The organism is Lysinibacillus sp. NPDC097195 (genome assembly GCF_044762075.1).
In the GTDB taxonomy this organism is placed as follows: Bacteria; Bacillota; Bacilli; order Bacillales_A; family Planococcaceae; genus Lysinibacillus.
This window is the reverse complement of sequence record NZ_JBIWDP010000001.1, coordinates 2,246,655-2,642,930: the sequence shown is the minus strand read 5'-3', so window position 1 is coordinate 2,642,930 and position 396,276 is coordinate 2,246,655. Positions and strand designations below refer to the sequence as shown.

The 396,276-nt window shown below is 38.4% G+C and carries 368 protein-coding genes, 2 rRNA genes, 1 riboswitch and 2 other annotated features (1 of these 373 cut by a window edge); of the genes, 301 read left to right on the top strand and 69 right to left on the bottom strand.

What is annotated here, in order from left to right:
• The 7 genes from ACIQXI_RS13485 to prfB form a co-directional block, all read left to right on the top strand.
• Positions 1-92 (top strand): 23S ribosomal RNA (locus tag ACIQXI_RS13485); the annotation flags it as partial.
• Positions 93-152: 60 nt separating this feature from the next.
• Positions 153-268, top strand: a 5S ribosomal RNA gene (rrf, locus tag ACIQXI_RS13480).
• Positions 269-603: 335 nt separating this feature from the next.
• Positions 604-756: a hypothetical protein gene (locus ACIQXI_RS13475; RefSeq protein ID WP_402925595.1), complete on the top strand. Its 153-nt coding sequence runs from the start codon at positions 604-606 to the stop codon at positions 754-756.
• A gap of 371 nt (positions 757-1,127) precedes the next feature.
• The gene (secA, locus tag ACIQXI_RS13470) at positions 1,128-3,641 is read left to right on the top strand and encodes a preprotein translocase subunit SecA (RefSeq protein WP_402925592.1); all 2,514 of its coding nucleotides are present in this window, start codon (positions 1,128-1,130) and stop codon (positions 3,639-3,641) included.
• Positions 3,642-4,004: 363 nt separating this feature from the next.
• Positions 4,005-4,562, top strand: a complete 558-nt coding sequence (locus tag ACIQXI_RS13465; protein WP_402925589.1) for a competence protein ComK — start codon at positions 4,005-4,007, stop codon at positions 4,560-4,562.
• 30 nt (positions 4,563-4,592) lie between these two features.
• Entirely contained in the window at positions 4,593-4,766 is a 174-nt protein-coding gene (locus tag ACIQXI_RS13460) for a DUF2197 domain-containing protein (RefSeq protein ID WP_402925586.1), read from the top strand.
• Between the two features lie 174 nt (positions 4,767-4,940).
• A protein-coding gene (prfB, locus tag ACIQXI_RS13455; RefSeq protein WP_402925583.1) for a peptide chain release factor 2 occupies positions 4,941-6,045 on the top strand; the annotation gives its coding sequence in 2 pieces (ribosomal slippage) (positions 4,941-5,015 and positions 5,017-6,045; 1,104 coding nt in all).
• 118 nt (positions 6,046-6,163) lie between these two features.
• On the opposite strand, the gene ACIQXI_RS13450 is transcribed toward prfB, so the two are convergent.
• On the bottom strand, positions 6,164-6,673 hold the full coding sequence (locus ACIQXI_RS13450; protein ID WP_402925580.1) for a competence protein ComK: 510 nt from the start codon (positions 6,671-6,673) through the stop codon (positions 6,164-6,166).
• A 228-nt stretch (positions 6,674-6,901) separates the two neighbouring features.
• Here ACIQXI_RS13450 and ACIQXI_RS13445 point away from each other — a divergent pair, with 228 nt between their 5' ends.
• The 12 genes from ACIQXI_RS13445 to ACIQXI_RS13390 all read left to right on the top strand — a co-directional run bounded on the left by ACIQXI_RS13445 (position 6,902) and on the right by ACIQXI_RS13390 (position 22,214).
• The gene (locus ACIQXI_RS13445) at positions 6,902-7,144 is read left to right on the top strand and encodes an IDEAL domain-containing protein (RefSeq protein ID WP_402925577.1); all 243 of its coding nucleotides are present in this window, start codon (positions 6,902-6,904) and stop codon (positions 7,142-7,144) included.
• A gap of 311 nt (positions 7,145-7,455) precedes the next feature.
• Complete coding sequence (uvrB, locus tag ACIQXI_RS13440; protein ID WP_402925574.1) at positions 7,456-9,435, top strand: excinuclease ABC subunit UvrB; 1,980 nt, start codon at positions 7,456-7,458, stop codon at positions 9,433-9,435.
• Between the two features lie 7 nt (positions 9,436-9,442).
• The gene (uvrA, locus tag ACIQXI_RS13435; protein ID WP_402925573.1) at positions 9,443-12,307 is read left to right on the top strand and encodes an excinuclease ABC subunit UvrA; all 2,865 of its coding nucleotides are present in this window, start codon (positions 9,443-9,445) and stop codon (positions 12,305-12,307) included.
• A gap of 190 nt (positions 12,308-12,497) precedes the next feature.
• The gene (locus ACIQXI_RS13430) at positions 12,498-13,670 is read left to right on the top strand and encodes a DUF4097 family beta strand repeat-containing protein (RefSeq protein ID WP_402925570.1); all 1,173 of its coding nucleotides are present in this window, start codon (positions 12,498-12,500) and stop codon (positions 13,668-13,670) included.
• Between the two features lie 312 nt (positions 13,671-13,982).
• Positions 13,983-14,669, top strand: coding sequence for a cell division ATP-binding protein FtsE (gene ftsE, locus ACIQXI_RS13425; RefSeq protein ID WP_401009845.1), 687 nt, complete (start codon positions 13,983-13,985; stop codon positions 14,667-14,669).
• The gene (gene ftsX / locus ACIQXI_RS13420; RefSeq protein WP_402925567.1) at positions 14,659-15,543 is read left to right on the top strand and encodes a permease-like cell division protein FtsX; all 885 of its coding nucleotides are present in this window, start codon (positions 14,659-14,661) and stop codon (positions 15,541-15,543) included. Before ftsE ends, ftsX begins: the two co-directional genes overlap by 11 nt.
• A 67-nt stretch (positions 15,544-15,610) precedes the next feature.
• A complete protein-coding gene (locus ACIQXI_RS13415) occupies positions 15,611-16,906 on the top strand; it encodes a murein hydrolase activator EnvC family protein (protein ID WP_402925565.1) in 1,296 nt (431 codons plus the stop codon).
• An 821-nt stretch (positions 16,907-17,727) separates the two neighbouring features.
• Positions 17,728-18,348 (top strand): hypothetical protein, encoded by a 621-nt coding sequence (locus ACIQXI_RS13410; protein WP_402925562.1) that lies wholly within the window; start codon positions 17,728-17,730, stop codon positions 18,346-18,348.
• Positions 18,345-18,932 (top strand): peroxiredoxin family protein, encoded by a 588-nt coding sequence (locus tag ACIQXI_RS13405; protein WP_402925560.1) that lies wholly within the window; start codon positions 18,345-18,347, stop codon positions 18,930-18,932. Before ACIQXI_RS13410 ends, ACIQXI_RS13405 begins: the two co-directional genes overlap by 4 nt.
• Before the next feature lie 293 nt (positions 18,933-19,225).
• Positions 19,226-20,668 (top strand): S41 family peptidase, encoded by a 1,443-nt coding sequence (locus ACIQXI_RS13400; protein WP_402925557.1) that lies wholly within the window; start codon positions 19,226-19,228, stop codon positions 20,666-20,668.
• A 101-nt stretch (positions 20,669-20,769) separates the two neighbouring features.
• On the top strand, positions 20,770-21,975 hold the full coding sequence (locus ACIQXI_RS13395; RefSeq protein ID WP_402925554.1) for a PDZ domain-containing protein: 1,206 nt from the start codon (positions 20,770-20,772) through the stop codon (positions 21,973-21,975).
• Complete coding sequence (locus ACIQXI_RS13390; protein ID WP_402925779.1) at positions 21,975-22,214, top strand: DUF2198 family protein; 240 nt, start codon at positions 21,975-21,977, stop codon at positions 22,212-22,214. Before ACIQXI_RS13395 ends, ACIQXI_RS13390 begins: the two co-directional genes overlap by 1 nt.
• Positions 22,215-22,375: 161 nt before the next feature.
• Here the strand turns inward: ACIQXI_RS13390 and ACIQXI_RS13385 are convergent, their stop codons facing one another.
• Both ACIQXI_RS13385 and ACIQXI_RS13380 read right to left on the bottom strand, forming a co-directional pair.
• Entirely contained in the window at positions 22,376-22,702 is a 327-nt protein-coding gene (locus tag ACIQXI_RS13385; RefSeq protein ID WP_402925551.1) for an AzlD domain-containing protein, read from the bottom strand.
• Positions 22,699-23,430: an AzlC family ABC transporter permease gene (locus ACIQXI_RS13380; protein ID WP_402925548.1), complete on the bottom strand. Its 732-nt coding sequence runs from the start codon at positions 23,428-23,430 to the stop codon at positions 22,699-22,701. The genes ACIQXI_RS13385 and ACIQXI_RS13380 overlap by 4 nt, the downstream gene beginning before the upstream one ends.
• Before the next feature lie 124 nt (positions 23,431-23,554).
• On the opposite strand from ACIQXI_RS13380, the gene ACIQXI_RS13375 reads away from it, so the two are divergent.
• The 8 genes from ACIQXI_RS13375 (at position 23,555) to ACIQXI_RS13340 (ending at position 36,991) form a co-directional block, all read left to right on the top strand.
• Positions 23,555-24,106 carry a helix-turn-helix domain-containing protein gene (locus tag ACIQXI_RS13375; protein WP_402925545.1) on the top strand — a complete coding sequence of 184 codons (552 nt, stop codon included), beginning with the start codon at positions 23,555-23,557 and terminating at the stop codon, positions 24,104-24,106.
• A gap of 11 nt (positions 24,107-24,117) precedes the next feature.
• Positions 24,118-24,741 carry a TVP38/TMEM64 family protein gene (locus tag ACIQXI_RS13370; protein ID WP_402925542.1) on the top strand — a complete coding sequence of 208 codons (624 nt, stop codon included), beginning with the start codon at positions 24,118-24,120 and terminating at the stop codon, positions 24,739-24,741.
• A 113-nt stretch (positions 24,742-24,854) separates the two neighbouring features.
• Positions 24,855-28,364 (top strand): helicase-exonuclease AddAB subunit AddB, encoded by a 3,510-nt coding sequence (gene addB, locus ACIQXI_RS13365; protein ID WP_402925534.1) that lies wholly within the window; start codon positions 24,855-24,857, stop codon positions 28,362-28,364.
• Position 28,365: 1 nt separating this feature from the next.
• The gene (gene addA, locus ACIQXI_RS13360; protein ID WP_402925531.1) at positions 28,366-32,079 is read left to right on the top strand and encodes a helicase-exonuclease AddAB subunit AddA; all 3,714 of its coding nucleotides are present in this window, start codon (positions 28,366-28,368) and stop codon (positions 32,077-32,079) included.
• Positions 32,080-32,210: 131 nt separating this feature from the next.
• The gene (locus tag ACIQXI_RS13355; RefSeq protein WP_402925528.1) at positions 32,211-33,404 is read left to right on the top strand and encodes a DUF418 domain-containing protein; all 1,194 of its coding nucleotides are present in this window, start codon (positions 32,211-32,213) and stop codon (positions 33,402-33,404) included.
• 97 nt (positions 33,405-33,501) lie between these two features.
• Positions 33,502-34,404: a fumarylacetoacetate hydrolase family protein gene (locus tag ACIQXI_RS13350; protein ID WP_402925526.1), complete on the top strand. Its 903-nt coding sequence runs from the start codon at positions 33,502-33,504 to the stop codon at positions 34,402-34,404.
• A 167-nt stretch (positions 34,405-34,571) separates the two neighbouring features.
• Entirely contained in the window at positions 34,572-34,940 is a 369-nt protein-coding gene (locus ACIQXI_RS13345) for a YisL family protein (RefSeq protein WP_402925524.1), read from the top strand.
• A 584-nt stretch (positions 34,941-35,524) separates the two neighbouring features.
• On the top strand, positions 35,525-36,991 hold the full coding sequence (locus tag ACIQXI_RS13340) for an alpha-amylase family glycosyl hydrolase (RefSeq protein WP_402925522.1): 1,467 nt from the start codon (positions 35,525-35,527) through the stop codon (positions 36,989-36,991).
• A gap of 88 nt (positions 36,992-37,079) precedes the next feature.
• Here the strand turns inward: ACIQXI_RS13340 and ACIQXI_RS13335 are convergent, their stop codons facing one another.
• The 3 genes from ACIQXI_RS13335 to ACIQXI_RS13325 form a co-directional block, all read right to left on the bottom strand.
• Complete coding sequence (locus ACIQXI_RS13335) at positions 37,080-37,502, bottom strand: hypothetical protein (RefSeq protein WP_402925520.1); 423 nt, start codon at positions 37,500-37,502, stop codon at positions 37,080-37,082.
• Positions 37,503-37,856: 354 nt separating this feature from the next.
• Complete coding sequence (locus ACIQXI_RS13330; RefSeq protein ID WP_402925518.1) at positions 37,857-38,714, bottom strand: DegV family protein; 858 nt, start codon at positions 38,712-38,714, stop codon at positions 37,857-37,859.
• 84 nt (positions 38,715-38,798) lie between these two features.
• Entirely contained in the window at positions 38,799-39,608 is an 810-nt protein-coding gene (locus tag ACIQXI_RS13325) for a Cof-type HAD-IIB family hydrolase (protein WP_402925515.1), read from the bottom strand.
• A gap of 124 nt (positions 39,609-39,732) precedes the next feature.
• Here ACIQXI_RS13325 and ACIQXI_RS13320 point away from each other — a divergent pair, with 124 nt between their 5' ends.
• Both ACIQXI_RS13320 and ACIQXI_RS13315 read left to right on the top strand, forming a co-directional pair.
• A complete protein-coding gene (locus ACIQXI_RS13320) occupies positions 39,733-40,497 on the top strand; it encodes a prolyl oligopeptidase family serine peptidase (RefSeq protein ID WP_402925512.1) in 765 nt (254 codons plus the stop codon).
• A gap of 53 nt (positions 40,498-40,550) precedes the next feature.
• Positions 40,551-40,859, top strand: a complete 309-nt coding sequence (locus ACIQXI_RS13315) for a metal-sulfur cluster assembly factor (protein ID WP_402925510.1) — start codon at positions 40,551-40,553, stop codon at positions 40,857-40,859.
• A 120-nt stretch (positions 40,860-40,979) separates the two neighbouring features.
• On the opposite strand, the gene ACIQXI_RS13310 is transcribed toward ACIQXI_RS13315, so the two are convergent.
• Positions 40,980-41,675, bottom strand: a complete 696-nt coding sequence (locus ACIQXI_RS13310) for a Crp/Fnr family transcriptional regulator (protein WP_402925507.1) — start codon at positions 41,673-41,675, stop codon at positions 40,980-40,982.
• Positions 41,676-41,931: 256 nt separating this feature from the next.
• Here ACIQXI_RS13310 and ACIQXI_RS13305 point away from each other — a divergent pair, with 256 nt between their 5' ends.
• A complete protein-coding gene (locus ACIQXI_RS13305) occupies positions 41,932-44,058 on the top strand; it encodes an ATP-dependent Clp protease ATP-binding subunit (RefSeq protein ID WP_402925504.1) in 2,127 nt (708 codons plus the stop codon).
• A 55-nt stretch (positions 44,059-44,113) separates the two neighbouring features.
• On the opposite strand, the gene ACIQXI_RS13300 is transcribed toward ACIQXI_RS13305, so the two are convergent.
• Entirely contained in the window at positions 44,114-44,308 is a 195-nt protein-coding gene (locus ACIQXI_RS13300; RefSeq protein ID WP_402925503.1) for a YjzD family protein, read from the bottom strand.
• A 438-nt stretch (positions 44,309-44,746) separates the two neighbouring features.
• On the opposite strand from ACIQXI_RS13300, the gene ACIQXI_RS13295 reads away from it, so the two are divergent.
• From ACIQXI_RS13295 to ACIQXI_RS13285, 3 genes are all read left to right on the top strand, one after another.
• Positions 44,747-45,685, top strand: a complete 939-nt coding sequence (locus ACIQXI_RS13295) for a beta-ketoacyl-ACP synthase III (RefSeq protein WP_402925500.1) — start codon at positions 44,747-44,749, stop codon at positions 45,683-45,685.
• Positions 45,686-45,715: 30 nt separating this feature from the next.
• On the top strand, positions 45,716-46,957 hold the full coding sequence (gene fabF / locus ACIQXI_RS13290; RefSeq protein ID WP_402925498.1) for a beta-ketoacyl-ACP synthase II: 1,242 nt from the start codon (positions 45,716-45,718) through the stop codon (positions 46,955-46,957).
• Between the two features lie 97 nt (positions 46,958-47,054).
• Positions 47,055-47,285: a YuzI family membrane protein gene (locus tag ACIQXI_RS13285; RefSeq protein ID WP_402925496.1), complete on the top strand. Its 231-nt coding sequence runs from the start codon at positions 47,055-47,057 to the stop codon at positions 47,283-47,285.
• Here the strand turns inward: ACIQXI_RS13285 and ACIQXI_RS13280 are convergent.
• Together ACIQXI_RS13280 and trpS are read right to left on the bottom strand one after the other, a co-directional pair.
• Positions 47,269-47,577, bottom strand: coding sequence for a hypothetical protein (locus ACIQXI_RS13280; RefSeq protein ID WP_402925493.1), 309 nt, complete (start codon positions 47,575-47,577; stop codon positions 47,269-47,271). The two genes, ACIQXI_RS13285 and ACIQXI_RS13280, sit on opposite strands and share 17 nt — an antisense overlap.
• A 15-nt stretch (positions 47,578-47,592) precedes the next feature.
• The gene (gene trpS / locus ACIQXI_RS13275; RefSeq protein WP_402925492.1) at positions 47,593-48,582 is read right to left on the bottom strand and encodes a tryptophan--tRNA ligase; all 990 of its coding nucleotides are present in this window, start codon (positions 48,580-48,582) and stop codon (positions 47,593-47,595) included.
• A gap of 65 nt (positions 48,583-48,647) precedes the next feature.
• Positions 48,648-48,881 (bottom strand) — a binding site (T-box leader).
• 524 nt (positions 48,882-49,405) lie between these two features.
• Here trpS and spxA point away from each other — a divergent pair.
• The 4 genes from spxA to pepF all read left to right on the top strand — a co-directional run bounded on the left by spxA (position 49,406) and on the right by pepF (position 54,206).
• Positions 49,406-49,801 carry a transcriptional regulator SpxA gene (gene spxA, locus ACIQXI_RS13270; protein WP_068983509.1) on the top strand — a complete coding sequence of 132 codons (396 nt, stop codon included), beginning with the start codon at positions 49,406-49,408 and terminating at the stop codon, positions 49,799-49,801.
• Positions 49,802-50,233: 432 nt separating this feature from the next.
• Positions 50,234-50,902, top strand: a complete 669-nt coding sequence (gene mecA / locus ACIQXI_RS13265) for an adaptor protein MecA (RefSeq protein WP_402925489.1) — start codon at positions 50,234-50,236, stop codon at positions 50,900-50,902.
• Between the two features lie 197 nt (positions 50,903-51,099).
• A complete protein-coding gene (locus tag ACIQXI_RS13260) occupies positions 51,100-52,212 on the top strand; it encodes a competence protein CoiA (protein WP_402925487.1) in 1,113 nt (370 codons plus the stop codon).
• Between the two features lie 176 nt (positions 52,213-52,388).
• The gene (pepF, locus tag ACIQXI_RS13255; RefSeq protein ID WP_402925485.1) at positions 52,389-54,206 is read left to right on the top strand and encodes an oligoendopeptidase F; all 1,818 of its coding nucleotides are present in this window, start codon (positions 52,389-52,391) and stop codon (positions 54,204-54,206) included.
• 973 nt (positions 54,207-55,179) lie between these two features.
• Here pepF and ACIQXI_RS13250 read toward each other — a convergent pair.
• From ACIQXI_RS13250 to ACIQXI_RS13235, 4 genes are all read right to left on the bottom strand, one after another.
• On the bottom strand, positions 55,180-55,989 hold the full coding sequence (locus tag ACIQXI_RS13250) for a DsbA family protein (protein ID WP_402925482.1): 810 nt from the start codon (positions 55,987-55,989) through the stop codon (positions 55,180-55,182).
• A complete protein-coding gene (locus ACIQXI_RS13245; protein ID WP_024362532.1) occupies positions 55,982-56,389 on the bottom strand; it encodes a globin domain-containing protein in 408 nt (135 codons plus the stop codon). Before ACIQXI_RS13245 ends, ACIQXI_RS13250 begins: the two co-directional genes overlap by 8 nt.
• Before the next feature lie 249 nt (positions 56,390-56,638).
• Entirely contained in the window at positions 56,639-57,430 is a 792-nt protein-coding gene (locus ACIQXI_RS13240) for a lytic transglycosylase domain-containing protein (RefSeq protein ID WP_402925479.1), read from the bottom strand.
• A 30-nt stretch (positions 57,431-57,460) separates the two neighbouring features.
• On the bottom strand, positions 57,461-58,060 hold the full coding sequence (locus tag ACIQXI_RS13235; protein ID WP_402925476.1) for a CYTH domain-containing protein: 600 nt from the start codon (positions 58,058-58,060) through the stop codon (positions 57,461-57,463).
• Between the two features lie 209 nt (positions 58,061-58,269).
• Between ACIQXI_RS13235 and ACIQXI_RS13230 the strand changes: the two genes are divergently transcribed.
• The 6 genes from ACIQXI_RS13230 (at position 58,270) to ACIQXI_RS13205 (ending at position 63,138) form a co-directional block, all read left to right on the top strand.
• Positions 58,270-58,653: a UPF0738 family protein gene (locus ACIQXI_RS13230; protein WP_402925473.1), complete on the top strand. Its 384-nt coding sequence runs from the start codon at positions 58,270-58,272 to the stop codon at positions 58,651-58,653.
• A gap of 62 nt (positions 58,654-58,715) precedes the next feature.
• Positions 58,716-59,387 carry a GTP diphosphokinase gene (gene yjbM / locus ACIQXI_RS13225; protein WP_402925471.1) on the top strand — a complete coding sequence of 224 codons (672 nt, stop codon included), beginning with the start codon at positions 58,716-58,718 and terminating at the stop codon, positions 59,385-59,387.
• The gene (locus ACIQXI_RS13220) at positions 59,384-60,178 is read left to right on the top strand and encodes an NAD kinase (RefSeq protein ID WP_402925469.1); all 795 of its coding nucleotides are present in this window, start codon (positions 59,384-59,386) and stop codon (positions 60,176-60,178) included. The genes yjbM and ACIQXI_RS13220 overlap by 4 nt, the downstream gene beginning before the upstream one ends.
• Positions 60,153-61,079, top strand: a complete 927-nt coding sequence (locus ACIQXI_RS13215; RefSeq protein ID WP_402925467.1) for an RluA family pseudouridine synthase — start codon at positions 60,153-60,155, stop codon at positions 61,077-61,079. The genes ACIQXI_RS13220 and ACIQXI_RS13215 overlap by 26 nt, the downstream gene beginning before the upstream one ends.
• A 227-nt stretch (positions 61,080-61,306) precedes the next feature.
• The gene (gene mgtE, locus ACIQXI_RS13210; RefSeq protein ID WP_402925465.1) at positions 61,307-62,683 is read left to right on the top strand and encodes a magnesium transporter; all 1,377 of its coding nucleotides are present in this window, start codon (positions 61,307-61,309) and stop codon (positions 62,681-62,683) included.
• A gap of 53 nt (positions 62,684-62,736) precedes the next feature.
• Positions 62,737-63,138 carry a hypothetical protein gene (locus ACIQXI_RS13205; protein WP_402925463.1) on the top strand — a complete coding sequence of 134 codons (402 nt, stop codon included), beginning with the start codon at positions 62,737-62,739 and terminating at the stop codon, positions 63,136-63,138.
• Between the two features lie 65 nt (positions 63,139-63,203).
• Here ACIQXI_RS13205 and ACIQXI_RS13200 read toward each other — a convergent pair whose 3' ends face one another.
• Positions 63,204-63,728, bottom strand: coding sequence for a CotY/CotZ family spore coat protein (locus ACIQXI_RS13200; RefSeq protein WP_402925461.1), 525 nt, complete (start codon positions 63,726-63,728; stop codon positions 63,204-63,206).
• A gap of 134 nt (positions 63,729-63,862) precedes the next feature.
• Here ACIQXI_RS13200 and ACIQXI_RS13195 point away from each other — a divergent pair, with 134 nt between their 5' ends.
• The 6 genes from ACIQXI_RS13195 (at position 63,863) to ACIQXI_RS13170 (ending at position 66,712) form a co-directional block, all read left to right on the top strand.
• On the top strand, positions 63,863-64,267 hold the full coding sequence (locus ACIQXI_RS13195; protein ID WP_402925459.1) for a hypothetical protein: 405 nt from the start codon (positions 63,863-63,865) through the stop codon (positions 64,265-64,267).
• Entirely contained in the window at positions 64,267-64,722 is a 456-nt protein-coding gene (gene spoVAC, locus ACIQXI_RS13190) for a stage V sporulation protein AC (protein ID WP_402925457.1), read from the top strand. The genes ACIQXI_RS13195 and spoVAC overlap by 1 nt, the downstream gene beginning before the upstream one ends.
• On the top strand, positions 64,716-65,711 hold the full coding sequence (locus ACIQXI_RS13185) for a stage V sporulation protein AD (RefSeq protein ID WP_402925455.1): 996 nt from the start codon (positions 64,716-64,718) through the stop codon (positions 65,709-65,711). Before spoVAC ends, ACIQXI_RS13185 begins: the two co-directional genes overlap by 7 nt.
• 15 nt (positions 65,712-65,726) lie before the next feature.
• A complete protein-coding gene (spoVAE, locus tag ACIQXI_RS13180) occupies positions 65,727-66,086 on the top strand; it encodes a stage V sporulation protein AE (RefSeq protein WP_402925775.1) in 360 nt (119 codons plus the stop codon).
• Between the two features lie 100 nt (positions 66,087-66,186).
• Entirely contained in the window at positions 66,187-66,312 is a 126-nt protein-coding gene (locus ACIQXI_RS13175; RefSeq protein WP_402925773.1) for a YjcZ family sporulation protein, read from the top strand.
• Positions 66,313-66,463: 151 nt separating this feature from the next.
• On the top strand, positions 66,464-66,712 hold the full coding sequence (locus tag ACIQXI_RS13170) for a stage VI sporulation protein F (protein WP_173478067.1): 249 nt from the start codon (positions 66,464-66,466) through the stop codon (positions 66,710-66,712).
• Between the two features lie 122 nt (positions 66,713-66,834).
• On the opposite strand, the gene ACIQXI_RS13165 is transcribed toward ACIQXI_RS13170, so the two are convergent.
• The 3 genes from ACIQXI_RS13165 to ACIQXI_RS13155 form a co-directional block, all read right to left on the bottom strand.
• The gene (locus ACIQXI_RS13165; RefSeq protein ID WP_402925453.1) at positions 66,835-67,263 is read right to left on the bottom strand and encodes a GNAT family N-acetyltransferase; all 429 of its coding nucleotides are present in this window, start codon (positions 67,261-67,263) and stop codon (positions 66,835-66,837) included.
• A 3-nt stretch (positions 67,264-67,266) separates the two neighbouring features.
• Positions 67,267-67,782, bottom strand: coding sequence for a YjcG family protein (locus ACIQXI_RS13160; RefSeq protein WP_402925451.1), 516 nt, complete (start codon positions 67,780-67,782; stop codon positions 67,267-67,269).
• An 83-nt stretch (positions 67,783-67,865) separates the two neighbouring features.
• Complete coding sequence (locus ACIQXI_RS13155) at positions 67,866-68,585, bottom strand: alpha/beta hydrolase (protein ID WP_402925449.1); 720 nt, start codon at positions 68,583-68,585, stop codon at positions 67,866-67,868.
• A 115-nt stretch (positions 68,586-68,700) separates the two neighbouring features.
• Between ACIQXI_RS13155 and ACIQXI_RS13150 the strand changes: the two genes are divergently transcribed.
• Together ACIQXI_RS13150 and ACIQXI_RS13145 are read left to right on the top strand one after the other, a co-directional pair.
• On the top strand, positions 68,701-69,282 hold the full coding sequence (locus ACIQXI_RS13150) for a phosphatidylglycerophosphatase A family protein (RefSeq protein WP_402925447.1): 582 nt from the start codon (positions 68,701-68,703) through the stop codon (positions 69,280-69,282).
• A 460-nt stretch (positions 69,283-69,742) separates the two neighbouring features.
• Positions 69,743-70,570, top strand: coding sequence for a thermonuclease family protein (locus ACIQXI_RS13145; protein WP_402925770.1), 828 nt, complete (start codon positions 69,743-69,745; stop codon positions 70,568-70,570).
• A gap of 358 nt (positions 70,571-70,928) precedes the next feature.
• On the opposite strand, the gene ACIQXI_RS13140 is transcribed toward ACIQXI_RS13145, so the two are convergent.
• Both ACIQXI_RS13140 and ACIQXI_RS13135 read right to left on the bottom strand, forming a co-directional pair.
• Positions 70,929-72,725, bottom strand: coding sequence for an LVIVD repeat-containing protein (locus tag ACIQXI_RS13140; RefSeq protein ID WP_402925444.1), 1,797 nt, complete (start codon positions 72,723-72,725; stop codon positions 70,929-70,931).
• A gap of 494 nt (positions 72,726-73,219) precedes the next feature.
• Positions 73,220-73,837, bottom strand: coding sequence for a TetR/AcrR family transcriptional regulator (locus ACIQXI_RS13135; RefSeq protein WP_402925441.1), 618 nt, complete (start codon positions 73,835-73,837; stop codon positions 73,220-73,222).
• A gap of 209 nt (positions 73,838-74,046) precedes the next feature.
• Here ACIQXI_RS13135 and kynU point away from each other — a divergent pair, with 209 nt between their 5' ends.
• The 31 genes from kynU to ssuE all read left to right on the top strand — a co-directional run bounded on the left by kynU (position 74,047) and on the right by ssuE (position 105,886).
• Positions 74,047-75,333 (top strand): kynureninase, encoded by a 1,287-nt coding sequence (gene kynU / locus ACIQXI_RS13130; protein WP_402925439.1) that lies wholly within the window; start codon positions 74,047-74,049, stop codon positions 75,331-75,333.
• A gap of 25 nt (positions 75,334-75,358) precedes the next feature.
• Positions 75,359-76,792, top strand: coding sequence for an amino acid permease (locus ACIQXI_RS13125; protein ID WP_402925436.1), 1,434 nt, complete (start codon positions 75,359-75,361; stop codon positions 76,790-76,792).
• A gap of 101 nt (positions 76,793-76,893) precedes the next feature.
• On the top strand, positions 76,894-77,427 hold the full coding sequence (locus ACIQXI_RS13120) for a 3-hydroxyanthranilate 3,4-dioxygenase (protein ID WP_402925433.1): 534 nt from the start codon (positions 76,894-76,896) through the stop codon (positions 77,425-77,427).
• Complete coding sequence (locus ACIQXI_RS13115; RefSeq protein ID WP_402925767.1) at positions 77,418-78,428, top strand: amidohydrolase family protein; 1,011 nt, start codon at positions 77,418-77,420, stop codon at positions 78,426-78,428. Before ACIQXI_RS13120 ends, ACIQXI_RS13115 begins: the two co-directional genes overlap by 10 nt.
• A complete protein-coding gene (locus tag ACIQXI_RS13110) occupies positions 78,425-78,871 on the top strand; it encodes a RidA family protein (protein ID WP_139859705.1) in 447 nt (148 codons plus the stop codon). The genes ACIQXI_RS13115 and ACIQXI_RS13110 overlap by 4 nt, the downstream gene beginning before the upstream one ends.
• 11 nt (positions 78,872-78,882) lie before the next feature.
• Positions 78,883-80,352: an aldehyde dehydrogenase gene (locus ACIQXI_RS13105; protein WP_402925431.1), complete on the top strand. Its 1,470-nt coding sequence runs from the start codon at positions 78,883-78,885 to the stop codon at positions 80,350-80,352.
• Between the two features lie 126 nt (positions 80,353-80,478).
• Positions 80,479-81,204 carry a 2-keto-4-pentenoate hydratase gene (locus ACIQXI_RS13100; RefSeq protein WP_402925764.1) on the top strand — a complete coding sequence of 242 codons (726 nt, stop codon included), beginning with the start codon at positions 80,479-80,481 and terminating at the stop codon, positions 81,202-81,204.
• Between the two features lie 19 nt (positions 81,205-81,223).
• A complete protein-coding gene (locus ACIQXI_RS13095; protein ID WP_402925428.1) occupies positions 81,224-82,114 on the top strand; it encodes an acetaldehyde dehydrogenase (acetylating) in 891 nt (296 codons plus the stop codon).
• Between the two features lie 17 nt (positions 82,115-82,131).
• The gene (gene dmpG, locus ACIQXI_RS13090; protein WP_402925426.1) at positions 82,132-83,160 is read left to right on the top strand and encodes a 4-hydroxy-2-oxovalerate aldolase; all 1,029 of its coding nucleotides are present in this window, start codon (positions 82,132-82,134) and stop codon (positions 83,158-83,160) included.
• 2 nt (positions 83,161-83,162) lie between these two features.
• The gene (locus tag ACIQXI_RS13085; protein ID WP_402925423.1) at positions 83,163-83,951 is read left to right on the top strand and encodes a 2-keto-4-pentenoate hydratase; all 789 of its coding nucleotides are present in this window, start codon (positions 83,163-83,165) and stop codon (positions 83,949-83,951) included.
• Between the two features lie 537 nt (positions 83,952-84,488).
• A complete protein-coding gene (locus ACIQXI_RS13080) occupies positions 84,489-85,061 on the top strand; it encodes a manganese efflux pump (protein ID WP_402925420.1) in 573 nt (190 codons plus the stop codon).
• 263 nt (positions 85,062-85,324) lie between these two features.
• Positions 85,325-85,921: a heme uptake protein IsdC gene (isdC, locus tag ACIQXI_RS13075; protein ID WP_402925419.1), complete on the top strand. Its 597-nt coding sequence runs from the start codon at positions 85,325-85,327 to the stop codon at positions 85,919-85,921.
• Positions 85,921-87,459, top strand: a complete 1,539-nt coding sequence (locus ACIQXI_RS13070) for an NEAT domain-containing protein (protein ID WP_402925416.1) — start codon at positions 85,921-85,923, stop codon at positions 87,457-87,459. The genes isdC and ACIQXI_RS13070 overlap by 1 nt, the downstream gene beginning before the upstream one ends.
• Before the next feature lie 87 nt (positions 87,460-87,546).
• Positions 87,547-88,779, top strand: a complete 1,233-nt coding sequence (locus ACIQXI_RS13065) for an NEAT domain-containing protein (protein WP_402925414.1) — start codon at positions 87,547-87,549, stop codon at positions 88,777-88,779.
• A gap of 11 nt (positions 88,780-88,790) precedes the next feature.
• On the top strand, positions 88,791-89,708 hold the full coding sequence (isdE, locus tag ACIQXI_RS13060) for a heme ABC transporter substrate-binding protein IsdE (RefSeq protein ID WP_402925411.1): 918 nt from the start codon (positions 88,791-88,793) through the stop codon (positions 89,706-89,708).
• A gap of 155 nt (positions 89,709-89,863) precedes the next feature.
• Positions 89,864-90,829, top strand: a complete 966-nt coding sequence (locus ACIQXI_RS13055; RefSeq protein ID WP_402925408.1) for a FecCD family ABC transporter permease — start codon at positions 89,864-89,866, stop codon at positions 90,827-90,829.
• A gap of 6 nt (positions 90,830-90,835) precedes the next feature.
• On the top strand, positions 90,836-91,606 hold the full coding sequence (locus tag ACIQXI_RS13050; RefSeq protein WP_402925405.1) for an ABC transporter ATP-binding protein: 771 nt from the start codon (positions 90,836-90,838) through the stop codon (positions 91,604-91,606).
• A gap of 12 nt (positions 91,607-91,618) precedes the next feature.
• Positions 91,619-92,401, top strand: coding sequence for a class B sortase (gene srtB / locus ACIQXI_RS13045; protein ID WP_402925403.1), 783 nt, complete (start codon positions 91,619-91,621; stop codon positions 92,399-92,401).
• A gap of 408 nt (positions 92,402-92,809) precedes the next feature.
• A complete protein-coding gene (locus tag ACIQXI_RS13040) occupies positions 92,810-93,337 on the top strand; it encodes a YceI family protein (protein WP_402925400.1) in 528 nt (175 codons plus the stop codon).
• Positions 93,338-93,641: 304 nt separating this feature from the next.
• Positions 93,642-94,568 carry an NAD-dependent epimerase/dehydratase family protein gene (locus ACIQXI_RS13035; protein ID WP_402925397.1) on the top strand — a complete coding sequence of 309 codons (927 nt, stop codon included), beginning with the start codon at positions 93,642-93,644 and terminating at the stop codon, positions 94,566-94,568.
• Between the two features lie 140 nt (positions 94,569-94,708).
• Positions 94,709-95,485 carry a class I SAM-dependent methyltransferase gene (locus ACIQXI_RS13030; RefSeq protein WP_402925395.1) on the top strand — a complete coding sequence of 259 codons (777 nt, stop codon included), beginning with the start codon at positions 94,709-94,711 and terminating at the stop codon, positions 95,483-95,485.
• Between the two features lie 222 nt (positions 95,486-95,707).
• Entirely contained in the window at positions 95,708-96,067 is a 360-nt protein-coding gene (locus ACIQXI_RS13025; protein ID WP_402925392.1) for a BlaI/MecI/CopY family transcriptional regulator, read from the top strand.
• A 10-nt stretch (positions 96,068-96,077) separates the two neighbouring features.
• Positions 96,078-97,265 (top strand): M56 family metallopeptidase, encoded by a 1,188-nt coding sequence (locus ACIQXI_RS13020; protein WP_402925389.1) that lies wholly within the window; start codon positions 96,078-96,080, stop codon positions 97,263-97,265.
• Between the two features lie 302 nt (positions 97,266-97,567).
• Positions 97,568-98,206, top strand: coding sequence for a nitroreductase family protein (locus ACIQXI_RS13015; protein ID WP_402925386.1), 639 nt, complete (start codon positions 97,568-97,570; stop codon positions 98,204-98,206).
• Positions 98,207-98,351: 145 nt separating this feature from the next.
• Positions 98,352-98,780, top strand: a complete 429-nt coding sequence (locus ACIQXI_RS13010; protein WP_402925383.1) for a MarR family winged helix-turn-helix transcriptional regulator — start codon at positions 98,352-98,354, stop codon at positions 98,778-98,780.
• A 40-nt stretch (positions 98,781-98,820) separates the two neighbouring features.
• Positions 98,821-99,117 (top strand): putative quinol monooxygenase, encoded by a 297-nt coding sequence (locus ACIQXI_RS13005; RefSeq protein WP_402925380.1) that lies wholly within the window; start codon positions 98,821-98,823, stop codon positions 99,115-99,117.
• A gap of 195 nt (positions 99,118-99,312) precedes the next feature.
• Positions 99,313-99,888 (top strand): RloB family protein, encoded by a 576-nt coding sequence (locus ACIQXI_RS13000; protein ID WP_402925377.1) that lies wholly within the window; start codon positions 99,313-99,315, stop codon positions 99,886-99,888.
• Positions 99,889-100,112: 224 nt separating this feature from the next.
• On the top strand, positions 100,113-102,179 hold the full coding sequence (locus tag ACIQXI_RS12995) for a catalase (RefSeq protein WP_402925374.1): 2,067 nt from the start codon (positions 100,113-100,115) through the stop codon (positions 102,177-102,179).
• A gap of 231 nt (positions 102,180-102,410) precedes the next feature.
• Entirely contained in the window at positions 102,411-103,577 is a 1,167-nt protein-coding gene (locus ACIQXI_RS12990) for a polysaccharide deacetylase family protein (protein WP_402925371.1), read from the top strand.
• A gap of 181 nt (positions 103,578-103,758) precedes the next feature.
• Positions 103,759-105,096 carry a dihydrolipoyl dehydrogenase gene (lpdA, locus tag ACIQXI_RS12985; RefSeq protein WP_402925369.1) on the top strand — a complete coding sequence of 446 codons (1,338 nt, stop codon included), beginning with the start codon at positions 103,759-103,761 and terminating at the stop codon, positions 105,094-105,096.
• Positions 105,097-105,355: 259 nt separating this feature from the next.
• The gene (gene ssuE / locus ACIQXI_RS12980) at positions 105,356-105,886 is read left to right on the top strand and encodes an NADPH-dependent FMN reductase (protein WP_402925366.1); all 531 of its coding nucleotides are present in this window, start codon (positions 105,356-105,358) and stop codon (positions 105,884-105,886) included.
• Between the two features lie 52 nt (positions 105,887-105,938).
• On the opposite strand, the gene ACIQXI_RS12975 is transcribed toward ssuE, so the two are convergent.
• The gene (locus ACIQXI_RS12975; RefSeq protein WP_402925364.1) at positions 105,939-106,100 is read right to left on the bottom strand and encodes a hypothetical protein; all 162 of its coding nucleotides are present in this window, start codon (positions 106,098-106,100) and stop codon (positions 105,939-105,941) included.
• A 219-nt stretch (positions 106,101-106,319) separates the two neighbouring features.
• Between ACIQXI_RS12975 and ACIQXI_RS12970 the strand changes: the two genes are divergently transcribed.
• A complete protein-coding gene (locus ACIQXI_RS12970) occupies positions 106,320-107,708 on the top strand; it encodes an aldehyde dehydrogenase (RefSeq protein WP_402925362.1) in 1,389 nt (462 codons plus the stop codon).
• 23 nt (positions 107,709-107,731) lie between these two features.
• Here ACIQXI_RS12970 and ACIQXI_RS12965 read toward each other — a convergent pair whose 3' ends face one another.
• Complete coding sequence (locus tag ACIQXI_RS12965; RefSeq protein ID WP_402925360.1) at positions 107,732-109,336, bottom strand: two-component system sensor histidine kinase NtrB; 1,605 nt, start codon at positions 109,334-109,336, stop codon at positions 107,732-107,734.
• A 269-nt stretch (positions 109,337-109,605) separates the two neighbouring features.
• On the opposite strand from ACIQXI_RS12965, the gene ACIQXI_RS12960 reads away from it, so the two are divergent.
• From ACIQXI_RS12960 to ACIQXI_RS12935, 6 genes are all read left to right on the top strand, one after another.
• Complete coding sequence (locus tag ACIQXI_RS12960; RefSeq protein WP_402925358.1) at positions 109,606-111,072, top strand: UDP-N-acetylmuramoyl-L-alanyl-D-glutamate--2,6-diaminopimelate ligase; 1,467 nt, start codon at positions 109,606-109,608, stop codon at positions 111,070-111,072.
• Between the two features lie 180 nt (positions 111,073-111,252).
• Positions 111,253-112,830 (top strand): peptide chain release factor 3, encoded by a 1,578-nt coding sequence (locus tag ACIQXI_RS12955; protein ID WP_402925356.1) that lies wholly within the window; start codon positions 111,253-111,255, stop codon positions 112,828-112,830.
• 905 nt (positions 112,831-113,735) lie between these two features.
• Positions 113,736-116,789 (top strand): efflux RND transporter permease subunit, encoded by a 3,054-nt coding sequence (locus tag ACIQXI_RS12950; RefSeq protein ID WP_402925354.1) that lies wholly within the window; start codon positions 113,736-113,738, stop codon positions 116,787-116,789.
• A 20-nt stretch (positions 116,790-116,809) separates the two neighbouring features.
• Positions 116,810-117,895 carry an SDR family oxidoreductase gene (locus ACIQXI_RS12945; RefSeq protein WP_402925352.1) on the top strand — a complete coding sequence of 362 codons (1,086 nt, stop codon included), beginning with the start codon at positions 116,810-116,812 and terminating at the stop codon, positions 117,893-117,895.
• Positions 117,896-118,223: 328 nt separating this feature from the next.
• Positions 118,224-118,994 carry a TerC family protein gene (locus tag ACIQXI_RS12940; RefSeq protein WP_402925349.1) on the top strand — a complete coding sequence of 257 codons (771 nt, stop codon included), beginning with the start codon at positions 118,224-118,226 and terminating at the stop codon, positions 118,992-118,994.
• A 237-nt stretch (positions 118,995-119,231) separates the two neighbouring features.
• The gene (locus ACIQXI_RS12935; RefSeq protein ID WP_402925347.1) at positions 119,232-120,587 is read left to right on the top strand and encodes a TrkH family potassium uptake protein; all 1,356 of its coding nucleotides are present in this window, start codon (positions 119,232-119,234) and stop codon (positions 120,585-120,587) included.
• A 72-nt stretch (positions 120,588-120,659) separates the two neighbouring features.
• Here the strand turns inward: ACIQXI_RS12935 and ACIQXI_RS12930 are convergent, their stop codons facing one another.
• Positions 120,660-121,172, bottom strand: a complete 513-nt coding sequence (locus tag ACIQXI_RS12930; RefSeq protein WP_402925345.1) for a DUF3231 family protein — start codon at positions 121,170-121,172, stop codon at positions 120,660-120,662.
• Between the two features lie 275 nt (positions 121,173-121,447).
• Between ACIQXI_RS12930 and ACIQXI_RS12925 the strand changes: the two genes are divergently transcribed.
• Positions 121,448-121,606: a hypothetical protein gene (locus tag ACIQXI_RS12925; RefSeq protein WP_402925343.1), complete on the top strand. Its 159-nt coding sequence runs from the start codon at positions 121,448-121,450 to the stop codon at positions 121,604-121,606.
• A 468-nt stretch (positions 121,607-122,074) separates the two neighbouring features.
• Here ACIQXI_RS12925 and ACIQXI_RS12920 read toward each other — a convergent pair whose 3' ends face one another.
• Entirely contained in the window at positions 122,075-123,814 is a 1,740-nt protein-coding gene (locus ACIQXI_RS12920) for a B12-binding domain-containing radical SAM protein (protein ID WP_402925340.1), read from the bottom strand.
• 310 nt (positions 123,815-124,124) lie between these two features.
• Here ACIQXI_RS12920 and ACIQXI_RS12915 point away from each other — a divergent pair, with 310 nt between their 5' ends.
• Both ACIQXI_RS12915 and ACIQXI_RS12910 read left to right on the top strand, forming a co-directional pair.
• A complete protein-coding gene (locus ACIQXI_RS12915; protein ID WP_402925337.1) occupies positions 124,125-125,492 on the top strand; it encodes a PAS domain-containing sensor histidine kinase in 1,368 nt (455 codons plus the stop codon).
• Positions 125,493-125,591: 99 nt separating this feature from the next.
• Positions 125,592-126,038 carry a MarR family winged helix-turn-helix transcriptional regulator gene (locus tag ACIQXI_RS12910; protein ID WP_402925334.1) on the top strand — a complete coding sequence of 149 codons (447 nt, stop codon included), beginning with the start codon at positions 125,592-125,594 and terminating at the stop codon, positions 126,036-126,038.
• 215 nt (positions 126,039-126,253) lie between these two features.
• On the opposite strand, the gene ACIQXI_RS12905 is transcribed toward ACIQXI_RS12910, so the two are convergent.
• From ACIQXI_RS12905 to ACIQXI_RS12895, 3 genes are all read right to left on the bottom strand, one after another.
• Positions 126,254-126,925, bottom strand: coding sequence for a hypothetical protein (locus ACIQXI_RS12905; protein WP_402925331.1), 672 nt, complete (start codon positions 126,923-126,925; stop codon positions 126,254-126,256).
• Positions 126,926-126,987: 62 nt separating this feature from the next.
• Positions 126,988-127,605 carry a CPBP family intramembrane glutamic endopeptidase gene (locus ACIQXI_RS12900; protein ID WP_402925328.1) on the bottom strand — a complete coding sequence of 206 codons (618 nt, stop codon included), beginning with the start codon at positions 127,603-127,605 and terminating at the stop codon, positions 126,988-126,990.
• Positions 127,606-127,685: 80 nt separating this feature from the next.
• Positions 127,686-127,874: a YkvS family protein gene (locus tag ACIQXI_RS12895; RefSeq protein WP_402925325.1), complete on the bottom strand. Its 189-nt coding sequence runs from the start codon at positions 127,872-127,874 to the stop codon at positions 127,686-127,688.
• Positions 127,875-128,000: 126 nt separating this feature from the next.
• Here ACIQXI_RS12895 and ACIQXI_RS12890 point away from each other — a divergent pair, with 126 nt between their 5' ends.
• The 3 genes from ACIQXI_RS12890 to ACIQXI_RS12880 all read left to right on the top strand — a co-directional run bounded on the left by ACIQXI_RS12890 (position 128,001) and on the right by ACIQXI_RS12880 (position 129,675).
• Entirely contained in the window at positions 128,001-128,189 is a 189-nt protein-coding gene (locus tag ACIQXI_RS12890; protein ID WP_402925323.1) for a hypothetical protein, read from the top strand.
• 94 nt (positions 128,190-128,283) lie between these two features.
• On the top strand, positions 128,284-128,475 hold the full coding sequence (locus tag ACIQXI_RS12885; RefSeq protein ID WP_402925321.1) for a Spo0E family sporulation regulatory protein-aspartic acid phosphatase: 192 nt from the start codon (positions 128,284-128,286) through the stop codon (positions 128,473-128,475).
• A gap of 333 nt (positions 128,476-128,808) precedes the next feature.
• On the top strand, positions 128,809-129,675 hold the full coding sequence (locus ACIQXI_RS12880; RefSeq protein ID WP_402925318.1) for an NAD(P)-dependent oxidoreductase: 867 nt from the start codon (positions 128,809-128,811) through the stop codon (positions 129,673-129,675).
• A 112-nt stretch (positions 129,676-129,787) separates the two neighbouring features.
• On the opposite strand, the gene ACIQXI_RS12875 is transcribed toward ACIQXI_RS12880, so the two are convergent.
• Positions 129,788-130,180, bottom strand: coding sequence for a DoxX family protein (locus tag ACIQXI_RS12875; RefSeq protein ID WP_402925316.1), 393 nt, complete (start codon positions 130,178-130,180; stop codon positions 129,788-129,790).
• A gap of 154 nt (positions 130,181-130,334) precedes the next feature.
• Between ACIQXI_RS12875 and ACIQXI_RS12870 the strand changes: the two genes are divergently transcribed.
• From ACIQXI_RS12870 to ACIQXI_RS12845, 6 genes are all read left to right on the top strand, one after another.
• Positions 130,335-130,655, top strand: coding sequence for a winged helix-turn-helix transcriptional regulator (locus ACIQXI_RS12870; protein WP_402925314.1), 321 nt, complete (start codon positions 130,335-130,337; stop codon positions 130,653-130,655).
• 215 nt (positions 130,656-130,870) lie between these two features.
• Positions 130,871-132,193, top strand: coding sequence for an MFS transporter (locus tag ACIQXI_RS12865; protein WP_402925311.1), 1,323 nt, complete (start codon positions 130,871-130,873; stop codon positions 132,191-132,193).
• Positions 132,194-132,262: 69 nt separating this feature from the next.
• The gene (locus ACIQXI_RS12860) at positions 132,263-133,165 is read left to right on the top strand and encodes a chemotaxis protein (RefSeq protein WP_402925309.1); all 903 of its coding nucleotides are present in this window, start codon (positions 132,263-132,265) and stop codon (positions 133,163-133,165) included.
• A 161-nt stretch (positions 133,166-133,326) separates the two neighbouring features.
• The gene (locus ACIQXI_RS12855; RefSeq protein ID WP_402925306.1) at positions 133,327-134,904 is read left to right on the top strand and encodes a Ppx/GppA phosphatase family protein; all 1,578 of its coding nucleotides are present in this window, start codon (positions 133,327-133,329) and stop codon (positions 134,902-134,904) included.
• Positions 134,870-137,026 (top strand): RNA degradosome polyphosphate kinase, encoded by a 2,157-nt coding sequence (locus ACIQXI_RS12850; RefSeq protein ID WP_402925304.1) that lies wholly within the window; start codon positions 134,870-134,872, stop codon positions 137,024-137,026. The genes ACIQXI_RS12855 and ACIQXI_RS12850 overlap by 35 nt, the downstream gene beginning before the upstream one ends.
• 53 nt (positions 137,027-137,079) lie before the next feature.
• Positions 137,080-139,089, top strand: a complete 2,010-nt coding sequence (locus ACIQXI_RS12845) for an EAL domain-containing protein (protein ID WP_402925303.1) — start codon at positions 137,080-137,082, stop codon at positions 139,087-139,089.
• A gap of 450 nt (positions 139,090-139,539) precedes the next feature.
• On the opposite strand, the gene ACIQXI_RS12840 is transcribed toward ACIQXI_RS12845, so the two are convergent.
• Complete coding sequence (locus ACIQXI_RS12840; RefSeq protein ID WP_402925301.1) at positions 139,540-140,157, bottom strand: TetR/AcrR family transcriptional regulator; 618 nt, start codon at positions 140,155-140,157, stop codon at positions 139,540-139,542.
• Positions 140,158-140,389: 232 nt separating this feature from the next.
• Here ACIQXI_RS12840 and ACIQXI_RS12835 point away from each other — a divergent pair, with 232 nt between their 5' ends.
• From ACIQXI_RS12835 to ACIQXI_RS12755, 17 genes are all read left to right on the top strand, one after another.
• Positions 140,390-141,283: an NAD(P)-dependent oxidoreductase gene (locus tag ACIQXI_RS12835; protein WP_402925298.1), complete on the top strand. Its 894-nt coding sequence runs from the start codon at positions 140,390-140,392 to the stop codon at positions 141,281-141,283.
• A gap of 15 nt (positions 141,284-141,298) precedes the next feature.
• Positions 141,299-142,819, top strand: coding sequence for a CoA-acylating methylmalonate-semialdehyde dehydrogenase (locus ACIQXI_RS12830; protein ID WP_402925296.1), 1,521 nt, complete (start codon positions 141,299-141,301; stop codon positions 142,817-142,819).
• A 158-nt stretch (positions 142,820-142,977) separates the two neighbouring features.
• Positions 142,978-144,294 carry a GntP family permease gene (locus ACIQXI_RS12825; RefSeq protein ID WP_402925294.1) on the top strand — a complete coding sequence of 439 codons (1,317 nt, stop codon included), beginning with the start codon at positions 142,978-142,980 and terminating at the stop codon, positions 144,292-144,294.
• 14 nt (positions 144,295-144,308) lie between these two features.
• On the top strand, positions 144,309-145,070 hold the full coding sequence (locus ACIQXI_RS12820; protein WP_402925291.1) for a 3-hydroxybutyrate dehydrogenase: 762 nt from the start codon (positions 144,309-144,311) through the stop codon (positions 145,068-145,070).
• A 16-nt stretch (positions 145,071-145,086) separates the two neighbouring features.
• Complete coding sequence (locus ACIQXI_RS12815; RefSeq protein WP_402925288.1) at positions 145,087-146,271, top strand: iron-containing alcohol dehydrogenase; 1,185 nt, start codon at positions 145,087-145,089, stop codon at positions 146,269-146,271.
• Between the two features lie 221 nt (positions 146,272-146,492).
• Complete coding sequence (gene fadH, locus ACIQXI_RS12810; protein ID WP_402925286.1) at positions 146,493-147,260, top strand: 2,4-dienoyl-CoA reductase; 768 nt, start codon at positions 146,493-146,495, stop codon at positions 147,258-147,260.
• Between the two features lie 112 nt (positions 147,261-147,372).
• Complete coding sequence (locus tag ACIQXI_RS12805) at positions 147,373-147,612, top strand: short-chain dehydrogenase (RefSeq protein WP_402925283.1); 240 nt, start codon at positions 147,373-147,375, stop codon at positions 147,610-147,612.
• Positions 147,613-147,926: 314 nt separating this feature from the next.
• Positions 147,927-148,370: a cyclic-di-AMP-binding protein CbpB gene (gene cbpB, locus ACIQXI_RS12800; RefSeq protein WP_402925281.1), complete on the top strand. Its 444-nt coding sequence runs from the start codon at positions 147,927-147,929 to the stop codon at positions 148,368-148,370.
• A gap of 67 nt (positions 148,371-148,437) precedes the next feature.
• On the top strand, positions 148,438-149,322 hold the full coding sequence (locus ACIQXI_RS12795; RefSeq protein WP_402925762.1) for a transcriptional regulator CcpC: 885 nt from the start codon (positions 148,438-148,440) through the stop codon (positions 149,320-149,322).
• 414 nt (positions 149,323-149,736) lie between these two features.
• A complete protein-coding gene (locus ACIQXI_RS12790) occupies positions 149,737-152,127 on the top strand; it encodes a hypothetical protein (RefSeq protein ID WP_402925278.1) in 2,391 nt (796 codons plus the stop codon).
• Positions 152,127-153,062, top strand: a complete 936-nt coding sequence (locus tag ACIQXI_RS12785) for an ABC transporter ATP-binding protein (protein ID WP_402925276.1) — start codon at positions 152,127-152,129, stop codon at positions 153,060-153,062. Before ACIQXI_RS12790 ends, ACIQXI_RS12785 begins: the two co-directional genes overlap by 1 nt.
• Entirely contained in the window at positions 153,059-153,904 is an 846-nt protein-coding gene (locus ACIQXI_RS12780) for an ABC transporter permease (RefSeq protein ID WP_402925273.1), read from the top strand. Before ACIQXI_RS12785 ends, ACIQXI_RS12780 begins: the two co-directional genes overlap by 4 nt.
• 12 nt (positions 153,905-153,916) lie before the next feature.
• On the top strand, positions 153,917-155,317 hold the full coding sequence (locus ACIQXI_RS12775; RefSeq protein WP_402925272.1) for a hypothetical protein: 1,401 nt from the start codon (positions 153,917-153,919) through the stop codon (positions 155,315-155,317).
• A gap of 11 nt (positions 155,318-155,328) precedes the next feature.
• Positions 155,329-156,324 (top strand): AAA family ATPase, encoded by a 996-nt coding sequence (locus tag ACIQXI_RS12770; protein WP_402925270.1) that lies wholly within the window; start codon positions 155,329-155,331, stop codon positions 156,322-156,324.
• On the top strand, positions 156,321-157,193 hold the full coding sequence (locus tag ACIQXI_RS12765) for a DUF58 domain-containing protein (protein WP_402925269.1): 873 nt from the start codon (positions 156,321-156,323) through the stop codon (positions 157,191-157,193). The genes ACIQXI_RS12770 and ACIQXI_RS12765 overlap by 4 nt, the downstream gene beginning before the upstream one ends.
• Positions 157,194-157,204: 11 nt before the next feature.
• Positions 157,205-158,950 (top strand): vWA domain-containing protein, encoded by a 1,746-nt coding sequence (locus ACIQXI_RS12760; RefSeq protein ID WP_402925266.1) that lies wholly within the window; start codon positions 157,205-157,207, stop codon positions 158,948-158,950.
• Entirely contained in the window at positions 158,934-161,531 is a 2,598-nt protein-coding gene (locus ACIQXI_RS12755) for a VWA domain-containing protein (RefSeq protein ID WP_402925264.1), read from the top strand. The genes ACIQXI_RS12760 and ACIQXI_RS12755 overlap by 17 nt, the downstream gene beginning before the upstream one ends.
• 34 nt (positions 161,532-161,565) lie before the next feature.
• Here ACIQXI_RS12755 and thiW read toward each other — a convergent pair whose 3' ends face one another.
• The 7 genes from thiW to ACIQXI_RS12720 all read right to left on the bottom strand — a co-directional run bounded on the left by thiW (position 161,566) and on the right by ACIQXI_RS12720 (position 168,396).
• On the bottom strand, positions 161,566-162,069 hold the full coding sequence (thiW, locus tag ACIQXI_RS12750) for an energy coupling factor transporter S component ThiW (RefSeq protein ID WP_402925261.1): 504 nt from the start codon (positions 162,067-162,069) through the stop codon (positions 161,566-161,568).
• A 217-nt stretch (positions 162,070-162,286) separates the two neighbouring features.
• Positions 162,287-162,394: riboswitch (TPP riboswitch) on the bottom strand.
• A 181-nt stretch (positions 162,395-162,575) separates the two neighbouring features.
• Complete coding sequence (locus ACIQXI_RS12745; protein WP_402925258.1) at positions 162,576-163,766, bottom strand: MFS transporter; 1,191 nt, start codon at positions 163,764-163,766, stop codon at positions 162,576-162,578.
• A 300-nt stretch (positions 163,767-164,066) separates the two neighbouring features.
• Complete coding sequence (locus ACIQXI_RS12740) at positions 164,067-165,140, bottom strand: ABC transporter substrate-binding protein (protein ID WP_402925256.1); 1,074 nt, start codon at positions 165,138-165,140, stop codon at positions 164,067-164,069.
• Complete coding sequence (locus ACIQXI_RS12735; protein ID WP_402925253.1) at positions 165,137-165,934, bottom strand: ABC transporter permease; 798 nt, start codon at positions 165,932-165,934, stop codon at positions 165,137-165,139. Before ACIQXI_RS12735 ends, ACIQXI_RS12740 begins: the two co-directional genes overlap by 4 nt.
• The gene (locus tag ACIQXI_RS12730; RefSeq protein ID WP_402925251.1) at positions 165,931-166,740 is read right to left on the bottom strand and encodes an ABC transporter permease; all 810 of its coding nucleotides are present in this window, start codon (positions 166,738-166,740) and stop codon (positions 165,931-165,933) included. The genes ACIQXI_RS12735 and ACIQXI_RS12730 overlap by 4 nt, the downstream gene beginning before the upstream one ends.
• On the bottom strand, positions 166,730-167,836 hold the full coding sequence (locus ACIQXI_RS12725; RefSeq protein ID WP_402925248.1) for an ABC transporter ATP-binding protein: 1,107 nt from the start codon (positions 167,834-167,836) through the stop codon (positions 166,730-166,732). Before ACIQXI_RS12725 ends, ACIQXI_RS12730 begins: the two co-directional genes overlap by 11 nt.
• A gap of 17 nt (positions 167,837-167,853) precedes the next feature.
• Complete coding sequence (locus ACIQXI_RS12720) at positions 167,854-168,396, bottom strand: helix-turn-helix domain-containing protein (RefSeq protein ID WP_024362223.1); 543 nt, start codon at positions 168,394-168,396, stop codon at positions 167,854-167,856.
• Between the two features lie 401 nt (positions 168,397-168,797).
• Between ACIQXI_RS12720 and ACIQXI_RS12715 the strand changes: the two genes are divergently transcribed.
• From ACIQXI_RS12715 to ACIQXI_RS12685, 7 genes are all read left to right on the top strand, one after another.
• Positions 168,798-169,340, top strand: a complete 543-nt coding sequence (locus ACIQXI_RS12715) for a peroxiredoxin (RefSeq protein WP_402925245.1) — start codon at positions 168,798-168,800, stop codon at positions 169,338-169,340.
• A gap of 189 nt (positions 169,341-169,529) precedes the next feature.
• Entirely contained in the window at positions 169,530-169,982 is a 453-nt protein-coding gene (locus tag ACIQXI_RS12710; protein ID WP_402925243.1) for a TlpA family protein disulfide reductase, read from the top strand.
• A 184-nt stretch (positions 169,983-170,166) separates the two neighbouring features.
• Positions 170,167-170,829 carry a potassium channel family protein gene (locus tag ACIQXI_RS12705; RefSeq protein WP_024362220.1) on the top strand — a complete coding sequence of 221 codons (663 nt, stop codon included), beginning with the start codon at positions 170,167-170,169 and terminating at the stop codon, positions 170,827-170,829.
• A 194-nt stretch (positions 170,830-171,023) separates the two neighbouring features.
• Positions 171,024-173,546, top strand: a complete 2,523-nt coding sequence (gene mprF / locus ACIQXI_RS12700; protein ID WP_402925240.1) for a bifunctional lysylphosphatidylglycerol flippase/synthetase MprF — start codon at positions 171,024-171,026, stop codon at positions 173,544-173,546.
• A 166-nt stretch (positions 173,547-173,712) separates the two neighbouring features.
• Positions 173,713-174,276, top strand: a complete 564-nt coding sequence (locus ACIQXI_RS12695; protein WP_402925237.1) for a GNAT family N-acetyltransferase — start codon at positions 173,713-173,715, stop codon at positions 174,274-174,276.
• A 138-nt stretch (positions 174,277-174,414) separates the two neighbouring features.
• The gene (locus ACIQXI_RS12690; RefSeq protein WP_402925234.1) at positions 174,415-174,921 is read left to right on the top strand and encodes a GNAT family N-acetyltransferase; all 507 of its coding nucleotides are present in this window, start codon (positions 174,415-174,417) and stop codon (positions 174,919-174,921) included.
• Positions 174,918-175,625 carry an alpha/beta hydrolase gene (locus ACIQXI_RS12685; RefSeq protein ID WP_402925232.1) on the top strand — a complete coding sequence of 236 codons (708 nt, stop codon included), beginning with the start codon at positions 174,918-174,920 and terminating at the stop codon, positions 175,623-175,625. Before ACIQXI_RS12690 ends, ACIQXI_RS12685 begins: the two co-directional genes overlap by 4 nt.
• Before the next feature lie 149 nt (positions 175,626-175,774).
• Here the strand turns inward: ACIQXI_RS12685 and ACIQXI_RS12680 are convergent, their stop codons facing one another.
• Positions 175,775-176,464, bottom strand: a complete 690-nt coding sequence (locus ACIQXI_RS12680; protein WP_402925229.1) for a DUF4085 family protein — start codon at positions 176,462-176,464, stop codon at positions 175,775-175,777.
• A gap of 111 nt (positions 176,465-176,575) precedes the next feature.
• On the bottom strand, positions 176,576-179,665 hold the full coding sequence (locus ACIQXI_RS12675) for an efflux RND transporter permease subunit (protein WP_402925226.1): 3,090 nt from the start codon (positions 179,663-179,665) through the stop codon (positions 176,576-176,578).
• A 99-nt stretch (positions 179,666-179,764) separates the two neighbouring features.
• Between ACIQXI_RS12675 and ACIQXI_RS12670 the strand changes: the two genes are divergently transcribed.
• Entirely contained in the window at positions 179,765-180,601 is an 837-nt protein-coding gene (locus tag ACIQXI_RS12670) for a TetR/AcrR family transcriptional regulator (RefSeq protein WP_402925223.1), read from the top strand.
• A 299-nt stretch (positions 180,602-180,900) separates the two neighbouring features.
• On the opposite strand, the gene rnjA is transcribed toward ACIQXI_RS12670, so the two are convergent.
• Both rnjA and ACIQXI_RS12660 read right to left on the bottom strand, forming a co-directional pair.
• A complete protein-coding gene (gene rnjA / locus ACIQXI_RS12665; protein ID WP_402925221.1) occupies positions 180,901-182,568 on the bottom strand; it encodes a ribonuclease J1 in 1,668 nt (555 codons plus the stop codon).
• A 5-nt stretch (positions 182,569-182,573) separates the two neighbouring features.
• Entirely contained in the window at positions 182,574-182,783 is a 210-nt protein-coding gene (locus ACIQXI_RS12660; protein WP_024362214.1) for a DNA-dependent RNA polymerase subunit epsilon, read from the bottom strand.
• Positions 182,784-183,221: 438 nt separating this feature from the next.
• Between ACIQXI_RS12660 and ACIQXI_RS12655 the strand changes: the two genes are divergently transcribed.
• The gene (locus tag ACIQXI_RS12655) at positions 183,222-183,992 is read left to right on the top strand and encodes a Cof-type HAD-IIB family hydrolase (RefSeq protein ID WP_402925218.1); all 771 of its coding nucleotides are present in this window, start codon (positions 183,222-183,224) and stop codon (positions 183,990-183,992) included.
• A 70-nt stretch (positions 183,993-184,062) separates the two neighbouring features.
• On the opposite strand, the gene ACIQXI_RS12650 is transcribed toward ACIQXI_RS12655, so the two are convergent.
• Positions 184,063-184,824, bottom strand: a complete 762-nt coding sequence (locus tag ACIQXI_RS12650; protein ID WP_402925215.1) for a DeoR/GlpR family DNA-binding transcription regulator — start codon at positions 184,822-184,824, stop codon at positions 184,063-184,065.
• Between the two features lie 147 nt (positions 184,825-184,971).
• On the opposite strand from ACIQXI_RS12650, the gene ACIQXI_RS12645 reads away from it, so the two are divergent.
• From ACIQXI_RS12645 to phnX, 5 genes are read left to right on the top strand one after another with little or no spacing between them, the layout of a single operon-like run.
• Complete coding sequence (locus tag ACIQXI_RS12645; protein ID WP_402925213.1) at positions 184,972-185,724, top strand: ABC transporter ATP-binding protein; 753 nt, start codon at positions 184,972-184,974, stop codon at positions 185,722-185,724.
• Positions 185,717-187,342 carry an ABC transporter permease subunit gene (locus ACIQXI_RS12640; RefSeq protein WP_402925211.1) on the top strand — a complete coding sequence of 542 codons (1,626 nt, stop codon included), beginning with the start codon at positions 185,717-185,719 and terminating at the stop codon, positions 187,340-187,342. The genes ACIQXI_RS12645 and ACIQXI_RS12640 overlap by 8 nt, the downstream gene beginning before the upstream one ends.
• Positions 187,342-188,325 (top strand): extracellular solute-binding protein, encoded by a 984-nt coding sequence (locus ACIQXI_RS12635; protein ID WP_402925209.1) that lies wholly within the window; start codon positions 187,342-187,344, stop codon positions 188,323-188,325. Before ACIQXI_RS12640 ends, ACIQXI_RS12635 begins: the two co-directional genes overlap by 1 nt.
• 12 nt (positions 188,326-188,337) lie before the next feature.
• Complete coding sequence (phnW, locus tag ACIQXI_RS12630; protein ID WP_402925207.1) at positions 188,338-189,441, top strand: 2-aminoethylphosphonate--pyruvate transaminase; 1,104 nt, start codon at positions 188,338-188,340, stop codon at positions 189,439-189,441.
• Positions 189,431-190,219, top strand: a complete 789-nt coding sequence (gene phnX, locus ACIQXI_RS12625; RefSeq protein ID WP_402925204.1) for a phosphonoacetaldehyde hydrolase — start codon at positions 189,431-189,433, stop codon at positions 190,217-190,219. The genes phnW and phnX overlap by 11 nt, the downstream gene beginning before the upstream one ends.
• Positions 190,220-190,404: 185 nt before the next feature.
• Here the strand turns inward: phnX and def (ACIQXI_RS12620) are convergent, their stop codons facing one another.
• Positions 190,405-190,962 (bottom strand): peptide deformylase, encoded by a 558-nt coding sequence (gene def / locus ACIQXI_RS12620; protein ID WP_402925202.1) that lies wholly within the window; start codon positions 190,960-190,962, stop codon positions 190,405-190,407.
• 395 nt (positions 190,963-191,357) lie between these two features.
• Between def (ACIQXI_RS12620) and pdhA the strand changes: the two genes are divergently transcribed.
• From pdhA to ACIQXI_RS12585, 7 genes are all read left to right on the top strand, one after another.
• Positions 191,358-192,473: a pyruvate dehydrogenase (acetyl-transferring) E1 component subunit alpha gene (gene pdhA, locus ACIQXI_RS12615; RefSeq protein ID WP_402925199.1), complete on the top strand. Its 1,116-nt coding sequence runs from the start codon at positions 191,358-191,360 to the stop codon at positions 192,471-192,473.
• 3 nt (positions 192,474-192,476) lie between these two features.
• Positions 192,477-193,454: an alpha-ketoacid dehydrogenase subunit beta gene (locus ACIQXI_RS12610; RefSeq protein WP_402925197.1), complete on the top strand. Its 978-nt coding sequence runs from the start codon at positions 192,477-192,479 to the stop codon at positions 193,452-193,454.
• Between the two features lie 47 nt (positions 193,455-193,501).
• Complete coding sequence (locus tag ACIQXI_RS12605; protein WP_402925194.1) at positions 193,502-194,836, top strand: dihydrolipoamide acetyltransferase family protein; 1,335 nt, start codon at positions 193,502-193,504, stop codon at positions 194,834-194,836.
• A 4-nt stretch (positions 194,837-194,840) separates the two neighbouring features.
• Positions 194,841-196,256, top strand: coding sequence for a dihydrolipoyl dehydrogenase (lpdA, locus tag ACIQXI_RS12600; protein ID WP_402925192.1), 1,416 nt, complete (start codon positions 194,841-194,843; stop codon positions 196,254-196,256).
• 121 nt (positions 196,257-196,377) lie between these two features.
• Positions 196,378-197,160, top strand: a complete 783-nt coding sequence (locus tag ACIQXI_RS12595; RefSeq protein WP_402925189.1) for an SDR family NAD(P)-dependent oxidoreductase — start codon at positions 196,378-196,380, stop codon at positions 197,158-197,160.
• A gap of 205 nt (positions 197,161-197,365) precedes the next feature.
• Entirely contained in the window at positions 197,366-197,809 is a 444-nt protein-coding gene (locus ACIQXI_RS12590; RefSeq protein WP_402925187.1) for a CidA/LrgA family protein, read from the top strand.
• On the top strand, positions 197,802-198,479 hold the full coding sequence (locus ACIQXI_RS12585) for an LrgB family protein (RefSeq protein WP_402925185.1): 678 nt from the start codon (positions 197,802-197,804) through the stop codon (positions 198,477-198,479). The genes ACIQXI_RS12590 and ACIQXI_RS12585 overlap by 8 nt, the downstream gene beginning before the upstream one ends.
• 54 nt (positions 198,480-198,533) lie before the next feature.
• Here ACIQXI_RS12585 and ACIQXI_RS12580 read toward each other — a convergent pair whose 3' ends face one another.
• Positions 198,534-199,130 (bottom strand): class I SAM-dependent methyltransferase, encoded by a 597-nt coding sequence (locus ACIQXI_RS12580; protein ID WP_402925182.1) that lies wholly within the window; start codon positions 199,128-199,130, stop codon positions 198,534-198,536.
• A 407-nt stretch (positions 199,131-199,537) separates the two neighbouring features.
• Complete coding sequence (locus ACIQXI_RS12575; protein ID WP_402925179.1) at positions 199,538-201,007, bottom strand: aminotransferase class I/II-fold pyridoxal phosphate-dependent enzyme; 1,470 nt, start codon at positions 201,005-201,007, stop codon at positions 199,538-199,540.
• Between the two features lie 145 nt (positions 201,008-201,152).
• On the opposite strand from ACIQXI_RS12575, the gene ACIQXI_RS12570 reads away from it, so the two are divergent.
• Both ACIQXI_RS12570 and ACIQXI_RS12565 read left to right on the top strand, forming a co-directional pair.
• Positions 201,153-202,112 (top strand): NAD(P)H-dependent flavin oxidoreductase, encoded by a 960-nt coding sequence (locus ACIQXI_RS12570; RefSeq protein WP_402925176.1) that lies wholly within the window; start codon positions 201,153-201,155, stop codon positions 202,110-202,112.
• A 21-nt stretch (positions 202,113-202,133) separates the two neighbouring features.
• Positions 202,134-202,424 carry a UPF0223 family protein gene (locus ACIQXI_RS12565; protein ID WP_402925174.1) on the top strand — a complete coding sequence of 97 codons (291 nt, stop codon included), beginning with the start codon at positions 202,134-202,136 and terminating at the stop codon, positions 202,422-202,424.
• A gap of 411 nt (positions 202,425-202,835) precedes the next feature.
• Here the strand turns inward: ACIQXI_RS12565 and ACIQXI_RS12560 are convergent, their stop codons facing one another.
• On the bottom strand, positions 202,836-203,462 hold the full coding sequence (locus tag ACIQXI_RS12560) for a YktB family protein (RefSeq protein WP_402925173.1): 627 nt from the start codon (positions 203,460-203,462) through the stop codon (positions 202,836-202,838).
• Between the two features lie 123 nt (positions 203,463-203,585).
• On the opposite strand from ACIQXI_RS12560, the gene ACIQXI_RS12555 reads away from it, so the two are divergent.
• A complete protein-coding gene (locus ACIQXI_RS12555) occupies positions 203,586-203,783 on the top strand; it encodes a hypothetical protein (protein WP_402925170.1) in 198 nt (65 codons plus the stop codon).
• A 332-nt stretch (positions 203,784-204,115) separates the two neighbouring features.
• Positions 204,116-204,913, top strand: a complete 798-nt coding sequence (locus tag ACIQXI_RS12550) for an inositol monophosphatase family protein (RefSeq protein WP_402925168.1) — start codon at positions 204,116-204,118, stop codon at positions 204,911-204,913.
• A 56-nt stretch (positions 204,914-204,969) separates the two neighbouring features.
• Here the strand turns inward: ACIQXI_RS12550 and ACIQXI_RS12545 are convergent, their stop codons facing one another.
• Positions 204,970-206,268, bottom strand: a complete 1,299-nt coding sequence (locus tag ACIQXI_RS12545) for a hypothetical protein (protein ID WP_402925167.1) — start codon at positions 206,266-206,268, stop codon at positions 204,970-204,972.
• Between the two features lie 148 nt (positions 206,269-206,416).
• Between ACIQXI_RS12545 and ACIQXI_RS12540 the strand changes: the two genes are divergently transcribed.
• Both ACIQXI_RS12540 and ACIQXI_RS12535 read left to right on the top strand, forming a co-directional pair.
• Positions 206,417-207,943, top strand: coding sequence for an AbgT family transporter (locus ACIQXI_RS12540; RefSeq protein WP_402925166.1), 1,527 nt, complete (start codon positions 206,417-206,419; stop codon positions 207,941-207,943).
• Between the two features lie 13 nt (positions 207,944-207,956).
• Positions 207,957-209,150 carry an amidohydrolase gene (locus ACIQXI_RS12535; RefSeq protein ID WP_402925164.1) on the top strand — a complete coding sequence of 398 codons (1,194 nt, stop codon included), beginning with the start codon at positions 207,957-207,959 and terminating at the stop codon, positions 209,148-209,150.
• Between the two features lie 160 nt (positions 209,151-209,310).
• Here the strand turns inward: ACIQXI_RS12535 and ACIQXI_RS12530 are convergent, their stop codons facing one another.
• Positions 209,311-209,496, bottom strand: a complete 186-nt coding sequence (locus tag ACIQXI_RS12530; protein ID WP_402925161.1) for a DUF5325 family protein — start codon at positions 209,494-209,496, stop codon at positions 209,311-209,313.
• Positions 209,497-209,637: 141 nt separating this feature from the next.
• On the opposite strand from ACIQXI_RS12530, the gene typA reads away from it, so the two are divergent.
• The 5 genes from typA to ACIQXI_RS12505 all read left to right on the top strand — a co-directional run bounded on the left by typA (position 209,638) and on the right by ACIQXI_RS12505 (position 214,658).
• On the top strand, positions 209,638-211,482 hold the full coding sequence (gene typA, locus ACIQXI_RS12525; protein ID WP_402925159.1) for a translational GTPase TypA: 1,845 nt from the start codon (positions 209,638-209,640) through the stop codon (positions 211,480-211,482).
• A gap of 30 nt (positions 211,483-211,512) precedes the next feature.
• Positions 211,513-211,911, top strand: a complete 399-nt coding sequence (locus tag ACIQXI_RS12520; protein ID WP_402925158.1) for a YlaH-like family protein — start codon at positions 211,513-211,515, stop codon at positions 211,909-211,911.
• A 199-nt stretch (positions 211,912-212,110) separates the two neighbouring features.
• Positions 212,111-213,103 carry an ABC transporter substrate-binding protein gene (locus ACIQXI_RS12515; RefSeq protein WP_402925155.1) on the top strand — a complete coding sequence of 331 codons (993 nt, stop codon included), beginning with the start codon at positions 212,111-212,113 and terminating at the stop codon, positions 213,101-213,103.
• Complete coding sequence (locus ACIQXI_RS12510) at positions 213,104-213,871, top strand: ABC transporter ATP-binding protein (RefSeq protein WP_402925153.1); 768 nt, start codon at positions 213,104-213,106, stop codon at positions 213,869-213,871.
• Positions 213,864-214,658, top strand: a complete 795-nt coding sequence (locus tag ACIQXI_RS12505) for an ABC transporter permease (protein ID WP_402925151.1) — start codon at positions 213,864-213,866, stop codon at positions 214,656-214,658. Before ACIQXI_RS12510 ends, ACIQXI_RS12505 begins: the two co-directional genes overlap by 8 nt.
• 462 nt (positions 214,659-215,120) lie before the next feature.
• Here ACIQXI_RS12505 and ACIQXI_RS12500 read toward each other — a convergent pair whose 3' ends face one another.
• Positions 215,121-215,324: a YlaI family protein gene (locus ACIQXI_RS12500; protein WP_402925149.1), complete on the bottom strand. Its 204-nt coding sequence runs from the start codon at positions 215,322-215,324 to the stop codon at positions 215,121-215,123.
• A 12-nt stretch (positions 215,325-215,336) separates the two neighbouring features.
• Complete coding sequence (locus ACIQXI_RS12495) at positions 215,337-215,837, bottom strand: molybdopterin-binding protein (RefSeq protein ID WP_402925147.1); 501 nt, start codon at positions 215,835-215,837, stop codon at positions 215,337-215,339.
• Positions 215,838-216,019: 182 nt separating this feature from the next.
• Here ACIQXI_RS12495 and ACIQXI_RS12490 point away from each other — a divergent pair, with 182 nt between their 5' ends.
• Genes ACIQXI_RS12490 through pyc form a run of 3 tightly spaced genes read left to right on the top strand, consistent with a single transcriptional unit; the run spans position 216,020 to position 220,989 of the window.
• On the top strand, positions 216,020-216,301 hold the full coding sequence (locus tag ACIQXI_RS12490) for an Fpa/YlaN family protein (RefSeq protein ID WP_173477891.1): 282 nt from the start codon (positions 216,020-216,022) through the stop codon (positions 216,299-216,301).
• Positions 216,302-216,361: 60 nt separating this feature from the next.
• Positions 216,362-217,543, top strand: a complete 1,182-nt coding sequence (locus ACIQXI_RS12485; protein ID WP_402925144.1) for an FtsW/RodA/SpoVE family cell cycle protein — start codon at positions 216,362-216,364, stop codon at positions 217,541-217,543.
• Positions 217,544-217,554: 11 nt separating this feature from the next.
• Positions 217,555-220,989: a pyruvate carboxylase gene (gene pyc, locus ACIQXI_RS12480; RefSeq protein WP_402925142.1), complete on the top strand. Its 3,435-nt coding sequence runs from the start codon at positions 217,555-217,557 to the stop codon at positions 220,987-220,989.
• 563 nt (positions 220,990-221,552) lie between these two features.
• Here the strand turns inward: pyc and ACIQXI_RS12475 are convergent.
• Positions 221,553-222,476: a COX15/CtaA family protein gene (locus tag ACIQXI_RS12475; protein WP_402925140.1), complete on the bottom strand. Its 924-nt coding sequence runs from the start codon at positions 222,474-222,476 to the stop codon at positions 221,553-221,555.
• A 336-nt stretch (positions 222,477-222,812) separates the two neighbouring features.
• On the opposite strand from ACIQXI_RS12475, the gene cyoE reads away from it, so the two are divergent.
• From cyoE to ACIQXI_RS12440, 7 genes are all read left to right on the top strand, one after another.
• Positions 222,813-223,730, top strand: a complete 918-nt coding sequence (gene cyoE / locus ACIQXI_RS12470) for a heme o synthase (protein ID WP_402925138.1) — start codon at positions 222,813-222,815, stop codon at positions 223,728-223,730.
• A 96-nt stretch (positions 223,731-223,826) separates the two neighbouring features.
• Positions 223,827-224,915, top strand: coding sequence for a cytochrome c oxidase subunit II (gene coxB, locus ACIQXI_RS12465; RefSeq protein WP_402925135.1), 1,089 nt, complete (start codon positions 223,827-223,829; stop codon positions 224,913-224,915).
• 39 nt (positions 224,916-224,954) lie between these two features.
• Complete coding sequence (gene ctaD, locus ACIQXI_RS12460; RefSeq protein ID WP_402925133.1) at positions 224,955-226,838, top strand: cytochrome c oxidase subunit I; 1,884 nt, start codon at positions 224,955-224,957, stop codon at positions 226,836-226,838.
• Entirely contained in the window at positions 226,838-227,464 is a 627-nt protein-coding gene (locus ACIQXI_RS12455) for a cytochrome c oxidase subunit 3 (RefSeq protein WP_402925130.1), read from the top strand. The genes ctaD and ACIQXI_RS12455 overlap by 1 nt, the downstream gene beginning before the upstream one ends.
• Positions 227,464-227,808, top strand: coding sequence for a cytochrome C oxidase subunit IV family protein (locus ACIQXI_RS12450; RefSeq protein ID WP_402925128.1), 345 nt, complete (start codon positions 227,464-227,466; stop codon positions 227,806-227,808). Before ACIQXI_RS12455 ends, ACIQXI_RS12450 begins: the two co-directional genes overlap by 1 nt.
• 294 nt (positions 227,809-228,102) lie before the next feature.
• On the top strand, positions 228,103-229,032 hold the full coding sequence (ctaG, locus tag ACIQXI_RS12445; RefSeq protein WP_402925125.1) for a cytochrome c oxidase assembly factor CtaG: 930 nt from the start codon (positions 228,103-228,105) through the stop codon (positions 229,030-229,032).
• A 28-nt stretch (positions 229,033-229,060) separates the two neighbouring features.
• Complete coding sequence (locus ACIQXI_RS12440) at positions 229,061-229,522, top strand: DUF420 domain-containing protein (protein ID WP_402925123.1); 462 nt, start codon at positions 229,061-229,063, stop codon at positions 229,520-229,522.
• Between the two features lie 19 nt (positions 229,523-229,541).
• Here ACIQXI_RS12440 and ytvI read toward each other — a convergent pair whose 3' ends face one another.
• Both ytvI and ACIQXI_RS12430 read right to left on the bottom strand, forming a co-directional pair.
• Complete coding sequence (ytvI, locus tag ACIQXI_RS12435) at positions 229,542-230,615, bottom strand: sporulation integral membrane protein YtvI (RefSeq protein WP_402925121.1); 1,074 nt, start codon at positions 230,613-230,615, stop codon at positions 229,542-229,544.
• Between the two features lie 211 nt (positions 230,616-230,826).
• A complete protein-coding gene (locus ACIQXI_RS12430) occupies positions 230,827-231,228 on the bottom strand; it encodes a YugN family protein (protein WP_402925119.1) in 402 nt (133 codons plus the stop codon).
• Between the two features lie 146 nt (positions 231,229-231,374).
• Between ACIQXI_RS12430 and ACIQXI_RS12425 the strand changes: the two genes are divergently transcribed.
• Positions 231,375-232,481, top strand: a complete 1,107-nt coding sequence (locus ACIQXI_RS12425; protein WP_402925117.1) for a CAP domain-containing protein — start codon at positions 231,375-231,377, stop codon at positions 232,479-232,481.
• Between the two features lie 266 nt (positions 232,482-232,747).
• Positions 232,748-234,220 carry a UDP-N-acetylmuramoyl-L-alanyl-D-glutamate--2,6-diaminopimelate ligase gene (locus tag ACIQXI_RS12420; protein ID WP_402925115.1) on the top strand — a complete coding sequence of 491 codons (1,473 nt, stop codon included), beginning with the start codon at positions 232,748-232,750 and terminating at the stop codon, positions 234,218-234,220.
• Here ACIQXI_RS12420 and ACIQXI_RS12415 read toward each other — a convergent pair.
• Positions 234,198-234,698: a PaaI family thioesterase gene (locus ACIQXI_RS12415; RefSeq protein ID WP_402925113.1), complete on the bottom strand. Its 501-nt coding sequence runs from the start codon at positions 234,696-234,698 to the stop codon at positions 234,198-234,200. The genes ACIQXI_RS12420 and ACIQXI_RS12415 overlap by 23 nt on opposite strands.
• 89 nt (positions 234,699-234,787) lie before the next feature.
• Here ACIQXI_RS12415 and ACIQXI_RS12410 point away from each other — a divergent pair, with 89 nt between their 5' ends.
• Together ACIQXI_RS12410 and ACIQXI_RS12405 are read left to right on the top strand one after the other, a co-directional pair.
• The gene (locus ACIQXI_RS12410; protein ID WP_402925111.1) at positions 234,788-235,234 is read left to right on the top strand and encodes a YlbF/YmcA family competence regulator; all 447 of its coding nucleotides are present in this window, start codon (positions 234,788-234,790) and stop codon (positions 235,232-235,234) included.
• Positions 235,235-235,744: 510 nt separating this feature from the next.
• Positions 235,745-236,797 (top strand): tartrate dehydrogenase, encoded by a 1,053-nt coding sequence (locus ACIQXI_RS12405; protein ID WP_402925108.1) that lies wholly within the window; start codon positions 235,745-235,747, stop codon positions 236,795-236,797.
• Positions 236,798-236,857: 60 nt separating this feature from the next.
• On the opposite strand, the gene ACIQXI_RS12400 is transcribed toward ACIQXI_RS12405, so the two are convergent.
• A complete protein-coding gene (locus ACIQXI_RS12400) occupies positions 236,858-237,763 on the bottom strand; it encodes a glycerophosphodiester phosphodiesterase family protein (RefSeq protein WP_402925106.1) in 906 nt (301 codons plus the stop codon).
• A gap of 225 nt (positions 237,764-237,988) precedes the next feature.
• On the opposite strand from ACIQXI_RS12400, the gene ACIQXI_RS12395 reads away from it, so the two are divergent.
• The gene (locus tag ACIQXI_RS12395; RefSeq protein WP_402925104.1) at positions 237,989-238,261 is read left to right on the top strand and encodes a YlbG family protein; all 273 of its coding nucleotides are present in this window, start codon (positions 237,989-237,991) and stop codon (positions 238,259-238,261) included.
• 2 nt (positions 238,262-238,263) lie between these two features.
• Here ACIQXI_RS12395 and ACIQXI_RS12390 read toward each other — a convergent pair whose 3' ends face one another.
• A complete protein-coding gene (locus ACIQXI_RS12390; protein ID WP_402925102.1) occupies positions 238,264-238,653 on the bottom strand; it encodes a DUF7147 family protein in 390 nt (129 codons plus the stop codon).
• Positions 238,654-238,709: 56 nt separating this feature from the next.
• Here ACIQXI_RS12390 and ACIQXI_RS12385 point away from each other — a divergent pair, with 56 nt between their 5' ends.
• From ACIQXI_RS12385 to coaD, 3 genes are all read left to right on the top strand, one after another.
• Positions 238,710-240,131 (top strand): RNA polymerase II, encoded by a 1,422-nt coding sequence (locus ACIQXI_RS12385; protein ID WP_402925099.1) that lies wholly within the window; start codon positions 238,710-238,712, stop codon positions 240,129-240,131.
• Positions 240,132-240,210: 79 nt separating this feature from the next.
• Positions 240,211-240,777 carry a 16S rRNA (guanine(966)-N(2))-methyltransferase RsmD gene (rsmD, locus tag ACIQXI_RS12380; protein ID WP_402925097.1) on the top strand — a complete coding sequence of 189 codons (567 nt, stop codon included), beginning with the start codon at positions 240,211-240,213 and terminating at the stop codon, positions 240,775-240,777.
• Position 240,778: 1 nt separating this feature from the next.
• A complete protein-coding gene (gene coaD / locus ACIQXI_RS12375) occupies positions 240,779-241,267 on the top strand; it encodes a pantetheine-phosphate adenylyltransferase (protein ID WP_402925095.1) in 489 nt (162 codons plus the stop codon).
• A 150-nt stretch (positions 241,268-241,417) separates the two neighbouring features.
• Here coaD and ACIQXI_RS12370 read toward each other — a convergent pair whose 3' ends face one another.
• The gene (locus ACIQXI_RS12370) at positions 241,418-242,317 is read right to left on the bottom strand and encodes a hypothetical protein (protein ID WP_402925093.1); all 900 of its coding nucleotides are present in this window, start codon (positions 242,315-242,317) and stop codon (positions 241,418-241,420) included.
• 118 nt (positions 242,318-242,435) lie between these two features.
• Between ACIQXI_RS12370 and ACIQXI_RS12365 the strand changes: the two genes are divergently transcribed.
• Positions 242,436-243,482 (top strand): SepM family pheromone-processing serine protease, encoded by a 1,047-nt coding sequence (locus tag ACIQXI_RS12365; RefSeq protein ID WP_402925090.1) that lies wholly within the window; start codon positions 242,436-242,438, stop codon positions 243,480-243,482.
• Between the two features lie 171 nt (positions 243,483-243,653).
• On the opposite strand, the gene ACIQXI_RS12360 is transcribed toward ACIQXI_RS12365, so the two are convergent.
• Complete coding sequence (locus ACIQXI_RS12360; RefSeq protein ID WP_402925087.1) at positions 243,654-244,865, bottom strand: nucleotidyltransferase; 1,212 nt, start codon at positions 244,863-244,865, stop codon at positions 243,654-243,656.
• A 245-nt stretch (positions 244,866-245,110) separates the two neighbouring features.
• Between ACIQXI_RS12360 and ACIQXI_RS12355 the strand changes: the two genes are divergently transcribed.
• The 31 genes from ACIQXI_RS12355 (at position 245,111) to ileS (ending at position 275,375) form a co-directional block, all read left to right on the top strand.
• Complete coding sequence (locus ACIQXI_RS12355; protein WP_402925084.1) at positions 245,111-245,644, top strand: YceD family protein; 534 nt, start codon at positions 245,111-245,113, stop codon at positions 245,642-245,644.
• A 24-nt stretch (positions 245,645-245,668) separates the two neighbouring features.
• Positions 245,669-245,842: a 50S ribosomal protein L32 gene (rpmF, locus tag ACIQXI_RS12350; protein ID WP_010858320.1), complete on the top strand. Its 174-nt coding sequence runs from the start codon at positions 245,669-245,671 to the stop codon at positions 245,840-245,842.
• Between the two features lie 259 nt (positions 245,843-246,101).
• Positions 246,102-246,869, top strand: coding sequence for an enoyl-CoA hydratase/isomerase family protein (locus tag ACIQXI_RS12345; protein WP_402925081.1), 768 nt, complete (start codon positions 246,102-246,104; stop codon positions 246,867-246,869).
• A gap of 110 nt (positions 246,870-246,979) precedes the next feature.
• Entirely contained in the window at positions 246,980-247,357 is a 378-nt protein-coding gene (locus ACIQXI_RS12340) for a transcriptional regulator (RefSeq protein ID WP_024362152.1), read from the top strand.
• Positions 247,358-247,712: 355 nt separating this feature from the next.
• Positions 247,713-248,615, top strand: coding sequence for a ketopantoate reductase family protein (locus ACIQXI_RS12335; protein WP_402925078.1), 903 nt, complete (start codon positions 247,713-247,715; stop codon positions 248,613-248,615).
• Positions 248,612-249,007: a DUF3397 domain-containing protein gene (locus ACIQXI_RS12330; RefSeq protein ID WP_402925076.1), complete on the top strand. Its 396-nt coding sequence runs from the start codon at positions 248,612-248,614 to the stop codon at positions 249,005-249,007. The genes ACIQXI_RS12335 and ACIQXI_RS12330 overlap by 4 nt, the downstream gene beginning before the upstream one ends.
• A 98-nt stretch (positions 249,008-249,105) precedes the next feature.
• Positions 249,106-250,722, top strand: coding sequence for a bacillithiol biosynthesis cysteine-adding enzyme BshC (gene bshC, locus ACIQXI_RS12325; protein ID WP_402925074.1), 1,617 nt, complete (start codon positions 249,106-249,108; stop codon positions 250,720-250,722).
• Between the two features lie 253 nt (positions 250,723-250,975).
• Positions 250,976-251,407 (top strand): division/cell wall cluster transcriptional repressor MraZ, encoded by a 432-nt coding sequence (gene mraZ / locus ACIQXI_RS12320; protein ID WP_402925071.1) that lies wholly within the window; start codon positions 250,976-250,978, stop codon positions 251,405-251,407.
• Positions 251,408-251,468: 61 nt separating this feature from the next.
• On the top strand, positions 251,469-252,419 hold the full coding sequence (rsmH, locus tag ACIQXI_RS12315; protein ID WP_402925068.1) for a 16S rRNA (cytosine(1402)-N(4))-methyltransferase RsmH: 951 nt from the start codon (positions 251,469-251,471) through the stop codon (positions 252,417-252,419).
• On the top strand, positions 252,420-252,788 hold the full coding sequence (gene ftsL, locus ACIQXI_RS12310; protein WP_402925066.1) for a cell division protein FtsL: 369 nt from the start codon (positions 252,420-252,422) through the stop codon (positions 252,786-252,788). It abuts the gene before it with no gap.
• Entirely contained in the window at positions 252,785-254,995 is a 2,211-nt protein-coding gene (locus ACIQXI_RS12305) for a penicillin-binding protein (protein ID WP_402925064.1), read from the top strand. The genes ftsL and ACIQXI_RS12305 overlap by 4 nt, the downstream gene beginning before the upstream one ends.
• Positions 254,996-255,053: 58 nt before the next feature.
• The gene (locus ACIQXI_RS12300) at positions 255,054-256,970 is read left to right on the top strand and encodes a stage V sporulation protein D (protein WP_402925062.1); all 1,917 of its coding nucleotides are present in this window, start codon (positions 255,054-255,056) and stop codon (positions 256,968-256,970) included.
• A gap of 125 nt (positions 256,971-257,095) precedes the next feature.
• The gene (gene mraY, locus ACIQXI_RS12295; RefSeq protein ID WP_402925060.1) at positions 257,096-258,070 is read left to right on the top strand and encodes a phospho-N-acetylmuramoyl-pentapeptide-transferase; all 975 of its coding nucleotides are present in this window, start codon (positions 257,096-257,098) and stop codon (positions 258,068-258,070) included.
• Positions 258,067-259,416, top strand: a complete 1,350-nt coding sequence (murD, locus tag ACIQXI_RS12290) for a UDP-N-acetylmuramoyl-L-alanine--D-glutamate ligase (protein WP_402925058.1) — start codon at positions 258,067-258,069, stop codon at positions 259,414-259,416. The genes mraY and murD overlap by 4 nt, the downstream gene beginning before the upstream one ends.
• Before the next feature lie 40 nt (positions 259,417-259,456).
• Positions 259,457-260,536 (top strand): putative lipid II flippase FtsW, encoded by a 1,080-nt coding sequence (ftsW, locus tag ACIQXI_RS12285; RefSeq protein ID WP_402925056.1) that lies wholly within the window; start codon positions 259,457-259,459, stop codon positions 260,534-260,536.
• A gap of 22 nt (positions 260,537-260,558) precedes the next feature.
• Positions 260,559-261,413 (top strand): cell division protein FtsQ/DivIB, encoded by an 855-nt coding sequence (locus ACIQXI_RS12280; protein ID WP_402925054.1) that lies wholly within the window; start codon positions 260,559-260,561, stop codon positions 261,411-261,413.
• Entirely contained in the window at positions 261,391-262,119 is a 729-nt protein-coding gene (locus ACIQXI_RS12275; RefSeq protein ID WP_402925052.1) for a DUF881 domain-containing protein, read from the top strand. The genes ACIQXI_RS12280 and ACIQXI_RS12275 overlap by 23 nt, the downstream gene beginning before the upstream one ends.
• Positions 262,120-262,238: 119 nt before the next feature.
• Positions 262,239-262,958: a DUF881 domain-containing protein gene (locus ACIQXI_RS12270; RefSeq protein WP_402925049.1), complete on the top strand. Its 720-nt coding sequence runs from the start codon at positions 262,239-262,241 to the stop codon at positions 262,956-262,958.
• Between the two features lie 3 nt (positions 262,959-262,961).
• Positions 262,962-263,333 (top strand): small basic family protein, encoded by a 372-nt coding sequence (locus ACIQXI_RS12265; RefSeq protein WP_402925047.1) that lies wholly within the window; start codon positions 262,962-262,964, stop codon positions 263,331-263,333.
• Positions 263,334-263,427: 94 nt separating this feature from the next.
• The gene (gene ftsA / locus ACIQXI_RS12260) at positions 263,428-264,711 is read left to right on the top strand and encodes a cell division protein FtsA (protein ID WP_402925045.1); all 1,284 of its coding nucleotides are present in this window, start codon (positions 263,428-263,430) and stop codon (positions 264,709-264,711) included.
• A gap of 53 nt (positions 264,712-264,764) precedes the next feature.
• The gene (gene ftsZ, locus ACIQXI_RS12255) at positions 264,765-265,922 is read left to right on the top strand and encodes a cell division protein FtsZ (RefSeq protein ID WP_402925043.1); all 1,158 of its coding nucleotides are present in this window, start codon (positions 264,765-264,767) and stop codon (positions 265,920-265,922) included.
• Positions 265,923-266,130: 208 nt separating this feature from the next.
• The gene (locus ACIQXI_RS12250; RefSeq protein ID WP_402925041.1) at positions 266,131-266,970 is read left to right on the top strand and encodes a sigma-E processing peptidase SpoIIGA; all 840 of its coding nucleotides are present in this window, start codon (positions 266,131-266,133) and stop codon (positions 266,968-266,970) included.
• Between the two features lie 13 nt (positions 266,971-266,983).
• Positions 266,984-267,691 carry an RNA polymerase sporulation sigma factor SigE gene (gene sigE / locus ACIQXI_RS12245; protein ID WP_024362133.1) on the top strand — a complete coding sequence of 236 codons (708 nt, stop codon included), beginning with the start codon at positions 266,984-266,986 and terminating at the stop codon, positions 267,689-267,691.
• Positions 267,692-267,805: 114 nt separating this feature from the next.
• Positions 267,806-268,579 carry an RNA polymerase sporulation sigma factor SigG gene (gene sigG / locus ACIQXI_RS12240; protein WP_024362132.1) on the top strand — a complete coding sequence of 258 codons (774 nt, stop codon included), beginning with the start codon at positions 267,806-267,808 and terminating at the stop codon, positions 268,577-268,579.
• A gap of 181 nt (positions 268,580-268,760) precedes the next feature.
• Complete coding sequence (locus tag ACIQXI_RS12235) at positions 268,761-268,997, top strand: YlmC/YmxH family sporulation protein (RefSeq protein ID WP_173477847.1); 237 nt, start codon at positions 268,761-268,763, stop codon at positions 268,995-268,997.
• A 150-nt stretch (positions 268,998-269,147) separates the two neighbouring features.
• Entirely contained in the window at positions 269,148-269,852 is a 705-nt protein-coding gene (locus tag ACIQXI_RS12230) for a YggS family pyridoxal phosphate-dependent enzyme (protein ID WP_402925039.1), read from the top strand.
• Entirely contained in the window at positions 269,836-270,330 is a 495-nt protein-coding gene (locus tag ACIQXI_RS12225) for a cell division protein SepF (RefSeq protein ID WP_402925036.1), read from the top strand. Before ACIQXI_RS12230 ends, ACIQXI_RS12225 begins: the two co-directional genes overlap by 17 nt.
• 20 nt (positions 270,331-270,350) lie before the next feature.
• Positions 270,351-270,629 (top strand): YggT family protein, encoded by a 279-nt coding sequence (locus tag ACIQXI_RS12220; protein WP_402925034.1) that lies wholly within the window; start codon positions 270,351-270,353, stop codon positions 270,627-270,629.
• 103 nt (positions 270,630-270,732) lie between these two features.
• Complete coding sequence (locus ACIQXI_RS12215) at positions 270,733-271,521, top strand: YlmH family RNA-binding protein (RefSeq protein WP_402925032.1); 789 nt, start codon at positions 270,733-270,735, stop codon at positions 271,519-271,521.
• A gap of 95 nt (positions 271,522-271,616) precedes the next feature.
• Positions 271,617-272,141, top strand: coding sequence for a DivIVA domain-containing protein (locus tag ACIQXI_RS12210; RefSeq protein ID WP_402925030.1), 525 nt, complete (start codon positions 271,617-271,619; stop codon positions 272,139-272,141).
• A gap of 90 nt (positions 272,142-272,231) precedes the next feature.
• Positions 272,232-272,454, top strand: a binding site (T-box leader).
• 152 nt (positions 272,455-272,606) lie between these two features.
• The gene (gene ileS / locus ACIQXI_RS12205; protein WP_402925028.1) at positions 272,607-275,375 is read left to right on the top strand and encodes an isoleucine--tRNA ligase; all 2,769 of its coding nucleotides are present in this window, start codon (positions 272,607-272,609) and stop codon (positions 275,373-275,375) included.
• A 64-nt stretch (positions 275,376-275,439) separates the two neighbouring features.
• Here the strand turns inward: ileS and ACIQXI_RS12200 are convergent, their stop codons facing one another.
• The gene (locus ACIQXI_RS12200) at positions 275,440-276,618 is read right to left on the bottom strand and encodes an AraC family transcriptional regulator (protein WP_402925025.1); all 1,179 of its coding nucleotides are present in this window, start codon (positions 276,616-276,618) and stop codon (positions 275,440-275,442) included.
• A 243-nt stretch (positions 276,619-276,861) separates the two neighbouring features.
• Between ACIQXI_RS12200 and ACIQXI_RS12195 the strand changes: the two genes are divergently transcribed.
• Positions 276,862-277,188, top strand: coding sequence for a DUF485 domain-containing protein (locus ACIQXI_RS12195; RefSeq protein WP_402925023.1), 327 nt, complete (start codon positions 276,862-276,864; stop codon positions 277,186-277,188).
• Between the two features lie 23 nt (positions 277,189-277,211).
• Positions 277,212-278,780, top strand: coding sequence for a sodium/solute symporter (locus ACIQXI_RS12190; RefSeq protein ID WP_402925022.1), 1,569 nt, complete (start codon positions 277,212-277,214; stop codon positions 278,778-278,780).
• Between the two features lie 161 nt (positions 278,781-278,941).
• Here ACIQXI_RS12190 and pruA read toward each other — a convergent pair whose 3' ends face one another.
• Positions 278,942-280,486 carry an L-glutamate gamma-semialdehyde dehydrogenase gene (gene pruA / locus ACIQXI_RS12185; protein ID WP_402925019.1) on the bottom strand — a complete coding sequence of 515 codons (1,545 nt, stop codon included), beginning with the start codon at positions 280,484-280,486 and terminating at the stop codon, positions 278,942-278,944.
• 175 nt (positions 280,487-280,661) lie between these two features.
• On the opposite strand from pruA, the gene ACIQXI_RS12180 reads away from it, so the two are divergent.
• Entirely contained in the window at positions 280,662-281,993 is a 1,332-nt protein-coding gene (locus tag ACIQXI_RS12180) for an AAA-type ATPase lid domain-containing protein (protein WP_402925017.1), read from the top strand.
• Positions 281,994-282,106: 113 nt separating this feature from the next.
• On the opposite strand, the gene ACIQXI_RS12175 is transcribed toward ACIQXI_RS12180, so the two are convergent.
• The gene (locus tag ACIQXI_RS12175) at positions 282,107-283,081 is read right to left on the bottom strand and encodes a proline dehydrogenase family protein (protein ID WP_402925015.1); all 975 of its coding nucleotides are present in this window, start codon (positions 283,079-283,081) and stop codon (positions 282,107-282,109) included.
• 710 nt (positions 283,082-283,791) lie between these two features.
• Here ACIQXI_RS12175 and lspA point away from each other — a divergent pair.
• From lspA to opp4A (ACIQXI_RS12065), 22 genes are all read left to right on the top strand, one after another.
• Positions 283,792-284,271, top strand: a complete 480-nt coding sequence (lspA, locus tag ACIQXI_RS12170; protein ID WP_402925012.1) for a signal peptidase II — start codon at positions 283,792-283,794, stop codon at positions 284,269-284,271.
• On the top strand, positions 284,268-285,179 hold the full coding sequence (locus tag ACIQXI_RS12165; RefSeq protein ID WP_402925010.1) for an RluA family pseudouridine synthase: 912 nt from the start codon (positions 284,268-284,270) through the stop codon (positions 285,177-285,179). Before lspA ends, ACIQXI_RS12165 begins: the two co-directional genes overlap by 4 nt.
• Positions 285,180-285,488: 309 nt before the next feature.
• Complete coding sequence (gene pyrR / locus ACIQXI_RS12160) at positions 285,489-286,031, top strand: bifunctional pyr operon transcriptional regulator/uracil phosphoribosyltransferase PyrR (protein ID WP_402925008.1); 543 nt, start codon at positions 285,489-285,491, stop codon at positions 286,029-286,031.
• 21 nt (positions 286,032-286,052) lie between these two features.
• The gene (locus ACIQXI_RS12155) at positions 286,053-287,363 is read left to right on the top strand and encodes a solute carrier family 23 protein (protein WP_402925006.1); all 1,311 of its coding nucleotides are present in this window, start codon (positions 286,053-286,055) and stop codon (positions 287,361-287,363) included.
• A gap of 206 nt (positions 287,364-287,569) precedes the next feature.
• The gene (locus tag ACIQXI_RS12150) at positions 287,570-288,448 is read left to right on the top strand and encodes an aspartate carbamoyltransferase catalytic subunit (RefSeq protein WP_402925003.1); all 879 of its coding nucleotides are present in this window, start codon (positions 287,570-287,572) and stop codon (positions 288,446-288,448) included.
• A 1-nt stretch (position 288,449) separates the two neighbouring features.
• Positions 288,450-289,727, top strand: a complete 1,278-nt coding sequence (locus tag ACIQXI_RS12145; RefSeq protein ID WP_402925001.1) for a dihydroorotase — start codon at positions 288,450-288,452, stop codon at positions 289,725-289,727.
• A complete protein-coding gene (gene carA, locus ACIQXI_RS12140; protein WP_402924998.1) occupies positions 289,727-290,827 on the top strand; it encodes a glutamine-hydrolyzing carbamoyl-phosphate synthase small subunit in 1,101 nt (366 codons plus the stop codon). Before ACIQXI_RS12145 ends, carA begins: the two co-directional genes overlap by 1 nt.
• A complete protein-coding gene (carB, locus tag ACIQXI_RS12135) occupies positions 290,820-294,017 on the top strand; it encodes a carbamoyl-phosphate synthase large subunit (protein ID WP_402924996.1) in 3,198 nt (1,065 codons plus the stop codon). Before carA ends, carB begins: the two co-directional genes overlap by 8 nt.
• A gap of 1 nt (position 294,018) precedes the next feature.
• Positions 294,019-294,792, top strand: a complete 774-nt coding sequence (locus tag ACIQXI_RS12130) for a dihydroorotate dehydrogenase electron transfer subunit (RefSeq protein ID WP_402924993.1) — start codon at positions 294,019-294,021, stop codon at positions 294,790-294,792.
• Complete coding sequence (locus tag ACIQXI_RS12125) at positions 294,789-295,700, top strand: dihydroorotate dehydrogenase (protein ID WP_402924991.1); 912 nt, start codon at positions 294,789-294,791, stop codon at positions 295,698-295,700. The genes ACIQXI_RS12130 and ACIQXI_RS12125 overlap by 4 nt, the downstream gene beginning before the upstream one ends.
• Complete coding sequence (gene pyrF, locus ACIQXI_RS12120; RefSeq protein ID WP_402924990.1) at positions 295,701-296,405, top strand: orotidine-5'-phosphate decarboxylase; 705 nt, start codon at positions 295,701-295,703, stop codon at positions 296,403-296,405.
• 3 nt (positions 296,406-296,408) lie between these two features.
• Complete coding sequence (gene pyrE / locus ACIQXI_RS12115) at positions 296,409-297,038, top strand: orotate phosphoribosyltransferase (protein WP_402924988.1); 630 nt, start codon at positions 296,409-296,411, stop codon at positions 297,036-297,038.
• 743 nt (positions 297,039-297,781) lie between these two features.
• The gene (locus ACIQXI_RS12110) at positions 297,782-298,780 is read left to right on the top strand and encodes an ABC transporter ATP-binding protein (RefSeq protein ID WP_402924986.1); all 999 of its coding nucleotides are present in this window, start codon (positions 297,782-297,784) and stop codon (positions 298,778-298,780) included.
• A 9-nt stretch (positions 298,781-298,789) separates the two neighbouring features.
• A complete protein-coding gene (locus ACIQXI_RS12105; protein ID WP_402924984.1) occupies positions 298,790-299,779 on the top strand; it encodes an ABC transporter ATP-binding protein in 990 nt (329 codons plus the stop codon).
• A gap of 62 nt (positions 299,780-299,841) precedes the next feature.
• Positions 299,842-301,572: an oligopeptide ABC transporter substrate-binding protein gene (opp4A, locus tag ACIQXI_RS12100; protein WP_402924981.1), complete on the top strand. Its 1,731-nt coding sequence runs from the start codon at positions 299,842-299,844 to the stop codon at positions 301,570-301,572.
• 95 nt (positions 301,573-301,667) lie between these two features.
• Entirely contained in the window at positions 301,668-302,633 is a 966-nt protein-coding gene (gene opp4B, locus ACIQXI_RS12095; protein WP_402924978.1) for an oligopeptide ABC transporter permease, read from the top strand.
• A gap of 13 nt (positions 302,634-302,646) precedes the next feature.
• On the top strand, positions 302,647-303,555 hold the full coding sequence (gene opp4C, locus ACIQXI_RS12090) for an oligopeptide ABC transporter permease (RefSeq protein ID WP_402924976.1): 909 nt from the start codon (positions 302,647-302,649) through the stop codon (positions 303,553-303,555).
• 1,206 nt (positions 303,556-304,761) lie between these two features.
• Positions 304,762-305,775, top strand: coding sequence for an ABC transporter ATP-binding protein (locus ACIQXI_RS12085; RefSeq protein WP_402924973.1), 1,014 nt, complete (start codon positions 304,762-304,764; stop codon positions 305,773-305,775).
• Positions 305,772-306,719, top strand: coding sequence for an ATP-binding cassette domain-containing protein (locus ACIQXI_RS12080; protein WP_402924970.1), 948 nt, complete (start codon positions 305,772-305,774; stop codon positions 306,717-306,719). The genes ACIQXI_RS12085 and ACIQXI_RS12080 overlap by 4 nt, the downstream gene beginning before the upstream one ends.
• A gap of 1 nt (position 306,720) precedes the next feature.
• A complete protein-coding gene (gene opp4B / locus ACIQXI_RS12075; RefSeq protein ID WP_402924968.1) occupies positions 306,721-307,683 on the top strand; it encodes an oligopeptide ABC transporter permease in 963 nt (320 codons plus the stop codon).
• Positions 307,684-307,718: 35 nt separating this feature from the next.
• Positions 307,719-308,621, top strand: coding sequence for an ABC transporter permease (locus ACIQXI_RS12070; protein WP_402924965.1), 903 nt, complete (start codon positions 307,719-307,721; stop codon positions 308,619-308,621).
• Between the two features lie 17 nt (positions 308,622-308,638).
• Positions 308,639-310,444, top strand: coding sequence for an oligopeptide ABC transporter substrate-binding protein (gene opp4A / locus ACIQXI_RS12065; protein WP_402924963.1), 1,806 nt, complete (start codon positions 308,639-308,641; stop codon positions 310,442-310,444).
• 107 nt (positions 310,445-310,551) lie between these two features.
• Here the strand turns inward: opp4A (ACIQXI_RS12065) and ACIQXI_RS12060 are convergent, their stop codons facing one another.
• The 7 genes from ACIQXI_RS12060 to ACIQXI_RS12030 form a co-directional block, all read right to left on the bottom strand.
• Positions 310,552-311,478 (bottom strand): ABC transporter ATP-binding protein, encoded by a 927-nt coding sequence (locus ACIQXI_RS12060; RefSeq protein ID WP_402924961.1) that lies wholly within the window; start codon positions 311,476-311,478, stop codon positions 310,552-310,554.
• A complete protein-coding gene (locus ACIQXI_RS12055) occupies positions 311,471-312,526 on the bottom strand; it encodes an ABC transporter ATP-binding protein (protein ID WP_402924958.1) in 1,056 nt (351 codons plus the stop codon). Before ACIQXI_RS12055 ends, ACIQXI_RS12060 begins: the two co-directional genes overlap by 8 nt.
• Positions 312,527-312,539: 13 nt before the next feature.
• Positions 312,540-313,460, bottom strand: a complete 921-nt coding sequence (locus ACIQXI_RS12050; protein WP_402924956.1) for an ABC transporter permease — start codon at positions 313,458-313,460, stop codon at positions 312,540-312,542.
• On the bottom strand, positions 313,460-314,389 hold the full coding sequence (locus tag ACIQXI_RS12045) for an ABC transporter permease (RefSeq protein ID WP_402924953.1): 930 nt from the start codon (positions 314,387-314,389) through the stop codon (positions 313,460-313,462). Before ACIQXI_RS12045 ends, ACIQXI_RS12050 begins: the two co-directional genes overlap by 1 nt.
• 120 nt (positions 314,390-314,509) lie before the next feature.
• Positions 314,510-316,180 (bottom strand): peptide ABC transporter substrate-binding protein, encoded by a 1,671-nt coding sequence (locus tag ACIQXI_RS12040; protein ID WP_402924950.1) that lies wholly within the window; start codon positions 316,178-316,180, stop codon positions 314,510-314,512.
• 840 nt (positions 316,181-317,020) lie between these two features.
• A complete protein-coding gene (locus ACIQXI_RS12035) occupies positions 317,021-318,706 on the bottom strand; it encodes a methyl-accepting chemotaxis protein (RefSeq protein WP_402924948.1) in 1,686 nt (561 codons plus the stop codon).
• Between the two features lie 460 nt (positions 318,707-319,166).
• On the bottom strand, positions 319,167-320,861 hold the full coding sequence (locus ACIQXI_RS12030; RefSeq protein ID WP_402924946.1) for an Rqc2 family fibronectin-binding protein: 1,695 nt from the start codon (positions 320,859-320,861) through the stop codon (positions 319,167-319,169).
• Between the two features lie 313 nt (positions 320,862-321,174).
• On the opposite strand from ACIQXI_RS12030, the gene ACIQXI_RS12025 reads away from it, so the two are divergent.
• The 15 genes from ACIQXI_RS12025 (at position 321,175) to spoVM (ending at position 335,637) form a co-directional block, all read left to right on the top strand.
• A complete protein-coding gene (locus ACIQXI_RS12025; RefSeq protein ID WP_402924944.1) occupies positions 321,175-322,050 on the top strand; it encodes a YicC/YloC family endoribonuclease in 876 nt (291 codons plus the stop codon).
• Positions 322,051-322,093: 43 nt separating this feature from the next.
• Positions 322,094-322,711 carry a guanylate kinase gene (gene gmk, locus ACIQXI_RS12020; RefSeq protein WP_402924941.1) on the top strand — a complete coding sequence of 206 codons (618 nt, stop codon included), beginning with the start codon at positions 322,094-322,096 and terminating at the stop codon, positions 322,709-322,711.
• Between the two features lie 4 nt (positions 322,712-322,715).
• Entirely contained in the window at positions 322,716-322,943 is a 228-nt protein-coding gene (gene rpoZ / locus ACIQXI_RS12015; protein WP_024362090.1) for a DNA-directed RNA polymerase subunit omega, read from the top strand.
• 137 nt (positions 322,944-323,080) lie between these two features.
• Complete coding sequence (coaBC, locus tag ACIQXI_RS12010) at positions 323,081-324,088, top strand: bifunctional phosphopantothenoylcysteine decarboxylase/phosphopantothenate--cysteine ligase CoaBC (protein WP_402924938.1); 1,008 nt, start codon at positions 323,081-323,083, stop codon at positions 324,086-324,088.
• Positions 324,085-326,496 carry a primosomal protein N' gene (gene priA / locus ACIQXI_RS12005; RefSeq protein WP_402924935.1) on the top strand — a complete coding sequence of 804 codons (2,412 nt, stop codon included), beginning with the start codon at positions 324,085-324,087 and terminating at the stop codon, positions 326,494-326,496. Before coaBC ends, priA begins: the two co-directional genes overlap by 4 nt.
• A gap of 125 nt (positions 326,497-326,621) precedes the next feature.
• Complete coding sequence (gene def, locus ACIQXI_RS12000; protein ID WP_402924932.1) at positions 326,622-327,116, top strand: peptide deformylase; 495 nt, start codon at positions 326,622-326,624, stop codon at positions 327,114-327,116.
• Position 327,117: 1 nt separating this feature from the next.
• Entirely contained in the window at positions 327,118-328,059 is a 942-nt protein-coding gene (gene fmt, locus ACIQXI_RS11995) for a methionyl-tRNA formyltransferase (protein ID WP_402924929.1), read from the top strand.
• Entirely contained in the window at positions 328,056-329,417 is a 1,362-nt protein-coding gene (rsmB, locus tag ACIQXI_RS11990) for a 16S rRNA (cytosine(967)-C(5))-methyltransferase RsmB (protein ID WP_402924926.1), read from the top strand. The genes fmt and rsmB overlap by 4 nt, the downstream gene beginning before the upstream one ends.
• The gene (gene rlmN, locus ACIQXI_RS11985; protein WP_402924923.1) at positions 329,417-330,559 is read left to right on the top strand and encodes a dual-specificity RNA methyltransferase RlmN; all 1,143 of its coding nucleotides are present in this window, start codon (positions 329,417-329,419) and stop codon (positions 330,557-330,559) included. Before rsmB ends, rlmN begins: the two co-directional genes overlap by 1 nt.
• A gap of 6 nt (positions 330,560-330,565) precedes the next feature.
• Complete coding sequence (locus tag ACIQXI_RS11980) at positions 330,566-331,315, top strand: Stp1/IreP family PP2C-type Ser/Thr phosphatase (protein WP_402925759.1); 750 nt, start codon at positions 330,566-330,568, stop codon at positions 331,313-331,315.
• Between the two features lie 2 nt (positions 331,316-331,317).
• A complete protein-coding gene (pknB, locus tag ACIQXI_RS11975) occupies positions 331,318-333,297 on the top strand; it encodes a Stk1 family PASTA domain-containing Ser/Thr kinase (RefSeq protein WP_402924920.1) in 1,980 nt (659 codons plus the stop codon).
• A gap of 11 nt (positions 333,298-333,308) precedes the next feature.
• Positions 333,309-334,193, top strand: a complete 885-nt coding sequence (gene rsgA, locus ACIQXI_RS11970; protein ID WP_402924917.1) for a ribosome small subunit-dependent GTPase A — start codon at positions 333,309-333,311, stop codon at positions 334,191-334,193.
• A gap of 2 nt (positions 334,194-334,195) precedes the next feature.
• Positions 334,196-334,864: a ribulose-phosphate 3-epimerase gene (gene rpe / locus ACIQXI_RS11965; protein WP_402924915.1), complete on the top strand. Its 669-nt coding sequence runs from the start codon at positions 334,196-334,198 to the stop codon at positions 334,862-334,864.
• Complete coding sequence (locus ACIQXI_RS11960; RefSeq protein ID WP_402924913.1) at positions 334,861-335,514, top strand: thiamine diphosphokinase; 654 nt, start codon at positions 334,861-334,863, stop codon at positions 335,512-335,514. Before rpe ends, ACIQXI_RS11960 begins: the two co-directional genes overlap by 4 nt.
• A gap of 18 nt (positions 335,515-335,532) precedes the next feature.
• Positions 335,533-335,637, top strand: a complete 105-nt coding sequence (gene spoVM / locus ACIQXI_RS11955) for a stage V sporulation protein SpoVM (protein ID WP_401020558.1) — start codon at positions 335,533-335,535, stop codon at positions 335,635-335,637.
• Between the two features lie 118 nt (positions 335,638-335,755).
• Here spoVM and rpmB read toward each other — a convergent pair whose 3' ends face one another.
• Both rpmB and ACIQXI_RS11945 read right to left on the bottom strand, forming a co-directional pair.
• Positions 335,756-335,944: a 50S ribosomal protein L28 gene (rpmB, locus tag ACIQXI_RS11950; protein ID WP_173477799.1), complete on the bottom strand. Its 189-nt coding sequence runs from the start codon at positions 335,942-335,944 to the stop codon at positions 335,756-335,758.
• Between the two features lie 209 nt (positions 335,945-336,153).
• The gene (locus ACIQXI_RS11945; protein WP_402924911.1) at positions 336,154-336,894 is read right to left on the bottom strand and encodes an IclR family transcriptional regulator; all 741 of its coding nucleotides are present in this window, start codon (positions 336,892-336,894) and stop codon (positions 336,154-336,156) included.
• Positions 336,895-337,106: 212 nt separating this feature from the next.
• Between ACIQXI_RS11945 and ACIQXI_RS11940 the strand changes: the two genes are divergently transcribed.
• The 61 genes from ACIQXI_RS11940 to flhB all read left to right on the top strand — a co-directional run.
• Positions 337,107-337,979 carry a dimethylarginine dimethylaminohydrolase family protein gene (locus ACIQXI_RS11940; RefSeq protein WP_402924909.1) on the top strand — a complete coding sequence of 291 codons (873 nt, stop codon included), beginning with the start codon at positions 337,107-337,109 and terminating at the stop codon, positions 337,977-337,979.
• A gap of 18 nt (positions 337,980-337,997) precedes the next feature.
• On the top strand, positions 337,998-338,759 hold the full coding sequence (locus ACIQXI_RS11935) for a dimethylarginine dimethylaminohydrolase family protein (protein WP_402924907.1): 762 nt from the start codon (positions 337,998-338,000) through the stop codon (positions 338,757-338,759).
• 157 nt (positions 338,760-338,916) lie between these two features.
• Positions 338,917-340,287: an amino acid permease gene (locus ACIQXI_RS11930; RefSeq protein WP_402925757.1), complete on the top strand. Its 1,371-nt coding sequence runs from the start codon at positions 338,917-338,919 to the stop codon at positions 340,285-340,287.
• Positions 340,288-340,342: 55 nt separating this feature from the next.
• A complete protein-coding gene (locus tag ACIQXI_RS11925; protein ID WP_402924904.1) occupies positions 340,343-341,947 on the top strand; it encodes a M20/M25/M40 family metallo-hydrolase in 1,605 nt (534 codons plus the stop codon).
• Positions 341,948-342,407: 460 nt separating this feature from the next.
• On the top strand, positions 342,408-342,770 hold the full coding sequence (locus ACIQXI_RS11920; protein WP_402924901.1) for an Asp23/Gls24 family envelope stress response protein: 363 nt from the start codon (positions 342,408-342,410) through the stop codon (positions 342,768-342,770).
• 18 nt (positions 342,771-342,788) lie between these two features.
• The gene (locus ACIQXI_RS11915) at positions 342,789-344,438 is read left to right on the top strand and encodes a DAK2 domain-containing protein (RefSeq protein ID WP_402924898.1); all 1,650 of its coding nucleotides are present in this window, start codon (positions 342,789-342,791) and stop codon (positions 344,436-344,438) included.
• A gap of 351 nt (positions 344,439-344,789) precedes the next feature.
• Entirely contained in the window at positions 344,790-345,452 is a 663-nt protein-coding gene (sdaAB, locus tag ACIQXI_RS11910) for an L-serine ammonia-lyase, iron-sulfur-dependent subunit beta (protein WP_402924895.1), read from the top strand.
• Positions 345,453-345,465: 13 nt separating this feature from the next.
• Positions 345,466-346,386 (top strand): L-serine ammonia-lyase, iron-sulfur-dependent, subunit alpha, encoded by a 921-nt coding sequence (gene sdaAA, locus ACIQXI_RS11905; protein ID WP_402924893.1) that lies wholly within the window; start codon positions 345,466-345,468, stop codon positions 346,384-346,386.
• Between the two features lie 269 nt (positions 346,387-346,655).
• Entirely contained in the window at positions 346,656-348,701 is a 2,046-nt protein-coding gene (gene recG, locus ACIQXI_RS11900) for an ATP-dependent DNA helicase RecG (protein WP_402924890.1), read from the top strand.
• A 120-nt stretch (positions 348,702-348,821) separates the two neighbouring features.
• Positions 348,822-349,394 carry a transcription factor FapR gene (gene fapR / locus ACIQXI_RS11895; protein WP_402924887.1) on the top strand — a complete coding sequence of 191 codons (573 nt, stop codon included), beginning with the start codon at positions 348,822-348,824 and terminating at the stop codon, positions 349,392-349,394.
• A 2-nt stretch (positions 349,395-349,396) separates the two neighbouring features.
• The gene (plsX, locus tag ACIQXI_RS11890; protein WP_402924885.1) at positions 349,397-350,389 is read left to right on the top strand and encodes a phosphate acyltransferase PlsX; all 993 of its coding nucleotides are present in this window, start codon (positions 349,397-349,399) and stop codon (positions 350,387-350,389) included.
• Between the two features lie 19 nt (positions 350,390-350,408).
• Positions 350,409-351,362: an ACP S-malonyltransferase gene (gene fabD, locus ACIQXI_RS11885; protein ID WP_402924882.1), complete on the top strand. Its 954-nt coding sequence runs from the start codon at positions 350,409-350,411 to the stop codon at positions 351,360-351,362.
• A complete protein-coding gene (gene fabG / locus ACIQXI_RS11880; protein ID WP_402924880.1) occupies positions 351,355-352,101 on the top strand; it encodes a 3-oxoacyl-[acyl-carrier-protein] reductase in 747 nt (248 codons plus the stop codon). The genes fabD and fabG overlap by 8 nt, the downstream gene beginning before the upstream one ends.
• Positions 352,102-352,161: 60 nt before the next feature.
• Entirely contained in the window at positions 352,162-352,398 is a 237-nt protein-coding gene (gene acpP, locus ACIQXI_RS11875) for an acyl carrier protein (RefSeq protein ID WP_024362063.1), read from the top strand.
• A gap of 297 nt (positions 352,399-352,695) precedes the next feature.
• Positions 352,696-353,460 carry a ribonuclease III gene (rnc, locus tag ACIQXI_RS11870; RefSeq protein ID WP_402924877.1) on the top strand — a complete coding sequence of 255 codons (765 nt, stop codon included), beginning with the start codon at positions 352,696-352,698 and terminating at the stop codon, positions 353,458-353,460.
• A 3-nt stretch (positions 353,461-353,463) separates the two neighbouring features.
• Positions 353,464-357,045 carry a chromosome segregation protein SMC gene (gene smc / locus ACIQXI_RS11865; RefSeq protein ID WP_402924875.1) on the top strand — a complete coding sequence of 1,194 codons (3,582 nt, stop codon included), beginning with the start codon at positions 353,464-353,466 and terminating at the stop codon, positions 357,043-357,045.
• Positions 357,042-358,307, top strand: a complete 1,266-nt coding sequence (gene ftsY / locus ACIQXI_RS11860) for a signal recognition particle-docking protein FtsY (protein ID WP_402924872.1) — start codon at positions 357,042-357,044, stop codon at positions 358,305-358,307. Before smc ends, ftsY begins: the two co-directional genes overlap by 4 nt.
• A gap of 192 nt (positions 358,308-358,499) precedes the next feature.
• Entirely contained in the window at positions 358,500-358,835 is a 336-nt protein-coding gene (locus ACIQXI_RS11855) for a putative DNA-binding protein (protein ID WP_402924869.1), read from the top strand.
• A gap of 12 nt (positions 358,836-358,847) precedes the next feature.
• The gene (ffh, locus tag ACIQXI_RS11850; protein ID WP_402924867.1) at positions 358,848-360,206 is read left to right on the top strand and encodes a signal recognition particle protein; all 1,359 of its coding nucleotides are present in this window, start codon (positions 358,848-358,850) and stop codon (positions 360,204-360,206) included.
• Between the two features lie 94 nt (positions 360,207-360,300).
• Entirely contained in the window at positions 360,301-360,573 is a 273-nt protein-coding gene (gene rpsP / locus ACIQXI_RS11845; protein WP_024362057.1) for a 30S ribosomal protein S16, read from the top strand.
• Positions 360,574-360,588: 15 nt separating this feature from the next.
• The gene (locus ACIQXI_RS11840) at positions 360,589-360,822 is read left to right on the top strand and encodes a KH domain-containing protein (protein ID WP_004269410.1); all 234 of its coding nucleotides are present in this window, start codon (positions 360,589-360,591) and stop codon (positions 360,820-360,822) included.
• Between the two features lie 222 nt (positions 360,823-361,044).
• Positions 361,045-361,560: a ribosome maturation factor RimM gene (gene rimM, locus ACIQXI_RS11835; protein ID WP_402924864.1), complete on the top strand. Its 516-nt coding sequence runs from the start codon at positions 361,045-361,047 to the stop codon at positions 361,558-361,560.
• Positions 361,560-362,288: a tRNA (guanosine(37)-N1)-methyltransferase TrmD gene (gene trmD / locus ACIQXI_RS11830; RefSeq protein ID WP_402925754.1), complete on the top strand. Its 729-nt coding sequence runs from the start codon at positions 361,560-361,562 to the stop codon at positions 362,286-362,288. Before rimM ends, trmD begins: the two co-directional genes overlap by 1 nt.
• 128 nt (positions 362,289-362,416) lie before the next feature.
• Positions 362,417-362,761, top strand: a complete 345-nt coding sequence (gene rplS / locus ACIQXI_RS11825; RefSeq protein WP_024362054.1) for a 50S ribosomal protein L19 — start codon at positions 362,417-362,419, stop codon at positions 362,759-362,761.
• A gap of 106 nt (positions 362,762-362,867) precedes the next feature.
• Complete coding sequence (lepB, locus tag ACIQXI_RS11820) at positions 362,868-363,434, top strand: signal peptidase I (protein ID WP_402924862.1); 567 nt, start codon at positions 362,868-362,870, stop codon at positions 363,432-363,434.
• Between the two features lie 141 nt (positions 363,435-363,575).
• On the top strand, positions 363,576-364,448 hold the full coding sequence (gene ylqF / locus ACIQXI_RS11815) for a ribosome biogenesis GTPase YlqF (RefSeq protein ID WP_402924860.1): 873 nt from the start codon (positions 363,576-363,578) through the stop codon (positions 364,446-364,448).
• Positions 364,449-364,565: 117 nt separating this feature from the next.
• A complete protein-coding gene (locus ACIQXI_RS11810) occupies positions 364,566-365,321 on the top strand; it encodes a ribonuclease HII (RefSeq protein ID WP_402924857.1) in 756 nt (251 codons plus the stop codon).
• Positions 365,322-365,336: 15 nt separating this feature from the next.
• On the top strand, positions 365,337-367,229 hold the full coding sequence (locus ACIQXI_RS11805) for a hypothetical protein (RefSeq protein WP_402924855.1): 1,893 nt from the start codon (positions 365,337-365,339) through the stop codon (positions 367,227-367,229).
• Positions 367,226-367,534 carry an EscU/YscU/HrcU family type III secretion system export apparatus switch protein gene (locus ACIQXI_RS11800; RefSeq protein ID WP_402924853.1) on the top strand — a complete coding sequence of 103 codons (309 nt, stop codon included), beginning with the start codon at positions 367,226-367,228 and terminating at the stop codon, positions 367,532-367,534. The genes ACIQXI_RS11805 and ACIQXI_RS11800 overlap by 4 nt, the downstream gene beginning before the upstream one ends.
• A 155-nt stretch (positions 367,535-367,689) precedes the next feature.
• On the top strand, positions 367,690-368,850 hold the full coding sequence (sucC, locus tag ACIQXI_RS11795) for an ADP-forming succinate--CoA ligase subunit beta (RefSeq protein ID WP_402924851.1): 1,161 nt from the start codon (positions 367,690-367,692) through the stop codon (positions 368,848-368,850).
• A 17-nt stretch (positions 368,851-368,867) separates the two neighbouring features.
• Positions 368,868-369,770, top strand: a complete 903-nt coding sequence (gene sucD / locus ACIQXI_RS11790) for a succinate--CoA ligase subunit alpha (protein WP_402924849.1) — start codon at positions 368,868-368,870, stop codon at positions 369,768-369,770.
• A gap of 229 nt (positions 369,771-369,999) precedes the next feature.
• Positions 370,000-370,896 (top strand): DNA-processing protein DprA, encoded by an 897-nt coding sequence (gene dprA, locus ACIQXI_RS11785; protein ID WP_402924846.1) that lies wholly within the window; start codon positions 370,000-370,002, stop codon positions 370,894-370,896.
• A gap of 92 nt (positions 370,897-370,988) precedes the next feature.
• Complete coding sequence (topA, locus tag ACIQXI_RS11780) at positions 370,989-373,067, top strand: type I DNA topoisomerase (protein ID WP_402924843.1); 2,079 nt, start codon at positions 370,989-370,991, stop codon at positions 373,065-373,067.
• Positions 373,068-373,085: 18 nt separating this feature from the next.
• Positions 373,086-374,399, top strand: coding sequence for an FADH(2)-oxidizing methylenetetrahydrofolate--tRNA-(uracil(54)-C(5))-methyltransferase TrmFO (gene trmFO, locus ACIQXI_RS11775; protein ID WP_402924840.1), 1,314 nt, complete (start codon positions 373,086-373,088; stop codon positions 374,397-374,399).
• Positions 374,400-374,683: 284 nt separating this feature from the next.
• Positions 374,684-375,583: a tyrosine recombinase XerC gene (xerC, locus tag ACIQXI_RS11770; RefSeq protein ID WP_402924837.1), complete on the top strand. Its 900-nt coding sequence runs from the start codon at positions 374,684-374,686 to the stop codon at positions 375,581-375,583.
• 22 nt (positions 375,584-375,605) lie between these two features.
• A complete protein-coding gene (gene hslV / locus ACIQXI_RS11765; protein ID WP_069510144.1) occupies positions 375,606-376,151 on the top strand; it encodes an ATP-dependent protease subunit HslV in 546 nt (181 codons plus the stop codon).
• Entirely contained in the window at positions 376,151-377,551 is a 1,401-nt protein-coding gene (gene hslU / locus ACIQXI_RS11760; RefSeq protein WP_402924834.1) for an ATP-dependent protease ATPase subunit HslU, read from the top strand. The genes hslV and hslU overlap by 1 nt, the downstream gene beginning before the upstream one ends.
• An 86-nt stretch (positions 377,552-377,637) precedes the next feature.
• Entirely contained in the window at positions 377,638-378,417 is a 780-nt protein-coding gene (gene codY, locus ACIQXI_RS11755; protein ID WP_024362040.1) for a GTP-sensing pleiotropic transcriptional regulator CodY, read from the top strand.
• 886 nt (positions 378,418-379,303) lie between these two features.
• Positions 379,304-379,696 carry a flagellar basal body rod protein FlgB gene (gene flgB / locus ACIQXI_RS11750; protein WP_402924831.1) on the top strand — a complete coding sequence of 131 codons (393 nt, stop codon included), beginning with the start codon at positions 379,304-379,306 and terminating at the stop codon, positions 379,694-379,696.
• Between the two features lie 3 nt (positions 379,697-379,699).
• Positions 379,700-380,161 carry a flagellar basal body rod protein FlgC gene (flgC, locus tag ACIQXI_RS11745; protein ID WP_402924828.1) on the top strand — a complete coding sequence of 154 codons (462 nt, stop codon included), beginning with the start codon at positions 379,700-379,702 and terminating at the stop codon, positions 380,159-380,161.
• A 23-nt stretch (positions 380,162-380,184) separates the two neighbouring features.
• Positions 380,185-380,490, top strand: a complete 306-nt coding sequence (fliE, locus tag ACIQXI_RS11740) for a flagellar hook-basal body complex protein FliE (RefSeq protein ID WP_402924826.1) — start codon at positions 380,185-380,187, stop codon at positions 380,488-380,490.
• Positions 380,491-380,640: 150 nt separating this feature from the next.
• On the top strand, positions 380,641-382,233 hold the full coding sequence (fliF, locus tag ACIQXI_RS11735) for a flagellar basal-body MS-ring/collar protein FliF (protein ID WP_402924824.1): 1,593 nt from the start codon (positions 380,641-380,643) through the stop codon (positions 382,231-382,233).
• A gap of 15 nt (positions 382,234-382,248) precedes the next feature.
• A complete protein-coding gene (gene fliG / locus ACIQXI_RS11730) occupies positions 382,249-383,262 on the top strand; it encodes a flagellar motor switch protein FliG (RefSeq protein WP_402924822.1) in 1,014 nt (337 codons plus the stop codon).
• The gene (gene fliH, locus ACIQXI_RS11725; protein WP_402924820.1) at positions 383,255-384,040 is read left to right on the top strand and encodes a flagellar assembly protein FliH; all 786 of its coding nucleotides are present in this window, start codon (positions 383,255-383,257) and stop codon (positions 384,038-384,040) included. The genes fliG and fliH overlap by 8 nt, the downstream gene beginning before the upstream one ends.
• 5 nt (positions 384,041-384,045) lie before the next feature.
• A complete protein-coding gene (fliI, locus tag ACIQXI_RS11720; RefSeq protein ID WP_402924817.1) occupies positions 384,046-385,371 on the top strand; it encodes a flagellar protein export ATPase FliI in 1,326 nt (441 codons plus the stop codon).
• A gap of 1 nt (position 385,372) precedes the next feature.
• Positions 385,373-385,822, top strand: coding sequence for a flagellar export protein FliJ (fliJ, locus tag ACIQXI_RS11715; RefSeq protein WP_402924815.1), 450 nt, complete (start codon positions 385,373-385,375; stop codon positions 385,820-385,822).
• Positions 385,823-385,826: 4 nt separating this feature from the next.
• The gene (locus ACIQXI_RS11710) at positions 385,827-386,435 is read left to right on the top strand and encodes a MotE family protein (RefSeq protein ID WP_483869717.1); all 609 of its coding nucleotides are present in this window, start codon (positions 385,827-385,829) and stop codon (positions 386,433-386,435) included.
• 28 nt (positions 386,436-386,463) lie between these two features.
• Complete coding sequence (locus ACIQXI_RS11705) at positions 386,464-387,747, top strand: flagellar hook-length control protein FliK (protein WP_402924810.1); 1,284 nt, start codon at positions 386,464-386,466, stop codon at positions 387,745-387,747.
• 3 nt (positions 387,748-387,750) lie between these two features.
• Entirely contained in the window at positions 387,751-388,419 is a 669-nt protein-coding gene (gene flgD / locus ACIQXI_RS11700; protein WP_402924807.1) for a flagellar hook assembly protein FlgD, read from the top strand.
• Positions 388,420-388,434: 15 nt separating this feature from the next.
• Positions 388,435-388,803 (top strand): TIGR02530 family flagellar biosynthesis protein, encoded by a 369-nt coding sequence (locus ACIQXI_RS11695; RefSeq protein ID WP_402924804.1) that lies wholly within the window; start codon positions 388,435-388,437, stop codon positions 388,801-388,803.
• Between the two features lie 90 nt (positions 388,804-388,893).
• On the top strand, positions 388,894-389,859 hold the full coding sequence (locus ACIQXI_RS11690; RefSeq protein WP_402925753.1) for a flagellar hook-basal body complex protein: 966 nt from the start codon (positions 388,894-388,896) through the stop codon (positions 389,857-389,859).
• Between the two features lie 111 nt (positions 389,860-389,970).
• A complete protein-coding gene (locus ACIQXI_RS11685; RefSeq protein WP_402924801.1) occupies positions 389,971-390,192 on the top strand; it encodes a flagellar FlbD family protein in 222 nt (73 codons plus the stop codon).
• Entirely contained in the window at positions 390,182-390,610 is a 429-nt protein-coding gene (gene fliL, locus ACIQXI_RS11680) for a flagellar basal body-associated protein FliL (protein ID WP_402924799.1), read from the top strand. Before ACIQXI_RS11685 ends, fliL begins: the two co-directional genes overlap by 11 nt.
• 33 nt (positions 390,611-390,643) lie before the next feature.
• A complete protein-coding gene (fliM, locus tag ACIQXI_RS11675) occupies positions 390,644-391,639 on the top strand; it encodes a flagellar motor switch protein FliM (RefSeq protein WP_402924796.1) in 996 nt (331 codons plus the stop codon).
• Positions 391,632-392,864 carry a flagellar motor switch phosphatase FliY gene (fliY, locus tag ACIQXI_RS11670; RefSeq protein WP_402924793.1) on the top strand — a complete coding sequence of 411 codons (1,233 nt, stop codon included), beginning with the start codon at positions 391,632-391,634 and terminating at the stop codon, positions 392,862-392,864. Before fliM ends, fliY begins: the two co-directional genes overlap by 8 nt.
• Before the next feature lie 21 nt (positions 392,865-392,885).
• Positions 392,886-393,248 carry a response regulator gene (locus tag ACIQXI_RS11665; RefSeq protein WP_004269288.1) on the top strand — a complete coding sequence of 121 codons (363 nt, stop codon included), beginning with the start codon at positions 392,886-392,888 and terminating at the stop codon, positions 393,246-393,248.
• Positions 393,249-393,258: 10 nt separating this feature from the next.
• Positions 393,259-393,930: a flagellar biosynthetic protein FliO gene (locus ACIQXI_RS11660; RefSeq protein ID WP_402924791.1), complete on the top strand. Its 672-nt coding sequence runs from the start codon at positions 393,259-393,261 to the stop codon at positions 393,928-393,930.
• Complete coding sequence (gene fliP, locus ACIQXI_RS11655; protein ID WP_173477751.1) at positions 393,927-394,592, top strand: flagellar type III secretion system pore protein FliP; 666 nt, start codon at positions 393,927-393,929, stop codon at positions 394,590-394,592. Before ACIQXI_RS11660 ends, fliP begins: the two co-directional genes overlap by 4 nt.
• Positions 394,593-394,605: 13 nt before the next feature.
• Positions 394,606-394,875: a flagellar biosynthesis protein FliQ gene (fliQ, locus tag ACIQXI_RS11650; protein ID WP_402924788.1), complete on the top strand. Its 270-nt coding sequence runs from the start codon at positions 394,606-394,608 to the stop codon at positions 394,873-394,875.
• 4 nt (positions 394,876-394,879) lie between these two features.
• Entirely contained in the window at positions 394,880-395,656 is a 777-nt protein-coding gene (gene fliR, locus ACIQXI_RS11645; protein ID WP_402924785.1) for a flagellar biosynthetic protein FliR, read from the top strand.
• A gap of 1 nt (position 395,657) precedes the next feature.
• Positions 395,658-396,276: the 5' portion of a flagellar biosynthesis protein FlhB gene (gene flhB / locus ACIQXI_RS11640; RefSeq protein ID WP_402924783.1), read on the top strand. The gene runs 470 nt beyond the window's last position; only the first 619 of its 1,089 coding nucleotides appear in the window; its start codon is at positions 395,658-395,660; the stop codon falls past the right edge of the window.

Genomic DNA, 396,276 nt, shown 5'->3' with positions numbered 1-396,276 from the left:
ATCCCTCAAAGACGATGAGGTAGATAGGTTCGAGGTGGAAGTGTGGTGACACATGGAGCTGACGAATACTAATCGATCGAGGACTTAACCAAAAAGTTTGAAACATTCAATGAACCGTTTATCCAGTTTTGAAAGAACAATTCTTTCATATGTCTAGTGATGATGGCAAAGAGGTCACACCCGTTCCCATACCGAACACGGAAGTTAAGCTCTTTAGCGCCGATGGTAGTTGGGGGCTTCCCCCTGTGAGAGTAGGACGTCGCTAGGCAATCTTAGCAGGCCGAGGATTTAATTCCTCGGCTTTTTTGCATGTTTTAAAATGTAGTTGCTGTGCAGTGAAATCCAAATAACTAAAATATACGCGGCATAAACTTACGTGTGTTCTTGTGGACAGGACTATAGAAGAGGACAATTAAGCTATAATTAATCTATTACATGCATCCACGATCGTGATAGTCAGAGTCCTTTACAGTGCTGTTTGTCTGGTATTAAATAGTATATAAAGGAAGGCTATTATTCTTCCTTATTGAGCTATATGACCTTGTATATTGGCGCAATCAACAACTATTATAATAGAATGACTCTTCAGAAGGAGGAGATATTATGAAATTAAGTAGACTATTGCTACTGATTTTTGTGGTTATCGCCCTAATGATTTTCATTGCACTTTTTGTCTTTTGGAATAATTCAAAGGAGAAAAATGAAGTTTTTTACAACATCTCTACCATGAACATTGTTATTGATAAATATAACTAAAGGTAAAAATATCAATAAGCCCTTTCAAAATTTCGTAATTGAAGTGCAATATTTTGTAAATGTTCATTGGGAAACGGACTCTAATGATATAAATATACAAGATAAAACGGCATTATTGCTCCATAAGCTTAAACATCAAAATGGTCTCGATATTTGCTATGTTATAGTGCTTTCAATGTTTTCCAAGACAGTCAATAAGCTAAGCCGCTCGCCTTTCGAGTGGCTTTTTCTTTGCATATAAGGAAGAATTAGGTCGCAAAATGAACTTATTTTGCGATGTTTCGTTCCATGCTATAGGACACAGTTTGCATGAAACTGTTACACAATGGTAAAATGAAATTTGAGACTCGTATAGGAAGTGAAAAATATTCATGGCAAACCTATTAAATAAATTATTTGATTTCAATAAACGTGAGTTAAAAAAATTAGAAAAAATCGCTGACCAAGTTGAGGGATTCGCTTCTCAAATGGAACAGCTTTCAGATGAGCAACTTCAAGCGAAGACAGAAGAATTTAAAAAACGTTATGCAGATGGCGAAAAATTAGATTCTATTCGTGCTGAAGCTTTTGCGGTTAGTCGTGAGGCGTCGAAACGTGTATTAGGGATGTATCCTTTCCGCGTGCAAATTATGGGTGCGGCTTCACTTGATGAAGGTAATATTTCAGAGATGAAAACCGGTGAAGGTAAAACGTTAACAGCGACGATGGCTGTTTATTTAAATGCGATTACTGGTAAAGGCGTGCACGTTGTAACGGTCAATGAATATTTGGCTAGTCGTGATGCTGCTGAAATGGGAGAACTGTATAATTTCTTAGGCCTTTCAGTTGGTTTAAACTTAAACAGCTTATCAAAAGAAGAGAAGCGTGCGGCATATGAAGCGGATATTACGTATAGCACAAACAATGAATTAGGGTTTGACTATTTACGTGATAATATGGTGCTTTATAAAGAAGAGCGTGTTCAACGTCCACTTCATTATGCTGTCATCGATGAAGTAGACTCGATTTTAATTGATGAGGCGCGTACACCATTAATTATCTCTGGTCAGGCTGGCAAGTCAGCACAGCTGTACAAGCAGTCGAATGCTTTTGTCCGCATGTTAAGTGCGGAAACAGATTACACATATGAAGAATCAACAAAAGGTGTTACGTTAACGGATGCCGGTGTAGAAAAAGCTGAAAAAGCATTCGGAATCGACAACTTGTTCGATTTAACACATGTTCGTTTAAATCATGCCATTAACCAATCGTTGAAGGCACATGTAAGTATGCATAATGATGTAGACTACGTTGTGCAAGAAGGCGAAATTGTCATCGTCGATGGCTTTACAGGTCGTTTAATGAAGGGGCGCCGTTATTCTGATGGTCTTCACCAAGCTATTGAAGCGAAAGAAGGCGTTGAAATTCAAAATGAATCGATGACAATGGCTACGATTACGTTCCAAAACTACTTCCGTATGTACCAAAAGCTTGCAGGTATGACAGGTACAGCGAAAACAGAGGAAGAAGAGTTCCGCAATATTTACAACATGAGCGTTATTGCAATTCCAACGAATAAGCCGATTGCTCGTGATGACCGTCCAGATTTAATTTTTGCTTCGATGGAAGGCAAATATAAAGCGGTAGCAGCTGATATAGCTGAGCGTCATAAGGCAGGCCAACCAGTACTTGTAGGGACAGTTGCGATTGAAACATCTGAAATTATTTCGCAATTGCTTGATAAACATAAGATCCCACATAATGTACTGAATGCGAAAAACCATGAACGTGAAGCGGAAATTATCGCGAATGCCGGTTCTAAAGGTGCAGTTACAATTGCTACAAACATGGCTGGTCGTGGTACCGACATTAAACCTGGCGAAGGCGTATTAGAAATTGGCGGTTTAGCGGTAATTGGTACAGAACGTCATGAATCACGTCGTATCGATAATCAGCTACGTGGTCGTTCTGGGCGTCAGGGGAATCCAGGGGTTACTCAATTCTATCTGTCACTTGAAGATGATCTAATGCGTCGTTTTGGCTCTGACAATATGAAATCGATGATGATGCGACTTGGAATGGACGATTCACAACCATTGCAATCGAAAGTTGTCTCAAGAGCGGTAGAGTCAGCGCAAAAACGTGTTGAAGGGAATAACTTTGATGCCCGTAAACGCTTATTACAATATGATGATGTTTTACGTCAGCAACGTGAGATTATTTACAAAGAGCGTTATGACGTTTTAGAAACAGAAAATATGCGTGAGCTTGTAGAGTCGATGATTCAAGAAACAATCGATAATATTGTCGGTCTTTACACACAAGGCGATCAGCCCAATGACTGGAACTTAAAAGCGATTGAGGACTTTGTTGCGGCTAATCTTTTAGAAGAAGGCACATTAAAAGTTGCGGATTTCCAAGGTAAATCTGCTGAAGAAATTAATACACTTATTTCTGATGCTGTACATCAACGCTATGATGAAAAAGAAGCTGAGCTTACACCAGAGCGTATGCGTGAGTTTGAAAAAGTTATTTTACTGCGTTCAATTGATACGAAGTGGATCGATCATATCGATGCAATGGATCAATTACGACAAGGGATTCATTTACGTGCCTATGGTCAAAATGATCCTCTGCGTGAATATCAACAAGAAGGTTTCGCAATGTTTGAGGATATGGTCGCTTCCATTCGTGAAGATGTAGCGAAATATGCTATGAAGGCAGAAATTCGCAGCAACTTAGAACGTGAAGAAGTTGCCAAAGGTCAAGCTGTCAATCCGAAAGAGGATGGATCTCCTGCGCCTAAAAAACAACCTGTTCGTAAAGCTGAGAATATTGGTCGTAATGATTTATGTCCATGTGGTAGCGGTAAGAAATTTAAAAACTGTCACGGTGCAGGTCAATAAGTGCGTAATAAAGAAAGATCAATTCAACGACAAGTTGAGTTGGTCTTTTTTATTGTTATCTAGAAAAAGCGGATCATATATCTGAATTAATAGACAATAGATAATCAAGGGTATACAATAATTGTAACAATAGGTATTTAGTTCAATGAAAGTAATGAATATAGCAGATTAAATATATAGTCAGTCACTTCCATATGAATTTACTTTCTTTGACAAAAGGGGAGGTGAATGAATTTATGCGATAGTTGAACAACTTCTCGAGTTTTGTATGATTGCTAAACATGCTCGAGGAAGTACATAAAGTGGACCAATATACATGTACATTCCTTTTTTAATTCACATAATATAAAGGAGGAGTAATCATTGCATTATAATTGTCAAGACATTATGAGTAGTGAAACAATGTTGTATATGCCTGAGTATGATGCCTTTGGAAATTTATGTACACGCGTAATTGAAAGGGACTATCAATATATCTCCAAATTATCTCCTACGAGACTAATGGATTTTAATCTCCGCTATTTCGGTTCAAGCTTACGAGGGGCCTTTGATGGGTCGAAAATGATTTTAGGTAAGCTCAATAAAAACCCAATTGTTGTTCATGAACGGTTTAATATTTTGTGGTTTCCAAGTAAGTCGCCACTGCATCCAGAGTGTATGTGGTTTGCAGTTCATCATATAGATGATTATATAGCAGTCGGTAAAAAGGAGACGAAGGTTGTCTTTATGAACGGACAAGAAATGATTGTGGATGTTAGTCCGAAAGCGTTTGAATACCGTATTCAACGGGCTTTTTTATTAAAATATAAGCTTGAGAAGCGCACGAAACATTTACTTGTGCAGCTAGATCGTGTCAAAGTATTTCAACGAATGGCGCGACGTTCTAAGTTAGAAGATGAGATGACAAAGGATGAGCGTTAGAAAATAATAAATGCTTAGGGGTGTAAGCTGATGATTTATTATGAAACGACTTGTATTTGCTGTAAGAGACAATTTAAGCTTTTAGAGGGAACGAGAAAATACCAGCTTTATAAAGTAAATCGACAAAGACGATTAACATGTGAGCATTGTGATCAAAAAATCCATGCTGAAGCTCGGAAAAGTTTACTTAGTAAGCTCAATTAGGGAGATTTGAACATAGAGAGTGGTACAGACTAAAATAGTTTGTACTACTCTTTTTTTGTTTGGTCCTATTTAACCTGTGTTGAAAAAAGTATGTTTTCCGCTTTAAAAACGCTATAATAGAATAATACGGATTTTACTTGTACTATCCATAAAAAATGTTCGGAGGATTTAACAATGATTGAATTAGCAGATGTACGTAACGTTTTAGACACTACAGCCAATAAGTTGGCGGACTTTAGGGGGTCTCTTTGACTTAGAAAACAAAGAGGCACGTATTCAAGAATTAGATGAAATGATGTTAGAGCCAGGCTTCTGGGACGATCAACAAGGAGCACAAGTTATCATTAACGAAGGTAATGGCTTGAAGGCAATCGTCAATGAATACAAAGAGTTAGTGGATACACATGAAAACTTAGATATGACACTTGAGTTATTGCGCGAGGAGCCAGATGAGGAATTACAAGAAGAGCTAGGCAATGAGCTAGCAGAATTCCAACAAAAAATGGGTGACTTTGAGCTGCAATTACTATTAAGTGGACCATATGATCACAACAATGCCATTTTAGAGCTTCACCCAGGTGCTGGTGGTACGGAGTCTCAAGACTGGGGTTCTATGCTGCTTCGAATGTATACACGTTGGGCAGAAAAACGCGGCTTTAAAGTAGAAACAGTCGATTATTTACCTGGTGATGAAGCGGGTATTAAATCTGTCACATTATCGATTAAAGGGCATAATGCGTACGGTTATTTACAGGCTGAAAAAGGTGTACACCGTTTAGTACGTATTTCACCGTTTGACTCTTCGGGTCGCCGTCATACATCATTCGTGTCATGTGATGTCATGCCTGAATTCGATGACAATATCGAGGTAGAAATTCGTACAGAAGATTTAAAAATTGATACGTACCGTGCAACAGGTGCTGGTGGTCAGCATATTAATACGACGGATTCAGCTGTTCGTATTACGCACATTCCAACTGGTACTGTCGTACAATGTCAGGCGGAGCGTTCACAAATTAAAAACCGTGAAAAAGCAATGACAATGTTAAAAGGGAAGTTATATCAATTAGAAATTGATAAACAGCAAGCACAACTTGATGAGATTCGCGGTGAGCAAAAGGAAATTGGTTGGGGTTCACAAATTCGCTCATATGTTTTCCATCCATATTCTATGGTGAAAGACCACCGTACAAGTGAAGAAACAGGAAATGTAGGCGCAGTAATGGACGGAGATATCGATCCATTTATTAATGCCTATTTACGTTCTAAAATCGGATAACAATGACAACCTCAGAGGAAGCAAGCCTCTGAGGTTTTTTAGTGCCATTTTAGTGCCAGGCACGCAAACAGTTCTGAATATTTCCGGTGCCAGGCACACAAACAATTCTTACACAATTTTAAAATGGGGGATGATATGGGGCATCGTGGCGAAGTTGTTTACGTTCCTCCATAAAATGTTTGTATAGCATGGAAGCATTCACAAATTGTTTACTAATGGAGTTGTATGTAATCGGTAACTCAATTTCCATCGCATTTTTCAATGTAATCATGCAGCCTTCATTACTTGGACAAATATTTGAAATGGCATGAAGGCCAATCCAAATATTATGGATAGAAGCTGGTGAATAAGTCGGTAAAAAGATACAAGGAAAGCCATAATCATAAGCGACGACGATTGGGAGTTTGTGTTGATTGCCAAAAAAGCGCTTCGAAGAATATTTTGCTGCTTCATAAGTGGTGCCCATTGAGATGCACGATTTTCGTAACACATGTAAAGGTCTACGTGTAACAATTAGCTCGTTATGTTTGTCGATAACGTGAGTAAAAATTTTTGATTCATGTTGAATCGGTTGCAATAAATAAGTATTGAAAGACATTAAATAACCATTCACATAATTTGGTGACATATGTAAACGCCTCCTTTTGACTTTGATTACTTGTAGTGTAAAGGACTAAAACAAAATCTAAAAACATAGATAAAAATCGAAAAGTTATAGATATTTCATAGTAATTGCTAAGAAATTTGCTCGAAATTACGTTTTAATTCTCCTAAATAATAGAGGATTTTCATTTGTTAAGCGTTGCATTTTAATCTAAATTTTCTTATAATTTAGAAAAGGATCGAGGTGAGATCGTTGGATAAATATTATTCGTACACAGATTTTCTAAAAGCCGTTGGACAGTCAAAAAAGGTTGATGAGGCAGAGAAATTATTGAACGAGATTTATTTAGATTTATTTTTAAATCGTATCCAGCGTATGCATCGTGAAGAAAAGCTAATGGTTCTAATAGATAGAACACTCGATGAACGAGATAAAAAAGCTTTTCACATATACGCATCTGAACTAGAGGCCTTACACAAAGTAGCAAGTGAATAATAGGATAAGCCCGCTCTCCCATGCAGGAGAGCGGATTTTTTTTGCTAAACAATAGTCTGCTATGGGTGTGCACGCTAGAAGGAAATTGCCTAATGAACAACGTATAACTGCAAAATCTTTTATTTTTCTAGAATTCTATGATTAAAGAAAGGGTATATATCAAATCATGGGTATAAGTGGTGTATAGGAAAGATGTCCATTTCTGATCATCTAAATGAAAAATAACAAACATTCGTTCGGAAATATTCGATATTTTATTACTGCTATGCTAAAATATATGTACAAATTGGAAGGAAAGGACGGGGACATGCGTGCAAACATTTGATTTACAGGCGCCTTATCAGCCTAATGGGGATCAGCCACAGGCGATTGCGGAATTAGTGGAGGGTGTGCGTGAAGGGAAACGACATCAAACATTGCTTGGCGCAACAGGGACGGGCAAAACTTTTACGATTTCCAATGTTATTCAGCAAGTCAAAAAACCAACACTGATTATGGCTCATAATAAAACATTAGCGGGTCAATTATATAGTGAGTTCAAAGAGTTCTTCCCAAATAATGCGGTTGAATATTTTGTTAGCTACTATGATTACTTTCAGCCAGAAGCGTATGTTCCGCAAACAGATACGTATATCGAAAAAGATTCAAGCATTAATGATGAAATCGACAAACTGCGTCACTCAGCCACATCGGCACTGTTTGAGCGTGATGATGTCATTATTATTGCATCAGTGTCCTGCATATACGGTTTAGGTTCTCCGGAAGAATATCGAGAATTGGTTGTATCGATTCGCACAGGCATGGAAATTGAACGCAATCAATTATTACGAAAATTAGTAGATGTGCAATATGAGCGCAATGATGTCAGCTTTACACGCGGGACGTTCCGTGTGCGTGGAGATGTTGTGGAAATATTCCCAGCCTCTCGTGATGAGCATTGCGTACGTGTCGAATTTTTCGGAGATGAGATTGATCGTATACGAGAAGTTGATGCATTAACGGGCGAAATATTGGCAGATCGTGATCATGTAGCCATTTTCCCGGCATCTCACTTCGTTACACGAGAAGAAAAAATGTTAAAAGCAATTGATAATATTGAACAAGAATTAGAACAACGCCTTGCATTATTGCGTTCAGAGGATAAGTTATTGGAAGCACAACGCTTAGAGCAGCGTACACGTTATGATTTAGAAATGATGCGTGAAATGGGCTTTTGCTCGGGTATCGAAAACTACTCACGCCATTTAACATTACGTGAAGCGGGAGCAACCCCGTATACATTGCTTGATTACTTCCCAGAAGACTTTCTACTAGTGGTCGATGAAAGCCATGTCACATTACCTCAAGTGCGAGGCATGTACAATGGGGACCAAGCGCGGAAAGGTGTGCTAGTAGAGCACGGTTTCCGTTTGCCTTCAGCATTAGACAATCGTCCGTTACGTTTTGAGGAATTTGAACGCCACATTCATCAAGCGATTTATGTATCGGCTACGCCTGGTCCATATGAACTTGAACATACGCCGGAAATGGTGGAACAAATTATTCGTCCGACAGGGTTGCTGGATCCATTAATAGATGTGCGGCCAATTGAAGGGCAAATTGATAATCTGATTGATGAGATTCATGATCGTATAGCGCGCAATGAGCGTGTACTTGTCACAACATTGACGAAAAAAATGTCGGAAGATTTATCTGCTTATTTGAAGGAAATGGGCTTAAAAGTGGAATACTTACATTCAGAGATTAAGACATTGGAGCGTATTGAAATTATTCGCGAACTTCGTAAAGGTACATATGATGTACTGATTGGCATTAATTTATTGCGTGAAGGTTTAGATATTCCTGAAGTGTCTCTTGTGGCGATATTAGATGCGGATAAGGAAGGTTTCTTACGTTCAGAGCGTTCTCTTATTCAAACAATTGGTCGTGCGGCACGTAATGCTAATGGACATGTCATTATGTATGCAGATAATATGACCGATTCGATGAAAAAAGCCATTGAAGAAACGAAACGTCGCCGATCCATACAAATGGCGTACAACGAAGAACATGGTATTACACCGCAAACGATTGTTAAAAAGATTCCGGATGTTATTCGTGCAACACAGGTAGCAGAGGAAGAGGAATCTTATGTTACAAAGGCGACGAAAGGCAAGAAGTTAACAAAAGCAGAAAAAGAAAAATTACTCGCGTCTCTTGAAGTAGAGATGAAAGAAGCGGCAAAAGCACTCGATTTCGAACGTGCAGCTGAGCTTCGCGATACAATATTTGAATTGAAAGCAGAAGGGTGATTGGCTTGTGAAAAATACAGAAATCGTCGTGCAAGGCGCACGTGCACATAATTTAAAAAATATCAATGTCACAATTCCACGTGATCAATTAGTCGTGTTAACAGGCTTATCGGGATCAGGGAAATCTTCATTAGCGTTTGATACGATTTATGCTGAAGGGCAACGCCGCTATGTCGAATCATTGTCGGCTTATGCACGCCAATTCCTTGGTCAAATGGATAAACCGGATGTAGACGCCATCGAGGGGCTATCGCCAGCCATTTCTATTGATCAAAAAACGACGAGCCGTAATCCGCGCTCAACTGTTGGAACAGTAACAGAAATCTATGACTATTTACGTTTACTATTTGCCCGAATTGGCAAGCCAATTTGTCCTAATCACGGCATTGAAATTACGTCTCAAACGATTGAGCAAATGGTAGACCGTTTATTAGTTTATCCAGAACGTACGAAAATGCAATTACTAGCACCGATGATTTCGGGGCGTAAAGGTACACATGTAAAATTACTGGAGGATTTGAAAAAACAAGGCTTTGTTCGTGTACGTATCGATGGAGAATTACGCGATTTAGATGATGCCATTGATCTTGATAAAAATAAAAAACACTCAATCGAAGTGGTTGTCGATCGTGTAGTTGTGAAAGAAGGTATTGCAGCTCGTCTAAGTGATTCGTTAGAAACAGCTTTGCGATTGGCAGAAGGACGTGTCCTTGTCGATGTGATGGAACATGAAGAATTACTCTTTAGCGAGCATCATGCTTGCCCATTATGTGGATTTTCAATAGGTGAGCTTGAGCCACGAATGTTCTCCTTTAACAGTCCATTCGGTGCTTGTACAAGCTGTGATGGTTTAGGTACGACACAGGAGGTTGACCTTGAACTGATTGTGCCTGATTGGGATCGCTCATTATTAGAGCATGCCATTGCGCCATGGGAGCCTACAAGCTCGCAATATTATCCACAATTATTAAAGGCTGTATGTGATCATTACGATATTCCAATGGACGTACCAGTTAAAGATTTACCTAAAGATAAGATGGATAAAATTTTATTTGGCTCAGGCAAAGATAAAATTCATTTCCATTATGAAAATGAATTTGGTAATGTCCGAGATCAGATGATTGAGTTTGAAGGTGTTGTGCATAATGTAGAACGTCGATTTAAAGAAACAACGTCTGATTATGTACGAGAGCAAATGGAGAAATATATGGCGCAGCAAGCTTGCCCTTCTTGTAAAGGTTATCGACTAAAAACCGAAACATTAGCTGTCAAAATTGCAGACAAGCATATTGGGCAAGTAACAGAGTACTCGATTCAGGATGCAGATACGTTTTTCAAAGAGCTGGATTTGTCTGAAAAGGATATGCAAATCGCCAAGCTTGTCTTACGTGAAATAGAAGAGCGTCTCGGCTTTTTAGTCAATGTCGGTTTAGATTATTTAACCTTAAATCGTGCGGCGGGCACACTTTCAGGTGGTGAAGCGCAACGTATTCGTCTTGCCACGCAAATTGGCTCACGCTTAACAGGTGTGCTTTATATTTTAGACGAGCCATCAATCGGCCTCCATCAGCGTGATAATGATCGTCTTATTAGTACACTGCAAAATATGCGTGATATTGGTAACACATTAATTGTTGTAGAACATGATGAGGACACGATGCTAGCGGCAGATTATCTTATTGATGTTGGACCAGGTGCTGGTGTGCATGGTGGTCAAATTGTTGCGGCAGGTACGCCACAGGAAGTAATGGATAATCCTAAGTCGTTAACAGGTCAATATTTAAGCGGTAAGAAATTTATCCCGTTACCAATTGAGCGTCGTAAACCAGATGGTCGTAAGCTATCGATTTTAGGTGCGAAAGAAAATAACTTACAAAATGTAAAAGTAGATGTGCCATTGGGTTTATTTGTAGCAGTAACAGGTGTTTCAGGCTCTGGTAAATCGACATTAATCAATGAGATTTTATATAAATCATTAGCACAAAAACTTAATCGTTCAAAGGTAAAACCAGGGGCACATAAAGAAGTCACAGGGTTGGATGAATTAGAAAAAGTGATTGATATTGACCAATCGCCAATTGGTAGAACACCGCGCTCCAATCCAGCAACCTATACAGGGGTGTTTGATGATATTCGCGATGTTTTCGCAACGACAAATGAAGCGAAAGTCCGTGGTTATAAAAAAGGACGTTTTAGCTTTAATGTAAAAGGCGGCCGCTGTGAGGCATGTCGTGGCGACGGTATTATTAAAATCGAAATGCATTTCCTACCAGATGTTTATGTGCCATGTGAAGTTTGTCATGGTAAACGGTATAATCGTGAAACGCTTGAAGTAAAATATAAAGATAAAAGTATTGCCGATATTTTAGATATGACAATTGAAAATGCTGTTGTGTTCTTTGAAAATATTCCTAAAATCCAACGTAAATTGCAGACGATTGTTGATGTTGGTTTAGGCTATATGAAATTAGGGCAACCTGCGACAACCCTTTCTGGCGGTGAGGCACAGCGGGTAAAATTGGCTTCAGAATTACATCGTCGCTCAACAGGTAAGTCATTTTACATTTTAGATGAACCGACAACTGGTTTACATGCAGATGATATTGCACGACTTCTACTTGTGTTACAACGCCTTGTTGAAAATGGTGATTCAGTGCTCGTCATTGAACATAATTTAGATGTTATTAAAACGGCTGACTACATTATAGACTTGGGTCCTGAAGGTGGCGACAAAGGCGGGACAATTGTTGCGACAGGTACGCCAGAAGAAGTAGTGGAAGTAGCTGGCTCTTATACGGGCAAATATTTAAAACCGATTTTAACACGTGATCGTATGCGTATGGATGCTGCTTTAGCAGAAGCATCTAAATAATTTACATCAAAAAATCTGCATGTTTCCGTGGGAAGACATAAACACATGAGGCTGTTGCTTTCCTAGGAAATTTTGCAGGTTTTTTTTGATGAATTATAAGATTGTCAATACTTTTTTAGCTTTGCAGTGAAACTTTTCACATATGGAGACGTATAAATAAATATAACAATCTGTGGGAGGCTATATAATTATGCAAAATGAACGTCAACGAATTTTAGAACTTGTGGAAAAAGGTACTATTTCAGCGCAAGAGGCGATTACATTATTAGAAGCATTAGAGCAACCTAGCAAGTCCACGCAACCTAATATGGATGATATGTCGAAGACAGGTGAGCAATCCTCAACAGAAAAAGAATTTATTTTTGAAGAAGAGCCAAAGAAAAAAGATGGTGATTTCACGAAGTATTTCCAAGATGAAATCCATGATTTCCGTAAAGATTTATCGCAAATCGGTTCACTTTTTATGGATATGATGAACACAGCAGTAAAAAAAGTTAAAGAATTTGATGTTTCTTCGCCATTTGGTGATAAATTTGAATTTACACATACAGAAGAACTGGCAGCAGAGCATATAGAGAATGTCATTGTCGAACTACCGAATGGTAATTTTTCTTTAGAGCCATGTGAAGGTGATACATTCCACATTATTTGTAAGGTGAAAGCACCGCTTGTCAATGATAGCGAGGAAGAGACACGTAATCATTTCTTGGAGCAATTTGTTGTGAAAAGTGAAGAAGACTCTCTAAGAATTTTAAGTCAATTAAAGCTTGTGCAAGTAAATGTTCAAGTGCTAGCACCAAAGGAAAAGCTAAACAAATTATCGGTTCGTTTAATGAACGGTGGAGCAACTTTGCAAGATATAGAGCTGGAGCAATTAAAGTTGAAAACATTGAATGGCGCAATTAAGGGCACGAAGCTAGTCTTTGCGAAGGCGGAAGTCGATTCAACGAATGGCTCTATCGAATTAATGGACGTTCGAGGTAAAGATTTAGAAGCTGAGACATTAAATGGTCGCGTCTACTTAGATGGTGCATTAGATGAAGTAGAAGCAAAATCAGTGAATGGACATGTTGTCGTGACGACATGTTCAAGTAACTCATCGAAAATTAAAGCACATACTGTGGCTGGTGCTGTAGAAATATATGTCCCACGCACAATATCTTTAAGCGGTAAAATTGTTACGAATTTTGGTAAAGTAGATGTCGGTATTCAAGATGCTTCAAAAATTGACACGCAAGATCAATTTTTAACGAAAGTAGTGCGTTTTGATAAAGAAGTTGAAAATGCCAACCGCTTGTTTATTGAAGGTGAGTCGAAAACGGGGGCAGTTTTAGTCCGGTATACAACGACTGAAGAACAATAAATAGTATAGATCAAAGAGTTAGATTGACTGCCATCAATCTAACTCTTTTTTATTTTGGGATTGTTGTTCTAATTTCTTTTCATCGCCATTATTTAAGGATAGTAACAGTAATCGCTAGTACTTTCCATCGATTCCTGTTTCTATTTGTTGGTATTTACAATATTTTTAAAAAATATTCCAACAAACGATATTTTTATAGAAAATAATGTCAACGAATGAAATAAAACTGTAATAAAAAAACATAGATTGAGTGCTATAATAGAAAAAGGAATACATCTTACATATTTAAGAGGTTTAGGTGGTTTTAAAAAAATGATAGAAATGAAAAATGTGACAAAGAAGTACCCGAATGGTGTAGTTGCGACAAACGGCATTTCGGTTAATATAAAACAAGGTGAATTTGTCTATGTTGTTGGTCCAAGTGGTGCAGGTAAATCGACATTTATTAAGTTAATGTACCGTGAGGAAAAAGCAACGTCAGGTGAAATTACTGTTAATGGTATTAATTTAGGTGGTTTAAAAAATAAAAAAGTACCTTTCTTGCGCCGTCAATTAGGTGTTGTTTTCCAGGATTTCAAATTATTACCAAGATTAAATGTCTATGAAAATGTGGCATTTGCTCTAGAGGTTATTGAAGAGGAGCCTGTCGAAATACGCCGTCGCGTAATGGAGGTTTTAGACCTTGTTGGCTTAAAGCACAAGGCAAGAATGTTCCCAAATGAACTATCTGGTGGCGAACAGCAACGTGTCTCTATTGCACGTTCTATAGTCAACGTACCAAAAGTGGTTATTGCAGATGAACCAACAGGGAACCTAGATCCCGAAACATCATGGGAGATTATGAATTTATTTGAGGAAATTAATGCACGAGGTACAACAATTGTTATGGCAACTCACAACCGTGAAATTGTAAATACCATTCGTCGTCGCGTAATTGCGATTGAGGGCGGTATGATTGTTCGTGATGAACACGGAGGTGACTACGGCTATGAAATTTAATACAGTAAAACGACACTTTCGAGAAAGTTTTAAATCACTAGGCCGTAATAGTTGGATGACCATTGCGTCTGTCAGCGCGGTTACAGTGACATTGATATTAGTAGGTGTATTCTCATTAATTATGATGAACTTAAATAAAGTAGCATCAGATTTAGAGAACGATGTAGAAATAAAAGTTTTAATCGATGAAACAGCAGATCAAGCTGCTGAAAAAGCGCTACTTGCGAAAATAAAAAAATTGCCTGATGTTGCCGAAATGACTTATTCCACAAAGGAAGAAGAATTAACAAAGTTAGTAAAAGACTTTGGGGATGATTTTAAGCTTTTCGAGCAAAGCAACCCATTACGAAATGTTATTTATGTGAAAGCGACAGATCCACAACAAACGGCGAAAGTGGCCAAAACAATTGATAAGTATGACTATACTTACGATGTGAAGTACGGAGAAGGCAAGGTAGAAAAACTTTTCAACTTCTTAAATATTAGTCGTAATGTAGGTGTTGTGCTAATTTTAGGACTGTTATTCACAGCTATTTTCTTAATTTCTAATACGATTCGTATTACGATTATTGCACGTCGCGATGAAATAGAAATTATGAAACTAGTAGGGGCAACGAATGCGTTTGTGCGAATTCCATTCGTTTTAGAGGGTATGTGGCTCGGCGTTTTAGGCTCTATCATTCCGATTGCAGTCATCGCAACACTTTACCACAATGTCTATCGAATTATTGCGCCTCGTTTACAAGGGGAGTTAGTTCAGCTTCTTGATTTTTCACCACTAGTTTATCAAGTAAGCGGTTTGTTATTGCTTATTGGTGTGCTAATTGGGGTTTGGGGAAGCTTCATGTCTGTGCGTAAGTTTTTAAAAGTGTAAGTAATGACAAGAGTCGTAAATACATTTAAAGCAATGGAAATTAAATAAGCGAAGGGGAGTTCAACAGATGAAAAGTATTGCAAAAAACACGATGAAAACATTTGCAGCTACAACTGCATTACTACTTCTTATCCAAACTCCAACAGCGTTTGCAACTAGTTTATCGGATTTAAAAGAAGAGAAAAAACAAGTAGAAACAAAGAAAAATCAATTGAATTCTTCGATTAGTAGTAAAGAAGAAGCGATTAGTGAGAATAAAGAAAAACAACAAAAATTATTAGATCAAATTCAAGCGTTAAATGCTGAAATCGATAAAACAAATAGTAATATTAAAAATGTTCTAGCAGAAATTCAAGCGACTAATGCTGAAATCAAAGCATTAGAAGGTACGATCGATGAGTTAATGCGTAAAATAGAAGAGCGTGATTTATTATTACAAGATCGCGCACGTGCTATTCAAGCAGGTGGCTCAGTTAGTTATTTAGATGTACTTCTAGGTTCTAATAGCTTCGTAGATTTTATCGACCGCTTCTCTGCTGTTAATGCTTTGCTTGAAGCGGATCGCCAAATTATTCGCGATCAAAAGCAGGACAAGCAAACTTTAGAAGAGCAAAAACAAGTTTTAGAAAGCAAGCGCCAAAAGCTTGAAGAGCAAAAAGCGAAGCTAGAACGTTTAAAAGCATCATTAGATGGACAGAAAAAAGAAAAAAATACATTAGTTGATCAGTTAGAAAAAGAACAAGCGAAACTGAAGTCTGAAAAAGTATTACTTGAAAAAGAATATTCAGAGGCTCTTGAAATTAGTGATGAATTACAACAGCAAATCATTTCTGAGCAAAATCGTTTAGCTGAAATTGCTCGTCAGCAAGAGGCAAAACGTAAAGCTGCCGCAGCCGCAGCCGCTGCTGCTGGGAACTCAAATTCTGGCTCTACGGTTAACGCTCCAGCTTCGGACGGTACTTGGATTAAGCCGACAAATGGTCGTTTAACTTCGCCATATGGTTGGCGTAATCTTGGGGCAGGTCCTGAATTCCATTATGGAGTTGATTTGGCCAATAAAACAGGGACACCGATTTGGGCAGCAGCTGACGGTGTTGTCTCTTATGCCGCACCATTAAGTTCTTACGGAAATGTGGTCATTTTAACACATTCTATTGATGGACAAATTTATACGACGGTTTATGCACATTTAAGTGCGTTCAATGTAAGTGTAGGCGATGAAGTAAGCCAAGGACAGCAAATTGCAGCAATGGGTAGCACGGGTCGTTCTACTGGTCCTCACTTACACTTTGAAATACATATCGGCTCTTGGCGAGGACAAGCAGTTGGTAGTGTGAATCCACTAAAATATATTCCATTATAAATATAATGAAAAAGAGTGTCTCCCTTACGAGACCATTCTTGAGATAGCAGACAAAATACTTCAGAGGATATCACCTCTTGCGGTATTTTGTCTTTTTTCTTGGGCATACATTCCTTGTTTTTTATAAATATGTTTTTTGGGGAGTGTAGAATAACTAAGAATAACAAGTATCTCTTTAATTGTGGTAAAATCTGAATAAATGACAGATATAGGGATTTTCTAGTTTTAGTAAAATAACTATGGGGGTGATGAATAAATGAGCAGGTTGAAGGAATTTTTAACTAATATTTTTTATAAATTTGAACATTTATATCAAAAAATTTCACTCGTCTCGATATTATTATTCACTGATATTATACTCATTATGGGTGATTTTACATTTCTGTTCGTTCTTCCTGAAATAGCGCCTATGATTTTCACGATAATTATTTTTATGTATTTTTGGAAAAAGTATAAAGAACATAATAAATTTAAATTAATCATTCGATTTATTAATTCCTTAGTTTTTTATAATTTTACATTTGTATGGGTTTATCCTTATCCTGAAAAGTCTCCAATGGATTTGATAGAAAAGAGTTAATAGTTTGAGCCGTCTCCCAAAGTGAGGCGGTTTTTTTGTAGCAACGAAGAGAAAAAATAAAGAAATATTGCACTATCTAGAGGGGGAAAGAGCAAATGCGCATGAATCGTTTTGCATGCTAAATTAAGTATTTATAACATGAGTTTTTAGTAGTTTTTTTGAACACAATGTGAAAAGGCAGTTTTCGTAAAAGTAACTATGCTATGCTAAACATATCTAAATCAGTGGAGGATTTGTGAAGGTGATTAATAGTGAATGGTTTTCAATTCGTGCGTTAACTTTACCAGCAACAGCAATCGCTTTAATAGCGTCATTTATCATTGTCTGGCTTATTTTACGAATACAATTTCCCAAAATATGGTCGGGGGTATATGGCGATGCCATTTTTACTTTTATACTTGTTTGGAAATTTAGTCTTATTATTACTGATTTTCAGGCTGTCATGGCACAACCACTATCGCTTCTATACTTTAATGGTGGGACGATTGGTGTGTTGTTAGGGACGGCAGCTATACTATTGCAGCTTTGGTGGAAGCGACAACAACTACCATTCGATATTGTAGGCGTAACGGCAAGTGGCTGGGCAATTATGTTAACGCAATCTATCTATCAATGGTTCGTGGTATTATTAAATGACAATCCACTACATAGCGAAGTTATTACGTTATTAGTGCTAAGCGTGCTAACAATCCTCATACTATGGAAAGTAACAGCAACTAATATGGCGTTATTAATATATACAGCTGGCTATATAATCGTAGCTATTTTACAGCCATACGGCTTTTGGCAACCGGCTGTTGGAGTAAGTATCCTACTACTTATATTAGGTTTAGGAATTCAACGAATGGGAGGAAAAGTATGAAGAAAAATATTGGGTTACTAATAGTTGTTCTGCTTATAGCTGCGATGATTGGTACATATGTTAAACAGCAAATTGATAAAGAACGTGAGATCGATACTGCCTTGCTTGGTAAAGAAGTAGAAGAACGGACGGTTGGATTAAATAATGGAGATATACCACCAGATTTCACATTAATGAATTTGGAAGGTAAAGAAATGTCCTTAAGTGAGCTTCGCGGAAAAAAAGTTGTGCTAAATTTCTGGGCAACATGGTGTCCACCGTGTAAAGCTGAAATGCCCCATATGCAAAATTATTACGAACAATATGCGAAAGAGGACAATGTTGAAATTTTAGCGGTCAATTTAACGACCGAAGAACGAGATGTAACGGCTGATGCAAAAATCGATACAGTGATGACATTTAGAGATGCCTTTGAACTGACATTCCCTATTTTACTTGATACAGAAAATGAAGCTGGATCGGATTATCAAATTATAACAATTCCGACTACCTTTTTTATTGACTCAACCGGCACGATTCAGCACTCGATAGAAGGTCCGATGAATTTAGAGATGCTAAAAAGCAAAATAAAAGCATTAGATTAAAATGCAGATTAAAGTGCCAGGCACTCGAACAATTCTGAATATTTTCGGAGACGCATTTAAAATAACCATACAAAAAATCCACGAGACTTCTGGGGCTTAACACTACCCGTAGAAGAGGCCGTGGATTTTTTTGTGCTGTTGGAGTGCCAGGCACCCAAACAATTCTGAAATTTTTACGCAAGTAGGAAGTGTTCCTCAAAGTGCCAGGCACCGAAACAATTCTGAAAACAAAACATTATGTTGTATGTTTGAAAATAAAAATTCATACAGTAAAGAGACAGAGGAGGGAAGGTTTGCGCAAAATTACGGCAGGAGTCGGCGTACTTGTCAGCAGTTTATTGATAGGTAGTGGATTTTACTTTGACTGGTTTGATGGGGCAGAGAAAAAAGTGCAAGTTACAGAAGTTGATTCGATTAATGAAGCATTACAATTAATCGAAAAGAAGTCGGTGTATAGTACGAAAAAAGAAGAATTAGTAGAAGGGGCATTACGCGGTATGGCAGATGCCATTAAAGACCCGTATAGTACCTATTACACGAAGGAAGAGGCTGAGCAACATCGACAAATGCTTGCTGAAGAAAGAGTTGGCATCGGTATTGAACTGACAGAAAATAACGGCAAATTTATTGTTGTATCGCCTGTGCGTTCATCCCCAGCCGAAAAAGCAGGTATGCGCTCTCTCGATGAAATTGTACAAGTTGATGGCGTCAAAGTGAATGGGAAAACAATGAGTGAACTGATGCATTTAATCCAAGGAGAAAAAGGGACAAAGCTGACAATCGTTGTTTATCGTCCAAGTGAAGATAAACATATTAAAATGACAATGGAACGTGCCGCAATTTCCAATAAGACGGTAACGAGTGAAGTAGTGAAAGTTGAAGATACTGAGCTAGGGTACATTGAAATTTCGTTGTTTGGTGAAAAGACAGCGAATGAGTGGGTTGCAGAAACAAGTAAATTACTACGAAAAGATGTAGAAGGTTTAGTAGTGGATGTTCGTGATAATCCTGGAGGCTATTTACATAGCGTCGCAGCGCTCCTAAGTACAGTGTTAGATGACGGTAAAGTATTTGCCTATATGCAAAACGGAGAAGGTGCTATGGAACCGTTAAAAACGGAAACGAAAGGCTTTGATGAAAAATATTTGGCAACGATGAACAAAATTCCGATTGTAGTGATTCAAAATGGTGGTAGTGCATCAGCTAGTGAAGTACTTGGTGGGGCGTTAAAAAGCTGGAATCGAGCTTCCATTGTCGGCGTTAAAAGTTTCGGTAAAGGAACAGTACAAGAATCATGGGCGCTCGCAAATGGCGGTGAATTGAAGCTGTCGACAAATAAATGGCTAACACCAAAACGTGAATGGATTCACGGAAAAGGCATTGAAGCTAATTTAATGATTGAACAAAATGAGTTATTCGCCTTTCAATTACATCCATTAACAGGGCAATTCAAAGTAGGAAATATGAGCGAGGAAATTGCTTATACACAAAAAGCATTACAAAAGCTTGGGTATCAAATCGACCGCTTAGATGGATATCTAGATGAGACCACGGAAGAAGCTGTAAAGCTTTATCGTAAACAAAAAGAATTGCCGCAGCCCGAAAATGAAGTCTATGTTGATGCTACGTTTTTCAATAGTTTAAATGGAACTTTGAAGGCTTACAAAGAAGATCGTCAAAATGACTTGCAATTCCAAATGGCAACAAGCTTCCTTTTACACAATATTGAGCAATAGAGATAGTAAATCTAGTAAAAAATGATGGGAAATACAAAGCTTTCTACCAGTTACTACTACGCAAGACCGTAGCCGTTTGATACAATGAATGCATAGTATTCATGAAAGAAACGGCGGGTGTTCGTATGGTTAGTAATATATTAATAGAAATTGTAACAGCGATTGGCCGCTTTTTACTTAACCCAGTAGTTTATATTGCAATAGTAGTTGCTACCTTTTTAGGGTATAGTCGCGTAAAGCAAGAGCGAAAATTTTTTAACAGACGTATTATTTGGGGCTGGACAGAGCTGCTAGGACAATGGAAGCGTGGCTGGCCGTATGCATTAGTCATTTCCCTAATAAGTGTAGGTGTTGGGCTAACCGTACCAAAAGCATTCTTACTAATACTTATTGCAATCTCTTTACTTGGCCTTTTGTTGTTTTTCATCAATGTATTGTCACCTATTTACACGATGGCAATTGCAACATTCGCATTGTGGGCAATGTATCAGTACAACTGGTCATTCTCTTGGTGGAAGCTTTCACTGGAAGGTATCGATTTATTAGAAGGCGCTATTGTGACGATTACGATACTAACAGGCCTTTGTGTGATAGCAGAAGGTTTACTTATTCGTCGTACTGCAAAACAAGTGATAACGCCTGGTATTGAAAATACGAAACGTGGTATGCAAGCGATTGTCTATCGCACACGAAATGTATGGGTATTACCTATCTTCTTTATTATTCCGGGTAATATCATCCCATCCTCATTGCCATATTGGCCGCAATTTACTTTAGGGGATCATCATTTTGCAGTCGTGTTATTTCCGGTAGTTATTGGATTTTCAAAATTGTTGAGAAAAGAATTACCGGTTGTGCAGTTGCCGAAAATAGGACGCTCTGTCTTATTGTTAGGACAGCTGATTTTAATCGGTGGACTGGCATCATTTTTGCAACCGATTGTTGGCTTTCTAACGTTGGCAGTTGGGGTAGTGATTCGCATCATTATTTCACTTTATTATGCATTGCAAGATAAAACAGAGTCTTATGCGGTTGCACCGACAACAAAAGGCGCGATGATTGCGGCGGTACTTCCCGATTCGCCAGCAGAAAAAATGGGCTTACTTGCAGGGGAATGTATTCGTAAAGTAAACGGACACACGATTACGACCGAAGTTGAATTATATGAAGCATTACAATTAAATGCTGCACATTGTCGTTTAGAGGTGTTGGATCGTAATAACGAATTACGTCTGACGCAGCATGTTATTTACAGCAATGACCATTATCGAATTGGTCTATTGTTGGCGGAGCCGAGGGAATTATGATCGACCTCTATGGGAAATTGATGTTAGCGTTATTTTTCCCAGCAGTACTCGTGTTATTGTTTACTCGTATTACGTATAGCCGTTATGTGGGATTAGCATTAGCTATTGCGCTAATAGCCGCTTCCGTCTATGCCGGTTATACGTCCCCACCTATTATTTTTGTTGTGGATGCTTTTTCATTAACGCTAGGCTTTTGGCTAGCGAGCAAGTGGCAAAAAAATAAGGAGGGCTATCATTAAGGCCCTCCATTCCATTACCAAGAGCTGTAATGGATTCATAAAATCCCTTTGTTCTTGTGTGGGCACTGCGTAAGACGAAACTTTCCTGCTTTTGGATAGTTTCAACTCACGTTTCGTGCTTAAACCACAAGTGACTAAGCGGATTTTTTTATACCTTTTATTTACATAAAGAATCTAACGACAGCCATAATGATAACACCTGCTACTACTGTAATCGACAAGCTTTTTGTCACAAGGGCAATGATGAGTGTGGGCACAAATGTAACGAAGATAGGCCAATCCAATGTTACATAACTTTTGCTTTCTGTATCCAATAAATTTTCGATAACAAGGGCACTAAGGATGCAAACTGGAATAAAGCTTAACCATTTCAACACGACATCAGGTAGTGTCACACTGCGCACAAACATAAACGGTATAATTCGGGGCAACCAAGTCACGAGTGCACACCCGATAATGAGCCAGACCATAGAAGCTGTTGTTGTCATTTATCTGTCACCACCCCAATTGTCGCTACAATCACAGTTGCAAGCAGTACGGCTAAATGTGAAGGTACGATATAAGATAGGCCATACATAATGACAACCATATAACCAATTAGCATTAAGTAATGCATAATTTTATTTTTACCAACGCTACTCAGCTGAAGTACTAGGAGCGCAACAAACATGGCAATTAAAGCAAAGTCTAAGCCCCACTTTTCAGGGTTTGCTACCCATTGCCCTAAAAATGCACCTGCGACACAGGATAAAATCCAAAATGAGTAGGCCGTTATATTGAGTCCGTCCATCCATCTTCCATGTAATTTGCCATTTTGCATTTGCTTGGTTACAGCTACACCAAATGTTTCGTCCGTTAATAAAGTACCGAATCCAACATTGCGTAACATGGAATAGCGCGTAAAATGGGGCGCTAATGTTAAACTCATTAATAAATGACGTAGATTTACGACAAAAATGGTTACAATGATAGCAGAGGCAGGGCTACTCGTTAGCAAAAGTGCACAAAAAATAAATTGTGCAGAACCGGCGTAAACAAGTATTGTCAGTAATGCGATTTCAACTACAGATAGACCAGAAGCGGAACCTACAACACCAAATGCCAGTCCTATACTAATGTAACCGAGTAATGTAGGGACGCAATCTTTAATGCCTTGTAAAAAGCTGTCTTCTGTCGAGGTTGTTGATTCATTATGAAGATCTGTTGTGCTCGTCATAAATAGGTCACCCTTTCGAAAAAATTTCCATGTATACTTATAATGGAATAGTTTGAACATTCTCATATGTTTATTAAAGTATACATATGTCTGATAAAATAAACAATAGGAAATGGTGAGTCAGATGGAACAAATGAGTCGAAATTTAGCATTCCAATTAAAAAAAATACGGCAGCACCGTAGTTTAAGTTTAGATGATGTGGCAAAAGTATCAGGTGTTAGTAAAGCACAGCTTGCTCAAATTGAAAAGGGAGAAGCGAATCCAACTGTTTCAACTATTTGGAAAATAGCAGCTGGTTTGCGCATTTCATTTTCTTCTCTTTTGCAGCCACCAATTGCCCATTATATGAAGTTTAGTAGTAAAAATGCGCCGCACGTCGATGAAGATGACGGTCGCTATCGCGTTTATTCAATTATTCCTTACGATCCTGAACGAGGGTGGGAATTTTATAAAGTGGAGATGGAGCCCGGAGCGAAAAGTAGGAGTGAAGCGCATACGGAAGGGGTAGAAGAAACTGTCACAGTTATTCATGGACAAGCAGTTATTACTGCCGGTGTTATGCATGAAACATTGAGCGAAGGCGAAACATTGGTATTTTCGGGACATCAAGCACATGAGTATGAAAATACTTCACAAGAACTAACCATTTTACATGTAATCTTGCAATATAAATAGAGGTGGCAATAGTGAAAGAATTGTTTACTGTAGAAAATATCGAGTATGTTGCGGCACAATATCGAACACTGGGTCCCTTAATGGGAGTGCTCTTACCTTTTTTAGAGGCATTTTTACCTTTTTTACCGTTAGTCGTATTTGTTGTGGCAAATGCGAGTGCTTTTGGATTATGGATAGGCTTTTTATTATCTTGGTTAGGTTCAGTAGCTGGCTCCTATGCAGTGTTTTTGCTAGTAAGACATTTCGGCAAGCATCCGAAGCTACAATTTGTGACGGGCAGTAAAAGGGTGCAAAAACTTATAAAATGGGTTGATATGAATGGTATTAGCCCGTTATTTGTATTACTTTGTTTTCCTTTTACGCCTTCTGTAATTGTTAACATCGTTGCAGGTTTCTCCCATATTCATAAAAAATACTACTTAACGGTATTATTAGCAGGGAAATTCGTGATGATTTTTGGTATGAGTGTTTTAGGCTATGATTTAAAATCGCTGCTAACAAGTCCAGTACGGCTTATTAGTGCCGGTGTTGCCGTTGTTTTATTATGGTGGATTGGCAAGCTCATGGAGAAGCGACTAAATGCCCGTGTGGAAAGAGATTTGAAACGTGTGCGAAAAATGACGAAAAATGAATAATCTTCTAGGCTGAATATGCACATGCAGTCCCTTGTATCATGTAAAATGGTAGGAGGGTCTTTTTTATTTTTTAGTAGTAGATGAACTTTTTGAACGAATAGGGGGAAGTATGAATGACATTACGAATTGTATCAGGACGTGCGGGTACTGGAAAATCCGCATTTATTCATAGAGAGATAGTCGAACAATTAAATACAGATCCATTAGGTCACCCTATTTATATCATTGTCCCTGACCAAATGTCCTATTCCACAGAATATGAACTGACAAATAGACATGGCTTACACGGGCTTATACGTGCGCAAGTGATGACCTTTAAACGTTTAGCTTGGCTTGTGCTACAAGAAACAGGTGGTATTGCTCGACAAGAAGTAAACGGTTATGGGTATCGGATGCTTATTCGCAAATTACTAGAGGAACAAAAAAAAGATTTCTCGCTATTTCGACAAGCAGCCGGTAAACGAGGATTTACAGAAGAAATTGAATCGCTATTGCGCGAATTTAGTCGTTATAGTGTTAACAGTGCTGTATTAGGAGAGGTGACAGCATCTTTAAAGGCAATTGACGCACCGCATACATTGCAGGCTAAAACAAATGATTTACACGTCGTTTTACAAGCTTTAGAAGAACGACTTGGCACGACATATGTTGATAGTGAAGGGTACTATCCGATTTTAACCGAGCAGTTGAAATTTTCGGAGACGATGAAGCAGGCAACAATTTATATCGATGGCTTTACGGCCTTTACTGTAAGAGAATTAGAGCTTGTGCAAGAATTGCTAAAGGTGTCAAAGCAAGTAACCGTAGTGCTGCCATTTGACCATCTGGATGAAGCAAATGACGAACAAGCGTTATTTAATGAAGCAGCCACAACAAATCAGCGATTATATGATATCGCGCGGGACAATGGCATCGACATTGATGCACCGTTGCATTTTGTCAAAACACATCGATTCCAGTCTGAAGATATACGGCATATAGAAGCATCCTTTGAGCAATTAGTGCCGCAAACGGAAAAATCAACAGGGAATGTCCATGTCTTTGAAGCTTCGAATAGGCGAGCTGAAATTCATGCCATTGCCCGGGAAATAACAAGGCTGACAAGGCAAGAAGGCTATCGTTATCAAGATATAGTATTGCTCTATAGACAAGCAGATGTTTACGATCCGCTAATTTCAACAATTTTCCAACAATACGACATTCCAATTTTTGTGAACTCGAAAAAAACGATGCTTCACCATCCATTAATTGAGTTTAGTCGCTCTGCATTGGAAGTAGTCACTTCAAATTGGAAATATGAGCCGCTTTTCAGAAGTGTAAAAACGGATTTATTTTTCCCATTACGTGCTGAGCATAGTGTTTGGCGTGAGCGTGCAGACCGTTTAGAAAATTACTGTTTAGCACAAGGCATTTACGGAGAGCGTTGGTTTGAAGAAGCTCGCTGGTTTTACAAAAAATATCGTGGGCTTGAATTCCATTCCCGTGTACAAACAGATGAAGAACGTGCGATGCAGACAGAAATCGAGGCTATTCGTGATGAAATTCGCACACCATTAAAAACACTGCAAGATAAGCTTATGCTAGCGACAACTGGTAGAGATGTGGCGACCGCATTATTTGAGCTAGTAGAGGAAGTGCAAGTGTATGACAAGCTACAAGTGATGAAAGATCGTGAACTTGATAGAGGTGAGGCACTAGCGGCAAGTGAACATGATCAAGCGTGGAACGAATGGGTGGCAGTACTTGATCAGTTTGTTTATATGTTTGGTGAGCAAGAAATGACTGTTGAGGAAGCGGCAAAAATTTTAGATGAAGGTTTTGATACGCTAGAATTCTCTCGTATTCCGCCAACATTAGATGAGGTTATGGTGGCAACAGTTGATTTAGCCCGTTTATCGCATATGAAAGTTGCCTTTGTGCTTGGCATGAATGATGGCGTTTATCCTACCCGCATGGATTACGAAGGATTACTGTCTGATGCAGAGCGAGAATGGTTTACGCACATTGGCTATGAATTAGCACCGACATCTAAAAATCGATTATTGCAGGAAAACTTTTTATTTTATCGTGCCATTACTACACCGTCAGACAAGCTATATCTGACCTATCCGACGGCAGACGAGGAAGGGAAGGCATTAATCGCTTCTTTATATATTAAAAAAGTTATAGGTAATGATAAAACGGCAGGACTTTTAAGCGGAGTGAACGTTGAGCGTGTCGTCATGGATCCAATTGAATTGCTCGATGATAATGTGCTGCCTTATATACGTCATCCTCGTACAGCATTAGCACATTTAATGCTGCAGCTACGACAAGCAGAGCACAGTCGAGAACTTGCTCCTGAGTGGCTTGCCGTACGAAAATATTACGAACATGATCCATATTGGTCATTGATTTTGCGTCGTCTGATGCATCCGATTACGCATAAAAATGAAGCAGAACCGCTAGAAGGCTATATTACTCAAGAATTATATGGACGCAAGCTAACATCAAGTGTATCCCGTGTTGAAAAATACTTCCGTTGTCCATTTTCGCATTTCACGACGTATGGACTGCGTTTAGAAGAACGAGCGGAATACCGTTTAGAAACGTTTGCAATGGGTGATTTATTCCATGAGGCGTTGAAATGGATTACGGAAGAGACGCATCGCTTACAACTGTCTTGGATTCGTTTGACAAAGCAACAAATTCAACAACTTGCCCGACAGGCTGTAGAACAAATTGTGCCGGTATTCTCGCATCAAATTTTACTGTCAAGTGCACGTTATCGTTATATTCAACGCAAGCTAATTCGTATCGTCGAACGCACGATGATGGCACTGACACAGCATGCTAATGTGTCGCACTTTAAACCGATTGCTATTGAGGCATCGTTCGGACCAGGGCAACACGAACAGCTGCCGCCATTAGAAATTGATTTACACGGTGGCAAAAAAATGTATATGCGAGGACGTATTGACCGTGTAGATAGTGCGTCAATTGATGATCGCTCGTATTTACGAATAGTCGATTATAAATCATCCGCTCGTGATTTAGATTTGAATGAAGTTTATCATGGTCTATCATTGCAAGTGCTAACGTACTTAGATGTAGCAATGGAAAATGCATCTTATTGGCTCCCTAGTGAGGCAGAACCTGCGGGTGTGCTGTATGTTCACGTTCATAATCCAATGTTAAAGCTTGATAAAGACTTGAGCGATAGTGAAATTGAAGAAGATCGTTTAAAGCAATTTAAAATGAAGGGGCTTTTAACCGAAAATCCAGAGGCAATTTACTCGATGGACGAGCAGTTGGAAGAAGCGAGCGGCCACTCACAAATCATTCCTGTCTATATGAAAAAGGATGGTACACCATCAGAATCTCAATCACGTATCGTGCCTGTGAATGATATGAAAAATCTGCAGCATTTTGTGCGCCGGAAACATCAAGAAGCAGGCAATGGCATTTTAGCAGGGGACACAGCGATTAGTCCTTATAAACTAAAATCCAAAACAGCTTGTGATTATTGTCAATTTGCAGCAGTATGTCAATTTGATCCATCCGATGGTAAACAAAGCTATCGCCAGCTACCGCAAGCAAAACCGGTAGAGGTTGTCGAAAAAATTCGGAAGGAGATGAACTAACATGGTGCAGCACATACCTGTAAAACCAGCAAATGTGACATGGACCGATGATCAGTGGAAAGCGATTTATGCAAGTGGACAAGATACACTTGTGTCAGCAGCGGCTGGCTCTGGTAAAACAGCAGTCCTTATTAATCGCATGATTGAAAAGGTCATCGCCACAGAAAATCCAATTAATGTCGATGAATTACTCGTCGTAACGTTTACCAATGCCTCTGCGGCTGAAATGCGTCATCGTATGGCCGAGGCATTAGAAAAAGCGATAGCAGAAAATCCGACGTCTAGCCATTTGCGCCGTCAATTGAGTCTCGTCAATAAAGCGCAAATTTCAACATTGCACTCTTTCTGTTTAGCTATTGTGAAGCAATATGCTTATATGCTTGATATAGACCCAGGTTTTCGTATAGCGAATGAGGCTGAAATTGCCTTGTTGCGAGATGATATTTTAGCAGATGTGCTAGAGTCTGCCTATGATACCGATGATGAAGAACAAATAGCCGCTATTTATCGCCTTGTCGATAGTTTTACATCGGATCGTGATGATCAGGCAATTGAAACATTGATGAGTAAGTTATATGACACGTCGCGCGTTCATGCTGAACCACAAAAATGGTTACAAAGCTTACCAGAAACATATAAGCTTGCAGATGATGTGACGATTGATGATGTAGCGTTATCAAAATATGTGAAATTAACGGTCAAACATAGTCTAGAGGAAGCATTCGTCTTAATTTCTGAAATGCGTGCCATAACGCTACAGCCTGATGGCCCTGCTCCATATGCGGAAACGGCAGAAATTGATTTTGCGATGATTCAAGAAGGAATACGAATCAGCCAAGATGGCACATGGCAACAGTTATTTGATTATTTTTCAACCGTTAAGTGGTCGACGTTGAAACGTGTATCTAAAGATGCTTTAGTTGATGTTGAACTTCAGGAGCTTGCAAAGAAAAAACGTGATGCTGCTAAGAAAATAATGAATAAGTTGAAAGAAACTTATTTTGTCCGGACGCCAGCTCGTTTGCTTGAAGAAATCAGACTAATGGCGCCCACGATTGCAACGCTCGTTAATTTAACGAAGATGTTTAGCGCACAATTCCGATTAGCAAAATTAGAACGGGGCATTATCGACTTTTCTGATTTAGAGCATTATGCTCTACAAATTTTAACGGAAGAAGTAGATGGTCAATTACAGCCTTCACCTGTTGCACTAGATTTGAAAAAACGTTTTAAAGAAGTGCTGGTCGATGAATATCAAGATACGAATATGTTGCAAGAAACGATTTTGCAATTAGTAAAGCTCGGGAATGAACATGACGGTAACCTTTTTATGGTAGGTGACGTAAAGCAAAGTATTTATCGCTTCCGGTTAGCAGAGCCGAAACTTTTTATGCGAAAGTATGGCGAGTTTGTAGAAAATCCTGAAGCGACGGGGATGCGCATTGATTTAAATGCTAATTTCCGTAGTCGAAGTGAAGTATTAAATGCGACTAACTTTGTTTTTGCGCAAATAATGGGGGAGCGTGTTGGTGAAATTCACTATGATGATAATGCATCATTAAAGCCAGCAGCACCTTATGATGACAAAGAGGTACCTGTGGAACTTGTCGTTTTACATCCACCTGAGGAAGAGGCAGTGGATGAAGAAATCGAAGACAGTGCTAGTGAAGCATCAGAGCTTGAAGAACTGAAAAAATCACAGTATGAAGCGCGTTTTATAATTGATCGAATTCGTCAACTGATGGAAGAGGGCACCACAGTATACGATACAAAAACGGCGACAGAACGTCCGTTAAAATATAGTGACATTGTTATTTTAATGCGTTCAATGACATGGTCAACCGATTTAGTAGAAGAATTTAAGTTAGCGGGCATTCCTCTTTATGCGGAGTCGTCGAAAGGTTATTTTGACGCACTTGAAGTGATGATTATGCTGAATACGCTAAAGGTTGTGGATAATCCCTATCAAGATATTCCACTGGCATCTGTTTTACGTGCCCCATTCGTAGGCTTAACAGAAAATGAGTTAGCTAAAATTCGTTTAGCGGATACGAAAACACCGTTTTACGATGCACTTAAACAATTTATACGCAGTGAGGGACATGGCGTACAGTCCGAAACATTTGAAAAGCTTCAACGATTTATGCTGGCATTTGAAAATTGGCGCGATTTAGCACGCCGAGGATCATTGGCGGATTTGATTTGGAAGATTTACTTAGATACGCATTATTATGAAATGGTCGGCGCTATGCCTAATGGCAAACAACGCCAGGCAAATTTACGGATTTTACATGATCGAGCACTAATGTATGAAAAAACAGCATTTCGGGGGTTATTCCGCTTCTTACGCTTTATCGACCGGATGCGCACACGTGGCGATGATTTAGGAACGGCAAAATCCATTGGAGAAAAAGATGATGTTGTACGACTAGTAACCATCCATTCTTCTAAAGGTTTAGAGTATCCTGTCGTTTTTGTTGCAGGAATGGGACGTCCCTTCAATAAAATGGACTTCCACAATCCCTATTTATTTGACCAAGATTATGGGCTTGCAGTCAAAGCAATCGATCCTGAAAATCGGATTACTTATACGTCATTACCATTTCTGGCGATGAAAGAGAAGAAAGAGCTTGAAATGAGAGCTGAAGAAATGCGCGTATTATATGTAGCGATGACCCGTGCGAAGGAACGCCTTATATTAGTTGGGTCAGTAAAAAATTGGGATAAAACACGTGATGCTTGGCAGGATGCACAAAACTTAGCTGTCGATGCACCGTTGCAAGATTATTTACGGGCACGGGCAAATAGTTATTTTGACTGGGTTGGACCGGCTGTTGCGAGACATGCTGATTTTGCTACTCTTGCAAGTGCGCCTTATAAGGCGAGACAAGACGCATCACATTGGTGGGTTCGTGCTATATCTACACAACACTTTATGTATGATACACAAGCGCTAGATAATGAAGTCCAGCAAATGTTAGAAACACCAGAGGATACAGCGCTACTAGCAGAAGTTTCAGCTCGCTTCCAAGCACAGTACGCTTACCAAAAATCAACGCAAAAACGCTCGAAAACATCTGTTAGTGAGATTAAACGGATAGAAAATTTACAGCGCCAAGAAGAGCCTGAGTATTATTTTGCTACACCTAAGAAGGACAAGTCTTCCATTGCACCAAGACCACTCTTTATGCAAAACAAGCAGCTAACAGGGGCAGAAATGGGAACGGCGATCCATACGGTGATGCAGCATGTCCCACAGTTTGGCTTTACGACTGTGCAAGAAGTGGAGCAATTTGTTGCGGAGTTAGTGACGAAGCAGTTATTAACGGAGGCAGAGAGCAAGATTGTACCATGTGATAAAATTTTCCGTTTCTTTACAACAGAGATTGGACAGCGTTTTAAAAATGCAAAACAAATTCGCAGAGAAATGCCATTTACGATTAGTCGTGTTGATGATGATGGTGATGCACAAATTGTCCAAGGGATTGTGGACTGTTTGTTTGAGGATGTCGATGGCAACTGGGTATTACTTGATTATAAAACAGACCATATTAAGCCACACTTTGCGCAAGAGCCCGCACTGTCGAAGGAGTTATTAAGTCGTTATGGTGTGCAATTACGAGTGTATAGTGAAGCAATTGAATCGATTTTACACATCCAAGTGAGTGAAAAAGTGTTGTACCTATTTGATAACGAACAGGCACTTTATGCATAGAGGAACGAATATTAGCTTGTGAATTCAATAGTGTTAATAAGCAAGATGCAAACTTCTGCGTGAAACGTCAGCTTTACGCAGAAGGGTGTAACTTGTCAGTTTACGCGGAAGAAAGAAGAGGAGGCTATGTTGTGGATTTGAAACCAACAATGTTGCAGGAACGCATAGCAACATTAGATATTTTACGAGGAATAAGTTTACTAGGTATTTTACTAGTTAATATGTATGCTTTTTATTTGCCGATGCCATACATTGATTTAGGGTCATGGTTTACAACACCATCAGATATTGTGTGGCAGCAAAATTTAGATATTTATGTGCAAAGTAGTTTTTATCCATTATTTTCTATGTTGTTTGGCTATGGTTTAGCAATGCAATGGCAAAAAGCACAAAGTCGTCAACAAAATTTTTATGGAATAGGGCTTAGAAGACTCATTGTTTTATTCCTATTTGGTGTGGTGCATGCGGTCCTGATTTGGTGGGGAGATATTTTAATGATGTATGCATTTTGTGGGATTTTCCTGCTATTACTCCTACGTTTACATCCAATATGGCTGTTAGTGACTGGCATTATTATTAGTGGAATCATGCATCTTTTTATGTTGTTTGTAGTAGGTTATATTAACTTTAATACGCAGATTGATGCGTATTTAAATATTACCGATGTAGAAAAAGCCATTACGGCTTATGGCACGGGTAGTTGGATGGATGCATTTATGCAACGCCTAGCAGACTTATCTATTCAAGCCAATATTGGGATGTGGTTTGCGGCATTATTTACAATCCTACCATATATGTTAGTAGGTGCAGCTGCTTCTAAATGGCATTTAATCGAGCGAGCAAAAGAGCTTAAATGGCTATGGCTAGTACTAACAATTGTAGGACTAGCGCTCGGTATTTTCCTAAAAAGTACACCGATTGTCTTTAGTCGTACGTATTTATTTGATTATGTAAAAGTGTATATCGGTGGTCCGATATTATCGGTCGGCTATATAGGAATCATTGTATTAGTATGTTTAGTGCCGGTTGTCCCGAAAATACTTAGTCCATTTGCAAAAATTGGACGTATGTCGTTAACGATGTACATACTTCAATCTATTATAGGCACTTTGGTATTCTATCAATTTGGCTTAGGTTGGTATGGCAAAGTAAGTGTTGCAACAGGTGTCTTAGTTGCTATTGCTATTATTGTCGTGCAAATGATTGTAGCTGAAATTTGGCTATCGAAGTGGAAACAAGGGCCATTGGAAGCTTTATGGCGTAAAATCACATATAAAGCGAAAACGGAGCCAAGTGAAAAAATTGCTCGTAATATCCTTAATTAATTGAGAATTAGCAACATTAAAAATTGTTATCGTAAAAGTAAGGTAATTTATATCATATTGTTGTATCATGTAGAAAAAAGAAGGAGCTCTTAAAATCATGAAAATTTTATCATTTAAATTAGGTGGACATGTAAGTTTTGGACCAAAAGTAAAAAAAGAAGAAGCGGTATGGGATGTACTCGCTATTCAAAACGAACTTCAAGTTCTCCCTTCTTTTTCAAGTTCAATTGTCGATGGTATTGCGCTAGGCTTCGATTTTGTTGAACAGATTCGTAAGTTAGTAGAAGCAGCAGAAAAATCAGATCGTGCGAATAGTTTCAAGCGTGAGTTTACAGAGATTGAATGGTTATCACCAATTCCACGTACACCAAAAAATATTATGTGTATAGGTAAAAACTATGATGAGCATGCAAAAGAAATGGGTGCAGAAGCAGCACCGATTGATTTAATGGTATTTACAAAGTCTCCTACAGCGATTGCTGCCGATGGTCAAACATTATCGATACATGCTGATCTTTCTTCTAAAATGGATTATGAAGGGGAATTAGCTGTTGTTATTGGAAAGCGTGGCAAAAACATTCCAAAAAACTTAGCCTTTGATTATGTTTTTGGCTACACAATTGCCAATGATATTACAGCGCGTGATCTACAAGATAAACATAAGCAGTTCTTCTTAGGGAAAAGTTTAGAAGGCACTTGCCCATTAGGTCCATACCTTGTGACAAAGGATGAAATTCCAAATCCACAAGATTTAACGGTCGTAACAAAAGTCAATGACGAAGTCCGTCAAAACGGTACGACAAAAGATATGATGTTCACTGTAGAATCGTTAGTATCCATTTTATCGCAACACGTAACATTAGAGCCAGGTGATGTTATTTTAACAGGTACACCGGCAGGCGTGGGGAAAGGTATGAACCCACCGCAATTTTTAAAAGCGGGCGATACGGTCAAAGTGTCCATTCAAGGTATTGGTACATTAGTCAATCATTTTGAATAATTTAAGTAATCCGCGTGAGTAAAAGCTTGCGCGGATTTTTTGTTTCATGTAGAAGATATCATGGCCAAAATTAATGCAATTTCGTGAACACAACTTGTAATATTTGAAACCATTTCCACTGCATGATAGGATAGAGTTTGATAGAAAAAGAATGAGGTGGGACAATAATGGATTTTTTAACTAGCCGAACAGATTTACACATTACGACTTGGGTAGTAGGTATCGTCATCTTTTTAATTGCAGCACTTAGCGGTAAGCAATCTAAAGGCTTACATATGACATTACGCTTATTTTACATTTTAATTATCATTACAGGTGGGGCATTATTTATTGAAGCAATGAAGTTTGGTCAAGGAATGCTTTACGGCTTTAAATTTATTGGCGGACTTTTAGTTATTGGTATGATGGAAATGGTATTAGTTCGTCAAAAGAAAAACAAACCAACTGCAATGTTCTGGGTTTTATTTGTAGTGTTCTTACTAATTACGATGTTCTTAGGCTTCAAGTTACCAATGGGATTCAGTTTCTTTGCATAATGATTTAACAAGCCGTGAAGCTATTGCTTCACGGCTTTTACTTTTTACAGGAAGTGCCTACGGGGAGTGCCAGGCACTGAAACAATTCTTAATTTTCTGTATTTTTAAGTTTGCGCGTGGAAAGCACCTGCCGCAGCGGACATCAATGAATAGCGAAAAAGTTAGCAGATGGTATTTCTGCGCTATAAAGAAAAATGATATCTGAGCTGTTCTTCTTATGCAGTAGATTAAAAATAGAAGCAAACACTAGTTGATGGTAGCGAAGGAGGTGACTCCTGCGGGACTAGCACACAGCGTAAGACGCAACAGGCCGCGCATTAGCGAGGGTTGCGGCTTACGGTGGGCCCGCGGAAAGCACCACCGTAGCGGACATCAACGACATCGCAAAAAGTGTTAGATCGTTACCAGTCAATCTAACACTTTTTCTCTATTTTCTTTGCCTTTTATTATTGAAGTTGGCTTAATTTGACACCTTTTTGTCGCAATTCATTTTGCATTTCAGGAAAATATTTTGAAATGATAGCAAGGTAACTGGTTTATTTGGTAAAATGACGGTGGATTGCTTTGAAAGAGAGGGAATAAAAGTGAAATTTAAGAAGTGGATAGGCGCGACAGCTGCATCGCTTTTACTGGCAACTTCATTAATAGGCATAACACCAGCACATGCAGATGAAGTGCAAACAAGAACGATTGCAGAAGAAAGCATATATGATTTACTCGTTGACCGTTTCTTTAATGGTTCCGGTACCAACGATTATGATACAAATACGCAAGACCCAACAAAATTTGCAGGTGGCGACTTCATAGGATTACAAGATAAACTAAAATTTATTGGTGAAATGGGCTATACCATCGTTTCTATCGGTACCATTTTTGATACTGAAACATATGATGGCTCGATGCCAACAAGCTATAGTATTATCGAGGAGCATTTTGGAACAGAAGAAGAATTCCAAAGTGTTGTAAAGGCCTATAAAGATAAAAATATGTCGATCATGGTGGACTTTCCGTTGAGTAATGTAAGTCCTAATCATGAGTGGGCACAAGATGCTGCCAAACAAAGCTGGATTGCCTCTACAGATAATGGACATATTCAATGGGATTTAACAAATCAGGATGTACAAGCAGCTTTAATAGAAGCAGCGACAAATTTTGTTTCTACATATGATGTGGGTGGCATACGTTTAACGAATATTGCAGATGCTGATCCAACGTTTCTTAATGCCATGATTACGGCATTAAAAGAGACAAAAAAATCGTTATATGTTATTTCAAATGAAGAAAGCGATGCCAATTTTGATGCAAGCTTCTCGACAGCAACAGCAGAAATCTTCCGTAATATTTTTAAAAATGTTGATCGAGACTCTTCAAAATTAATGGAGCCTTTTTCAAGTGACAAACCGACGCAAATTATGATAGATACGCTACAAACGCCTCGTTTTACATTTGATTCTGCGTCAGAAAATATGTTTCCTCCAACACGCTTAAAAATGGCTTTGGGCGCGTTATTTATGATGCCTGGTATTCCTGTTGTCCAGTATGGTACGGAAATTGCTATGAACGGGGAAGTAAAACCTGATAATCATCAGTTATACAATTTTAAAACAGATGAAGAATTAATTGACTATGTTAAAAATGTGCAGTCATTACGTAATCAATCGGCAACTTTACGAACAGGTGATTTTGAAATCATTACGAATGATAATGGGTTACTAGTATTTACACGAAAATCGGATGACGAGCAATGGATTATCATGGTAAACAATACTGGGAAAACCCAACGCGTTGATTTAACACCAGAACAAATTGGTGAAGGTAAAATGCTAAATGGTATTTTACAAGAAGAAAAGGTACGTAAAAATGAAAAAGATGTGTATCCAGTCATACTAGACCGGGAAATAGTCGAGATTTATCAAGTTAAAGATGATGAAGGGCTAAACGTGCCTTATATGGTTGCACTTGGTTTGGTCTATGTCGTATTTATTGGCTTCGTCGTTATTATTATTAAACGAGGGAAAAAACGTCGTCAAGAACAAGACGCCGTTAATTAATAATAGCTAACAAGCGGTGATAAATTTGTTACTTGTTTCCGCAATAACTAGGGGAACCTTATTGATGAGGTTCCCATTGTTTTTTTTATTAGTTTTCAATACGAATAAAGCATTTTTCAAATATCTCAAGTGTTTCAATTTGTAAATCATGTAAATAAATGGTTGACTCATCCCCATGATGGTCATCTTCCTCACCTAACCAACAAATATAAACTTCACAAAAATCCCCATGTGGGAGTAAATCTTTTAGTAAATGACATAAATGGAGAAAGGTTTTTTTAGATTTATCGTAGTGGTGTGGTGAATGTCTTTTTTGATATGCATTCATTTCCCAAATAGGATGACCTTTTTCAAATAGTTCATAAATATAGGGCGTAGTAAAATGCTTCTGCTGAACGGCAGTACGATTTTCTTCATTAGAGAAAACATAACCTATTTCCACATCACCCTCTGTATAATATTCATTTAGTGTTACTGTAAAATTTAAACCTAAATAAGTAACCATACTCATCTTCATAAACTCCCTGCTGTTTTAGTTTTCCATGTAAATTACTTAATAGTTAAATAAGCAATACACACATTATTGAAAGTAGAAGTATGTGTGAATCCTACGGCTTACAATGTACCCGGTGCAAACAATCCGCCATAGTGGTTAATGGTTTTTTACGCAATGGCAAATAGTTGATGCTAGCGAAGGCGGTGACTCCTGCCAGAGCGCACGCAACGTAAGACGTAACAATCCGCGCGATCGCGAGGGTGTGACCGCGCAAAGCACCGCCATAGTGGACATCAACGGCATAATAAAAAGTGTTAGATTGATTATAGTCAATCTAACACTTTTTCATGTATGTTCTATTGTCTTACACTATGCTTGGTAGCTCTTATTAGTAAAGAATATAGCAATTGTGCCTGGTCCTACATGGGAACCAATTACCGAGCCAATCATTGTGACTTGGATAGCTTTTGGCGTAAATCTTTCCTGAATCAATGTTTTCACTTCGTTCGCAAATGCTGTGTCATCACTATGGCTAATGCCGACAATTTTGTCAGAAAAATTACCACCGCGCTCCTGCATTAAATCTAACATGCGCGCAATCGCTTTTTTACGACCGCGTGATTTTTCAATTGGTACTAGCTTGCCATCCTCGACATTTAAAATGGGCTTAATGCTAAGAAGTCCACCAAGAAAGGCACTAGCTTTCGAAACACGACCACCCTTCGCAAGATAATCTAAATCTTCTACTGTAAAAAGATGTTCCATCTGTGAAGCAAGTGATGAGACTTTAGATTCGATTTCTTCCAGTGATGCACCAGCTTTTCGCAGTTGAACGGTTTCTTCTACGATTAAGCCATGACCTAAAGAAGCACATTTCGAATCGATAATGGCTAGCTGAAGCGTTGGATATTGTTCCAGTACTTGGTTGCGAATCATTACAGCGGTACTATACGTACCTGATAATTCAGATGAAAAGGCGATATAAATGCCTTGTTCTTCGCTTTTAGCAAGGCTTTCAAAATGCTTCAAAAAAAGCTCTGGTGAAACTTGTGAAGTTTTCGGATGTGCCCCTTGTCGGATAGCATCGTAAACTTCTTTTGAATCAATTGCTAGGACATCATCGTATTCATTGTTGTTTACTTGTACTCGTAGCGGAAGTAGAATGACATCATTCTCTTCGTAGAAAGACTTGGGTAAATCACATCCACTATCAGTAAAAATTTTCATCATCGTAACCTCCTAAAAATCTGTATTTACTTGAACTGCTGAAGATGCATGTTATGCTAATTGGAAATGGAAATTACTTCTTATCTATGATAATTTTAAGCGTTCTATAAGTATTTTAGCAATGCCATCCTCATTATTCGTTGCTGTAATTTCATTGGCAATATTTTTTAAGCTAGGGATGCCATTACCCATTGCGACACCGATACCTGCATAATCAATCATTTCTAAATCATTGTCCTCGTCACCGAAGGCAATAATTCGCTCCCGTGGAATGCCTAAATCCTTGGCGACATGTGAAATACCCACCGCTTTGTTTAAGCCACGACGGACAATTTCAATAATATGCAGCGGCGCGCCCCAACGGCGATGCTCGATCACTTCTGCATGAACTTCTTGTAGATGATCTCGAATAATCATAGAGTTTGCTTCGTTTGCTTGAATAAGAAGACTTGTTGGATTGACTAATAAATTTGTTGAAATATCACCGAGCGTTATTTTGGGATTGCCCATGTTAAAAATATTTAAAATCCGATCATCTTCCGTATGGACATAAATATCATCCTTTACTTCGGCAATAATATTTTCATAATCGTAGGTATTAACTGAATCAACCACTTCTCGTACAACATTTAAGTCAATCGGTGTATGCATTGTTTGCCATGCGGCGTTTTTAGGATGGTGGACATAGGCTCCATTAAAATTAACAATCGGTGTTGTTAACCCGAGCTCATGATAGTAAAGATCACTTGCGCGATAAGGACGGCCTGTAGCAATCATTACCTGATGGCCTTGTTCCTTAGCCTGCAATAATGTTTTTTTTGTTTTTAATGAAATCTGTTGTTGGTCCGTTAATAACGTCCCGTCTAAATCTAACACGATTAAATGCGGTTTCATAACGTATTGCCCCTTTCTATATGTTTGAATAGTATCGCTTTGTTAATCATACGTCAAAATTTTGTCACATTGAAAAAAGTTTGCTAACATAAAAAAGGTCAGACAAAAGTTGGGAGTGACAAGCATGTTAGTCAAAAATGAAATATGGGGAAATATTCCTTTGTTACATATATCCACAGATAATATGAATGAAAAAACCCCAGTAGTAATTTTCTTACACGGTTTTATGAGTGCAAAAGAACATAACTTACATTATGCGTACCAGTTAGTAAATAAAGGAGTGCGTGTCCTTTTACCAGATGCGAAATGGCATGGTGATCGCAGTGAAGGATTTACAGAGACTCAAATGAATTTACATTTTTGGGAGATCGTCTTAAATTCTATTCATGAAGTTGAGCAATTATATAATGAATTAAAGAATAAGCAACTCGTCGCTCATGATAAAATTGGCGTCGCTGGTACTTCGATGGGAGGTATCGTCACTTCAGGATGCTTAAAGCTTTATGACTGGATTGAAACGGCAGCAATCTGTATGGGTGGCCCTGCTTTTATCAAATTAGGTGCTTATCAATTACAGCAAATGGCTAAAAACGGTGTGAAATTTCCAATGTCAGAACAAGAAGTTCAAAAAACGAATGAACTGCTTGCAAAGTATGACATTAGCTTAACGCCTGAGCGATTTGCAGGACGTCCAGTGTTGTTTTGGCATGGTGAGCGTGATAAAACGGTCCCATTTAATGATACGTATAATTTTTATTGTACATTACGCACATACTATGATGACAATCCGAACAACTTAAAATTTATTGCAGATAAACAGGCCGGTCATGCTGTATCACGTAATGGGATGTTGGCGGCAACAGATTGGCTTGCACAGCATTTGGCATAATAAGAAGCATCTGCTATGATTAAGTAAACACTGTAACGAAAGGAGAAATACAGATGGATCAAGATATGAAAGATAGCATGTTAAGTGCATTAGAAAATGTAATTGACCCTGAGCTTGGTATTGATATCGTCAACTTAGGTTTAGTATATGATGTAGAGTTAGATGACGAGGGGGTAGCAACTGTTACGATGACGTTGACTTCAATGGGATGCCCAATGGGACCTGTGATTGTCGATCAAGTAAATACTGCTATGAGTGAACTACCTGAGGTGAAAAGTACAAATGTTAATATTGTATGGAATCCACCTTGGTCAAAAGATAAAATGTCTCGCTATGCCAAAATGGCATTAGGTGTCCGCTAGTAGTGCGCCTTTAAACGCGCTAATATACGAATAAAAAATCCCTGCTTGCACATAACTGTAAGCGGGGATTTTTTATGAAGCTTACGCTTGCCTATAGTCTCTTTAAGCGAGCGCAAAGAATCAATCAATGCGGCAAATTTGTAATGGACAATTTTCGCAAGCAATTTCATCTTTTAAATATTGTAAATCAAGAATGGTAATATAGCCTTTTTCAAAGGAAAGAATGTGATGTTTTTTTAAATCATTCAGCATACGATTAATCATTTCTCTACTCGTAGCACATAGATTTGCAATTTCTGTATTTGTTAATGGAAAGTTGATAAATATTGAGTCATTTTCTGCTGGCTTGCCGTAAGTATTTGCAAGTCGAATAAGCGTTGAAAATAAAGCACCTTTTTTACCATTTAGCATTAAATCACGGAGGCGGCTCTGATATTTTAAATTTTCTGTTTGCAACCATTTCATATACTCTACCATCAAATGTGGCTGCTCTACTAATAGATGTTCTAATGACTTACGGCTTAACACATACAACGTTGACGTTTCTAACACTTTAGCTGTCATCGAAAAGTATGTCAGATTACAAAATAAAGAGCCCTCACCAATTATACTATCGGGACCGCAAATGCGAATCGTTAATTCCTTGCCACTCTCCGTCTCCTGACTAATCGCAATAGCACCAGATTTAATGTAATAGATTTCTTTCGCACGTTCACCTTCTAAGAAAATTTTACTATCCTTATTCACTGTAATAAAAACGCCATTATGTTGAAAAAGAGCACGTATTTTCTCGTGCATACTATCCTTTAGAACCATATATCAAACACATCTCTTTCTTTTTGTAATCGAAAATACCTGCATTACAAAAGGATGACGATAATCATTTCGATATACTAAAACAACGAAACATACTAATATTATAACGTAATTTTCCAATTATCGGTTAAAAATTTTTGAGCTTTTTTTTTGCTTGGCTTTGTCGGTTGTTGTAAAATAAAGTTAGTCAAAGAAGGTCAAACTTTTAAAAATGTAAATTTGGGTAAAGATATAAAAAGAGAAAAGGAGTGCTATTATGCAATTTCAACAAACAGATGATAAAAAACCATTAGAGCAATTTGGCCGTAACTTAGTTGAAGAAGTTAAAAACGGCAAGATGGACCCTGTCATTGGGCGCGATGAAGAGATTCGCAACGTCATTCGCATTTTAACGCGTAAAACGAAAAATAACCCTGTGTTAATTGGTGAACCAGGGGTAGGTAAAACAGCCATCGTAGAAGGCTTAGCACAACGTATTGTAAAAGGGGATGTGCCGGAAGGCTTAAAAGAATGCATTCTGTATGAGCTAGATATGAGTGCATTAATCGCAGGTGCTAGTTATCGAGGTCAGTTTGAAGAACGACTTAAAGGTGTGTTAAAAGAGGTAAAAGAATCCGAAGGACGCATTATTTTATTTATCGATGAAATCCATACCATTGTTGGCGCTGGTAAAACAGATGGCGCTATGGATGCTGGCAATATGTTAAAGCCAATGCTTGCACGTGGTGAACTGCACTGTATAGGGGCTACCACATTAGACGAATATCGTATGTATATTGAAAAAGATCCAGCTTTAGAACGTCGCTTCCAACAAGTGCTTGTCCGTGAACCATCTATTGAAGATACTGTTTCGATTTTACGTGGTTTAAAAGAACGCTTCGAACTGCATCACGCAGTGCGTATTCATGACCGTGCTATTGTTGCGGCAGCAGAGCTGTCTAATCGCTATATTACAGAGCGTTTTTTACCTGATAAAGCGATTGATTTAATTGATGAAGCTTGTGCGATGATCCGAACAGAAATCGATTCGATGCCACAAGAATTGGATGCAGTAACGCGTCGTATTATGCAGTTAGAAATTGAAGAGCAAGCATTACGAAAAGAAAAAGACGATGCAAGTAAAAAGCGTCTTGAACAATTACAAGAAGAATTAACAAAGCTTAAAGATTCATCTGAAGGAATGCGCAAACAATGGGAAGCAGAGAAAGAGGCGTTGCAAGGCATTCAGAAAAAACGTGAATCACTAGATAAATATCGACGTGATTTAGATGAAGCAGAAAGTAATTATGATTTAAATAAAGCTGCAGAATTACGACATGGGAAAATTCCTGCACTTGAAAAGGAAATTCAAGAGATGGAAAAGCAATTAGAAAAAGGTAGCGAAGCACGTATTTTACGTGAAGAAGTTACATCGGATGAAATTGCTTCAATTGTATCGCGTTGGACAGGTATACCGGTAACGAAGTTAGTTGAGGGTGAACGTGAAAAATTATTACGTTTAAAGGATACATTACATGAACGTGTTATTGGGCAGGATAATGCTGTGCAGCTTGTGACGGAAGCGGTTTGGCGTGCACGCGCAGGTATTAAAGATCCACATCGCCCAATTGGTAGCTTCTTATTCTTAGGGCCAACAGGTGTAGGGAAAACGGAGCTAGCGAAAGCATTGGCAGCTCAACTGTTCGATTCTGAAGAGCATTTTATTCGTATTGATATGAGTGAATATATGGAAAAACATAGTGTGTCACGTCTCGTTGGTGCACCTCCAGGCTATATTGGCTATGAAGAAGGTGGACAATTAACAGAAGCAGTACGCCGCAATCCGTATTCAGTCGTTTTGCTTGATGAAATTGAAAAGGCACATCCAGATGTTGCAAACATTCTTTTGCAAATTTTAGATGATGGTCGCATTACGGATAGTCAAGGACGAATGGTCAACTTTACGAATACGGTTGTCATTTTAACATCGAATATTGGTTCAAGCTATTTAATGGAGGCACAAGAGGGTGACGCAGCGGTTGAGGATTTAGTAATGACAGCATTGCGCCAGCACTTTAAGCCTGAGCTTTTAAACCGCATGGACGATATTATTATGTTCCATGCGTTGTCCGAGGAACATTTCACTGCCATTGCTTGGAAGTATGTTGAACAGCTTATCAAACGAGTAGCAGAACAAGAAATTACATTAGATGTAGCACAAGAAGTGATTGATTGGGTAGTCGAGCAAGGAGCAGATCCTCAGTTTGGTGCACGTCCACTTAAACGCTTTGTGCAACGTTATATTGAAACGGCCGTTGCTAAGGAATTATTGCGTGGCGAGGTACTGCCAGGAGAAACGCTACATGTTAAAATGCACAATGGTCAATGTGTAGTAGAAAAATAATAAATAAAAAAAACCTGTTTCGCGTAAGGCGAGACAGGTTTTTTTATACATTTGATTAGTGATGGTCTGCAGCTTCTGGAGTTGGCTCGTTTGGAATGATTGCGCCAATAACAAAAATAAGTACTGAGAATACAACTGAAATGATCGCACCAGTTTGGAAATCAAATGGTACCCCAATTACAGCACTTACTACGTAGTTTAACATTGAAACTAGTAAGAATGACCATATGAATGTTACGATATATTGCATTAAATTCACCTCAACGAACTATTTTATTACATATACATTATCATATCATAACATAGGACGAAAAAAAAAGAACCTTTTATCAAAAGTTGAGCTTTGTGCGTGCTGATTAATGGCAAATTTGTCACAACAATGTAGCAAATTGGGCATAGGTGATGTGTAAGTGGTGATTGACCTGTTTGGTGGTATTACGCGAAGTTTTAATGGCGATGCTCGAAGCTCTATCGTCAATTCTGTAATAGCAGAAGTGTAACCTACAAAAAAATGAACTGAAGCAGCAAAAATAACCATTTTATTAGTGTAAAACGATTGAAGAATGCTATATGAAGTACAACCATATGCTATACTAATTTTAATTCGTCTTGCACCATTTGTTTATTATGAGTTATAATTATGACCAGTTACTAATAATTGATAGTAAGAAAGCAGAGGGGTTGCTATATGAACGCAGGTATTATAGGTTTAGGCAGATACGTTCCTGAAAAGGTCGTTACGAATTTTGACTTAGAAAAAATTATGGATACTTCAGATGAATGGATTCGAACTCGTACTGGCATCGAAGAGCGTCATTTTGCTGCAGAAAATCAAGAAACTTCAGATTTAGCAGTAGCTGCTGCGAAAGATGCTATTGCAAAAGCAGGTATTACACCTGAAGAAATAGGATTAATACTTGTTGCAACTGTAACGCAAGATCAAACATTTCCAAGTGTAGCATGTATGGTTCAAGAGCAAATTGGTGCAGTAAATGCAGCAGCGATGGACCAAGCGGCAGCTTGTGCAGGATTTATATATAGCTTAGTGACAGCAAAACAATTTGTAGAATCAAGTGCTTATAAATATGTCTTAGTAGTAGGTGTTGAAAAGCTGTCCAAAGTCATTGATTGGGAAGATCGCAACACCGCTGTATTATTTGGTGATGGTGCAAGTGCTGCTATTGTTGGTCCAGTATCTGAAGGTAGAGGGATTCTATCATTTGAACTTGGAGCAGATGGCACTGGCGGAAAACATTTATATTTAACACAGCAACAAACAATTGCGATGAACGGTCGTGAAGTATTTAAGTTTGCTGTTCGCCAAATGGGTGAATCGGCAGTTAATGTATTAGATAAAGCAGGCTTAACAAAAGAAGATGTTGATTTTTTAATTCCGCATCAAGCAAATATTCGAATTATGGAATCAGCACGTGAACGTTTAGCATTACCAGCGGAAAAAATGTCAAAAACGATTCACAAATACGGAAACACATCAGCGGCTTCTATTGGTATATCTTTAGCAGAAGAGCTTGAAGCAGGTAAGATAAAAGATGATGATCTATTAGTACTTGTCGGTTTTGGCGGTGGCTTAACATGGGGCGCCGTTGCAATGAGATGGGGAAAATAACAACGAAAATTGCTTGAGAGGAGTAAGACAATGAATAAACGACGAGTTGTAATTACAGGAATTGGCGCAGTAACACCACTAGGTAATAGTATCGAAGAAACATGGGCAAACATTAAGGCTGGGAAATCAGGCGTTGGTGAATTAACACGCTTAGATAAAGATCTTTTTGCTGCCAAAATCGCTGCTGAAGTAAAAGACTTTGATATTGAAAAGTATATTGAACGTAAAGAAGCTCGCAAAATGGACCGCTTCACGCATTATGCATTAGCAGCATCTATTATGGCGATGGAAGACGCACAGCTTACAATTGATGAAGAATTAGCACCTCGTGCAGGTGTATGGATTGGCTCTGGTATCGGTGGGATGGAGACATACGAAAACCAATTTTTAACGTTCCAAGAGCGTGGTGCACGTCGTGTTAGCCCATTCTTTATTCCAATGATGATTCCAGATATGGCTTCAGGCCAAGTATCTATTCACTTTGGAGCGAAGGGCATTAATTCTTGTTCAGTAACTGCTTGTGCATCAGGTACGAATTCAATTGGTGATGCATTTAAAGTAATTGAACGTGGTGATGCGGATGTGATGATCTCCGGAGGAGCTGAATCACCAATCGTAACGATGGCTGTTGCAGGCTTCTGCGCAAATACAGCATTATCATTAAATACAGACCCGCAAACAGCTTCTCGTCCATTCGATAAAAACCGTGATGGCTTTATCATTGGTGAAGGTGCAGGGATTGTTATTTTAGAAGAATACGAACATGCAAAAGCGCGTGGCGCAAAAATTTATGCAGAAGTGCTTGGTTACGGTTCAACAGGCGATGCGCACCATATTACAGCTCCAGCTCCAGAAGGCGAAGGCGCTGCACGTGCGATGATCCAAGCGTTAGAAGATGGCGGCGTAGAGCCTTCACAAGTTGGTTACATTAACGCGCATGGTACAAGTACGCCGTACAATGATTTATTTGAAACACAAGCGGTAAAAACTGCATTTGGAGAACATGCTTATAAACTAGCAATGAGTTCTACAAAATCGATGACAGGTCATTTATTAGGTGCAGCTGGCGGTGTGGAAGCAATTTTCACAGCACTAGCACTGAAAGAGGGCATTTTACCACCAACAATTAACTTAACAGAACCAGATCCTGAATGTGATTTAGATTATGTACCAAATGAAGCACGTGAGGCGAACATTGAATATGCAATGAGTAACTCACTTGGCTTTGGCGGTCATAACGCAAGTCTATTATTTAAAAAAATTGAAGAATAATGAAAAAACGTCAGCCTAATTTACAAGGCTGACGTCTTTTTTTTTAAGCTAGCGAATAGAAAATAAAGTAAGAAGAAATAGAAAGGATGCCGTTTATTTGTTTCGTCTTTTTTTATTTTTAATGAGCTATGGCTTAATGATTCTTTCCGTTGGTAATTTAATATTATATTTGAACTACCGGACACTCGGTTATTCTTGGTCCGTTGTTTTTAAATTTATTTTTCACACAACAGAATTTTATATGGCAATTGGTGCTTGTATTGTACTGTGTAGCGTTGTGCTCGATGTTGGTTTCGATCGCACAGACAATGTTAAAGATAAGGTGTGAATTTTACCGGAATCGCTAAAGCGAGTGCTACTTTTTTGGCCAAGTCTTCACCTTGTACATCGTGATTTTGGGCCAAGTGTTCCATCCCTTCGATGAATGAGTCTGTTTCAAGGTCAATCCATTCACCGAAGTTACACATCCATGTTGTCAGCTCCTCTAATAAAGCATCATCTAACGGGAATTGTTCTAATTCTAAATTGTTATGGCAGTGACCACACCATAATGGGTCGGCACCAAAGTCACCTTCTAAAAGAAGGGTCTTAATCGTTTGTTTACAATGTTCACAGTGCATAGTAGAAGTCCTTTCTTAGCGACGTGTGCGGCCTAAGCCCATTGCTTGTTCCATCCGCTTTAAAGTAGCGCTAGCAATAGCATTTGCCTTTTCTGCGCCTTCATCTAAGATGATATCCAGTTCAGAAGATTCTACAAGGTCATAAAAGCGTTCTTGAATAGGTGTAAGGTGCTCGATAACGGCTGCGGCAACACTTTGTTTAAAGCCACCATAACCAATGCCATCGTATTTTTTTACTAAATCATCAATCGATACGCCAGAAATAGCAGATTCAATTGTTAGTAAATTTGAAACACCTGGTTTATTTTCAACATCAAATGCCACAATACCATCAGAGTCTGTTACTGCTGATTTAATTTTTTTCTCAATCTCTTTTGCTGTATCTAACAGTTTAATTGTAGCCTTTGTATTTGGGTCAGACTTGCTCATTTTTTTCGTAGGCTCTTGTAAAGACTTAATACGAGCTCCTGCTTTCGGTAATTGAATTTCAGGAATTGTTAACACTTCACCATAGCGTTTATTAAAGCGCTCTGCAAGGTCGCGTGTTAGCTCAATATGTTGCTTTTGGTCATCACCAACAGGAACAATATTCGTATTATATAATAAAATATCAGCAGCCATTAATGGTGGATATGTTAAAAGTGCTGCAGAAACAGTTTCCTTGCCATGTGATTTATCTTTGAATTGTGTCATTCGCTCCAGCTCACCGATTGAAGCGACACATTGTAGCATCCAGCCTGCTTGTGCATGGGCAGGTACTTCTGATTGAATAAATAATGTTGACTTTTGAGGGTCAATACCAGTTGCAATGTACGTAGCAGCTAAGTTACGAATATTTTGACGTAATTCTTTAGGATCTTGCGCAACCGTAATGGCATGTTGGTCAACGATACAATAAATAGCATTCCCTTCCTCTTGTAACGCGGGGAATTGCTTAAATGCGCCAAGATAATTACCTAAAGTTACAATACCAGTGGGCTGTACGCCTGAAAAAATTGTTGTCATCTTAATTTCCTCCTCGGGATTCGAAAAATAAAAAAACATCATGCGTCCTCATTAGTATTAGCTAATGAAGGGACGAATGATGTTTGAATCCGCGGTACCACCCTGCTTGCCTTAAAAAGGCCACTTTGCTTCGTAACGTGAAGAGACGAGCTTTGCTAAAGGTATCAAGTAACAACCTTGAACGTTCACAAAGCTAACTCGGAAGCCCATTCCAAATGCATACATGATCTGTTTCCAGCAACCACAGACTCTCTATACATGTATATTGCAAATGTACTACTCTTCGTCAGCGTTTTTAACTACATTGTTCGTGTAGGAATCTTTCCTGAGGCAAAATGCCATCGTGTAGAAAGACTTGCGCATATGCGCTTTACTTATTGCACAAAATTATAGTATAAAGTCTTTGCTAAATGCAAGCATGTGAAGGCAATGTTATGACTAATTTTTTCTTTTTGGAAAAAAGCAACAAATACTAGTGAAGTTACGTCTTATTTGTATACGTTGAAGTGACATTATTCTCGTTTGTATTTTTTAATTGAGAACAAATAGTTTCAATTATTTTATGTTTAAAAAGCTGTGTAAATGGGAATATTATTATTAGTTCGTTGGACATGTAAAGAAATATTGGATACTTTAAAGTAGTATCAATAGACAGAATATTTTGTAACAAAGTCGTTCAAACCGCATTCTTTTTTTCCTTGGAACTATATTCAAATACAGCTGAGTGCTGTATAATGGAACTGTAGATTTACATTACATTAATTCTAATTTAAGAAAATGGCTTATAGATAACAATACCAAAGAGAAAGGATGTGTCAGTATGATAGTTACTTTATTTACATCACCAAGTTGTACGTCTTGTCGTAAGGCGAAAGCATGGTTAGAGGAGCATGAAATCCCATATACAGAACGTAACATTTTTTCTGAGCCGTTAAGCATTCGTGAAATTAAAGAAATTTTACGTATGACGGAGGATGGAACAGACGAAATTATTTCAACTCGATCAAAAATATTCCAAAAATTAAATGTAGATGTTGAAAGCTTACCTTTACAACGCTTATATGAACTAATTCAAGAATATCCAGGATTATTACGACGACCAATCATATTGGATGAGAAACGATTGCAAGTCGGCTATAATGAAGATGAAATTCGACGATTTTTACCTCGTAAAGTAAGAGCATATCAATTACAAGAAGCACAGCGAATGGTGAACTAAAACCCCCTTATTGTGCATAGAATAATGTATTAGGTGTTACAAATGCAAAAGCATGTTGTGACATCTATTTTTTTATGTTTTACTTATGTAAAAACCTGCAACCAAAACTAATATTTAATAGGTAAAAGTCATATATTTCCGTAAAAGTATGTTAAACTTGATTTAATCTAAATAGTTTAATACAATTTCAATTATTCAAATATCTTCTTTGAAATGGTGTATATCCTTTTCATTTTATGAAAGAACAGCATACAATAGAATTAGAGACAACTGTGAACAAAAAAACACTGATTACAGTTGCTCGATGATTTTCTGTAGTGTGGTCAAAGGTTGAAAAACAAAGGAGTATGAAGGTTAAAAATAATGAATCAAAGCATACTAATGAAATAATACTGTTTTTCGACAAATGACAGTGAAGGGAGATGAGGTCTAGTGGACATCGAACGTGTAAATGAAAATACACTCAAGCTCTTTATTACGTACAATGATATAGAGGATCGCGGCTATAGTCGTGAAGAAATTTGGTACAACCGAGCAAAGGGTGAACAACTTTTTTGGGATATGATTGATGAAGTAAATACTGAAGATTATTTTGATGTAGAAGGTCCGATTTGGATTCATATCAATGCGTCAGAAGTAGGCTTAGAAATCATTGTCACACGTGCACATATTTTAAAAGACGGTGAAACATTAGATGGTCATTCGCAATTTGATGAACAAAAAAGTATGTTTGCCCCATTCGACGAAGTTGGTGAGGATCTTCTTAGTCAATTAACTCAATTTGGTGACATGGATGAATCAGAGTTATTTATGGATACAGACATTTATGTTTATAAATTTAAAGATATTGATGAGTTAATCCCCGTTGCAAAACGGATGACGGACGACTTAGTGGATTCCTCATTATTCAAATATGAAGGTAGTTACTATTTAGTAGTAGACTTTGCGAACGCAGATGATGATTTAAATCGCCATGATAAAAACGCGGTCATTAAAGAGTTTTTAAGCCCTTCAAATTTCACAATTCATCGCCTTGAAGAATATGGTGAAAAAATTATGGAATATGATTGCTTCGAAACTGTTCGAAAATATTTTAGTTAACATCTTCAAGCTTCTTAGTATTTTCAGGGGCTTTCAGACTGTAGACACACTCAATATAGTTGAGTTGCCTACAGTCTTTTTTTATTTTAGGAGTTAATAATAAACATAAGAAAACTCAAATTTCGAAGAAAAACACATGTTTAATTGGCATTTGGAACAAAGCTCTCTACAATAAGGCAAAAAGGAGAAGGATTGTCTTGCTTATTGCATATACAGAGCAACAACAACTATTTATTCCATATCAACATTCAAGACAAGCTTTACAGCAATACCGCCAACAACAACAATTTTTTTGTCCGCAATGTCAGCAACCTGTTCAATTGAAAATAGGGAGATTGATGATTCCACATTTTGCACATATGGCTAACCAATCTTGTGATCAGCGATTTGCAGAAGGGGAATCAAAGCTCCATTTGCAAGGAAAAATTCAATTATTTGAATGGTTAAAAACATGCGGGCATACAGTAGAGCTGGAGCCATTTTTAACGAAGCTGTCCCAAAGGCCAGATTTATTACTACAAACAGAACACTTTCCGTTAGCGATTGAATACCAATGTAGTCCGATAACCCATGAAACCTGGCATGTGCGAACAGAAGGCTATAAGAGAAATAATATGCAGGTTTTATGGCTTTTTCAAACACCGCAGAACAACTATCCATCAAATGCAATTCAAAAGATTCGCATTGCTCCTATCCTTCAAAATGCAATTACTAAAACAACAAACAAAGTACCATATTTAATAACATATGATGCACAAGTAGCCAGATTTAATTATTGGACGAATCTTCTTCATGTTCACGGGCATACTTTTATAGCGAAAGTACTTACTATCCCTCTCCATAAACAGCAAATGCCCTTTTTTGAACCGCGCTTGATTACGCTTAAAGCATTTAATACTTACTGGCAAATTTATAAAAAACTTTGCCAACAGTACGTATATCAACGACTATTGCACAGTAAAAAAGGGGTTCAAGATCCTTTTTTACGAAGCTGTTATGAACTAAATCTGTCACTTAATGCATTGCCGCATTTTATTGGCATACCTGTGCGGAATGCAAAAGCTATTCCGATTTTTTCAATTGAGTGGCAAGCCATTTTATTAAATTATTGTAGGAAATTACAGTTGCGACCTTGCGAATTAGATAAGAGAAATATTCGGTTGTTTTTAACATTACTCAATTTAGAAGCTACAAAATTGAGAGTGCAAGCTGTTGAAAACTATGGGAAATTGTTAGGACATAGTTTTCAGCACCCTAATCACAATATGGTGATTTGTGAAGAAATATATAGGCATTTATATAATCAATAAAAAAGTTTTCAAAGCAAGAAAGGGACTGCCCTGTTCAGCATGTTCACAAAAGAGGCGGAGATCCAGAAACGGAATGCAACGGCAGTAGGAATAGTCTAGGGTATTGTTTGCAATTGTCACAATATATTGAGAAAATATGAAGGTAAAGGAAAATTATTTAAAAAGGGGGCTGACTCATGGCTAGTAACAGCAATCGAGTTTTAATGAGAAACGAAATACCGGCAGAGTTAACTTGGCGATTAGAAGATATTTTTGCAACGGATGCACAATGGGAAGATGAATTCAAGAAAGTCGCAGAACTTGCCCAAAAGGCATCTAGCTATGTAGGTACTTTAAAGAATGGTGCAGATGCCTTATTAGCTGTATTAACGTATTACGATGAAATATATCAGCGCACAATGAAACTGTATACGTATGCTCATATGCGCTATGATCAAGATACGACGAATAATTTTTATCAAGATATGAATAGCCGAATTCAAACTTTAGCGACAAATATTTCAGCAGCTTTATCATTTTTAACTCCTGAAATTTTATCATTAAGTGAAGAAACAATTGAAAGTTATTTAGTAGAAAATCAAGATTTACAATTATATAAGCAATCATTGAAAGAAATTTCAATGACGCGTCCACACGTCTTACCTGCTGAACAAGAAGCTCTACTTGCTCAAATGGCTGAGGTTACAGGTACAGCATCGAATACATTTAGCATGCTAAACAATGCTGATCTAGTTTTCCCTACAGTGCAAAATGAGGATGGGGAAGAAGTACAGCTGACACATGGTAATTATATTAAGTTTCTAGAAAGTAAAAACCGCTCAGTGCGTGAAGCTGCATTTAAAGCGATGTATGAAACGTATGGTAATTTTAAAAATACATTTGCTACAACATTGACTGGTAATGTAAAAAAACATAATGTAAGTGCTCGTATTCGAAATTACGACTCTGCCCGTCATGCTGCGATGTCCAATAACTTTATCCCAGAAAGTGTATACGATCAATTAGTTGAGACAATTCATAAGCATTTACCAACGATGCAACGCTATATAGCTTTACGTAAAAAGTTATTAGGTGTGGATGAATTGCATATGTGGGATTTATTTACACCACTTGTTAAAGAAGTGGATATGAAAGTTCCATATGAGGAAGCAAAGGATATTTTAGTAAAGGCGTTAGCCCCACTCGGTAAAGAGTATCAGGATATTGTGCAAAGTGGCTTTGATAATCGTTGGGTCGACGTTAAAGAGAATAAAGGGAAGCGTAGCGGTGCCTATTCATCAGGTGCATATGGTACAAATCCATATATTTTAATGAACTGGCAGGACAACGTAGATAATTTATTTACACTAGCGCATGAATTTGGTCATAGTGTTCATAGTTACTATACACGTAACAATCAACCTTTTGTTTATGGTGACTACTCAATCTTCGTTGCGGAAGTAGCTTCTACATGTAATGAAGAACTATTGAATGATTATTTACTAAAAACAATTGATGACCCACAGCAAAAAATCTATTTATTAAACCATTGGTTAGATGGTTTCCGTAGCACAGTCTTCCGTCAAACAATGTTTGCAGAATTCGAACATTTAATTCACCAAATGGATAAAAACGGAGAATCTTTGACGGCGGAACGTTTAACGGAAGTTTATTATAACTTAAATAAGCAATATTTCGGTGAAGATATGGTAGTGGATGAGGAAATCGGTCTGGAATGGGCACGCATTCCGCACTTCTATTACAATTATTATGTGTATCAATATGCTACTGGTAAATCTGCTGCTACAGCATTAAGTAAGCAAATTTTAGAGGAAGGTGCACCAGCTGTAGAGCGTTATATAAATAACTTCTTAAAAGCAGGATGCTCTGACTTCCCAATTGAAGTACTAAAAGCTGCAGGTGTAGATATGAATGTAGCACAACCAATTGATGATGCATGTAAAGTATTTGAACAACGCCTAAATGAGCTGGAAGAATTATTGTTGAATAATTAATAAGTAACGGTGTTCGTTAAAATTTTTGCCATTACTATAACAATTCTTACTTTTGTAAAAGGGGATATAGAGAAAACTCCACTAGTTGAGTAGCGAAGGTGCCGACGCGGCTTACGTGGGTAACCGCGGAAAGCGCCGCCTAGCGGACATCCATAATAGAGAAAGTGTTAGATTGACAGCAATCAATCTAACACTTTTTCTCTTTTGGTTAAGCCTCATCTCAATTAGCAAATTAAAATAAAATTAATAATGTTTTTTTTAGATTTTTAAGTGAAAAAAAGAAGCAATCTTACAAAAATACTGTCTGAAATCGCTTTCTATATGACAAATTTGTGAATCTAAAGCAGGATACATTGCTTAATTTATTATTCCGTGATAAAGTGAATCTTGTGAAATAAATCACAAAACAAACATACACCCCTTTGTTTGAACGTGAACATTTCTCCCATCCCCTTTGTGAAAAAGAGGCGTTTCTATCTGTCGAGGATAGAAGCGTCTCTTTTGTTTTAGTTCTTTCATGCTAGGGATAAAATTTTTATGTGCCATTAGTAGTTTCAATAATAAGCGTCTCATTTACTATAGTTGTGAGAGCAGTCATACTTAATTGCTATGACTATTGATATAATCAAAAAGCTTTTAATAATGTTTTTTGACTTATATCTTCGTCAAACGACAGGAAAATAATTTAACTTACTTAAAAGAAGTTTTGTACTTCCTCATTGAGGGGTAAATACGAACTGTACGTTTGAATCAGTCAAGAAATGAATATTTATTAACTACAGTAAAAGGTCCTAGTACATAGCTTTAATTTTAAAAAAAGATTTTAGTAGGCTAAAAGAAATTTAGACATTATGATGCCAAGGTATAATGAATTCTAGTAGCTAAAAAACTATTTTATAAAAATAAAAAAAGGATAGGGACTCGTCATAAAATGATGGAGTACCTATCCTCTAGGAATAAAAGTATAATTGCATTATTTATTACGCCATAGAGTAGCGTAGTCTGTTTGAATACGTTCTATCTTTTGTTGTAGCATACGTTTTTTTAATTCACGTTCTGCTGCTTGTTCAGTTAATGAATAGATAAAGGCGATATCATTTGTAGAAAGTGTATGGAATCTTGAAAATAACTCTTCAATAGAAGGTAACGGCTGACGTATTAACTGCTCGTTCATCATTTCTTGTAAAATATGTTCATAAACTTCATAGGAATAGCTACCACTAACTTTAAGCCCTTCATCTTCAATGCATTCATTGAAAAATACGATACTAGGTACTTCATCAACTTCCATTTCGCGTTTCATATATAAGTCACATTGGAAGGCACGTGCAGCTTCTTTAGAACCGAAATCTACCACGAATTCATTCATATCCAATTGTACTTCTTCAGCAATTTTTAACAATGTTGCATAGGAATTTACATCCTGATAGTTCAGTACAACATATTCTTGTAATTTCGACAAATAACGAGCGCCTGCACGTTTTCCCTGTAATTCTGCTGCTTTAATGGCAATAGAGGGTAAAACAGGATGATTAATATCTAGCTCTATGCCTGATTCGCAACCTTTCATGCGCTTGCTCAAACAATTCAGCGAAGAAAGTTCTGTACTTAATACAAAGCGCCATGAAAAGTAATGATTGTACTCTAGTTGTAGTTTACGAATGATGGCTTGCATACTAAAAGCTTCAGGACAAAGTGGATCTACGAAAATATACAATTCAATTGGCTTATTGGCAGTAGTTATCATCGGTGTTGGTTCTTGCAACATTTGAATATTATTCACGTAATAATTCCCCCTCATCGTCATTAGGTGTATTAATCATGTGATGAGCTGTTAATACTAAACGTTGGTAATACGTTTCACGGAACTTCCCTTCCAAACCAACCTCATCCATTGCTTCGGCCATACATTCAAGCCATGCTTGGGCACGATCCGGTGTGATGGGGAAATTCATATGACGCGCACGCATCATTGGATGCCCATGCTCTTCTGTAAACAAATTTGGGCCACCTAAATATTGTGTTTGAAATTGAATTTGCTTGCGGGCTGTCTCTGTCAAATCTTTCGGAAAGATTGGCATAAGATCAGGATGCTGTGCAACTCTTTTATAGAACGCATGTATGAGTTCAGAAAGTTTTTCAGCTCCCAGCTCCTCATAAGGAACAGTGTATTTTCGACTCATAAGTAATTGCTCCTTTATTCTTTATAAGAAGTATATTGTAAAGTACAAATCAATATGTTGATGTACAAATTTAGCTAATACTTTGTTGAATAGAAAAATGTGAATAACTTGTGACTACCTTCATTCTATCAACGTCCAATCGTTTACACAAATAAAGAGCTCTTTGGAAGTTTTCGCCAGAAAAACACAAATTTCACCAACGAGGGTGAAATTTGCTGAAAAAGACTGTAATTACAGGCTTTATGCGATTTAAGCTGTGTAGTAATTCATTACTTTTTTGACATAATTCTGCGTTTCTTTAAATGGTGGGATACCATTATATTTTGTTACACGGGAAGCACCAGCATTGTAAGCAGCCAGGGCAAGTGTTGGGTCATTATCAAATTTATCGAGCATTTGACGTAAATATTTGGCACCGGCCATAATATTTTGTTCAGGATCAAGGCTATTTTTAACACCTAAAAATTGAGCAGTCTTAGGCATTAACTGCATTAAGCCCTGTGCGCCTGCATGACTGACCGCTAAAGCATTGAAGTTGGATTCTTGCTTTATAACGGATGCAATAAGTTTAGCAGGAACATTATAAGTAGCTGCAGCCTTTTCAATGATATCTGCGTATTTGTTTGCTCCAGCAAGCGAATTTGCATAGGCAGTTGATCCAATAACATCATCTGATACATAGGAATCAAGACTAGTGTTGGATTGCATCTTTGCTAACGCAGCTTGGATAGAAGCTGGTATATAAACGGAATTTGATCCGTTATAGAGCAATGATTGGAGCGTACTATTAGTTGTGCTAGCAGACATTCCTGTCAAACTACTAAGCTGATCCATGATGTTGGATGAGCTTGAAGAAGACATGCCAAGTAGGCTAGATAGTTTTGCATTGTTCGTTGTTGTCGTATCACTTAGCATTTCATCTATCATATCTGAAAAAATAGAATTGCTATTGGTGAAAGAATTAGCTGAAGCATTTTCTGTAGAACCGAGCGTTTGTAGTGCTTGGATTTCAAGCATTGTTCGCATAGATTGGATATCCAATTAGCTGGTCACCCTTTCATTTTGTACTATTTAGCTATTATTATTTTGTTTCGATGTTTGGAGTGCCTTCATAAAGCGGGCGATTTTTTTATCAGCAATTTGTTTTTTTATATCATATTGCTGTAGAAATTCGTCGAAGATTGCATTTCCTTTTATTTCATCTTTTGATTCATATTCTACCTCATAATCGTCACACTGCAAATAGAAAGAATGATCAAATACGAGAAGTCCGTCTTTATAAGGAATTTCGACACGATCTGTTGTTAAGGAACCAAACACTGCCAACTGCTCTAATGGAATATGGTGTACCGCTAGTCTTTTTGCTACTTCTGGAGCATAAAAACCTTGACCTGCAAGCATCTTTTCAGCTTGTGCAGCAGTCAATTCATCCGTTGTCTCCAAATGACTATGCTCTGCAGACTTCTCTTTTAATGTACATTCATAATAGTTGTCTATTATGCGGATACGTAGCCCACTTTGTAATTTTCGAATAGCATTTGTTGGTGTATCGAAATAGTGATTTATTTGACGATGGATAGCGTTTTTTAGGATTTGGAAATCATGGAGCAGTTGCTCATATTGTTGTTTTGTTAAAACATTTTTAAACTCTATTTCAAGTTGTTGTGCCATGTATCTCACCTTTTTTAGTTTTGTCATTTTGTATTTCAGAAATCCTTCGCATTTTAAGCGAGGATGAAAGCTAGGTATGTGCTCGGTAATGATGCTGAAGCGTTATTGTTTTTTAGCCGAAGATTGCTCGTTGTTTTGTAAATACAACTGCAACTATTTACCCCATATGATAAAATAAGAGGAAGAGAACGACGAAAAGGGGACCACATGTGCGTAAAATATATACGATAGATTCATTTTATTTTGAAAACCAGCAACTTCATTTTAGTTTAAACGACAATAATAAAAATTTACAGTTAAAACCTGCTGCGCAATTAATTGCAGACTCAGATGATTTTGCTTTTATCTATTTACTTGATGCAGGAGAGGACTACCATTACTTGCGATTTCCGATGACTAGTTGGGATAATCTTGTACATATTTTACAAGCTAAACAAAACCCAATGTTAAAAATAAACGAGGAAGTAGTCGAACTTACAAATTTTTACGATGAATTGGAAATGCTCGTGTATAATATTGAAGGAAATTACAATTATGGAGCAGAATTTGTTCAAGCAGTGGAACAACACTTCAAGGCAGTTCTCGCTGAATAAAAAGACAAAACGAACAGTCGGTGTTGCTTTTGTTCGATACCGAATGTCGGGAGGTTTTAGCGATGGGACAATGGGAGATTTTTTTAAGTCCTTATAAACAAGCAGTAGATGAGTTAAAAATAAAATTAAAAGGAATGCGTTCTCAGTTTGGCATTGTCAATGCAAATTCACCAATAGAATTTGTAACAGGACGTGTAAAGCCACTGGCAAGCATTTACGATAAAACATTAGAAAAAGGACTAGCCTTTGAACCTTCAAAGCAACTTGGCGATGAGCTTGGCGATATTGCAGGCGTTCGTATTATGTGCCAATTTGTAGATGATATTTCGACGGTGACAGAGCTCATTCGACAGCGTAAGGATATGCGCGTAGTAGAAGAACGCGATTATATTACGCATAATAAACCAAGCGGTTACCGTTCATATCATATGATTGTAGAATACCCCGTTGAGACCATTCAAGGAAAAAAGGTAGTGCTAGCTGAGATTCAAATTCGTACATTAGCGATGAATTTTTGGGCATCAATAGAACATTCACTAAATTATAAATATAAAGGCATGTTTCCAGAAGAAATCAAAAATCGACTGCAAAGTGCCGCAGAGGCAGCATTCCGGTTAGATGAAGAGATGTCATCCATCCGTAGTGAAATTCAAGAAGCGCAGGCCTATTTTAGTGAGTATAAAGAGGCATCGAATCCTAGTTTACTATCAGAGAAGGAGCGTGACTCACAATGAAATTTTCCATTCAATCACGTAGAGATGCACAATCAAATGAATTAATGGAGCTAGCAAAAACATATTTGCAAGATTTTGGCTTAACATACGATGAAGAAACACCTGAAATTGTTGTTTCAATAGGTGGGGACGGCACGCTATTACATGCCTTTCATCGCTACTCACATTTGCTAGATCAAGTTGCATTTGTCGGTATTCACACAGGTCATTTAGGATTTTATGCGGATTGGAAGCCTTCGGAATTAGAGAAATTGGTGTTATCCATTGCCAAGAAAGATTTTAATGTTGTGGAGTATCCATTGCTGGAAGTTAAAGTAGAGCATCATAATGCAGAATCAAACACGTATTTGGCGTTAAACGAAACGACTGTGAAATCGCCTGATGTTACCCTCGTAATGGATGTAGAGTTAAATGGTAATCAGTTTGAACGGTTCCGTGGCGATGGTCTTTGCGTTTCCACACCTTCGGGAAGCACGGCCTACAACAAGGCGTTAGGAGGCGCAATTATTCATCCAACATTAGCGGCGCTTCAAATTACTGAAATTGCATCGATTAATAATCGCGTCTTCCGTACGGTTGGTTCACCGTTAATTTTACCAGCACATCATCACTGTATTTTACGTCCAGTTAATGATCAAAACTTCAATATGACAGTTGATCATATTCAAGTTACGCAAGGCGATGTAAAATCCATCGCATTTAATGTAGCCAATGAAAGAGTACGCTTTGCACGCTTCAGACCTTTTCCATTTTGGGAACGTGTGCATGAGTCATTCGTTGCAAATGAATAATATTGACAGACGTTTTACATTGCAATTTCTAGCTGAAAAGGACGGTCAACTGTTACGAGATGCATTAGCACAATGGCAAATCTCAAAACGGGCCTTAACAGCTATTAAGTTTGAAGGGGGCTTATTGACGGTCAATGGTATCGAACAAAATGTCCGCTATCCCCTTCATACAGGAGATCGAGTAGAAGTCAAATTTCCCCCTGAGGAGAAAAGTGAAGGCCTCACAATTGAATATGGTAAACTTTCCGTTATTTACGAGGACGAGGCTTTATTAGTGCTTGATAAACCGGCACATCAAAGTACAATTCCATCTCGTGAGCATCCTACGAAAAGTATTGCTAATTATGTTTGTGGCTACTTTGATCAACAAGGTTTAGCTTCTACCGTTCATGTTGTGACAAGACTTGATCGTGATACATCTGGTTTGTTATGTATTGCAAAGCATGCACATATTCATCATTTAATGGGTCTAGCCCAACGCCTAGGTAATGTATCACGTGAATATGAAGCAATCGTACATGGTCATGTAGCGCAGGATTGGCAGTCTATCATTGCGCCCATTGGACGAAAAGATTCTAGCATTATTGAGCGTGAAGTACGTGAGGATGGTCAATTTGCCCATACTGATGTGACCGTATTACAGCGTTTTGCTGTTGATGGGGAGCCACTGACGCATATTCGCTTAAAGTTGCATACGGGACGAACACATCAGATTCGTGTGCATATGAGCTATTTAGGACATCCACTAATAGGTGATGATTTATATGGAGGGAGTCGCAAACTCATTGATCGTCAAGCGCTCCATTGTGTATCGCTGTCGTTACAACATCCACTAACAAAAGACACTGTTTATTGCACTAGTTCTTTAAAGGACGATATGCAACAAATATTAAATAATTGAGGAGGTGTTCGCAAAATCGAGCATCTCCTTATCATTTTTTACTAAAAAAAATTATCTTACTAGCATGTTAACGGCAAAATAAGCAATAGTAGGGTATAGTAAAGTAGAAAGTTGTATGGACTGAAAAAAAGAGTTTGCACAAACAGTACATGCACACTATTATATAAAAGGTAGATTTACGTCACTGGACGTAAAGTAATTTCAACGCTCGGAAGGAGGGGACAAGCATGATAGAGGAAAGAAATGAAAAGGATGATGTGCAATTCGACGAAGCACATTTACGAGGTATGCTCGAAAATAATGATATTAGCGCATTCCGTGATGAGTTTTTAGAACTTCATCCATATGATCAGGCAACGTTTTATGAAAAGGTGGAACCTGATATAAGGAAGATCATCTATTCGTACTTGTCTCCGACGGAAATGGCTGATATTTTTGAGGCAATCGAAATAGATGATGATGAATATAAAGCTTACTTAGCTGAGATGGACCCGGCATATGGTGCAGAAATGTTGTCCCATATGTACGCCGATGATGCTGCAGACGTCTTAAATGAGCTCGATACACAGCAACGAGAAAGCTATTTAGGCATGATGGATGAAGAAACGGCTGGCGAAATTAACGAACTTTTAAGCTATGATGAATATACAGCCGGTTCAATTATGACGACTGAATATGTCGCTATTCCTGAAAACTCTACCGTACGTTCGGCCATGGCAATCTTACGTAAAGAGGCACCAGATGCAGAAACGATTTATTATATTTTTGTTGTGGATGAGGCCCACCGACTGACAGGTGTTATTTCATTACGTGATTTAATTATTGCGGATGAAGATACACTTATTCGCTCCATTATGAATGAACGGGTTGTTATGGTTCATGCGGGTGATGACCAAGAGGAAGTAGCACAAATTATGAAAGATTATAATTTCCTAGCGACACCAGTTATTGATGATAAAGGTGAGCTGTTGGGGATTATTACTGTCGATGATATTATCGATGTTATTGATGAAGAAGCATCTGAAGATTACTCTAAACTAGCGGGTATTTCAGATATGGATAAATTCGATACGAATCCTTGGCAAGCAGCAAAAAAACGTTTACCATGGCTTGTTGTATTATTGTTTTTAGGCATGTTAACAGCCAATTTAATGGGGCAGTTTGAAGATACATTAGATAAAGTGGCACTCCTGGCAGTCTTTATTCCACTTATTTCTGGTACCTCGGGGAATAGTGGGACACAAGCATTGGCGGTTGCCATTCGCGGTATTGCCACAGGTGACGTTGAGGAACATAGCAAGATGAAACTGCTACTGCGCGAGGCAGGTACTGGTATTTTGACTGGTATTGTATGTGGTATTATCGTCATCGGTATAGTATATATATGGAAACATGAATTAATTTTAGGTATGCTTGTAGGCGCGGCGATTTGCGGTTCTATTTTAGTGGCAACAGTTGCGGGATCATTTATTCCGTTATTGATGCATCGCATGAAAATCGACCCAGCGGTTGCATCAGGGCCGTTTATTACAACGTTAAATGATATTACGAGTATTTTAATTTATTTAGGACTAGCCACAATGTTTTTAAGTCAAATAGGCTAAGAACCAATTTCTTCACTTTTGCATATTGTAGGGAAAAAAGGGAAGTGATAATTGTGGAGAAAGAGCCACGCCTATATATAAAATCACCAACTTATTTCTTAAACATTTCTAAAATGCTCCATGAACTTGAATTAGATGAAAGTACGTCTGTTTATGTAAAAGATCAGTTTGAAGACGAGGCGAGTACGGAAGAAACGGTACCTATCCAATTAGAAGAACAAGTAGATGACTATATCATCAAACAGCTTCAATTTTTAGAAAAACCGTTTCGTCAGAAAGCCTATCAGCCTTTATTAATTAGTTTAAAAGATGGCAGAAGACTAAGTGGAACTGCTTCCGAGATGCAAGTGGATTCTCTGTTATTGACTTCTCAGGAATTCAACACACAGGAAATTATTTACTTTGAGGATATTAAGGAAATATTATGGCGCGGAAGACAATTGCCAACATTATAAAAAAAGTGTACAGCAGAGGATGCTGTACACTTTTTTTTATGTGTAGTGTGTCAAAGGAGAAAGACTTAATTACAAATCCCTAAGTCAACATCAGCGATACATTGTACAGCGCAGAAACAAGATAGATCCACAGTGATACAGCTATCAGTACTGTTCCAATCATCTACTTTACAAATTTTCTTCATGTTGATGCAACAGCCGTCACGACTTAATAAATCTACTGTGCTTTCAGTAGAATCATAAGTACATAAAGGTTCTAAAACACGTAAAGTAGCACAGCATTCATCAAACATATCTTCGACACGGAAGAATACTGATGTACAAGTACATGGATCTGCTGATGGGGAATTGAAGAATGCTTTAAATGGTGTACCGTCTTTTGTAATTAACATGAATACTCGTGTATCTGCTGCTGAGCGTGCAGGACTTACGATCCCACCTAGTGGTTCTAAGAAACAGTTTGCTGTACATGGGGAACACTCATCTCGCACCGCTTGATTTTGAATATCTAAAATAGCACGCACTACGTCACAAACGCAGCCTGCCGAATGGATAGGTCCAATAGGATTTGTTGGTTTACCACAACCCATATTGTCACCTCCTTTCCTTCTAACTACTTCTACAATATGTACTTTTGAAAGATGGACTCGGGCTTTCGTTTACTTATTCAAATGAATAGTTTTTTTCTGTGTGGAGAAACTGTGAAGAAAAGGAGGGTAAATACTTGAGGTTATTAAGAATGATGTTGCCTCTTTTAGTCTGTATAACATTTCTGATTGGATGCACGGAAAAAGAAAAATTTATTGTCTATGGTACCCCACAAAATGAAGCAGAGCTTGAAGCGGTAATAAAAGAAGAAAAAGCTGTTGAAAAATCAACGGTAATTCAATATGACGATAAAATGCTCGTAGCCGTGCAGATTAAACCATTAAAAAAATGGAATAAGACTAAATTAGAGGAAAAACTGCAAAAGAAGTTTGATAAAAAATACCCTGACAAAGAAGTCTTCGTATCAGCTGATTATAAAATTTTTTATGAAGCAAATAAAATAAAAAAGAATCAACTTGAAGATAATAAGCTAAGCGATAAAATTACAGAGCTCCAAAAGCTTGCAAAGGAGGAAACATAATGGAAAAAGAGCAATATCAACAGCTAGAGCAAAATATAACACCGACCCCGCCTTACTTAAAAAATGCAGGTAAAGCATTTTTGGTCGGAGGCCTTATTTGTACAATTGGACAGGCAGTTTCTCTTTTTTATATTGTGTTCTTTAACTTTACGGAAGCAACAGCCGGGAATCCAACAGTTGCAACAATGGTCTTTTTTGCAATGATATTGACAGGCCTTGGTTTGTATAAAAGAATTGGTCAATTTGCAGGAGCAGGTTCGGCAGTACCGGTAACAGGGTTTGGTAATGCTGTGATTTCATCAGCAATTGAACATAAATCGGAAGGTCTAGTACTGGGTGTTGGCGGTAACTTATTCAAATTAGCAGGTTCCGTTGTGTTATTTGGCGTAGTATCTGCATTTTTTGTAGCACTTATTAAATATATTCTTGTGACGTTAGGGGTGGTTTCGTGGTAATCATCTTTCCATCAAAACCATCATTGTTAGCAGGCGGTGTTGTGGCAGGACCACTCGAAGACCGAAGTACGTTCAAGCAATATTTTGATACGGTTTATGATGATGAACGTTGGCAAATGGAAACAAATGAACAGGGGCATCGAAAAATGATTGAAGAAGCCTGTGAAATAGCGATGAAAAAAGGTGGCATTACAACGAAAGAAGTGGATTTTTTATTAGGTGGCGACTTAGTCAATCAAATGACTCCCACGAATTTTGCTGCAAGAGAATTAGCGATGCCATTTATCGGTATGTTTTCCGCTTGTGCTACCTCTGTGTCCGCGGTGATCGTAGCAAGCCTTTTAACAGAGCTTGGTGCAGCAAATTTATCGATTGCCGGTGCCTCAAGTCAGCATAATGCAGTTGAGCGCCAATTTCGCTATCCAATCAATTATGGAGCACAAAAACCGCAAACTGCTCAGTGGACTGTAACAGCTGCTGGCTATGCGCTTGTTGGCAAGCACCGTGACGATGCTCCTTCTATAGAAGCGGCAACGATTGGTAAGGTGATTGATTATGGTATGGATGATCCTTTTCATATGGGAGCTGCCATGGCACCTGCGGCCTTTCAAACGATTACGTCACATCTGGAGCAGCGTAAGCAAGAACTTTATCATTATGATTTAATTTTAACGGGTGATTTAGGGCAACTTGGCTTAAAACTTTTGAAAGGTATGTTTGTCGAAAGTGGCATAAAAAATGAGGAGTTAACATTTTTACGCGATGCTGGAGCCGAGTTTTATGGTCAAGATGAAGCCTTTCAATCTGGAGCAAGTGGTGCAGGCTGTTCAGCGGCTGTTTTTTTTAGTTATGTCTTGCAAGAAATTCGAGCAGGCTCATATAAACGAGTGCTCCTTGTGGCGACGGGTGCTCTGCTATCGCCATTATCTTTCCAACAGAAAGAAACGATTCCATGTACGGCACATGCGATTGAAATTACAATGAAATGAGGCAACAGCATGGTTATGACATTTGTATTTGCATTTATTGTAGGCGGTTTATTTTGCGTAATCGGTCAATTATTAATGGATGTTGGTAAATTAACTCCTGCCCATACATTAAGTACGTTAGTTGTTGTTGGTGCCATTTTAGATGGCATGGGTTTGTATGAGCCGCTCATTCATTTTGCAGGGGCAGGCGCGACTGTACCAATCACATCATTTGGTAACTCTTTAACACATGGCGCAATGGCGGAGGCAGAAAAACATGGCTTAGTAGGCGTGTTAACCGGTATGTTTGAAGTAACAAGTTCTGGAATTAGCGCGGCTATTGTGTTTGGCTTTATTGGCGCATTAATTTTTAAACCAAAAGGCAATATTGACTAGACGAATACCCCTCTCTGAACTACAACATTACATATTATAGGTTGTAGAAGGGAGGGGTGCTTTTATGGGATATCAGGGCTGGTGTGCACAACCTTATGGTATGAATAGCTGGAACAATAATTATTGCGGAGGTAATAACAACAACTATGGCTATGGCTCAACATTTGTCTTAATTGTTGTCCTATTCATTCTTCTAATTATTGTTGGCGCTACTTTCGTAAATTAATATTCTAGCTATTAGAAACAGCTAAATTTTTAAGATTATTAGGCTTTAGCTTACTCTGTAAGTCTATAAATAGCTTACCGCATGAAGTTAAAGCCTCCAACAGTTGTCAAATAGACGATTATGTTGAGGTGGAATTGATAGGAGGGGGAACATGCATCGCTCGTTTTTTAATTCGATTGAACAAAAGACAGGCGTATCAATGGATGAAATCTTTGCATTAGCTAATGCAATTCAACATGCTGATTTCACCAATGAGAAACAAGTAAGAAAAATAGTACGCCGTGTAGGCAAAGTGTCTAATAGACAAATCACACAAGAGCTTGAAGATAAAATAGTAAACTCTATTATCCAAGATGGCGCTTCACTAGATTTCGAAAAGCTTGCTAAAATGATGAAATAAGGTAAAGTGCTGATGAAAGCATGCCGAATTAGGTGTGAACAAAAGCTTACAATAGAGAACTATCTTCAAAAACATAAAAAAAGGTGTTACGACTATGCATTTGCATATCGTAACACCTATTATTAAATGTTCTTTTCCATTGCTCGATGCGGTATGCCAGCATCCATAAATTCTGGAGATGTCACCGTATACCCTAGCTTTTCGTAAAAAGGAACTGCATAGCTTTGCGCATGAAGTTTTAATTTTTGTAGGCCGATAGAAATCGCATGATTTTCCATTTCCTTCATTATTAAAGCACCTAATTTTTTGCCTCGCTGGCTTTCTAAAATACATACGCGTTCAATTTTTGCAATATGATCTTCAATGCAACGGAGACGAGCAGCACCCGCAGGTTCACTGCCTTCATACATAATGAAATGTGTTGCAGTTGCATCATGCGCATCACATTCTAAATGAAGAGGGACGCCTTGTTCCTCGACAAATACTTTTTTACGAACAGCAAATGCATCAGCATGTTCTTTCTCTGTTTCAACAATCTTAACGTTATACAAAAGTTATTCAGCTCCAGTCAATCGGAATGTTTCATATGTTGTCCATGACCCATCTTCCAATTGATATAATAGATGAATGCGATCGATACTATCCTTTTCATCAACACCTGTCATGCGGAGCTGTCCAAAAATATCATCATGCTCTGAGTCAGTCATTTTTTGTGCAATTGTAATATGTGGCACGAAAACGTGCTTAGAATCCCCAAAAGGAATTTTTTCTTCAAGTACACGATGGAATGCCTGTAATTGTTCAGTTGGATCAATGCGGAAATAAATCGCATTTGTTGTTGGGAAAAACGAACTAATGCGTGATGCATGAATCTTTAAAGGTGCATGTTGGGAAGCGATGTCATCCAATTGCTTCACGATGGCTTGAATATCCTCTTCCGTTGCATCAAAACTATCTTTTAACGTCATATGCGGTGTAATCTTTGCATAATGAGGATCATACCGTTTGCGATACGTGTTCGCTAAATCTTGCAATTTTTTTGATGGAAATGCCACAATTCCGTACTTCATAGTCCATTACCTCCCGTAAATAAACAATTTTTCTATTTAAGTATAACAGAAAATTCAAAATACGTAATTTGAATCGCCCAACATTAATTGAAATTTTCAATTAATGCACGTCTTAAATCAGGTTTCCAATATTTCCATGTATGATTACCGTCGAACTCTTCATAAAATGTAGAAAAGCCTTTGCTTAACATCAGATTATGCAATTGACGATTTGGGGTTAAAAAATCTTTAATCGTTTTATCCATCGTCACAACTTTATCTTCATTTTTCCCAATGATATGATAAATCGAAATGGCTCCTGGATCTTTAAATTGTTCAACAGTTTTAAGTACATCTTCATCAACATAAGGTGATTGTAAAATAACCTTACCAAAGATGCTTGGATACTTTAACGCAGCCATTAAGGAAGCGGTTGCAGCCATAGAGTCACCAATCACTGCACGACTCATACCCATTTGATATGTTGCATATTCTGCATCTAAATAGGGCACAAGTTCATGTGCTAAAAAGCGCAGATAAGCCTCATGTTGCTCTCCACTTGGAATATATTTTGTACGTCGATCTTGAATATCTTTATATGGAACGAAAGCAATGATTAAATTCTCGATTTCATAGTCATCGATAAGTTCATCGGCTAATTTTGTCATACCTCCAAGTTGGAAATAGTCCTTACCGTCTGAAGCGATTAAAATGTTATATTTGTATAGTGGAGAATAGTTAGCAGGGACATAAATATATAGATCCAATTCCTCCTGCAAAGCTTCACTAAAAAATTTTAAATCTTGTACAGTTCCCTTATCCAATGATGACACTCCTTCATGTGTTTGTGACAAAATTGTACCATATTACGTAAGTAAAGGTATAATAGGTTGGGTTAGCGTTATGATGCTAGCAAAAAAACTGAAATGAGGGTTCGTTATGCATGATAAAAGTATCCGCGTACATTCAGAAGAAGTGGCGAAAGCAGCCCAAGCTGCACTCATTCGTCGTGGTGTAGAGTTAGAGGACATTGCTGAAATAGTTTATGAAATGCAAAAATCCTACAATGATGGTTTAACATTAGAGCATTGTATTCATTCGGTTGAACGTGTATTACGTAAACGAGAAGTGCAACACGCAGTATTAGTAGGTATAGAGCTAGATGAATTAGCTGAAAAAGGGCTTTTATCATCACCTCTTCAACAAATTATCGAATCGGATGAAGGATTATTCGGAGTAGATGAAACAATCGCACTAGGTTCTGTGTTTACATATGGAAGTATCGCTGTTACAACATTTGGACATTTAGATAAACAAAAGATCGGTATCATAAAAAAACTCGACACAGAGCCTGGCCACCATGTCAATACATTTTTAGATGATTTAGTTGGCAGTATCGCAGCATCAGCGGCGTCGCGTATCGCACATCGTATGCGCGATTTAGAAGAAGAAGGCGAAACATTTGCCGATATTGAGCCAGAAGAGCTTGGCCCGAAACCGAAACCACATAATGAAATTTAATGGCAAAAAAATTTGCGCTTAATTTTTTAGGCGTGCCTAGACTGTAGATAAACTCGAAAGTTAGCGAGTTTGACTACAGTCTTTTTTGCATGGGCAATTGTTTTTTGCTATGAGCTTAGCATATGAAAGTCTAGCACTATAACTGCACGTGCTCGACTAATGTTGAACAATGCAGTATTATAAGTTTTCTTAACAAATTTAGCAGAAGAAAACAAATCAAAATCATTGTGCTATTCGGCGACTTTATTGATAATAGAGGTAAATAAAGTATTCGATAAATAAATGTAAGAAAAGAGGTACTGAAAATGAGTGACAAAGATATTAAGACGTTAATTACTAGCGGAACGATTATATTTGCAGTTGTGCTGTATTTAATATTTAGATGAATGGTCATATCTTCAGTTTTTTACCGAACTGAGGATTTTTGTTATGGGAAAATAGAAGGAAGTAGGATATGGATTTGAAAAAATTATTGTTAGCTTTGTTCCTTTTAACATTACTTATTAGTGGATGTACGGAAGAATCGAGCACTGAAAATATACAAACTGAAAATATACAAACTGAAGATATACAAGGAATTGTCACTGCAACAAAGGACACTGCTGAAAAGCATGATGTTAGTAAATTTGAAGAATATGAGCTAGAAAGTGTCATTGATGGCGATACAATAAGAATTAAATATAATGGCAGTTCTGAAAAAGTTCGTTTCTTACTTGTGGATACACCTGAAACGAATCATGAGACATTAGGCGTCCAACCATACGGACCTGAAGCGAAAGAATTTACAAAGCAACTATTAGCTGGGCAAGATACGGTCTATTTAGAATTTGATGTATCTTATCGCGATAAATATAATAGATTGCTTGCCTATATTTATACTAAAGATGGTATAAGTGTTCAGGAGCAGTTATTGAAAAATGGCTTAGCTCGTGTTGCTTATATATATGCACCCAATACGAAGCACGTAGATTGGTTTAAATCGATTCAAAAAACTGCACAACAGTCAGCACTTGGAATCTGGTCAGTTGAGGACTATGTCACAAATCGCGGTTACGATAAAGAAGCCTATTATGCTGCAACAACAGATCAGCAAGATAATGTCGATTCAAATAATGTCGAATCTACTAAAACTAATAATAGTTGTGTAATCAAAGGGAATATTAATGCGAAAGGCAATAAAATATACCACATGCCTGGTCAACGTAATTATGATAATACAATAGCGGAAGAAATGTTCTGTACTGAAAAAGAAGCAAAAGATGCTGGGTTTATTCCAGCACAGCAATAAATTATTTAAAGCATCGACAAATAAAGTTATAAACGCATATGTAACCTAGGATTAAGCACCAAATATAACATACCTTCAACGAATTCAACTGCCATGAGACAATCATGGAAACGAATGTAGTTGGAGGTTTTTTTATGAAACACTTAGAACGTAAGCGGTTATGGCAATTGTATTCAAGCTTTTCACAGATGTGGCGTATCCAGCGTTGTCGCTTGGTGTGGAAAACGAAATGTCCATTTTCAAAAAACTTAAATGAGATGTGTCAAAACTTGATGTAAATTTAATGCACTTGCGAACATCGCAAGCCAAATACTAAAAAAACCGAACGACTTTGCAATAGTCGTTCGGTTTTTAAATTTTACTTTTTACTATTTTGCGTTTGTTTTTTCTCCTCTACGGCCTTCGGTAAACCGATGACCGGATCACCGAGTAAAGGTGTAGATAGGACATACATGCCATGGTTTGAAAATGCCCAAATTAAGTTTCGATCCCATTCGACGAAAATGCCGTGTACCGGATTAGAATGGTCGCTTGTCGAAGTTGTGCCATCTTCATTTGGAATTTCTCCAGACATCTTCGGCACAAAATATGCTTCGATTGTTGATTCTGTTGGGTTGGATACGTCAAAAATTTGCACACCTGCATTGTAGAAGGCGTAAGGAATATATTGGTCGCTCGGAACACCAGGATTAATGGTTGCATAGCCACTACGCTTCGGTCCAAAGCTACCGCGGCGTTGGCAAAAGTCTGTGAATGGTGCTGATTCTGGTGGTGTCGGGCGTTTTAATGTACTAATGATTTTAGGCTGAAGCGGATCGTTGACGTCGATTGCGTAAATTTCCTTATAAGGCTCATGGCAATCTTCGCTAAGTGGATAGCCGCTATAGTAAACAATGCCCGTGCTTTCAACTTTGGAAACGTCAATATTATCCCCTTCAGTACCGCTAACACTCATTGGCATCTCAATATGCGAAACCGTTTTCATATTTGCTGGATCGGATATGTCGACAATATAAAAGCCAAAGCCACCCATTGCTGCATAGCCGTACTTGCCACCCTTTTCTACAGGTGTCGGAATGAATAGCGGCATGCGAGCGCCCATCCATGTTGTTTTGTTGCCAGCGCGAGGGTTTTTGTTATAAGCTGCCTCTTCACCTACACGTTGACCTGGCACCCACCAAGTTGAAAGTCGTTTCGGATTAGATGGGTCCGAAATATCAAAGGCCATTTGTGCACCTGAGTATAAATAGCTTTTATACTCTGTATTGCTGAAGGAATCATCAGGTGCACCTGCAACAAATAGATAATCTCCACCATCATAGACAGGTACGTCTTGACAGCCTGAGCCTTGTTGTACAAGGTCACTGGCGTTTGCTTTCGCATCTAAAGGTGTTTCAGATAACAGCTCCCATTCTGAAAATAATGGGGTTGTCACTTCAAAAATGCGGAATCCTCGCAGCATTTCTTTTTCTTTAATAGCCTTAACCTGCTCAGGGTATTCATACTTATTCGATAGAACACCATAACGAGGTACTTCGTAACATTGAACGGCAATTGTTTTGTCCAACTTTTTATTGTATTTGACAGTCATTGGACCAAAGCGTTTGTCTCCCTTATCTGTGTCAATTAATTTATTGGCGATACGCTTGGCGTTTTTAGGATCTGTAATATCGAATACATTGTACATATCTGTTTCAAGATCGTATAAATAGCGACGACCATCTAAATCGAATGTAGCTTGCCAGCTATGGCCCCAACCAATAACGTATGGATAGAATGCTTCTACATTCATATTTTTCGTATATTGATTTTGATCTAGATAAGGCAAACTCCCTTCAAATGGTTGAGGACCTTCATTATCCGGCGTTGCGGCTGGGTGAGTGAAAATCCCTGTCTTCGCATTATAGCCCCAGCTGCCAGGCGCGGGCTCTTTTGGTTCACCTGGTAATAGCTTTGTTGTGCCTTCCTTTTCCTGTGGCAGGGGTGCATCAGGTGCAAATTTGTTCAGACCTGTCCGCGGTGCTTCCTGCTTTTCTTCTTTTTTGGCTTCATCGTTCGCTAAGGCAGTGCCTAAAGACAAGAAGAAAATAATGCCCATCATAAGAAAGGTAAAAGCTAAATTACTCAGAAAAGAATGTAACTTAAATTTTTTCATCAACGCAATCCCCCTAGAAATCTATGAATTTTTTAAAGCGTAAGAGCATTTTACTAAAGACATGTAGATTGTATAGGTGATAAAAAAGTTGAAGCTGAAAAATTGTAAAATTAGCTGTTCCGGAACTAAATAAATACTACAATTATATATGACGTGGTGTCAACTTTTAATTTCTGAATATTTAGACTCTTAGTTTTTAGTATCTATCCTAGGAAATGAGATGCCAGGCATGAAGTCACGCAGAGGGTATTGATAGACAAATGCGGTTTTTATTCGAATATTAAAACAGGTGCATTTAAGCTTGTGAAGCATCATTCGTTGACTAATGAAGTGACTAGATATTACGTGTAATGGGATAGATGAGAGAATAACCGGAGGAGCGGATACAAGAAAAATTAGGCTACTTAACTCCCAATAGAATTTGGGAAGCAAGCAGCCTAATGGGGTGTTTTCTATGTGTCTCAAATGACTAGGTCAGTTCTTGATGTAGTTTTTTATTTGTATAACCCATCGATATACATCGTAGTAATCGTCCAAGCGATATCCTCAATAGAAGCGGACGTATCATCACGCACGAGATCCCATTGGTGGTTTTCATTAATTAAAAACCATGAGCGTGCGACGATATCGATTTTTAAATCTGACCGTACTAAGCCTTGACTCTGTGCATATGTAATATCGCGGATAATAAAATGAATGTTCGTTTTGCGGATGTCATCCCATTTTTCATTCACAGCAGGGGAAAGGCTTATTGCCTCTGCGAATACTTTCATAATCTCTTTATTGGATTTTGCCATCGTTAAAAAAGCAGTTACTTGATTGAGGACAAGCTCTTTTGCTTCTTCTTTGCTAGTAGGTAGGAAAGGTGTGTGGGCCAAATCAAGAAATTTCTGCATGACCGTTTCCATGAGTGCGATTAAAATCTCGTCTTTTCCTTTGAAGTGTACATAAGCCGTTCCATAACCAGTTTCTGCTTTCTTAATAATTTGAGAAATGGTAGTTTTTTTAAAGCCAAATTCATAGAATACGTCACGCGCGGCATCCAATAATTTTTGTTTTGTTGCGATAGAGCGCATATTTCTTCCGTCGATTTGCTTCGTTTTTCCACTCATTAAATGACCTCCAAGATATGACTTATTTTATTTATAATAAGCGTTCTATTGCTTGATAATCCAATGATTTATTCCATTTCATCATAGCCCATTTGAAATATTTTTACAAATTACGATGAAAAATTTGGCAAAAATAATATTGACACTATGTCAACTTTATTTTAGACTATGAACATATTCTGAAAATTTAAAAAACGGGGGAGAGAATTTTGGAAACTAGAGAAAGCGTTTACAAAAAAGAGCATGCGAAAGAATATGATGCAAATGATTCATTCCGATCATTCCGCGATGAATTTTATTTACAATCAGGGGTTATTTACATGGATGGCAATTCCTTAGGCTTAATGTCTAAAAGAGCCGAGGAAAATGTCATTGAATTAATGGAATCTTGGAAAGCGTACGGAATTAAAGGGTGGACAACCGGTAAGTATCCATGGTTTTTCATTTCCGAGAAGCTAGGTGAAATGTGTGCTCCGCTAATTGGAGCTGAGAAAAACGAAGTCATTATTGCCGGTTCTACGACTTCCAATATTCATCAAGCTGTCGCAACATTTTATAAACCAGAAGGGCGACGTACAAAAATTTTAGCGGATGAATTAACATTCCCATCAGATATTTATGCACTACAGAGTCAAATAAAGTTAAAAGGCTATGATCCAGATGAGCATTTAGTTCGTGTGAAAAGTCGTGATGGCAAGCTCATTTTAGAAGAGGATATTATCGCAGCAATGACAGATGAGATTGCGCTCATTTTGCTGCCAACTGTCCTTTACAGAAGTGGTCAGCTACTCGATATAAAACGCTTAACTGCCGAAGCACACGCGAGAGGCATTTGCATTGGCTTTGATGCTTGTCATTCTATTGGGGCAATTCCGCATTACTTCAGTGAGTGGAATGTTGATTTTGCTATATGGTGTAACTATAAGTATCTCAACGGTGGCCCTGGTTCAGTCGCTGGCTTGTATGTGAATAAAAAACATTTCGGCATTCATCCTGGCTTAGCTGGCTGGTACAGCTCCAAAAAAGATAAACAGTTTGATATGGCACATACATTAGATGTGGAAGAATCAGCAGGGGCATTTCAAATGGGTACACCGCACGTGCTGAGCTTAGCCCCTATTATCGGCTCATTAGAAATGTTTGCCGAGGCTGGTATCGAAAATATTCGTCAAAAATCATTAAAGCTTACACGTTATATGATGGATTTAATCGACCAAGAGCTAACGGAGCTTGGCTTTTCAATTGGCAATCCAACTGAAGATGCTAGACGAGGGGGACATGTTTGCTTAGAGCATGATGAGGCGATTCGAATTTGCAAAGCTTTAGTTGATAACGGTGTCATTCCAGACTTTAGACCGCCAAACATTATTCGTCTCGCACCAATCGCCTTTTATACGTCTTTCGAGGATGTGTGGGAAACGGTCGAAATATTAAAGGCAATCGTAACAGAAAAGCAATATGAAAAGTATGGGAAGGAAAGAAATGTAGTATCTTAACGACAATATCAAAGGGGGAAAATGTATGTCACAAGACAATCGTTTGCAAGATATCGTTGAAAGAGAAAAGGGATTAAGTCAGAGCTTAACAACACGCCAGCTGACGATGATTGCCATTGGGGGAGCAATCGGGACCGGGTTATTTTTAGGGAGTGGCTTGGCAATTGGCTTGGCAGGACCGAGTGTCATTATTAGCTATGCAATCGGTGCATTAATCGCATTATTACTTATGGGCTGCTTAGCAGAAATGACTGTAGCTCATCCAGTGACAGGGTCGTTTGGTGCCTATGCAGAGAAGTATATTAATCCGTGGGCAGGCTTTTCGGTACGCTATTCGTATTGGTTTAGTTTAGTATGTGCAATCGGGACGGAGGTTACAGCTGTAGCCGTTTATATGAAGTATTGGTTTCCGACCGTGCCTGCCATCGTTTGGATAGTCTTATTTGCAGCAGTGCTTATGTATGTCAACGCAACAACGGTCAAATTATTTGGTGCTGTTGAATATTGGTTTTCACTCATTAAAATAGCTGCGATTGTTGGATTTATTATTCTAGCAGTATATGTCATTGTTGGCGCGGATAGTGGCGCAGCGATTGGTACTCAAAATTATACAAATGACGGTGGTTTCTTCCCTAATGGGGTATGGGGAATGTGGATTGCTATATTTGTATCGTTGTTCAGTTATTTAAGTATTGAAATGATCGCTGTTAGTGCGGGTGAAGCAAAGGATCCGGAAAAAGCAGTGCCAATCGCGCTTCGTTCAGCCGTTGTTCGACTTGTGCTGTTTTACTTATTAACGCTATCTTTAATGCTGATGATTGTGCCTTGGGGGATGGCTGGAATCGATAAGAGTCCATTCGTAAAAGTAATGGAAATTATGAATATTCCAGGAGCAGCAGCTATTATGAATTTCGTCGTACTTATAGCAGCGCTTTCTGCGATGAATAGTCAATTATATATTTCTACACGTATGATGTTTTCATTATCAAGAGGTGGCTACGCGCCGAAAGTATTGGGGAAATTAAATCGTAAAAATGTACCTTCAGTTGCATTATTTGCTTCTGTTATCGGTATCGCCATCGCGACAATCTTTACAGTTGTCAAACCGGATGCAGCTTTTGCAACGATGATTTCGCTTTCTAGCTTTGGTGCGATGTTTGCTTGGTTTATGATTTTTATTACACACCTATTCTTCCGAAAAAATTGGAATGAAACAAACGGGCGCAAATTACCGGTAAGAATGATTGGTTATCCGTATTTAACAATTTTCGGTGCAGTCCTGTTAGCATCTGTTGTCCTATCAACATGGTTCTCACCAGACTTTAAAGCCACATTAACACTCGGATTCCCTTGGTTAATCTTTATTACAGTTTGTTACTTCCTATGGAAGAGGGCGAACACGAAATCTTCGATTATTGTAGAAGATACAACCGAGAGCTCAGGAAGCGGGATTATTTAGCTGTAGGCAATTTTGGTAATTGAAGTCGGTAAGCTTTTTAGCATGGTATTGAAATCCATAAAAAAAACAAAAATATAAAATTTTAGAGGAGTGGATTTTGTATGGCAAAATTACAAGCATTTAATCTATTAAAATGGATCGAAGAAAATAAGGATTCTTTAAAGCCACCTGTTAACAATAAAGTGTTATGGGAGGATTCAGAGTTTATTTGTATGATTTTGGGCGGACCGAATCGCCGTCGAGATTTCCATGTCGATCCATCCGATGAGTTCTTTTATCAAATTAAAGGCGATTGCTTCGTTGAGATTATTAATGAAGGAAAGCGTGAAGTAATTACAATTAAAGAAGGGGAAGTGTTCATGCTACCAGCGAATGTGCCGCACTCTCCTCATCGTATTGCCGACACATATGGACTTGTCGTAGAAAGGAAGCGGGCAGTGGGAGAGCTAGAGGATTTCGTATGGTTCTGTGAAAACTGCGATCAACAAATGCACAAAAAAACGGTGCAATTAACAGATATCGAAACACAAGTGAAAGGTGCAATCGAAGAATTCAATGGTAGTTTAGAACTGCGCACATGTAAAAATTGCGGACATGTAATGTCTGAAGAAGTGAGTTTATGGCAATGCGAGTAGATTTCCATACTCATATTATTCCAGAGGATATTCCTAACTTTGTGGAGAAGTTTGGCGGAGAGCGCTGGCCAACATTAGAAAAAACATGCACATGTGGTGCGAATATTATGGTAGCAGGTCAAGTGTTTAGAGAAGTGACAGACCAAGTATGGAGCCCAGAAAAACGCATACAGGATATGGATGCTGAAGGGGTGGATATTCAAGTCTTGTCCCCGATTCCTGTGACGTTTTCCTATTGGGCGGAGGGACACGCAGCAGAGGAAATGGCTCGTATTCAAAACGACTTTATTGCGAATACGGTGAAACAATATCCGAAGCGCTTCATTGGTCTTGGCACAGTGCCACTTCAAGATGTAGAGGTAGCTATTCGTGAAATGGATCGTTGCATACATGAGCTAGGACTAAAAGGCATCGAAATCGGGACGAATGTAAACGGCAAAAATTTAGACGACCCAGCTTTTACAGCATTTTTTGAAATGGCGGAGAAATGGCAAGTGCCTTTATTTATTCACCCGTGGGAAACGCTCGGCAAGGACCGAATGCCGCGCCATAATTTTATGTACACGGTAGGGATGCCAAGTGAAACTGCACTTGCTGCTGCTAGTCTTATTAACGGCGGAGTTATCGAAAAATTCCCAAAACTTAAAGTGTGTTTTGCACACGGTGGCGGCTCATTTCCTTATATTTTACCTCGCTTAGACCAAGGGTGGAAAGTATGGCCGCATCTACGCTTAACGAGTAAACCACCGAGCTATTATGCGAAAAATTTCTATTTCGATTCTTTAAATTATGATCCGCTAAATCTTCAATATTTAATCGATCGATTTGGAGCAGACAAAATTGTAATGGGCTCAGATTATCCCTTTTTATTAAGAGAAATCCCACCAGGGAAGATAGTGGATGAGACACTTCATCTTTCAGAAGAACAAAGAAGGGATATTTTAGGGCGAAATGCTTTAGCCTTTTTAAATATCGAGATAAAGGAAGAGATCAAATCATGACACCAGAGGAAAGACTTGCACAGTTAGGACTTGAATTACCACCTTTACGTCCTGCTTGGGGAGACTATGTAGGTTGTGTAAGGACGGGCAATCTCTTATTTACCGCAGGACAGGGTGTAGATCAGTACCACGGTAAGCTTGGGAGAGATTTGACGACAGAAGAAGGCTATTTAGCAGCACAGCAATCGATGTTAAACCTACTCAGTGTAGTGAAACATGAAATAGGCGAATTAAGTAAAGTGAAGCAATTTGTCAAAGTATTAGGGATGGTAAATTGCACAGAAGATTTCATTGAACAGCCTAAAGTAATGAATGGAGCCTCAGATTTAATTGGCAAGGTTTTCGGAGAGAAGGGTAAGCATGGGCGCTCTGCTGTTGGAATGGCTCAATTACCTAATAATACAGCAATCGAAATAGAGATGATTATTGAAATCGAAGAATAGGAGGAGTGGCATTGATTAATGAAAAAGTAATCGAAGAGAAATATTTAAAAGATGCCAAACTATTCATTGGTGGCCATTATGTAGACGCCTTATCAGGTGAAACTTTCGATACGATTAATCCCGCTACAAATGAAATATTAGCATCCGTAGCAAATGGCGGACAAGAGGATGCGAAGCGCGCAATAGAAGTTGCAGATAAAACATTTGCTAGCGGTGTATGGAGTAAGATGCCAGTTGAGGAGCGCTCACGGATTTTATGCAAAATGGCTGATTTAATAATGAAGAATGTTGAAAAACTTGCCTATGTCGAAACGTTAGACGTAGGTAAGCCAATACGGGAGAGTCTTGAATTTGATATTCCGCGAGCGGCTGCTAATTTCCGTTTCTTCGCTGAGATGGCGAAATATATGACGCACGAGCATTATGATCAAAGCAAGCATTTTTCCTATGTGCAATATGCTCCAGTCGGTGTGACAAGCTTAATTATTCCGTGGAACTTGCCATTTATGCAAATGACATGGAAGGCATCTGCTGCTCTTGCTGTAGGTAATACGGTTGTAATCAAGCCTGCTTCTTATACACCGCTAAGTGCCATCATGCTTGGAGAAATAGCGAATGAGGCGGGATTACCTCCAGGGGTGCTAAATATTTTGACAGGCCCAGGTGGTATTGTAGGAACAGAAATGGCGACAAACCCTGCTGTGAGAAGAATCTCCTTCGTGGGTGAATCAAATACAGGAAAAACAGTTATGCGGAATGCTGCTCAAAATTTAATACCAGTTTCGTTAGAGCTTGGTGGAAAATCAGCCAATATTGTGTTTGAAGATGCTGATTTAGAAGAAGCAGTAGCAGGATCAATCGAAGCCATTTATCGCAATCAAGGAGAAATTTGCTTAGCAGGCTCCCGGATTTTAGTGCAGGAAAGTATTTATGATCAATTTTTAGATAAGTTCGTGGCAGCTGTGAAACAAATTAAAGTCGGAAACCCCCTCGATATGGCAACAGATATGGGTGCTTTAGTTTCTAAGGGACATTTAAAGCTCGTGGATGAGTATGTGAAAATAGGTCTAGCTGAAGGGGCGAAACTAGCTTACGGCGGTAAGGCTGTCGCATCACTACCTGAAGGGAACTTCTATGAGCCGACTGTTTTGTACGATGTCAATAATGGTATGCGCGTTGCTCAAGAGGAAATATTTGGTCCAGTCCCTGTCATTATTCCATTTAAAACAGAAGAAGAAGCTATTCAGATAGCGAACGATTCTATTTATGGATTAGCAGGTGTAGTGTGGACGAATGATTTGCGGAGAGGACAGCGTGTGACAGCTGAAATTCATGCGGGCTTATTATGGGTGAATTGCTGGTATGTGCGGGATTTAAGAACTCCATTTGGTGGAGCGAAAGCTAGTGGTATTGGGCGTGAAGGCGGGCGTCATAGCTTTGAGTTCTATAGTGAAACAAAAACAATTACCGTTAAAAAATAAGGAATGAATAAACAAACAAAAGCTGGTATAGCAACCACCTTTTGTTTGTTTTACTAAGGAGAGTGAATGGTGGTGTCAGAGAAAATTAAGCAATATGCCACACAATTATTGATAGCTGAAAAAACAATGCAAAGCATAGTTCCTTTAACAGAGTCGGATGTAAGCTTAAGCATAAAGGATGCTTATGAAATACAGCTTGAAACAGTAAAAATGAAGTTGGAGGAAGGTCAACACGTTGTTGGTAAAAAGGTTGGTTTAACAAGCGTAGCTATGCAAAAAATGCTCCAGGTAGACGAGCCAGATTATGGCCATTTATTAGATGATATGGTGTTTGGAAATGAAGCTATTGTTAAAGTTTCTAGCATGCTCTCCCCTAAAATTGAAGCGGAAATTGGTTTCGTACTAGGAGAGGATTTAGTAGGACCGAATGTAACCTTTCTTGATGTCATGATGGCAACTGACTATCTCGTGCCGACAATTGAAGTAATTGATAGCAGAGTAGAGGACTGGCGCATTACATTAATTGATACAGTAGCTGATAATGGCTCGTCTGCCAAGGTCATCGTTGGGCATGAAAAGACGAGGGTAAATGAAGTTGATTTACGGACAGCAAGTATGGCACTTTACAAAAATGGGGAGCTACTCGCGACAGGGGCAGGCGCAGCTGCACTGGGACATCCGGCACACGCTATTGCTTGGTTGGCAAATAAATTACATGACTTTGGCATTCCACTGAAAAAAGGCGAGCTTATTTTACCTGGCGCTTTATCTGCGGCAGTTGTAGTAAATGCTGGAGATCGTATTGAAGCAAAATTTGGAGGCATCGGTACAGTAACAGTTCATTTTGAATAATGAGAAAGGAGAGAAGGCTATGGGCAAAATCAAAGCAGCTATACTAGGCACAGGAAACATAGGCACTGATTTGCTTTATAAATTAGAGCGCAGTGAAGTAATTGAAGTTGTGGCGATGATTGGGATAGATTCACATTCAGAAGGTTTGAAGCGTGCAGCAGAGAAAGGGTATGCGACCTATTCAAATGGCATCGAAGCTATCGTTGCCAATCCTAACCTGGCGGCTATCGTGTTTGACGCCACATCAGCGAAAGCTCACGTACGTCATGCAAAAGTATTGAAGGAGCTAGGAATTTTAGCGATTGATTTAACCCCAGCAGCAAGAGGACCGTTCTTTTGTCCGGCAGTGGGGACTACGGAAAACTTACTCGATTTACACAATGTCAATATGATTACGTGTGGTGGCCAGGCGACGATTCCAATCGTCTATGCGGTCAACCAAGTTGCAGATGTACTATATGGGGAAATTGTGGCAACAATTTCAAGCTTAAGTGCAGGTCCAGGGACAAGAGAAAATATTGATGAGTTTACGATTACGACGCGCCGTGGAATCGAAGAAGTAGGGGGAGCAAATATTGGAAAAGCGCTCATTATTTTAAATCCGGCAGACCCACCGATCCTTATGCGAGACACGATTTATTGTGAAGTGAAAAATATGAACGAAGAGAAAATTCGCAACTCTATTTATTCAATGGTAGAGAAAGTGAAGGCATATGTGCCGGGCTATCGTCTTAGACAGGAGCCATTATTTGATGGCAACCGTGTAACAATCTTTATAGAAGTAGAAGGTGCCGGAGATTATTTCCCTCCATATGCAGGGAATTTAGATATTATGACAGCTGCTGCGACACGGGTAGCGGAAGATTTTGCGCGGGCTATGTTAGAGAGAACGACATTAGAGACGCATTAAGAAAGGGGGCCGAATACATGAATTTTCAAGTTAATAAACCAATTCGATTAACAGAAGTGTGCCTCCGAGATGGCAGTCATGTCGTGGCACATCAATTTACAGAGCAGCAAGTAAGAGATGTTGTGAGAGGGTTAGATGATGCAGGCATGCATTATATAGAAGTAAGTCACGGAGATGGCCTTGGGGGCTCCACTTTTCAGTATGGCAAATCGCTCGTGAATGAGATGAAGCTCATTGAAGCAGCTGTTGCGACATGCAGCAAGTCGAAAATTGCTGTGCTGTTAATACCAGGGATTGGTACAGTCCACGAATTGAAGCAGGCAAATGACTTAGGTGCTCGCTTAGTGCGTGTTGCTACACATGTAACAGAGGCGGATGTGTCAGCTCAACATATGAGCAAGGCACGTGAGCTAGGGATGGAGACAGTAGGCTTTTTAATGATGGCTCATTCTGCACCTGTGGAAAAGTTAGTGGAGCAAGCGAAGAAAATGGAAAGCTACGGTGCTGAAGCAGTCTATATAACAGATTCTGCTGGTGCATTGCTGCCGCATGAGGTGCGGGAGCGTGTGCGCGCTTTACGACAATCGTTGCAAATAGAAGTTGGGTTCCACGCTCATAACAATTTATCGATGGCGGTGGCGAACACCATCGTTGCGATAGAGGAAGGCGCGACACGTATTGATGGGAGTGTGCGTTGTTTAGGAGCAGGTGCAGGGAATACTCAGACAGAAGTGCTATTAGCTGTGCTAGACCGCATGGGATTAGATGTAGGTATTGATTTATATAAAATGATGGATGTCGCAGAAAATATTGTAGGCCCTCTCTTGCCAGGCTCGCAGGAAATTCGAAAGGGGAGCTTAGTGTTAGGGTATGCTGGGGTGTACTCAAGCTTCCTGCTTCATGCAGAGCGTGCGGGGAAGAAATTTGGTCTTGATCCACGCGATATACTGATCGAATTAGGTAAACAAAAAGTAGTAGGTGGTCAGGAGGATATGATTATCGATGTCGCTGCTGAGCTCGCAAAAAAAAGGGAAATTGAGGTGTGAAAATGACGGTACAAATAAATCAGCAAAAATTGGTTGATTATTTATATGAAGCAGAGCGTGATGTAAAGGAAGTTATCAAGCTGACAGACGACTATCCACAGTTGACGATACAAGAGGCGTATCGTATACAGGACGCTTTACTAGCGCGCAAGCTAGAGGAGAATGGCACGAAGCAAGTAGGCGTGAAGCTAGGTTTAACGAGTAAAGCAAAGCAGCAGATGATGGGAGTCGATGAAGCGATTTATGGCTATTTACATAGCGATATGCTCGCACTAGAATGGGAAGCCATTGAATTTTCACAGCTCATTCATCCGAAAGTTGAGCCTGAGATTGCCTTTTTTTTAGCAGAGGACTTGGCGGGGGATTCGGTTACAGAAGCAGATGTAGTAAAGGCAACGAAATACGTCGCACCTGCCCTTGAAGTAATAGATAGCCGTTATAAAGATTTTCGCTTTACATTAGCAGATGTTATCGCTGATAATTGTTCCTCTGCGAAGTTTATTGTTGGAAGTAAGTGGGTTTCCCCTCACCTGCTTGATTTGAGGCAAATCGGTATGGTACTAAGTAAAAACAGCGCTGTGGAGCAGACAGGCTCAAGCGCTGCTGTATTAGGGCATCCTGCTACTGCCATTGTATGGGCAGTGAAAGAATTAGCCAAGGTAGGAAAAGGCTTTAAAAAAGGTGATATTATTTTAAGTGGTGCGATGTCTGAGGCGATTTCTTTTCAGCCAGGAGATACAGTTGTAGCAGAATTCGATGGACTTGGCAGTGTGACATTATCTTGTAAGTAAAGGACAGTGCTTTTTTCTTCTTACTCAATTGTGAAAAGACGATTGCAACCTCCTTTGCTTTAAATAGGAGCATCTGGAAATGAAGTTTTATTTCTAGGTGCTTTTTGAATTGAGAAACTTCGCTTTGTGAGTTAATCAAGTGGTTTCCTATGTAAGTATAGATTATAAGGGTAAGCATGAAAGCGTACTGGTGAAATTGCTGTGCTGATTTTTTAAATAGAAAAGAATATACTTTGCCCTTGATTATTGATTTTATCAAGGGCAATTTTTTATGAAATGCGATTTTTTGAAAAGTACGCTTTATCAACCTTGTAAAGAAAAGCCCCACCAATCGAGAAAAGTAGTGGCCAATCGCCCATTACTCCTGCGCCAGCCACAGGTAAATCATCCCTCGCAGTTGCCCGCCCATTTGAACAAAATTTATCCCTCATATTATAGAAAGTGGGTAAACGCAATTACAGTTCTTCCAAATACGTGTGGAAATTTCACTAAAAGGTGGAGCAATACCGTTGAGGTGTAATGGACAGGAGGGAAATCATGCATTGGATTACTATTATTTTGATAGGGATAGCAGCCAACTTAGATAATTTGGGCATTGGTCTCGCCTACGGTGTTAAACGAGTGAAGATTCCCGTCTTATCGAACGCAGTCATTGCTATTATATCAATGATCGTCACTTACGTGGCAGTAACTGCTGGTAGTACAGTTATCGAGTATATTTCTCCACACGCAGCCAATCTGTTAGGCAGCCTTTTACTATGTGCTATTGGGCTATATACGCTCTTTTCAAATCGCTTATCCAAGCAGGGCATTGCTAAAAATCCTGAAGTATTTGACGAGGATAAAAATTATATTATTTCAATTAGAGAGGCAATGACACTTGGGTTTGTTTTATCAGCCAATTGTTTAGCAGGCGGCATCGCAATAGGGGCAAACGGCATTTCGGCTATATGGACGGTACTTTCTATTGGCACTTTTTCTTTTATAACAGTTGGAGTGGGGATACATTTTGGTGCTCTTCTATCGAAAACTTATATTGGTATGTACTCAACAGCCATTTCAGGTTGGTTACTCATTGTCATTGGTGTAATAGAAGTTTTTGCTAAATAAACAACGATAAGGATATTACTGGGAATAAACAGTAATATTCCTTTTTTTTTGAGGAAATTTTGACATATTGAGGACGTTTTTGGATTGCTAGTTGACATATCTCTGCATCTGATATTATTCTGTATGTAATTGAGAATAATTTTCATTTTCTTTATCATAATTTATCTCTAATGGAAATATTGAGAATATTAAGGGCATCAATTATAATGTTTAATGGAAAAACAATAAAATTTTTCCATAATTTTAAAGGAGGAGTGCAACACATGAAGAAAATAATGATGTTGGTCATGCTAGTCAGTATGGTTAGTTTTAATTTAGCATTACCACATGCATCTGCTCAACTGGCTGATGGCACCTATTCGGTGAAGTATCAGGTCAATAAACCAGATAGTAGCTCTGCGTCAATTGCCAATGATTATTTCGTAAAACCAGCAAAGGTGACTGTAGAGGATGGCACAGCTACTGTCCAAATTACATTAAAGAACAGTGCATGGATTACGAAGTTTCAACCACCAGGGGGAGCAACAGTTGTTAGCGAAGATAAAGCAGCTGATACACGTGTTGTACAATTCACAGTAAAAGATTTAGCACAACCAGTTGTAACATCTATGAAAATTGATATCGATGATATTAATTATCACCACGAATATAGCGTTTCACTAGTATTTGATGCAACGGCCACGACGGGAAGCACAGTAACAACCGCAACAAATAATACGAAAACGTCCACAGCATCTGAAAGTCAAGTGCCGAATCCACAAACAAGCGATGCGACGCCCTATTTGTTACTTGTTGCATTTGCAGGATCAGCATTTTTACTTTATAGAACAAAATACAAAACAAAAATGGAGGGTCAATAATGGCTAAAAAACATCAATCTCGCGCAACAAAAATCGTTCTTGCTTCATTATTAGCTGCATCACTTTCAGTTCCATCATTTGCATCAGCAAAAGTAGCTGACACAACAACGACAGTAACAACAGATGTAAAAGTGGAAGCGAAGGCTGAAACGACAGAAGGGACAGTTGTAAAGTTCCAAACGTATAAACCTGGTACAAATGAAGCTGGCTACATGGATAAGTACTTCGCAGGTACAGGGTTACTTATTGAAAAAGATGGTACATACACTGTGAAATTAACGATTCCAGCTCAATTTGCTGCAATGATTACTGGTTTCCAAGTAAAACAAGGCGATAAATATGTAGATGCAACATTTGAAAAGCAACAAGACGGCTCAAGCATCGTATCATTCCCAGTAGATCCAAAGGTAAAAACTGCGGCAAAAGTACATGTAGTCGTTCCGCAAGCCAAAATGGATACATGGTATGACTTTGATTTCCAACCAGTTGATGCAGATAAAGTAGCAGAAGAATCAACTGACGGCGTAAAAGAAGAAGAGCAAATTGCAAATGATGATAAAGAAGTTGTTAACGCCGAAGATGAAGACGTATACGAAGGTACTGTAACAGTTTACAAAGATGGAACTAAAGAAGAATCTATCATGAAGCAATATATTAGCCCTACAGTAGCTGTGAGTGAAGTAGAAGGCGGATATGTTGTCGGCATGCATTTCCCTAAAGGTCAATATGTACAATCATTTAAAGTAAATGGTAAAGATGCTGAATTAGCAGAAGAAGATAAAGCATCAAATGAACGTATTTATACGTTTGAAGTAAAAGATTTAAAAGCATTAGCAACTGCTGAGCTTCATATTATCGTAAATGAGCCTGCTGCAGGTGTTAAATATGATTCGGTTCATACAGTACAATTTAGCTTTAATGTAGATTTAGATAAACCAGTGAAAGATACAGACACAGACACAGCACCAACAGCACCAATTTCAAATCCGTTTAAAGATATTGATACTAACGAAAATAAAGAAGCAATCTTAAACTTGCTTGCTTATGAAATTATCGTGCCACAAGATAAATTCAATCCAAATAACAACTTAACGCGTGCACAATTCGCGTTAATGATTGCTCGTACTTTAGAGCTAGAAGCGACTGAAGTTGCTGGCTTCCAAGATATTAAAGGTTTAGAAGCAGAAAATGCCATTAATGCACTTGCTGAATATGGCATCGTAGAATCCCGTGATAAATTCAATCCAAATGGCATTTTAACTCGTCAACAAGGCGCATTAATGATTTACCGTGCAATCCAAGCAGTAACGGAAGGCGACCTAAATGTTGAAATTTCATTACCATACGCTGACCAAGCGTCAATTGCCAATGATGAAGCGAAAAAAGCATTCTCATTACTTTACAAAGAAGGCATTATGACAGGTTCTGTTGCAAAAGATGGTAAAACATACATCAATGCAAACAAACCATTAACACGAGGACAAATGGCGAAAATTTTAAATAACTCATTAAAATTTTTCTATGAGTCTGAAGAATAACAATACGTAACAACAATGGCAGCTTCCTTTCTCATTAGATTGAGGAAGGAAGTTACTGTTGCTTCTATAGAAATTGGGGGAATTTCCATGAAAACATTCAAAAAAAAAGTTATCTTTTTATTCGCACTTATAAGTGCAATAAACTGGGTGCTTGTCCCTCAATTTATGTCATTAACTGCACAAGCTGAAGAAATTCCTTTAATAGTAGATGACAACTATCAAGTTGACCTAAGTTTTTCATCCATTGATGAATTCGCACAAAATCAATTTTTCAATGAAGAAGCAATACTCAGCGTGAAGAATGGTCACTATACATTGTCAATGACGATCAATGATCCATATATTTTACAAGAAATACATAGTGAACAAAGTGCTACTATTGCGAAATGGACCGAAAATTTAGTTCAGTTTGATGTAAAGGACTTAAAAGCACCAATTATCATAAAAGGTTTATTAGCTTCCCAACTAGAAGAGGGAGAGTATCCTTTTGCACAGCAACTTCGCATTCTCTTCAAAGCCCCGATTGTAGATAATGAGGAGGAAATTATAATAGAAGAAACTCCACCTGAAAATTATTGGTCGATCAACTTTATATTGTACGCTGATGGTATAAAAGAGCCTTCCATTATGAATACCTATGTCAATCCGGTAGCAAAGGTCATAAAAAAAGACGACAAATATTATGCGCAAATGACCATTTTAAAATCATCGTGGGTAACAGGATTGACAGTGGAGCAACGTGGGGAACAGCAAGAACCGACTGTTATTTCTATGATGGATAATATACGAAGTGTCGAATTTGAAGTAGTTGATTTCGAACGACCGATTCGCATGTGGGTAAAGGTCGATATTCCAGAGGTGGCCTATCATCATCAATACTTTGTTGAGCTACAATTTGATGAACAACAAGTGGCGAATATTGTCGAGAAGCCTATAGAAGTCGAACCATCCAAGCAAGATGTAATCGTGGAGGCAACTGCGAGTCCAAACGGAAACATAGTTAAGCCACTAGTGAAGCAAGCGGTGGCGTCTACAAAAAATGCCCCATCTCAGCCTGCAGTTAGTGAATTCACGGAAGAATCATTAGCTTTTGATCGTACACTCGATGCCAATGCAGCAGAAGATGAAGCGGAACAAGAACCTCCAGTAACACAAGAGGGAAAGAACAAGAAAACGGAGCAGGCAATGCAACCAACGACAGTTAATCAGCAACTGGCTCAGCTAGATAAAGTAAAAATAGTATTGCTTGTGCTCATTTGTGTTTTATCGGGCTGGTTAGTCGTACGTCGCTTAAAAAAATCAAAAATGACTGAAAGCTAGGAGATGACGAAATGTGCAAAAAACAACGAAATTGGTTGGCATTGATAGCCATTATGACTGTTTTATTAATCGCTGGTTGTAGCGGTGGAGGCAATCAAGCAAAAAATGAAACGGCTACTAAGAATGAAGAGGTAGCAGCGCCAGCAAGTGCCCAAAGTGATAATCGTATTATTGCTGGTACCGTTGTAATAGCTGATATTTTAGATAAGCTAGAGCTAGATGCTATCGCTATACCGGAAACTGAAAAAGTATTAGCAAAACGCTTTGAAGGTTTGCCTACTATCGGTAATGCAATGGAGCCTGATATGGAAATTGTGAAGTCCTTGACTCCTACCGATGTATTATCAGTGTCAACGCTACAATATGATTTACAAGATAAATTCGAACAACTCAATATACCTGTTAATTTTTTAGATTTCCAAAGTGTTGATGCGATGCTGGCTGAAATTAAAACGCTAGGTGAACGTTATGACCGTACTGCTCAAGCGGAAGAATTAGTGGCGGGGCTTCAAAAAAATATTGATGCCGTGCAAACTGTCGCAGCTAATAAAGAAGGTCCTCGTGTTTTAATTTTACTTGGTATTCCGGGCAGTTATTTAGTGGCAACGGAAAATTCATATGCAGGGGATCTTGTGAAACGTGCCGGTGGTGTGAATGTTATGGAGGGGCAAGAAGCAGAGTACTTATCGTCAAATACAGAGTACTTACACAATAGCAATCCTGATATTATTTTGCGTCTATCACACGGTATGCCTGATGAAGTAGTTAAAATGTTTGACGAAGAATTTAAAACAAATGATATTTGGAAGCATTTTGACGCTGTGAAAAACAGCAAAGTATATGATTTAGAAGAAGAATTATTTGGGACGACGGCTTCGTTACAGGTGCCTCAGGCATTAGGACAATTAATGGAAATTTTCTATCGTTAATAGTAACTTGAAAATGTCGCTCGTATAGCAAGCTTCTCTTGCCATAGAGCGCTTTTCTTATATTTTTAATAGCTAAAAAGAGATGCAAACATCACATAGAACGCTAAGAAATTTATTTGAACTATTAGCGGAAATATTAAAAAAGGAAGTCCAATATGACGAAAAAAATTCTAAGCTTTTCAATAGTAATATTATTGCTGTTTGTTTCGATGATTTATTCAGCAACGACGGGTAGTATTAAAATGGGCTTTTTTGAATTTATCACGGCATTATTTGAAGAAGGCAATAGCCAAATGGAGGCGATTCGTGATTTACGCTTTCCTCGAATTGTCGTTGCATTATTTGCTGGGGCAGCACTTTCCGTATCTGGCGTATTGTTGCAATCCGTTATGCGTAACCCGCTAGCAGATGCGGGCGTCATTGGAATTTCCTCAGGGGCAGCTTTTGTACAGTTATTTATTATTTCATTTTTTCCTGCATTATTTTTTATGACGCCAATTTTGGCTTTTATAGGTGGGGCATGTGCATGTGCACTCGTCTTTGCTTTGTCCTGGAAATCAGGTTTAAGTCCACTCAAATTGATTTTAGTAGGTATTGCAATCAATGCCATGTTTACCGGTTTAACAGAAGCATTTTTAAATCTAGGTGGCTCATTAAATACATCGGCCGCTAGTGTTGTCGGTTCAAATTTAACGATGCGCACATGGAAGGATGTTTCGACTATTACAACGTATGGCACAATAGGCTTGGTCGCAGCATTTACGCTCTATAGCTGGTGTAACCTTCTTGTGTTACAAGATAAAACAGCAAAAAGTCTCGGCTTTAACGTAGCGCGAGCACGCTTAATTATTGCAGCAGTGGCAGTGCTATTATCTGCTGTGTCTGTGGTGGTCGCCGGAGTTATTTCATTTGTTGGTTTACTAGTACCGCATATTGCTCGACGCCTAGTTGGCCACGATCATCGCATACTGCTACCATTTACCGCATTAGCAGGGGCGTTGTTAATTTTAGTTGCCGATACAATAGGACGAACGGTTGTGGCGCCAATAGAAATTCCTGCTTCAACCATTATGGCAATAATCGGTGGACCGTTCCTAATATTCTTATTACGAAAAGAGTGATGAAACATGGAAATGCAAGATATTATTGTCTCTTATGATAACACACGCAATCATTTAGATGGTGTGTCAACGAATATTCAAAAAGGCAAAATAACGACCATTATTGGACCAAATGGCTGTGGGAAATCTACATTACTTAGTGTGATGTCTCGCAATAATACGCCAAAAACAGGGCATGTTATGTTAGAAAATAAAGACTTAGTCCACTACAAGGCAAAAGAGTTTGCTAAAAAGTTAGCAATCGTTTATCAACAAAATGAAGTGCCGAAAGATTTAACAATTGAAAAGTTAGTAAGTTTTGGGCGTCTCCCACACAATACAATGTTAAAGCGTAATTATGAGGAAGATGCGAAAGCGATTGATTGGGCATTAACTTGTACTAATTTACAAGAAAAGCGTGCACATGATTTAGAAGCACTGTCAGGCGGTGAACGACAACGTGTATGGATCGCGATGGCATTAGCACAGCAATCGGAAATTTTATGTTTGGATGAGCCGACAACATATTTAGATATATATTATCAAATTGAGCTACTGGAACTTGTTAAAACTTTGAACAAGGAACATAGTTTAACGATTGTTATGGTGCTCCATGATATTAACCAAGCAATTCGTTATAGCGATCACATTATGTTGATGAAAGCAGGACAAATTATAGCCGAGGGAGCCCCGCGGGACGTTATCACAAAGGAAGTTATTAAAGAAGTATATGGGGTTGAAGCCATTTTCAATGAAGATGAGCAACTTGGCCTTTATATGGTGCCCCTAGGTATTTAAGTTGGTGAAGCAATGAAAAAATGGACATCAAAACTTTTAACAGTTTTCTATATCGGGATATTTTTATATTCGGGCTTTGCGCTTGTAAAATACCTCTACACATATTATGAGGCAGCACAATCTTTAAAAGAAGTACAAACGATTTATGCTGAAACATTGGCAACCATTGAAAACGAAGAAGTCGAACATGAGGAAATATTGACGGATGACATCAAAGCGAATTATACAATAAGACCTCAGTTTCAAGATTTACTAGCTGTAAATCAGCGAATTGTAGGCTGGATTTCAATCGATGATACGAAGCTCAACAATCCAATTTTACAAGCGGATAATAATGATTTTTATTTAACCCATAATTTTAAAAACCGGGCAAGTCGTGCAGGTAGTGTTTTTATGGATTATCGTAATGATGCGCTGGACATAAGTCGCAATACGATCTTATATGGTCATGCCATGAAAGATGGAACGATGTTTGGCACGTTAAAAAAATACTTGGATCAAGATTATGCTAATACCCATCGAACAATTTATGTTGATACTCTATATGAAGGGTATGATGTGGAAATATTCGCAGCATATGAAACGACAATCGATTTTTATTATATTGAAACAGAGTTTAAAACAGATGAAGAGTTTATGCATTTTATCGGGGAAGTTGAAAAGCGTTCAACAATTAATATGAACGTCGATATAGGACCACAGGATAAAATTATTACACTTTCTACTTGTAAGGATTCCGTCATAAGTGATGACCATCGCTTTGTCGTGCAAGGGAAATTAGTAAAGCGGAAATAATTGGGATTCGTATCGCTGGAAAAATAGGAGAAATCGCCGATATAAGCCCTCAAATCGCCGATATGATAGGAGAAATCACCGATAAGGCCTCATGAATCGCCGATAAAAGCTTGTATATCGCTGGAATACCCGTGAAAAGCGACCGCCGTAGCAGACAGTAACGGCACTATTTTGCGCTTTTGTAAAAAATAAATAAATTACTTGACGTAAATTAATTATTAATATATAGTAAGTTACATAAAGTAATTGATTACTTTTAGTAACGGAAAATAAGCTTAGAAGTACACAAAGTAACTACATTTGTTTAGCTCATTTATTTTTGGGTAACATAATTAAAGTAGTTACTTCATATTTTAACATATATCTCGAATTCGAGATATAAAACATAACAAATTGGAGGAATTTAAAATGGCAAAATGGAATATCGATTTAGGACACTCAGCAATTAACTTTCAAGTAAAACACATGATGGTATCAAAAGTAAAAGGTGTATTCGACTCTTATTCAGCTGATATAGAAGCGGCAGATCTTGCTGATTTAACAACAGCAAACATTAGCATTACAATTGATGCAGCAAGCATTAACACACGTAGCGAAGATCGCGATAATCACTTAAAAGCAGCTGATTTCTTTGATACAGAACAATACCCAAATATTACGTTTAAATCAACAAGCATTACAAAAAAATCAGGTGATGAGTATGCACTAACTGGAGATTTAACAATTAAAGATGTAACAAAATCAGTAACATTCGATACAGAATTTAACGGTAAAGGTACAAATCCATGGGGTCAGGAAGTATATGGCTTTGAGGCAGAAACGACAATTAATCGTGAAGACTTTGGTTTAACATGGAATGCCGCACTAGAAACTGGTGGTGTTCTTGTAGGAAAAGATATTAAAATTTCTGTTGAACTAGAAGTTAACCCTGCTTAATAATTGTTATAAAAAATACTTTTGTTAAAATCCACTCATCTTCTTGTGGCAAGGTGGCAGTGCATCGCTAGCTAACGCTCGCGATACGCTGTCACTAAATGCTTGGAAGTGTGAGTGGATTTTATCTTTTTACTGAAGCTGCAAGCTACTAGTTTTACGGATTTTAAGCATCTTTTCAACGACATTCGTATAGAGATATATCACCATGTTTTATAGTCTGTTAAAATAATCCAGTAATATGTTACTTGCATATTTTTAGCAATTCATGCATATAAAACATCATATTGTTTTTGGGGGCGATGGGATGAATGTATTAGTGACAGGTGGCTATGGGTTTATTGGCAGTGCTGTGGCAAGGCGATTTTTTGAGGAAGGTGCCAATATTTATATTATTGATAATTTAAGTACAGGGCATCTACGCAACATCGATTTTGAGCATAAATCCTATTTATTAAATGTTGAGGATGAGGTGTGCGAGCATTTCTTTAAAGAAGTTGCTTTTGATGTTGTTATTCATTGTGCGGCGCAAACAAGCGTACAATTATCTATCCAGGAGCCAATGAAGGACATTTTAACCAATATCGTAGGGCTCAGCCAAATGCTTTTTTATTCATCGAAATACAACGTCAAACATTTTGTTTTTGCCTCTTCTGCGGCGGTGTATGGGAATAGCAATTACCCTCCACTTGAAGAAACAGATAGTTGTGAGCCTGTTTCGATGTACGGATTAAATAAAAGTATCGGTGAAACCTATTGTGAAAAGTGGCAACGTGATTATCGCTTACCAACATTAATTTACCGTTTTGCCAATGTCTTTGGTCCTAGGCAATCTATGCAAGGAGAAGCGGCTGTCATCCCTAGTATGTTGAAAAGTAGTCTTGAAGGTCGGCCATTTACTATTTTTGGTGACGGAGAACAGACCCGCGATTTCATTTATGTAGATGATATAGCTGATGCCATTTATGAGGGAGTAGAAGCGAGACTTCAAGGCATCTATAATGTTTCAACAAACGAAGCGTGGTCACTTCATCAAGTGATATTATTGTTACAACATTTAAATCATCCATTAGAGATACTGTATGCCCCAGCAAGGGAAGGGGATATAGAGCATTCATTTTTAAATAATGAAAAACTGGCCAACGCAATTGGATGGAAGCCGAAAAAGACATTTGCAGAAGGTATTGAGCTGACAATCCAAGCATTACAGAAAGAAAAAATTGTGGAAATTTAATAGTAAATTACCGGGTCTGCGCTCATTTCGAACGCAGATTTTTTTGTTGATTTGGCTTTAGGGAATCGCATTATATTTTGGGGTTTATAGTAAAATGATGTTTATATTGTTTTAAATCATGCTGAAAAGAGGGATAGAAAATGGGAATTGATTTTCATAGCAAAAATAATGGTAGTACTTATACAACTCGAAGTGCTGATGAATCGTGGATAAAAGCAATAAACAAACTTGTACCAATTGAAACTATTTCCAAGGCTTTAGATATTGGATGTGGTGGTGGTATTTATTGTAAGGCACTATCCGACATGGGCATTGATTCTGTTACAGGTGTGGATTTTTCGCAAGCTATGCTTACGGGAGCAAAAGAAAACTGTAAAAACTATAAAAACATCACGTTTCAGTATGGCACTGCTTTTGATAGTGGCTTAAATCGGAACAGTTTTCATTTATTACTTGAAAGAGCTTTGATCCATCATATTGAGGATTTACAAGGTTGTTTTAATGAGGCATATAGATTATTACAGGATGGCGGCTATTTTATTGTACAGGATCGTACCCCAGAAGATTGTTTACTAGCAGGCAATGAAAGTCATCTTAGAGGATTTTTCTTTGAGCTTTTCCCAAGATTAGCTGAAAAAGAGACGAAACGTAGACATAATAGTCAATCTGTAAGAGAAAAGCTGAAAGAAGTTGGATTTAGAGATATTGAAGAAATACAATTATGGGAAACTAGAAAAGTGTATGCTACTAAAGAACAATTACTTAATGACTTACGTGAGAGAACTGGAAGAAGCATTTTACATGAATTAGATGATTTGGAATTAAACTTATTGATAAATCATATTGATGCGTCAATAGCAATCGATGTGGATATCGTCGAAAGAGATAGATGGACAATATGGAGAGCGGTGAAATAATTATATAAATTCTACTATTACACTATATAGAGAAATGAAAAGGTGTAATAGCAATAATTGAAGAAAATAATCGACTATTAACAGGGTCTGCATGAGATAGTATATCGAATGCAGGTTTTTTATTTTAGACTACTGTAATAGTCTTGACAAATCCAGACTATCGCAGTAGTATGTGTTTATAGACTATTGCAATAGTCTACTAATTTAAAGGAGTACGCGCGTATGGAAATTAAATTATTTGATTCAGAATTACAAGTGATGGATATTTTATGGCAAGAAGGGGATTTGACTGCTAAAGAACTTTCTCAAAAATTAAATGAAAAAATCGGTTGGAATAAAAACACTACCTATACCGTTATCAAGAAATGTATCCAAAAGGGAGCAATTGAAAGGATTGAACCGAATTTTGTATGTCGTCCTTTAATTGCCAAAGAACAAATTCAAGAACAAGAAACAACAGAATTGATTGACAAAATGTTTAATGGTTCAACATCTTTATTATTCGCATCGTTAATAGAGCAAAAAAAATTATCTTCTAGTGATATTAATAAACTAAAACAGATTGTTAAAGATCTTGAGTAAGGAATAAAACATGAATATTATACAAATGAGTTTAGACGCTTCTATATTACTAATTAGTGTTTTGTTCATCAGGTTATTATTTGTTAATAAAATACCTAAGGTAACATTATTAATTCTTTGGGGAATCGTTGCATTAAAACTTATTGTTCCCTATTCTTTTTATTCAAAACTTCATCTTCAGCCAATGATGCAAAGTCTATTTAATATCATGCCAGCAAAAGGATTAGAAAATACGCAAGATGCCATTGAAATTCAGCACCAATCTAACATTATCTATCATCATGTAATGCTTACTTTAAAGAGCGACGTTGCTTTATCGATATGGTTCATTGGTGCACTCATGGTTTCCCTATTCTTTATAGTATTTTATGTTAGGTCTTATAAAGAATTTCAAACAGCAATACCTGTGAAAAATAATGTTTATTTAAATAAATGGTTACAAGATAATAAGTTAAAAAGAACTGTTCAAATTGCTGTATCCGATAAAATAACAGCGCCATTAACATACAAACTTATTAAACCAGTCATTATTTTTCCGAAATCAACCGATTGGCACGATGAAAGAAGTCTCCAATTTGTTTTAGCCCACGAATACGTGCATATTAAGAGACTGGATATTTTATGGAAGATACTATTGACGGTTATTTTAGCGCTGCATTGGTTTAACCCACTAGTGTGGATTATGTTCTATATTGTCAATCGAGATATTGAATTATCCTGTGATGAAAAAGTAATTCACCAATTAGGAGTTGGAGCAAAATCAGAATACGCTTTAGCTCTTATCCATATGGCTGAAAAAAGTCAAAAAATGACCCCGCTTTGTAATAATTTTAGTAAAAATGGAATTGAAGAAAGGATTGTTTCTATTATGAAATTAAAGAAAACATCGATTTTAGGAGTAGCATTAGCAAGTACATTTGTTGTAGGTGGTGTGACTATTTTTGCTACAACTGGACAAGCGTCAGAGGCTCCAAAAGAAACGGCAAAACAAGTAGAGATAACGAAAGATTTAAAACTTGAGATGAATGTACAAAATGAAGCCGCAATGAATGATGAAGGAAAATCAGCGACTGGACAGAGAAAAGTAGAAATAAACGGTAAAGAAGTAAAAGATGATATTAGTAATATTGTTCTTGTTAAGACAGAAGATGGTGCTATAGCAATTGAAGGGGAAAGTGGAATCTATAAAAATCAATAACATAACCACTGTAACTAGAAGCAATAGAAAAATCTCAAGCTCTTTTTGAGCAATAATGAAAAAGTAATATAGCCAAGCAACAGACAAAGCTATCGTTTTGAATATTTTTATTCAAAGTGATAGCTTTTTATTTATGGTATGCAAAGTTCTATCAATTTCCGTAGAGTTAATCCAATTTTTGGGGTACGGATCTTTAGAGTTGCTTATTTCTCAATTTCATATTATATTAGTTGACGTATCAATCATTGACTAGTCAATTGTTGATATAGCAAACAAAAACAGAAAAGAGGATTCGTTGCACCATGCAAAAATATCAAAAAACAAATGATTTCAATGAAATTGTATACGGACGTCGTTCTATTAAAGAATATGACCCTACCGTTAAAATAAGCCGTGAAGAAATGACAGAAATAATTGCTCAAGCATCAAAAGCACCTTCTTCTATTAATATGCAACCTTGGAGATTTGTCGTGATTGATAGTGAACAAGGGAAAGCACAACTTGCACCCCTTTCTAGATTTAATAAAGACAAAGTTATGAGCGCCTCCGCAGTAATTGCTGTCTTTGCTGATCGCAATAATTTTGATTACGCGGAAGAAATATACAGCTCAGCAGTTGAACTTGGCTATATGCCGAAGGAAGTAAAAGAATTTCAATTAAATGCTTTTAAACCGGTCTATGAAAAAATGTCAGAAGAAGAAATGAAAGATACGGTTATGCTAGATGCAGGTCTTGTCTCGATGCAACTTATGCTAGTAGCTCGTGCTTACGGCTATGATACGAATCCAATTGGTGGTTATGAGAAGGAACTGATTGCAGAAGCTTATGGTTTGGAGAAAGATCGCTATATTCCGGTTATGTTACTTACTATCGGCAAAGCAACTCATGAAGGATTTCAATCGTATCGCTTACCTGTCGATAAAACGACAATTTGGAAATAATGCTACAATAAGCACTGTTACGATCATTAATGTTGCATGATAAATATTTTTATATTATATTTATTGACAGGTCAATGATTGAGCGTTCAATGAATAGTAGCCTCGCCTTTATGTTGGCCTCATAAATTATTTAGGAGGTCAATGGATGCGATGTTCACTTTCAAATCAAGAACAAATATTACATCTACTGAAAGGGCTTAATAATCAAATTAGCCCAAAATTTGAACGATGTACAGGCATTAGCGCCTCACGCTATGAATTGCTTTATCAGCTTTATGAGGCAGATGAAATTAATCAATCAACACTTCAAAAAGCAGTTAATATAGACAGTGGTGCTATTACTCGTCATTTAAAACAGCTTGAGGCAAATGGCATGGTAACAAGACGACGGAACCCGACTGATAATCGTGAAATATTTGTTCGACTGACGGATGAAGGCCGTAAACAAATTGTCGGTTACAAAAAAGAAAAGATTCTTTTCGTGAATCAAATGCTGCATGATTTCAACGCAGAAGAATTAGAAGTATTATCTAATATGCTTTTGCGTATGCAAAACAATATAATTGATTATTAAAATTTTTTACTAATAAATACACTAAAAAGGATGGATCACAATGATTATTATTCACGCACATCTTCAAGTAAAACCAGACCAAGAGCAAGCTTTTTTACAAGAAGCAAAGACGCTTCTTGCAGCTACAAGAGCTGAAGAAGGTAACGTTAGCTATGATTTAATGAAGTCGACTGAACAAGATTGCCATTATACGATGGTTGAAATATGGAAAGACGTAGAAGCTACTGCCATTCATAATACAAGTGAGCATTTCACTGCTTTTACTCAAAAGGCGCAAACTTTCATGGCTGCTCCAATGGACTTAAAAGTATTCAGTGGAGAACCAGTTAAAGCATAATTTTGTCACACCCTAAGAAGTTCATTCTTGGGGTGTGTTTTTTATTCTTCGCCGGATTTTTAAGACACTTGCTACATACTGTTTTGGCATGAGTCATGTTAGCTGCATACAATAAAGAAAAGCTTTATTTAAAGTTAAATTCGAAAATGAATACTTATCCAATCAATATTTACGTGAAGTGGAGGTATTTGACCAGTGAGCGTACATCAACATGGCAATCGGACAATACGTAAAACGATATTAATTTACTGTGAGGGTGAAACGGAGCGTATTTATTTTGAGCAATTGCGAATTTTAAAACGTTCTAAGAAGGTCAGTGTGAAAATAAAAAATGTGAAGCGCTCTGCAATTAAGCTAGCACAGCATGCTTTCCGTGATTCCAGTTACCAATATTGTGATGAAGTATGGATTGTTTTTGATAAGGATGATTTAACAGATAAACAGCTAGATGAAGTAAATATGTTCTGTGAAGAAAAAAATATTCATATTGCTTATTCGAATGAGGCGTTTGAATTGTGGCTATTGTTACATTTTGAAGAAGTGGATGTATCTGAAAAATATCCACGTGCAGTGTTAAACCATAAGATGGCAGAGCATTTAGGGGTAACGCGTTATTTTCGTCATAAGGCGGATGAATCAATTATTGCACCAATAGCTTTACTACACGAGGTTGCCATGAAAAATTGCGCGGAAATGATGTCCCTAAGAAATTCTGATAATCGTGATAATCCTTATTGCAACATACATGATATGATCCAGTACATATTTTAAAATCAGCATATTCTGCTATTTTGCAGGTTTTCTATTCAAAGATAGAAAACCTGTTTTTTTATAGAAAGGAAAGTGATAGAGCTTCGATTTATGGAAGTACGCCATCCCGCTAACCCTAACAGTCAGATAGCATGAGTAGTTTCCCTTATACGCTATTCATGTTTATGTCTTTAAAACATACAGTGTATATAGAGCGCAAATAGGACAGTAAGAAAGGGGATCTCGTGGATAAGTCTAAATCAAATCAGGGCAAGGATTTGACTGAGAATGCGAAGGATCAACAGCTAGAAGCCTTTCGTGTGAGTAATGATGGTAAAAAGATGACGACCAATCAGGGGCTGAAAGTTTCCAATGATGAAGATTCATTGAAAGCTGGCGTTCGTGGGCCAACCATTATGGAGGATTTTCATTTTCGGGAAAAAATGACGCATTTTGATCATGAGCGAATTCCGGAACGAGTTGTGCATGCTAGAGGCTTTGCAGCACATGGTGAGTTTGAACTTTATGAGTCCATGAAGGAGTATACGCGAGCAAACTTTTTACAGGAACCTGGGAAAAAGACACCTGTCTTTGTTCGATTTTCAACCGTCGTAGGCAGCTTAGGCTCCATGGATACAGCTCGTGATGTTCGTGGATTTGCGACGAAGTTTTATACGGACGAAGGTAATTATGATTTGGTCGGTAACAATATACCGGTGTTTTTTATTCAGGATGCCATTAAGTTTCCAGATTTAATTCACGCTGTAAAACCGGAGCCCCATAATGAAATGCCACAAGCCGCATCAGCACACGATACGTTTTGGGATTTTGTTGCCAATAATCAGGAAATCGCTCATATGATTATGTGGCATATGTCAGATCGAACGATTCCTAGAAGTTTTCGCATGATGGAAGGTTTCGGGGTGCATACGTTCCGTTTTGTTAATGACAAAGGTCGATCGAGATTTGTGAAATTTCATTGGAAGCCAGTGTTAGGCGTGCACTCTCTTGTTTGGGATGAAGCACAGATCATAGGGGGCAAAGACGCCGATTTTCAACGACGGGATTTATGGGAATCGATAGAGATTGGGGATTATCCAGAATTTGAGCTTGGGGTTCAGATGATTGAACCTGAGGAAGAATTTAGATTTGATTTTGATATTTTAGATGCTACGAAGCTATGGCCAGAAGAGCTAGTACCTGTTAAAAGAATTGGCAAAATGACATTGAATCGCAATGTTGATAATGTTTTTGCTGAAACAGAGCAAGTCGCCTTCCACCCAGGAAATGTAGTACCCGGCATTGATTTTACGAATGATCCATTGCTGCAAGGGCGCTTATTTTCATATATCGATACACAGCTTATTCGTCTAGGTGGACCAAATTTTGCAGAAATTCCGATTAATAGACCGGTTTGCCCGATTCATAATAATCAACGCAATGGCTTTAGCCGCCAAACGATTAATACGGGCAAGGTGAGCTATCATAAAAATTCGCTTGCTGGCAATACACCCTCCACTTCTACAGCAAAAGAGGGGGGATATGTACATTACGAACAAAAGGTCGAGGGACGTATTACAAGAGCTCGAAGCAAGTCCTTTAATGACCATTTTTCACAAGCCCGCCTATTTTGGAATAGCATGTCGCCTCCTGAAAAACAGCATATTATTGATGCCTTTAGCTTCGAAGTAGGAAAGGTTAAAAGCAAATCAGTTCGCCAGCAAGTCGTTGATATGTTCGTTCATGTCGATAAAGCGATGGCGACGACAGTTGCAGATAATATCGGTGTCAATCGGCCAACAGGTGAGCAAGTAAATGTTACGGCATCTTCGCCCGCACTCAGTCAGGCAAATACGGTGAAATTGCCACAAACACTTAAAGTCGGTGTTTTGATAGGAGATGGATTTGACGCCAATGAAGTGGGGGAAGTGCTGAAATATTTAACAAGGCAAGGAGTTCGCTATAGCATTATATCGGATAGACTCGGTGTGGTGACAGGTAGTAATGGTGTGCAATTAACAGCGAGTGATACATTTATTACGACAGATGCTGTCCTATTTGATTCTCTATACGTGGTAGGGGTTCGCGCAGACAACCAAGCAAAGTTTAACACTTATATCGTCAATTACATTAATGAAGCGTACCGCCATTACAAACCAATTGGTATTGCTGCAACAGGAACGACATTTTTTAATATGTCGAATGCAAACGTAGGGCCAGGCATTATTTTAGCGACTGGAAATGCCAGCTTTGCTAAAAAATTTGTAGATGCCATTGCACAGCAACGCTTCTGGCAGCGCAATATTTATTAATTGAATGCTTTCGAGTGCCAGGCACGTAAACAATTTTGACAATTTACTGAGCGAGAAGCATTACCGTAGCGGACAACAACGGTACAACAAAAGTGTTAGAATGACTAGAGTCCATCTAACACTTTTGTCCCGCTCTCTTTCGATCTTTCGTTATTTCATATATACTTATATGGACTATATTTTGAGAGAGGAACCAATATTATGAATTTTACTAGGAGGATAATATTATTTGTGGTGGTTTGTTGCTACTTTATAACAATGTCAGAGCAGGCACTGGCAGCAACACCAACAAAATTTTATGAATATAGTAATGCTAAACAAGTGACAGTCATTAACTATCATTCATTTGGTGATTATAAGGAAATTACCAATATTAATATTACCGAAAAACTCTTGCGTGAGCAGTTGAAAATGCTTAAGGACAATGGCTATTCAACCATTACGGAGGAACAGCTTATCGCCTATTTACAAGGGCATGGACGTGTTCCTGAGAAATCCGTATTTTTAACAATAGATGATGGCTATGAAAGTGTTTATAAAATTGCCTACCCTATTTTAAAAGAAATGGGCATGCAAGCAACATTATTTATTATCGCCAATGACGTGGAGACAGGCGTTAGAAAAAATGTACCTATGTTGAACTGGCAGCAAATAAAGGACATGTCTGATGCTGGTGTTATGCATATAGGCAATCATACATATGATTTACATTGGCGTGGAAAAAATGATACGCCGAAAAATGAGGCAATCATACTTAATCAGAAGAAAAATGGAGAGCCACTAACAAATGAGGAGCGCCTCCTATACATTCAAGAGGATTTAATAAAAGCTCATCAATTAATTGAACAATATACAGGGAAAGCGCCGAAGTCCTTTGCCTATCCATACGGTGTTTATGATCGAGTTGCAGAGCAAGCTGTAAAAAAAGCAGGTTATACAATCGATTATTCTACACAAGGTGGCTACAATGTATTAGGTCAAGGCACAGTGCATATTAAACGAATTGATTCTAGCAATCGCGTGTCAGCCCAAGAATTAAAAAAGATTTTAGCAAAACATCAAACACAGGCTGAGCAACTTTATCGACAACGAGATATTCAAGTAGAAGCCAATGTAAATTCGAATAAAGTGACGCTAAAGACTTGGTTGAAAAGTGATATGAATAAAGGTACGCTTCACGCGAAAGAGGCACATTTTGAGCTATATAAAATGGTGAAGGATGAGCGCCAGTTACAACGTAATTTTGGTAGTTATCGAGTGGTAGCCAGTACGAATGTAAGAGCGATGGCGACGGAAGAGAATATCGCAAATTACGAAGCAGGTGGCTATTCCGTTAAAACGATTATTATTAAGCAAGACGGAAGCAAAGAGGTATTTTGGATAAATTTCAATAAATAATGAAATAAAAAGTGCTTGTGCTCGACGTGTAAACGCCGAACATTGCCGATGCCTAGTTAAAGCTATAGTATCCTATAAAAAGTCTCTCACATGAGAGGCTTTTTTCATTCATAAACACGTTGTCATATGGCATTGCATTCAAATTTTGTAAATGTTAAGGTGGTACGTGAGGTGAATCGAAGTGGAACAATTTGATATTGCTATAATTGGTGCAGGCCCAGGTGGATATGCGTCCGCTATTCATGCAGCTAAAAGTGGCATGAAAGTTGCTTTAGTAGAACGGTATAAGGTTGGAGGAGCATGTTACAATGTAGGCTGTATTCCATCAAAAATTTTGTTAGAGCATAGTAAATTAGTGCAAGAAATTCAACGAGGCAATGATTGGGGAATTGAAACGCCAGTCATCAATGTGAATTTTCCTCGATTAATGCAGCGCAAAAATGCAATAATTCAAGAGCTTTTGGCAAATATTGAACACTTTATTGCCAGCAATCACATCACATTCTACCGTGGTGAGGCTACAGTAGCTGCCGATTTAACGGTAACGGTTGGTCAAGAAACTTTTGTAGCGAAAGATGTCATGTTAGCAACAGGTAGTAAGCCATTTGTACCGCCATTTAAAGGACTGAAAAATTCGCCATATTATACAACGGATACTTTTTTCGAAATAGCTGAACTTCCGCAACAGCTTACTATAATTGGCGGTGGTGTAATCGCAGTTGAAATGGCATTTAGCTTGGCACCACTTGGCACAAAAGTTACCATGCTCAATCATAGTGAAGATATATTGCAAACGGAAGAACCAGATGCGCGACCAATTATACGAGAAAAAATGAAAAATCTCGGTATTGAACTTATCACAAACTTCCAATTTGAGCATTTTCATGGCAATGATATTTATACATCAAAAGGCATCTATACATATGAGAATTTATTATTCGCAACGGGTCGCCGTCCCAATACAGAAATTGCGCAACAGCTTGAGCTTGCATTTGATGGTCGATTAATTGCCGTCAATCAGCATTATCAGACGAGCCATCCACATATTTATGCAATTGGTGACTTAGTTGGGGGCTATCAGTTAGCGCATGCCGCTAGTGCGGAAGGCATTTATGTAGTAGACCATATTATGGGGGTTAAACGAACAGTGGTTGATCAAGGTCTTATCCCTCGTTGTGTCTATACCCAACCTGAAATTGCGACATTTGGCTTGCTAGAAGAACAGGTTGAACAAGCATATACGGTAACAAAAATGCCACTGAATACGAATCCAAAGGCGCTAATGGAAGGAAATGTAGAAGGCTTTATTAAGCTGATGACAACGAAAGAGGATGGGCAAATATTAGGAGCATGTGTCGTAGCTGATGGTGCTACAGAAATACTCAATGCTATTTTAGCTACGAAAAATGCTGGAGGTACAGTAAGTGCTTTAGCAAATATGATTTTTCCACATCCCACAGTATCAGAGCATATTGGCGATGGGGCAAAAGCAGTATTTGACAAAGCGATTCATCAATAACCTAATGGGAGGTTGCGCACATTTAGATGTGGCAGCCTTTTTTTGATAAATGCCATATAAGTATTGACTTTATTAAATGTTGTGTTAAATTAATTTTATAGGATTACTAGGTATTTAATACAGTAAGCTGGCTAGACTTCTAGAGGCTTCTATTTTACAGCAATCAGGACTGTAAAATAGAAGCCTCTTTTTTGGAAAAGAGCTTGGCAGGCTAACGCTAGGTATTTTGTGAAGATGAATGATAAAAGGAGTGAGTAATATGACCAAAGTAGTCATGATAAATGGGAGTAATACAAGGTACTCTCGCGTCACGGCAATTCAGGAGAAAATCGAGCATTTTTTGTCAGCCTTTAGCACAACACATATAATTCATGTACATGAACTACCCGCTGTTGCATTAATAACGGCAAACTTTGAAAATGATGCAATTAAAGCACAAAATCAAAAGGTGGAGGAAGCGGATATTGTTGTGATTTTAACGCCAATCTATAAAGCATCCTATACAGGGATATTAAAGACTTACTTAGATTTATTACCGCAAAAAGCATTAGTCGGTAAAAAGGTTCTACCAATAGCAGTTGGCGGTTCTTTAGGTCATTTACTTGCATTAGAATATGCACTAAAACCAGTATTGGCCGTATTAGGTGCAACCGATATAGCTCATTCAGTGTATATTATTGATAAACAAATTATTCGGTTAGAGGATGGTAGTTTTGCCATTGAGGAGGAAGCAATGAATCGATTAGAAGTGGAACTTAAAAACATACAGCGCATTGCAGCTGTGAACTAAGGACAAAAACAAAGCGCATCACAGGATATTTGGCCCTACGATGCGCTTTTTATTAATTTACTTCAGGTTCTTCCATAAAATTGTCGTTTTCAGACGGTGATGTAGAAAGATATAAAAAAGCTTCATCTTGCAATAACAATAATTTCTCCTCACATACTCCATGTGATAATGCGCCTGAAAAAATGGATTCCCACCAAGTTCCTGTTGTTGTCATTTATCTACGCCCCCGTTTCGATTTCAATATGTAGTTGTATATTTCCCGAGATTCACAAAATAAAACATGGCATCATTCGTTGTAATTGCTGTTTTTTTACATCACACCCATTTCAGAAAGAGGATTTTTAAGCATTAATGTTGTATCGTATAGACAAAGATAGTTTGTTTCAAAAAAGACAAAACTATGTATCGCATTAAAAAAAAGGGGTGTTTATTTATGAATTTTACGCCACAAGATGTTGAAAATATGATTACAGAGCAGCGACAATTTTATTTTTCTCGCGCTACAAAAGATGTTAAGTTTCGAAAAAAACAATTAATGAACTTAAAGAAAAGTATTGTAAAGTATGAAAAAGATATTTTGAATGCATTATATTTAGATTTAAGAAAAAGCGAATTTGAGGCATACGCAACGGAAATTGGTATTGTCATGGATAGTATTTCTTATATGGTGAAAAATCTAGATGAATGGGTAAAGCCGGAAACTGTTAAAACCCCACTTCAACTACAAATGGCAAAAAGCTTTATTGTTCGTGAGCCATATGGTGTGACGTTAATTATCGGTCCATTTAATTATCCATTCCAGCTTGTGATGGAGCCATTAATTGGCGCGATAATTGGTGGCAATACAGCGATTGTCAAACCTTCTGAAACGTCTGTACATACGGCGAATATTGTGAAAAAAATAGTGGAAGAGACGTTTGATCCTTGTTATATACGTGTTGTCGAAGGAGCAAAGGAAGAAGTGACTGCACTTATCCATGCATCGTTTGACTATATATTTTTTACAGGCAGTGTGGCAGTCGGTAAAGTAGTGGCGAAAGCAGCAGCTGAACGATTAACGCCGATAGCGCTCGAACTCGGTGGGAAAAGTCCAGCAATTGTCGATCAAACAGCCAATTTAGAAGTGGCTGCTAAACGAATTGCATGGGGAAAATTCACAAACACTGGTCAAACGTGTGTAGCACCTGACTATTTGCTTGTCCATAAAGACGTTTATGATCGTTTTATGAAACTGCTAAAAGATACGATTCGTTCTTTCTACGGAAAAAATGCGCTGAAAAGCCCTGATTACGGTCGGATTATTAATGTGAGACAATTTGATCGCCTGCACCAAATTTTAGTGGAGGAACGTGACACCATTACCTATGGTGGACGGACTGATCGAGATGATCTATATATTGAGCCGACTATTATTGAATATGTAAAATGGTCAAGTCCGTCAATGCAAGAGGAGTTATTTGGTCCGATTTTACCTGTTATGGTGTATGATGATTTACCGCTAGCCATTCATCAAGTTCGTCAATTGCCTAAGCCTTTAGCGGCGTATTTTTTCTCTGAACATGAAAAAGCTATTCACTATTTTTTAGAGGAGTTGCCATTTGGCGGCGGCTGTATTAATGATACGGTAACACATGTAGGAAATCAGCATTTGCCGTTTGGTGGGGTTGGACCATCGGGTGTTAATGCATATCACGGCAAGGCAAGCTTTGAAAATTTTACACATCCAAAATCAATATTAAAAAAATCTTCAAAGCTCGAAACCAACGTTCTTTTTCCACCATATAAACAAAAAGTTAAGCTTATTCGTACGATTATGAAGTAATGATAAAGGAGGTGTCTAATGCTTTAGACACCTCCAACCTCTTGATTTTCTGCTTGTGGTAATTTTATTTTAATCGTTGTCCCATAGTTAACCTTGCTCTCAATAGCAATTGTGCCACCATGTTCTTGAATAATTTTGTTTGTAATGAGCATGCCAAGACCTGTTCCTGTTGACTTGGTCGTATAAAAAGGCTCGAAAATCCGCTTAACTAAAGCCTCTGACATACCAACACCATTATCTGTAATGGTTACCATATTCAATCCTTCAGCATCCTTCGCTATAAAGACAATAATTTCCCCTTCAGTAGCATTTGCTTCAATTGCTTCAATGGCATTTTTTATAATATTGATAAAGACCTGTTTTAATTGATTTTCATTAGCTAGGATGAAGTTATCTTCACTGACGATATGCAGTGAAAAGGTAATGCCATGCTTTTGAAATTCAAGGTGGAATAATTGGCTAATTTTCGTAATGACATCGTTCAGCGAGACAACTTTCAATTGTTCGACATGAGGTTTAGATAACACTAAAAACTCACCAATAATTAAATTGATTCGCTCGATTTCTGACTGAATAATTTCTGTGTAAGCCTGACAGTTTGCATTCTGTTCATTACCCATCATTTGTACAAAACCAGAAATAACAGTCATTGGATTCCGAATTTCATGGGCCACACCGGCGGCTATTTCACCTGCCATTTTTAGCTTTTCTGATTGTAATAAAAGCTGCTCATTGACCTTTTTATAAGATATATCGCGTGAGATAGCAGAGATAGCTATCATTTTATTTGTTCCATCATAAAGAGGTGAGAGAGAAATTTCTACATCGAAAACCGTACCATCTTTGCGCATATCTTGTGTTTCTAATAGCTTAAAGCTTTTGCCTTCTAATAAACTTGCATAACGCTGTTCTGCCTCCAACACATTTTCTGGGGGAACGAGCGGAATGGATTTGCCAACAATTTCTTCCCTTGTCCAGCCATATACTTCCTCAAAAGCAGGATTGACATCAAGAATACGATTATCCAAGCTAAACACCGCAATACAATCAGTGGCATGTTGGAAAAATAGATGTAAATATGCTTCTTGGGATAATAACTCTTGTTTTTTCTGTAAGTTCATTTCACTAAGCCGATACCAATAATGGCGTAAATGGCGCGATTGAATCCAGCCAATAATAGTAAGTAATAGTACAACAAAAATAAAGGTAGCAAAATATTGATTTTGCACTATAGATTCAGTTGCACTGCGATGGTAATAGGATAAAACAATTATTTCCAGTAATGAAACAATACTAAAGATGGTATTCATCTTTATCGAATGATAGATGGTAATTAATAATATATAGAAAATAAAGCATATAAAATTTGTCAAAGAAAAGCTGACGATATTAAGATAAACAATGGCCATATTTCCTGAAATAATAATTACCCATTGCATAGCAACTGGCTTAATTTTTAATATTTTCCCAGCTAATATAGGTAAAAATATTACTAAAATCACACCGACCAGATCATCGAGGTTGCTATAAAGATTGAGCATGATAAGCACGCCATAGGCAAAAATAGCTGTCACATAAAATAGTAAGACAACTTCATTGCGCATACGTAATAATTCCTTTTGTTGCATATGTAGCACCTCATTTTTAATCGATATTCTCATCATACATGATTCATTGCTGTCGATAAATGCCGATTTTTGATAAAATAGTTAAAATTCACGCTCATTTTAAAAATGGTAGCGTTTTCATTGAAAAAACGTATCGCGAGGCATTTCATTTCTAGGCGAATAAGTAGTAAAATAAATGCATTAGATAAGTGGGGGTATTCAACTGGTCATTTTTTGTCGAAAAACAACGAATGATGAATGAGTGTTGAGATTGATTGGAGGACTATGAAATGTATGCAGAGGAATTGTTAAGTGCATTACCTTTGAAAAAAATTATTGGCGTGTTACCGGATCAAGTGACGGATATTGTAATTGATTCTCGAAGTGTGCAACCGAATAGTATGTTTGTATGTATTAAAGGGTACACAGTGGATGGCCATGATTATGCACAAAAGGCAGTCGATGGTGGAGCAACGATTGTTGTCACTGAGCGAGAACTACCATTGGCAGACGCCATTGCCCAAGTGATTGTAAAAGATACGGATCGTGCGGTAGGGCTACTAGCTGCTAAGTTTTTTGATTATCCTTCCAAGGATATGACGATGATTGGTGTAACCGGGACGAACGGTAAAACATCTGTAACAGGTATTATTCAAAATATTATGCACGGTATGGGCGAGAAGTCTGCACTATCAGGTACTATTGGCTTTAATTTAAATGGTATTTTATATGAATCTGCCAATACGACAAGTGATGCGTTATCGACACAGCAAATGATTTTTCGTGCAAAAATGGAAGGCTGCCGTTTAATGACAATGGAAGTGTCTTCACATGGCTTAGCGCTAGGTCGTCTGGCAGGTGTCGATTATGACGTTGCGATTTTTACAAATCTTACGCATGATCATCTTGATTTCCATGGTACGATGGAGGAATATGGCAACGCGAAAGGCTTATTATTCTCTCAACTTGGACAAGATTTAGAAAAAAATAAATTTGTGGTGCTAAATGCGGATGATGCTTGGTCAGAACGCTATGCCGCTATGACTCCATTCCCTGTTTGGACGTATGGCCTAAATAATGAGACAGCCGATTTTCGTGCCATTAACTGTGAATATCATGACTACACAACTTCATTTGATGTCGTCATGTCTGAAGGTGTATTCCCTGTAAAAATGCATTTATTAGGTGAATTCAATATTTACAACGTGTTGGCGGCGATGGTTGCTTTTTATGGTCGAGGCTATTCTATGGAGTCAATTATTGAACAAATAGAGCAATTGCCACCAGTAAAAGGGCGTATGGAAAAAGTGTGCTCGGATTTACCTGTACAAATTTTTGTCGATTATGCGCATACACCAGATGCCATTGAAAAAGCTATTGCAGCTGCTGGGCCATATAAAAAAGGTAAGCTTATTTTCTTAGTTGGTACTGGTGGTAATCGCGATAAATCAAAACGTCCTGCAATGGCAGAAAAGGCATCTGCGGCAGATTATGTCATTTTAACAACAGATGACCCACGTTATGAGGATTATGATAGTATTACTGGCGATCTTGCAAAAGGTATGCTACATAAAAATTATGCATGCATCGGAGATCGTGCACAAGCGGTACGACATGCGATAGAAGTAGCTGAACCTGGAGATATGATTATTTTCGCCGGTAAAGGACATGAAGATTATCAAATTATTGAAAATACGAAATATCCACATAGTGACGCAGAAATTGCTATCGAGGCAGGGCACTTAAAATTTGTTTAAAATTTTTATTAGATGCCATTGACGCGACAATAGGGGCTAATTGTTTAAGCCCTTTATAATATAGAAAACCTTTTAGTTGTGACTAAAAGGTTTTCTTTTTGCGGAATTCATGTAAAAAGGTTGTACGAAAGGCAAGACTTCTTTTATTATTAGTAGGTATGGAAAAAGGAGAATGAAGAGATGACTTCAAATTTAGAAAAAGATATATTAGCACGACGTACATTCGCGATTATTAGTCACCCGGATGCTGGGAAAACGACAATCACGGAAAAGCTTTTACTGTTTGGTGGTGCGATTCGAGACGCTGGTACAGTAAAAGGGAAGAAATCAGGGAAATTTGCAACATCAGACTGGATGGAAATCGAGAAACAACGTGGTATTTCGGTAACATCTTCTGTTATGCAGTTTGACTATAGCGGTTCACGCATCAATATTTTGGACACACCAGGACACCAAGATTTCTCAGAAGATACGTATCGTACATTAATGGCAGTAGATAGTGCTGTCATGGTTGTCGATGCGGCTAAAGGGATTGAAGCACAAACATTAAAATTATTTAAAGTTTGTAAAATGCGTGGTATCCCAATTTTTACATTTATTAATAAATTGGACCGTCAAGGGAAAGAGCCACTTGAGCTAATCGAAGAGCTTGAAGAAGTGCTTGGCATTCATGCTTATCCTATGAACTGGCCAATTGGTATGGGGAAAGAGTTCCTTGGTATTTATGATCGTTATAACAAGCGTATCGAGCAATTCCGCACGGAAGATGGAGAACGTTTCTTACCAATCGATGATAATGGTGAGCTAGCTGTTGACCATCCAATGAAAGTAACTTCTTATTACTCACAAGCAATGGACGATATTATGCTACTTAATGAGGCAGGAAATGCCTATTCGGAAGAAAAAATCCGCCGTGGTGAATTAACACCTGTGTTCTTCGGTTCTGCGTTGACAAACTTTGGGGTACAAACATTCCTTGAAACGTATTTACAATTTGCTCCAACCCCTCAGCCTCGTATTACAGAAGATGAGCAGTTCATTGATCCGGTGGAGTATCCAGAGTTCTCTGGTTTTATCTTCAAAATTCAAGCAAATATGAACCCTGCTCACCGTGACCGTATTGCCTTTGTACGGATCGTATCAGGCAAATTTGAGCGTGGCATGAATATGACCTTATCTCGTACGGGTAAATCGTTTAAAGTGACACAGTCCACACAGTTCCTTGCTGATGACCGTGAAACGGTTGATGTAGCGGTAGCTGGCGATATTATCGGGTTATATGATACGGGCACATATCAAATTGGTGACACTGTTGTCGGTGGCAAAAAAACGTTCCAATTTGAAAAGTTACCACAATTCACACCAGAACTATTTGTTCGTGTAACTGCGAAAAATGTTATGAAATCGAAGCAGTTCCATAAAGGGATCTTACAATTGGTGCAAGAGGGAGCTATTCAATATTACAAAACGCTCCATACAGAAGAAGTTATTCTAGGTGCTGTTGGTCAATTACAATTTGAAGTATTTGAGCACCGAATGAAAAATGAATACAATGTTGAAGTGAAAATGGAGCCAATTGGTTCAAAAATGGCGCGTTGGATTGAAAATGAAGAAGATGTCAAAGAATCAATGTCTTCAAGTCGTTCAATGCTTGTAAAAGACCGCTTTGATAATCTTGTGTTCTTATTTGAAAATGAATTTGCGATGCGCTGGTTCGCAGACAAAAACGAAAACATCAAATTATATAGCTTGCTATAAAAAGAAACACGAATCGACAGATAATCGATTCGTGTTTTTTTACAAGGAAAATAAGCGATTGATGTAGAATATATACAATATAAGGAAATGGTTGGTGGCAATGTGTTTATTGAATAATTCGTGTATATTGGCGAAATAACGAATATTTCAATGGAGCGAAAGGTGGCGACTCCTGCGGGAAAAGCAAGCAAACCGAGACCCTGGACTGAGGGTAGCGAAGGAAGCCGCTTGGCCGCTTGCCCGCGGAAAACGTCAGCAGTAGCGAAATGATGGCAGTACTAATACTTAAATAGTTAGGTTTTAATGAATAGAGAATATTTCAATGGAGCGAAAGGTGGCGACTCCAGCGGGAAAAGCAAGCAAACCGAGACCCTGGACTGAGCGTAGCGAAGGAAGCCGCTTGGGCGCTTGCCCGCGGAAAACGTCAGCAGTAGCGAAATGATGGTAGTACTAATACTTAAATAGTTAGGTTTTAATGAATAGAGAATAATTCAATGGAGCGAAAGGTGGCGACTCCAGCGGGAAAAGCAAGCAAACCGAGACCCTGGACTGAGCGTAGCGAAGGAAGCGGCTCGGTGCTTGCCCGCGGAAGACGTCAGCAGTAGCGAAATAATGGCAGTACTAATACTTAAATAGTTAGGTTTTAATGAATAGAGAATAATTCAATGGAGCGAAAGGTGGCGACTCCAGCGGGAAAAGCAAGCAAACCGAGACCCTGGACTGAGCGTAGCGAAGGAAGCGGCTCGGCGCTTGCCCGCGGAAAACGCCACCTGAAGCGTAATGATGCCAGTATGCCAGTATATCAGTAGTCCCGCTTGAATTGCTGCAATATTTGTTTTACTTTATAAAAAATTCCCCTTTTCGGCTATCCTAGGAAAGAAGAGAAAGAAAAGGAGTATCAATAAATGAACATTAGCGATTTTTCAATTAAAAGACCTGTTTTTACTCTTGTTACAATGCTACTCGTTATTATTTTAGGTGGCGTCTCATTATTAAAAATTCCGATTACATTAATTCCTGAATTAAATCCGCCGATTGGCGTCGTTGTCACCTCTTATCCTGGCGCAAGCTCAACGGAAGTAAATGAAAAGGTTACGAAACCTTTAGAGGCGACATTGGCCACCTTGCCAGGTATTAAAAAACTGCAATCTACCTCGCAGGAAGGCTCTAATTTAATTGTCCTAGAGTTTAATTGGACAACAAATATGGAAGATGTTCAACTCGATATTTTGCAGCGCATTGATATGACACCTTTACCAAACGATGCACAAAAGCCGAGCTTTTTAAAATTTGATCCGTCCCAGTTTCCAATTATTCAACTTTCTTTACGTGCAGAAAATGACAGTGTAGATGTCCGTGTATTAGCTGAATCATTGGAGAAAGAGCTTCGTCGAACAGAAGGCGTGGCAAGTGTTAATGTTTCTGGCAAGTTAGTTGAAGAAGTACAAGTAATATTGGATGAATCGAAATTAAAAGCGAAAGGCTTAACCCAAGCGGATATTATACAAATTATTCAAGCGAATAATGTGTCACTGCCTGGGGAACCCGTGTTAACGACGGATGATAAACTGTTGACGACACGAATTATAAGTACGTTAACGACACCACAAGATATTGCAGATTTGATTGTGTCCGTTAATCCAATAGATGGTCAAACACTTACCGTTGGAGATGTGGCGACTGTTGAGCGCGAGGAGCAGAAATCCTTAACAGAAACACGCGCTAACGACCATCCGGCTGTGTTAATGTCCGTATTGCAAGAGTCAGGTGCCAATACAGCTGAAGTATCAAAAGCCTTCCAACAAGCGTTACAAGACTTACTAGCACAGGAGCAATATCAAGGAGTCGGCGCGGACATCTTAGTAGATCAAGGAAATTATGTAGATTTAGCAATTAGTAACATAGGCTCCTCCTTACTTTTAGGCGGCTTATTTGCAATGTTTGTGTTATTTGTCTTTTTACGTGGGGTGAAAAGCCCGATAATTATTGGCATTGCCATACCTTATTCAGTTATCGTCACATTTGTATTAATGTATTTTGCAAATTTCACCCTAAATATTATGACCTTAGGTGCATTGGCATTAGGTATCGGTATGCTTGTTGACAATGCTATCGTTGTTATTGAAAATGTTGAACGGCATTTAGGACTTGGTAAAAATCCAATAGAAGCCGCAAAGCAAGGAACAAGAGAAGTAGCACTAGCCATAACGGCTTCAACATTAACAACAATAGCTGTCTTCATACCAGTCATGTTTATTGAAGGCTTAATTGGACAAATATTTACGGAATTTGCACTGACGATTTCCTTCAGTTTAATTGCTTCATTATCAGTTGCTTTAACCGTTGTGCCGATGTTAGCAAGTCGACTGTTAAAAGTGAAAGCGCACAATATTAATGAAGTACGCCAAGCATCATCGTTTTATAAGCGCTATAATGCTTCAATTGTGTGGGTATTGAAGCATCGACTTGTTGTTCTGTTGTCAGCAGTTATTCTCTTTGCTTTATCGCTCTTTGGGTTATCAAAAATTGGTACGGAATTTTTACCTGCAACTGATGAAGGTTACGCTTCAATTAGTGTCAATCTTGATAAAGGGGCAGCAGTAGCCAAAACAGAAAAAGTTGTTGCGGCAATCGAAAAGCGTTTAAAAGATGAACAAGATGTGGATGTGTATGTTAGTTTAATCGGCGGCACGCAACAATCGCAAGCGCGTGGTCAAACAACCGCAAACCAAGCAGAAATCTATGTCAAACTTCTTCCGTTAGCAGATCGTAACCGTTCTATTTTTGAGTTTGTTGAGGAAGTTGAAAAGGATTTAAACGATGAGTTAGGGGAGCAAGCGACTATTACATTTAATGTCTCTACTTCATCGGGTTCCTCTCCAAATACGTTGACATTCCGCTTAACTGATTCAGATGAACAACGTTTACATGCGTCAGTTGACAAAGTACAACAAGCATTAAGTGACCTGCAAGCTGTTACGAATGTTACGACGGATTTAGATGAAACGATTCAAGAAATTCAAATAGAGGTGGATCGTGAAAAAGCAAAGGATTACGGCTTTGTACCGGCACAAATTGCCCAAACAGTCAATCAAATGACAAAGGGGCAACTGACGACACAAATGATTGTTGATGGTGGAACGGTGTTATCCGTCTATACTGGCTTTGGACAGGTGTTTAATGATAGTGTCGAATCTTTAAAAGCAATGGAGCTTCGCTCACCAGCAGGACTTTTTGTCAAGCTTGAGGATATCGCCAACATTTCCGTACAAGAAGGGCCAGTCTCCATTAGGCGTTCCGATCAAGCAGCAGCTGTGGCATTTTTCGTCGACTACACAGCGAAGGAGTCATTAGGTGGTATTTCAAAAGAGGTCGATCAGGCGCTTGAAAAGGCTAAATTACCTTCTGCAACGCAAGTTGTTTTTAGTGGTGACAGAGAGCTATATGATAGTGCCATTGATGATATGCTGTTAGCCGTTGCGTTGGCAGTTGTCCTTGTTTATATTGTGATGGCTGCACAATTTGAGTCGTTTAAATATCCTTTCGTTATTATGTTTACAGTGCCCCTTATGATTATTGGCGTTGCCATTGCGATGTTTGCTACAAAAACACTACTCGGCGTGACGTCTGTCATTGGCATTTTGGTGCTAGTAGGGATTGTTGTGAATAACGGTATCGTCCTTGTTGATTATATTAATCAGCAAAAGATGCAAGGCATGCCATCCTATGATGCGATTTTACTTGCTACACAAGATCGACTACGACCAATTTTAATGACGGCATTGACAACGATTTTAGGCTTGTTACCACTTGCGCTTGGGATAGGCGAAGGAACAGAGATGAATCAGCCGATGGGCATTGCCGTCATTGGTGGACTAATTACATCGACTTTGCTGACATTATATATTGTGCCAGTTGTTTATAGCTTAATGGATAAAGAAACGAGAAAATTGACTTAGGTACAAGGGGGATACGGGATATGAGTGTGCATTTTTTTACGGGGTTTCCAGGGTTTATTTCAAGTCAATTAATACGAGAGTTATTTTGCAAAAGTAAAACGCAAAAAGTTGTAGCAATTGTTTTAGCCGGGGAATATCCAAAAGCAATGATAGAAAAAGGCAAAATCGAAGTGGATTATCCACATTGTAGAATAGAAATTGTTGAAGGGGATATTACGCTACCGAATTTAGGGCTGACCGATGAAGTAGTACAAGATATCCTGCCACAAATTGCAGTGTTCTGGCATTTAGCTGCTATTTATGATTTAGCTGTTCCACGCGATCTTGCTTGGAAAGTTAATGTCCATGGAACGGCGATGGTAAATGACTTTGTACGCTCGCTGCCTCACTTGCAGCGCTATATGTATTTTAGTACAGCATATGTTGCTGGGACGCGCGAAGGAAGGATACTTGAAAATGAATTAATTCGACCGCATGCCTTTAAAAACTATTATGAGGAAACAAAATTTGAGGCAGAGCTTCGTGTAGAAGATTTAAAATCGGAAGTACCAATTACCATTATTCGACCAGGCATTGTAAGAGGGCATTCCGAGACAGGAGAAACGATTAAATTTGATGGGCCCTATTTCTTCTTAAATATGGTTGATAAATTAAAATGTTTACCTTTTATCCCCTATATAGGAGTGTCTAGCTCTGCGATAAATGTTGTGCCTATCGATTATATTTTACATGCTGCCACTTTTCTAATGGATGACAAAAGTGCAGAAGGAAAAACATTGCATTTAACAGATCCTAATCCACATCCTGTGCAAGAGGTATATCGCACGATGGTGAAAATTGTGACGAATCATTATCCGAAAGGGCGTTTACCATTAGCGTTAGCAAAAAAATCGTTACAAGTGCCGTTTGTTCGCAAGAAGCTAGGGGTCGAGCAAGAAACTTTAGATTATTTAACATGGCAAGCTGTTTTTGATACGACAGAAGCGGTCGCAATACTGAAAAAGGGGAATATTACATGCCCTGATTTTATCCAAACGATGCCAAAGATGGTGGACTTTTATCTAGCTCATAAAGAGGATAAAAACTATCATATTCAAATAAAATAATGTTGGATTTCTTTGTCAGCATTTAATGATAGTGCTATAATAAACGAACAAAAGAAATATCCTTGGACATTTTGTTAAAGGGGAGTAGCTAGCAGGTGCGAGCGATGCATCTGATTTCACATTCGTCAAGACATGGCTTTTACCATCGGGTGTGATAGCAAATGGTGTTACTTTGCAATGGCCGATAGCTGTAATAAGAGAAGTGACAAATTGAAATTTGCTTAGCAAGACCTTTGCCTTCCATCAGGCAGGGGTCTTTTCTTTTTCATTTTACTAGTAAATGTTCGCAATTTTGGGTATACAGAGTTTAAAGGAGGAAGAACAGAGGATGGAAGCAATATTATTACAATATGGCTGGGTACTAATCGTACTAGTTGTATTAGAAGGATTACTAGCAGCAGATAACGCAGTTGTTATGGCTGTTATGGTGAAGCATTTACCGCAGGACCTACAAAAAAAGGCACTTTTCTACGGATTATTTGGAGCATTAATATTCCGATTCTCTGCGCTCTTTGTTATTACGGTATTAGTTAATTACTGGCAAATACAGGCGGTTGGAGCAGCCTACCTATTGTTTATGTCAGCTAAAAATATTTATGATTTAAGAAAAGGTAAAGATGAGGAAGAGGATAGTGATGAAGCAGCTGCCAAAAAGGGATCAGGCTTTTGGATGACAGTCTTAAAAGTTGAACTAGCTGATATCGCGTTTGCAATTGATTCTATGCTTGCTGCGGTTGCCATTGCTGTGACACTACCACACCTAGGTAATTTCGATATTGGCGGCATTAATGGTGGGCAATTTATTATTATGCTATTAGGCGGCTTTATCGGTGTTATTATGATGCGTTTTGCAGCACAATGGTTTGTGAAAGTGTTAAATGACTATCCTTCACTTGAAACAGCAGCATTTTTAATTGTTGGTTGGGTAGGGGTAAAACTTGCTGTATTAACATTAGCTCATGAAAAAGTGGGGATTTTACCTAAAGAATTCCCGCATTCAACAGGCTGGGAATTAACTTTCTGGATTGTGTTAGTAGGCATCGCATTTGTCGGTTATTTAGTCGGCGTACGTAATAAAAAAAATCACAATAACGGTTAATCTTTTGTAAAAGTTTAAACCGTAGCTATTATTTCCGCATTGCTTTCTGTGGGCAAGGCACGAGCCGTACCGCTCGCTTGTTCTGCAAAAAGTTTTGCGGATTTTTGCTTTATATTGAATAAATAGCTCGCAATAGCTAATTTTATACTGTATAGAACAGACCCTTTCTTTTTTTATCGATTTTTTCTATACTAATATCTATCAAGTTTGGCATTATGAATGGAAGGAGCTGATGGGGTGCCTTGGAAAAAATCATCAAATAAACTAATCACACCGTTTCAGGCACTTGTGTCTTATTATTTCATAGCAATAGCAATTTCCTTCCTATTGTTACGACTTCCTGGCGTCCATCAAGCAGGCGTAAAAGTATCATTATTAGATAGCTTATTTACGGCAGTAAGTGCTGTTAGTGTTACGGGTTTAACGACGTTTAACATTTCAGAGACGTATACAACATTTGGACTTGTAATGGTCCTTGTTATTTTACAGCTTGGAGCAATTGGTATTATGTCGCTTGGTACCTTTGTTTGGTTGCTTGTCGGCAAAAAAATAGGCATGCGTGAACGCCAATTAATTATGATTGATCATAATCAATATAATTTATCGGGCGTTGTGCAATTAATCCGAGAAATATTGAAAATATTAATCGGCATAGAATTAGCAGGAGCCATTATTTTAACTGCGCATTTTATGAATTATTTCGATACATTTAAAGAAGCGCTTATACACGGTGTCTTTGCTTCTGTTTCAGCTACGACAAATGGTGGCTTTGATATTACGGGAATGAGTTTATTGCCGTTCCACAATGACTACTTTGTCCAACTAATAACAATGGTATTGATTGTGTTAGGAGCTATTGGCTTCCCTGTACTTGTCGAAATTAAAACATTTTTATTGAATCGACACACTAATTTCCGTTTTAGCCTTTTTACAAAAATAACGACAACTACCTATGCGATTTTATTTATCGTCGGTGCACTTGTTATTTTAGTGCTTGAGTCATTCCACTCCTTTAAAGGGATGCAATGGCATGAGGCAATTTTTTCAGCGATGTTCCATTCTGTATCGACACGTTCTGCGGGGCTTACAACATATGATGTAACTTCCTTCAGTGAGGCGACAGATATTTTTATGAGTTTCCTCATGTTTATTGGTTCATCTCCGAGTTCTGTTGGAGGCGGGATACGGACGACGACTTTCGCCATTGCGATTTTATTTTTAATCACGTTTGCTAGGGGAAGAGAAGATATTCAAATATTCGGTCGGGAAATCCATTTAATCGATGTCTTCCGAGCATTCGTCGTTATTTTAGTAGCTTGTTTCATGGTGCTAATCGCTACTATTATCCTTCTTATTACGGAGCCACATGCGACACTTATACAAATAATATTTGAAATTACATCGGCATTCGGAACATGTGGTATGTCTTTAGGCATTACTTCAGACTTGTCGGTAGTTGGTAAAATCATTATTATCATTTTAATGTTCATAGGACGTGTAGGTTTAATTTCCTTCCTGTATTCACTCGGTGGAGGTGGAAGAGGTAAAAAATCAAAATACCACTACCCGAAAGAGCGTGTTATTATCGGGTAAAGTCAAAAGAAAAAAGTGTTAGATTGAACTCAATCTAACACTTTTTTCTTTGTAGTTGATATCCTAATTTATTTAGTCCTTTTCAGGATAATTTACATGCAATGGCGGTGGCACGAGCCAGCCTTTATTTTTGTTTAAACGTAACAATTTAGCACCTAATTGGGCTTTGTTCATGTGGAATTGACCGTACATCAAGGCGATATCTTCTCTAGTCGACATGCCCATTGCTTGACTACATGCAACTAATCCAGCAGCTAAATCTGCAGATAGGGCAGCACTAATTTCAGGGTCATTCACTCTTGCACCTGGCGGAATATCTTCTAATCTCGCTACAGGTCTCTCGGGTGGAGCAGGAGGTAAACCTACACCATTTGTTTTGAGTATTTTTTCTAACTGTTTTACTTCGTCTCTTAATACTTGGATAATATCTTCAATAATTTTTCGAAGATCATCATCACCCGTATGATTGTAAAATGTTTGATATCCAGCAATTAAGCCATAATCAGCGGCTAAATTAGTCCAAATTCCAAAAACTTCACCGTAATGTAACGGCTCATCTTTTGGATTTCCACCTAGTATTCCCATAGTTGTACATCCTCTTTTCTTTGATTTTTCAAACAAAGTTAGTATGGATGAAATTCGAAATTTAATTCGTAATAAAATTTACTAAAGCAGATATAGAAAAATTTTTAATAGAAAAATTCAACGAAAAAAGTTTACTGCTGTTATTAACCGGGTACAACAAATTGTGAGTGGTTATAGAACAATTACCACAATTAATACGACTGAGGCGCACTTGCTAGTTGAAGAAATTGCAAAAGTGACCCAGTAATGAAAAGAAATAAAAGGAGAACTACAATATGACACTTACGAGCACAGCTAAACAAGATTTAAAGGACTTATTAAAAGAAACACATAAACGCGGTATTATGAAAATTGATTACAGTGATCGAGTAGGCAGCATGTCTGATAGTGAAGCATTAGGATTGCTAATTGCAGTTGTCAGACGTACTTTATAGCTTAAGAACTGATGACTTTCTTCTATTATATAGTATTTAGTATTTAATATATAATTAGTGATCGTTCAATATAAACCACAAAAAATAGAGCGTTAATCTATTTTTTAGGAGCCTTTAAACAGCACTTTAAAATAAACTAAGGCTATAAACGAAAAAAGAAACAGTAGAAAAAAATTAGTTTAATTGTAAAATATCTAAAAATTAAGAAAATTTACAAAAAATTATCCTGATTTATAATGCGACTTTATAGGTATTATTTACCTGTTGTGTTTTTATGATTTAAAGGATATTTGAACTATTAATTTCGTCGTTCAATGTGAGGCCTTTACTAACACTATTAGAGACCATTATTCGGGTAATAGTTGATGATACGAAAGATTGAAAACAGTTTAGTAAGGCAACTTTTTTTCTATCCAATATAAAAAAGCGCTATTCATTAAATTATTTTAAGAGAATAGCGCTTTATTATTAAAGTGAAGGGATTGTTGCAAAGTATGGAGCTTGACCGTGACGGAAGTAGGTTAAAAGATAACCGCTTTTTTGTACAATTTTGCCATTTGAGAAATTCTCATAGTCCAAGTAATGCGGAATAATAAGCGTATGCTTAAACAATTCTTTTTCTGTTAAGTTAAATTCCGCAAATTCTTTACCGGCAATGTCAGGGTTTTCGCGTAATACGGCATAAAGTGCTTTTTGCTGTTCTTCAGTTGGACGCTCTTTCCACCATAATTTACGTGGCTGGAATTGCTGTGCCTGTAAATAATCAAGCTGCATTAAGCTTTGAATAATTTGTAAATTGGCACCTTCCACTGTCTCTAAAAATTCCAGTAAACGGCGGAATAAATCCTCTAACTGATGACCGATACGTGACCAGCCTTTTGTTTCCCAATACGTTCCAAAGTTTTGGAAGAAATCAAATGGCGTGTCAAATACTTCAGTTACTAAGTATTCAATCGTTTGATCCATTCGATGGTCATTCCAATATTTTTCGAGTACATCTTCTGCATGTTTAATGCGGACGATATCATCAAAGGTTAAAACATTGTTTGAAAAGATTTCATAGGGAGCTAAATCCACATAGGTATAACCAAATTTTTTAGCCTCTAAACGAAGCCCAGTCCCACGCAATAGCTTTAAAAAGCCTAACTGTAATTCTTCAGGACGCATAGCAAAAACATCATTAAACGTTTGACGGAAGCTACTATAATCTTCTTCTGGTAGACCGGCAATTAAATCTAAATGCTGATCAATCTTACCACCATCTTTGACCATTGTTACTGTGCGTGTTAGTTTTTCAAAATTTTGACGGCGCTGTACGAGCGTATTAGTTAAATCGTTGGTCGATTGCACACCTATTTCAAAGCGGAAAAGCCCTTTAGGTGCATTGTCGTTTAAAAATTGAATGACTTCAGGCCGCATAATATCGGCTGTAATTTCAAATTGGAAAACAACACCTGGCTGATGTTCATCTATTAAAAACTGGAACATTTCCATTGCATAGCTACGGCTAATATTAAATGTACGATCGACAAATTTAATCGTCCGAGCTCCATTATTCATCAGATAACGAATATCTTCCTTTATACTTTCTCTATTAAAGTAGCGCACGCCAACTTCAATAGAAGATAGGCAAAATTGACAGCTGAACGGGCAGCCACGGCTTGTCTCTATATATTGGATTCGCTTTCCTAGATGTGGAAGATCTTCTTCAAAACGGAATGGACTGGGTAATTCGCGTAAGTCAATTTTAGGTGCTTGCGCGTGAATACGAACTTTTCCGTCCTCTAAGTAACAAATACCTGGTACATCCTCTAATGGAATTTCACCATGTAAATGACGTAGTAACTGCTTAAATGAAGTTTCTCCTTCGCCCATTACAATGAAATCAACTTCCTCAATTCGACGTAACCAATGGTGGACATCGTAAGATACTTCAGGACCACCTAGCAAAATTTTAACATTCGGACAAACCGTTTTTAACATTTTGATAACGTGAATTGTTTCTTCAATATTCCAAATATAGCAACTGAATCCTACGATATCGGGGTTTTTTTGAAATAAATCTGATACAATATTAAATGCAGGGTCTTTAATTGTGTATTCTGCAATGACTGGATTGTATTCAGGTAAAGCAGCAGATTTTAAATAACGCAATGCTAAATTTGTGTGAATATACTTTGCGTTTAATGTAGTTAAAATAGTATTCATGCAGTAATCTTCCTTTCAATTTCTAATTGTAACAGTCAAGTAGCTGACAAACAATATAATTCTTTAGACCTATTTATTTTGCAAACAGTTCGTGAAATAATTTTAAATACTTAAATTTACTAAATTTTGTAATAATAGAATCGTACAGTCATAAAGTATAGTAAAGGCTCAAAATTTGAATGAGAGGTTTTTTACTCTTTTGAAAGGTTCGGTGAGAAAGTTGAAGCAAAATGATATAAATCAATGTTTTGGAAATCTTATGAAAAGTACTTCGTCACCAACACTTATACTCAATAAATCAGGAAAAATTTTGAATTGCAATGAGGCAGCTATTAATCTGTTTAACCTAAATTTAACTTATCATGGCTTTATATCAATGGACGAGCCATCCAATATGAAATGGGCAAACTTCGTAAAAAACTTACAATGTGAGTTAAGATCTGAAGAAATTTTTAACATTCGTACAAATAATAATGAATTTGAAATGATGCATTTTAAATGTTTTTATGATCCGAACACGGAAGAAATTGTCGCACAACTATCACCAATCAATAACGACAGAGCTCTAGAATTGTATGTTAGCAAGGAGCAGGAACGATCTCAATCCTTCAGTGCATACGATCATTTACCTTATGCTGTTATTGTGAGTGATGCGAGTGGGATTATTCTTGGTTTAAACAAATATGCAGAAATGTATTTAAAAATAGAAAAAGCACAACTTCTTCATAAAGCACATCAGCATATATTTGATTCGTTTACAATGAAAAATGGGCAAATTACGACCTATCTGTCTAAATTGATGGGTGAAAAGCATGCCAATATTCATGTTGTAGATGAAACGCAAGTAAGCAGAACTTGTTACTACGAAATCTCTAGTGTCTTCGATGAGTATAACAATATTATTATTACGGTTATTAATGACGAAACTGAGAAGAAGCAGTTGCAACATAAAGTTGAACATCAGGAAGCGTTAAATGTAGTTGGACAAATGGCGGCAAGTATCGCTCATGAAATTCGTAATCCACTAACATCTTTAAAAGGTTTTACTGAGCTTTTAAAGCTGAACGCCGATGAGGAATCTCGCATGTATTTATCTGTTATTGATAGTGAATTACAGCGGATGGAGCAAATTTTATCCGAGCTATTAGTATTGTCCAAGCCAACGACTATGAAAGTAGAGTTAATCGAATTAGATCACATTGTAAAACAAGTGATTGAATTCATGTTGCCTGATGCGTTGATGAAAAAAATTATGATTCAATATATACCGTCAGCTACTGAAGTCTACATTGGTGGCAATGAAAATCGTTTAAAGCAAGTGTTTATGAACCTTATTAAAAATGCCATGGAAGCAATGAATAATGGTGGCACAATTACGGTTGAAATGAATGTTATTGACTGTACGATTGTAGAATTAACAATTAAAGACGAAGGCAGTGGAATGGATAGTAATACAATTCAAAATTTATTCCAACCTTTTTACACGACAAAGTCAACAGGGACAGGACTAGGCCTTGCTTTCGTGAAAAAGGTCATCGAAGAGCATGAAGGCATTATTGGCGTACAAAGTGAAGTGCAGAAGGGGACATGCTTCCATATGCAGTTCCCTGTTTACACATACAATCAAATGGACCCATTAGAAGTTCCTGCAAAAGATGCTGCTTATTTAGTAACATAAATTGACCTTTCAATAGACTTATTATTGAATGCTTTTGACAATGCTTTTCAAAAGTCGCTATAATGACAGTTATAAAGAGCGAATTGAGAGGACTAGGCTATGACGTCAGAAGATTTAAAGCAAACTTTAAAATTATATATTGTATTATCCCGTGCCCATAAAGCAATTAATGAGATGACAAACCATTTTTTTCAAGAAAATGGCTTGAATCCAACTGAATTTGCGGTTTTGGAACTTCTTTATCATAAAGGTAGACAACCATTACAGCAAATTGGTAATAAAATTTTACTTGCCAGTGGGTCTATTACGTATGTAATTGATAAGCTTGAAAAAAGAGGTTATCTTTTACGGGTTTCCTGTCCATCAGATCGTCGCGTTACCTATGCAGAAATTACAGCGGAAGGTGAAGCGTTTATGGGCGAACTATTTCCAAAGCATGAACAACATTTACATGAATTGATGAGTGCTTTATCAGTCGAAGAAAAAGATGAAGCCATTACGTTATTAAAAAAATTAGGGCTTTCAATTAAAGATTTGTCTTATTAAAAAGAGTTGTCTCAAATGGATTTTGAGGCAACCTTTTTTCTTTCTGTTCGATAATGAGGAAGACTTCACTTGTTGTAGGTGTGGATGATCATTGTAATAGCTGTTTTTCACCGTTAGCAATCGTTTTAAAGGGTTTAATAATACGTTCGATAGTTTTTGTTGGAAAATAAAAGAAAGGCTTTAGAATTAAATCTAAAGCCTTTCAAAGATTACGCCTATTTTTTAGAAATAGTAGCCGCCATTGCAAGCATAGCAGCTGTTAAATCTTGTTCATCATTATCATGAATCGTTAATTTTGTAATAAGACCATCTTTTTCAAAAACTACCCCAATAACTTTTTCAGTATCGAAGTCTACAACATAGCCTTCGATATTTTTAATATCTTTAAATGCAGAAAGTTCTTCAGGTGATAATGCTACTGGACTTCCAACAGCATTCATGTAGTCTTGCATAGATGTTTTCACTGCATCATAGTTTGTTTCAGAAGTGTTTGTTGTTTCGATACGCATAAATACTTCATCATCAGCATTTGATACTAACATATCTTTTCCAGGTTCCTCTTGAGAAAGCTTAAATTCAGGTAATTGTTGGAATTTGTAACCTTGAGCTTCGCTTTTAGCTTCCGATGCTGTCTCTTTTTTGTCAACACCATTTTGTACATATTGCACTTCTTGCTGTGGTGTAGCTGGTGTTTCCGTTTGTGTAGCATCTGTTGTAGGCGTTTCTTGCTTGTCGTCGCCTGCAGTTTCATTATCAGATGGTTTTTGAGAGTTTGCTGGTTCCTGTTGTTCTACATCTGCTTGTTCTGTCTGGTCAGAGGTATTACACCCCACGACTATAACAGCTGTTAGTAATAATGCAAGCATAGAAAATAATTTTTTTTGCATGAAAAGCCCTCCTTTTCTATATTAAACGCTAATAAAAGATAAAATGTTTCCAGTTTTTTTTGTTATGATGTTAAAGGTAACACTAAAAACAATAATAGTACAAAAACGACATGGGCTACAATAACTAACGGCATACTTTTTCGCCATTCATAAATAAAGCCCCAAATTAGGCTTGTTACGAGTGCTGCAATGATGCCTAGCTTAAAACCACTAAATGCAATCGAGATGGCACATAAAATTGCTGTTACAATAACTGCTAAAACAGGGCGCATAAAACGCTTCAGTTGTTGTTGTACATAGCCACGCCAAAATAGCTCTTCACCAATGGCTACAATAAACACAAGTAAAATATAGTGCCAAATATGTTGAGGACCGTAAACAGTTAAAAACTTTTTCACTGTCATGATTAGTCCATCATTGATATATGGAGCAAGCCAATAACCAAAACGAATTATGCCATAGGTGATTGTTCCGTATCCAATGCCGAAAATTAAAAATTTCCAAGTTGGCAATTGATCTTCAATTGAACCTGAAAGAATAGCGATCGCTATACATACGAGCAATGTGAATGCATACAAGTACCAAAAAACAGCTGGGTTGGCAAAAGTAAAAGCAAGCATGCCATAAACGAATAATAAAGAAAGGAGTAATATTATTGTTTGTTTCGAATTTGTTTGCATAATTCGACCTCCATACTTTAATTTTACCAAAAAAATAGTCCCTTATCATCTGTTAAGACAAAAAGGGACTATTCAGACTATTAAGCTTCACTTGCATATAAGATTTTATAACGTTTATGGTTGACGACCGTTTTCTCTTCAATTTCTAGGGAATCAAAATTCTCCATATATGTTAGATCAACGATCACCGAATTTTCATTTACTTTTTCAACAATACCTTGCAAACCATCTTTAAACTCGATAATATTTCCAACTTCAGCTATTTTCACAGACAGTCAGCTCCTTCATCGACTAATAATATACAGTTTGCATGAAAAAAAGGAAAACGTAAAGCCTTTTTTGAATAATTCATAATTTAATACACAAAATAACGGAAGAGAAGGGAATAGAAAATCATGGAACAATATGAAAAAATGCTTAACCAATTACAAAACGGAGAACTACAGAGTATAGAAATTACTAAAGATCAATTTTATGAATTTCGGGAAGTATTAGTGAAACACCCATTGTTTAAACACTTTAGAGGAGAAGCTAAACAAAATGGGATTATTATTTACACTTATTTGGAAATTCCTAGAAGTTAATTTTGTCGAACATTGTCGGAACTTAATGCTGTAAGAAATGAAATATAAATGTATAATAATGGTATGATTATTTGTATGTTGGAGGGTTGTATGAATGGTCAATCTACTCTTGAAACAAATGGAACAAACTCGTGAAATGATGATTCGCTCAGGTGTGGAAAACGGGTTACAGAATGCAAAAACCATTCAACTGAGTCGCAGACTAGATCAGTTAATGAATACTTACTATAGACAGACAACATTTGAAGAAGAAGATCAGGATGATTTGTTTCAGTATTCAGAGTAAAACCTATAGATTAGATGTTTAAATATGAACTTACTGGGGAATACTTATTTTGAACACAGCAACATTCTCATTTCCCCCTTTTAGAGCAGTGATTCCCATCACCTGCTCTCTTTTTTTTACTTATTCGGTATATATGCTGTACATAGAAATATTAGTACAAGTAGTAAGAAGAGTTTGAATTATTGAATTGATTCAACTACACTAAAAACAGAATGAAAAGAGTGCATGGCGGTGACTCTTACGCGACAGGTGACGGGCTGCTTGTACGTGGACCGACATCACTTTGTAGCCGTTGTTTTTTTAAAAATTAAATAAGTAAGGGAGTTAATACATATGGGAAAAGAACGTATTGCATTTATTGGCACAGGGGTAATGGGTGCTAGTATTATTAAACACTTGTTACAAAATGGTCATGAGGTGTCGGTTTATACTCGTACAAAAGAGAAAGCGGAGCCATTAGTAGCTTTAGGAGCTAGTTGGGCTAGTTCACCAGCAGAAGCGTTTAAAGATAAGGATATAGCGCTAACGATGGTTGGCTACCCAGCAGACGTGGAGGAAGTTTACTTCGGTGACAATGGTTTATTTCAAACTGCCAAGAAGGGCGATATTGTGATTGATATGACGACATCTGAGCCCACTTTAGCGAAGAAAATTTATCAACATGCTCAAGGCATCGGAGTAGCAGCATTAGATGCACCTGTGTCTGGTGGGGATGTTGGCGCACAAAATGGTACTTTGTCCATTATGGTTGGTGGGGATCTTCATACTTTTAATCGTGTGACACCAGTATTGCAGCAATTTGGTGCAAATATTGTTTATCAAGGTGAAGCAGGTGCTGGACAGCATGCTAAAATGTGCAATCAAATTGTTATTGCTTCAGGCATGATCGGTGTCTGTGAGTCGCTTGCATATGGCTTAAAAGCGGGGCTTGATTTGTCTACTGTGTTACAATCCATCTCTTCAGGTGCTGCGGGGTCTTGGTCTTTAAGTAATTTAGCTCCACGTATGATAAAGGAAGACTTTGCACCTGGATTTTATATTAAACATTTCGTGAAGGATATGAAAATCGCTTTAGATGAATCAAAAAAAATGGGTATTTCATTACCAGGGCTAGCGTTAGCTTATGAAATGTACGACAAGCTAATCGCAGAAGGCTATGGTGAAAACGGTACGCAGGCTTTGCTGAAATATTATCAATAGATTGTAAAGAGGGAAAAGTGTTAGATTGACTACTATCAATCTAACACTTTTTTTATCGTCACAAAAGTCCACGAATCGGCCGAAAAATAGGAGACATCACCCGTAAAACGTTCTATTCTTTACTAAAAAGTTGGGCATCTAAAGAAAAGCGAGATGCCCCAGCAAGTGCAAAGTATAGAGCGATAGCTGCTAAGGCTAAATCTAGTTCATAGCCAGCCAAGCCGTCAGCTCCGATAAAGCCAATGCTAAGCTTTGCTGTGAAAATAGCTACAATCATTGTCATTGTTAGTAAGACACCAAAAATTCTTGTTGCTAAACCTAATATAAGAGCAGCTCCACCCACTAATTCAATAGCCGCCACGATATACGCCATAAAACATGGTATACCTAGACTTGTAAAGAAGTCCGCTGTGTAACTGATGCCTCCTTGGAATTTCTGGAAACCATGTACTGCAAAAATGATGCCGAGCACGACACGTAAAATAGTTGAACCAATATTTTGCATAATGTAATTACTCCTTTTCCTTTACTTACATTTCGTAACTTAGTTTATTTTCAAAAACAACTTTTGTCAAGTAACTAAGTATCGTTTTTAAGAACTGATTTTTAAAAGGTGCTATAATCTTAAATAGGAACTAGTAATAAAGGAGGGGAGTAAATTGAATCAAAAAACTATTTGTCCACGCTTTGAAAAAGCACTGATGCTATTGAATCATCGTTGGAATACTTTGCTTATTTATCAATTACTGGATGGCCCACAACGCTATTCAGCGATTAAAAATCAGTTGAATATTAGTAGTCGGGTGTTAACAGAGCGACTAAAAGAGTTAGAGCGTGAGGAAATCGTTTTACGCACCGTAATTCCTTCTACACCAGTCGTTATTGAATATGAGCTAACTGAAAAAGGCTATGCCATCACACCTGTGCTCAAAGCAATTGAACAATGGTCTTCGGAATGGGTAACGATTACTGAGGAATAATTAAGAATGATATTCAAGCGAGGGGGCTTGGATATCTTTTTTAGTTTTTAAGAAAATAGGTGACATACATTAACCAATTAATGGTCATTTTGCAGTTATGTTTTAGTAGAAATACTGTTATATTGTAAATAATATTATTTTTAATTTAACAAATGGTATTTTTTAATACAGGGAGGAATTAATTTAATATTATAAGAAAGAAAGGGAGGGATTGAATGAATCAAAGGCATGTAGGGGAACGACAGCATCGCAGTCAGCTAGCACTCTATTTATCATTGCCAATACTATCGTGGGCATTTTACGATTTTGCTAATACAATATTTTCTTCGAATATTAATACCGTGTTTTTCCCATTTTATATGGACGAAGTATTAGGGACAAATGAAGTTATGCAACAAGTAGCGAGTACATTTATTTCGTATGCGAATGCTTTAGCAAGCTTTTTCCTAGTCGTTTTTTCGCCGCTGTTCGGTGTATGGATTGATCAAACAGGTTATAAAAAACGATTTATAGTGTGGTTTGCCTCGATTTCAATTTTATTTACTTTTATGATGGGCGTTTTTGCAAATCTAGAAACGACAACAACTTATTCCGGGGTACCACTGAGTTTATTTTTAGTCGTCGCAAGTTTTGTTATTGCGAAGTTTTTCTTTAATTCAAGTCTCGTATTCTATGATTCAATGATGGGGGATCTTGGCACCAAAGAAGAAATGCCCTTTATCTCAGGTTATGGTGTTGCTATTGGCTACTTAGGTACTATTTTTGGGTTGCTCGTTTATTTATATGTAGGGAATAGTGATTTCCACCGAGCATTTATACCAACAGCGATTTTATATTTATTATTTTCATTGCCCTTATTTTTCATAAATAAAGATACGCCGATACCAAAAGAACAGCGTAAGACGACAACGTTTTTTGATGGCTATAAGGAGATTATGCGTACTTTTAAGGATATGAAGCAATATAAAGCGATTTTTACGTTTATGATTGCATACTTCTTCTTAAATGATGCTATTGCTACGACAATTGCCATGATGGCAGTTTATGCAACAACGATTGTTGGCTTTTCATCTGGTCAATTTATCATTCTCTATTTAGTGTCTACCGTATCGACTATTATCGGCTCACTTGCCTTTGGCTATATTACAAAAGCAATTGGCGCCAAACGAGCAATTACGATTGTTGCGTTATTAATGATTGTCGCACTTACCTTCGCTGTTTTTGCAACAGAGCAGTGGATGTTTTGGATTGCCGGCAGTATGTTTGGTATTTCGTTAGGTTCGATGTGGGTTACATCAAGAACCTTTATTATTGAGTTATCTCCAGATGATAAACGAGGTCAGTTTTTTGGTCTATTTGCCTTCTCTGGAAAAGTTTCATCTATTATCGGACCAGCTGTTTATGGAACGGTTACATTATGGATGAAAGATTATGGTACATTAGCAAGCCGAGTAGCATTATCAACATTAATATTAATGACAGTAATTGGATTATTCGTGCATCTAAAAGTTCATGATAATAATGGAAATAGCAAGTAGGAGATTTGTAGCGCCTATGATACAATTGAATTATAATTTAATGTTGAAATAGAAAGGAGCGGGGTTGCTTTGGAACATAAAGGCATATTATTAGAGAGTGGCACAAATGAGCTAGAAATCGTTGAATTTGAAGTAGCTAACAATAAATTCGGTATAAATGTTATTAAAGTAAAAGAAATTATCCAACCAATACCAGTAACGTTTATTCCACACGCGCACCCGCATGTAGAGGGAATTATTCAATTAAGAGGTGAGGTATTACCAGTAGTCGATATGCTACGAGTACTAGGTATACAAAGTGCAGAACGTAATCCACAGCAAAAATACATTGTTGCTGAGTTTAATAAACAACGAGTTGTTTTCCATGTAGATAATGTGACACAAATTCACCGTATTTCATGGAATCAAATCGAAAAACCTTCGGATATGTATCAGGGGGGCACTTCACAAGTAATCGGCGTTATTAAGCAAAATGAACAAATGATTCTATTACTAGATTTTGAGAAAATTATGGTTGACATTAACCCTGATTCGGGTATAAGTGTAGAGTCAGTTAAAAAACTTGGTAAACGTGAACGTTCTGAAAAACGTATTTTGATTGCTGAGGATTCACCTTTATTACGTAAATTATTATTTGATACAATGAAGGAAGCCGGTTATGAGAATGTAGAGTTTTTTGAAAATGGCCGAGATGCGTATGAATACTTAGAATCATTAGCAAATAGTGGAAGTAACGTAACAGAACATATTCAATTAGTCGTTACTGATATTGAGATGCCACAAATGGATGGTCACCATTTGACTCGTAAAATAAAAGAACATACTGATTTACAAAAGCTACCGGTCATTATTTTCTCTAGTTTAATTACAGATGATCTTCGTCATAAGGGCGATCAAGTTGGAGCAGAGGACCAAATTAGTAAACCCGAAATTGCAGAGCTTATTTTACGCGTCGATCAACTTATTTTATAAAGTTAAAAAAGGAACTTACAATTTTAATAATTGGTATCCTGAAATATTAATAAAAAATGAAAGTCGGATACCTTTTTGGTACCGACTTTTTTGTATAAATGACGGTGCCATTAACACAAAATAATGAGTACTACCGATTGTCCTGAAAAGGAAGTGATGATATGAAAGATTTGAAAACGGCTATTATTGATATTGGATCGAATACAATTCGTTTAGTTCTGTATCAGTATGATAATGAAGAGGGACTTCGAGAACTAGGCAATATTAAAACGGTTGCGCGTTTACGTACATATTTGCAACCCTCAGGTGAAATGTCACAAGAAGGTATTCGAATACTAACGGAAACATTATGTACTTTTAAAGCAATGCTAGATGATTTTGAAATTGTGGATGTCAAAGCTGCTGCAACCGCTGCCATTCGCCAAGCAACGAATAGGGAACAAATTATTGCGTTAATGAAGGAAAGAACGGATATACAAATAGAGCTTTTATCTGAAGAGGAAGAAGCGTATTTCGGTTACGTTGCCGTAGCGCATTCGATGGGTACACCTTCTGCTGTAACAATTGATATTGGTGGAGGCAGTACCGAAATAACGCTATTTAAAAATAAAGAACTGCTTGAATCTTTTAGCTTCCCTTTTGGAACGGTGTCATTAAAGCAACGTTTTGTTAAGGGTGACATCATGAATAGTAGCGAAAAGAAAGAGCTGATTACCTATGTCAAAGAGCAATTCCAATCACTTCCTTGGATGCAAAAAGTAGGTTTACCGATTATTGCTATAGGGGGCAGTGCAAGAAATATAGCCCAAGTTCATCAACAGCGACATCAATATCCGATTGCCAGTGTACACGGCTATGAAATAGCTAAAGCGGATTTAGATGAACTCAGTATGTTTTTGGGCAATTTAAGCTTTCAACAATTAAAACATTTAGACGGGCTTTCGACGGACCGTGCAGATATTATTGTCCCTGCTTTAGAGGTGTTCCGTGTATTGATGGACATTGTGGGTAGTGAAGTATTCCAGCTTACGAAAAAAGGTTTACGGGAAGGACTCATTATTCATCGTATTTTACAAGAAAATCCACAGGCTTTTGATAAATATAATGTGTTTGAGGGAAACGCTAGAAGACTAGCTAGGCAATATGGACGTGCAGAATTAGAAGTAAATTATTTAAAGCATTTAGCCGACCAATTATACAGAGAGTGTTGCCATTTAAAATATTTTCAATTTGATGAAACTGATTTGCAATTGTTAAGTAAGGCTGCAAAGATTTTTAATATTGGAGAGTATATAGAGTTAAGCTCCGCTAGCCAACATACTTTTTATTTAATTGCCAATCAATCCATTGATGGTTTAAATCATAAAGAGCGGCTGAAATTAGCACTTTTAGCTTCTTATAAAAATAAAGATTATTTTCAACGCTTCGCAGCTCCTTTTGCAGAATGGTTGAGCCGTGACGAGTATCGTAAAATGCGAGATTTTGGCGCGCTGTTAAAATTCGTCTATGCACTAAATGTATCCAAGAGAACAATAGTACATGCGATTGAAATGCAACCTTATGACAGTTTTGTCCAGATGAATGTATATGTTAAAAAAAATGCCGCTGCTGAAAAATATCAAGCCAATCGACATAAGAAACATCTAGAACGCGCTCTAAAGATACCAATTACAGTAAACTTTATCGAAGAAGGGTGGAACCAAGATGACAACGGAAGTAACAAACAATCGATTACATGAAGAAGAATTTTCAGAAGCGCATAGCCGATTACTCGAAGAAATAGCAAAACCGCAATATTATAATAATCGTGAATTAAGCTGGTTAGCTTTTAATGAGCGTGTTTTAGAAGAAGCGGAGGATGTGAATAATCCTCTGCTAGAACGTTTGAAGTTTTTAGCAATATTTAGCTCCAATTTAGATGAATTTTTTATGGTGCGTGTAGCAGGACTGCAAGACCAAGTACGTGCTGGTTTTCATAAAGCTGAAAATAAATCAGGTTTAACACCTAAAGAGCAATTAGCAAAAATTGCTGAGCGTACGCAAGCTTTAGTGCGCCGACAAACGGAAGTATATCGACATTTAATTTATGACTTATTACCACAGCATAATGTACATATTGCGGACATGAAAGATTTAAATAGTACGCAAAAAGCGTATATTAATGAAATGTTTGCTGAAACCATTTTTCCTGTGTTAACACCAGTAGCAGTAGATGCCTATCGTCCGTTTCCAACATTGCTCGGCAAGACTTTAAATTTACTTGTCCTTTTAGAACAAGATGAACCCGATTTCGAAAGCCGTGAAAAGGTGGCCATTGTGCAAGTGCCTTCTGTTTTGGATCGCTATATTAAAGTGCCCAGTGCTGAGGGCGAAACTGTCATTGTATTACTTGAAGATGTCATAGTTGCTCATATTGAAAGGCTTTTTTATGGCTACAGTGTGAAATCTACACAGGCATTCCGTTTAACACGAAACGCTGATTTAACAATACATGAAGAAGGTGCTCGCGATTTACTGGTAGAAATCGAAAAAGAACTGAAGAAACGTAAATGGGGTGTCGGTAGCCGTCTAGAAGTTCGTGTCGGGGAAATGAATGATGAAGTTCTTGCCTATTTATTAGAAGAATTTGAAATCGAGGAGACGGATGTTTTTCATATTGACGGGCCACTCGATTTAACATTTATGTTCTCGTTTGTAAAAGGTATCTCTGTAGGACGGGAACATTTAGAATATGAGAGCTTTATTCCACAACCACCATTAGATCTACAATCTGATGAAAATATTTTTGAAAAAGCATTACAGCAGGATATTTTCTTCCACCATCCATATGAATCATTTGCACCGATTGTGGATTTTATCTCGGAGGCTGCAGTCAATCCAAATGTCTTAGCGATCAAGCAAACATTATATCGAGTTAGTGGTAATTCGCCGATTATCCAAGCGTTAAAGCTCGCAGCTGAAAATGGCAAGCAAGTGACGGTTTTAGTGGAATTAAAAGCACGGTTTGATGAAGAAAATAATGTCCATTGGGCAAAGCAGCTTGAACAAGCGGGATGTCTCGTTATTTATGGCATGAATAATTTAAAAACCCACTCTAAAATTACGCTCGTTGTCAGTCGCCGTAATGGCAAAATTGAACGTTTTGTCCATTTAGGAACAGGAAATTATAATGATGCAACTGCCAAAATTTATACGGATATGGGCATCATCACAACTGACAAGGAATTCGGCATTGATGCTACAAACTTCTTCAATTATTTAAGTGGTTATACGGAAAAGCCTACATTCAATCATTTAGTTGTTGCCCCATTCGATATTCGCGATGAATTTATCCGTTTAATGGATGAGGAAATTAGTTGTCATAAAAAATACGGAAATGGCTTTATTCGAGCAAAGATGAACTCATTAACAGACAAGGACTTAATGATGAAGCTATACGAAGCTTCCATTGCTGGCGTAAAAGTAGAGCTTATTATTCGCGGAATTTGCTGTATACGACCAGGTATCCCAGGTATAAGTGACAATATAACTGTCACGAGTATTGTTGGTCGATTCCTTGAACATTCTCGTATTTACTGGTTCCACCATAATGGTGCAAATAGAGTTTACTTATCTTCGGCAGATATGATGACAAGAAATATGATAAAACGAGTTGAAATTCTATTCCCTGTCTATTCAATTGAAGCAAAAGCTCGTATTATGGATATAATGAATAAACAACTTGAGGATACAGCAAAAGCTCGAATTCAAGATTGTAATGGGAAATATCATTATAAAGAGTTCGATCGCAGCGAAGACCCTATTAATAGTCAGGAAATTTTCTTAAAAGAAGCTCTAAAACCGACGCTAGATGAAGAATAAAGTATGAGCGTATTAGACGACTAGAGTAAACACGCTACCTAGAGAGGGATATAATGAAAAAATATAGAGAGAATGTAGCGCAATTCGCAAACTATCGACAGATGGCACTGCTTAATCCATTTGATGCTGTTGTATGCTTAAAAAAAGCGGATGATGGGGAATTTGAAATCGTTCATTATAACGACAAACTCGCATTATCTATAGCGGTGCAGGATGTGAAAGCCGCTAATGCAAAGCAATTTTTTAACAAGCAATGTTGGCAGCAATTATTAAAAATCGTACAGCTAGAATTTAACATTGCACGGAAAATTGAGCTTTATTCAGAGACGGAACAAATGCAGCAATCATTTACTGTAAGTGTACAGCAACTAGAAGCCTCACTTATAGCTGTAATATTGCGTGAGGAGCAGTATGATACAAAGCCTTATTTGCAATTTGTTGAGCAACATGTATGTCCTGTGTTAACGACTGATTTACAAGGTCGTATTATTCATCAAAACGTTGCGGCCACGTCTTTATTGTCGAGAGAACATCACAGCCTAATAGGACTAGATATTTTTTCATTATTAGAGTGCAACTATGTAAACGAAGTCCAATTATTATTTGCTAAGACAATCGAGGGTGCTACTTTTGATATGCCGAAATGTTTATTTAAAGGCAACTTATTAAGTAGTGAACCATTTTATTTGCGTATCCATCCAACCTATTTTAATGGGGAGATCATTGCAGTACATTTCTTTGTAAGAGACGCTGAATTTTTAAAGAGTGACTATGATGCCTTTTACTATTTAGCCTTAAAGGATGAATTAACCGGTATTTGGAATCGTAGAGCGTTTAAAGAACATTGGCACCAACATTTAAATGATAAGCAAAGTGATAATCAGGCAACCATTATTTTAGTAGATATTGATCGCTTTAAAAAATTTAATGAAGCACTTGGTGAGAGCAAGGGTGATGAACTTATGCGAATGTTTAGTCAAAGACTTCGTGCACTTTGTTACGCAAAATGCTCACTCTATCGTTATAATAGCGACGAATTTATTTTTATTTTAAAAGATGCATCGGTAGACAAAATAGAGCAATTAGCTAGTTCAGTTTTAGAATCGTTGAAACAGCCCTTTATGATCGATGACCAAGAATATTTTATCAGCGTTTCGATTGGTATTTCCTTAAGTCCAGCAGATGGCAAGGATCTCGAAACACTTGTCAGAAAGGCTGACCAAGCTTTATTTTCAGCTAAGGAGCACGGTCGTTCACATTACCGCTATTACCGTGATGATATGACGAATGTCTTTCCAAATGAGGCACTGATGGAAGCCCATTTACGTCGTGCTATTGAGTTTAATGAGTTGAGTATTCATCTACAGCCTCAGATGAATTTAAATGATAATAGTATAAATAGCTTTGAGGCTTTATTGCGCTGGAATAATCGAAAATTTGGCTTTGTCTCACCTGCACAGTTTATTCCGATTGCCGAAGCGACAGGTTTAATTGTTGAAATAGGTGATTGGATTATTAGTGAGGTTTGTCGCTATCAAAAGGAATGGAGCTTAAAGGGATATCGACCGGTGCGCATTGCCATCAATATTTCTCCAAAACAATTTAGGAAAGAAAACTTTGCTCGTAAGATTAAAGCAACATTGAAGAAATATGATGTAGCACCACAATTAATTGAGGTGGAGATTACTGAAAGTTCCATGACGAATGTCCATGAAACATTTTCAATATTAACGGAATTAAAGCAGCTAGGGGTTTATGTGTCTGTTGATGACTTTGGCACTGGCTATTCATCACTGAGTTATTTAAAGCGCTATCCTATCGATATTATTAAAATTGATCAATCGTTTATTGCTGATATTGCAAAAGATGATAAAAATGAGGCCATTATTAAAGCAATTATTTCCATGTCCCATAACTTAGGGCTTGAAGTCATTGCTGAAGGCATAGAGGAGCCATCACAAGTGGCATTCCTAAAACGTCATCGTTGTCAAAAAGGGCAAGGCTATTTATATAATAAGCCCTTACCTGTGGAATCCATTGTGGCACAATATTTTGTAGGGTAGCTTTTAGCATAATACTGCGGTTGATTTCCGCTACGGACGGGCGCTTTCCGCGGGCACATCGTAAGCCGCAACCCTCGCTAACGCGCGGTTTGTTGCGTCTTACATTTTGTGCTGTTCCCGCAGAGTCGCCCATCCTCCGCTCCAATCAACTTGGTAGCGTGTAAGTAAATATTGAAGGCATCGAGTTCCTACTCGATACCTCTATTAATAAAGTTAAATACTGCGGTTGATTTCCGCTACGGACGTGCGCTTTCCGCGGGCACATCGTAAGCCGCAACCCTCGCTAACGCGCGGTTTGTTGCGTCTTACATTTTGTGCTGTTCCCGCAGGAGTCGCCCGTCCTCCGCTCCAATCAACTTAATAAAAGACAATAAGCAATAACTTCATTATTTCTTTTGTCAAAACTCTAAGCCCCTCGAGAATCTCGAGGGGCTATTTTTAAAATATATTCTATTTTGAAGGTTGTGCCTTCATGCCGTTTAGCACAACTGCTGTGAAGTGTGCCATTTCCGTAACTAAATCAAATTCTTCGTTATGGATTAACCAATCATATACATTAGCGCGCATACATCGTTGAATAATGTGTTGCATTTGAATTGCTTGTAATTCGTTAACAAACTCTCCTTGTTGAATACCCTCATGAATATATGAATTAATAATTTGAAAAATTTTCCGCTCCGGGCTAATTAAATAATGGTTCTGTTCAACTTGATTTGTCATCGCGGCTGTATAGACCGTTCGCAACAAATCCTTCCCGACAACAGTTGTTAAATAGATCATTTGTTCTTTATAAAGCAGTAAGATTTTTTCACTTGCTGGTAAAGTTTGATCGATTTTTTTCTCCACTGTACTATAAAAACTATCCAGCTCCTCAAATTTTTCCAAAATAACATCATATTTGGATGGGAAATGAGTATAAAATGTACCTTTGGACACTTTACATGCTTTTGTAATTTGTTCAACTGATACATGCTCAAAACCATAATTATTAAATAATTCTAATGATGTTTTAAGTAGCTTTTCCCGAGTTTCCAATGCCTTTTTTTGGCGAGTAGTTAACGAATTCATGCCGTTCTGCCTCCGTATAAAAAATATCCTATAATAATAAATATCAAATATATTCAGAAAATATAAAATTTTTAATTGACGAGCTCTCGTAACTTTGTTTATGATTTAAGTGACCGAAGTCAGTGACTGCGGTCATCAAGAGTATCTCGTTATTAATGTTACGACAAAAACATAAAGTTTGCTAGTGTATCAGCGCTATTTTACGCAATTCACAGGAAATGGGGGAGCTCAAATGAAAGAAAAATTAGGTTTTATCGGTTTAGGTAATATGGGTTTACCAATGTCGATAAACTTACTTCGTGCAGGCTATGAAGTGTATGGCTTTGATACGAATACGCAAGCAATGGAGCAGTTTATTGCACAAGGAGGTATAGCGCTAACAACAGCTAAAGCAGTTGCACAGTGCAGTGAAGTTATAATGACAAGCTTACCGACGCCACAAGTAGTTGAACAAGTCTACTCATCACCAGAAGGCATTTTACAAAATGCTAAACAAGGAAGTTTACTAATAGATTTTAGTACAGTGAATCCCGAATTAAATGATACGTTCTTTCAAAAAGCGAAATCATTAGGATTGCGTTATCTTGGAGCCCCGGTAAGTGGTGGTGTTATTGGTGCAGTAAATGCCACGCTTACAATTATGATAGGTGGGGAAGAAAGGGATTTTCAAAGTGGAGCTTCCATTTTCAAAATAATCGGTAAAAATATTTATCACCTTGGTGCATCGCCAAGTGTTGGTACACGTATTAAATTGCTTAATAATTTAATGATTGGTTTCTACACACAAGCTGTCGCTGAAACAATTGTACTTGGAGAAAAAATGGGAATTGCAGCAGATACACTTTACGAAGTATTAAGTAATAGCTATGGTCAAAGTCGTATTTATGAACGCAATTATTTAGAATACATGAAAAATGAAAACTATGAGCCTGGCTTTTCTACGAATCTACTCCTAAAAGATTTACGCTTAGCTCAAAATATGGCGGCTGAAGCAGGTGTGCCTCTTCGTATAGGTGAACAGCTAGTGAATCTTTACAACGAAATATCAGTAGAAGGCTATGGTGAACATGATATGTCTGCTGCTTATTTAAGTTTAAAAGAAAAATGTACGGTGAAACAATTTTAAAGGAGGAAAAAAAATATGACAACAGCACAAGAAGTGAAAACTTTAACGCATTTTATCGGTGGGGAAATGACTAAAGGAAGAAGTGGTCGTTACGGTTCAGTTTATAATCCAACAACGGGTGATGTCATTGCCAAAGTTCCACTGGCAACAGTAGAGGAGACTCGCGAGGCTATTGCTAAAGCGAAAAAAGCATTCCCTAATTGGCGCGATACATCCGTTTCAAAACGTGCGGAAGTTGTATTAAAATTCCGCAATTTAGTTACAGACAATATGGAAGAGTTGTTACAAATTATTTGTACAGAAAGCGGTAAAACGATTGAAGATGCGCGAGGTGAAATTACACGAGGGCTAGAGTCTGTTGATTTAGCCATTGGTGCGCCACATTTAGTAAAAGGTGAGTACTCTGTCAACGTTGGAGGTCAAATTAATGCCTATTCTGCAAAGTATCCGCTAGGTGTTGTAGCGGCAATTTCACCATTTAACTTCCCAATCATGGTGCCGTTAGCCCAAACAAGTATGGCAATCGCAGTCGGCAACGCAGTTGTGTTAAAAGCATCGGAGCGAGTACCGATGACCGCGTTATTTGTCAGTGAGCTATGGAAGAAGGCGGGATTGCCTGATGGTATTTGGACAGTAGTAAATGGAGATAAAGATGCCGTGAATGAACTTTTAGAAAACCCAACTGTGCAAGCGGTTTCATTTGTAGGATCAACGCCAGTTGCTAAGTACATCTATGAAACAGGTTCAAAATATGGTAAACGTGTCACAGCACTAGGCGGAGGTAAAAATAATATGGTTGTCATGCCAGATGCAGACCTTGAGCAAGTAGCAAATGCATTTATCGGTGCAGCATACGGTGCAGCATCACAGCGTTGTATGGCTATTTCAACAATCATGCCTGTCGGTAAAGAAACAGCAGATCGTCTCGTTGCCATTCTAAAAGAAAAAATTACCGCCTTAAAAGTAGGTGCTTATACAGACCAAGATACAGACTTTGGTCCAGTTATTTCACAGCAATCAAAAGAAGCTATACTTGCTGCTATCGATAAAGGCGAAGCAGAGGGGGCAACCGTTGTATGCGATGGTCGTGAGCTTGCGATTGTCAACGACTCAAAAGGATTCTTTGTTGGTCCTACGTTATTAGACCATGTCAAACCAGGTATGGAAATTTATGAACAAGAAATATTTGGCCCTGCTCGTAATGTTGTACGTGTAGATTCATTAGAAGAGGCGATTGACCTGATTAACGAGCATGAGCTTGGCAATGGTGTCACGATCTTTACAAACGATGGGCTTGTCGCACGTAAATTTACAACAGAGATTGATGTAGGGATGGTTGGTGTGAATGTACCAATCCCAATTCCAGTTGGCTACCATAATTTTGCTGGATTTAAAGGCTCACGTTTCGGTGAGGGCCATATGTTTGGGCCGGATCAGGCACGCTTCTTTACAAAGACTAAAACTATATCCGAACGCTGGATGACAAATAATGCTTCATCCGCATCTACATTTGCATTTCCAAGTAATAACGATTAATGGCGTAGTTAGAATTGAATAAAGCAAACAGAAGGTGACGATTTCAGCGGGCTTTAGCGAATACCATTGTATGTAAGCCCGCCTAAACTTCTGTCTAATCAGGCATATCCTGAAAGGTCAAGCCTAGCACTTTCTATAAAAAGATAGGTGGGTGTGAAATGATAGCGTATATTGGACTTTTTGGCAGTTTAGCATTATTGGTTTATTTAACAATGAGAGGGGTCAATTTACTGATTTCAGCACCATTAACTGCTTTAATAGCAGCTCTAACGAATGGTCTTGCTTTCTTTCCACAAACGGCAAATGACAATCAAGCCAATTTCTTAACGAGTTATATGGATGGTTTTACGGGCTTCGTTGGTTCTTGGTACTTAATGTTTATGGCAGGTGCGATTTTCGGGAAAGTAATGGAGGATACAGGCGCAGCTGACAGTGTTTCCAAATGGATTGTTGAAAAAATTGGCGTAAAGTATGCCACATTTGCAGTCGTTTTAGCTGCAGCGGTATTAACGTACGGTGGTGTCTCGGTATTTATTGTGGCGTTTTCTGTATATCCGATGGCCATTAGTTTATTTAAGCAGGCGAATTTCCCACGCCGTTTTATTCCAGCAGCACTTGGTTTAGGTTCTGTGACTTTTACAATGACTTCGGCAGGCTCACCAGAAATTCAAAACTGGATTCCGATTCCTTATTTAGGGACGACACCGTATGCAGGTTGGCAAGTAAGTATTGTCGTTGCCTTATTTATGGCAATTGGTGGTGCACTATGGCTCAATTGGATGATTAAGCGTGCAGTGAACAAGGGAGAGGTTTTTATTGAACGCCCAACAGATCCGGTAGTAGACAACACGCGTAAGCTACCTAGCCCCATTTTAAGCTTAGTGCCATTACTAGTCGTTTTACTAATTTCCTTTATATATCATGACTCGCTTGGTACATCTGCTTTAATAGTTGCCTTAACGAGCGGTTGTATTACAGCTTATTTAGTCAGCTACAAATATTCAAAATCGGTTAGTGCAACACTAGCTGCTGGCGCTATGGGCGCTGTTGTAGCTATTGCCAATACGGCAGCAGTAGTAGGATTTGGGGGCGTTGTAAAAGCTACACCGTCATTCGTAGCGACTGTAGATTTGATGACTAATATTCCTGGAAATCCTTTAATAGGTGGTGCTGTTGCGATCGCAATTATTGCAGGTTTAACAGGTTCAGCATCTGGAGGACAAACAATAGCAATGCCATTATTAGCTCCTCACTATATTGATATGGGTGTTAATACGGAAGCATTGCACAGAACGATTGCGATTGCATCTGGCTCGCTTGATTCATTACCACATGGTGGTTATGTGGTAACAACAATTAATTCTGTATGTAATGAAAAACATAAGGATGCCTATTTACCTTTTGGTGCCTTAACAGTCATTGTACCAATTATTGGTACTGTTATTGCGATACTATTATTCTCATTAGGAATGTAGGAGGGACAACATAAATGGATGGCAAAACAGTATTTATTACTGGCGCTGCGCAAGGAATTGGACTATCCCTTGCTCAAGCATTCGCTGAGCAAGGGGCAAATGTTGTGATTTCGGATATGAATGAACAACGTTTGGCTGATGCAATAGCACAACATCCACAATTAACAGCTTATACATGTGATGTGACAAAGGAGCAAGCCATTCGTGAGGCAATTGCATTTACAATTGAAAAATTTAACACAATTGATATTTTAATTAACAATGCAGGGTTCCAATATGTTTCTTATATAGAGGATTTTCCAACTGAAGTGTTTGAACAAATGCAAAAAGTAATGTTGGTCGCACCATTTATTACACTGAAATATGCATTACCACATATGAAAAAAAATAATTACGGACGCATTCTTAATATGGCTTCAATCAACGGTGTTATTGGTTTTGCCGGCAAAGCTGGCTACAATGCAGCCAAGCATGGGCTAATCGGCTTAACTAAAGTAGCGGCTCTTGAAGTAGCCAATGAAGGCATTACAGTTAATGCCATTTGTCCCGGATATGTGGATACGGAATTAGTGCGCAATCAGTTTGCAGATTTAGCTAAGTCGCGAGGTATCAAGGTAGAAGAAGTACTGGAGCAAGTGTTATATCCACTAGTCCCCCAAAAACGCTTGCTAGACGTTTCGGAGATTACAGGACTGGCGCTTTATTTAGCAAGTGATGCGGCCAAAGGTTTAACCGGTCAGGCAATTGTGTTAGATGGTGGTTATACAGCTCAATAATGAGGAGAGATGCGTTATGATTCAAACAAAAACAACCTTCACTGTAAATTCTCCAGCGACGATTGTTTATGGCAGAGCTGCATTCGAAGAGGTTGGTGTTTATGCCAACAAACTAGGGACAAAGGCTTTGATTGTCAGTGATCCCATAATGGAAGGCTTAGGGTTCGTTCAACAGTGTATGACACTTTTAAAAGCTAATGGTTTACAAGCGGTGACATATGTCGGTGTAACAACAGAGCCAGTGGATACGTATGTAGCACAAGGTCTAGAAATATTGCAAGCTGCACAATGTGATGTCATTATTTCCGTTGGTGGCGGAAGTTGTATTGATACAGCAAAAGCGATTGCTGTCGTCGCTACAAACGGAGGTTATATTGGTGATTATATGAAGATGGCAAAAGTAGCAGAGCACCCACCCATCCCTCATATTGCGGTTCCAACGACAGCAGGTACAGGTTCTGAAGCGACTGACGCTACTGTTATTACAAATACAACGAACGATGTAAAAATGATGATTAAGCAACCAGCTTTTATGCCACCAATTGCCATTGTTGATCCGATGCTAACGCTAACTTCACCACCAGCCATAACAGCGGCAACAGGTATTGATGCTTTAAGCCATGCCATTGAAAGCTATTTATCACGTTTAGCACATCCCTATTCGAATGTACTGGCATTGTCTGCGATGGAATTAATTATTAATAATATATTGAAAGTTTACGAACAAGGGAATGATGTTGATGCACGCGAGGCAATGTCTCTAGGTTCAATGCAGGCAGGACTAGCGTTTTCTAATGCATCTGTTGCGCTAGTGCATGGGATGTCACGACCTATCGGTGCACTTTTTCACGTCCCACATGGTATTTCCAATGCGATGCTGCTTCCAGCAGTATTAGAATTTTCGAAGGATGCATGCGTGGAGCGCTTAGCGGATATTGGGAAATATTTTAACAAGGACGGGAAATATGGTACACAAGAAGAACTAGCCACTTTAGCTATCGACTCCATCAAGGCACTATGTAAAAAGATGCGTATCGGCAATTTACAGCAATGGGGCATTGAAAAGGAAGCATTTTATGCGGCCATTCCTAAAATGGCAACCGATGCAATCGCCAGTGGTAGCCCAGCAAATAATCCTAAAGTGCCAACACAGGATGAGTTAATGGAGCTGTACAAGATTGCTTATCATTATGCGTTTTAAGATAAGATTCGAAGAAATCAACGTTAGTCGTAAACAATGTAAAAATGGCGCCAAGCATAGATAGTGCTTGGCGCCATTTTATGATTGTTAAGAAGTTTTTTAGATAGTAAACGCATTTCTATAAAATAAGAGTTTTGTAGAATTAATATGACATTTCCCAGAAAATGTAGTAAAATAAAATGAATCGTTATTCATTTTTTTGAAACTAAGGGGGAATGGTTATGTTACAGGGGAAGACAATTATCATTACTGGTGGTTCAAGTGGTATGGGGCTTTATATGGCAAAACAATTTGTTGCAGAAGGGGCAAATGTTGTGATTGCCGGTCGTAACGAAGAGCGATTAGCACAGGCAAAAAAGTTTATAGCACAAGCAGGAAACACAATCGAAACATTTCAAATGGATGTTCGTATACCTGAACAAGCTGAAGCGATGGTGGCGTTTACTGTTGAAAAATTTGGACAAGTCGATGGATTAGTCAATAATGCAGCTGGTAACTTTATGGTACGCGCAGAAGATTTAACACCAAATGGCTGGAAAGCAGTAGTGGATATTGTGTTAAACGGCACGTTCTATTGCTCTTCAGTTGTAGGGAAATATTGGATTAAACATAATATAAACGGATCAATTATTAATATGGTAGCGACGTATGCTTGGAATGCAGGTGCTGGTGTAATCCATTCATCAGCGGCAAAAGCAGGTGTATTGTCAATGACAAGAACATTAGCGGTGGAATGGGGAAAACGGTATGGCATTCGTGTAAATGCTATTGCACCGGGGCCAATTGAACGTACAGGGGGAGCAGCTAAATTATGGGAATCAGAGGAAGCTACCGCTATTACTATTAATTCTGTGCCGCTAGGACGCATAGGTACTCCGGAGGAAGTTGCCGATTTAGCAACATTTATGATGTCGGATAAAGCGAGATATATGAATGGTGAATGTGTCACATTAGATGGCGGACAGTGGCTAAATCAATCCCCTTTTTAAATTTTTTAGAAATGTAAATTGTGTGAAGGCTTTTCAAATGGTCTCCAAAAATCATTTGCATAATGAATAGGCGTGTTGATACATACTAAGGGCAAAGAAAGGAGTTTTGCCTATGGGTATGTGGTTGATACCAGCGCTAATTGCAATAACAATCATTGCGGTTATTTCCTTTGTTTCAACTATGCGAATTGCCAAAATGACGTCAGAACGGGAATCGGAAAAAGATACGCCGGTTTCAGAGACTGTCGAAGAATTTGCAACGATGCTGAATCCAATTGTATGGGTATACATTGTCTTTTTGCTGTTTTTAGGGATTATGATTTTTTATTATTGGAGTAAAATAGGGTATTAATGAACAGTAGATAAAGTATCACATGTGCATCAGTCAATGTGATACTTTATTTTGCGGCAAACCCGATGTCGTTAAATTATTTTTCCTCAAAATTGAGATTTTATAAGAACATATTAAAAAAACTCATTGGCATTGCTTAAATAATCGAACAATGTAGTGTTAGTCTACGTAGGATACTTGGAGGCAATAAGCAATATGCATGGTTGATAAAAAACTCTTCTTGACCTTGTCATGGTCATATTCGGAAACATTGTGATATGATAAAAGAGAAGGATCCTGTTCTGCAAGTAAGGACAGAAAAGGAGAAGAAGTTCATGATTTCAACTAACAGCAAAGACTTATTAGCAATGCCAATTAGTGATTTTATTATTTCATCCGAAAAGGTTGCGCATGTACAAAGTGGTAATAGTGCCGAGCATGCACTCCTTGTACTAACACGTACAGGGTACTCTTCAATACCTGTATTAGATTTAAAATATCGACTTCAAGGTTTATTGAGTATGAAAATGATTACTGAATCCATTTTAGGTCTCGAACATATTGAATATGAAAAATTACCAGATATTAAAGTTGATACTATAATGGAAAAAAACATAGCCGTTTTAAAAATGACGGATACATTCCAACGCGCTTTAGATTTGGTTATTAACCATGCATTTTTATGTGTTGTAGATGAAGATGGTACATTTGCAGGAATTTTAACAAGACGTGTTATTTTAAAACAGTTGAAAAAATATATCTATCAAAAAGAACAGTAGTGTAGGAGGGGACTCAGATGAAAATCATGATGTCCCCCTTTACTTGTATTGGAGGTTTAGGTGATTGATGGCAACAGAAGCGGAAATCTTGAAAGTTTTAGCTGAGGAACGCAATATGCGTAAAGCAGCAGAGCGGTTGTTTTTATCGCAGCCGGCACTTTCACAACGGTTGCAATCGATTGAAAAAGATTGGGGAGCACAGCTTTTTATACGTTCCCAAAAGGGACTTACAGCAACACCTGCGGGGGAGCATGTCATCGCTTATGCGACAGACATGCTAGCGAAAAAAGAAGAAATTTTTGAAATGATACAGTCCTTAACGACGAAAGTGAATGGTACGTTGAAAATTGCTTGCGCCTCTATTGTCGGACAAAACTGGCTTCCCCAAATATTAAAAGATTTTGTAACCAAATATCCGGAAGCTAAAATCTCACTTATGACAGGATGGAGCTCTGAAATTGTTAAAGCTTTATACGAGGGAGAGGCTCATGTCGGCATTGTGCGTGGTCAGGTCGATTGGAAAGGGCAAAAGATTCATCTTTTCCGCGATACACTCTACCTAGTAGATCAGGAGTTAAAAACGATTGAAGATGTGTTAACGACGGACCGCCCATTTATTCAATTCAAAAGTGATTCTAATTATTATCAGGAAATTCAGCAATGGTGGCAACAGCATTTTGCTTCAAATCCACGACGACAAATTTTAGTGGATCAAATTGAAATCTGTAAACAAATGGCGTTAAATGGCATAGGTTATGCTATTTTACCTTCCATTACTTTAAATGAGCATGATAATATTAATAAAATTGCCCTAACAAACGATGAGCAAGAATTTGGCTTAACGCGCGATACATGGTTAATTGGCTATGAGTCCTCTTTCGAATTGCGACAAGTGGAGGCATTTGTAGAAGTTGTGCAAGATCATGCCCGTTGCTTGTTTGACTATAAATAAATAGCACTATGCTAAGTGTTAGATTGACCGTAATCAATCTAACATTTTTTTTATGTAAATTTCTTTGACTATTGTTAATATTTCAGCAAATAGCACTAGTTGATGGTAGCGAAGACGGTGACTCCTGCGGGAACGCACACAGCGTAAGACGCAACAGCCCTCGCGTTAGCGAGGGTTGCGGCTTACGTGTGTGCCCGCGGAAAGCACCGTCGTAGCGGACATCAACGGTAAAATAAAAATTTATTTTGAACACCTATGCACCTGCTCCATAATTAAAAGGCTATGCCAAGCCTCGCTTCCTAAATCTTAAGAGTTTATGAATATTCATGAAGATATCATAAGAAATGGAACAAAATGCCCTGTAAAACGTATAATTATGTAATAATCTTAAAGTTAGAAAAAGGGGTTGAGCTTTTGAAGAAATTTAATATTGCAGCACTATTATTACTAGTAATGCTTGTAGTGAGCTATGCTCTGCCTATTGCTGAGGCAAGTGCCGCACCTACATTAGAGGTACAAGCAAAGGCTGGCCTTACAGGAAAGGCTAAATATCAATCGGTGACACCGTTGCAAGTGACAGTGAAAAACAACGGTGCTGACTTTTCTGGGGATATGGCGATTAATGCCTTTAATTCTTATCAGGCAGCATCAGCGCTTGTCGTTCCTATCGATATAGCAGCTGGCGAAGAAAAAACATTTACACTTTATTTGGACGGGCTAGCGGATTATGGCTATTCAGATGATGATGTATTTGCCTTTTATGAGGGTAGTATTGAAAAAGGCAAAAAGGTTGCATACAAAGGAACTAAACGTTTGCAGGCGAATTTTTTAGAAGAAAACTCAGTATTTATTTATACGCTAACAGAAAAAAGTGACCGTTTATCGGCCTATTTGCGCTTATCTCAATTTGTGCCATCATCTAAGGTTGAAATATTTCATTTAAATCAACTAAAGGATTATACATTACCTGATGTTGCGCAAGGCTTTGCAATGGCTAATATTATTGCAGTCGATGAAGCTGCCATTGCTGATTTATCACAAAAACAGCAAGAAGCACTATTAACTTGGGTACAAGATGGCGGTACATTATTACTTGGCGGCTCTGAGCAAATCAACACTACAGCTGGCATTTTTAAAGAATATTTACCGCTAACATTATCTCAACAAACAACTAGTGTCTCAGCAGATAGCTTAAAAAACTTATCTGGAGGCGGTAATTTTACACAAGCTATTGATGTTTATACAGCAACAGAAAATGAAGGAAGTATCCCTGTCCTTAAGGACAATAATACTATTTTAGCTGCCAAGAAAAAGATTGGTAGTGGGGAAATTGTGCAAACGACGTTTTCGTTAGGTGATGAGCCTTTAGCGTCTATGGATGGCTATGCGGCATTAACAGCTAAGATGATCGACCTACAATCGAAGTCTCAGCAAACAGTTATGCAAGGTGGATCTACATTAGATCAACTTTCATATGAGTTAGGCAGTATTAATGAGCTATTCCCATCATTTGAAGTGTCAGTTAGCTATATGCTTATTGTCATTATTCTTTACATATTAGTCATAGGTCCACTCCTGTACTTCGTGTTAAAGAAAATGGATAAGCGAGAGCATGCATGGTGGGTAATTCCTGCAATTTCAGTTGTTCTTTCAATATTGCTATTTATAGTGGGGGCAAAAGATCGTATTGTACAGCCACAAGTACAGCAATCTGCATTTTTTAAAGTAAATGAAGATAGCAGTTTAAATGGCTATTACGTAGAATCGATTTTAACAAATCGCGGTGGTGATTTTGTTGTCAATGCGGACAAGTCTACGACTGCACTAGCATTTCGTAATAACTATAATCTTTCTGGTACAACGGGTGCATTACATGAATCATCCTATATAAAAGAAAACGCTAATGGTTCTACGTTAACATTACGTGATTTAAGCTACTGGTCAGTCCAATCGTTTGGAGGAAAAACAGCAGCTCAAAATATTGGCAAAATGGATGTGGATCTAACATTAAAAGATGAAAAGCTTTCAGGGACAGTGAAAAATAACTTCCCATTTGCTCTGAAGGATGTCACGGTGATCTCAGGCACAAAAGAAGTACAGCTTGGAGATATCGAACCAAATGCCATACTGAAAGTGGACAAAGAAATCAAAACGACGATGCTACAAAAGCCTACAAACTTTAATAATTATAATTATGATTATCCAAAAACGAAGGAAGAGGTTGACCCGCTGCGTATTGACCGCATGAAATCGCAAGCACTGCTTTTGGTGGAAAATGACAAACAACCTGTTATTACTGCTTGGGCGGAGCAAGCCATTGTCGGCGTAGAACTTGGAACGAGTGTTAAGATGTCGCCAATTTCTTACTTCATACAGCCTTTTAATGGGAAAGTTGAGCTGTCCGGTCCATTTACGATGAAACGTAATAACTTTACCTATAATTTGACTACACAATCGTCTAATGCCTCCTTTGATAAAATAGATGAACAGTTGAATACGTGGTACTTATCAGATGGTGTATATGAATTATCAATTGAGATGCCTGATCATTTTATGGATTTCGTTCAATCTTTAAATGAACTGACAATTGCTAATAAAGATGTGAAACGTATGCAGTTATCCATTTGGAATAATGCAACAAAAGATTATGAGCCATTTGTTGATACGAAACAAGTGTTTACAAATAATATTACCCAATACTTCAATGAGGAAGGTCAGCTGCGTTTAGAAATTAAATTTGGACCAGATCAAACGGGCGAGCAGACAAAATTACCTGATATTGAGCTGAAAGGAGTGGCGAAGTAATGATAGAGATTCGTGATTTAACAAAAAAATATGGCTCCTTCACAGCACTAGATCATTTAAATCTGTCACTGGAGGAAGGGGTTGTGTTTGGCTTTGTGGGTGCCAATGGTGCTGGTAAATCAACAACGTTTTCAATTTTGGCAACATTGTTATCCCCAACTTCAGGCGATGCACTCATCAATGGCAAAAGTGTCATCAAGGAACCGAAAGAAGTACGTAAACAAATTGGTTATATGCCCGATTTCTTTGGAGTATATGACCAACTAAAAGTAGATGAGTATTTAGAATTTTATGGTGCTAGCTACGGCATTGCAGCACAGGAGCGTAAAGTATTGATACCGCAGTTACTAGAGCTTGTTAATTTAACGAATAAACGCTATGAATATGTCGACTTATTATCACGTGGGATGAAGCAACGTCTATGTTTAGCACGTGCACTTATCCATGATCCAAAGGTGTTAATTTTAGATGAGCCTGCATCTGGTTTAGATCCACGTGCTCGTGTAGAAATGCGTGATATTTTACGAAATTTAAAATCGATGGGGAAAACAATATTAATTTCCTCGCATATTTTACCGGAGCTTGCAGAAATGTGTGATGAAATTGGTGTTATTGATAATGGTAAACTGATTGCTCATGGTAATGTGGCTTCTATTCAAGCGCAGTTACAAGGAGAAAAGCGCATTGTCATCAAGGTAGCGGAGCACTTACAAGAAATACGCGCATTTTTAGAAGAAGATCCACTAATCTCTTCTATTGATGTAATGGATAATCGCATGGAAATTGCGTTTAATTATCGTGGCACAGAGACTGAACAAATCATGCTACTGAAAAAAGCAATGCTTGCAGATTTACCAATTTATGCACTGACTGAGGAAGAGAAAGACTTAGAGGATGTCTTTATGGCGATTACGAAGGGAGCGGACAATCAATGATGGAAAGATTTTATAATCCGGTACTCGTAAAAGAGTTGAAGTTACGCTTCCGTTCTTTTAAAAGCTTTTCAGGTTTAATGTTTTATCTAGCGGTCATATGCATTTTTATCGCAGGCTTTTTACTTTTGACAACTGGCTTTACCGGCAAAGGCTTCTTTAGACCGGATACGAGTTTTATGATGTTTGCTGTATTGACCATTTTACAAATGGCACTCGTACTTTTCATTACACCAAGCTTAACTGCAGGGGCAATTAGTAGTGAACGAGAAAAGCAAACATTAAATATATTACTGACAACAACGCAAAGCTCGACACAAATTGTTATAGGTAAACTTTTATCGTCCGTAGCGTTTTTAGTCTTAATGTTAATCGCAGGGCTACCGTTATATAGTTTAGTATTTTTATTTGGTGGGGTATCGCCTTCACAACTCATTTCAATCTTTCTATTTTACTTAGTAACCGTAGTGGCAATTGGTAGTATTGGTGTGATGTTCTCAACGATTACAAAGAGAACAATTGTTGCGATGATTGCAACTTATGGCTCGATTATTTTCTTAGGAGGCATAACGGCGTTTTTCTTCTTCCTATCAATGGCATTCCATCAAATGGGCAATACGGCTGCTGCTAGTTCATCTTTTATGACTTACTTTTGGGCTTCCATTAATCCAGGAGCTTTAATGTTGACCCTTATTTCACCATCTATGGGAGATGCATTAGTCGAAATTAGTGGGATTGAAATACCAGTGTGGCTAACTTATTTAGTCTTTTACTTAATACTTATTGTGTTAAGTTTAACGATTGCGATTAAGAAATTACGTGCCAATATGAAAAGTAACCGATGAGGAGGAAACAGCATGGAGCGTCGGAAGCAATTACACAAATATATTCAGCGTGCGCAACGCAGTTTAACATTTGAGAGAAGCCTACCTATTGCACAGTACGGGTTGTTTTTAGCATTGCTTTCGAGTGCTTCACTCGTCCTCGTTTCAAGGCTCTTTGTTTGGCCCTATTATCGCCAAATTGCGCTAGCTGTCTTTATTATTGGCTTACTTGTTACCGTTGTTTTGCTATGGTGGCAACGTGTCAAAGAGAAGGAAGCATTGCATGCACTTGATCAATACTTCTCACATAATGAACTGGTAACAGCATTATCTTTAAAAGATGATGAAGATCCGCTAGTACAATCATTACTAGCAAAAGCCATCTACAAATCAGAACAAGCCTTTGCTCAATTTAAAGCGAGAAAGAAAAACTTGTTTCGACCTAAAGCGTTTGTTGGTCTATTTGCATCAGCTGTTGCCTTAGCAATACTTTATATGTTCCCAGCGGCAACACAAATGGAAGCGATTGAAGTGGAAAAGGAAAAAGCTGTTATCGAGGACATTAAAAAAGAAGTGGCAAAGCTTGAAAAAAAAGCAGAGACAAAAGAAGTGAAAGAGCAATTAAAAGAATTGCAAAATACGTTAAAAGAAGCACAAACAGCCGAAGAAGCGTTACGAGAAGTTGTGAAAAAGCAGAAGGAATTAGCGTTAAAAGAACAGCAATTAAAAGATAAGCAAACGGCAAGTAAAGATGGGGCTACCGACAATAACGCACTATCAAAAGAGGAAATTGAACAATTGAACGAGCTAGCACAAATGCAGCAACAGCTTACACAAAGTGCAAATGCAACACAAACTGCGATGAGTAACTTAGGAAAACCGGCAAGTAATACATTGCAAAACGCCATTGCTAGCGCTAATAGTGCAAATAATAATCAGCAAAGCAATACAAATTCGAATCAACATTCTTCTGGAAACGCACAGTCAAGCAATCAGCAAGGGCAAGCAGGACAGCAAGGACAAAATGGTGGGCAGCAAGCAACTGGCAATGGCCAATCACAAGGTAATCAGCAGGGCCAAGGTCAAGGTCAGGGCCAAGGTCAGGGGCAAGGTCAAGGGCAAGGTCAGGGGCAAGGCTCTGGTACTAGTCCAGGTAAAGGTGCAGGAAGAGGTCAAGGAGGTCGCGACTTATTGACGACACCTAGAATTGGCGGTTCAAGTGAGACAACTGTTGATAGCGGACAATTAGGTGATGGTGCGCATGTGTCAGAGCAACAAGGAAATGGACCAATTACCAAAGGCTCAATCCGACCGTATGAAGAAGTGATTGGCTCCTATAAAGATAGCTACTTAGAAAGCTCTGAGCGTTTACAATTGCCGAAAGATTTACAACATGTCGTGCAATCTTATTTCACGACAATTGAGTCGCAGTAGGAGGAGAAGAAATGGCATTTACAGAACAACAGTATGTCGACATGGGTACAAAATTACAACAAGTAAAGGATGAAATTCATCGTTTTATTGTTGGACAAGAAGAAGCGATTGATTACACATTATATGCAGTGCTTGCAGATGGTCATGCGCTATTAGAAGGGCTACCAGGCTTAGGGAAAACAATGCTTATTCGAACAATTTCTGAAGTGCTGGATTTATCGTTTTCCCGTATTCAATTCACGCCGGACTTAATGCCTGCTGATATTACAGGAACAAGCATGATCGAGCGCACAGCAGATGGCAGACAGCAATTTACATTCCAGCCAGGACCTATTTTTAGTCAGATGGTATTAGCAGATGAAATTAACCGTGCAACACCAAAAACGCAAAGTGCCTTGCTTGAGGCCATGGGAGAAAAAACGGTGACAATTTTAGGTGATACGAAGAAAATGGCTAAACCATTTTTCGTGTTAGCTACACAAAACCCTATTGAAATGGAAGGAACATATCCGTTGCCAGAGGCGCAAATGGACCGTTTTCTTTGTAAAATACTTGTGCCATATCCCGAGAAACGTGAGCTTATGGAAATTATGAAACGTACAACAGGTGCACAAGAAGTGAGCTTACAAAAAGTACTTGATACTGATGGCTTAATTTTGGCGCAACAAATGGTTAAGGAAGTGCTGATTGCTGATGAGATGCTAGAGTTTGCTGCTGATTTAGTCGTGGCAACACATCCTGAAAGAGCAGATGCTATCGATGAAGTAAAGCACTATGTGCTGTATGGTAGTGGTCCTCGTGGCTTACAAAGCTTAATTAGATTAGCAAAGGCTAGAGCCTTGATGAGCGGGCGTTTCCATGTCTCTGTCGGAGATATTAAATCAGTGGCGAAGCCGGTATTACGTCATCGCATGTTGTTGAATTATGAAGGGGAGGCTTCAGGTAAGACAGCAGATGATGTGATAGATGTTATTTTAGAAAAAGTGCAACAAGGCGTAAGTCGATGACAAAGCATATTTTGCCCGAAGATTGGTTAGCGAAAATAAGTCGTTTCCAAGTAGCGACTGCCTCCAAATTGCGTGGTCAGCATAAAGGCTCGCATCGTTCGCAGCGCTTTGGGGCATCTCTCGACTTCTCCGATTTTCGCGAATATCATTTAGGTGATGACGTGCGACAAGTAGATTGGAACGTCTTTGCAAGAACCGATAAATATTTTATTAAGCGCTTTTTAGATGAACAAGAAATGCGCGTGCATATTTTGTTAGATGCAACAAAATCAATGGGCGAGCCCGCAAAATGGACATTTGCTAGACAAATCGTGGCGTCACTTGGATTAATGGTACTTGGGCGTGATGACCGTTTATCGTTTTCATTTGTGCAAGATGACTTGCTGCCGCCGTTTCGACGTAAGGGGGCTATGTATCGTCGCGCATTTTTACAAGTGGTCACAGCTATTGAAGAGGCAAACTATACAGCAGGCTTTGCCCAAGGTGCATTAAAAGCTCTACCGAAGGATAGTACAGTGTTATTTATTGTGACGGATGGGCTTGAACCGATTGAGGAATGGCAACAGTTATTAAAAAGATTGCCTCGTTTTGCAGGTGATGTGCGCATTGTTCAAATTGTCACAGAAGAGGAGCTATCCCCTCAATATTCAGGTGATGTACGGTTACTAGATCGTGAAACTGGGCGTGATGTCAACGTCACGATGTCAGCCAAAGTACTCAATACGTATGAGGCAAAACGTCGCCAACATGAAGAGGAGTTTGAAGCAATTTGTCGTCGCTATGGCGTACGTAAGTTGCAACTCAAGGTGGAGGATGGTTTGCAGCATGCGATTTTTCAACAATTACTGAAAGCACATTGGATTAGGTGAGGTGAGCCGTTTTGGGCTTTAGTCAAATTATTTTTAGCTGGACGGCCATCATCCCGGTCATTGTCCTGCTCTATTATTTCTTTCGCAAAAAATATACCGATCAAACGGTGTCTTCCACACTTTTTTGGTCTGAAATTATGCAAGAAACGCGTGTGTCTCCATATTTAAAGCATTTACAAAAAAATGCGTTGCTATATTTACAATTGCTTGCGTTGTTGCTATTGGTACTAGCATTGATGAATCCGTATATAAAAAAAAGCACGATTGCTGGCGCGCAGACGATATTTATCGTGGATACATCCGCTACAATGCTAGCTGGTAAAGAACAATCAACTTTCGACGCACATAAAAAAGAAATGCTGTCATTAGTCGAACAACTGGATGGACGACCTGTCACGTTAATTACAACAGGCAGTTCACCACAAGCAGTTTTACAACAGGAAACAAGCGCAAAAAGTATTGAAAAAGCAATCCAAGATTTACACGTAACATATGAAACAGCGCAAATAAATAAGGCGCTTGATGTGGCACAAGCATTTGTCGGCGATACGCCCACATCAATTTATGTCTTTACAGATACACTCGATAAAAAACAATTACCGATGGAGAAAGATACAGTAAAATGGCTTGTTTATGGTGCAGAGAAAAATTTAACGAACGTAGCAATTACACGTTTTGCTGCAACAACAGATGGTAAGTCTACAATAGCATTAGTGCAGTTACAAAACGATACGAACCAACAACATAAGCTGACACTTACACTCCAAAACAGTCAAGGGGAGGTAATTACAGAGGAGCAAATTTCCCTTGCTGGCAATGAGGCTACTACGAAAACATTTAAAGATTTACCATTAATAGATACGCTAACAGCTAACATCGATGTAGAAGATAATTATGCTGTTGATAATCGTCAATCGGTCGTGTTGCAAACAGCTACCTCGAATATCGTCGTCGATCAAAGCCTGCATCAACTAATTCAAAAGGGCTTTCAATCGATAAACAGTCATGTCAAAATTGTTCCTTCCTTGCAGCTAGCAGATAACCAAAATGCGACTATCGTGACTAATCAAACAGCATTACTGCAAAAAATGGCTAGACCAATCGTGTTATTTGGGCGCGATGAAGTTGAAAAAAAGGAAATTAATGGAGAGGTAAAAATAACGAGCGATGCTTTATTTGCCTTTAGTGACTTAAACGATATTTATGTAAGTGCGGTATATCCTGCGTTCGATAATTATAAAACTATTGCCACGGTAGGCGATGAACCATTTATTCAACGTTCTCCACAAGGAGATATAGTCGTCCTTGCTGATATTGCGGATACCGATTGGCCTTTATTTCCTTCCTTCCCGTTATTTTTATGGAGTGTGGAACAACAATTATCTGAATCTGTAGGCTCGCTCGGCATTTTTGCACCTAATGAGCAGCGTGCAGTAGCGCTATCTCAAGGTGAGTGGAGCGTTTATTCTCAGGATGATGAATTTTTATCGACAATTAGCAATGGATTAGTAACGGCTCCAACGCAGCCAGGTATTTATACGGCTCGTTCTAACAGTGAAGAAAAGCGTTTAATCGTGCAACTCCAGGCAACTGAACGTGTAATCGCACAAGGGACAAGCTATACGCTTGGCGAGCTTCAGCAAAATGGCAAGGAAGAAGTATCAAAGGCTTCGTTCGTCCCATGGCTAATACTAATAATTTTATGTTTGCTTGTAGCAGAGTGGGAGGTGCAACGACGACGTGGATTTACGAATTGATACACCATTAGCCTTATTGTTATTATTGCCATTGTTTCTGTACTTTGGATGGACATATTGGCGAGAGCGTATGCGCCTGAAAAAAAGCCATCTTATTGTTATGAGCATTCGCGTAGTAGCAGTCGGTTGTTTAGTCTTTGCACTGGCGGCCCCCTATATTTTATTACCGATAAAGGAAGAGCAAGTACTATATTTAGTGGACCGTTCTGCTTCAATGAATAGCACTGAAGCACAAATGACAAATTTTATAGAGGAAAGTTTGAAAGCGAAAAAGGATGAACAACTTGCAGGGATTTATTCTTTTTCATCAACTCTCCAAACAGAAGCGATGTTATCAAACTCGCTAAAGGAAGTTCCGAAATTTACGGAGATAAAAGATATAGATCAAACGAATATTGAACAAAGTCTTCAACTTGCAACAGGGATTATTGATCCGAAAAAGGCCACACGACTTGTATTACTAACGGATGCCAATGAAACACAAGGCAATGTGTTGGAATTTGCAACAAAGCTAAAAGGGTCCAATATTAGCGTAGATGTTGTGCCTTTCCATCAAAGTGTCGCAAATGATGTTTCGCTGTCAAGCTTTGTTACACCACAGGTAGCATACGTTGGTGAGCAACAGCAACTTGTTACGGAAGTAAATGCAACAGCGGCAGGTCAAGGTGAATTATTACTATACGAAAACGATAAATTAATTCATCGTGAGGCAGTTGAGCTTACAGAAGGCTCTAATGTTTTTACGTATAAACATACAGCAACCGCTGAAGGGCTAGTAAAATATGAGGCACTTGTCCAAGTTGGACAGGACGCTATTTTTGAAAATAATAAATTAACTAGTGTAACGATGGTGCAAAGTGAGCCACATTTACTTATTGTGAATGGCTATGATACGGCATCACCAATTGCTGCGGCGCTAGGGACAAACTCAATTTCCTATGATGTGATCGATGCAGCCAATTTGCCAAATGAGCTTTCTAGTTATTTGCAATATAATGCGATTATTTTTGATAATGTGCCTGGCCACTTAGTCGGTGAAGCAAAAATGAGCGTCATCGAGCAGGCAGTGAAAAATTTCGGTGTTGGATTTACAATGGTTGGTGGTGAAAATAGCTTCGGCTTGGGTGGCTATTTTAAAACGCCTATTGAAACATTATTACCTGTAGAGATGGAGATAAAGGGCAAAGAGCAATTGCCATCTTTAGGGCTTGTCATTGTACTGGACCGTTCAGGCAGTATGTATGGCTCAAAGCTGGAGCTTGCCAAAGAAGCGGCCGCTCGTTCGGTGGAAATGTTAAGGGATGAGGATACGCTCGGATTTATCGCCTTCGATGATCGCCCTTGGGAAATTATCGAAACGGCGCCACTTGGCAATAAAGAAGAAGCAGTTGATACGATTTTATCTGTGACGCCAGGTGGTGGTACAGAAATATATAGTTCACTTGCAGCGGCATATGATAGTTTAGCTAATTTAAAATTGCAACGAAAACATATTATTTTACTTACTGATGGACAGTCACAATCGGGTAATTACGAAGATTTAATTGAAACTGCTAAGGAACAAGGAATCACACTTTCTACCGTTGCAATTGGACAAGATGCTGATGGTGCTTTACTGCAATCATTAAGTGAAATGGGTAGTGGGCGATTTTATGATGTCATCGATGAACAGACAATCCCTTCTATTTTATCGCGTGAGACAGCAATGATTTCGCGTACTTATATTGAAGACAATCCATTTTACCCGACCATTTATAATGCAGCTGGATGGAATACACTTTTTGCAAATGGTGTGCCACAAATGAATGCTTATATTGGTACGACAGCGAAGCAAGGCGCTGCGGTAATTGCAGAAAGTGAGAAAGAAGATCCTGTATTGGCGCAATGGCAATATGGACTTGGCAAAACGTTTGCCTTTACATCCGATTCAACGGGGAAATGGACTGGAGACTGGGCAAGATGGCAGAATTGGGGCGCATTTTGGCAAACTATCATTTCGCAAATGCTACCAAGCTATAATGATGTGGCCTATGATGTAAGACTCGAAGCTGATGGCTCGTTTATCATTACAGACCCAACAAATGAAGCGGCCTTTTTAGATATTGTCGCTGTTGATGAAGCCGGCGAGGAACTTGATTTGCAGCTTGAAACAATTTCCGCCTCGCAAGTACGTGCAGTTGTCCAAGCGAAGCCTGGTCTGATTTTTTTCCGTATTGCTGACGAAGAACAGGCCATTTATCAGGCAGGACTTAGTGTACCGTACAGTGCTGAATATGAATTACGTCCTGTCAATGAAACCATTGCGAAAGAACTTACAAAGCAAACGGGTGGCTCTATTTTAAAAGAACCTCAACAAGTGTTTCGTGATTTCACCAACAAAGGAGCGGAGCGCCAAAATATTGCAACATGGCTACTGCTAGCAGGGATGCTATTATTCTTTGTTGATATAACCCTTCGACGCTTTGGTTGGAGCTTTATAACAAGGCATAAGCAACAAGACAAGCATGTAGAAGAAACAACGATACAAGCGGAAGACACAAATGTTGCACAGTTATTAAAGGGCATGAAAAAACGCTCTTAACAAGAAAACGATAGTACAGCGAGAAAAGCTAGTGCTATCGTTTTTTTTGTTCTGTCAATGTAATGTACTTGGCGCTTGTTCTTAGACTGTTAGCAACGATAATCCCGAGAATGGCCCCGATAAGGCTGGATGTGACAAAGGCTGGCATAAAAAATAAGGCTCCTACAGATGTTCCCATTAATAATTGCGCATAAGGGACAGCGACAAGTGAGGCCAGAATACCTGTGCCGAAAACTTCACCTGCACCTGCAAGCCATTTGCTGCAGCTATATTGATAGGCTAACGCCGCACATGCTGCACCAATGACACTTCCGGGAATTGCTAAAAGAGAGCCCGTGCCGGTTAGTATTCGAATAATGGCTGTCATGAAAGCAACGATAATCGTTGGCACTGGACCGAGTAGAATGGCACTGATGACGTTGATGGCATGCTGTACAGGGTAAGCACGAGCAATACCTGTTGGAATGGAAATAAAAGTAGAGCCTGTGACAGCAATCGCTACTAGTAAAGCCATCGTCGTTAGTTTTCGAATAGACATGATCAATTACTCCCTTAAGTTTTTTTGCGTTAATCGCCGATAGAAGTCAGTGAATCGCCGGTGAAATGCGAGAAATCGCCGATAGCATGCCCGCAATCGCCGATAAAACCGCACAAATCGCCGCTAGACCTTGCGAAATCGCTGATAGCACTGCCTAATGAATAAAAAAAGCCGCTTCCTTATAACGAAAGGAAGCGGCCTTGCATTTTTAAAACGAAAGCAAGTGTCGCCACTTCCCTCCGCTAGTGTGAACTAGATCAGGTTCAAAGGGTCCGTATATGAACATATACGTCTCAGCCTTGTAAAGACTCCCCTAGTGGTAAAACATGATTTAATTTTTCATTGATTTCCGCTGCGAGCGGACGCTTTCCGCGGGCACAACATAAGGCGCAACCCTGGCTAACGCGCGGTTTGCCGTGTCTTACGTTTTGTGCTGATCCCGCAGGAGTCGCCACCCTCCACTCCAATCAACCTAAATATTTGTCAATAAACACTTTGGACAAAAATCACTCAGGCTGCATAAGTTGTGGAGCCTTTTTAATTGTCCAAATGAGCGCTAATAGGAAGCAAGTCATTAAAATAATTGACCCGAAAATATAAGGACTATTTATATTCCAGTCGAATAAAAGACCCGCAAGTGCAGGGCCAATCATATTTCCAAGACTCATATAAGCATTGGTAAGACCAGCGGCATAACCTTGCTCACTGCCAGCAAGCTTAGAAATCAGTGTGTTAACGGCTGGACGAATTAACGTAGTTGCCGTTGAGAAAATCGTTGCGACCACTAAAATAAGTGCGAAGCCAGAAACAAATAATATTAAGAAAATGGCTACAGCAGCAATAAATAAATTGACTAGCACAACTTTCATTTCCCCAAAGCGCTTAAAGAGCGGTGTAATAACAAACATTTGCACAATGACACCGAATGCGCCACCTACAGTTAAGATGATTGCAATATCTGCAGGTTTGTAATTAAATTTGTCTGTGACAAATAAGGATAATGTCGTTTGGAAATTGGCGATTCCGAACGAGAATACAAGCATTATTATTAACATTACAAAATATGGCATTTTAACAGAGCGTGCCATCTGCTTTACAAGATTGTCTTGCTTTTGAGCTTTTTGAGCTGCAGTTGGTTTTGTAGAAGGTAATAACAACACCGAAAGGATAGAGGCAATAATAGCTGCTGCTCCAGCCATAAAGAATGGGAAATGCAAACTAACTTTAGAGAGGAATCCACCGATACCTGGTCCAATCATAAAACCAAGAGACATGGCGGCCCCTAACATGCCCATACCTTTTCCGCGTTCTTCATAAGTTGTGATATCTGCTACAAATGCCATAATAGGAGGTGCTACAAAGGCAGAACCTAAGCCTCCTAAGAAACGAGCAACAAAGAGCATCCATACATCTGTGGAAAGCCCAAAAGAAATTTGCCCAATACCAGTTACAATCAGACCAAAAATAATCAAATTTTTTCGACCATATCGATCTGACAGATTCCCAGCAATAGGAGAAAATATAAATTGTGCAAAGGCGAACGTTGCAATGAGCATACCTAGTACTTGTCCTGCTGCACCAAATATATGTAAATATTGCGGCATAACAGGAATAATAATGCCGATACTACCCATTGCGATAAACATATTAAACATTAATATATATAAAGCCGCCTTGTTAGACTTCTGCTGGGTCATCAATTACCCCCCTTTTTTCTATAGAAACATTACTACAGTCTATCATAAAGAAATATTGCTTGGCTATCAGATTATAGTCGTAGATGGATGGCATGGTTAACGATACAAGGGCGGAAAGATAAAGGAAATCGCCACTAAAAATCGTGTATCGCCACAAAACATCTATGAATCGCCACAAAGAAAGTGAGAACCGCCACTAAATACCAATGAATCGACACTAACTGCCGATAGGGGACAACAACAGCCACCAAAAAAGTGTTAGATTGATTGTAGTCAATCTAACACTTTTCCTCTTTAGTATTATCGAATGCTCATTTTAAATTCTAAAAATAATTCATTATATTTGCCCAAGTAATCAGGCCCTAAATTTTTATAAACTTCTAATGTTTTACGTTGTTCCTCAGAAGGATAGAAGCGTTCATCTGTTACGACTTCTTTATCCATTAAACTCATAGCAGCAAGATTTGGTGTAGAATAGCCGACATAATCAGCATTTTGAGCACCAGATTCTGCCTTCAACATAAAATTAATGAAGGCATGTGCGCCATCGATATTTTTCGAAGTTTTCGGGATGACCATGTTATCGAACCATAAGTTGGAACCTTCTTCAGGAACAGCAAAATCTAAATCTTCATTTTCAAATAACATATCAGCTGCTTGACCAGACCAAGTAAGTGCAACAGCCGCCTCGTTATTAATCATTAACGGTGTAATTTCATCACCGATAATCGCTTTGACGTTTGGTGCAAGTGTAATCAGTTTGTCTGTAGCTTGACGTAGCTCTTGGTTATCTAACGAGTTAAGCGAGTGTCCAAGACTGTTCAAGCCCATGCCGATAACTTCACGGGCACCGTCTACTAAAAACACTTTCCGTTTTAACGAAGGGTCCCACAAATCTTCCCATGAAGAGAAATCTAAGTTACCGACTAAATCTGGATTATAAACAATACCAACTGTACCCCAGAAATACGGAACAGAGTATTCATTGTTATCATCAAATGGCAAATCTAAAAAATAAGGGTCGATATTTTTTAAATTAGGAATTTTTGTTTTATCTAATGGAAGTAGTAAATGTTCTTCCTTCATTTTTTCGATCATGTACTCAGAAGGTACTGCAATATCGTAAGCCGTACCACCTTGTTTAATTTTCGTCATCATGGCTTCATTAGAGTCAAATGTTTCGTAAATGACATGAATACCTGTTTCTTTTTCAAATTGCTTTAGCAAATCAGGGTCAATATATTCTCCCCAGTTAAAAATAGTTAAAGTATCTTTACCACTTTTACCACCGTTAGCACTCATTGCATCAGCCGCGTACACTAACAGGGCAGAGACGACAAGAATGGCAATAGCAGCTTGAATTAATGACTTCATTGTGGTCCCTCCGTTCTTTTACTTGTACGACTTGTGAAGAAGTAGTAGCCGACTACAACTAATATTGTCACGAAGAATACTAAACCAGAAATAGCGTTAACCGTTAAGGAAATGCCGGCACGTGCCATTGAGTAAATTTCAACGGATAATGTACTAAAACCATTTCCTGTTACGAAAAATGTTACAGCAAAGTCATCCAATGAATACGTTAAAGCGAGGAAGAATCCTGCAAAAATACCAGGCTGAATATAAGGTAAAATAACGCGCATCATAACATCTTTTTTCGTTGCGCCAAGATCTAATGCTGCATCAATTAACGACTTATTCATTTCTAACAATTTCGGTAATACCATAAGCACTACAATCGGAACACTAAATGCCACATGGGCTAATAGGACGGAAGTAAAGCCTAATTTAATGCCTACCATTGTAAATAAAATTAAAAAGCTGGCACCGATAATAACATCTGGGCTAACGATTAATACATTATTTAAAGAAAGTAATGTATTGCGCATTTTCGAATCTTTTACTGTGACAATACCGATTGCCCCTAATGTACCAATAATTGTGGAGATGAGGGCAGAAAGCAATGCCACGATAACCGTATTAATTAAAATCACGATTAGCCTTGAATCCTCAAAAACAGCTTTGTAGTGATCCAGTGTAAAGGATTGGAAGTTCGTCATGGAATCGCCACTGTTGAATGAGTAAAAGACTAAGTAAAAAATAGGTGCATACAGGACGATAAAAACGATCGCTAAATACACTTTTGCAGATGTTGACAGTTTGCTCATCGTACGCGACCTCCTTTATCTCGTTGACCTGTAATAAGCATAATGATTACCATGAATAAAATTAAAAATACTGCAATGGTAGAGCCCATACCCCAGTTTTGCGTTACAAGGAATTGCTGTTCAATCGCTGTACCGAGTGTAATAACACGGTTTCCTGCAATTAAGCGCGTAATCATAAATAATGATAGCGCAGGAATAAAGACTACTTGAATACCTGACTTTACGCCATCCATCGTTAGTGGTAACACAACGCGACGGAATGTTGTAAAAGCAGAGGCACCTAAGTCACGTGCAGCATAGACAAGCGTTGGATTTAGGCGATCCAATGAGTTGAAAATCGGTAAAATCATAAATGGTATAAAAATATAAACGGATACGAAGACAAAGCTAATATCTGTAAATAGCATTTGTTTCGGGTTAAAGCCGAATACTTCAATTGCTGCGTTAATCGGACCATATAAACCGAAAATACCAATAAACGCATATGTTTTTAACAATAAATTAATCCACGACGGGATAATAATAAGCAATAGCCACAACTGCTTATGTTTTGTCTTTGTTAAAAAATAAGCTGTTGGATAGGAAATCAGCAGTGTAAAGAATGTAATTAAAAACGCATACCAAAACGAGCTAAGGGTCATTTTTAAATAGACAGAAGAGAAAAATGCTTTATAGTTATTGAGCGTAAAATTGCCATGTAAATCGAGTAGGGAATAGTAAACAACAAGAGCAATTGGCGCAATAACGAAAAGTGCAATCCATAAAACGTATGGAAATAACGCTGATTTCGACGTTTTAGTTTGCATCTTCGTCATCTCCATAGGATTCTAGACGTTTATCGAACTCTTCCTCAGTTTCATTTAAGCGCATAACATGAATCGCTTCTGGATCAAAGTCTAAACCTATTTCTGTCCCTACTTCAGCTTTTTTCAATGAGTGGACAAGCCATTCATTACCGTCTTTATCGTATGTGGATAGCTCATAATGTACCCCGCGGAATAATTGCGTATCTACTTTGACAACTAATTTCCCTTTGTCGACAGTAGTAATTTCTAAATCCTCAGGACGAATGACAATATCAATTTTTTCATTTGGTTTCATTCCTTGGTCAACGCATTCAAACACTTTCCCAGCAAATTCAACAGTAAAATCTTTTATCATGACACCATTCACAATATTTGATTCACCGATAAAGTCGGCAACAAAACGGTTAATTGGTTCATCATAAATATCAACCGGTGTGCCTGATTGCTGAATTTGACCTTCACTTAGGACAAATATTTCATCACTCATGGCAAGCGCTTCTTCTTGGTCGTGCGTGACAAAGACAAACGTTTTACCAAGTCGTTGCTGTAATTCACGTAGTTCATACTGCATTTCTGTACGAAGTTTTAAATCTAAAGCCGAAAGGGGCTCATCCAGTAAAATAACTTCTGGGTCATTGACAATGGCACGAGCGATGGCTACTCGTTGACGCTGACCACCTGACATTTCAGAAATTTCTCGATTGCCATAGCCTGCTAAGTTAACAAATTTAAGCGCTTCTCCGACACGTTCTTTAATGTTGCTTTCAGGTAGTTTCTTAATGCGTAGTCCGAATGCCACGTTTTCAAAAACATTTAAATGTGGGAATAACGCATAATCCTGAAATACTGTGTTTACTTGGCGTTGATTGGCTGGCACGGCATTAATTTTCTTATCGTGGAAAAACACATCTCCTGTTGTTGGTTCTGTAAAACCAGCAATAATACGTAAAATGGTTGTTTTACCGCAACCAGATGGACCAAGTAACGTATAGAACTTTCCTTTTTCAAGTTCTAAGTTAATATTTTTTAGGACGACAGTACCGTCACTATATGATTTTGATACATTTTCAAAGCGAATAATTGAATTTGTTGTCATTGAAGCGCCTCCTTAAGCTATAAATAAGAATCTGTTGCGACGAGTAAAATTTTCGTCTCGTCGTCATGTGCATTAAAAATTTGATGATGATCGGCTGCGTCAAAGTAGAGCGCATTGCCTTCACTAGCTATATATTGTTCATTCCCTAAAACGAGACGAATACGCCCTTTGACAATATAAATAAACGTTTCAGACAGCGATGGTTCAAACTGTTTAAATTCACCATCAGCCGCTAGTGTCAAAAAGATGGGCTCCATTTCTTTCTCATTCGATGTCGGGATGAGCCATTGAATTTCATATTTTTTTTCTTCATCTGTATAGGTCGATTGATCTTCCTCAGTGTAGACAACCTTTTGTTCCGGGGCGTCATCATCGAAAAATTCTTTTGGTGTCGATCCTAAAACTTCTAATAATGAAAAAAGTGTTTCAATAGAAGGCGAATTCAAATCTCGCTCCAGTTGTGAAATATAGCCTTTACTTAAATCTGTACGTTCTCCAAGCTCTTCTTGGGTAAGACCTTTTTTCAAACGAAGTGCTTTAATTTTTCCTCCAATTTGCATCCTTTCCCTCCTAGAAGAAGTTTAGCAATCATAAACTTTCAGAAAACGAAGTTTACTTTAACGAAACTTTTAGTTTACTAAAAACATTACTATTATACATAATAATAAAATATTTGCAATCGTTTTAGACAAAAAAATAATGAGGAATTTTATAGAAAAAATGCTTTGAAATTTTTGTGCAAAAATTTGTGTTATACCTGCATAAATTTACGAAAAGTAGGGAATAGCTAACATGTAGTATTGAATATTTTTGGGTTATTTGACAAATATTTGTCATCGTATTTAATACGATTAGCAAGGCGAAGTGAACTTCGTTGAAAAACTATGCTTTCTTTGCTATCGTAGAAGACGGTTCGCATGTGCGAATAGAAAATAAAACTACATATTCGGAGGGATTTATAATGGCAGAACGCATGGTAGGTAAACAAGCCCCAGACTTCACAATGGAAGCAGTACTTCCAGACAAATCTTTTGGTAAAGTATCTTTAGAAGAAATTAAAGCACAAGACAAATGGACTGTACTATTCTTCTACCCAATGGACTTCACTTTTGTATGTCCAACAGAAATTACTGCAATGAGCGATCGTTATGACGAGTTCGAAGACTTAGATGCAGAAGTAATCGGTGTATCAACTGATACAATCCACACACACTTAGCTTGGATTAACACAGATCGTACGCAAAATGGGCTTGGCGATTTAAAATACCCATTAGCTGCAGATACGAACCATGCGATTTCAAAAGAATATGGCGTTTTAATTGAAGAAGAAGGTATCGCACTACGTGGTTTATTCATTATTAATCCAGAAGGCGAATTAAAATATCAAACAGTATTTGATAATAACATTGGCCGTGACGTAGATGAAACTTTACGTGTACTACAAGCTTTACAAACTGGCGGTCTTTGCCCAGCAAACTGGCGTCCAGGTCAAGCAACGCTATAATTAGCTTTCATTCCTCCATGTAAAATGCAGGATAAAGCGAACAATGCATAACATTCAGTTGTGGTGAACACATGCTGAATCCAGCTCCATGCCACGGCACTTACGCCAAGGCGTGATCGTTGCATAAAATAAATAATGGTTCCCCACGATACGCTTGTGGGGATATTTTTTTCAAGGGAGGATTTTTTTATGAAACTTCGTGATCAAATGCCTGAACTTGCAGGCGCAACAACTTGGTTAAATGGGGAAGTAACGAAAGCAGAGTTAGTAGGCGAAAAACCAACTTTAATTCATTTCTGGTCAGTTAGCTGTCATTTATGTAAAGAGGCAATGCCGGATGTAAATAATTTCCGTGATCAATATAAAGATGAATTGAACGTAGTTGCAGTGCATATGCCACGTTCTGAAGCAGATACTGATTTAGAGACAATTAAAGCTGTTGCAGCAGAGCATGACATTACACAACCAATTTTTGTTGATAGCGAAATGAAGCTAACGGATGCATTTGAAAACCAATATGTACCAGCTTACTTTGTGTTTGATAAAGATGGTCAGCTTCGTCATATGCAAGCTGGTGGAAGCGGCATGAAAATGCTAGAGAAACGAGTTAATCGAGTACTTGATGAAATGCGTAATGCATAATCTTAATATTTGTTAGGCGGGGATGAACAAATCCTCGCCTTTTTTAATAGTAACTAGTTAATAGAATGTCGAAAGATTGCAACTAAAATATGTAAAATGACGAATAGTCTCCTGTTTTGACGATACATATGTGAAAGAATAAGTTAAAATAAAGTAATTGTAGTTTTCGGAGGGATTTTGAATGATGAAAAAAGAGTTTGCCGTCATTGGACTTGGACGTTTCGGGGGGAGTATTGTTCGTGAACTAATGAGCCAAGGGGCGCAAGTAATGGCAATTGACCATTCATCTGAACGCGTAGATGAATTTGCTGCGATAGCCACACAGGCTGTTATTGCAGATTCAACAGATGAGTCGGTATTAAATTCATTAGGTATTCGTAATTTCGAACATGTTATCGTCGCAATTGGCGAAGATATTCAGGCAAGTATTTTAACAACCATTATTTTAAAAGAAATAGGTGTTCAGCAAATTACCGTTAAAGCCCAAAATGATTATCACGAAAAAGTGCTAAGAAAAATTGGGGCAGATTTTGTTGTACATCCTGAGCGTGATATGGGTATTCGTATTGCCAATAATATGCTGTCCAATACAGTGCTCGATTATTTAGAGCTTTCAGATGAGCACTCTATCATGGAGTTAAAAGCGAATGATGCCATTGCAGGGTACTCGATTATGGATTTAGATATCCGTGCAAAATACGGCATTAACATTGTTGGCATAAAGCGAGGATCAGATATTATCGTTTCCCCACAAGCGAGTGACAAAATTTTACTTGGGGATATTATGCTCCTTATCGGTGCAGATGTTGATATTAATCGTTTTGTGAAAAAGGCGATGAAAGAATAAAAAAGAAGGGCAAGTTCAGCCAAAGGCATCAAGAAGTTTAATATGATGCCTTTTGTTTTTTTTACCATTTGATTGAAGGGTGAGACTTCCTGTACTCAAAACGGGGAAAGCGGCCGTTGACCACTAAACAACGTTTTCCCTTTTTTAGGTACAATCAAATATTTTAAGAAGCTAATGGGGAGTAGGTTTAGCACATGTTTAAAGTGAGGAAAGAACCATTGTTGCGTTTATTGAAAATTATATTTCCAATCGTACTATTAGCGATTGCTATTTATGAAATTCAACAAGCGCTAAGTGGGTTAGATGTAAATGTACTTCGCAATGAAGTGAAGCAATTGCAAATTTGGGAACTGTTATTAATCTTTGTCATCGCATTTTGCGCGATTACGCCAATGATTTTTTACGATGTTATTTTAACGAAACTACTAGGAATAAAAATGAAAAAGCGCACTTTGCTAAAGCATTCCTTTATCGTCAATACATTTTCCAATCTTATTGGCTTCGGTGGTTTAGTTGGTGTTTTCCTACGAAATTATTTTTATTCAAAATATAAAACAGATCGAGAAGGTTTATTAAAGAGCATTGCTAGCGTTACGTTATTTTATTTAACAGGTATCTCCTTATTGGCATGGCTGATGTATGTTTTCTTTTGGGACTTTCCGTTACTTAAAGAAGAGCGATGGTTATCAATTGCTGTTATTCTTGTCAGCTTATATGTTCCTGTGTTTATTGGAATGCATTTAATTCGTTATAAAAAAGGTAGTTCCCTAACGTGGAAAGTGTCCATTCAGTTAATGCTTACTTCCGTTGCTGAATGGCTGGCAGTGTTTGTTGTTATTTGGATGTTAACCATTCTTGTGCACATACCAATTGCGTTATCAACACTTATTCCTATATTTTTAATTGCTTCCTGTGCTGGCATTGTCAGTATGATTCCTGGTGGAGTCGGCTCATTTGACCTCGTGTTTTTATGGGGGGCGCAAAGTGTAGGTATAGGTGAAGAAAAAGTGCTATTTTTATTAATTTTATATCGCTTAGGTTACTTTATACTGCCATTTTTAGTATCCGTCCTTCTATTTGTAAAAGATTATTGGGAACGTTGGAATCGGTCGTGGGATGACTTGCCAAATGTGATTTTCCAAAAGTTTAGCCATATGTTATTAACGATTTTAATATTTATTTCGGGTATTGTGTTATTGCTCTCGGCATCCGTGCCAGGCGTTTTAAGTCGCCTTAAAATAGCGCAGGAATTTTTATCATCACCAATTATGAACATCTCTCATCAATTGACTGTTGCAGCAGCTTTTATACTCCTTGGGTTATGTCGAGGCATTAAATATAAAGTGAAAAAAGCGTATCAGCTTGCCATTATCGTGCTTAGCAGTTCGGCCTTATTTTCAATTATTAAAGGGTTTGATTATGAGGAAGCGATTTTTTTACTCATTGTTGCAGTGTTGCTCATGGCATCGAAAAAACAGTTTTATCGAGAAAGTTATGTTCTTACATGGGGCGCCATTCTATTTGATTTAGCGGCAGTAACTTTTATTACGGCGATGTATTTATTGATTGGCTATGTCAACTTACCGACTGCAAAAATTCATATTCCGACGGTGTTACAATACTATATCCTGACAGATTATCGGGATTTATTTTATAGTGCCATTATAGGTATCATTATTGCGTGTGTTATTTTTTATTTTGGCTATTTTACGCGCGGTCCTAAAAAAATGCAAAAGCTTTTATCAAGTGAGCAGGAAGAGAAAATTTACAATCACCTAATGCGCTATAAAGGCACTGAGTTTTCTCATTTAATTTTCCTACACGATAAATTTGTCTATTGGAATAAAACAAATACCGTATTATTTGCCTATCAAATCGTTGCAGATAAAATCGTTGTGTTAGGCGATCCAGTAGGGCAAGAAAGTGATTTTTTATCGGCTATACATGAGTTTTTGGAATTAGCAGATAAACATGGCTATACACCTGTTTTTTATGAGATTAACAATAGTATTTTCCCTTCTTTACATGAGCATGGCTATAGTTTCTTTAAACTGGGTGAAGAAGCTTTTGTAGATTTAGAAAATTTCACGTTTACCGGTAAAGAAATGAAGGGAAGCAGGGCAGTAAAAAATAAGTTTGAACGAGAGAATTATACAGTGTCATTGTTAAGTCCGCCATACTCGCAGGAAGTTATGACGGAACTTGAGGAAGTGTCGAGAAAATGGCTGCAAGGAAGAGCGGAAAAAGGATTTTCTCTTGGTTTTTTCGATGAAAACTATTTAAGCAAGTCAAACATTGCTGTGTTAAGTGGAGCACAGGGTGTTATTGGTTTTGCTAGTATTATGCCGATGTATGACAAGGGCGAAAGAATTTCAGTCGATCTTATGCGTTTTAAACCTGGTGCACCATCAGGCACAATGGATTTCATTTTCTTATCACTGTTTCAATGGGCCAAAGAACAAGGTTATCGCGTCTTTAATATGGGCATGTCGCCATTATCCAATGTTGGTCAATCGAGATACTCCTTTTTAAGCGAGAAAATTGCAGCGCAAATCTTTTTACATGGACAGCATTTCTATCATTTTAAAGGATTAAAAAATTTTAAATTAAAATATGCGGATTTTTGGGAACCGAAATATGTCGCTTATCGCAAAAAATCGTCTTTACCGTTTACGATGGCGCAAGTAACATTATTAATCGGTCGAAAAAGGAAATAAGAGAGTATTCTAAAAATGGAAATATGCTATAATTTTCCTAATTATAGTGAAAGGAATGATGAATATGAAAAAGCTACGGAATGTGATTGATAAGTAGCATATAGTGGATATGCCACTTTTCAATCATTTACTAACTAATTAAATGATAAATGAAAAGAGGCTACTTATGTACAGAGATCAAGAGTTAACTATTCGTCCTATTATCGAGTCTGACTTACAACGCATATGGGAGCTAATTTATAAAGATGAGCAACCAGAATGGAAAAAATGGGATGCGCCATATTATCCGCATTGCACAAAATCACTCCATGATTTTATGGTAACGGCACAACAATACATCAATCAAAAAGATTTTTGGGCGATTGAGGTAAATGGCGTTATTTGTGGCGTTATCTCCTATTACTGGGAGAACGAACCTTCAAAATGGCTAGAAATGGGTATCATCTTTCATGAGTCTGCTAACTGGGGGAAAGGGCTTGGAACAAGAGCTATGACATTATGGATTGACCATTTATTTTCAACAATGCCACTAGTTCGCGTAGGCTTTACAACATGGTCGGGAAATATACGCATGATTCGTGTCGGTGAAAAACTAGGGATGCAATTGGAAGCTAAAATTCGCAAAGTGCGTTTTTACGAAGGAGTCTATTACGATTCTATACGGATGGGTTTGTTAAGAGAAGAGTGGGAAGCTAGAAAAGTATGTTTAAAGGAGCTTCCAATTAAGTAACGTTATGACCTGCATTCGATCTTGTATCGGGTGGAGGTCTTTTAATGTTAGCGATTAAAACAAATTTATGGAAAATTGTGTTTGATTTCCTATTCTAGCTTTGTCATAATAAAGAAAATTAAAATTATGGGGTATATTATGATAATTACTAAAAATTGTATAATAGAACCTTTAAAGCAACATCATGGTGAAGAGTTCTATTCTTTATATAGTAATCGTGATGTCAGAACTTTTCTTGGCGGAGTGCCAACTAAAAGTGCCATCTTTTCTTCCTTTGACAGCATGCTGCAATCACCTTATCCGAATTCTTATTTTTATATTTCATTAAGGGACTGCAAAGACTTTATCGGTTTAGTATCGATTGATGAATACCATGAAAAATCAATTTATGAGCTGAGTTATCAATTTTTACCCCAATATTGGGGTAAGGGCTATGCTTTTGAAGTATTATCGGCAGTGCTGCATTATGGATTTACTGACATACAGCTAACAAAGATAGTAGCTGAAACACAAACTGCTAATATTGCTTCCTGCCGTATACTTGAAAAATTAGGGATGCAAAAAATAAAGGTGTTACAGAGATTTGGTCATGAACAAGCGCTGTATCAATTATTGAGCAATGTAAAGGGTAGGGATAGTAGATGAGAAATTATATACAATATAATGCCGATCAGCATAAAGAAGTCATGATTGCCATTCCTGCGCTTGGCGAGCGGAAAGAAATGTATGCTGCATTAGCCCATGCCTTACCAGAAGTCCATATTGTGGCAATCGATTTACCAGGGCACAATGGTTTGCTCGACGCTGATTTTTCATTTCAGTCATACAATAAGACAATAAAAGCAGTTATGAATGCTTTAAATATGACAGCATCGCACTTTGTAGGAAATTCAATTGGTGCATGGGTGATTCAACATTTTTATACAAACTATCCTTCTGCAGTGAAGTCATTAACATTATTAGATGGTGGGCATTATTTCCATGGTCTATATGAGCCTGATGTGGATATCGACATACAGCTGCCGATTATTGAAAGATTGGAAGATTTACAAGAAGCTGTGCGTGAAGAAGTAAGGAACATGAAGCTTGCATGTGCTGACGATCAACAATATTTATACGACTATTTTATTGAGAATTTCGTGAAAGAGGGAACGATTTATCGTCATCATAGCATGGAACAAGCTTTAAACTATTTAGCGAAAGCTGTAAATCGGCACAATTATTGTCTAGAACAAGAAATTTCTTTACCAGTGTTATTGCTGTTAGCAGACCAGCAACAAGATGCTATATTCCATCAGAAAATAACGAAATTCCAAGATAGACAGCCCGCTGCAATCCGCAAGAGGTAGCTGGCTGGATTCGTCATACGATACTTGAAGGGTGAAACATTTCTAATAATGAACAAAAAAATGAAGCTTAGAAATGCAAAGCGCATGTTAAAAAACAACCACCTCGTAAAGTTAGATGTGGATCTAACGTTTACGAGGCCAAACAAGCTTTATTTATTTTTATCAATCGAGGAGGGCAGATATTCAATGAATACATCCTTCGCCTCAATAGAAGTTTCCATCATTTCAAAAGGACCTTGGTATAGTACATGCAGTTCAAAACCGTTATCGGTCGCATACACCTCATTGTAAATCCACCATGCATCCATAATATGCTCGATATTCGCTACTTTGTGGACTCTAGAAAATGTTAATTGAATATCAACGGTTTGTCCATTGCCATCAATAGTATTTAATAATAATATACATTCCTGTCTTTCCTGGCTGAAGTCAACAGCAAGCACCGTTGCATCATGCGTATAAACTTCCTCGTATAATCGCACAGCATTTACTGGAAGTACATGTTTAATTAATCCGTAATTTTCCTTACATTCTTTTCGTATCGTTTCTAACTTATGTTCAAAATGACTGCGCCAGTGCTCTATAATGTCCTTTTGATCTTGTGAAGGATACTCTGTCATAAATGTTCCGTTACGAATTTCAGAGTGGAGTGATGCAGGAAGGAACTTTAATAAGTCGTTTTTTCGATACGCTAATTCTTTTTGTAGTCTCTCTATATAGTTAATATCCATATCATAATACGATTGTACAAGCTCCTCCCATTGCTCCTTTGATTCAGGGAATACTAAAAATCCGTATATCTGCATTTCATTATATAGTTCTTTCGTGTAATATTTCATCATTGCCCTCCATTTCAAAGTGCCAGGCACTCAAACAATTCTCACACAATTTTACGTCCAAAAAAGAGGGCACTCCATTGCGGGGTGCCCTCTTTAGTTTTGTACTAGAATTTAGTTTTCTTCAATATCTTTACGGTTTTTCTTTAACATTTTTGATAGCATTTCATAGACAATTGGTACGACTACTAATGTTAATAATGTTGAAGATAATAAACCACCGATTACGGTAATGGCAAGGTCTTTGGAAATTAATCCGCTACCGCCATTGCCTAGTGCCATTGGAATCATTGCACCAATCGTTGCAATTGCCGTCATTAAAATTGGACGTAAACGTGTAGCACCTGCTTCTAAAATGGCTTCACGCATACCAAGTCCATCGCGCTCCATATGAATAATGCGGTCGACAAGTACAATGGCATTGGTTACGACGATACCAATTAACATTAATAGACCCATCATAACGGATACAGAAATTGTTTGATTCGTTACATATAAACCTACAAAAGCACCGATAACAGCAAACGGTAATGAGAAGAGAATTGCAAATGGTGCTAAACCTTCACCAAATGTTACAACAAGAATGAAGTAAACAATGGCAATAGCTGCTAACATCGCAACGCCCAGTTGTGTGAATGTTTCTTGCATATCTGCTGCGACGCCGGATACGCCTGTTGTCACACCTTTAGGTAAGTCTAATTTATCGATTTTTTTATCAGCGGCAGACGTTGCTTTTGAAATATCATCGCCAATAATTGAAGCGGATACCGTTGCGAAGTATTCACCTTTTGAGCGTGACAATGAATTCAGCGTTGTACCTTCATCAACATCGACTAATTCACCGATTGTCATGGTAGTGCCTAAAGCTGTTTGTATTTCAGTGTTTAAAACATCATCGATGGACAAGGCTGCTGTTTTAGCATCACGTTGAACAATTACATTAATGTCTTTGCCATCTCGTTCAACAGTTGTTAACACTTCTTGTGAGGCTGTTGAATTTAACGCCATCACAATTTGAGCAGTTGTTAAACCATATTGTAAAACATTTTTTTGTTCAACTTTTAAAACATGTTCTACATAAGGGTCTTCATAATCAGACTTAACATCCTCTAAGCCCTTCACATCTTTTAATGCTCCTTCAACGTCTTTTACTGCGCTACGTAGATTATCTAAGTTTTCACTGTATAATGTGTAGCTAACTTCATTCGAAGACATAGACATTGATGAGAAGTTTTGGCTTTTCCATTCCCCTGATTGCTCTAGGTTAAATACATAGTCTTCCACTTCTTCACGTGCTGCAGGGAAATCTTCCATATCTGGGTCAAAGATGAGGTACATTAATGCACCACCAGCTCCGCCACCCATCATCATTGCTGATGGATCAGCGTTTGTTGCATCTGTAATGGAAACTTGTAAAATATCAACATCTTTACGTTTCATTAATTCTTGCTCTACTTTTGCAACATTTGCTTCGGTTTCACTATTTAACTCACCAGTACCAGGTGTATATGTTAAATACATAACCTTTTCTTCTTGTGAGCCCATAAAGCTAAAGCCGATTAATGGTGTTAAAGCAAGTGAACCGACAAGCATTAAAATGGCAATAGTAGAAGTAATAATTTTATGATTTAACGCTTTTTCTAATACGCCTCTGTACCAAGTAGCTAGTTTACCAACTTCCTGATGTTGGCTTTCTTTTTTCTCTCCATAGATTTTTTTACGGAATAAGAAATGAGATAAAGCTGGTACAATGGTAATCGCTACTAATAATGATGCACCTAATGCAAATGTCATTGTTAATGCGAATGGCATAAATAATTCGCCAACCATACCGCCTACGAAAATAAGTGGGGCAAATACTGCTACTGTCACTAACGTAGAAGATAAAATTGGTTTAAACATTTCAATTGTCGCTTCACGAATAAGGGCGCGACCTGTTAGTTTTTCTTGTTTCAAATGGATACGTCGATAAATATTTTCTACTACAACGATGGAGTCATCGATAACACGCCCAATGGCGACGGTGATGGCACCAAGTGTCATAATATTTAATGTAATATCCATCCAGTTTAATAATAGTAATGCCATGAAAACAGACACTGGAATAGAGATAATTGAAATAATTGTCGATTTAAAATCGCGTAAGAATAGTAAAATAATTAATACAGCGATTGCGCCACCAAATACTGCTTTTTCAATCATTGTGAAGACAGAATCTTCAATTGGCGCACCTTGGTCAAGTGAGATATCCACTTTTAAGCCGTCAATTCGTTTTTCTTCATCTTTAATAAGGTCTTTTACTGCATTAACGACAGTAACTGTATTGGCATCTTGACCTTTGACAATTTGAATTGCAATGGCATCTTTACCATTTGTGCGTGAAACGGACTGTACTTTACCTTCCACTTCGATCGTTGCAATATCACCTAAGCGAACGAAAGGTGAAGGTTGTGTTGCTGAAGGTGTGACCGGTATTAATAAGTCTTTTAATTCATCAACAGATTTCACTTTACCATCGACGGAAACCGCTTGTTCGCCAACTGTAAATTGATATAAACCAAGTGATAACGACATGTCACTTGCTTGGATCATTTGCTTAACAGCATCTTCAGTTAAACCAAGCTCAGCCATTTTAGCTTCGTCATACTTAAACGAAACTTGTTCAATGTGTTGGCCGGTAATCGTTGCTGAGGCTACACCGTCAATTTTTTCGATTTTAGGAAGTAATAAATCTTCTACAGTTGATGTCAGCTCGACGATATCTTCCTTAGAACTACTTACTGATAGTGCGACAACCGGCATCATGTTCATACTAATAGCCATGATTGTTGGTTCTTGAGCACCTTCAGGGAGTTTTACATTATCTAAAGCTGACTCTAATTGCCGTTTTTTCTCATCCATATCAATGCCGTAGTCATATTCGACTTGAACTTGTGCAATGTTGGATGAAGAAGTAGAATAAACTGCCTTTACATCTTCTAAACTTTCAATTGATTTTTCAAATGGAATGGACAATTCGTTCATAACTTGTTCAGGCGTGGCACCTGGATAAACGCCCATAACGATTAAGTATGGAATCGATATATCAGGGATTGATTCCATTTTCATTCTTGTACCTGAATAAATACCTGAGACAGTGATGATAATTGTTAATAACCACACTGCCAATTTGTTTTTCAATACAAAATTAACTAAACCTTTCACCTTCACACCTACCCTTTATTGACTTACTAGATTCAATTATTTATAATAATGACTAATCGGTCAATTGTCAATGAAATGCATTAGGAGAGATTCGAAAATATGTCAAAAAAGCAACTGATTATGGAGAAAGCATTAGAACTGTTTTCTGAACAAGGCTTTGAAGCAACATCTGTGCAGCAAATTACAGAACGCTGTGGGATTTCTAAAGGAGCATTTTATTTGTCTTTTAAAACAAAAGATGAACTTCTTTTCTCAATGGTTGACTACTACCTACAGCAATTTATCGCGGATATTGACCAAGTAGTCAGAAGGTCGAATGAAAAAGATGTCGTATTGGTAGATTTTTATAAAGGCATTTTTCAAGCGTTTAAAAAACATTCGGCTTCGTCGCGTGTGTTCTTTAATGAAAAGGTATTTCTTACGAAAAAAGAGCTATTTCATAAAGTAAGTGCATATGAAGCGGATATGTCGAAGTCTATCGTCCAAATGCTTGAACAACTTTATCGAGAAGAGCTGCAAGAGACAAAATATGATGTTATGTATTGTGTAAAAGGATTTATGAAAGGCTATGCAGAGCTGTTTATGTTCTCAAATATACCGCTTGATTTAGATCAATTAGCAAAGTCATTAGCGGAAAAAACAGATATTATTGCACGTCATACGACAATTCCATTTATTACCGAAGAGCTTGCGCAAATTGTATCCAGACCATGTGAGCCGGAAATTATTACACAAAAGTCTGTATTACAGTTAATCGAACAAAATATCGATAATTTTGAACCGTCTATTGAGCGTGAGTCGTTGGAGCTTTTAAAAACTCAAGTAGAACATTTAACTTATAGTAAAGCAATTATAAAAGGGTTAATTGAAAACATTCGTTTGCAGCCTGGGTGTCAATGGATTGCCTTTGTGTTAGAGAAATATTTCCAATTTTGAACTTTAGAATAGAATTGTTCACAGTATTCATTGTGAATAATTCTATTTTTTTCATTTGGATAGGATGTTTCATAATGGGGGAGAAATCGTGTTGCTCTTACTATATACGAAAAAGGATTAAAGAGGTTTCAAAATTTTAGAAATTTTAATAAAAAATAAAATGAAGTAGGGGACAAGTGATGATAGACGTCATAGTAAACTAATAAAGGATGCGGAATATATTACTTTATGGAAATGTTACAAAGTTTATAAACAAAAAGAAGCTATACGATTAACGTATAGCTTCTTAATATAGAAGATTATACTTCCATAATAATTGGTAAAATCATTGGACGACGTTTTGTTTTCTCGAATAGGTAAGGTCCTAATACGTCCGTAATTTCATTTTTAAGTTCAGTCCATTGTGGTGTTTTGCTTTGAATTGTTTCGTTTAGATGACGGTTCAGCATTTTTTGCGCTTCATTAATCATTGTGCCTGATTCACGCATATAGACGAAACCGCGTGAAATAATATCAGGACCTGAAACAATTTTTTGGTTTTCCATATCAACGCTCACTACAACAATTACTAAGCCTTCTTCTGAAAGGATACGGCGATCGCGTAACACGATATTGCCAATATCGCCAATACCATTGCCATCGATATAAACATCGCCAGAAGGGATGCGACCTGCAACATGCGCTTCATTTGCGCTTAATGCCAGTACATCACCATTTTCCATAACGAATGTATTCTCCAATGGAACATCACAATCTTCAGCTAAATGCGTATGCATTTTTAACATACGGAATTCACCGTGGATTGGCATAAAGAATTTTGGCTTCATCAGTCGTAACATTAACTTTTGCTCTTCTTGTGAGCCGTGACCAGAAGTATGGATATTATTTAGTGCACCGTGAATAACTTCTGCACCAGCGCGGAACAGTAAATTGATAATTTTATTGACGCTAACCGTATTCCCTGGTACTGGTGAAGAAGAGAAGACGACTGTATCGCCAGGCTGGATTTGAATTTGACGGTGTGTACCGTTGGCAATACGTGATAGTGCTGCCATCGGTTCACCTTGAGAGCCTGTACATAAAATCATTACTTCATTAGCAGGTAAACGGTTAATGCTTTGTGCATCAATAAATGTATCTTTTGGTGCGTTTATATAACCTAGTTCACGACCGATTGTAATGGCATTGTCCATAGATCGACCGAAGACAGCGATTTTTCGTCCGTACTTAATGGCAGCATCAGTTGCTTGTTGTAAGCGGTGAATATTTGATGCGAATGTTGCAAAAATAATACGACTATCAACCTTGCGGAAGATTTCATCAATGCTTTTCCCAACTGTACGTTCAGACATGGTGAAGTTTGGTTTTTCGGCGTTTGTACTGTCAGATAGTAAGCAAAGTACACCGTCGCGACCGATTTCAGCCATTTTTGTTAAGTTTGCTGGTTCCCCTACAGGTGTAAAGTCAAATTTGAAGTCACCTGTGTGCACAATATTGCCAGGTGGTGTTTTTACGACGATACCGTAAGCATCTGGAATACTGTGCGTTGTTCTAAAGAAGCTAACAGATGTTTTTCTGAATTTAATGACATCTTCTTCTTTAATTTCAATTAGTTTTGTTGTACGTAGTAAACCATGCTCTTCAAGTTTGTTGCGCAATAAGCCAAGTGCAAGCTTACCACCATAAACGGGCACATTTACTTGACGTAGTAAATAAGGGATGCCGCCAATATGGTCTTCGTGTCCGTGCGTAATAAATAACCCTTTAATTTTATCGACGTTTCGTACTAAATACGTGTAATCAGGAATAACGTAATCAATTCCTAGTAAATCGTCTTCTGGAAATTTTATACCTGCGTCAATTAAGATGATTTCATCTTGGAATTGAACGCCGTATGTGTTTTTGCCGATTTCGCCCAGTCCGCCGAGCGCGAAAACAGCTGCTTGGTCATTTTTAACAAACTTCATGTTTGTTAAATTTCCTCCAAGACGAAGTTCGGACTAGCTTGTTCGTACTCTAAATAGTTACCTTCAAGCAGTTGAATGAACTCAATGTTGTAATGACGGTCTTGTAACTTTTGACGTACTTCACGTTCTGAAGCAGCTTCAAGGTATAGACTTTTAGTGTTTTCGCGAACTGGAATCTCATTTGCTTTTTCTTGATAATAAACTTTGTAAATCATAGTTTGCTCTCCTTTAATTGCGTACATTATTATTGCAGATTTGGCTATTACCACACACGTGCTACAAGAAAAAACCGCGAATTTCAAGTATACTTTAAACTAATAAAGAAATGAGCGTTTGAATTTCTTGTATCTCAATACTTTCATCTTGCACTTTTCATAAAAGTACTGAGACAGTGGTTGCGCATAGTCAAATAAATGCATTTCCTTTATATTATCACGCAGCTACTCTAAAATAAAGAAAAGCCCTTCAAATAATGAAGGGCAAATGTTAGGCAATTGATTTTTTTCCGAGTACGCCGCGAAGTTGCTTCAACAATTTCCGTTTTAGTTTCTTCAGCATGGCACATCACTCCTTAGGATCATTATAATGAAAAACGATACCTGTGTAAAGTATTTTGCCTTTGCAACATAATACATAAAGAGAGGAATAATAGTATGAAAAAAATATTATTTTTTGATGTAGATGGAACGCTTTATAACAGTGAGAAGGTAATGCCGGAATCTGCGAAAGCAGCGCTATTAGAAGCACGTCGTAATGGTTATGAGATTGCCATTGCCACTGGGCGTGCGCCATTTATGATTGACTCATTAATTGAAGAGCTTGATATAAAGACGTATGTCACTTTTAATGGACAGTACGTTGTCTATCAAGGCGAGGTTGTCTATGCGAACGGTATAGAAAAAGAAGAGTTAGCAAAAATTATCGCCTTTGGTGAAGCGCGTAATGAGCCAGTTGTATTTTTAGACGACAAGCAAATGATTGCGTCTGTGGGAGAGCATAAAATGGTATCTGAAAGTCTAGATACTTTAAAATACCCTTATCCAGCATTAGATTCATCTTATTATATGCAGCACGATGTATATCAAACACTGATCTTTATGGAAGAGAAAGATGAACATTTATATCGAGCTGCCTTTCCGAATGTCCAGTTTGTACGTTGGCATCCTTATTCATGTGATATTTTGCCTAAAGGAGGTTCGAAAGCAGCGGGAATTGAAAAAGTGCTATCGAAAATGGGTTTAACGTTAGATGATGCCATTGCTTTTGGCGACGGTATGAACGATATTGAGATGTTAGAGGCTGTTGGCACGAGTGTTGCAATGGGCAATGGTCATGAAAAAGTAAAAGCAGTTGCGACATACGTTACTGATCATGTAGATAACGACGGACTTGCAAAGGCAATGCGCCATTTAAAAATTATTTAAGTGCTTACTAAAGTGCCAGGCACTCATTCTACTTGAGTGAGTGCCTGGCACTTAAACAATTCTGAATATTTCAGTCAATAGTGACAACTTTCAGCTGAACGCCTGCCTTCGTAAACCGCTTTAACGTATCTTTCGAAAGTGCGCTATCGGTAATAATCATGTCGACCTGCTCTAGCGGGCATACTTGAATGGCGACATCTTTATTAAATTTGGTAGAATCGGTAGCTACAAAAACGCTTTGCGAAATAGTTATGAGCTGTTTCCTCGTCATCGCCTCTTCTAAACTAAAATCGGAAATTCCCTTTTCGAGTGTTACGCCACTCGCGCAAATAAATGCTTTATTAATATTTAAGTGCTCAAAGCGGAACAAAAAATCATTTGCTGTGACCGATTTCTCCGAATGTCGTATTTTACCCCCAATAATCATCACTTCTATATTAGAACCAATTAAATCAAATGCTACTGGAAGAGAGTTTGTAACGACTGTCAGTTTTTCTTTTCCTAGAAGGAAAGGCGTCATTTGATAGGTTGTTGTGCCACTATCGATAAAGATGCAGTCACCATCCTTAACGAAAGATGCACATGCCTGCGCAATAGCGATTTTTTCTGTTAACTGTTCAGTTAATCGATTATCCATTAAGCCTTCAATAGGCTCAATATATTTTACGCCTCCATAAAACTTCTCAATTTTTTTCTCTTGTACAAGTTGTTGAATATCTCTGCGGATCGTTTCCATTGATACATTAAATTCTTTTGTTAAAGTTACTAGTTTTACAACCTTATTATTGCGTATGAATTGCAAAATATGTTGCTGCCTTTCTACTGTATACACGATATCACCTCTAGTTGTTATTTACTCAAAGTAGTAATGACTTTGTCAACAGTTAGTCAGAATTTACTCAACATTTACACAAATATGTTATTTTCCTTTACAAATCATCATTATACTGTGAGTAACAACTCAAAAGGAGTGAGTGATTTGTTGGAACTAAAAAATATCTCCAAAAGTTTTAAAAATAAAAATGTTCTAAGAGATATCAATATTACGATTGCTTCGGGAGAAATCGTTTCTTTATTGGGACCGAGTGGTTGTGGGAAAACGACATTACTTAACATTGTGTTGGGCCTAACAGAGCAGACAGATGGACAACTTTTCTACAATGGACAAGATATCTCGAAACGATCGATGCAGGAACGAGAATTCAATATAGTTTTCCAAGATTTTGCATTATTCCCTCATTTAAATGCATACGACAATATTGTCTATGGCTTAAAAAATAAAAAACAACATATGTCAAAAGCGGAGATTCAGGAGTATGTCGATTTTTTAGAACTAGCTCCACATTTACATAAGAAGATTCACGAATTATCAGGGGGACAAAAACAACGTGTCTCTATTGCAAGAACACTTGTGATGCAACCGAAAATATTGTTGTTGGACGAACCGTTAAGTGCACTGGATGGTGTTATTAAAGAATCGATTAAAGAACGCATTAAATCTATTGCTCGTCAATTTAATTTAACAACCATTATCGTGACACATGATCCTGAAGAGGCGCTGACGTTATCAGATAAGGTACTAATTATTAATGAAGGAACTGTGTCGCAATATGGGACACCACACGAAATAATAACGACACCGAAAAATCAATTTGTGGAAGATTTTATTTTAAGGCAACTTCATATTAAACGTCATAACATCTACCAATTGTTTGGAGAATCTTATGCTTAAAACAAATAAAATGGTGAAAATTCTCTTTGTCCCTATAACCATATTTTTTCTATTCTTTTTAATTGTGCCATTGCTTTACATGTTTTGGCAGTCTTTGAAAAAAGGCAATCGCATAACGATTCAAAATTATGTGGAAGCATTACAAAGCAGTGAAATTCGAGAGGCTTTTGTCAATAGTTTTCAAGTGTCTTTTGTAGCGGCGATCATCACTACTTGTTTAGCTTTTGCACTGGCCTATGCCTTGCATTTCACGACAATGAATCGCAACGTAAAAAAACTTGTGCATGTAGGTATCACCTTGCCGATGCTCTTGCCGACCATTACTTATGGTTTTGTGCTGATTTATACATTTGGCAATCAAGGGATTTTGACAAAATTATTCGGACAGCCAATTGTGACGATTTATGGTTTTAATGGTTTACTAATTGGCTATGTGCTTTACACATTGCCTGTTGCCTTTATTTTAATGCAAAACTCTATGCAGTACATCGATAAACGGTTTTTGCTTGTTTCCATGCTTATGCATGATAAGCCACCACGGCGATTTTACCATACTGTATTGCGGCCAATGCTTGGTACTATCGGTGGGGCTTTTATTTTAACGTTTATTTTAAGTTTTACTGACTTTGGTATACCGGCGTCGGTAGGCGGCAGCTATAAAGTTATCGCGACTGAGCTTTATCAAGCGATGCTCGGTTCCATTGTACGCTTTGAACAAGGTGCAGTCATTTCTGTCTTGATGTTGGTACCTGCAGTGCTTGGCATCGTAATGCTAACTGTGTTAGATCGATTTAACTTTCAATACAAACATGTTAGTCACAGTGAGCTTGTCGTCCATCGTCTGCGTGATGGGACATTTACAGTTCTTGCATTACTATGTGTCAGCTCGATTTGTATCATCTTCTCGACAATGTTTATCGTGCCGTTTACAAAGGGCTATCCATATGACTTTAGCTTTACATTGGAACATGTCCAAACAGTTTTAGCAGAAAAGAATTTAACAAGAGTTTATATGAATTCACTTATCGTCGCCTTCTTTACAGCTGCTTTGGGCGTTTGTATAGCCTTTGTGTCAGCCCTTGTAAATGTCAGAACGCCGTTGCGAGGAAGGAAAACATTAGATTATACGTCCATGGTGACGAATACTGTGCCTGGCATGGTTCTTGGTCTATCTTACTTATTTTTCTTTAATGGCAGTTCGCTTAAGGGAACATTCTTGATCATTATTGCATACACGGTTGTACATTTCTTTACAACGCCTTATTTAATGGCGAAAAATTCTTTGCAAAAGATGGACCCTACTTGGGAAGTGACAGGAGAATTGTTAAAGGACTCATGGCTTCAAACGGTCGTTCGGGTTATTTTACCGAATATCAAGCCAACTATCTTTCAAATGTTTAGCTACTATTTTCTAAATGCCATGGTCACAGTAAGCGGGGTTATTTTCCTTGTAAGCACGAAAACGATGCTTGTGTCCACGCGCATTAAAGAGCTTCAGCATTTTGCAAAGTATACAGATATTTTTGTACTATCCATTTTTATTTTTGGCACTAACCTCATTGTGAAATTAGGTTGTGATTATATAACAACTAAAGAAAAGGTGAAGGAGCTGGAATGATGAAAAAGTCAACGGTCATGATGTTAGGTACGGTGAGTTCTGCCATAGTATTGGCAGCATGTGGAGGTGCAGCGGCTGATGCAAAAGATCAAGTCATTATTTATTCAAATGCTGATGATGAAGCGATTGAAGTCATGCAAGCTACGTTAGACCACAAAGGCTATGAAGGGAAGTATATTATCCAATCATATGGTACGTCTGAATTAGGCGGGAAAATGATGGCAGAGGGAACGGATATTGAAGCGGATGTTGTCACGATGGCCTCTTACTTTATTGAAAGTGCTCAAACATCTAAATCTATGTTTGTTGAACTATCCTCTGACAAAAAACCGTTAGATGGCGAATCAACATACGCATTGCCGATTTTAGGGAATGTAGGATCTATTTTTATTAACACGGATGTATTGGCGCAAAAGGGGCTAGCTGTACCTAAAACAATAAAGGATTTAACGAATCCTGAGTACAAAGATTTAGTGTCGTTTCCCAATATATTAGATTCTTCTACAGGCTGGTTGTTAGTGCAGGCGATTATGGACGAATACGGAGAAACAGAAGGGAAGCAAGTATTAGCAGATTTAATTAAAAATGCGGGTCCCCATATTGAAAGTTCAGGCTCTGGCCCTATTAAAAAGGTAAAAACCGGGGAGGTAGCAGTTGGTTTTGGTTTACGTATTCAAGCTATTGATGCTAAAAATGAAGGTTTACCGATTGACTATATTGACCCAACTGAAGGTAATTTTACGTTAACGGAATCTGTGGCAGTTGTAGATAAAGAAGGTGACGAGGCGTTAGCGCGTGAAATTGCAAAGGTTATTGCGACTGAGGCGCGAGCAGATTTATTAAAACAATATCCAGTAGCACTTTACGAAGGGGAACAAGTAGATAGTGAGTACGTGCCACAGTATTTGAAGAAATGGGATACGACTTTAACGGTCGATTTATTAGAACAACATCAAGCATTCTTTAAAGAAGCGCAACAATAAAGGGGTATGACGATGAATAGCTATAAATTATTAACACCAGGTCCATTAACGACGACAGAAGCGGTAAAAAGGGAAATGTTAATAGATCGCTGTACATGGGAAGATGATTATAAACAAGTTACACAAACGATACGTAAACAATTAGTGGAATTAGCACAAGTTGATGAAAAGAAATATACGGCAGTTTTAATGCAGGGAAGTGGTAGCTTCGTTGTGGAGTCTGTATTAACTACTTCTATTTTAAGTGATATAGACAAAGTACTTATTATAACGAATGGTGCTTACGGGGAACGGATAGTAAAAATGGCGAAAGCCCTTCAATTACAGCATGTCGTTTATTGTGTGCCATATAATGAGCAACCCTCACCTTTAGAAGTGCAAAAAATACTAGAAAATGATGAAAGCATTACACATGTAGCTGTTGTCCATTGTGAGACGACAACGGGTATATTAAATCCGATAAATGAAATTGGTGAAGTGGTTCAAACATTTAATAAGAGATTTATTGTCGATGCCATGAGTAGTTTTGGTGGTGTGCCGCTGGATTTGTCAAACGACCACATTGATTTTTTAATTAGTAGTGCAAACAAATGCATTCAAGGCGTACCGGGTTTTGGCTTTGTGATTGCGAAAATTGAAGCGTTACAACAATGTAAAGGGATTGCTAAAAGTGTTGCCTTAGATTTATACGACCAATGGAAAGTCATGCAAGTAGATGGCAAATGGCGTTTTACATCACCGACACATGTTGTAGGGGCATTTGCGAAAGCATTAGAGGAACTTGCTGAAGAAGGTGGAGTAGAGGCTCGTTACAAACGCTATGCGCAAAACAATCAACTGTTGCGCGAAAGATTATCGCACTGTGGATTTACACCTTATATTGCTGAGGATGTGCAATCACCTATTATTACGACATTTTTATATCCAAATGAAGCTTTTTCTTTCGAAGATTTCTATCAAGACATGAAACAAGCTGGCTTTGTTATTTATCCTGGCAAATTAACAGAACTTGATACATTCCGAATAGGGAATATCGGCGATGTTCATGAGGAAGATATGACAGCATTATGCAATGTTATTGAAAACTATATGGCGGTGAAAAATCATGAAAATTGAGGCGGTAATTTTTGATTGGGCAGGTACAGTGGTCGACTTCGGTTGCTTTGCACCGGTCAATGTATTTTTGACAATTTTTGAAGATGTGGGTGTAACGGTGACATTAGAAGAAGCACGCAAACCGATGGGGATGTTAAAAATAGACCATATTCGGACGATGCTTGAGATGCCAAGAATAGGTGAGGCTTGGGAAGCTGTGCATGGTCGACCATATACAGAACAAAATGTACAAGCTTTATATGCTCAATTTGAAACAAAGTTAATGGCGTCACTCGCGATGTTTACGGATCCAATTCCGCATGTAATTGAAACGGTGCATCAGCTAAGACAGGCTGGCATACGTATCGGTTCTACAACTGGCTACACGAACTCGATGATGGAAGTGGTGACGCATCATGCTGGGAAAAAAGGGTATCAGCCTGATTATTTAGTGACACCAACTGATGTAGGAGATAAAGGGCGTCCGTACCCTTATATGATTTTTAGAAATATCGAGCAACTTGGCATTCAAGCAACGAAACGAGTAGTAAAAGTAGGCGATACTACTTCGGATATACATGAGGCATTAAATGCAGGGGTTTGGGCTGTGGGTGTTATCATTGGTAGTTCAGAAATGGGTTTAACAGAACAGGATTTTATGCGTTTATCTGATGAAGAGCGAGCGGATGCTATCGAAAGAACAAAAGCTGTTTTTCAACAAGCTGGTGCGCATTATACTATTCAGACAATGCAAGAACTGCCCGCACTAATTGAAACAATTAATGCACGATTAGTTTAAAAAAAGTACTTAAAGCGAAAAAGTGTTAGATTGACTGTCATCAATCTAACACTTTTTGCTATAAATAAAATTTTATTAGAGAACACTAGTTGATGGTAGCGTAGGCGGCGACTCCTGCGGCTTACGGTGTGCCCGCGGAAAGCGTCCGCCATAGCGGACATCAACGCGAATGCTTCTAACTTGTCTTAGTCGCGTTCGTACGGCACAGCGTTTGGTATTTCTGCAAATGGATTTTTTTCATTAATGCGATCATAAAACATAACGCCGTTTAAATGATCTAATTCATGTTGGAAGGCGATAGCTGGTAGCCCTGAAAGGCGCATTTTTTTCTCTTCGCCGTCAATTGTTTTAAATTTCACTGTAATACGTGCATGACGAGGTACATAACCAGGCACATTACGATCAACAGATAGGCAGCCCTCACCAGTTGGTAGATAGGTATTTTCAACAGAGTGGCTAACAATTTTAGGATTAATAGCAACAAAGCTTAGTTGTTCACCATGCTCATCTTTTAAATGTAGTGCGAACATGCGATGTAGGCTATTTACCTGATTAGCCGCTAAACCAATTCCGCTGCGCAAATCATACTTATCTGCAATTTCAGGATCTTGGCTGTTGATTAAAAATTGTAGCATATCCGTTGCCAGTTGTTTTATTTCGTCCGTTAAAGGGAATTGTACTTCATCTGTTTTTATGCGGAGAGTCGGATGGCCTTCGCGAATAATATCATCCATTAAAATCATGTGTAAATCTTCCTTTCAATCTTTGTATTACCTTATTTATAAGTATACATCACGTATCAAAACATGCACATGAAAAAAGACTTTATTTAAATAAACTTAAAAATATTTTATGTAGGAATTAGTTTATAGTGAACTGGGGTATTCTACTATTGGTAATTATCTAGAGAAACGTAATGTTTATGCGCTTGACGAATGTTGTTGTAATACAGTTTTGTGTTACGAGTAATACAGTATGGGACAGTGTGTTTTAAACGTTTTTGTAGGAAAATTCTTTAGTATCGGGCGTAATATATGATTGACCGACCGTATTTTATTCAGTATACTGAGTGCTAAGAATAAGTTGTACTAGTTTGAATGTGATTTATTTTAATACAGTTGAAAGGGAGATGTGACAAATGAGCAAGAAAAACAATAATATTTTTGATCCACAACAAACGCTAACTGAAATCGAAGAAAAGTTTGAAATGTTTCAAATTTTGAACGAAGAAGGCGAAATTATAAATGAAGAGGCAGATCCTAAACTATCAGATGAAGAGTTAGTTGAGTTAATGACGCGTATGGTATATACACGTATTCTAGATCAACGTTCCATTTCTCTTAACCGTCAAGGTCGCTTGGGCTTCTATGCACCAACAGCTGGTCAGGAAGCTTCACAACTTGCTTCTCACTTTGCATTAGAAAAAGAAGACTGGATTTTACCAGGTTACCGTGATGTACCACAAATCGTGTGGCATGGTTTACCGTTAGATAAAGCATTTTTATTCTCACGTGGTCACTTCTTGGGCAACCAAGTTCCTGAAGGTGTAAACGTCTTAGCACCGCAAATCATTATCGGTGCACAATATATCCAAACTGCTGGGGTGGCACTTGGAATTAAAAAACGCGGAAAAAAATCTGTAGCTATTACTTATACAGGTGATGGTGGGTCATCACAAGGTGATTTCTACGAAGGTTTAAACTTTGCTGGAGCATTTAAAGCGCCTGCAATTTTCATCGTGCAAAACAACCAATTCGCAATTTCAACACCACGTGAATTACAAACAGCGGCAAAAACAATTGCTCAAAAAGGTATTGCAGCAGGTATACCAAGTATTTTAGTCGATGGAATGGATGCGCTTGCAGTTTATGTTGCAACACGTGATGCACGTGAGCGCGCAGTAAATGGCGAGGGTCCAACATTTATCGAAACGATGTGTTACCGTTATGGTCCGCATACGATGGCAGGGGATGACCCAACACGTTACCGTACTTCAGATACAGATAACGAATGGGCTCAAAAAGATCCGCTAGTTCGTTTCCGTAAATACCTAGAAGGTAAAGGTTTATGGGATGAGCAAAAAGAAGAGGCTGTTATCGAGCGTGCAAAAGAAGAAATTAAAGAGGCAATTAAAAAAGCCGATGCTGCACCTAAGCAAAAAGTAACGGAGTTAATGGAAAATATGTATAAAGGCGAAATGCCATCTAACTTAAAAGAACAGTATGAAATCTACAAAGAGAAGGAGTCGAAATAACCCATGGCACAAATGACGATGATTCAAGCAATTACAGATGCGCTTCGCACAGAATTAAAAAACGATGAAAACGTTCTTTTATTCGGTGAAGATATAGGCGTCAATGGTGGGGTTTTCCGTGCAACTGAAGGCCTACAAAAAGAATTTGGTGTTGACCGTGTATTCGATACACCATTAGCAGAGTCAGGTATTGGTGGCTTAGCAATCGGTCTTTCTCTTCAAGGTTTCCGTCCAGTTCCTGAAATTCAGTTTTTCGGCTTCGTTTATGAAGTAATGGATTCAATTAGTGGGCAATTAGCACGTTTAAGCTACCGTAGCGGTGGCGTATACAATGCACCTGTTACAATCCGTTCTCCATTCGGTGGTGGTGTGCATACGCCAGAAATGCACTCAGATAGTTTAGAGAGCTTAATGACAGCACAACCAGGATTAACGGTCGTTGTACCGTCAACGCCTTACGATGCGAAAGGCTTACTGATTTCTTCTATTCGCAATGATAACCCAGTTATTTTCTTAGAGCATTTAAAATTATATCGCTCATTCCGCGAAGAAGTACCTGAAGAAGCATATGAAATTCCATTAGGTAAGGCAGATGTTAAACGTGAAGGTAAAGACTTAACAATCGTTGCTTATGGTTTAATGGTACACGAAAGCTTAAAAGCGGCAGAGGAACTTGAAAAAGAAGGACATTCTGTAGAAGTGATTGATTTACGCACAATTCAACCAATCGACATTGAAACAATCATTGCGTCAGTTGAAAAAACAGGCCGAGCAATCGTTGTTCAAGAAGCACAAAAACAAGCAGGTATTGCTGCTAATGTTGTCGCTGAAATTACAGAACGTGCAATTTTGAGCCTAGAAGCTCCTGTACTTCGTGTAGCAGCACCAGACACAGTGTACCCATTCCCACAGGCTGAGGGTGTTTGGTTACCGAATTATAAAGATGTAATGGAAACAGCGAAAAAAGTTTTAACATTCTAATGTAGCTTGCATATTTGAAGAAGAGCAAAGAGAAAGGATGGGTACACATGGCATTTGAATTCAGATTACCGGATATCGGCGAGGGTATTCACGAAGGCGAAATTGTAAAATGGTTCGTTAAAGCTGGGGATACTGTAAAAGAAGACGATATTCTTTGTGAAGTACAAAACGATAAAGCTGTCGTAGAAATTCCCTCACCAGTTGAAGGAAAAGTAGAGGAAGTTTTAGTAGCAGAAGGTACTGTTGCTGTAGTTGGCGATGTACTAATTCGTTTAGATGCTCCTGGCTATGAAGATATGAAGCTAAAAGGCGACGATCATGCAGCTGCCAAAACGGAGGCACAAGTACAGTCAACGGCTGAAGCTGGTCAGGATGTAGCTAAAACACCAGCAAAAGAAGAAAAGTCAGAAGCGCCAGCAACGGCGGATGCAGCAGTAAAACAAGAAACAACAGATAGTTCAAAACGTGTTATTGCAATGCCATCAGTGCGTAAATTTGCAAGAGACAATGATGTAAATATTCATGAAGTATCAGGTACGGGCAAAAATGGTCGTATTTTAAAAGCAGATATTGAGAACTTCTTAAATGGCGGTGGAGCAGTACAACCTGAAGAAGCGCCTGTTGCACAAGAAGAAGCAGTGGCACAACAACAAACTGCACCAGTTGTTCTTGAAGGCGACTTCCCAGAAACACGTGAAAAAATGTCTGGTATTCGCAAAGCTATAGCAAAAGCAATGGTGCATTCTAAACAAACTGCGCCTCATGTTACGCTAATGGATGAAGTTGATGTAACAGCTCTTGTGGCACATCGCAAAAAATTCAAAGATATCGCCGCTGAAAAAGGTGTCAAACTAACGTATTTACCATATGTAGTAAAAGCACTTGTTTCAACATTGCGTGAATTCCCAGAATTTAACCGTTCGTTAGATGATGCAACACAAGAAATTATTCAAAAACATTACTACAATGTTGGGATTGCCGCAGATACGGAAAAAGGCTTACTTGTGCCAGTTATTAAACACGCAGATCGCAAATCTGTTTTTGCAGTATCCAATGAAATTAATGACTTAGCGACAAAAGCGCGTGAAGGTAAACTTGCACCACATGAAATGAAAGGTGCTTCCATGTCTATTACAAATATCGGATCTGCAGGTGGTCAATGGTTTACTCCAGTAATTAACCATCCTGAAGTAGCGATTTTAGGTATTGGACGAATTGCAGAAAAACCTGTAATAAAAAATGGTGAAATTGTAGCTGCACCTGTGTTAGCATTATCATTGAGCTTTGATCATCGCATGATCGATGGAGCCACTGCGCAAAATGCTTTAAATCACTTAAAGCGTTTGTTAAGTGAGCCAGAATTATTATTAATGGAGGCGTAACAAAATGGTAGTAGGAGATTTCCCAATCGAAACAGATACTCTTGTCATTGGTTCAGGTCCTGGAGGATATGTAGCAGCAATTCGTGCAGCTCAAACTGGCCAAAAAGTAACAATCGTTGAAAAAAACGTACTTGGTGGTGTGTGCTTAAACGTAGGTTGTATTCCATCAAAGGCATTAATTTCAGTTGGTCACCGCTTTGAGCATGCTAAACATTCAGATGACATGGGTATCATCGCTTCTGATGTGAAACTAGACTTTTCAAAAGCACAAGCTTTTAAAGACAGCGTTGTTAAAAAATTAACTGGCGGTGTTGAAGGCTTACTTAAAGGTAATAAAGTTGAAATCGTACAAGGTGAAGCGTATTTTGTTGACGCTCATTCAGTGCGTATCATCAATGGTGAATCTGCTCAAACTTACACATTTAACAATGTTATTATCGCAACAGGTTCTCGTCCAGTTGAAATTCCAACGTTCAAATTCTCTGAGCGTGTTCTTAACTCTACTGGTGCACTATCGTTACAAGAAGTTCCTGGTAAATTAGTAGTTATCGGCGGAGGTTACATTGGTACAGAGCTAGGCTCGGCTTATGCAAACCTTGGTTCACAAGTAACAATTATTGAAGGCGGCAAAGATATTTTAGCTGGTTTCGAAAAACAAATGACGCAAATCGTGAAAAAAGGCCTTAAAAAGAAAGGCGTTGAAATTGAAGTAAACGCATCTGCTAAAGGTGTTGAAGAAACAGATAACGGCGTAGTGGTGACATATGAAGTTGGCGGAGAAGAGAAAAAAGTCGAAGCTGATTATGTATTAGTAACAGTTGGCCGTCGTCCAAATACAGACGAGATGGGTCTTGAAGGTGTTGGCGTTGAATTCGGTGAACGTGGTCTAATTAACGTAGATAAACAATGCCGTACAAACATTCCAAACATCTATGCAATTGGTGATATCGTAGCTGGTCCACAGCTTGCACACAAAGCTTCTTATGAAGGTAAAGTGGCAGCTGAAGCAATCGCTGGCGAGAAATCAATCGTAGACTATTTAGCTGTTCCTGCTGTATGCTTCACTGATCCAGAAATGGCGACAGTTGGTTATAACGAAGATCAAGCAAAAGCAGAAGGTATTGAATACACAGCAGCGAAATTCCCATTCGCGGCAAATGGTCGTGCACTTGCACTAAACCAAACAGAAGGCTTCGTAAAGCTAGTTGCGCGTAAAGAAGATGGCTTATTAATCGGTGCTCAAATCGTAGGTGCTGGTGCATCTGATATGATCGCTGAAATGGGCTTAGCAATCGAAGGCGGCATGACTGCTGAAGATATCGCGTTAACAATCCATGCTCACCCAACATTAGGTGAGATTACAATGGAAGCTGCTGAAGTTTTACTAGGCAACCCAATCCATATTGTAGCTAAAAAATAATTAACACATATACACGACTATAAAGCGCACAAGCTTTATAGTCGTTTTTTTGTATAATTTTGCTAACTTTGATACAGTAAAACTAGTAAATTACTAATTGAAAACATAGAGGTGGGACGACATGGAATTAGGCTTAAAAGGAAAAGTAGCAATTATTACAGGTTCAAGTAAAGGGATCGGTTACTATACGGCGATGCAACTTGTAAAAGAAGGCGCAAAGGTAGTAATTAGTGCACGTGGCGAAAAACAGCTACAAGTGGCTGCTGGCTGTATTAAAAATGAAACAGGCGAAGAAGTGTTGATTGTACAAGCAGATATTACGAAGGAGAAAGATTGTAAGAAGCTAATAGAACGTACAGTGGAGCATTATGGACGTATAGATATTGTCATTAATAATGCAGGGACAGCGTCTGCGAATCCATTTGAAACAGTGAGCAGTGAAGTATGGCAAGCTGATATTGATTTAAAAGTCTTTGGTGCAATTAATTGTTCTAAGTATGCCGTCCCCCATATGCGTAAGGTCGGCGGAGGAGCGATAGTCAATGTAACAGCAGTAATGGCAAAAACACCTCCTGCCAGTTCACTGCCTACAACAGTTAGCCGTGCAGCTGGGTTAGCTTTAACGAAAGCGATGAGCAAGGACTTAGGAAAAGATAATATTCGTGTGAATTCGGTTTGTATTGGTTTAATTCGAAGCGATCAAATTGAAAAGCGATGGAAAAAAGAAGCCCCAGCGTTATCTTGGGAAGAATACTCCCAACAAGTTGGTGAAACGATACCACTTGGACGCGTAGGCGAAACGCAAGAAGCAGCCAATGTTATTACGTTTTTAGTGTCAGATGCAGCAAGTTATGTTTCAGGTACTGCTGTTAATATCGACGGTGGCGCTGGACACGCCTTATAATAAATTGAACAACGAGTATTTCTTTTCCAAATTATTTGGCGTAGGATAGTGGACTTAACGCTGCTATTAAGAGGTTTTTCTGAAAAAAGGAGTGGACTATGAACGTTTCGGTCGACTCTTTTTTCTATTGTTTTTCTAAAATTATAATAGACAGAAAATTCCTGCAGTTGTAGAATAAGCGTTACAGGGGGTGAAACGTGACGAAATGTTGAAGCAAAATTTTATGATGATAGTCATGCGAGTTATTCGTATCATTGTTCAGATTGGCATACTCAATGTTTTTTATTACATCGGGGTTGGTATCGTGTCTTTCTTACACATTCCGCTTCCAGGAAGTGTCATCGGTCTGCTGTTATTAGCACTTTCCCTCCATTTTAAAATAGTAAAAGTAGAATACATTCAAGATGGTGCTGGTTTTTTAATTGGTATTTTAACATTGTTCTTTATTCCAGCAACAGTTGGTATTATTGATTATCCAGAATTAATGTCTACAACAGGTCTGCTTATTATTTTAGCGGTAATTGCTAGCACATTAATCGCTATTTACGTATCTGGTATGCTGACCCAACTTATTGAAAAAAGAGAATTAGCAAACAAGGAAATAGCGGTAAATGTCGAAGAAGGAAAAGGAGGGTTATCGGTTGATTGAACTGATTGTTGTGCTCGGCACAATTGGGCTGTTTCTTTTATTTACAAAGCTTTATCAACGATTTCCACATCCTTTAATGATTCCGTTAGTGACAACAACAATTGTTAGTGCGGTCATTTTACTTGTCTTTCATATCCCCTATGCAACCTATATGGTAGGGGGAGAGTGGCTGCAAAAAATGCTTGGTCCAGCAGTTGTGGCACTGGCATATCCACTTTACAATCAACGAGCGATTATTATGAAATATAAAGTCTCCATATTATCTGGGATTTGTATCGCCATGCTTACTGGATTGGCTACCATTTTCATTATGCTAAAATGGATCGGTGTAAAGGATAGTTGGATGCTGACAGCGTTGCCTAAATCATTAACAACACCTGTAGGAATGCAGGTGAGTGAAACGATTGGCGGAATTCCTCCTTTAACTGCAGTTTTTGTTATGATTGCAGGTTTTGTCGGAGCGATTATTGGCCCGTTAGTTATTAAATATGGAAAAATTGAGTCTGCTGTTAGTCGAGGTGTAGCGGTAGGAAGTGCCTCGCACGGTGTAGGACTTGTGAAGCTAAGAGAATATGGTGAACAAGAATTATCGGTTGGTTCACTTTCAATGGGCTTAACAGCTATTATAGGAGCTTTTCTTTGTCCGCTCTTTGTTTATTTATTGATGTGAAAAAGACCCTTTACAAGGAAGCTATAGTGCTTGTAAAGGGACGTGATCTTTTATTCAAGGTTTTTCAATCACCAATTGAATCGTATGTGCAAGACCTGTGTGGAAAGTACCTTCATGGCGTATTTGTTCACCTGTAAAGAAATGTATAATTTTATAGGGCTGGCACCAAGTAAGGACAGACACGGGATTATACAATAAATTTAAGTTTTGTGGGCCTCCTGAAGCATATGATAGTTGATGAATTGAATATAATTCCATCATAATACGACCTCCAGGTTTTACAGATTTGATGATGTGTTGAAAAACGCTCTGCTGCTGTTCTGCGGGGAAATGGCCGAAAATCATGATTGCCGCATCAAATGTTGCTACCGGCAAGTCATCTTGCACTAAATCAACAAGTTCAGTATAAACAGCCACTCCTTGTTTTTTAGCTAGTAGTGCCGTTTTCTCAAGACCACTTTTCGCATAATCAAAAGCCGTTACGTTATGCCCTTTAGAAGCTAAAAAAACGGCATTCCTTCCTTCGCCCTCAGCATATGCAGCTACATTTACATAACCCTCTAAAAAATCTACATAGTTTTCTATAAATGCATTTGGTTGTTCCCCGTAAACATATTCAGTCGTATTAAATCGTTCATCCCATATATTCATTCAAACCACTCCCTTTTATATAGTGTAAGTTATGTACAATAAGTAATCTATTTTTTCTCCTGTTTTCTTTATAATAAGCTATCATAGCAGTTGGTGAGTACGCGTGAATGTGGAGATTAACTAGATTCCATTCTTAAAAACTAGTAGTACTAAATTCAGGCGTGATGTATCAATAAATTGGATAATAATTACAATTATTTTTAGCTTTAGTGAAAAAAAAGCGACCTCTCCATAAATCGAAGAGGTCACTATGTTGAAAATGGTATTTAAAGAAAGCTTCGTGTGCATGTGAAAGTGTTATAACAAACTGTACATAAGATACCCACGAAAGCGCACGCTAGTAAGGCTTACAGCTTATATTGTATAAGCCGATCCAGCACACCTAACGCAAAAAATGACGCTAACATTTAAATAATCGCTTTACGTTCTTTAATAACACGAATGGTTTTTAATGTTGTATCTTCAGGCCCTTGAACGGGTAAACCAGCTTCAATATTCATTTGAATATAATGAATATTTTCTTGCGTAATTATTTCCCCGGGAATAAAAATAGGAATCCCAGGTGGGTAGACCATAATAAATTCAGCGCAAATACAATTGTCCGCTTCAGCAAGCGGTACTACCTCTGTATCGGCATAAAAGGCATCACGAGGTGACATTGCTAGTGCTGGAATTTCAGGCACATTTACAACGGCTTCCGTAATAGCAGCTTCTGAATCAAATGCTTTTGACATACGGCTTAATGCATTAATAAGCAGGTTAATTTCTTTTTTTGTATCTGCCAATGTCACTAAACATAAAATGTTATATAAGTCAGATAATTCTACTTCTATATTAGCGTTGTGGCGCAACCATTCTTCTGCTTGATGGCCGGAAATGCCTAAATCTTTTACACTAATTAACAGCTTCAATGGGTCCATATCATATGTTGCTGATGAGTGAAGTTTTTCCTTACCTGCACATTTTAAATGTGGAATTTGGTTAATGCGTTTACGGGCATCTTTTGCTAAACGTAGTGCATCATCGATTAAATCATAGCCATGAATTGCTAGCTGACGACGTGCTGTGTCGAGCGACGCAAGTAATGGGTAAGATGTTGACGTTGTTGTAAGCATCGAGAATACCGCTTGTACGCGTTTTGCAGAAACAAGTCCCTCACGCACATTTAAAATCGATGTTTGCGTCATAGAGCCACCAAGCTTATGTACGCTTGTTGCCGCCATATCCGCGCCTGCTTCCATTGCTGAGTATGGTAGCTCGTCATGGAATTTAATGTGCACGCCATGTGCTTCATCGACAACGACTGGTATATTACGGCGATGGACAATTTCGACAATGCGTTTTAAATCCGCAGAGAAGCCGTAATAAGTTGGATTAATAACAAGGACAGCCTTAGCGTCCGGATAGGCATTTAAAGCCTTTTCTACAGCTTCCGCCGAAATACCATGAGAAATGCCATATTCACTATCTACTTCAGGATGAATAAAAATAGGAATGGCACCAGCGAAAACAATCGCCGACATAATGGATTTATGAACATTCCGTGGTACTAGAATTTTATCACCTGGACCGACGACGGTCAGAATCATCGTCATAATGGCGCCACTAGTACCTTGAACGGAAAAGAATGTATGATCAGCACCAAAGGCTTCTGCTGCCAGTGCTTGCGCATCCTTGATAGCACCTTTTGGTGAATGTAAATCGTCTAGTGGAGCAATGTTAATTAAATCAATTGATAAAACGTTGTCGCCGACGAATTCTCGGAAAGCAGGATCCATACCGTGCCCTTTCTTATGGCCTGGAATATGGAACTGAATTGGATGTCTGTTCCGATGTTTTAGTAATACGTCGAACAATGGAGTCTCTAATTGTGACAACGCAGGTACCACCTCACTTTTATAATATCTAAGAAAACAAATGAATTATAGCACCTAACGACATGAAAAAATAGACTTTAATTAAAAAATAAAAGGATTTTTTCAGGATGACGAGAAGTTAGTATGGTACGAAAGGAGAGATTCGATGAAATGGGAGACACGTATCACCGAACTTTTACAAATAAAATATCCAATTATTCAAGGGGGCTTAGCCTATTTAGCGTATGCAGATTTAGCAGCAGCTGTGTCGAACGCTGGCGGTCTTGGGCAAATAACGGCTATGAGCTTACGAGATCCGGACTTATTGCGTGCGGAAATTCATAAAGTAAGAACATTAACTGATAAGCCATTTGGCGTAAATTTTGCTATCGGTATGCATGGTACTGGCTACGAGGATATGGTACGAGTGGCCGTAGAGGAAAATGTACCAGTTGTAACAATGACAGGTGGAAATCCAGCGCCGATATTTGATTTACTTGCAGGAACAACGATTAAAAAACTTGTACTTGTAGCAGCTCGTAGACAGGCGCAAAAAGCAGAAGAGCTAGGAGCAGACGCTGTGATGGTTGTTGGACAAGAAGGTGGCGGTCATCTTGGACGTGATGACGTTGGGACAATGGTACTCGTCCCACAAGTAGTGGACAGTGTGAAAATTCCTGTCATTGCGTCGGGTGGAATAGGTGACGGACGTGGTTGGATGGCAGCGCATGCGCTTGGGGCAGAGGGCATTGAGATGGGTACACGCTTTATTGCCACAAAGGAATGTGTAGATGCATCTCAAGCCTATAAAGACGCATTACTGGCAAGCTCCGAGGCAGATACAACCGTTATTAAACGTTCCATTGGGGCACCTGCTCGCGCATTGCGTAGTGACTTCACAGACAAGATTTTAGAAATAGAGCGTGACACACCTTCTTATGAGGCATTAAAGGACTATATTAGTGGCAGTGCGAATAAGCGTTTTATATACGATGGAGACAAGGATGCTGGTATTGGCTGGGCAGGGCAAGTGACTGGTATGATTCATGATATTCCAACAGTGGAAGAACTCATTACAAGAATGGTTGCAGAAGCGGAAAGTATCCGGGTAAAATGGGGACACTAATGTAAAGGTGGTAAAGTCCAAATGGAATATTCTTATCCGTTTTCAATCGATTGGTCGACTGAAGAAATTGTCGATGTTGTTAAATTTTTTGAAGGTATCGAGCTCGCTTATGAAAAGGGCATCAAGCGTGAAGTGATGATGGCTAAATATCGTCGCTTTAAAGAAATTGTCCCTTCACAAGCGGAGGAAAAAACAATTTTTCGTGAATTTGAAGAGGCCAGTGGCTATGTTAGTTATCCGGTTGTTAAACAAGCAAAAGAAGGTGTCGATGGAACAATTATTAAAGTCGTTCCAAAGCAACAACGACGTTAAATTTGCTTGCAATGAAAAGTTGCTAGGGAATTCCCTGGCAACTTTTTTTATGGAGAAAAACCGCAGCTTTCTGTAGGAAGCTACGGAAACTACTGCGGATTTTCATAAAATTTATTTAGCCAATCACCGGCAAAAGTATAGTGTTATTTCAACATTATTTGCATAAACTACAGCAATATCATTTTTGTAACAGAATGTTCATGAATATAAGTGTGAACAGTTTGTCCAAATGCTTGGCGATTGAAAAAAGTGCCGATTGATTATAAGTACCTTTCTAAAAACTATACAGATCTTAATAAAAACTCGTGCAATATTTGAAAAACCTTATAAAATTCCGGTCTCACCACATGCATTGACATAGGTGTTCTTGTAACAGTAGTATTCCACATTTTACGTAATCATACGCCTAAGTTATTTTCCTTGAATAATTTTATAAATAGGAAATAATGTTTGGAATGTTTCTTCCGTTAATTGTTGGAATTCCTTAACAGACATCTTCACTGCATCTTCCCGTGGAATATGGCGACCAACTAAAAACTCCCCTTTTTTCACATCACGCAAACGTATAAGCAATTCTTCTAACTTCTCTTCTTTCGCATCTTCCATGGAAATTGCCTCTGGTGACATATGATCTCCAGAAACAATAAAATCGTTCGGTAGCTGTTGTAGCAAGGTTTTGTTGTCAAGTAAACGCTGTGCCATTAAATTTTTTTGCGGTGCTTCGTAAATAATAGCAAAGACGATGAATAAATGTGTGCTCCAAAGACCAATCTGAAAGTGAGGCAATGCTTTATAGCCTCTTTTATAAGGAGCAAAAGCAACCCAACTGTCACTTGGTGGATTCACCGTTCTGCGGGCGTGTTTGGCAACATGGGGGTAAAATTCTTCTCCAAGATGGCTGGAAAAGAATGCGGAGAAATCTTCTCCAAGTTTATGGAATTTTGGTCGTACACAGGAATTTAAGGCATCCATTCGTTGTTCTAAACCATTTATTTGAAATACATTAAAATCTTTATTAGTCCATTTTAGAGTAGGCATTGGTAAAAACTCCTTTCGATTATAAGGTTTATTTTATTAAAAAAATGGGAAAAAATCTTATAACAAGAACTTTATCGAATTTTATTAGGTTTTGTAAAAAAATAAAAAAGGGAAGTGACTTTTATGAAACAAGTCGTAAAAATTATACGTAAAGTTGACATTGAAAAGCAATATGAACGCATTTTACAATTAGAATTAGATTATGAATTAGCCTCGTTATTTGCGGCAATGAATGACAAAGATGAGGGTGAAATTACAAAAAGTAAAAAGCGACTAGCAGAAATACAGATGGAGCTGGAAAGTTTGCACGCCTATGCGTAAAAAAAAATTAACCCCCATATGAAAATCACTTGCTGAATATTCCAACAGCAGGTGATTTTTGTTGTTATAAAGGGTAAAATAGACAATAAACCATAATAGAAAATATTGTTTTTCTTATTTAGGTATAACGCTACACATCCAGCGGTCTTAAAGGTGTACTATAGTAATGTGCTATCGCTTTCATTTTCGGATAAAGATAGGCTACTTTTGATGACTTGGAACAGGATATTTTTTAAAATACGTAGTACAGTACTTTGTCTTTAAGCCAAGGGCAAACAAAAAGCGCGTGAAAACTAGGCTTAATGTTTTCTATATTCGAAGGGTGGGTTTTTATGGATTTAAAGCAAATCGATCAATTTGCGCAAACGATTATAGTTGAAGCGGGAAAACGTATTCGTGATGCTTTTTCGTATAATTTAGTCATTGAAACAAAATCGAATGCGAATGACCTTGTGACAAATATAGACCGCGAAACAGAATTATTTTTTATCGAAAAAATTAAATCTTTTGACCCTACTCATCAAATTTTAGGTGAAGAGGGAATGGGGGAAAAAGTCGAATCATTGGATGGTATTGTATGGATTATCGATCCAATTGATGGGACGATGAATTTTGTTAAGCAACATCGACATTTTATGATTTCAATCGGGATATTTATTGATGGCATAGGGAAACTTGGTTACATATACGATGTCATGCGTGAAGACCTCTTCAATGCAGTTGCAGGGGAAGGGGCATGGTATAATGCGTCTCCGCTTCGCAAGTTGCAACCTGTAAAAATTGAAGAGTCTGTTATTGGTATTAATGCCCACTGGGTTGCACCTAATCGACATATTCATCATGAAAAAGTAATTGATTTAGTTCGTAAGGTGCGAGGTACACGCTCTTATGGCTCTGCTGCAATGGAGATAGCCTTTGTTGTCAGCGGTAAACTAGATGCTTACGTGTCGATGCGACTTTCCCCATGGGACATTGCTGGGGGCACAATTATTGCGCAAGAAGTTGGTGCCATTACATCGAATTTACACGGTGCAAATGTAGACTTATTACATCAAGATGCTTTTATCATTGCCAATCCTTCAATTCATCAAGAACTATTAGAAAAATATATTGTGCCCTATGATTTATAGCTTTTACATAAAAAAACTGTTTAGGAATGTTTAGTGCCTAAACAGTTTTTTTGCTGCTAATAGAGCTGGAGTTGATAATATTTTTTTGGACGTCCCCGAGTCGTGGACGTCACGCTAGGTAATTCAATCGCTAAATTCTTTTCATAGAGCTGTTTTAATATGCGGTTGGCCGAGCGAACAGTAATACCTAAATGTGAGCTTAACAGTTCACCATTAACAATAGTTGTTGCTAGTCTTTCCATTACAGCCTCCATTTTTTGTAACTGCAATAACGGGATATCATGTGCAGCGCTTAATTTTTTTAAGTGCTGCTGTTTGTCGTTGTCAAACTGTAATAAGGCCCCATACAGTAATGGACCAATTTCTTTAGCATGATCGATAATATAGCCTTGGGTTTCCTTTGAAGAACACAGAGTAGAAGCCTTTTTTGCAAATTCCTGACTTTCAGTTAGAGAGTTTCCAATACCCCAACCTATTTTAACTGGAAATGGTAATTTCTCATCTAAGAAGTCGACTAGTTGACAATGAGAATAATCATTTGTTGTGATTAAAAATTGCTGATAGGTAGTAATAATGGCGATATAAGATGCTTCACGGTGCACGATAAAGGTGCTGGCATACAGTTGCTTAAAATCTAAAATGGCTTTATATAAAGCGATTTGCCGATACTCTAATTCATCGATATTGGATTTATCGATTGGAATTAATATATGTACAACGACTACTTTATTTTGCTCCAGTTGACGTAACTGTAGCTGATTCACGAGCTGGTCTAATGTTAATTGCAAGGCATGGAGTGAAGGATGAAATGCAATAAACGGTATATTTTGCTGTGCTAAACGCTCTCGCAACTCTGCAATACGTGTAAAGCTTAAATCTATTTTTTTGTTGCGATGTAACTGTATATGCCAGTTAGCAGCTTTATCGACAATATCATGGCTTGCGAATTCATTCATTGTTTGACTAAACAGATAAGGTTGTTTTCCTATGGACCATTCATGAATACCAAGGTAGTCGTTTTCCTCATAACAAAAATCAATAGCGATTCGATTCATCGCTATTTTATTATCATAAAATAACTCTGTTAAGACACGGTAAAAGTCACGTTCTGAAATATCAAAATAGAGCATAGGTATAGCTATATTTGAAAAATATTTTTGCGCAAAAAAATAGGGAATTTGACCGCTAAAAAGTGCACCATCTCCTGCAACTAAATGTTGTGTTAACAATGAATTTAAATGCTCGAAATCCGTGTAGGGATGGTATTGAAAGTCGCAAAATACAGGTTTTATTTTTTCAAGTTGCTGGACCCATGAGAGGGATAGTTTAGCGGTAAAAACATTAATTTTATACATAGCTTAATCTCCTTAATTTTAAATTAAATATTGAAAATATTCTAAAAATATGATTTCTTTGTATTAAGGACATATGCTATCAGCGTCTTAAAATAGGTTTTTCAATCGCTTAGCACAAGTCAAATAAAACAGAGAAGGAGAGGGGTTTATGCAACAAAAATCTGAACCTATGAAAAGATCTTGGATTGATAAAATGCTAGATAGCATTGAAAGGGCAGGCAATAAATTACCAGACCCAATTACCTTATTTATTATTTTAGCAGGTATAGTGCTCGTTTTATCATGGATATTATCAGTCTTTGGCATTTCAGCAGTTCAACCTGGTACTGAAAATGTTATTCAAGTAAAAAATCTGTTGAGTCAAGAAGGTCTTATCTTAATAGTAACGCAAATGGTATCGACATTTACAGGCTTTGCTCCGTTAGGATTAGTTATTGTAACGATGATTGGTATTGGTTTAGCCGAGCAAACAGGACTTATTTCTGCCGTTATGAAAAAGCTTGTAATGTCAGCTCCTGAAAAATTGATTGTGCCATTTATTATTTTCACAGGGTTAGTCGGAAATCTAGCTGCTGATGCCGCATTTATTATTTTACCGCCAATTGCAGCAATGATTTTTATGAGTATAGGCCGCAATCCACTAGCCGGTTTAATTATTACATATGCAGCCGTAGCTGGAGGCTTTAGTGCCAATATTTTAATTAGTTCACTTGATGTATTGTTATTAGGAATTACCGAATCGGCAGCACATATTGCAGACCCAGCCTATACTGGCCGTGCAACAATGAACTATTATTTCTTAATTGCTTCGACATTTTTATTAATCGTCATTGGTACGTGGGTTGCGAAAAAGTTTACAGAGCCTCGCTTTGGTAAATTTGAAGGCACTGTTGAAAAGTTAGAGCCCCTAACAGCATTAGAAAAACGTGGTTTACGCTGGGCAGGTCTTGTGACAGTTGTTTATATTGTCATTATTGCAATTACGGTCATTCCGTCTAATGGTCTTTTACGCGATCCTGAAACAGGTGGCTTTTTAAATTCACCATTTATGTCAGGTATTGTGCCGATTATGTTATTTTTCTTCCTTTTACCTGGTCTTGCCTATGGTCTTGCGGCAAAAGAAGTGAAAAATGACAAGGACGTTGCCGAGAAAATTTTTAAATCCATTGCGGATATGGCACCATTTATCGTCTTAGCATTTGCTGCTTCCCAAATGATTGCCTTTTTTAACTGGAGCAATATCGGTTCCATTTTAGCCATTAAAGGGGCTGAACTTCTACAAGCGTTAAACTTTACTGGTTTACCAATGATGATTGGATTTGTGTTAATTTGTGCGTTCGTTAACTTATTAATCGCTAGTGCTTCTGCAAAATGGGCATTACTAGCGCCCATTTTTGTACCGATGTTCTATTACTTAGGCTATTCTCCAGCTGTTACTCAAATGGCCTATCGCGTAGGGGATTCCATTACAAATCCAATTACACCGATGCTAGCGTATTTCGCTATTTTACTATCGTTTGCCAAGCGCTATGATAAAAATATCGGTATTGGTACATTGATTTCAGCTTTACTACCGTTTTCTGTGTTCTTTGCAATCGGTTGGATTATACTGTTTGCCATTTGGTTCTTGCTTGGTTTACCACTAGGACCTGGAGATTATATATACTTAAAATAAGGAGTGTTAATCGATGACAGTTTTACAGCAAGAGCAATTAGTCAATTTACTAAAGCAATATGAAGAGGAAATGATTCAGCTTCGTCGCCATTTCCATGAAAATCCTGAACTTTCCTTTGAAGAAGTTGAAACACCGAAAACGATTGCGGCATTTCATCGGGCTTTAGGACATGAAGTACGTGAAGGTGTTGGTGGCAATGGTGTTGTGGCGAAGTTAGTAGGAGGCAAGCCAGGCAAAACGGTGGCATTACGTGCAGATTTCGATGCGCTAGCTATTACAGAAGAGACAGGTTTACCTTTCCAATCAAAAATTAAAGGGCGCATGCATGCTTGTGGACATGATGGACATACAGCTTCCTTATTAATTTTAGCGAAGGCATTAAATCAAATGAAGGACGACTTAGCTGGGACGATTGTCTTTATTCATCAACATGCTGAGGAGCTTGCACCAGGTGGAGCGCAAGCAATGATTGCTGATGGCTGTCTTGAAGGTGTGGATGTTATTTTTGGTACACATTTATGGGCACCAATTGAACTCGGGAAAGTGCAGACAGCCATCGGACCATTGATGGCTGCAGCTGATGCCATCTACATTAAAATCAAAGGAAAAGGTGGTCATGGCTCAAATCCGAGCGATACAAAGGATTCAATCTTGCTTGCAGCGCAGTTTATTACGAATCTTCAACAGCTTGTAGCACGTCGTATTAATCCTTTACGTCCAGCCGTTGTATCTGTTGGTCATATTGAGGCATTAAATCCTTTTAATGTTATTGCTGACCAAGTCTATATGAAAGGTACTGTTCGTACTTTCCATGATGAGGAGCGCGATTTATTAGAACGTGAAATTGAGGAGCTTTTAAAGGCAACTTGTTATTTAACAAAGGCAGATTATGAATATGAGTTTCGTCGTGGCTACCCACCAGTCGTGAACCATGCAGCAGAAACAGAGCATGTCATGGCATCTGCAAGGAAAGTAACGGATGTGACAGCCGTTGAATTTGTCGATCCAAATATGGGTGGTGAGGATTTTGCTTACTATTTAGAGGAAATTCCTGGGTCATTTTTCTTTACAGGGGCCAAAAATCCAGCGTGGCAAGAAGTTTATCCACACCATCATCCAAAATTCGATATCGATGAACGCTCATTGCGCATTGCTGCAAATGTTTTAGGTCAAGCCACTTTAGATTACCTCGCAAAAGAGCAATAAAGAAAAATACGATCATCATTTGTTATGCAAAGAATGGTTGTCTATAAATTTAAATAATGAATAAAGTATAGAGAAGGAGCTGACCATTAATTGGTCAGCTCCTTGTGAGTTATTGTGTCGTTTAGGACACATAAATATTGTTAAAAAGTAAAACCTAACATTAAAGCAACCCTTGTTCGCGTAATTTACGCTTCATTTTAAAGGCTGTCATAAAAATGACACAAGTTGCGACAATGCCTGCTACTACTCCAAATATATTACTTGCTGCTACTGAATACCCGATAGAACACATAGCTAGCACAGCTGCTAGTGCATAAATGGCCATTACGAATTTTCCACGATTCATAGCGGAGCCCCCTATAGTATAATAAATTAGTGGTTGGAAATATTTTTTTAGAATGATAGAAATTCTAATAAGGACATTTACATCCTTCTTGTGCTATAATATCACAGTTAAACATTCGAAAAAAGAATATGGAGTGGAATAATGACAAACTTACGTCAAGATCTTCGCAATATCGCAATTATTGCCCACGTTGACCATGGTAAAACTACTTTAGTCGACCAATTATTAAAACAATCAGGTACATTCCGTTCAAACGAACGTGTTGAAGAACGTGCAATGGACTCTAATGATATTGAACGTGAACGTGGTATTACGATTTTAGCTAAAAATACAGCAGTAAACTATGAAGGAACTCGTATCAACATCCTTGATACGCCTGGACACGCCGACTTCGGTGGTGAGGTAGAACGTATTTTAAAAATGGTAGATGGCGTTTTACTAGTTGTCGATGCGTATGAGGGTTGTATGCCACAAACGCGTTTCGTACTTAAAAAAGCATTAGAACAACGCTTAACACCAATCGTTGTCGTTAACAAAGTGGACAAAGATTCAGCTCGTCCACTTGAAGTAGTAGATGAAGTTCTTGAATTATTCATCGAGCTAGGTGCAGATGACGATCAATTAGACTTCCCAGTAGTATATGCTTCTGGTGTAAATGGTACAGCTTCTTTAGACGCTGACCCAGCTAAACAAGAAGAAGATATGAAATGTCTATTTGAAAAAATTATTGAGTCTATCCCAGCACCAGTTGATAACTCAGCTGAACCTTTACAATTCCAAGTAGCATTACTTGACTATAATGACTTCGTAGGACGTATCGGTATTGGCCGTGTATTCCGCGGAACAATTTCTGTAGGTCAACAAGTTGCGCTGATGAAATTAGACGGTACAGTGAAAAACTTCCGTGTAACAAAAATCTTTGGTTTCTTCGGTTTAAAACGTGAAGAAGTTGAGACAGCAAAAGCTGGTGACTTAATCGCCGTTTCTGGTATGGAAGATATCAACGTAGGGGAAACAGTTTGCCCAGTTGAACACCAAGAAGCGCTTACGCCATTACGTATCGATGAGCCAACTTTACAAATGACTTTCTTAGTAAACAATTCTCCATTTGCAGGTCGTGAAGGGAAATGGGTTACTTCTCGTAAAGTAGAAGAGCGTTTACGTGCTCAATTACAAACAGACGTATCTTTACGTGTTGAAGATACTGATTCTCCAGATGCATGGACAGTTTCAGGTCGTGGTGAGCTTCACTTATCGATCTTGATTGAAAACATGCGTCGTGAAGGATTCGAATTACAAGTGTCAAAACCACAAGTAATCGTGCGTGAAATCGATGGTGTTAAATGTGAGCCATTCGAACGCGTGCAAATCGATGTACCAGAAGAAAATGTAGGTTCTATTATTGAATCTATCGGTACACGTAAAGGTGAGATGCTTGATATGGTAAACAACGGCAGTGGTCAAGTTCGTTTAACGTTCTTAGTACCAGCTCGTGGTTTAATCGGTTATACAACTGAATTCATGTCGATGACAAAAGGTTTCGGTATTATCAACCATACATTCGATTGCTACCAACCATTATTACCAGGAAAAATTGGTGGTCGTCACCAAGGTGTACTTGTTTCAATGGAAACTGGTAAAGCAACAACTTATGGTATGATGCAAATCGAAGACCGTGGTACACTGTTCTTGGAGCCAGGTACAGAAATTTACGAAGGTATGATTGTTGGGGAAAATAACCGCGACGCTGATATCACTGTAAATATTACGAAAATGAAACAAAAAACAAACATCCGTTCAGCAAATAAAGACCAAACGAATGTTATTAAAAAACCACGTATTTTATCTTTAGAAGAAGCGCTTGAGTATTTAGGTGATGATGAGTACTTAGAAATCACACCAGAATCAATTCGCCTTCGTAAAAAAATTCTAGATAAAAACGAACGTGAGAAAGCAGCGAAAAAATTAAAAAACGCTGAACAATAATTTTCCGCTGAAATGAAAGGAAGAGGAGTCTTGGATATAAAGTCCGCTTTATTGGGTGAACTAAATGTTATTCAAGTTGCTGCACCTACAAATGCAGAGGAAACAACGAAGGTTTATGAAAAAATGGCCGGTATAACGAGATTTTTATATGAAAATTTACCGAGCTATGAAGTTGCAGGCTATGTTGTATTCCTTCTTGTCTTTGTACTTTCTGCAATCGTCTATAAATTAGGCTTTGCAAAAAAGCTAAAGCTATCTCAAAATATTGTCATTTATGTGTTCCTATTTTTGGGATGTATTATGTTGACATTTTTCGCGTTATTCCTACCTATGGTTGAAGGCCTCATCGTAGCGGCGTTAATTTTGATTGTATACAAAACACGTATGTGGCGAGAAAAAAGAGAAGAGCAACAAGCTGCCAATCAATAATAGTAGCTTGGCTCCTTTCCATAAAAACAGTCTTAGCATTTAGTTGCTAAGGCTGTTTTTGTTTTGAATGATAGTGCTTTTCGGTCTGAATAGGGATTTATTTTCCAATAAGTTTTTATTTACTATGATACGCACCGAAATCCTTGCAGGTGAATAAGTTAGTCACGATAGGCTATTTATTAATCAAGGAGGAAATGGAATGCGTTGGCTTAAAAAAGGTTTATTATTTAGTGCAATTGCTTTGTTGCTCCTTTCGTTGGCAGCGTGTAATAAAGCGGATCTAGAAAAAGTAAAGGTCGGAGAAGTAACGCGCTCGATTTTCTATGCTCCGCAATATGTAGCGCTTGAAAAAGGATTTTTTGAAGATGAAGGGCTTTCTGTTGAGCTACAAACGATTGCGGGAGGCGATAAGACGATGACGGCACTACTATCAGACGGCATCGATATTGCTTTGGTCGGGTCTGAGACATCCATTTATGTCACAGCTCAAGGTGCAAATGATCCAATTCAAAATTTTGCACAATTAACACAGACAGATGGCACATTTTTAGTAGCACGTGAACAAATGGACGATTTTTCGTGGGAGGATTTAAAAGGCTCAACATTTTTAGGGCAACGTAAAGGTGGTATGCCACAAATGGCTGGCGAATTTGTCTTGAAAAAGCATGGCATTGATCCTACGAAAGATTTAACGCTTATTCAAAATATTGACTTTGCAAATATCGCCACAGCTTTTGCCTCTGGCACTGGGGATTATGTACAGTTGTTTGAACCGACAGCTAGTGTATTCGAAAAAGAAGGTAAGGGTTATATTGTTGCGTCATTTGGCACAGAATCCGGTCATTTACCGTATACATCCTTTATGGCAAAAAGTAGTTATTTAAAGGATGATGCAAAAACAGTGCAAGGTTTTACAAATGCACTGAAAAAAGCACAAGATTTTGTCCAAGAAAAAAGTGCAGCAGAAGTGGCAAAAATTATTCAGCCTTATTTTGAAAATGTCGATGTAGCTTTAATTGAAACAGTAGTAGAGCGCTATAAATCACAAGGTTCCTATGCGACAGATCCAATTTTGGATGAAACGGAGTGGGATAACTTACAAACGATTATGGAGGAAGCAGGTGAACTTCCTCAACGAGTAAAATATGAAGACCTTGTGAATACGAAATTTGCAAAAAAGGCTGCGGAGTAAATGGATTTTTTAAAACTAGAACATATTCACCATAGTTATTTTTCTAGTACGCAGGCCAAGGAAGTTTTACGTGATATTAACCTGAATATTCGCGAAGGCGAGTTTGTGTCCTTTATAGGGCCAAGTGGTTGTGGGAAAACAACGCTATTATCTATTATTGCTGGATTGTTTCCTGCAACTGAAGGCAAAGTGTTTATTGATGGGGAAATTATTGCACCACACAATCAAGCACTTATTGGCTATATGCTCCAACAAGATTATTTATTTCCATGGAAAACGATTGAGGACAATGTCACCATTGGTTTGAAAATAATGCAGCGCGATCAGAAGACGCATAAAGTGACTGCTAATGCGCTTTTGCAAGAAGTTGGGCTGCCGCATGTCGGCAGTTATTATCCGAGAGAGTTGTCAGGAGGAATGCGTCAACGTGTTGCGCTCGCAAGAACATTAGCGGTGAATCCGAAAATTTTATTGTTAGATGAACCGTTCTCTGCACTTGATTATCAATCGAAATTAAAGTTAGAGGACTTAGTTGTCGAAACATTAAATGCCTATCAAAAAACGGCAATTCTTGTTACGCATGATATTGGTGAGGCGATTGCAATGAGTGAACGTGTCTTTCTTTTCTCAGCCAATCCAGGTAGGTTGCACAAAGTGTTTGACATACCTGCTGCGTTACAACAATTGTCACCGTTCGATGTAAGGCAACATCCAGCGTATTCAGAAGTATTCCAAACGATTTGGAAGGAGCTGGAGAGCCTTGGATAATACATTATTTAAACAATATCAACAAATGCTCAAAAAGGAAAAGCGGTTTGTTCGTTTATATCAAATTATTATTTTAATTGTCTTTTTTGGAGGTTGGGAGTTATTATCGAGGCTTGAATGGATTGATCGGTTAATTTTTAGCTCACCAACACATGTATGGCAGACGTTTATTGAAAAAGTAAGTGATGGTTCGCTAACGTTACATGTTGGTGTAACGTTAATGGAGACGATTATCGGTTTTATTGCGGGTACATTATTAGGGACTTTAATTGCCACGGTCTTATGGTGGTCTCCAATGTTATCCAAAATATTGGATCCCTATTTAGTCATTTTGAATGCTATGCCTAAAGTTGCGCTAGGACCGATATTAATTGTCGCGCTAGGACCAGGGTATTTTTCAATTATTGCAATGGGTGCGCTCATTTCAATCATTATTACAACGATTGTCGTTTACACCGCATTTAAAGGTGTCGACCCGAATTATAGTAAAGTGTTGCAAACTTTTGGTGCGACACGTTGGCAAACGTTCAAAGAAGTGATTTTGCCTGCCTCTTTTCCCACTATTATTTCGACGCTGAAAGTGAATGTGGGTTTATCATGGGTAGGGGTTATTGTCGGCGAATTTTTAGTAGCTTCAAAGGGACTTGGCTATTTAATTATTTACGGCTTCCAAGTATTTAACTTTAATCTTGTGTTAATGTCACTGCTCATTATCGCTTTTTTTGCGACAATTATGTATCAAGTTGTCGAATTGATTGAAAAAGTGATTATTAAAAATAATGGTTAATTAAAAAACGCAAAACCTGTTTTAGTAAGGTTTTGCGTTTTGAGCTGTTGATTTCCACTCCAGGCGTGCGCTTTCCGCGGGCACATCGTAAGCCGCAACCCTCGCTAGCGCGCGGATTGTTGCGTCTTACGTATTGTGCGTTCCCGCAGGAGTCGCCCGCCTTCCGCTCCAATCAACTGAGCATACTGACAGAGAAATTTTATTTTCCAACCTTCAAAAGAGGAAAAAGATAAAATGTATCGAAAGTGGATAAGCCCATAGCTGACACTAAAAACGCAAAACCTGTTTTAGTAAGGTTTTGCGTTTTGTTGTGTTGCTTGCTGCTACAGGAGAGCGCTTTCAGCGGGCTCAGCGTAAGCCGCAACCGTCGCTGTCAAGCCGTCTATTGCGACTTACATTGCGTGCATTGACGTAGAGGTACCTGTAGAATTGTCAGAATTGTATGAGTGCCTGGCACTGATGTTAAAATTCTTTATCCATTTGTGGGGATGTGCGATAAAAACGGAAATTGCCCGTTTCAATTCGTGCCACTGTATTATCTTTAATGCGATCATGGCAGATGTCGCACATATACGTATGAATCGGTCGATTCCGTAATTTTTTTGCTAACGGTAAATCATCATCTAACTGGTTAATCGTATCGCAAATGACACATTTTACGCGCATCGCATTCCCTCCCTATTCTGCACGAATGGCTAACACATTTTTGATAGGGTTGTCTACATTTGAGCCGTCACCAAACAGTATGTGAACAGGTCCATCATCTGTTAACGGTTTGCCATCTTGACTATATTTAAAGATGAGTGTTTGTGCTTCTTCAAGTGAAAAGTCATGTTCTTCTCCATCTTTACATTCAATAACGATTTTTGTCGCCTCGGGTTTAACTTCTGCATTTTTCAAGAAGTGACTTAATTCAATACCAAAAGTGCCTGTTTCCATCCCTTTACGATCGAATTTTCGTTCTGATTTTAAAGTTGGCGGAAAAGTAGCACCTTCCATTATCTCACGAGACCAGTGTGCACCAACCTCACGCATATATTTTGTATCCGCATCTTCCTCTACTTCTCTTGCTTGGAAGTACGTATTTAAATCTAATTTACGATCGTCGAAAATCCATACAGTTGGATCTAATGTAAGTTGATACGAAACTGCACCCTTAATAGGAATAATTGTTTCCATAATAGAAATCCTCCTCAAATCTTGTATATCCATGAATTAGTATAACGCTAATGTAAGGAGATAATAAAGAAATATAATTTGGATTCTTTATTTTCCAACGAAGACACTTGCATTTTTATCGACTAAAAGATAAACTTTATTAAGATAGAATCGAAGAAATATCAGATAATGGGGGCGTCCTCATGGATACGAAATCACAAACTTCCTTTCAAGAGAAGGCTTTGGAGCTTTTAGTAGCTGATGCAGATAAAATTGCTCGCCTCATTCGAGTACAGATGGATCATTTAACGATGCCACAATGCCCTTTATATGAAGAAGTATTAGATACACAAATGTTCGGCCTTTCACGTGAAATTGACTTTGCTGTGAAGCTTGGACTTATTGAACGCGATAAAGGCAAAGCTATTCTCGATTCACTCGAGAAAGAATTATCTGTACTACATGACGCGTATACAGACAAATAAAAAAAAAAAACTCAAACGCTGCTTGCGATTTGAGTTTTTTTACTAGAACGAGGTTTTCCAATGAAACAATATTTAAAACGCTATGCTCAAAATTTTGATTACCCATTATTTTTCACTGTTTTGTTGTTAAGTATATTTGGATTAGTGATGATTTATAGTTCAAGTATAATGGTCGCAATCGTACAAAAAGAACAAGCTGCAGACTATTTTTACCGAAAACAGCTAATTAACTTAGCGGTTGCGTCTTTAGCATTTTTGGCAGCAGCATTTTTCCCTTATAAGCATTATGCAAATAAGAATATTATGCTTTTACTGACAATTGTGTTAATTGTGCTCTTTACGTGGGTAAAAGTAGCCGGAAATGGTGCAGACGATGTAGGTTCTCAAAGTTGGATTCATGTACCGGGATTCGGGAATTTCCAGCCTTCTGAATATGCGAAACTATTTATAATTTTATATTTTGCTGCAGCATTCTATCGTAAATCTCAAAAATATACATTTGAAAAGTTACAGCCTACTGAAATTTTTTATCCGATATTTCTATGGATTCTTGTTGTAGCTGGCGTGGCCTTTGAAACAGATTTAGGGGCAGTAATTATTTTATGTGGTATTGCAGTATCCGTTGTAGCGGCTAGTGGTATACCTTTTAAAACGTTTTGGAAGTTTTTTGGCGTGTTAGGAGCATTTGGTGTAGCCATTCTCGGCATGCTTTGGCTATTTAAAGGTGAACTTTTAAAAGGGAACCGTAAAGGTCGTATCGAATCTTATTTTAATCCGTTTGATTATGAGGACGGTGTAGGACACCAAGTGGTCAATAGTTATTATGCCATTGGCGGCGGTGGATTAGAAGGAAGAGGACTCGGTCAATCGATTCAAAAATTAGGATATTTACCTGAACCGCAAACCGATTTTATTATGGCGATTGTTATGGAGGAGCTCGGTATTTGGGGAGTTCTTATCGTCTTAGGCGGTTTAGGATTTATTGTATATAAAGGTTTTTCTATCGCATTGCGAACAAAAGATCCACTAGCGCGTATGATAGCAGCAGGTATTGCGAGCTGGATAGGCTGGCAATCGTTTATCAATCTTGGGGGTGCAACCGGGTTAATCCCGTTAACCGGTGTCACGCTGCCTTTCATTAGTTATGGCGGGACATCTATAATTTTGCTATCTTTAGCTATGGGAATATTAGTTAATGTTTCCATGTTCGATAAGGTAGAAAGAAGTAAATCACAAACATAAGGGGGATACCTATGGAATCAATCAACAAAATCCTTGTAGCCAATCGGGGAGAAATTGCAATTCGAATTTTCCGTGCATGTACGGAACTCAACATTCAGACTGTCGCTATTTATTCACGTGAAGACAGTGGGGCATTTCATCGCTTTAAAGCAGATGAAGCTTATTTAGTAGGGGCAGGTAAGAAGCCCATCGATGCGTACTTAGATATTGAGGGCATCATTGCAATCGCTAAGGATGCAGGCGTTGATGCGATTCATCCAGGGTATGGTTTTTTATCAGAAAACGTGGATTTTGCACGTCGTTGTGAGGAAGAGGGCATTCTATTTATCGGTCCGACTTCACAGCATTTAGATATGTTTGGTGATAAAGTAAAAGCGCGTGAACAGGCCATTAACGCAAATATTCCAGTCATTCCAGGTACAGATGGACCTGTTGCTTCTGTAGAAGAAGTACAAGCTTTCGGTGAACAATATGGATACCCGCTTATGATTAAAGCTTCTTTAGGTGGCGGTGGACGCGGCATGCGCGTAGTGCAAACGAAAGAAGAAGTTGCGTCTGCATATGAACGTGCTAAATCAGAGGCAAAGGCAGCCTTCGGTTCAGATGAAGTTTATGTAGAAAAGTGTATTCTTCAACCAAAGCACATCGAAGTTCAAATTATTGGCGATAAAATGGGTAATATCGTGCATTTATATGAGCGTGATTGCTCTATTCAACGCCGACATCAAAAAGTTGTAGAGATTGCACCATCCAATTCGATTTCAAATGATTTGAGAAATAGAATTTGTGATGCAGCAGTGCAATTAATGAAAAATGTCTCGTACATAAATGCAGGGACAGTAGAATTTTTAGTTGCAGGTGATGACTTCTATTTCATCGAGGTAAACCCTCGTATACAAGTAGAACATACTATTACAGAAATGATTACCGGCATCGATATTGTACATGCTCAAATTAAAGTAGCTGCGGGCTATGGCTTGCATAGCGAAGAAATTCATATTCCACAGCAAGCGGACATTCCGATGATTGGTTATGCTATTCAATCTCGTGTCACAACAGAGGACCCTGCAAATGACTTTATGCCAGATACAGGAAAACTTATGGTCTATCGCTCAAGTGGTGGCTTTGGCGTTCGTTTAGATGCAGGTAATGGCTTCCAAGGCGCTGTAGTAACACCGTATTACGATTCATTGCTTGTAAAAATTTCAACTTCAGGCATGACGTTTAAAGAAGCCGCAGCGAAAATGGATCGTAACTTAAAAGAATTCCGTATTCGCGGGGTAAAAACAAATATCCCATTTTTAAATAATGTCGTAACGCATGAAAAATTTTTAGCAGGCACATTTGATACGAGTTTTATCGATACAACGCCTGAACTATTTAACTTCCCGGTTCGCCAAGACCGCGGAACAAAACTATTAAGCTATATTGGTAATGTAACGTTAAATGGTTTCCCAGGGGTGGAAAATAAGGCCAAGCCGATTTTCACTCAGCCAATTAAGCCTCTTGTGGACTTAAATGGGCAGCCACTGTCTGGTACAAAGCAAATTTTAGATGAACAAGGTGCAGACGGGCTAGTGAAATGGATTTTACAACAGCAAGATGTATTATTAACGGATACAACATTCCGCGATGCGCATCAATCTTTACTAGCAACACGCGTGCGTTCTCAGGATATGATTCAAATTGCAGATGAAACAGCACGTATGATGCATAATTTCTTCTCACTCGAAATGTGGGGTGGAGCAACATTTGATGTAGCATACCGCTTCTTAAAAGAAGATCCATGGGAGCGCTTAGCGAAGCTGCGTGCGCAAATACCTAATGTTCTATTCCAAATGTTGTTGCGTGGTGCCAATGCTGTTGGTTATACGAACTATCCAGATAATTTAATTCGTTCGTTCATTGCCGAGTCGGCTGCATCTGGTATAGATGTCTTCCGTATTTTCGATAGCTTGAACTGGATTAAAGGGATGGAAGTAGCGATTGATGCAGCAAGAGATGCAGGCAAAATTGCAGAAGCAGCGATTTGCTACACTGGCGATATTTTAGATGATGGACGTGCGAAGTACTCCGTGCAATATTACAAAGATATGGCGAAGGCTTTAGAAGCGTCAGGAGCCCATATTTTAGCGATTAAGGATATGGCTGGATTATTAAAGCCAGAAGCTGCATATCGTTTAATTTCGGAGTTAAAAGAGGCGACAAACCTACCAATTCACTTGCATACGCATGATACAAGTGGTAACGGGATTTACTTATATGCAAAAGCGATTGAAGCTGGGGTAGATATTTTAGATACAGCACTCGGCGCAATGGCAGGCTTAACGTCTCAACCAAGTGCTAACTCATTGTACTATGCAATGAAAGGCGGCAAACGAGAGATTCGCGCTGATATTGAGTCGCTTGAAAAGCTTTCCTATTACTGGGAAGATGTTCGTAAATACTACAAAGATTTCGAAAGTGGCATGATTAGCCCTCATTCTGAAATTTATGTTCATGAGATGCCAGGTGGTCAATACAGTAACTTACAGCAACAAGCAAAAGCTGTTGGTCTAGGAGATCGTTGGGATGAAGTGAAGCGTATGTACTCACGTGTAAATCTATTATTCGGAGACATCGTGAAAGTAACACCATCATCGAAAGTAGTAGGCGATATGGCGTTATTCATGGTGCAAAACGAATTAAATGAAGAAACAGTGATCACTCGTGGGCAAACAATTGACTTCCCAGATTCTGTTATTGAATTTTTCCAAGGTTATTTAGGACAACCACATGGTGGCTTCCCAGAAGCGCTTCAAAAAGTAGTGTTGAAAGATCGTGAGCCAATTACAGTTCGTCCAGGTGAACTGTTAGAGCCAGTTAACTTTGAGCAGTTGGAGGAAGTATTAGCAGATAAGTTACAACGTCCAGTAACGAAGAAGGATGTACTTGCTTATGCACTGTACCCGAAAGTGTTTGAAGAGTATGCTAAAACATTAGCATCATTCGGTAATATTTCTGTGTTAGATACACCAACGTTCTTGTATGGCTTAAAGCTTGGGGAAGAGATTGAAGTAGAAATAGAAAAAGGTAAAACGTTAATTATTAAACTTGTATCGATTGGTGAGCCACAACACGATGGTACGCGTGTTATGTACTTCGAGTTAAACGGTCAATCACGTGAGCTTGTGATTCAAGATATGACGGTAGAAGTAGATGGCAGTATAGCACTTAAGGCAGACCCAAGCAATCCGAATCAAATCGGGGCAACAATGCCAGGAACTGTGTTAAAAGTCGTTGTTTCGAAAGGCAGTCCTGTTAAACGTGGTGACCACTTGTTAATTACAGAAGCTATGAAAATGGAAACAACGGTACAAGCACCAAAAGATGGTGTCGTAAAAGAGGTATACGCAAGTGCGGGCGATGCGATTTCAACAGGTGACTTATTAATTGAAATTGAATAAAACTATAGAAGTAGCGTTTAATTTCTACTATGCAAAATGGGTGAAACGTAACTAGCCTTTTGTAATTGATAGAAATTAGTACGAATGTTGCGAAGGCAGTGAATCCTGTGGGAAGCACCACCGCCGTAGCAGATAATAACGACGTAGCAAAAAAGTGTTAGATTGACTGCAATCAATCTAACACTTTTTCTCTTTTTTTTAGTCGTTATAAAATAGTAGAAACTAGGTCATTCTAGCTATTGAGAAACAATTTTGAGCGTATATCTAATATCAATTATTTTGTCTATAGACTTTTTTGATATAAAATAAAGATAGATAAATGTATTGCCAAAATGGCAAATCAATACTTTGTAATCACTGATTAACCCTCATAAATTACCACTATCCACACTCATATTAGTTGCTTTAAGCTATTGTCGGCTTGAAAAAATTGCAATCGTTAGCTTTCATTCTTTCGTCAAAAAAATAGTATAAATTTCTTTCATCATAAAGTACATGCTTGTAAATAACGTTGAAAGGAAATGAAAAAAGATTCGACAGCGCCGAATCCTTTTCTAAAGTTACTACTTATTTTTTTCATTATAATTGCTACGTGCGACGAGCATAATCATGTAACAAAGAAGACCAAATAACATTGAAATGAACAATGAATGTAATAATGCGACTGTCAGATTCAATTTAGTAAGGACTACTAACATACCTGCTAAAACTTGTAGAATAACTATGATGAAAGCGATAATCCAGCCATAATAAATAACACGTTGTTGCTTGTATTCTTTTATAGCGTGCCAAGTTATGTATGTAATCCAAATAAAAATAATAATAGCTGCTAGTCGATGTCCCATTTGTACCCATTCGTACATATTATTTGGTGGGGCAAAAGGCGTTTCGTTATAGCAAAATGGCCAGTCTGGACATACTAGACTAGAATCGGTATGTCGAACAAGTGCCCCTGTATAAACGACTAAATAAGAATAAATTGTGACAGCAATTGTATGCCAACGTAACTTTTTCCCAATAAATACGTTATCAGCATCAAACTTTCGATCAACCTCAAATACAATCATAGAAAGAAGAAGAACGGCGGCAAAAGAAATAAGTGAGATTCCAAAGTGCAGTGCTAGAATGAAGTCTCCTTGCCCCCATAACACTTGAGCTGCTCCAATCAGCGCCTGTGCTATTAAGAAAAACATTGATAAAAAACCTAAAAATTTCACTTCACGAATATGACCAAGTTTTCGCCATGTCCAAATGGTTAAGCCTAAAATGGAGATAGAGACAATGCCTGACACTAGACGATGGGAGAATTCAATTAGAACTTCAGTTGTAATTTCTTTTGGAATAAGAGAACCATTACAATCTGGCCAATTTCGACCACAGCCCAAGCCACTATCGGTTTTTGTAACGAGTGCCCCGCCAAGTAAAATAAGGAGCATTCCCACTGTAGCGGCAACAGCAAACCATTTCATATACCTGTTGTGTTGCATAAAACGAGTCACCTACTTTATCTATCAATATTACATGAAAGTAATGTTTCTGCTACTAGATGATATCTAAAATACAATTAAATTACAACTTGTAAAGAGTAGGGAGTATTAGATGTTCATTCCATTTCACAAATTGTTCATAATTTCGTGCTTTAACCTTCACAATTCAAATTGGAAAATGTTTTACTATAGATATGTTGTTTTTTAATTATATTTCTAGACAATGCAAATTTTACAACTTCACCTAAATTTCACTAAACGTCTAGAAATCAATCGCAAATTTCGCTATAGTTATTGTTAGCGGAATATGCTTACAAAAATGAAAGGAGAGGTAACATGTCAAACGGTCGTACGTTTTCGGCTACTAGAAATACTGATCCAGAAACGACATCTGTTGTAAAAGATTTCTTAGCACTAATAAAAATTGGAATCGTTAACTCGAATCTTGTCACAACGTTTACAGGAATGTTTCTGGCAATTCAGTTTACTGGTAGACATTTCTTACAAGAGCTTGATGTACTCGTTTGTATCATGCTAGGTGCGGCACTAATTATTGGCGGCTCTGGTGCAATGAACAATTTCATTGATCGTGATATTGATCCGATAATGAAACGAACAAAGTCAAGACCGACAGTCACTGGAAGATTTAAGCCGAAATTTGTAATGACTCTTGCCCTCTCATTTTTAATTGTAGGTGAAATTTTGTTATTTACGGCATCATTTGCGGCCGGCATGTGGGGACTAGTTGGAATATTCGCTTATGTAGTTCTGTATTCAATGTGGTCAAAAAGGAAGCATGTTAGTAACACGATTGTCGGAAGTATTTCAGGGGCGATTCCACCAGTAATTGGTTTTGCAGCGATTGAACCTGCACTTGGCCCAGGAGCACTTGCCCTGTTTCTCATTATGTTTGCATGGCAACCACCGCATTTTTATGCGTTAGCTATGAAACGTACGGAAGAATATCGTGCAGCTAATATCCCAATGTTACCAGTAGTAAAAGGTTTTAAACGAACGAAGTACTCAATGTTTTTCTGGATTCTTTTATTATTCCCGTTACCGTTCCTTTTACCTGAGCTTGGCAATGGATTTTTAGTGCTTGCGACTACTTTGAACTTAGGCTGGTTATTACTAGCTATAAAAGGCTTTACCACAAAAGATGATATGAAGTGGGCAAATAGAATGTTTATTTATTCCTTGAATCATATGACCATACTATTTGTGGCTATCGTAATATTTGCGATATTCAGCTAATTTGGAATTCTTTCTTTCCCAAGAATTCATATAGACAGAACCAATGTCCTAGGTACACATGAAAATACAACAAAGAAAGAGGGGTTTAATTAAGCTATGATGAAAGGGCTTAAAAAGTGGCGTCTTTTTTCACTTCTAGCAGTGATGATGGTTTTCCTTTCGGGTTGTGGTGAAGATTATATTTCTGCACTGAAACCATCGGGTCAAGTAGGTAAAGAACAATTCAACCTATTATTGTTGGCTACTGGAATTATGACGTTAGTTGTAGTAATAGTATCTGTTATCTATTTACTTGCATTCTTAAAATTCCGCCGTTCAAAAGTAGGCGAAAATGTTATTCCTAAGCAAGTAGAAGGAAGTCACACACTTGAAGTAATTTGGACAGTAATTCCAATTATTTTATTATTAATCTTAGCTGTACCAGTTGTTACGGCTACTTATAAATTTGCAGATGTTGCTGCAATGGATGAAGTAGATGCAGAAGGTAACAAAACGGCCCTGACAGTAAACGTAACTGCAAAGTTATACTGGTGGGAATTTGAATATCCAAACCAAGGGATTGTAACAGCGCAAGAATTAGTAGTACCAACAGATCAAAAAGTTTACTTTAACTTAAAAGCTGCTGATGTAAAGCACTCATTCTGGATTCCCGCGATTGGCGGTAAAATGGATACGAACGTAGAAAACTTAAACAAATTCTATTTAGTATTCGATAAAGAATCAGCAGATCTTAAAGATGGCGTATTCTATGGTAAATGTGCGGAGCTATGTGGCCCTTCACACGCACTTATGGACTTTAAAGTAAAAACTGTTAGCCCAGAGGCATTTGACGCTTGGGTAGCAAGCATGAAAGCAACTGAAGGACAAACTGCTTCAAAAGATTCAACTGATCTTGGTGAAGCAACATTTGCTAACAGCTGTTTAGCTTGTCATGCTGTATCTGGCGCAGGTGGTACTGGTGGAGTAGGTCCTAACTTAGCAACTTTCGGCGATCGTAACCGTGTTGCAGGCTTCTTAGAACATAATGAAGAAAACTTAAAAGCGTGGATCAAAAACCCAGGTGAATTCAAACCAGGTAACTTAATGATGAATCCTGATGGTACTGCACCAATTTATGGCGATTTAACTGACGAAGAAATTCAAGCTCTTGCAACATATATCATGAGCTTATCAGTAGAGAAATAATTTTCGTTTATGTAACAAACTTTGAGGGAGGTAAAAGTTGTGAGCTCATATACACAGAAAAAGGGCTTTGGAGCAGCTGTCTGGGATTACATTACAACGGTTGACCATAAAAAGTTAGCTGTAATGTATTTATTAGCCGGTACATTGTTCTTCGCTATCGCTGGTTTTGAAGCGTTATTAATACGTATTCAGTTAATGAAGCCAAATAACGATTTCGTATCAGCTGGTTTTTTCAATGAATTATTAACGATGCACGGAACGACAATGTTATTCCTTGCTGCGACTCCATTACTATTCGCATTTATGAACATGCTTGTACCATTACAAATTGGTGCACGTGACGTTGCATTCCCATTCCTTAACTCTTTAGGGTTCTGGTTGTTCTTCCTAGGTGCAGTATTCCTTCACCTGTCATTCTTTTTAGGTGGCGCTCCTGATGCGGGCTGGACATCTTATGCATCATTATCTTTATATTCTCCAGGACATGGTATTGACTTCTATGTGCTTGGGTTACAAATATCTGGGGCAGGGACGTTAATTTCAGGTCTTAACTTTATCGTTACGATTATTACAATGCGTGCTCCAGGTATGACATTTATGCGTATGCCATTATTCACTTGGACTGCATTGGTATCAAGTGCGTTAATTTTATTCGCATTCCCTCCATTAACAATTGGTTTATTGATGATGTTATTTGACCGTATGTTCGGTGGTAACTTCTTCGACCATACAATGGGTGGTAATACAGTAATTTGGGAACACTTATTCTGGATCTTCGGACACCCAGAAGTATACATTTTAGTACTACCTGCTTTCGGTTTATTCTCGGAAATTATTCCAGCATTCTCTCGTAAGCGCTTATTCGGATACTCTTCAATGGTATTCGCAACAATTTTAATCGGTTTCCTAGGCTTCATGGTTTGGGCTCACCACATGTTTACAACTGGTCTTGGACCAACTGCGAACGCAATCTTCGCTGTTGCTACAATGGCTATCGCCGTTCCAACAGGTATGAAAGTATTTAACTGGATTTTAACAATTTGGGGCGGATCTATTAAAGTTACAACACCAATGCTTTATGCACTTGGTTTCATCCCGTCATTCGTTGCGGGTGGTGTTACTGGGGTAATGCAAGCATCTGCTCCACTTGACTATCAATTACACGATTCTTACTTTATCGTTGCGCACTTCCACTACGTTATCGTTGGTGGTATCGTAACTGCATTATTCGGTTCAGCGCACTTCTACTGGCCAATTTTCTTCAACCGCATGTTAAACGAAGCACTTGGTAAATTGACTTTCTGGGTATTCTTTATCGGATTCCATTTAACATTCTTCGTACAACATTTCTTAGGTTTAATGGGGATGCCACGTCGCGTATTTACGTACATGGAAGGTCAAGGTTGGGATCAGTTCAACTATATTTCATCAATCGGTGCATTGATGATGGGCGTTGGGGTTATCTTAATGGTAATTAACTGCTTAATGTCTATCAAAGGTAAACCAGCAGGTCGCGACCCATGGGGCGATGGTCGTACGTTAGAATGGTCAATTCCGCAACCAATTCCGTTCTATAACTTCCGTCAAACACCACTTGTTCGTGGTCTAGATCCATGGTGGATTGAAAAGCAAGAAGGTAATAAAGAAGTGACATTTGCTGAGCCATTAGGTGATATTCATATGCCAAACAACTCTGCAATTCCATTCGTTATTTCTGTAGGTATGTTTATTGCTGCATTCGGTGCACTTTACAATCCAGATGCAGATAAACCTTGGTCAATTTACGTGTTAATTATTGGTCTATTGATTACATTTGGTGCCATGATTGCTCGTTCTGTGAAGGACGATCACGGCTTCCACTTACACAAAGAAGATATTCTTGAGATTGAAGAGCAACTTTATGGCAAAGGGGGAAATAAATAATGGATATCAATACTAAATTTACTCCTCATACTTGGCCAGATCATCCTGAACAAGCAACGATGGAAGGTAAAAATAAAGTCGTTGGTTTCTGGATTTTCCTTGCCTGTGAAGTTGTCTTATTCGCAAGTTTATTTGCTACTTACTTAGCATTGAAGAACAAAGGGCCAGCTGGCATGGAGTTCACAACACAAAGTTTATTTGAATTACCATTAGCATTTGCAATGACGATGTTATTATTAACATCTTCACTAACTTCAGTTTATGCCATTTACCATATGCGTAATTTTAATTACAAAGGTATGCAAACTTGGTTAGCAATTACATTACTTTTAGGTCTAGGCTTCCTTGCCTTAGAAATTTACGAGTTCCAACACTATGTGCACCTTGGTTTCACATTTAACCAATCTGCATTCGCAACTGCGTTCTATACGCTAGTAGGTACGCACGGTTTCCACGTATCTTTAGGGTTAGTATGGATTACAACATTACTTGTCCGTAATGCAAAACGTGGACTGAATCTGTACAATGCGCCTAAGTTCTTTGTGGCTGCGCTATACTGGCACTTTATCGACGTTGTTTGGGTATTTATCTTTACAGTAGTATACTTGATGGGAGTGATCGGATAATGTCATCACATGATACACCTGTAGTTGCTAAGTCTCAAGCTCAATTCGAATATGATCGTCATCACAATGCCGTTCATATGCGTAAACAAGTAATCAACTTTGCGATCATGATTTTCTTAACGTTTATCGCGTTCGCTGTAGTTGCTGCTGGCTTTTCTAAATATTTCATAGCTCCGTTTGTTCTCTTGCTTGCGGGCGTACAAGTTGTTCTTCAACTTTATGCTTTCATGCACTTAGAAGACAAAAAAACGCACTTCGGTGGAGTTATTGGATTCTTTATGTGGATGGGGATTTTAATCGCATTTACATTCTTCCTAGCATTTTTAACAATTATTTGGTGGTAATCACCAAAAAAAGCATGCTCTCTGCTAATGGCAGAGACGTGCTTTTTTCGTTTTACTAATAGTGTTAAGTGTTGGTAATTTGTTCACCGTTCGTTCATTGCAGTATAGCTGTAAGCGTTTTATAATAGGGGTACTGAAGTTTTCTTTATGTCTTTGCTATCCTGGTCTCATTTATAGCACTTGTGACATCCAACAAAGACTTACCTTTATTTTGTAGAAGTTTGTTATCCAAAATAAGTAAAACGTTTTAGCGTGCAAATGTATGCTGGAAAAAGTTAAAGGAGCGCGTATTGTATGCCACTTAGTATATTTGGTTTCCAAGCTTTATGGAGCCCGTATTTAATAGGGGTTCTCGTTTTTATTACCGCAATCTATTTTTTAGTGACAACGAAATGGCGTAAAGATTTTAAAGTAAGTGAGCCACTGAAAAAAGGTGAAGCAATTTATTTTGTATTGGCAATGATTACGATTTATATTATTAAAGGATCGCCAATTGATGTAATGGCCCATATAATGTTTACAATGCATATGGTGCAAATGGCTATTCTTTTATTGCTTGTGCCTATTTTCTTAATTAAAGGGATTCCATGGTGGGTATGGAAAGTTGCAATAGAAGCACCTGTTGTCAAACCTTTATTTAAAGTGTTAACATTACCAGTGGTTGCGATATTTGTTTTTATCGGTCTATTTTCTATCTATCATTTACCGTCAGTATTAGACTACATTAAATTAAACGAAACATTACATGGTACTTATACTTTTGTATTATTTGTTTCTGCTGTGTTCATGTACTGGCCTTTAATTCAAAAAATACCAGATAGCGCTGAAATGAAACCATTGCATAAATTAGCGTATATAATTGCCAATGCAGTGTTAATTACACCTGCATGTGCCCTAATTATTTTTGCGCCTAATGCTATGTATGAAACATATACGAGTGGTGAAGCTTGGTTAAAAGCAATGGAACTATGTGTTCCAGCCTCAACTTTATCTGGCTTGTCATTATCTGGCCCAGAGTTATTTACGGATATGAAGCCTGCTGCTGATCAGCAACTTGGTGGTGTTCTAATGAAAATACTGCAAGAGCTTATTTTTGGTGTATTAATCGGTGCAATTTTTACAAAATGGTATCGTTCTGAGCAAAAGGACCCGGATAAAATTACGGCCGATGCATTAAAAGCACACCAACAAAAGTGGGAAAGAGAACATCAACATCAGTTGTAAAATTTATTTTGTATAAGGAGTTTTGTGAATGGAATTGCAAATTTTGCCTACTATTAGTACATCATTTATCGTCATAAGTGCTGTGCTTGTAGCAATTGGTTGGGGCTTAATTATAAAGGGAAAAGTAGATGCACATAAAAAGGTTATGTTAGCTGCCGGTGTTGCTGCACTTTGCTTCTTTATCATCTATGCTTCACGTACGGTCTTTATCGGTAACACAGCCTTCGGTGGTGGTGAGGATTTAAAACCTTACTATACATTCTTTTTAATTTTCCACATTACGTTAGCAACATCTGGAGCAGTGTTTGGGCTTGTTAGTATTATTTCAGGACTAAAAACAAACATTAAACTACACAAACGAATTGGACCCATTACAAGTATTATCTGGTTCTTTGTAGCAGTCACAGGTGTTATGGTGTACATGTTGCTATATATTCTATTTGAGCCAGGTGAAACAACCTCTGTTATTAAAGCGATTTTAGGATTTTAACACAAAAAAATCTCCCTCCTTACTCTTGAGAAGGTGGGAGATTTTTTATAGAAGATTGTTTAAATAAAGAAAGCGCTACGACTACGAGTAAAGGGCCGATTAAAATTCCGAGAAAGCCAAATATTTTAAAACCGATAAACATAGCAATAAAAGTGGACAGTGAGGAAAGGCCAATTTTATCACCAATTATTTTCGGCTCAATCATGCGACGGATTAAGAATAGTATGACTGTCAGCACAACTAAGGCAATGGCAAAGATATAGTCCCCCGTAAAAGCTTTATAAATAGCCCAAGGTAGCAGTAAAATAAACGAGTCTAAAAAGGGAATAATATCTAATATAACAATTAGTAAAGCTAAAATAAAAGGGAACGGTGTCTTTAATAGAAAAAATGCTATTGTCGCTACGGCAAAAATACAAATCCCAACAAGTAATTGTGCTTTCATAAAGCCAAACAATGCAACTTTTACACGTGCAGCTGTAAAGAGTACTTTTTGATGATAATGAAAGGGGATAGGTGCCAATAGTTTACGATTGATTGATGGTAAATCTAATAACAGCATATACAACACAATCCAATAGACAAAAATATCAAATAAACGGGATGGAATATGGGTCAAGAGTGATGACCAAACATTAAAGTTTGTTAAAGAAAGTGCAAATTTTTCAATAGAAGAAAGAGCTCGTGCAATCATCGATTGGATTTGCGTTACGAGATCTAATGGCAAATGGTACGTATAGTTGGCAAGCTTGGATTGGATTTGAATCCACATAGCTGATAATTGGTTAAGATAATCTGGAATATGAATGATAAATGATGAAAACTGTTTCCAGCTTATATAGCCTAGGAAAATACATAGTAGTAATGTGATACAAAAAAATAAAAGCCAAAAAATAGATACGACAATTTTGCGTTTTTTGCGAAAACGTTTGCTCATACGAATTATGAGGGGCTCTAATAATAATGCGGTTACATAGGCAAGAAGGATAGGAAAGGATAAGGATAAAAACCAAAGGATGATTAATCCTATAGCTATAACGATTATAGGATGACGAAAAAAGGGTCTTTTAAAAAATTGTATCAAGAATCTCACCTACATCATTTGAAAGATATAGTTAGTATGAGAAGAAAATCTTTTTTTACTCAAAATAAAAAAGACTGGACCACCAGTCTTTTCTTGATATTCATACATTCTTATGACAAGCTTGCATTTTAGAACAACAAGTCAATAGCACTTGTTGTCGCATCAAGACCACAGTATCTGCAAAGACGTTGGTTTTGACGTTGTATTTCTTTAGCGCTTATTATGCGTTAATAGTTTCCAACGCTTTTTTGTTAGAAGGAGCCTCAACAACGAATGCTTCTAGGTCTAGTCTAACTTTTTTTAAGATTTCATCACATTTTTTTACAAGGTGAGCAGGGAAAACTTCATCTTCGCCGTACTCAACACCATGTGGATAATAGTGTTTGCCAAGAACCGGTTTCATTAATGTTAGAACAGCATCGTGTGCGCCAACATCACCCGATTGTGCATATGCGAATACACGTAGATAGTAAGTGCCTTCACGAGTATCGAAACGGCGGTCGAAAGTCATACGTTCATAATCCCAAGCACCATCACATTCTAAGCCATTTTTTTTCATAATGTTTTCAATTAGTTCTTGGTCAGCTGTTAAATTCTCAAGGTTAGTATTCTCAAAATACATCTCATAATCCTCCTTTAGCTTATCGTACAAAGTATACGCTCATTTTTATAATAGAGCATATTTGACATTGTTGCAATACAACATTGTGTCAACGTTCTTACAATTGATATAATAAATTACAATAATGGTGAAGAAAGGGGTCGTGTATGAAAGCATTATTTCGCATTTTAATCGCCTGTGCAACAATTGCGTTTATCGGCTTTATGTTCTTTAATACACCAAAAGAAAATGAGCCACTCGAAGGGCCAAATGCCAATTCGAATATTATTCCAAAAACGGAGCTGGAGCAACCGGATGTTGGAGCGATGACACGACCGCAAAGAGGCTTGTCGACTTTAATTGGTCAAGGAATTCAAGCTGTTTTAGAACAATATGGTGAACCGGCTAGAAAGGAACCTTCATCATATGGTTATGATTGGTGGGTTTATAAAACAAGTACGGCAACATTTTTTATGGTAGGCGTGCAAAATAATATAGTGACACAAGTATACATAGCGGGTGATAAGCTAGATGCTACACCTTTTAAAATAGGTCAAAAGCGGGATGATATTTACCGAATGACAATTATTGATTATGAAGTAGCTGCCAATGTAGGTGAAAATATTTTCATTTTCTCAATGAGTGAGGAAGATATGCAAACTAGGCTGCTAGTAAAATTTGATGGCCTCTATGCTCAGTTGTATATTGATAGCGAAACAAGTGAGCTACAAGGGATTCGTTATACGGATAGCGAAACACTTGTATTACACCAGCCTTATGAAATGATTTATCAAGGGGAGCTTGTTAGTCCAACACCTCCGTCCTCATTTTTACAACAGGAAATTAATGAAGCAAGTGCTGCCCAGCTGGATGATTTAATCAATGTAACAAGAGATTATTATGACTTAGCACCTTTAGAACTTGATGAAAAATTAGAAGCGGTAGCAAAATTACACAGCGAAGATATGAAGGTACAAAATTTTTCAGGTCATGAATCACCAACAAATGGAGATTTAAAGAAACGATTGGAAGCACAAGGCATTGTTTATAATAGTGCGAATGAAAACCTTGCGACTGCTTATTTTGACGCCATAGAGGCCATGCATGGATGGCTAAACTCACCAGAGCATCGCAAAGAAATATTAAACGATAAGTATTCAGCAGTAGGATCGGGTGTCTTTTTAAATTATTATACACAAATTTTCATGGAGCCATCGAAGCAAAAGGATGAGAGCGAAGAGTCGGTGGAGGATACGATAGAAGTAATACAATAGGAAAGAAATGATAATTGCCGTTGTTTGCCCCTAAAGGCCGCACGTAGCCCAATTGATGGTGCCAGGCACCCACACAATTTTAGAGATTGTCTTGATTAAATCAAGGCAGTCTTTTTTTGTGTCTAATATACGGTAAACCAATTGCATCGTACTGGCAAGAATCACTTATAACGTACTGCTGAAGCGATATGACGGCACCCTTCAATTTTCGTCACACCGTTACAAAAGCCGTCATATGATAGAGAACTGAAAGGAGGAATGAGGCATTGCAATTAGCTGAGCTATTGAAAGATTGGCCATGTAGTGTAACTGGTGGATCAATCCGCACAATAATTACGGGCGTAGAGGATTATGCACAAGCAGTGAAGCCGGGAGATATTTTTATCGTACGAAAAGGGAAAAAAACATCAGGTAGTCGTTTTGTCAAAGAAGCACTAGCAAGAGGAGCTGCGGCCGTTGTATCTGAGGAAAGCATTGCGATACCATTTAACGATCAAAATATTCCTTTCGTTTGGGTACCGAATACCGCTTTGTTTTTATCGTATGCCAGTGCTAAACTCGCAGCTTTTCCGGCAGAGGCATTATCGGTTATTGCTATTACAGGAACGAATGGGAAAACGACGGTAAGCCATTTTGTAAGCCAATTACTACAAGCGTTACATAAAAATGTAGCAGTGATTGGAACAGTAGGCTTCTTTATAAATGGGCAAAAACAGCAAACAGAATATGAGCAATTAACAACATTACAAGCAAAAGAGCTACATCCTATTTTAAAACATTGTGTACGACAAGGCGTCACACATGTAGTTTTAGAAGCTTCCTCAATGGGTTTACAACAGCATAGGCTCGATCATTGTGATATTGATTGTGGGGTATTTTTAAATTTATCGGAAGACCATTTAGAAGACCATGGCGGACTGGAAGCATATAAACGGGCAAAAAAGAGATTAGCAGACTTATCAAAAAAAATTGTGTTAAATGGGGACGATAATTTTTGTCGTTCTGTCGGTATTTACGATAAGAAAAAATCTTGTTCATTCGGCTTTGACAATCACAATGATTTACATATCCAGATTGTGAGTGAATCCATTGGTAAAACTGTACTTTGTTTGCAAACGACAACGAGTGAGCACATTATTGCCATACCTTTTGTCGGGAAGTATCATGTGCAAAATGCAGTCGCTGCGATCATGGCGATATGGCGTTTAGGTTTTGCTATTGATGAAATAGCTGAGCATACATGGGGACTAAGGCTACCTGAAGGCAGACTTGAAAGAATAGAAAATCCACTTGGTATTGATGTCTATGTTGATTACGCCCATACCGCAGAGGCTTTACAGGCGGTGTTACAAACTTTTGATAGTAAGAAAACAATTTACCTTGTATTTAGTTGTGGCGGCAATAGAGATAAGGCAAAACGTTTTGCGATGGGTGCTGTGGCAAGTAAGTATGCTGACATTATATTTTTAACGACTGATAATCCTCGTGATGAGGACCCAATAGTCATTAATGAAAGTATTATTGCAGGATTTTCTGAGCAGCAATATTATGAAATATTTTTAGATCGTAAAGTTGCGATACATCAGGCATTAGCAAAAGCACAAAAAGGAGATATTGTGCTTGTCGCCGGAAAAGGGCATGAACAAACACAGCAAATTAAAAATCAAAAATTCCCTTTTTCCGATCAACAATGTATTAAAGATTATTTTTTACAAGCTAAGACTGACGACGCTGAATAACGAAGAATGAAGCAGTGGCAATGGCTAATTTGCGACCAGTTTCATCCTCAATGTCGCATTCCATTACAAGTGTTTGACGTCCTTTATGTACAAAACGTCCTCGGGCGATTAACTCCTTATTGTTCGTAGTTGCTATATAGGAAATGTTAATATTGGTTGTCACAACATTAAAGCCTTCTGGAACAGAACGTGAAGCGAGTCCACCCATTGCTGCATCAGCAATTGTCGCAATAATTCCTCCGTGTGGGACTTTTATGGTATTGTGAATAACCGGCGTAATAGGGATACGAACCTCACTAACGTCTGGTTGGAAGTTGCCCACCATATGTAAAGCGGCGTTGATATAACGGCGGTGTATACCTTGTTGTTTATCGCGTATGCCATTTAGCAAGTGTAATAATACTTCCTCATCCTCCGCTGTACTATGTTGTAAAATAGCAGCGAGTAATTCTTCAATTTGTCCTTTAGCTGAAGTCACCAATTACAAAACTCCTTTATATAGAAATATCAATAATGTAAAATTACCACAAAATCTGTTATGATGGGAATTAGATTGGGGGAATTAAAATGATGATGACCTCTGAATGGGCAATCATTTTGGATGAGGCCGATGCGCTTTGTGAAATGATTCTTTCCTCTGAACATGCGAATACGCTAAGGTTAGCATACAATGCTGTTTATAGTGATAGCGAGTTAGTCGAAGCTATTTATGCATTTGGTCGCATGAAGGAGCAATACGAAGATGTACAACGTTTCGGAAAATACCATCCGGATTATCATACAATTATGAAATCGATTCGTCAGCAAAAGCGCACACTCGATTTAAACGAAAAGATTTCAGCTTTGAAGCTAGCTGAAAATGATTTTCAAGATTTACTAGATGAAATTAGCTTACTTATTGGGAAAACCGTATCGGAAGCAGTAAAAGTACCTGTAAGTAATCCATTCTTCGCTTCTAATTCTTCATGTGGAAGCGGTTGTGGCTCAGGTGGCTCTTGCTCCTGTTCTGCATAATAGAAAAGCAATGTCACTGAACATTGCTTTGTGAAAAGACGCAATGCCTTTCGGGGTGTTGTGTTTTTTTATTGTAAGTACTTTTGATGTCCGCACAGCTTAGATAGCCCTATACAAGAGGTATTTGTAATGAAGAATCATTGATTTCCGTTTCCGGTGCTCCCTTTCTGCAGGCACGGCTTCAACTAATTTTTGTAGTAATGCTACCAAAATGGATTTCACTCGTGCTGTTCTGTGCTGGAGTGCCGCACCGTCCACTCCAATCATCTAAAACTGCTTACTACTTAGAAAACATTTTTCTACATTGAATTTCCATTGAAGAAATTTATACAGGAACCGCCGCATCCATTGCAGCATTTGTATGGTCAACGAATATTCGGCATAGTTAAAAATGAAGAAACAGCAATATCTACAGTTAGAAGCATGTCAAAACGGCTCTGCTTCTATTTTTTTCACATAAAAAATTATATAGTTAATATGGAAATAAAGTTGAAAAAAGGGGGCAATACAATGCATACATATCGAATTGCTGTTATTCCAGGCGATGGTATTGGTAAAGAGGTAGTGCCGGCAGCGATAGAAGTTTTGGACAAAGTGGCACGATTAGATGGTAGTTTTAAGTTCGAGTGGGCAACATTTCCATGGGGTTGTGATTATTACTTAGAGACAGGTAAAATGATGCCGGATAATGGAATCGAGCTATTAAAAGGGTATGATCAGATTTTTTTAGGTGCTGTCGGAATGCCTGACATTGTACCAGATCATGTATCGCTGTGGGGCTTATTAATTAAAATTCGCCGTGAAATGAAGCAGTCTATTAATGTGCGTCCAGCTAAGCTCCTACAAGGCTTAACATCGCCTTTACGTAATCCGAATAATTTTGATTTTGTCGTTGTACGTGAAAATTCAGAAGGGGAATATTCTGAGAGTGGTGGTCGACTTCATAGTGGACAAGAAGAAGTGGCCATTCAAAATGCAATATTTACTCGTAAAGGGACGGAACGTGCTATGCGCTATGCCTTTGAAATGGCGAAAACACGTCGTCAGCATGTTACAAGTGCTACAAAATCGAATGGTTTAACTTACAGTATGCCTTTTTGGGATGAGGTTTTTGCAGATGTTAGCAAAGATTATGGAACAATTGAGCAAGCGACGAACCATATCGATGCATTAGCAGCTTTCCTCGTCATGAAACCAGAAAACTTTGATGTCATCGTTGCTTCCAATTTATTCGGAGATATTTTAACCGATTTAGGTGGCGCTATTATGGGAAGTATCGGTATTGCACCGGCAGCTAACTTAAATATTGAACGCGAATATCCTTCGATGTTTGAACCTGTTCACGGCTCGGCACCTGATATAGCAGGACAAGGAATAGCTAATCCTCTTGGCCAAATATGGACAGGTAAAATGATGCTTGATTTTTTAGGCTATCAAGAACAAGGGACAAAGGTGCTAAATGCAATAGAGGCTACATTGGCGCAAGGCATAAAAACGGGAGATTTAGGAGGTTCGGCAACAACGCGTGAGGTAACAGATGCCATTTTAATGCACTTAACATAATGGATAATTTATAAATAAAGGTAAGAGCATTTGTTATATGTCACTCTTACCTTTATATTTTTAATCATGATTTTGGAGTAATTCAACTGCAATATCAGGGCGATCAGTAATGATACCTTTTGCGCCATTCTGAATTAATTTATTCATCGTAACTAAATCATTGATTGTCCAATAATGAACAGGGATGTTTAGGTTGTTTAAAAACTGAATAAACTTTGGTGAATCGAGCGAAACAACACCTGATTTAGGAGGAATTTGGAATACATCTACTTTTGGATGATATAAATGACCAAATTGACTTGAGAATGAGGCGAACGCTTTACGGACATCCGATTCACCTGCACCTAGTGCAACTTGATTTTGTGCATATAAATTAAAACGGTCAATTTGTTCCCCATAAAAGCTAGTAACAACGACGCGATCTTCCACGCCAAGTTCTTCTATTAATCTCCAAAGTTTGGAAGGCATTAAACTACCTTCATACGTATCTGGTGCATCTTTAATATCAATATTGATTAACATAGTTGGATAATTTTCTAGTAATTCACGTAATGTCACAACGTCAATTTTTTGCTCCCGATAAGGGAATTCACCTGTTAAATCTTCGAATTGATAACCATGGTTTAAAGCGTTTATTTCTGCTAATGTCATTTCTGATACTGCGCCATAGCCATCCGTCGTACGGTCTACAGTAGCATCATGGAAGACGATAATTTCCTCGTCCTTTGTTAAGCGTATGTCTATTTCAAAGCCATCTACACCTAGTTGTGCCGATTTTTCAAAAGCAAGCATAGTATGCTCAGGTTCTAAATGTGCTCCGCCACGATGTGCGAGAATAATCGGGCGATCAAATTGTAATGCTTGTTTCCCTTCACGCTGTTGAGGTTTGGAAATAGCTTTACTACCTGCCCAAGCAGCTGCACTGGCTGCTGCTATTGCAATAGCTATCTTCGTTTTCTTACCCATATTCGTCCTCCTTAACAATCAAATTAATATAAAAGGTGCTGGCGAATTCACTTGCATTGTTCAAGCTAAAGCACTTTTATCTAGCATGAGAGAAAGTAAATTTGTCGATAAACGCGCTATGCTTTTCCATTATAACGGAAAAATGCTCGTTCTGTCAGCTAAACTCTGTTGCTATCATTTTCCGGTCTATGGTATGCTTTTATGTAAGAAATGAGGGAAAACTATATGAACGAACGACAAGGGCTAATCGTTTACGTCCATCAATTAAAACATGCGAAATCACTTCGAAAATATGGTCATGTTCATTACATTTCTCGTAAGCAAAAATATGTAGTACTTTATTGCGATCGAGAGGACATTGAAATGATGACAATAAAATTACAACGCCTTCCATTTGTGAAAGACGTTGTGGAATCTTATCGTCCCTTCGTTAAAACTGAGTTCGAAAACGCAAAGCCGGATAAAGCGAAGGAATACGACTATAAAGCGGGGTTATAACTTTAGTTTAATGCGGGAATATAGTGATGTAGTCTCATTATTCCAATTAGGTATTGATAAAATAGTTTTGGCTCCGAAAATATAGATGAGTGCTTTATTTCTACTACAACCGCTTTTCGACCTAGTTGTTCAATACATTCTTCGAACATAGTTTGACGCTTTGAAGGCTTTTCTTCGTGGAATGGAATGCCTTCGCGACAAATATAAATCGGCATGAATTTACTGTCTCCGACTGGTTTTAAAGCGATAGCTAAAGAAGCAACCTTTTTATCTTCTTTTGTAGATGTTAGTATAAAGGCTTGGTGAAAGCGACCTTGATTCGTTTTAATAATTTCAAGAAGTTCATAAACATCGCCATAGCCTTCTCCTAATTCTATAAATTGTTGTGGCATTAATACTGCACATCCTTTCCAATACACATAGTATCATGCTGCGGGAGGTCAAGCACATGAAATTTGCAATGAGTTTTTTTTCAATTTTAGTATTAGTCGTATCAGGTGCATTGTTTTTTCAATATCAGGCATACTCTTCTGATTTAGAGACAGGAAATGGATCATTCCATTACTCGCAGGAAATTGAAATTGTTTATCGTGAAAATAGTCTAGATATTCGTCACCATTTTAAAAACTTGCCAAATCAAAAGGTGAAAATCAAATGGCCAGAAAAGGCAACGAACCCAACGTGTTTTATTGACAACGAAAATAGTTGTAATCGTTTATCTGACGAAGTATCCTATTTTGCAAAAGGGGATACGAAATCACAATCTGTGTCATACATAATTCCAATCGACGGTGGTTTGCAAAATAAAATGCTTCTGCAAAATATTTTTGCCACTTTAACGAATGGGGAAGTTTCGTATTCGGTCATTCATATCTCAACAGATAGTAAAATTGCTGGACAATGGATTACAGGTCTGCCTTTAGTAGGTCAGCAACAATTATCACTTGTGAATTATACAATGTTTAGTGGTAATGGAGCAGCTAAGGATTTATATTGGCAAGCTGGTCAAATTAAGGCGCAAGAACAGACGCCTGTTTTAACCATTTATGCTCAGCAGCCTATTGCGAAAGACTTCTTAAAATCACTTGAAAATTTAAAGTTTTTAAATGATGAGCATATTGCCATCATACAAGAGAAAAATCCTGTGGCCCAACACGACGAACGCTTATTATTTTTACCAACACTAACACAACAAGCGGTTGAACAGGAAGTCATTCTATCTCAAATACATTCACAATATACCTTTGAAAATTCACCAGCATGGTTAGCCGAAGTTGTGGCATCCTATTTAGTGAAAGACTCAATTGGTTCAGAGAAGACAAAGAACATTGTTAAAACATTAAAAGACTACATGACCGAGAGCCAACAGCTGGCTTGGCAAGAAGCTATGGACAATCTAGGGGAAGAAACCATTTCTCCGGTGACAATGGATACTCTTTTATCCACTGTATTAAACGCCAAAACGTCCTATTTCCAATTAAATGCGACATATGAAAATGGCACATACCCATTATTATTGGAAGATGAGCGTAGTATTTATGTAGATGGCATCCATAAAAAAGATGTTCATGTTATTTTATATGAAGGTCAAGTATTATATAGTGCTGATACATTACTACCATACCTAGGATACACAGCAGAAGAAGGGAAAAACGGCTATTACGTTAAGAGTGATAATCGAACATTCCGCTTCCCGAAAGAATCTGGATTTTACGTATTTAATCAACGTAGATACTCCACAATCTCTGATCCAATTACAAAAATTGTTGATCATTATTACGTCGAAGAAGCTTGGCTACAACGTCTATTTTTAGTAGAACTACAAAAAAGTGATGGTCGTATTCAAGTATTAACACAAGCACAAGAATAATTTTTTGCAGCGGAGGGATAGTTCCTTTCGCTGCAAAAATGCTTTCTATAAGTAACAGAAAGTACGGTGAAATACATCTATGAGAGTAGTAGCAGGAGAACGCAAAGGTATGCCTCTAAAGGCAGTTGCGGGTAGTACAACAAGACCTACAACAGACAAAGTAAAAGAATCCATTTTTAATATCATCGGTCCATTTTTTGATGGCGGTACAGCACTTGATTTGTTTGCAGGAAGCGGTGGATTAGGTATTGAGTCGCTCAGTAGAGGTGCAGAACACGCAATCTTTATTGAAAAAGATGCAAAAGCATTTCAGGTATTACAAGAAAATATAAAGAAATGCCGCTATGAAAATTGTTCCGAGCTTTTCCGTATTGACGCAAAGCGCGCTGTGAAAGCGCTATTAAAGCGTGATATGACGTTTAATCTTGTATTTTTAGATCCGCCCTATCACCATAAAGAATACTATGATTTAGTGCAGGTGCTTGTCGATCATGAAAAAGTGCAGGACAATGGTATTATTTTATGTGAACATGCAAAAGAAGTAGAACTACCATCTAGTTTTGGTGCTTTTTTATTACAAAGACAAGAAACATATGGCGGAACGATCATTTCGGTTTATCGTTGTGCTGGGGAAGAGGGAGAGTAAGTTGGAGAAAATTGCTGTTGTTCCTGGAAGTTTTGATCCTGTTACATTTGGTCACTTAGATATTATTAAGCGTGCTGCTGATGTTTTTGATGTTGTGTACGTTGCAGTTTTAAATAATTCATCAAAAAACCCCTTATTTTCTGTAGATGAACGTATGGCTTTAATGGCTGAAGTGACAAAGGAATTGCCGAATGTACGAATCGAAAGTTCTTCAGGGCTGTTAATTGATTATGCAAAAGAAAAAAATGCAAAAGCCATTGTTCGTGGCTTACGAGCGGTTTCGGATTTTGAATATGAAATGCAAATTACATCGATGAACCGTTTTCTTGATGAAACGATTGAAACATTTTTCATCATGACAAAAAATCAATATTCGTTCTTAAGCTCTAGCATTGTGAAAGAGGTAGCAAAATATGGAGGCAATGTGCGTGAACTTGTCCCTGCTTGCGTAGAACGAGCTTTAAAAGAAAAATATGGATTTGCGAAATAATTTGTTGCGCTTATAAAATGAAAAAAGGTGTTAGATTGACGCGATCAATCTAACACTTTTTTGTTGCGCCAATGAATGCCTGTTATGGACTTTTTAGTTAACGGTACCCACTATGCTAAGAAAATTCAGAATTGTTTGGGTGCCAGGCACTTATTTCAAGAAAAAAAGAGCATAAATAGTTGGCACAATGATTATGCTAAGGAGGCGGAATTTGATGTAAGGTCTGACGGATAGCTTGGCAGATTTTGCGATAACGAAAATTTGTAAATGAATACTAATACTTTGCATCGTCAACATGATGACAACAAGCAATGATAAATAAGGGTAATTTGTTAATTCTGTAACAGTCATTTTTAATCCGTTTGTTACTTCAAGTATGGCAGCGATGGCCAGTTCAACGGGTTGAGGCAGATTTGGAATCATTTTATCTAACCCTTGTTGTAATATCGTTTGAATTGTTGTGAAAAAAATAATAGTCGTGCCCACTAATAGAATGGTCGGTGCTGTTTCTTTTATGCTCTCTGAAAACGGAGATGAATACAAAGTGGTATTGTGTATGGAAATAGTAGGTGGGTCAGTTTTGCGAAATAAAAAATAACCAACTACTAAGCAACAAATATTAAAACTATGTAGTAAACATAAAAACAGCCAGCCAAACGTATTACTGTGTAATAAATCAAGACTTACAAAGCCCAAGACAAATAGAGGGCTAGGTGCATGGCAAACCGCTAGTAAAAAGTTCGCCTCTTTCGGATGTAATTGTCCACTGTTTTTTAAATAAACAATTGTTGTCGCCCCAGTTGGGTATCCTCCGAGTGCGCTTATTAAGTAGGCTTGTACGTAGAGAGAGATTCTTTTTGTTTTTGCGCGCATTGGAGCAGTTAAACGGAGCAACCATTGCGTTAAAATAAGATAAGGTAGTAAATACGGAAATAGCGCCTCCATAAAAAGATTCAATCCTAGGTCAGTACCACTATGAGCAGTTTGAGGGAATAACAAGAGTAATAGGATAAGAAGTATGCAGAGCGCTATTTGAATTGTCGCAAACATAATATCATCTCGTTTCAACTTTTTGTCATTCACATAGGCAAATGCTAAAATCAATATATGTAAAAAAGGCAAAAACATGAACTAAAGGTTTTGCTTGCGTCTTAGGAGGTGTCCATAAATGAAGAAAAAAATTGGTTTTTATGTAGTGTTTTTAGTCGCGCTTTGTTTTTTAATGCTATACCGACTAGACGCGTATATTATGAAGCCTGGAAGTGCTTACGATGTTAGTAAATTTGTTACCGTTGCTAATAATCATATGGATGAAGCGGGGTCAATGAGTTTAATGACAGTTGCGATGCAACAAGCTACACCGTTTTCGTATCTATGGGCGAAAACACAAAAATATGAAAAAATAATGGATATTCAACAAGTGAGAAATCCATTAGAGGATGATGAGGAATATAATATCAGACAGTTAAAGTTAATGTCTGATTCTCAATTTAATGCAAAATATGTTGCCTTTCAAAGAGCAGGGTTAAAGACAACAATACATTTTGATGGTGTTTTTGTATTAAATGTTTTAGATGGCGGTGCCTCGGATGGTTTATTAAAAGCTGGTGATGAAATAACGAACGTAGATGGCACGGAAATTACGAATCAACAGAAGCTGGTTGACCTGTTGTCAACTAAACAAATTGGTGATAAAGTAACCATTCAATTTTTGCGTGATAAACAACAAAGAGAAGTAACAATTACGTTGAAGGAAATTCCGCAAGCTGAAGAGAAACGAGCGGGATTAGGTATTACCTATGCGGAAAGTAAATCAATTGAAACTGATCCAAGCGTGACCATGAAGACAGAAGATATTGGTGGCCCTTCAGCTGGGCTTATGTTCACTCTTGAAATATTAAATCAATTATTAGATGAGGATTTAACAAAAGGCTATGCGGTGGCTGGAACAGGTGAAATGCTAATAGACGGTTCGGTTGGACGAATTGGTGGGATTGACTACAAAGTCATTGCAGCCGACCGAGATGGCATGGAAATCTTTTTTGCTCCTGATGATGAAATTACAGCTGAAATGAAGGCGAAGTATCCAGAATTAGAATCAAATTATGCGACGGCTGTCAAAACGGCCAAAGAAATTGGTACAAAAATGAAAATTGTACCTGTTAAAACAGTCGATGATGCAATTGCATATTTAAAACATTTACAGCCAAAATAAAAACAAAAGTGTTAGATTGATGATCATCAATCTAACACTTTTTAATGTGCCCGTAGAGCATGCTTGCCGCACAACACAGTAAGCAATTGTCGCTAGTCGCGCTAGCTGTTACGTCTTGCTATGCTTGTGTTTTGGGCAGATGTCAGCAATTTTATAAGCTAGTTTGTCACGCTAAAATCGAATTGGTGGCGTTTGATAATCTTTTGGTAAAGTGAATTGCTGTGCTTTTTGTTCGATACTGTAGTTATATACTTCTGCAGCATGAATATCTACAGCAAGCATCGCATCATTTGTTGAAGCAACGCGACTTATTAAAGGCAATGTAAAGTCTTTTTTATGCATGCCTAAGTAGGCTTGCCCGGGTGCGCTCATGCCAAGTAAGCGAATCGTTGATGGAGCTTGAAAACTTTTTAATTGCTCCTTTGTAAAACCGGTATAAATATGAGTTAGCATGCGTTGCAGACGTGTCCATGTATATCGTTTTGATTTTATTTTCTCCATAAAGCTACTAAAGGAATTGCTTGTTTTAGCCGCTTTTAAAAGTGCGTGCTCTATACCCTCTGTTACTTCCGCATAGCGAGTTAGTTCATTAGCTGTATGTCGAATAAGGGTGAACTGTAAAAATGGCCAAAAAGCATCCCAGCTGGCAAAATTTTTATATTGTCCATACCAATCTTGTAAATATTGCAAGGATGCCTGCGGCAGTACATCTTGAACGCTTTGCAGAGATCCTGTCGTAGCGAGTGCTTTGCGAATCCCAGTTGCACTTGCAATCGATGCGCCCTCCTGCATAGCATCATGATAACCCGCTGCTATGCGCGGAATCGTTAAAGGCTGAATTGGGCTGCCTAGTGACTTGGCGGCCTCAATATAATGGAATCCAAGTATATTGTTTGGCTGTGCTAAATCGATGTATGTAGCGGGAAATTTTTGAGTAAGCTGTTCATAGGCATAATGCAAGCTTTTAGGATAGCTGACACCTGTTTTAACGCTTTCTTTAATAAGCGCTTCATATTCAGTCCGGTGCTCCGAAATTAACTGGTACGTATTCATAAAGGGGCGTATTGAGCCATCTTCACTCCCAAAGGCAAAAGCATCACAGTGGATTGCCGATAATAATGAAATGGCGCCCTTTGCGAAATCTGTTGCGGGTGCAGTACTATAGACATACGGTAGCTCAATGACAATATCCACCCCGCTAGCAAGTGCCATTTTCGTACGTGTCCATTTATCAACCATGGCTGGTTCACCGCGCTGCAAAAATGTACCGCTCATGACAGCGATTGCTATATCTGCTTGTGCTACTTTTTTTGCCTGTTCCAAATGATAGGCATGTCCATTGTGAAAAGGATTGTATTCCACTACAATGCCGACTGCTTTCATCTTGAAAACCCCCTTTATTTATATCATTTGCTTCTTGACTTTGACCATTGTGGATGCTATAAATAGTTTTTATGCTTAGTTATAATTCGTGCTCATAGCAGTTAATGAAGATGCATTGTAGCTAACTAGAATCACTATGATGTTATTAATTATAGGTTGGTTTTCAGGTGGTGACAAGAAATTATCTTGACATCTATTTTTACACATTATATAATCAACAGTGTTGTCTCGAGGTGATTAAACGAATGAAATGGTCAATTCATCAATTATCTAAATACCGTCAAGACGGAATGCCGATCGATACCTATGTCCAATTGGATGAGGTGATGGAGCGAAACCAGGATATTCGAGCAATTTCGCCCGTTCATGTAAAAGGGCTATGTACATTCGGTGCATCGCAAATGACTTGTCAGCTTACTGTGACAGCAACGTTAACGCTCCCGTGTGCTCGCACTTGGGAAGATGTTGAGTTTCCTATCGAAGTGGAGACAGTTGAAATTTTCAGCTGGATTGACGAAGAAAAACGAGGGGAAGATGGCGGTGATATTCACTATATAGATGGTGAAGTAATCGACATGAAGCCAGTTATTGAGGAGCTAGTGCTTCTTGAGGTGCCAATGCAAGTATTCAAAGAGAATACCGAAGGACAAGTGCAAGGTGGTAAAAACTGGACTTACGCAACAGATGAAGACGTGGCGCTTCACAAAAAAACTGACGAACCAAAAGTGGATCCAAGACTAGCTGCTTTAGCTAAGTATTTTGATCAAACAGACGAATAGACGATCTGTAAGGAGGTGCCATCAATGGCTGTACCATTTAGAAGAACTTCTAAAACTGCAAAAAGAAAGCGTCGTACGCATTTCAAACTATCTGTACCTGGTATGGTAGCTTGCCCAAACTGTGGTGAAGCAAAATTATCACACCGTGTTTGCAAAGCTTGCGGACAATACAAAGGTAAAGAAGTAGTAAGCAAATAATACAGTGTTTGCTCACTTAAAAGGCTAGTAAAGAGACCATGGCTCTTTACTAGCCTTTTTGTTTGCTTGAAAAGACAGAATTTTTCATAAATATTGTAAAGTTATATAGTACGATAATGATTGTATGATACAATTTATGTAACTTGCTGTTAGTGAGGTTTAAACGAAAGCTGAACGAAGTGCTTTGCAGTTAGGGGTGTTTTAATTGTGTGGCGATGACGGCGAGGCATATTTGTTAGAGACAAAAGGGGGGACGGGAATGGCTTATATAATAGACAATAAAGATTGCATCCTGACATTTACTATTAATCGTGAAGAAAAACGTAACGCTGTCAATGATGAGGTCATGGACGGCCTTCGAGAAGTCATTACATATATACAAAAACATGATGATGTGCGTTTTTTAGTAGTGACAGGAGCGGGTGAAAAATCCTTCTGTTCGGGTGGTGATTTATCGGAGTTTCATACTTTAGAAACAGAAGATGAAGCGTTTGGTATGTTAAGTAAGATGGGAGAAATTTTATATGATTTAGCAACATTACCGGTGCCGACGATTGCTTTGATAAATGGAACGGCGGTTGGAGGTGGTTGTGAAATCGCGACTGCTTGTGATTTTCGTTTAGTAGCAAGCCACGCTAAATGTGGGTTTATTCAAGGGACATTAGCAATTACCAGTGGCTGGGGCGGCGGTACATACTTATTTGAACGAGGTTTGCGCCATGATCGAGCGTTGAAGATGCTAGTGGATGCGAAGCCGTATCCAGCTGAGTTACTATATGACATTGGGTGGGCAATGCGTGTATTTGAAGGCTCGAAGGAACTTGCGTTGAATGAGTTTATTGAACATATGCGCAAAATTCATCCATCTGTGCACAAGGCGTATAAAGAGATTGAACTTCGTAAATGGCGAGAACGTAATATGTATGAGCGTGTGATGGAGGAAGTTCGTACGTGTGCAAAACTGTGGGAATGTGAAGCGCATCACGAGGCAGTTAATAATTTTCTAACAAAAAAGAACAATAAGTAGTGTAGAGTGGCAGTGATGACGGCGAAACATAATCACTGTCTTTTTTCTTTCTGTGATTCTATTTTGCCTGGTAACGCATATAGTAGTAAAAAATGTGAGGGTGATAGATTATGGAACTGAAAAAAAGAAAAGATCAATGGACGAAGGAAGACGATGAAAGATTAGCAGAGATTGTCTTGCATAATGTGCAAAATGGTAAGACGCAGTTAGAGGCATTTGAAATGGCTGCTAATGAGCTTGGTCGTACCAAACAAGCTTGCGGGTTTCGTTGGAATAAAACTTTACGTGGGCAATATAGTCAATCGCTTTTAGCTGTTCGCAATCAACCTCAACAATCTATGAGAAGTCATTTAAAATTAGCGCTAACGAGTTTTGATGAATTGACGGAAGCCTATCAAAATCTTGAAATAAAACATCGTGAATTGCAAAATGAGCATGAGAAGTTAGTGAAATGGTTGCAACAAGGTTATTCCTTAATGAAAGATTAACGTCTTAAAGGAAAAATGCTTGTAAGTAGATGATCCGAAAAAAGAAGGTCTTATAAGGGAATTTAAACGCTGAAGTCCCTTGAGCGTTGTACCTGATTTCTTGGAAAATAGCCATTATTGTATCGTAAATTTCAACCAATCTTGTATAATAGAAGGACCTGCAATGGAGGTGTCTCAGATTTTTTTCTGAGGCACCTTCTTCTATAGCATTAGGAAAGTTATTGTTTATGATATTATAGGGCGAGAAGTAAATGCTGGAAAAGTATTTATTGACATCTTTCGTTTAGGCTGTTTAAAAGTGTATTTTTTAACTGTTTAGATGGCCTCTTTACATTAAGTGGAGGTGGGAAGTGTTGTGAATGTTGTAGTTATTGGAGCTGGGGCTGTCGGTCAGCTAATGGCAAGTTTTTTAGCGCAGGCTCAAATGCACGTTACATTAGTGGTAAGGAGACAGGAACAGGCGGATGAACTTAATTTGAAGCAGTTAAAGAGAATCAATCTGGATGGTTCCTTGACGATGCAGCAAATTGCTTCTACCGTTGATTTAAAGTCATTATCGCAGCCTGATTTGATTATAATAGCTGTGAAATATGGCCAACTACCCAACATCTATAAACAACTAACGGATTTACCGAAGGAAATACCGGTGTTATTTGTGCAAAATGGTCTTGCGCATTTTGATGAGGCATTACGGCTACCTCAACATACTATTGCTTTTAGCTCTGTTTCTTTCGGTGCTCAAACATTAGACTGTTCAACTGTTCAACATCGTGGTGTTGGGCCAATCAGAATTGGGATAGCTCGTGGAGACGAAGGTGTATTTAATAAATTGTTGCATTTGGGGAGTGCTTTATTCCCGATAGAACTAGTGGATGATGCAGAGCAGATGCTCTTTGAGAAGGCTGTACTTAATTGCCTAATTAATCCGTTAACGGCTGTTTTGCAAATTAAAAATGGTGATTTACTTACGAATAAGCAAGCGCACTTATTAATGCATACCATATATCAAGAGCTGGCAGAGGCGTTTGTCCACATAAAAAGGTCCATTCCATTTTCAACAGTAATTGCTTTATGTGAGAAAACTGCGGCAAATACATCTTCTATGCTAGCTGATCGCATACATGGTCGAAAAAGTGAGGTTGAATCAATTGTTGGAGTGGTGTTGCAAAAAGCTTTGGGGAACGGCTATTCTTTACCTACTTTGCGCACTTTATATCACCAAGTTTTAGCGATAGAAGAGAGCGGTGAGCGGTATTGAAAGATTTATTACATATAATTATTAGTGTTATTATTTTTTGTCCAGTGCTGTTATTTATAATAGTCTATGCCATCGGTCGGAAGGTTCATATTAGAGGTACACATGCCTTTGGTGCTGCATCCGATGCCACAACAATCTGTTTATTTTTCTCGGTGCCGTTAGCGATTGATGTGCTATGGGGAGTAAATGTAGGAGCTTTTTTAGTCATGCTAGCAATAATGTTGGCAATCATTTTTACATATGTTGATTGGCGCACGAAAAAAGAAATAGAAGTGAAGCCGCTATTACGAAAAATTTGGCGATTTTTATTTTTAGTACTTAGTACAGCGTACATTTTAATTTGTCTAGTCGGGTTGATTCAATCTGTTGTAGAATATTTACAATCTGTATAAGCATTTTCTTTTCATGTTGAAGCAAGAAGCGTTAAAATAATAGCATTAAAAGTTTACAAGGAATACGATGATTTAGTGAGTAGAGGAGTTTGTGTTAAATGAAACTGGAGTCAATCCAAGTACCCGTGAAAAATCGTGTGCTAGCAGATTATTGGTCGCCAAATACTGCCATTCACGAGTTTTTTGATTATGAATACAATGATAAGTCGTTTGCAATGCGTGCACAATATTTGGAGCAACGAGCGAGTGATCAAAAAGAATTAACAGCAATAATTCGTCAGTTTATGGAGCCACTTGGCTTATCTGAGAAAGCGAATGAGCATTTGCAACAACTAGAGCAGGGAGCTATTGCAGTTGTTGGTGGGCAACAAGCGGGAGTATTAACTGGCCCTCTTTACTCAGTTCATAAAGCAATTTCGGTACTATCATTAGCGAAAGAGCAAAGTGAAAAGCTTCAACGACCAGTTGTACCGATTTTTTGGATAGCTGGAGAAGATCATGACATAGAGGAAATTAACCATACATTTACAATGCGTGATATGGATATAAAAAAACGCGCGTATGGTGAGCGTTCGAGAAGAAAAACAATGGCTTCAACAACAAGCTTAAACAAAGAGTCTATGACCCAACTAATTAACACCATCATTAAAGACTTTGGTGAAACAGCACACACAGAAAAGCTGTTCAATCAACTTTTAGACGCGTTAAATAACAGTGAGACATTTACGGATTTCTTTGCGCGACTAATGAACGAGTTGTTTAAAAAAGAAGGGCTGCTTATGATCGATGCGGCAGATATAAATTTCCGCCAATACGAACGAAATAATTTTGTGCAGCTTATTCAACATAATGAAGAAATTGCTAGACTAGTAACAGATAAGGAAGCGGCATTGGAAAATGCGGGTTACGGAAAGCCGATATTAGCCACTGACGATGCAGCTAATCTGTTTTATGTAAAAGATGGGGAGCGTCTATTATTAGAGAGACGCAATGATCAATTTGTAAATTTAGCAGCGAATATTAAATTTTCACGTGAAGAGCTTTTAACCATTGCTGAAAAACACCCTGAGTGTTTGAGTAATAATGTTGTTACACGTCCGTTAATGCAGGAAATGACGCTGCCGGTATTAGCGTTTGTTGGTGGACCTGGGGAGCTGGCTTATTGGGCGACGTTGAAAGATGCCTTTGCTGAGTTAGGTTTACAAATGCCGATTTTTGCACCACGTCTCAATATTACGATTATTACACGTCATGTAGAACAACTTTTACGTGAATATCATTTAACTGTTGAGGATGTATGGGAGGGCAAAGCGCTTGCTTTAAAGGAACAATTTATAGCTGGTGTTCAAGATGATGAGGCCAAGTGTCAAATTTTAGAGATGCAACAAATAATTTTAGAAAAATACGCTGCGCTAGAGCAGTATTTCGCCGAGCAGCACATGGCACTTGATAAAATAGTTGAAAAAAATAAAGAAAATCATGTGAAGCAGTTTGAATATTTACAACAAAAAGTTGAACAAACGGTCCTGAGCAAACATGAAACAACGATTCGTAAATTTATGACACTGCAAAATGAGCTATATCCAAATGACGGGTTCCAAGAACGTTCTTATAATCCATACCAATATATAAATGAGTTTGGACCTACGTTTATTGATGAAATGCTGAAGAAAACTTATACGATCGGCAACCACCACTATTTTCTATATTTGTAATTTTAGAAAATGAAACTTTAGAACTATTAAAGTGTGTGGTGTGTTACAGATTTGAAGAAATTTGTCGGTTAAACGGGAAAATGGAGAGCTATCCTACTAAGGATAGTTCTTTTTTTATGCCCTTTAGCACAAATCAAAAATTTATCTAAAGGTCAAAACACACATATGAGATGAAAATGTCAAGTTTTTTTTAAAAAAAGTGGAGGAAAGTGGGGCGATGTGGTACATTATTTAATAAAGTGGGGTGACTAGCATGTTCATGGGAGAATATCAACACTCTGTTGACGCGAAAGGACGATTAATCGTGCCCGCTAAATTTCGTGAAGCATTAGGTGAAACCTTTGTTGTCACACGCGGACTTGATAATTGTTTATTTGGCTATCCTATGGATGAGTGGCGAAAACTCGAAGAAAAATTAAAAGATTTACCGATGACAAAGAAAGATACCCGTGCTTTTGCAAGGTTTTTCTTTTCAGGTGCGACAGAAGTTGAAATAGACAAGCAAGGTCGTATTAATATTCCTTCGACTTTAGTACAACACGCACATTTAATAAAAGAATGTGTAGTGCTAGGTGTCTCGAATCGAATTGAAATATGGGCAAAAGATGCTTGGGAAAGTTATTTCGCCGAGTCTGAACAATCTTTTAATGAAATTGCAGAAAATATGATTGGCTTTGATTTTTAACTTTTGAATTAGACGTCCTAACGTCAGCAAAAATAGTTAAGGCCTGAGGGGAGCGATTGGTATGTTCGATCATACAACCGTGTTATTAAAAGAAACTGTTGATGGGTTGAACATCGATCCTGATGGTGTATATGTGGACTGTACGCTAGGTGGAGCAGGTCACAGTGAATATTTAGTACAACAATTATCAGATAAAGGTCGTCTTATTTGTTTCGACCAAGATACGACCGCTATAGAAAATGCGAAAATTCGACTAGCTCCTTATTTAGAGCGCGTGACATTTGTGCATTCGAATTTCCGTTATTTAAAAGAAGAGCTACTAGCACTTGGACTCCAAGAGGTAGATGGCATTTTATATGATTTAGGCGTTTCTTCTCCACAATTGGATACGCCAGAACGTGGTTTTAGTTATCATCATGATGCACCACTCGATATGCGTATGGACCAGACGGCAGCGCTTACAGCGTACCATGTCGTGAATGAATGGGCATACGAAGATTTAGTCCGTATTTTTTTCCGTTATGGGGAAGAGAAGTTTTCAAAGCAAGTTGCTCGTAAAATCGAAGAGGCTCGTAAAACGGCACCGATTGAAACAACAGGACAGCTTGTGGAACTAATTAAAGAGGGTATTCCAGCAGCGGCACGCCGTAAAGGTGGACATCCTGCCAAGCGCATATTCCAAGCAATTCGTATAGCAGTGAATGATGAGCTAGGCGCAGCAGAGCAGTCATTAGTCGATGCGATTGATATGATTAACGTAGGTGGACGCATTAGTGTTATTACGTTCCATTCGTTGGAAGACCGCCTATGCAAGACAATTTTTAAGGAAGCGTCATCTTTACCAGAATTACCACCAAATTTACCGGTTATTCCAGATGACATGAAGCCGACTTTAAAGCTTATCTCTAGAAAGCCAATTCTACCGTCAGAGGAAGAGTTAGCAGTTAACAATCGTGCTCGTTCAGCAAAGCTTAGAGTGGTGGAGAAAATTAACGACAAGGGGCGTGAGTAAATGGCAGCAGTTCGTGTAAGGCAGCACCAACAACAACATGTGCAACAACCGATAACACCACCTAGTCCACAACCCACTATCATACGTCGTAAAAAAACGAACCAGAAGTTTGAAAAGACGATGCTACTAGCATTAGTAGGCGTTATTGCTGTATTGGCTGTTTTAGTATTAAACAATCAAGCAGCAATTCAAACGACAAGCATGGACATTCAAAAAATTGAAGCAGAAGCAGATGAGATTGCAAAACAGAATGTTGACTTGACAGTTCGTGTAAGTGAACTTTCTACATACGAAAATATATGGAAAAAAGCAAAAGAACTCGGTTTAACTCAAAATGAGAAAAATGTAAAGGTAGTGCCGGGAGAATGAAAAAAAAGAGATTTCGATTCCAATGGGGAGCCTTTCTATTACTAGTTTTTTATGGAGGGCTCTTTTTTCTATTATTCGCAAGAATGGTTACGTTGCAGGCGACAGGTGAAGTAGAAGGACAAGCGCTCGCTGCAAAGGCAGCAGCCAAATATAACAAAGAAAGTGCAATTACAGCAAACCGAGGGAAAATCTATGATCGAAATGGTCAAGTCATAGCAGAGGATACATTGAGTTATCGCTTAATTGCTGTAGTCAGCGATAAGGCTACGACCGATAAAAAGAACCCACATCACGTGGTGGATCCTGAAAAAACGGCGGAAATTTTAGCGCAATATATACCGATGAAAAAAGAGGATATTTATACTCGCTTAACGAAATTGCGCGCTGATGGGACATTGCCTTACCAAGTAGAGTTTGGTGTGGCGGGTAGGGGCATTAACCATGAAGTAATGAGCACAATTAAAGATTTGAAATTACCGGGCATTTTGTTTGTTAGCGACTTAAAACGTTATTATCCTAATGGTGTTTTTGCCTCTCATTTAATTGGCTTTGCCTTGAAAGAAGACAATGAGGATGGGACTGTTACAACGAAAGGGAAAATGGGTTTAGAGCTGACGTATGATAAAGAGTTAACGGGTGAAAATGGCAAGGTGAAATACCAAACCGATGCCTTTAGTTACTTATTACCTAATAGCGAAAAAATGGTTACACCCGCTAAAGATGGCGATGATATTTATCTTACAATCGATAAAACTATTCAAAGTTTTGTAGAGGATGCCATGACCCAAGTCGAGCAGGAGTATAGCCCTGAGTCGATGACGGTCGTTGTCGCTGAACCGAAAACAGGGAAAATTTTAGCGATGTCTCAGCGTCCGACGTTTAATCCAGATACACGAGAAAGTACTAACATGAAATGGCTTAATGCCGTAACAGAGGAAACGATTGAACCGGGGTCCACGATGAAGACGTTCACCCTTGCTTCTGCTATTGATACCAATAAATGGGACCCGGATGCTTGGTATATGTCAGGTCAATACACAGTGCATGACCGGACCATTCGAGATCATAATAAAGTCGGCTGGGGCTCGATTACGTATTTAGAAGGTTTTCAACGCTCGTCGAATACAGCGATGGCCAATTTGTTAGTAAGTATTGGTGATGATGTATTTCTAGATTATCTAGATAAATTCGGCTTTGGCAAAAAAACGGGTATTGATTTACCGAATGAAGCAACGGGTACGATTTTATCGAAGTATCCAATTCAACGCGTAACAACAACATATGGGCAAGGTTCAACCGTAACACCGATCCAGCTTGTACAAGCGATGACGGCCATTGCGAATGACGGGAAAATGATGCAGCCGTATGTTATTGATCGCATTGTAGATTCATCGAACGGCAAAATTATTCAACAGCATGAGCCTGTTGCAAAGGGCAATCCTGTATCGGCGGATACGGCGAAGCAAGTCCGTGAAATTCTTGCTTCTACATTAACGTCAAAATACGGGACAGCAAAAGACTTTGTACTTGATGAATATCAAGTAGCAGGGAAAACAGGTACTGCCCAAATTCCGAAGCAAAATGGCGGCTATTTAAGTAATGAGTATTTATATTCATTCCTTGGTATGGCACCATATGATGATCCACAACTTATTATTTATGTTTCGGTTGAAAGACCAAAACTTAATGGTGAACTGGGCTCGGTGCCTGTCTCCAAAATATTTAAGCCAGTTATGCAAAATAGCTTAAAACATTTAAATGTTAGTCCAGATGATGTGAAACAAGTGGATCATACAAAGATTCAAGATTATACTGGTCAGAATGCACAGGCTATTGAAGTAGAGTTGGCTAATGATGGCATACAGCCAGTGGTAGTAGGCGCAGGTGGGAAAATAGTAGAGCAATACCCGAAAAGTGGAGAGACCCTTGTTAAAGGTAGTTATGTCTTCCTGAAAACGGAAGGGGAAATCACGCTACCGAATTTTACAGATTGGTCATTGCGTAATCTATTAGTTTTCAAATCTATGTCGGGTTTACAAATTGAAGTTGCAGGAGAGGGCTTTGCAGTTAGTCAAAGTGTCTCTGCAGGCACAATAATTACTGATTCTGCGCCAATTGTAGTGAAATTGAAAACACCTGCTGAAAGCTTTGTGCAAGATGTTGAAACGCCTTCTGAAGGAGACGTTGAACAAGTAGAGGATGAATAGTGATTGAATAGAAGTCCACTTTATTTCATACGTTGTAAAAAACAAGGTGTGATGTCGAATGAAGTGGATTTCTATCCATTCCAAAAAGCGTTTACGTATTTTGTATGTATTGTTTATGTGTGTAGCAGTAGCGATTGTCATTCGGTTATTTGTATTACAAGTATTTGATCAGAAAGAATTGACACAAAAAGCAGAAGAAAACTGGGATCGTGAAATTCCATTTGCCAATGAACGAGGACATATTACAGATCGAGATGGTAATAGTATTGTGACGAATAAGCTGGCGCCAACCTTATATTTTATGCCTTCACAAAGTAAGGATATCGAAGGTGCCGCAGCTAAAATTGCCCAAGTACTAGAAGTCGATAAACAAAAATTACTGGAAAAGATGCAGCAAAAAGCATATTTAGTAAAGCTTGCGCCTGAGGGGAAAAATATTTCCTATGAAAAGGCTGTTGAGTTGCAAGGAATGCAAATTGAAGGATTGTACAGTGGGGTAGATTACTCTAGGGATTATCCTTATGGTACGCTATTATCTCGCTTTTTAGGCTTTACAGGTTATGATGCACAAGGGTTAGCAGGCATTGAATATGAATATGACAAACTATTGAGCGCTAATTCATCTGCTATACGGTTGTTTACCGATGCCAAAGGTAATAACTTACCGAATGTCGCAAGTGCTTGGAAAGCAGGCGATGATGGATCGACGATAGAACTAACAATTGATGTAGATGTACAGCAAGTTGTGGAACGAGAGTTATCACAGGCGATGGAGCGTTATGAAGCTGATCAGGCCATGGCCGTTGCGATGAATCCGAATACGGGGGAAATACTCGCTTTAGCATCCTATCCAACTTTTCATCCAGCTGAATATCAATTAGTCGAACCAGCAATTTATAATCGAAATTTACCGGTATGGATGACGTATGAGCCCGGTTCAACATTTAAAATTATTACGCTTAGTGCAGCATTAGAAGAGAACTTGGTAGACTTAGAAAAGGATACTTTTTATGATCAAGGTTTTACAATGGTTGCGGGTGCTCGCTTGCGCTGTTGGAAACGTGAAGGGCATGGCCATGAAACGTTTTTAGAAGTTGTACAAAATTCTTGTAACCCAGGCTTTATTGAATTAGGTCAACGTTTGGGTGGTGACAGATTATTAAAGTATATTAAAGACTTTGGCTTTGGTGAAAAAACAGGCTCCAATATTGCCGGTGAAGCTTCGGGCATATTATTTTCTAAAGATGCATTTGGTCCAGTAGAGCAAGCGACAACCTCATTCGGTCAAGGGGTAGCCGTCACACCGATTCAGCAGGTGCAGGCAGTAGCTGCTGCTGTTAATGGGGGCAAGCTTTATACGCCATATGTTGTGAAAAAGATTTTTAATCCGGATACTGGTGAGACAATTAAGGAGACGGAACCTGTTATGAAAAGGCAAGTGATTCGTGAGGAAACGTCTGTGAAAGTACGTGAAGCGTTAGAATCGGTTGTAGCGAAGGGCTCAGGTCGACAAGCTTTTCGAGATGGTCTGCGTATCGGGGGTAAAACAGGTACTGCGCAAAAAGTGGAAAATGGACGCTATAAAGACGGTGAATATATCGTATCATTTATAGGTTTTGCACCAGCTGATAATCCGCAAATCGTTGTCTATGTAGCAGTGGATAATCCGAAGAAAACAACGCAATTCGGTGGTGTTGTAGCAGCACCGATTGTAGGTCAAATTATTGAAGATGCAGCACCCTTTGTCGGCATTGAAAAATCAAAGGAACAGCTTGAAAAAGATTACCGTTGGGGAGACCCTATTACTGAGAAAGTTCCTAACTTTATAGGCCAAACGAAGGATGATATTGCCAAGCAACATTATCCATTCCGCATTCAATGGCATGGAGAAGGGACTAAAATTGGTAGTCAATTACCTGAAGTGGATAGTGTTATCAAACAAGATGGCACCATACATTTATATTTAGTGAACTAATGTAACTTTACCTTTAAAAAAAGGGAAAGAACCACTATTATTATGAAGGGTAGTAATAAATATATGAGAGTTTGTACTTTTTTCGTGAAGAAGAAAGTGAAACAAGATTTAAAGGAGATTTTTCAATGAAACTCGCAACAACGCTTACCATTTTAGCTATTGCTTTTTTAGTAACAGTTATCTTGGCACCAATTAGTATTCCGCTTCTTCGTCGATTGAAGTTTGGGCAAAGTATTCGTGAAGAAGGACCAAAATCACATATGAAAAAAGCAGGCACACCGACAATGGGAGGCATTATTTTTTTACTTGCCATCATTCTCACAACGGTCGTAATCGGCAGCTTTTTAGATTTATTTACCACACAAACCGTGGTCCTTTTACTTGTATTAGTAGGTTTCGGATTAATTGGCTTATTAGATGACGGCTTAAAGGTCGTTTTTAAACGTAATTTAGGGTTAACATCCATTCAAAAGCTAATAGGGCAAATAGTCATTGCAATCATTGCGTACTTCCTATTGCACTTCAGTTCTTTTGATACAACATTAGCCATTCCATTTACAGATTGGACAGTTGATATTGGTGTATTTTATATCGCCTTTTTAATTTTCTGGTTAGTAGGTTTTTCTAATGCTGTCAACTTAACTGATGGTTTGGATGGTCTTGTGGCAGGTACAGCATCGATTGCTTTTGCAGCATTTGGTGTTATTGCGCTATTCCAAGATCAAGCCGATATCGCATTATTTACATTTGCAGTAACAGGTGCATTATTAGGGTTTTTACTATTCAATGCCAATCCTGCCAAAGTATTTATGGGAGACACAGGTTCTCTCGCCCTTGGTGGCGCGCTTGCCATGGTATCCGTTTTAGTGAAAGAAGAGTTTTTACTCGTGTTAGTTGGATTAGTGTTCGTTATTGAAACACTTTCTGTTATTTTACAGGTAGGTAGCTTTAAAATTCGTAAAAAACGGATTTTCAAAATGAGTCCTATCCATCATCATTTTGAACTATCAGGTTGGTCAGAATGGAAAGTTGTACTTGTCTTTTGGTCAACTGCTTTAGCAGTAGCATTGATTGCAGTCTTATCGGAGGCGTTCTTATGAGAGAATATACAGATTTACAACATAAAAAAGTTCTTGTTTTAGGTTTAGCTAAAAGTGGTGTGGCAGCAGCGGAAATTTTGCATGAGCTTGGCGCCTTTGTAACAGTTAACGATTCTAAACCATTTGATGAAAGCCCAGATGCACAAGGGTTATTGCAAAAGGGTATTACAGTAATTTGTGGACGTCATCCAGAAGATTTACTTGATGAAGGATTTGAACTCGTTGTCAAAAACCCTGGTATCCCATACAGCAATAAAATTGTAGCGGATGCCATCAGTCGAGAAATTCCTGTATGGACAGAAATAGAACTTGCTTATTTAATTAGCGATGCACCATTTATTGGTATTACAGGTTCGAACGGTAAAACGACAACGACGACATTAATATTTGAGATGTTGGAAAATGGTGCGAAAAAACCGTTAATCGCAGGGAATATCGGTACTGTAGCATGTGGAGTAGCAAGAGAAGCTCAAGCAGATAATGTCATTGTCACAGAGCTTTCTTCATTCCAACTGATGGGTATTCAAACGTTCAAACCGAAAATCTCTATTTTAACAAATCTTTATGATGCACATCTTGATTATCATGGCACATTTGATAATTACGCTGAGGCAAAATTTGGTGTAACGCGAAATCAAGATGAACATGATTATTTCATTTACAATGCTGATCAGCCAATTGTCGTAGGCTATGCAGCAAAATCAAAAGCACAAAAAGTACCTTTTTCTTCGAAAGGTCGCACTGAGCAAGGGATTAGTGCAGATGAGACAACAATCTATTGGCAAGGTGAACCGTTTATGGACCGTGCAAATATCGCGCTGCCTGGTAAACATAATCTGGAAAATATTTTAGCAGCTGTTGCAGCTTGTCTGTTGATAGGCTGTGACAAAGCTAAAATGGAAGAGGTTCTAGCTAAATTTGGCGGCGTACGTCACCGTACACAATTTGTCCGTGAGTGGAATGGGCGTAAAATATACAATGACTCTAAAGCTACGAATTGCTTAGCAACGAAAAGTGCGCTAGACGCATTCCAAGCACCTGTTATTTTGCTTGCCGGTGGTTTGGACCGTGGACATTCCTTTGAAGAGCTACGAGCTTGTATGGGGCATGTAAAGGGCGTTGTAGCGTTCGGGGAAACAGGCTTACGCTTTGTTGAGTTTGCTAAGTCTTGTGGTGTTGCGCAAACAGTCATAGCGCAAAATGTAGAAGATGCTGTTCATTATGCAGCACCGATGTCTGCAGAAGGGGATGTTATTTTACTATCACCTGCTTGTGCAAGTTGGGATCAATATGACAGTTTTGAAATTCGTGGTGACGTATTTATTGATGCTGTAATGAAGCTGTAATGAGCCTGTAACTATTTTAGAATATACTTGACGTGGAAGGATGGCATTACTGAGAGGGAAAGAAAGCTACTTATTGCTCGTCACAACTTTGTTACTATCAATAATCGGCATTATTTTCGTCTATTCTGCAGGTACCTATTGGAGTGCCGTTCATTATAGTGGAAAAATGCCGTTTTATATGAAGCAAAGTATGTATTTTGTGGTAGGCATTATCGTGTTTCTCATTACCATTCGATTAAACATTTTGAAAGAACAGTCCTTTTGGAAAATGGCTTATCTATTTTCTTTAGTGTTACTAGTTCTTGTGTTAATACCAGGGATCGGTCTTGAACGAAATGGATCTCAAAGTTGGATAGGTGTAGGACCGTTAACAATCCAACCTGCTGAATTAACGAAAATTACAGTCCTCGTATACATTAGTCATATTTTGGCACAGCATAAAACTGGAACGCCAGTCGTTAATTGGCGACATGCCGTTATTGTTGTCATACCAGTTGTTTTAATTATGCTTCAGCCCGATTTTGGCTCTGTCTTTATACTTGTAGTTTCTGTCTTTTTACTGTTATTCGTTGCAGGCTATCCGCTTAAGCTTTATGCGATGATTATGGTGGCGGGCGTTGCTGGATTAGTAGGGTTAATTGCAACAGCACCGTATCGACTAAAGCGCATTGAAGCGTTTCTTGATCCATGGGCAGACCCCTTAGTCAGTGGATTTCAGGCAGTACAATCGTTAATGGCTATAGGCCCAGCAGGGATTTTTGGACATGGCTTTGGCCAAAGTAGGCAAAAATTTTTATATTTACCTGAACCGCAAAATGATTTTATTTATGCGATCATCTTAGAAGAAATCGGTCTAGTAGGTGGACTCGTTATTTTAGCACTATTTGTACTGACAATATACGCTGGTTATAAATTTGCGGTACAGGCGAAATCACGAACATCCTATTATGCGATTATTGGACTTGTGACAATGCTAACTGTCCAAGCGTTTTTAAACATAGCTGTCGTTATCGGTTTAGTTCCTGTAACCGGTGTCACATTACCTTTTATTAGCTATGGTGGAACATCTTTAGTCACAATGTGGCTAATAATAGGTATTATTTATCAATTAGCGAAATAAATATAAAGGAGGAGTACTTTTTATGGAGAAAGTAATTGATATAGAAGATCGCATCCCTACGCTAAAACAGCGACGAAAAAAGCGTACAAATCGCAAATTCATTGTCCTAATATTACTTTTCTTTTTAGTGCTAGCTGTACTCCTTTATTTTCAATCTCCTTACAGTGATATTAAAAGCATTACGGTGAACGGTGCTCAACTAGCTGACGAACAGTACTATTTGGAAGCTAGTACACTTGCACCAGGAAAGTCGATGTGGGGTTTTACGGTAAAAGATGTAGAGCAGGCATTACTAAAGGACAAATGGGTGCAAGAGGCCCATGTCAAACGCAAATGGCTGCGAGGCGTCACGATTGATATTAAGGAATGGAAAAAGGTTGCATATTTAGCCGGTGACGGAACTTACTACCCATTATTGGAAAATGGTAAGAAGTTTGAACAGGCTGGCGACAATATCCCGATTGATGCGCCTGTATTTATTGGCATTACAGGGGAAAAAACAATTAACAAACTTGTTGAGCAATTAGCCCGTTTAAAACCTGAAGTGCTGGCCTTAATCTCACAAGTCAATACGAACAGTAATGAGGCCAATCCAAATGCAGTCAAGCTCTATATGAATGACGGCTATGAAGTTCGTGCAGTTATTCCAACATTGGCTGACAAGCTAAATTACTATCCTTCAATTGTTGCTCAAATTGCAGATTTAGAAAAGGGTGTTATCGACTTAGAGGTTGGTTCCTATTACCGTCCTTTTAATGAAGAATACAACAAAGTCAGCATTGATATGGTGGACAACCCTGATGAACAAGTGGACAACCCTGACGAAAATGCAGTCGACCAGGAAGTGAATGAAGATGAACAACAAGAAACAGAATAGCAAAGGAAATTTCTTCACAAGGAAACAATTTGAGCTGCTCATCGTTTGTATAACAACCGGGTTTATTATCGGCTATTCTTACAACCAAGCAAAGGATAATCGACAAACAAGTTCCATTAAATCTGAGCTGTTTGAACAAGAAGATACGTATCGTGAAGAGTTAATTGAGCAGCAAGAGCGCAACAAAGAGCTAACAGAAGAAGCGAACAAGCTACAAGAAAAGATTCGGCATTACGAAAGAGATTTCGCATCGAATGAAAAAGAGTCTCAGCAATTAGTTCAAGAAGCAGAAGACTTAAGATTATTATTAGGTGATTTAAATTCAGAAGGAAAGGGTATACGTATTACGCTTCAAGATGGTGATTATGATCCTAAATCTGTAAACCCTAATGATTATATCGTCCATGAAAGTCATGTCTTTAAATTATTAAATGAATTAAAAATTTCTGGAGCACAGGCAATTGCCATTAATGGTCAACGGGTCTTGGCCAATTCCTATATAAGATGCAATGGCCCTGTAATTACAATTGACGGTAAGCAACACCCCGCTCCCTTCGTAATTGAGGCGATAGGGGATTCTGCGACACTTCGCGCTTCTCTCAATTTAAGTGGTGGTGTAGTAGATCAGTTGTTAAATGACAATATCGTTGTGTCATTAGAAGAAAATCAAAAGTTAATGATGCCTAATGTAAAAGTGGAAAGTTAACGGCATGTATAAACAACGGTAAAAGCGTCCAGAGAATTTCAATAACTTGTTTAAATGCAATCCATACAAGAAATGATTTCAAGGAGTAATTGTTTGCGATACGTCTAGGAGGGGCTATTTTGAAAAAAAATATGTACACCCGAATAACGATCGTGCTATTTATTATCGGTTTGATGATAGCGGTACAATACAATACCATTCAAAAACCAGCTGAGCGAGATACACGAGATATTTGGGCCATACGAGAGGAATTAGCAGAAGAAAAGCAAAGGCATTCCACATTATTAGCAGATATTCGCTCACTTAATGAGGTAGTGGGTCGCTATGAGCAATCTGAAAAAAATAATTTACAAGTTGTTTTAAATGACACAGTTGAGCAATTGAAGAAACAAGCAGGTCTAACGGACATTACAGGTCCAGGGGTTGTTCTCCGAGTGGAACCTGCACCAGAATTAGTGGCGATGGGGTATGAAATGAAAGAGATTTCTCCGGATTTACTTACTCAATTACTGAATGAATTATTTAAATATGATGCAGCGAGTGTAGCCATTGATGGCAATCGAATTGTCCAAACTTCAGCCATTAGGGACATCAATGGGAGAACAACGGTGAACAGTGTAGCACTTTCATCACCCCCTTTTGAAATTTATGTTGGGACAAGCACATATAAAGCGGCACAAAAAATGTATAATTCTATTCAAGCGTCCACATTTATCGATTCATTTTATTTAGATAATTTTAAATTAGTGATAGAGGAGCCGACTGCACAGTTAACCATACCGGCATTCGATCAGCCATTGACGAATGATTATTTAACAGAGGTCAAAAAAGGAGATTAATTTATGTGGCTACCATTTCTAGGTTTGGTATTTGGACTAGCACTTGGCTTGTTAACAAATATCCAAATTCCCTCTATCTATGAAAATTATTTGTCAATAGCAGTTTTGGCGGCATTAGATACATTATTTGGAGGCATTCGGGCTCAATTACAGCAAGTATATGACGATAAAGTATTTGTATCAGGTTTCTTTTTTAATATAGTTCTTGCGGCGGGTTTGGCTTTTTTGGGTGTGAACTTAGGTGTAGATTTGTATTTAGCAGCCATTTTCGCTTTTGGAGTACGTTTGTTCCAAAATATAGCAATAATTAGGCGTATTTTACTAACCCGCTTAGATGAGAAACGTCACAATAAGAAAAAAACTTCCATAGAATGAGAGAAAAATTGACCAAAATACTCGATTTGCTTAGACATTATGCAAGATTTACAATAGAATGAAATTAAGAGCATTTTCAAGGAGGTGCAGCGAATTGAATCAGCAGGAATTGTATATATCACTCGATATAGGATCTTCCTCTATCAAAGTATTAATAGGTGAAATGAGCGACGGACAATTACACGTAATTGGGGTCGGCAATGTAAAATCGAATGGGGTTCGAAAAGGTGCAATTGTTGATATCGATGCAACAGTTCAATCTATTCGAAAAGCCGTAGAACAAGCAGAACGAATGACTGGTTATCAAATCGAGGAAGTCGTTTTAGGCGTTCCAGCTAACCAAACGATGTTACAACTAGTTAAAGGTGTTGTCGCTGTAAATAGTGAAAATAGAGAAATTACAGATGATGATTTAGACAGAGTGGTAGAATCTGCACAAGTCATGTCAATACCTCCTGAACGTGAATTAGTCAACATCATTCCAAGACAATTTATAGTAGATAATTTAGACGAAATTAAAGATCCAAGAGGTATGATTGGTATTCGTCTCGAAATGGATGCGACAATGATTACGACCTCTAAAACGTTGTTACACAATGTACTTCGTTGCGTAGAGAAAGCAGGACTAAGCATTAGAGAGATTTATTTACAACCACTGGCGGCTGGTTTTTTTGCATTAACAGAAGATGAGAAAAACCAAGGAACTGCTTTTATTGAAATGGGTGGTGGTTCAACAACTATCGCTGTTTTCGAAGAAGGGCTACTGACACATACTGGCGTCATTCCTGTAGGTGGCGACCATATTACAAAAGACATTTCAATTGTTTTAAAAACACCGACTGATCAAGCGGAGCAAATTAAACATCAATTTGGACATGCCTTTTACGATGATGCGTCAGATGATGAACTCTTTGAAGTACCGGTTGTCGGTACAGATTCTAGAGATCAGTACAGCCAACGTTATATTTCTGAAATTATTGGTGCACGTTTAGAAGAATTGTTTGAACTAGTAATTGATGAGTTAGCACGTCTGGGCGTTCGAGACCTGCCAGGTGGCGTTGTTTTAACAGGTGGTGTTGCAAAGTTAGAAGGTATTGCTCAATTGGCACGCCAAATATTGCAAACGCGTGTTAGAATATATACTCCGGATTACATTGGCGTTAGAGAGCCTTCATTTACGACGGCAGTTGGACTGATTCGTTACGCCTATCTAGAAGATGATTTTTATGGAAAAGGTACGAATACGCAGCCTATTGAGTATGCGGTTGTCGGTGCTCAAGCACCTGCATCTAAAAAGCAAGAATATGCTACACCTTCAGAATCAAAAGGAAGCGTAATCGGTAGAGCAAAAAAATTATTTGATAAATTTTTTGATTAAGTTGAATGCGTAATGAATGATAAAGAGTCGAGTTACCGTGGGAGGAAAATAGAATGTTAGAATTTGATACAAGTGTTGATCAACTTGCAGTTATAAAAGTCATTGGTGTGGGTGGTGGCGGTAACAACGCTGTAAACCGAATGATAGAACATGGTGTACAAGGTGTTGATTTCATCGCAGTGAACACAGATGCACAAGCTTTAAATTTATCAAAAGCTGAAATAAAGTTACAGATTGGAACAAAACTTACGCGTGGTTTAGGGGCAGGTGCTAATCCAGAAGTAGGGAAAAAAGCGGCTGAAGAAAGTCGTGAACAACTAGAAGAAGTATTACGCGGTGCCGATATGGTATTCGTAACAGCTGGCATGGGTGGTGGCACAGGTACTGGTGCTGCACCAGTTATCGCACAAATTGCTCGTGATTTAGGATCGTTAACAGTGGGTGTCGTAACACGACCATTTACTTTTGAAGGACGTAAACGACAAACACAGGCAATCGGTGGTATTGGCGGTATGAAAGAAGCCGTAGATACATTGATCGTTATTCCAAACGACAAACTATTACAAATTGTCGATAAATCGACGCCAATGTTAGAAGCATTCCGTGAAGCGGATAACGTTTTACGTCAAGGTGTACAAGGTATTTCGGATTTAATTGCCACACCAGGTCTTATTAACTTAGACTTTGCTGACGTAAAAACAATTATGTCTAACAAAGGTTCTGCATTAATGGGTATTGGTATTGCAACAGGTGAAAATCGTGCTGCAGAGGCGGCTAAAAAAGCTATTTCAAGTCCATTACTTGAATCATCAATTGACGGCGCTAAAGGTGTATTGATGAATATTACAGGCGGATCTAACCTTAGCTTATTTGAAGTACAAGAAGCGGCAGATATCGTGGCATCAGCTTCAGATGAAGAGGTGAATATGATTTTCGGTTCTGTTATTAACGAAAATCTAAAAGATGAAATTATCGTAACGGTTATTGCTACTGGTTTCACAGAAGAGGCTTTACAACAAGGCCGAGGCAATGTGCGTCCGAGCATTAATAATAATAGACAAGCTGCTCCACAACAACAAGCACCAATTCGTGAGCAACGTCAAGAAGTACATGTGCAACAAGAACAACCGCGTCAAAATCATCAAAATTATGCACAAGATGATATGCTTGAAGTACCTGCATTTTTACGTAACCGTAAAAATCGTGGATAACCAAAACTCGTATTTTACTATGTAAAATACGAGTTTTTTTTGCTTTTAAAGTGCCAGGCACGCAAACAATTCTGAATTGTTTGCGTGCCTGGCACTTTTTGTGTAAGGAAAGGATGTTTTTTGTCAAAACATTTTAAGGAAATGATGCGATTGTTTGACAATATTTGTGGCGCCGACATGCTAACTTTGTAAGTAGGAGGCGGCTGTTATGTATGGAGAATGGCTGGTGCTCATTAATACGCTTTATAATCTAGCGATACTGACGTTTACAGCAAAAGTTACAGGCGTTTTTGTAAAGAATACAAGATTATTAATGAGTTCAATTATTAGTAGTTTTATAGCTGTCATAGGTGGTCAAACGCTGTTGACGATTGTGCTAAGTTTTATTGTACTGATTGGTCTAGCTTTTCGCTTTAAACTTCGAAGCTTTCAAAAGCAAGGTCCTATCGTCTTAACTGCAACGATTGTTATTGGCGGACTGTTAACAGCATTACAACCGTATTTAAAGAATCTATCTGTCATGCATTTTATTGTACTTTGCTTATTGCTGGCATTTGCTAACCTCATACTTTTTTACAAGCAATGGGGCTTTGTAAAACTAGAGCGTGTAAGTGGACAATTTGTTTTTCAAACGACTTTAAAGATTTTTGATAAAGTCATCCCACTTTCGGCGTTTGTAGATACAGGGAATCAATGTATTGAGCCGTTGTCAGGGAAACCTGTCCATTTCGTTTCATATACAGCGCTAAAACCTTATTTACCAGCAGCAATTTGTGAATCATTATTGCAATGGCAAGAAACAGATCCTTACGATGTATCGATGTTTTCAGTAGATTATCAGCGTCTTATACGATTTATTCATGTCAATACTGTGCAACAACAAGCTGTTGTATTAGGCTTTCGCTTCGATGAATTGCATATCAAAGGAGAGTCGTCTCTTTCACAAGTAAAAACAAATGAATATATCGTCTTAACAAAAAAAGCTAAAAATTTTCCGCATAGCACAGCAGCAATTTTACATTTTTCAGCGCTTTCAAATAACTCATAGAGGGGGAGAACTATTGCTTCTTAGGCTACTTGCTAGCTTGAAAAAATTATGGGGTAAGTTTCGGAGTCGTGAAACGTACTATATAGGGGGAAATGATTCATTGCCAGTGCCACTAAGTCGAGAAGAAGAAGTCACAGTCATTGCATCCTTTATGAACGGAGATTTACGAGCTAGAGATACACTTATTGAACGTAATTTACGTCTTGTTGTTTATATTGCTAGACGTTTTGATAATACGGGAACGCCGATTGAAGATTTAATTAGTATTGGTTCGATTGGCTTAATAAAAGCGATTGAAACGTTCAATACCGATAAAAATATTAAACTTGCGACGTATGCATCGCGTTGTATTGAAAATGAAATTTTGATGCATTTACGTAAGACAAGTCGCATGAAGGGTGAAGTATCACTAGATGAACCACTAAATTCAGATGCAGACGGAAATGAATTACTATTGTCTGATATTTTAGGGACAGAGGAACATATTATTTTAGATAATGTTGAAAAGAAAATCGAACGTCAGCATATGTTCCATGCCATTAATTTATTAGGTGCTCGTGAAAGATATATTATGGAATGTCGCTTTGGTTTAAACGGTAAAATTGAAATGACCCAAAAAGAAGTAGCAGATCATTTAGGTATTTCGCAATCCTATATTTCGAGGTTAGAAAAGAAAATTATTCAAGATTTACGTGAAAATTTGAATCAACCAATATCGTAGAGAGGGAAATTTATCCTACCTAAAATTGGTCGCATTATTTCTGCATATTCTCGATTCTGTCGGACAAACTGATGTAACGGTTTAGTCAGAGAATAACATCCGGAGGAATCGATTATGCGAACAAAAGTAGATCTTTGCGGCTTAGATACATCGACTTTGCCAATTTTAAAGCACGAAGAAATGAAGGAACTCTTCATTCGTTTACAAGCAGGAGAAACCGAGATTCGTGAAGAGCTTGTCATGTGCAATTTAAGGTTAGTGCTAAGTATTGTCGGACGCTTTGCCTATAGGGGTGAACAGGCAGATGATTTATTTCAGGTAGGCTGTATCGGCCTCATGAAAGCCATTGATCATTTCGATTTAAAGCATAATGTACGATTTTCAACATATGCTGTACCAATGATCATTGGGGAAATTCGTCGCCATCTGCGTGATCATCATGCACTACGTGTTTCTCGTTCTCTTCGAGATATTGCGTATAAGGCGATGCAGGCAAAAGAGCAATGGATAACCGATAATTTGCGAGAACCAACGATTGAAGAAATTGCTGAAATGATTGACATGAAAAAGGAAGATGTATTATTTGCTTTAGATGCCATACAAGACCCAGTTTCATTACAGGAGCCAATTTATGCAGACGGTGGAGACGCTGTTTATATGATGGACCAATTACGTGATGATGATGTATCAGAAGATCAATGGGTTGCTTACGTATCTGTCAAAGAAAGCTTGCAAAAATTAGATGTGCGCCAGCAGATGATCGTAGCGAAGCGTTTTTATTACGGTGAGACGCAAACTGAAATTGCAAAAGAATTAGGGATTTCCCAAGCGCAAATTTCACGTCTTGAAAAAAATGCCATCGAAACAATGCAAAAAGATTATAAGTAAGTAGACAATGCGCACCCGAAACTTCGGTGCGCATTTTATCTTCATTGTTTTCATGCAAATAAGAAGTAAAGCTGTGGTAGCGCTCATAGAATTGAAATGAAAGCAATACAACAGCGAATCAATAAGCATTGTTCGTGTTTTAGAAAATACAATGGTAATTGATTTACTAGGAGGGATACAGATGCGATTTTCTATGTTACAGCAAAAAGAAGTGATAGAAGCAGGAAATGGGCGGTTTTTAGGCTTTGTTGTAGATGCAGAGGTATCAAAAGAAACAGGCTATGTCACGGCGTTTATGATTGCAGAGCCACGTAAGTATTTAGGGTTTTTTAGAGGTGAAGAGTCTATTAGAAAAGTCTATATGAAAGATGTTTTAGTAGTGGGCAAGGATGTTATTTTAGTAAAGGCATTATCCTAGAATCATAGCATTTTATTTAGTAAGACTGTAGCCCCTCATTTCGTTTAAACTGTGTAAAGGTACTAGCATTAATAGGTCAGGCTATTCATTGATAAATAAAGAGTTGCTTGTTACAATAAAGGAAACTAAGTTGTAAAGTTGGGAAAAACAGTGACGAAAATCTTAACAAATTTAGACAAAATTAATAATCAAATACAAGCAGCACAACAGCGTTCAAACAATGCAGCAAAAAATGTTCAAATAATTGCTGTCACAAAAGAGGTTTCTGTTGAGCGCACACAAGAAGCCATTGATGCAGGGCTTATACATTTAGGTGAAAATCGCCCAGAAGGCTTAAAACAAAAAACTGAAGCTATTCAAGCAAATGTACACTGGCATTATATTGGCTCTTTACAAACGCGAAAAGTTAAACAAGTTATTAATGATATTGATTACTTACATTCATTAGATCGTGTAAGCTTAGCTGAAGAAATTGAAAAAAGAGCGACAAAACCAGTGAAATGTTTTGTACAAGTTAATGTGTCAGGTGAACAATCAAAGCATGGTTTAACAGAAGAAGAGACGATAAATTTTATCGCAGCATTACAAAACTTTACGAAAATTCAAGTGGTAGGTCTTATGACAATGGCACCGAATACAGAAGACGAAACTACTATTCGCTCTGTATTTAAGCAATTAAAACAATGTCAACAGCAAATAGCCGAACGAGGATTCGCACACGCGCCTTGTACCGAGTTATCAATGGGCATGTCAAATGACTTTGAAATAGCGGTAGAGGAAGGGGCTACATTCGTTCGAATCGGAACGGCTCTTGTTGGAAATGAAAGAGGGGAACAGGATGAGCATGAAAAATAAAATTAAAAACTTCTTTTATCTTGAAGAAGACATAGAAGAAGAAATCACGCAAGCTCCTATTCAACAGCAACAACCCGTGCAACAACCGATTCAAGCAGCGAAACCTTCTAAAAAGGTTATTAAAGAACGTAAGGCACAAATACACGAAATTGTACCGCAAAGTACCACTGCCAATAATAATATTGTTAGTTTACAGGCAGCTATGAATACAAAAGGTGCAAAGGTTGTATTGGTAGAACCAAGAGTTTATGCAGAAGCTCAAGATATCGCTGAAAACTTAAAGAACAAACGTGCAACGATTGTGAATTTACAGCGCATAGAACGAGAGCAAGGTATACGAATTATCGACTTTTTAAGCGGTACAGTCTATGCTCTCGGTGGAGACATTCAACGCATAGGCAAAGATATCTTTTTATGCACACCAGATAATGTAGAAGTGTCTGGTGAAATTTCAAATTTTATTTTAGACGATAATTAATAGCGAGGATTGTAGTTTATATGACTTTTTATATAATTTTGAAATATGTGGATTTAGCTTTTACTGTGTACTCATTTATGCTAGTTGCCTATGTTTTATTGTCTTGGGTACCGGCAGCTCAAAGTTCAGCGTTTGGCCGTTTTCTGGAAAAATTATGCGAGCCGTATTTAGGGCTTTTCAGAAAAATTATTCCGCCTATCGGTATGATTGATATTTCTCCTATCGTGGCAATCTTTATGCTAAACTTTATTAAAAATGGGCTTTTTATTGTGTTGCAAAAATTATTCTTTATGTTTTAGTCAAAATCCTCACAGTTGGTGGGGATTTTTTATGTAAAAAGGAAATACTAGGCTTAAACAGTTTCCAATGCCAAATGGTTGAGGTAGATGAGGTGAACGATAGATGGAGCATTTAATACAACATTTTAGAAAGGACGAACAGCCTTTTATTGAGCAGGTAGTGAGTTGGCAGCGTGAGGTGGAAGATCGTTATGCACCGAAGCTGACAGATTTTTTAGATCCTAGGCAGCGTTTTATTGTGACATCTGTTATTGCTCAAAATAATACACTCGTTACGGCAAGTGAGGGCTTGTTTCATGAAGCGGAACGACAACGTATGTTAATTTTCCCAACGTATTTTGAACCACAACAGGAAGATTACCAGTTAACTGTATTTACGATTCACTACCCTGCAAGATTTGTCCAACTGCGCCATCCAGATGTTCTTGGTGCTCTATTATCATTAGGTTTAGACAGAGCTAAATTTGGAGATATACGTGTCAATGAGCAACAAGTGCAGTTTGTTGTCGCACAAGAAGTAGCAGACTATGTACGCCTTCATTTAACAGGGATTGGTAAGGTTAAAGTGCATGTTGAATTAATAAAAGAATCCCAAGCACTTATCGATAATGAGGAAGACTGGCAGGAAGAGTCTCATACGGTTTCTTCTATGCGTCTAGATGTCATTATTGCCACGGTATTAAAGGTATCTCGTCAAAAAGCCCAAGCGCTAATTACAGGCAAAAAAGTTCGTGTCAATTGGACTGAACGAGATGCTGTTGCTTTCGAGTGTCAAGAAGGGGATATTTTATCAGTACGTGGGAGCGGTCGTGTGAAAATAATAATGACAGAAGGACGAACAAAGAAAGATAAAATTCGTTTACAAATCGGTCGATTGACCCAAAAAGGTTAAAAAAGTGGGTTTTTCCATTTATTTTTACTGCTAAGTTGTTAGAACAATTGTATAATAGGAATTACGAATGTACATGTAAAGGAGAGAAGGATCGTATGCCATTATCACCTATTGATATACATAATAAGGAGTTTACAAAATCTTTCAGAGGATACGCTGAAGATGAAGTAAATGAATTTTTAGATCAAATCATTAAAGACTATGAAAAACTATTACGTGAGAAAAAAGAAGTCGATAAGCAATTAGAAATGGCTTTAGAGCAAGCGAGACATTTCAATTCTTTAGAAGAAACATTACAAAAGTCGATTGTTGTTGCACAAGAGGCAGCAGACGAAGTAAGAAGAAATTCACAAAAAGAAGCAAAGCTTATTGTGAAGGAAGCTGAAAAAAATGCGGATCGTATCGTCAATGAGGCGTTAACGAAAGCGCGCAAAGTAACAATTGAGATCGATGAGCTGAAAAAACAATCAAAAGTTTTCCGCAATCGTTTTAAAATGCTAGTAGAAGCTCAGTTAGATTTACTTAATGCAGATGATTGGGAACATTTATTGCAATACGATATTGATTTAACTGATATTCAGTCTTCTGTTGAGGAAGCACAAGAGGCAGAAGAAATGTAAATGGCGCTAGTCATATATGAATAGGACTTGACGCACTACATGGATTTTCATATACTATTGTAATAGTAATGTAAATTAGAACTGATATGCATAAAAGCAGAGATGAAGACAGTATTTGTTAGGCGCAGTTAAGCGATTTGGGGATAGTGTGAGCCCAGACAAGCAAATAACAAAGAACATCACTTCTGAGCTAAATAGCTGAACATTTAGTAAGTTATTTCGGAGTGCACAACGTTAACGTGCTTTCAAGCGGTAGTACAATTATGTACTACAACTAGGGTGGTACCGCGAGTTCAAGCTTCTCGTCCCTTATAGGGATGAGGGGCTTTTTTGTTGTGAATGAATAGAATTGGGTATTACTAGGGAAGTACAGCCTAAGCTCCTTGTTTGGGGTTACAAGATGCTGAAGTAATGGAATGATTCGCATTTGCTCTCTGTTTACAAAAAATAAAGGAGGAATTACAAATGGTAGAATATAAAGATACGTTATTAATGCCGAAAACGGATTTTCCTATGCGTGGGAACTTACCTGTAAATGAACCAAAAATGCAAGAAAAATGGAATGAGATGGACATCAATAAATTACAAATGGAGCGTACAGCAGGTCGCCCAGAATATGTCCTACATGACGGTCCTCCATATGCAAATGGAGATATCCATATTGGTCATGCTTTAAATAAAGTTCTAAAAGACATGATTACACGTCATCGTTCAATGACAGGTTATCATGTCAATTATATCCCTGGTTGGGATACACATGGTTTACCGATTGAGCAAGCTTTAACAAACAAAGGTGTTAAGCGTAAAGAAATGTCCATTGCTGATTTCCGTGAGCTTTGTGAAAAATATGCGTATGAGCAAATCGATAATCAGCGTGCACAATTCCGCCGATTAGGTATTCGTGGTGATTGGGAAAATCCATACATTACATTAAAACCAGAATTTGAAGCTCGACAAATTGAAGTATTCGGTAAAATGGCTGAAAAAGGCTATATTTATAAAGGTTTGAAACCAGTATACTGGTCACCTTCTTCTGAATCAGCGCTTGCAGAAGCGGAAATTGAATATAAAGATGTCAAATCAGCTTCTATTTATGTAAGCTTTGCCATTAAAGATGCAAAAGGCATTGTGCCAGCTGATGCGAAATTTATTATTTGGACGACTACACCGTGGACAATTCCAGCAAACTTAGGAATTTCTTTAAATCCAGAATTTATCTATGTTGTTGTGGCAGTAGCAGATAAAAAATTCATTATCGCTAAAGAATTACTTGAAACAGTTGCAAACGCGCTTGAATGGGAATCTTACGAAGTGATCCAAGAAGTTAAAGGGGAAGCATTAGATCGTCTTGTAGCACAGCATCCATTCTATGACCGTGAATCACTAGTTATGGTCGGCGAACACGTAACGGCTGAGGCAGGTACTGGCTGTGTGCATACAGCGACAGGACACGGTGAAGACGACTATCAAATCGGTAAGCGATATGGTTTACCAATTTTAAGCCCATTGGATAACAGTGGTTGTTATACAGACGAAGCACCAGGCTTCGAAGGTGTGTTCTACAATGATGCAAATAAAATGGTGACGGCTAAATTAGAAGAGGTTGGTGCATTAGAAAAATTAAACTTCTTTACGCACTCGTATCCACATGATTGGCGTACGAAAAAACCTGTTATTTATCGTGCTACACCACAATGGTTTGCGTCAATCGATGCATTCCGTGATGAATTATTAGCAGCGGTTAAATCGACGGCATTTACACCGGCATGGGGCGAAACACGCCTTTATAATATGATTCGTGACCGTGGCGACTGGGTTATTTCTCGTCAACGTGCATGGGGTGTACCAATTCCAATTTTCTATGCTGAAAATGGTGAGCCAATTATTACACCAGAAACAATTACGCGTATTTCTTCACTATTCCGTGAGCATGGTTCAAATATTTGGTTCCAAATGACGGCGAAAGAATTATTACCAGAAGGCTTTACACATCCAGGTAGTCCAAATGGAGAGTTTACGAAAGAAAACGATATTATGGACGTATGGTTTGACTCAGGTTCATCTCACCAAGGTGTCCTTGTAGAGCGTGGTATGAAATATCCAGCAGATCTTTATTTAGAAGGCTCTGACCAACACCGTGGATGGTTTAACTCATCATTAATTACGTCTGTAGCGATTAATGGTTTTGCACCTTATAAAGGGCTTTTAACACATGGTTTCGTATTAGATGGTGAAGGTCGCAAAATGAGTAAATCTTTAGGTAATGTCATTATCCCACAAAAGGTAATGGACCAATACGGTGCCGACATTTTACGTTTATGGGTAGCTTCTGTTGATTATACGGCGGATGTGCGTATTTCAATGGATATGTTAAAACAAGTGTCTGAAGTGTACCGTAAAATCCGTAATACGTTCCGTTTCTTACACGGCAATGTAGCTGATTTTAATCCACAGAAAGACCGTGTAGCCTATGCAGAGTTACGCGAAATGGATCAATACATTTACATGCGTCTACAAGATGTATTAAAAACAGTGCGTGGGGCTTACGAGCGTTATGATTTTGCGGCTGTTTACCATGCGGTTAATAACTTTGTTGCGGTAGAATTATCTTCATTCTATTTAGATATTGCAAAAGACGTTGTTTATATCGAAGGTCATGACAATAAAGATCGTCGTGCAATGCAAACGGTGATGTACGATACATTAATGACATTAGTAAAAATTATGACACCAATTATTCCACATACAACAGATGAAGTATGGTCTTACTTACATGCTCAAGGCGTTGTAGCTGAAGTTTCTGTTCAATTAACAGACTTCCCATCAGTTGATGAGCAAGCAAACTTTGATGAACTACGTAGCAAATGGGAAGCGATTATCGAAGTACGTGATGATATCTTAAAAGCATTAGAAGAAGCACGTAATTCAAAAACAATCGGTAAATCGCTTGAAGCGAAAGTAACGGTTTATGCAACACAAGAAGTGTTAGCATTATTAAATGACGAAAATATTGATTTTGCCCAACTATCAATCGTTTCTGCATTTGAAGTAGCACCAATTGAATCAGCTCCTGCAGAAGCACTTGCTTTAGAACATGCATCGATTGTTGTGGAAAAAGCAACAGGCGAGAAATGTGAGCGTTGCTGGTCAATTTCTGCAACAGTAGGCACAAATGAAGCACATCCAACAGTATGCGCGCGCTGTGCGGAAGTAGTAGAAAAATATTACGTATAAGTATTAAAAAAATGAGCCGTCGATGACTAAAGTCGACGGCTCATTTTTATTATGATTACATGATTTACTTAAACAATATTTCAACGGTATTTCGGTAGTCAGTAGGTGAAAGACCGACGTATTTTTTAAATGTTAGACTATAGTAATTAGGTGTATTAAAGCCAGAACTTGCTGCAATCTTTTCAATGGTATAATCGAATTTTCGTAAAAAAGGAAGTGTTTTAATAATGCGTGTAAATGCTACATAGTCCACAAAGTTACGACCTGTTTCTTTTTTAAATAACCGACTAAAATGAGTAGGGCTAAAATTAATGGATTTAGCAACATCTCCAATAATAAGTTGCTCATCATAATGCTCCTCAATGTAGTGAATAGCCTTTTGCAATTGTTCATGCTTCGTTAAATCCTCATAAAATCGTATATGAATGTTATCTACAGGTGGCTTTCTACGTGCTTTTCTAGCTTGGCTATAAGATTCTTTTACTTGCATCGATTGTAAAAATACACCGCCGACTCCAATAAAAAGATGGATATTATAATCTCTTTTTAACAGTTCGATAGCTGTCAGTAAAGTAGTGACGCCCTCGGACCAATGCTTAAATGAAGTATACATAGTAGGAATGCGCATAAGTAGTAATAAATATCGTTCGAAATTTAAAAAGGACAATGGTGCTTTTGTAGCGAAATGTTGACGTAAGACATTGGTAATGACACTGCTTGCATCAAATAGTGCTGGTCGGTTTGGTGCTACATCTACATAGCCTTGAATTAAGAAAACGATATTGGGAATACAATCAGTTGATAAAAACGAAGAAGCTTGTACAATTTCCTGTTCATTATTAATTTCGCCGCGTATGAGCCGTCTCAAAAATGCTTCGCGAAAAGGTGATGTATGGTTGTGTGGAATTTGTTGTGACAGCTCGAGCATCGTAACCGTACTTGCTTGTTGATCTTTATAAGATGAATAGAGCTTTTTGACGATGCGTAAAAATTTTTGCTTGTGCAAAGGTTTAATAACAAGGGCTAGTAAATTTAATTCAATGGCTATGCCAACAGAATAGGTTAAGTGTACTGCTACAATAGGGATAATAATACTATTAGGATAATTTTTCCTTAAGCGTTTGACCTTTACCCAATCGAATAAATGGTTAATTTCATAGACAATAATTGCTACCTCTTGGACACTCGGTTGCTTACATTCTGTAAATGTGTGCGGGAGAAATTCCTCTAACCATGCTATCATTTGCTGTTTTTCAATTGTATTCTCAACATGCCATACGACGCTTGAAATGCGAAACAGCCCCTTTCTATAAATCAAAACAAAATAAAGAAGGATAAAAATATTTTAACTTAAAATAGCAATATTTTGTACTAATACAGCAAAATATTGTACCTATATTATTCAAAAAATAGAATAGAATAGTTGTAACGAATAATAATTTGAAATTTCAGATAATTATTCACTGTATAAAAGGGGGTTTGTAATATGGCAGGGAGTCATGATTATGAGTATGTAGAAGCGGGCACAGTGGATGTCAAAGATTTGCCACCGTTAGATTCGACAACGCATCAAATTATGAAGGATGAATTTACAACGGGATTTAGCTTAACGGTATTTTATTTTCTTTTAATTTTTAGTATTCCAGTAATGAATTGGTTTGCTCCTGAATTGGCGTTTAAGAAACTATGGGGTGGCATGACGTTTACTTGGTTTGTCACAACAATTGTGATGATGGTGATGGCTTTTGTTATTGCTTATGTTCATACAACGTTGTATGAAAAGCGTTTGAAAAAATATGAAATGTCGAAGTAGTGAAACGAATGGGGGTAGATTAAATGCTTGAAACGATTTTAGAACCGAAAATGTTATTGACGATTGCACTGATGGGAACGATTGTCTACATTACGTATTTGACGAAAAAAAATACGACGGCATCTGATTTCTTCGTTGGGGGACGGAGTTTTGGGTGGTTTACAAATGGCTCGGCAATCGGTGGAGATTATTTAAGTGCAGCTACATTTCTAGGGATTGCTGGTTTAACATTTCAATTAGGCTATGATGGTGCATATTATGCTTTTTGCTTCTCGATTGGCTTGACGCTGTTAGCTATTTTTGTAGCAGGGCCATTACGACGTTTTGGCGCATTTACGGTAGCCGATTTTTTAGCTTACCGTTTTCATAGTAGACGAGCTCGCTTAGCAGCGGTCATTGTTGTGTTAGCTATTTCAGGCTTCTACGCTGCCCCTCAGCTATTAGGAGCTGCACAAATCTTAAGTATGTTTTTTGGTACATCTTATGAATTCGGCATTATTTTTACATGTGTAGTGATGATTTTTTATGTTGGAATTGGTGGTATGAAAGGGACGACTATCAATCAAGCGTTAGAGCTGTGGATTCGTTTAGGTGCGTTTATCGTCATGTTAATTGCGGCGATGTATGGGGGCCTGCATTACGATAAAATACTAGCAGCTATCCATTCCTTTAGCGGCCCTATCGCAGGTACCTCGCCGTATGCTTTGGATGGGAATGATGTCAACTTTGATGGTGCTGCATGGACAGGGACAGGCTTCTATTTCCCAACGTTTTGGCAAACAATTAGTATGACGATTGGATTAGCGCTCGGGACAATAGGGCTACCGCATATTTTATTGCGCTTTTATACGAATCCGAGTGCCAAGGCTGCACGTAAATCTGCCTTAATGGCGATTGGCATTGCCAGTACGTTCTTCTTGTTAGCAGTATTTTTAGGTGTTGTGGGTCGTGCTATTTTTATTTCAGGTACTGCTAGTGAAGAAGTGATGAGAGATTTAGTGCTCGGTGGTAATAATATGGTGATTCCTACAACAGCACTAGCTTTAGGAGGCGATTGGCTGCTCGGCCTTGTTATTGCAGGGGCATTCGCTGCTATCTTCTCGAATTTATCAGGATTATTTATTACAAGTTCTGGTGCATTAGCACACGATTTATACGCTAGTTTTATGAAAAAAGATATTACGCAAAAACAGCGAGTAATTGCTGGGAAAGTTGCCATTGTTATTTTAGGTATTCTTTATGGTGGGCTAGGGTTACTCGTAAAAGATGCATCTATCGGTCATTTAGTAGCATTAGCATTTACTGTGGCTGCAAGTACATTTACCCCGATTTTTATCTTAGGTATTTGGTGGAGAGGTATGACAGAAAAAGGAGCCATTGCAGGCTTGGTCATTGGTCTTGCTGTATCAATGTGGATGATCTTTTTACCAGGGACACTTCCGAGTTTCTTACAATTTAAAATTCCTGGTATAGTGACAGTACCGGTAGGTTTCCTTTCTGTAATCATTGTGTCATTGTTAGATCGTAAAGTACCAGCTGATGTCAATGATTTCATGAAGCGTGTCCACTCGAAAGAATCTGAAACGGCTTAAAGTAGTTTTTTCTGCACGAATCATAAAAAAATAGGAGTTTCTTCTATTATAATGTGGAATAGATTTAGAGGCGAAAAAGAGAAAAAGTGATAGATTGACTAGATCAATCTATCACTTTTTTATCGTTACTCTGCATGCGAGCTGCCAAGGATAAATGACGCTTAAAGCATTTCTGAAGTTGTTTTCGCTTGCATATGCAGTTGTAGGTAGTCTGGGCCACCAGCTTTTGAATCTGTACCGGACATGTTGAAGCCACCGAATGGTTGGTAACCAACGATTGCACCTGTACATCCACGGTTGAAGTATAAGTTACCTACGTGGAAATCTTCACGTGCTTTTTCTAAATTCATACGGTTGTTAGTAATAACCGCACCTGTTAAGCCGTATTCTGTGTCGTTCGCAATTTCGATTGCTTCATCGAAATCTTTCGCTTTCGCGATCGCTACCACTGGTCCGAATATTTCTTCTTTCATAATGCGAGCCGAACGATCTACATCTGCGAATACAGTTGGGTTAATGAAGTAACCAACTGAATCATCCGCTGTACCACCTGCTACAAGGCGACCTTCACCTTTACCAATTTCAATGTATTCTGTAATTTTATTGAATGCTGCTTGGTCAATTACTGTTGCCATGAAGTTGCTGTTGTCAGATGGGTCACCTACTGTTAAAGCATTTGTTAGCTCTGCTACACGGTTGACTACTGTCTCATATACATCTTCTACGATAACCGCACGAGAACATGCTGAACATTTTTGACCTGAGAAGCCGAATGCTGATTTCACGATAGATTGCGCCGCAAGCTCTAAATCTGCTTCTTTATCAACAACGATTGTATCTTTACCGCCCATTTCGGCGATAACACGTTTGATCCAAATTTGACCTTCGTTATGTGTTGCAGCACGTTGGTTAATACGTAAGCCGACATCACGAGAACCTGTAAAGCTGATGAAGCGTGTTTTTGGGTGATCTACTAAGTAGTCGCCAACTTCAGCACCTGAACCTGGTACGTAGTTTACTGCACCAGCCGGTAAACCTGCTTCTTCTAATACTTCGATAAATTTATAAGCGACAACTGGTGTTGTTGAAGCTGGTTTTAATAACACGGTATTCCCTGTTACTAATGCGGCTACTGTCGTACCAGCCATAATAGCGAATGGGAAGTTCCATGGAGAAATGACAATACCGATTCCTAATGGAATATAGTCATAACGATTGTACTCGCCTGGACGGCTTTCTACTGGTTGACCGTCTTTAATACGTAACATTTGGCGACCATAGTATTCAAGGAAGTCAATAGCTTCCGCTGTATCTGCATCTGCTTCATTCCATGGCTTACCAGCTTCTTTTGTTAACAGTGCTGAGAATTCATGTTTGCGGCGACGGATAATGGCAGCGGCTTTGAATAACACGTCAGCGCGAATCGCTGGGTCTACTTTTTTCCATGTTTTAAATGTTTCATCTGCTGCTTGCATTGCTTTTTCAGCTAATTCTTTGCTCGCTTTCGAAACGCGACCGATTACTTCTGTTTTCTTTGCTGGGTTATAAGACACAATTTTATCTTCTGTCGTAATACGTTCGCCACCGATAATCAGTGGGTAGTCTTGACCTAAATAACCTTCAACTTTATTTAATGCCTCTACATAAGCGTTGTAGTTTGCTTCTTGAGTAAAATCTGTAAATGGTTCGTGTTTGTAAGCGATCATATAATTCCCTCCAACAATGTAGGTGCAAAATGATTATGCACCTTATGAGATTTTATTAATACTATAATGCAATATAATTTGGCATTAATCAACTTAAAATTTATAATTTTTTTAATTTTTGCATGGGTTTTTTTGTTGGTGATACAATAAGGCTATGAAGCAACGGGAGGACAAGATGGATAATACTGTATTACTTAATATTTATAAATATGTTATTGAAAAAGGCGACATGGGAATCTGTGTAGTGGATACCGAAGGGAAATTGCTTATTTATAATAAAAAAATGAGAGAATTGGAAGGTGTCAATGAGACAGAATTCGAGGAGAGACGCGCCTTAGAGATTATTGATTTTGAAATCGAAAAAAGTGATATATATAAGGTTTTGAATTCGGGGATGCCCATGCTGAATGTGAAAAAAACATACTGGAATAAAAAGGACCAGGAAGTTACCTACATAAGCAATATTTATCCGTTACACAATGATGGTATTTTAGTTGGAGCTGTAGAATTTGCACGAGATATTACGCAGTTAGAATTTATGATGTATCAGCCATTAAGAAGATATGGTGCCTCTCTAACTTTCGATATTATTACGGCAGTATCGGCTGTCATGAAAGACGTTATTGAAAAAGCCAAAATTGTCGCGTTAAGTAGAATGCCTGTTGTTTTAATAGGCGAGTCTGGGACCGGTATAGATATGATTGCCGAAGGGATTCATCATGATTTGAAGATGAAAAATGATATGTTTATCGGTTTAATTTGCCGCCGTGACGAAAAAACGGTATTAAAACAGTTTGAAAAATATATTATCGATAAAGAAAAAATTACTTTTTTTGCTGAACGTATTGAATACTTATCGATGGAAGCACAAGAAAAGATTGTCGAGCTTTTTGAAAACCATCCGAATCATCATCATGTTTTAATCGCCAGTGTTGGGAAAGATCCAATTGATTTAATTCAACAGCAACAATTATCGAAAAAATTATATCGACTGTTTTCGGGAATAACAATATATGTGCCACCTTTACGAGAACGAAAAGAAGATATTATGCCATTTATTGATGACTATTTGAAAAGGCATCGCGATAGTTTCGGCTCCGCTATTCAAGGGCTATCGGATGAAGTGAAAGAGACGTTTTTAAAATATGATTGGCCAGGGAATCTAAAGGAGTTAGAAGTTTTGCTCGATGAAATCTCGCCACTCATTACGAACGAGATTATAATCGATAGCCATATGTTGCCGGCTCACTTTAAATGGAAAATGCAAAGTTCTAATGATAAAGGGATTGACGAGACGAGTGATTTATTTGTTATCAAAAATCAACATGATATTAGACCGCTGGAAAACTACATGAAAGAAGTAGAGGAGTATTATATTTCAAAAGCGTTAGATTTCCATCAAGGAAATATTTCAAAGACTGCTGCAGCGTTAGGAATACGTCGACAAAGTTTACAATATCGTGTGAAAAACTATAATCTCAATAAAAAAAGCGAAAACATCGATTAACAATGTTTTCGCTTTAGATTAGATAGGCTACTTTGTCTAAACAAGGTAGTCTATTTTAATTCTAAAATTAGTGGGAGCCGCGCTTGCAAGAACGGAAATCGGCGGCACTCATTTTATTTGCCTCTTTTTGAAAGACGGCCAAGTAGGAAGGCTGTTGTTCCTAGGCCGATGGCTAAGTTTGTTTTTTTATTGAATACTTGTTTCGTTACAAGTGTTAAATTTTGCGGACGCTCAGCTAAACGGCGCATAAAGTATCCGTACCAATCGTTACCAAATGGTAAGTATGTGCAGAAGTTGTAGCCTTCTTTCGCAAGAGCAAGTTGAATCTCTTTACGGAAGCCGTATAACATTTGGAATTCAAATTTGTCATTTGGAATATTATGTTGCTGTACAAATTGTTTTACATGGTTGATGACATTATGATCGTGCGTGGCAATTGATGTGAACTTGCCATGTAATAAATGGTATTCAATTAATTTAAGATAATTACGGTCAATATCGCTCTTAGATTGATAGGCAACACTTTCGCTTTCTTTGTAAGCTCCTTTTACAATACGCAAACGGAAATTTTTGTATTTTTCAATGTTTTCCTCAGATTCAAAAAAGTATGCTTGAATGACCGTTCCAACATTATCAAACTCGTTATGTAACGCATTCATTAAATCAAATGAGCTTTGTAAACGAGCATAGTTTTCCATATCGAAGTTTACAAAAATATCATATTGATGTGCTAGTGCCACAATTTCCTTTAGATTTTCATAGCAGAAGTCATAATCAATATCTAAACCTAGTTGTGAAGGCTTTAACGAAATATGGGCATCTAATTGCTCATCATGAATAGCTTGAATGACCTCTAAAATATTATTTTTGGCAGCAGTTGCTTCTGATTTTTCAAAAACAAATTCCCCTAAATTATCGACTGTGCAAGAAATATTCGATTGATTTAATTCTTTAATTGTTTTGACAACTTCTTGTAAATTTGTACCAGCTACTACACTTTGTGCGCCCATTCTTAAACCGTACTTTTGAGCTGCGCTATTTAATATTTTGTTTTCTGACAGGGAAATAAAAACGTCACGTAATGCCATAAAATGTCCTCCTGAAATAGAAAATTTTGATTTCTTGGCGATTATAACACTTTTTTTAAAAAGTAAAACTGCCAGATTTTCAAAACAGATTACTTGATGATGCAATGAAGTATGCGTGAGATATTGTCTTTACTGACTTTTTTAAATTAAAAAATAATAAAAAATTTTTTTTAAATTGGTGTAGTTGAAACAACAAAAAATTTACTTTAAATGGTAATTTGGAGTACCAGTCACTCAAACAATTTACTACAATTAACTATTCTAAGTAATATTCTTAGGGAGCAGTACAAGTTGTAAGACGTAACAAACCGCGTGCTAGCAAGGGTTGCGGCTTACACTGTGTCTGCAGAAGGAAACACTAAGTACTATATTGCTCCGTGAGGGAGAAAAATAGGAGCCTACTTCTTTAAGATGGCTTGACCTTATTTTATTGGGGGTAAGCCGTTTATTATTTGCAGTTTCTTAGGAGGAAATCGTTCTAAAGCAATTTCGGAGTCTTTCTAGAGAAACTTTAAAGCACCTATTCAACATGCATTCTTCACCATAGAAATTATCCTTTTTCTTTATAGAAACATAATAAATGACCCCGATTTTTTCGGTTGAACGACTACAGCCTTATGTTTCTGTCATATTTTCATGTTATATTAGTTATTGCTATTTAAGCTCTTATGGTAGAATAGGTTAGATGTTGAGTGAACGGAGGAATAACTGTGTATAAATATTATGGATTGGCCGCATTTGTGATTATTCTAGATCAATGGACAAAATGGCTAATTGTGAAAAATATGGAGTTTGGTGAGCGTATTTCCGTATGGGATCCATGGTTTGGTATTTTATCGCATCGCAATAGAGGTGCTGCATGGGGAATGCTTGAAGGGCAAATGTGGTTATTTTCCATTGTAACAATTGCTGTTATTGGCGCCATTATTTACTTTTATCATAAAGAAGCAAAGGGTAAGCCTTTATTTCAAGTAGGCTTAATGCTGTTATTGGGCGGTGCCATTGGTAACTTTATTGACCGTTTATTTAGAGGAGAAGTAGTAGATTTTGTCGACGTATTAATCCCTATTATGAATTACGATTTCCCAATTTTTAATATTGCGGATGCAGCATTAACAATTGCCGTTGTCGTATTAATGATTGGTTTAATCGCCGAAGATAAAAAAGAAAAGAAACAGGTGAAACAATGACGCAAGTATCATATACAATCGAAGAACAGCAGCAAGGAGAGCGCATTGATAAGGCGATTTCAAGTATACAGACAGAATGGTCTCGTACACAAATTAGTAATTGGATTACAGAAGGAATTGTTAAAGTAAATGGTGAGACAGTCAAAGCAAAATATAAGGTAAAAGCAGGCGATGTTGTAGAAATCATCGTGCCAGAAGCGGAGCCTTTAGATGTTATTGCTGAAGATTTAGCACTTGAAATTGTTTATGAAGATGCAGATGTGCTCGTTGTCAACAAACCAAAGGGCATGGTCGTTCACCCTGCACCTGGGCATATGACAGGCACGCTTGTAAATGGTCTAATGTATCATTGCACAGATTTATCGGGCATTAATGGTGTGATGCGTCCAGGTATTGTCCACCGTATCGATAAAGACACATCAGGCTTACTTATGGTTGCCAAAAATGATGTTGCACATGAATCATTAGTCGAGCAGCTAGTGAATAAAACGGTAACACGTAAATATACAGCCCTTGTTCATGGCCATATCGCCCATGATAAAGGAACAATTGACGCACCGATTGGACGTGACCAAAAGGATCGTCAAAAACAAGCTATTGTCGATAAAGGCAAACATGCGGTCACACATTTCCAAGTAATTGAACGTTTCGGTGATTATACACTAGTAGAATGTCGTCTTGAAACGGGACGTACACACCAAATTCGCGTGCATATGAACTATATTGGATTCCCGTTAGTTGGAGATCCGAAATATGGCCCGAGAAAAACAATTGATTTTGGTGGACAAGTATTGCATGCAGGAATTTTAGGATTCAATCATCCAACAACTGGCGAATATATGGAGTTTGAAGCACCACTTCCTGTCGATTATGTGCAATTATTAGAGGAATTACGAAATAAGGATTGACGAATTATTAAAGAAGGTCTATACTAACGAAAGTGAAAGAACGACTTTAACTTAATAATCACCTTTAATGGCAGTCCAGAGAGGCTGAGAAGGAACCAGTGAAGTGTTGCGAAAATTTGTGCTGCAAATTTTTTTCAACATGCTATTTAAACACGTACTCAACCCTCTCAGGCTATTCGCCTCGAGAGGTTTTTTTATGCCATTAACCGATGCTTTGCAAATAGGAAGCATACAAATCGATTGTGCAAAGCTTTAAAGTTGCGCACAATGGACAACACTGATAACAGAGTGAAGAGAGGAGGACAAAAGATGTCAAAAAATGAGCTTTTAGATGGGCCATCGATGACAAGAGCATTAACACGCATTGCCCATGAAATTATTGAACGCAATAAAGGGATTGATGAATGTATTCTAGTTGGTATTAAAACACGCGGTGCATTTCTTGCAAGACGCTTAGCGGAACGTATCGAAAAAATCGAGGGTAAAGCGATTCGTACCGGAGAACTGGACATCACGCTTTATCGAGATGATTTATCAACTAAACATGAAAATGAGCAAGCGCATGTTGAACAAGTAGATATCGAGTATGTTGTTGCCAATCAAAAAATCATTTTAGTTGATGATGTACTTTATACGGGTCGTACAGTGCGCGCGGCACTAGATGCGGTAATGGATTTAGGACGACCATCACAAATTCAATTAGCAGTATTGATTGATCGTGGGCACCGAGAGTTACCAATTCGAGCGGATTATGTTGGAAAGAATGTTCCGACATCCGGCTCTGAACGAATCGTCGTCAACCTAACTGAAGTAGACGGTGAAGATTGCGTCATTATTTATAAAGAAGACTAACCGATAAAGTGAGGAAACATTATGGCAAAGGCAGTTTTAGATGTAAATGAAAAACCGACCCCAGTCCAATTGGTAACATTGAGTTTTCAGCATATGTTTGCCATGTTTGGATCAACGATTTTAGTACCACAGCTAGTTGGCCTTAGCCCAGCAATCGCCCTGCTAACAAGCGGGATTGCTACATTGTTCTTCCTATTAATAACGAAGTTTCAAGTACCAGCCTATTTAGGTTCATCGTTTGCCTTTATCGCACCGATTTTACTGGCGGCTGGTGGCTTAGATAAGCAAGGAGCAAGTGTCAACCCAGGTAATGCCATGATGGGGGCAATGGCCGTCGGTATTACTTACGGCATTGTGTCACTTATCATTTGGAAGAGCGGCTATAAATGGATTATGAAAATCCTGCCACCTATCGTTGTAGGCCCAGTAATTATGGTTATCGGCCTTGGCTTATCAGGAACGGCAGTGGGCATGGCGATGAATGTTGATGGAGAGTATAACTTACTGCATTTTTCAGCAGCGCTTGTGACATTGTTTACAGCGATTATTTTTACAATCTTCTTTAAAGGACTTTTAAGTACAATGCCAATATTAATCGGCCTGATCGTCGGCTATATTTACTCGATTATAATTGGTATCGTTAACTTTGAGCCAATAAAAGAAGCGAAGATGTTTGCACTACCACACTTCATCATTCCTGGTGTAAATTATGACTTTACGATTACATCTACGATATTACTAGCGATGGTGCCGATTGTCATCGTAACCATTTCAGAGCATATCGGACATCAGCTTGTATTAGGAAAAGTAGTGAATCGCGATTATATTAAAGAACCAGGCTTACATCGATCATTACTAGGGGATGGCTTTGGGACATTGATTAGTGCTTTCATCGGTGGCCCACCCAAAACAACTTACGGTGAAAACATCGGTGTACTTGCCATCACACGTGTGTACAGTGTGTATGTTATAGCGGGAGCGGCAGTTGTCGCGATTGTGCTGTCATTCTTCGGGAAAGCAATGGCCGTCATCGCAACAATTCCAACAGCTGTTCTAGGTGGTGTGTCTATCCTGTTATTCGGTATTATCGCTTCAAGCGGTTTACGCATGTTAGTGGATAACCACGTAGACTTTGGTAATAGCCGCAATCTAGTGATTGCCTCTGTTATTCTAGTAATAGGTATCGGCGGTGCGAAGTTTATCGTCACAGAATCCCTAAGTTTAGAAGGTATGGCGTTAGCAGCCATTATCGGAGTAGTACTAAATGCAGTTTTACCAGGTAAAAAAGAAGCTGATATACCTGTACCTTACAATCAACATAATAATTCATAGTAGTACCTTTTAATGAATTGTCCAGAGAGGCAAAGAAAGGGAAGTTGTGGACAAACAATTAGTAAGCGAATCTCTTACTCTAGTTTGTCACGCCTCCTTATGCCTCGCTGATGACATCAGCGGGGCTTTTACATTATTTAGACACTTAAATAATGAAGGACGTCATACATAGACGTTCATGACACACAACCTAATGGAGGTACATGATGAAGAACTTATTATCAATGGAACATTTAACAACTGAAGAAATTAACAGCATTTTACATCGTGCGCAAGCTTTTGAAAATGGCGAAACATCATCGTTATCTCGTCCTTACAACGTCGCAAACTTATTTTTTGAACCGAGTACCCGAACGAAAACGAGTTTTGAGATGGCGGAGCGCAAAGTCGGCTGTACGGTCATCCCATTTGACGCAAGTTTTTCAAGTGTGACAAAAGGTGAAACCATGTACGATACAGTTAAGACATTAGAAATGATTGGTATGGATGCGGTCGTAATCCGCGCAAAAGAAGATGAATATTATAACGAGCTACTAGAAGGCATTAATGTTGCAGTGATTAATGCAGGAGACGGTGCTGGTCAACATCCATCTCAATCCTTACTTGATCTGTACACGATAAAAAAAGAGTTTGGTTCTTTTGAAGGGTTAAATATCACAATCGCCGGGGATATCTCCCATAGCCGTGTTGCGAAATCCAACGCATCAGCATTACAACGGCTAGGAGCAAATGTCCACTTCCTGTGCCCGGAAGAATGGGCAGGAGATTTTAAGGCACATCATTGTTGGGATGATTTAATCGAAATAAGTGATGTCATTATGTTACTGCGTGTCCAACATGAACGTCATAAAGTAAATAAAAGCTTCTCTAAAGAAAGCTATCATGAAGAGTACGGCTTAACGGTGGAACGTGAGAAGCAAATGAAAGATACAGCTATTATTATGCATCCAGCGCCAGTTAACCGCGATGTAGAAATAGCATCTGAGTTAGTAGAATGTGAACGTTCTCGTATTTTTGAGCAAGTACGCAACGGTGTCTACACACGCATGGCTATCATAGAAACAATTTTACAAGGGAGAGAATAACATGACAAAAGTACTTCAAAATGTGCAAATGTTAAATGAACAAGGTGAACTGCATACAGTGAACATCGCCATAGTAGATGGCAAAATCTCTGCTATTGGACAAGAGGTCCATGTCGCTGGTGCAGAAATAATCGAAGGAAATGGTTTAGTTGTTACTCCAGGTTTTGTTGATGTGCATACACATTTACGTGAACCCGGCTTTGAACATAAGGAAACGATTGCTACAGGCTCTGCTTCTGCAGCAAAAGGTGGTTTTACAACGATTTGTGCAATGCCAAATACGAAACCAGTGCCTGATTCTGTAGAAAACATGCAATTAATTAACGGTCTTATTCAAGAAAGTGCCGTTATTCGTGTACTACCATACGGCTCATTAACACGAGATATTTCAGGTGAAGTTCGCACGGACATTGCTGCATTAAAAGGACAGGGAGCTGTCGCGTTTTCTGACGATGGTGTAGGCATCCAATTAGCGTCAACAATGTATGAACAAATGCAAGAGGCAGCAAAGCATGACATGGTCGTTGTGGCACACTGTGAAGATAACTCATTGATTTATGATGGGGTTATGCATGAAGGAAAGCGCAACAAAGAGCTAGGACTACCAGGGATTCCGTCGATTTGTGAATCTGTCCAAATCGCACGCGATGTGCTGCTAGCAGAAGCTGCTGGCGCACGTTACCATGTGTGTCACGTATCAACAAAAGAATCTGTGCGTGCAGTACGAGATGCAAAAGCAGCAGGTATCCGTGTTACTGCTGAAGTTTGTCCGCACCACTTATTACTAGAAGAGATGGATATCCCATCAGATGATGCTAATTGGAAAATGAATCCGCCATTACGCGCTGCAGACGATAAAGATTCGCTACATGCAGCACTACTTGACGGTACCATCGACTGCATCGCGACAGATCATGCGCCACATACAATAGAAGAAAAATGCTGTGGTATGGTAGGGGCACCATTCGGTATCGTAGGCTTTGAAACAGCCTTCCCATTGTTATATACACAATTTGTGGAAACAGGGAAATGGACATTAAAGCAATTAGTAGATTGGATGACGGTTAAAGCGGCACAAATTTTTGATTTACCATATGGTACGTTAGAAGTAGGTGCTTCAGCAGATATGGTATTAATTGATATCAACAAAGAACAAACAATTGATGCAGAAGGTTTTGTATCAAAAGGTCGCAATACACCATTCAATGGTTGGGTTGCAAAAGGTTGGCCAGTCGTAACTATATTTGAAGGCAATATCGTATACCAGGAGGCAGAGTAATGAAAAAACGTTTACTTATTTTAGAAGATGGCACAGTATTTACAGGCACAGCGTTCGGTAGTGAGCGAGCTTCACAAGGTGAAGTCGTATTCACAACAGGCATGACAGGATATCAAGAAACGATTTCAGACCCTTCATTCTACGGACAAATCGTAACGTTAACATACCCACTTATCGGTAACTACGGTATTAATCGTGATGATTTTGAATCAATCTCACCAGCCATTCGTGGATTTGTTGTCCGCGAGCTAGCAAAAACACCGTCAAACTTCAGATGCGATTTAACAGTTGATGAATATTTAACATCAAAAGATATTCCAGGGATTGAAGGCATCGATACACGTAAATTAACACGCATTATTCGTAGCAAAGGGTCAGTTAAAGCGATATTAACAGCGGCTGACGAAGAAGTGAATGTCGAAGAAATCGTGGCAAAACTACAGGCAACACCAGCGATTACGCATCATGTTCGCGAAGTATCGCCAAAAGCAGCGTATCCATCACCAGGTCGTGGCAAACGAGTAGTATTAATCGATTACGGCATGAAGCATGGTATTTTACGTGAATTAAACAAACGTGATTGTGATGTACTTGTTGTTCCTTACAACACACCAGCATCCGAAATTTTAGCTTGGCATCCAGATGGTATTATGCTGTCAAACGGCCCAGGGAACCCAGAAGACGTAGCAGAAGGGATCGAAACAGTGCGCAATTTAATCGGAAAAGTGCCAATGTTCGGTATTTGCTTAGGCCACCAAATCTTCTCTTTAGCGAGTGGCGCGAAATCATTTAAATTACCATTCGGTCACCGTGGCGGGAACCATCCTGTCAAAGATTTACGTACAGGCCGTACAGACTTAACATCTCAAAACCATGGCTATGCAATCGATATTGAGTCATTAAAAGATACAGATTTAGAGTTAACGCATGTCGCATTAAATGATGGTACTTGTGAAGGTGTACGTCATAAGAAATATCCGATTTTCACTGTACAATATCACCCAGAAGCATCACCAGGACCAGAAGATTCAAACCACTTATTTGATGAATTCATTGAAATGATGGAAGTAGAAGCAGGGAAGGGGAAACAACATGCCTAAACGTACAGATATAGAAACTATTTTAGTAATCGGGTCAGGCCCAATCGTCATCGGACAAGCTGCAGAATTTGACTATGCAGGAACACAAGCATGTCTTTCATTAAAAGAAGAAGGCTACCGCGTTATTTTAATAAACTCAAACCCTGCAACAATCATGACAGATACAGAGATTGCAGACAAAGTATATATTGAGCCTATCACATTAGAGTTTGTTTCACGTATTTTACGTAAAGAGCGTCCGGATGCGATCTTACCAACACTAGGTGGTCAAACAGGTTTAAATATGGCAATCGAGTTAGACAACTCGGGAATTTTAAATGAGCTAAATATCGAAATTCTTGGGACAAAACTAGATGCCATCCATAAAGCAGAAGACCGTGATTTATTCCGTAACTTAATGTACGAACTAGGTGCACCAGTACCGGAATCAGACATTATCCATAATTTAGATCAAGCGAAAAACTTTGTTGCAAAAATCGGTTATCCAGTCATCGTACGTCCTGCTTTCACACTTGGTGGAACAGGCGGCGGTATTTGCTATAACGATCAAGACTTAGAAGAAATCGTGACATCAGGTTTGAAATATTCACCAGTAACACAATGTTTACTTGAAAAATCAATCGCTGGCTTTAAAGAAATTGAATATGAAGTAATGCGTGATGCGGCAGACAACGCCATCGTAGTTTGTAACATGGAAAATGTCGACCCAGTAGGGATTCATACAGGTGACTCCATCGTAGTTGCACCAACACAAACACTTTCTGACCGTGAAAACCAAATGCTACGTAATATCTCACTAGATATTATCCGTGCACTGAAAATTGAAGGTGGCTGTAACGTACAGTTAGCACTTGATCCATACAGCTTCAACTACTATGTCATCGAAGTAAACCCACGTGTATCGCGTTCATCTGCATTAGCATCAAAAGCTACAGGCTACCCAATTGCCAAGCTAGCAGCAAAAATTGCAGTAGGTTTAACATTAGATGAAATTAAAAATCCAGTGACAGGTTCAACGTATGCTTGCTTCGAGCCGGCACTAGACTACATCGTGGCAAAAATTCCACGCTGGCCATTCGATAAATTCGAATCAGCAAAACGTAACTTAGGCACACAAATGAAAGCTACTGGGGAAGTAATGGCACTTGGTCGTACGTTCGAAGAAGCAATGCTGAAAGCTGTCCGTTCTCTTGAAACAGGTCAAGTTCACCTTGAGCTAAAGCATGCCGAAGATAACGCGGATTCTTGGATCGAAAAACGTATCCGTAAAGCAGGAGATGAGCGCTTATTCTTTATCGGTGAAGCATTGCGCCGCGGTGTGACAATCGAGCAAATACATGAATGGTCGGCAATTGACTTATTCTTCTTAAATAAATTTAAAAACATCGTCGATATGGAGCAAACACTTGCTGACCATAAAAACGATAAAGAAGTATTACGTACGGCAAAACGTTTAGGCTTCGCTGATAAAAAAATTGCGGAGCTTTGGGACACAACACCAGAAGCAATCTATGCGTATCGTAAAGAAAACGGCATTGTGCCAGTATACAAAATGGTAGATACATGTGCAGCAGAATTCGAATCTGAAACACCATATTTCTACGGCACATATGAAGATGAAAATGAATCAATCAAGTCTGAAAAACCTTCTGTAGTCGTGTTAGGCTCTGGACCAATCCGTATCGGTCAAGGTGTCGAGTTCGACTATGCGACAGTGCACTCAGTATGGGCCATCCAAGAAGCGGGCTATGAAGCAATTATTATTAACTCCAATCCAGAAACAGTATCAACAGACTTCTCGATTTCTGATAAACTATACTTCGAGCCATTAACAATCGAAGATGTGATGCACATTATCGATTTAGAACAACCGATTGGCGTAGTTGTGCAATTCGGTGGTCAAACAGCGATTAACCTGGCTGATAAATTAGCTGCAAATGGTGTGAAAATTTTAGGAACATCGCTAGAAGATATCGACCGTGCCGAAAACCGCGATAAATTCGAACAAGCTTTAACTGCATTAGACATTCCACAGCCTCCGGGTGAAACGGCTGTGTCAACAGAAGAAGCTCTTGTCATCGGTGAACGTTTAGGCTTCCCAGTGCTTGTACGCCCTTCTTACGTACTTGGTGGACGTGCGATGGAAATTGTTTACAACGAACAAGAATTACAACATTATATGGAGAATGCAGTAGAGGCTTCACCAGATCACCCAGTATTAGTAGACCGTTACTTAACTGGTCAGGAAATTGAAGTCGATGCGATTTGTGACGGTGAAAATGTTTTAATCCCAGGTATTATGGAACATATCGAACGTGCAGGGGTACACTCTGGTGACTCGATTTCTGTATACCCACCACAAAAATTAACACAAGCACAAAAAGATACATTAGTTGATTACACAACGCGTTTAGCAAAAGGTCTTGGCATCATTGGCTTAATGAATATCCAGTATGTCATTTCACAAGGTGAAGTGTATGTGATCGAGGTCAACCCTCGTTCATCTCGTACAGTACCGTTCTTAAGTAAAATTACGAACATCCCAATGGCGAACATTGCGACGAAAGCGATTCTTGGAAAATCAATCGTAGAGCAAGGCTATCCAACTGGCTTAGCTCCAGAGCAAAAAGGTGTATTCGTTAAGGTACCAGTATTCTCATTCGCTAAATTACGCCGAGTGGACATTACATTAGGACCTGAAATGAAATCAACAGGGGAAGTAATGGGGAAAGATGCAACATTAGAAAAAGCACTTTACAAAGGTTTAGTTGCAGCAGGCATGGAAATTCGCACAGAAGGCACAGTATTATTCACTGTCTCTGATAAAGATAAAGAAGAAGCGATTGCACTAGCAAAACGCTTTTCAACAGTGGGCTACCGCATTGTAGCGACAGAAGGTACAGCACAAGCATTTGAAGCTGCTGGCGTACGTACAGATGTAGTAGGCAAAATCGGGGCTAAAGGCCAAACGTTACTAGACTTAATTCAAAATGGTGAAGCGCAGCTTGTAGTGAACACATTAACAAAAGGTAAGCAACCAGCGCGCGATGGATTCCGCATTCGACGTGAGTCTGTAGAAAACGGCGTACCTTGCTTAACTTCATTAGATACAGCAGAAGCAATGCTGCGTGTCATTGAATCGATGACATTTACAGCAGAACAAATGCCGAAAGCGGAGGTAGTACATTAATATGATTCGTCAAGAGAAAATGACGGTCGTCTCTCAAAAGCAAATTGCGACAAACATTTTCGAATTGACACTTCGTGGTGAACTGGTTCAGGATATGACTCCTGGCCAGTTTGTCCATGTAAAGGTGTCAGATTCATTGGAGCCGCTTTTACGTCGACCTATCAGTATTGCAAATATAGATAAAGACAACAGTGAATTTACCATGATTTATCGTGCGGAAGGTCGAGGAACACAAGTGTTGGCGACTAATCGTGAAGGGCAGTTAGTCAATGTCCTTGGCCCAATCGGTCATGGCTTCCCAGTGGATGCTGTAAAGCCAGGCGGGACGGCATTATTAGTTGGTGGCGGCATCGGTGTACCACCTTTACATGAACTTTCCAAACAGCTGACTGCTCGTGGTGTGAAAACAATCCATGTATTAGGCTTCCAAACAGAAGATGTATGCTTCTATGAGGAAGAGTTTACTGCACTTGGTGAAACCCACTACGTAACAGTTGATGGCTCTAAAGGAACGAAAGGATTCGTCACAAACGTCCTAGAAACACGTGCACCTGAATTTGATGTGTTTTATTCTTGTGGTCCGCTACCAATGTTAAAAGCATTAGAAGGCTTCTATCCTGAAAAAGAAGGCTACTTATCTTTTGAAGAGCGTATGGGCTGCGGCATTGGGGCTTGCTTCGCCTGTGTGTGCAAAACAACCGATCAAAATGAAAAAGACTATGTCAAAGTATGCTCTGACGGTCCAGTTTTCCCGAAAGGTACGGTGGCATTATGAGTCGTTTAAATATCCAATTACCAGGCTTAGATTTAAAAAATCCAATTATGCCGGCTTCAGGTTGCTTCGGCTTCGGTCGTGAATATGCACAACTATATGATTTATCGAAGCTTGGAGCAATTATGATTAAAGCAACAACAGTAGAAACAAGACCGGGCAATCCGACACCACGTGTAGCGGAGACTGCAGCGGGGATGTTAAACGCGATTGGTTTACAAAATCCTGGTATTGAAAAAGTCATGAATGAAGAATTAAAGTTTTTAGAAGGCTATGATGTGCCGATTATTGCCAATGTGGCAGGTACTGAAACCGCAGATTATGTGGAAGTAGCGCGACGTATCTCAACTGCGCCAAATGTCAAAGCGTTAGAACTGAATATTTCTTGTCCAAACGTTAAGTGTGGCGGTATTCAATTCGGTACAGACCCAGCAACAGCTCGACAGCTTGTTGAGGCAGTAAAGGCAGTTTCTGAAGTACCTGTTTATGTGAAATTATCACCGAATGTAACGAATATTGTAGAAATTGCCCAAGCTGTTGAAGCAGGTGGCGCAGACGGCATTACAATGATTAATACATTAATCGGCATGCGTTTACATGAGCGCACAGGTAAGCCGGTTATTGCCAATGGAACAGGGGGCTTATCAGGTCCGGCAGTAAAACCAGTTGCCATTCGTATGGTATATGAGGTGTATAAAGCCGTCAATATTCCGATTATTGGGATGGGTGGCGTAAGCGAAGCGCAGGATGTCATCGACTTTATGTCAGCAGGTGCATCAGCAGTAGCAGTTGGTACAGCCAATTTTGTGGATCATTTTGTATGTCCGAACATCATCGAAGAATTACCAGCAAAGCTTGACGCTTTAGGCGTTGAGCATATTACGGACATTATCGGAAGGAGCCATCGTTAAATGAATAGAAAACCAATATTAGCACTTGATTTCCCAGGAGAAGTAGAAGTTTTTAAGTTTTTAGCACAGTTTCAGGAGCCTCTTTTCGTCAAGATTGGGATGGAGCTTTATATGCAAGAAGGTCCTGATATTGTACGCAAAGTGAAAGATTTAGGGCATGATATTTTCCTAGATTTAAAGCTACATGATATTCCTAACACTGTTGGTTCAGCAATGAAAGGCTTAGCTAAATTAGGAGTAGATTTAGTCAATGTCCATGCAGCAGGCGGCCGTCCAATGATGGAAGCGGCACTGGAAGGTCTGGAAGCAGGTACACCCGCAGGGCGTGAGCGTGCTGCATTAATCGCAGTGACACAATTAACATCTACTACGGAAGCGCAAATGCAAACAGAGCAAAAAATTGCCTTAACATTGCAAGAATCCGTGTTACATTATGCTAGTTTAACAAAACAAGCAGGCTTGAATGGTGTTGTGTGCTCGGTACATGAAGCACAAGCCATTGCGGAAGCGTGTGGCGAAGACTTCTTACGTGTCACACCTGGTATTCGTTTAGCTGGAGGAGACGCACATGATCAAAAGCGTGTCGCTACGCCAGATGGCGCAAAACGTGATGGTTCTTCACTAATCGTCGTAGGACGTGCAGTAACAGGTGCACAAGATCCAGTAGCAGCATATAAAATCGTAAGTGACTTATGGGAGGCATAAATTATGACATTACAAAACGAAATCGCACACGCTATGCTAAAAGTTGGCGCAGTCGAATTAAATCCAACAGACCTTTTCACTTGGGCATCAGGCATTCAATCACCAATTTACTGTGATACACGTCTAACAATCTCTGACCCTGTTATTCGTAAACAACTTGCAAATGGCTTAGCCACTGTCATTAAAGAGAACTTTGGTGCAACAGAAATCGTAGCAGGTACGGCTACAGCAGGTATTCCACACGCTGCATGGGTAAGCGATATTTTAGACTTACCGATGGTGTACGTGCGTTCAAAAGCAAAAGAGCATGGCCGTGGCAATCAGATTGAAGGTAAATACGCTGCAGGACAAAAAGTCGTTGTCGTAGAAGATATTGTATCAACAGGTGGTTCTTCGATTACAGCAGTTGAAGCTTTACGTGCAGCAGGTTGTGAAGTGCTAGGGGTTGTCTGTGTTTACACATATAACTTACCACGTGCTGAACAAGCATTTGAAGAAGCAGGCATCCAATATGTGTCTTTAACAAACTTCGATTATTTAATTGAAGCAGCAAACGAATCAGGTGCTATTAAAGAGGGAGATATTCCATTTTTAAAAGACTGGCATGCAAAATTGAAAGCTGGCGCACTATAAAAAATAATCTAATAAACGAGTAAAATAGAAAGAAACGATCACGGTTATATGAGCCGGTGATCGTTTTTTTTCGGTAACAATAAAAATAAAAGTTTGAAGATGTATGTTTAGAAAAATTAACGTATAAATAGTTTTTTACTGTAGTAAAAATCGCTTTTTGTTGTTATTGCTTTAAAGCGAAAAACTATATAAGAATAATATCAGAATAATAAAAATAAATAGAAAATATAGATAGGTCCAATATTGTTCAAGTTTACCAAATAAGAGAATTGCTATGAAATACTTAAAAATGAATATTTTCAGAGGTATTGTTTTATTAAAATAATAAATAGATGGTATAGAATTACATAAATAATTAAGTTAACAAATTTATGGTTATAAAGAATGCAAGAATTATATAATTTTTTGTAATAGTTGTATGGTTAATTATGTATATAACATTGTGAGATATGTAAAAAAACTCTTGATTAAATGGTTTAATTCTAGATAAAATAACAATATGAATAATTTTCAGATAATTCCATAAGTATATAGTTAGTTGTTTTTTTATTTCTACTGTAAATTTTTTATTAAATTGTTTTTAAATTGAATATCATAAAAACTATTAAATAATTGAGTAGAAATGATTTTGGAATAAGTTTAATCGGTTGTAGTTCTTTTTTTCTGAATATTGAATCAGGAAAGTTTATACATCGCTAGTTTTCGCTACATATTTCTATTTAGAAAAAATATACAAAGGTGTGATGATTAAAATGAATTTAATGCTTGAAGTGAGTAACCTTAAAACCGGTTTTGATATAGACGGGAAAATATATCATGCAGTAGATAATGTTTCATTTTCCGTTAAGCCCGGACAAATTGTAGGCATTGTAGGGGAATCGGGTTGTGGCAAAAGTGTTATGTCGCTGTCGATTATGCAACTACTGCCTCAAGGAATTGGCAAAGTGACTGGTGGGGAAATAAAGTTCCAAGGTCAAAATATTGAAGGTTACACAAGTGATGAAATGAATAAATTACGTGGCAAAGATATTAGTATGATCTTCCAAGAGCCAATGACATCTTTAAACCCTGTCTTTACAATTGGCAATCAAATCGAAGAGATTTTATTAAACCATTTATCTATTTCCAAAAACGAAGCAAGGCAGCAATCAATCGAACTATTAAAAAGTGTAGGGATCCCTCGACCAGATAAAATTGTCGACGAATATCCGCACCAATTATCAGGAGGGATGCGACAACGGGTTATGATTGCCATAGCTATAGCGTGTCACCCGAAACTGTTAATTGCCGATGAACCAACTACAGCGCTAGACGTAACGGTACAAGCGCAAATTCTTGAGTTGCTTAAAAAGATTCAAGCGAAAAATGATATGTCTATTATTTTAATTACGCATGATTTAGGTGTAGTGGCAGAAATGTGTGATGAAGTCATTATTATGTATGCTGGAAAAATTGTCGAGCGCACAAATGTGGACAATCTATTCCATAATCCAAAACATCCGTATACAAAGCTTTTAATGGCATCCATTCCACGTATTGATCTTGAGGTCAGTGAGCTAACGACAATTCAAGGCATTGTGCCATCGTTAAAAAATATGCCGACAATCGGCTGTCGTTTTGCGGATAGATGCCCGTCTGTGAAACCGGAGTGTAGTACAATAACGCCTCAGCTTTCCCAAATCGGCGAGGGTCATGAAGTTGCTTGTTTACTATATGAAGGTTCTATCTTAGAGAAGGTGTGAGGTAACAACATGACAGATACAACAATTAAACAACCTAAAGAAAATTTACTTGAAGTGAATAATTTAAAAACCTATTACCCGATTAAAGGTGGATTTTTCAAAAAAACAGTTGGACATGTAAAAGCTGTCGATAATGTTTCATTTGCCATTAAAAATGGCGAAACACTCGGCCTAGTTGGGGAATCAGGCTGTGGTAAATCAACTACTGGCCGCACCATTATTCGATTGCTCGATTCAACAGAAGGACAAATCGTCTTTAATGGGCAAGATATTACGAAAATACAGGGCAAATCGTTAAGAGAAATACGAAAAGATATTCAAATGGTCTTCCAAGATCCCTACGCATCATTGAACCCTATGCAGATGGTAGGGAGTATCGTAGCGGAGCCAATAATGAATTTCCATAATAAAACGCTCAATTCCCTAAAAGCAGAAGTCATTGAACTGTTACGAAAAGTGGGCTTACCCGAGGATGCTTATTATAAATATGCGCATGAATTTTCAGGTGGGCAACGTCAACGAATCGGCATTGCGAGAGCACTTGCATTAAGACCGAAACTCATTATTGCCGATGAACCTGTTTCTGCTTTGGATGTTTCTGTGCAATCACAAGTTTTGAATCTATTAAAAGAGTTGCAGGATGAGTTTGATTTAACATTTTTATTTATTGCGCACGATTTAAGTGTGGTCAAGCATATGAGTGACCGTATCGGCGTGATGTATTTAGGAAATATTGTGGAAATTGCTGACAAAACAAGCATTTATGATGAACCATTACATCCCTATACACAAGCGCTTATTTCAGCAATACCTGTACCAGATCCACGTAAAAAAAGTACGCGTATTGTGTTAGAAGGCGATGTACCGAGTCCAGCAAATCCTCCGACAGGATGCCCATTCCATCCAAGATGCCCAAAGGCTATGATGGAATGTTCCTTAACAAAACCGGTATTAAAGGAGGTGAAGCCAAATCATAAAGTTGCTTGCCATTTATATTAATGGGGGCAAGAAAAAAAGGGAAAAAATGCTTTTCAAAATAAAAAATTAACGGGGGGAAAAACATGAAAAAGACGAAAACATTATGGTCGCTTTTACTTATGCTCGTCATGGCATTGTTCCTAGCAGCATGTAATAACGACTCATCGACAACGGACAAAGATAAAGAAACGGATAAGGAAACACCAGTGGCAACTACTACTGATGCCAAAGAAGGTGGCACTGTCACATTCGGAACAGACCAAGCGCCAGAGGGCGTATTTGACCCTGCCTTTGCAGGAAGTATTGTAGATAGCTATATCCAAGGCTTCATGATGGATGGTATTTATGATGTAAATGATGAGTTAGAATATGTGCCAAACCTTGCAAAATGGGATATTAGTGAAGATAAATTAACGTATACGTTCAATTTTGAAAAGGGCGTTAAATGGCATAATGGTGATGAATTAACAGGTGAAGACTGGGTATTTGCATTAGAAACGTTAGCAGATCCTGATTATGATGGTCCTCGTTTCAATTATGTTGAAGGTGTAAAAGGAGCAAAAGCTAAAAAAGAAGGTAAAGCAGATAAAATCGAAGGAATTGAAGTTGTTGATCCTTACACAATTAAAGTTACATTTGAAGAAGTAAAAATTAATAACTTAGAAAGTATTTGGCAATTCCCAATGCCGAAAAAACATTATGAAGGCATTGCGGTTAAAGATTTAAGTGAATCAAAACAAGTGCGCGAAACGCCTGTAGGTAATGGGCCGTTTAAAGTGAAAAAAGTTGTAGACGGCGAGTATTCTGAATTAGAGCGTTTTGATGATTACTGGAAAGGGAAACCAACGCTTGATGGTGTGATTGTTAAAGTAATTGACCCATCATTAGCAGCTGGTGCATTCCAAAACGGAGAAATCGACATCATGGATATTAGACCACAATCTGTGAAAGAGCTTTCTGCATTAAGCAATGTACGTATCGAAGAAACAACTGGTGTAAGCTATTCTTATATCGGACTTCGTTTTGGTCACCGTGACCAAGCTACACTGAAAAATGTAGCAGATTTTGATAAATTCAATTCAAAAGAATTACGTCAGGCACTATTATATGCAATTAACCGTCCAGCAATGATCGATGCTTTCTTAGAAGGAAAAGCAGAAGTAGCGAATACAGTTATTCCAGTGACGTTCTGGACTGCTGCAGATGCTTCCGATTTAAATGCTTATGACTTTAACGTAGATAAAGCAAAAGAGTTATTAAAAACAGCAGGCTATGTTGATAAAGATGGCGATGGATTTGTAGAAGATCCACAAGGCAAACCATTTAAAATTTCATTTGGCCACTATGCAGGACCAGCAGCATTTGAAGGTCGTTCACAAGCAATCATCCAATCTTGGAATGATATTGGTGTGAAAACTGAATTAGCAACAGGTAGCTTAGTAGAGTTTAACTTATACAATGAAATGAAAGATAATGATGATGCTGCATTAGAAGCATTCTTCGGTTCTTGGAGCATGGGTTCTGATCCAGATCCATCTGGTTTATGGGCAAATGATGCAGAATGGAACTACGGTCGTTATGTAGATGAAGAAAACGACAAGCTGTTAAAAGAAGCGTTAAGCGAAAAAGCATTTGATCAAGATTACCGTAAAAAGGTTTATGTTGATTGGCAAAAGTACTTCAATGAAGAATTACCAGCACTACCATTATGGGAGAACCTAGATTTATATGGTATTAACAACCGACTACAAGGTGTGCATATTAACGCTGTTGGATTCCAAACAGACGTTTATAAATGGCATATTGTTGAATAAGATGAATGCCTTATAAAGGCTTTAGAAACCTACTACTATCGGGCTCACTTTAAGAGCCTGATAGTAGTAAATTTTAATTGATAAGGGGACGTCACATGCTTCAATACACACTTCGCAGATTACTCGGCATGATTCCATTGTTACTCCTTATTTCGGTAGTTGTGTTCTTCTTAGCAAAAATGATGCCAGGAGATCCATTTGCGGGAGAAATAGATCCATCCAATACAAACCCACAATACATCGAGGAAATGAGAGAGAAGTTAGGCTATAATGATCCAATTATCGTGCAATATGGAAGATGGATGGCTAATTTTATACAAGGGGATTTTGGCAAATCAACCGTTTATAAAAAACCTGCAATAGAAGTCATTGCACAACGAATTCCGAATACATTATTTTTAGCAATAACCTCTTTAATTTTGACGTATATTTTTGCTTTTTTCATGGGCATGTATGCGGGAAGAAAACCTTATACACTCGGCGATAATTTAATCGCTTCTTATAATTATTTAGCTTTGGCCATTCCATCGTTTGTTGCTGGGATTGTGGCAATTTATGTATTCTCCTTCCAATTAGGATGGTTCCCATTCAACGGCTCAGTCGGGGTAGGACTTGAGGAAGGTACATTTGATTACTATATAAGTAGAATCCATCATGTGTTATTGCCTGCACTTGTATTAGGATTAATGGGTACAGCTTCTTATACTCAATTTTTACGTAATGACATTATTGAAAACAGTAGAAAAGATTTTGTACGAACAGCAAGAGCAAAAGGAACAAAGGAATCGAAAATTTACAACAAGCATATTTTAAGAAATTCAATTATTCCAATTATTACTTTTCTTGGTTTTGACATCGCTACATTAATTAGTGGTGCGGTTATTACAGAAACCATCTTTACGTATCCCGGAATAGGAGCACTGTTCTTAGATTCCGTTGGAAGAAGAGATTATGCGGTCATGATGTCGATAACTATGTTACTTTCGTTCTTAACACTTTTTGGGAATTTAGTAGCTGATTTATTGTATGGTATAGTAGATCCGCGCATTAGACTAGATTAGGGAGGGGAAAAATGTGGAGATTATAACAAAACCAGAAGCGTCTACTTCAAAAACACTGAATAAAAGCCCCTCTCCATGGGTGATAGCGAGAAGAAAGTTCGTTAAAAATAAATTAGCTATGATAAGCCTTATTTTTTTACTAATCGTTATTATTCTATCGTTTTTAGCGCCATATATTACGACTAAAGATATTGTGCGTGTAGACTTTATGAAAATTAGCCAACCACCTTCGAGTGAGAATTGGCTTGGAACTGATACAAATGGTCGTGATGTTTTTACACGGATGTTGTATGCAGGTAGATCCTCGTTAACGGTTGGAGTAGGCTGTATGTTTTTCATTGTTTTAATTGGGACAACGATTGGCTCTATTTCAGGCTATTTTGGGGGCAAAATCGATCAAATTTTAATGCGTTTCACTGATTTTGTCTTAATGTTCCCATTATTAGTATTTGTTATCGTGTTAAATACAATTTTGATCGGCAAAGTTTCAGGATTATGGACGTTAATCATCGTCATTTCCTTATTAAGTTGGGGAAGTGTTGCCCGCGTTGTCCGAAGTCGTATTCTCGCAGAAAAAGAAAATGAGTACATTTTAGCGGCGCAATCAATAGGCTGTAAATCGTCAAAAATCATTATGAAACATTTATTGCCAAATGTCGCTTCGACAATTATTGTACAAGCTACACTTTTAATGGCGGTAACGATTGTTATTGAATCTGCATTAAGCTTCCTAAACTTCGGCGTACCAGCAGATACACCAAGCTGGGGCAATATGCTAGCTGAAGCTAGAAACTCCGATGTACTGAGAGATAAAACATGGATTTGGGTTCCACCAGCGACAGCTATTACATTAGTTATTCTATCGATTAACTTTATCGGTGAAGGGCTAAAAGATGCAATGAATCCTAAATCAAGAAGATAACGTTTGGTGAATAAATGGCACCTATTAAAGTAACTTTACTTTAATAGGTGCCATTTGCTGTTGTACGAGCATGAGTGAGATTTTCCTTCGAGTAAGTGATTAAAGTGATTTACCCGCGGGAGAGATTCCGCGGAGCGGGGGTGAGATTCCGCGAATTTAGGCAGTGATTCCTCGGAGCGATGGAGTGATTTCTCGAAGGGGGGTGATCCCGCGGAGCGATGGTGGAATCCCGCGAAGTTGGGCAGTAATCCCGCGGAGCAGGGAGTGATTCCGCGGAGCAGGGCAGTAATTCCGCGGAGCAAGGGAGTAATTCCGCGAAGCAGGGTTGAGATTCCGCGAAGCAAGGGTGTAATTCCGCGAAGCGATGCAGTAATCCCGCGGAATGAGGGAATAATCCCGGGGAGCAAGGGTGAAATCCCGCGAAGCCAGGGTGTAATTCCGCGAAGTGAGGGAGTAATTCCGCAGAGCGATGGTGTAATTCCGCGAAGTTGGGCAGTAATTCCGCGGAGCAAGGGTGGAATCCCGCGAAGTTGGGTAGTAATTCCGCGGAATGAGGGAATAATCCCGCGAAGCAAAGAAAAATATCAAAATTGTACATAAATGCATTTTATGGGACGTAGAAAATTCCTATTTTTAAGTAAAAGCTTGCTAAATAAAATCTAGCTCACTTATTGGAGATTAAAACAATAATTATAAATTTATGGTTAGTTCAAAATTTTATTAATGTAGTAAAACAATATGATTATGGACCATTTTAAATCGGAGACAAGGACAAAAAAATATTTAAAAAAATTTACTTGTCCATTAAACGATGAAATTAAATATTGAAAAATAAGTTATCGGAAATGAAAATAGGGTATATTTTGTTATTTTAATAAAAAGATAAATCGTATCCACTAAATTTTATTCCGATAACAAATCACCAAAGTTGTAAATAGGAAAATAAATTTCATGAGGGAAATAATGTAAAATAATGTGCTGATTTTATGATAATAATTTGTAAAATAGGCTTGATTTTGCTTAATGTTTCTATATAAAATAACATTACAATAAAAGTTATCAGATAATTCTTTCTATATAATTTTAGAGAATTATCGAACAATTGATGAATGAATTTCCAAACGAACATGATAGGGGGAGATAGATTATTTACGAAATAATAATATTGAAATAAATAACTTAAAATTAATTATTGGAGGGAGATTGTTGCAATCAGTAAATGACTTATTAACGATTAACAATTTAACAACAAGTTTTCGACTCAAAGACACATATCATGCAGCTGTAGAAGATGTCTCATTGTCACTAAGAAAAAATGAGATTTTAGCGATTGTTGGCGAATCGGGCTGTGGAAAAAGTACATTAGCCACAACAATTGTTGGCCTTCATAATGCCCTCAATACGAAAGTGACGGGTGAAATACTTTACAAACAGCGAAATTTAGCGCAGTTAAGTGAAGAACAATTCAATGAATTAAGAGGCAATGATATTGGCTTTATTTTTCAAGATCCTCTATCAGCATTAAATCCATTAATGCGCATTCAGGAACAAATTGCAGAAGGTCTTATTTATCATACAACACTTACAAAACAGCAACGGGAAGAACGTGTTTTAGAGCTGTTAGAGCAAGTAGGGATTGCGAATGCTAGTCGTGTTGCAAGACAGTTCCCACATCAATTGTCAGGGGGAATGCGCCAACGTGTTATGATTGCCATTGCGTTATCCAGCAAACCCGCCATTATCATTGCAGATGAGCCGACAACTGCCCTAGATGTTACGATTCAAGCGCAAATTTTAGATTTATTAAAAGCGCTTCAAGATGAAACACAAGCAGGGATTATTTTAATTACCCATGACTTAGGTGTTGTGGCGGAAATGGCAGATCGTGTTGCTGTTATGTATGCAGGGCAAGTGATTGAAGAGGCACCCGTTCAAGAGTTGTTTCATAATGCCAAGCATCCATATACACGCTCTTTATTAAACTCGATTCCACAAACCCATCAGGAAAATGAGCGTTTAGAAGTTATCCATGGTATGGTGCCTTCCCTTATGAATTTACCGCGTGAGGGATGTCGCTTTTCCGCTCGTATTCCGTGGATTGATGCATCAGCGCATGAAATGGACCCGCAACTACATGAAATTGCACCAGGGCATTTTGTGCGATGTACATGCTGGAAACACTTTCATTTTGAAAAAGAGAGAGTGGGTGTATCGATGTGAGCTTTATGCAAGTTAAAGATTTAAATGTCCATTATCCACTCCGTGGGGGGTTTTTTAATACGATACAAGATAAAGTGTATGCTGTAGATGGCGTTACATTGGAATTTGAGAAAGGAAAAACGTACGGTTTAGTTGGCGAATCGGGCTCTGGTAAGTCTACGACTGGCAAAGCAATTATTGGCCTTGAAAAGATAACGTCAGGGCACATTATTTATGAAGGACAAGATGTGACAAACAGACGTCGCAAGCGTAGCTCAGCATATAGTCGTGAAATTCAAATGATTTTCCAAGATGCCCATTCGAGTATGAACCCTCGAAAACGCGTAATCGATATACTGGCGGAGCCGTTACGTAATTTTATGAAGCTGAGTGATCAGGAAGAGCGCAAGCGCATTAAAGAATTGCTAGCCATTGTCGGCATGTCCGAAGATGTGCTGTTAAAGTATCCACACGAATTTTCTGGGGGGCAAAAGCAACGTCTAGGGATAGCTCGAGCAGTCGCTTGTAATCCGAAATTGATTATCGCAGATGAGCCTGTGTCGGCACTTGATTTGTCGGTGCAAGCTCAAGTGTTAAATTTTATGAAAGATATACAACGACAATATGGGCTAAGTTATTTATTTATCTCGCATGACCTAGGTGTCGTGAAACATATGTGTGACTACATTGCCATCATGTATAAGGGGCGCTTTGTAGAAACGGGTACTCGTCAGGATATTTACCTAAATCCCCAACATATTTATACAAATCGCCTTCTATCAGCAATTCCCCATATTGAGCCAGAGACAAGATTGGCACGCAAGAAAGCTCGACAACAAGTCGAAGAGAAATATCAACAAAATCATCATCGATATTATGATGAGCATGGTAAAGTATACCCTTTAAAATCTATTTCAGAGACGCATAAAGTGGCGATGTCTGGAATTGAGCAGGAGGGGGTGTAATATGTGGAAAACAGTTGTCAGACGGTTTATCGTCATGATTCCACAATTGTTCATATTGAGTTTATTTGTCTTTATACTCGCCAAGCAAATGCCTGGTGATCCATTTACAGGTTTAATAACCCCAGAAACAGACCCTTCAAGAATTGAGGAGCTGCGCATACAAGCGGGCTTCTATGACCCTTGGTATGAACAATATTATCGCTGGATTACAAATGCTCTTCAAGGAGACTTTGGACAAAGCTATACATATAAAATTGCGGTTTCAACGCTTATTGGAGAGCGCGCACTGAATACATTTTGGTTATCACTACTAAGTGTCATTTTAGTCTATGTGCTAGCTATTCCACTTGGTATGGTGGCTGGGCGTAAGCAAGATACATTATTAGACAAATCGATTATTCTCTACAGTTTTATTAGCTTTGCCATTCCAACGTTTGTCCTTTCACTCGTGTTCTTATTCGTTTTTGGTTATCGCCTTATGTGGTTCCCTACGAGTGGTACGGTCGACGTGGGGCTTGAAGCGGGCACGTTGGCTTATTTCTGGAATAAAGTATATCACCTACTTTTACCTGCGATAACGGCAGCTATTTTAGGTACAACAGGGATTATCCAATATTTACGTTCAGAAATTATAGATGCGAAAACACAAGACTATGTTAAAACTGCTCGTAGTAAAGGTATTCCAATACGAAGAATTTATACGCGACATATTTTCCGCAATTCAGTACTTCCAATTGCAGCATTTTTAGGGTTTACAATAACAGGATTATTAGGTGGCTCAATTTTTATCGAAACAATTTATGGCTATCCAGGTATGGGCGAATTGTTTATTAGTTCGATAACGAGTCGCGACTATAGTGTCATTACTGCACTCATCATGCTCTATGGTTTCTTAGCATTATTAGGTAGTCTGTTGTCGGATATTATTATGACCATTGTGGATCCGCGTATCCGTATAGACTAACGACGAAACTTAATGTTGATGAAGAGGTGAATTACATGACACAGCAAATCAATGAAACAGTAAGTATAGAAAGCTCAGCACCGACAGGGATACAAGTTGTTTTACGAGAGTTTAAAAAAGATAAAGTCGCGATGTTTTCATTAGTTGGCGTGACACTCATGATCATTTCTATTTTTATTACAGCTTGGATGCTCGATCAAGAAAAAATATTAACAATTAATCTCTTTGAACGCTACACAAAACCAGGTGTAAATGGCTATATTTTAGGCGCAGATGAAGCAGGACGTGACGTACTAGGACAACTAGTGATTGGCGCCAAAAATTCGTTGTTAATTGCCATATGGGTGACGGTCATTGCCAATATTATTGGTATTGCACTAGGAATTATTATGGGCTACTACAGCGGTATTGTAGATAATGTCATGATGCGAATCATTGATTTTATTATTACATTACCGACATTTATGATTTTTATCGTGCTTGTATCGATTATCCCAGAATACGGCGTTTTTGAGCTCGTAATGATTATTAGTGCATTGCAATGGATAGGGGTTGCCCGGTTAATTCGTAGTAAAGCATTATCGGAAGGGCGACGGGATTATGTCAATGCATCGAAAACAATGGGGACAAGTGATATCGCGATTATGTTTAAGGGGGTCTTGCCTAATTTAAGTTCATTATTAATTGTTGAGTTTACATTAAGTCTTGCTGGGAATATTGGGATTGAAACAGGGCTATCGTTTCTAGGATTTGGGCTACCCCCTTCGACCCCGAGCCTAGGTACATTAGTAAGCTATGCTAGAAATCCACTCGTACTAGCTGAAAAATGGTGGGTATGGTTACCAGCATCACTATTAATTTTACTCTTAATTCTTGGGATCAATTATATAGGTCAAGCACTTCGTCGGGCTGCCGACGTAAAACAAAGATTGGGATAACAGAGGAGGTAATAACAATGACAAAAAAATGGTTGATAACTGTCGTGACGTTGGCCATCATGTTGCTATTAGCTGCTTGCAGTAGTACGAATAATGAGCAGGCAAAAAACTCTGAGGGAGGCAATGATAAACCTACCGAAACAGAAGACAATAAAGTAGATACAAGTTTGCTACCGACAGAAGTAACAAATGAAGGGGAAGCTATTGAAGGGGGGACATTACATGTAGGGCTTGTTGCAGATTCACCTTTTAAAGGCATTTTCCTTGCTGAGCTCACTGAAGATGCCACGGATAGTTCGATTGCAGGTTATGCTTCAAATGGTCTATTTGAGGTAGATGGCGACTTTTTACTAACTGATGAAGGGATAGCAAAATTAGATGTCGATACGGACAATAAAAAAGTGACAATTACGATTCAAGGTGATGTGAAATGGTCAGATGGCACACCATTAACGGCGGAGGATTTAATCTATCCGTATGAAATTATTGGTCATCCAGACTATGAAGGTGTGCGTTATAATGATGACTTTAAAAATATTGTGGGAGCAGAAGAATACCATGATGGCAAAGCCGATACGATTTCCGGTATTAAAAAGATCGATGATAAGTCGATTGAAATTTCGTTAAAGAAAATATCACCTGCTATTTATTCCGGAGGGGATGGCTTATGGAGCTCTGCAGCACCAAAGCATCAACTCGAATCGATTGCTATAAAAGATCTGATTTCGTCCGATGCCGTACGTAAAAATCCGATTACACTTGGACCATTTAAGTTTGACAATATTGTCAACGGAGAGTCCGTGCAGTTTGTGGCAAATGAGAACTATTTTAAAGGCAAACCAAAAATTGATAAGGTAATTGTTCAAGTAGTGTCAACTTCAGCCGTAGGTGAAGCAGTGAAGGCAGGGCAATTTGATATTGTTTCATTCCCTGCTACACAATATGATAGTATTAAAAATTTATCAAATATTGCGATATTAGGGCGCCCTGAGTTGTCTTACAGCTACCTTGGCTTTAAATTAGGGAAATACGATCAAGAAAAGGGTGAAAACATTTATGATGAAAATGCAAAAATGAATGATATCCAATTACGTAAGGCAATAGCGTATGCAATGGATATTGAAAGTGTAACAGATAAATTTTATCAAGGGTTGCGCGTACGTGCCAATTCTTTAATTCCACCAGCATTTAAAACATATTATGATGACACGCTTGAGGGCTACCACTATGATCCAGAAAAGGCGAGACAATTATTAGATACAGCAGGCTATAAAGATATAGATGGTGATGGTATTCGTGAAGATAAGGACGGCAATAAATTTACTATTCGTTTAGCAGCGATGTCAGGCTCTGATACAGATGAAGCTATCGTTGAGTACTATCGTCAAAACTGGAAAGATGTTGGTTTAGATGTCCAATTAACGACAGGGCGTTTAATTGAATTTAATAACTTCTACGATAAAGTACAAGCAGATGATCCTGAAATTGACATATATATGGCTGCGTGGAGTACAGGGACAAATCCATCACCGGTGGGCTTGTATGGCAAAGGGGCAGCTTTTAACTTTAGTCGCTACGTATCGGATGATTTAACAAATTTGTTAAATGATATTGACTCAGAAGAAGCGCTCGATCAAGCATATCGTGCACAAGCATTCCGCAAATGGCAAGAATATATGGCTGACAAGGCAATGATCATTCCAATGTATTTCCGTACCTCAATTATTGCAGTCAATAACAGAGTGAAAAGCTATAATATCGATCGTGAAACAGGTACGGAGATTCAAGATTTAGAGCTGATAGCTGAAGAACCGATAAAATAAGTGTATAATGGTAAATATAGTATTTATTTCAATTTCGAGCGATAGTATAGAAGTGGGAGTATAAAAAAGATCCATCCAATGCATATTTGCAATGGATGGATCATATATTATTTAGTGGCAACCCAAGTTTTCACAAGATCAGCAGTACCATAGACATAATGTTGGTCGCCAACTTCATGATATGTGGCGCTTTCATCAACTTCCGTATGTTTGTATGGAATACGTTGACGACGCTTTTCAGACATTGGATCTGGAAGCGGAATTGCTGATAATAATGATTTTGTATAAGGGTGAACAGGATGATTATAAATATCATCTGCTTTCCCAATCTCCAAAATTTTACCACGGTACATAACAGCAATACGATCACTGATGTATTTTACCATCGAAAGGTCATGGGCAATGAAAAGGTACGTTAAACCACGTTCTTTTTGCAGTTGTTTTAATAAGTTTACAACTTGCGCTTGAATCGAAACGTCAAGTGCTGAGATTGGTTCGTCGGCAATGATAAACTTAGGATCTAAGCTTAGTGCACGAGCGATACCGATACGTTGACGTTGACCACCTGAGAATTCATGGGCATAGCGATTTGCGTGCTCTTTGTTTAATCCCACAGCTTCAAGCAATTGGTTGATTTTTTCACGACGTACTTTCTTATCTTTGTGTAAGCCATGAATATCAAATGCTTCTGCAATAATTTCCCCAGCTGTCATACGAGGGTTTAATGATGCGTATGGATCTTGGAAAATCATTTGCATTTGACGGTTAAATTTCTTTAACTCGCTTTTTGATTTTTTACCATGGACATTTTCACCATCGAAAATAATTTCACCATCAGTAATATCGTATAGGCGGATGATTGAGCGACCAGTCGTCGATTTACCACAGCCTGATTCACCAACAAGGCCAAGTGTTTCACCTTCATAGACATCAAAGCTAATACCATCAACAGCTTTAATAGGGTTGCTTGGTGAACCGAAATATTGTTTTACGTTTTTAATTTCAAGAATTTTTTTTGCACCCGTTTTAGTCATTGAATTCTGCCTCCTTCGCTACAAAGCCCTCAATACGTTTAGCTACCGCATCTGGAAGTGGAATTTTTGGCGCGTCAGGATGTAATAACCAAGTTTTTGCAAAATGTGTTTCGCTTACTTGGAACATCGGTGGCTCTTGTTCATAATCAATCGCCATGGCAAATTCATTTCGAGCAGCAAATGCATCACCCTTTGGAGGGTTTGTAAGATCTGGCGGTGAACCAGGAATCGTACGTAATAGCTCGTCCTCGTTACTATCTAAATCCGGCATAGAGCCTAGTAATCCCCATGTATAAGGGTGTTTTGGATTATAGAAAATATCATTAACCGTACCATATTCAACGATTTGACCAGCATACATAACTGCTACACGGTCAGCAACGTTCGCCACAACACCTAAGTCGTGGGTAATGAAAATGATAGATGTTTTCGAACTTTTTTGGATTTCTTTCATTAATTCTAAAATTTGCGCTTGAATTGTTACGTCTAACGCTGTTGTTGGCTCATCGGCAATCAGCAGCTTTGGATCAGCAGCAAGTGCAATCGCGATTACAACACGTTGACGCATCCCGCCTGAAAATTCATGTGGGTATTGGTTGTAACGTTTTTCAGGGAAAGGAATACCTACCTGCGTTAAAAGCTCGATTGCGCGTTTTTTCGCTTCAGCTTTAGATACTTTCTTATGTTGCAAAATTACTTCAGTTATTTGACGTCCGACCTTCATCGTTGGATTCAAACTTGTCATCGGATCTTGGAAAATCATGGCGATTTCATTCCCGCGTACTTTTGCCATTTCTTTATCACTTAACGGAACTAAATCACGGCCGTTAAATAAAATTTGTCCTGACTCATAAATACCAGGTGGCTGTGGAATTAATTTCATTAAAGCGTTACTCGTAACACTCTTACCAGAACCAGATTCACCCACGATTGCTAGTGTTTCGCCTTCTTTTAAATCGAAGTTTACACCACGAACAGCATGGACAAGCCCTGCATATGTTTTAAAGTTAATTTTTAAATCTTTTACTTCTAAAATTGTTTTACTCATTTCGGCCACCTCCTTATTTACGTAGTTTTGGATCTAGTGCATCACGTAAGCCATCACCAACAGCGTTAAATGCAAAGATTGTTAGCGAGATAAATACCGCTGGGAAAATTAAGCGCCAAGGATAATCGGCAATTGCCTTATTTCCGTCAGATGCCATTGTACCCCAAGAAGCTTGAGGAGCAGGGACACCCAGTCCAAGATAACTTAAGAATGACTCTGTGAAAATAGCAGACGGAATTGTTAGAGTCATTGTTACTAAAATTGCACCAAGTGCATTTGGAATTAAATGTTTTAAAATTAAATGCCATGTGCTAGCACCTAACGTACGTGCAGCAAGGACATATTCTTGATTTTTAATCGATAATACTTCACCACGTACGATACGAGCCATGTTAATCCAACCTGTAATCGAAAGGGCGATAATCATCGGGAATAAACCTGGTTGTAATACGACTAATAATACGATTACAACTAATAGGTAAGGAACGGCTGTTAAAACGTCGGCAATACGCATCATAATATTATCAACACGACCACCAGCTAAACCTGAAATACTTCCCCAAAGTACGCCGATAATTAAGTCAATAATCGCTGCTGTAATCCCGATAAATAGGGAAATACGAGCACCCGCCCAAATACGAACGAATATATCACGACCTAAATCATCTGTACCAAACCAGAAATCAGCTGAAGGAGGTGAGTTAAACACACCAAGTTGATCGCTATACTTATATTGAGAAAACATCGGTACGAAAATTGCCATTATAATAATGATGATTAACGTGATTAAACCAAAAATCGCCATTTTATTATGTGAAAAACGTAAAAATACTTCCTTCCAGAAGGAAACGGATTTATCGGCTAATTTTTCATTCGCGTCATGATTTCCACCGACAATTTTAAACATCTCTTTGTTAATCGGTTTTTGCGTCATTAATTTTTCGCTCCCTTCAACTTAATTCGCGGATCAATAAAGCTATAAAGAATATCGACAATTAATACCGCAAATAAAAGGATAATTGAATAGAACACTGTTGTGCCCATGATAACTGTATAATCACGGTTTGTAATACTTTGTACAAAGTGTTTACCTAGACCAGGGATAGCGAAAATATTTTCAACGATGAAACTACCTGTTACAACACCAGCTGTTAATGGACCAAGGTAAGTGATAACTGGTAGAAGGGCGTTACGTAAAGTATGGCGGAACACAACTGTCCATTTGCCAATTCCTTTTGCACGTGCCATTTTTACATAATCACTGCTGTTTTGCTCAAGCATACTAGAACGTGTTAGTTTCGCGATAAAGCCCATATGGGAGAATGCAATCGCCATGGCAGGTAAGACACTATAAATGAAGCCCTTCCAGCCACTAACCGGGAACCAGCCCGCTTTATAAGCTAAGAAATACTGCATTAAGCCTGCCAAAATAAAGGATGGTACTGAAATACCAAGCACCGCAATGGACGTTGCCAAATAATCCGGCCACTTATTGTGATAAAGCGCTGAAACTACGCCTATTAATACACCGAATCCGACCGCCAGTAGCATAGCTTCAATCCCAAGTGTTAACGAAACTGGGAAGCTCTCATTAATCATATCATTTGTAGAACGCGCTTTATACTTCATAGACTCACCGAAATTAAATGAGGCCGTATCGATTAAATAATCTTTATACTGAATATACCAAGGGTTATTTAATCCATACGTTTCGTTTAACTTTTCCTCAATTTGAGGAGGGAAATTACGTTCACTTGCAAAAGGACTTCCTGGAGCAAGACGCATTAAGAAAAACGTAGCCGTTACGATGACGAAAAGCGCGAGAAGTATATACATCAGCCTTTTCAAAATATATTTAATCACATAAAACTCCTCCTTCTATTTGTCAATTTTCTGACAAATAAATGCCTTCGTATTTTAAAAAGAGCTGACTCGAGCCGAAGTGGCCACGAGGCAGCTCTTCGTTGTAGAGCTTAAAAAATATTATTTAGATTCTTTAGCGTCTAAATCAACGTTTTTAAGTTGGATGTTACCAAGACGATCTGGTGACATGTTTTTAACATACTTTTGTTCTACGTAAAGGTTAGTGTAGTAGTAGATTGGCGCAACTGGGAATTCTGAAACTGCGATAGCTTCAGCTTCTTTTAATTGCTCAAGGCGTTTAGCTGTATCTACTTCTGAAACTGATTGTTTTAACAATTCTTTGTATTTCGGATTTTCCCAACCAGTATCGTTGTTACCGTTTTTAGCAGTATCATACATTTCTAAGAATGTGTAAGGATCGTTATAGTCTGCAATCCAGCCCATACGACCAACTTGATAGTCAAGAACGTTCAGTTTCTCTAAGTAAACTTGCCATTCAGAGTTATCAAGACTTACAGTAATACCAAGATTTTTTGCCCATCCTTCTTGGATGTATTGAGCGATAGAAGCGTGTGCTTCACTTGTATTGAATGAAACATTTACTTTAACATCTTTTGGATCTTTAATTCCAAGTTCTTTCATACCTGCTTCAAGTGCTGCTTTAGCACCTTCGATATCGTTATCTTTGTAGTAACCGCGGTCTTCTTCAAAACCACTGATTGCAGAAGGAACCATACCTAATGCAGGTTTTTGTTCACCTTTAGTAACGTTGTCAATTAAACCTTGACGATCAATTGCTAATGTTAACGCTTTACGGATGTTAGCGTTGCCAGTAATTTTGTCTGTTACATTGAATTTGTACCAGTAGATTGCTGCATAGTCATTAATATTTAAAGAGCCATCAGCTTTGAAGCCATCAATAGCATCAAGTGCTACAGTTTGGTAAGGAGAACCTAAGTAATCGATTTCTCCATTTTTGAACATTGTTACAGCTGTTGCTTCGTTTTCAACCATACCGATGTTTACTGTATTTAGAGCTACATTTGCAGCATCCCAGTAACCGTCGTTTTTCTTAAGAACGATAGAATCACTATGTTTCCAAGTATCTAAAGTGAAAGGTCCGTTTGTAACGAAGTTTTCACCAGCTTCTGCGTACCAATCTTCTTTACCTTCAACAACTTTTTGGTTGATTGGAAGGTACGTTTTGAATGCAGTTAATTCTAAGAAGTAAGCTGTTGGGTTTGTTAATGTAACAACTAATGTTTTTTCGTCTTCTGCTTTAATACCTACTTCTTCAACTGTACCTTGAGCATTGTTGTATGCTTCAGCACCTTTGATTGGGTAGAATACAGAAGCGTATTCAGATAAGTTATCTGGATTTAAAGCCCATTTCCAAGCATATTCGAAGTCGCCAGCAACTACTGGATCTCCGTTTGTCCATTTTGCATCACGTAAGTGGAACGTGTAAGTTAAACCATCTTCACTTACATCCCATTTCTCAGCCATAGCTGCTTGTGGTTGTCCATCAGCGTCTAAACGAGTTAGACCTTCAAATACGTTAATTAAGATTGCGCTAGATGTAGAATCTGTTGCAAGTTGTGGATGTAAAGATGGTGGTTCAGAAGGTATAACTACGTTCAGCTCTTTTGAAGAAGCCGTTTCTGAAGAACCAGAATCTTTATTGCCGTCTTTTGAATTATCAGACGAATCTCCACCGAAGCCACATGCAGCAAGTACTAGTGAAAATACTGCAAGGACTGTTAGTAATAAAAACTTTTTGTTCTTATTCATGTGAATCCCCCTTATACAATTTTTAAGCCTTTTGTGAAGCTCCTATTTAATATACCAAAAAAATCATTGTGCACAAAATAAAAAAGATTCAAATTTATATAGTATTATCTGACATTTACAAGAATAATAATTTTCTTTGGTCTATCACTTTAGTGTGTAAAAGTATTTAAATAATGAGAATTTGATTTAAAACAGCTAAAAATATCAAAAATGAAACAAAATCAAATAAATGATTTACTATACGGAAAATTCCTATTTTTTTGATAATATTATCTCATTATAAAAAATGATTCAAAAGTCATGGTTGTTCTACATTAAGAAATTTACATAGTTTTGTAGAAAATCATCGTAAAACTAAGTGAATATGTTTTTTTATTAGGAAATTTCTTGTAATTTCTAATCTGAAAATATGATTAATACTATCTATAAATGATATATAAAAATTTTGTTTTGTATTTATCTAGTATTTAGCTTTAAGAGAGAAAAAAAGGGAAATGGAGAGAAAAATTGTATGAAAATAGATATGTTTTAGTAGGGTTAATGGCAGTAATTTAAGGCGAAATTGCAAGTGAATATTTTTTCAAAATAATTCATTTTGCACTTTTATTCGCTGAAGAGTGATTAGAAAAGTGGTATGTGCATCAAATGGACGAAGTTTTTGAATCGCTCTACTTTTCATTTTTTTCGAATAATTGCATGTCTATCGTATGTTTTGTATAAATATGATTTCTTAGCATAGGGGATTTGTTTGTATGGATTCTTTCTATTATTTAGTGCAAATGATAACACTCTAAGCAACTCTTTATGTTACTGAGTTTGCTTAGAGTGTTATAGTACCTGTTATAACTTAAATTGCAGAATTTGATTTTGTAGATCTAAAGATTTCTCGCTTAAATCGGTTGCTACTAAATTGACTTGTTGCATTGTAGCAGCTTGTTCTTTCATCGCTTCAGCGATAATCTTTGTATTGTCAGCACTTGCAGATGCACCGAAGGCAATTTCCGCAACAGATGCTGCTACTTGCTCAGCACTTGCAGATATTTCTTCTGAAGTTGCCGAAATATCTTCGATTTGATCGGTCATCGTCGTGATGGCTGTGACGATTGATTCAAAAGCAACACCTGCATCTCCAATCATTTTGACACCATCTGTGACAGAATGAAGACCATCGACTACTGCCTTTTCTACATTTTTTGTATCTTGTTGGATCTCCTGCGTTAGCGCGACAATTTGGTTGGCTGACTGTTTTGATTCTTCGGCTAGCTTGCGCACTTCATCTGCTACGACTGCAAAGCCTTTTCCATGTTCACCAGCCCGAGCTGCTTCGATAGCGGCATTTAATGCCAATAAATTCGTTTGTTCTGTAATATTCGTAATGACTTCTGTAATATTGCTAATTTCAACAGATTGTTTACTTAGCTTTTGAACGAGTGTATTAATCAGTTGTGTTGAATCATTGATGACGTTCATTTGTTGCTGTGCTTCTTCTATTATATTGTTACCACTGTTAGCTGTTTCTGATGTAGCAACAGCACTGTGGTGAAGGTGCTGTGTCGCCTCAGCGATACGTTGTACCCCTGTAGCCGTTTCATCCATAGCAGCGGCACTTTCTTTTGCTGCAATAGTTGCGGTTGCGGCAGTTGAAGCTGTTTCATTAATGCGCGATGTCACTTCGTCTGTTGTTGCTGAAACTTCTTGAGTAGAGGCGGTTAGCTCCTCGGCTGCGCCTGTTAAATGTTCGGCGTTATCTTGAATATGTGTCATGAGATTACGCAAATTGCTTTTCATCGTATTAAAGGATAGTGCAAGTTGTCCAATTTCATCTTTGGCGTCATTAGTAATATCTTGATGATATAATTCACCGTTCGCAATATTGTTGGCAGCGGCTACAACGGATTTTAAAGGACGTGTAATTTTGCGTTGTACATAATACATTAGGAATACGCCGAGTGTTACACCGATAATAATAGCAATCAAAGAAATAATTTGTGAATTTTTTACTGCTTGTTTTGATTCTTTTGTAATGATATCTAGTTGGTTCTTTTGATACTCTACAACCTTACCAGCGACTTCAGATAAGCCTCTATTCGCTTGCTGTGCATCACCATTTACTTTTTGTAAAGCTTGTTCTGTTTTCCCTTCATTATGTAAAGCTAACACACTATCAGCAGCTTTATTGAAAGCGTCGTTATATGTATTAAGCTCTTTAGCATATTCCATCATTTCAGGTGAATCGGCTTTTTGTGTAATTTCTTCGACATGCGTATCGAGCAATGCTGCATATTTTTCAAACTGTTCTTTATTATTCGCTGTATCTTCGATAAACATCGCGCGAATAAAAAGACCTTGCATCGCCAATTCGTATTGAATGCTGTCCGATAGTTCAACTAAGGAGACGCGGTTTTCTAGGGCGTCTTCAACCTTGCTTTCAATTTTAGAAAACTGCATAAATAAAATGAGTAAAGAAATAAATAAGGTGAAGATAATCGAGAAAAAGCCGAAGCTTAATTTTTTGCCAACAGACATAGTAGATACGCCCTTTCTGAATTGCTATAAAGTTTTTTATAGTTAAATTAAGACATCGTGGAGGAAAGAAGTCAATAACGGGACGAAAAACAGTTCAGAATATTCATGCTGAAAATCTTTCAATCATACCATAGGGAACATTGCCTGTAGAAATTGAATTTTGTGCAGATTTTTACCGTTAAATAGTACGGATTACCGGGAGTACCTTTAAAAATGCAAGATGCTAGGATTGGGGAGAGGGCAAATATAATGATAGGAAAGAACGCTAGTTGATGGTAGAGGGGGCGGTGAATTCTGCGGGAACGCACGCGTTGTAAGACGCAACAAGCCGCGCGTTAGCGAGGGCTGCGGCTTACGGTTCTGAGCGGAAAGCATCCACCGTAGCAAACATCAACGACAGTGCAAAAAAGTGTTAGATTGATTACAATCAATCTAACACTTATTCGACGTTATCCCATATTTAAGACTGCTTCTTTAACTGTAAAATGACAGTTTCGTCTGGATCGATGAACAATGTTTTTTGTTCGAAGTAAATAACAAATCCAGGTTTAGCCCCATTTGGTTTTTTTACTTGTCGTATTTCTGTATAGTCTACTGGTACAGATGAAGAATCACGCGCTTTTGAGAAATAGGCGGCAAGCGTAGCTGCTTCTCGCAATGTCGTATCATCGGGCTCATTCGTGTGAATGACTACATGTGAGCCTGGGATATCTTTCGTATGTAGCCAAATATCCGTACGTTTCGCAATTTTAAATGTCAGCATATCATTTTGTTTATTATTTTTGCCGACAGATATAGGTGTTCCAGTAGAAGAAATATAACGTTCAGGCTCAGGTTTGAGTTGTTTTTTCTTTTTCTTGGCGTGACGTAGTTTTAAATAGCCTTGTTCTGCTAATTCTTCACGAATTTCCTCAATATCACCTGGCGACGCTTGCTGAACTTGTTGCGCTAACATTTCGAAATAAGTGATTTCTTCTTTTGTTTTTTCTAGTTGTTCTTGTACCATAATCAAGGCATTTTTTGCCTTTGTATATTTCGTGTAATAGCTTTGCGCATTTTCAATAGGTGTTTTACGTTCACTAACAGGAATCGTAACTTGTTCTGCTGATTCACTGTAGTAATTTGTTACGGTTACTTCCTTTACGCCTTTTTCGAAAGCGTAAATATTGGCCATCAATAGTTCGCCATATAATTGGAACTGATCCAATTTAGATGCGCGCTCATAGTCTTTCGTCAACTTCTTCATTTTAAGTGACAGCTTATCGATTTCATTTTGAAGCCAGCGTTCTAAATCTCCTGCTTGTTGCTTCACACGATCTCGCTCTGCGCGGGCAAAAAATACGCGGTCTAATAGCTCGTGGACATTGGGATAAACCGTTTTCTCTCCTTGTAAATGGTTCAACGCAATAGGAGAGAAATACGTTTTATTGTTCGCCAATACATACATCGGCTCTGACCCGCCATCACGAAAGGCTGCCATAAAGTCTTTAAAGCATGCTACTTTATTTGTTGCAGTTGTTAAGCGGAATAATAGTTCCTCTGCATGTAAAGGAGAAAAGCCAACAAACTGCCCAACAATGTCTTTTGCTGTTTTTGGCTCAGAGAAAAAGGCTGTTAGCTGGTCATCAGTGACCGTTAACGGTTGCCATTTATTTTGTGCAGGTGGGGCAATATAGGGCTGTCCAGGTAATATTGTACGGAAACTATTCATCGATGGTGATAAATGTTTTAAACTGTCGATAATTTTTTGTTGTTCCTTATCAATTAACAGTAAGTTACTATGGCGACCCATAATTTCAGCGTGTAATTCGCGCACAATTGGATCACCAATTTCATTTTTACTATGAATTTCTACTATAATAATGCGATCTAAATTATGCTGTTTGATAGAAGCGATAAAACCGCCTTCTAAATGCTTACGTAAGAGCATGCAAAACATCGGTGGTTCTGCAGGATTTTCAATTGTTTGCTCTGTAAGATGTACACGCGCATAGGAAGGGTGGATAGAAAATAATAATTTATGATTGCCACCATTTGCACGCACTTGTAAGACAACCTCTTGCGCGTTAGGTTGATGTATTTTCGTAATACGACCTGTCACTAGTTGTTGCAGGTCTGTTGTCATTGAATAAGTAAATAAGCCATCAAATGCCATTTTAATTCCTCTTTCCAATGATATCTTGCATCATTGTGTATTCGTATGCCTTGCATTCTTGCGCTTATCTGACCTGCTTAAACGGTTAAAAAAAGTGAGATTCTTCCTTATAATAAGTGTCTATAGCAGCCAAGTTACGCATGAATGCATTTTTTGTATGTTTATCATAGCATTTTTTAGGTGAATATTAAAATATAGCTTCAGATGTGGTAGAATTAATTTTTGCACTATCGAATTTTTTATGGAGAGACGTCATAAATGACAAAGCTTATGTTATAATAATCCCAGTATGCAAAGAAAGGTGTGACGAACCTTGGTGCGTAGTATGACTGGTTTTGGCAGAGGTGTCACAACAACAAGAGACTTTCAGTTAACCGTAGAAATTCGCTCGGTCAACCATCGATTTTTAGAAATACATGCAAAGTTTCCGAAAGAATGGCTTGAAGCAGAAATTTTTGCAAAGAAATTGATTTCGCAAGCTTTGTCTCGTGGCAAAATTGATGTGATGGTCTATGTAAAAGATTTAGAAAATGTCGAGCAATCTATTGAAATTAATTGGTCATTAATTGAAGCGTATCGTAAGGCAAAAGAGCAATTAGCAAGTAAAGTACCACTAGAAGAAAAATGGACGATGCAGGAGCTACTAGCCCTAGAACAAGCATTAGTACAAGAAAAGCCGCAGCTAACACCAGAGGATTTACTTGGAGCTGTAGAACATGCGGTAACAGAAGCTACTGGGCAGTTGATTCAAATGCGTGAGCGTGAAGGGCAAGAATTGCAAGATGTTGTTGTACAATATAAAGAACAGTTGAAGGAACAAGTGAATCATATTCGCTCGAATTCTTCACTGGCTGTTGAAAAATATCGTGCACGTTTAGTAGAACGAATTGCAGAAATTGCAGGTGGAGCGCTGTTGGAAGATCGTTTACTCGCAGAAGTAGCGATTTTTGCAGAACGAGTGGATATAACAGAAGAGTTAGATCGTTTAGATAGTCATTTTAACCAACTGGAAGAAACGTTACGAGAGACGGTTTCAATTGGACGTAAATTGGACTTTTTAATGCAGGAAATCCATCGCGAAATTAATACGATCGGTTCAAAAAATCAATCGACAGAAGCAGCCGTTGCTGTAGTACAGGCAAAAACAATTTTAGAAAAGATGCGTGAGCAAGTTCAAAATATCGAATAACCTGCTTGCATCTGTTATAAATTAAGGGAGATATAGAGGATAAATGATAAAAGAACGTGGATTATTAATTGTTCTGTCGGGCCCGTCTGGTGTAGGTAAAGGGACAGTGCGAAAAGAATTATTTTCTCAACCGAATACGAATTATGAGTATTCCATCTCAATGACAACACGAAATCCTCGCGAAGGTGAAGTAGATGGTGTAGACTATTTTTTCAAGACACGTGAAGAGTTTGAGACGTTAATTGAACAAGGTGGCTTATTAGAACACGCTGAATTTGTAGGGAATTACTACGGCACGCCGATAACCTATGTAAATGAAACACTTGATGCTGGTCGTGATGTTTTTTTAGAGATTGAAGTTCAAGGCGCAGCGCAAATTCGTGAAAAAGCACCGGATGCCTTATTTATTTTCTTAGCCCCTCCAAGTTTAACGGAATTAAAAGATCGTTTAGTTGGTCGTGGGACAGAAACAGCGGATGTTATTGCGAAGCGTATCGCGACTGCAAGTGAAGAGCTTGAAATGATGAGCTTATACGATTATGTTGTAGAAAATGATGAAGTGACAAATGCTTGTGATCGCATTAATGCGATTATTAAAGCCGAGCATTGTCGAAGAGAACGTGTTGAAAAAAGATATTTGTCAATGTTGAGAGGAGAATAAATCAATGTTATACCCATCAGTAGATGCCTTAAAAAAAGAAATCGATTCTAAATATTCTTTAGTAAGTTTAGCGTCAAAACGTGCGCGCCAAATGCAAGAAGTAGAAGGTACTGAACGCCTACACAAATACGTTTCCTATAAATACGTAGGAAAAGCACTTGAAGAGGTAGCAGCAGGTGTGCTGACGAAAGTATCACAAGATGAGTCAGCTGTATACGAAGACGAAATCTAATCTAACATTGCTGGTAAAAACGTTTTTGCCAAGCTTAATGTTAAAATCTGCAGTGATTTTTTGATTATACAAAAATGCCGAGAGCTCCCGAGGAATAATCCTTTGGGAGCTTATCGTTTGAAAGGACGACATTGTAGATGAATAAAAATATTTTACTTTGTGTTTCAGGTGGTATCGCGGTTTATAAAGCTGTGGCGCTAGTAAGTAAGCTCTCACAGGCGGGTTTCCAGGTGAAGGTCATCATGACAGCGTCGGCGCGCCAGTTTGTTAATCCGTTAAGCTTTCAAGTCATGTCCAAAAATGATGTCTATTACGATACATTTGATGAGAAAGATTCAAATGTCATTGCCCATATTGATTTAGCAGATTGGGCAGATTTAATTTTAGTGGCACCGGCAACCGCTAATGTTATTGGTAAACTCGCCAATGGTATTGCGGATGATATGGTAACGACGACTTTGCTAGCTACTACTGCACCAGTTTGGCTTGCGCCAGCGATGAATGTTCATATGTATGAGCATCCAGCAGTTAAGCGCAACTTGGCACAACTTGCGGCAGATGGCTATCAATTTATTGAACCGTCAGAAGGCTTTTTAGCATGTGGTTATGTTGGTAAAGGGCGTTTAGAGGAACCTGAAAAAATTACAGCTATTGTGCTCGATTATTTTTCAGCACCCGCAAAGCCATTAACAGGTAAAACAGTGCTAATAACAGCCGGTGCCTGGACAGTGCCGTTAGATAATCAACATATTATAAGTTCAAAGGCAAATGGTCGAATTGGACAAGCATTAGCTAAAGAAGCCCAAGCGCTGGGCGCACATGTCATTCTTTTAGATGGAGAATCTGATGCAAATGATATGTTAGCAGAACTAGAGCGCTTAACAAAGCAATATCCACAAGCATTACTGCTTCATGCGGCAACTATCCCGACAATTGACAATGCGCCAATTATATCTATTGAAGGAACGTCTGCAGTAACATTTGGACAGTCCGTTATTGGTCAACCGCTATTGCAAGTGCTATCAGATGACTGGATTGATTTTAGTCATACAGCACAAGTAAATGGGCAATTCGTAGATGTTTCAGATGCACAACAGTTTGCGCGAGTAGTATGGCAGCATATATTACAAGGTGAGACGCAATGAATTTATATGCAGAGATTATCGTGGATGTTGCAACATACCATGTTGATCGTTCATTTGATTATGCTGTTCCCGAAGAGTGGTATGCAGTGATTGAAAAAGGCTGTCGTGTAAAAGTGCCATTTGGTCCACGAAATGTGCTAGGGTATGTTGTTGGATTAAAAAATGCCACAGATGTTCCAACAAATAAAATAAAGCCAATTGCGCAAATTTTAGATATTGAGCCTGTTTTTACAGAAGAAATGTTGCAGCTAGCAAAGTGGCTTAAAAATGAAACCATTTGTTATGAAATTGATGCGTTACAAGTCATGCTTCCTTCTGCACTGCGGGCAAAGTATGAAAAAATGGTGAAAGTACAAGATGAACTAGCGACTTTACCAATCGAAGTACAGCAGATTTTTGGCAAACGTCAACAGGTGAACTTTAAAGAATTTGAACGTGCTGGGTTATTGCCAATACTAAAACAACTGATTGCAGAGAAAATCGTCAAAGTTGAAAATGTTGTCAAGCAACAAGGGAATGTGAAAGAAGTACGAATGGTCAAGATTGCCGAAGATGTACAAATACTTAACAATGCTTTGCAAGAGGCATCAAGAGCCGCGAAGCAACGATCTTTAATTAAATGGATGGCTGCACATTTAGGTGAAATTTTTTCACCACAGCAAATTTTTAAAGAAACAGCTGTATCTGCTGCAGTTTTACAAGCAGTGATTGATAAAGGAGCAGCTAGTTTTATACAAGAAGAAGTTTATCGGGATCCTTTTACAAAGGAGGTTGCCCGTACACAATCTTTACAATTAACAGCAGAGCAAGCAGTTGCCTTAGAGGCCATTGCGCATTCTATTGAAACACAATCTGCTTCCACTTTTCTATTGCAAGGTGTCACAGGCAGTGGTAAAACGGAAGTTTACTTGCAAGCAATTCAAAAAGTTTTAAATGATGGTAAAGAAGCAATTATGCTCGTGCCGGAAATTTCTTTAACGCCGCAAATGACGGAGCGTTTCCGTAGTCGTTTTGGTGAAATGGTTGCGGTCATGCATAGTGGATTATCAGTTGGTGAGAAGTATGATGAATGGCGCAAAATTCAGCAAGGTAAAGTAAGGGTTGTCGTTGGTGCTCGTTCAGCCATTTTTGCACCTTTTACAAATTTAGGGCTTATCATTTTAGATGAGGAGCATGAATCAACGTATAAGCAGGAAGATTCTCCTCGTTATCATGCGAGAGATGTGGCGATTTGGCGCAGCCAATATTATCAATGTCCTGTCATTTTAGGGAGTGCAACACCTGCGCTAGAGTCTTATGCTCGTGCAAAAAAGGGTGTTTATACATTACTCACATTAAAGCAGCGCGCTTTGCATCAGGCAATGCCGACTGTCTTTGTTGCCGATATGCGTGAAGAGTTGCAAAAAGGCAATCGCTCCATGTTTTCTGAGTTACTTATAGAGGGCATACGAAGTCGCCTCGAACGACAAGAACAGATGGTGTTATTTTTAAATCGTAGAGGGTATTCGTCATTTGTCTTATGTCGTGATTGTGGAACAGTGGTTCAATGTCCGAACTGTGATATTTCACTCACGTATCATCGCACAACAGAAAAGTTGAAGTGCCATTACTGTGGCTATGAAGAACATGTGCCGCAAATTTGCCCACAATGTCAAAGCGAACATATTCGGTATTTTGGCACAGGTACGCAAAAAGTCGAGGAAGAAATTTTTAAGCTTTTTCCAGAAGCTAGGGTGCTTAGAATGGATGTCGACACAACCAAGCACAAAGGGGCACATGAAGAGATTTTGCAAGCATTTGGTGAGGGACAAGCAGATATTTTACTCGGTACGCAAATGATTGCAAAGGGACTTGATTTTCCTAATATTACATTAGTAGGTGTGCTGAGTGCCGACACATCATTACATTTACCTGATTACCGAGCAGCGGAGCGGACTTTCCAGTTGCTGACACAAGTCAGTGGTAGAGCAGGTCGTCATGATAAGCCTGGTGAGGTCGTTATTCAAACGTATACACCCGAACATTATGCTATTGAACTTGCTAAAGTACAAGATTACGAGCCGTTTTATGAACGAGAAATGTTTTTACGCCGTCGTTCAGGCTATCCACCTTACTATTTCGTTGCGCTTATCCAAGTATCGCATGAAGATGTGTTGATGGCGGCGGAGTATGCTGGACGTGCTGCAGATTGGTTGAGAGGGAATTTATCACAGCAAGTATCGATAATCGGCCCAACGGTAGCTAGTATTAGTCGCCTCCAAAATAGATATCGCTATCAATGTTTGATAAAATATAAAATTGAACCAAATCTGATACCTGTCTTGCAACGGTTGCTTGCGATGTACCGAGCAGAATGGATAAAACAGGGCATATTAATGACGGTCGATTTAGACCCGTCTACGATATAAAAATGTTAAAAGTTTAGGTGCTTCTCGAGCAAGCTTGATAATAGCCTAAATGCTTCAACTGGCGAATTGCCGAACATAAAAATCAAGGCAAGAGCGCCTTGTATAATAGAAATGAGGAACGAAAAATGGCGATAAAAAAAGTAATCGAACATCCAGCAAAAGTATTATCTACACCATGTGCAGAAGTAACTGAAATTAATGAAGAGATTATTGCATTACTTGATGATTTATATGACACGATGGTGGAATATGATGGTGTAGGAATTGCTGCACCTCAAATAAATGTTGGGTTACGCGTGGCGATTGTTGAGCTAGGCGAGGAACGAGATATTTTAGAAATGATTAACCCGACTGTTATTAAAACAGATGGCGCAGAAGTGGATATCGAAGGATGTTTAAGCTTCCCTGGATTGTACGGAGAAGTTGAACGTCCTGATTATGTGAAAATTGAAGCATGTGACCGTGAAGGGCGAGTGTATGAGCTTGAAGCAGGAGGTTTTGAAGCGCGAGCAATTTTACATGAAATTGATCATTTAGATGGTATTTTATTTGATTCTAAAATCAAACGTATTTTGACTGAAGAAGAGCTTGAAGAATTGTACGCACAAGAGGAGGAATAACATGACGTCAATTATTTTTATGGGAACACCTGATTTCTCAGCGCCGATTTTGCGTATGCTACACAATGAGGGCTATGATATTAAAGCAGTTGTGACCCAACCGGACCGCCCAGTTGGACGCAAGCGGGTATTAACACCACCACCTGTTAAAGCTGCGGCATTGGAATTAGGCTTGCCTGTTATTCAACCTGAAAAGCTACGTGGCTCTGAAGAATTACAGCAAATACTTGATTTACAGCCGGATGTCGTTATAACGGCAGCTTTTGGTCAAATTTTGCCGAAAGAATTGCTTGAAGCGCCACCGCTTGGCTGCATTAATGTGCATGCCTCACTTTTACCGAAATACCGTGGAGGTGCGCCAATTCACCAAGCGATTATGGATGGTGAAAAAGAGACGGGTGTTACGATCATGTACATGGCAGAGAAATTAGATGCAGGGGATATTATTTCTCAAAAGGCAATTGCCATCGAAGAGGATGACCATACAGGTGTCCTCTTTGATAAACTAAGTGTTGTCGGCTGTGACCTATTAAAAGAAACGCTTCCTTCTATTATAAATGGAACGAATAACCGTACAGTACAAGATGAAACGCAAGTAACCTTTGCGAGCAATATTTCGCGAGAACAAGAGCGAATAGATTGGACAAAGGATGCAACGACTTTATACAATCAGGTGCGAGGACTTCATCCGTGGCCAGTGGCGTACACAACATTTGAAGAAGGAAACTTTAAAATTTGGTGGGCGCAAGTTGGGCAAGCAACACATAATGTGACACCTGGTACTGTTGTGGCCATTGCTAAAGACCATTTTGAAGTGGCAGCTGGCAATGGAACAGCTCTTGCACTATATGACATTCAACCTGCTGGTAAGAAGCGCATGACGGCAGAAGATTATTTACGAGGTACAGGCTCAAAATTACAGATCGGGGACCAGTTTAAATGAGTAAAAAAAGTGTAGTTATTTGGGATGGCAATGTACGAGATGCCGCACTGTCTATCCTTTTAGCAGTAGATAAAAATCAAGCATATAGTAATTTACTGTTACACGAAACGATTAAACGCCATAAAATTGAAGCGAAAGATCGTGCACTGTTAACAGAAATTACGTATGGTACGTTACAATATAAAATGACCCTCGATTACTTTTTAGAGCCATTTATTCGTGGTAAACTAGATCATTGGGTGCGCTGGTTATTGCGTTTATCATTATATCAAATGCACTATTTAACGCGCATTCCGCCGCATGCCGCTGTGAATGAAGCAGTAGAAATTGCAAAACGTCGTGGACATCAAGGAATCGCTTCAACAGTTAATGGTATTTTGCGTTCTATTTTACGTCAGGGCGTAAGATCAGTTGAAGAGTTGGCAAATCCTATCGAGCGACTTGCTATTGAAACAAGTCATCCACATTGGTTAGTAGAACGCTTTGTCGATAATTACGGTATAGAAGTGGCTACAGCTATGTTGCATGAAAATAATGTGCCGCCGGTACAAACAGTGCGTGTCAATACAACCGTGGCGACGCCAGAACAGGCGATTGCTAGCTTACAAGCGGAAGGCTTAACAGCACAGCAAAGTGACATAATGCCTGAATGTTTACATGTCACAAATGGTCAGCCTGCTCGCACAAAAGCGTTTAAAGATGGCCTCATTACAATACAGGATGAAAGTTCGATGATTCCTGCCAATGTGTTGAATCCTTCTCCAGGGATGCGCGTCTTAGATATGTGTGCAGCACCAGGTGGTAAAACAACACATTTAGCAGAAAAAATGGGCAATAAAGGTTCCATTTTGGCAACGGATTTACATCCTCATAAATTAGATTTAATCGACCATAATACAGAACGTCTAGGACTTGATATAGTAGAAACGGCTCCAATTGATGGACGTAAGGCGCCTGATTTTTTACAAGAAGAATCGTTTGACGCTGTGTTAGTCGATGCCCCATGTAGCGGTTTAGGGGTTATGCGACGTAAACCAGATATTAAATATACAAAGCGCGAAGAGGATTTAGAAAATCTTCAAAAAATCCAGTTAGCACTACTTGATGCAGCTACGAAAGTGCTGAAAAGAGAGGGCAAACTAGTGTACAGTACATGTACAGTCGATAAACAAGAAAACGAAGGTACAGTTGAGGCCTTCTTAACAGAGCATCCAGAAATGGAAGCAATACAACTAGAATCTTTACCAACAAAATTAGCGGAAAAGCAGGCAAATGGCATGCTTCAAGTCTTCCCACAAGACTTCGGCAGTGATGGTTTCTTCGTCGCAGCCTTTCGTAAAAAAGGAGAATCCAACTAATGGTGGATCAAGAGCAATTTAATGAACGTATTAATGACTTAGTCGAGGAAGCGGAGGAAAAGCCCGTTCGACGAGCAAAAAAAGAAAAGCCGAATTTAAAAGAATCAATTTACTCACTTCAACCACATCAGTTAGAAGAATGGTTAAAAGAAAATGGTGAAAAGCCATTCCGTGCTGCACAAATTTTCGATTGGTTATACAATAAACGTGTGAAAACATTTGAAGAAATGTCTAACCTATCAAAAACATTACGAGACAAGCTAGAGGCAAGTTTTGCTTTAACAACATTGTCAACAATTATTAAACAGGAATCAAAAGATGGTACGATTAAATTTTTATTCCAGTTACAAGATGGTTACTCCATTGAAACAGTTTTAATGCGTCATGAATATGGCAACTCCGTATGTGTGACAACACAAGTGGGCTGTCGTATTGGTTGTACATTCTGTGCATCGACATTAGGTGGTTTAAAGCGCCATTTAATGGCTGGTGAAATTGTAGAGCAAGTTGTCAAAGTCCAACAAGCTTTAGATGAAGTAAATGAACGTGTGTCGCATATCGTTATTATGGGTATCGGTGAACCGTTCGATAACTATGATGCGATGATGAGCTTCCTAAAAGTCATTAACCATGAAAAAGGTTTAAACATTGGGGCACGTCATATTACGGTATCAACTTCTGGTATTGTACCTAAAATCTATCAATTCGCTGATGAGCAACTACAAATTAACTTTGCTGTATCATTGCATGCACCAAACCAAGAAGCACGTCAAAAACTAATGCCAATTGCACGTGCATACAAATTGGAAGAATTGATGGAAGCTGTGCGTTACTATACGAAAAAAACTGGACGCCGTGTTAGTTTTGAGTATGGTTTAATGTCCGGTGAAAATGATTCTGTTGAAGTGGCTGAAGAACTTTCTGCTTTAATTAAAGGAATTAAATGCCATGTCAACTTAATTCCTGTAAACTACGTACCTGAACGTGATTATATTCGTACATCTCGTAGTAAAATTTTTGCGTTTGAAAAAACATTAAAGAAAAATGGTATTAACGTAACAATCCGCAGAGAGCAAGGTTCTGATATTGATGCGGCATGCGGACAATTACGTGCGAAAGAGAGATCTGAGGAAACGAGGTGACCAGTGGTGAAATACACAGTCGAAAGTGATATTGGTTTAAAACGAGCAATTAATGAAGACCGTGCTGCATTTTTTAAACGACCAGATGGACTTGCACTAGCGCTTGTAGCAGATGGCATGGGTGGTCATAATGCTGGCGATGTAGCGAGTGATATGGCAATGAAACAAATGGAAACTGTTTTTTTACAAGCTGAGGCACATCATTTTGCAACTATGACATCAAAAAAAGAATGGTTACGTCAAGCAGTTAAGCATTTGAATACAAATATATATGACTATTCTTTATCACACGAAGACTGTAAAGGAATGGGGACGACGTTTATTGCCGTGTTAATTGAAGGAAATCATTGCTTCATAGCACATGTTGGTGATAGTCGCGTGTATTATTTCTTTGATGATGGCGCACAACAAATAACAAGAGATCACTCATACGTTAATGTTTTGCTTGAAAATGGTGAAATTAGTGAAGAGGAGGCGTTAACGCATCCGAAGAAAAATTTCATTTTAAAAGCTGTTGGTACAGAGGAAACAATTGAACCAGACTTTTATGAAGTAGAGCTAGCGCCAGAATCGTATTTACTCATTTGTTCTGACGGTTTAAGTAATAAACTTTCAGTGTACGAAATGGCATCTATCATAACCTATCCAGATTTAATTGAAGATAAAGGACGAAAACTTGTGGAATTAGCAAATGCAAGCGGGGGGGAAGACAATATCTCCCTCGTGTTACTCACAAGGCAAGATGAGGAGGTGTAAGTATGCTTGTAGGAAGACGAATTAGTGACCGCTATAAAATTATAGAACTCATTGGTGGCGGAGGCATGTCCAATGTATACTTGGCGCATGATATGATCTTAAATAGGGACGTAGCAATAAAAATATTGCGCTATGATTTTACCAATGAGGAGGAATTACATCGACGTTTTCAACGTGAGGCACTGTCAGTTACAAGCCTTACACACCCGAATATTGTGAGTATATATGATGTAGGTGATGATGGAGATCTGCATTATATTGTGATGGAATATGTTCAAGGAAAGACGTTAAAGCAGTACATACAAGAATTTGCACCAATTTCTCCTGCGAGAAGTGTGCATATTATGAAGCAATTAACGTCAGCTATAGCTAATGCCCATGACAATCATATTATTCACCGTGACATTAAACCGCAAAATATTTTAATGGATGCGGATGGTAATGTGAAAATCACGGATTTTGGCATTGCGATGACGCTTAGTGCTACATCGTTTACCCAAACAAACTCTGTGCTTGGCACTGTCCATTACTTATCACCAGAACAAGCGCGTGGTGGAACAGCAACAAATAAATCAGATATTTATGCACTAGGCATTGTGTTATATGAATTATTAACAGGGGAGTTACCGTTTTCGGGTGAATCAGCGGTTTCAATCGCACTGAAGCATTTGCAATCAGAGACACCATCTGTTCGAGCATTTGACGGAACAATTCCGCAAAGTTTAGAAAATGTAGTGCTAAAGGCAACTGCTAAAGATGCATCTCATCGTTATGCTACTGTAGAAGAAATGCAAGAAGACTTAGATACGGTATTATCTTCCGCGCGTATTAATGAACCGAAGTTTACGATTCCAATCGATAACGATGCGACGAGAGCTATTCCGATTATCAAGGAACAGCAGATACGCCAAGAAGAGGATTTAACGCAAACAAGGGCCATGGAACCAATCGTACAGTCAAAAGTGGAAGCGAAGGCGAAGGCGAAGAAACCTGAAAAGCCGGCCCCGGTTAAAAAACAAAAGAAAAAATGGCCGATAGTGGCAGCCCTCGTGGTAATCCTGATTGCCATATTCTTATTTATTTTATTTGCAGCCGATGTATTTAGTCCGAAAAAAATCGCGGTGCCGGATGTCACGAATTTAACCGTTGAAGAGGCTACGACAAAATTGCAAGAAGCGGGCTTTGTAGTGGCAGAACAACAGGAGGAGCGCAATTCTGAGGATGTTGAAGAGGGTAAAGTAATTGAGACCGACCCAGCAAAAGATGCCAAGCGTGTCAAAGGCACTGAAATAGAGTTAATTGTCAGCCTTGGTCTAGAAAAGATTAAAATCGATGACTACACGGGGCAACAAATTAATCAAGTTGAAGCTTTGTTAAAAGATAAGTTGTTAATTGAAAAAAATTATGTGCATTCTAATCAGCCTGAAGGTCAAATTATTGAGCAAGATCCAGCACAAGGAACAGAAGTCGTTGCCAAAGATGCAACGATTACGTTTACAATAAGTCAAGGCGTAAAAATGATTACTGTCGATAGTGTTACGAATTACACAAAAGCGCAAATGGATGATTATGTAAAAAGAGTGGGGCTGAAATGGCGTACTGTTCGCGAAGAGTTTAATGAGACCGTTCCCGCAGGTAGTGTTATTTCGCAAACGCCAAAGCCAGGTACTAGCTTAATGGAAGGCGATACAATAGCTGTTGTTTTAAGTAAAGGACCTGCTGAAAAGCCTGTAAAAACATTTGTTAAAAATGTTTTAATTCCATATGAACCGAAAGAAGAAGGCGCTGAACAAGTAATACGCATTGAAATTCAAGATAAAGATCATACAATGGTGAAAACTTTTGATGAATTTACGATTACGAGTGACCAACAATACAAAATACAACTTGTCATTGTAGAAGGTGAAGAAGCGGCTTATAAAATTATCCGTGATTCGGAAATTATTGAGTCAAAAAGCTTTAGCTATGATGACGTCAAATAAGGGGGAATTGGATGGCGCAAGGCCAAATTCGTAAAGCATTAAGTGGCTATTATTATGTTTATAATGGCGAAGAGCTCATACAATGTCGAGGACGTGGGGTATTCCGCAATCGCGGAGAATCTCCACTTGTCGGCGATTTTGTTGAGTATACACTTGAAACAGAAGGCTCAGATGGTACGATTCAAAAAATACTGGATCGTCAAAATGAATTAGTGCGACCGCCGATTGCCAATATCGATCAAGGCATTTTAGTGTTCTCAGTAAAAGAGCCAAACTTTAATACGATTTTATTGGATCGTTTCTTAGTCGTTCTAGAGTCATTTCATGTACACCCAATCATCTGTCTCACAAAGATGGATTTAGTGGATGACAATGAGCGTGATGAATTACAGAGCTATATAGAAGATTATGAAAACATGGGCTATACAGTGCTTCAAACTTATAAGGGTGAGGAAGAGTTAGTAGAACGTCTCCAGCCAATATTAAAGAACAAAACATCGGTACTTGCTGGACAATCCGGTGTTGGGAAATCAACACTACTTAATACGTTAATTCCCGATTTAAATTTAAAAACAGGCATTATTTCGCAGAGTTTAGGACGAGGCAAGCATACGACTCGTCATGTTGAGTTAATCGAAGTATGTGACGGTTTATTGGCGGATACGCCAGGATTTAGCTCATTTGATTTTGATGAAATTGAAAAAGAAGAGCTAGGTGCATGTTTCCCAGAGATTTCACGAATTGCTGAGGACTGTAAATTTAGAGCCTGCTTGCATTTAAAGGAACCTAAATGTGCAGTAAAGGCAGCGGTGGAAACTGGAGAAATTCGTGAGTACCGCTACAAGCATTACGAACAATTTATGCAAGAAATTATGGATCGAAAGCCGAGGTATTAATTATGATACAAATAGCACCATCAATTTTAGCAGCAAACTTTGCAAAACTAGGAGAAGAAGTAAAAGACGTAGAACGAGCAGGTGCAAAGCTTATTCATATCGATGTGATGGACGGTCATTTTGTACCGAATATTTCATTTGGCTCCATTGTTTTAGATGCCATTCGTCCTTTAACTGATTTACCGTTAGATGTTCATTTAATGATTGAAAATCCAGATCAATATATCGAACAATTTGCTAAAGCAGGAGCGGACTATATTACGGTCCATGTTGAAGCTTGTCGTCATCTACACCGCACAATTCAATTGATTCGTTCATATGGTGTGAAGCCAGGGGTTGTGTTAAATCCGCATACACCGATTGAATCGATTCAACACATTTTAGAAGATATTGATATGGTGTTATTTATGACAGTGAATCCTGGATTTGGTGGTCAAAAGTTCATTCATTCGGTTGTACCAAAAATTGAAGCGTTATCAACAATTATTAAAGAGCGTAACTTAGACGTTGCGATTGAAATTGATGGTGGCATTAATGTGGAAACGATTGTTCCATGTGCACAAGCAGGAGCAACTATTTTTGTAGCGGGCTCAGCGATTTACAGCAAAGAAGACCGCACAGCGGCACTACAAGAGATTTTAGCTGCTGGTGAGGCTGCGATCAAAGCATGACCACGGTTATCGTTTGTGCGGGCGGTCCAAAACAGGAGCTATGCTCCTTTGAGCCGTATAAAAAGCGAGATGACGTTCTCTTTATCGGTGCGGACCGTGGAGCACTGTATTTAATTGAGCGAGGCATTATACCGGACGCCATCGTTGGCGACTTTGATTCCTTAACAAAAGAAGAATATCAATTTGTTATGACGCATACTCAAGATGCACAGCGTTTCCAAGAAGAAAAGAACGAAACGGATACAGACTTAGCGCTGTTAAAGGCGTTAAGCTATTCACCTAGTGATATTGTGTTAACAGGTGTCACAGGAGGTCGCTTAGATCACTATGAAGCTGCTGTTCGGTCGATATACCGTTTACAGATCGAGTATCCTCAAGTTGTCTTGAAAATTATTAATCATGCAAATATGTTGCAGTTTTTGGTGCCAGGCACGCACACAATTCAAGCAGATGAGCGCTATCGCTATTTGTCCTTCTTTGCACATGAGCAACCAATTCAAGGGGTTACATTAAGACATGTTAAATATGAAACGACAAACGAAGAAATCTCGTTAGGCTCATCACGTTTTACAAGTAATGAAATAATAGGCACTTTAGGGTCTATATCTTTTACGCAAGGCATATGTTTAATGATAAGAAGCATAGATTAGCGTAAGGGGGAGAGAGTCCTGAAAGTATATACGTTCCAATTGCCCAAAGTTGTTAGTAGTATTACGCGTACGTGTATTAACCTATTTAAAAAAGACAAGAAAGAAGCGAAAAAATCCGACTGAGGCCAGTCGGATTTTTTCTGTTTAAAGCTATATAAAGGCGGTTGGTAGTTTGCCTTACATAATGAAAGAAAAAAATCGATTTACGCTAGATGCGAAATCGATTTTTTAGAAGCGGCTATTAAACGCGCTCGATTTTACCTGATTTTAAAGCACGAGTAGAAACCCATACACGTTTTGGTTTACCGTTAACTAGGATACGAACTTTTTGAAGGTTAGCGCCCCAAGTACGTTTGTTAGCGTTCATAGCGTGGGAACGGTTGTTACCAGTACGAGCTTTACGTCCAGTGATTACACATTGTTTTGGCATGTTGTATTCCCTCCTTACAGTTGATGCTGAAAGATTATTATTTCAGTTCGGTATTTCACATACCATAATAATTTAACATACGAAGTCTTTCAGTGCAACAGTTTTCACATAACCTTTCAAGAAAAAAACCTTTACAGACAAAAAACTGCTATGAAAAAAACACTGTACAATGGTACTAGATTCATTGAGCAGTGTTTTTTTAGTATAAACTACCTGCCACGGTAGCCCAGCTTTGTAGAAACGCGTTTCCCTGTTTCGACTAGCTGCTGTGTAAGGAAATTGATATGTTCGTCGCTGACGTTAAAGCTGACAAAGCCTATACTAACGGCACCGATAATGTCGCCAAAGCCATTAAAAATAGCAACCGCAACGGAGGAAGTTCCTGCTGTGCGCTCACCGTGACTAATCGCATACCCTTGTGCACGTATTTGTTCTAACTGTGCTTCCAAATCAGCCATTTCCTCAACTGGAACGAGTTGATTCATGATTTCCTTCGCTTGTACAGTCGGTATAGAGGCTAACAATGCTTTATTGGCTGCGCCGATATGCATTGGAATGCGAATACCTAGTTGATCGTAAATACGAATAGGATTTGCTGCACTATCAATTCTTTCGATAATAATTGTATCTAAACCTGCGGGCTTGCTTAAGTAAACACTTTCCTCAACTTCTCTTGCTAGCCGCTCTAATTCTGGTCTAATTTTGCTAATGTAGTCCATCGTATCATACACTTGTAACCCTAATTCCATCCATATTGTGCCGAGACGATAGTGTTTCGTTTGTTCATCTTGTTCAATCATTCCTTGTGCAATCATCGCTTTTAGAATTCTATGTAATGTACTCAGTGGTAAATCGCATTTGGTGGATAGCTCTGAAATAGACAAACTGCCTTCCGTTGCTTGTGAAGCTAACACTTTGGCAATTGTCATTGCTCGTTCTAATAATTGCATAGTTGTCCCACCTCCTTATATCTTATTTTATTTTTATTCTTTGTGTACGTCTAGTTTCTTCATAGATGTGTGTGAAAAGAAATTACTTTCAAAAATAGAATAATAAAATTTTTCTAAATATATTGACAGTATAACATAAAACACATATATTTTTTATATAAACTTTCCTCTTAACGGAAACGTTTTCCACTACACGGAAAAGGGGTGAAGGTATGCATTATTGTTCATCCATGTATGCACCTTTAAAACACGTAATTGTCAAACATCCAAAAGAAGCTTTTATTAGTCAAGAGCATCTTACAGATGAATGGAAAACTTACAACTATTTATCAGAACCAAATTATAATGAGGCGCTGACAGAGTATGCTGAATTTATAGCAATTCTTGAGAAGTATGTTGAAAAAATTGACTATTTGCCAGTGTCTAATGACGTAGGGTTAGATTCGCTTTACGCGCACGATCCTGTGAAATTCACACCACACGGTGCAATTATATTGAAATCTGGCAAGAAATTAAGACAACCTGAAGCGAATGTTTACAAAGAATTTTTACAGAGCAAAGACATTGCTATTATTGGGGAATTATCAGGCGATGCTGTTTCAGATGGTGGGGATATTGTTTGGCTTGATGACCGTACACTTGCTGTTGGTCGTGGATATCGCACAAATGATGAAGCAATTCGTCAAATCAAAGAAATGACTGCGGATGTCGTAGATGAATTTATCGTTGTACAACTCCCGCATGACTTAGGTGAAGCAGAATGCTTACACTTAATGTCCTTTATTAGTATGGTGGACAAGGATTTAGCAGTAGTACATTCTCGTTTAATGCCGGTATTTTTACGACAACTGCTTATCGAGCGTGGCATTCAGTTAGTTGAAGTACCGAAAGATGAATATGACACTTTAGGCTGTAATGTCTTGGCGCTAGCGCCGAGAGTGTGCGTCATCCCGGAAGGTAACCCTGTTACAAAACAGCAGTTATTAGATGCAGGCGCAACAGTTTATGAATATAAAGGTGAAGAAATTACAGTAAAAGGAACAGGTGGACCAACATGTCTAACTTGTCCAGTAATCAGAGGATAAAAAAGGAGACGATATACTATGTTTAAAAATGTCATTGTCAAAAATCCAGGGAACAGTTTTGTAAACGGTTTAACAACAAGTGATCTAGGAAAACCTATTTTAGAAAAATTATTCCAACAACATGAACAATATGTAGAGGCTTTAAAAAAATGTGGCGTAGAAGTGACACAACTTGCAGCAGATGAAGCTTTCCCAGATGCTACTTTTGTAGAAGATACTGCTGTGCTAACTTCTGAATTTGCTATTATTACAAACCCAGGGGCAGAAGCGCGTAATCGTGAAATTGAAGATATCGAGCCGGCGGTTAAAAAATTCTATGACAAACTATATTACATCGAAGCACCTGGTACACTTGATGGCGGTGATGTTTTACAAGCTGAAAAGAAATTTTATGTAGGTATTTCAGATCGTACAAATGAAGAAGGTGCTCGTCAATTTAAAGAAATCGTTGAAAAAGAAGGCTATGAAGCTACGATCATTCCATTAAAAGAGTTCTTCCATTTAAAAACGGGTATCGCATACGTTGGACAAAATCGCATGGTCGTTGCTGGAGAGTTTATCGAGCATCCTGCATTTGATTCTTACGAAAAAATTATTATTCCACAAGAAGATGAGTATTCAGCAAACTGCATCCAAGTAAATGATTATATCATTATTCCAGCAGGCTACCCTGAAACAAATCGCAAACTAAATGACTTAGGTTATCAAACAATCGAACTTGATATGTCTGAATTTAGAAAGCATGACGGCGGCTTAAGCTGTTTATCACTACGCTTTTAATTAAATGAAATATGCCCAATCAATTTGTAGGGAGAAAATTGATTGGGTGTTTTAGTCCTTTAAATATCTGAATAATCAATATTTTGACAACTTATGGAAATGGGGAAACACTTTGAGCAAAGGGGAACAACAGCATAATAATGTATTGAAACGCTCTATGAAGAGTCGACATTTATTAATGCTATCACTTGGTGGTGTGATTGGGACAGGATTATTTTTAAATGTAGGTTATACAATCAATCAAGCCGGCCCAGGTGGAGCGTTAATTGGCTATTTGTTTGGTGGCTTTATTTTATATATGGTTATGAACTGCCTTGGTGAATTAGCAGTGTATATGCCTGTAACAGGTTCTTTCCAGACGTATGCTACAAGATTTATAAGCCCATCTGCAGGATTTTCCTTAGGGTGGATGTACTTTGTTGGTTCTGCTGCCACCGCAGGAGTAGAGTTCACCGCAGCAGGCATTATAATGCAGCAATGGTTCCCGAATGTGCCGATTTGGATATGGTGTGCTGTCTTCATGGTGCTTTTGTTTACATTAAATGCCTTAACAACAAAAGGCTTTGCAGAGGCAGAGTTTTGGTTTGCGAGCATTAAAGTAGTTGCCGTCATTGCCTTTATACTGATTGGTGCGGCTGCAATATTTGGGTGGATTCCTTTGGCGGATCGTCCGACTCCGCACTTAACGAATTTAGCGCCGTCAGGATTATTCCCTGCAGGGATTGCCGTTATTTTTGTGACGATGATGAATGTTATTTTCTCTTATCAAGGTTCTGAGTTAGTAGGTATTGCGGCAGGTGAGACAGAAAATCCAGAAAAGAACATTCCAAGAGCAATACGAACAATCTTATTTCGCATTATCGTGTTCTATATTGCGTCGATTATTGTACTTTCTGCAATTTTCCCATCATCGGAACTGGGTCTTCTTGAAAGTCCTTTCGTCACATTGATGAAAATTGCGGGTGTTCCGTATGCAGCGGGTATTATGAACTTCGTTATTTTAACTGCCATATTATCTGTTGGTAACTCATGTCTGTATGCGTCAACACGTTTACTATGGTCAATGTCAAAAGAAGGAATGGCTCCAAAATATTTTGGGCGTTTAACTAAAAATAAAGTGCCATTAAATGCGCTAATATTTACAATGTTATTTTCACTACTGTCTTTGTTAACTAGTGTGATGGAAGCAGATACGGTGTTTGTATTGCTTATGTCGATTGCAGGAATTGCGGTGACGATCTCTTGGATGGGTATCGCAATGTCACAACTAATGTTCCGCTACCGCTATGTTAAAGGCGGCGGCAAGGTGGCAGACTTAAAGTTTAAAACGCCACTATACCCGTTAATTCCACTATTTTGCATTATCTTTTGTATTATCATTCTTGTGTTTTTAGCATTCGATCCAACACAACGAATTGGACTGTTATACGGCATAGGATTCTTTGTAGCCTGTATGCTGTTTTATAAAGTGAAATTAAGTAAAGTAACTACAGTTTCCTCTGAAAAAGAGGAGTCACTAAATTCATAATGAAATGCTCCTAGTTTAGGAATAGCATTTATATCGACTAAAGGAGATTTTGAATATGAACAATTATTTTTGGAATACACCGGAGAAACTTCGTGCGCTATTATGTGAGATTGTAAGCTGGGAGAGCCGAACGTTAACACCGGGTGAAAATGAATTTGCCTATAAGTTAAGAAATAAGTTGCAAACGCTTACTTATTTTCAGGACAATGCTACCCATATCGAATTGCATGATGCGGGGCTAGGGCGCCATGCGGTAACAGCATTGTATAAGCATCCGACGGCAACAGAAACAATCGTGCTTATTAGTCACTTTGATACCGTTCATACAGAGGAATATGGAGAACTTGAGCCACTTTCTTGTCGTCCTGAAGAATTAACGAGCAAGCTGATGGAACCTAAATATAAAAAAGACTTACCAGAGGCGGCTAGAATTGATTTAGAATCGGGTAATTACTTGTTTGGTCGCGGCACAATGGATATGAAGATGGGCCTTGCATTGCATATGCAGTTGATTGAAAAAGCGAGTATCGAACAATGGCCAATTAATCTTATTTTAACAGCAGTACCAGATGAAGAAGTAAACTCTGCAGGTATGCGTGCAGCAGTAGTTGAGTTAGTAAGACTGCGTGAACAATATGGTTTAACGTATAAGTTATTTTTAAATAGTGAGCCTTCTTTCTCACAAGGACCTTCTGATATTAATGAATATATTTATTCGGGTACAATTGGAAAAATTATGCCTGCTGCTTTGTTTTATGGCAAAGAGACCCATGTCGGTGAGCCATTAAAAGGCATGACAGCCAATTATATTGCATCTTATATGACCCAACATATGGAGTGGAATCCTGTATTTAGAGAAACGGATTTAGGTGAAAGTACGCCATTACCGGTATCGCTACAATTAAAAGATTTGAAAATGGAATATTCCACACAAACACCCTATCGCGCAGCTGCACTTTACAATGTATTTTTGTTGAAGCGCACAGCGACAGAGGTCATGGAAATTTTTGAGCAAGTGGCATTAGAGGCGATGGCGGCGTGTAATACGCAATATAAACAAATTTGCGAACGTGAAAAAGTTCAGGGTGTCGGGGAAGTAAGAGTACTACGCTACGAAACAGTATTGGCGCATGCTATTCAAAAACTGGGCGCCGAGGAAGTGCAACATATTAAGAAACAAGTACTTGAAAATACATTATGGGATGATCGTGAGAAGTCGATTCGTATTGTCGACCAATTGATGATTCGTTGTCAGGAGCTAACACCAGCAACAGTGTTGTTATATGCACCGCCATATTATCCTGCTATTAATTCATCCGAACATCCATTAGTAAAGCAATCTATCGAGCTAATGAAAAACACAGCGAAAACGTTTGATATTGACGTCGAACAAATTCATTATTTTAACGGCATTTGTGATTTAAGCTACGTTAATTACACTGACGACTCCAATGGTTGGACTGCTTTTGAACGTAACACACCGGTTTATGGTGATACGTATAGTATTCCATTTGAAGCAATGTCCGAATTACAAGGTCCAGTATTAAACGTTGGTCCATTCGGCAAAGACGCCCACCAAAAGACAGAACGTTTACATGTGGATAGTGCCTTCAAGGAAATGCCTGTGATGATTGAAACGCTCATTAAAAGCTTAATGTAAAAGCACGGTGCCTGGCACTCACACAATTTTCTAATGACCAAGTAAAAATCTACGTAGACGCCTGTTCACATATTAGAACATGGGCAAGCCATCCGTGGTGACAATGGTGGGCACTGGAAGCAAAGGGGATTTATCCGATTTAGGAGCCGATAATAGCCTAGGATCCTAAGTGAAGTGCCTGGCACTCAAACAATTTATACATGAAGCTGATGTTTATAACATCAGCTTTTTTATGTTTGTAATAAATAAAAGAGGCAATAGGTTTTGACAGTATAACTTCAGGCAAAGCTATGACAAAGTTGATTAACAATTGTTCGCAACAAATAGTGTGAACAGTGAAGATTGGCGTGAAACGCTAAAAACGTTGACACAAGGCGCTTTCAAGGCAACTTAGGTTGCTTAATGTATACCCTAAGTGGTACAATATAATTTAGTCAAAAAGAGCCAAGGGGGCATTTCTATGTCAATAGAATTAAATAACGAATTCGGCCAAATTGATATTTCAACAGATGTACTTGCACAAATTGCTGGTGGCGCTGCTATAGAATGCTACGGTATTGTTGGCATGGCATCTAAACATCAAATTCGTGATGGTCTGACTGATATTTTACGTAAAGAAAACTTTGCAAAAGGTGTTGTAATTCGACAACAAGACGAAGATTTACATATTGATATGTACATTATTGTTAGTTACGGGACTAAAATTTCGGAAGTTGCTTATCAAGTGCAATCGAAAGTGAAATATACAGTAGATAAAACATTAGGTATGAGCGTAAATTCTGTCAATATCTTTGTGCAGGGCGTTCGTGTAGCGAATGAGTAAGAGGAGGAACAAAATCGAATGCGGTCTTTAGACGGATTAAAATTTGCTGAAATGGTGCAAATGGGTGCTCATCACCTATTCCAAAATGCAAATTATGTAGATTCTTTAAATGTATTCCCAGTACCTGATGGAGATACAGGGACAAACATGAACTTATCGATGACATCTGGTGCCAAAGAAACAGAACTACATGCATCAGAACATATTGGAAAAACAGCACAAGCTTTATCAAAAGGTTTACTAATGGGAGCTCGTGGGAATTCGGGTGTTATCTTATCACAACTTTTCCGCGGCTTTGGGAAATTTGTGGAGAAAGATGCATCAATTGATGCTAAAGCTTTTGCTGGTGCTTTCCAAGCGGGTGTAGACACAGCTTATAAGGCAGTGATGAAACCAGTTGAAGGAACAATCCTGACTGTTGCACGTGAAGCGGCAAAAAAAGGTGTTGAAGTGGCTGAAAGTGAAACCGATATCATTGCGGTGATGGAAGCTTTTACTGCTGAAGCAAAGGCTTCGCTACAACGTACACCTGATCTTTTACCAGTGTTAAAAGAAGTTGGTGTCGTGGACAGTGGTGGCCAAGGCTTGTTATTTGTTTATGAAGGATTTTTAGCTTCCTTAAAAGGCGAGCCATTACCGAAGAAAAATGATGCAACGTTAGACGATTTGATCAATGCAGAACATCACAGAGCGCAAGATTTCATGAATACTGCTGACATTGAATTTGGCTATTGTACGGAAATCATGGTTCGTTTAGAAGACGATAAAGAGCCATTTAGTGAGGAACAATTCCGTAATGAATTAAACCCATTAGGTGATTCTTTACTTGTTATTTCAGATGAAGAAATTGCTAAAGTGCATATTCATTCGGAGCAACCAGGTGCCGTTTTAGCAATGGGGCAAAAATACGGTAGCTTGATTAAAATCAAAGTAGATAATATGCGTGAGCAACATTCAGCTATTGTTGGTGAAGACCATAAAGCGTCGGCTCCTGTGAAGAAAGTTGAAAAGCACCCATATGCCATTGTCACTATTGCGATGGGTGAAGGCGTAGCTGAATTACTTCGTTCAATTGGCGCTTCTTATGTAATTGAAGGCGGTCAAACGATGAATCCTTCAACAGAAGATATTGTAAAAGCTGTTCAGGAAATTGGTGCAGAAAAAGTCCTTATTTTACCGAACAACAAAAATATTGTAATGGCAGCGGAACAGGCTGTTGAGCTGTTGGACATTGAAGCAGCAGTTGTTGCGACAAAAACGATTCCTCAAGGGATGGCAGCCATTCTATCGTTTAATCCAGAAGCAACGGTTGAAGCAAACCAAGCAACGATGACCGAAGCGTTTAGTCATGTGAAAACAGGTCAAGTAACTTATGCGGTGCGAGATACATCTATTGATGGCGTAGAAATCCATAAAGATGATTTTATGGCACTTGCTGAGGGGAAAATTGTGTTATCTACACCAGCATTAAAAGATGCTGCTGAAAAGGTCATTACAGATTTAGTAGATGAAGATGCTGAAATTGTAACGGTTATTTATGGTGAAGATACGTCTGAAGAAAATGCCGCTGCACTAATCCGATTTATCGAAGAGAATTACCCAGATGTAGAAGTGGAGTTATTTAACGGTAAACAAGGATTATATCCATATATTATTTCAGTAGAGTAATATGTGATAAATGCGTAAAAGGCTAGGCAAAGCAGTGCACAAGTTGTGTACTGCTTTTGTTTATGGTAAAAGGAATATGGCATGTGAAAACATAGAGGACATGAACAAAGTAGATAGTTTTATGTATTTCTTCAGTGGACAGTTGTTTTGAAAATACTGGAATACCAACATGTTGGGAAGTTTGTATTTATAGAATGGACAATAAAGAAATAATATAAATTCATTATAAATTATTGCCGTTTTTAATTTTCTGAAAGTTGATAAAGTAGTGCTTTACTTTTATAGTAACTATCAAGCATGATATAACTAATTGTAAAAATTATTATACGAAAAGAATAGAGGGGTGCTTGTATGAAGTTTACATCAGTTTTTGATATTATTGGACCTGTAATGATTGGTCCTTCCTCTTCTCATACAGCAGGTGCAGCACGTATTGGACGCGTCGCAAGAGATTTGTTTGGCAGACAACCAAAATGGGTGAAAATTCATTTATACGGCTCATTTGCTGAAACTTACAGAGGACATGGGACAGATGTAGCCATCATCGGTGGTTTACTAGATTTTGATACATTTGATGAGCGAATTAAAACGGCCTTTGAACATGCGGAAAAAGCCGGATTGGAATATGAGTTTATTCCTGAAACAGCGAATACGGAGCATCCAAACACAGCAAGATTAGTGTTCGGAGATGATGAAGGTGAAATGTCGATTGTAGGTATTTCAATTGGTGGCGGAAAAATTGAAGTTAGTGAGGTCAATGGCTTCAAACTTCGTTTAACAGGTGGGATGCCAGCCATTCTTGTTGTGCACGATGATCGCGCAGGCTGTATAGCAAATGTTGCGAATTGCCTAGCGATGCATAATGTTAATATTGGCCACATGGAAGTTTCACGAATAGAACGTGGTTTAACGGCATTAATGGTTATCGAAATTGATCAAAATATTGAGGATAAAGTACTTCAACAAATTTCATTAATACCACATATTACGAAAGTGTCGAAAATTAATAATTAAGGAGGTGTCTCGTATGGAAGTGTTATTTCATAATGTACGTGAGCTTGTAGAACGAGCAGAGCGAGAAGGAAAATTAATTTCAGAATTAATGATTGAGCAGGAAATGTTAATAAGTGGGCGAACACGTGAAGAGATTTTGCAGCAAATGGACCAAAACTTAACGGTTATGGAGGAAGCGGTTGAACGAGGCTTAAAAGGTGTACAATCTGTAACGGGTTTAACTGGTGGTGACGCAGTACTAATTCAGAATTATATTGCTCAAGGAAAATCATTATCAGGTGATTTATTATTAGATGCCGTAAGTAAGGCGGTTGCGACAAATGAAGTGAACGCTGCGATGGGCACAATTTGTGCAACACCTACTGCTGGATCAGCCGGTGTTGTACCGGGTACTTTATTTGCTGTGAAAAATAAGCTGAATCCAACGCGTGAACAAATGATTCGTTATTTATTTACTTCAGGAGCATTTGGCTTTGTTGTAGCAAATAATGCTTCCATTTCAGGTGCAGCTGGTGGCTGTCAGGCAGAAGTTGGTTCAGCAGCGGGTATGGCTGCAGCAGCAATCGTCGAGATGGCAGGTGGAACGCCACAGCAATGTTCAGAAGCATTTGCCATTACATTGAAAAATATGCTTGGTCTTGTATGTGATCCGGTAGCGGGTTTAGTAGAGGTGCCTTGTGTTAAGCGTAATGCAATGGGTGCGGCCAATTCACTTGTTGCAGCAGATATGGCATTAGCGGGTGTAACAAGTCGTATCCCGTGTGATGAAGTGATTGGGGCAATGTACCGCATTGGTCAGTCCATGAGTCCGAATTTAAAAGAAACAGCACGCGGTGGCTTAGCGGCAACGCCAACAGGTAAAGCAATTAGTAACGCAATCCTGAATAATGGGGACTTACAAAGTATACTAAAAGCAGGAATTACAATAGAGTAAATTGTAAAAGTGTTAGATTGACTGCAATCAATCTAACGCTTTTTTGTTATGTCATTGCAAACGGCTACAGCGGGGATCGGAAAGCTTAGTGGCGATAGGGCCCGACTAAGTGAAATTTGAAAGTTACTGTGTCGACACGAAAGAAAAGATTTATGATACAGTTAAAAAGAGAACAGATGTATCTATGAATAACAATAAACAATGGACATAGAAGGGAGGTAGGCTCTTGTGATTTGTGACCTAACAAACCTCAAGAGCTGTTGTGACAGGTGACTGAATTAACCAGTCCTGTCTCCGAATTAAAAGGAGTCGGGAAAGAAACTGCGGCACATTTAGAAACATTAGGTATTGAGACAATCAATGATTTTTTATGGACTTTCCCCCATCGCCACGAAGATTTCCGTTTGAAGGATTTAGCGCAAACACCACATAATGAGCGCGTTACCGTTGAATGTAAAGTAGAACGTGAACCGACAGTGTTATTTTTGGGGCGCAATAAATCTCGCTTACAGGTGACGGTACTCGCTGGACGTCATTTGGTGAAAGTTGTGTTTTTTAATCAAAACTATTTAAAACAAAAACTTGTACCAGGTTCCATTGTAACGGTAACGGGGAAATGGGATAAAGGTAGACAAGTAATTAATGGTACGACCGTATCATTTGGCCCGAAAATAGATCAAGTGGACTTTGAGCCTGTGTATAGTTTGAAAGGTTTGATTCCGCAAAAACGTTTTCGTAAGTATATGCGACAAGTGTTGGATGATTTCGGGGCAACGTTACCTGACGCTATTCCGCAGCATTTGCAGGCAGCTTACAAACTCGTTTCCGTCCGTGATGGTTTGGAGGGTATTCATTTCCCGCAAGACGCAGAGCATGCTAAACAAGCGAGAAGGCGTTTTGCTTATGAGGAATTATTAAATTTTCAATTACGCATTCAAGCGTTGCGCAAAATACGTAAGGATAATGAGCGCGGTACAGTGATCCAATTTGACTTGTCAAAAGTACGTGCGTTCATTGCCTCATTACCTTACGAATTAACAGGTGCACAAAAAAGAGTTGTCAATGAGATTTGCAAGGATTTAAAAGAACCACATCGAATGAATCGTTTGTTGCAAGGGGATGTTGGTTCAGGTAAAACAGTGGTTGCCGCAATTTGTTTATATGCGGCTGTCACTGCTGGATACCAAGGAGCGTTAATGGCACCGACGGAGATTTTAGCTGAACAACATGCAGAAAACTTAGTTGCTTGGTTTGAACCGTTTGGTGTGCGTGTCGCATTGTTATCGGGCTCAACGAAAACGAAGGAGCGCAGACTATTACTAGCTGCGCTTGCTAATGGTGAAATTGATATTATCATAGGGACGCATGCCCTGATCCAACCGGATGTACAGTTCAAAAAACTGGGTTTTGTTATTACCGACGAACAACATCGTTTTGGTGTGGAGCAACGAAGAATATTACGCGATAAAGGTGAAAATCCTGATGTGCTCTTTATGACGGCTACACCGATTCCGAGAACTCTGTCGATTACAGCATTTGGCGAAATGGATGTCTCAATAATTGATGAAATGCCAGCGGGGCGGAAAGAAATTGAAACGCATTGGATGAAAAAAGAACAACTTGGTTCTGTGCTGTCCAAATTAGAGCTAGAGCTACAAGCGGGGAGACAAGCATATGCTATTTGTCCCTTAATTGAGGAGTCTGATAAACTGGACGTTCAAAATGCAGTGGAAATTTATGAACAGCTTGCCTCGCATTTTGCCGGCCGTTTTAAAGTGGGGTTAATGCACGGTCGCCTACCAGCGGATGAAAAAGATGCCGTCATGCGCGATTTTAGTGAAGGTGAGATACAAGTATTAGTATCGACGACAGTTGTTGAAGTCGGCGTAAATGTGCCGAATGCAACATTTATGGTTGTCTACGATGCAGAACGTTTTGGTTTAGCGCAGCTACATCAGCTGCGAGGTCGTGTTGGACGTGGGGAGCATCAATCTTACTGTGTGTTAATTGCTGATCCAAAGTCTGATGAAGGGAAAGAGCGCATGCAGTCTATGACTGAAACGAATGATGGTTTCCGCCTTGCTGAAAAAGATTTGGAATTGCGTGGACCTGGTGATTTCTTTGGCCGCAAGCAAAGTGGATTACCTGAGTTTAAAGTTGCGGATTTAGTACATGACTATCGGACGCTTGAAACAGCAAGAAAAGATGCAACGGACATGATTGAAACCGACGCATTTTGGCATGATGAGACGTATCGTTATTTGCGTGAGATGCTAGAACAGTCTGGTGTGCTACAAGGTGATCGCTTTGACTAACTAAACCCTAACGAATGCAAAGACTTGTTTTTGAAAACAAGTCTTGCATTCTTTTTTTATACTCTATATACTGATATTAGTACCAAGTGCTAATAACAACTCAAAAGGTGGCGAATGACGTTGAGACGAACGAAAAAAGAGCGACAGCGATTATTATCTGAAACGATTGCGGAAAATCCATTCGTCACAGATGAACAATTAGCGTCTGAGTTTCAGGTAAGTGTACAAACAATCCGTTTAGACCGTATGGAATTAGCAATTCCAGAATTACGTGAACGAATTAAAGATGTGGCTTCAAAAACTTATGAGAATGAAGTGAAATCCTTACCGATTGATGAAGTAATCGGTGAAATTATTGATATAGAATTGGATAATCGTGCATTATCTATTTTTGATGTAAAAGAAGAACATGTTTTTCAGCGCAATGGTATCGCACGTGGACATCATTTATTTGCACAGGCGAACTCATTAGCGGTAGCGGTTATTGATGATGAGCTGGCCTTAACAGTGCACTCCAATATTACATTTGTGAAACCTGTAAGGGCCGGAAATCGTGTTATTACGAAGGCGGTTGTTGTCGGTCGAGATGATGAACGCCAACGCACAAAAGTAGAAATTGTATCTACTGTCAATGGTGAAACAGTTTTAGTTGGTGAATTTGATATGTACCGCACGAAAGGTAAAGGTGAATAATTATGAAATTAGCACTTGATGGAATGGGTGGCGACAATGCACCAAAATCAGTAGTGGAAGGTGCATTATTAGCATTAGAGCAAATTCCAAACTTGGAAATTCAATTATATGGTCAGCAAGAAAAGCTTGACCCATTTTTAAAAATGCACGATCGCTTAACTGTTATCCATTGTGAAGAAGTGGTCGAAGGTACTGATGATCCGGCACGTGCTGTTCGCCGTAAAAAAGATTCTTCGATGGCAAAAATGATGGATGCGGTAGAACAAGGGACGGCTGATGCCTGTCTTTCAGCCGGCAATACTGGCGCACTAATGGCGGGTGGCTTGTTTAAAGTAGGGCGTATAGAAGGAATTGCTCGACCTGCTTTAGCGACGACATTACCGACCCTTGATGGCAATGGCTTTTTAATGCTCGACTTAGGGGCGAATGCGGATGCAAGACCTGAGCATTTATTGCAATATGCAATTATGGGTAATATTTACGCTAAAAAAGTAGGCGGTTTACAACAGCCGCGTATTGGACTTTTAAATATCGGCACAGAAGATAAAAAAGGCAATGACTTAACAAAGGCTGCCTTTGACTTACTAAAAGAGGCGGACTTGAATTTTGTTGGCAATGTTGAGGCGCGTGATTTACTGGATGGCGTTGCAGATGTGGTTGTAACAGATGGATTTACCGGCAATATGGTACTGAAATCTATCGAAGGAACAGCTGGTGCATTGTTTTCAATGTTAAAAGAGGCCTTTATGTCTTCTACCAAAACGAAAATTTCAGCAATGCTGATGAAAAATAATTTACGTGACTTAAAAAATAAAATGGACTATACAGAGTATGGCGGAGCAGGTTTGTTTGGCTTACAAGCACCTGTTATTAAAGCGCATGGATCATCTAACTCCAAAGCTATCTTTAGTGCGATCCGTCAGGCTAATACAATGGTGGAGCATACAGTGATATCCACGATTACAGATACAGTACGTCACTTAGAAATTGACTAACAAAGGGGATTAATAAGAAATGACGAAAATTGCATTTATTTTTCCGGGCCAGGGCTCACAAGCAGTTGGCATGGGGCAAGAATTTGTAAATAATTCACAAGAGAGTAAAGCCTTCTATGAAAGTGCTGACAAGACGCTTGGTTTTGATTTATCTAAACTTATGTTAGAAGGTCCTGCTGAAGAGTTAACGCTAACTTATCATGCGCAACCAGCATTATTAACAACGGGCGTTATGGTTGCTGAAAAATTACGTGCTGCAGGCATTACGCCAAACTATGCAGCTGGTCACTCACTTGGTGAATATGGTGCACTAGTGATCGCAGGCGTATTATCGTTTGAAGATGCTGTGGCAATTGTTCATAAACGTGGTTTATTTATGAATGAAGCGGTGCCAGCAGGGCAAGGTGCAATGGCTGCTATACTTGGTATGGAGTTAGATGCATTACATGCCGTAACTGCACAAGTAACGGCAGATGGGGATGCGGTGCAAGTTGCCAACGTTAACTGCCCAGGGCAAATCGTTATTTCGGGCACAAAAGCAGGCGTTGACAAGGCTTCTGTAGCTGCCAAAGAAGCGGGTGCAAAACGTGCCATTCCATTAGTAGTAAGCGGGCCTTTCCATTCAGAATTAATGCGACCTTCGTCGGCTCAATTACAGGCAGCATTAGCAGATATTACTTTATCAACACCGCAAATTCCGGTTATTGGTAATGTTAATGCGCAAGAATTGCCAGATGTACCAGCTATCCAACAAGAGCTAGTAGAACAAGTATATAGCGCTGTACAATGGGAAGCATCTGTGCGCGAAATGATTGCGCAAGGCGTCGACGTATTTATCGAGTGTGGTCCTGGCAAAGTGCTAAGTGGCTTAGTGAAAAAAATAGATCGTTCAGTTGCAACGTATTGTGTATATGATGAAGCTTCACTAGAAGCAGTATTAGAAGCGTCGAAGGAGTGGTCAATCAATGCGTAAATTAGAAGGTAAAGTAGCAGTTGTAACAGGAGCTTCGCGAGGAATCGGCCGTGCCATTGCATTAAAGCTTGCAGAGGAAGGCGCAAAGGTTATTGTCAACTATAGCGGCTCACAGGCAAAAGCAGAGGAAGTCGTTGCTGCTATTCAAGCAAATGGTGGCGAAGCACTGGCTGTACAAGCAAGTGTCTCAAAAACAGAAGAAGTTTCAGCATTAATGGATGCGGCAGTTAAAACATTTGGCTCACTTGATATTTTAGTTAATAATGCAGGTATTACACGCGATAATTTATTAATGCGCATGAAAGAAGACGAATGGGACGATGTGCTTGATACAAACTTAAAAGGTGTATTCCTTTGTACAAAAGCTGTTACACGTCAAATGATGAAGCAACGTGCAGGACGTATCATCAACATTTCATCAATCGTTGGTGTAGCGGGCAATGCTGGGCAAGCTAACTATGTCGCAGCAAAAGCGGGCGTCATTGGCTTAACTAAAACGACTGCAAAGGAACTTGCATCACGTAATATTTTAGTGAATGCCATAGCACCAGGCTTTATTGAAACAGAAATGACAGAACAGCTTCCAGAAGATATTAAACAAGGTATGCTTACGCAAATTCCGCTTGCTAAACTTGGGCAACCTGAGGATATTGCGAAAGCAGTTGCGTTTTTAGCTTCTGATGATGCAAACTATATGACTGGCCAAACGCTACATATTGACGGCGGCATGGTGATGTAATATTATGCTATAGCATAAATATTAAATTTTTGTATAATCATTTGAGGGGAGGTGAATGTTTTGACTACAGTATTAGAGCGCGTAACAAAAGTAATCGTGGACCGTTTAGGTGTTGAAGAAAGTGAAGTAACATTAGAAGCTTCTTTCCGTGATGATTTAGGTGCAGACTCATTAGACGTTGTTGAGCTTGTAATGGAGCTTGAAGACGAATTCGATATGGAAATTTCTGATGAAGATGCTGAAAAAATCTCAACAGTTGGTTCTGCTATTTCATACATCGAAGGTAAAATTAACTAATAGCCTCCAAGGCAGGTGTCACAGATTTTAAATGCGCTCCTGGTGAAGTTGCGGCATTTAAAATCTGATTACATTGTATTTTACATCAAAGCATAAAGGTCAAACAATTATGCTTTGATGTATTTTAAGGTGCGAAATGGTTCGTTTTTCGAACGATTTGCGTACCTTTTTTTATTTTTGTAAAAAAATTACGTTAAAACTTCCAAAACATTGTATTTCAGCCGAAATACTTTTGCATAAATGCCTTGAAAAAGGTACACTAAGACGGTAGAAACTATTAGGAAGGCAGATTGTTCAATGGCTATGAGAAGAAAAGGAAATATGCAGAAATCAGGCGTACTTCCTGAAAAGGTACGCAATCAATTCGAGCTGTTACAGCATGAATTAAACATCACATTTATTAATAAAAATTTATTGTATCAAGCATTCACGCATTCATCTTATGTGAATGAGCATCGCCGTAAATTGTTTACGGATAATGAGCGTCTCGAATTTTTAGGCGACGCTGTACTTGAACTATCTGTTTCTAAATACCTTTTTCAGAAATACCCGCATATGAGCGAAGGCGAATTAACTAAATTGCGAGCATCCATTGTTTGTGAGCCATCACTTGTCATTTTTGCAAATGAATTAGGTTTTGGTCGCTTTGTATTGCTTGGAAAAGGTGAGGAATTAACAGGAGGACGGGAACGCCCAGCGCTACTTGCAGATGTCTTTGAATCATTTGTAGGTGCTCTTTATTTAGATCAGGATTTACAAACGGTCGTGACGTTTTTAGAACGAATCGTGTTCCCAAAAGTAGAAGTCGGTGCTTTTTCGCATGTGATGGATTTTAAAAGCCAGTTACAAGAAATGGTACAGCAAACAAACAACGGTCTTCTTCATTATGAGATTATCGATGAAAAGGGCCCAGCGCATAACCGTACCTTTGTATCGAGCGTGCTATTAAATGGACAAGAGCTTGGTGTCGGTCGTGGAAAATCGAAAAAAGAAGCTGAACAACAAGCAGCACAATGCGCGATGCGTATGATGCGTGAGCATGCTGCTAAAGAGGAGGCTTAATAGATGTTCCTAAAACGACTCGAAGTGATTGGCTTTAAATCTTTTGCGGAGCGCATTGGTATCGATTTTGTACCAGGTGTTACAGCTGTTGTTGGACCAAATGGCAGTGGGAAAAGTAATGTAACTGATGCTATTCGTTGGGTACTCGGTGAGCAATCGGCAAAGTCGTTGCGTGGGGCAAAGATGGAAGATGTTATTTTTGCTGGGAGTGACTCACGAAAGCCACTAAACTTTGCAGAGGTAACATTAATTTTAGACAATACGGATGAGCAGCTTGCTTTTTCATATACAGAAGTAAGCGTAACAAGACGCGTATACCGTTCAGGTGATAGTGAATATTTATTAAATAACCAGCAGTGTCGCCTGAAGGATATTACGGACTTGTTTATGGACTCGGGGCTTGGGAAAGAGGCTTTTTCAATTATTTCACAAGGCCGTGTCGATGAAATATTAAATAGCCGTCCTGACGACCGCCGTTCAATATTTGAAGAGGCGGCTGGTGTCTTAAAATACAAGTTACGAAAGAAAAAAGCAGAGCATAAACTGGTCGAAACAGATGAAAACTTATACCGTGTTTTAGATATTTTACATGAATTAGATAGCCGTCTAGAGCCATTACAAATACAAGCTTCTAGCGCGCGTGATTATGTGCAAATGTCCACGGAGCTAAAGGATTTTGATATTGCGATTCTTGTGCACGATTTAAAAAATTGTGCACAATCTTTGCATGCATTGAAAGAAGAACATGCTCAACTAGCGGAAACAGAGCAAAAACAAGCAGGCGATATTCAAGCATTAGAGACACAGACTACCGCTATTCGTAAACATTTGAAAGAGCTGGATGTGTTACTGGATGCTGCACAATCGGAGCTTGTGGATGCAACGATGGAAATGGAACGTTGGGATGGTCGCAAAGCGTTAATGGCAGAAAAACGCCAAAATGCAACGAACCAACTACAGCAGTTGAATGCATCATTACAAGAAGCGCAAAATGAAGTTGTGGCGCTCACTGCGCAAGAGCTTGAGAAAAAACAAATGTTTGCTGAAAAACAACAAGAAGTGCAAACATTAAAGCAAATGATTAAGCAATTAGAGCAATCATTAAATCGCTCGGTTACAGAAATAGAACAAGAAATTGAAGAACACAAAAACCGCTATATCGATTCATTAAATGAAGAAGCAACGGTCAAAAACGAATTAAAAAATATCGAACAACAACTATCGCAACAAAAAGCGATGGCTGCACGTATGACAGGCCAAACAGATGAAATTGGGCAAGAGCTAATGGAAGTTGTGACGGAGAAAGAAGCGCTCGTTATCACCCATAGCGCAACAACGACTGAACTACAAGAAAAGCTCGAACAATACGAAGCATTACAAATGCAATTTAAAAAAGTGAATCTATCCTTTAACGAAAAACAGGAGATGCTATACAAGGCTTATCAACATCAGCAACAATTGAAAGCTAGAAAAGACACGTTAGCGGAGCTAGAAGCTGACTTTTCAGGTTTCTTCCACGGTGTTAAGGAAATCTTATTAGCGCGTGACAAAGGTGAGTTATTTGGCATTGAAGGCGCAGTGGCCGAATTAATTCAGGTTAATAGTAAGTATTCACAAGCGATTGAAACTGCTTTAGGCGCAGCGTCACAGCATATTGTGACGTCAAATGAACAGCATGCTCAACAAGCGATTAAGTGGTTAAAACAAAAAAGAGCAGGGCGTGCGACGTTTTTACCGAAAACAGTTATGAAATCGCGCAAAATCAATCTTTCAACGATACAGCTTGCTACTGAGCATCCTGCTTTTGTGCAAATGGCTGATGCACTTGTAACGTTCGATGAAGATAATCGATCAATTGTCGAAAATTTATTGGGCAATGTCATTGTTGCAGCAAATTTAGAAGGCGCTAGTCAAATTGCGCGATTATGCGGCTTCCGCTATCGTGTTGTAACGCTTGAAGGGGATATTGTCAATGCTGGTGGTTCGTTAACTGGTGGTGCAGCTAAACAACAATCTTCACTATTTACAAGAAAAGCGGAGCTGGATGGACTCGTTGCTAAACTAGAAGCGTTACAATCTTCTATTTATAGTGCAGAACAGGCAGTAGCAACTGAAAAAGAAACATTGTCAACATTGCGTGACAAAGTGGAACAATTAAAACTAGACGGTGAGCAACTTCGTAAAGAAGAAATGCAACAGGCAAGCCGCATTCGAGAATTAGAAGTTGTTGAAAAAAGCTTGTCTGCACGCGTATCCTTTGCTTCCAACGAAACACTAGATGTCAAGACGCGTGAAGAAGCATTGCTTACACAGAAAGAAGTAGCAACAGCCCGTTTAGCCGCACTTGCGATTGAGTTAGTAGCCATCAGTGAGACAGTAGAGCAACTAGGGAAAGTGAAATTGCAAAGTGAAACGGAAAAGGATGTACTGCGCGAGCAAACGGCAGAAAAACGTTCCGAGTTAGCGGTTATGCAGGAACAAATGTCACAAGTGCAAATTGCTACTGCAGAACTTGCCCTACAATTAAACAAAGCTCACCAAAAAGTCGACAATATTTCTCAGGAAATAATTTGGCTTCAATCCGATGAATCGACAAAACTGTTAAGTGATGAAGAAGTAGAGGAGCAAGTCTCAACTTGGCGAGCTAGAAGAGACACGTTACAAGTGACAATTGCACAGAAAAAGGATGAAAAGTCAGCGCAACAGCTAGAGCTAACAACGTTAGAAGAGCAGCTAAAGGAATTGCAACGTATACATAAAGGCTTCATCGAAGCAATACGTGCGAATGAATTAAAGCGAAGTCGCGTAGAATTTGAGATGTCTAATTTTACAGATCAGCTTGAAGAAAACTATCAACTAACGTTTGAAGAAGCGATGGAAGAAGCTCTTACAATTGAAGACGAGGAGCATATGCGCCGTCGTGTTAAGCTATTGAAAAAATCGATAGAAGAATTGGGTCCAGTGAATTTAAGTGCCATTGAGGAATATGAACGTGTCCAAGAACGACATTCATTTTTAACAGAGCAGCGTGAGGATTTACTTGCAGCGCAAGATACTTTACATGAAGCGATTAAAGAAATGGATGAAGAAATGACAGTGCGCTTTAGTGAGACGTTCTTTGCCATTCGAGAGCAATTCAAGCGAGTATTCCGCGAATTGTTTGGTGGAGGTCAGGCAGATTTAGTATTACTAGATCCAAACAATATGCTTGAAACAGGCATCGAAATCGTCGCTCAACCTCCGGGCAAAAAGCTACAAAACTTAAGCTTACTTTCTGGTGGCGAACGTGCACTCACTGCAATTGCTTTGTTATTCTCGATATTAAATATTAGACCCGTGCCGTTCTGTATACTCGATGAAGTGGAAGCGGCATTGGATGAGGCAAATGTTGTTCGATACAGCGAATACTTGAAAAAGTTTAGCTCCAACACCCAATTTATTGTCATTACGCATCGTAAAGGGACAATGGAGGGAGCTGACGTACTGTATGGTATTACGATGCAGGAATCAGGTGTGTCAAAACTTGTATCAGTAAAATTAGAAGATGAACCCGTACTTGCGGAGCAAAGGAGCGAACAAGCATGAGTTTTTTTAAACGTTTAAAAGATAAGTTAATTGGTAATCCAACTGAAGAAGAAAAAGTTGAACAAGTTGGTGAAGAGCAAGCTAGTGAATTAAAGCTCGAAGAAAGTGCTGAACCTGCCCTACTTGAAACGACGAACGTAGAAGCGGAAGCAACGTTAGAGGAGTCAACTGCTAGTGATGACCGTTATAATTTTGTTATTGCGGAGGATGCACAAGAAGTAGTAGTGGAGGAAGAACAACAACAAGAAGTGCAGGAATTGGCTGTTGTCGAGGAACCTGTAAAAGAAAAAAAACCTTCTGCTTGGTCCATTACGCAAAAATTTAAAGCTGGTCTAGAAAAAACACGTAATTCATTTACTTCAAAGGTCAATGATTTAGTGGCTCGTTACCGCAAAGTAGACGAGGACTTCTTTGAAGAACTAGAGGATTTATTATTACAGGCAGATGTAGGCTTTGAAACAGTAATGGAGCTTATGGATAAATTGCGCTTTGAAGTACAGCGTAAAAATATTAAAGATACAAACGGTATTCAAACAATTATTTCTGAAAAACTTGTAGAAATTTACGAACAAGGTGAAGAAGATTTAATCGATTTAAACATGCAGCCTAATGGGGAGCTAACTGTTATTTTATTTGTTGGTGTTAACGGCGTTGGGAAAACAACAACGATTGGTAAATTAGCGCATCGCTTAAAATCAGAAGGTAAAACCGTTGTATTAGCTGCAGGAGATACGTTCCGTGCAGGTGCAATCGACCAACTACAAGTTTGGGGCGATCGAGTTGGTTGTGAGGTTATTAAACAATCGGAAGGCTCTGATCCAGCAGCGGTTATGTACGATGCAATTCGTGCAGCGAAAAACCGTAAAGCAGACGTCTTAATTTGCGATACTGCGGGCCGTCTGCAAAACAAAGTGAACTTAATGAATGAACTTGAAAAAGTACATCGAGTTATTTCACGGGAAATACCAAATGCGCCTCACGAAGTATTATTAGCACTAGACGCAACGACAGGTCAAAATGCGCTTGTGCAGGCTCAAACATTTAAAGAAGTAACAAATGTAACGGGGATTGTTTTAACGAAGCTGGATGGTACTGCGAAAGGCGGGATTGTGCTTGCTATTCGTAATAAATTGCATATTCCAGTGAAATTCGTCGGACTTGGTGAAAAGATGGACGATTTACAACCATTTGATGCAGAGCGCTATGTATATGGTTTATTTGCTGAAGGTTTAGATAAAGAATTGCAAAATAGTGAAGAGTAAAAAATTGTAGTTAAAAAAGTTGTCGCTCGACTGTAAAAAGGTGAAACACATTGTTTAAAAGAGAATTACTAGCTAATGGTGGAACATTTCTTAAATCAGCTAATAGGGTGCTTTTAGACAAGGAGATTACCTTGACACAGACGGGCGATTTTCGTTATGATACAAATGACAAACAACGGGGGGAGAAACTCGATGCTACTTGAAAAAACAACACGCATGAACTTTCTCTTCGACTTTTATCAAGCATTATTAACAGATAAGCAAAGAAGTTACATGGAACTATATTATTTAGATGATCACTCACTAGGAGAAATCGCTGAATCATACGGAGTTTCACGTCAGGCTGTTTATGATAATATTCGTCGAACTGAAGCGATGCTTGAAGAATATGAAGAAAAACTATGTTTACTGGAAAAATTTCAACAACGCACGCAAATGCTTGCACAATTGACAGCTGGGATTACCGAAAAAAGTATGACAGTTGAGGAGCAATTGGCACTTATTCAGCAGTTGAAAGAATGGGATTAGGAGGCGAAAGCAGTGGCTTTTGAAGGATTAGCGGAGCGACTCCAAGGAACGATCCAAAAGATTAAAGGTAAAGGGAAAGTATCGGAACAAGACGTTAAAGAAATGATGCGCGAAGTCCGATTTGCTTTAATCGAGGCGGATGTTAACTTAAAAGTAGTCAAAGAATTCGTTAAAAAGGTAAGTGAACGTGCTGTTGGTGTAGATGTTATGCAAAGCTTAACACCAGGTCAACAAGTCATTAAAATCGTTCAAGACGAATTAACGGAACTGATGGGCGGCGAACAAAGCCCGATTAAATTTAATACGAAGCCACCAACTGTCATTATGATGGTCGGTCTGCAAGGTGCAGGTAAAACAACAACGACTGGGAAATTAGCAAATGTTTTACGTAAAAAATATAATCGTAAACCATTATTAGTCGCTGCTGACGTTTATCGCCCCGCTGCGGTTCAGCAATTACAAACATTAGGGAAACAATTATCTTTACCTGTTTTTGCTTTAGGCACAGAAGTCTCACCAGTAGAAATCGCTCGTCAGGCACTTGAGCTGGCAAAAGAAGAGCATCATGATGTAGTAATTATCGATACAGCAGGTCGCTTGCATATTGATGAAGATTTAATGCAAGAATTAAAGGATATTCGTGCGCTTAAAGAGCCGGACGAAGTATTCCTAGTAGTAGATGCTATGACAGGTCAGGACGCTGTAAACGTTGCGGAAAGCTTTAATGAAGCGGTCGGCATTACAGGTGTTGTATTAACGAAGCTTGATGGGGATACACGTGGTGGTGCGGCACTATCTATCCGTTCTGTAACGCAGAAACCGATTAAATTTGTCGGTATGGGTGAGAAAATGGATGCGCTTGAAACATTCCATCCAGAGCGTATGGCATCTCGAATTCTTGGCATGGGTGACGTGTTGTCACTAATTGAAAAAGCACAGGCAAACGTCGATGAGGCAAAAGCAAAAGAGCTGGAAGAAAAGTTCAAAACGCAAAGCTTTACACTCGATGATTTTGTTGAGCAATTACAACAAGTGAAAAAAATGGGACCCCTTGACGAAATTTTAAAAATGCTACCAGGTGCGGGTAAAATTAAAGGCTTAGACAATGTTAAAGTGGATGATAAGCAAATGGGCCGTGTAGAAGCCATTATTTACTCTATGACAACTGCTGAAAAAACAAATCCTGAAATGATCAATGGTAGCCGTAAAAAACGCATTGCCAAAGGCTCAGGTACGTCTATTCAAGAGGTCAACCGTTTGTTAAAACAATTTGACGAAATGAAAAAAATGATGAAGCAAATGACAGGTATGGCGACAGGTAAAGGCAAGAAAAAGATGAAATTACCAGGCTTTGATTCATTGTTTAAATAATATTTTATAGGTGTTAAGAAAAAACACTTTACAAACAACATAAACATTGATAATATACTATCTTGTGTGAAACTTATTCGGAGGTGCTATTAAAATGGCAGTTAAAATTCGCTTAAAACGTATGGGAGCTAAAAAATCTCCTTTCTATCGTATCGTAGTTGCAGACGCTCGTTCACCACGTGACGGTCGTTCAATCGAAACAGTTGGTACTTACAACCCACTAACTCAACCAGCTACTGTAAACATTGATGAAGAGAAAGCTCTTAAATGGTTAGCTGACGGTGCAAAACCATCAGATACAGTACGTAACTTGTTCTCAGAACAAGGTATCATGGAAAAATTCCATAACCAAAAATTCAGTAAATAATCGGGGGAGACGTCTTTGAAGCAGCTGATTGAAGCAATCGTTTTACCGTTAGTCGATTATCCAGAAGAAGTTCGTATTGAGACGGACGAAAATGCAAATCGAATTGTTTATAAACTTTTTGTTCATCCAGAGGATCGAGGGAAAGTCATAGGCAAACAAGGGCGAGTGGCGAAAGCGATTCGTACAATTGTTTATTCAGCGGCAGGTAGTCACCATCAAAAAAAGACTTACGTCGATATATTGGATTGATAAAAAGATTTTCACGCTCGTTTACATGCAATAAGGTAACAATGTAGCAACTATGCAAGCTGTCACCATTTTGCACTGAACAATTTTAACAACCATGTTGTTGCTAGAATTCGAAGGAACTGTAAATGTGTAGCGTAAAATCTGGATAGAAGAGGGGGGAGCTTGCTGGTTCCTTCCTTTTTTTATATAGTACGGATATATAACGGTATAGAGGTGAAATGTATGGAATGGTTTAATGTAGGTCGTATTGTGAACACGCACGGAATTCGTGGTGAAGTACGTATTTTATCGACGACAGATTTTGAAGAACAACGCTTTGCGGTCGGGAATAAGCTTGCAGCATTTAAAAAAGACGATAAAAAGCCAACGTGGGTAACGATTCAATCAGTACGCCGTCATAAAAACTTTATTTTGTTAACATTTGAAGGCATGGATAATATAAACGTTGTCGAGCCTTTCAAAGAAGGAATGCTGAAAATCACAAAAGACCAAATGGACGAGGATTTATTACAGGAAAATGAATTTTTCTTCCATGAAATCATTGGCTGTACAGTTGTGTCAGAAGAAGGCGAGACAATTGGTGAAGTGAAAGATATTCTCCAAACAGGTGCCAATGATGTATGGGTAGTGAAGGGTGCTAAAAAAGAGCATTACATTCCATACATTGAAGATATCGTAAAGGATATCGATGTGGAAGAAAAGAAAATTGTAATTCATGTGATGGAAGGCTTACTATGATGAATATTCACGTATTAAGCTTGTTTCCTGATATGTTTTCGGGCGTATTTGGTGCATCGATTTTAAAAAAAGCGCAAGAAAAAGGTGCTGTAAAGCTCGAAGTAACAGATATACGTGCGTTTTCAGGTAACAAGCATAATCAGGTAGACGATTATCCGTATGGTGGCGGTGCAGGAATGGTATTAAAGCCAGAACCGATGTTTAGCGCTGTAGAGGCCATTACAGCAGGTAAAAAGCCACGTATTATTTTAATGTGTCCGCAGGGCGAACGCTTCACCCAAAAAAAAGCTGAAGAACTTGCCCAAGAAAGTGAATTAGTGTTTTTATGTGGACACTACGAAGGCTATGATGAGCGTATTCGCCAGCACCTTGTTACAGATGAAATATCCATTGGGGATTTTGTGTTAACAGGTGGTGAGTTAGGTGCGATGACGGTTATAGATAGTGTTGTGCGTCTTTTACCTGGCGTGTTAGGACAAGCTGACTCCCATATTCAAGATTCCTTTTCAACAGGTCTACTCGAACATCCACATTATACGCGACCTGCGGAATTCCGAGGTATGCAAGTACCAGATGTTTTACTATCGGGCAATCATGCGAAAATCGAACAATGGCGCGAAGAACAATCGTTAAAAAGAACATTCGAGCGACGACCTGATTTACTCGAGCATTATCCATTAACAGACAAGCAAAAATTGTATTTAGAAAAACTTAAAAAACAACAATAAAGATGCTTGCTTGCATGCAATATATATGATAACATCTAATCTGTACTTCTATGTGAAGTGCTGAATTACGGTGTTCCGCTGTGGCATATAGATTGCGTGCAAGAGCATCTGTCTAAGGAGAGAAAACAATGTCAAACATTATTACAGAAATTACTAAAGCTCAGCTTCGCACTGATCTACCAGCTTTCCGTCCTGGTGATACTGTTAAGGTACACGTGAAAGTAGTAGAGGGTACTCGTGAACGTATCCAAGTATACGAAGGTGTAGTTATCAAACGTCGTGGTGGCGGTATTAGCGAAACTTTCACAGTTCGTAAAATTTCTTACGGTGTAGGTGTTGAACGTACATTCCCTGTACACACACCAAAAATCGCTAACTTAGAAGTTGTACGTCGTGGTAAAGTACGTCGTGCTAAACTTTACTACCTACGTAACCTACGTGGTAAAGCTGCTCGTATTAAAGAAATTCGATAATTATGACTTAAAAGTGAGGGGCTTGTATGACAAGCTCCTTTTCTTTTTGCTTGTCATCTTAAATCATAATCATCTAAAATGAGGATAGACAAGGGGGCAATTCATAATGGAAAAACAAGTGAAAGAAAAGAATGAATTATGGGAATGGACCAAGGCGCTTTTAATTGCATTTGCGATTGCAGCAGTTATTCGTTATTTTTTATTTACACCAATTGCAGTTGATGGAGAGTCCATGATGCCAACCCTTGAAGATGGCGACCGAATGATAGTCAATAAAATCGGTTATAAAATTGGTGAACCAAAGCGCTTTGATATCGTTGTGTTCCATGCACCAGAGCAAAAAAATTACATTAAACGGGTAATAGGGCTACCAGGCGAAACGTTAGAATATAAGGATGATCAGTTATACATTAACGGTGAACCAATAGACGAGCCTTATTTAGATGCCTATAAAGCGAAAATTACTGAGGGTACATTAACTGAAGATTTTACATTAAATGATATCGATCCCTCTCTAAACGATGTTATTCCTGAAGGTTATGTTTTTGTAATGGGGGACAATCGTCGATATAGTAAAGATAGCCGTCATATTGGTATCGTCGATCAAAAAGAAATCATCGGAAATACGAGCCTTATTTTCTGGCCATATAGTGATATTAAAATTGTTAAGTAATGATTAAAGGGGGAGGCTAATACTCCCTTTCTTAACGTCTAAGAGCATAAGTTTTCTTATTCGATTTTTAGGCATTCGCACAGCACGCTTACTACGTGTATATTGTTGCGAATGCGCTTTTCTTATGTAGGAGGTATAGAAATGACTATACAATGGTTTCCAGGGCATATGGCGAAGGCCCGCCGTGAAGTAACGGAAAAATTAAAGCTAGTAGATATTATATTTGAATTAATCGATGCGCGTTTGCCACTATCATCAAGAAATCCGATGATCGATGAGGTTATTAATCAAAAGCCACGCCTTCTTATTTTAAATAAGTCAGATATGGCGGACGAGCATGAAACACGCAAATGGGTAGAGTACTTTGCACAGCATGGTCATAAAGCGGTGGCAATCAACTCTCTTGAAGGTAAAGGGTTGCAATTAGTCACGAAGGCCGCTCAGGAAATTTTAAAAGAAAAATTTGATCGCATGAAGTCACGTGGCATGAAGCCGAGAGCGATCAGAGCAATGATTGTAGGTATTCCAAACGTTGGGAAATCAACACTTATTAATCGCTTAGCAAAGAAAAATATTGCGAAGACAGGCAATATGCCAGGTGTAACAAAGGCTCAGCAATGGATTAAGGTCGGCAAGGAGCTTGAATTATTAGATACACCGGGGATTTTATGGCCTAAATTTGAAGATCAAGAAGTTGGCTATAAGCTGGCATTAACAGGTGCGATTAAAGATACCATTACCAACATGGAAGATTTGGCTGTTTATGGCTTGCGCTTTTTATCGACACATTATCCGACGCGCATGGAGGAACGCTACGGCTTCCAAGTTATGCATGAGGATCTAGTTGAAACATTTGACCATATTGGCAAGCTTCGTCGGGTTTTTGGTGCGGGTGGAGAAATTGATTATGATCAAGTAGCGCAGTTAATCGTACGTGATATTCGTGGCTTACTATTAGGCAAGCTAACATTTGACTTTGTTAGCGAACAACGTGAAAAAGAAGCGACACAGTAATAATTTGCAAAATAACTGCCATGCTCACACAATAAAACGTGAGCATGGCAGTTTTTCTTTTAGGAATAGTAAATATTGCCGATAAATGATATAGAGTGAGAAAAAGGGAGTAAAATGATGAAAACGATTAAAGAGATTACAGCAGCCTTAAAAGTGGCTGAAGATTGGCAAGAATGGATGGCTGCAGTGGCAACCGATGAACGTGCAGGTGTGCAAAAAGCATGGTTAAGTTGGCAGAAACGCCAAGATAAAAAACAACAGCTATTGCAAGAACATCAAGCAAAAATCGACTTCGATCAGCGCTATGGCGGACAAGATGCATTCGTTGCAGGTGTCGATGAGGCTGGTCGTGGACCTTTAGCTGGACCGGTTGTAACAGCCGCTGTAATTTTGCCAAAAAACTGTGAAGCTCTTGTTGGATTAAATGATTCGAAGCAATTATCTAAGGACAAACGCAATGCCTTTGCAACATTAGTAAAAGAGCATGCGATTAGTTATTTTATTCATTTTCAATCAGCGCAAGCTATTGATGAACTAAACATCTATGAAGCAACTAAACAATCGATGACAATAAGTGTAGAATCCTTGTCTATTAAACCCGATTATGTGCTAGTTGATGCTATGAAACTACCAATAACGATTCCACAAGATTCTATTATTAAAGGTGATGCAAAAAGCTTAGCCATTGCAGCGGCTTCCATTTTAGCTAAAACTGCTAGGGATGAATATATGGAACAATTACATAAGGAATTTCCTATGTATGGCTTTGCGCAACATGCAGGTTATGGTACGCAACAACACCTAGAAGCATTGCAAACGTACGGACCAACGATGCATCATCGAAAGTCATTTGAACCGATAAAATCCATGTAAGAAAGGAGTATTTAGATGACAACATCATTTAATGCAATACAAATGCAACAAACGACTATAGCACCAACTAGTCAACCGCTTGCATTTAAACAAGGACAAGTATTTCATGGCACGATTAAACAATTATATCCTGATCAAACGGCAGAGATTCAAGTGGGCAATCAAAAAATGATTGCTAAACTGGAAGTGCCATTAAAAGCCGGGGATGCCCATTTCTTTCAAGTAACTGGTACAAGTCCGCAAACAGAGTTAAAGGTTGTGACAGGGCCAATGGGGCAAGAGGTATCTTCGAGCCAACAAATCAATCAGCTGCTAGATTCTATGAACTTGCCCAAAACAACGGAAATGCAGCAAGTGTTAGCGCATTTTATCAAGGCACAAATTCCAATATCAAAAGAGCAGTTAATCCAGGCGGAGATGTGGATGAAGGCATTGCCCGAAGGTGTGACAAAAATGGATGCCTTGCAAGCGCTCCAAAAAATGGTCGAACTAAAAATGCCAATGCTTCAAGATGTCTTCCAAGCGCTCATTAGCGGTCAAAAAACATCCGGTATGACAGCGATAATGGATAATTTTTCACAGCTATTAGCAAAGGATTCTGTATTGCAAGATAATGTAAAGCAGAATTTGCTGCAACAAGTGACTGCTATTGCCAAGCCATTTGAAGCAGAAACGGGGGCGATGTTGCTCGCAAAATCCATTCAACTTTTAACGAATAATGCTGCTTCAGCAACTGAGCGATTACAAGCTTTAAACGGCTTAAAGGAAGCAGGCATTTTACCCCAACAAGCAACTTTACAAAATTGGATGACGCTAAATGAGTCAAAGTCTGTACAACAGGGTCCGCTTCAACAGGCTGGTCAAGTCATACAAACCATTTTAGCGACAAATCCAGAAAATAAAGCCCAGCTTCTAGAGCAGTTAAAAACTTGGACGACAAGTCAAAGTTTATTGACGAATGAGCAAAAGCAACAGCTTAACCAACTGATTGATCGATTTAATCAATTACCCGCAACAAAACAAACAGTCGAGATTTTTGCTAAGCAAATGCAAGAGCAACTAGTAAAAGCCTTTGCTCAAAATACACCGGAGCGATTATTTACACAAGATGCGAATGGGCTTTCAGTCAAGGAACACTTATTATCATTATTTAAGCAAGAGATGACAATACCGGTGCAAAATGAAGCGCTCATGCGTAACCTCGTGAAAACTAGTATGGAAGCGCCACAGCCAATAATTCAGCAAATGCTTACGGAAGCAGATGCACATGTTCAAAATTCAATGGATAGTAAAGCAATGGAACATGCACTTAAAACAGTGTTAAAAAGTCTAGGAATTAGTTATGAGGCTGCACTAAGTAGTAAATCAGCTGATTTACAAACGATTGCGCACCAATTAAAACCACAGCTCCATACATTGCTCCAAGAGACACAAATTACACCACAGCTAAAGGAAGCGGCGGAACTGTTAATGACGCGGATGAATGGCATGCAACTCGTGTCAGGAGAGAACGGCCATCAACATCAACTAGTCATGCAAGTACCATTGGAGTTTTTCGGAAGGAAAATGGATGCGACATTACAATGGAATGGGCGCATGAAAGACGATGGCAAGATTGATGCGAACTATGCGCGGGTATTATTTTATTTACAGATGCAATCGATGAAGGAAACGGTTATCGATATGCAAGTGCAAAATCGTATCGTGACAGTAACTGTATTTAATGAACAATCAGCAATTATTCCACTAGCTGAACCACTAAAAGCTGCGCTAAAAATAGGTCTTGCCGAAAAAAATTATCAGCTATCGGGCGTCTTTTTTAAACAATTTGAGAAAGCCCAACTGGAGAAAACAATCCCTGTAGTACAACAGCAGGAGGAAAATAGTGGAGTAGATTTTCGTATATGAGTGAAGAAAAAAAGACGCGCAAAGAAGCAATTGCCCTCACTTATAAATTAGGGCAATTAGATAGTCCATCGGTAGTGGCAAAGGGCAAGGGGAAAGTAGCAGAAAATATATTGGCTCGTGCATCTGAAAATAATGTGCCGATTTACGAGGATCCAAACCTTGTTCAATTACTTGGACAATTAGATTTAAATGAGTCAATTCCTGAAGAATTATATCAAGCTGTAGCTGAAGTTTTTGCATTTATTTATCATTTAGACCAACAACATAGTAAAAGTATAGAAAAAATAAATTATTCTGATTATTAGAATTCTCTGTTTTAGTACACGAAACAGAAGAAAACGTCATAATTTTAGAGAAATTCCGAATGAAAGACAAAGTGTAGACTTTATCAGAATCTTTCGTTAGAATAGATTATGTTAGTAAAACAATTTTACGCAAATGTTTGATGGGAGGATGTATTATGAATATCCATGAATATCAAGGGAAAGAGATTCTAAGAAAATATGGTGTTGCAGTTCCGAATGGAAAAGTTGCTTTTTCCCCTGATGAAGCAGTGAAGGTAGCGAAGGAACTTGGCTCAAATGTTACTGTGGTCAAGGCGCAAATTCATGCAGGTGGACGCGGTAAAGCGGGTGGTGTCAAAATCGCAAAAAACCTTGATGAGGTGCGTACGTACGCAAAAGAGTTATTAGGAAAAATTTTGGTAACTCATCAAACAGGTCCTGAAGGCAAAGAAGTAAAACGCTTGTATATTGAAGAGGGTTCAGATATTCAAAAAGAATATTATCTAAGTTTAGTATTAGACCGCGCTACATCCCGTGTAACGGTGATGGGTTCTGAAGAAGGCGGCATGGATATTGAAGAAGTAGCAGAAACAAACCCAGAAAAAATCTTCAAAGAAGTTGTAGATCCAGTAATCGGACTAACAAGCTTCCAAGCACGACGCATGGCGTTTAATATGAATATTCCAGCAAACCTAGTAGGGAAAGCTGTTAAATTAATGTTAGGTTTATATCAAGCATTTATCGACAAAGATGCTTCAATCGTTGAAATTAACCCACTAGTTGTAACAGGCCAAGGGGAAGTGGTAGCACTAGATGCGAAGTTTAATTTTGATGCAAATGCATTGTACCGTCATAAAGATATTGTCGAATTACGCGATTTTGATGAAGAAGATCCAAAAGAGATTGAAGCATCAAAATACGATCTTAGCTATATTTCTCTAGACGGCAACATTGGCTGTATGGTCAATGGTGCAGGTTTGGCGATGGCAACAATGGATACGATTAGTTACTACGGCGGAAGTCCCGCTAACTTCCTTGATGTAGGGGGCGGCGCAACAGCTGAAAAAGTAACAGAAGCATTTAAAATTATCCTTTCTGATCCACATGTAAAAGGAATCTTTGTTAATATTTTCGGTGGTATCATGAAATGTAACATTATCGCTGATGGTGTAGTCACTGCAGCTAAAGAAATTGGTTTAACTGTACCGTTAGTAGTACGCCTAGAAGGTACGAACGTAGAGCTTGGTAAAGAAATTTTAAATGCATCTGGTTTAAATATCGTAGCAGCAGATTCAATGGCTGACGGCGCACAAAAAATTGTGGAACTAGTAGGCTAAGGAAGGCAGGGAGAACAATGGCTGTATTTATTAATAAAGATACAAAGGTAATTGTACAAGGGATTACAGGCGAAACGGCGTTATTCCATACGAAGCAAATGCTTGATTATGGTACAAAAATCGTAGCAGGCGTTACACCTGGTAAGGGAGGCCTTGAAATTGAAGGCGTACCTGTATTTAATACTGTAGCTGAGGCTGTAGCGGCAACAGGTGCAACTACATCGGTAATTTACGTACCTGCACCTTTCGCAGCGGATGCTATTTTAGAAGCTGTTGATGCTGAACTAGAATTAACAATTTGTATTACAGAGCATATTCCTGTCCTTGATATGGTAAAGGTTAAACGCTTTATGGAAGGCAAAAAGACACGCTTAGTAGGTCCAAACTGTCCGGGTGTTATTACGGCAGACGAATGTAAGATTGGAATTATGCCAGGCTATATTCATACAAAAGGCCATGTTGGGGTTGTTTCCCGTTCTGGTACATTAACGTATGAAGCCGTGCACCAATTGACTCAAGCGGGTATTGGTCAAACAACAGCAGTCGGTATCGGTGGCGACCCTGTAAATGGTACAAACTTTATCGACGCATTGGAAGCATTCAACAACGACCCTGAGACATATGCAGTTGTTATGATTGGGGAAATTGGTGGTACTGCTGAAGAAGAAGCAGCTGAGTGGATTAAAGCGAATATGACGAAACCAGTTGTAGGCTTTATCGGTGGACAAACTGCACCTCCAGGAAAACGTATGGGACACGCTGGTGCCATTATTTCCGGTGGTAAAGGAACAGCTGCTGAAAAAATCAAGGCAATGAACGACGCTGGTATTGAAGTAGCGGAGACGCCATCTGTTATCGGTGAAACACTTATTAAAGTAATTAAAGAAAAAGGGCTATACGAAAAATGTAAAACCCATTAAAATGGAAGATGTAGCACATTGTGGCTACATCTTTTTCTCTTTATAAAGAGCCTTTAGAATGTTCCGTGCCTGCAATGCATATGAAAAAGAATTGGCACGGTGAAATCCTAGGACAGGCTGTTCTATCAAACGTGCATATGAGTGTATGCACATAGTAGTGTTCTACTTATTTGTGTTGAAATGAAAATTGCGGTCATTTAATTTCTTCTATTATAAAGGGGGTTTTTAAATGATTTTCTCCGTAGATACACAGAGATTGCTAGCTTTGCATTACGTATATCCATTACCACTCCAAAAACTTCAAAAGTTATTGTCCCCGGTGGATGTATTAAGCTATTTTGAACATGCGTATCCTAAAGACATTGCAAGCGCATTGCAAATATCAAAGCAAAGAGCATTGGAGATGTCACGGGATTTTAAGCGCGTAATGACCTTGCCATTTGAAGAGCTTTACGCACAAGTGAATATTTTCCCCATACCATTTAATCACCCATATTTTCCGGCGCAATTATTTGAAATACCTAGTCCACCTACTGTATTGTATGTGAAAGGTCAATGCGCCCTACTGGCAAGAGACAAGCGTATCGCTATAATAGGCTCTAGAAAGGCGACAGCCTATACTAGAGATGCCATTGACTTAATCGTCCCGCCGCTTGTTGAACACGAATACATCGTTGTGAGCGGGCTTGCACGAGGTGCAGATGCGATGGCTCATCAAGCAACGATTCAGTATGGCGGCCAAACCATTGCAGTGTTAGGTCATGGTTTGAATTATATTTACCCTAAGGAAAACCAAGCGCTTGCCGAGACAATGGCTGAGAATCATTTACTTATTACAGAGTATCCACCGTATTTTAAGCCAGCAAAATGGCAATTTCCAATGCGAAACCGCTTAATAAGTGGTCTGTCTCAGGCGTTAGTTGTGACAGAGGCAGCAATAAAAAGTGGGACGTTAATTACGACAGAATGTGCATTAGAGCAAGGCAAAGACGTATTTGTTGTACCAGGACCGATTCACAAAGAGCAGTCAAAAGGTACGAATAAGTTACTTTTAGAAGGCGCCATTCCTGTGTGCGATGGTCACCAAATCGTTGAAACACTTTCGCTCTTTTCTAGCAAAAATTGAAAAAAAGTTGCATTATCTTAAAATCTGTTATACATTTTGCAACAGGTAACTTAAAAAAATTAGCAATAGACCTCGCTAAGGGGGAGACATATATGGCGGATTATTTAGTGATTGTAGAATCACCAGCAAAAGCAAAAACAATTGAACGTTATTTAGGAAAAAAATATAAAGTAAAAGCATCTGTTGGACATGTACGTGACTTACCACGAAGTCAAATGGGTGTAGATACTGAAAATAATTATGAACCTAAATATATTACTATTCGCGGAAAAGGTCCCGTTTTACAGGAGCTTAAGTCTGCGGCGAAAAAAGTGAAGAAAGTTTATCTAGCGGCCGATCCAGACCGCGAGGGAGAAGCGATTGCTTGGCACCTTGCGACTGCATTAAATATTGATATTAACTCAGATTGTCGAGTTGTTTTCAATGAAATTACAAAGGATGCAATTTTAGAATCCTTTAAAAATCCACGTGCCATTAATATGGATTTAGTAGATGCACAACAAACACGCCGTATGCTAGATCGACTAGTAGGCTATAACATTAGTCCAATTCTTTGGAAAAAGGTTAAAAAGGGCTTATCAGCAGGGCGTGTACAATCAGTTGCACTACGCATGATTATTGATCGTGAAAATGAAATTAAAAACTTCCAGCCAGAAGAGTATTGGACAATTGAAGGCTCTTTTGAAAAAGGGAAGAAGACGTTCGATGCATTGTACTATGGAAATGGCAAAGACAAAATTAAATTAACAAATGAAGAGCAAGTAAAAGCCATTTTAAAAAATGTTAAAGGCACAGCATTTGAAGTCGTAAATGTTTCGAAAAAAGAACGAAGACGAAATGCTGCACCTGCGTTTACTACATCATCATTACAACAAGAAGCAGCACGTAAGCTAAATTTCCGTGCAAAGAAAACGATGATGCTTGCACAGCAATTATATGAAGGTATTGATATTGGCAAAAAAGAAGGAACAGTCGGTTTAATCACTTATATGCGTACAGATTCAACACGTATATCGGAAACGGCAAAAACGGAAGCTGTTTCTTACATTGAAACGAAGTACGGCAAAGAATATATTTCGACTGAAACGAAACAGGCAAAAAAAGCGTCAAACGCACAAGATGCCCATGAAGCAATCCGTCCTACAAGTACGATGCGTACACCTGAAGAATTAAAAACAGTACTTAGTCGTGATCAACTTCGTTTATACCGTTTAATTTGGGAGCGCTTTATTGCGAGTCAAATGGCTCCAGCTGTACTGGATACAGTTGCTGTAGACCTTCAACATGGTGATGTGTTATTCCGTGCAAACGGCTCACAAGTTAAATTTGCCGGATTTATGAAGCTTTATATAGAAGGTACCGATGATCAAACTGAAGAAACGACGAAACTTCTACCTGAAATGGAAGTTGGCGATCAAGTGAAATCACTTGAAATCGAACCGAAGCAACACTTTACACAGCCGCCGCCACGCTATTCAGAGGCGCGTCTTGTAAAAACAATGGAAGAGTTAGGCATAGGGCGTCCATCCACATATGCACCGACCCTTGATACAATTCAACGTCGCGGCTATGTTGTGCTGGATGCAAAACGATTTATGCCGACAGAGCTTGGGGAAATCGTCCACCAACAAATGCTAGAGTTCTTCCCTGATATTATCAATATCGAATTTACTGCCAAAATGGAACAAGATCTCGATGATGTTGAGGAAGGTAGTCGTAAGTGGGTAGAAGTAATCGACGAATTTTATAAAGACTTCGAAGTTCATGTAAAGCATGCAGATGCTGAAATGGAGAAAGTCGTTATAAAAGATGAGCCAGCCGGTGAGGACTGCGAAAAATGTGGTTCACCAATGGTATTTAAACTAGGACGCTATGGGAAATTTATGGCTTGCTCGAACTTCCCAGATTGCCGAAATACGAAAGCGATTATGAAGCCGATTGGCGTTAAATGTCCTTCTTGTGAAACAGGCGAAATTGTGGAACGTAAAAGTAAAACAAAGCGTTTATTTTATGGATGTAATCAATATCCAGAGTGCGAATTTGTTTCATGGGACAAGCCAATTAGTAGACCGTGTCCGAAATGTAGTGCATTATTAGTAGAGAAAAAATTAAAAAAAGGTGTCCAAATTCAATGTACGAAATGTGACTATGAAGAGACGCCAACTCAATGATAGGAAGATGGTAAGAACATGACGGAACAAGTTGTAAATGTAATAGGTGCAGGCCTTGCAGGTAGTGAAGCTGCTTGGCAAATCGCTAAGCGCGGTGTAAAAGTTAAACTTTATGAAATGCGTCCTGTAAAGCAAACACCTGCTCATCATACAGATAAATTTGCCGAGCTTGTTTGTTCAAACTCGCTGCGTGCAAATACATTAACAAATGCTGTTGGTGTTATTAAAGAAGAAATGCGTCTATTAGACTCTGTTATTTTAAAAGCGGCTGATGCTTGCTCGGTTCCAGCTGGTGGAGCACTTGCTGTGGATCGTCATGAGTTTGCAGGCTATGTAACAGAAGCGGTGAAAAATCATCCGTTAGTAGAAGTTATCCATGAAGAAGTAACGGAAATTCCAGAAGGTATTACGGTCATTGCAACTGGACCACTAACTTCAAAAGCATTAGCTGAAAAAATTCAAGGCTTAACGGGACTTGATTATCTGTATTTCTACGATGCAGCAGCACCAATTATTGAAAAAGATAGCATCGATATGGACAAAGTATATTTAAAATCTCGTTATGACAAAGGGGAAGCGGCATATTTAAACTGTCCTATGACAAAGGAAGAATTTGATCGTTTCCGTCAAGCATTAATCGAGGCAGAAGTAGTACCTTTAAAAGAATTTGAAAAAGAAATTTATTTTGAAGGCTGTATGCCGATTGAAGTAATGGCAGCTCGCGGTGAGAAGACAATGTTGTTTGGACCGATGAAGCCAGTAGGTCTTGAAGATCCGAAAACTGGTAAACGTCCATATGCTGTTGTACAACTGCGCCAGGATGATGCGGCAGGAACGCTTTATAATATCGTTGGTTTCCAAACGCATTTAAAATGGGGACCACAAAAAGAAGTACTGCAACTCATTCCTGGGCTAGAAAATGTTGAAATCGTACGATATGGTGTTATGCATCGAAATACTTTCATTAATTCACCGAAAGTTCTAGAAAAAACATATCAGTTACGTGAACAAAAAAATATTTTCTTTGCTGGCCAAATGACAGGTGTAGAAGGTTATGTTGAATCTGCAGGTAGTGGTTTAATAGCAGGTATTAATGCAGCACGTTTGGCATTGGGACAAGAGCCAATTATTTTCCCATTCGAGACGGCATTAGGAAGTATGGCGCGTTATATAACAGAAGCACAATCTAAAAACTTCCAACCGATGAACGTCAACTTCGGTATTTTCCCTGAATTACCACCTGGACGCCGTTCAAAACCGGAACGTGCAGAAATGCATGCTACACGCGCAATGGATACAATTCGCAATTTTGTGAATTCACAAACAATTTAATTGCCAAAGGCCTCTAAAAGTTGATATACTCTTAGAGGCTTTTTCTTTTGTGTAGACAAAATGCTTATTTACACGTATTTTATTATTTTGTATAGAGTTTTTCTCAAAATATAACCATTTTCACTTGCTATATTACGAAGATAGGTATAGTGTCAATATGTATGTTTTTTAAGGATTACTAAACGACAATTTGCATTTAATGGCAATGATTGTTTTACCATTTGTATTTGTTGGTAATAGTAATGAGAGAAGGTTACGAATAATTTATTGGTGGTGAATCTTTCATGTTAGTTTCGTCCCAAGAAGCACTTGAACAGTTTATGCTTTACATCCAAGTTGAAAAAAACTTCTCTGTTCATACTGTGCGAGAATATGAATCAGACCTATTAGATTTTTTAGCGTTTTTACAGGCAGAAGGCGTTAATGATTTAAGTAGTGTTGAGTATATACATGCACGTCTATATGTAACGAAGTTGTACGAAGAAAAGAAAGCAAGAACGTCTGTATCAAGAAAAATTTCATCAATCCGCTCCTTTTTTCGCTTTTTAAATAAACAGCACGGCATGGATGATGGTGCTTTTCGATCGCTCTACCATCCGAAAAAAGAATCACGTTTACCAAGTTTTTTCTATGAGGAAGAATTGATGCAGCTTTTTAATGCGAATGTAGGAGATGATTTGAAATCGTTGCGTAATATGGCTATTTTAGAGTTACTATATGCAACGGGCATTCGTGTGAGCGAGCTGACATCCATTATGGTAGCGGATATCGATTTCCGTTACTCTATTGTTAGGGTAATGGGTAAAGGAAGAAAAGAACGCATTATACCATTTGGTCAATTTGCAAGTGTAGCAATACAGCACTACATAGAGCAGGCTCGTCCACGGTTGATGAAACAAACAAATCATCAGCAATTATTTGTCAACATGCGTGGTGGGGAACTTACGCCACGAGGGGTGCGTCATATTTTAAACGAAATGATTGATAACACCTCACTCCATACGAAAATATACCCACATATGCTTCGCCATACTTTTGCAACACATTTACTGAATCATGGCGCGGATTTACGGACGGTGCAAGAACTACTGGGCCACGCGCATTTAACTTCAACACAGGTTTATACGCATGTAACAAATGAGCATCTTCGTCAAACATATATGAATGCCCATCCGAGGGCATAATAGAGGCTAAGGAGGAAAGTAAATGGGACAAATCCATGCAACTACGATATTTGCGGTACATCATAATGGCGGGTGCGCTATGGCTGGTGATGGTCAAGTGACACTTGGTAATGCGGTTGTTATGAAAGGCACTGCCAAGAAGGTCAGACGTCTGTTTAATGGGCAGGTGCTAGCTGGCTTTGCAGGTTCTGTAGCCGATGCTTTTACACTTTTTGAAATGTTTGAAGCGAAATTAAACGAATATAATGGGAATTTACAGCGAGCTGCTGTAGAAGTGGCAAAACAATGGCGTGGAGATAAAATGCTACGTCAATTAGAGGCGATGTTACTAGTGATGGATAAAAGTACACTACTCCTTGTTTCTGGTACGGGAGAAGTTATAGAACCTGATGATGGCATTTTAGCGATTGGTTCTGGTGGGAATTATGCATTATCTGCAGGTCGTGCTCTAAAAAAATATGCAGGTGAGACAATGACTGCCCGTGAGATTGCGGAAGCAGCATTAGAAACTGCCGCTGAAATTTGTGTATTTACAAACCATAATATTATCGTGGAGGCACTTAACTAATGACACCACAAAACTTAACCCCAAGACAGATTACTGAGCATTTGGATCGTTTTATTGTAGGACAAAATGAGGCGAAAAGAGCTGTAGCGATCGCGCTACGAAATCGTTATCGTCGTTCGCTTTTAGCGGATGATATGAAGGCTGAAGTAATTCCAAAAAATATTTTAATGATTGGACCGACGGGAGTTGGGAAGACTGAAATTGCAAGGAGAATTGCAAAGCTAACGAGTGCACCATTCGTGAAGGTTGAAGCGACGAAATTTACAGAAGTGGGCTATGTTGGTCGTGATGTAGAGTCCATGGTACGCGATGTTGTGGAGGCTTCACATCGTCTTGTGAAGGAAGAAATGATGGAGTCTGTAAAGGAGCAAGCGGAAGAGTTGGCGAATGAAGCCATTGTAAAATTACTTGTCCCTTCTTTACGTAAAAAACAAGCTATGCAAAACCCGTTTGAAATGTTGTTTGGTGGCAAAGAACAACAAACACATGATGATACATCTTCTGAAGAGACGGAAGTACGCTCAAAACGTGCACAAATCGCAATCGATTTACGCAATGGCAAATTAGAAAATGAGTGGGTTACGGTTGAAGTAACGGAGCAAAGTCCTTCGATTTTTGATGCACTACAAGGTACGGGAATGGATATGTCTGCAAATAGTGGCATGCAAGATATGCTGTCGAGCTTAATGCCTAAAAAACAGAAAAAACGCAGAGTGCAAGTAAAAGATGCACGTCGTATTTTAACTATCGAGGAAGCGAATAAGCTAATCGACGCAGATGAGGTCTCACAAGAAGCAATTACTAGAGCAGAACAATCTGGTATTATTTTCATTGATGAAATCGATAAAATAGCGACCAAAGATACGAATTCTTCTGCCAGTGTTTCACGTGAAGGTGTGCAGCGCGACATTTTGCCGATTGTTGAAGGTTCTACTGTTACGACGAAGTATGGGGCTGTCAAAACAGACTACATGCTTTTTATAGCAGCAGGAGCTTTCCATATGTCAAAGCCATCAGATTTGATTCCAGAGTTACAAGGACGATTCCCAATCCGTGTAGAACTTGAAAAATTAACGAAGCAAGATTTTGTTCGCATTTTAAAAGAACCAGATCAATCCCTTATTTTGCAATATAAAGCGTTATTAGAAACAGAAGGTGTAGCAATCAATTTTGCAGAAGATGCAATTGAACGTATTGCGGAAATTGCTACAGAGGTTAACCAAGAAACAGATAATATCGGTGCACGTCGATTACACACAATTTTAGAACGCTTGTTAGAGGAATTATCATTTGAAGCGTCTGAAATTGCACCGGCGCAAATCGAAATTACAGCTGCGTATGTTGACCAAAAGCTGGCAGGTATTGTGAAAAACAAAGATTTGTCACAGTTTATTTTGTAGTCAAGGCATGATAGTACCATTCAATTGTAAAAAACTTTAGAATATTAAATAAATACGGTATCGATTATTTATAGGAGGAACATAAAATGAATTTATTAGAAAAAACACGTAAGATTAACTCGATGCTTCAAGCATCTGCAGGTAAACCGGTAAACTTTAAAGAAATGGCTGACACATTAGGTGACATTATTGATAGCAACGTTTATATTGTTAGTCGTAAAGGGAAGCTTTTAGGTATCTCTATTCACCAACAAATTGAAAATGAACGTATGAAAAAAATGTTCGAAGAGCGCCAATTCCCAGAAGAATATACACATAGCCTGTTTACAATTTCTGAAACATCATCAAATTTAGATATTAACAATGAACATACTGCATTCCCAGTAGAAAATAAAGATTTATTCCAAAGTGCTTTAACAACTATCGTACCAATCGTTGGTGGCGGTGAGCGTCTAGGTACATTAATTTTAGCTCGTTTATCAGCACAATTTGAGGATGATGATTTAATTTTAGCTGAGTATGGTGCGACAGTAGTAGGTATGGAAATTTTACGTGAAAAATCTGAAGAGATTGAAGAGGAAGCACGTAGCAAAGCTGTAGTTCAAATGGCGATTAACTCACTTTCATATAGTGAATTAGAAGCGATTGAACATATTTTTGAAGAGCTAGACGGAAACGAAGGTCTATTAGTTGCTTCAAAAATTGCAGACCGTGTAGGCATTACTCGTTCAGTAATCGTTAATGCATTACGTAAACTTGAATCAGCAGGTGTAATTGAATCACGCTCATTAGGTATGAAAGGGACTTATATTAAAGTGTTAAACGATAAGTTCTTAAATGCGCTTGCTGAAATTAAAATGAAATAATGAAATGAAGCTCCTTCAAAATGAAATTGAGGGAGCTTTTTTCTGTAGATTTGTTCGATAGCAATGCATAACCGTTTAGTTTTTATAAAGTAGAAATATGTAAAAGTAAACATTGAGCCCTTTGAATGGTATATGTGACATTTTTGTGAAGGTCAAATGTCTCATTTTTACAGAATACTAGGTGATAGGACTTGTCTTGTTTAAAAAATGATACATAATAACATAGTGTCGACAAAGACATCAAGAAGTTTATTCTTGATGTTTTTGTTTTTCAAAAGAAAGGTACGCGGCGCTCTTAGCTAACACGGGAAAAAATTTGAGCTACCAAGTTGTCGTAAAAATAATGTGGCTAAATGTAAGCTAACGCTGCTTTGAATGGTTGAACTGGCGCTCTATGCGTTAACAGAGGATTGAAACTAAAGTGGCGGAAGGCCGTCCACTTGGAGTGAAAAACATACATTTTGTAGGGATTATTCTTATCTAAGTCATATTTTGTCGATACGTAAATGCACTCCTTATTGCCCTTTTGGGAGTTATTTATATTACCACACCGAAAATAGTAAAAAGGTACTTTATTTAAATGAAAAAACACTATTTGGGATATAAATCCAATCCTTTGTAGTAATAAAAAGGGAGATATTTGATACTAATACAGTAAACACTGTCGAAATAGTGTAAAATGACTAGAAAAAAGGCGAAACGGCGCGAAATCTAGGGCGGCAAGGGATGCGGCATATTTGTCCTGGTTGATTTATCGAAAAAATAGGGCGTATATACTATTAAAAAATGACAAAAGACAATAGACACTACGTAGCATCTTAATTACAATTGTATTATTGGATAAAATAAGAAGTACATAGATTGAAATAAAATGAGGTGAATGGTTTTGAACTTATTTGGAGGAACTATTAGTAGCCTGGAAAACGGACTTTCCTATGCAACTTTGAATCATAAAACAATCGCAAATAACATTGCGAATGTCGATACACCGAATTATAAGGCGAAAAGTGTAAGTTTTAAGGATATGTTGGCGAATGAGAAACAAATTGCTATTTCAGCATATCGCACAGATAGTAGACATTATGATTTCGAAATTCAACAATCGACACCAGGTGTCAGTAATTTGACGAACTTGCGATATCGAAATAACGGAAATGCTGTAGATATGGATGCAGAACAAACGAAGCTTGCAGAAAATCAAATCTACTACAACGCTTTAATTGACCGTGTAAATGGTAAGTTAAATACACTCAATACAGTTATTAAAGGAGGTAAGTAATAAATGTCTATTTTCCATGGAATGAATACTACTGCCTCTGCATTAACGGCACAGCGTTTACGCATGGATGTTATTTCATCAAATATGGCAAACGTAGATACAACGCGTGCAAAACAAGTCAATGGGGAATGGGAGCCTTACCGACGGAAGTCAGTTACTCTTTCTGCGCAAGAAGGACGATTTTCGAACTTCTTAAATGTGGCGATCGGTAAAAATGCAAAAGCCGGCGTTGGAAACGGGGTAAAAGTGACGCAAATTAAGGAAGACACGGAAACACCTTTCAAATTAGTGTATGATCCAACAAATCCTGATGCAAATGCAGATGGCTATGTCAACATGCCAAATGTTGACCCCTTAAAGGAAATGGTAGATTTAATGTCTGCTACACGTTCTTACGAGGCAAACATAACTGTTTTAAATGCGAATAAGTCGATGCTGACAAAAGCATTAGAAATTGGTAAATAACAGGAAGGAAGGATGGATACATAATGGCGATTTCGTCCGTTTCACTAATGACACCGACTCAGGTTGTAAATGAAACAAATAAACTGAATACGACACCCTACGAAGCGCAACAGAGCTTTGCGAATTCGTTAAAAGAAGCAATAGCGAAAGTGAATGATCAGCAAATCACTTCTGATAATCTTACACAAAAGCTAATAACTGGTGAAGATGTGGAGTTGCACGACGTAATGATAGCATCTCAAAAGGCGAGCATTACATTAAATGCAACAATTGAAGTTCGCAATAAGGTGATTGAAGCTTACCAAGAAATAATGCGAATGAGTGTCTAATTGATTGGATTGGTGACAAAAGACACCAATCCAAATTAATTGGGCTTCCTATGGTATTCAAGATTAACTACAGTCTTGGCTGCCATGGGATTCCACTGTTATCGCGAATTATTGATTGCTAGGTTATTCACTATAACCGGAGGATTCGTAATGAATGAACGATTGACAAAAATAAAAAACGACACCAGCCAATTTTGGACAAGTCGAAGTAAAACACAAAAAATAGTGATGATAAGTTCAGTAGTTGGTGTAATCGCACTTGCCGCTGTCATTACATTTTTTGCTACAAAAACTACATATGTTCCGCTTTATAAAGATTTATCAACAAGTGAAATCGGTCAAGTGAAAGAAGCTTTGGATTCCAAAGCTGTAAAATATGAGATTGCTCCAGGCGGGACGTCCATATTAGTGCCACAAGAACAGGTCGATTCGTTATTGGTACAACTTGCATCAGAAGGCTATCCTCAAACTGGCACAATCGATTACTCATTTGCCAATAGCTCTGGCTTCGGTATGACAGATAATGAATTTAATTTATTAAAGAAAGCCGCTACCGAAACAGAGATTGCTAAGTTAATCAAAAATCTTGAAGGCGTGAAAGATGCAAAAGTAATGATTACCCTTCCTGAAGAGGGCGTTTTCATTAAAGATGTTAAAGAAGATGCGACTGCATCCATTGTATTAAATACAGATCCAGGTTATAAGTTTACAGAACAACAAATTGCAACAATGTACAACTTAGTGGCAAAAAGTATTCCAAATTTAAAAACAGAAAATATTGTGATCTCGAACCAATACTCAGATTACTTTGATTTAAATGCTGCAACGACTGATGGTACATCGACAGCGACAGCTGAAGGTCAATTACAAATGAAGAAATTGGTAGAACGTGACTTGCAACGTCAAGTGCAAACGATGCTAGGAACGCTGATGGGACAAGATAAAGTCATTGTTTCTGTTACAACAGACATCGACTTCAAAAAGGAAAACCGTGAAGAAAACTTAGTAACACCAGTTGACGAAGAGAATATGGAAGGTATTGCGATTAGTGCCCAACGTATTACTGAACAATATTCTGGAAATGGTAACGCAGCAGTAGGTACACCTGAAGCTGAAACAACAACAGATAATTTTACTACTTACAATGAAGGTACATCAGGAGACGGAGATTACGAGCGTACAGAAGAAACAATCAATAATGACGTCAACCGTATCCGTAAAGATATACAAGAAGCGCCTTATAAAATCCAAGATATTGGCATTCAAGTAATTGTTGAGCCGCCGACAGCTACAGATGCAGCATCGCTACCAGATGGTGTACAACAAGATATTGAGAAAATATTAAGTACCATTGTTCGTACAACTATTTCAAAAGATGTAGCAGCGGAACTTACACAAGAACAAATTGATGAAAAAGTGGCTATTTCAGTCCAACAGTTAAATGGTAAGGTGGCAGATACTGCTGCTGAGACACCTGTTATCCCGTGGTGGGTTTGGGTAGTCGGAGGCATTTTACTAGCTGTTATTCTATTACTAGCATTCTTCATTATCCGCTCACGTAAACGTGCGAAAGAAGAAGAAGAGCTTAGTATCCTAGAAGAACAAGAAGAATTGATAATTGATGATATTAATGAAGAAATTGAAACGGAAGCTACAATGCGTCGTAAGCAACTTGAAAAAATGGCAAAAGAAAAGCCAGACGATTTTGCGAAGTTACTGCGTAGTTGGATTGCGGAAGACTAACTAGGAGGTTCTGCTGTGTCCAAGAAAGATAAGGAATTAAGCGGAAAACAAAAGGCCGCACTCTTGTTAATTTCACTAGGGCCTGAGGTTTCAGCTTCTGTCTATAAACATTTAACTGAGGAAGAAATCGAACGTTTAACGTTAGAAATTTCAAGTGTTAAAAAAGTAGAAGCAAACGTGAAAGAAGAAATTATTGAAGAATTCCACAATATTGCACTTGCGCAAGATTATATTACACAAGGTGGTATTGGTTACGCGAAGACGGTATTGGAGAAAGCATTAGGTATGGAGCAAGCCCAAACAATTATTAATCGTTTGACTTCCTCATTACAAGTGCGTCCATTCGACTTTGCTCGTAGAGCAGATCCTGCACAAATATTTAACTTTATTCAAAATGAACATCCCCAAACAATTGCCCTTATTCTATCGTATTTAGAAGCTGGGCAAGCGGGTGTTATTTTATCTTCATTACCGCAAGAAGTACAAGCAGATATTGCGAAACGTATCGCAATGATGGAATCCACATCACCAGAAGTAATTAGTGAAATTGAGTCGGTATTAGAACGTAAACTATCTTCGACGGTTACACAGGATTACACTGAAACTGGTGGTATTGATGCGGTCGTAGAAGTATTAAATGGTGTTGATCGACAAACAGAAAAAACGATTCTCGATGCGCTCGAAATTCAAGATCCAGAGCTTGCAGAAGAAATCAAAAAACGCATGTTTGTATTTGAAGATATCGTGACGCTTGACAATCGTTCAATTCAACGCGTTATTCGTGATTGTGAAAACGAAGATTTACTACTTTCAATGAAAGTTTCAAGCGAAGAAGTAAAGGATATTATTTTCCGCAATATGTCACAACGAATGGCCGATACTTTCAAAGAAGAAATGGAAATTATGGGACCTGTGCGTTTGCGTGACGTAGAAGAAGCACAATCACGAATTGTTGCTGTTATTCGCCGCTTAGAAGATGCTGGTGAGATTATTATTGCACGTGGTGGAGGAGATGACGTCATTGTCTAGAATCATCCGTTCTGTCTATGCACAGCCCAATGGCGATAATGTTAAGAAGATTCAAATTCGTGATATGTTTGATATACCCGAAATGGGAACTGATGAAACATCTCCAAATCATATGACAATGGAAGAGGTATTTGCAGAGCGTGACCGTTTACTTGCAGAGGCTCGAGCTATGATTCAAGAAGAACGGGAAGCTTTTGAGCAAGAGAAGCAAATGCATTTCCAAGAGATTGAGCATATGAAGCAAAATTGGGAAGAAGAACGCCCGAATCGTGTACAAGAAGCGTATGATGAAGGCTATGGTCAAGGCTATGAGGATGGTACAAACAGAGCAGCTGAAGCGATGGCACAATCCCTTCAAACAGCGAATGATATTATCGCTCAAGCTGGGGAAAATGCAAAGAAATATATCGATGACCAAGAAGCAATTATTTTAGAGCTAGGTTTAACAGCTGCGGAACGAATCATAGGGGCTTCGTTAGAGCACAACGATGAACTGTTTTTATCCATTGTGCACAGAGGGCTTAAAGAGGCGAGAGAAATGAAAGAAATAAAAATCTACGTTTCTCCTTCATACTATGGTTTAATTACAGCGAATCGTGATGAATTGGCAGAAATGTTCCCAACAGACGTACCATTCATGATTTTTGTTAATGAAGATTTCGAAAATGACACAGATTGTTATATCGAAACGAATCACGGTCGGATTGTTGTGAGTATTGACGAGCAATTAAATGAATTGCGATTAAAGCTACATGAAATATTAGAAAGTAAGGAATGATCTAGATGAAAACGGCTCAATTAATCGAACAAATTCCTAATATACCTACTTTTAAAAAGTTTGGTAGAGTAACGAGAGTTGTCGGCTTGATGATTGAGTCGCAAGGTCCTGATAGTTCCATAGGTGATGTCTGTAAAATTCATGTTGAAACGTCGAAAAATGGACATCAAATCATTTTAGCAGAGGTCGTGGGCTTTAAAGATGAAATTGTTGTCTTAATGCCCTTTACCTCGCTGCGTGAAATATCGATTGGATGCTTAGTGGAAGGTACGGGGGCACCTCTTGAAATCAAAGTAGGACCAGAACTAATTGGTAAAGTGTTAGATTCAATGGGAAATCCGATTGATGGTACATTGTTACCGAAGGGCTTAATGTCAGTACCAACTGAACAAGACCCGCCTAATCCACTAACTCGTCCACCGATAAATGAAAGACTTGAGGTTGGTGTAAAGGCAATTGACGGTATGCTAACGGTCGGCAATGGACAACGTGTAGGTATTTTTGCCGGCTCTGGGGTTGGTAAAAGTACGTTACTCGGTATGATTGCGCGCAATACACAAGCGGATTTAAATGTTATTGCATTGGTTGGAGAACGTGGTCGTGAGGTACGTGAGTTTATTGAACGAGACTTAGGCCCTGAAGGTCTAAGCCGATCGATTGTTGTGGCGGCTACTTCCGATCAACCTGCACTGATGCGAATTAAAGGTGCATTTACCGCCACTGCGATTGCAGAATACTTTAGGAATCGTGGCATGAATGTAATGTTAATGATGGACTCTGTAACGCGGGTAGCGATGGCACAGCGTGAAATCGGACTTGCAACAGGGGAACCACCTGCTCAGAAGGGTTATACACCTTCTGTCTTTGCAATTTTACCGAAGTTATTAGAACGCACTGGGACGAATGAAAAAGGCTCTATCACGGCGTTTTATACGGTATTAGTAGACGGAGACGATATGAATGAACCGATTGCTGATACAGTTCGAGGTATTTTAGATGGTCATATAGTTCTTGATCGTAACCTAGCCAATAAAGGGCAATATCCGGCTATCAATGTACTGAAAAGCGTTAGTCGTTTGATGAATCATGTTGCAGAACCAGAGCATAAAAAGGCTGCAGAGCGCTTAAGAGAGCTCTATTATACATATGACAAATCAGAGGATTTAATTAATATCGGTGCATATAAGCGTGGAACATCAAAAGAGATAGATGAAGCGATTTATTATGAACCGCTTATTACGGCTTATTTAAAACAAGGGTATTTAGATAAGGTGACACTTGAGGAAAGTAAAAATGAGTTAATTACATTATCGAACGGTGGTGGCAGATAGGATGGTCAGTTACATATATCGTTTTGAAAAAGTATTAACTATTCGAGAGCAAGAAAAGAATGAAACCGAAATTGCTTATAAAGAGTCTGTTCGTTCATTTGAAGAGGTTGCCACAAAGCTATATGATTTGCTGAAAAAGAAAGAGGATTTAATAGAATTTCAGCAGGATCGCTTAGCTGTGGGATCATCAATAGAAGAAATTCATCACTATGCTCGTTTTATTGATAGCCTCGAAAAAACGATTGCTGATGTACAACAAAAGGTTATACAAGCACGTTCGAAGATGAATTGGCACGAAGAAAAACTATTAGAAAAAAACTTGGAAGTACGTAAATTTGAAAAAATGCGGGAAAAAGATTTTAAATCTTTCCAACAAGAACAAGATCGCATTGAGAGCATATTTTTAGATGAAATTTCTTCACTTACGTATTTCAAGAAAGAAATCAGGTGATTTCATGGTAAAAAAAGATAATCGTATTAAAACTGAATTAGAAGAACAACAGCCAAAGCGTAAATCAGGAGGTTTCCAAAAGTTTTTTATCTGGATATTAATACCTGTTATGTTCGTGGTAGCGGTGCTACTTGTTGTAGCAACGTTAATGGATACGAACGTCTTTGATTTAGGAAAAAAGGCAGTAAGCAGCTTACCTTTTGTGGAATCCGATGAACAACAAGCAAAAGATGCGCTAGTAATTGATGATTCCAAGGTTGTTGGCTTAAAGGCAGAAATACAAGAAAAAGAAGCTGAAATTGCACAATTGCAAAGCAAACTGGATGCAACGACAACTGAAAAAGAAAAATTATTGACAGAGCAAGAACGATTACAATTTGAAATCGAAAAATTACAACGAGAGCAAGATGATGTGAAGCGTGATTTTAATGATATTTTAACAACCTTTGATAAGATGTCACCTAAAGCCGCAGCTCCTGTCCTTATAAAGATGAGTGATGCACAAGCACTTCGCATTTTATCGAGCTTAAAACCCGATAAATTAGCTGCCATTTTAGAAAAGATGGAACCGCAAGATGCGGCAAAGTATACAGAAATGATGGCTAAACAATAAGAAATATATATGAAAAGGAGGTGAAAACATGAATATTGCGATGATGAAAATGACTACTTTAAATGCTACGAAGTCCAGTTCGGCTACTTCTAAGGCTAGTAATACTGAGATAACAACAAATGCTGGATCATCAAAAGATAAAATATCAAAATTTGGTTCAGTATTTGACAAGGCTGTAGCAACTACAAATCAGCAAAATAAAACATCCCAGACTACTAATTCTCAAGACAACGATCAATTGGTTGAAGTTGATGAATTATTAAATACTAAATCTATTGATGAATTACTAGATTTACTAGAAATTCCACATGATGAAGGCTTGTTAATGCTTCAAGTGGGGGAAGATGGTAAAGCAGTAGCAATGGATGAAATGTTGAATTTAGATAATTTAATGGCTGCATTGAATATTGATGAAGAGCAATTACAAAAATTAGTGCAACAATTATTAGATGAAGATCAACAAGCGAGCGACGTCTGGGAACTACTAGCTTTAGTAGATGTGCAGGCACCATTGTTGCAAACGCAGTTAGTAGCTGCATTGCAAGGGGAAGGACAAGTAACGTCAGAAGATGCTACGAAACTCCTGCAAGCATTAAAACTGGTGCAATTAGTTGGCCAAAAATCGGATTTAACGATGTCTCAAGAAAATGCGCTATCAAATGTTAATAATTTTTTAACAGCATTGCAAACACAGATTGAAACGATTCAAACGGCACAACAAGTTACGACAAAAACAACTGTCACACTACCATTACAAGGCTTCCAGCAAGTTGTACAGCAGGTACAAGTGACAAAACAAACAGATACAAGTGCAAATGAAATGGTGACGGCGAATACAGTCCAAACAAAAGCTGATACATTCCAAGTAACGTTACCAGCAGCTAAGCCAGCGCAATCGGAAGCATTACTGAAAGAAATGCAGGCCATTATTAATAAGGCACAAATTTCAAATGCCCAAGGAATTACCCGGTTAACGTTAAAATTGTATCCTGAAAATTTAGGTACCATTCGAATTGAACTTGTGCAAAATGATGGAGTCATAACAGCACGATTGCTTGCTTCTACTGCGCATGGGCGTGACTTATTAGACAGTCAAGCACATCAATTAAAACAAGCCTTTGTTCAACAAAATATCCAAGTTGATCGACTTGATATTGCGCAGTCATTACAAGATGCTGACCGACAACAACGAGATCAAAACTTCTTTAGTAACTTCTTCAGGCAACAACAGCAAGAAGAGCAAGAGCAGGCAACAGAGGATAGTGAAGAAAGCATGTCCTTTACAGATTACTTAGAAAATGAAGGGGTGTAAGCGATGGCGGATTCAAAAATTTCAACTGATCTTTATTATACAAACTATAATCCACCAACAAAGCAAACGGGTAATAGTGAGCTTGGTAAAGATGCATTCTTAAAGTTATTGATTACACAATTACAAAATCAAGATCCAACAAACCCTATGGATGACCGTGATTTCATTGCACAAATGGCACAATTCTCATCTTTAGAGCAAATGCAAAATATGACAAAGGCAGTTGAGTCATTATTAATGTCTCAACAACAAACACAGCTGATGAACTATACAACATTTGTTGGTAAAGAAGTGAAATGGCATGAAATTACAGACGAAGTAGATAAAGATAATAAGCCAGTTGTAAACGAAGGAACGGGTGTTATTGAATCTTTAAAGTTTGTTGATGGTGAAGCAGTGTTTATATTAGCAGATGGTAAAGAAATTAACCCTGGTAATATTTCAGCGATTTTAGGTAATAAAGGCACGAGCACGGGTGACAGTTCTACAACTACAGAATCACCACTAGTACAAGCGAGTAAGCTCATTGGCAAAAATGTTACGTACAATGACGGTGAACAAGATGTACAAGGTCGTGTTGTCTCTGTATCCAATAAAGATGGTGTAATTTATTACGAATTAGAAAATGGCAAAAAATTAGCAGGAAAAGAATTTACAGTAATTAGCGAATAAAGGTGGTGGAGAAGGGTGGATAAATTTTCAATTCATCGTGTTCCATTGTATCCAACTATTCGCCAAAAGCAGCCTACGCCTACCAATTCACAGCAATCGTTTAGTGCGCATTTACAAGAGGCAACGAAACAGGAGCTGAAAGTAAGTAAGCATGCACATGAACGCATTAAAGAGCGTAATATTGCAATTACTGAACAGGAATGGCAAGTTGTATCTGACAAAGTATTTGAGGCGCATTCAAAAGGTGTCAAACAACCATTAGTCTTGATGGATCAAGCAGCTTTAATCGTCAGTGCTAAAAATGCTACTGTCATTACAGCAATGGATCGCACGGAAGCAAAACAACAACTGTTTACAAATATTGATGGCACAATTGTGCTCTAAGGCTGGACCTTCTTATAGTAAGGAAGCCTATGTGTGCTGACTGATAGAGGCACACCATTCAATTCAAAAATGAAGGGAGAACGACAACTTATGTTACGTTCTATGTATTCAGGTATTTCAGGTCTTAAAAACTTCCAAACAAAGCTAGATGTTATTGGTAATAACATTGCAAATGTCAACACGTATGGATTTAAAAAAGGACGCGTAGTATTTAAAGATTTAGTATCTCAAATGCAAACAGGTGCATCTGCACCTTCGCAAACGCGCGGTGGTGTAAATGCAATGCAGGTTGGCTTAGGATCACAGCTTGCGGCAATTGACACAGTACATGGTTCTGGATCATTACAAAACACTGCACGTGTATTAGACTTAGGCATTTCAGGCGATGGCTTCTTCATGGTAGGTGATTCCAATGGCGCACCGGATGATACAGGTGTTATTGATGAAGATGGATACAGAAATATTTTGTACACGCGCGCTGGGAATTTCTATATGGACAAAAACGGATATTTAGTGAATGCTGATGGTAAATATCTTGTTGGTCATGCAAGTGATTCTTTATCTATCTCTGCTGATGGCGATACAATTGATGGCACTGAAGCTGAGCAGCAAAAACAAGATAACGGTCTTGCTGATATCGAAGGAAATATCGCGGAAGATATGGACTTTTCAGCGGATATTAAACCAATTAAAATCCCGACAACTGCACAATCAATGTCAATTGGAAAAGATGGTACAGTAGAGTATGTGGACTACAAAGGCGACCGTCAATATGCAGGTCAAATAATTTTAGTTAAATTCCCGAATGCTGGCGGTCTGCAAAAACAAGGAGCTAACTATTATCAAGCTACAGCTAACTCTGGAGACCCATATGCTCAAGTAGCAACAGTTGGCGGTATTGGTTCTGTAGAATCTGGATTCCTTGAAATGTCTAACGTAGACTTATCGGAAGAGTTTACAGAGATGATCGTTGCGCAACGTGGTTTCCAAGCAAATACACGTATTATTACGACATCAGATGAAGTTTTACAAGAATTAGTAAACTTAAAACGATAGTCTAACAATGCGCTACGACTAGCGCTAAGAGCAGTAATTTGAGCTTTACAACATAATTTTCAATATGAGGGAGGGTCGGGCCGGCTCTCATGCCAGACCGGCCCTAATTCAATGATTGAACTAACACGACTAAATGGCAAAGCATTTACACTGAATGCTTTATACATAGAAACAGTCGAATCTTTCCCAGATACGACGATTACTTTAACAACAGGAACAAAAATGATTGTGTTACAGAGTGAACATGAGGTGCGACAAAAGGTAACTGCCTTTTATAACAATATACAAGTACTATCAAACCCGCATCTACGAGGTGAAGAAGATGAAGAATAATAAAGTGTTAACGATGATTATCATCGTACTAGTGGCGATTATACTTATTGGCGTTATTGCGTTTGTATTATTTACTCAATTCAATAAGCCTGCAGCATCGCTTGAACCATCAATAGACGAAATTGTAGAAGCCTCTGTTGACGTTCCTGAGATTATGACAAACCTAGCTGATAAAAGGATAGTGCGCATGACGCTAAAAATCCAAACTTCAAGCAAGGACGCTGCTGAAGAATTAAAGAAGCGTGATTTCCAAACGAATAATTTAATTATTCAAGAGCTATCAGAAATGGAACAAAAAGATTTGGATGGCAAAGCAGGAAAAATAATGTTTGAAAAGGCAATAAAAACACAGTTAAATGAATTGATGCAAGAGGGAGAAATTAAACAAGTATATATTACCTCCTACATCTTTCAATAAAAATTAGAAACTGCTTGAAATGGAGGTGGGCAAATGGCAGGAGATGTGTTATCCCAATCGGAGATAGATGCGTTACTTTCCGCAATCTCTACCGGAGAAATGTCAGCGGATGACATTAAAAAAGAGGATGAGGTGCGAAAGGTTAAAGTTTATGACTTTAAGCGAGCGTTACGCTTCTCTAAAGATCAAATCCGAAGTTTGACCCGAATACATGAGAATTTTGCACGACTACTGACAACCTTCTTTTCTGCACAGTTAAGAAGCTATGTACAAATTACTGTAGCATCAGTAGACCAAATACCCTTTGAAGAGTTTGTTCGATCAATTCCGAATATGACGCTTATAAATGTGTTTGAAGTGCCACCACTTGATGGTAATATATTGATGGAAATAAATCCGAACATTGCCTATTCAATGTTGGATCGTTTAATGGGCGGTAGTGGAGCAAGTCATAGTAATGTTGATAACTTAACAGAAATCGAAACAAAAATTATGACAAACCTCTTCGAACGTTCATTCGATAATTTACGTGAAGCATGGGAAAATATTGCGGAAATTGACCCGATTCTAGTAGAGCTTGAGGTCAATCCTCAGTTTTTACAAATGATTTCACCAAATGAAACGGTTGTTGTTATTTCGTTGAATACGATTATTGGTGAGACAAGCGGCATGATTAATATTTGTATTCCACATGTTGTCTTAGAACCAATTGTACCGAATCTATCTGTCCGCTATTGGATGCAGACAAATACAAAAGAAATGTCACCTGAGCAAACAAAAATGCTTGAAACACGTGTGAAACAGGCTCAATTACCTCTTTCAGTAGAGCTAGGTATTAGCGATATCACCATTGAAGACTTCCTGATGATGCAAATCGGGGATGTTATTCAATTAGATCAAAAAATTGATGATCCACTGCTGTTGAAAGTAGGTACCTTACCTAAATTCACAGTACAACCCGGGAAACAGGGTAAAAAATTAGCAATCCAGATTATCGACCCTTTGAAAGGAGGAGACGAAGATGAGTGATGAAATGCTCTCCCAAGAAGAAATTGAAGCGTTATTAAGGGGCGAAACGTTGGACGATAGAATGAACGACAGCGAAGCTTCTACAAAAGAGGACATAAATGAAATACGAGTAGAGGATTACCTTGATTCGTTTGCTCAAGATGCACTCGGTGAAGTAGGAAATATATCATTTGGCAGTTCAGCTACAGCTCTTTCAGCGTTATTAGGTCAGAAAGTAGATATTACGACTCCAAGTATTTCAATGATTAACCGCAATAAATTAGAAGAGGAATTTCCTCATCCATATGTAGCGGTGCAAGTTGAATATACGATTGGGTTAACAGGTATGAACTTACTTGTTATTAAACAATCGGATGCAGCAATTATTGCTGATTTAATGTTAGGTGGGGACGGTTTAAACCCTAAACCAGACTTAGGTGAAATTCAACTCAGCGCAGTCCAAGAAGCGATGAATCAAATGATGGGCTCTGCGGCAACATCGATGTCGACAGTATTTAACAAAAAGGTAGATATTTCGCCACCGACAATCGATTTAATGAATATTTCTCAAGATGAAGGACGAGACAATATTCCAGAAGATGATCTACTAGTAAAAGTTTCGTTCCGTCTTCGAATTGGTAACTTGATTGATTCAAACTTAATGCAATTATTGCCGCTTAAATTTAGTCAAAATATTGTCAAGTCTCTACTAGGAGAAACAGAAGCGATTGAAGAGCCAGTTGCAGCGACAATTGCACCAGAAGCACCTATCGCACCGCCGCCTGTTCAACATACACCGCCACCAGTTCAGCAACCGGTATATCAGCAACCAGCTGCGCCAGTGCAACAGCCGATGTATCAAGAACAACAGCCAATGTATCAAGAGCAACAACAAAATCATATGCAGCAAAGACCTGTACAGCCTGTAAATGTTCAACAGGCACAGTTTGCTAGCTTTGATCCAAATGTAATCTCTCAATCTGAGGCTAGAAATTTAAATATGCTACTTGATATTCCATTGCAAGTTACTGTAGAGTTAGGACGTACGAAACGTTCTGTTAAAGAGATTTTAGAACTAGCTAGTGGATCGATTATTGAATTAGATAAATTAGCAGGGGAACCGGTTGATATTCTAGTAAATAGTCGTTTAATTGCAAAAGGCGAAGTAGTTGTTATTGATGAAAACTTCGGCGTACGCATTACAGATGTTTTAAGTCAAGCAGAGCGTTTAAATAATTTAAGATAGTTTCAATTGGAGGAGTTAACCATGTCTAAAAGAATTTTGATTGTAGACGATGCTGCATTTATGCGCATGATGATCAAGGATATTTTGTCGAAAAACGGATTTGAAGTTGTAGGGGAAGCGGCCGATGGTCTACAGGCTGTTGAAAAATACAATGAGTTAAAGCCAGATTTAGTAACAATGGATATTACAATGCCTGAAATGGATGGTATTGCAGCGCTTAAAGCGATTAAAGGTACTGATCCAAGTGCTACTGTCATTATGTGTTCAGCAATGGGACAACAAGCAATGGTAATCGATGCAATTCAAGCGGGTGCGAAGGACTTTATTGTGAAGCCTTTCCAAGCTGATCGTGTAATTGAAGCGATCCAAAAAGCTTTAGGATAATTCCATGCAAATGTTAAAATCATTTCGTCTTACGATGATTTTCGCATTTCTTGTAACCTTCCTATTTGTGTACCTACCATCTGGTTCTGTTTATGCAGACTCCGATACAAATGTTGATTATTGCATAAAAAAACCAGAGGCATGTAATGATGATAAAACAGACCCAGCTGCGAAGGAAGATACAGTTGTTTCTGCAGCTGGAGATGTTTCTGCATGGGAATACATAAAAATGGTTTTGGCGCTTATTTTTGTTGTAGCTTTATTTTATGGGTTAATGAAGTTCCTGAACAAAAGAAATTTAACTTTTCAACGAAATCAAATGGTACAAAATCTAGGCGGTTTATCGTTAGGGGCACAAAAATCTGTCCAACTTTTGCAAATAGGAAAATCACTGTATTTAGTTGGCGTCGGTGAAGATGTCCAACTTTTACGTGAGATTACTGATCCGCAGGAAGTGGAAGCATTGCTAGCACTGTATAACGAGAAGCAGGAATTTGCGGCAACATCACCTTATATAGCAGAGATATTTTCAAAGTTTAATAGAAAAAATAAGCAAAATCCTTCAAAGGTTCAGCAGCAAGATTCGTTTGGCGAACTTTTTGAAAAAAAGATTTCTGAAATTAAACAGGAGCGTAGTGAGGAAATCGAGAGATGGAAGCAAAAGGAGAATGATGATCAATGAATGATATAGTCAATTATTTTTCCAACAGCGATCCAACAAACGTCTCGACGTCCGTTAAGCTCCTTTTATTATTAACTGTATTGTCATTGGCACCGAGCATTTTAATTTTAATGACATCCTTTGCCCGAATTGTCATTGTGCTGTCCTTTGTGCGTACAGCTTTGGCGACACAACAAATGCCGCCTAATCAGGTTATTGTTGGTCTTGCTTTGTTTTTAACGTTTTTTATCATGGCTCCGACGTTTCAAGAGGTCAATAAGGAGGCATTACAGCCATTATTTGCTGAAGAAATTGGGCTAGAAGAAGCATACGAGAAAGCGAGTGTGCCTTTTAAAGAGTTTATGAGTAAACAAACAAGGCAAAAAGATTTAGATTTGTTTTTACAGTATAACCAAGCAGAAAAACCAGCATCAGTGGAAGAAATTCCATTAACGATGCTTGTACCTGCCTTTGCCTTAAGTGAAATTAAAACCGCTTTCCAAATTGGTTTTATGATCTTTATTCCATTCCTCGTTATCGATATGATTGTCGCAAGTACATTAATGTCGATGGGGATGATGATGTTACCACCGGTTATGATTTCATTGCCGTTTAAGATTTTATTATTTGTACTCGTCGATGGCTGGTATCTCGTAATGAAATCATTATTACAAAGTTTTTAGGGGATGATACAGTATGACAGGTGAAATGGTTATTTCAATTGCAGAGCGTGCCATTATGATTATCCTTCTAACAAGCGGACCGCTATTATTAGTTGCTTTAATCTCGGGTTTAGCGGTTAGTATTTTTCAAGCAACAACATCCATTCAAGAGCAAACTTTAGCATTCGTTCCAAAAATCATCGCAGTATTAGTGGCCATTGTTTTCTTTGGTCCATGGATGTTATCACAAGTAACGAGCTATGCGAGAGATATTTTTGAGAATTTAACGCGTTATATAGGGTGAATACATGAATGAACTAATCCCTCAAATAACAGTTTTCTTATTAGTGCTTGTGCGAGTAACCGCTTTTTTTGTGACGGTACCTTTCTTTTCATATAAAACAATACCGCAGCAAGTACGTATAGCCCTTGCATTTGTTTTAGCTTGGATGATGTATTACACAATAGACGTAGAGCCATTTCTTTTTAATGGTGATTACATACTTTTAGTGATGAAAGAAGCGCTTATTGGATTGCTACTCGGTCTAGTAGGCTATATCATCATGTCGGCTATTCAAATAGCCGGAAGCTTTATCGATTTCCAGATGGGATTTGCTATTGCCAATATTATTGATCCTCAAACGGGTGCGCAAAGCCCGTTAATTGGTCAATTTTTTAATACATTGGCATTGCTATTTCTGCTAGCAATTAATGGCCATCATATGATTTTAGATGGCATTTACTATAGTTATCAGTTTTTACCTATTGATCAGGGATTCCCTAATTTCGCGCAAGATAATTATATCCAGTTTGTTATAACGACATTTACTGCCGTCTTTGCCATTGCCTTTCAAATGGCAGCACCTGTTGTAGCAACGTTGTTTTTAGTCGATTTAGCACTTGGCATTACGGCGAAAACGGTTCCGCAATTAAATATCTTTGTTGTCGGTTTTCCTATTAAAATAGGTGTTAGTTTTTTAGTGCTATTCACGATGATGGCAGTCATGATACAAGTTATACAAAAATTGATTTCGATTATGATTTACGGTATGCGCGATTTAATGGCGATATTAGGTGGTGGATAACATGTTGCTGCTACTGGACTTAGATTTACAATTTTTTGCGGGCGAAAAAACGGAAAAGGCGACACCGAAAAAACGACAAGATGCAAGGAAAAAAGGGCAAGTCGTAAAGAGTCAGGACATATCGAGTGCGATTGTGATGCTCATGGTGTTTATCTTTTTATTTTTCTTCGCAGGATCATTGCGTGATGAGCTGTTATCTTTTTTTAGACAAACATTTATCCATAACATACGTGTAGAAACACTTACGATAGACAGTGTCATGCATCTATTTACCGAAACATTAGTAGAAATGGCTTATGTTATCGTACCGATAATGGCGATTGCTTTCGTAGGAGCATTAGCGGGTAATTTTCTACAATTTGGTTTTTTATTCACGTTAGAGCCGATGAAATTCGATTTAAAAAAGATGGATCCTATTAAAGGATTAAAGAAAATATTCTCAGTAAAAGCCATTGTGGAGCTTTTAAAATCAATTTTAAAAATCACCTTTATCGGTGGTGTAACAACAATTATTGTTTGGTCAAATTTACATGAAGTATTAGCTCTATCTTTTAAAAGTCCGTGGATGACCCTTATTACTGTAGGTAAACTAGTTGGCATTATGGGTATCGCGGCTTCTC

Excerpts from the sequence above, each read along its gene's own strand:
- ACIQXI_RS13475 (WP_402925595.1), top strand. The coding sequence starts at position 604 with ATGAAATTAAGTAGACTATTGCTACTGATTTTTGTGGTTATCGCCCTA.
- secA (WP_402925592.1), top strand. The coding sequence starts at position 1,128 with ATGGCAAACCTATTAAATAAATTATTTGATTTCAATAAACGTGAGTTA.
- ACIQXI_RS13460 (WP_402925586.1), top strand. The coding sequence starts at position 4,593 with ATGATTTATTATGAAACGACTTGTATTTGCTGTAAGAGACAATTTAAG.
- ACIQXI_RS13450 (WP_402925580.1), bottom strand. The coding sequence starts at position 6,673 with ATGTCACCAAATTATGTGAATGGTTATTTAATGTCTTTCAATACTTAT.
- ACIQXI_RS13430 (WP_402925570.1), top strand. The coding sequence starts at position 12,498 with ATGCAAAATGAACGTCAACGAATTTTAGAACTTGTGGAAAAAGGTACT.
- ftsE (WP_401009845.1), top strand. The coding sequence starts at position 13,983 with ATGATAGAAATGAAAAATGTGACAAAGAAGTACCCGAATGGTGTAGTT.
- ftsX (WP_402925567.1), top strand. The coding sequence starts at position 14,659 with ATGAAATTTAATACAGTAAAACGACACTTTCGAGAAAGTTTTAAATCA.
- ACIQXI_RS13415 (WP_402925565.1), top strand. The coding sequence starts at position 15,611 with ATGAAAAGTATTGCAAAAAACACGATGAAAACATTTGCAGCTACAACT.
- ACIQXI_RS13405 (WP_402925560.1), top strand. The coding sequence starts at position 18,345 with ATGAAGAAAAATATTGGGTTACTAATAGTTGTTCTGCTTATAGCTGCG.
- ACIQXI_RS13395 (WP_402925554.1), top strand. The coding sequence starts at position 20,770 with ATGAAAGAAACGGCGGGTGTTCGTATGGTTAGTAATATATTAATAGAA.
- ACIQXI_RS13385 (WP_402925551.1), bottom strand. The coding sequence starts at position 22,702 with ATGACAACAACAGCTTCTATGGTCTGGCTCATTATCGGGTGTGCACTC.
- ACIQXI_RS13380 (WP_402925548.1), bottom strand. The coding sequence starts at position 23,430 with ATGACGAGCACAACAGATCTTCATAATGAATCAACAACCTCGACAGAA.
- ACIQXI_RS13375 (WP_402925545.1), top strand. The coding sequence starts at position 23,555 with ATGGAACAAATGAGTCGAAATTTAGCATTCCAATTAAAAAAAATACGG.
- addB (WP_402925534.1), top strand. The coding sequence starts at position 24,855 with ATGACATTACGAATTGTATCAGGACGTGCGGGTACTGGAAAATCCGCA.
- addA (WP_402925531.1), top strand. The coding sequence starts at position 28,366 with ATGGTGCAGCACATACCTGTAAAACCAGCAAATGTGACATGGACCGAT.
- ACIQXI_RS13350 (WP_402925526.1), top strand. The coding sequence starts at position 33,502 with ATGAAAATTTTATCATTTAAATTAGGTGGACATGTAAGTTTTGGACCA.
- ACIQXI_RS13345 (WP_402925524.1), top strand. The coding sequence starts at position 34,572 with ATGGATTTTTTAACTAGCCGAACAGATTTACACATTACGACTTGGGTA.
- ACIQXI_RS13335 (WP_402925520.1), bottom strand. The coding sequence starts at position 37,502 with ATGAGTATGGTTACTTATTTAGGTTTAAATTTTACAGTAACACTAAAT.
- ACIQXI_RS13330 (WP_402925518.1), bottom strand. The coding sequence starts at position 38,714 with ATGAAAATTTTTACTGATAGTGGATGTGATTTACCCAAGTCTTTCTAC.
- ACIQXI_RS13325 (WP_402925515.1), bottom strand. The coding sequence starts at position 39,608 with ATGAAACCGCATTTAATCGTGTTAGATTTAGACGGGACGTTATTAACG.
- ACIQXI_RS13320 (WP_402925512.1), top strand. The coding sequence starts at position 39,733 with ATGTTAGTCAAAAATGAAATATGGGGAAATATTCCTTTGTTACATATA.
- ACIQXI_RS13315 (WP_402925510.1), top strand. The coding sequence starts at position 40,551 with ATGGATCAAGATATGAAAGATAGCATGTTAAGTGCATTAGAAAATGTA.
- ACIQXI_RS13310 (WP_402925507.1), bottom strand. The coding sequence starts at position 41,675 with ATGGTTCTAAAGGATAGTATGCACGAGAAAATACGTGCTCTTTTTCAA.
- ACIQXI_RS13305 (WP_402925504.1), top strand. The coding sequence starts at position 41,932 with ATGCAATTTCAACAAACAGATGATAAAAAACCATTAGAGCAATTTGGC.
- ACIQXI_RS13300 (WP_402925503.1), bottom strand. The coding sequence starts at position 44,308 with ATGCAATATATCGTAACATTCATATGGTCATTCTTACTAGTTTCAATG.
- ACIQXI_RS13295 (WP_402925500.1), top strand. The coding sequence starts at position 44,747 with ATGAACGCAGGTATTATAGGTTTAGGCAGATACGTTCCTGAAAAGGTC.
- fabF (WP_402925498.1), top strand. The coding sequence starts at position 45,716 with ATGAATAAACGACGAGTTGTAATTACAGGAATTGGCGCAGTAACACCA.
- ACIQXI_RS13280 (WP_402925493.1), bottom strand. The coding sequence starts at position 47,577 with ATGCACTGTGAACATTGTAAACAAACGATTAAGACCCTTCTTTTAGAA.
- trpS (WP_402925492.1), bottom strand. The coding sequence starts at position 48,582 with ATGACAACAATTTTTTCAGGCGTACAGCCCACTGGTATTGTAACTTTA.
- pepF (WP_402925485.1), top strand. The coding sequence starts at position 52,389 with ATGGCTAGTAACAGCAATCGAGTTTTAATGAGAAACGAAATACCGGCA.
- ACIQXI_RS13245 (WP_024362532.1), bottom strand. The coding sequence starts at position 56,389 with ATGAGTCGAAAATACACTGTTCCTTATGAGGAGCTGGGAGCTGAAAAA.
- ACIQXI_RS13235 (WP_402925476.1), bottom strand. The coding sequence starts at position 58,060 with ATGGCACAACAACTTGAAATAGAGTTTAAAAATGTTTTAACAAAACAA.
- yjbM (WP_402925471.1), top strand. The coding sequence starts at position 58,716 with ATGGGACAATGGGAGATTTTTTTAAGTCCTTATAAACAAGCAGTAGAT.
- ACIQXI_RS13220 (WP_402925469.1), top strand. The coding sequence starts at position 59,384 with ATGAAATTTTCCATTCAATCACGTAGAGATGCACAATCAAATGAATTA.
- ACIQXI_RS13215 (WP_402925467.1), top strand. The coding sequence starts at position 60,153 with ATGAGTCATTCGTTGCAAATGAATAATATTGACAGACGTTTTACATTG.
- mgtE (WP_402925465.1), top strand. The coding sequence starts at position 61,307 with ATGATAGAGGAAAGAAATGAAAAGGATGATGTGCAATTCGACGAAGCA.
- ACIQXI_RS13200 (WP_402925461.1), bottom strand. The coding sequence starts at position 63,728 with ATGGGTTGTGGTAAACCAACAAATCCTATTGGACCTATCCATTCGGCA.
- spoVAC (WP_402925457.1), top strand. The coding sequence starts at position 64,267 with ATGGAAAAAGAGCAATATCAACAGCTAGAGCAAAATATAACACCGACC.
- spoVAE (WP_402925775.1), top strand. The coding sequence starts at position 65,727 with ATGACATTTGTATTTGCATTTATTGTAGGCGGTTTATTTTGCGTAATC.
- ACIQXI_RS13175 (WP_402925773.1), top strand. The coding sequence starts at position 66,187 with ATGAATAGCTGGAACAATAATTATTGCGGAGGTAATAACAACAACTAT.
- ACIQXI_RS13170 (WP_173478067.1), top strand. The coding sequence starts at position 66,464 with ATGCATCGCTCGTTTTTTAATTCGATTGAACAAAAGACAGGCGTATCA.
- ACIQXI_RS13160 (WP_402925451.1), bottom strand. The coding sequence starts at position 67,782 with ATGAAGTACGGAATTGTGGCATTTCCATCAAAAAAATTGCAAGATTTA.
- ACIQXI_RS13150 (WP_402925447.1), top strand. The coding sequence starts at position 68,701 with ATGCATGATAAAAGTATCCGCGTACATTCAGAAGAAGTGGCGAAAGCA.
- ACIQXI_RS13140 (WP_402925444.1), bottom strand. The coding sequence starts at position 72,725 with ATGAAAAAATTTAAGTTACATTCTTTTCTGAGTAATTTAGCTTTTACC.
- ACIQXI_RS13135 (WP_402925441.1), bottom strand. The coding sequence starts at position 73,837 with ATGAGTGGAAAAACGAAGCAAATCGACGGAAGAAATATGCGCTCTATC.
- ACIQXI_RS13125 (WP_402925436.1), top strand. The coding sequence starts at position 75,359 with ATGTCACAAGACAATCGTTTGCAAGATATCGTTGAAAGAGAAAAGGGA.
- ACIQXI_RS13120 (WP_402925433.1), top strand. The coding sequence starts at position 76,894 with ATGGCAAAATTACAAGCATTTAATCTATTAAAATGGATCGAAGAAAAT.
- ACIQXI_RS13115 (WP_402925767.1), top strand. The coding sequence starts at position 77,418 with ATGCGAGTAGATTTCCATACTCATATTATTCCAGAGGATATTCCTAAC.
- ACIQXI_RS13110 (WP_139859705.1), top strand. The coding sequence starts at position 78,425 with ATGACACCAGAGGAAAGACTTGCACAGTTAGGACTTGAATTACCACCT.
- ACIQXI_RS13100 (WP_402925764.1), top strand. The coding sequence starts at position 80,479 with ATGCAAAGCATAGTTCCTTTAACAGAGTCGGATGTAAGCTTAAGCATA.
- ACIQXI_RS13095 (WP_402925428.1), top strand. The coding sequence starts at position 81,224 with ATGGGCAAAATCAAAGCAGCTATACTAGGCACAGGAAACATAGGCACT.
- dmpG (WP_402925426.1), top strand. The coding sequence starts at position 82,132 with ATGAATTTTCAAGTTAATAAACCAATTCGATTAACAGAAGTGTGCCTC.
- ACIQXI_RS13085 (WP_402925423.1), top strand. The coding sequence starts at position 83,163 with ATGACGGTACAAATAAATCAGCAAAAATTGGTTGATTATTTATATGAA.
- ACIQXI_RS13080 (WP_402925420.1), top strand. The coding sequence starts at position 84,489 with ATGCATTGGATTACTATTATTTTGATAGGGATAGCAGCCAACTTAGAT.
- isdC (WP_402925419.1), top strand. The coding sequence starts at position 85,325 with ATGAAGAAAATAATGATGTTGGTCATGCTAGTCAGTATGGTTAGTTTT.
- ACIQXI_RS13070 (WP_402925416.1), top strand. The coding sequence starts at position 85,921 with ATGGCTAAAAAACATCAATCTCGCGCAACAAAAATCGTTCTTGCTTCA.
- ACIQXI_RS13065 (WP_402925414.1), top strand. The coding sequence starts at position 87,547 with ATGAAAACATTCAAAAAAAAAGTTATCTTTTTATTCGCACTTATAAGT.
- isdE (WP_402925411.1), top strand. The coding sequence starts at position 88,791 with ATGTGCAAAAAACAACGAAATTGGTTGGCATTGATAGCCATTATGACT.
- ACIQXI_RS13055 (WP_402925408.1), top strand. The coding sequence starts at position 89,864 with ATGACGAAAAAAATTCTAAGCTTTTCAATAGTAATATTATTGCTGTTT.
- ACIQXI_RS13050 (WP_402925405.1), top strand. The coding sequence starts at position 90,836 with ATGGAAATGCAAGATATTATTGTCTCTTATGATAACACACGCAATCAT.
- srtB (WP_402925403.1), top strand. The coding sequence starts at position 91,619 with ATGAAAAAATGGACATCAAAACTTTTAACAGTTTTCTATATCGGGATA.
- ACIQXI_RS13040 (WP_402925400.1), top strand. The coding sequence starts at position 92,810 with ATGGCAAAATGGAATATCGATTTAGGACACTCAGCAATTAACTTTCAA.
- ACIQXI_RS13035 (WP_402925397.1), top strand. The coding sequence starts at position 93,642 with ATGAATGTATTAGTGACAGGTGGCTATGGGTTTATTGGCAGTGCTGTG.
- ACIQXI_RS13030 (WP_402925395.1), top strand. The coding sequence starts at position 94,709 with ATGGGAATTGATTTTCATAGCAAAAATAATGGTAGTACTTATACAACT.
- ACIQXI_RS13025 (WP_402925392.1), top strand. The coding sequence starts at position 95,708 with ATGGAAATTAAATTATTTGATTCAGAATTACAAGTGATGGATATTTTA.
- ACIQXI_RS13020 (WP_402925389.1), top strand. The coding sequence starts at position 96,078 with ATGAATATTATACAAATGAGTTTAGACGCTTCTATATTACTAATTAGT.
- ACIQXI_RS13015 (WP_402925386.1), top strand. The coding sequence starts at position 97,568 with ATGCAAAAATATCAAAAAACAAATGATTTCAATGAAATTGTATACGGA.
- ACIQXI_RS13010 (WP_402925383.1), top strand. The coding sequence starts at position 98,352 with ATGCGATGTTCACTTTCAAATCAAGAACAAATATTACATCTACTGAAA.
- ACIQXI_RS13005 (WP_402925380.1), top strand. The coding sequence starts at position 98,821 with ATGATTATTATTCACGCACATCTTCAAGTAAAACCAGACCAAGAGCAA.
- ssuE (WP_402925366.1), top strand. The coding sequence starts at position 105,356 with ATGACCAAAGTAGTCATGATAAATGGGAGTAATACAAGGTACTCTCGC.
- ACIQXI_RS12975 (WP_402925364.1), bottom strand. The coding sequence starts at position 106,100 with ATGACAACAACAGGAACTTGGTGGGAATCCATTTTTTCAGGCGCATTA.
- ACIQXI_RS12970 (WP_402925362.1), top strand. The coding sequence starts at position 106,320 with ATGAATTTTACGCCACAAGATGTTGAAAATATGATTACAGAGCAGCGA.
- ACIQXI_RS12965 (WP_402925360.1), bottom strand. The coding sequence starts at position 109,336 with ATGCAACAAAAGGAATTATTACGTATGCGCAATGAAGTTGTCTTACTA.
- ACIQXI_RS12960 (WP_402925358.1), top strand. The coding sequence starts at position 109,606 with ATGTATGCAGAGGAATTGTTAAGTGCATTACCTTTGAAAAAAATTATT.
- ACIQXI_RS12955 (WP_402925356.1), top strand. The coding sequence starts at position 111,253 with ATGACTTCAAATTTAGAAAAAGATATATTAGCACGACGTACATTCGCG.
- ACIQXI_RS12950 (WP_402925354.1), top strand. The coding sequence starts at position 113,736 with ATGAACATTAGCGATTTTTCAATTAAAAGACCTGTTTTTACTCTTGTT.
- ACIQXI_RS12945 (WP_402925352.1), top strand. The coding sequence starts at position 116,810 with ATGAGTGTGCATTTTTTTACGGGGTTTCCAGGGTTTATTTCAAGTCAA.
- ACIQXI_RS12940 (WP_402925349.1), top strand. The coding sequence starts at position 118,224 with ATGGAAGCAATATTATTACAATATGGCTGGGTACTAATCGTACTAGTT.
- ACIQXI_RS12930 (WP_402925345.1), bottom strand. The coding sequence starts at position 121,172 with ATGGGAATACTAGGTGGAAATCCAAAAGATGAGCCGTTACATTACGGT.
- ACIQXI_RS12925 (WP_402925343.1), top strand. The coding sequence starts at position 121,448 with ATGACACTTACGAGCACAGCTAAACAAGATTTAAAGGACTTATTAAAA.
- ACIQXI_RS12920 (WP_402925340.1), bottom strand. The coding sequence starts at position 123,814 with ATGAATACTATTTTAACTACATTAAACGCAAAGTATATTCACACAAAT.
- ACIQXI_RS12910 (WP_402925334.1), top strand. The coding sequence starts at position 125,592 with ATGACGTCAGAAGATTTAAAGCAAACTTTAAAATTATATATTGTATTA.
- ACIQXI_RS12905 (WP_402925331.1), bottom strand. The coding sequence starts at position 126,925 with ATGCAAAAAAAATTATTTTCTATGCTTGCATTATTACTAACAGCTGTT.
- ACIQXI_RS12900 (WP_402925328.1), bottom strand. The coding sequence starts at position 127,605 with ATGCAAACAAATTCGAAACAAACAATAATATTACTCCTTTCTTTATTA.
- ACIQXI_RS12890 (WP_402925323.1), top strand. The coding sequence starts at position 128,001 with ATGGAACAATATGAAAAAATGCTTAACCAATTACAAAACGGAGAACTA.
- ACIQXI_RS12885 (WP_402925321.1), top strand. The coding sequence starts at position 128,284 with ATGGTCAATCTACTCTTGAAACAAATGGAACAAACTCGTGAAATGATG.
- ACIQXI_RS12880 (WP_402925318.1), top strand. The coding sequence starts at position 128,809 with ATGGGAAAAGAACGTATTGCATTTATTGGCACAGGGGTAATGGGTGCT.
- ACIQXI_RS12875 (WP_402925316.1), bottom strand. The coding sequence starts at position 130,180 with ATGCAAAATATTGGTTCAACTATTTTACGTGTCGTGCTCGGCATCATT.
- ACIQXI_RS12865 (WP_402925311.1), top strand. The coding sequence starts at position 130,871 with ATGAATCAAAGGCATGTAGGGGAACGACAGCATCGCAGTCAGCTAGCA.
- ACIQXI_RS12855 (WP_402925306.1), top strand. The coding sequence starts at position 133,327 with ATGAAAGATTTGAAAACGGCTATTATTGATATTGGATCGAATACAATT.
- ACIQXI_RS12850 (WP_402925304.1), top strand. The coding sequence starts at position 134,870 with ATGACAACGGAAGTAACAAACAATCGATTACATGAAGAAGAATTTTCA.
- ACIQXI_RS12845 (WP_402925303.1), top strand. The coding sequence starts at position 137,080 with ATGAAAAAATATAGAGAGAATGTAGCGCAATTCGCAAACTATCGACAG.
- ACIQXI_RS12840 (WP_402925301.1), bottom strand. The coding sequence starts at position 140,157 with ATGAATTCGTTAACTACTCGCCAAAAAAAGGCATTGGAAACTCGGGAA.
- ACIQXI_RS12835 (WP_402925298.1), top strand. The coding sequence starts at position 140,390 with ATGAAAGAAAAATTAGGTTTTATCGGTTTAGGTAATATGGGTTTACCA.
- ACIQXI_RS12830 (WP_402925296.1), top strand. The coding sequence starts at position 141,299 with ATGACAACAGCACAAGAAGTGAAAACTTTAACGCATTTTATCGGTGGG.
- ACIQXI_RS12825 (WP_402925294.1), top strand. The coding sequence starts at position 142,978 with ATGATAGCGTATATTGGACTTTTTGGCAGTTTAGCATTATTGGTTTAT.
- ACIQXI_RS12820 (WP_402925291.1), top strand. The coding sequence starts at position 144,309 with ATGGATGGCAAAACAGTATTTATTACTGGCGCTGCGCAAGGAATTGGA.
- ACIQXI_RS12815 (WP_402925288.1), top strand. The coding sequence starts at position 145,087 with ATGATTCAAACAAAAACAACCTTCACTGTAAATTCTCCAGCGACGATT.
- fadH (WP_402925286.1), top strand. The coding sequence starts at position 146,493 with ATGTTACAGGGGAAGACAATTATCATTACTGGTGGTTCAAGTGGTATG.
- ACIQXI_RS12805 (WP_402925283.1), top strand. The coding sequence starts at position 147,373 with ATGGGTATGTGGTTGATACCAGCGCTAATTGCAATAACAATCATTGCG.
- cbpB (WP_402925281.1), top strand. The coding sequence starts at position 147,927 with ATGATTTCAACTAACAGCAAAGACTTATTAGCAATGCCAATTAGTGAT.
- ACIQXI_RS12795 (WP_402925762.1), top strand. The coding sequence starts at position 148,438 with ATGGCAACAGAAGCGGAAATCTTGAAAGTTTTAGCTGAGGAACGCAAT.
- ACIQXI_RS12785 (WP_402925276.1), top strand. The coding sequence starts at position 152,127 with ATGATAGAGATTCGTGATTTAACAAAAAAATATGGCTCCTTCACAGCA.
- ACIQXI_RS12780 (WP_402925273.1), top strand. The coding sequence starts at position 153,059 with ATGATGGAAAGATTTTATAATCCGGTACTCGTAAAAGAGTTGAAGTTA.
- ACIQXI_RS12775 (WP_402925272.1), top strand. The coding sequence starts at position 153,917 with ATGGAGCGTCGGAAGCAATTACACAAATATATTCAGCGTGCGCAACGC.
- ACIQXI_RS12770 (WP_402925270.1), top strand. The coding sequence starts at position 155,329 with ATGGCATTTACAGAACAACAGTATGTCGACATGGGTACAAAATTACAA.
- ACIQXI_RS12765 (WP_402925269.1), top strand. The coding sequence starts at position 156,321 with ATGACAAAGCATATTTTGCCCGAAGATTGGTTAGCGAAAATAAGTCGT.
- thiW (WP_402925261.1), bottom strand. The coding sequence starts at position 162,069 with ATGTCTATTCGAAAACTAACGACGATGGCTTTACTAGTAGCGATTGCT.
- ACIQXI_RS12745 (WP_402925258.1), bottom strand. The coding sequence starts at position 163,766 with ATGACCCAGCAGAAGTCTAACAAGGCGGCTTTATATATATTAATGTTT.
- ACIQXI_RS12740 (WP_402925256.1), bottom strand. The coding sequence starts at position 165,140 with ATGAAGTCATTAATTCAAGCTGCTATTGCCATTCTTGTCGTCTCTGCC.
- ACIQXI_RS12735 (WP_402925253.1), bottom strand. The coding sequence starts at position 165,934 with ATGAGCAAACTGTCAACATCTGCAAAAGTGTATTTAGCGATCGTTTTT.
- ACIQXI_RS12730 (WP_402925251.1), bottom strand. The coding sequence starts at position 166,740 with ATGCAAACTAAAACGTCGAAATCAGCGTTATTTCCATACGTTTTATGG.
- ACIQXI_RS12725 (WP_402925248.1), bottom strand. The coding sequence starts at position 167,836 with ATGACAACAAATTCAATTATTCGCTTTGAAAATGTATCAAAATCATAT.
- ACIQXI_RS12720 (WP_024362223.1), bottom strand. The coding sequence starts at position 168,396 with ATGCAAATTGGAGGAAAAATTAAAGCACTTCGTTTGAAAAAAGGTCTT.
- ACIQXI_RS12715 (WP_402925245.1), top strand. The coding sequence starts at position 168,798 with ATGGCAGAACGCATGGTAGGTAAACAAGCCCCAGACTTCACAATGGAA.
- ACIQXI_RS12710 (WP_402925243.1), top strand. The coding sequence starts at position 169,530 with ATGAAACTTCGTGATCAAATGCCTGAACTTGCAGGCGCAACAACTTGG.
- ACIQXI_RS12705 (WP_024362220.1), top strand. The coding sequence starts at position 170,167 with ATGAAAAAAGAGTTTGCCGTCATTGGACTTGGACGTTTCGGGGGGAGT.
- mprF (WP_402925240.1), top strand. The coding sequence starts at position 171,024 with ATGTTTAAAGTGAGGAAAGAACCATTGTTGCGTTTATTGAAAATTATA.
- ACIQXI_RS12695 (WP_402925237.1), top strand. The coding sequence starts at position 173,713 with ATGTACAGAGATCAAGAGTTAACTATTCGTCCTATTATCGAGTCTGAC.
- ACIQXI_RS12690 (WP_402925234.1), top strand. The coding sequence starts at position 174,415 with ATGATAATTACTAAAAATTGTATAATAGAACCTTTAAAGCAACATCAT.
- ACIQXI_RS12685 (WP_402925232.1), top strand. The coding sequence starts at position 174,918 with ATGAGAAATTATATACAATATAATGCCGATCAGCATAAAGAAGTCATG.
- ACIQXI_RS12680 (WP_402925229.1), bottom strand. The coding sequence starts at position 176,464 with ATGAAATATTACACGAAAGAACTATATAATGAAATGCAGATATACGGA.
- ACIQXI_RS12670 (WP_402925223.1), top strand. The coding sequence starts at position 179,765 with ATGTCAAAAAAGCAACTGATTATGGAGAAAGCATTAGAACTGTTTTCT.
- rnjA (WP_402925221.1), bottom strand. The coding sequence starts at position 182,568 with ATGAAGTTTGTTAAAAATGACCAAGCAGCTGTTTTCGCGCTCGGCGGA.
- ACIQXI_RS12660 (WP_024362214.1), bottom strand. The coding sequence starts at position 182,783 with ATGATTTACAAAGTTTATTATCAAGAAAAAGCAAATGAGATTCCAGTT.
- ACIQXI_RS12655 (WP_402925218.1), top strand. The coding sequence starts at position 183,222 with ATGAAAAAAATATTATTTTTTGATGTAGATGGAACGCTTTATAACAGT.
- ACIQXI_RS12640 (WP_402925211.1), top strand. The coding sequence starts at position 185,717 with ATGCTTAAAACAAATAAAATGGTGAAAATTCTCTTTGTCCCTATAACC.
- ACIQXI_RS12635 (WP_402925209.1), top strand. The coding sequence starts at position 187,342 with ATGAAAAAGTCAACGGTCATGATGTTAGGTACGGTGAGTTCTGCCATA.
- phnW (WP_402925207.1), top strand. The coding sequence starts at position 188,338 with ATGAATAGCTATAAATTATTAACACCAGGTCCATTAACGACGACAGAA.
- phnX (WP_402925204.1), top strand. The coding sequence starts at position 189,431 with ATGAAAATTGAGGCGGTAATTTTTGATTGGGCAGGTACAGTGGTCGAC.
- def (WP_402925202.1), bottom strand. The coding sequence starts at position 190,962 with ATGATTTTAATGGATGATATTATTCGCGAAGGCCATCCGACTCTCCGC.
- pdhA (WP_402925199.1), top strand. The coding sequence starts at position 191,358 with ATGAGCAAGAAAAACAATAATATTTTTGATCCACAACAAACGCTAACT.
- ACIQXI_RS12610 (WP_402925197.1), top strand. The coding sequence starts at position 192,477 with ATGGCACAAATGACGATGATTCAAGCAATTACAGATGCGCTTCGCACA.
- ACIQXI_RS12605 (WP_402925194.1), top strand. The coding sequence starts at position 193,502 with ATGGCATTTGAATTCAGATTACCGGATATCGGCGAGGGTATTCACGAA.
- lpdA (WP_402925192.1), top strand. The coding sequence starts at position 194,841 with ATGGTAGTAGGAGATTTCCCAATCGAAACAGATACTCTTGTCATTGGT.
- ACIQXI_RS12595 (WP_402925189.1), top strand. The coding sequence starts at position 196,378 with ATGGAATTAGGCTTAAAAGGAAAAGTAGCAATTATTACAGGTTCAAGT.
- ACIQXI_RS12590 (WP_402925187.1), top strand. The coding sequence starts at position 197,366 with ATGTTGAAGCAAAATTTTATGATGATAGTCATGCGAGTTATTCGTATC.
- ACIQXI_RS12580 (WP_402925182.1), bottom strand. The coding sequence starts at position 199,130 with ATGAATATATGGGATGAACGATTTAATACGACTGAATATGTTTACGGG.
- ACIQXI_RS12570 (WP_402925176.1), top strand. The coding sequence starts at position 201,153 with ATGAAATGGGAGACACGTATCACCGAACTTTTACAAATAAAATATCCA.
- ACIQXI_RS12565 (WP_402925174.1), top strand. The coding sequence starts at position 202,134 with ATGGAATATTCTTATCCGTTTTCAATCGATTGGTCGACTGAAGAAATT.
- ACIQXI_RS12560 (WP_402925173.1), bottom strand. The coding sequence starts at position 203,462 with ATGCCTACTCTAAAATGGACTAATAAAGATTTTAATGTATTTCAAATA.
- ACIQXI_RS12555 (WP_402925170.1), top strand. The coding sequence starts at position 203,586 with ATGAAACAAGTCGTAAAAATTATACGTAAAGTTGACATTGAAAAGCAA.
- ACIQXI_RS12550 (WP_402925168.1), top strand. The coding sequence starts at position 204,116 with ATGGATTTAAAGCAAATCGATCAATTTGCGCAAACGATTATAGTTGAA.
- ACIQXI_RS12545 (WP_402925167.1), bottom strand. The coding sequence starts at position 206,268 with ATGTATAAAATTAATGTTTTTACCGCTAAACTATCCCTCTCATGGGTC.
- ACIQXI_RS12540 (WP_402925166.1), top strand. The coding sequence starts at position 206,417 with ATGCAACAAAAATCTGAACCTATGAAAAGATCTTGGATTGATAAAATG.
- ACIQXI_RS12535 (WP_402925164.1), top strand. The coding sequence starts at position 207,957 with ATGACAGTTTTACAGCAAGAGCAATTAGTCAATTTACTAAAGCAATAT.
- ACIQXI_RS12530 (WP_402925161.1), bottom strand. The coding sequence starts at position 209,496 with ATGAATCGTGGAAAATTCGTAATGGCCATTTATGCACTAGCAGCTGTG.
- typA (WP_402925159.1), top strand. The coding sequence starts at position 209,638 with ATGACAAACTTACGTCAAGATCTTCGCAATATCGCAATTATTGCCCAC.
- ACIQXI_RS12515 (WP_402925155.1), top strand. The coding sequence starts at position 212,111 with ATGCGTTGGCTTAAAAAAGGTTTATTATTTAGTGCAATTGCTTTGTTG.
- ACIQXI_RS12510 (WP_402925153.1), top strand. The coding sequence starts at position 213,104 with ATGGATTTTTTAAAACTAGAACATATTCACCATAGTTATTTTTCTAGT.
- ACIQXI_RS12500 (WP_402925149.1), bottom strand. The coding sequence starts at position 215,324 with ATGCGCGTAAAATGTGTCATTTGCGATACGATTAACCAGTTAGATGAT.
- ACIQXI_RS12495 (WP_402925147.1), bottom strand. The coding sequence starts at position 215,837 with ATGGAAACAATTATTCCTATTAAGGGTGCAGTTTCGTATCAACTTACA.
- ACIQXI_RS12490 (WP_173477891.1), top strand. The coding sequence starts at position 216,020 with ATGGATACGAAATCACAAACTTCCTTTCAAGAGAAGGCTTTGGAGCTT.
- ACIQXI_RS12485 (WP_402925144.1), top strand. The coding sequence starts at position 216,362 with ATGAAACAATATTTAAAACGCTATGCTCAAAATTTTGATTACCCATTA.
- pyc (WP_402925142.1), top strand. The coding sequence starts at position 217,555 with ATGGAATCAATCAACAAAATCCTTGTAGCCAATCGGGGAGAAATTGCA.
- ACIQXI_RS12475 (WP_402925140.1), bottom strand. The coding sequence starts at position 222,476 with ATGCAACACAACAGGTATATGAAATGGTTTGCTGTTGCCGCTACAGTG.
- cyoE (WP_402925138.1), top strand. The coding sequence starts at position 222,813 with ATGTCAAACGGTCGTACGTTTTCGGCTACTAGAAATACTGATCCAGAA.
- coxB (WP_402925135.1), top strand. The coding sequence starts at position 223,827 with ATGATGAAAGGGCTTAAAAAGTGGCGTCTTTTTTCACTTCTAGCAGTG.
- ACIQXI_RS12455 (WP_402925130.1), top strand. The coding sequence starts at position 226,838 with ATGGATATCAATACTAAATTTACTCCTCATACTTGGCCAGATCATCCT.
- ACIQXI_RS12450 (WP_402925128.1), top strand. The coding sequence starts at position 227,464 with ATGTCATCACATGATACACCTGTAGTTGCTAAGTCTCAAGCTCAATTC.
- ctaG (WP_402925125.1), top strand. The coding sequence starts at position 228,103 with ATGCCACTTAGTATATTTGGTTTCCAAGCTTTATGGAGCCCGTATTTA.
- ACIQXI_RS12440 (WP_402925123.1), top strand. The coding sequence starts at position 229,061 with ATGGAATTGCAAATTTTGCCTACTATTAGTACATCATTTATCGTCATA.
- ACIQXI_RS12430 (WP_402925119.1), bottom strand. The coding sequence starts at position 231,228 with ATGTATTTTGAGAATACTAACCTTGAGAATTTAACAGCTGACCAAGAA.
- ACIQXI_RS12425 (WP_402925117.1), top strand. The coding sequence starts at position 231,375 with ATGAAAGCATTATTTCGCATTTTAATCGCCTGTGCAACAATTGCGTTT.
- ACIQXI_RS12410 (WP_402925111.1), top strand. The coding sequence starts at position 234,788 with ATGATGATGACCTCTGAATGGGCAATCATTTTGGATGAGGCCGATGCG.
- ACIQXI_RS12405 (WP_402925108.1), top strand. The coding sequence starts at position 235,745 with ATGCATACATATCGAATTGCTGTTATTCCAGGCGATGGTATTGGTAAA.
- ACIQXI_RS12400 (WP_402925106.1), bottom strand. The coding sequence starts at position 237,763 with ATGGGTAAGAAAACGAAGATAGCTATTGCAATAGCAGCAGCCAGTGCA.
- ACIQXI_RS12395 (WP_402925104.1), top strand. The coding sequence starts at position 237,989 with ATGAACGAACGACAAGGGCTAATCGTTTACGTCCATCAATTAAAACAT.
- ACIQXI_RS12390 (WP_402925102.1), bottom strand. The coding sequence starts at position 238,653 with ATGCCACAACAATTTATAGAATTAGGAGAAGGCTATGGCGATGTTTAT.
- ACIQXI_RS12385 (WP_402925099.1), top strand. The coding sequence starts at position 238,710 with ATGAAATTTGCAATGAGTTTTTTTTCAATTTTAGTATTAGTCGTATCA.
- rsmD (WP_402925097.1), top strand. The coding sequence starts at position 240,211 with ATGAGAGTAGTAGCAGGAGAACGCAAAGGTATGCCTCTAAAGGCAGTT.
- ACIQXI_RS12370 (WP_402925093.1), bottom strand. The coding sequence starts at position 242,317 with ATGTTTGCGACAATTCAAATAGCGCTCTGCATACTTCTTATCCTATTA.
- ACIQXI_RS12365 (WP_402925090.1), top strand. The coding sequence starts at position 242,436 with ATGAAGAAAAAAATTGGTTTTTATGTAGTGTTTTTAGTCGCGCTTTGT.
- ACIQXI_RS12360 (WP_402925087.1), bottom strand. The coding sequence starts at position 244,865 with ATGAAAGCAGTCGGCATTGTAGTGGAATACAATCCTTTTCACAATGGA.
- ACIQXI_RS12355 (WP_402925084.1), top strand. The coding sequence starts at position 245,111 with ATGAAATGGTCAATTCATCAATTATCTAAATACCGTCAAGACGGAATG.
- rpmF (WP_010858320.1), top strand. The coding sequence starts at position 245,669 with ATGGCTGTACCATTTAGAAGAACTTCTAAAACTGCAAAAAGAAAGCGT.
- ACIQXI_RS12345 (WP_402925081.1), top strand. The coding sequence starts at position 246,102 with ATGGCTTATATAATAGACAATAAAGATTGCATCCTGACATTTACTATT.
- ACIQXI_RS12340 (WP_024362152.1), top strand. The coding sequence starts at position 246,980 with ATGGAACTGAAAAAAAGAAAAGATCAATGGACGAAGGAAGACGATGAA.
- bshC (WP_402925074.1), top strand. The coding sequence starts at position 249,106 with ATGAAACTGGAGTCAATCCAAGTACCCGTGAAAAATCGTGTGCTAGCA.
- mraZ (WP_402925071.1), top strand. The coding sequence starts at position 250,976 with ATGTTCATGGGAGAATATCAACACTCTGTTGACGCGAAAGGACGATTA.
- rsmH (WP_402925068.1), top strand. The coding sequence starts at position 251,469 with ATGTTCGATCATACAACCGTGTTATTAAAAGAAACTGTTGATGGGTTG.
- ftsL (WP_402925066.1), top strand. The coding sequence starts at position 252,420 with ATGGCAGCAGTTCGTGTAAGGCAGCACCAACAACAACATGTGCAACAA.
- ACIQXI_RS12305 (WP_402925064.1), top strand. The coding sequence starts at position 252,785 with ATGAAAAAAAAGAGATTTCGATTCCAATGGGGAGCCTTTCTATTACTA.
- ACIQXI_RS12300 (WP_402925062.1), top strand. The coding sequence starts at position 255,054 with ATGAAGTGGATTTCTATCCATTCCAAAAAGCGTTTACGTATTTTGTAT.
- mraY (WP_402925060.1), top strand. The coding sequence starts at position 257,096 with ATGAAACTCGCAACAACGCTTACCATTTTAGCTATTGCTTTTTTAGTA.
- murD (WP_402925058.1), top strand. The coding sequence starts at position 258,067 with ATGAGAGAATATACAGATTTACAACATAAAAAAGTTCTTGTTTTAGGT.
- ftsW (WP_402925056.1), top strand. The coding sequence starts at position 259,457 with ATGGCATTACTGAGAGGGAAAGAAAGCTACTTATTGCTCGTCACAACT.
- ACIQXI_RS12280 (WP_402925054.1), top strand. The coding sequence starts at position 260,559 with ATGGAGAAAGTAATTGATATAGAAGATCGCATCCCTACGCTAAAACAG.
- ACIQXI_RS12275 (WP_402925052.1), top strand. The coding sequence starts at position 261,391 with ATGAACAACAAGAAACAGAATAGCAAAGGAAATTTCTTCACAAGGAAA.
- ACIQXI_RS12265 (WP_402925047.1), top strand. The coding sequence starts at position 262,962 with ATGTGGCTACCATTTCTAGGTTTGGTATTTGGACTAGCACTTGGCTTG.
- ftsZ (WP_402925043.1), top strand. The coding sequence starts at position 264,765 with ATGTTAGAATTTGATACAAGTGTTGATCAACTTGCAGTTATAAAAGTC.
- ACIQXI_RS12250 (WP_402925041.1), top strand. The coding sequence starts at position 266,131 with ATGTATGGAGAATGGCTGGTGCTCATTAATACGCTTTATAATCTAGCG.
- sigG (WP_024362132.1), top strand. The coding sequence starts at position 267,806 with ATGCGAACAAAAGTAGATCTTTGCGGCTTAGATACATCGACTTTGCCA.
- ACIQXI_RS12235 (WP_173477847.1), top strand. The coding sequence starts at position 268,761 with ATGCGATTTTCTATGTTACAGCAAAAAGAAGTGATAGAAGCAGGAAAT.
- ACIQXI_RS12225 (WP_402925036.1), top strand. The coding sequence starts at position 269,836 with ATGAGCATGAAAAATAAAATTAAAAACTTCTTTTATCTTGAAGAAGAC.
- ACIQXI_RS12220 (WP_402925034.1), top strand. The coding sequence starts at position 270,351 with ATGACTTTTTATATAATTTTGAAATATGTGGATTTAGCTTTTACTGTG.
- ACIQXI_RS12215 (WP_402925032.1), top strand. The coding sequence starts at position 270,733 with ATGGAGCATTTAATACAACATTTTAGAAAGGACGAACAGCCTTTTATT.
- ACIQXI_RS12210 (WP_402925030.1), top strand. The coding sequence starts at position 271,617 with ATGCCATTATCACCTATTGATATACATAATAAGGAGTTTACAAAATCT.
- ileS (WP_402925028.1), top strand. The coding sequence starts at position 272,607 with ATGGTAGAATATAAAGATACGTTATTAATGCCGAAAACGGATTTTCCT.
- ACIQXI_RS12200 (WP_402925025.1), bottom strand. The coding sequence starts at position 276,618 with ATGATAGCATGGTTAGAGGAATTTCTCCCGCACACATTTACAGAATGT.
- ACIQXI_RS12195 (WP_402925023.1), top strand. The coding sequence starts at position 276,862 with ATGGCAGGGAGTCATGATTATGAGTATGTAGAAGCGGGCACAGTGGAT.
- ACIQXI_RS12190 (WP_402925022.1), top strand. The coding sequence starts at position 277,212 with ATGCTTGAAACGATTTTAGAACCGAAAATGTTATTGACGATTGCACTG.
- pruA (WP_402925019.1), bottom strand. The coding sequence starts at position 280,486 with ATGATCGCTTACAAACACGAACCATTTACAGATTTTACTCAAGAAGCA.
- ACIQXI_RS12180 (WP_402925017.1), top strand. The coding sequence starts at position 280,662 with ATGGATAATACTGTATTACTTAATATTTATAAATATGTTATTGAAAAA.
- ACIQXI_RS12175 (WP_402925015.1), bottom strand. The coding sequence starts at position 283,081 with ATGGCATTACGTGACGTTTTTATTTCCCTGTCAGAAAACAAAATATTA.
- ACIQXI_RS12165 (WP_402925010.1), top strand. The coding sequence starts at position 284,268 with ATGACGCAAGTATCATATACAATCGAAGAACAGCAGCAAGGAGAGCGC.
- pyrR (WP_402925008.1), top strand. The coding sequence starts at position 285,489 with ATGTCAAAAAATGAGCTTTTAGATGGGCCATCGATGACAAGAGCATTA.
- ACIQXI_RS12155 (WP_402925006.1), top strand. The coding sequence starts at position 286,053 with ATGGCAAAGGCAGTTTTAGATGTAAATGAAAAACCGACCCCAGTCCAA.
- ACIQXI_RS12150 (WP_402925003.1), top strand. The coding sequence starts at position 287,570 with ATGAAGAACTTATTATCAATGGAACATTTAACAACTGAAGAAATTAAC.
- ACIQXI_RS12145 (WP_402925001.1), top strand. The coding sequence starts at position 288,450 with ATGACAAAAGTACTTCAAAATGTGCAAATGTTAAATGAACAAGGTGAA.
- carA (WP_402924998.1), top strand. The coding sequence starts at position 289,727 with ATGAAAAAACGTTTACTTATTTTAGAAGATGGCACAGTATTTACAGGC.
- carB (WP_402924996.1), top strand. The coding sequence starts at position 290,820 with ATGCCTAAACGTACAGATATAGAAACTATTTTAGTAATCGGGTCAGGC.
- ACIQXI_RS12130 (WP_402924993.1), top strand. The coding sequence starts at position 294,019 with ATGATTCGTCAAGAGAAAATGACGGTCGTCTCTCAAAAGCAAATTGCG.
- ACIQXI_RS12125 (WP_402924991.1), top strand. The coding sequence starts at position 294,789 with ATGAGTCGTTTAAATATCCAATTACCAGGCTTAGATTTAAAAAATCCA.
- pyrF (WP_402924990.1), top strand. The coding sequence starts at position 295,701 with ATGAATAGAAAACCAATATTAGCACTTGATTTCCCAGGAGAAGTAGAA.
- pyrE (WP_402924988.1), top strand. The coding sequence starts at position 296,409 with ATGACATTACAAAACGAAATCGCACACGCTATGCTAAAAGTTGGCGCA.
- ACIQXI_RS12110 (WP_402924986.1), top strand. The coding sequence starts at position 297,782 with ATGATTAAAATGAATTTAATGCTTGAAGTGAGTAACCTTAAAACCGGT.
- ACIQXI_RS12105 (WP_402924984.1), top strand. The coding sequence starts at position 298,790 with ATGACAGATACAACAATTAAACAACCTAAAGAAAATTTACTTGAAGTG.
- opp4A (WP_402924981.1), top strand. The coding sequence starts at position 299,842 with ATGAAAAAGACGAAAACATTATGGTCGCTTTTACTTATGCTCGTCATG.
- opp4B (WP_402924978.1), top strand. The coding sequence starts at position 301,668 with ATGCTTCAATACACACTTCGCAGATTACTCGGCATGATTCCATTGTTA.
- opp4B (WP_402924968.1), top strand. The coding sequence starts at position 306,721 with ATGTGGAAAACAGTTGTCAGACGGTTTATCGTCATGATTCCACAATTG.
- ACIQXI_RS12070 (WP_402924965.1), top strand. The coding sequence starts at position 307,719 with ATGACACAGCAAATCAATGAAACAGTAAGTATAGAAAGCTCAGCACCG.
- opp4A (WP_402924963.1), top strand. The coding sequence starts at position 308,639 with ATGACAAAAAAATGGTTGATAACTGTCGTGACGTTGGCCATCATGTTG.
- ACIQXI_RS12060 (WP_402924961.1), bottom strand. The coding sequence starts at position 311,478 with ATGACTAAAACGGGTGCAAAAAAAATTCTTGAAATTAAAAACGTAAAA.
- ACIQXI_RS12055 (WP_402924958.1), bottom strand. The coding sequence starts at position 312,526 with ATGAGTAAAACAATTTTAGAAGTAAAAGATTTAAAAATTAACTTTAAA.
- ACIQXI_RS12050 (WP_402924956.1), bottom strand. The coding sequence starts at position 313,460 with ATGACGCAAAAACCGATTAACAAAGAGATGTTTAAAATTGTCGGTGGA.
- ACIQXI_RS12040 (WP_402924950.1), bottom strand. The coding sequence starts at position 316,180 with ATGAATAAGAACAAAAAGTTTTTATTACTAACAGTCCTTGCAGTATTT.
- ACIQXI_RS12035 (WP_402924948.1), bottom strand. The coding sequence starts at position 318,706 with ATGTCTGTTGGCAAAAAATTAAGCTTCGGCTTTTTCTCGATTATCTTC.
- ACIQXI_RS12030 (WP_402924946.1), bottom strand. The coding sequence starts at position 320,861 with ATGGCATTTGATGGCTTATTTACTTATTCAATGACAACAGACCTGCAA.
- gmk (WP_402924941.1), top strand. The coding sequence starts at position 322,094 with ATGATAAAAGAACGTGGATTATTAATTGTTCTGTCGGGCCCGTCTGGT.
- rpoZ (WP_024362090.1), top strand. The coding sequence starts at position 322,716 with ATGTTATACCCATCAGTAGATGCCTTAAAAAAAGAAATCGATTCTAAA.
- coaBC (WP_402924938.1), top strand. The coding sequence starts at position 323,081 with ATGAATAAAAATATTTTACTTTGTGTTTCAGGTGGTATCGCGGTTTAT.
- priA (WP_402924935.1), top strand. The coding sequence starts at position 324,085 with ATGAATTTATATGCAGAGATTATCGTGGATGTTGCAACATACCATGTT.
- def (WP_402924932.1), top strand. The coding sequence starts at position 326,622 with ATGGCGATAAAAAAAGTAATCGAACATCCAGCAAAAGTATTATCTACA.
- fmt (WP_402924929.1), top strand. The coding sequence starts at position 327,118 with ATGACGTCAATTATTTTTATGGGAACACCTGATTTCTCAGCGCCGATT.
- rsmB (WP_402924926.1), top strand. The coding sequence starts at position 328,056 with ATGAGTAAAAAAAGTGTAGTTATTTGGGATGGCAATGTACGAGATGCC.
- rlmN (WP_402924923.1), top strand. The coding sequence starts at position 329,417 with ATGGTGGATCAAGAGCAATTTAATGAACGTATTAATGACTTAGTCGAG.
- pknB (WP_402924920.1), top strand. The coding sequence starts at position 331,318 with ATGCTTGTAGGAAGACGAATTAGTGACCGCTATAAAATTATAGAACTC.
- rsgA (WP_402924917.1), top strand. The coding sequence starts at position 333,309 with ATGGCGCAAGGCCAAATTCGTAAAGCATTAAGTGGCTATTATTATGTT.
- rpe (WP_402924915.1), top strand. The coding sequence starts at position 334,196 with ATGATACAAATAGCACCATCAATTTTAGCAGCAAACTTTGCAAAACTA.
- ACIQXI_RS11960 (WP_402924913.1), top strand. The coding sequence starts at position 334,861 with ATGACCACGGTTATCGTTTGTGCGGGCGGTCCAAAACAGGAGCTATGC.
- rpmB (WP_173477799.1), bottom strand. The coding sequence starts at position 335,944 with ATGCCAAAACAATGTGTAATCACTGGACGTAAAGCTCGTACTGGTAAC.
- ACIQXI_RS11945 (WP_402924911.1), bottom strand. The coding sequence starts at position 336,894 with ATGCAATTATTAGAACGAGCAATGACAATTGCCAAAGTGTTAGCTTCA.
- ACIQXI_RS11940 (WP_402924909.1), top strand. The coding sequence starts at position 337,107 with ATGCATTATTGTTCATCCATGTATGCACCTTTAAAACACGTAATTGTC.
- ACIQXI_RS11935 (WP_402924907.1), top strand. The coding sequence starts at position 337,998 with ATGTTTAAAAATGTCATTGTCAAAAATCCAGGGAACAGTTTTGTAAAC.
- ACIQXI_RS11930 (WP_402925757.1), top strand. The coding sequence starts at position 338,917 with ATGAAGAGTCGACATTTATTAATGCTATCACTTGGTGGTGTGATTGGG.
- ACIQXI_RS11925 (WP_402924904.1), top strand. The coding sequence starts at position 340,343 with ATGAACAATTATTTTTGGAATACACCGGAGAAACTTCGTGCGCTATTA.
- ACIQXI_RS11920 (WP_402924901.1), top strand. The coding sequence starts at position 342,408 with ATGTCAATAGAATTAAATAACGAATTCGGCCAAATTGATATTTCAACA.
- ACIQXI_RS11915 (WP_402924898.1), top strand. The coding sequence starts at position 342,789 with ATGCGGTCTTTAGACGGATTAAAATTTGCTGAAATGGTGCAAATGGGT.
- sdaAB (WP_402924895.1), top strand. The coding sequence starts at position 344,790 with ATGAAGTTTACATCAGTTTTTGATATTATTGGACCTGTAATGATTGGT.
- sdaAA (WP_402924893.1), top strand. The coding sequence starts at position 345,466 with ATGGAAGTGTTATTTCATAATGTACGTGAGCTTGTAGAACGAGCAGAG.
- plsX (WP_402924885.1), top strand. The coding sequence starts at position 349,397 with ATGAAATTAGCACTTGATGGAATGGGTGGCGACAATGCACCAAAATCA.
- fabD (WP_402924882.1), top strand. The coding sequence starts at position 350,409 with ATGACGAAAATTGCATTTATTTTTCCGGGCCAGGGCTCACAAGCAGTT.
- fabG (WP_402924880.1), top strand. The coding sequence starts at position 351,355 with ATGCGTAAATTAGAAGGTAAAGTAGCAGTTGTAACAGGAGCTTCGCGA.
- rnc (WP_402924877.1), top strand. The coding sequence starts at position 352,696 with ATGGCTATGAGAAGAAAAGGAAATATGCAGAAATCAGGCGTACTTCCT.
- smc (WP_402924875.1), top strand. The coding sequence starts at position 353,464 with ATGTTCCTAAAACGACTCGAAGTGATTGGCTTTAAATCTTTTGCGGAG.
- ftsY (WP_402924872.1), top strand. The coding sequence starts at position 357,042 with ATGAGTTTTTTTAAACGTTTAAAAGATAAGTTAATTGGTAATCCAACT.
- ACIQXI_RS11855 (WP_402924869.1), top strand. The coding sequence starts at position 358,500 with ATGCTACTTGAAAAAACAACACGCATGAACTTTCTCTTCGACTTTTAT.
- rpsP (WP_024362057.1), top strand. The coding sequence starts at position 360,301 with ATGGCAGTTAAAATTCGCTTAAAACGTATGGGAGCTAAAAAATCTCCT.
- rimM (WP_402924864.1), top strand. The coding sequence starts at position 361,045 with ATGGAATGGTTTAATGTAGGTCGTATTGTGAACACGCACGGAATTCGT.
- trmD (WP_402925754.1), top strand. The coding sequence starts at position 361,560 with ATGAATATTCACGTATTAAGCTTGTTTCCTGATATGTTTTCGGGCGTA.
- rplS (WP_024362054.1), top strand. The coding sequence starts at position 362,417 with ATGTCAAACATTATTACAGAAATTACTAAAGCTCAGCTTCGCACTGAT.
- lepB (WP_402924862.1), top strand. The coding sequence starts at position 362,868 with ATGGAAAAACAAGTGAAAGAAAAGAATGAATTATGGGAATGGACCAAG.
- ylqF (WP_402924860.1), top strand. The coding sequence starts at position 363,576 with ATGACTATACAATGGTTTCCAGGGCATATGGCGAAGGCCCGCCGTGAA.
- ACIQXI_RS11810 (WP_402924857.1), top strand. The coding sequence starts at position 364,566 with ATGAAAACGATTAAAGAGATTACAGCAGCCTTAAAAGTGGCTGAAGAT.
- ACIQXI_RS11805 (WP_402924855.1), top strand. The coding sequence starts at position 365,337 with ATGACAACATCATTTAATGCAATACAAATGCAACAAACGACTATAGCA.
- ACIQXI_RS11800 (WP_402924853.1), top strand. The coding sequence starts at position 367,226 with ATGAGTGAAGAAAAAAAGACGCGCAAAGAAGCAATTGCCCTCACTTAT.
- sucC (WP_402924851.1), top strand. The coding sequence starts at position 367,690 with ATGAATATCCATGAATATCAAGGGAAAGAGATTCTAAGAAAATATGGT.
- sucD (WP_402924849.1), top strand. The coding sequence starts at position 368,868 with ATGGCTGTATTTATTAATAAAGATACAAAGGTAATTGTACAAGGGATT.
- dprA (WP_402924846.1), top strand. The coding sequence starts at position 370,000 with ATGATTTTCTCCGTAGATACACAGAGATTGCTAGCTTTGCATTACGTA.
- topA (WP_402924843.1), top strand. The coding sequence starts at position 370,989 with ATGGCGGATTATTTAGTGATTGTAGAATCACCAGCAAAAGCAAAAACA.
- trmFO (WP_402924840.1), top strand. The coding sequence starts at position 373,086 with ATGACGGAACAAGTTGTAAATGTAATAGGTGCAGGCCTTGCAGGTAGT.
- xerC (WP_402924837.1), top strand. The coding sequence starts at position 374,684 with ATGTTAGTTTCGTCCCAAGAAGCACTTGAACAGTTTATGCTTTACATC.
- hslV (WP_069510144.1), top strand. The coding sequence starts at position 375,606 with ATGGGACAAATCCATGCAACTACGATATTTGCGGTACATCATAATGGC.
- hslU (WP_402924834.1), top strand. The coding sequence starts at position 376,151 with ATGACACCACAAAACTTAACCCCAAGACAGATTACTGAGCATTTGGAT.
- codY (WP_024362040.1), top strand. The coding sequence starts at position 377,638 with ATGAATTTATTAGAAAAAACACGTAAGATTAACTCGATGCTTCAAGCA.
- flgC (WP_402924828.1), top strand. The coding sequence starts at position 379,700 with ATGTCTATTTTCCATGGAATGAATACTACTGCCTCTGCATTAACGGCA.
- fliE (WP_402924826.1), top strand. The coding sequence starts at position 380,185 with ATGGCGATTTCGTCCGTTTCACTAATGACACCGACTCAGGTTGTAAAT.
- fliF (WP_402924824.1), top strand. The coding sequence starts at position 380,641 with ATGAATGAACGATTGACAAAAATAAAAAACGACACCAGCCAATTTTGG.
- fliI (WP_402924817.1), top strand. The coding sequence starts at position 384,046 with ATGAAAACGGCTCAATTAATCGAACAAATTCCTAATATACCTACTTTT.
- fliJ (WP_402924815.1), top strand. The coding sequence starts at position 385,373 with ATGGTCAGTTACATATATCGTTTTGAAAAAGTATTAACTATTCGAGAG.
- ACIQXI_RS11710 (WP_483869717.1), top strand. The coding sequence starts at position 385,827 with ATGGTAAAAAAAGATAATCGTATTAAAACTGAATTAGAAGAACAACAG.
- ACIQXI_RS11705 (WP_402924810.1), top strand. The coding sequence starts at position 386,464 with ATGAATATTGCGATGATGAAAATGACTACTTTAAATGCTACGAAGTCC.
- flgD (WP_402924807.1), top strand. The coding sequence starts at position 387,751 with ATGGCGGATTCAAAAATTTCAACTGATCTTTATTATACAAACTATAAT.
- ACIQXI_RS11690 (WP_402925753.1), top strand. The coding sequence starts at position 388,894 with ATGTTACGTTCTATGTATTCAGGTATTTCAGGTCTTAAAAACTTCCAA.
- ACIQXI_RS11685 (WP_402924801.1), top strand. The coding sequence starts at position 389,971 with ATGATTGAACTAACACGACTAAATGGCAAAGCATTTACACTGAATGCT.
- fliL (WP_402924799.1), top strand. The coding sequence starts at position 390,182 with ATGAAGAATAATAAAGTGTTAACGATGATTATCATCGTACTAGTGGCG.
- fliM (WP_402924796.1), top strand. The coding sequence starts at position 390,644 with ATGGCAGGAGATGTGTTATCCCAATCGGAGATAGATGCGTTACTTTCC.
- fliY (WP_402924793.1), top strand. The coding sequence starts at position 391,632 with ATGAGTGATGAAATGCTCTCCCAAGAAGAAATTGAAGCGTTATTAAGG.
- ACIQXI_RS11665 (WP_004269288.1), top strand. The coding sequence starts at position 392,886 with ATGTCTAAAAGAATTTTGATTGTAGACGATGCTGCATTTATGCGCATG.
- ACIQXI_RS11660 (WP_402924791.1), top strand. The coding sequence starts at position 393,259 with ATGTTAAAATCATTTCGTCTTACGATGATTTTCGCATTTCTTGTAACC.
- fliP (WP_173477751.1), top strand. The coding sequence starts at position 393,927 with ATGAATGATATAGTCAATTATTTTTCCAACAGCGATCCAACAAACGTC.
- fliQ (WP_402924788.1), top strand. The coding sequence starts at position 394,606 with ATGACAGGTGAAATGGTTATTTCAATTGCAGAGCGTGCCATTATGATT.
- fliR (WP_402924785.1), top strand. The coding sequence starts at position 394,880 with ATGAATGAACTAATCCCTCAAATAACAGTTTTCTTATTAGTGCTTGTG.